Here is a 461,373-nt window from a genome sequence, read left to right on the forward strand (position 1 = left end):
ACGAACGGAGGTGGGACCAGGTCCGGCCCCGTTACTGCTGGCCGCTGCTGCCACGCTCGTACCCCTGAGCAAGTGTTCCGAGAGCTGTCCTCGCCAGTTGGTGAGGACAGCTCCTACTGGCCACTCTTGGGCCAATCACAATCGAGCCTCGGGAAAGAGCAGTTACGCATCGACCAACGGCGATTCGAAGCTCGTGAGTTCCGCGATCTGCCGCAGGATTTCGCGGTACTGCTCGCGTCTCGCCATCGCCGTCGTGCTCAGCATCAGGATTGCCATGCGTTTGCAGTCCGGGTGCGGGAGATAGGCATAGATCTGGAGCATTGGGGTCGGAGGGAGGCCGGATTCGGGAGTCGGTGTGCGCAGCGTCTCGCCCATCGAGGCCGGACCACTGGGCAGGTCCAGGTACTCAATGTTGGAGTGCTGGTCCGCTGTGGCCACTGCCCGGGCCGCACTCACCGCCCGTGGGGACCAAGCAATGTCTCGCCAAGAAACCGTGAAGAGGGAATGCAGGGTTTCGCCATTGTTTCCCGCCGTGTCGTCACGGTGGACTCCCAGGGAGCAGTGGACTGTACCCACCTCCCGCAGGGCACGCAGGAGCTGCTGCCCCGACGCCAATTGGGCGATGAACTGCTGCCGGGTGACGCCGTCAGGGATGGCCTCGACCAAGGGCGCCAGCGCCTGCTGGAGCCGGTCGGCCTCGGCAGAAGCGGGTGCAGCGAGAAGAACGTCGATCGGCAGCTCAGTGAAGCCTCCCGGGACGGCGAACCAGATGCCTGCACTGGGATCACTTGCCGAATCATCAACGATGACGCGATATGTCATTTCCATAAGCCCTTCAGAGGCTTCGTCGGTGTCGGTGATTCAGGATCGGACAGGAACAATCCCGGCCCGGCGACCGCGTTCGACGTCCTCGGCAGTAGCTCCCCACTCTGTGACGGTACGACGCCCGCCGTCCGACCCCGTCTGTTGATGAAGGAAACGGAAGCGACGCGGCATCGACCCTTCAGACGTCGGCGCGGCAAGCACACCGATGAAACGGGGGTCACCGGCGAACCATACGACGTCGATCTGGGCCTTGAGTTCAGGCGTCGCACGAGGCGCCATACGTCGGCTCCACCAGCCGACACCCCAGTGCCGGGCGAACACCATGGGCAATCGCTCCTCCGGCCGGGCCGGGTTCGAGAACTCGAACCAGCCGAACTGTTTGCCGACGACATCGGTCCGGTTGGCGAGGCCGTGCGGGGGCTGGTGGGACAGCTGCCATGGATACACACGCAAGACGCGCCTCATCCGGAAGACGGCGGCAATGACGAAGATTTGGAGGAAGGCTCGATAGAAGCTGTATACGAGGAACGGCGCGACGACGACCGCATATCCGGGTCCCAGAAAGACCGACAAAACGGCCAGCAGGGCGAACCACGACGCGATCCAGGCAACGAGAGCGACCACATTCATCGCCAGTTGCTTTGACCAGGCCCGCCGGGTCGGTGAGTGCTCCCAGGCGACAGAGGGGTCTGTTGGGTTCATGTGAGTTCTCTCTTACCCTTCGGTTCAGAACGCATACCGCGCGAGGTCGATCAGCGCGCCGCCGTCCAGGATGCTCCGCACACCGTCGATTCCTGTGCTGCCGTCCCCGACCATGTCGTTGTCCAGTTCATCCACCGCACTGGACACCAGGCCAATGCCAGCGGTCGCGACACCGACCGAAGCCGAGGTGATCTCCACGATCTCACCGACCCTTGCCGAGTCGCGTGCCCCGCGCACCACGAGGTTCAAAGCGGGATTTCCAAGGCCCGAGATCGCCTTCGCATGACTCATCGTTTCACTCCCGAACGCGGTCAGGGCCCTCCCTAGAGTGACCGTCTCCTCGCCGGCTCGCAGGGCGTTCACCGCTCCGCGGGCACCCATCCCCACAGCTCCCACACCTGGAATCATCCCCAAGACGTCACCACCGAGGCTGACGACGTTGCCCCAGAAGTCGGAGTCGAACTCCCCCTTGGAGAAGCCGTCCTTGAGGGAGGCGAGCACTTCGGAGTCGGACAGTCGCATGACGAGCGCAGTCGCACTCAACGCAGCTGCCGCGAGCAACAGGACGGCTGCGGCCACGCCGCCCGTGACCACGAACAGGGCGATGAGACCGATGACACCCGCAGTGAAGCTCAGGATGTCGGGGAGGTTCTCGGTGAACCACTCACCAAGTTCCTCAAGCCACCCCGGTTCGTGCGGCGCCAGCTTCTTCGTTGCGTCGCGGATCTTTCCGGCACGGTACCGGGCCTTCTCCTCGTGCTCCTCGGCGAGCGCCTTCGCCTTGCCGATGACCTTGTCGAGCTCGGCCTGGGCTTCCTCGACCGCAGTGTTCGCACTGGTCAGGCTCTTCTTCGCCTCGTCGTGGCGGCTGCCCTTGCCATCGAGGTCAGGATCGTTCTTCGCCTTGTCGGCGTGCCCCTTCGCCGCGTCTACGACGTCCTGCGCGTCCTTGGCGTCCTGCTCCAACTTCTTCGCCCGGCGCTGGAAGTCGTCGAGTTCGCCCTCCCAACTGTCGAGCTGCCGGGCGGCCTTGCGAATGGAATGCGCGGCATTCTTCAGATTCAGCGGGAGGGGGCCGTCGTCAAGCTGCTCACGGAAGGCGACAGCGGCATCGCCCTTCCAGTAGCTGCCGTCCATGAGCTTGGTGACGAGCCCATGTGTCTCTTCCAGGACCTTGGCGCAGTTGGCGAGCTTCTTGTAAAGGTCGCGGACCGTGTCCGTGTCACCCGGAGTCGGGTTGAAGCCCAGATGGGGATAGTCAGGGTTCGGAATGGATGGGGAGGACTTGAGCCCCTGGGGCAAGTCCCCGTTCCGGGCGGCTTCCGAGGAGGCATAGGGGGATTGTTCGATAGCTGGCGTTACAGTCACTTCTTGCCCCCCGACTTGCCGTTCCTGGCCTCTTCCAAGGCCTTTTCCAACGCCTTGTCGACCTCTTCGTAGCTTTCCTTGCTCTGACCGATGATCTTTGCGAGGTCCTCGGTCTGCTTACCGATCTCCTCGGTTCCATACTTCCAGTCGTCCTGGAAGTCCTCGCATGCCGAGTCCAGATCATCCGTACCGAGACCGGTGACCGTTGCGTCACTCAGTGCCTTGTGCAGTCCGTTCAACGAGTCGCTCGACTTTTTCAACAACTTCATGAAATGCGCGAGTTCACCACCGTCGACTGCCAGCCGGTCGGCCATCCACCTTTCACCTCTCCCCGTTTATGCCATTAGATCTACGATTACTCTCAGCAGTTGACAGACTGAGCTTTCTGAACCACTACGTCCTGCGTGGTTCCAAAAGTGCCGTTGTGGGTTTCCGTAGCTCGGTAGTTGCAGCGGGATCTGCTGAAGGAGCAACGCGAAACCCAGGGGAAGGGCGGCATCCGTCACCTATCTGTATCCCAGGTCTGTGCGGCGGTGCCCGGGTCCGCCGGGCATCCACCACGCCCTCCCGAATTCCCTCTCCTCTGCTGCCATCAGTGGAGCACGGGCAGGGAACTCCAATCGTTCCACCTGTGAGGCGTCGCATGGATGCCCGCCTCGTACACGGAGTTGGGCACCTCACGACAGTTCCTTCACGAAGCTCAGCGGTTGACGGCCTGGATTTCCTGGACGACGACATCCTGGGTCGCGCCGAAGTTGCCGTCCGGAAGGTCGTCCCCCGCGCCGCCGGTACCAGTCCAGGTGATCTTCCAAGTGACCGTTGCCCTGAGGGGGAACGTGCCGTCACCGGAGGAACGCAGGTACTTCACGCCGCAAGGCGGGGTCTGGGCGGCCTTGCCCGCGGCGTACGGCTCGCCGATGCTGCCGTGGTTGAACTGGCAGACACCGGAAGCCGGATAGGTCACCGCGTCCGCGGTGCCGGGCTCGATCTGGAGGGAGAACGGTTCCGCCGTCGCGGTCGCGGACATGTTGAGAACCGGCACGGATGCGGTGACCGAGACCGGCTTGAAGTCGGCGCCGTCGAGCCAGGCCCAGGTAGGGAGGTTGACCTTGGTGGGTCCGGCGGGGGCGAGGGTCACTTTGGTGGAGGGGACGCGGATCTCGTTGTAGGCGAGTCCGGCGAGGATTTCCGGGGTGATCGTGTTGGGGATGTTCGCGGGCGGGGCATCACCCGTGTCCACCCAGAAGTAGTCCTCGGTGCAGGAGTCCCAGCCCGGCGGGTAGGACTTGTTGACGTACGAGCCCCACCAGTAGCCCTTGCCGGTCTTGTCCTTGTTGAAGTCCTTCGAGGGATCGTCCTTGTTCAGGTACTTCGCCCGCTGCTCGGCATCCCACTCGTACCCCGTCGACTCCGCCTCCCAGACCGGCTCCTTGGCCTTCTGCAACTCCGCGGGCGAATACGTCGGCGCATACCAGCACGCAGGCGGCGTCCAGGACGTCGTCGGCGTCAGCCCACCTGTGGAATTTCCGCTGCCGTTCTTCGAACGGTCGAACTGGACACCGCCGACGGACACAAAAAGGTTGCCGTTGTCGTCGGCATTGGCTTCCTGATTCGTCTGGCCGTCAGTGCCGCCGAATCCCTTCTCGGCGTGCGCGGGAGTGGCAACTGCCAGCATCAGGACCGTCAGTCCGGCAACGAACAGGTGGTTTCGCTGAATCAAGGCTGGCACTTTTCGCTCCCCCGCTGCGAGTCCAGAGTCTCGGTGACCCACACCCCGTTCTTGTTCTTGCGCAGCGTGCTGGCATAGATGACGTAGCTGTCCTTCGTCACCGGCGTGACGTCCGTCTTGCCCGTTTCCAGGAACTTGTTGTACGCCTTGCTCTGATCCTCGCAGTACAGGAAGGCAGCAGTGCCGTCACCCTTGACCGTCACGCTTTCGTTGTAATAGCGGGTCAGGCCGGTCGTGCGTGCTTTGTGGTCGACGAACTCCTGGATGTACGCCTGACTTCCAGCTGCTGCCGTGCCCTCGGAGTAGAAGCGGTAAGCCGCATGCAGCGGATCCTGCTCAGCGATGGCCAAGTCCACGGCCTTGATGCGCTGTTCGGCATCGTTCAGCACAGCATCCTTGTCCGCGTCGCCGGTCTTCGTCCACTCGAACTTGTACGTAACGTCCGACGGCAATGCGATCTTCGGGCGGTCAGCGGTCGCCGAGGCCGACGCGCTCGGGGACGCCGACGTCTCGTTCCCGGTGTCGGCTCCCGCGATCTTGTCGTTGTCCTTGTCGTTGGAGCTGTCATCGCTCCCGCATGCGGACAGCGACAAAGCCGCGGCAGCGGTCAGCGCGATCGCTGCGAGCAGCATGGGACGGCGGGTCACGGTCAACTCCTGGTGGGACGAGGCTTCTCATTGGCGAACCAACGCTATCCGCCAGCGCATGGAGAGACCAGGTTGAAGCCTGTCAACCAGTGGGACGTACTACCTAAAACCGGCCAGTAGCTCGCCCACTTGGCCTGCAACAGTTACATAACGCGGCAGCCTGCTCACCGCACAGCGCGGTGAGCAGGCCTTTTAACGGTTGCACCGCAAAGGAGCGAAGACGTGCTCCGGCGGCCACGCCACCCGCCCACCGAAGGTCCCCGCATTGACGCCGTCGACCGCCGGATGCAGATCCACCGTGACATCCAGTGCTCCAGCGACCCCACCACGTCGGGGGGGGTACTCCAAGGGACTTCCCCGGGTCGGCATTGCCCCGTCCAGTCCCGGTTCACCCAGTCGTGCGCTCCCCCGCCGCCCCGAACCTCCCCGCCCCGACCTCGGCAGCACCGCCCACAGACGCGTACCGCCGCCCGGTTCGCGGGCGGCGTCGAAGAGGATCACGCGCAGCGCCCCGTCGCGGTAGCGGAGGGAGACGTAGATGTCGTCGGCAGTCGTGAAACGGCAGGCGCAGGATGTCAGTTCGCTCACGACTTGGACTGCCGCATTGGCCATGTCGTGCGGGCCGTGCATGTGCAGCACCGTGCGTGCAGCCGCCCTCGCGACCGCCGCGCTCGTCGGCGCGGCAGGCAGGCAGGCAGGCAGGCAGGGTGAGGCTGTACGCGAGCTTTTCCGGCTCAGGTGGCGCGGAGGACAGGGGGTCGATGGACAGCGGGCAGGCGGTCGCGAGGGCAGGTGCGGTCATGGCAACTCCGTTGCGCGAGTGGCGCGTTCGAAGGTGATTCGACGCGTGTGCAGGTGGGCACAGCCGGCGGCCCGTCTCTCTGACGCGGGCTCGCCCCTCCCAGGGAAAGAGGTGTGGGCAGGCTCGCGCGATGCACTTCCGACAGTGCGTCAGGTAGTCACTGCGTCACCGAAGGTTGGTGTGACGTCTTGCCGCTTCTGCGGGATCTGCTGGAAGAGCGCCGCGAGCCCAAGGGGCGGCTTTCGCGGCCGGGCCGTCACCGGTCCGTGTCCGGGGGCGGTGCGGTGGCCCCCAGGGCCCGCCGGGCATCCAGCCACGCCCTCTCGAACTCCTCGGCCGAGATCACGTCGACGCTCGGTGCTTCCTCCCATCCCGTGAGCCTGCCCTCGGCTACGACGCCGTAGCACTGCTCGTAGCGGCTCATAGTGGCGATGTCCGCACGCTCCTGAAGCCGGAGAACCTCCTCCAGGGAGGCGGCCGTCACCGGGCTGCCGTCGTCGCCTCGCAGGTCCACTTGCCGGACAACCCAGCCCTCCTCATCACCCTCGAAGTACTGCCACAAGCCCCGGGCCTCGTCATACGTGCGGATCCACATCACCATGGCACCCACGGTCGTACAGGGAACGGGGCTGCTCCAGTACGGCACGCGCGCTCGGCCGCGAACGGCTCACTCTCCTGCCCGACGCCTGAGCGTGGACCGGGCGGCTGCTCGCCCTGCCGACGAGCGGTGCGCGGGCGGATGCAGTCATGCGTCGTGGCTGTGTGATGCCGCGGCGACGGCCAGAACGATCACCGCCGGTGGTGAAGCGGCGGCGGGGCTGAATCCGGGGGCGGGATTGTGCAGGAGACGGCTTCTGATGGCTGGGAGACGCAGGGGCGCCGGAGCAGCGACGTGGCTTTCCCGCGAACCCCACCCGCGAACACGACGACGGCCTGTACCACCCCGACGGGGTCGTACAGGCCGTCGTCACACAGGCCCCCCGGTTACAAACTTACGAACAGCGTCCGTTTCTGGACGGGTCTCGCCGCATACCGGCCTCGCCTGGGGCCTTCGGGTCAGTAGGCGGCGCACCGAACGTTGGAGCCGCGGACGCCGTCGTTGAGGGGCAGCAGGGAGTCGCTCACCCATCCGTACGTTCCGTCGGTGACGTTCCTGAGGTACGTCCAGGTGGCGGTGCCGGCCGAGTTCCAGGTGTAGCAGTGGTAGTCCAAGCGGTTCTGGTTGTCGACATAGCCGACGACGCCGCAGCCTGTGCCGGAGCCGCTGCGCATGTTCGCGCTGACGCCCGCTGTCTGGTTCACGTAGGCGCGGTTGTCGTCGTCGGCGGGACGAGCCGAGCCGCACGGCGCGTTCGCGGACGCGGGCGCTGCCGTTCCGATCACCGTCAACGGAACAACAAGCGCGGCCACAGCCGCAGACGCGAGCCCGTACCTCGTCAGCCCGGCCCTGAAGTTCGCGATCACTTTTCCTCCTCGAAGTGACGTACTGCTGGAACTCCCTGAACCGTGGCAGTGACCACGCGGCCCGCCCAGGAAAGGGGCACGCAACTCGCACGCAACTGACCTGATGCCGCCTTGTCGGCGGGTGTTGGTGGGGGGGGACAGCTGGGGTGACCGCAGGCCGGGCATTCACTCGGCGGCGGGCAGAGGCGAGGGCGGTCTGAGTGCGGCGCTTGGCGTCTGCATGGTCAGGCGTCGTCGGGTCTGCGCGCGAGGGATCCGCCTATCCAGAAGGGCAGTGGCTTCTGCTCCTTGCTCAGGGACCGCCGTATCGCGTTGACCAACTGCACCTGCGCCTGGGCGGGCGCCCTGCTGGCTTGGGCGAACTCCTCCACGCTCAGCGGATCACGCAACGGGTCGCGTGCCGGGTCACGCGCCACCTGGTCCAGGAACACGCCGATGGCCTTGCCGAAGTTGTCGATCTCCGCCGCGACAGGTGCGGGAGCCACCAGGCTGGCGCGGGTCAGGGCTGCGCTCCACTCACTCCAGTCGTAGTCCCAGCCCTGTCGGCCGGCATGGGCGCGGCTGATGGTCATCGCGAACTTGGCGTAGTGGCTGATCAGTTCCTGGTAGGCGATCAGTTGCTTGTCCCGCAGCCACCGACGGTCCTGGGCCCGGTGCGTGACGATGCCTCCGACCAGGACCCCGATCGTTGCGGCCAGCGCCCCGGTGGCCGTTGTCACCAGTGTGTCCAGCAGTGGCACCTGAGGCCCCGCATCCCCTGTCGCTCGAAGCTGTTGGCCTCACGTTCCCTTCTGGAACGTGACCTCCACCCGTCGGTTCTTGCGTCGGCCCTGTTCCGAGGAGTTGTCCGCGATCGGGTAGTCCTCGCTGTAGCCGCGTACCTGGAAGGTGACGTCTGCGCCCAGGCCGGCGGCCAGTTCGTCGTGGACGACCTCCGCGCGGTTCTTGGAGAGGGTCAGGCCGTGAGCGTACGAGCCGAGGTTGTCGGTGAAGCCGAAGACCCTGACGTTCGTGGCCTTCTGGGCCTTGATCTCGTCGGCGATCGCCTGGATGCGGGAGCGGGCCTCGGGGTTGAGTTTCGAGCTGTCCTTGGGGAACAGGACCTCCGCCTGGAGTGCGAACGTCACGGTCTCGCTCGTGTCGACGCGGCGTTCCTCGCCGCCCATGTCCTCGACCACCGACTTGATGTCCAGGACTTTGGCCGCCGCGAGCGTGGCGCCGTCGGCCAGTTTCAGGCCGGGGCTGTTGGGGTCCACTTCGGGGGGTGGGGATGTTGTGACGCTGCCCGGGGGTGCGCTCGGGTCATCGTCGTCGGCTTCTGCGACGGGGGCTGCCAAGGTGAGGGTGGCCAGAACTGCCAGAGCCGTGAGGACAGTTGCGGTGGAGCGACGGTGAGCGCGGGGCATCGTTACTCGCCCCCGGAGATCTCGATGGAAGCCGGGGGCATGCCGCCGACCTGGAAGTCGACCTTGGCGGTGTCCGTGGGGGGCGCCGGGAACTGTGCGAACCACTGGGTCGTCTCGCCCTCACGGAGGCCGCCCTCGAACCTCGTGCAAAGGCAGCGGCCTTCGGTGTCACGAAGGACCAAGTACCTTTTCTTGCCCGTCTGATCGATCAGGCTGGCACCCGCCATGGACCCGCCGTTCTTGGACAACTCCCGTTCGTCGCCCCGCCAGTTGCCGACGGACCAGGCGCTCCCCGTTCCGTTCGTCACCGTGCCCTCGACGGTGACGAAGCCGCCCTCGTCGCGCTCGGCCGAGGAGATCGTGAGCGTCACCCCGCTCTCCCCCTTGACCTCTGCCAGCAGAGGATCCTGCTCGGGGGTCTGCGACTCCTTCTCCGTCTCACCGCTCTTGGTCTGGGAAGGGGCCGAGGACGATCCGCCCTTGTCGGAGTCGTCGTCGCCTCCCCCGCCGCAGCCGGCCACCGCGAGGAGCAACCCGGTCGTGATCGCCAGTGTCGACAGCGCCCTGCGGCTCTTCTTGGTGCGCCGGAAATCCATCGGTACGGCTTCCTCTCACTCGGCCAGATACACAGAGAACAGCACGGATGCGTCAGGAAAGTCGGCCGGATTGAAGTTTCCGGGGTCGATGGTCACGATCTGGCCGTCACAGTTCAGGTCGACCGGCAGCGTGGGATCCGCATTGGGATCGAAATCGCAGCGCGGCTGGATGACGGCGATGGCGTCGGCATTGGCGTGCATGCCCTCCGTGCCCGGAATGATCGAGGCGCCGACCGTATTGTTGGTCTCGACTGCGACCCGGAACCCGGGGAAACCATCCCTCTCGACAGGTTCAGCGCCGCCCTGAACGGTCGAGCCGTTCTCGGCGGCCAGTGCCTGCGCAGCCGCCGTGGCCCCGACGCCCGGTGGATCCTGGCCGTCCAGCCAGTCGAGCCAGTCGTTGCCCTGTCCGATCGCACCCGTCAGGGAGTCCACCAGTTCGTCCCGGGCGTCCTGCGCCGCCGCCAACGCCGCAGCGTCCGCCGCGGATTGAGCTCCATTGCGGACGGACGCTGCTTGAGCGAAGACGAAGAACGCGACGGCGGCGAAGAGCAGAATCCCCGTCAGCCAGATGTAAATGGGCAGGGTCTGCCCTCTGTCGCTCGCCAGGTGCGCGGAGGTCAGCCTCCGATGACGTCCTGGACGGCGTTGAGGATGGCGTCCGAGATCAACCCGTCCAGCCCCAACCCGTCGATCAGCGTAAAGATCCCCGCAATGATGATCATGAGGCCCGCATACTCCACGAACCCGGCCCCCGCGTCCCGTCCCTTCCCGCGCATCCGGGAGACAACGGTCCGCGCCCACGTGTTGACCTTCATCATGGCTTGCGCCTTCCCGCCCGACACCACTACCGACCTCAGCACAGTATGTGAGAACCCGCCTACTCCGCGTGGGTCCAGGGACCCAACTTCCCCCCACAGCACGCCCCATCACTCCCACCCCTCCCGAGCCGTACCCAGCCACCGGGCGATCGATTCGCTCCGTGTCGTACTGTGCAGCTTTGCGAAGATGCGGTTGATGTGGTTCTTGACGGTCTTCTCGCTGATGAAGCAGGTGGCGGCGATCTGCCGGTTGTTCATGCCGGCTGCGATGAGATCCATGACCTCCACCTCCCTTGAACTCAGGCCGAAGTCCGGTCGACTGCGGGCGTGGGCGGCGAGTTTCGTCGCGTGACCGAGCCTGGTTTCTGGAGTCTCCGGATTCTTTGGCAAGAGTGCCATAAACGGTTGCAGATGCGAAGAGTATTCGCTCGGTTCGTAGGAAACGACGAGCGAATCCGCCGCCCCCGTTCTCCTCCCCACCGCCCGCACCGCCTCCGTCAACTCCTCCGTCGTGAAGCCTCCGTGGACCAGGTAGCCCGACGCGCCCTGGCGCAGCGCCTGCCGCACCACCTCCGGCTCGCTGCTGTACGTCAGCATCATCACCGGTGCCAGGAGCGCCAGTTGGGGCAGTGCCGTCAGACCGTCCGTGCCCGGCATCCGTACGTCCAGCAGCACCACGTCGGGGCTCATCCGCTCCGCCGCCGACACCGCCTCCGTGCCGTTCGACGCCTCCGCCACCACCTCTATGTCCGGGTGGCCGCCGAGCAGCGCCGACAGTCCCGCGCGTACCACCGGGTTGTCGTCCGCCACCAGCACCCGCAGCAGCTCCGGCCGCCGCCGTTCATCTGTGGGCATGCGACTCGGCCTCCCTTCGGGACCGGGGCATGGGTACGTAGTCGAGTCCGGGTGGGTGCACGTCCACGCGGATCTCCGTGCCCCCCTCCTCGCCTCGGCCCACGTGAATCACCGCACCCAGCGACCTCGCCCGTTCCACCATGCCCAGCACTCCGAAGTGGCCTGATCTGGCTGTCTCTTCGAGGTTCAGGGGGTGGGGGATGCCCACTCCGTCGTCCCGGATGCGCAGGGTCACGCCCTCCGCACCCTCCCCCTGCGGCTCCGCCTCCAGCCTCACCCTCGTCGCCCTCGCGTGCCTGCGCGTGTTCTCCAGGGCCTCCGACACGATCGCCAAGAGGTGGTGTGCCGTCCGGTGCGGGAGGGCGGAGAGGGCGGCGATCCGTCCGGGCGGGGACTCCACGGTTGTACGGATTCCCGTGCTCTGCTCGAACTCCGCCGCCCGCCGCGCCAGTTCGGCGATCAGGTCCACGTCCGGAGACGTCAGGTCCGTGTGGTGGCGCAGGTCCGTCAGGAGGTCGCGGGACTCCGTTGCCGCTCGGCGGGCCGCCCCGGCCACCAGGGATGCCTGGCGTCGGACCGTGTCCGGGTCCGCGTCGGCCGCCGAGGTCGCCGCCAGGGCCTCCGCCGCCATGGCGAGGCCGTGCAGCGTCTTCGTCACCGAGTCGTGCATCTGCCGTGCCAGGCGCGCCCGTTCGGACTCCACCGCCTCCGCGACCGCCAGCCGGGAGTTCGCCTCCGCCAGTGCCTCGCTCGCCGTACCGAAGCGGAACATCAGGTTGCGCAGCGTGACGCCGATGATGCCCGCCCCGACGCAGAAGCCCGCTATGAGGAGGGTGCTCGTGCCGGTGCCCGGACGGTGTTCCCAGGCCCGGTAGACCGTGAGGAGGACTGCCAGTTGAACGCCCGTGAAGACTCCTGAGCCCCGCCAGCCGTAGAGGAGGCCCGCGAGGAGGGGCGTGCATGCCGTGGCGTAGGCGAGGGGGGATGCGGGAGACGCCGTGAGGAGGAGGATCGCCACGAACGTCAAGTCCGCTGCCATCAGGGTGGGATGGGCCAGGAGACGCGGGGCCAGGCGGTCCCAGTCGCGGTACATGGCGTACGAGGCCGTGATGCCCAGGACGGCCGCCGCCAGGACCATGTAACGCGGGGGGCCTTCCGCCGTGTTCGTCATCGCGAAGGGCGTGCCCAGGGCCAGCATCGTCATCCGTACGGCGAACGCCTGGCGGCACAGGGCCTGTAGGGCGTTGAGTTGGAGGCGGACGCTGGCCGGGGGCGGGGCGTCGTCGGCCAGATAGCCGGCCGTCGGGTCGTAGCCCCGGGTTCGCCTCTCGCTGCGTCGCATGCCCGTCACCCACGCCTTCATCGCCTCAACGCCCCAGAATCGAGCCGAAGTTGGTGCCCGAGCCGAGGAACATGCCCGTCGCGATGAGGATCATCGTCGCCGGGAGCATGAAGACCAGGGTGACGAGGGTGGCCTTGGGGATCGTCTTCGCGGCGCGGCGGCGGGACTCCTGCGCGTCGGTGCGGCGCATGTCCGCGGCGATCTGGATCAGGGTCTCCGCGATCGGGGCGCCCAGCTCCTCACCCTGCTGGAGCGCCGAGACGAACTGGGCCACCTGCTCACTGGAGTTGCGCCGGCGGAGTTCGTCGAAGGCCTGGCGGCGGCTCACGCCCATGTCCATCTGGCGGAGCGTGATGCGGAGTTCGTCCGCCCACGGTCCCTCGTACCGCTCCGCCACGCGGTCCAGGGCCTGGCGGAAGCCGAGGCCCGCCGACACCACCACCGCGAGGACGTCCAGGAAGTCCGGGAGCGTGCGGTCGATGACGTCCTTGCGTTCCCGTACCGCCTGCCAGATCGCCGCGTCCGCCGCCGTCACCCCGAACGCGAACGTGATGACGGCGAGGACGAGTTGGCCGTTGGTGAGGAAGATCAGGCCGAGGAGGACGCCGAAGGTGACGTAGACGGCGCGGCGGGCCGCGTAGCGGGTGATGGTGAGGCCGCCGGGGTTGCCCGCCATGTCGATGCGCAGGCGCTTCGCGTCGACCCGGCGGGGGCCCATCAGGCGCAGGACGAGGGGGGCGAACCGCATGCCCATGCGGTCCACCGCCGAGTCCGCCTTCGAGACCCGGGTGCCGCCCACCTCCAGGGCCAGCATCAGGTCGGAGGGGAGTTTGGCATCCGCCCGGATCATGCGGATGCCCAGCAGGGCGCCCGCGACCGCGATCGCCATCAGCAGGGCCAGGAGGAGAGGCAGCATCGGTTCGTCCACTCCCCTCAGACTTCGATCTTGCCGAGGCGGCGGATGACGAAGAAGCCGACGGTGTACAGGCCCAGGGAGAGCAGGATCAGGCCCTGGCCCAGGCCGGAGCCGGTCACCTTCTCCAGCGCGCCCTCGTTCGAGGAGTTGATGAGGAGGAGGGAGCCGAGGCCCAGGCAAGGGACCGTGAAGGCTGTCGCGTTGACCTCCGACAGCATCGTGCGGACCTCTCGGCGGGTCTCCTTGCGGTCCTCGAGGGTCTGGGTGAGGTTGCGGAGGGAGCTGACGACCGAGCCGCCCGCCTTGTTCGCCAGGACCAACGTCGTCACCAGGACGACCAGTTCGCGGGACGGGAGGCGCTCCGCCAGTTCGCCGAGTGCGTCGTCGACCGTACGGCCGAGCGTCAACTGGTCGGCAACGCGGGCCAGTTCCTCGCCCGCCGGGGCCTCCAGCTCCTCCGCCGCCATCGCCAGCGCCGTACGCAGGGCGAGACCGGCCGCCGTGGCGTTGGCCAGCAGCCTGGCCACGTCCGGGAGTTGGTTGATGAACGCCTCGATGCGTTTCTGGCGTTGCCAGTTGAGGAAGATCGCCGCACCCCAGACCGTCACCAGCGCGGCGATCGGGCCGAAGAACGGGGCCAGTACGGCGGCCGCCAGCAGCCACAGCGCGACGCCGACTCCGGTGACGTACGTGAAGAACTCGCCTGCCGTCAGGTCGAGTCCGGTCGCGGAGAGGCGGAGGTGGATCGTGCGGCCGAGCCGGGTGCGGCGAAGGCGTCGGTCGACGGCCGCGAAACGGCGTACGCGGCCTGCCACCGTGTGCAGTGCGCCGCCGCCGGAGAGGCGGTCTTCCAGCGCCCGGCGCTGGGCGCGGCCGGTGGCGTACGTGTGCACGCCCGCTACGGCGAGCGTGCCGCACAGCATGGTGGCGCCCAGTGCCAGCGGGACCGAGTTGTTCATGGCTGCTCGCTCCACACAGTCGTCGTGCTCGTCCTCGTGTTCATCCGATCGCCTGCCTCGTGTCCAGTACGTCGAGCACCTCTGCCACGCCGAACGCCGGTGGCAGCGACTCGTTCGCCAGGTACAGCTTCTCGGCGACCGGGCGGGGCAGCGGGAGGTGCTGGAAGTGGCCCTGGGCGACCCGGTCGGGGCCGGACGGGCGGGAGACGTAGCGGGAGACGGTCGCGATGCGGAACTGTTCGCGGCCGTGGGAGACGAGGAGGGCGATCTCCGCGATACGGCGGGATCCGTCGGCGTGGCGGGCCAGTTGGACCACCACGTCGACCGCCGAGTTGATCTGGTCCTTCAACGCCTCGAAGGGGATCATGACTTCGGACATCGAGCCCAGGGTCTGGAGGCGCATCAGCGCGTCCTCCGCCGAGTTGGCGTGGACGGTGGCCAGGGAGCCGTCGTGGCCCGTGGACATCGCCTGGAGCATGTCGAGGGTCTCGCCGCCGCGTACCTCACCGACGATGATGCGGTCGGGGCGCATTCGGAGGGAGTTGCGGACGAGGTCTCGGATGGTGATCTGGCCCTTGCCCTCCACGTTCGGCGGACGGGATTCGAGTCGGATCACATGCTCCTGCTGGAGCTGGAGTTCGGCCGAGTCCTCGATGGTGATGATGCGCTCGTGGGACGGGACCAGACCGGACAGCGCGTTGAGGAGCGTGGTCTTGCCGGTGCCCGTACCGCCGCTGACGATGACGTTGAAGCGGGCCCGGACGAAGGCCGCGAGGAGCATCAGCATCTGCTCGTCCAGCGAGCCGAGGCCGATCAGCTCCGGGAGGGTGTAGGCGCGGGGGAAGCGGCGGATCGTGAGCGTCGGGCCGGTGAGGGACAGCGGCGGGATGATGACGTTGACGCGCTCGCCGGTGGGCAGACGCGCGTCGACCATCGGATTCGACTCGTCCACGCGCCTGTTGACCGTCGAGACGATCCGCTCGATGGTCTGCATCAGCTGCTCGCTCGACGCGAAGCGCATGGGGAGCTGTTCGACCCGGCCGGCCCGTTCCACGAAGATCGAGTCGGGGCCGTTGACCATGATCTCGGTGATCGACGCGTCGGCGAGGAGCGGTTCGAGGACGCCAAGGCCGAGGGCCTCGTCGACCACCCGCCTGATGAGCTGGGAGCGTTCGGCGGAGGAGAGGACCGGGCCCTCGCGGCTGATGATGTGGCCGAGGACGCGTTCGAGGCGGACGCGGCGTTCGGCCGCGGCAAGGCTGGACATCTCCGCGAGGTCGATCTCTTCGAGGAGCTTGGCACGGTAGACGGCGACGAGGTGGCCGTCCTCGCGCGCGGTTCCGTTGCCGTTGTCGTCGGGGGAGGCTATGCGGGAGCGCAGGCTCATGGTCTCGGTCTCAACTCCTCTCCAGTCACGTTCAGTTATGGCTTCTGTGGGTCAGCCGTCGTCGTCGTTGGGCATGGTGGCCTCGCGGGTCACGGGCCAGGCGTCGAAGATCGGGATGATCGCGGGGACGGTCACGGTCACGGTCGCGGTGGTCGTGTCGCCCGCGCCGAGCGGGGCGTCCACCTGGGGGTCGAGCCAGTCGCTGACGGAGGCGACGCCCGCCGCCTCCCCGTCGCCGTCGAGGGAGGCCGCCCTGGCCGCCGCCCGCGCGCCCGTCCCGGCCTGGTTGATGCCGTAGCCGATCAGGCCGAGCTGGATACAGGCCAGTCCTACGATGATGAGGATCGGGAGGAAACCGGCGAACTCCAGGATGGAGGCGCCCCGGTCACCCCGCCCCCTCGCTTCCCGGAGACGGCTCGCCAGACGGTCCCGAAGGCTCCTCATCAGTCCCCGTCCCCTTCCAGCGCCGCGCCCGCCTCGCCGTTCACCGTCCAGTTGACGTCGAACCCCGGGAAGAACAGGGGGACTTGGGCACTGACGGTGGCCTTCATGACCTCGCCCTCGGGACCACAGTCGATGGCGGCGCCCGACCAGGCTCCGGGGAGGTGCTCGCCGCCCGCGCTCTCGCAGGCCCCTTCGTAGCCGGCGGGGTCGAGGGCGTACGCCGCTGTGGCCGCGCGAGCCGCCTCGTCCGCCGCGTTGCCGGCCAACGAGTACGTGTAGCCGTACAGCGCGCACTGCCAGAGGATGGTCATCACGACGAGCAACAGCGGGAACATGCCCGCGAATTCGAGGGTCACGGCGCCTCGGTCGCCGCGCTCTCCCCGTCGGCCGCGCAGGGTCAGTGCGCCCCGGTCCGAGGACGAGGACTTGCGTCGTTTGCCGCCGCCCCCTTCCTGGACGACGACCAGGCCCAACTCCCCCGCCAGCGCCCACAGTGCCTGCTTGACCGTCGACCGGGCGTCCAGGTCCTGGAGGCGTCCCGCGTCCACCACGCCCTGAAGTTCCTTGAAGGCGGCGGGAATCGAGGCCCGCGCGACCTTGGTGCCGGTGACCTTCTCGACGAGGGCGGGCTGGATCTCCGTACCCTTCGACTGCCTGTTGACGACCGTCAACGTCTCCTCGGCCTTGCGGATCTGGAGGCGGTCCCAGAGGCGGACCATGCGTTTGGCGGCGCGTACGGCGACGACGTCCGGGGTGACGAGGAGCAGGGCGTGGTCGGCCATCTCGACGGCGGCGGCCGTGGCGGAGTCCATCCGGGCACCGCAGTCGACGATGACGACGTCGTTCCGGGAGCGCAGGGCGGCGACGATCTGGCGGGTCGCCCGGTCGGTGACCTCCTCGCCGCGTTCGCCCTCGGCGGGGGCCAGGAGCAGGCCGATGCCGGTGTCGTGGATGAAGACGGCGTCCTGGAGGACACGCGGGTTGATGTCCGTGATGGCGGCCAGGTCGGCGACCGACCTGCGGAACTGGACGTCCAGGTAGGAGGCGACGTCCCCCGACTGGAGGTCCAGGTCGAGCAGGGCGACGGTCCGGCCCGACGCCCGTGCGGCGAGGGCGAGTTGGACGGCGGTCACGGTGGCGCCGACACCGCCCTTGGCGCCGGTGACGGTGACGACCGTACCGCCGGGGCCCGCGTACAACTCCGGTGCGCTGCTACCGAGATGGCGCCGCATGCCGGACGACCAGGACGCGGCGGCCGTCACGCGCTCGGCCAAGGACTCGTAGCTGAGCGGCAGTTGGACGATGCCGCGGGCGCCGGAGTCCATGGCGGCGGTGAGGACGCCGGTGCTCTGGTCGGCGGTGATGAGGACGACCCCGACGGCCGGGAAGCGCATCACGAGGTCGCGTACGAGATCGAGGGCCGGGACGGGCCCTATCCGCTCGTGTATGAGGACGACTTCGGGCAGTTCGTCGAGTGACTCGGCGGCCAGCCGGGCCAGGGTGTCGAGCAGCGCGGTCGAGTCGGCGACGGGCGGGGCGGGTTCGGCGTCGGGGAGCCTGCTGAGGAGGGTGCTCAGGGCGCGGGCGGACTCGATGTCGGCGGTGGCGGGGAGGATGCGGATGGTCATCGGCACACCCTCGCCGGGCACGACCTCGGCCGCGGCTGCGGCCTCGTACGTACGGACCTCATTGCCCGGCCTCCTACTTGTCCTTGTCGAGGGTGTACGTACGGTCGCTGTCACCGGGGACGGTCGTCAGCTCGCCGCCCGCGACCAGGGACAGCCGGACGTGTTCGGCGAACGACTCGGCGTACGCGACGCGTTGGGCGTTCGGCGTCGTGAGCGCGAAGGTGATCGGGACGGCCTCCGTGGCCGTACGCCGGCGTTCGGTGCTCGACTGTCCCGCTTCGAGGGCGGTCAGCTTGCCGACGTCGATGACGCGCGCGTTCGTGACGAGCAGCTTGACCTCGTCGACGCCCTTCTCGCTGTCCTTGGACTCGAAGGTGGCGTAGATGTTGACGAGGGACCCCGGGTTGATCTTTCCGGCGACACCGGTCGACGCGTCTATCATGATCGCGATCTCTTGCTCACCGGCGGCGAGTTCGGGCCGGTCGACGATCATGTCGGTCTGTAGCAGGGAGCCCTTCTCCAGCCGGGTCACCGCGATCTTGCCCTGGATCTGGGAGGGCTTGGTGACGGCGGTCGCCGACAGCCAGCGCTCCGGCATGGAGATCTTCTCGAACTGGTCGGCCGACAGCTCCTTGTAGGGCGCGATGTCGCTCTTGAGGCGGTACGCCGTCACCTCCGGGCCGACCTTGGAGTTCACGTCGCGGATCACCGAGAGCACCCCGACGAAGGCGCCGATGGCGCACAGGGTCGAGAGGACCAGCAGGATGACGCCGCGGCGCTGGCGTGAGTTCATGACGCGGACAACCTCGATCGGGGGTGGGGACGGACACGTCTGTGCGTCTGTTACGTCGTACCTCGGGGCAGTGCTGCTCGTACTGGTGTTCCTGAAGCCCCTGCTGGGGTTCCTGCCCGCCCGAGGGCCGCGGGAAGCTCCTGAGGGCGGGCGAGTGGGGCGGCACAGAATCCGCAGCGGTCGCCGATGAGTTCGAGGCCGCACCAGTGGCACTGCTCACGGCGTACGGAGGAGACCAGTTGGTAGAGCACGGAGACGTCGTGCAGCCCGGCCGCGAACTCGACGACCTTCCCGGTCCCCCACCAGCGCACGGACTCCGCGGGCAGCGGAACAGGGGCGACTCCCTGGACACGCCAGGCGGGTGCGAGGGTCGAGGTGACCCAGTCGGAGGGCGGCTGCCCCTGCGCCACGAGCAGCCGCGTCCCGAACTCGGGCCCGGTCAGCTCCTCCTGACCCACCCGTACGAGCTGGGCTCGCGGATTGGCCAGTACGGCGAACTGGGCGCCCGGCACCCAGGACTTGGCGTGCGACTTGAGCGAGACGGGCACCCGGTCCAGCTTGGCGACGGAGCCGAGGAGGGCGCCGGCGTAGATGTAGTGGGCGAGGAGCCGGGCGGAGGACGCGAGCACGCCCGGGCTGAAGTCGCACATGGAGAGCTGGCGCAACTGCTGGGCGAGCAGGGCGAGTCCGAGGGGCGGCAGGTCGACGCCGAGCAGCGCGATGCGGTCGCTCTCCAGGACGGAACGCACGGTGTGCAGCCGCCGGGTGACGGCCGGGTCCGTGGACGCCGGGTAGAGGGCGATGACGTATCCGTGCTGCTCGATGAGCGTGTGCATCCCCATGAGGGCGCCGTCGAGGCTGTCGAGCGTCGGGACGGCGGCGGGCGGGGTCTGCCGGTCATGCGGTGGGAGCACCAGATCGGAACTGGTGACGGCTATCGCGGTCGGCACGCTGCACACCACCCCGTTCACTGCGGCGGGGTGGTCGGCCACCGCCTCAGATCGCCCCTGTGACGTCCTCTTGCATCAGCACCTTATCCACGGCATGGCCCGCTCAACACTGAATCTTCTAGATCAACTAACGGAAGGTGGAGCTTGATCGACGGAGAGTGAGGCGAATATGCCACAAGTCGGGTGCCGGGGAGGGGAGTTGACGGAACTTGACCACTACGGATCAGTACGCCTTCCGAGGGAAAGTTCACCTGGATCCCCTTGAGTGAGTGCTGTCGCACGAGGGGAGTCAGGCGGTCCGTCCTCCCGCGGAGCCCGTTCCTTCCCAGAGCGTTCCTTCGAAGAACTCCAGGACCTCCTCCAGGCCCAACTCCCGCCGCCCCGGTTCCCCTTCCCTCGAAACATTCCAGCCACCGTCCCACTCCACTCGCCAGACCTTGCCCAAGCGGTTCTCGAACTCCACGAATCCGCCGGCGGAGTTCTCCAGCTCGGGAATCTCCTGACGGACGATCCGCGGGTATGTCAGTGCGCGCCCAGGATTGGTGCTACCGCCACCTGAGCGGGGATTGTCAAAGCTCATCTTCACGAACGGCACCGGCTCGCGCCCGATTTCGGCGGGCCTCAGCATCTTCGTGTACCTGGCTTCAGCTTCGGCGAGCGTCTCGTGTCCGGAGAACTCGCAGGCATACGCGGGAAAGACGATGTACGTCACCGCCGTGAGGTCGGGATTCTGTGCCTTGTGATGGCCGTGGACATCCGGGACGGCTGCCGCGACGGCGTCGAACTCGTGGTCAGGTACCCGCAAGCCCGCCACGGAACCGAGGAAACGCCCTTCCCCCAACAACTCCTGCTCGTGAGCGCGAGCGAAGGACAGCACCTCACGGGCAAGGTTCTCGTCGTGCTTGCCGCGCTGGTTGGTCTGGAGGAGCCGCTTTCCGTCGTCGGTCAGAGCCCCCGCGAAGTGCAGTACCGGATTGAGACTCCACCGCCATGCCCCGTCCAGGCCATCGAGGGGGGCGACATTACGGAAACCGGCGATGGTGGCCTGTAGATCCATGGTTCCTTCCAGGTGTGCTTCGGGGATTCCGGGGTCGAAGGAGATCAAGGGAGATCGAGGGAGATGGGGAGTGATCGGGTCAGGAGCACGAGTAGTTCGGGCCTGTTTCCTGGCTGTATCTGGCCTCCATCATGGCTCCTGCGCGCGAGTTCTTGCTCTTCTCCATGGCCTCCATGTTGTCCGGTTCGTTGTAGAAGTCGTTACGGGCTGCCCGGTCCGTAAGCCTGCCGTCCCGGTTCCAGTGGTCCACCACCGCTTCCCGGTGCTCATAGGTGACCGTCTCGCTGAACGGCTTGGAACCGGGGTTCGCCGGGTCCCAGATGATGTCACCGTTGCCGTCGAACCACGTCAGCTGATCCCGCGGGATCTTGTTCTTGCCCGAGTCCAGTGGACGCTCGCCCTGCTCGACTCCTTCGAGCGTCCAGTTCTTGGCCATCTCGTCGTGGGTCGACTCGCGATACCCGGACGGGTATTCGGACTTCCGGTTGTGTGCCGTCTCGGGAGCGTCGGGGTCGTGCGCGTACTGCCCGTTCCCCGTGTCGCGGTACAGGCCGAGCGGGTCGATCCAACGGTACGGGTTGGGCACGTACGCGGTGTCGTTGGAAGCGGGTCCGAGGCCGAGCGGGTCGGGGGTCGCGTAGTGGCCGGTCTCGGGGTCGTAGTAGCGGTGGTGGTTGTAGTGCCAGCCGGTCTCGGCGTCGGCGTACTGGCCGGGAAAGCGGAGGGGGCAGTCGACCGTGTCCGCCGAGCGACCGCTCGATGCACCGGCCGTGTCCTCGCCCGGCAGCGGAAGCCCCCACAACGTGGTGCGCCGCTGCCAGACCAGCGCTCCCTCCTCCGATATGAGTTCGGCCGGTGCTCCGGAGAGATCGGTGACCACGGCGTGGAAGCGCGTGCCGGCGTCCGGGCCGTCCGGTCCGCCACGGGCTCCCGGTCCTCCTGGGCCACGATCGATCTGCGTCAGCGGCAGGTGGGTTCCGGGCGCGTAGTCCCAGGTGATGCTGTGTCCGCCGGGCGTGACCTGTTCCGCGAGGCGGGGGCCGTCCCAGGTGAAGCGGGTTTCCTCGACGACCGCGCCGTCGTCGGACACCCGCCGCTTCGCGACACGTCGGCCCGTCGGATCGTAGAGATAGTGCCAGCGGGCTCCCCCGGGCGTGACGGTGCCGACGAGTTGGCTCAAGCTGTTCCAGGTGTACGTCCGCACGCGCTTCTGCCCGTTGAGCAGCCGCCGTACGGAGCGGACCACGCGGCCCTCCGCGTCCCGCTCGTACCGGGTTCTGCCGCAGCGCCGGACGAGCGTCCCGGTGAACTCCCGGTGCGTGTCGTCCGCGGCGGTGACCGGTGTCACGGCGCCGCTGAGGTTGCCGACGCCGTCGTAGGCGTACGTCTCGGTCCAGTCGCGGGCGTGTACGGCGGTGACCCGGCCGACCGGGTCGAGGTCGAACCGGCGTGTGCCGGTGGTGAGCTCGTCCAGTTCGGCAAGGTGTCCGTCGGCCCGGTAGACGTACGTGCGGTGCTGGAGCAGCGTCTCGGCCCCCTCCGGGTGCTGCTCCGGGGAGAGGGAGAGCGTCTGCGTCGTCAGGCGGCCGGCCTCGTCCCACGACTGCCCGAGCGTCACCCCGTGCCCCAGCTCCCGGGCGATCTCGCGGCCCGCCGCGTCGAAGTCGAAGCCCAGCATGCGGCCGGCGGATTCCAGACCCACGGGACGCCCGGCCGCGTCGTACGACCAGGTCGACACGGTGCCGGAAGGCGTGCGCCGCTCGACGCGTCGGCCGAGCGCGTCGTACCGGTACGTCGTGGTGCTGCCGTTGACGCTCTCGGCGACCAGCCGCCCCACCGTGTCGTACGCGCGGTGCAGCCACACCTCCGGGCCGGTCTGCTCGACCAGCCGGCCCCGGGAGTCGTAGCGCAGCGAGGTGGTGTGGCCGTCGTGCCGGACGGACGTGGTGCGGCCCAGGGCGTCCCTGCCGAACGAGACGGTTTCGCCGGCTCCGTTGGTCAGGGACACCAGCGCGCCCATGGCGTTCACGTCGTAGGTGAGCGTGCGGCCGTTGAAGTCGGTTTCCGCGACGACCCGGTTCGCCTCGTCGTACACGTAATCCCAGGTGGCTCCTTGGGGGTTGGTCACCCGGGTGAGGTTCAGCTCGGTGTCGTAGTCGAACGTGTAGCGGGAACCGTTCGGACGGGTACGGACCGCGGCGAGATGGAAATGGGTGGGCGTGTACGAGCTGGTGTTGCCCGCGGGATCCGTGTAGGTCACCAGATTGCCCGCGCCGTCCCAGGCGAACCGCTCCGCCGGCTCGTCGCCGGACGCGCGCCACGCCAGCCTGCCCTCGACCGTCCAGCCGAGCCGTGTCACCCGCCCGAGGGCATCCATGACGGAGGTGATCCGACCGAAAGCGTCGTGCTCCACGGTGGTGGTGCTGCCGAGGGGATTGGTGAGCCGCACCGGCAGGCCCACTCCGTCGCAGGCCGCGTCGCGCCGGTTCCCGAGGGCGTCCGTGACGCCGGTCAGGAAGCCCGAGGCGTCGTACGTGTAGTGGGTCTCGGCACCGGTGGGGTTGCGAGTGGCTATCCGGTTGCCGCGTTCGTCGTAGGAGTGGCGCCAGGCGACGCCGTCCTCGTCACCGGCCTCCTCCGTCACCACGACCGGCCGGTGGAACTCGTTGAAGACGGCCGAGGTGGCGGATCCGTCGGGCCGCGTCACGCGCGTCAGGTTGCCCGCGTCGTCGTACTCGTAGCGGAACGTGTGATCCAGCGCGTCGGTCCGTGCCACGAGCCGGTCCGTGTCGTCCCACTCGTTGTGGACGGACTCACCCCGTGCGTTCGTGGTCGAGACGAGTTGGCGGCGCTCGTTGTGACGGTAACTGGTGGTCCGGGAGAGCGAGTCCGTGTAGTGGGTCGCGCGCGCCTCGGCGTCGTACGCGATGGTGCAGTCGAGGACACCGTCCGCGCCCTCACCGCGGATGACGCGATCGTGGTCGTCGTAGGTGAAGCGATACCAGGAACCGATCCGGTCGGTCCATGAGCCGATCCGGCCCAGCAGGTCGTACGTGAAGGTGAACGGCAGTCCGGAGGAGTCGTGCAGCTCCGTCAGGTCGCCGGCCTCGTCATAGCCGTAGCTCAGGATCGTGGTGCCCTCGGGCCCGTCCGCCGGGTTCCGCAGCCGCAGCCGGACGATGCGTCCGTCTGCCGTGTCGACGTGCACGTGGTAACCGCCGGAGTGGCGTACGGCGACCGGGGTGCCGTCGGGTGTGCGGTCGAAGTGGACGCGGTTGCCGTTGCGGTCGGATATCGCGGCCAGCGGCAGGGTGAACGCCGAGTCACGCTCACCGGCTCCTGTCGACGGGGCGAAATGCCGTGTGATCCCGGTCCCGGGGTCGGTGACCCGTAGCGCACCCGGCTGGTCCGCGTCCCACTCCAGGGGCCACCGGGGCCCCGCCTCGGGCAGCACCGGCCGGTCGGGGCCGGGGACGGGATAGCAGAGGATCATGCCGTCCTCGGTGGCGAACAACGCCCCGTCGTCGTCGAGTTCGAGGCGCTCGTCGAAGGTCGACGCCCAGGACTCGCCGAACCAGGAACCCCAGTGATACGTCGACAGATGAGTACGACGGAGGATGACGGGCAGTACACCGGGCAGCCCCACATCGGTCTGCTCGATCAGCATCTCACCGGAGACCATGTCTATGGGGTCGCCGTTCTTGCAACGGCCCTTGGCCGACTTGCTCTTGCCGACGACGTCGTCGGCACCTTTGCGAAGGCCCTTGCCAAGACCCTTGGCCATGCCCTTGAGACCCAACTTGCCGACCGACTTCATGCCCTTGGCGAGGCCGCCGAGGGTCGTCAGCCCCTTCATCCCCGGTATGCAGTCCAGCGCGGCAAATCCCACATCCCACAGAGACGCCTGTCCCTTGGAATACTTGTAGAGCGTGTCCGCGAGCACCACCAGCGCCGCGATCAGCACGATCGCGCCGAGAATCGGCCCCCCGATAATCATCGCCACGACCCCGACCACAGCGACAACGATCTTGCACACGGCGACGATGCTGTCCCAGTTGTCGGTGAACCAGTCGCCGACCTCCTCCCACCAACTCCGGTTCTGGATACCGGCGTCCGAGGCCTCGTCGATCCTCCGCTTCGCCTCGCCCGCCGCGTCCTCGCGCATCTTGCGCGCGTCCTCGGCCATCTTCTTCGCCGCGTCCAGGGCCGACTGGGCGCCGTCGACGTCCGACTGGGCCGTGTTCTGAGCGGACTTGGCGTGCTGGGCATCGCGGGTGGCCGCCCGGACCTTCGCCTCGTCCGGCGGTTCGGTCGCCTTGCTGCCGGTCGGATCGTCCTTGTACTTGTCCGACTCCTTGGTCGCCCGCGTGACCCACGAATCGGCGGAGGAGAGGCGGGACTTGGCCGAGGACAGGTCCGCCTGCGCCTCCCGCCCCTTCGCCAGCGCCTTGTCCGCCAACGCCTGCGCCCGCTCCAGCTTCGGCCAGTAATCCACCAACGCGTCACCGCACAGGTCGTACGACCGCTTCAGCTTCTTCAGGTTCTTCGGCACATCCGCGAACTCGTCCTGGAACACCTCAGCGGTCTTGCCCGCCCACTCCAAAGTCTCGTTCTCCGACGCCATCCCCTTGATCAACCGCAACGCATCCGACACGTCATCGGCGAAGTCATGCAAGGTGCGGGCGAGTTGGCGCACGCGATGCGGGTCACCAGGCGTCGGGTCCTTGTCCAGGTCCAGGACATGCCAATCCGCCGGCCGATACCCCGCCATGCCGCAACCCCCGTCACACCGACCTCAACGACAACAGTCGTACGCACACGCGAACTTACTTGATACGGGAGTTCGAGGTGAAGGTGCTTCGCGTCGGTGAGCCGGTGCCGGGCAGACCGGAATCGTGCCGAGGCCGACACCATCAGATCCGTGGAGTTCGTCAGCCTTCAGCTTGCGCCCGTCCCGGTACTGGTAGACCTTCCGGGTCTCGTACCCGTCGTCGCCGGGCTCGGCGCGACCAGAAGGTCGGCGGACGGTGATTGTCCGAGGCCCCGATACCGTATGGGCTTTGCCAGCGCATCTGTCTCACGGGGGTTCCATAGTGAAGCGCCGCTCTTTGCCCGTTGCTGCCGCGCTCGTCGCGTCCGCGGCCCTGTTGTTGACTGCCTGTGGCGGCGACGACAGCGAGTCGAAGGACAACGACAAGATCGCCGGGGCCGACACCGGGAGCGAGACCTCGGCATCGCCGACAGCGTCCGCCTCGGCCGACTCCGCCGACCGGCCGAAGATCGAGCTGCCGTCCGATCTGACATACACCTTCCAGTGGCCCAAAACGGGGGACGCGGACAAGGACGCGGTTCTGAGCGACAGCGAGGAGTCCATCAAGGCCGTGGACCTCGCGATCGTGAACCAGAACGCCCTCGACAAGGCCTACCTCTACTACTACGAGGGCGAGGCAGCCGCCGGCACGGAGAAGTTCGTCCAGAAGTACGTGGATGCCAAGGCGAGCATCACGGGCGCCTATCGCTTCTACTCCCCGGACGTCACGGTCGACGACGCCGGAACGGCTTCCCTCAGCTACTGCGAGGACCAGGGCAAGGCATACGTGAAGTACCTGGAGACCGGCACGGTCAAGAAGACCGAGGTCAGCGCCAAGAGTTACGTCAGTTACCACACGTCGCTCAGGCGGAGCAGCGAGGACGTCTGGGTCGTCGAGAAGATGGTCTCCCAGGTGGGGAGTGCCGAGTGTCAGCCCTAAGGTGTGGGTTGGTGCTCGCTATGTGGGCCAGGGCGCGCTTTGCCATTCAGCTTCGAATTCCTGACGGGTGATGATGACGGCATCGAATTCAGGTTGGGCAACCACGTCTTCGATGGGGCCGACCGGAACCGTACCGAGGCCGATTTCATCGGATTCGTGGAGTTCGTCAGCCCTCACCTTGCGCCCGTCCCTGTACCGGTAGACCTTTCGGACCTCGTACCCGTCGTCACCGATCTCGTCGTAGATCCTTGTCGGCTCGGACTGGAAATCATGCAGCCAGTCGACCTTCCAGTACTCCATGGCCCTGACCTCACATACCCCACGCCGCTTCCGGTACCCATCGAACTCGGCTCGGCCAGGCGGCCCTCGGCCATGTCCGTCGGCGAACCCACCGATACCGTATGCGCTTTGCCAGCACATCTGTCTCACGGGGAGTCCACTGTGAAGCGCCACGCTCCGCCCGTTGCTGCCGCGTTCGTCGCGACGGCGGCACTCCTGCTGACCGCGTGTGGCGGCAGCGACAGTGAGGGGACCTCGAAGGACAACGACAAGGCCGCCGGAGCCGATGGCGGGAGCACAATGTCCGCGTCGCCCACGGTCACCAGGTCGGCCTCGGCAACATCCGCCGGTCGCCCGAAGATCGAACTGCCATCGGACATCACGCACACCTTCACTCCCGAGGAAACCGGTGACCCCGTCAAGGAGGCCGTCCTCAAGGACAACGCGGAGATGATCCGTGCGCTCGACGCGGCCATCGTCGCCCAGAACCCGCGCCTTCCTGCCCTTGAGTTCTACACGGAGGGGGAAGGAGCGGTGGCCGCCGAGCAGTGGGTAAGGGCGTTCGCGGACGCAGGGTGGACGGTTACTGGCACCGTGAATTACTACGACCGCCAGGTCAACGTCAGCAGCGAGGACAGCGCTTCGCTGAGTTACTGCGGGGACGAGGGCAAGGGGTTCAGCAAGGTCATCAAGACCGGAGAGGTCAAGAAGACGCCGGTCAGTAAGGACAGTTACGTCGCCTACGGCGTCCAGGTGCGGAAGTCCGAGGCCGGCGTCTGGGAAATGGTGAAGATCACGTCCACCCGTGGCGCCGACAAGTGCCAGCCGTGACGCAGCAGACGCCGGAGACGGACGGTCGAAGAGCGTGTACGGCGACCAACCCTTTGCCGTTGCCACAGCGCAACCTTGGCAGCCTGGCGGAACCACCGGCCCCACCGATACCGTCTAGGTTTTGCCAGCACATCTGTCTCACGGGGGTTCCATAGTGAAGCGCCGCTCTTTGCCCGTTGCTGCCGCGCTCGTCGCGTCCGCGGCCCTGTTGTTGACTGCCTGTGGCGGCGACGACAGCGAGTCGAAGGACAACGACAAGATCGCCGGGGCCGACACCGGGAGCGAGACCTCGGCATCGCCGACGGCATCCGCCTCGGCCGACTCCGCCGACCGGCCGAAGATCGAGCTGCCGTCCGATCTGACATACACCTTCGAATGGCCCAAGACCGGCGACAAGGACAAGGACGCTGTCCTGAGCGACAGCGAGCAGTTCATCAAGGCCGTGGACATGGCCATCGCCGAGCAGGACCCGTTGGACAAGGCGTACCAGTTCTACTCCGAGGGCGAAGCGGCGGCCGGGAGCCAGAAGTTCATCCAGGAGTTCGTGGACTACAAGGACCGCATCACCGGCGCCAAGCGGTATTTCGACGCCAAGGTGAACGTCAACAGTGACGGAACGGCTGGCCTCGTCTACTGCGAGGACCAGAACAAGGCGTACAACAAAAGCCTCAAGACCGGCAAGACCAATGTGACCGCGGCGTCGAAGGACAACTACGTCCTCTACAGCAGCCGGCTGCGAGTCAATGAGAATGGCATCTGGATCACGGAGACACTGACATCGCAGCGGGGGAGTTCCGCATGCCAGTCCTGACGTACCGAACGTACCGAAGCCCCGCAGTGATCGCCTTGACTGCGGGTGCCCTGTTGCTTTGCCCCGTGCAGGCGTTCGCGGGGTACGGGCACGGTGGCAGTTCCAACGGCAACGAGACCGTAGAAGGCGGCCAAGACGGCCAGAACATCTCCGCCACCGCCGGCGCAGTCGTCTACGACCGTTCCAACAACGGGTCCGGGGAGTCGGCCGGGCCTGTTACCGCCTCCACCAGCTGGACACCGCCCGCCTGCTGGTACGCCCCGACGTACAGCCCCGCGGAGCTCCAGAAGGTCAAGGAGCCGGTCTGGGAGGCGGAGTCGACGGGGTATGAGTGGGATGCCGAGCAGCGGGCGAAGTATCTGAACAAGGACGATCCCTCGAAGGACTTCAACAAGGACAAGACCGGCAAGGGCTACTGGTGGGGCTCGTACGTCAACAAGTCCTACCCGCCGGGCTGGGACTCCTGCACCGAGGACTACTTCTGGGTCGACACCGGTGACGCCCCGCCCGCGAACATCCCCAACACGATCACCCCGGAAATCCTCGCCGGACTCGCCTACAACGAGATCCGCGTCCCCTCCACCAAAGTGACCCTCGCCCCCGCCGGCGAAACCAAGGTCAACCTCCCCACCTGGGCATGGCTCGACGCGGCGCAGTTCAAGCCCGTCTCCGTGACCGCGTCCGTACCGGTGCTGGGGATGGAGGCCACCACCGTCGCCGAGCCCCTCTCCCTGAGGATCGAACCCGGTACCGCCGACGCGCAGGTCTACCCCGCGTCCGGTGTGTGCACGTTCGTAAACGGGCGTATCGGGGAGCCGTATGCCGCCGGCAAGGCAAACCAGACGCCGCCTTGTGGTGTGAAGTATCTGCGCTCGTCCGGCGACGGGACCTACCCGCTCCGCGCCACCATCACCTGGAAGATCCACTGGACCGGCACCGGTGTCGCCCAGGAACAGCCCCTGCCCGACGGTGAGTTCGGTGCCGAGCAGGCTGTCGTCGTTCAGGAGATTCAGGCCGTCAATCGCTGAGTCGACTCTCTTCGTCGGCCCTTGCTGCCCGCCCCTCCCTCCCAATCCGTCTCCGCCGCCGATGCGAGGTTCGGTTGGGTGTGGAGGGGTGGCTTTCAGTGTCAGAGGTTGTTCGAAGCCAGGTAGACCCGCGTTCTCGTCAGGCGGGCCCCAGCGGCACGGAACGTGATACCGGAAGCCTCGGAGGAGCCGAGGGCCACGTCGAAATGTCCTCCGTCGTGGGCGGTCAGATCGATCGCCCTGGCTTCGGAAGCCCCCCAGCCCGTGACCCGGAGACCGGTCACCCCCGTGAACAGCAGATGGAACTCGAACGCGTTCAAGTCCTTGCCCTGCCCCCTCCATTCAGGGGGCGGGTTCACTGGGAAGGACCTGGTGTCGAAGCCCAGAGTCACCGAGTTCTCGCGTTCGTCGATGTGCACGTAGAAGAGGTCGCACGCGTCGGTCGGGGGCGGGGCACCCTCGTACAGCTCCCCCAAGTATTCGGTCGATGCGAGGAGTTGCGTCCAGTCAGCGCTCATAGAACGTCTTCTCGTCGGTCGGGGGAAGGAAGGTGTGCCGTCGGGCGTCGATCCTGCTCGCGAAGAGATGCGGTCCGTTGTCCGATCCGTCGGCCCGGATGCGGAACGCGCTCACATGGCCGACGCGTACGGACTCGCTGCAGTCGAATCGGAGCGCCACCCCTCGCCCCTCTGCGACTACCCGTATGCGGTTCTCCCCGCCCCATGGCGACATCTCGATGCGACCGACGGACGGCGGGTTCCAGTCGGTGAGGGAGATGTTCTCCACCGCCAGGAACTGAAGTTGGCACTGCACCGTGTCCATACCCGCTTCGGTCCACTTCTGTGGTGCTGAACCGGGAACGGAGGGCAGGTCGACGCGGAGCGTTACCGTGGGGCCGCGCCAGTTCAGGTTGATGGATCTGATCCTGACGTCATCAAGGTCCGGGACATTCACAAGAAGATTCTCAACCCCCATGGTGAAACATTTCCCCGTGTCCACCGCATCAATGAGGTGAGGACAGTCCACACGCGCACGGCGTCGGCGCACCGCAGGAAGCACAGGGGGAACGTATGAGAAAGGTCCGCGCGGACGAGTACGCGGAGTTCGCGGTGGCGCGGGCGGGGTATCTGTACCGCTCCGCGTGTCTGCTCACCGCCGGGGACACGTATCTCGCGGAGGACCTCGTGCAGGAGACGCTCGGGCGGCTGTACGTCAACTGGGGGCGGGTCTCCCGCGCCAGCAACCCGGCGGGGTACGCGCAGACGGTGCTCACCCGTACCTTCCTCGCGCATCAGCGGCGCCGCAGCAGTACCGAGCGGGCCACCGACGTGCTGCCCGAGGTGCCCGCTCCCTCCGCCGGGGGCGATGTGACCATGCGGCTCACCCTTGTCGAGGCGCTCGCCCAACTCCCGCCCAAGGACCGGGCGGTGGTCGTCCTGCGCTACTGGGAGGACCGTTCCATCGAGGAGACCGCGGGCGCGATGAACGTCAGCTCGGCCGCCGTACGCACCCGTTGTGTCCGTGCCCTCGCCCGGCTGCGTGCCCTCCTCGGCGAGGAACTCGGCGAGTACGCGGCCCGCTGACTCGCCCTCCCGCCCCTCCAGCACTCCGGTGCTCCGGTGCTCCGGTGCACATTTCCTACACAGCAGAAGTGGTGGTTCGCCATGCCCGTTGAACAACGAGACGACCAGTTCGAGGAGCGGCTCGGCTCCGCCCTGCGCACCGCCGGTGGTGCCTTCGCCGTCGATCGTGCCGCCCTCGTCGCCGGTGGCGAGAGCCGGGGGCGCAGGCTCCGTACGCGCCGCCGGACCGCTGTCGTCAGCGGTGCCCTCGCGATCGCGCTGGTGGGGGTGGGCGGCGCACTGGTCGCGCCCTGGGGAGGTGACGGGACCGGGCAGCGGGCCGTGGGGGCCGGCGGGACGACCGTCGGACCCGGTGACGCCACCGGCACTGCCACCCCGACGGTCACCACCGGGGACGACATGATCGACCTCCTCAAGAACCTGCTGCCCAAGGGCGGGCGGTTCAGCAACGAGTCGGCGCGCGGCACGGACTCCGAACTGGGGCCGTACGTGTATGCCGTGTACGACGACGGGAAGGGCGCCGCCGCTCTCTCCGTCAGCCTCGGCCGGGTCGAGCCGGGCAGCGAGCGGGCCCGGGAGGCGACCGAGTGCCCGGACAGGACGCTGACCCCGTACGACGACTGCGTGTCGAGCACACTGCCCGACGCCGGGGTGCTCAGGATCCTCAAGGGGTACGAGTATCCGGACCGCCGCGTGGACACGAAGCTGTGGACGGCCGACCTTGTCACACCCGACGGGGAGCATGTGTCGGTGATGGAGTGGAACGCCCCCGCCGAGAAGGACGCGCCCATCAGCCGGGCCGAACCTCCGCTGGACAGCGAGGAGTTGAAGACCCTGGTCACCCACGGGGCGTGGAGCGTGACCATCGACCGCATGCCGAAGGCCGAGACGCCGTCCGCGTCGCCCGCGTCGTCCCCGCCTCCGGCGGTCGAGGGCGGCTCCGTCGTGTCGACGCTCACCGGTCTGCTGCCCTCCGGCCTCGACGTGGTCTCCAAGGGCGGCGAGGAGACCGAGTACGGGTACGTCGTCGTCGACGACGGCAAAGGCAAGAGCTTCGTCCAGGTCAATGTGCAGCCCGACATGTCGGACGTCGAGGACCAGCTCTTCGGTCCCGACAAAAACCCCGAGACCCTGGCCGACGGGACCAAGGTCGTCGTCAAGCAGGGCATCGGCGACGACAAGGGGCTGGGGCTGATCATGCGGACCGCCGACACCATCCGGACCGACGGTATGCGGGTGGTCGTCATGGCCTTCAACTCCGGTAGCCAGAGCACCGGTCCGACCCGTGCGATGCCCGCCCTGACCCTCGACCAGCTCAAGGCGATCGCCACCAGCCCGAAGTGGCGCGAGCTGGTGCCGACCACCGGCTCCGAACCGACCCGGGGTTAGAAGAACTCCGACCACGGCTGGTCCCAGATCTGCTTCACGCACAGCACCAGGAACAGCAGGCCCGCGACCACCAGCATCGTGTTGCTGAGCAGCCGGTTGCGCCATTCGGCGGGCGTGCGGGAGGAGTTGAGCAGGACCAGCAGGGTGCCGGCCAGGAAAGGGAGGAAGGCGGCGCCCAGGACGCCGTACAGGATGATCAGCCGGAAGGGCTGGCCCTGGAAGAGCAGGACGATGGGCGGGAAGGTCAGCCACAGCAGGTACGCGTGGAACGGCCACGACCGTTCGCGGGCGCCCGAGGCGACCTCCTCGCCCGTTGTCCGGGTACTGCGGAAGCGTTCGACGAAGTCCGCGAACATCAGGCTCACTCCGTGCCAGACGCCGATCAGCGACGTGTAGGAGGTGGCGAAGAAGCCGATCAGGAAGAACTTGGCGGTCGCCGTGCCGTACTTGTCCTCCAGGATGTCGCTCAGCTGGATCAGGCCCTTGTCGCCGCTCGCGATCGCCACATTGGCGCTGTGCAGCAACTCCGCGCCCACGAACAGCATCGAGACCACGAAGATGCCCGTCGTCGCGTACGCGACCCTGTTGTCGAAGCGCATGACCTTCATCCAGCCCGTGTTCGTCCAGCCCTTCGCGTTGACCCAATAGCCGTACGCCGCAAGGGTGATGGTGCCGCCCACGCCGCCGATCAGGCCCAGTGTGTTGAGGACCGAGTCCTTCTCGTCGGGGAGCACGGGCAGCAGTCCGGCGAAGGCATCGCCCAGGTTCGGGGTGACCCGGATCGCCAGATAGACCGTGACGACGAACATCACGCCCACCAGCACCGTCATGACCTTCTCGAAGACCGCGTACTTGTTGAACCAGACGAAGACGAGACCCGACAACCCGCAGGCGATCGCCCACCACTTGAGGTCCATGACGTCCGGGAACAGCGCCTGAAGCGGCAGCGCGCTCGACGACATCGCCGCCGCGCCGTACACGAAGCCCCAGATCACGACGTACGCGACGAAGAAGTACGTCGTCCAGCGGCCGAGGCTCGCCCAGCCGTCGAAGAGGGTGCGGCCGGTGGAGAGATGCCAGCGGCCCGCCGCCTCGGCGAGGGAGATCTTGACCAGACAGCCGAGTACGGCGGCCCACAGGAGCGTGTAGCCGAAGTTGCTGCCCGCGATGAGCGTAGCCACCAGGTCGCCGGCGCCGACGCCCGTCGCGGCGACCACGATTCCCGGGCCGATGTACTTCCAACTGGACTTGCGCGGAGTGGAATCGGCGCCTGGGGCGACGCCCGCGGTCCCTGCTTCCGTGGTGTTTCCAGAGTTTCCTGTGGTGTCCGCCATGTACGTCAAGAAAGCGCAAAGGGGCTGGTCGCACAAGAGGGCGTTCCGGAGCCGGAGGGTGGACAGCCAGGGCATCCGGCGTCCGGAACTGGGACCTGCGGGACGCTACGGCTGTCGCCGACCACAGCCGTCGGACCCGCAGGTGCCGAGCTCGAACCACACGGTCTTGCCCGGCCCTTCCTGGTGGCAGCCCCAGCGCCTCGCGAGCGCGTCCACCAGGAACATCCCCCGGCCGCTCTCCGCGGCGCCCGCGTGCCGTACCCGCGGAGTACGGCGGCCGGTGTCGGTGACCTCGCAGCGCAGGATGCCGTGTGCGGCCGTCAGCGTGAGCCGGAACCGGCTCGCGGCGTGCAGCACGGCGTTCGTGACCAGTTCGCTGACGAGCAGTTCCGCGACGTCGAGGAGGTCGTCCCGGCCCTTCGGGGCATCCCGGCCCTTCGGGTCGTCCCTGTTCGCCAGGTCGTCCCTGTTCGCCAGGTCGTCCGGGTCGGTGAGACCCCACTCCTCCAACTGCCTGCGCACCTCCGCCCGGGCCTCGCGGGCCGCGGTGGGGCGCGGGTCGTACTCGATGCTCAGATGGCCTGCCCCCAGCGGGGGTTGGGGGTACGAGCCATACCGAGGGACGGGATCCGGGACGTGTCCCCCGGAGCCCCCGGAGAGTTGCAGCATGCCTTCAGGATCGCCTCCACGGGCGCTCCCGCGCGCGGGTAGAAATACCTGTTTCCGGCCCCCTGGCCCTGGTACGCACCATCAGCGATGTGTTGCCACCCAGGCCGCGATCTGGGTGCGGTTGCTGAGGCCCAGTTTGCCGAGGATGCGTTCCACATGGCCCTCGGCGGTACGGCGGGCGATCACCAGCCGGTCGGCGATCTGCTGGTTGGCGAGGCCCTCGGCGATGAGCGCGGCGACCTCGGTCTCACGGCGGGTGAGACGCGTGCCGCGATCGCGCGAGCCGCGGGTGTCGGAGGGTGGTTCGGATCTCCCGTTCCCGTTCCCGTTCCCGTCCCCCGAATCGTCCTCCCGCAGCGCGTACTTGACGATCCCGGTGAGGCCGAAGCCCGCTCCTCGCCGGTACGCCCGCTCGTACGCCCGTCGTCCGAGGCCCTCGCGCGCCCCGGTCTCGGCGTCCTGCCGTACGGGGTCGGACGGGGTGGACCGTACGCGGTCGGCGGCGCCGAGCAGGACGGCCGCGTGTTCGTGGGCGTGGTGGTGGGCGGTCGCGGTCAGGGCGAGCAGGTCGAGGGCGGGGGCGATGCCGAGGACGTCGTGCAGGGTGTGGGCGATGCGCAGGGCCTCGCGGGCGGGCGGTTCGGCGCGTTGCGGGTCCTCGCGGACGACGTGGGCGAGGGCGAGCGCGCGCAGGGCGTACGAACGCACCCACTGCTCGCCGTACTCCCCGCACACCCGCAGGACGTTCTCGCAGAGGGCGACGGCCCGGTCCGTCTCGCCCGACGAGGCGAGCGCACAGGCGAGTTGGACGCGTTCGAGCCCGGCGAGGGCGGCATGACCGCCGGGTACGGGTCCCCTCGCCACGGCGTCCTCGAAGTGCCGCAGGGCGGCGGCCTGTTCACCGCCGAGCAGCAGACCGACCCCTACGACGTACCCCGCGTGCGCGGCCTCGACGGCGTCACCGAGGCGTCGGGCGAGGGCGCGCGCCTCCTCGGCCCGCCGCCGTCCCCGGGCGAGTTCGTGGGGCGAGCCGGTGAGCAGCCCGAGCAGTCCGGAGGCCCACAGCGCGCGGGCCCGTTCCCGGCTCGGCTCGGGGTTCGCTTCGAGGGCACGGTCGAGCCAGTACCGCCCTTCGCCGGGTACGCCGGACGCGTACCAGTGGAACCAGAGGGTGGCGGCGAGACGGAGGCCGACGCGGGGGTCGTCGGGGGTTCCCCCGCCCGCTCTGATCTCCGTATCGGGGTGTCCGGGGCTTGCGGGGCTTGCGGGGCTTGCGGGGTGTCCGGGGCGCTCGGGGCTGAAGCCCAGCTCGGCACAGAGGTCGGCCCGGTCGGCACCGAAGCCGGCGCGGGGGTCGTCGGAGGCCCCGCCGCAGGTCCCGACCTCCGCTCCGGGGCTTCCGGAGCTGCCGGGACTGCCGGGGCTGCCGGGGCTTCCGAGGCTGAAGTCCAGTGCTGCGCGGAGGTTGGTGCGGTCGGCGCGGAGGCGGGTGGCCAGCTGTCGCTGGTCGGGGCCGAACCAGGCCTGTTCGTAGGCCGTCGCCCGGGTCCGGGTCCAGTCGCGGTGTCTGCGTCGGGCGGCCCGTTCCGCTCCGGGGCGCTGCCTCAGCCGGTCGAGGCCGTACTGCCGGAGGGTGTCGAGCAGCCGGTACCGTACGCCGCCGTCCGGGTCCGTCTCCCGGCTCAGTACGGACTTGCCGACCAGCCCGGTCACCGCTTCCAGGACGTCGGCGGCGCCCTCCCCGCACACGGCCTCCGCCGTCTCCAGGTCGAAGTCCCCGGGCAGCACCGACGCCCGCGCCCACACCGACCGCTCCTCCGGCGTGCACAGTCGGTGGCTCCGGTCGATCGTCGCGCGCAGGGTGCTGTGACGGCCGGCACGGGTGTGGTCGTCGTCGATGCGGGTCTGTAGCCCCGCGATGTCCTCGTCGCCCAGTTCGCCCATGCGGGCCGCCGCCAGTTCGATGGCGAGGGGAAGGCCGTCCAGGCGGTGGCAGAGGCGGGCCACCGCCGTGCGGTTGGCGGGGGTGAGGGTGAAGCCCGGGAGTGCGGCGGCGGCGCGGTCGGCGAAGAGGGCGAGGGCCGGGTGGCGGTGGGTCGCGGAGAGGTCTCCGTCCGGGTCCGGGAGCGGCAACGGGCGTACGTCCAGCAGGTGTTCCTCCGTCAGGCCCAGCCGGTGCCGGCTGGTGGCGAGGACACGTACGCCGGTGGTGCGGTGCAGGAGTGCGCCGGTGAGTTCGGCGCAGGCCCGGTGCAGGTGCTCGCAGTTGTCGAGGACCAGGAGGAGGCGGCGGGCGCTCAGCCGGTCGGCGAGGGTGTCCGGGGTCTCCGGTCGGCGGGGCGTGGCGTGGTCGCCGTACAGGTCGAGTGCGGTGGCGGCGGCCCTCGCCACCAGGCCGGGGTCGTCGAGGTCGGCGAGGTGCACGAAGCGGACGCCGTCCGGGAAGGCGCGGGCCACGCGGGACGCGACACGGGCGGCGAGGCGGGTCTTGCCGACGCCGCCCGGGCCGGTCAACGTGACCAGCCGGGCCCTGGCCAACAGCGCCCGGACCTGGGCCTGTTCGTCGCGACGGTCGACGAAGCTCGTGGTCTCGGATGCTGGTGCTGCGGCCGGTGATCGGCCTTCGGCCGGTGATCGGCAGTCCGTTCGTGGCGCTGATCCGCCCATGATCAGTACCTTCCAACAGGTCCCCGCAGATACACACACGCGGTCACACACACGTGTGCACTTACCGAGGAGCCGCGACGGGCGGGGCGGGGGCGCGTATCCTCCGCGTCACCCTCGTACGAGCGGCCGTTTCCGGCCCGTACGGCCAGCCGGTTCGCGCCATCACCCTTTAGGCACTCTTGACCTGCTCATGCCATAGCCGCACCATGAGCGCCACACCCGCACCAGTCCGTCGCACCGAAGAACCACCCCCCGCTCCACTCCCAGCTTCCGGAGATCCCGGAACTCCCGGAGAAATCAGGAGACTTCATGCGACTTCGCATACGAGGCTCAGGCGCCCGCAGCGGCAAACGGTCCGCCGCCGTCCTCGGGCTGCTGTCCCTCGCTCTCGCCCTCGGTGTCACCTCCACGACACCCGACGCCACCGCCACCAGCGCCAAGCGCCCGGCTGCCTCGGCGGACGACATCCGCCAGTACGAGATCAACTTCGCGAACTCCACGTCCGACGTCCGCACCGACATCATGGCGTCGGGCGTGACCGTGGACGAGGCCGACGAGGAGACCGTCGTGGTCTCCGGCCGCGCCGACCAGGCCAGGAAACTGGCCCAACGCGGGTACGAGATCACCCTGTTGGGCTCGGCCCCGGATCGCTCCAGCAGCGCCGACGACGTACGGCTGCTCGACTTCCCCACGGCCGACTCCCGCTATCACAACTACGCGGAGATGACGACGGAGATCAACTCCCTCGTCTCGGCCAACTCCTCCATCGCCAGCCAGCGGGTCATCGGGACCTCGTACTCGGGCCGGAACATCGTCGCCATCAAGCTCAGCGACAACGTCGGCACCGACGAGGCCGAGCCGGAGGTGCTGTTCACGCACCACCAGCACGCCCGTGAGCACCTCACCGTCGAGATGGCGCTCTACCTGCTGCGCAACCTGACGTCCACCTACGCCACCGACTCCCGGGTCAAGGCCATGCTCGACTCCCGTGAGATCTGGATCGTGCCGGACCTCAACCCGGACGGCGGCGAGTACGACATCGCGACCGGCTCGTACCGCTCGTGGCGCAAGAACCGGCAGCCCAACTCCGGTTCCTCGTACGTCGGTACGGACCTCAACCGCAACTGGAACTACCGCTGGGGCTGCTGCGGCGGGTCCTCCGGCTCGACCTCGTCCGAGACGTACCGCGGTACGTCCGCCGAGTCCGCGCCCGAGGTCAAGGTGGTCGCGGACTTCGTCCGCAGCCGGGTCGTCGGTGGCGTCCAGCAGATCAAGACGGGCATCGACTTCCACACGTACAGCGAGCTGGTGCTGTGGCCCTTCGGCTACACGACCGCCAACACCACGACGGGCATGACCCAGGACGACCGGGACGCGTTCGCGACGGTCGGCGGCAAGATGGCGGCCAGCAACGGGTACACGCCGGAGCAGTCCAGTGACCTGTACATCACCGACGGGTCGATCGACGACTACCTCTGGGGCAGTCAGAAGATCTTCGCGTACACGTTCGAGATGTATCCGACGTCCAGCTCGGGTGGGGGCTTCTATCCGCCCGATGAGGTGATCGACCGGGAGACCGCGCGTAACCGGGATGCGGTGTTGCAGCTGCTGGAGAACTCCGACTGCATGTATCGGTCCATCGGTAAGCAGGCGCAGTACTGCTGAATGCCTCTGAGGCAGTGGGGAACTGCGGGTCCGTTGTGGCTGGTCGCGCAGTTCCCCGCGCCCCTATGGGGCGCTTTCCTCGAAGTAGGTGTCCAGGACCGCGTCCAGCTCCGATTCCCACTCCTGGTGCTGGGACTTCGCCTTCGCCTCGATCTCCACCGGGTACCAGCGGCGGTCCGGGGTGTGGACCGTCACCGTGAACCGCTTGCCGAAGCGGGACGTCTCCGTCTCGACGGCGCCGATCTCGTCCCAGCGGAACTCGCACTCCTGGTCGTCCAGGGAGAGACGTACGCCGCTGCGGTCGGCGATGATCTTCGCCCGGCGGTCGGACGCCTCGAAGACGGGGCCCTCGACCTCGGGGGTCTCCGTCTCGGCCTCAGGGGTCTCGACATCTGCCTCTGCCTCTGCCTCTGCCTCAGAGGGTTCAGAGGTCTCGGGGGTCTCGGGGGTCCCGGGGGTCCCGGGGGTCCCGGGGGCTTCCGCCTCCGCTCCCGCCTCCTCCACCGGGTCCGGGGTCCCGTCCTCCGGCTCAGCCGGCACGGGTGAAGTGAGCCCGGGGATGGCCGCCGGGTCGACCGCGGCGGTTTCCAGGGGCTTGCTGCTCGAACCTATGCGCTGCTCCACAGTCGAAATTATGGCGGACATTGCTGTGTCATGGGACAGCAGGGGCCAGAGAGATCAAGCGAGATCCCACCTTCTTCACTCGTCCATGAAGACGATCTTCCGCCTCGGTGCCGCCGCGCCCGCCGCCGTGGTCGTCGCCGAGCGGCCCGCCGGTACCGCGCGCTCCCGGCCCCAGGCCCTGATCTCCTCGATCTGCTCGGGGTTCACCCTGCTCAGCGGAACCGTGTTGGCGAAGGTGTCCAGCAGGAACGACGGCTTCAGCCGGTCGGCACCGCCCGTACGGAACGCCTCCTCGCCCACGTCGTGCAGCGTGGACTCGATGTCGGAGCCCGCGAAGCCCTCGGAGAGGTCCACCAGCCGGTCCACCTGTTCCGGACCCGGGTCCACCTTGAGGTAGCGGCGGTAGTACATCTCGATGATCTCCTTGCGGTCCTGGCTGTCGGGCAGGTCCACGAAGAACAGCTCGTCGAAGCGGCCCTTGCGCAGCAGCTCGGGCGGCAGACTGCGGACGTCGTTCGCGGTGGCCACGACGAACGCCCGCGACCGCGACTCCTGGAGCCAGAACAGAAACTGCCCGATGATCCGCTGCGGCACCCCGGACATGTCGTCCTTGCCCGCGAGGCCCTTCTCGATCTCGTCGATCCACAGGATGCAGGGCGCCACCCGGTCCGCCATCGCCAGCGCCTCCCGGAACCGGCCCTCGGACTCGCCCAGGTACTTGCCGTGGATGCTCGCCATGTCGAGCCGGTAGAGCGGGAGCTGCCACTCGTGCGCGATGGCCTTCGCGGAGAGCGACTTCCCACAGCCGGGTACGCCCACCAGCAGCACGCCCCTCGGGGGCCTCAGCGCCGTGTCCCGCAGGTCGGCGTGCATCATGTCGTGCTTGCGCTTCAGCCACTCGCGCAGACTGCTCAGGCCGCCGACCGTGTAGTCGCCCTCCCTGAGCTGGACACGTTCGAGTCCGGTGAGGTTGCTGAAGATGCGGTCCTTGGCCTGGGCGAGGCCGAGGACGTCCGCCTTCTGGATCGAGCCCTTCGCCGCGATGGTCGCCATCAGGTTGATGCACTCGGCCTCGGTGACCCCGCTGAGGAACTCGGCGGCGCGGCGGGCGTCGTCCTCGTCCCACTCGATGGGGATGACGCCGTTGTGGTCGCTCAGGAAGCCGGCGAGGGTGCCGTACATCTCGTCGGTGTCCGGGAGGTCCAGGTGCAGGCTCATGCCGAGCCGTTGCAGGCCGCTCCAGATCGGGGCGTCGGTGACCAGGACGATGCTGCCGCTGTTGTTGTCGGCGAGGCGGGCGAGTTCGGCGATGTGGCGGGTGACCGGGGTGTCGTCCTCCAGGTGGTCGGGGTCGACCAGGATGACGGTGGCGTTGGCTCTGCCGCTGAACTGGGTTGCCGCGAAGTCCATGGCTCCCGTGAGGGAGCGGTCGTCCTGTACGGGGGTGTTGGTGCGGAGGTCTCTGAGGCCTGTTGCCCTCGTGTAGATCCAGAAGGGCATGCTGCTGCGGCGGGGTTGGAGGGCTGCGTCTCGGAGGAGGCGTAGGGCTCGTTGTTGTTCGATGGTGCGCATGCCGATTACTGGGACGCGGGCGGAGATGTAGCTGTCTAGGTGGTCGAGGCTTTCTGCGTAGTTCGACATGCGGGCCTTCGGGTCGCCTTCGGTTGGGGGTGCGTTGGGTTGTTCGGCGGGTGCCGGCCGGTGGGGGCTTGTCGCGCAGTTCCCCGCGCCCCTAGGTGTCTGTGATCACCCGGCGCCTTGGACGGTCCTGTCCCTGTGGCTGAGCCCACGGGTCCGCCGTCGGCGCCGGACTCGCCACCGTGAGCGGGTTGTCGCGGAACGTTCGTCTGCGTTGTTCCACCCATCTCTGGTCCGTGCCGTTCGTTGCCGCCAGGTCGTCCAGTTGGCGTTCCAACTGGCGTTGCAGGTCGGTGATCTGGGCCTCTACCAGTTCGGTGAAGCGGGTTCGGGTGGACTCGGGGAGGCCGGGGTGGACCGCGAGCGCCCGCACCGTGGTGAGCCCCGTCCTCGCCTGGGCCAGGGCTCGGCCCACCGAGAACTCGTCCGAGGCCGCGAGGAGGGCCTCGGTGAGGCGGTTGGCCCAGGTGGTGAGGCGGGTGTCGAGGGCCGTGCCGAGGTGACCGGCGAGGCGGGTCCAGGTCTCGCCCTGGAAGTCCTCCTGGGCGAGGGGAGGAAGCGCCTCCGGGGACACGTCCTCCTCGGCGGACCAGCGGCGCAGGAAGTCCACCCAGGTCTCGTACGGGCCGCCGTGACCCCAGTACGTGGTCACACCTTGCCGCCCGGTCTGCGGACGACGGTCTCGCCGGGTGGCAGGGGCTCCCAGTCGGGCAGGCCCTCGACGACCTTGCGGACGCGGCTGGTCGCCCGTTCGCCGGCGGGCTTGCGCGTGGCGCCCCAGGGGGAGGCTCCGGCGGACGACCACTGGGGGTCCCCGGGGGGCCTGCGGGGCGCGGGCGGGGTGCTCATGACGCGGTGTCCTTCGGGGTGGTCGGGGTGGCGGTGCCGGAGACGGTGCGGCCCTCGAACGGGGAGTTGCCCTGGGTCGCCGTGCGCAGCGACTGGATCAGCTCGCGGCACTGCGGCTCCACGGCGTCGGCCGCGCGCAACTTGCCGTTCCAGTCGGTGAGTTCGGCGGAGGCCGCGCGCAGGTTGTGCACGGACTCCTGTTTCGCCGCCTCCAGGATCCTGCGGGCGTTGTCCTGGTGGCGGCGGGCGGCCTGGGCGCCGTTGTTGAGGACGAGCCCCCAGATACCGCCGACGAGGATCGCGATCACCAGTGCGGCCGGGAACGAGAACATGCCGATGAACACCAGGATGCCCAGCACGGTGAGTCCGAGCGGGGTCGCCTTCTTGGCCCACGGGTAGGCGAAGCGGTCGATGAAGGGCCGGGTCCAGTGGTCCCAGTGGGTCGTCAACGACTGTTCCAGGTCCGCCAGTTGCTGGGTGAACGAGCCGACCCAGGGCGGGAGGTGGAAGGTCTGGGCCGCCACCGTGTACGCCGTACCGAACTGCGCCTGGACGTCCGGCGGTACGGCCGCCCGGTAGTCGCGGGTGAAGCCGGCGTGCGCCTGGAGGAACCACTCCTGGCAGGCGGCGACCGACAGCCGCTGGGTGGCGGGCGAGGTGCCGATGGCCGCCGGGTTGAGGGCGGCGGTCGTCTGCACGGTCAGATAGTCGAGGGTCTCCTCGTACGAGGCCGAGTCCGCGTCCGCCGTTCTGCGGGCCGCGTCCAGGTCGCCGCCGTGGTCGATGACCGCGTGGTTGAAGGCGAGGTCGCGGCGGAGCGGCAGTTCCTCGTTGTCGTACTCGGAGACCAGCCGGTCCAGGATGTCGTCGACCGCGTCCTCCAGCCGCTGCGAGGGCTGGAACTCGCGGTCCATGATGGCCCGGTACTTGTCCAGCACCACCTGGTGGGCGCGGGCCCGGCCGAGCACCGAGTCCAACTGCGGCCACTGCGGGGACACTTGGGCCAGGCGCGGGAACTCCGCCGAGGCGGAGGGCAGGGCGAGGGAGTCGATCTCGTCGCGCCAGCGGGTGATCTGGCGCTGCTGGGCCTGGTCGTCGTCCATCAGCTGCTCGCGCCAGCCGTGCAGCGTGTCGTCGAGGAGTTCGCGTCCGGCGGGACCGAAGGCGCCCTGGGCTATGGACTCCAGGATGACCGCGAACTCCCGGCCGAGCGCCGCCGGGTCCTGCGCGAGGAGGTAGTGGCGCAGCCAGCGTACGGCCGACTGGGCGCGGTCCTGGCGGCGCAGCACCAGGGCGAAGAAGAGGGACGTGCGGTCCGGGGAACGCCGGAAGGCCTCCTCGACCGCCTTCTCGCACAGCGACCTGTCGTCGGCCGACCAGGAGGCGAGCGCCACCAAGGCGGGCGCGAGCCAGTAGCGGGGCGTCTGGAGCATCAACTGGTCGCCCACGGCACGGACGTTGTCCTCGGAGACCAGGCCCAGGTCGAAGGCCTGGAGCATGCCGACGGCGGTGCGCCGTACGGTCTTGTGGTGGCCGAACTCGTGGTCCACCTGGTCCTGGATCACCCCGACGCGGGTCTCGGCGCGCTGGACGTTGGCCGTGAGCTGGGCGGTCCGCACGAAGGCGAGGAACTCGTCGCGCAGCTGCTGGAGTTCGGTGCGCGTCTGCTGCTGGTTGGCCTCGACGGCCGAGACCTGGCCGGACACCGAGCCGACCTGCTCACTGAGCCGGACCACGAGGTTGCTGACCTGCTGCACCTTCTGGTGCAGTGCGTAGTCCACCTCGGACATACGTTTCTCCGATCACATCGGCCATCGCGTGGTTATGGCGTTCGGGTGGGTCAGGTGGGGGGTGGGGCGGTGCGAAGGTGACCTGGGAGGTCGGTGTCAGGGACGTACGACCGTGCCGTCGTCCAGGACCGGCAGGAGCAGGCCGCCGGAGTAGACCTCGACGAAGGCGTAGCCGCCCGAGCGCACCAGCATCCGGGCGCCCGAGAACGGGTCGGGCACCTGGTCGGACGGGGCGAAGTGGCGGACGATCACCTGGAAGAGGTCCAGCTGGTGGTCGACGTAGGGCGGGCCGAGATAGCAGCGGGCCAGGAAGCCCAGGGGGATCTCGCCGTAGTTCGCCCGGTACTCCTCGCCGATCCACTCGGCCAGTTGGCGCCGCGTCTGTTCGTCCAGGCCCGCGTCGAGCCGGCCGACCGCGTCGCGCAGTGCCTGCGGGCGGGGGGCGAGCCGCTCCCGGCGCAGGGGTGCGGCGGGCGCCGGTCCTGAGGTGCCGACGGTTCGGCGGGGTCCGGCGGTGCCGGCCGCCCCGGCCGTGCCCTGGTCCGTGCGGCGCAGCGCGTCCGACGACGTGGTCTTCGGTGCGACGGCACCGCCGCCCGGCTGAACGACGCGCCGAGGCCGCTCCAAGTGGCCCATGTGTCCCCCGACTTGAGTTGACTTGCGTGAAGCATGAAGCATGAAGCGAAAGATGGTGCGAGAACGTGAAGCGAGCGAGTGAAGACTAGTGACGTTGAGTCAATAGTGCGACCGAAGCGGCCACTTGGCACCCTGATATGTGGTCCCGGACCCGAACTCGCCCCGTTCCCGACCCGTTCCCGCCCGGTTCGCCCACGACTTCACCCCGGTTGCGGCCGGGCGCGGCTGACAGACTTCCCGTCATGGGGTCGATCCACACGTTCATGGCGGGCATCAACGACTATCAGCCCGACATCGCCACGCCGCTCAGGGGCTGCCTCAACGACATCGCCGAGGCCCACCGGCTGGTGACCGCCCGCACCGGGGGCGGCGCGCGGGTGCGGACCGCGCTGAACGGCGCCGCGACGGTGGCGGCGGTCGAGGACGGCATCCGTACGTTCCTGGGCGCGGCCGGGCCCGGTGACACCGCCCTGTTCTGGTTCTCCGGGCACGGTACCCGCCAACTCGCCTCGGGCGCCGACCTGTTGATCGAGGCGACGGGGTGGAACCAGGCGCTGGTCTGCGCGGACGGGCCGCTCCCGGACAAGCGGCTGGGCGCGCTGCTCGCGGAAGTCTCGGCGCGCGGGGCGGATGTCGTCGCGGTGATCGACTGCTGCTACTCCGGAGGCGCCGACCGAGAGCGCCTGGCCGGGGCGACGGCACGGTTCGCGGCGCCCCGGCCCGGTTGGCGGCAACCGGTGACCGGACGGGAGGTGGCTGCTCCCCAAGGACTCCAAGGACTCGAAGGGCCCCAAGGGGCCTCGCGGCACCTGCTGTTGGCCGCCAGCCTGCTCGACCAGCTGTCGTACGAGGACCACTTCGGCGGGCGACGGCACGGGGCGTTCACCTACGCGCTGCTGGGTGCGGTGCGCGCGGCCGGGCCCGACGCGACCTACCGGGAGCTGCTGGCTGCGGCCGACGCTCGGGTGCAGCGCGCCGGGATCCAGCAGCGGCCGGTGCTGTCGCCGGAGACACCGGGCGGCCCGGCCGACCGGCCGTTCCTGGGCGGGGTCACACGGGGTGCCGCATCGGGGGCCACCGGCGAGCATCTGCTGCGGTTCGCGGCGGAGGGCTGGGAGGTGGACTGCGGCACCGGGCACGGGCTGCGGGACGGGGCGGGCGCCGAGGGTACGGAGTTCGGCGTGGTCGGGGACCGGGCCGAGGGTGCGGAGGGTCGGGTGCGGGCGCGGCTCGTGCACACCGACCGCACGCTGGTGGACCCGCTCGGCTGGTCCCCCGACCCCGAGCGCGTGTACCCGGTGACCCCGACCGCGCTCGCGACCCCGCCCGCCACGCTGACCGTGGACGAGGACCCCGCCCACCCGGGCGCCGCCGCCCTCCTCAGGGCCACCATCGTCTCGTACGGCCCCGGCGGCGGCCCCGCGCCCTTCGTACGGATGGTCAACTCCCCCGAGGAGTACGGCGATCCGCACTTCCGGCTGGTCGTACGCGGCGACACCGCCCGCGTGCTCGGCAGGGACGGTACGGAGTTCGTGGCGCCGCTGCCGTTCCGCGGGGAGCCGATCGGTGACGCTCGACGGATCGTGGACTGCCTCTCCCACCTCACCCGCTGGTTCCGGCTCCGGGATCTCACCTCCCGCCCGTCCCTCCTCGACAACCTGGTCCAGGTGGAGGTGGTCCCGTGGGGCGACATCGACGGGCCCGCCCTCGTGCCGGACGGCAGCGGCGAGATCGTCCGCTCGTACGCCCCCGAGGGCGCCCCCGGTCCGCGTGAACCGTGGGTCACGATCCGGCTGCGCAACCGTTCCCCGCAGCGCACCCTGTGGTGCGTGCTCCTCGACCTGACCGACCGCTACGCCGCCAACCCGGTCCTTTTCCCGGGCCACTTCATCGGCCCCGGCCACATCGGGTACGCCCTGGACGGCGACCCCGTACAGCTCTCGATCCCGGCCGACCGGGCCGTGGTACCCGGGGCGGAGTCCCGTGACTGGCTCAAACTGATCGTGGCGGAGGGGGAGTTGAGCACGGCGCCCTTCCAACTGCGGCCGTGGGAGCCGTACGAGGAGGTAGGCGCGAGGGAGGGCGAGGCAGGGGCGGACGGCGTACTGCGGTTCGACGGTCCCCAAGCCTCGTACGGGCGGCGCGAGATGGGGCCCGTGGCCGGCGGCGGTACGACCGTCCGCTGGGCGACGCGGACGTTCGCCGTGCGGACGGTCGTACCGCCGGCGCTGCCCGTGCCCTCCCGGGCTCACCGGTTCACTGGCCGAGGTGGGTGAAGCCGGCCCAGGCGCTGAGGTCGTCGGGGTCGATGCGCCGGGCCCGTTCGGCGAGGCGGGCGGGCAGGCCTGCGGGGAGTTCGCGCCCCGGGTCCAGCATCCAGAGCTGGGCGCGGCGCAGGGCCCTGGCGGGCGGCTCGTTCTCGGTGCGCAGGAAGTGGTGGGTCAGGAACATCAGGACGGAGGTCGCGTCGTCCGGCACCGGCCACAGCGAGCCGACGACCGAGCGCGCACCGGCGACGAGGAAGGCGGTCGCGAGGCTGTACGCCTCGTTGTGCCCGCGCCCCGACACATGGCTGCGGCAGGCGGCGAGCAGGACGAGTCCGAGCCGTCCGCCGCCCGCCCCACCGACGGCCTCGGTGAGTTCCTCGGCCGCCAAGTCGCCCCCGTGGAGGGAGAGATGGGCGGTACGGCGGGCGGTACGCGCGATGGAGGCATGGCAGGCGAGGTGCAGCACTCCGCCCTCCCCCTCCTCCGCGCCGGCCCCGGTGAGCCAGTCGAGGACCTCCTGCGGGGTGCCGGGCCCGTCGGTACCGCCACCCTCGCGGCGGCCCAGGAACCGGCCGTGCGGATAGAAGACCCGCTGTACGGCGTCGGCCTCCTCGCCCGCCCAGTGCAGGTCCCCGGTCGGGTTGCCGACGACGAGCGCGGCCCCGGAGTGCGCGGCCTGGGGCCTGGCGGCCACGTCGCACAGCAGCCGGGCGGAGGCGGCGTACGAGATCTCCGCCTCCTCCAGCGCGTAGCGGCGCCGCCCGTCCTCGTCCTCGGCCCAGGCCGCGTGCCAGGGCACCAGCCCGAGCGCCCCCATCGGCACGAACACCAGCCGGGGCACCCGCCCACTGGCGGTGGCGAACACATCGAGCAAGGGCCGCGTCCCGGCATACCAGGCCCAACCGCACAGCCGGTCGAGCCGCCGCCGCAACGACGGCACGTCGGGCCGCGCAGCGGAAACGGCGGACGACCACCCGGGGACGGGCCCCATCTCCCGCTCGTCGTCCCGAAGTCGGTCGGCGCGCGCCGCCTCCGAGTCACCCGGCGGCGCGGTGGACACCGCCGCCGATGACCGGCCGGGGCCAGGCCCCATCTCCCCGTCCATGTGCGGGAGTTGCTCCGGGGACACCTCCGCCGAGTCGCCCGACGCCCGGACGCGCGCCCGCAGCGGGTCCCCGTCCCCGGCGAGTGACGACATGCCCGGCTGGGCGGCGGACGACCAGCCGGGGACGGACCCCATCTCCGGCTCACCGTCCCGGAGTCGGTCGGCCTGCACCCCCTCCGAGTCACCCGGCACCGGCAACGGGCGGCCGTCCCCGGCGGACGACGACCTGCCCGGCGAGGCGGCCGACGACCAGCCGGAGGCGGACCCCATCTCCCGTCCGCCGTCCGGAAGTCGGTCGGCGCGCGCCTCCTCCGGATCGCCCGGTGAGGCGGTGGGCGCGGCCGACGGCCAATCCGAGACGGGGCCCGTCTCCCGTTCCTCAGCCCCGAGTTGGTCGGCGCGCATCTCCGCCGGCTCCCCCGGCACCCGTACGTACGCCTTCAGTGGGCCCGCGTCCTCGGTGAGGGTCGGGAGGGGGATCGAGTGGACGTCTCCGGTGGTCGTTACGACGACCGCGGTGCCGGGGGTGTCCGGGCCGGCCGGGACCAGGTAGACGAGGGCGTCCTTGCGGAGGGCGCGTAGGGCGGTGGCGATCTCGGTCGGGGTGGGTGGGTCCAGGAGGCGGTCCTGGAGGGAGTCCGCGCCGGTGAGGGCGGACAGGACTCGGCGGCGCAGGGCGCTGGGGACGGACAGGGGTTCGCGGAGGGCGGTGAGCGGGTCGGCTGCGTCGGACGCCAGGCCTGCCGCCCGCCATTCCTCGGCCAGTGCGTCGTGGCCCGCCGCCACCAGGCGTTCGGGGACCGTGCGGGACGTGGTCGCGGCGTGCAGGATCAGGCCCCGGCAGGCGTCCAGGGCCTGCACGGCCTCGTCGAAGGCGTTGTCGCGCACACACCAGCCGGCGACTTCGAGCGCGGTGTCGGTGGCCTGCGCCACAGCCTCCTCGGCGTGTGCGGTACCGGACTGGACCAGGGCCGCCCAGGCATGGCCGCGCAGTGCGTCTAGGCCGATACGGCGGGCCACGCCCTTGTCGTCCCGGCGCAGTTCGCCCCGGGTGCGGTAGGCGCGGCCGAGGGCGAGTCCGGAGGCGGCGTACAGCCGGTGCTCGGGGCCGCCGGCGGTCCTGTATGCCTCCTCCAGCAGGGCGATGCCCTTGGTGAGGTGGCGGGCGCGGGCGCCGGGGAAGGGCTGCGTCTCGGAGAGGGCGCAGTGGCCCATGCCGAGGGAGTGGCCGTAGCGGAGTCTGCTGTCGCTGCCCTCGTCTACCAGTTCGTAGGCCTCCTCCACGAGCCCCATGGCCTCGGCGATCCCGGCCGCATCCTGGGCCCGCGCGGCCCGCGCGAACCGGGTGATGCCGTTGTCGCCGAGCACCCAGGCCCGGTTGTCGCGTGGCAACGCGCGTGCCAGGCGCCGCAGTCGGGCCGTCGAGGGGCGGCCGACGAGCGGCGGCGCGGGCGGGGCGCCCAGCTGCTCGGCGAGCCGGTCACGGGCGGCACGGGCGTTCTCCAACATCGTCCAGAGTTCGATGCGGGGCAGGTCGTCGGGGCCGAGTTCCGCGTGCGTCGCGGCCAGGACCGCGAGGTGCTCGTCGGCGCCCGCGAGGTCCCCGCGCTGGGCGGCGGCGTGTGCGTCGAACCCGGCCTGCTGAGCGGTCAGGACCTTGCGCATGTAAGGGGTCAGGCGGGGGCTGTCTCGCAGTTGCCGCCACATCCGGCCGGCCGACTCCGTGTCGTCGCGCGCGCCGGCGGTCTGCCCCCGGTGGTTGACGGCGGCGAACCGGGCCATGTCGATGCTGAACCCGAGCTGGTCGTCGTCGCCTCGCCCGGCGCCGACGGCACCCGCGGTGTTCGCCGACGCCGTACCCGCCGCCTCGGCCCGCGCGAGATGGTCGAGGACCGCGTCCATACCGCGCCCGGAACCGGCGAGTTCGTCTCGCAGCCGGGTCTGGGCGACCACGGCTTGCGCCTTGCGCTGCCAGGCCGGATCGTCTTTGCCGTACGCGAGGACGGTGTCGATCAGCTCCGTCTTCTGCGCCTCGGTGATGTGGGTGCCGTGCGGGTCGACGAGCATGCCGTGGGAGAGCAGGTTGATGGCGAGGTAGGCGCGCGCCGTCTCCGATTCACAGGCGTCGAGGAGGGCGTACCCCCTGTCGAACGCCTCCGCCAGCCGCCCCACGGAGCCGAAGCTCTTGACGATGCCCGGGAAGTCGTCGTCGACGTCGCTGAAGTCCAGCGCTCCGAGCCCCTCGTCGAGGTCGCTCAGCATGCCGGAATATGCTGCCGCGGCGGCCGCGGTGGTCATCTCCGCCGGGATGTCCGCCGGGTCGGCGGGGGTGAAGCCGTGTTCCGTCTCCAGCTCGCTCCAGGCCCAGACGCCCATCATCCGGGCGACCTTGCGCAGCTCCTCGTCGAGCTCCTCGTCCTCCAGAACCAGTGCGCAGGCCTTGGCGACCTCGTGCAACCGGTCCGGGTCGTGGTCCTCGTGGTAGCGGTTCTGCTGGAACACCCCGAGGAACAGGGCGGTGTGGGTGACCAGCCCGTCCCGTGCGGGTACCCACTCGTCGACGGCCTTCCTGATCAGCCCGATCGCCCGGTCCTGGCCCGGTCCGTCACCGCGCAGGCTCGCCCGCTCGTACAGCATCCGCCCGAAGCTGTCGAGGAACACCGGCACCAGCCGGTCGACGTCCGCGGGGTCGGCCAGCAGTCCGTTCAGCTCCACCTCGGCCGCGGCGGCCTGCGCCTGGTCCTTCCAGTGCCCCCAGATCAGGAAACGTACGAACGCGCTGCGGATCCCGGCCTCCCAGGCCCAGGACGGCTCCTCGCCGGTCGCCCGCCGCGCTTCGAGCAGCGCGTCGCCGAACTCCTCGCGGGCCTGCTCCAGTTCGGCCCGGTCGGCGGTGGCCCGGCCGTGGATCATGAGGCCGAGGCCCAGGCTGTAGCGGACGAGCGGCAGATCGCTGGTGGGCAGCGCCGCGTCGAGCACGGCCCGGTAGTACGTGGCGGCGGCCTCCGCGTCGGCCGCGTCACGGCCCAACTCCTGCCGCTCCAGATGGAGATAGCCCCGGCCCTCGGTCAGATCGACGGCCTCTTTGCTGCCCGGCTCCAGCACGGCGGCAGCCGCCTCGTGCCGCCGCAGGGCCTCGTCGACAAGTTCGAGAGCCTGTGCGCGCGTCCCCTCGAAGCCCAGGTAGCGGTACTTGGCGACCGAGGCGAGAAGATGCAGGCCCAGCGTGCGCACGAGGTCGTGGTCGAGGTCCGGGGCGAGGCTGTCGGGAGACAGTGCGGCCATGCCCTCGCGCAGCAACTCCCAGGCTTCGTCGAGGAGTTCGGCGCCGGGTTCGATGTCGAACTGGCAGGCCCTGACATGGCCGAACATGACCCGCCAGGCCGCCCACTCGCCGGGGTCGCCGGGTGCCTTGAAGGCGAGCGTGAAGGCCTGGGCGGCCAGCTCCAGGTTGCCCGGCTCGTCCGTCAACATGTGGAGCCGGTAGGAGAGTTCACCGGCCGTCGCGCACAACTCGGGGGCCTCCGGGGCGTCGGACGCCGTCGCGGCGATGGCGTCGAGGATCTCCTCGCGGCGGGCGCGGAGTTCCTCGACGAAGGCCAGGAGTTCGTCGTCGGGCTGCGGGGCTTGTGCGGTCACGGGCCGAACTTTCCGGGATCGGGACGCCGATGTCGTCCGTACGATCGCCAAATTACGGTGTCAGGGCGCGAGTTGGACGTAGTACGGCAGCAGCAGCGAGTTGAGCCACTCCCGCCCCTCAGCGGTGCCGAAGTCCATGGCATCGCCCTCCTCGACACTCAGCGCACCCTCCGGGCAGCGGTCGTCGAACAGCACCACCGTACGGTCGGCAGGTTCCCGCTTCGACGACCACACGAGCCCCTGCGCCCACGGCTTGCTGTGCCGTCGGATCCAGTGCGCCCAGTCCCTGGTGTACGGGTACTCGTCCGCCTCGGCGTGCACCAGCCAGGTGTCCTGGTGCACGGCGGCCAGTTCCTGCGCGGACGTCAGCGGCAGCACCCCGACGTCGGCGGTGAGCCGCAGCGTGCTCAGCCGGCGCCCCTCGACCGCGCGCCGGGGCAGCAGCCGGGGACCGCCCGAGGGGTCGAAGGGCAGCGAGCGCAGCAGGGTCTCGCAGACGGCGGCGGCAGCGCTGAGCCCGGCGTACAGATAGCCGTACGGATCACAGGAGGTGGCGTCGAAGCGGCCTCCGCCGTAGAGGCAGTGCGAGGGGATCGGGTTGAACTCGGCGGCGCCGCGGTGCGAACCGTGGATGCGGTACAGAGGGGTGCCCCTGGCCAGAGTGACCTCGCCGGGGGTACCAGTGAGCGCCTCGGGCGGCCGGTAGTTGGGCACGGTCAGTCACTTTCCATCAGAAATCTCGCGGTCTCGACGAGTTGTCGGTCGCGCCCGGTGCCCAGCAGCCGGACCGGGCTGGTGCCGCCGAGCCAGGCGTTGGCGGACAGCCACCAGTCGGCGGCGCCCCAGGGGTCGTGGTCGGCGTCGAGCAGCGCGTTGACCTCCAGGACGGGGAGCCAGGGCAGGGCGTCCTCGCTGAACTGGAAGCGCGGGAGGCGCAGTCGGCCGCCGGGGCCGGGCAGCCGGATCAGGTCGGGAGAGTGGGGGGAGCCGCCCCCTCGCTGCACCTCGTCGGCGTCCAACGCGGGCTCGGCGAGCAGGCGTTCGCGTACGGGGCCGAGGATCGGGCCGACCATGCGGTGACCGTCGAGGAGGAGGACGGCGAAGTCCTCGGCGGTGAAGCCCTGGACGGACGGCAGCCTGCCCGCGGCCTGGTGCACGGCGACGAGCCGGGCGTGCCCGCCCGCCCCGAACTCATCGGGGAGCGCCTCTCCCAGCAGGCCTGCGGCCTTGGCGGCGCTGAAGTGGCGGGCGCGGGTGTCCTGTCGGGGATCGCGTACGACGGTGAGCAGCGCGACCAACCGGGCCCGCAGGTCCTGCCCGAGCCGCCCGGAGACCCGGTCCCAGCGCGCGGCGGCGCCGGCCAGGGTGACGTACGAGCCGGTGTCCGGGTCGAGATGTTCCGGCGGCGGAGTCCCCATCACTCCCCCTCCCCCACCGAGGCCAGCAACCGCTCCACCAGATCCCCCCGAGCATGCCGCCGTACGACGAAGTGGATCTCCCACTCCGCACCCCGGGCCAGTTCCGCCTCGACGGCGGCCCACAGGGCCCCGAAGCTCTCCAGCGGGGTGAGACCACCTCGCCCCGCGCCGAGCAGCGGCAGGCAGACCGAGCGCAGGGGCGGGTCGTACTGGCCCGCCTCCTCGGCGAGTTGGGCGAAGACGCGGGCCACGCCCCGGGTGATGTCGGCGGGCTGGACGTCGTAGTCGTTGCTCTCGGGGCGGGGTACGGCCACGGCGACGTGGTAGATGCGCCGGATGCCCTGCCCGGCCAGCGCGCCCGCCGAGGTGACGGCGACCGTGCCCGGCAGGGCCGCCCGGCCGGGAGCCCCGTGCCGGGCGGCCCATCCCCCCAGCTCGTCGTGGATGTGATCCTCGACGAGCCCCCCGGTGGCGTCCCTGCGTGCCCCCGCACGTCGCAGGGTCGCGGAGACGGACGACTTGTAGGGCGCGGGCAGCGCGAAGTACGTGTTCGACGGCGACACGACGACGTCGATGTCCCGCAGCAGATCCACCGAGTGGACGTGCACGGTGACCGGGACGGTACGGCCGTGCACACGGACGTCGAGGGCGCGGTGGGCGTCGGGAAGCCGCTCCGCCGGGACAGCGGCAACAACCGTCGCCCGGTCCCGCCGCGCGACCTGCCCGACCTGCACTATCTGTTCCGCGATCTGCCCGAGGACCATGAACTCGTGGTGCTTGCGGAAGCGTTCGACGCTCACCCCGTACACCTGGGCGGCCCGTCTGCGCCGGTCGGCGGCGGGCCAGTCGCGAGTGCCCTGGGCGAGGCCGAGGCTGTACTCGGCGGCGGTCTGGAGCGTACCGCCGCCCATCCGGGAGACGGCGAGCCGCAGTACCTTCTCCACCGGCCCCCCTGGCAACTCGCCGTCTCCTGACGGGGGTTGCGGAAGTTCACGGGCGACCCCGGCGAGCACCGGCACGGCGAGTTCGCGCAGTCTGACGACTCCGGCTCGTCGCACCTTCCGCACCTCCGCGAGGACCGCTCCGTGTTCGAGCTGGTGGGGCGGCGGCGACGGCATGACGATCAGCATCGCACCGGCACCGCAGGCCTCACAAGCCTGTTCCGCAGCCCGTTCCGTCCTTCCATTGCACCGCATGGGCCGGTCGGGGACGGGTCGCGAACAGGTCGGTTTCGGGGCGCGTGGGGGGACGCCCCGAAACCGACCGGTCCAGAGAGGGTGGGGGTGGGGGCGGCTACACGAACAGGCTCAGCACGGCCGCCACCGCGAACCCCGCCACCGACAGCACCGTCTCCAGCACGGTCCACGTCTTGAGGGTGTCCCGTTCGCTGATGCCGAAGTACTTGGCGACCATCCAGAAGCCGCCGTCGTTGACGTGCGAGGCGAAGATCGAGCCCGCCGAGATGGCCATGATGACGAGGGCGACGAACGCCTGCGAGTGGTCGCCCTCGCTGAGCAGCGGCGCCACGATGCCCGCCGTCGTCACGATGGCGACCGTCGCCGAGCCCTGGGCGACCCGCAGCACCACGGAGATCAGATAGGCGAGGACGATCACCGGCAGGCCGACGTCGTTGAACGTGTCGGAGAGCGCCTGCGCGACCCCGCTGGCCTTGAGGATCGCGCCGAAGATCCCACCGGCGCCGACGACGAGCAGGATGTTGCCGACCGGCTTGAGGGACGCGGTGGACACCGTCTCCAGCGACTTGCGGGACCAGCCGCGGCGCAGGCCCAGCAGGTAGTAGGCCATGAACAGGGCGATCGTCAGGGCGACGAACGGGCTGCCGAGGAAGGTGACGACCGACCGGAAGGTGGAGGGGTCGAGCGCGATCGAGGAGAACGTGGCGGCGAGGATCAGCAGCAGCGGCGTACCGATGATGGCGAGGACCGTGCCGAGCGGTACGGGTGTCTCCTGGGGGGCCACTCCGGCCTCGCGCTGCTCGTCGAGGACCGCCTTCCTGGCCTCCTCGGCGGCCTCCAGCATGTCCTGCGGTACGGGGACGAAGATCCGCTTTCCGATCCACGCCGACCACACCCACGCGGCGAGCACGGCGGGCAGTCCGCAGACGACGCCCATCAGGATGACCCAGCCGAGGTCCACGTGCAGCAGTCCGGCGGCGGCGACCGGGCCGGGGTGCGGCGGCAGGAAGGCGTGCGTGACGGAGAGGCCTGCGAGGAGGGGCAGGCAGTAGAGCAGGATCGACTTGCCGGAGCGCTTGGCGGCTGCGTACACGATCGGTGCGAGGACGAAGATGCCGACGTCGAAGAAGACGGGGATGCCGAAGACGAGGCCGGTGAGGCCCATGGCGAGAGGCTCGCGCTTCTCGCCGAAGAGGTTGAGGAGCCTGGACGCCAACACCTCTGCGCCGCCGCTGACTTCGAGGATCGCGCCGAGCATCGTGCCGAGGCCGATGATGATCGCTACGTGGCCGAGGATGCCGCCCATGCCGGACTCGATGACGGAGACGGCGTCCGAGCGCTGGACTGTGCCGAAGAGTTCGGTGACGCTCAGGCCGGCGCCCAGGCCGACGGCTATCGAGACGGCGAGGAGGGCTACGAAGGGTTGGAGGCGGAGCTTGATGATGAGGACCAGGAGCAGGGCTATGCCCAGGGCGGCGACGGTGAGGAGACCTGCGGTGCCGTCTATGAGGAGGAGCAGGCCGCCGGTGTGGGGTGGGGTTTCGGGCATGTGGGGGTCCTCTGTTGTTCAGTTGCGGGGGGAATTTGGGCAGGGGGGAGCGCATCAGTGGCCAGGTGCGGGTTGTTTGTGGTTGCTCGCGCAGTTCCCCGCGCCCCTGAAGGGGCCTGCGGCCCCTCAGGTGCGACGGGGCGGGACTCAGCTGTCCAGGACCGCTAGTGCGTCGATCTCGATGAGGAGTCCGACCGGGAGGCCGACGTACACCGTCGTGCGGGCGGCGGGGGGAGCGGTCAGCGCCTGCTCCTCGAAGTACGTGTTGTAGATGCCGTTCATCTCGGCGAAGTGGTCGACGTCCGTGAGGTAGACGCGGATCATCATGACGTCGTTCCAGGTCGCGCCGCCCTCCTCCAGGATCGCCTTGACGTTGGCGAGGGTCTGGAGGGTCTGTTCGCGGAGGGTCGGACCGGCCGGTGTCGGGGGCTTGCCCTCCTCCGCCGGCAGGAAGCCGACCTGGCCGGCGACCTGGAGGATGTTCCCCTTCTTCACGCCGTGGGAGAACTTGGCGGGCGGGGTGGTGTGGGTCTTCGGCGTGAGCGCGATCTTCTCGGTCATCAGGTGGCTTCCTAGGTCTGGGGGGCTGCTGGGGTTCTTCCGGAGTACTCGCCGCTGATGGCGTCCGCCGTACGGCGCACCAGCGGGAGCAGGGTGAGGAGTTCGTCGGCGGTGACGACGACGTTCGGGGCGGAGACGGACATGGCGGCGACCACGCGGCCGTCGGTGCCCCGGATGGGGGCGGCGACGCAGTTGATGGACTCCTCGTGACCGCCGAGGTCGGTGGCCCAGCCCTGGTCGCGCACCTTCTCCAACTCCCGCAGGAAAGCCAGGGCGTTGGGAGTGGAGCGCGAGGTGTACATCGGGTAGTCGAGCTTGTCGGCGAGAGCGCGTCGCTCGTTCTCCGGCAGATCGGCGAGCAGCAGCTTGGCGACGGCGGCGACGGTGATCGCGACGGGTTTGCCGATACGGGAGTACATGCGCACCGGGTAGCGGCTCTCGACCTTGTCGATGTAGAGGACCTCGCCCTCCTCGTGCACGGCGAGGTGCACGGTGTGCCCGCAGATCTCGTTGAGGCGTACGAGGTGGGGGTGGGCGATCTCCCGGACGTCGAGGTTCTCGACGGCTTCCTGGGCGAGCGCGAAGAGCCGGGCGCCGAGGCGGTAGCGCTGGTCGGACTGGCGGTAGACGAGCCCGTGTTCGTGGAGGGTGCGCAGGAGGCGCAGGGCCGTGGACTTGTGGACGCCGAGGCGGTCGGCGACCTGGCCGAGGTCGGCGGGGCCCTCGGCGAGCAACGGCAGGATGCTCAGCGCGCGGTCGACGGTCTGGCTCATGGGGTGGGTACCTCCTCCGGGGCCTGCTCGGCTTGCGTCCAGCCGGGGCCGAGTCGAAGTGTCCCCCACGCCATGTCGTCCAGGGCGACCAGCCGGTCGGCGTGGTCGCGGGCGGGCGGCGTGGCGAGGTCGCCAGGGGCGGTGAGGACGGCGGCGGCCATGAGGTGGCCGTGCCGGATGCGGTCCCGTACGGGGAGATCCCTGAGGGTGGCGGAGAGGAACCCGGCGGCGAAGGCGTCGCCCGCGCCGACGGCCGCGACGACGTCGACGCGGGGCGCCCTGACATGGGTGGCCAGGCGGTCGACGTCCTCCACCCCGTCCAGCGCGTCGGGGTTCCCGTCGAAGGCGACGGCGCCGCCTCCGCCCTGCTTGACGACCACCAGCTCCGGCTCGGGCAGCGCGTCCACGACCGCCCGCGCCCCGTGCAGCCCCCAGGCCTCCCGCGCCTCGTCGGCGCCGACGAACACGAGGTCGGCCCGCCGGGCCAGGTCGAGGAGCACCCGGGGACCCGCCGCGTCGGCCCACAGCCCCGGCCGGAAGTTGACGTCGAAGGAGACGAGCGGCCGGCCGGGCCGGGGTTCGGTCAGCTCCCAGAGGAGGTCGAGACAGCTGTCGGACAGCGCGGCCGTGATCCCGGACAGATGCAGGACACGCGCCGCGCGCACCGCCTCCAGGTCCAGGTTCCCGGCGGACATCACGGAGGCCGCCGAGCCCGCCCGGTAGTACGCGACCTCGTGCGCGTCGGTCGCCCGGTCCCCCGCCGTACGGAAGTACACGCCCGTCGGACGCGCCGGATCACGCCGTACGGACGTCACGTCGACGCCGTACGAGCCGATCGTCTCGACCAGGTGGTCGCCGAAGCCGTCGGCGCCGACGCGGCTGATCCAGCGGACGGAGTGGCCGGCGGCGGCGAGCGCGCAGGCCACGTTGGACTCGGCGCCGCCGATCGTCCGCTCGAAGGACGGTACGTCGGCGAGGCGGCCCGGCCGGGAGGGCAGAAACGTGACCATGGACTCGCCGAGCGCGACGACGTCCACGACGTCGGGGGCATTGCAGGGTCCGGTGATGGTCACGATCGTCGTAGCTCCTCGGTGATGCGGGGGAGGTGGCGGCTCCGTTGACCCCGCGTTGGCGAGATGTTAGACAGCGGTAAGCGATATACGCAATGAGAGTTGCACATGTTGCAACGCACTGTCGTGCAGCCCACTACAGTGCGGCGCAGCCGAATCAGGGAGGTTCCATGGGCACCGAGAGCAGCGACCGTGCGGGGGCGCTCGCCCGTCTGGCCACCGAACGCGTCGACGCCCGCTTCAAGGGTCTCCCGCCGGACGCCGACGGCCTCACGGTCGGCGAGCTGACCGCCGAGCGCCGCAACCTCTTCACCGGCGGCTTCACCACCCCCGTACTCACGCTCTCCGCCGGGCACCTCACCCACAACCTGGAGCTGATGGAGACGTACGCGGCCCGCCACGGCCTCTCCTTCGCCCCGCACGGCAAGACCTCCATGGCCCCCCAGCTCTTCCGGCGCCAGATCGACCACGGCGCCTGGGGCATCACCCTCGCGGTCCCCCACCAGGTGCGCGTGGCACGGCAGTTCGGCATCCAGCGCGTCTTCCTCGCCAACGAACTCGTCGACCCGTCCGCCCTGCGCTGGATCGCGGCGGAGCTGGCGGCCGACCCGGACTTCCGGTTCATCTGTTACGTCGACTCCGTGCGCGGAGTGGAGCTGATGGACGCGGCGCTGGCGGGGGCGGTGACCCGCCCGCTGGACGTGGTCGTCGAACTCGGCGCCGGTGAGGGCGCCCGGACCGGGGTGCGCACGGAGGCGGAGTGTGCTGCGGTCGCGGACGCGGTGGCCGCCGTACCGACACTGCGGCTGGTCGGGGTCGCCGGGTACGAGGGCGAGGTGCCGCAGGCGGACCCGGAGCGGGTACGGGCGTGGCTGCGGCGACTCGTCGCACTGGCGGCGGACTTCGACAAGGCGGGCCGGTTCGACGACCCTTCCGTCGAGGAGATCGTGGTGAGCGCGGGCGGCAGCGCCTGGTTCGACGCGGTCGCCGACGTGTTCGTGGAGATCCCCGAACTGTCGCTCCCGGTACTGAAGTTGCTGCGCTCGGGGGCGTACGTCTCGCACGACGACGGCCACTACCGCCATATCACCCCGTTCAACCGGGTCCCGGAGGAAGGGGCGTTGGAGCCCGCCTTCCGCCTCTGGACGCAGGTCGTCTCCCGCCCGTCCGCCGAGCAGGCCTTCGCGAACGCGGGCAAGCGCGACGCGGCCTACGACCTCGACCTGCCCTTCCCGCAGGTCGTACGGAGGGAGGGCGCCGCCGAGCGGCCCGCCGCCGGTATCTCGGTCACCGGCCTCTCCGACCAGCACGCCTGGCTGCGCACCGACCCCGGGGCGGACCTGGAGGTCGGCGACTGGCTGGCCCTGGGCCTGTCCCACCCGTGCACGTCCTTCGACAAGTGGCAGCTGATCCCGCTGACAGAGGCGGACGGCACGGTCGTCGACTACATCCGCACGTTCTTCTAGACGCGACGCAAGGAGGCCGGGTATGGAAGAGCTGGTCATTCGGGACGCGGACGTCGTGGACGGCTCGGGCGGCCCGTCGTACCGCGCGGATGTGGTGGTCGACGGCGGCAGGATCGTCTCGATCGTCCAGGAGGCGGCGGCAGCGGGCTGCCAACGCCCAAGGGCACGGAGGGAGTTGGACGCCTCCGGGCTCACCCTCTCCCCCGGCTTCATCGACATGCACGCCCACAGCGACCTGGCTCTGCTCCGCGACCCCGACCACAGCGCGAAGGCCGCACAGGGGGTGACCCTCGAAGTCCTGGGCCAGGACGGCCTGTCGTACGCCCCGGTCGACGACCGCACCCTCGCCGAGGTCCGCCGCGCGATCACCGGCTGGAACGGCAACGGCGACGACATCGACTTCGACTGGCGATCGGTGGGCGAGTATCTCGACCGGCTGGACCGGGGGTTCGGAGGGGAGGGCATCGCCGTCAACGCGGCCTACCTCATCCCGCAGGGGACGGTCCGCATGCTGGCCGTCGGCTGGGAGGACCGCGAGGCGACCCCCCAAGAGCTGGACCGGATGCGGCAGTTGGTCGCGGAGGGGATGGAACAGGGCGCGGTGGGCATGTCGTCCGGGCTCACCTACACCCCCGGCATGTACGCCAAGGACGCCGAACTCACGGAACTGTGCCGGGTGGTGGCGCGGTACGGCGGCTACTACTGCCCGCACCACCGCTCGTACGGGGCGGGCGCGTTGGAGGCGTACGCGGAGATGGTGCAGCTGACGAAGGAGGCCGGCTGCCCGCTCCACCTGGCCCACGCCACGATGAACTTCGGCGTGAACGAGGGCCGGGCACCGGAGCTGCTGACGCTCCTGGACGAGGCACTGTCGGCCGGAGCGGACCTGACCCTGGACACGTACCCCTACACGCCCGGCAGCACAACGCTCGTGGCGATGCTGCCGAGTTGGGCGAGCGAGGGCGGCCCGCAGGAGATTCTCAAGCGCCTGACGGACGACACGACCGCTGAACGCATCCGCCACCACATGGAGGTCGTCGGAGCCGACGGCTGCCACGGCGTCCCCATCGAGTGGGACACGATCGAGATCTCGGGCGTGACGGACCCTGACCTCACGGGTCATGTGGGCCGCACGATCCAGGAGTCGGCGAACTCGCGAGCCGAGACCCCGTGGACGACGGCCCGCCGCCTCCTGCTGACCGACCGCCTGGGCACGACGATCCTCCAGCACGTGGGCCACGAGGAGAACGTCCGCACGATCATGCGCCACCGCGTCCACACGGGCGGCTCGGACGGCATCCTCCAGGGCACGAAACCGCACCCACGCGCATACGGCACGTTCCCGCAGTATCTCGGCCGCTACGTAAGGGAGTTGGGGATCCTCTCCCTGGAGGAGTGCGTGGCCCACCTGACCGCACGCCCGGCGGCCCGCCTACGCCTCCCGGACCGAGGCCTGATCCGCGAGGGCTACCGAGCCGACCTGGTCCTCTTCGACCCGGCAACGGTGGCGGCAGGCTCCACCTTCGAAACCCCGCGCACCCTCCCCACGGGCATCCCACACGTCCTGATCGACGGCCGCTTCGTGATGGAGAACGGCCGCCGAACAGACGTACTGGCAGGCAGGTCGGTCAGGCGAACCCCGCGCCCCTAAGGGGCGCGGGGAACTGCGCGACAAGCCACGACGGCGCGGTACATGCCCCCCGAGCGCTACGGCTTGGGCAGAACACACCCACTACGACTCAGATCCAACTTGTTGTCGAGACCGAAGCAAGCCGGAATCTGGTACGTCTCCTGCGCATAGTTGATGCCCTCACGAACAGTCACGTTGCCGCTCGCATCAACCTCGCACGGGTTGTTGTCGGTGCAGGTCTCCCCGTCCTCATTACCGGTGTTGTTGACGGCAACGACATTCCCCGTCGCGTTGTCGACAACCGGCGACCCAGACGTCCCGCCGATCGTCTGGCACGCGGAGGTGTAACGGACCGAGTCCTTCCAGGTCCACTCACCCTCCTTGAGCCGGTAGGCGAAGCCGTCGATGTTGCAGGCGTACGTCCGCTTCCAGTAGCCGGAGACGACCGTGATCGCCGTACCGGCGACCGGGTGGGTGTCATTGAGGGTGAGCGGGCTGATGCCGTAGCTGCTGGCGATCTGCGCGTACGTGGTCGTGAGCTGGTAGATCGAGACGTCCGTGTCGGTCATCGTCGCGTACGCGATCTTGCTGGCGCGCAGGGTGCCGACCCGGGTCGCCGCGGCGTTCAGCAGCCCGAAGGTACGGGTGGACGCCTGGTCGACGATGACCTCGCCGGCGGCCGGGAAGCCGGTCTCCAGGCAGTGCCCGTTGGACATGACCAGCGCCGGGTCGTCGGACTCGGAGCTGGGGAAGCGGACGAGCGAGCCGGAACAGTTGGAGAGCGAGACGGTGCCGGCGAAGTTGACGGCCTGGATGGCGGGGGCGGCAGCCGCCTTGACGGTGGTGCTCGTGGTGCTCGTGGTGCTCGTGGTGCTCTTCCCGACGGACGCGGCCGTGTCGGCCTGCGCGGCGACCGCGGGTACCGCTCCCGCCCCGGTGATCACCAGGGCTGCGAGCGCGGCAAGGAGAGGCTTGTTCATGTGGGGGTCCCCTCGTACGAAGGAGCGACCGGAGGTTTTCCGGCCGCTCGCTTTTTGTCATGCGCATTGTGATGCGGGAGGGGCGACTGAGGCAAGGAATCGTTTCCGGCCGGTTGACGAGGGGTGCATCCGGCCGGGATTTCTGCCCAACTCTCCTGCTATTTAGGCCCCTTGGTTCCGTCCTTGCCCCGCCCCGGGTTGCTCCCCGAGTTGCCCGGGGCCGAGTCGCCGGTCGGGGAGACGGCGGAGGAGGGGGAGGCGGAGGTCGCCGGGGCGGCGCTGGAGGGGGCGGTGGGCGACGCGGAGCCGCCGGACGCATCCCGCGCGCCCCCTGGAGAGGCGAGCGCCGCATCCGAAGGCCCGGCGCCAGCGGGGTCCGGGGAGCCGGTGACGGCCGACGCCTCCCCGGGTGTCACGGACGCCTCCGCCGTGGGACGCGCCCGCTCCCCCTCGTCCCCCGACCCGCCGCCCGAGGGCGCGTCCGAGCCGCCGAACCCCAGGATCAGGGCCGCCGCCGACACCACGCCCACCGCCCCGGCGACAGCCCCGACCACCACCCCGCGCCGACTCGACGCACTCTTCTTGCGGCGGTGCCCGGCCACCGCCTCTCCGACGGCCGCACCCGTAGCAGCAGCCTGCGCACCCGCACCGACGGCACGCATCGTCGGCAGCTCGGCCGTCTCGTCGTACGCGTTCTGCCAGCCGTGGGCGGCGGCAGGGTCCACGTACGCGTCGTACTCCGGGGTGCGACCGGTATCGGCCTGCGGATGGTAGACGTTCGGTGACTGAGCGTGCCCGGCCGGATCCGGGTGAACACCGAGGCCGTCGTGCGCACCCGCCGCCTCGTTCGCGGCGTTCGCACCGTACGCCCCGTTCTCCGCGCCGTGCGTCCCGTTCTGCCATGACATGAGCGCGCATTCTAGGGACGAAAGGGTTTACGGAGACAGTTGGGGACAGTTACCGCCGGGAACAGCCACGGCGACCCGCCCGGCAGACATGGCTGAGCCCTGCCAGTCCCGCAGAGGGCAGCACGTCTGCCACGTCGGCGATGACCGTCCGGAGAGAAGTGCCGATGAGAGACGCGCTGTCATTGGCGGCGGCGAGAACGAACAGGTTGTCGCGTGGGTCGTCGAGACGCCCCTCTGCCAAGCCAATGGCGACGAGGCCGCGCCGCAGAGGTCCTACCGAACCGGATCGGACCGCCACCGATGCCATCCGTTGCCCGTACACGCTGAGCACCGCTGCGCTCCGGCCGTTTACGCCGTCGACCATTTCCCGTCTGGCCGACTCGGGGCCGTTCATATATGCGGCGATCACAGCTTCGACCTCAGTGTCCAGTTCATGCGGAATCTTGACCACCAGATAACCGCTGAAGCGCTTTTCCCGGAGATGCAGCAGGCCTGCGGTCACCTGGCCCACTCTCCACTGGAAGTGCTGCTCTCGTCGAGGGCGATGTCGAACGAGACGGTCCACCGGACAGCGGCACTGCCCAGGTTCCGGCCTCCCGCCCAGCGGCCGTGCCGTTCTCGAGCTCGGGACGCCATGACGCGGAGGCACAGTCCAGAGCGAGAGGCCTCTCACAGACAGTCACCGGCGCAAGCGCCCCAGTCGCACCCCCGCCGCGATCTCACGTGGCGGATAACACGACGCCCCACGCATTACGGCCCCGTAAACTCACCGCCATGCAGCTGATCCAGTCGACCAAGCTCGCCAACGTCTGTTACGAGATCCGGGGCCCGGTTCTCGAAGAGGCGATGCGGCTGGAGGCGGCAGGGCATCGCATTCTCAAGCTGAACACCGGCAACCCGGCCGCCTTCGGCTTCGAGGCTCCGCCCGAGATCCTGGAGGACATCCTCCGCAACGTGTCGTCGGCCCACGGCTACGGCGACGCGAAGGGACTGCTGGCCGCGCGCCGGGCCGTCGTCATGCACAACCAGACCCTCGGCATCGAGACGGACGTCGAGCACGTCTTCATCGGCAACGGCGTCTCCGAGCTGATCGTGATGGCGATGCAGGCCCTGCTCGACGACGGCGACGAGGTGCTCGTCCCGGCCCCCGACTACCCCCTGTGGACGGCGGCGGTCTCCCTCTCCGGCGGTACGGCGGTCCACTACCGCTGCGACGAGCAGGCCGACTGGATGCCGGACCTCGCGGACATCGAGCGCAAGGTCACCGACCGCACCAAGGCGATCGTCATCATCAACCCGAACAACCCGACGGGCGCGGTGTACGACGATGCGATGCTCCGGGGCTTGACCGACATCGCCCGCCGCCACAACCTCCTGGTCTGCTCGGACGAGATCTACGACAAGATCCTGTACGACGGCACCACGCACACCTCGACCGCGAAGATCGCCCCCGACCTCCTCACCCTCACCTTCAACGGCATGTCGAAGGCGTACCGCGTCGCCGGTTACCGCGTCGGCTGGATGTCCATCTCCGGCCCCCGCGCACACGCCGACTCCTACATCGAGGGCCTGACGATCCTGGCGAACATGCGCCTGTGCGCGAACATGCCGGGCCAGCACGGTGTCGTCGCCGCGCTCAGCGGGCGCCAGACCATCAACGACCTGGTGCTGCCGGGCGGGCGGCTCAAGGAGCAGATGGACGTGGCGTACGAGCTGCTCACCAAGATTCCGGGCGTCACCTGTGTGAAGCCGAAGGGCGCGCTCTATCTCTTCCCGCGTCTCGACCCGAACGTCTTCAAGATCAAGGACGACCGGCGGATGGTCCTGGACCTGCTCCGCCGCGAGAAGATCATGGTCGTGCACGGTACGGGCTTCAACTGGCCCGAGCAGGATCACTTCCGCGTGGTGACGCTGCCGACGGTCGGCGATCTGCGCGACGCGGTGACCCGTATCGGCACGTTCCTGGACGGCTACAGCCAGCCGTAGTAGCCGGGGGCTCACCCTCTGCGACCGGGGTCAACTTTAGACAGAATCTAAGCTAGGATGGTTTCCTGTCAGCGCACAGGAGGCCATCTCCCCATGTACGAACCGATCCGCACCCCGTCGGTCCACAGCACGCTGGCCGGCGCCGCCCCGGACTTTCCCCACCGGTCGCGCGAGGAAGAGCTGGACATTCAGCTGGCCGGTCACCTCGCCGCGCTTCTCACCGCGACCGACGAGCTGCGCGCTGTCGCGCCCTCCGCCGATCTGGACGCGGCGGCGGAGCGTCTCACCGCCGAGGTGAGCAGGTTGCGGCGCGGACGTACGCCCGCTCGCGCATCGGCGCCCCGCAGCGCCGCGCCCGAAGTCACCGCCCTGCACCGGCGGGCCCACGCCCTCGCCGGGCGAGCCCTGGTCGTCGCGGCCTCGCGGGCCGACACGGCCGCCGCGATCCTCGCCGCCGAACGTATGGACGCCCACGCGGAGGCCAGCGGGCCTCGGGCGCTCGCGTCCCGCTAGCCCCCTCCGGGGCTCCCCCTACGGCCCCGGTCCGCGCGCTCCCGCAGCGACGCGCGGACCGGGTGCCACAGCACTGCGTTCGCTTGAGCAGGGGTTGCTTCTGTTGTGTGCGGCTGCCGGCCGTCCGTGGCTGGTCGCGCAGTTCCCCGCGCCCCCTAGGGGCTACCGCCCCTCAGGGGGTGCAGTCCCCTGCGTTGGCTGGATTCCGTTGCGTACCGGGACCGGTGCTTCACTCGCCGTTCATCCTCGTAGCCGGGGAACGTTGGATTCCGGGAGCACGCTCCCGGCGTGAGACGAATCGCAGGGATTGTCCTCGCGGTCCTGCTGATCGGCGGCGTGGTGGCAGCTGTCGTGGCAGGCCGGGACAACGGGGACCAGAGCACGGCAACGAAGACCGTGCACGGAGTCATCGGGTCGGAGAAGGCCGAGTTCTTCGCCGATCCCGACGTGGTGAAGGCCCTTGCCGCCAAGGGCTACACCGTACGGACGGAGACCTCCGGGTCGTGGGCCATGGAGGGCCTCGACCTGAAGGACCACGACTTCGCGTTCCCGTCCAGCCAGGCGCCCGCCGACGAACTGGCCGTCAAGTACAAGGCACGCCAGCCGCTCCCGAGGCCCTTCTACTCGCCGCTCGTCGTCGTGGCCCACCGCAACGCCGCCGAAGTGCTGGCCGCCAACGGACTCGCCACTCTCGACAAGGGGCAGCATCGCGGCACCCTCAAGATGGCCGCCTACGTCAAGGCAGCGGGCGAGGACCGCACCTGGCAGCAGCTCAAGGGGGCTGAGAAATACGGGGAGTTGACCGGCACCCTCTACATCGCCTCCACCGACCCGGAGAGTTCCAGCTCCGGTGCCCTCTACCTCGCCGCGACCAGCTATGTGGCGAACGGCGGCCGGGTGGTCGCGAGCGACGCCGACGTCGACCGCACCGCACCCCTCATGCACAAGCTGATCAGCGTCCAGGGCGCCCAACAGCCCAGCTCCGACGCGGCGTTCCGGGACTTCGTGAGCGGCGCCGGCAATCCGCTGGTGCTCGTGTACGAGTCGCAGGTCGCCTCCCTGCTCGGCGACAGCGACGGCACCGGCGGTCAGCAGGGCGCCGGTGACCTCACCGTCCTCTACCCCGACACCACGGCCAACAGCGACCACACCGTCGTACCGCTGACCGAGGAGGGCCGTGCGCTCGGTGAACTCCTCAGTGACGACCCGGTGTTGCGCAAGCTCGCCGTCCGGCACGGGTTCCGGCCGCAGGGCGACGCCGCCGAGTTCGTCGCGGCCACCGCGGCCGACGCCGCCTACCTCAACCAGAAGCTGACCGGCGTCCGGCAGGCGCCCGTGCCCACCTCCGAGGTGCTGCGCGAGATGGCGCGCCGGGCCCGGAGCCAGTCGTAACCAGGGGGAATCGCACGTGAACTACCAGAAGCCGAACCAGAATCCGAGTCAGGATCCGAGCCAGAATCCGATCTACGCTCCGGATCAGAACAGCAGTCAGAACACCAGCCTCAGCGGTGACGACGTCTTCACGCTCACCGCGCCCGAACCCGTCGCGGCCGTGCCGCGCGAGAAGGCCGGCGGGCTCGTCCCCGTCGACGACGGTGTCCGTACGGAGATGGCCCGCAAGGCCGCCGAGTACGTCGGACAGCTCGCCTCCCTCGACGCCCGCTCGCCCGAGTTCGCGGGCCGGGTGGGGGAGATCACCGGCCTGGGTGCTGGTGAGATGCGAACCGCCGCCGCGCAGTCCAACCGCATGCTGGAGCGGGCCGTCCGCAGCCTGCCCGACAAGGGCGGGGACGCGCAGTCGCAGGTCGCGGGCTCGCTCGTCGAACTCCGGCGTGTGGTCGAGGACTTGGACCCGCGTGACCTGCCCACGGGCAAGGGCCGGAAGCTGTTGTCCAGACTGCCCGGGGGCAACAAGCTGCGCGACCACGTCGCCAAGTACGCCTCCTCGCAGGCGACCTTGAACAAGATCGTGGGCTCGCTGCGCGGCGGACAGGACGAGCTGCGCAGAGACAGCGCGGCCCTCCAGACCGAACGCGTCCGCCTCTGGGAGACCATGGGCAAGCTCCAGGAGTACGTCGTCCTGACCGAAGCCCTGGACTCCGCCGTCGAACAGCACATCGGCGGACTGGAGTCGACCGATCCGACGGCCGCCGACCACCTCCGCGCCGACGTCCTCTTCCCGGTCCGGCAGAAGCACCAGGACCTGCTGACCCAACTCGCGGTGTGTGCCCAGGGCTACCTCGCCATGGACGTCGTACGCCGCAACAACGACGAACTGATCAAGGGGGTCGACCGCGCGGCCACCACGACCGTGTCCGCGCTGCGCATCTCCGTCATGCTGGCGTCCGCCCTCGACAACCAGAAGAAGGTCATCGAGCAGGTCAACGCGTTGCGCGGCACGACCGAGGACCTGATCCGGGGCAACGCGGAGATGCTCGCCACGCAGAGCGGGGAGATCCAGCGCATCGCCGCCGATCCGGCCGTGGGGGCGGAGACCCTCCGAACGGCCTTCCAGCAGATCTACCGCACCCTCGACACCATCGACACCTACAAGGTCCGGGCGACGGAGGCGATGGCGGCGACCGTGGAGTCGCTGACCTCCGAACTCCAGCACGCCAGCGCCTACTTGGACCGCAGCCGCTCGCAGAGCGCGCTCGACGGGGGCCGGATATGAGCATCAGACGCCGACTGGCCGCCGTCGCACTCGCCGCCACCGCCCTCCTGACCGCCTGCACGGCACAGCAGGAACCCGAGGAGCTCTTCGACAACGGCTCCCCCGAGCCCGGCACCCTCCGTGTCCTCGCCTCCAGCGAGCTGTCCGACATGACGCCGGTCCTCGACCGGGTCGAGAAGGACACCGGCATCAAGGTCCGGCCCACCTACATGGGCACCCTGGACGCCATCGACATGCTGGCGAACGGGAAGACGGACGGGCGGTACGACGCCCTGTGGCTGTCCTCCAACGACTATCTGCGGCTGCGCCCGGACGCGGCGAAGAAGGTCGTGTCCGAGACGCCGATCATGTCGAGCCCGGTCGCCATCGGCGTAAGGCCCGCCACCGTCGCGGAGTTGGGCTGGCAGCCGGACCAGGTCACCTGGTCCCAGGTGGAGCAGGCCGTACGGGACGGGAAGCTGACGTACGGCATGACCGACCCGGCGCGCTCCAACTCCGGCTTCTCCACGCTGGTTTCGGTGGCCTCGGGGCTGTCCGGAGCCCAGTCCGCGCTCACCGACGCGGATGTCGAGAAGGCGTCGCCCCGGCTGAAGGAGTTCTTCAAGGGGCAGAAGCTGACGTCCAGTTCGTCGGGCTGGCTGGCCGCCGCCTACGACCGGCGCGGCACCGTGGACGCCCTGCTCAACTACGAGTCCGTCCTCAAGGGCATCCCGGAGCTGACGGTGATCCGCCCGCGCGACGGAGTCGTCACCGCCGACTACCCCATCACCTCCCTCTCCTCCACCGACGCGGCCACCCGCGAGGACGTCCGACGCCTGACGGAGGCCCTGCGCACCCCGGCGACCCAGCGCCAGATCACGAGCACGACCCACCGCCGCCCGGTCATCGCCTCCGTACCGCCCGCGACCGGCCTCGACACCTCCCGCCGCCGCGAACTCCCCTTCCCCGGCAGCCGATCGGTGGCCGACGGTCTGCTCGACGCGTACGAGAACAAGCTGCGCCGCCCCTCGCGGACCGTGTACGTCCTGGACACCTCGGGCTCGATGGAGGGCGACCGGCTGTCCGGCCTGAAGGAGGCGCTGAAGGGTCTCACCGGCGACTTCCGGCACCGCGAGGAGGTCACGCTGATGCCGTTCGGGTCGGACGTGAAGAGCGTGTCGACGCATGTCGTGAGCCCCACCGATCCGCAGAGCGGGCTCGACGCGATCCGCCGGGACACCGACGCCCTCGAAGCGGACGGCGACACCGCGATCTACACCTCGCTGGAGAAGGCGTACGAGCAACTCAGCGCCGACCGCGACACGTTCACGTCGATCGTGCTGATGACGGACGGCGAGAACACGGCGGGCGCGAAGGCAGCGGAGTTCGACGGCTTCTACCGCCGACTCCCCTCCCGTCAAAGGGAGATCCCCGTCTTCCCCATCCTGTTCGGCGACTCCGACCGCGCCGAGCTGGCGCACATCGCCGAGCTGACCGGCGGCCGTCTCTTCGACGCCCAGAAGGGCTCGCTCGACGGCGCCTTCAAGGAGATCCGTGGCTACCAGTAGGTTCGTGGGGTATCTGGAGTCCCGCAAGAACATCGCCGGGAGTGTGTGCGGGCTGGTGGGGCTGGCCCTGACATTCACGGGTGTGGCGGGGCCCTACTGGCCGGTCGTGGTCGCGGGACTGTACGGCGCGGGCGCGCTGATCGCCCCGCCGGAGCGTCAGCCGCTGCCGGACTTCCCCGACCCGTCGGCGCAGCTCTCCGCCCAACTCGACGAGCTGCGCGGGGACTTCGAACGGCTGGGCGCCTATCTGGGCCAGGTCGAGCTGCCACCGGCGGCGGCCGGGCAGGTGACCGAACTGTCCGGGCTGGTCGGTGCGTTGCTGGAGCCCGGGTGGGTGACGGACGTACTGGCGCAGGACCCGGAGGGCGTGCACGCGCTGTCGCGGATCGTGCGGCAGGACCTGCCCGAGGCCGTCGACAGCTTCGTACGGACGCGGTGGTGGACGCGGCTCGCGCCGGGTCAGGAGCCGCCGGAACGGCATCTGGAGCGGCAGCTCGCGCTCTTGCGGGACGAGGCCGAGGCGTTGGCGGCGGGCCTCAGGGAGATCGAGGCCCGCCGCCAGGAGTCGCACACCCGCTATCTGGAGGGCCGGGGGCCCCGCAGCGGCGGGCTGGGCGACTGACGTACACCGTGTGCTGCTGCTCAGGGGCAGCTGATGCGGGTGTCGCCCGGGTCGGTGGTGCAGGTGTCGAAGCCGGTGCCGCCGTTGGCGGTGTCGTTGCCGCCGACGCCGTCGCGGGTGTCGAGGCGGTCGTTGCCGATGTTGCCGGTCAGGGTGTCGTTGCCCGGGCCGCCGTTCAGGGTGTCGGCACCGGACGCGCCGTCGATGTTGTCGTTGCCGAAGTTGCCGTGGACGGTGTCGTTGCCGATCCCGGGGCGGATGATGTCGTTGCCGCCGAGACCGCAGATCACGTCGTTGCCGCCGGTCCCGTTGAGGGTCTCGGAGGCGCTGGTGCCGGTGATCGTGCAGCCCCGGGAGTTGTTCACGGCTGTGGTCGCCGTAGCGGTGTTGTTGCCGGGGGTCGGATCGCTCGGGGGCGCAGCAACCGTGGCGGTGTTCCTGAGGGTGCCGGTGGCGCGGGGTTCCACGACGAGCGTCACCGTGGCACCGGGCGTACCGGCGGTGAGGGTGCCGAGGTTGCAGTTGGCGCCGGTGGCACTGGTCGTACAGCTGCCCTGGCTGGTGGTCGCGGAGACGACCGAGACGGCGGGGCCGCTGAGCGCGTCGGTGAGGGTGACGCCGGTCGCCGAGGTGCCGGCGGTGGTGTTGGTGACCGTCACGGTGTACGTGGCACGGTCGCCGATGCTCACGGTGCCGGTGCCGCTCTTCGTGACCGACAGGTCCGGGGCCGGAGGCGGCGGCGCAGTGCCGCCTCCCTCGAAACGGGCCAGGGCGAAGTCGCCGTCCGGTCCGCCCCGTCCGGCGGCGACGATCCGGCCGGTGGAGTCGAGCTGCACGCCGTACGCCACGTCGATGCCGCCGAAGTCAGCGGTGGCCCGCCCGCCGGTGCCGAAGCCGCTGTCCAGGCTGCCGCCGGTGGTGTACCGCAGGACCGAGAAGTCGGAGCCGTTGCTGCCGGCGGTGACGATCCGCCCGTCGGGCTGGAGCACCATGCCGGCGGCGCCTGCGGCGGGCGTGACGACCAGGCCGTCACCGTCGAAGCTCGTGTCCAGGCTGCCGTTGGTGTTGTAGCGGGCCAGCGCGCCCCGGCCGTCGCTGCCGCCCGCCGCGACGATCCGGCCGTCGGTCTGTACCGCCAGCGACCCCACCGCGTCGTAGCCGCCGAAGTCGGTGCGGACGATGCCGTCGCCGTCGAAGCCCGTGTCCACGCTGCCGTCGGTGTTGAAGCGCATCAGCGCGAAGTCGAAACGGGTCGAACCGACCTCGCCCCCGACGACGATCTTCCCGTCCGGCTGCAACGCCAGGGCACGGCCGTCACCGCCCTCCTGGAGGACCGGCCCCGCCGGATTGGCGGTGACCGTGCCGTCGCCGCCGAACGTGGTGTCCGGAGTGCCGTCGCCGGTGAGGCGGAGCACCGCCATGTGGCCGCCCGTGTAACCGGCCGCGACGATCCGGCCGGCGGAGTCGATCGCCACGTCCTTGGCCTCGGTCGGGCCGGCGATGTCGGCGAAGACCCTGCCGTCTTCGCTGAAGGTGTCGTCCAGGGTGCCGTCGGCGTTGTAGCGGGCGACGACGAACCAGCAGCAGTCCTCGTACTCCCGCCAGCTCATGCCCACCACGACGATCTTGCCGTCGGCCTGCAACGTCACGGCGTTGGCCTCGCTCCACTGGAGGCTCGGGCCCATGTTGTTGACGGCCGTCGTCACCGTGCCGGGCTCGTCGCCGTCGGCACCGCCGAAGCCGGTGTCCAGGGTGCCGTCGGCGTTGTGGCGGGTCAGCGCGAAGCGGCTCTCCAGCAGCGATTCGTCGGTGGAGGAGCCGACGGAGACGATCTTGCCGTCGGGCTGCGCCGCCACATCGCGGGCCTGGTCACCGTCGGCGAAGTCGGTGAGCACCTTGCCGTCGCCGCTGAAGGTGGGGTCGAGGTCGCCGGGGGCGGCGAGCGCGGTGCCGGGCAGGACCAGGACGAGCGCGAGTCCGACGGCCGCCGCGACGCCGGTCCGGGCCGCCCATGATCTGCGGCGCCCTTCCCGGGACCGGCGCCAGGCCGGTCGTACATGAGATGTGAGCATGTCGGCAGCTATGCGCCGAACACCCGGCGTTCCACCCGCCCGGGGACCGTATTGCGCTCTCTGGCCGCCGAAAATCCATCACCACGGGTGATCGACCATACGAATGTATGACCGACAACACCCGTGGGGATGGTGGTCACCGCGGCCGGCCGTGACGACGTCGCAGGTCAGGGCAAGTCCGACCGGCCGCGGAGTTCTACGGGCTGTGGGCGTCAGCCCAGACGCTGCACCAGCGCCCGGTACTCGTCCCACAGCTCCTTCGGGGTGTGCTCGCCGAACGTGTTGAGGTGCTCGGGGACCAGGGCGGCCTCCTCGCGCCACACGTCCTTGTCGACCGTGAGCAGGAAGTCGAGGTCGGACTCGGAGAGTTCGAGGCCGTCCGTGTCGAGCGCGCCCTTGGCCGGCAGAACGCCGATCGGCGTCTCGACGCCCTCGGCCCTGCCGTCCAGCCGGTCCACGATCCACTTCAGGACGCGGCTGTTCTCACCGAAGCCGGGCCAGACGAACTTGCCCTCGTCGTTCTTCCGGAACCAGTTGACGTAGTAGATCTTCGGCAGCTTGGACTGGTCCTTGTCCTTCGCCACGTCGATCCAGTGGGCCATGTAGTCGCCCATGTTGTAGCCGCAGAACGGCAGCATGGCGAAGGGGTCCCGGCGCAGCTCGCCGACCTTGCCCTCGGCGGCGGCCGTCTTCTCGGAGGCCACGTTGGCGCCCAGGAAGACACCGTGGTTCCAGTCGAAGGACTCCGTGACGAGGGGTACGGCGGTGGCGCGCCGCCCGCCGAACAGGATCGCCGAGATCGGCACGCCCTTGGGGTCCTCCCACTCGGGCGCGATGATCGGGCACTGCGAGGCGGGGGTGGTGAAACGGGCGTTCGGGTGGGCGGCCGGGACTCCGGACTCCGGCGTCCACTCATTGCCCTTCCAGTCCGTCAGGTGGGCCGGAGTCTCCTCCGTCATGCCCTCCCACCAGATGTCGCCGTCGTCGGTGAGGGCGACGTTGGTGAAGACGGAGTTGCCCCACAGGGTCTTCATCGCGTTGGCGTTGGTGTGCTCACCGGTGCCGGGCGCGACGCCGAAGAAACCGGCCTCGGGGTTGATGGCGTACAGCCGGCCGTCCTCGCCGAAGCGCATCCAGGCGATGTCGTCGCCGATCGTCTCGACGGTCCAGCCGCGAGTCGTGGGCTCCAGCATCGCGAGGTTCGTCTTGCCGCAGGCCGACGGGAAGGCGGCGGCGACGTACTTCGACTCACCCTGCGGAGGCGTGAGCTTGAGGATGAGCATGTGCTCGGCGAGCCAGCCCTCGTCGCGTGCCATGACGGACGCGATACGCAGGGCATAGCACTTCTTGCCGAGCAGCGCGTTGCCGCCGTACCCGGAGCCGTACGACCAGATCTCGCGGGACTCCGGGAAGTGCGAGATGTACTTCGTGGAGTTGCACGGCCACGGCACATCGGCCTCGCCCTCGGCCAGCGGCGCCCCGAGCGTGTGCACAGCACGCACGAAGAAACCGTCGGTACCGAGTTCGTCGAGGACCGGCTGCCCCATGCGCGTCATCGTGCGCATGGACACGGCGACGTACGCCGAGTCGGTGATCTCGACGCCGATCGCGGAGAGGTCCGAGCCCAGCGGGCCCATGCAGAACGGGACGACGTACATCGTCCGCCCCTTCATGGAGCCACGGAAGACGCCCTTGTCCCCCGCGAAGATGGCCCGCATCTCGGCGGGGTCCTTCCAGTGGTTCGTCGGACCCGCGTCCTCCTCCTTCTCGGAGCAGATGAAGGTGCGGTCCTCGACCCGGGCGACATCGGTCGGGTCGGAGGCCGCGTAGTAGGAGTTGGGGCGCTTGATCGGGTCCAGTTTCGTGAAGGTGCCTTTTTGGACGAGCTCTTCGCACAGTCGCTCGTACTCGGCCTCGGATCCGTCACACCAGACCACGCTGTCCGGTTGCGTCAGTTCTGCGATCTCGTTCACCCACGAGACCAGTTGCTTGTGGTTGGTCGGGACGGTGCCGGAGAGGGACGTGCCAGAGAGAACGGGAGCCGCGATGTCGCGCGCCACGATTGCTCCTTGAATGAGGGTTTTTTGTTGACTGCCCCTTGGGGGCCGCGACCCGGATGCTTCACGGAATTGATCTCTGGCGCTCATCCGGTGCCGACCGCACTCATTTGATCATCCGACTGGAGCGCCCATCTGTCCAGAGGGCCCCACACCTGAGCGACGTGACCATCGCCACTCACCCTTTACTCCCTCTGGAGTTTCCTCCGGGTCACCACGCATTCACCTGTAGTGCCGAATCCCCAATGTGCGTGAGAGGATGGCCACTTCCAGCCCCTCCCCACACCGCACTGACGCGTAACTTACGGTTACGTAGGTACGATGCCCGTCATGACTGCGTCCGTCCCCGACGCGCCTCTGGACTCACCGGCCGCCGGCCGTGGTCCCATGGCGCTCTCGCTGCCACATTCCGATGAGATCAAGCCCAAGCTGCGCGGCTGGCTGCATCTCGGCATGTTTCCGGCCGTACTCATCTCGGGCCTGGTGCTCACCGCGCTCGCCGGTTCGAGCCGGGCACGCATCGCCTGCGGGATCTTCACCCTCACCGCCTGCCTGCTGTTCGGCGTGAGCGCGCTCTACCACCGCGGCACCTGGAGCCCGCGCATGGACGGCGTCCTGCGCAGGCTCGACCACGCGAACATCTTCCTGATCATCGCGGGCACCTACACGCCGCTCACGATGCTGCTGCTCCCGGAGAGCAAGGGCCAGTGGCTCCTGTGGGGCATCTGGGGTGCCGCCGGGGCAGGCATCGCCTTCCGTGTGTTCTGGGTCGGCGCCCCGCGCTGGCTCTACACCCCCTGCTACATCGCGATGGGCTGGGCGGCGGTCTTCTTCCTGCCGGACTTCATGCGGGCGGGTGGTATCGCCGTCCTGGTACTGGTCATCGTCGGCGGGATCCTCTACAGCGCGGGCGGCGTGATCTACGGCATCAAGCGCCCCAACCCGTCACCGCGCTGGTTCGGCTTCCACGAGGTGTTCCACTCCCTGACCCTCGCGGCGTTCGTGACGCACTACGTGGGGATCTCGCTGGTGGCGTACCAGCACTAGCCCCCCTCGCCCCTTCCTGCTGGCCGCGGCTTCCGAGCCGCGGCCATTTTTCATGCCCGGACGACAAGAGAAGTTTGACACCCACCACCTTTTGAGAGTTACTCTCATTTCATGGCTACTGTCACCAACACAGACGCGGGTACGGCCGACACCCCACCCCTCGACCCCCGCCGCTGGTGGGCCCTGGGTGCCCTGGTCGCGAGCATGCTCGTCCTCGGCTTCGACATGACGATCCTCAACGTGGCGCTGCCGACGATGGCCGAGCAGCTCGGCGCGACCACGGGCGAACAGCAGTGGATGGCGGACGCGTACATCGTCGTGTTCGCGGCCCTGATGCTCCCGGCGGGCCTGCTGGGCGACCGCTTCGGACGACGCCGGATGCTGATCGCCGGCCTCGGCGTCTTCCTGGCCGGTTCCCTGGTGGGCGCACTGGCCCCCGACGTGAACTGGGTGGTCGCGGCCCGAGCACTGATGGGCGTAGGCGCGGCCCTGGTCATGCCGCTGGCACTCTCGGTCCTCCCCTCCCTCTTCCCGTCCCACGAGCGCACCAAGGCGGTCGGTGTCATCTCGGCGGCCTCCGCGCTCGGTATGCCGCTGGGCCCGATCATCGGCGGCTGGCTCCTGAACCACTTCTGGTGGGGCTCGGTCTTCCTGATCAACGTCCCGATGGTCGCCATAGGCATCGCGGCCTGTGTGTTCCTGCTCCCGGAGACCAGCGACCCGTCCTCCCCCAAGGTGGACATGATCTCCACGACACTCACGGCGACGGGCCTGGCCGCACTGATCTACGCAATCATCGAGGCCCCGACCCGGGGCTGGACGGACGCGTTGGTCCTGGCCCTGTTCGCGGCGGCGGCCGTACTCCTCACCACCCTCGTCCTCCGCGAACGCCGGGCGACCCGCCCCATGCTCGACATGACGCTGCTGTCCCAGCGGGGCTTCCTGCTGAACACGGTCGCGGCGACGCTGGTGATGTTCGTCCTGTCCGGCCTGATGTTCGTCCTGCCGCCGTATCTCCAGGCGGTCCTGGGCAGTGACGCGCTGGGCACGGGCGTACGGCTGCTGCCGCTGATGGGCGGCCTGATGGTGGCCGCGCGGACGGCACAGCCGCTGGGAGCCAGGTTCGGCTCACGGGCGACGGTCACGGCCGGCCTGGTGATCCTGGCCTTCTCGGCGATCCTGGGCAGCCGTACGACGGTCGACGCGAGCTACGGCTACACGGCCCTGTGGCTCACCATCGCCGGTTTCGGCTTCGGCTTCGCCGTGGTCCCGGCGATGGACGGCGCCCTCGCCGCCCTGCCCGCCGACCGCGCGGGCAGCGGCTCCGGGCTCCTGATGACGCTGCGGCAGGTCGGCGGCGCGATCGGCATCGCGCTGCTGGGCAGCCTGCTGGCGGGCACGTTCCGCGACCGCCTGGACGTCACGGGCCTGCCCGCGGGAGCGGCGGACACGGCAGGGGACTCGGTGGTGGCGGCACACCTGATAGCGGAGAAGACGGGCTCGGCGGATCTCCTGGCCTCCGCGAACAGCGCGTACGTCCATGGCATGGGCGTGGTCCTGCTGGTGAGCGGAGTGGCGGCGCTGGCGGCGGCCCTGCTGGCAGGAGCGTTTCTCCCGAACACCCCGGACATGGCAGCCGACCGGCCCGATGACCGACAATGACGCGTATGACGGCCGCACGTACCTCTTCCCTCACCGACCGCCCCCAGCTGGGCCTCCGTGAACGGAAGAAGATCAAGACCCGGATGGCGATCCGTTCCGCGACGTACGAACTGATCGAGGACCAGGGGTACGACGCCACGACGATCGAGCAGATCGCCGAGCGCGCCGAGGTGTCGCAGTCGACGGTGTTCCGCTACTTCCCCACCAAGGAGGACATCGTGCTCACCGACGAGTACGACGCCCTGATGGAGGAGGAGCTGCGCAGCCGTCCGGCCGACGAGCCCTGGATCGACTCCCTGCGGTACGTCGTGACGAAGGCCATCGGTGTCACCAAGGCCGAGGAGCCCGGGGTGATCCGTCTGCGCAGCCGGCTGATGCTGGAGGTACCGGCGGTCCGCTCCCGCATGATGGAGAGCATGTCCGAAACGGGCCGCCTCCTCTGCCGCGTCCTCGCCGAACGCACCGGCCGCGACTCCACCGACCTGGAGGTCCGCGTCTACGCGATGTCCCTGATCGGCGGCCTCGCGGAGATCACCGTCTACTGGGCGGAGCACAACTGCGAGGCCGACTTGACCGAGCTGGTGAACCGGGCGCTGAACGTCCTGGAGCATGGCTTGCCGGGGGACTGAGGTGCGGGAGGGCGGGCCGCTTTCCTCGCCCCCGCCGCCCCTACCCATACCCATCCCCTGGGGGCTGCGCCCCCAGCCCCCCGCTGTCGGCCCTGAACGGGCCTTGTCCTCAAACGCCGGACAGGCTAAAAGATCAAGCCCCGGCCGGCACCACATCCAGCCCGTCCGGCGTTTGAGGACGAGGCCGTTCAGGCCGAAAGGGGGGTCTGGGGGCGCAGCCCCCAGGGATGGGACGGGTAGGGGCGGCGGGGGCGAAAAAAGCCCGCTACGGGCACCGCCCGTTTCAGCCACCCAACGCCACCCGCAACCCCTCCGGATCAGTCGTCGGAGCATCACACGTGAAGTTCCGGCACACATACGCAGTCGGCGCACCCCCGACCAACGGCCGCCCCGCAAGCAACGGCAACTCGTCACTGTCCGCAACCCCCACAGCGACAACAGCCCCCGGAGCGGTAGCGAGCAGCGCCACCCGGTGCAGAGCAATCGTGGCCGGATCCCCAAGGTCCGGCCCGACGACCGCAACCTCCCGAGGCCCGTCGAGCAACGCCTCCGCAACAGCCAGCCCCCACCCGATGAACCGAGGCACACGCGGCCCAAGCGCCTTCACCACCCCCAACGCCCGCTCGGCAGCGGCCCGATGAGGCTCGGCCCCGGTCTGCGCGGCATACCCGAGCAACGCCCCCGCAGCAGCACTCCACCCGGAGGGAACCGCATTGTCCGTAGGATCCTGAGGCCGCCGAATGAGCTGCTCGGCATCACTCGCCGTGTCGTACAAGGACCCTGACTCGGCATCGACGAACCGCACGAGCACATGGTCGAGCAGCAACCCGGCGAACTCCAGCCACACCCCCTCCCCCGTCACGGAGGCCAGCGCGAGGAACCCCTCGGCGACATCGGCGTAGTCCTCCAACACCCCGGCGTTCGCCCCGACTTGACCGTCCTTGCTGGTACGGGCGAGATGCGCCCGGTCGTCCAGATGAACCCGTACGAGAAGATCGGCGGCGGCAAGCGCGGCGTCGACAAGGTCGGGCCGCTCGAAGTAGGCCCCGGTCTCGGCGAGCGCGGCGATGGCGAGCCCGTTCCAGGCGGCGACCACCTTGTCGTCCCGCCCGGGAGCAGGCCGCGCGGCACGGGCTTCGAGCAACCGAACCCGAATGGAGTCGACCTTCTCGGCGTCGAACACCCCCTCGTGCTGCGGAAGTTGAAGAACAGACGCCCCCTCCTCGAAGGTGCCGTCCGCCGTGACCCCGAAGTAGTGCGAGGCAAGCGCCGCATCCTCATCGCCGAGCACCTCGGCAAGCTGGGCCGGCGTCCAGACGTAATAAGCACCCTCGACGTGTCGACCAGTCCCGTCATCACTGTCGGCGTCGAGCGCGGACGCGAACCCCCCTTCGTCGGTACGGAGTTCACGCACCATGAAGTCGGCGGTCTCCAGGGCGATACGCCGGGCGAGTTCGGAGCCGGTGGCGCGCCAGAGGTGGGCATAAACGCGACACAAAAGCGCATTGTCATACAACATCTTCTCAAAGTGGGGAATCTGCCACTCTCGATCAACGGAATAGCGGGCAAACCCGCCCCCGAGTTGGTCGTAAATCCCGCCACGGGCCATCCGCTCGCACGTATCCGCAGCCATCTGCAGCGCGCCCTCCGAGCCGCTCCGCGCATGATGCCGCAGCAGGAACTCGACGATCATGGACGGCGGGAACTTGGGAGCGCCGCCAAACCCTCCATGCTGGGCGTCGTAGTCCCGCGTGAGACCGAGGAGCGCCCGGGTCAGCTCCTCCTCGCCGGGGGCAGTGGTGTCGCCATAGGAGATCTCACGCTGGGAAAGGTCGCGCACGATCTTTCCCGCGACCTCGGCAACCTCGTCCCGGCGGTCCGCCCAAGCTGCCCGCACCCCTTCGAGGACCTGCCGGAAGGAAGGCATCCCGTTGCGGGGAGCGGGCGGGAAGTAGGTGCCGAAGTAGAAAGGCTCGGCGTCGGGGGTGAGGAACACAGTCATGGGCCAGCCGCCCTGCCCGGTTGCGGCTTGCACCGCTTCCATGTAGACGGCGTCAATATCCGGGCGCTCTTCGCGGTCAACCTTGATGTTGACAAAGTGTTCGTTCAGAAAAGCGGCGACGACCTCGTCTTCAAAGCTCTCTCTGGCAAACACATGGCACCAGTGGCAGGAGCTGTATCCCACACTGAGGAGAACAGGCACACCTCGTCGACGAGCCTCCGCGAAGGCAGCGGGCTCCCACTCCCACCAGTCAACAGGGTTGTCCGCGTGCTGGATGAGGTAGGGGGAGGAAGCAAGCGCGAGTCGGTTGGGCATACCCCAATCCTCGCGTACGAGGTGAGGTCACGCACACGCACCCCGAGTGCCGAACATCGTCAGGACTGCCCGGCGCCAGAACTCCACCTCACGTTTCTGGAGGCGGAGTCGTCTTCGAGAGCCAGTCGAACTCCAGCCGCTCCAGGATCGGGGTGGGGTCCCCTTGGCGGGCCGCTGGCTTGACCGTGACACCCTTGTCTCCGAGTGAGCACCTCAGCAGCGTTCGCCTGTCGGCCATGTCCGCCCCTGCCCACGCTTCTCTCAGTGTGTCGATCCGCGCGGCGGCTGGCGGAACGGCTTCAGCTTCCAGCGCGGCCAGAGTCGCGACCGTGGCTTCGATGACAGTGCGTTGCCCCTCGCTCAGCTCCTCGAAGCGTTCCTCATCGATCTTGCCGTAGACATAGAAGTCTTCTTCAAGCTTCTCCACCCGCCTCTGGGCGGCCTCCAGAGCGTTCCGCGTCTCCTCCCTCTTCACCTGCACCTCCGGGGTCAGGAAAGCGGCCCATCGACGGGCGATCTCTGCGATCACCGGGTCGTCCGGCTCAAGGGTGGTGATGTGTTCGACCCATGCATCCCCAACCGCGTGGTCAATTCGTTCAGCGAGAGTCACCACACCCTCACAGATGTATTTACCGCGTGTCTGCCTGACTTCGCACCGATAACGCCCGCCACGGTGGTTCATGAAGCCACCGCACACTTCGAGTTCCCCGGTGCCGTTCTTGTCCCGCCTTCGCCCGCATCGGTAGCTTCCCGTACCGAGATACCTGGTTCCCGGTTTCGCCTTCGCCCAGCGCTCATCGGTCCTTCCGGCGATGAGCGCCTTGATCCGGAACCACTCGTCCGGGGTCACAACCCCCGTTCCGCACATGACGATCTCGCCCCGTGGGTCACGCAGGGGTGATCCGTAGCCCTCCCAGCGGTCAAGGAGGTTCCCATGTTCGTCGGCCACCCGTCGGCGGACCGGGACCATACCCGCGAAGAGCGGAGACTGAGCAAGTTTGCTCACCGCGGTCGGAGACCAACTTGCCCCGCTCCGCGTCCGATGGCCCTCCTCGTTCAGTCGGTGAGCTGTCTCCTGCGTCGTCTTCCTGTCCAGCAGCAGACTCGCCAGTCTGCGGGCCGTCTCGTACTCGTCCGGATGGGGTTCGACACGACCGCTTCCCTGCGCGCTGTAGAGCCCGAACGGAGGTTTGCCCGTTCCTCGTCGGCCTTCCGCCTTGTGCGCGTCATGGCCTGCCTTGACACGCTTCGCCATGTCCTTCGCTTCGTCTCTGGCACGCTCGCTCAGAATCGCGAAGACCAGGCGTCCGCCCCTCGCCGAGTCCAGTCCTTCCGAGACGGACACAAGGCGCGACTTCCTACGGTCGAATTCGTCCAGCATCCGGCCCACCGCACCCATGCCACGCCTGTCGAAACGGTCGGTCTTCCATACACCAAGCGTCTTGGACTTCCCGTCCATGACCGCTTGCGTGGCCTTCTCGAACTCCCGCCGCCGTACGTGGGTCTTGGATGCCGAAAGCTGCTCGAACCAGACATGCCGGATCTGGAGTCCCTCTGCCCGCGCCCAGCACACAAGGTCTCGCAGGTGCCCCCGAAGGGTGGCCAGGTCTTCCTTCTTGCCGCTCCGCCGCAGGTAGGCGTCCATAAGCCCGGCTGGTTCCGCCGTTACGGGCTTGTCCAGCCCCATCTCCCCCAGTTCGTGAGAACTGAACCCCAACTCGATCAGCGTCACGTGATCGTCTCGCACCGCAATCCCCCCCTTTGCCTCCAAGAGGGACCCTACGCAGCCATTGGTCCGTTGCTGTCCATCTTCCAAGAAAGAGGTAGGACCAGTCACTCAACCGAGCGAACGCTGCGGTTCCGGAAGCCTGTGAAACCAGAAACTCTGCCGCGTGATCGCTCGGCCCTCTCCCCTCCACGCCCTATCCGCAGCACACTTGACGACGGGAAAGCCGTCGTTGCCAGAGGGGGACACACCATGCGGGACAGCCACCGGGCGGAAGCCGAGCGGCTGTTGGTCCGGGCCGTGGAGGAAGAGGTGCGCCGGTCCGGTGGACGTACCGACGGGGGCGTGCTGCTCACGCGGGCGCGCGGCGCGCTGGACGCCATGGCGCAGTCGTCCGCGGAGGAGTACGAGGCGTACACGCGGGCGCTCGACGAGGCGAGGGCCGGACAGCTCACGTTCGGGCAACGGTACGCCCGTGAGGGCGCCGGAACTCCCTTGCTGGTGGCGGCCGTTGCCGCCCTGGCCGCTGGCATCGCCGACCTCGCGCTCGGCACCGGCGCAGGCACCGCCGCCGGCGCGGCGCTCACCGTCGGCGTCGTCGGCGCCGCCGCGACCGTCCTCAAGGTGACCGCCTCCCACCTCCCCGCCGCCCACCATCGCGCCGGTGCCGTGAGCCAGCCCGGCGGTCCCGAGCAGCTGCGGCTGACCTGGCTGACGGCGCTGGAGGTACGCGGTATCCGCCCGTTCCTCGACCAGCAGCGGGTGCTCAGCGCGTCCACCGGGCCGAAGAAGTCGGGGCCGAGGCTGCGCGGCACCGACAAGAGCGCGGCGGCCCGCAGCCGTAGCGTCCTCGAGCAGTCGTTCGCCCAACTCCCGGACCCGGACGAGCCGTTCGCGGGCCGGCGGCAGGAGCTGGCCCGGATCCGGCAGTGGGTGCACGCGGCCCGGGCGAGTACGGAGACCCGGCCGACCCTGGTCGTCCTGCACGGCGCGTCCGGCAGTGGCCGCAGCGCGCTGGCGATCCACGCGGCGCACGATCTGCGGGACCAGTTCCGGGGCGCCTGCGTGGTGGATCTGCGCGGCGACAGCCAGGAGGAGCCGCCGCTGCCCACCCGCGACGCCCTCCTGCACCTCCTGAACCGGCTCGGCGCCTCCCGCGAACAGCTGCTCTTCCGTGAGCGTTCGTCACCGGACCAGCAGGTCAGAAGGCTGGGCGAGCTGTACCACCAGCATCTCACCAGGGTCCCGGTGACCATCGTCCTGGACGACGCCCAGGACCCCGAGCAGGTCCGCACCCTCATCCCGGAGCGCTCCGACAGCCTCGTCATCGCCACCACCCGACAGCCCCTCGACCTCCCGGCCGACCTGCCCTTCTGGGTCCATCAGCTGCCCGTCGAGTCCCTGGACGCGGCGGGCAGCGACGAACTGCTCAGCGCGTCCGCGCAGCAGCAGGCAGGGCCCCCCGACGCCGAATCCGCCGCCCGCATACGGGAGTTGTGCGGCGGGCTACCGCTCGCGCTGCGCATCGCCGGCTCCGCGCTCGGCCCGCGCAGCCCGCGTCGGCTGGCGGCGGACCTCGGCGCGTACGGCCCCGTGGAGCCGGTCGAGCGGGTGCTGTGGCTGCGCTACACCGACCAGTCGGAGCAGGCCCGGCGGCTGCTGCGCAGGCTGGCGCTGGCGGGACGCGCCTCGCTCGGCACCGCCGCGGCCGCGTCCCTCCTCGGCACCGACCAGGGCGAGGCGACCCGGCAGCTCGACGCGCTCGCCCGCGCCGGTCTGATCGACCATGTCCGGGGCAGCCGTTACCGACTGCACGACCTGGTCCGCGCCTTCGCGCAGGCCCGTCTCCTGGACGAGGAGCAGCCGGCCGAGCGCACGGCCGCGCAGGAACGTCTCATCGTGAACTACGGCGAGCTGGCCGACTCGGTGCTGCGGCTGGTCGACGGCAACATGTCGACCCGCTCGGACCGCTTCAGCCCGCACGGCTTCACCTCCCTCGACGAGGCGCTGCGCTGGCTGGACGACGAGTCGAGCTTCATCACGGCGACCCTGCGGCACGCGGAGGGCGTCAACCAGGCCGCCGTACTCAATCTCCTCGGCGCCCTGTGCGACTACTGCCTGCTGCGCGGCGACCTCTACCGGCTCGGTGAGATCAGCGAGCTGGCCGAGTCCGTCGACCAGGGGCTGCTGGTGCGTTCGGTGCAGTGGCGTACGGGCATCGCCGCCCGTCAGCTGGGCGAGCTGGACAAGGCGCGCACCACGCTCACCTCGGTCGTCGAGCTGTACATGGAGGCCCATCACGACGCGGGCGCCGCCCGGGCCCTGTGCTCGCTCGGCATCACACTGCACCACCAGGGCAACCTGGTCGAGGCGGCGGCCAAGCTCCAGGAGGCCCTGGATCTCCAGCAGGCCCCCGAACTGGCGACCGACCGCGCCTGGACGATGCACGCCCTCGCCGCCGTCGAACGCGACCGCTCCCGCCTCGCCCAGGCGTGGGACCTGCTGACCCGTTCCCTGGTCCTGCACCGCGCGGGCGAGTCGATCCACGGCGAGGCGTGGGCCCACTTCCAGCTCGGCCAGCTGGGCCTGCGCATGGGCGACGTACCGCGCGCCGAGACCGAACTGCGCACGGCCCTCGATCTGTACGGCCGTACGCGCGACGCCCGTGGCGAGGCCTGGGCGCTGACGCAGCTGGCGCGGGCCCGGCTGGTCGCCGGGGACGCGTCGGCGGCGGTGGACGGGCTGCGCCAGGCGGCCTCGGTCCACCGGGACAACGAGGACGCGCGCGGGGAGGCCTGGTCGGTCTACTACCTGGGCCAGTCCCTGGAGGAGACGGGCAACCTGGATCTCGCGGTCCGCGAGCTGGAACGTTCCCGCACGATGTTCTCCCGTATCCGCGACGTCTACGGCCTCGCCTGCGCCCGCCATCACTCGGCCCGTGTCACCCGGGACCAGCGGGCCGTCCAGACGGGCTCCCTGCGCAACTCGGGCTTCGCCCGGCAACTCCTGGTCGACGCGCGCGCCGACTTCCAGCGCATCGGGGTGGCCCACGGCGAGGCCTGGACCTGCCTGGAACTGGCGGTGGTCGACGCGGGCAACGCCCGCACCCAGCAGGCACTGGCCCTGTGCGACGAGGCGATCGCCCTGTTCACCTCGTACGGCGACCGACGCGGCGAGGACTGGGCCCGCTTCCTGCGCTGCACCCTGCTGCCGTACGCGGCCCCCGGCGGCGTCGAGATCGGCACAGCGGTCGCCCAGGAGGAGCTGTCCCAGCTCGTCCGCGCCCGCCACCCGTCCCGCGACGAGAAACTCGACGACTTCGCCGAGGCCTACCAGCTTCTCCTGGAGCGCGGTGTGAGACTCGAATCAGGGTGGCAGGCTTGGCGGTTGGGGATGATCCCGGGGAGGCATGCGCGGGAGATCATGGGCGTGGCGGTGGCGGCGGCTTCCTGAGGGGTACGGGATCCGGGGCCCGGCGGTCGGAAGGAGGGGGAGCGCGGGTGAGTGAGTGGCTGCCGGGGGCGGCGCGGGACATCGAAATGCTGCAACTGGGGTCTGTCCTGGAGGAGTTGTCGGCTCCGGGCGGGCGACGCGTCCTCGTGCTCCACGGTCCGCCGGGCGCGGGGAAGTCGACGCTGGCGCGGAGGCTTGCCACCGAGTTCGGGGCGTCCCACGACATACCCGTCCACTGGCTGGCGCTGGGCTACCGCAGAAGTGATCCGGAGCAGGTGCTGCTGCGACTGCTCCGGCGGGCGGGGGAGATGCCGCCCGGCGACCTGTGCGACGCACTCCTGGGCAGACTGACGAACCTGGTCTCTCTGGCATACGCAGCCCGCGGGAACTGGCCCAATGCCATACCGTCGCTGTTCGTGCTCGACGCCCTGACAGAAGGGACCCCCGGGCGAGTACTTCTGAGGTTGGTCACCGACCTGTTCAGGGACACTCCCCACAACCTGATCGTGACGGCCAGGTCCCACGGCGCGCCGTGGGACGAGGTTCCGGACATCGTGCGCCACGAGATAACCCCGCTCGACGATTTTTCCCCCCGCGAGTGGGTCGCGGCGCGCTACGCGCAACTGACAGAGCAGGACGCCGCGTTGATGGACACTCTCGTCTCCTGGCAAGGAGGTGAGTTCTCACCGGACATGCCATTGTTCGGCGACCGGATCACCGTCTCGGAGATGCGCCAGTCGATCGAGCGGCTGCACGAACACCAACTGCTGCAACAGACCCGCCCCGGCTGGTACGAAGTACGACTCCCGGTACGCAACGAGATCCACCGGTACCACGGTCGCCACAACCGCCGTTCCGGCTCGGACCTGTTGGACACGACCCTGGCCCGCTCCCTGATCGACGAGCCCGGCGAACTGGGCGAGGCGGCCGAGCCCACGGTCGACCTCGCGCTGCGCCTCGCGCGCGCCGGGACGCTGGACCCTCCCGACTTCACCGGCCGGCTGGCACGCCAACTGGCCGTCGAAGGGGCCCTGCTACCCCTGCTGATGCTCAAGGCGGGGCTGAGGCGCGCGGGTGGCGACGACAGCGCGCTCACCGTCCCGCTGGCCATGGCCGTCCGGCACGCAGGGCAACCGGAAGCCGCGGCCCGAACGCTGGCGGGCGTCGACACCGAGGACGCCATCCGTGAACTCGCCCTCACCCAGCACCACATGGGCCTGCTGCACGAGGCCGAGTCCACGCTCGACACCCTCCTCACCGGCCGCCCGGACGGCTGGGCCCTGCACATCCGCGCCGCGATCCGCACCGACCGGGGCGAACTGCACGCCGTAGGGCCGCTGTTGCGCCGGGCGATCGAGACCCACCAGGTGCGCGGCGACCGACGTGGCGAGGCCTGGGCCGTCTTCCACTACGGCCGGCTGCGGCTGATGCGCTGGGACCTGGAGGAGGCCCGCAAGCGACTCGAAGCGGCCTGGCACACGTTCCGCGACGTGGGCGACGTACTGGGAGCCACCTGGGCGAACACCGAACTGCGCCGGGTCGCAATGCTGTTGCAGGGCCAGGAACTCGACGTACTGGCAGAGGTGATGGCGCTGGAAGAACTCCAGGAGGCACCCTCGGCCCACCAGAGATGCGGCGACGTACGCGGCGAGGCGTGGGCGACGCTGCTGCTGGGCGTGGCGTACGCGGATGCCGGACAGCCGGAGACGGCGTCCAGAGCGCTGGAGCGGGCGCTGAAGTCCTTCGAGTCCCTGCCGGACCGGTTGGGACGCGCCTGGGCCCTGCACCACCTGGCGCCGACGACACTCCGGAGTGGCTCGGCACAACTTCACCAGGCGCTGGAAGCCTTCGCCGAAGCCGGATGCGCCGGCGGACAGGCCTGGACTCAGCTCCAACTGGCCCTCCACCCGCGCAGGAGCCAGTCCCTGCCGGGCACCTCGGCATGGCTGGACAAGGCCCAGCTCGGCTTCGAGGCGATCGACGACATCACGGGCGCGCGACTGGTGTCCGTCCTGCGCAACGGGCTCCTCCCAGGCAGCCGTCGCGAACTGGCGATACGGACACTCACCGGGCTCTATCCGCGCCGCATCCTCGACGGCATCGACTGGAACACCGGGCAGGTCACCCTCCCCCACACCCTCCGCCACCTCGCCCCCGAACCAGGCGCCTTCACCGACGACACCCTCCCCGCGGACCTCCCGCTCACGGCATCCCGCGTCCGCCTGACACTCCTGGGCAGGCGCCCTCCGACGGTCGGCAGGCCCACCCACCTCAGTCTGCTCGTCGTACCCGGCCCAGATCATCCGCAATGGTCCGCACCGGAAGACCTCTGGTCCCAACTGACCGCACGCGCAACCCCCTTGACCGACTCCGACATCGAACCGGCGCACTCCATACCCATCGGCGCAGACGCGCACTTCCGCTTCGTCCCGCACACCCCCGGCCGCCACCGCATCCGGTTCACCATCGAGCACGCGCAGTCCCGCACGGTCCTCCAGCAGGTGGAGACGGAGTTCGACGTCACCGACCCCTCAGCGACCGTGCCCCCTGTCGCCCCGCCGCCCGTCTCCGAAGGGAGGGCCTGACCAGGTGGCCCGCGACCTGCCCGTACGTGTCGTCCAGGACCCGAGCGACGGCTTCACCCGGCTGCCCACCCGGGTCCAGCCGCCCGACCTGGTCGTCGGTTTCGACACGTACGGCCAAGGCCGCATCCTGGCCCGGATGCACGGCGCCGCGGTCCCCGCGCTGAGCGGCACCGAGCACAAGACCCTCCTGGAGGCGAAACCCCGGGAGGTCGCCGCCGTGACCGCGCGGCTGCGCCGTATGTGGAAGGACGAGTTCGTCGACGTACAGCCCCTCGACGAGTCTGGCCGTCCCGCGCCCGGCCGCCCGGCCTTCCCGTACGCGACGCTCGTGGACCTGACGGCCGAGCCGGCGGACGAGCTCCTGGCTGCGGTGTCCCAACTCGCCGCATACGGGACCCAGTTGCTGTTCGACGTCCTGCTGGGCGGGGACAGTGAGCCGGTGAAGCTGTTCCGCGGGTTCCTCAACGAGGTGCTGCGCGCGGACGAACCGCTCCGCGTCCGCTTCGACTCCGACCTCTTCGTGCCGTGGCCGATGCTGTGCCTGCCGCCCGACGCGACGGACGAGCCCGGATTCCCGGGGGTGTTCCGGCGTTTCCTCGGCCACCGGCACCGGATCGAGCAGACCGGCGGCGGTTTCTACACGACGGTCCCCGACGGACGCGAGCGCCCGGCGCCCGCGGTACCGGCCGTGAGCCTCAACCACGACACCTTCGTCGACCGGCACCGCAGGACCAGAGCCACCGAGGTCGCGTCCGTGCTCGCCCGGGGCGGCGCCCTGACCGAGCGGACGACCCGGCCGCAGCTGGAGGAGGCGCTCCAGGACACCGCCCTCGACGAGCAGCTGATGTACTTCTGGTGCCACGGCCAGTTCGAGCCGGCCGAACCCGAACCGCCGTATCTCGTGCTGAAGCTGACCGACCAGAAGCCCATCGACGCCTACACCGTGCGCGCCCACCGGCCGCCCCGCCACGAATGCGCGCCCTTCCGTCCGTTCGTCCTGCTCAACGCCTGCTTCGCGGGCCTCCCCGGCAACGCCGACCTCGCCTACCTCGGCCGCGCCCTCATCGAGACGGGCGCCCGCGGCATCCTGGGCCCGCAGATGGAGATACCGCAGGTCTTCGCCGCCGAGTACGCCCTGGAGTTCCTCAGCCGCTATCTGACCGGCGGGGAGACCGCCGGTACGATCGCCCACGCCGTCGCCCGCCACTTCGCCGACGAGTTCCACAACCCGCTCGGCTTCGCCTACGCCCTGCACTGCGGCATGGACAGCCGGCTGGAACGAGCCGAGCCGGCGGATGTGACCTCATGAGCCTGAGCCGCGCCGACATCCGTGTCGTCGACCTGGCCCCCGACGGGTGGCTCATGGAAGACACTCCCAGCGGCCTCCGACCCGTCCCCGCACACCGTCTCGACGCCCACTTCGCCGAGGAGCTGGCTCCACCGCCCTGGGCCACGGACCTGCTCGTCTACGCGCACGGCTGGCAGACCTCGCCGGAGTCCGCACTCACCTCCGTGCACCGACTGCTCGCACTGGCGGAGGCGCAGACGCAGCACGACAGCGCGCGCTATCCCCGTCTCAAGCCCTGGCGCCCCTGGACCGTCCTCGTCCGCTGGCCCTCCCGCTCGCTTCCCTCACTCGGCGGCTACCGCCGCATCCGGGACCGGGCACACGCCATGAGTACGCAGGGGCACGCGGCACACGTCATCGGCCGTCTCCTCGGCTACCTGGACGCCCACCGCACCGACCCGGCCGCCCCACCGGTGCTCGCCAACCGCGACGGACAGTATCTGCACCTGGTCGGGCACTCCTTCGGCTGCCGGCTGCTGTGCGAGGCCGTCCAGTGGTCGGCGCGGGAGGAGCCGCTCACCCTGGGCTGGAGCACGCCGAGCCCGGCCGGCCGGCCGTTCACCGTCGACTCGATGCTGCTGTTGCAGATGGCGGCGCCCCGTGACGCCTTCGCGAACACGTTCACCGCACTTGCCGGAGCCCCGCTGCGCGGTCCGGTCGTGGCGACGTACTCACAGCACGACCGGGCCACCGGGTTCTGGCACCTGCGTGCCGAGAAGCGGGCCGGTATCGGCTACGCGGGCATCGGCACCGCACCCGCCCCGGTCTCCACGATCCGCATGCTGTCACCGGACGAGCCGTACCCGCTGGCCGCCCTCGACCACCGCTTCGTCAGTGTCGACGCGAGCGACGTCTTCGTGCGCGGGCACGGCCCCGCGGGTGCCCACTCGGACCATCTGCGGCCGGAGTCCGCCCATCTGCTGCTGTCCCTGGCCGACCACAGCCGGTGAGAGGGAGGCACAGCGCGGGCGGGCTCCGCAGCTCGCGTCAGCCCTGCCGGGTCTTGGGGTCGGCCGGGGTCTCCTCGGAGACGCCCTTCGGGTCCGTGGGTTCCTTGAAGTCGATCCTGCCCATCTGCTTGTTCATCGACTTCATCAGGCCCCACACCGCGAGGGCCATCACCGCGAACACGATGAAGCCGAGGACACCGGGGGTCACCTTGTCCTCGTCGACCTCCGCGGCGAACGGGACGAGATGCGTCATTGCCAGGCTTGCGCTTGCGCTCATGTCAGGCATTGTCGCGGATGCCCGCAAAGAGGTCGTCCTCGGGGAGGGAAGTGTCCACGAGCGACTTCGCCAGCTCGTACTCCTCGGTCGGCCAGACCTCCCGCTGGATCTCCAGCGGCACCCGGAACCAGCCCCCGTCGGGGTCGATCTGGGTGGCGTGCGCGAGCAGTGCCTTGTCGCGGATCTCGTAGAACTCCGCGCACGGAACATGCGTGGTCAGCGTGCGCTCGGTGCGCTCGAACTCCGACCACCGCTTCAGCCAGTCCGCGTACGGCGACTCCATCCCGCGCTCCAGGAGCGCGTTGTGCAGCGCCTCGGTGCGCGGGCGGTTGAAGCCCTGGTTGTAGTACAGCTTCTGCGGCTGGTACGCCGGGCCGTACTCCGACTCCGGGTAGGTCTCGGTGTCGGCCGCGCCCTCGAAGGCCACCATCGAGATCTTGTGGGTCATGATGTGGTCGGGGTGCGGGTACCCGCCGTTCTCGTCGTACGTCGTGATCACCTGCGGGCGGAACGAGCGGATCTGCTTGACCAGCTCCCCGGCCGCCTTGTCCACGTCCTCCAGGGCGAAGCAGCCCTCGGGGAGCGGGGGCAGCGGGTCGCCCTCCGGGAGGCCGGAGTCGACGAAGCCGAGCCACTCCTGCTTGACGCCGAGGATCTCGCGGGCCTCGTCCATCTCCTTCTTGCGTACCTCGTGGATGTGCTCCTCGATGTACTTGTCGCCCTGCAGCTTCGGGTTGAGGATGGACCCGCGCTCCCCGCCCGTGCAGGTCACGACGAGCACGTCCACCCCCTCGGACACGTACTTCGCCATGGTGGCCGCACCCTTGCTCGACTCGTCGTCGGGGTGCGCGTGCACGGCCATCAGTCGCAGCTGGTCAGTCAAGACTCAATCCTCGTAAGTCGGCGCCCGGTGTGAGCGGGTGCAGTGAGCGGCTTCTATAGTGACCGAACCGAGCGGCCAATAATTCCGGGGCCCGGCTTTCCAGGGGCCTCGCGGAGAGGACGATCATGAGTACGGCGACCACGCGACCGCCCGAGGGACGGTACGGCCGCTCCACGGACGAGCGCGCCGATCACAGGCTCAGGGTCGCCGCCGCGGTACTCGGAACCGTCCTGCTCGTCGTGCTCGGCTGGTTCGGCTACCACTATGTCGTCGGCAACAAGATCAGCGCCGAGATCATCACCTTCAAGACGTACAGCACGTCGGTGAAGGTTCACCTGGAGGTCCGCAAGGACTCCGGCGCGAACGGCTACTGCACGGTCCGCTCCCAGGCCGAGAACGGCGCCGAGGTCGGCCGCGCCGACTTCCGCTTCGACGGCGACGCCACCCGGATCGACCAGGTCGTCACCCTCCGTACGACGTCCCAGGGCACCACGGCCGAGCTGCTCGGCTGTCACGCCGACTGAGGACTCCCCCAGAACCTGGCCCAGGGCTTGGACCAGGGCCGTCATCGGGGTCACTCTCATCACATAAGCGCTGACCTGCGTCGATGTTTTTCTGATGGCTTATGTCCTCCCCCTGCCGCCGCTGAATTGTTAGGCTCGTGGTTTCGCCCATCCGAGAAGGAACATTCTTCTGGGTAGGGCGATGCTTTGTATTCCCAGTACCTACGAGGAGCACCTGTGACCCAGACCAGCGAGAACGTCACCTGGCTGACCCAGGAGGCGTACAACAAGCTCAAGGACGAGCTTGAGCACCTTACTGGTCCTGCGCGCACGGAGATCGCCGCCAAGATCGCCGCTGCGCGTGAGGAGGGCGACCTGCGCGAGAACGGCGGGTACCACGCGGCCAAGGAGGAGCAGGGCAAGCAGGAGCTCCGTGTGCGCCAGCTGACCCAGCTCCTGGAGAACGCGAAGGTCGGCGAGGCTCCGGCGGCGAACGGCGCGGTCGCGCCCGGCATGGTCGTGACCATCGCCTTCGACGGCGACGAGGACGACACGCTGACCTTCCTGCTCGCCTCCCGCGAGTACGCCAGCGCCGACATCGAGACCTACTCCCCGCAGTCCCCGCTGGGCCGTGGAGTGAGCGACAAGAAGGTCGGCTCGGACGCCCAGTACGAACTGCCGAACGGCAAGCTCGCCTCCGTGAAGATCCTGAAGGCCGTGCCCTACCAGAGCTGAGCCTCCACACCTTCACCGTCCCCCGCATCAGCCCTTGCGAGCCCCCGGCGCCCTCCCGACGCCGGGGGCTTCGTCATACCCGGGGCGCCGTCACACCGCGGCCGAGCGGTACTTGCGGACCGCCAGAGTCCTGAATATGAGGACGATCAGGACCGAGTAGATGACCGAGGCCCACACCGGGTGCTGCATGGGCCAGGCGTCCGACGGCGAGACGCCGGGGTTGCCGAACAGGACGCGGCAGGCCTGCACGGTGGCGCTGAACGGGTTCCAGTCGGCGACGTGCTGAAGCCAGGGGGTCATCCGGCTGGAGTCCACGAAGGCGTTCGACACGAAGGTGACCGGGAAGAGCCAGATCAGTCCGCCGGACGTCGCCGCCTCGGGGGTACGCACGGACAGGCCGATCAGGGCACCGATCCAGGTGAACGCGTATCCCGCCAGGAGCAGCAGCCCGAAGGCTCCGAGCACCTCACCGAGGCTGGTGTGCGTACGCCAGCCGACCAGCAGCGCCACCACAGCCAGCACGAGCAGGGTGAGCGCTGTCTGGACGAGGTCGGCGAGCGTCCGCCCGGTCAGTACCGCGCCGCGTGCCATGGGCAGGGAGCGGAAGCGGTCGATGAGGCCCTTGTGCATGTCGTCGGCGATGCCCGCACCGGCACCCGCTGTGGCGAAGGTGACGGTCTGCGCGAAGATGCCGGCCATCAGGAACTCGCGGTAGGTGCTGGAGTCCGTGGAACCGCCGATGTTCATGGAGCCACCGAAGACATAGGCGAACAGCACCACGAACATGATCGGCTGGATGAGCCCGAAGATCACCATCTCCGGGATTCTGGACATCCGGATCAGGTTCCGTTTCGCAACGACCAGTGAGTCGCGGACCAGCTGGCTGAAGGGGTTCGTGGCTGCCGCTACGGGCACCGCGTCGGTGACGGCACTCACTTGACGGTCTCCTTTCCGCTCTGCTTCCCGCCCTGTTTCCCGGTTTGCTTGCCGTTCTCCTCGTCCTTGGCCTCGGCCACGTGGCCCGTCAGGGAGAGGAAGACGTCGTCGAGGGTGGGGCGGCGCAGGCCGATGTCGTCGATCTCGATGCCGCGGGTGTCCAGTTCCCGGATGACCTCGGCGAGGAGCTTGGCGCCGCCGGTGACGGGCACGGTGAGTTTGCGCATGTGCTCCTCGACGGTGACCTCGCCCTGGCCCTTGCCGAAGGCGTTGAGCACCTCTGACGCGGTCGCTATGTGTTCGCGCTCGTGCACGACGACCTCGACGCGCTCGCCGCCGGTGCGGGCCTTGAGCTGGTCGGAGGTGCCGCGGGCGATGACCTTGCCGTGGTCGACCACCGCGATGTCGTGCGCGAGATGGTCGGCCTCCTCCAGATACTGGGTGGTCAGCAGCAGTGTCGTCCCGCCGGAGACCAACTGCTTGATGACCTCCCACAGTTGCTGGCGGTTGCGCGGGTCGAGTCCGGTCGTCGGCTCGTCCATGAACATCACCGGCGGTGAGACGACCAGGGCCGCCGCGAGGTCGAGCCGGCGGCGCATGCCTCCGGAGTAGGTCTTCGCGGGGCGGTCGGCGGCGTCCGCGAGATGGAACTGCTCCAGCAGTTCGACCGCGCGGGCCTTCGCCGCCTTCGCCCTCATCTGGTACAGCTGACCGACCATCTGGAGGTTCTCACGGCCGGTCAGATACTCGTCGACCGCCGCGAACTGGCCGGAGAGGCCGATCGAGCGGCGGACGGCGTCGGGGTGCTTCAGAACGTCGATGCCCGCGACGACCGCCGAGCCGCGGTCGGGCCGAAGCAGGGTCGTCAGACAGCGGACCGTGGTGGTCTTGCCCGCTCCGTTCGGCCCGAGCAGGCCGAGGACCGTGCCCTCCGGGACGTCCAGATCGACGCCGTCCAGAGCCCTTACGTCACCGAAGGTCTTCACCAGGCCTTCGGCATAGATGGCGCCTGGCATATCAGGTCTCCACGTCGTTGGGGATTACCGCAAAAGCCTAAATTTTTCTCCTTTGCTCCACCCGGCGGGCAAGAGGAGAATCCGAGTGCGAATGTGCTGGCGTGACACACACCATAACGCGATGTATCGCGTCTCTCAATGCATTTTTTCCAGAGCCACCCGTCCGGGTGAGACTGTGGCTCTGACCTCAGTCGATGACGGTGTAACCCGCCTCGCGCAGCGCCAGTCCGACCTCGGCGCAGTGCTCCGGACCCTTCGTCTCCAGGTGCAGTTCGACCTCCGCCTCCGTGAGCCCCAGTCGCGGATCGGTCCGGACATGGCCCACGTCGAGGACATTAGCGTCGACCACTGACAACACCCCGAGAAGCGTCGCGAGGGCGCCCGGCCGGTCCGTGAGACGCAGCCGAACCGCCAGGTAGCGGCCCTGTGCCGCCATGCCGTGGCGCAGGATGCGCTCCAGCAGCACCGGGTCGACGTTGCCGCCGGACAGCACCGCGACGACCGGCCCCTCGAAGGCCCCCGGCTGGCTCAGCAGCGCCGCGACCGGGCTCGCCCCCGCCGGTTCCACGACGAGCTTGGCGCGCTCCAGGCAGAGCAGCAGCGCGGCCGACAGCTCGTCCTCGCTGACCGTGCGGACCTCGTCCACCAGCTCGCCGATGATCCCGAACGGCACCTCGCCGGGCCGCCCGACCTTGATCCCGTCGGCCATCGTGACCGGGTTGCGGATCGACACCGGCCGCCCGGCCGCCAGCGAGGGCGGATACGCGGCGGCGCCCGCCGCCTGCACGCCCACGATCCGTACGTCGGGCCGCACCGACTTCACGGCGACCGCGATCCCGGCGGCCAGACCGCCGCCGCCGATCCCGACGACGATCGTGCGTACCTCGGGGCACTGCTCCAGGATCTCCAGGCCCACCGTGCCCTGCCCGGCGATGATGTCGGCGTGGTCGAAGGGGTGGATGAACACCGCGCCCGTCCGCTCCGCGTACTCCTGGGCGGCGGCCAGCGTCTCGTCGACGACCTGTCCGTGCAGCCTCACCTCGGCGCCGTACTCACGGGTGGCGCTGATCTTCGGCAGTGGGGCGCCCTGCGGCATGAACACCGTGGCACGCACTCCGAGCAGCGCCGATGCCAGCGCGACCCCCTGCGCGTGGTTGCCGGCACTGGCCGCGACGACACCGGCGGCCCGCTCCTCGGGCAGCAGCCCCGCGATACGGACGTACGCGCCCCGCAGTTTGAAGGATCCGGTCCGCTGGAGGTTCTCGCACTTGAGGTGCACCGGCGCGCCCACCAGCTGGGTCAGATGCCTGCTGCCCTCCATCGCGGTCATCCGCGCCACGCCCAGGAGCATCTTCTGGGCACCGCGTACGTCGTCGAGAGTGACAGGCCTGAGGGAGTGCAAGGAGTCAGCCGTGCTGTAGCTCATGACTCAAGTCTCGCAGTTCACAGGCGCGGACTCGCGGTGTGACCAAGCTCCGAGACCGGTTTCCGCAGCGTCGGTACGGCCCGCCTTCCGGCCGCGTACCCTGTCCCCCAACCCAGCACCCCCTTTCATGAAGTGAGCCCCCGGCCATGCCCACAACACCTGAAATGTCGATGGACATGACGACCGTCGGTGACACCGGTCTCCTCGACACGTTGCAGCACGAGGTCGCGGTGTTCGCGCGCCGTGCCGAACAGACCCGGCTCGGGGGAGTCGGGCAGGTGCGCAACTCGATGGACCGCGCCGCGTATCTGCTGCTCAACCGCCTCGACAAGGAAGGCCCGATGGGCGTCAAGGCGCTCGCCGCGAGCATGGGCATCGACTCGTCGACGGTCACCCGGCAGGTGGCACCGCTCGTCGACACGGGTCTCGTCAAGCGCACCTCGCACCCCGAGGACGGGCGCGCGGTGGTCCTCCAGCTGTCCCCGCGCGGGCTCTCGCGGCTGGAGGAAGTACGGTCGTCGAGGCGTCAGTTGATGGCGGAGCTGACGCAGGAGTGGTCGCCGCAGGAGCGCGAGGCGTTCTGCACGCTCCTCACGCGCTTCAACACCGCGCTTTCGGCCCGTCAGGCCGCCCAGGGCATCCCGGTGGGGGAACCGGAGTCCGCCTCCTGACCACCGCGTGCTTCCCGGCTCTTGACCGGCGGGCGGCATCTGGCCTCAGATGAGACCGGGTCCTTGTCGTACGGCGGGAGGCGCGGTGCGAGAACGGCAGGTGTCCCAGGGTGCCGGCCGGGCCAGGGACTTCGAGGCGTTCGTCGCGGGAGCGGCGGGCCGGCTGCTGCACGCCGCCACGCTGCTCACGGCGGAGGCGCCGCACGACAACCCGCGCGCGCGGCGCCTGCTGACGTACGCCCTGGCCCACACGTACGCGTGCTGGGACCGGATGCGCGGCGAGGACCCGTACGACAGGGCCCGCCAGTATCTGGCCGTGCGCTTCGCGCGCGGGGCGTGGCATCAGTACGGCGGTCTCGGCCGGGCCCGCCCGCATCCCGGCAGCGCCCTGGCCGTGCTCACCCCGCAGCAGCGGCTGGTCATGGTCCTGCGGCTGTACGAGGGGGTCGGCGAGGAGCAGACGGCGGCGCTGCTCGGCCTGCCCACGGAGCGGGTGCACGCGATCTGCGACCGCGCGACGGCGACGCTGCTGCACCCGCCGCGAAGCCCGGCGCCGGCAGTGACCGGGCGGAAGGTGGTGCCGTCGTGAGCCGCCGGGACCGGGAGACCGCCGCGCGGCGGCTCATGGAGGGCACGCCGCCTCCGGTGCCGCCCGACCTGTACGTGGAGGTCGTACGGCGTGGCAGCCGCATGCTGCGGCGCAGGCGTGCGGTACGGCGGCTGATGTGGCTGCTGCTGGCCGTCGCGGTGGTCGTCTTCACCGTGTGGGCGGCGACGGTCCAGCCCTGGGTGGAGCCGCCGTCGGAGACGACTCCACCCGTGACAGGCTGGTGAGACGCGCGAGCGCGTGGATCTAGCCCAGGGCCTGCTGGAGGTCCTCCAGGAGGTCGTCGACGTTCTCGATGCCCACGGAGAGGCGTACGAGGTCGCCCGGGACCTCCAGGGCGGACCCGGCGACGGAGGCGTGCGTCATGCGTCCCGGGTGCTCGATCAGGGACTCCACGCCGCCGAGGGACTCGCCGAGGGTGAACACCTTGGCGCGGTTGCAGACCTCGACGGCCGCCTCCTCGCCGCCCTGCACCTGGAACGACACCATGCCGCCGAACGACCGCATCTGCTTGGCGGCGACCTCGTGACCGGGGTGCTCCGGGAGCCCCGGGTACAGAACGCGCGTCACGCGCGCGTGCCGGGTGAGCATGTCGGCGACCTTGGTGGCGTTCTCGCTGTGCCGGTCCATCCGGACGGAGAGCGTCTTGGCGCCGCGCAGCACCAGCCAGGAGTCGAAGGGCCCGGCGACCGCGCCCATGGCGTTCTGGTGGTACGCCAGTTCCTCGCCGAGTTCCTGGTCACCGGTGACCAGCGCGCCGCCGACGACGTCCGAGTGGCCGCCCATGTACTTGGTCAGCGAGTGCACGACGACGTCCGCGCCGAGCGCCAGCGGCTGCTGGAGGTAGGGCGTGGCGAAGGTGTTGTCGACGACGAGCCGGGCGCCGGCCTCGCGGGCGATCTGGGCGACGGCGGCGATGTCGGTGATGCCGAGGAGCGGGTTGGAGGGGGTCTCGACCCAGACGACCTTGGTCTTCGGGGTGAGCGCGGCCCGTACGGCGGAGGGGTCGCTGGTGTCGGCTACCGACCACTCGACGCCCCACCGGGCGACGACCTTCGCGAAGAGCCGGAACGTGCCGCCGTACGCGTCGTTGGGGATGACCACGTGGTCGCCGGGGCTGAGCAGCGTACGCAACAGGCAGTCCTCGGCCGCCAGTCCGGACGCGAACGCGAGACCGCGGCGACCGCCCTCCAGGGCCGCGAGGTTCTCTTCGAGGGCGGTACGGGTCGGATTGGCGCTGCGGCTGTACTCGTAACCGCCGCGCAGCCCGCCGACGCCGTCCTGCTTGTAGGTCGAGACCTGGTAGATCGGCGGGACGACCGCGCCGGTGAGGGGATCCGCGGTGTTGCCCGCGTGGATCGCGAGGGTCTCGAAGTGCTGACTGATGTGCCTGTCGCTCATGTGCACCGAGCGTAGTCCGCCCACGGGATTGGTGACGGCCACTGGGGGGGGGGGGCGAGGCAGGGTTTGTTTCGCCCCCGCCGCCCCTACCCGTCCCATCCTCGGGGGCTCCGCCCCCGAACCCCCGCTCCTCAAACGCCGGAGGGGCTGGATAGTCAGCCCGTCCGGCGTTTGAGGACAAAGGGGGGTCTGGGGGCGCAGCCCCCAGGGATGGGAACGGGTAGGGGCGGCGGGGGCGAAGAAATCCGGGCAGCCGTGGGCCTTGTCCTGGGCCGGGTTGGCCAATTGTCAGACCCGTCTGGTTCGCTTGTGGCATGGAGATTCTCTGGGTCCTGATGGCGCTGGTCATGCTCGGCTTCGTGGTGCTGCCGTTCGTGCGGCGCAGCCGTGCCGGTATTCAGCAGGTCTCGCCCGGTGACCCGGACGCGGCGGACCCGGCGAACTACGGGTTCGTCCGGCAGGAGGCGCTGGACATCCGGATGCCCGGCCCCGACCAGGATCTGCTCGATGTCCTCGACGTCGTGCAGCGTTCGCAGGACTACAGAGCGGCGTCGCAGCTGCTCGTCGGCACCGAGAAGGACGGCGAGCGGCGCTGGCAGCGCGTGCAGGCCTTCGCGGGCGCCGCGTCGCTGGAGCTTCAGCAGCGCCCCGGCGGGGTGAGCGAGTCGCCGGGCGGGCAGTGGCTGCGGGTGTGGCGGACGGAGGCGCCGAAGGACGCGGGCGGCGCGGCCGTGCACGCGGAGTTCCTGGTGCAGCAGGCGTGGCGGACGTCGACGCCCGGCACGGACGAGTTCCGGATCATCATGGAGGAGGCGAGGTCGGCGTGCGGCGAGGCTGCGCTCCTCTCCCCCGGTGACCCGGTCCCGTACATCGTCGAGCTGTCGGTGGCACGCGGACTGGCGTACTCCCAGCCGGAGTTCGAGCAGCTCTGGCTGAAGATCCTCGACCGCGCGCCGGACCACATGGGGGCGCATCTCGCGGCCCTGCACTACTGGTGCGAGAAGTGGCACGGCTCGCGCGAGCTGGCGATGTCGTTCGCGGAAGCGGCGGCGGCCCGGGCCCCGCAGGGCTCGCTGCTGGCGGCGATGCCCCTGTTCGCGGTCTTCGAGCATCTCCCCGAGGTGAACCTGGTCAGCGGCTTCTACCAGAGCGAGGTCGTGACGAAGGCGGTCCACGGCGCGCTGTTCGCCGTCCACGCGGCCCGCCCGGACGACCCGATGCTGGCCCACGTACGCCATCTGCTGATCTTCTTCCTGGTGCGCTCCGAGCGCTGGGCGGAGGCCATGAACCAGCTGGTGCACGTCGACGGCCATGTGGGCGCCCTCCCCTGGACCCTCACCGCCGACCCGGCGGCCGAGTTCGCGATCTACCGCGCGCTGGCCGTGGCGGGGTACGAGGCGAACGGGGGGAGTCCGGCGACGCTGCTGCGGTGAGAGGTGAGGTGAGCCAGGAGATTCGCCGGAGAGGCCGTACATACACACCCACGCGGGACATGAGCGTCCGGTGGCATGGCCATGTCTTGCCTGCCAGCGTGCCCGTACGCGATACTCCGCTTTCCCCCACCCGCCGGTCATGACCCCACCGTTCGGCCGCGCGCCCTTTCCACCGTCCCCGTTCCCCGTGGAGGGATCCCGGCCCGATGGGCTCGACCCTGCGCGCGCTGCGCGCTCTCGTACTGCTCGCCGGCTTCTATCTGCTCGGCGTGCTCCTGCTGGCGGTGCTCGCCGGCGCCGACTACCTGCTCTTCGCGCACACCCCCGCCGCCGTCGCGACGAAGCTGGCCGTCGTCTCCGTACTGCTGGCGATTCCGCTGGTCCGCGGGCTGCTGATGCTCCGTACACCGAAGGGCGAGGAGCCTTCGGGCCTGCCCGTCACGGAGGCCGACGAGCCCGAACTCTGGCGTACCGTGCGGGAGTTGGCCGACCAGGTCGGCACCCGCGCCCCCTCCCGCATCGTCCTCATGGGCGACACGAACGCCGCCGTCAGCGAGGACGCCCGACTGCTCGGCCTGTTCCCCGGGCCGCGCCGGCTCTATCTCGGCGTACCTCTCATGCAGGGCCTGACCGAGGCTCAGCTGCGCGCGGTCCTCGCCCATGAACTCGGCCACTACGCCGGCTCCGACACCCGCCTCGCGGCCCTCACCCTGCGCGGACGCGTCCAACTCCTGCGCACCATAAGGAACTTCGAGGAGCGCGCGGGCAGCACGGAGGCCCGGGAGCGCGCCCGGCAGGAGCGGAAGAACGCCAGGGCCGAGGCGAAGGGCAAGGAGACGCGGGAGGTCGACACGGGCCGCGCGGGCGTCACGTACCGGGCGATGGCCCGGATCTACACCGCGTACGCCAAGTTGTACCTGCGCGCCACGCTCGCCGACTCCCGCCGCCAGGAGTACGCCGCCGACGCCTCGGCCGCCCGGATCGCCGGCCGCGACGCCACCGCGTCCGCACTGCGCGAAATCCCGGTCCTGGAGGGCGCGTTCGGGTTCTACGTCCGCTGCTACGCCACCCTGGGCAGCGAAGCCCGGCTGCTGCCGCCGCCCGGTGAGGTGTTCGGCGGCTTCGGCCGGATGCTCTCCGCCCGGCAGCTCGAACTGGCGGGCCTGCGCAGCGAGTTGCCGACGGAGCCGACATCCCCGTACGACTCCCACCCGCCGATCGCCGACCGCGTACGCCGTATCGAGCTGCTCCCCGCCGACGGCCGCGCGGACGAGGCCCACGGCGCGGCGATCGCGCTCCTGGTTGACGAAGAGCGGGCGTACGCGGCGCTGGAGGACGCGGTACTGACGGACGAGGTACGGCAGTTCAGGCGTACCGCCGACTGGCAGGAACTCCTCGACGGCGCGATGGCGGGGAACCTCGCCGCGCTGAACACGCCGTTGCACCGCGCCCTGGTCCTCTACACGAAGAACCGCCCCACCCTCCCGGCCCTCCTCACCCTCATCGACGACGGCCAGCTGTGGCAACTGGCGCGCAGACTGCCCCTGTCGGACGAGGCGGTCGCGGCGAAGGGGCGGGCGTTCCGTGAGTTCGTCCGCCCGACGCTGCACAACTCGCTGCACAGCATGGTGATGGCGGAGTTCAGCGCGCGGTCGCGGATGCGCTGGGAGTTCTCCTGGGAGCAGTCGGCGAAGGCGCGTCTGCTCCCGGCGCCGGGCAGCGCACCCGACGACGGCCTCTCCGAACTCGACGCGTCGATCGGCGCCGCCGTGGACAGGGCCCTGGCCGACCACCCGGACACCGCCCCGCTGCGCGCCCTGCTTCCCCCCGCTCCCCGCTCCTCCCGAGAAACGGACGCTCCCCGATGACCGTACTGCTGTGGGTCCTGGCCATCCTGGCCGTGCCCACCCTGATCTTCGTGCTGTGGTTGGGCGGGGTGTTCGTCAAGGAGTTCTTCGCGCAGATGTCGGGGGCCGGTGGCGACGAGGACGGTGACGGCGGTGCGGAGGCCGCCGAGCAGCTCGGGCTGCTGCCCGCCGAGCGGCAGAGCACGAAGTCCGCGGGGCCGCTGCCGGCCGGCTGGGAGGCGGCGCTCGACGCGGTACGGGGCGGTGACAAGGATGCCTGGAAGACGGCCGCCGAGCTGCTGCGCGGCATCGGCCGGGACTGGGAACGCCGTTCGCTGGCCGCGTATCTGCTGGCGGAGATCGCCGCCGAGGACGACGGCTGGCTGCTCGCCTGGGAGGCCGACGGACCGCACGGCCCCGACGATCCGGACGCGGCCCTGGTCCGCGCCCGCAGCACGGTGATCCTCGCCTGGAAGATCCGGGGCGGGAAGCTGGCCAGCGACACGACGGGCGAACAGTTCGCGGGCTTCCACCGGCTGCTTCAGCGCTCGCGCGAGGAGATAGCCAGGGCCGCGGCGCTCAACCCCGACGACCCGACCCCGTACGTCACGGAGATCTGGACCGCGCTCGGGCTCGGCTACCCGCACTCCGAGATGGACAAGCTGTGGTCGGAACTCACCGCCCGCGACCCGCACCACTACGAGGCGCACTTCTCGGCGTTGCAGTACTGGTGCAAGAAGTGGCGCGGCTCGGAGCAGCTGGCGGCGGAGTTCGCCGAGCGCGCGGCATCGGCGGCCCCGCTGGGCAGCCTGCTCACCGTCCTCCCCCTGATCGCCCATTTCGAGCACGACGAGTCGGACGACAGCGCCACCGACCGCACCCCCGAGATGATCGCCCGCGTGAACGCCGGCCTCGCCGACGCCGCCGCGGCCGACCCTGCCCACCCGCGCCTCCCGGAGCTGCGCCACCTGCTGGCGTACTACCTCGCCCTCCAGGACCGCGACGAGGCCGCGATCGAGCAGTTCAGACTGGTGGACGGGTATGTGGACGCGCTGCCGTGGCGCTATCACGGCACGGGGATGACGGCGCGGTACTGCCGGATACGGAACCTGGCGGCGCTGGCGGTGACGTCGGCGACGGAGGGACAGTCTGCGGAGGCCGGGGCGAGCTGAGCCCACGGGCCGAAGAATGGACTCTCCGTTCTAATCTATTCGTGGCGACGGAATGCTGGCAGCATCGAGGGTGTCGCCGTCGATGCCGCCGGCGTCCAGTGCTCAGCTGCCCAGCTGCCTTACGGAGACCCTCATGTTCTTCGGCCGTACGCCTCAGCTGCCCACCCCCGAACAAGCACTCAAGGGCAGGCCCAAACTCCCGTACGAGGTCCCCGACCGCCACGCCGTCCTCGGCAACCCGCTCCTCGGCCCCTACCCCGAGGGCCTGGAGACCGCCGACTTCGGTCTGGGCTGCTTCTGGGGCGCCGAACGAAAGTTCTGGCAGCTCCCGGCGGGCGTGTGGACCACGCTGGTCGGCTATCAGGGCGGCTACACCGAGCACCCGGTGTACGAGGAGGTCTGCTCGGGCCTGACCGGCCACACGGAGGCGGTCCGCGTGGTCTTCGACCCCCGGCAGATCTCGTACGAACGTCTGCTCCAGCTCTTCTGGGAGTCCCACAACCCGACCCAGGGCTTCCGCCAGGGCAACGACGTCGGCACCCAGTACCGCTCCGCGATCTACACCCACACCCCGGCCCAGGCGGCCGCGGCGGAGTCGTCCCGCGAGGCGTACCAGAAGGTGCTGACGGACTCCGGCTACGGGGAGATCACCACCGAGATCCTCCCGGCGGAGGGGCGGGTGTTCTACCCGGCGGAGGGGTACCACCAGCAGTACCTGTCGGAGGGCAAGAATCCGGACGGGTACTGCGGCCTGGGTGGGACAGGGGTCTCATGCCCGATCGGTGTGGCCGGCGCGCCGGCGGACGGCTGAGGTTCTCCGCCGCCCGCGTGCGGTCCGGTCAGCTCGTCGTGCGGCTCGGCAGGCGCCAGCCGGGGCGCGGGAAGTGGCAGGTGTAGCCGTTCGGGTAACGCAGCAGATAGTCCTGGTGCTCGGGCTCGGCCTCCCAGAAGGGGCCGACCGGCTCCACCTCGGTGACGACCTTGCCCGGCCACAGTCCGGAGGCGTCCACATCCGCGATCGTGTCCTCGGCGATCCGCTTCTGCTCGTCGTCCACGTAGTAGATGGCGGAGCGGTAGCTGAGCCCGATGTCGTTGCCCTGGCGGTTCTTGGTGCTGGGGTCGTGGATCTGGAAGAAGAGCTCCAGGATCGCGCGGAAGTCGGTGGCCTCAGGGTCGAAGAGGATCTCGATGGCCTCCGCGTGCGTGCCGTGGTTCCGGTACGTCGCGTTCGGCACGTCCCCGCCGGTGTATCCCACCCGGGTCGCCGTCACGCCCGGAAGCCGGCGGATCAGCTCCTCCATCCCCCAGAAGCATCCACCAGCCAGCACGGCCCTCTGCGTCTGCGCAGCCATTGCGGCCCCTCCACTCTCTGTCGGCTCGATCACTCTCGGGCTGCTCGGCTCGCACACCACCGGCATTACTTGCCCACTCCGCTCAACGCACGAGACCGCCGGGCGATTCCGCGCCTGCCCGGCCGGTGCTGCGGTCAGGTCAGTGGCAGTCGTAACGGTATGCGTACGCGGGGTCGCGGCCGACTTGCGGAGCCTTGCCGACGCGATCGGCGTAGCTCTGTAGCTTCGCAACGCCGTCGTGTCGGAGTTGGTCAGCAATGTCGTACACCACGCGGTATCCGACGGCTGCCTCGCCCGCAGGAACCAGGTCACCGCCCCAGAGTGCCCGGAGGAGATGCGAAATCCCCGGTGCCTGACAGCACCGGGGATTTCGTGTCACGTCACTTCTGGCCCTGGGGACAAGGAAGTTGACGGTCCATCACTACTTGGCGGGCTTGTAGAACGTGTACGTCGCCGAGTACGGGACGCTGACCTGGTCCGTGCCGGTGCAGGCCGTGGTCGGGGCCACGCCGCCCTGGGTGTTGAGGCGCTGGATGTAGGAGACACCCGCGAAGGTGCCCGTACCGCGCGTCGCGGTGGACTGGAGGAGGAGTTCCGGGATCGTGCCCGTCTTGGGGGAGTTGGCGATGGCGGCGGCGTTGACCGCGCTGCCGTCGATCGTGGAGACCCAGACCGGGCCGCGGGAGTGGAGGGCGACCGTGCGGCGGGAGTGGTCGTTCTTGGCCCAGAGGGTGGCGGCCGGCTCCAGCAGCTTCCAGGCGCCGTCCGTGCAGGTGTAGGTCTGGACGCCTTCGGCGGAGAAGACGCCGGTCAGTCTGTTGCCGTCCGGGACCTTCAGTGCGGCGGGAGCCTCGACGACGGGGCGGACCGTCTGCACGGGAGCGGCCTGGCCGACCGTCGCGCCCAGGAGCGTGGCGGCGGATCCGGCGGCGAGAGCCGTGGTGGTGAGGATGATTCGCTTGGCGAGTTTCATCGGGTATGTCTCCAGAACGTTTTCTGAACTCTGAGCTGTGCGCTGTGAGTTGGGGCGCGGGTGCGGTTCCGATTCCGAATTCGCCCATTTCCCTGTGCCCGGGGCCCTGCGGTTCGAGGAACTGTCCGGGCGCAGTGAGCGGTGCTGTGCCATCAGACCCGCGCTGTGCCATGAGGATCAACCACGAGAACGTGAACGAGTCGTGGGCATCACGTCCCCGTGGTGATCATCACGGCTCATGCGTACGGAGTATCGCCGGACGGGTTCCGAATCGGCCAGGGACGACAGGGCACGCGGGCGGTCACAGCGTCGTGGACTTCGGGGCGTTCGACGTACCGTCAGGGCAGTCGACGTGGTGGAAAACGGCTCGGGCGACGCTCGCGCAGAGAGCGCGGGCGCCGCCCGGAGCGACGTGAACGGCGAGGAGAGCGAAAGGACTTGAGTCAGTGAGAGTGATGGAGAAGGAAGCCCCTTCATGGCCTCGCCGTCGGCAACGCTAGCACTCAGGCCGGGATCAGGTCGCGCAGGTTTTCGAGGGTGATGATCCGGGAGTCCGGGTGCAGTCCCTCGGGGCGTCCGAGACCGATGTACGTCACCGGCTCGTCCGGGGCCGGGTCTGCCGGGTCGCCGTTCCACAGGTCAACTGCCGTGGTGTCGACGGACATCAGGTCGATCAGGTAGCCGACGGTCAGCTGCTCGCGCTCCACGACGGCGCGCACCACCTTCGACACCGACACCTGGTTCTCCTCGACCCGGTTGGCGTCCGAGACGCCCTTCAGATACAGGTGCAGCCACTTCGCACGCCACCGGCCGTCGTCCTCACGCCGGAACACCAGCGGCAGCGCGACCCGGCCCACCCCGCGCAGCTCCGACTTCATCCGCACCGTGCGCGGCTCGAACGGCCGACCCTTCTGGTCGCCGTCGCGCAGCATGAAGCCGAAGAACGACTCCTCGGCCTCCTCGAAGCTTTCGCCGGCGTAGATGTTGACCTGCGGAACGATGAACGTGCTGCGCACCCGGTCCAGGGACAGGTCGATGAACTCCGAGGCCCCGTCGGGCGCTTCGGTGATGTCACCCGAGTGCCGGCCCCCGACCGCCGTGAGGGACGTGTAGGAGAGCCAGGTGTCGGTGCTGTAGTCGGGGTGGAGGAGGAGCGCCGACAGGTCGTAGTCGGTGCGGCGATCCTTCTCCTTCCAGTACACGAAGAAACGCAGCCGTTCGCCGTCGACCGCCGAGACCGACCCTCGCGGGAGTACGCCGAGCCCCTGCGCGGTCGCCCTGCCGCTGAGCGGGAGCGCCACGTCCAGGACGTCCGGGTCGACGAGGAGCCGGCCCGGTGCCGGGAGCCGACGGCGCAACTCGGCGTCGAGGGCGGCGATCAGACGGTCGCGGTCGGCGGCCGGTACGGTCGGGCGGTGGTCGGGGGTCACCCAGGCGCGGCCCCGGCGGTTGACGAAGATGCGGGGTGCGTCGGTCTCCCGCTCCCGGTTGTGGAAGTGCTCGCGGACCGAGAGCACGACCCGCCCGGAGACGTCGGGGGCCACACGCACCACGGCGGCCACGACCGCGTCCCGCTCCTCCTGATCGGCGGCGATGCGCAGCAGCAGATCGATGGCGCGGAAGAGTCGGCCCGGAGCGGACTCCAGCAGCTTCACCGCGCCGAGTACGTCGAACTCGTCGAGCAGCTTGTCCACCCGGCTGTCGAAGGACCGCGCGTCCTTCTCGCCCCGCGCGACGGCGAACACGTCGGCGGCGTGCGGCCAGCGCGGGTACTCGTGCGGGTGGAGCCGCTCACCGAGCCGCTTGAAGGGCTCGCGGTGCGCGTGTACGTCGGCCAGCTTCGCCGGGTTCGCCGCGATCACGGCGTCGAGGCCCGCGAGCAGCGCCCGCCGCACCGGCCGCGACAGCGACCGGAACGGGGTCGGCTCCTGGAGGGTCACGTCACCGCCCGACAGCGCGCAGGCGAGCCGCAGTACGTCGGTGACGGTGTCGAGGAGCAGGTCCGCACCGGCACGGACACGGGCCTCGTTCACGACCGCGCGGATCTCCCGTACCGGGATCGCCTCCGGCTGCGGCCCGAGCGCGCACCGCTCGGCGAGGGCCTTGAGGTCGCGCAGGTCGTCCTCGCCCAGCGGGGTCGTGCTGCCCGCCAACGCCAGGTACAGGTCGGTGAGTTCGTCGTCGAGGTCCCGGCCGAGGTGCAGCACGGTGACCCGGTCGCCCGCCGAGGCGATCAGCTCGTCCTGCGCCGCGAGCAGCTCCTCGTACGTGTGCTGGTAGCGGCCGTACGTGGGGAGGCTGAGCAGGTCCAGCACGCCGTGCGCGAGCTGCGTGAGCACGCCCTGCCGCGACTTCTCGTCGCCGAGGGCCTGCGCCACGCACCGCGTCCAGAACTCCTCGGTGTCGGGCACGTTCGCCGGGAAGTCGATGAAGTACGTGTTGTGCCGGACGTGGTCGCCCACCATCTCGCTCACGGTACGCAGCGTCCGCCTGGCGGTGTGCAGAACCGCGGCCTCGGACAGCCCCGACAGCCGCTCCAGCAACTCCGCCGAGAGCTTGAAGCCCACGGAGGCCAGCGCCACGTCGAACTGCCGCGCGGCGGCGGCCCCTTGACCGGCGGAAGCCCCGAGGGAGCCCTTGGGGGTGGCAAGGCGGTGGGTGTGCCGGATGACCAGCGATTCGAAACTGTGCGCCATTCCGGGATGGTCGCAGAGAGGGGCGAACCGACGCATCGGAGTTTTTTTCTCCCTGAACAGCACTCACTAACAGCACTCACTGCTTGAGGCTGGAGAGACGAACAGAGATCTCCACGGCGACGTCGTCCCCCACCGAGATGTCCTGCCTCTTGCGTACGGCGGCCTTGAGCGGCAGCAGATAGCCCCCGCCCTTCGGGAAGAGGGACGTCTCGAAGACGACTTCGCCGATGCGTGCCTCGACGGGGATCACTCCCCAGCCGTACGACGCCATCGCGGCCACTTCGCGGATGTCGGCGGACTCCTCGTCCGGTACGGGGACGAAGTAGTACGGCGCCGGTCCGCGCCACTCGATCACCCGGCCTGCGAAGGCGAGTTCCACTGTGTCGATCCCCTTTCACGGCCTGCCGCTGCCGCTCACGGTGGCCAGGCCAGGCCAGGACTGGAACGGCCCACCTCCGAACAACCGTACGGCAGGGGAATCATCGACTGACGGCGGAAGTTCACGGGGCATGGCTTTCATCCACCACACGACCATGTCCCCCGGCAAGCTGGAACTGCTCACCGCCTGGCTGCCCACGCGGCCCTGGTACGTCGGCACAGGGCGTGCGCCCGAGCCGGCCAAGGTCGGCGGGTTTCGGCTCGACGATCCGGAGGGGGAGGTGGGCATCGAGTTCATGGTGGTCACGGACGCCTCAGGCAGGACGCCGCTCTCCTACCACGTGCCCCTCAGCTACCGCGGCGCCCCGCTCGACGGAGCCGAGGAGGCACTCGTGGGCACGTCCGAACACGGCGTGCTGGGCAAGCGCTGGGTGTACGACGGAACCCAAGACCCGGTCCTCGTCGCCCAGTTGATCGCCCTCCTCCAGGGCCGCACCGAGGCGCAGGCCCAGAGCGTGTCCGACACTCCCGACACCTCTGTCACCCGTCGCTTCACGGGAGCAGAGATCGACGCCGAGGTCGCTTCCCTCGCCGTCACCGATGGACAGCACGGCACCGCCGTAGTCGTGGAAACCCCTGCGCGCACCCTGACACTCGCAGTGACGCGCATCCTCTCGCCGGAGCAGCAGGACCCGGCGGCCGGCGCAACCGAGGCCCAGGGGCACATCACCGCCGGCTGGCGCCTGCCCGACGGCGGCGAGGGTCGCGCCCCGTTCGTCCGACTCGTCAGGGACACCGCGCACTGACCACTTGGCGGTAGTACGACGCCACAGCCGGCTGCCCGGTGTAGTTGGGCCCCGCATCGGGGTCGGCCCCCAGGTAGGTGAAGGGAAGCTCGATCGACCGGCCGCCCCGCAAGGTCAGCCGGTGATGCCGGGCCGAGTAGTCGTAGCCCGCCGCGCGCAGTGCCGCGAGGACCGGGCGGGAGGCGTCGGTGCCGTCGGGGCGCCTCAGCGTCGCGGGGTCGAAGTGGGCGACCAGTCGGCCGGTGTCGGTGAGCCAGGAGGCCGACCGTTCCAGGAGGGCGAGGCGGTCGCCGACGTAGTGGAGGCCGTGGACACAGGTGATGAGGTCGTACCGGCGGACCGGGGCCCACTGCCCGAGATCGGCGGCGACGAGTTCGAGCCCGTCGGGCAGCACGGGCGTCCGCAGCGACCCGACCAGGTCCACGCCGGTGATCACGGCCCCCGGAAGCCGCTGGGCCGCCGCACGGAGAGCCAGCCCCTCTCCACTGCACAGGTCGAGCCAGGACGACGCCGGACCGCACCCGTCGAGAAACTCGACCGGATCAAAGCCGAGTTCGCGCGCGTAACTGTTGACGCCGGTCAACACCCGCTCACGGTTCATCGTGTTGTTGGCCACGACGGAGTGCGCGGTCAGCCGGTCGTCGTCGATCAGCCGAGGCGGCGGTCGGGTGGCCGTCATGGGCGAAGTACCGTCGTTCACCGAGCAATTGTGCGCCACCGCGGCCACCCAGCACCTGGCACCTGGGCCGCTCAGCCCACGCCCCCGCCCCCTAACTCCCGCTCCCGTAAGGCCGAGTGAGGATCTCCAGGCTGTGGCCGTTCGGGTCCTCGAAGTATGTTCCCCGGCCGCCGTCGTTCCTGTTGATCTCCTGCGGGCGGTGGTGGAACGGGTCCGCCCAGTACATGAGGCCGGTTTCCCGGATGCGGGTGAAGATCGTGTCGAAGTCGTCCTCCGAGACCAGGAAGGCGTAGTGCTGGGGGGTGATCGTGCCGTCCGTGTCCATGTAGTCCAGAGTCACGCTGTTGGGTATCGCGACCGGGACGAACGGGCCGTACTGCGGGCTCACCTCCAGGCCGAGGATGTCGGCCAGGAATCGCGCCGAGGTCTTCTTGTCGTGCGCGGCCACGATGGTGTGGTTCAGCTGGACTGTCATCTGTGAACCCCCTTTGTCTCCTTCTCGATCCTTCTTCTCGATCCTTCGTCTCGCTCCTTCTCCTCCCTTCTCCCACGCTACGACCCCGTGTCCATCCCGCCCAGCAGGCAAGTTAAGGTAAGGCTTGCCTTAGAAATTGACCTGTTGCGGAGTGACAAGTGCGTACGTTGAAGTGGCAGGCCGCCGTGGCCGCGATCCTTGCCGGAGGGCTGCTGACCAGCTGCTCGTCGGCCTCCGACAACGATGCCAAGGCGGCCGGCGCGGAAGCCCGCAACCCTGTCATGGGTGCCTCGGAGGGTGCCTCCGAAGGGCCCTCGGCCGCCCCCTCCGCCCTCGCCGACGGCATGGGCTCCGACGTCGGCACGGACGGCACCTTCCCCCGTACCGTCACCCACTTCAAGGGCACGACCACCCTCAAGACCGCCCCCACCCGGATCGCCGTCCTCAGCACCGGACAGCTCGACGATCTCCTCTCCCTCGGGCTCGTCCCGGCCGCCACCACCCGCGCCGACAACGCCGGACTCGTCCCCGACTACCTCGCCGACGCCTTCCCCCAGGACAAGGCGAAGCTCGCCGCCATGACCGACGCGGGCACCCGGCAGGCGCCGAACCTCGAAACACTCGCCGCCGCCAAGCCCGATCTCATCCTCGCCAACGACTCCCTCGGCGACCTCTACCCCAAGCTCTCCAAGATCGCCCCGACCGTCGTCACCGCAGGCAACGGCATCAACTGGAAGCGCGATCTGCTGCTCGTCGGGGAGGCGGTCGGTAAGGGCGAGGCCGCTCAGGACATGGTCGACGACATCGCCGCCGACGCCGCCGAGAAGGGCAAGTCCCTCGGCTCCACCACCGTCTCCATGGTCCGCTTCACCCCCGACCGCACCCGGATGTTCGGCGTCTCCTCCTTCACCGGGTCCATCGCCGTCGACATGGGGCTCGCACGGCCCAAGTCCCAGCAGTTCAGGGCGATTTCGGAGGACATCGGGGCCGAGAGCATCGACACCGCCGACGCCGACTGGATCTTCTACTCCGTGCAGGGGGACGCCGGCAAGACCGACGCCGCGAGCGTCGTCGCCGGACCGCTCTGGAAGTCCATGAAGGCCGTCACCGCCGGTCACGCCGTCAAGGTCGACGACGACCCCTGGTACCTCAACGCGGGTCCCACGGCCGCCCGTCTCGTCGTACGGCAGCTCGCCGAGCACATCGGCAAGTGAGTCCCCGTATGGGCGCACGTCTCGCCTGGCCGGCGGCCGTCCTCGTGGTGGCCGCCGTCTCCCTCCTCAGCCTCGCCGTCGGCACCCGGCCCGTGCCGCCGGGTGCCGTCCTCGACGCGCTGCTGCACGGCGGGAGTACGCCGGACGCGCTGGTCGTACGTTCGCTGCGGGTGCCCCGGACCGAGATCGGGCTCACCGCCGGGGCCGCCCTCGGGCTCGCCGGGGCCGCGCTCCAGGCCGTCACCCGCAACCCGCTCGCCGACCCGGGCATCCTCGGGCTCAGCCAGGGCGCGGCGGCCGGCGTCGTGTTCGCCATCGCGCTCGGCCTCGCGAACGGCTTCGGCGGGTACGTCTGGTACGCCTTCGCCGGTGCCGTCGTCGCCGCCTGTCTCGTGTACGCCATCGCCTCGCGCGGCCGGGGCGGTGCCTCCCCCGTGAAGCTCGCCCTCGCCGGCACCGCGCTGGCCGCGATGACCGGCGGCGCCACCACCGTCGTACTGACGTCCAGCTCCGCCACGCTCGACCAGTTCCGCTTCTGGCAGGTGGGCGCGCTCAGCGGACGGGACGCGGACACGGTCGCGCGGATGCTGCCGTTCCTCGTCGCCGGAGCCCTGCTCGTACTGGCCTGCGCCCCCGGCCTCGACGCCCTCGCGCTCGGCGACGACACGGCCCGCGCACTCGGACACCGGGTGCATGTCGTACGGGGTGCCGCGGCACTCGGCGCGACCCTGCTGACGGCCGCCGCGGTCGCCGCCGCCGGCCCGATCGCCTTCATCGGCCTGGCCGTACCCCACCTGGCCAGGCGCATCCTCCCCGGCGGTCATCGCCGCGTCCTCCCCCTCTCCGCCCTCCTCGGTGCGGCCCTGCTGCTGGCCGCCGATGTCGCCGGACGAGTCGTACGAGCACCCGCCGAGGTCCCGGCCGGTGTCATGACGGCGCTGGTCGGCGTGCCGGTGCTGGTGGTGCTCGTACGGCGGAAGGTGGCGAGTACGTGACGACCAGCACTCCGGGCTCCCTCCCTCGCGGGGTCGCCGTACTGCGGCCCGGACCCCGCCTCTCCCTCCTCCTGCACCGGCGGTCGGCCCTCGTAGCCGTCGCACTTCTGGTCGTGCTCGCCCTGGCGATGGGGACATCCGCGTGTGTCGGGCAGACGTACATCCCGCCCGGTGAGGTCTGGGAGACCATCCGAAGCGGCAGCGGACCCCACGATCTCGTCGTCAACGAGCTGCGGGTGCCCCGGATCGTGCTCGGGGCGCTCGTCGGGGCCGCCCTCGGCCTCGCCGGGGCGCTCGTGCAGAGCGTGACGCGCAATCCGCTGGCCAGCCCGGACGTCATCGGCGTCGGGCACGGGGCCGCCGCCGCGACCGTGCTGGCACTCGCCACCGGGACCGTCGCCTCGCCGGGGGCCATGCCCGCCGTGTCCGTCGCGGGCGGACTCGCGGCCGCCGCGCTGGTGTACGTGCTCGCCTGGCGGCGCGGGATGCAGGCGAGCCGGTTCGTGCTGACGGGGGTCGGGATAGGCGTCGCACTCTCGGCTGTCGTCCAGCTCTATCTCACCGACAGCGAGCTGGAGGCAGCCGAACAGGTCAAGCTGTGGCTCACAGGCAGCCTGAACGGACGCGGCTGGGAACAAGCGGGCCCGCTGACCGCCGTACTGCTGCTGTGTCTCCCCGGCCTGATCTGGGCGAGCCGAGCGCTGCGCCCCCTAGGGCTCGACACCGACACAGCCGCCGCACTAGGCGTACGGATACAGCGAACGCAGCTCGGCCTGACCGTCCTAGGGGTCGTCCTGGCCGCAGTGGCGACCGGCGCCGCCGGCCCGATCGGCTTCATCGCACTCACCGCACCCCAACTGGCGAAACGACTCACCCGCACCCCTCAACTACCCCTGCTGGGCTCAGCCTTGACGGGCGCAGTGGTACTGGTCGCGGCCGACCTGACGGCCCGCACGCTGATGCCCCCACTGGAAATCCCAGTGGGGGCACTGACAGCACTGGTGGGCGGCCCGTACCTGCTATGGCTCCTGGCAGCCCCTAGGGGCCAGGGGCGCAGCCCCGCCCCCTAGGGGCGCGGGGAACTGCGCGACCAGCCACAACGAACCCGCAGCCGAGAACCAACTAGATCGTCGCGGTGTCGATCACAAACCGGTACCGCACATCACTCGCGAGCACCCGCTCATACGCCTCGTTGATCTGCTCCGCACTGATCAGCTCGATCTCGGAGCCCAGCCCGTGCTCAGCGCAGAAGTCCAGCATCTCCTGGGTCTCCTGAATCCCCCCGATGCCAGACCCCGCAAGGGTCTTACGCCCGCCGATCACCGAGAACAGGTTCAGCGCGACAGGCTCCTCGGGCGCACCCACGTTCACGAACGCACCGTCCGTCTTGAGGAGAGACAGGTACGCGTCCAGGTTCAGCGGAGCGGACACCGTCGACAGGATGATGTCGAACGTGCCGCGCAGCTCCTTGAACGTGGCCTCGTCACTGGTCGCGTAGTAGGACGACGCACCCAGCTTCAGCCCGTCCTCCTTCTTCCGCAGCGACTGCGAGAGAACGGTCACCTCCGCACCGAGCGCGCTCGCGATCTTGACGCCCATGTGGCCGAGGCCACCCATGCCGAGGATCGCGACCTTCTTGCCGGGACCGGCGTTCCAGTGCTTCAGCGGGGAGTACGTGGTGATGCCGGCGCAGAGCAGCGGCGCGGCCACGTCGAGGGAGAGGCCGTCGGGGATGCGGACGGTGTAGTTCTCGTCGACGACGATCTTCTCGGAGTAGCCGCCGTAGGTCGGCTCACCGTTCTTGTCGAGGGCGTTGTAGGTGCCGACACCGCCCTTGAGGCAGTACTGCTCCAGGCCGGCCACGCAGTTCTCGCACTCGCGGCACGAGTCGACGAGACAGCCCACACCCACGTGGTCGCCGACCGTGAACTTGGTGACACCGGAACCGACCGCCTCGACGACACCGGCGATCTCGTGGCCGGGGACCATCGGGAAGATGGCCTCGCCCCAGCCCTCGCGGGCCTGGTGGATGTCGGAGTGGCAGATACCGGCGAACTTGATGTCGATCAGGACGTCGAACTCGCCGACCTCACGGCGCTCGATCGTGGTCCGCTCCAGCGGAGCCTTGGCGGAGGGGGCGGCGTATGCAGCGACAGTGGTCATGCCGGGGGTCTCCTAGGGGGATTCCGTCCCCGGCCGCCTTCTGACCGGGCACGGCGTTCAGTCTGCCGAACGTTCCGCCTTTCACCCAGCCCACGCTTCTGCGTACGTCCGCCGGTCCTACCACTGGCGGGGTCAGGCTCGTGTTCGTACGACCGGGAATACTGGACCGTATGGACGATCAGCCCGAATCCGCGCACCCGGCAGCTCCCGGCACAGGACAGGCCCTGGACCGGCGTGCCGAGCTGAGCGAGTTCCTGCGCACCCGGCGGGCCCGGCTCAAGCCGGAGGACGTCGGGCTGCCGGACTTCGGGCGGCACCGCAGGGTGCCGGGGCTGCGCCGCGAGGAGCTGGCCCAGCTGGCCGGGGTGTCCGTCGCGTACTACACGCGGCTCGAACAGGGCAACGGGCGGAACGTCTCCGCGGAGGTCCTGGACGCCATCGCCCGCGCCCTGCGGCTGACGGGCGCGGAGCACGCCCACCTCACCCACCTGGCGAAGCCGAAGCAGCACAAGAAGAAGCCGTCGGTGCGGGCGCAGGTCGTACGCGGGACGCTGCGGCAACTGCTCGACACGATGGACGGCGTCCCGGCGTACGTCGCGGGGCGGCGTACGGACATCCTGGCGTGGAACGCGATGGCCGCGTCCCTCTTCGGCGACTGGGCCGAGCTGCCGCCGCAGGACCGGAACTGGGCCCGGCTGACGTTCCTTCGCCCCGACTACCACGACCTGTTCCTGGACTGGGAGCAGAAGGCGATCGACATCGTCTGCCATCTCCGCATGGACGCCGGCTGCTACCCGGAGGACCCGAAACTGGCCGCTCTGGTGGGCGAGTTGTCGGTGAAGAGCGAGGAGTTCCGACGCCTGTGGGCCACCCACGACGTCAAGGAGAAGAGCCACGGCGTGAAGCGCTTCCGCCACCCCCTGGTAGGCGAACTCACCCTGAACTTCGAGTCGTTCAGCCTCCCGGACGACAGCGACCAGATGCTCCTCGTCTACCACGCAGAACCGGGCTCACCTTCGGCAGAGGCACTGCGCCTGCTGGCAAGCTGGGGCCGCGACGCAACAAAGGCGGGCACGAACTCCTGAACCGGCAGCTGTTCTCGCCCCCGCCGCCCCTACCCGTCCCATCCTCGGGGGCGCTGCCCCCGAACCCCCGCTCCTCAAACTCCCCCAGAGGGGGGACCCCCAAGGGGCTGGATGGTGCCGGCCGGGGCTTGATCTTTCAGCCAGTCCGGCGTTTGAGGACAAAGGGGGGTCTGGGGGCGCAGCCCCCAGGGATGGGAATGGGTAGGGGCGGCGGGGGCGAGGAAAAGCGGGGGCGAGGAAAAGCACGGAAACGGCCCGCCGGAGGCATCCCCCCGACGGGCCGTCGCCATCACGTCAACGGCGAGCTACTTGCCGTAATACGCGTTGTAGATCGAGATCGTCGACTTGTTCCCCTTCTTGTCGCTGATCTTCGCGTGGAAGGAGATCGCCTCCCCCTTCTTCGGGTTGACGACAGTCACCTTCCCGTTCTTCACCGTCAGCTTCTTCCACGTCTTGCCGTAGTCGTAAGACGCGTACACCGACAGCGACTTCAGGTTGCTGCCGCGCGCCGCACCCTCGACGACGACCGGGAACGTGACCTTCGTACCGGCCGCGACCTTGTTGTCCAGGCCGACCGGCGCGTTGAAGCGCACCGAGGACGCCGGAAGCTGCGCCCCGTCCTCCCCCGGCTTCTTCGACCGGAACGTCCAGCTCGCGTCGATCCGCGTGGACGCCTGCGCCACCTTGACGCTGCGCTTGACGGACGTCGTCAGCTTGTACTCCGCGTCGCCCGCCGGAACCGTGAACGGCTTCTCGGCGAACAGCGGGTCGTCGGTCGTGGCGACCTTCTTCCCGTTGCGGTAGAGCGTCGTGGCGACCGACGTGAAGTCGGACGAGCCGGGGTGGCCCGCGCCGTCGGAGAACAGCGGGATCAGGCCGTAGATGTAGTTGCCGTCACGGAAGAGGCCGTAGTCCGGGAGCAGACGGGGACCGAAGACCGCGGTGTTGAAGGTGCGCCAGTACTTGCCGCCGGCCTTCAGTGTCTGCGCCGCACCGAGCGTGTAGTAGGCCTCGGGGATCGAGAAGCCCTGTGCGTCCTTCCCCTTGAACTGGGTGAAGTCGAACAGCCACTGGACCTTCTCGCCCGTCGACACGTACTGCGTACGCGTGGCCGGGAGCGCCTGCTCGACGAGGCCGCCGAAGGCGACGTCCTCGGGCAGGAACGCGATCGCACCGAGCGCGCCGGTCTTGCCCGGCGCCCCGCCACCGAGCTTGTTCGACACCGTGGCGAACTCGCTCGCCTTGAAGTGCCGGACCTTGTCGCCGGTGATCTTCTTGACCTTGGCGGTCGTGATCGCGTCGTACTCGGCGCCCGCACCCTTGCCGAACTGGCCGAACCAGGTCTGCGAGAGGCCGGGGGTCTCCGCGCCGAGGTGCGCCATCCGCAGGTTGGCGAAGGAGTCGAGGCCGACTCCGATGCCGATGCCGGCGTCGTCGTACATGTAGCTGATCATCGCGCCCAGCGGCTTGGCGTCGGCGTCCGGCACCGTGATGTCCGCCGCCTTGGTGGTGCGGGCGTCGATCGTCACCGAGGTGTTCTTGGTGACCGCCAGCTTCGGCTGGACCACCCAGTCGAGGCCCTCACCGCCCAGGTCGGGCTTGGTGAAGTCCTTCGCGATCCACGCGTCCAGGAGGTACGTGCCCTTGGGCAGACGCATGGTCGTGGTGCCGGTGGTGGAGGTCGGGACCTGGTAACCGCGGTCGGTGGCCAGGCCGGAGTAACCGGCGACGATCGTGTTGTACTCGCCCGTCGGCTGCCCGGCCTTGTCGATGTGCTTGACCGTCAGGTCGTACGACTCGACCTCACGGTTGACCGCCGCGCCCGTACGGACGCTCTGCGCGCCGGCCGTCGCCGTCACGTACGAGGAGTACGCGCCGTCGAGGGTGCCGCCCAGCTTGGTGTTGACGGTGTAGCCGACCGAGGCGCTGCCGCCCGCCGGGACCTTCACCGTCGTCGCGGCCAGCTTGAAGAAGCCCGCCGGAGCGGCCTGGCCCTTCGGGTTGGTCGCGGTCGCCGACAGCTTCAGTGTGACGTCGGTCGTGCCGAGGTTGCGGTACGTCAGCTGCTTGGTGACCGGGGTGTCGTCGGTGTGCGGCCACGCCTGCGTACCGAAGCTCACCGACGCGGGGTCGGCGATCACGGTCTGCTTGATGGCCTTGTCGACCTGGATCCGGCCCGAACCCTGCTGGAACGGCGTGTACTTGCCGCCCTTCGCGGAGCCGGTGAGCGCGCCCTTGATCTCGGCGTACGTCCAGTCCGGGTGCTCCTGCTTGAGGATCGCCGCCGCGCCCGCCACATGCGGCGTCGCCATCGACGTACCCGAGATGGAGAGGTAGCCGGCCGGGTTCTCGCCGACCTCCTGCTCGATGGCGCTGCCCTTGGCGGAGGCCGCCGTGATGTCCACGCCGGGCGCGGTCACGTCCGGCTTGATGGCGCCGTCGCCGACACGCGGGCCGGTGCTGGAGAAGTCGGCCAGCACGTCCTTGTCGTCGACCGCGCCGACGGTGAGCGCCTTGTCGGCGCTGCCAGGCGAACCGACCGACTCCGGGCCGGAGTTGCCCGCCGCGATCGCGAAGAGGATGCCCTTCTCCTCGGACAGCTTGTCGACCATCGCCTCCAGCGGGTCCACCTCGGGGGTGTCCTGGCCGCCGAGGCTGAGGTTGACGACCTGGGCGCCCTGCTCGGCCGCCCACTCCATGCCGGCGAGGATGCCCGAGTCGTCACCGGAGCCGGTGTCGTCCAGGACCTTGCCGCTGATGATCTTGGCGCCGGGTGCGACACCCTTGTACTTGCCGCCGGACTTGGCCCCGGTGCCCGCCGCGATGGACGCGACGTGCGTGCCGTGGCCGACCTTGTCGTCGGTGGTGGCGGCCGGGGTGAAGTTCTTGGCCGCGATCACCTGGGTCTTGAGGTCCGGGTGGGTGGCGTCGACACCGGTGTCCAGGACGGCGATCTTGACGCCCTTGCCGTCGTACCCGGCCGCCCACGCCTTCGGCGCGCCGATCTGCGGCACGGACTTGTCGAGGCTGGCCTTGCGGGTGCCGTCGAGCCAGACGTGCGCGATCCCGGCGGCGGTCCTGTCGCCGTTGGTCACCGCGTCCCAGAGTTCGGGAGTGTCCTTCTGCGGTGTCTGAACGGCGTCCGCGTTCAGGGACTTCAGCGTCTGGCGCAGGGTGCCCGCGTCGCGGACGTCGGCCTTGGTGGCCGCCGCGGCCCCCGTGTAGCCGACGATGACCTTCAGTCCCTTCTGCTGGGACTTGCGGGTTGCCGCCTTGTTCAACTCCGTGACGTCGAACAGCCGTTGGTCCAGCTTGCCGCTGGAGACCAGCCGGGCCGCGTCGGCCGGGATGACGAGGGTGTGCCCGTCGATCTTGCGGATCTGTACGGGTATCTTCTCGCGCCCCGCCGCCCGCTCCAGGCCGATGACACGGCCCTTGGCGTCGACGGCGACCCGGTCACCGGTGATCAGGGTGATGCGGTGCGCAGGCTTGAGCTTCTGGGCAGCGTCGGTCACACGCTGCTGCTCGACCTTCGCCTCGCCCTTCGCGGACGCCGGGCCGGTCATGCCCGCCGCGAGGGCAACTGCGGCTGCCGTGGCTACGGTTGCCGCACATGCTCTTTTCACTTGTTTGCGCAAGTCTCCCCCTGGAGCCTGTGGCTGAGGTGCCGGAAGAATTTCCCCGTTCATCCGGCTGGGGGCGGTCCCGTACGCAGAGGCGTACACCCCCCGACCGTGAATTATGCCGAGGGGTGATCAGCCGCTCAATAGACTGAGCTCTCAAGAGTGGGCTGTTACGAGGCAGTTACGAAACCTTGCGCGCCGGTTTTCTCCATTTACGCGCCGCTGGTCACTTTCCTACGCGCCCGCGTTCTCCTTCACCGTGATCTTCCCCTTACGGATGGTGGCCAGCCGCGGGGCCTTCTTCGCGATCGCCGAATCATGCGTGACCATGATGAAGGTGAGCCCCAGCTCCTTCCACATGGTTTCGAGTACGTCCATGATCTCGTCGCGCATCGACTCGTCGAGGTTGCCGGTGGGCTCGTCGGCGAGGAGCACCTTGGGCTGCTTGACCAGGGCACGGGCGATGGCGACGCGCTGCTGCTGGCCGCCGGACATCTCACCCGGGAGGTGCCCGAGGCGCTCGCCGAGGCCGACCGACTTCAGTGCCTCGGCGGCCCGTTCGCGGCGTTCCTTGGTCTTCACGCCGAGCGGTACGAGAGCGGTCTCGACGTTTTCCTGAGCCGACAGGGTCGGAATGAGATTGAAGCTCTGGAAGACGAAACCGATGTTCTCGCTGCGGACTTTTGTGAGGCGACTCTCGGACAGTTTGGCGAGATCTGTGCCGTCGAGGTCGATGCTGCCGCCCGTGGGGCGGTCGAGTCCGCCGAGCATTTGGAGGAGGGTGGACTTACCGCCGCCGGTGGGGCCCTGGATGACGAGGCGGTCGCCGTCGGCGATGGTGAGGTCGATGCCTGCGAGGGCGTCTACCGTCTTTTTGCCTCGGGTGTAGGTCTTGGTCACGCCTTTTAGTTCGTACATGTTGGTGACTCCTGGGTGGAATTGGGGCGGTGGGGGTTGTTTGTCGACTGCCGGCCGGTGGGGCTTCTCGCGCAGTTCCCCGCGCCCCTTAAAAGCCCCCAGGCGAACCCCCCGCTACTCGACTCGGCGCAGCGCGTCCGCCGGACGCAGGCGCGACGCTCGCCAGCCGCCGAAGGCGCCCGCGATCAGGCCGCCCGCCACCGCCAGGCCTACCGCCAGGGCGATCGTGGAGAGGGCTACCGGGGCCGTGAGGGCGACCGAGAGGGCCTGGGTCGCTGCCTGGCGGCCGGGGCCGCCTCCGCCGCCGGGGAAGCCGCCGCCACCCCCGCCGGGACCGCCGCCGTTGCCGCCCGAACTGCCCAGCTCCGCCTGGAGTTCGGGGCTGATCGCGGTGACGACGTACGCGCCGCCGAGGCCGAGCGCGATACCGAGGGCGCCGCCCACCAGGCCGTTGACGATGGCCTCGCCGACGACCTGCCGGGTGACCCGGCCGGACTTCCAGCCGAGCGCCTTCAGCGTGCCGAACTCACGCACGCGGCGGGACACGGCCGAGGAGGTGAGCAGGCCCGCGACCAGGAAGGCCGCGACGAGCACCGCGATCGACAGCCACTTGCCGACGCTGGAGGCCAGGTCGGAGGCGGTGGAGAGGGAGCCGGAGACGGTGTCTGCGAGATCGGCGGAGGTCGTGACGGTCGTACCCGAGATGTTCTTCTGGATGGTCGACTTGACCGCGCTGATCTGCTGGGAGTCGGTCGCCTGGACGTAGATCGTGGTGACCTTGTCCTTGGAGTCGCTGAGGGTCTGGGCCTGCTTCAGCGGGATGTAGAGGTTGGCCGCCGCGTCGCCGCTCTCGGGCGTCGCGATGCCGATGGCCTTGTACTTGACGCTCTTGATGGTGACCGTGCTGCCGACCTTGAGCTTCTTCTCCTTGGCGTAGGAGGCGTCGACGACCACGACCTTGGCGTCGGTCTCGGAGGTCGTGAAGGTACGGCCGCTGGTGATCTTCGAGGAGGTCAGCGGGCCGAGTTCCGGCTTGGTGACGTCGGTGCCGTACACCGAGTAGTTGTTGACGTCGAACTCGGCGCCGCCGCCTTCAACACGCCCCTGGGGAGCGCCCGTTGAGCCGCCGTTGCCGCCCGCCCCGGGGCCGCCGCCCTGCTGGTTGCCGGTGCCGCCACTGGCGCTCTCGTCCTGCTGGAACTGGCCCTGCCTGAACTGGCCGCTGACCTTGATGACTTGGAGGCTCAGTCCGCCGACGGCGTCCGAAACGCCCTTCTGCGTACCGACCTTGGTGACCGTGGAGGAGGCCAGGGTCTGGAAGCCCTGGACCATCACCCGGTCGCTGCTCTGCTCCGTGTCGCTGTCGTTGTCCTGCGCGTCGAACTGGAAGCGCGGGCGCTGGGCGTCACCGGTGCCGGTCTGGGCCGCGGCGGCCTTGGTGACGGTCATGTCGGTACCGAGGCCGTACAGCGACTCCAGGACCTTGTCCTGCGCCTTCGACATGCCGGAGGACACGGACGTGACCACGATGACAAGTGCGATGCCCAGTGCGAGCCCGGAGGCGACGACGAGTGCCGCTTTTCTGCGGCGGCGCAGTTCGCGCCTCAGGTAGGTGAAGAACATGGCCGCAAGGTAGGTACACCGTGTGATGGCGGGATAAGCCCCGCATAAGAGATGCATGAGAAGGCTGTGGTGAACCCCGGAAACACCGATGCCGCCCCTGGGGGCGGCATCGGAAAGCTGTGAACTGCTTGAGAGTCAGACGGGTCAGACGGCCGAACCGGCCTTCCAGTCCGCCCAGCTCAGGTTCCAGCCGTTGAGACCGTTGGCCGGGTCGACGGTCTTGTCACCGGTGTTACGAACGTCGACGACGTCACCGATGATCGAGTTGGTGTAGAACCAGTAGCCCGCCGAACTCTTGTCGTTGGCGCCCTTGGTGTCGTCCAGGCCGACACAGCCGTGGCTGACGTTGGCGCTGCCGAAAGTGCTGCTGGAACTCCAGTAGTTGCCGTGCACGAAGGTGCCGGAGGTGGTCAGGCGGATGGCGTGCGGCACGTCCTTGATGTCGTACTCGCCCTTGCCGTCGTCGTCGGTGAAGCCCACGGTCGCGCCGTTCATGCGCGTCTCCTTGAACTTCTCCGACATCACCATCTTGCCCTCGTACGTCTTGTTCTCGGGCGAACCGGCGGAGATCGGGATGGTCTTGATGACCGTGCCGTTGTGCATGACCTTCATCGTCTTCGTCTTGGCGTCGACGATGGAGACCTGGTTGCGGCCGATCTTGAAGGTGACCGTCTTCTGCTGCACGCCGTAGACACCGCTCGCGCCCTCCACGCCGTCGAGCGCCAGCTTCAGCGTGACGGTGGAGTTCTCCTGCCAGTAGTCGTCGGGCCGGCAGTCCATGCGGGTGTCGTTGAACCAGTGGCAGACGACCTCCTGCCCGCTGGTCGAGGAGACCGTGACGGCCTTCTGTACGGCCGCCTTCTCGGTGATCGCCTTGTCGAAGTTGATCGACACGGGCATGCCCACACCGACGGTCGAGCCGTCCTCGGGGGTGAAGTAGCCGACGAAGCTGTTCCCGGCGGAGACCGTGGTGAAGGAGGCGTTCTCGTGGGCCGTACGGCCCTTGGTGTCCGTGGCCTCCGCCGTCACCTTGTAGGTGGTGGCGCGCTCCAGCTGGGCGCTCGGCTTCCAGCTGGTCTTGTCGGCGGATATCTCACCGGCGACCGCGGTGCCGTCCGCCGTCGTCATCTCCACCGACGTCAGGGTGCCCTTGGTCACCGCCACCTGGGCCGCGTTGTTGATGGAGGCGTTGTTCGAGCCGTCCCCGGGTGTGATCTTGATCTGGGCCTCGGAGGTCTTCGCCGCCGCCGCCTCGTCGGCCTTGGCCTGCGAGGTGTCGGTGCCGCTGTCGCCCTTGGAGGCACTGTCGCTGTCGCCTCCGCTGCACGCAGAGAGCACCAGCACGCCACCGAGCAGGGCGGACGCGGCCATGAGACCCTTGCGCCGCCTACTGTCCGTCATCACACGCTTCTCCATCGTTGCCGAATCCCCGAACCGTCAGGACCACGAGTCCCCGTACCGAACCGAACATGCAAGTCCCCGTAACCCACTTCAACGCTACGACCGGTTCGTCCCGTTCCACATTCGCTCGATGTGTGGGGCACACCACGTCGCCTGGGTCACAGGGGGCGCTCCGCCCGTCCCGCACTCCACCGGGTCGCGTGGTGCCACTGCCGGTCACTGCTCCCCCTGAGACGAAGAAACCCCGGGCCGCGGTTGCCGCCCGGGGTCACGTTTTTTCCAAGACCCTCAGCCGCCGACCCGCTCCCCGACCATCTCGTCGCCGTCCACCTCATCATCCTCGTCGAGATCCCAGTCCGGCGAATCCGGGTCGTAGTCGATCTCCTCGCTGCTCCAGGAGGCCTGCGCCAGTTCGATCCCCGGCACCTCGCCGACCAGGTCGAACGGGTCCACGAGGTACGCGAGCGCCTCCGCGGTGTCTTCCGTCACAGCGTCCTCGGCGTGCACCCGCTCGTCGGCGGGCATCTCGGTGTCCTCAGCGATCCGCCGCAACGCGGCCTTCGTGAGGGAGGCCGGGTCGTCGACCTCGACGACCAGTTCCACCCGAAGCCGTACAAAACGTGATGTCTCTGAAGTACTCATGGTCGGAGAGCGTACGGCTCACAGCTCCCACAACTTTCCCACGACCCGCGCCTGTCATTAGCATCGGGTCCACGGCCAATTCGCCAGAGCCACAAGGGGATCGATATTCCGTGTCATCCGCACGTCGGTCGTTGCTGACCGCCACCGCAGCGGGGACCCTCCTGGGTGCCCTGTGGTTCGTCCCGTCCGCCAACGCGACGGGAGACAAGCCGGTGGAGAAGTCGGTGGAACAGCAGCAGAGAGCGGATACGTCCCTGTCCACGATGTCCGACTTCACCCGCCAGATCTCCACAACAAGCACAGACACGAGCAGCGGTACGGCGGCCACGACGACCTCGGACTCCGCTGACTCCTCGGACTCGGGCACCGGCGACGGCACCCGCCTCGCCGACACCGGCAGCTTCAACACCACCCCGTACGTCGTGGGCGGCACGCTCAGCCTCGGCCTCGGCGCGGGCTTCGTGATGTATTCACTGCGACGCGAACGCCTGGGATTCTGACAATCTTTTGACGAACTTGACGTTTATTTGAACATCAGTTCATAGTCCGCCCATGAAGAGATCATCGAGGGCGCGCCTGTGCGCCACGGCGACCGTGGGCGCACTGTCGCTCGTCCTCATCACGGGGTGCGGCAGCGAGGACTCGGCGGATTCGGCCGAGTCGAAGGACAAGAGTTCAAAGGGTTCCGAGGTGGCCGCCGCGAAGGCGGCCACGAAGGCCGAGCTGGAGAAGCTGATCGTCGCCACGGCCGATGTGCCCGGCTCCACGGTCGAGGCGGCGGGTGCGTCCGCCAAGGTCTCCGCGGCCGGCCTCAAGCTGTCCGACGAGAAGTGCCGTCCGCTCGCCGACGTCCTGTCGGGCCAGGCCCCGGGCGACGAGGCGGCCACCACGAACCGCTCGGTCATCGGCGCGAAGCCGTCGTCCACTCCCACGTCCGCGGAGGACCTGGCCGAGCTCACGGGCGAGTCCCTGATGGACGTCGACGTGACCCTCGTGTCGCTCTCCTCGTACGAGGGTGACGCGGCGGAGAAGACGATGAAGTCCGTCTCGGACGCGCTCACGGCGTGCGCCAGCGGTTTCACGGTGACCGACGACAAGGAACCGCAGAAGCTGACCGAGGTCGCCGCCGAGAAGGCGGCCGGCACCGGTGACGAGGCGGTGGCGTTCTCCGTGACCGGCGTGGTCGACGAGGAGAGCGGCGAGACGGGCTCGCTGCACGGCGAGGTCGTGCGCAGCGGCAACCTCGTCGCGGGCTACTACACGCTCAACCTCGGCGCGATGATGACGGGCAAGACGTACGCCGTCCCGGCGGCGCTGGTCACGGCACAGACGGCCAAACTGAAGTAAGGGACAGGCTTTCGCAGGGGCCCTGTCCGACACGCGGTCGACAGGGCCCCGGCTTACTGAGCCCTCCTGGGCCTACCGGGCCTACTGGGCCTACTCCAGCGGGCCGGTCACCGGCTCCACCGCGGTGACGAGGTGCCCGCCCCGCACGAAGGCGTCCGCGGCAGCGAGGTCGGGCGACAGGAACCGGTCGGGACCGGGTCCTTCGACCCCTGCGGCCCGTACGGCGTCGATGACGGCCCGGGACGCGGGCGCGGGCGTCAGCCCTTCGCGCAACTCGATGGCGCGCGTGGCCGCGTACAGCTCGACGGCGATGATCCGGGCGAGGTTGTCGACGGCCGTACGGAGCTTGCGCGCCGCCGACCAGCCCATCGAGACGTGGTCCTCCTGCATGGCGGAGGACGGAATGGAATCCGCCGAGGCAGGCACGGCGAGCCGCTTCAACTCACTCACCAGGGCGGCCTGGGTGTACTGGGCGATCATCAGCCCGCTGTCCACACCGGGGTCGTCGGCGAGGAACGGCGGCAGCCCGTGCGAACGGTTCTTGTCGAGGAGCCGGTCGGTGCGGCGCTCGGCGATGGACCCGAGGTCGGCGACGGCGATGGCGAGGAAGTCGAGGACGTAGGCCACCGGGGCCCCGTGGAAGTTCCCGTTGGACTCGACCCGCCCGTCGGGCAGGACGACGGGATTGTCGACCGCAGACGCCAACTCCCGCTCGGCGACGAGCCGTGCGTGGGCCATGGTGTCGCGCCCGGCACCGGCGACCTGCGGGGCGCAGCGCACGGAGTAGGCGTCCTGGACACGCGGTGCGCCGTCCTGGTGATGCCCGGTCAGCTCCGAACCCTTGAGCACGGCAAGCATGTTGGCGGCGCTGGCGCCCTGCCCCGGATGGGGCCGGATGGCGTGCAGTTCGGGCGCGAGGACCTTGTCGGTACCGAGCAGCGCTTCAAGACTGAGCGCGGCGGTGACATCGGCGGACTTGTAAAGGACGTCAAGGTCGGCGAGGGCCATGACCAGCATGCCGAGCATGCCGTCGGTGCCGTTGAGAAGGGCGAGGCCTTCCTTCTCGCGCAACTCGACGGGGACGATGCCGTGCTCGGCGAGCAGCTCGGCGGCAGGCCGCACCACCCCGTCGATCCCCTCGGCGTCCCCCTCGCCCATGAGGGTGAGGGCGCAGTGGGAGAGGGGCGCGAGGTCGCCGGAACAGCCGAGGGAGCCGTACTCGTGGACGACGGGGGTGATGCCGGCGTTGAGCAGGTCGGCCATGGTCTGCGCGACCTCGGGGCGCACACCGGTATGTCCCGAGCAGACGGTCTTCAGCCGCAGGAACATCAGGGCGCGTACGACCTCGCGCTCGACGCGCGGGCCCATGCCGGCGGCGTGCGAGCGGACGATGTTGCGCTGGAGCTGGGCGCGGAGTTCGGGGCTGATGTGCCGGGTCGCGAGGGCACCGAACCCGGTGCTGACGCCGTACACGGGCTCGGGCCTGGCGGCCAGCGCGTCGATGACGCCGCGGGCCTTCGCGAGGGCGGCGAGGGCCTCACCGGACAGCTCGATCCGGGCGCCGCCGCGCGCCACGGCGAGCACGTCGTCCGCGGTCACCCCGGACGTCCCCACCACCACAGTGTGCATATCCATATTCAGGAGCGTACGCAGTGAATTCCCAGATGTCACTACCGGGTGGCCGGTACACCCCTTACAACACTCACTCGCCCCCGCCGCCCCTACCCGTCCCATCCTTCTGGGGGCTGCGCCCCCAGACCCCCTTTGTCCTCAAACGCCGGACGGGCTGACTATCCAGCCCGTCCGGCGTTTGAGGACAAGGCCCGTTCAGGGCCGGAGCGGGGGTCTGGGGGCGGCAGCCCCCAGGGGATGGGAATGGGTAGGGGCGGCGGGGGCGAAAACAACAACCCCCGCCTCACGGCCGACGCCCACGGAACCGCCGCCGCTCGACAGCCCCCTCCCGGGACGGCCTCGCGTCAGCGAGGCGTACCACCGGATCGTCAGGGCCCTCACGCCCCGCAACAACCGGCCGATCCGCACGAAGCGCCTTCGCCCGGTACTGCGCCGCATCAGCAAGCCGAAACAACCGCCGAGCCGACCGCACCACCCCGATCGCATCAGCCGTCGAGGCCACCCCACAAGCAACCCCCTCCCCCAACTCCAACCCAGCCGCACGACGACAGAGTTCATCCGCCGCCCGCACGACATCATCCGCAGGCGCACCGACCACCAGCAGACAGAACTCGTCACCACCCAGCCGCCCGGCCAACGCCCCCGGCAACATCGCCCCGCACAGCGACAGCACGGACCCGAACCGTTCGAGAAACCGGTCCCCGACGGCATGCCCCAGCGTGTCGTTGACCCGCTTGAGCCCGTTCAGATCGCAGACGACGAGACTGACCACCGCCCCGTCCCGCCGATGCCGCTCGATCGCCTCGTCGAGATGCGCGTCCACAGCACGCCGGTTCGCGAGCCCGGTCAGCGCGTCCGTGAAGGCCAACCGCCGGGCCTCCTCCAGCCGCTCGGTCTGGGCGATCCCGGCGGCGACGACGGACGCCAGAACGGTGGCGAAGTCGGCGTCGGCACGGTCGAAGACGGGCGCACCAGCCGGCCGGGCGACGTACAGCTCGCCCCAGGCCCGTCCGTGCAGCACGACAGGGGCGACGACACAGCAGCCGCGCCCCCGGCGACGCAAGGCGGCGACACGCTGATGGCAGTACCCGGCACGCCCCTCGAAGGCCCCGTCGGCAGGCCCCTCGGCGGTCTCGACCCAGGCGTTGGGCTCGCCCCCGCCCGCCCACCGCTCGTGCAGGAACTCGGTGATCTCCGGGAACTGGTGCACGGGGTACGCCTCCCCCTCCGGAAACTCCTCCTCGTCGACGGCCAGCTCCCCCACGTTCGCGAGGACCCGCAGCCGCCCCAGTTCCCGCTCCCAGACCGACAGTGCGGCGAAGTTCCCGGTCAGCGCATGACAGGCACCGAGCGCGGCGGCACGCCAGGAGTCGCGGGGGCTGTGCGCGGCGGCCATACCCTGCGCGAGCGTCACGACGGCGCGGAGCCGGCTTTCCTCACCCATTGATCCAGGTTAGGAAGGTTTGTGAGGAATTGAGACATTGGGAGGGCGAACAGGGGGTGGGCACGAGTCACCGGGCCCAAGGGCCACCGGACGGATTCCCTGAGCACCCCGCCTCACCCGCCCGAGCAGGACGCCCCGGGCGGAAACACCGCACCGAAGATGCGGAGGGCCCGGCAGGGAGATCCGGCGCACAGACCAGCATCGAGACCCGGCCCGGAGACCCCGCGCACAGACCCAGTCCGGAGACCCCGCGCGGAGATCCCGCCCGCGGACCAGCACGGAGACCCAGCGCGCTGATCCGGCCCGGGGATCCCGCCCGGAGACCCAGCACGCAGACCCAACACGCTGATCCGGCCCGCAGATCCGGCTCAGAGCGCCGCAAAGCCCAGCGCACCGCAAGGCCCAGCTCACCGCCAGGCCCGACACACCCCAAAACCCTGCACACCGCCAGGCCCGACACACCCCAAAACCCGGCACACCGCCAGGCCCGACACACCGCCAGGCCCGGCACACCGCAGGGCCCGGGACGCCGTGAAGCCCCGCGCGCCGGAGGCGTGAGCGTTACTCGCCCGGCCAGGCAGGCGTCCGCTTCTCGGCGAACGCCGCCACCCCCTCCGCCCGATCGCCCGAGAAGGCAACGGCACGCCAGGCGGCATCCTCCACTTCGAGGCCCGCCCGCAGGTCCAGCCCGAACCCCACCCGCAAGGCCCGCTTGGCCGCTCGTACCCCCACAGGGGAGTTCGCCGCGATCCGGGACGCCAGTGCCAGTGCCTCCTCCCGGTCCCGCCCCTCCCCCACCAGTACGTCCACCAGGCCCAGCTCCCGCGCCTCGCCCGCGTCCACGCGCCGCGCCGTGAAGATCAGCTCGGCGGCCCTCGCGGCCCCCACCCGCCGGGGCAGCAGCTGCGTACCGCCGCCCCCGGGAATCACGCCCACGGACACCTCGGGCAGCCCCACCACCGCCGTACCGTCCGCCACGATCAGATCGCAGGACAGCGCCAGCTCGAACCCGCCCCCCAGCGCGAACCCGTGCACCGCCGCGATCACCGGCATCGGCAGCTCCAGTACGCCGGTGTACGCACCCCGCGCCACCGGCCGCTGCCGGACCAGTTCGGCGTCGGACATCGAGTTCCGCTCCTTGAGGTCGGCCCCGACGCAGAACGCCCGCTCATGGGTGGAGGTCAGCACCACCGCGCGTACGTCACGGTCGGCGGCCAGCGCGGCACACGCGCCGGCGATGGACCGGGCCATGGCGGAGGAGACCGCGTTCATGGCCTTCGGCCGATCGAGGACCAGCTCGGCGACGTACGCATGCCGCCGCACCACGACGAACTCCCCGAACCGTTCCTCGGACCGCTCCTCGCCCATGACACCCTCCTTGTTAACGCGGGTTAACCACCACCGCCCCGATCATCGCAGCCCGGCCCCACCCGGGGGAAGAACGGATCCCTCTCCCCGTTCGGGTGACATCGCACCGATCTCCCGAAATCCCGCCCCGGGGAGCGCATAACGTGCGCACCGCCTCGGCGCATCGGGGGCGCGAGCGCAACGGGGAGGGATCACGATGACGGACACGACGACCAGGCCGGTCGAGACAGGCACACCGAGGCATGCCCAGGTCCCACGCCAGTTCACAGGCCCCGCCCGAACCTGGACGCCTCCCCCGGAGCCGCCGCCCGTCCCTCCCGTCACCCGCCCCCGGGGCCGGCACCGCAAGCCCCGCCCCCGCAAGGTCCTGCTCGCGGCGGGCGGTTTCGCGCTGGCCGCCGGCGTCCTGAGCCTCGTACGGCTGGCGCCCGACGGCGGAGTGGGCGGCGTCGGCAACACCCAGGCCCAGTCCGACCTGGACACGGACACGGGGACGGACGCGGGCACAGGCACGAGTGGGGACACCTCCGCCGGCCGCACCGACAACGCGGCGGCCACCGTCGGGACGACCCCCACGCCGACCCCGTCGGCGAGCGCCCCGATGGGTGGCGCGACCCCCGCACCGACCCCGACCGCACTCCCGACGGCTCTCCCAAGCGCGACCGGCCCTCTACGGCCCCAGCCCCTCAGCCCGTACCCCACCCCCACGTCACCCGTAACCGCCCCCGACGCCACCACGATCCCGCAGCGGCCCAGCACGCCGACACCGGTCACCACCCCCGGCCGGCCACCGGCGACGGCACCGGCCCCTCTCGCACCCCAGCCGCCCCCACAGCAGGAGGCCCCGGCGCCCCAGGCCCCCGCACCGGCCCCGCGGCCCTCCGCACCCGGCGGAGTCTGCGTACCGCTGATCGGCCTGTGCGTGGACGCGCTGAACCACCGCCACTGAGCAGCAAGAGAAGGGGAAGGCGGTCCTACGCGACGGGTCCGGCCCGCCGGGTCAGCAGCCAGGGCTCGACCACGCCCAGTCCGCGTACCGGCCGCTGCCACATCGGCTGGAGCGCGAAGCGGTACACCGGCGGCTCCTCGCCCTCCTTCTCCGCGGCGGCAGCGGCCTCGGCCGCCTCCGCCTCGGAGGCGGGCGCGTCCCCGGTACGGATCAGCTCCTCCGCGAACGCCCCGTCGACGAGCACGGCGTCCCGTGGCGCTATCGACGTCAACCGGGAGGCCAGGTTCACCGTCGACCCGAACACATCACCCATACGGGTGGTCACCGTGCCGAAGGCCATCCCGACCCGCAGCTCGGGCATCGTCTCGTCGTGCGCCATCGTCTCGATCAGCCGCAGCGCGATCTCGGCGGCGACACCGGCGTCGTCCGCCGCGTACAGCACCTCGTCGCCGAGCGTCTTGACGAGCCGCCCGCCGTTCGCGGCGACCAGGTCGGCGGCCGTGGTCTCGAAGGCCTCGACGAGTTCGCCGAGTTCCTCCTCCTCCATCCGGCGGGTCAGCCGCGTGAACCCGACAAGGTCGGCGAAGCAGACGGCGAGCCGTCTGTCCACCATCTCCTCGTCGTCGGCGGCCTGTACGACCCGTCCGGTAGCGGCGGCGAGCTGGCGCCGCCAGACGTACACGATGAACTCCTCCAGCTCGGGCAGGAGCAGTTCGATCAGGGGGTACGTGACTTCTGTGCGGGTCATTCCGGGCTCGGGCGGCTCGGTCAGCCCCTCCAGGAAGGAGTCGATCTGCCACTCCGCCAGCCGGGCGGTGGTCTGCCCCGTGGAACGCGCCACCTGCACGGCCATCGCCTCGCTCAGCAGCCCCGCCTCGACGAGACCGGCGAGCCGGCGCAGCGCGAGGACGTCCGCCTCGGTCAGCGCCTTGGCCTGCCCGATGTCGGCGAAGCCCATCGCCCGCCAGAAACGGGAGGCCAGCTCCATGGAGACACCGGCGCTGCGGGCGGCCTGAAAGGGGGTGTAGCGCCGCTCGGCCCCGAGGATGAGCTGTTCGAGACGCAGGGCGAGCGGGTCCTCACCGGGGTCGGCGTCCTGCCCGTCCACCCGGCTGCCCGCCGTGTCGGAGCCCGTGTCGTCGACGGTCACGCCTGCTGCCCTTCCGATCTGTCACGGTCAGATATCGACCGCCATCAACGATACGGCCTCGCTCCGCTAGGTCCAGCAGAGACGACGCGCCGGAGTTGATGCGGACCTCGCTGGGGGCTGCGCCCCCAGACCCCCCTTTGTCCTCAAACGCCGGACGGGCTGACTATCCAGCCCCTCCGGCGTTTGAGGAGCGGGGGTTCGGGGGCGGAGCCCCCGAGGACGGGACGGGTAGGGGCGGCGGGGGCGAGAACACCCCTCACGCGGGCCGCAGATGCACCACATCCCCCGCCCCCACCGGCTCCTGCACCCCTTCCCCCGTGGCCAGCACCAACCGCCCGTCCCCGTCCACGGCCACCGCCTCCCCCACCACAGACCTCTCCCCCGGCAACTCCGCCCGCACAGTCCGCCCCAACGTCGCACACCCCGCCGCATACGTCTCCTGCAACCCGGACAACACCGGATCCCCCTCCACCGCCCGCCACCGCACATACCACTGCTCCAACGACCGCAGCACCGCCCGCAGCAACGGATCCCGGTCCGTCCCCACGGCCCCCGCCAACGCCAGCGACCCGGCCGTAGGCACCGGCAGCTCGTCCTCGCGCAGGGTGACGTTGATGCCGATGCCGATCACCACCGCGTCCGCACCGGCCCGCTCCGCGAGGATCCCGCCCGCCTTGCGCTCCGCGCCCCCGACGCTCACCAGCAGGTCATTGGGCCATTTGAGTGACGTATCGACGCCTGCGGCCCGCGACAGCCCCGTCGCCACCGCGACCCCGGTGAGCAGCGGCAGCCAGCCCCAGCGGGCCACCGGCACCTCCGTCGGCTTCAGCAGCGCGGAGAAGAACAGCCCCGACCGAGCGGGCGCCGTCCACTGCCGGTCCAGCCGCCCACGCCCTGCTGTCTGCTCCTCGGCGACCAGGACGAACCCCTCCTCCGCCTTGCCCGCAGTCGCCAGGGCGACGAGATCGGCGTTCGTGGACCCCGTACTGCGCACCACCTCGACCCCCGACCAGAGCCCGCCCTCCCGGACCAGCGCCCGACGCAGCGCACCGGCACCGAGCGGCGGCCGGTCGAGATCGGACCAGCGCCCGTCGTTCCCTGCTGCATCCTCTGATCCTGCTGAACCCTCTGAGTCATCTCGCGGCGTCATGCAAGCCACACTAGATGTGGTAAACGCCGCACTGCCGATGGGTAGGCACCCCACTACGCTACGGATGAGTAGCCAATCCCCCTTCTGAGCACGTCACTCTTTGCAGGGAGCCGCATCCCGATGGCCGAGCCGGTAAAGCCGCAGCAGATCGACATCCACACCACCGCTGGCAAGCTCGCGGACCTGCAACGCCGCGTCGACGCGGCGACGCACGCCGGATCGGAACGCGCGGTCGAGAAGCAGCACGCCAAGGGCAAACTGACGGCCCGTGAGCGCATCGAACTGCTCCTCGACGACGACTCGTTCGTCGAGCTGGACGAGTTCGCCACCCACCGCTCGACCAACTTCGGCCTGGAGAACAACCGCCCCTACGGCGACGGTGTCGTCACCGGCTACGGGACCGTCGACGGCCGTCCGATCGCCGTGTTCTCCCAGGACTTCACCGTCTTCGGCGGCGCGCTGGGCGAGGTGTACGGCCAGAAGATCGTCAAGGTCATGGACTTCGCGCTGAAGACCGGCTGCCCGGTCATCGGCATCAACGACTCGGGCGGTGCCCGCATCCAGGAGGGCGTCGCCTCCCTCGGCGCGTACGGCGAGATCTTCCGCCGCAACACCCACGCCTCCGGCGTCATCCCGCAGATCTCACTCGTCGTCGGGCCGTGCGCCGGCGGAGCGGTCTACTCCCCGGCCATCACCGACTTCACGGTCATGGTCGACCAGACCTCGCACATGTTCATCACCGGCCCGGACGTCATCAAGACGGTCACCGGCGAGGACGTCGGCATGGAGGAGCTGGGCGGCGCCCGCACCCACAACTCCGCCTCCGGCGTGGCCCATCACATGGCCGGCGACGAGAAGGACGCCATCGAGTACGTCAAGCAGCTGCTGTCGTACCTGCCGTCCAACAACCTCAGCGAGCCCCCGCTGTTCCCGGAGGAGGCGGACCTCACCGTCACGGACGAGGACCGCGAGCTGGACGTCCTGATCCCGGACAGCGCGAACCAGCCGTACGACATGCACACGGTGATCGAACACGTCCTGGACGACGCCGAGTTCTTCGAGACGCAGTCCCTGTTCGCGCCGAACATCCTCACCGGCTTCGGCCGGGTGGAGGGCCGTCCGGTCGGCGTCGTCGCCAACCAGCCGATGCAGTTCGCGGGTTGCCTCGACATCGCCGCGAGCGAGAAGGCCGCCCGCTTCGTACGCACCTGCGACGCCTTCAACGTCCCGGTCCTCACCTTCGTGGACGTCCCCGGCTTCCTCCCGGGCGTCGACCAGGAACACGACGGCATCATCCGCCGCGGCGCCAAGCTGATCTACGCCTACGCCGAGGCCACGGTCCCCCTCATCACGGTCATCACCCGCAAGGCCTTCGGCGGCGCCTACGACGTCATGGGATCCAAGCACCTGGGTGCCGACCTCAACCTGGCCTGGCCGACCGCCCAGATCGCCGTCATGGGCGCCCAGGGCGCGGTCAACATCCTGCACCGCCGCACGATCGCCGAGGCGGAGGCGGGCGGGGAGGACCTGGACGTGGTCCGCGCCCGCCTCATCCAGGAGTACGAGGACACCCTCCTCAACCCCTACATCGCGGCCGAACGCGGCTACGTCGACGCGGTGATCCTCCCGTCCGACACCCGCCGCCACGTCGTACGGGGCCTGCGCCAGCTCCGCACGAAGCGCGAGTCCCTGCCCCCGAAGAAGCACGGCAACATCCCTCTCTAGGAGCCGCTGTGAACATCAAGGTCGTACGGGGCAACCCGACCCCCGAGGAGCTGGCCGCCGCCCTGGCGGTGGTCCGCGCCCGAGCCGTGGCAGCGTCCTCCACGGCCCCCGGCGCACCAGGCACCAAGGACGCCTGGGCAGACCCGGCAAGAATCGCCACCCAGCGCGTCCCCCAGCCGGGCCCGACATCATGGACCCGCACCTACTGGCCCGGGTGACTGAGGCTTTTAGGGGCGCGAGGAACCGCGCACAGAGGGACAACAAAGGGCGCCAATCTAAGTACGTCTACTCAGGCGCCCTGGCCTTCCAAGCCGCACGCTGGATGGCATGTTGTGGTCCGACCCAGAGAACGAGCCGCCGAAAGAACTGCGCGACGCGCAGGACATGCTTCGGCGGCTCGGGTTTCTCATGGCCCTGGCCATGCTCCTCGCGATGATCGTCCTCGGCGTGTTGTAGGCCGACCCCCGCCGATACTCTGACCGCATGACCGATCAGCCACGCCGCCGCCTCGTGCTCGCCTCCCAGTCACCCGCCCGGCTCAACCTGCTCAGGCAGGCCGGGCTCGACCCCGAGGTGATCGTCAGCGGCTTCGACGAGGACGCCGTGACCGCGCCGACCCCCGCCGACCTGGCCCTCGCCCTCGCCGAGGCGAAGGCCTCCGTGGTGGCCGCGAAGCCCGAGGTGCGGGGCGCGCTGGTGATCGGCTGCGACTCAGTCCTCGACCTGGACGGCGAGGCGTACGGCAAGCCCGCCGACGCCGAGGAGGCCACCGCCCGCTGGAAGTCGATGCGCGGCCGGGCGGGCACGCTCCAGACGGGTCACTGCGTCTGGGACACGGCGAACAACCGCCATGTGTCGGCCACCGCGTCCACGGTCGTGCGGTTCGGCGAGCCGACCGACGACGAGATCGCCGCGTACGTCGCCTCCGGCGAGCCCCTCCATGTAGCCGGGGCGTTCACGCTCGACGGCCGCTCGGCACCGTTCATCGACGGCATCGACGGCGGCCACGGCAACGTCATCGGCATCAGCCTGCCCCTCGTACGCAGGCTGCTCGCCGAACTGGGCGTCGGGATCACCGAGTTGTGGACGCCCGGGGAGAAGTAGCGATCAGGGGGTGCTGGGCGTCGGCGGAGGGGTGAGCGGCGAGCCGCCCCCCGCGCTGTCCTCCGGGCCCTCGGACACGGGGGTGTCCCGCTGGTCGTACGTCATCAGCAGGAGCACCACCAGCGCCAGCACCACGACCATGGTCAGGAACGCCGTCCAGCCCACCAGGCCCCAGGCGAAGGCCCCCAGCAGCGCGTGCACCACGGCCACGCTGATCAGCAGGATGCGGCCGAGGCCGGCCGGGGAGCGGTCGCGCAGGGCGACGAGCAGGGCCACCACCCCGCACAGCGCGAAGTAGGCGCCGAAGACCAGACCGCCGACCTTCGAGGACACGGACATCATGTCCGGGTCGAGACCGGCGAGGGACATCTGCTGATTGTCGACGACCGTCCCCAGGAACCAGTTCAGCGCGGCGACGCCGAACGCCTCCACGAACAGGATGACCGCGACGATCCAAGCCACCGGTCTGCGGACCACTGGCCCCCACCCACTTTCGACTGCCGCTCATGCGGCCAGTACTACGTTCGGTTGGTACTTCGTTCGGTACAACGTGAACGCTACTAACGGGTAAACGCGCGGACAAGGGTTCGTCCGAGGTTGCTCGACGGGCAAAGAATCATTGGGCCGTTCGTAGGGACTCCACAAAGAAACGGAGTGGGCCGCAGCACGCTCTCACAGAGACCTTGACCACATCAGGGGGCTAGGGTTTCCGCAAGGAGTCCTGCGTACGTAGGTGCGACAAGGGATTTCGCGGGTCGAGCGAGCCTCGTATCACGCTCCGTGTGGGCAAGCTCACCAGTGGGGACGGGTCGATGCGCCGTGTCGGCAGTCCCTAAACTCGGCTTGTTTCAAGGAGGGAGCCTCAATCGTGCGCAAGGTGCTCATCGCCAACCGTGGCGAAATCGCTGTCCGCGTTGCCCGGGCCTGCCGGGATGCCGGAATCGCGAGCGTGGCCGTGTACGCCGACCCGGACCGGGACGCTCTGCATGTCCGCGCCGCGGATGAGGCGTTCGCCCTGGGCGGTGACACCCCGGCGACCAGCTATCTCGACATCGCCAAGGTGCTCCAGGCCGCCAAGGACGCCGGGGCGGACGCGATCCATCCCGGATACGGCTTCCTCTCGGAGAACGCCGACTTCGCCCAGGCCGTCCTCGACGCGGGTCTGACCTGGATCGGCCCGCCGCCGCAGGCCATCCGTGACCTCGGTGACAAGGTCGCCGCCCGTCATATCGCCCAGCGCGCCGGTGCCCCGCTGGTCGCCGGCACGCCCGACCCGGTCTCCGGATCCGACGAGGTCGTCGCCTTCGCCCAGGAGCACGGTCTGCCGATCGCCATCAAGGCCGCCTTCGGCGGTGGCGGACGCGGCCTGAAGGTCGCCCGCACCCTCGAAGAGGTCCCGGAGCTGTACGACTCCGCCGTCCGCGAGGCCGTGGCCGCCTTCGGGCGCGGCGAGTGCTTCGTCGAGCGCTACCTCGACAAGCCCCGCCACGTGGAGACCCAGTGCCTGGCCGACTCCCACGGCAACGTGGTCGTCGTCTCGACACGTGACTGCTCCCTCCAGCGCCGCCACCAGAAGCTCGTGGAGGAGGCCCCGGCCCCGTTCCTTTCCGAGGAGCAGGTCGCCGAGCTGTACGCCTCCTCGAAGGCGATCCTGAAGGAGGCCGGCTACGTCGGCGCCGGCACGGTGGAGTTCCTCGTCGGGATGGACGGCACGATCTCCTTCCTGGAGGTCAACACCCGCCTCCAGGTCGAGCACCCGGTCACCGAGGAGGTCGCCGGCATCGACCTCGTACGCGAGATGTTCCGCATCGCCGACGGCGAGGAACTCGGCTACGGCGACCCGGAACTGCGCGGCCATTCCTTCGAGTTCCGCATCAACGGCGAGGACCCGGGCCGCGGCTTCCTGCCCGCCCCCGGCACCGTCACCACCTTCGCCCCGCCGTCCGGCCCCGGTGTCCGCCTGGACGCGGGCGTCGAGTCCGGCAGCGTCATCGGCCCGGCGTGGGACTCGCTCCTCGCCAAACTGATCGTCACCGGCGCCACCCGCCGGCAGGCGCTCCAGCGTGCCGCCCGTGCGCTGGCCGAGTTCCAGGTCGAGGGCATGGCCACCGCCATCCCCTTCCACCGCGCGGTCGTCGCCGACCCCGCCTTCGCCCCCGAACTCACCGGCAGCCAGGACCCCTTCACGGTCCACACCCGCTGGATCGAGACCGAGTTCGTCAACGAGATCAAGCCCTTCGCCGCCCCGACCGACGCCGACGCGGAGGACGAGACCGACCGGGAGACCATCGTCGTCGAGGTCGGCGGCAAGCGCCTGGAGGTCTCCCTCCCGTCCTCCCTGGGCATGTCCCTGGCCCGCACCGGCCTCGCGGCGGGCGCCAAGCCCAAGCGCCGCGCGGCCAAGAAGTCCGGCCCGGTGGCCTCCGGCGACACCCTCGCCTCCCCGATGCAGGGCACCATCGTCAAGGTGGCCGTGGAGGAGGGCCAGGAGGTCAAGGAAGGCGACCTGGTCGTCGTCCTTGAGGCCATGAAGATGGAACAGCCCCTCAACGCCCACAAGGCAGGCACCATCAAGGGCCTCGCAGCAGAGGTAGGCGCGTCCCTGACGTCGGGCGCCCCCATCTGCGAGATCAAGGACTAACGGCAAGACGTCAAGAGGCGCCCGGTGGACTGAGCGATCAGTACACCGGGCGCCTCACTTTCTGACAGGGGGTGCGGGCAGCTTGCCAGGGGCGCGGGGAACTGCGCGACAAGCCCCCACCGGGCCCGCGGCCAAACCACGACCGATGGCATGCTGACCCCACAGACCAAGCAAACGAAGGGCAGGTGAACCATGGCCCACCCGCCGGCAGGCCTCCGCGCGGACGCCCGCCGCAACTACGAGCGCCTCCTCACAGAAGCCCGCGCCGCCTTCGCCGCACACGGCACAGACACCTCCCTCGAAGACGTCGCCCGCCGCGCAGGCGTAGGCATCGGCACCCTCTACCGCCACTTCCCCAACCGCCACGCCCTGATGAGCGCGGTCTTCGAGGACGCGGTGAACGACCTGCTCGCCCGCTCCCGCGAGCTGCTGACCGCCCCGGAGCCGTGCACCGCCCTGGTCACCTGGCTGCGCGAGATCGTCACGCACGCCGGCGAGTACCGCGGCCTGGCACGGGCGCTCATGTCGGTGTCGTACGACGCCGACTCGGCGTTGGCCAGGTGCAGCAACCCGATGCGGGAGGCGGGCGCGGCCCTGCTCACCCGCGCCCAGCAGGCCGGCACCCTGCGCACCGACGTCTCCATCGGCGACCTGCTCCAGCTCACCAACGCCATCGCGCTGGCGGCCGAGGAGACCCCGGACGACCCGGGCCTGGCCGACCGCCTCCTGACCCTGACACTGCGGGGCCTGAAGGCCGTACCTCAATAAACCGGTGTGCTGACAGCCACCCGGATACCGGACCCGCGACAGCAACCCGGTAACCCGGTAGGACGACGGGTCAGCGGCGGCGGAGATCCGCCACCCGGGCCCGCTCCCGTTCCCGTTCGCGCTCACCCGGTCCGCCGGGCTGCTCGCCCAGCATCGTGCCGCGCAGCGGATGGCCCGCCGCGCCACCGGCCAGCTGGCCCCGGCGTGGGTTGGGAAGCGGCACGTCCCGGCGCTGCTGGCGCGCCGGGACCTGATCGCCGCCGCCCGGTCCGGTCGCCTGGGAGCCGTTCCCCGAGCCGGACGATCCGGCGACGGCGATCTGGACTCCCTGGTCGGCCAGGGCCTGGAGTTCCGTACCCGCGCGGTCGTCGTGGACGGGCGGTTCGTCCGTGACGAGGCGGGTGATCACGTCCGTGGGCACGGTCTGGAACATGGTGTCCGTACCGAGCTTGGTGTGATCGGCGAGCACGACGACCTCGGCGGCGGCCTGCACCAGCGCGCGGTCGACGGACGCCGACAGCATGTTGGAGGTCGACAGTCCGCGTTCGGCGGTGAGCCCGCTTCCGGAGAGGAAGGCCTTGGACACCCGCAGCCCGTGCAGGGACTGCTCGGCGCCACTGCCGACCAGGGCGTAGTTGGAACCGCGCAGAGTGCCGCCGGTCATCACGACCTCCACCCGGTTTGCGTGGGCCAGCGCCTGGGCCACCAACAGGGAGTTGGTGACGACGGTCAGCCCGGGGACCCGCGCGAGCCGGCGTGCCAGCTCCTGCGTGGTGGTCCCCGCCCCGACCACGATGGCCTCGCCCTCTTCGACGAAGCTCGCGGCGAGGTCGGCGATGGCCGTCTTCTCGGCGGTCGCGAGATGGGATTTCTGCGGAAAGCCGGACTCCCGCGTGAAGCCGCCCGGCAATACCGCACCGCCGTGCCGGCGGTCGAGGAGTCCTTCTGCCTCCAGTGCGCGCACGTCCCGCCGTACGGTCACTTCGGAGGTCTGGACGACGCGGGCGAGCTCACGGAGCGACACGGCCCCATTCGCTCGCACCATTTCGAGGATCAATTGACGACGTTCTGCAGCGAACACGAAACTGACAGTAACCCCAACGACCGTCTGCTTTCAGCAGTTTGCGCCGAATAACAGAAGTTGTTCGCATGGGGGTACGGGAAGTGGTATACGCGCCTATCCGCTCCGCCTATGCCGTGCGAATGGGCCACAACTCCCCGTGACCAGCGGGAAGTTCCGCTCCCCACCGGCTCCGGGCGCTCAGGCCTCGCCCGTCGCCTTGCGCGTGTGGAGCTGCCGGGCGACCTCCGCGATCGATCCGGAAAGGGACGGATAGACGGTGAACGCGTTCGCGATCTGCTCGACCGTCAGATTGTTGTCGACCGCGATCGAGATCGGGTGGATGAGTTCGGAGGCACGCGGCGACACGACACACCCGCCGACGACAATCCCCGTACCCGGGCGGCACATCAGCTTGACGAAGCCGTCGCGGATGCCCTGCATCTTCGCGCGCGGATTGCGCAGCAGCGGGAGCTTGACGACCACGGCGTCGATCTTGCCGGCGTCGACGTCGGCCTGGGTGTAGCCGACGGTGGCGATCTCGGGGTCGGTGAAGACGTTGGAGGAGACGGTCTTCAGGTTGAGCGGGGCCACCGCGTCGCCGAGGAAGTGGTACATGGCGATCCGGCCCTGCATGGCGGCGACGGACGCGAGGGCGAAGACGCCGGTCACGTCACCGGCGGCGTACACGCCCGGGGCGGTCGTCCTGGACACCTTGTCGGTCCAGATGTGCCCGGACTCGCGCAGCTTGACCCCGGCCTCCTCAAGGCCCATCCCGGCACTGTTGGGAATAGCGCCGACGGCCATCAGACAGTGCGAGCCGGTGATGACCCGCCCGTCGGAGAGGGTGACCTCGACCCGGTCGCCGACGCGCTTGGCGGACTCGGCGCGGGAGCGGGCCATGACGTTCATGCCACGGCGCCGGAAGACCTCTTCGAGGACGGCGGCGGCGTCCGGGTCCTCACCCGGCAGCACGCGGTCACGGGACGAGACGAGGGTGACTTTCGATCCCAGAGCCTGATAGGCACCGGCGAACTCGGCACCGGTGACACCGGACCCGACCACGATCAGCTCTTCGGGCAGCTCGGTGAGGTCGTAGACCTGGGTCCAGTTGAGGATGCGCTCGCCGTCGGGCTGCGCGTCGGCAAGCTCGCGCGGGTGTCCGCCGGTGGCGATCAGCACGGCGTCGGCGACGAGGGTCTCCTCGGTGCCGTCCGCCGCCCGTACGACGACCTTCCGGGAGCCGTCGATGGCCTGCATGCCGTCGAGCCGGCCACGGCCGCGCAGGACGCGGGCGCCGGCCCGGGTGACGGAGGCGGTGATGTCGTGCGACTGGGCGAGGGCGAGCCGCTTGACCCGTCGGTTGACCTTGTCGAGGTCGACGCCCACGACACGGGCGGCCTGCTGCTCGGGTGGGGTGTCGTCGGCGACGATGATCCCCAGTTCCTCGTACGACGAGTCGAAGGTGGTCATCACCTCGGCCGTGGCGATCAGGGTCTTCGACGGTACGCAGTCGGTGAGCACCGACGCCCCGCCCAGACCGTCGCAGTCGACGACGGTCACCTCCGCGCCGAGCTGTGCTGCCACCAGCGCAGCTTCGTACCCGCCGGGTCCGCCACCAATGATCACGATCCGAGTCACATGCTCCATTGTCCCGCATGCCCCGAGGTGTCTGCGCCCCGGGTCACGTGTGGACGTACGGGACCGCTGCGGGCGCACGGTTGTACGGGTGCGGGAGGGGCCTGTGCTGTCGGAGTGACGGCCGTGTCCGCTGCCGTACTCTCGACCCATGTCGCTCTACGCCGCCTACGCCGGCAATCTCGACGCGCGGCTCATGACGCGCCGCGCACCGCACTCGCCGCTGCGCGCCACCGGCTGGCTGACCGGCTGGCGGCTGACGTTCGGCGGCGAGCACATGGGCTGGGAGGGCGCCCTCCCGACGATCGTGGAGGCCCCGCGCTCGCAGGTCTTCGTCGCCCTGTACGACATCGCCCCGCCCGACGAGGAGTCGCTGGACCGCTGGGAGGGCGTGGGCCTCGACATCTACCGTCGGATGCGGCTGCGCGTCCACACGCTGGAGGGCGAGGAGCCGGCGTGGGTGTACGTCCTCAACGGGTACGAGGGCGGGCTGCCGTCGGCGCGGTACCTGGGCGAGATCGCCGACGCGGCGGAGTCGGCGGGGGCTCCGCACGACTATGTGATGGAACTGAGAAAACGTCCCTGTTGAGCCGAGCGCGCATCGCGTTCGGTTGGAAACGACAAGACAACGATCGCCATCCCGAGCCTCTGTCATCTACGCGCGTAGGCTCCGACCGGATACGCTCTTGCGCGTGAACGCATCTCTTCTTCCGGACGACATCCAGGGCGACCCCCACTCCGCCGCCGACGCCGCCGCCGCGCGCCTGCGGGAGCTGACGGGCGCCGAGACCCACGACGTCGCCCTCGTGATGGGCTCCGGCTGGGCACCGGCCGTGGACGCCCTCGGCGACCCCGAGGCCGACCTCCCGGTCACCGAGCTGCCCGGATTCCCGCCGCCTGCGGTCGAGGGCCACGGCGGCAGGATCCGCTCGTACCGGATCGGTGACAAGCGCGCGCTGGTGTTCCTGGGGCGCACGCACTACTACGAGGGGCGGGGCGTCGCGTCCGTGGCGCACGGTGTCCGTACCGCCGTGGCGGCCGGCTGCAAGACCATCGTCCTGACCAACGGCTGCGGCGGCCTGCGCCCCGACATGCGCCCCGGCCAGCCGGTCCTGATCAGCGACCACATCAACCTCACGGCGACGTCGCCGATCATCGGCGCGAACTTCGTGGACCTGACGGATCTGTACTCGCCTCGGCTGCGGGCCCTGTGCAAGGAGATCGACCCGAGCCTGGAGGAGGGCGTGTACGCCCAGTTCACGGGCCCGCACTACGAAACCCCTGCCGAGATCCGGATGGCGCGGGTGATCGGGGCGGACCTGGTGGGCATGTCGACGGTCCTGGAGGCGATCGCGGCGCGGGAAGCCGGGGCCGAGATCCTGGGCATCTCGCTGGTGACGAACCTGGCGGCCGGGATGACGGGGGAACCGTTGAACCACGAGGAGGTCCTCCAGGCGGGCCGCGACAGCGCAACCCGCATGGGCTCCTTGCTGGCCCAGGTCCTGGACCGCCTGTAGGCCCTTTTTCCTCGCCCCCGCCGCCCCTACCCGTCCCATCCCTGGGGGCTCCGCCCCCAGTCCCCCGCTGTCGGCCTGAACGGCCTTGTCCTCAAACGCCGGACGGGCTGGGTTTCTCAGCCCGTCCGGCGTTTGAGGACAAAGGGGGGTCTGGGGGCGGAGCCCCCAGGGATGGGAACGGGTAGGGGCGGCGGGGGCGAGAACAATGGGACCGCAACCGACCCACGCAACCGCACCACCACACCGAGAGGCACCGACGTGCACGACGACGAGCTGATCGCACGGGCCAAGGCGTGGCTGGCCGAGGACCCCGACGCGGAAACCCGCGACGAACTCGCCAAGCTCATCGACGCCCAGGACCTCCCCGAACTCACCACCCGCTTCTCCGGCACCCTCCAGTTCGGCACAGCAGGCCTACGCGGCGAACTCGGCGCAGGCCCCATGCGCATGAACCGCTCCGTCGTCATCCGCGCCGCAGCCGGCCTCGCCGCCTACCTCAAGTCCAAGGGCCGGACCGACGGCCTCGTCGTCATCGGCTACGACGCCCGCCACAAGTCCGCCGACTTCGCCCAGGACACCGCCGCCGTGATGACCGGCGCGGGACTCAGGGCGGCCGTCCTCCCCCGCCCCCTCCCCACCCCCGTACTGGCGTTCGCCATAAGGCATCTCGGCGCCGTCGCGGGCGTGGAGGTCACCGCCAGCCACAACCCGCCCCGCGACAACGGCTACAAGGTGTACCTGGGAGACGGCTCCCAGATCGTCCCCCCGGCGGACGCCGAGATCGCCGCCGAGATCGCCGCCGTCGCCACCCTCGCCGACGTCCCCCGCCCCACCACCGGCTGGGAAACCCTCGACGACACCGTCCTGAACGCCTACCTGGCCCGTACGGACGCCGTCCTCGCCCCCGGCTCCCCCCGTACCGCCCGCACGGTCTACACACCGATGCACGGCGTCGGCCGGGACACCCTCCTCGCCGCCTTCGCCCGCGCGGGCTTCCCGGCCCCCACCCTGGTCGCCGAACAGGCCGACCCCGACCCGGACTTCCCGACCGTCGCCTTCCCCAACCCGGAAGAGCCCGGCGCGATGGACCTCGCCTTCGCCGAGGCCCGGGCCACGAACCCCGACCTCATCATCGCGAACGACCCTGACGCGGACCGCTGCGCGGCGGCCGTACCCGTGCCCGGCGACGGCTGGCGCATGCTGCGCGGCGACGAGGTCGGTGCGCTGCTCGCCACCCACCTGGTCCGGCGCGGCGCGCGGGGAACCTTCGCCGAGTCGATCGTCTCGTCCTCCCTCCTCGGCCGTATCGCCGAGAAGGCGCACCTCCCCTACGAGGAGACCCTCACCGGCTTCAAGTGGATCGCCCGCGTCGAGGGCCTGCGCTACGGCTACGAGGAGGCCCTCGGCTACTGCGTGGACCCGGACGGCGTACGGGACAAGGACGGGATCACGGCCGCCCTCCTCATCACGGAACTCGCCTCCGAGCTGAAGGAGGAGGGCCGTACGCTCCTCGATCTGCTCGACGACATCGCCGTCGAGCACGGGCTGCACGCCACGGACCAGTTGTCGGTGCGCGTCGAGGACCTGTCCGTCATCGCCGACGCCATGCGCCGGCTGCGCGAGCGGCCCCCGACCCGGCTCGCGGGCCTGGCGATCACCAAGGCCGAGGACCTCACCAAGGGCACGGAGACGCTCCCGCCCACGGACGGCCTGCGCTACACGCTCGACGGCGCCCGGGTCATCGTCCGCCCCAGCGGTACGGAGCCGAAGCTGAAGTGCTACCTGGAGGTCGTCCTCCCGGTGCCCACGCACACGGACCTCCCGGCGGCCCGGGCGAAGGCGACCGACCTGCTGGAGACGATCAAGCGGGACCTGTCCGCGGCGGCGGGCATCTGAGCCGTAGCCGTAGCCGTACCCGTACTCGATCCCGACGGGGTGCCGCCGATCGCGGGCACCCCATCGAGCGATGTGCGCACACCCGCCTCACGGCGCTCGGCCGGGTGGGTCTGCGCAGAGGCGCGAACCGCTCATGTTCATGCACGATTCGACGCCCGAGATGTTCCCGGTGCCGGTGCCAGCGGTCCGGTGCCTTCACGGGCGTTCTGCTGGTGACCGCCCTCCGGCTTCCGCACGAGCGCGCCCTGGTTCATGGCGAGTTGGGCCGTCGCTGTGGGCCGCATGCCGACGGACGTCCGCGGGCGTCCGCCGTCGTCGCGGGCCGTTGTCCGGCGTCAGGGGCCTGAGACGGGTCCGGGCGGCGGCACCGCTCGGACCGGGCACGAAGAACGGCGCCGCCACACTCGTACCGTCAGCTCCACGCCACCAGCGCCACGACCCACGCGCCCGCGAGCACCGCGGCCACCGGCCAGACGGCCCGCCCCCGCTCGGCCGCGCCGCTCTCCCCGATCGGCCGCAGGTCGGGGTCGAGGCGCATGGCGGTGAGTTCGGCGGCCAGCGCGTCGTACGGATGGGTCAGCCCCCAGCGCCGCTGGAGCCGGCCCCAGCGGGGTGCGGAGACCGCCCAGTCGCCGCCCCGCCAGTCGATCTTCAGCTCCAGGGACCGCCGCCGTACGAACCGGAGGTCGTCCCACGGCACATGGCGCGGCCCGCGCAGCCCGGCGACCCAGAGGCCGGACCGGTCGGCGGTGATACGCCAGGCAAGCTTCTGGGGGATGCGCACGGCCCCGTACAGCCCGAGCAGCGGGATGAGCGCCAGCTTCCACGACGAGAGCCCGGATTCGCCGAACCAGGCCCAGCTCAGCCACAGCCCCCACTGCACGAGAAACGCGGTGGCCACCCAGTCCAGCCACCCCGCCCGCCAGTGCCGCACCTTGCTGACAGCCGCCTGCTGCTCGGCCAACTCCCGCCCCTGAAGCTCCAGTTGGAGACTATCGGCGGCCTGTTCACGCTGCCGGGCGGCACGTCTGCGACCCGCGTCCGGCGACAGCGGCCGTACGGGCCCCTCCGACCACTCCGTCAGCGGCGGCTGCTCGGGATCCTCGTCGGCGCTGACGACGAGAACCTCGGCGCCGTCGAAGGGAGCACCGTAGAGGACGGCTTCCCGGACGGGCCCGAAGGTGTCGTCGTCGAGCCCGAGAAGCACACGCTGAAGGGAGTCGTCACCGTCGCCGTCCTCTTCCCCGTCCTCCTCTTCTTCGTCGTCGTCCTCGTCGAAGGAGGCGAGGTCGACGGTGAACAGGGGGCGCTCGGCGGCGGGATCGTCGGCGGCGTACACCTCCGTACCGCCCTGCGCGTCGTCCCGTACGAGCACGCGGAGCACCGGGACCGGGGCGCCGCGCAGGGCGCCCGCCCGCTGCCGGCCGAGCCAGGCCGAGGCCAGCGCGGTCACCCCGAGGCCGGCCAGGAAGACGGTGACGACCCAGGCGCCCTGCTGGTCCTCGGTCGAGCCCCAGAGACCGGCGGTGCCCCCGGTCAGCGCGCCGAGCGCGAGCACGACGAACCCAAGGGCGAACAGCACCCGCCCACGCCGGACGGGAGCCCCGGCGCCCGGCACGGGCACGGCGACGCCCCCGGAGGCAGCCACGGCCCGCTCCAGCTGCTCGCTGCGGGCCCGCAGCCGTACGGCCACGACGGCCCAGGAACTCAGCACGACCAGCACACCGAAGGCGGTCAGCGCCCAGGACTTCGAGGAGGCCTCGACGGCGAGGGCGAGCAGCAGCAGGGGCGCGCCGGCCCACACCAGCTCGGGCCGGGCGAGCACCCACAGCACGTACACGGCGAACCCGGCCGCGACGAACGGCCACAGACCGCCGGCCATCGCCACCAGGGCGCCCACACACAGCACGAGGGTGGCGAGACCGGCCGCGACCGAGCGGCGCACCCGCAGGAAGGTCCAGCGCGGGGGCAGGGCGGCCGACCAGCGGGCCGCGCGGACGGTGGTCCAGTCCTGGCAGCCGTCGGGTATGGCGGTGAGGGGCAGCCGCAGCGGCTCGTCGGGGAAGGTCACGCGGCTCAGCCGACCGCGAGCAGGATCGCCAGCAGTACGGCGCCCGCGGCGACGGGCGCCATGATCTCGTACGCCCACTTCACGGTCACCTCGCCCTGGGAGGTGGCGGCCTTCTCCCTGGCCTCCCACAGCTGCGACAGGTCGTCCATGATCTGGTCGGTCTGGGCGCGGGTGGGTCCCGGCGGCACGATGGACAGTCCGGGCCGGCCCCCGCCCGCTTCTCGTGCCTCGCGCATCTTGGCGCGGTTGGCACGCTTGCGGGCGCGCAGCGAGACCGGTACGGCCCAGAGCTGGAACTTGGCGCCGGACTCGACGACGACCTCGTTCGAGAAGCTGGACCGGAACCCGGCGACCTGCCCCCAGGGCACCACGACGACCCGGAAGGGGTTGCGCACCCGCAGCCGGTGGTCGTTGGCGAACACGCCGGGGCGCAGAGTGAAGGCGATCACGAGCGGTACGGCGCAGAGCAGCGCGGCGAGCGCGAGCCACGGGGTCCGCCCGTGCCCGACGATCACGGCGTCGCCGCCGAGCCAGCCCGCGAGCCCGAGCAGCAGCACGCCGGCCACGATCGAGGAGGGTGACCGGTAGACCCGGTCGGGAGACTCGGGCTTGGCGGGCCCCTGCGCGGGCGACGGATGGTCCGGGGTGGTCATGCCCCCGATTCTGCCCGACGCGGCGGGGGAGCCTGGCCGGCGGTCCCGGGCAGGGCCGAGAAGCCTTGTTTCGCCCCCGCCGCCCCTACCCGTTCCCATCCTCGGGGACTGCGCCCCCAGGAACGGCATGACCGGCGATCAGATCGTGGGCATCTCCGAAACATTCGATGCTCTTCGCCTTCCCCAGTCGGGTACGCACGGGTCGATCAAAGGCATCTCCAGCCTGCTACTACCGCCATCAACGCCTTCGAATGTTTCGTAACAGAAACCGAAACTATTGACACCTCGCACGACCCGGCCAACACTGTCGCGGCATGGACATGGCATCCACACGCACACCCGCATCCGCACCCGCATCGCGGCTGAGGCTGCTCCTCAGCGGCGTCTGCACCATGCTGCTGGTCGCCGTCGCCGCCCTGGCCCTGCCCGGCACCGCTCAGGCCGCCACGGTCATCACCACCAACCAGACCGGCACCAACAACGGCTACTACTACTCGTTCTGGACCGACGCACCAGGCACCGTCTCCATGACTCTGAACTCCGGCGGCAACTACAGCACCGCGTGGAGCAACACCGGGAACTTCGTGGCCGGCAAGGGCTGGAGCAACGGCTCGCGCCGGACGGTCACCTACTCGGGCAGCTTCAACCCGTCCGGGAACGCCTATCTGACGCTGTACGGCTGGACGTCCAACCCGCTGGTCGAGTACTACGTCGTCGACAACTGGGGCACCTACCGGCCCACGGGGACGTACAAGGGGACCGTCACCAGTGACGGCGGGACGTACGACATCTACCAGACCACCCGGTACAACGCCCCGTCCGTGGAAGGCACCCGCACCTTCAACCAGTACTGGAGCGTCCGGCAGTCGAAACGGACCGGCGGCACCATCACCACCGGCAACCACTTCGACGCCTGGGCCCGCGCCGGAATGCCTCTGGGCGGCTTCAGTTACTACATGATCCTCGCGACCGAGGGTTACCAGAGCAGCGGCAACTCCAACATCACGGTGGGCTAGCGATGACGCGTCTTTCGTTACTGGCCGCCGCCGCCCTGGCCGCCGCCACCGCTCTCACCGGCCACACCGCCACCCCCGCGCAGGCCGCAGCCTGCAACGGGTACGTCGGGCTCACGTTCGACGACGGTCCGTCCGGCAACACGACGGCCCTGCTCGGTGCCCTCACGGGGAACGGGCTGCGGGCCACCATGTTCAACCAGGGCCAGTACGCCGCGGCGAACCCGGCTCTGGTGCGGGCCCAGGTGAACGCCGGGATGTGGGTGGGCAACCACAGCTACACCCATCCGCATCTGACCCAGCTCGGGCAGGCACAGATCGACTCCGAGATCGCCCGGACCCAGCAGGCAGTCGCGGGGGCCGGCGGCGGTACTCCGGTGCTGTTCCGGCCGCCGTACGGGGAGACCAACGCGACAGTGAAGGCGGTCGCGGCGAAGTACGGCCTGACCCAGATCATCTGGGACGTGGACTCACAGGACTGGAACGGAGCGAGCGCCGACGCGATCGTGCAGGCCGCTGCGCGACTCACCAGTGGACAGGTGATCCTCATGCACGACTGGTCGGCGAACACGCTGGCCGCGATTCCTCGCATCGCACAGGGCTTGGCCGGTCGGGGCCTGTGCGCCGGAAAGATCTCCCCGACAACCGGCCGAGCCGTGGCGCCGTAGGGGTCTCCGAAAACGCCGGACGGGCCGCCATACCAGCCCGTCCGGCGCTTGAGAACGGAGGGCCACCCCCCAGCCCGCCCGGCGCCTGAGAACGGAGGGCCACCCCCCAGCCCGCCCGGCGCCTGAGGACGGAGGGCCACCCTCCAGCCCGTCCGGCGTTTGAGGACGAGGCCGTTCAGGCCGATAGGGGGGTCTGGGGGCGCAGCCCCCAGGGATGGGAACGGGTAAGGGCGGCGGGGGCGAAAACTACCCCCTGTACAGCCGCTACGCGCGTAGATATGCTCGGCTTGTGACCATGCCCACCACTGCATCAACCGCACTCCCGCTCAAGGACGTGACCGCGTCCGACAGCACGCTGCGCCGCTACCTCCACGGCCTGCCCGGCGTCGACACGGTCGGCCTGGAGGCGCGCGCCGCCTCCCTCGGCACGCGTTCCATCAAGACCACCGCGAAGGCGTACGCCATCGACCTCGCCATCTCGATGGTCGACCTGACGACGCTGGAGGGCGCGGACACCCCCGGCAAGGTCCGGTCGCTCGGCGCCAAGGCGGTCCGCCCCGACCCGACCGACCGCACGGCCCCCGCCACGGCCGCGGTCTGCGTCTACCCCGACATGGTGGCCGTCGCGAAGGAGGCCGTCGCCGGTTCGACCGTCAAGGTCGCCTCCGTCGCCACCGCCTTCCCGGCCGGCCGCGCCGCCCTCCCCGTCAAGCTGGCCGACGTGCGCGACGCCGTCGCCGCCGGCGCAGACGAGATCGACATGGTCATCGACCGGGGCGCGTTCCTCGCGGGCAACTACCTGAAGGTGTACGAGGAGATCGTCGCCGTGAAGGAGGCCTGCGGGGCGTCCGCCCGGCTCAAGGTCATCTTCGAGACCGGCGAGCTGTCGACGTACGACAACATCCGGCGCGCGAGCTGGCTCGGCATGATCGCCGGGGCGGACTTCATCAAGACGTCCACCGGCAAGGTCGCCGTCAACGCGACGCCCGCGAACACCCTCCTCATGCTGGAGGCCGTCCGCGACTTCCGCGCGCAGACCGGCGTCCAGGTGGGCGTGAAGCCGGCCGGCGGGATCCGTACGACGAAGGACGCGGTGAAGTTCCTGGTCCTGGTCAACGAGACCGTCGGCGAGGACTGGCTCGACAACCACTGGTTCCGTTTCGGCGCGTCCTCGCTCCTGAACGACCTGCTGATGCAGCGCCAGAAGCTGACCACGGGCCGCTACTCCGGCCCCGACTACGTGACGGTGGACTGATCACCATGACCATCGAAAAGATCGAGAAGACCGAAAAGCGGTCATCCGCATTCGAGTACGCGCCCGCGCCCGAGTCCCGTTCCGTCGTCGACATCGCCCCCTCCTACGGCCTGTTCATCGACGGCGAGTTCACCGAGGCCGCCGACGGCAGGGTCTTCAAGACGGTCTCCCCGTCCACCGAAGAGGTCCTCTCCGAGGTCGCCCAGGCGGGCGAGGCGGACGTCGAGCGTGCCGTGAAGGCCGCCCGCAAGGCCTTCGAGAAGTGGTCGGCACTGCCGGGCGCCGAGCGCGCCAAGTACCTCTTCCGCATCGCCCGCATCATCCAGGAGCGCTCCCGCGAGCTGGCCGTCCTCGAAACCCTCGACAACGGCAAGCCCATCAAGGAGACCCGCGACGCCGACCTCCCCCTGGTCGCCGCGCACTTCTTCTACTACGCGGGCTGGGCCGACAAACTCGGCCACGCGGGCTTCGGCACGAACCCCAAGCCCCTCGGTGTCGCAGGCCAGGTCATCCCCTGGAACTTCCCCCTCCTGATGCTGGCCTGGAAGATCGCCCCGGCCCTCGCCACCGGCAACACGGTGGTGCTGAAGCCCGCCGAGACGACCCCCCTCTCCGCCCTGTTCTTCGCGGACATCTGCCGCCAGGCGGGCCTCCCCAAGGGCGTCGTCAACATCCTTCCCGGGTACGGCGACACGGGCGCCGCGCTCATCGCGCACCCGGACGTCAACAAGGTCGCCTTCACCGGCTCCACGGCCGTCGGCAAGGAGATCGCGCGCACCGTCGCCGGCACCCGCAAGAAGGTCACCCTCGAACTGGGCGGCAAGGGCGCGAACATCGTCTTCGACGACGCCCCCATCGACCAGGCGGTGGAAGGGATCGTCACGGGGATCTTCTTCAACCAGGGCCAGGTCTGCTGCGCGGGCTCCCGACTCCTCGTACAGGAGTCGATCCAGGAAGAGTTGCTCGACTCGCTCAAGCGCCGCCTGTCCACGCTCCGCCTCGGCGACCCGCTGGACAAGAACACGGACGTCGGCGCGATCAACTCCGCCGAGCAGCTGGCCCGGATCACCTCGCTCGTCGCGGCGGGCGAGGCGGAGGGCGCCGAGCGCTGGTCCCCGGCCTGCGAACTCCCCTCCTCCGGCTACTGGTTCGCCCCGACGCTCTTCACGAACGTCACCCAGGCGCACACCATCGCCCGCGACGAGATCTTCGGCCCGGTGCTCTCGGTCCTCACCTTCCGCACCCCGGACGAGGCCGTCGCCAAGGCCAACAACACCCAGTACGGCCTGTCGGCGGGCATCTGGACGGAGAAGGGTTCCCGGATCCTCGCCGTCGCGAACAAGCTCCGCGCGGGTGTCGTCTGGTCCAACACGTTCAACAAGTTCGACCCCACCTCGCCGTTCGGCGGCTACAAGGAGTCGGGCTTCGGCCGCGAGGGCGGTCGCCACGGCCTGGAGGCGTACCTCGATGTCTGACCCCCGAGTGGACCCGCGACAGGACACACGGCCGGACCCGCGTCTGTCCGTCTTCAAGACCTACAAGCTGTACGTGGGCGGGAAGTTCCCGCGTTCCGAGAGCGGCCGGGTGTACGAGGTGAGCGACGCAAAGGGCAAGTGGCTGGCGAACGCCCCCCTCTCCTCCCGCAAGGACGCCCGTGACGCGGTCGTCGCCGCGCGCAAGGCGTTCGGCGGCTGGTCCGGGGCCACGGCGTACAACCGCGGCCAGATCCTCTACCGCGTCGCCGAGATGCTGGAGGGCCGCAAGGAGCAGTTCGTCCGGGAGGTGGCCGACGCGGAGGGCCTGTCGAAGCCGAAGGCGACCGCCCAGGTCGACGCGGCGATCGACCGCTGGGTCTGGTACGCGGGCTGGACCGACAAGATCGCCCAGGTGGTAGGAGGCGGAAACCCGGTCGCAGGCCCCTACTTCAACCTCTCCTCCCCCGAACCGACCGGCGTGGTCGTCGTCCTCGCCCCCCAGGAGTCCTCGTTCCTGGGTCTGGTGTCGGTCCTGGCCCCCGTGATCGCCACCGGCAACACGGCGATCGTGATCGCCAGCGAGAAGTCCCCGCTCCCCGCCCTCTCCCTCGGCGAGGTCCTGGCCACCTCGGACGTACCCGGCGGAGTCGTCAACATCCTCTCCGGCCGTACGTCGGAGATCACCCCGTCCCTCGCCGCCCACCAGGACGTCAACGCGATCGACCTGGCGGGCGCGGACGAGGCACTCGCCAAGGAACTGGAGATCGCGGCAGCCGACAACCTCAAGCGCGTCCTCCGTCCACAGCCTGTGGACAACGCGGAATGGTTCGCCACACCGGGCACGGAACGCATGACCGCCTTCCTGGAGACGAAGACGGTCTGGCACCCCACAGGCGCGCTAGGCGCATCGGGCTCCTCCTACTAGGCCGGCCGCAGGCCGCCTGGTAGGGGCGCGGGGAACTGCGCGACCAGCCACGACGCACGCGCACCCGGCAACGGTCAGCAGCTCCCCGCCCCTTCCCCGCACCTCAACTCAACCGCCCAAGACCCCCAAGGCCTCCCCCACCACCGGAATACGCCCGATCGACTGCGCCTGCGCCACAGGCGCGGTCAGCATCTGCGAAGCAATCGGCTGGAAGTCGGACAGCTGCGTGGCAACCCCGTTGTCCAGCGGGTCAACCCCCGTACCCGCCAACGGATTCGGCTTGAGCCCCTGAACCGGCCCCGTGACATACCCGACCGAGCCGGTCAGCGCAGCCAGCCCCGCCTGCGGGTCGATCTGCCCTAGCGAGGTGCTGGGGTCGGCCCGCATGACGTCCACCGCAGGACCCCCCTCGGCCGCGCCGGCCGTAGCCGCACCCGCCCCCAGGGCAACGCCCGCGGTCGCGAGGGCGATCAGGGCACGCTGGGCGGTCTGGGCGGTCTGGTTCTGGGAGGACGCGTGTCGTGCCATGACTGGTTTCCACCTTCTGGTACGCCGGGTAATCAGGTCGACACGAAGGGTAGTTGACGTGTGACGCACCTTTCAAAGCCGACCCGCGGGGTCGGCAGCGGGGTGCCCGATGCCTCACACTGGTGTCTCGTGACCTCCCACCCGCCCATACCCACGCGAGTCGTGCTGCTCTGCGGCCCTTCCGGCTCCGGCAAGTCCCTCGTCGCCGCCCGCTCCGGCCTCCCGGTCCTGCGGCTCGACGACTTCTACAAAGAGGGCACCGACCCGACGCTGCCGCAGGTCCTCGGAAGCACCGACATCGACTGGGACCACCCCGAGTCGTGGGACGCGGACACGGCGGTCACCGCGATCACCGAGCTGTGCCGCACGGGCCGTACGAACGTTCCGGTGTACGACATCTCGCTGAGCGCCCGTACCGGCGAGGAGCGCGTCGACATCGGCCGGACCCCGCTGTTCATCGCGGAGGGCATCTTCGCCGCCGAGATCGTGGAGCGCTGCCAGGAGGAGGGCGTCCTCGCGGACGCGCTGTGCCTGAGCCGGGGCCCGGTCAAGACGTTCCGCCGGCGCTTCCTGCGGGATCTGCGCGAGGGCCGCAAGTCGGTGCCGTTCCTGCTGCGCCGCGGCTGGCGGCTGATGCGCGCGGAGCGTTCCATCGTGGCCCGCCAGACGGCCCTGGGCGCACACGCGTGCGACCGGGACGAGGCGATGGGCAGGCTCGCGGACGCGGCGGCGGGCACCAGGACCTACGTACGCACCACATAGACAACCGGAGACGCGCGGACACACACCGAAGCGGGACTGGATGGACCCCCCGGCCCTCCAGCCCCGCTCCTTTTTTTGGTGCTCCCCCGCGGCCCCCCGACCCCGGTGGTTCCCCCCTGGTGGTGCTCCCCCGTGCTTCCCCCGTCTACCGCTCCCCCGTCTTCACCGCTCCCCCGAGCGGTGCCCCCCGGACCTTCAGGCGACAAGCTCCCCGAAGGACTCCTCCTCGTCACGGCCGAAGCTGAGGACCTCGTCCTCGCGCATCCGGCGGAGCGACCGCCAGATGCTGGACTTCACCGTGCCGACACTGATGTCGAGGATCTCCGCGATCTCCGGGTCGGTGCGGCCCTCGTAGTAACGGAGGACCAGCATCGTCCGCTGGAGTTCGGGCAGCCGGGCCAGCGCCTGCCACAGGACCGCGCGCAGTTCGGTGCCGCGCATCGCGTCCGTGTCACCGGGCGTCTCCGGCAGTTCCTCGGTCGGGTACTCGTTCAGCTTGCGGCGGCGCCACGCGCTGATGTGCAGGTTCGTCATGGTGCGGCGGAGGTAGCCCCCGACCGCGGCCTTGTCACTGATCCGGTCCCAGGCGCGGTACGTCGAGAACAGCGCGCTCTGGAGCAGGTCCTCGGCCTCGAAGCGGTCACCGGTGAGGTGGTAGGCGGTTGCGTACAGGGAGGCGCGGCGCTCCTGGACGTAGGCGGTGAACTCCGCCTCCGACAGCGAACGGCGCTCCCCCGTGGATTCCTCCCTGTACGCGGCCCCCGTACCCCCCGTGGTACCGCTGCCGCTTCCCCCCGTGTGTGCGTCAACCACCGACATGTACGTCGTGTGCTGACGCCCGGTGCCGCGAACGCACCCCCGCCCGTTCACGGCACCGGACTTCTCAGTGACCCGGGTGACGTCGTGCAGACGCGTGATCACTGCGTTCGCGCTCGTGCTGTGCAGCGTGTTCATCTCGCGCCCCCCGTCGTGGACTTACCCGGACTCCGGCTCGGTTCGTGGTGCTTCCTTGCCTGTGCCGAGAAGCTTGCCCAAGCCACTTCATGACGGTGTCCGCCGACTGTCACAGGCGTGCAACAGGGCCCCTTCCGCAGGAACGGCTCAGCGCACCCACAGCCGACCCACAGCGAGGGGCGGTACGTACCCGAGGGCGCCCCGAAATGACCGCACAACCGCCAGACATTCACAGGACAATGACCCGACAATCGCCTGGCAGTCGCAGCCCGGCCCGGCCATGGGCCAGAATGCATCCGTGCCTTCCCTGTTGCTGATCGAGGACGACGACGCCATCCGTACGGCACTGGAGCTGTCTTTGACGCGCCAGGGCCACCGGGTAGCCACCGCTGCCACCGGTGAGGACGGTCTGAAACTGCTGCGTGAGCAGCGGCCTGATCTGATCGTCCTGGATGTGATGCTGCCCGGAATCGACGGATTCGAGGTGTGCCGGCGCATCCGGCGCACGGACCAGCTGCCGATCATCCTGCTCACCGCGCGCAGCGACGACATCGACGTGGTGGTCGGGCTGGAGTCCGGCGCCGACGACTACGTCGTCAAACCCGTGCAGGGGCGGGTGCTCGACGCCCGTATCCGTGCGGTGCTCCGGCGCGGGGAGCGCGAGTCCAACGACTCGGCGTCCTTCGGTTCGCTCGTCATCGACCGCTCGGCGATGACGGTGACGAAGAACGGCGAGGATCTTCAGCTGACGCCCACCGAGCTGCGGCTGCTCCTGGAGCTGAGCCGGCGGCCCGGTCAGGCGCTGTCCCGGCAGCAGTTGCTGCGGCTGGTCTGGGAGCACGACTACCTGGGCGACTCGCGGCTGGTGGACGCGTGTGTGCAGCGGCTGCGCGCGAAGGTCGAGGACGTGCCGTCGTCGCCGACCCTGATCCGTACCGTCCGTGGCGTCGGCTACCGGCTGGACTCGCCTCAGTGACGAAACCGCAGGACAAGCTCCGTGGCTGGGCCGCGGCACGCAAGGCGATACTTTCCGGGCTGCGCTTCACCAGCCTGCGGCTGCGGCTGGTCGTGGTGTTCGGCCTGGTGGCGCTGATGGCCGCCGTGTCGGCGTCCGGGATCGCGTACTGGCTGAACCGCGAGGCGGTGCTCACACGTACGCAGGACGCGGTGCTGCGCGACTTCCAGCAGGAGATGCAGAACCGCGCGGGCGCGCTGCCGGCCCACCCCACGCAGGACGAACTCCAGCACACGGCGGGCCAGATGGCCGCCAGCAGCCAGCGGTTCAGTGTGCTGCTGGTCGCCGAGGACGGCAGCGGGCGCACGGTCGTCGGCAACTCCGGGGCGCTGGACACCTTTTCACTGACGGACGTGCCCAAGTCGCTGCGTACGGCGGTCGGCAAGGAGCAGTCGATCACGTCGAGCAACAAGTACCCGTACCACCTGTACTGGCAGCGGATCATCGACGGCGACAAGCCGTACCTGGTCGCGGGCACGAAGGTGATCGGCGGGGGTCCGGCCGGGTACATGCTGAAGTCGCTGGAGCCCGAGGAGAAGGACCTCAACTCGCTCGCCTGGTCGCTGGGCATCGCCACCGGCCTCGCGCTGATCGGCTCGGCCCTGCTCGCGCAGGCCGCCGCGACGACCGTACTGAAGCCGGTGCACCGCCTCGGCATCGCGGCCCGCCGACTCGGCGAGGGCAAACTGGACACACGTCTCCGAGTGTCGGGCACGGACGAACTGGCCGACCTGGCCCGGACGTTCAACCACACGGCGGAGGCGCTGGAGACGCGGGTGGCCGACATGAGCGCCCGGGACGAGGCCTCGCGGCGGTTCGTGGCGGACATGTCCCACGAGCTGCGTACGCCGCTCACCGCGATCACCGCCGTGACGGAGATCCTCGAAGAGGAACTGGAAGCGGAGACCGGCAGCATCGACCCGATGATCGAACCGGCGGTGAAGCTGGTGGTCAGCGAGACGCGGCGGCTCAACTCCCTGGTGGAGAACCTGATGGAGGTCACCCGCTTCGACGCGGGCACCGCCCGGCTGGTCCTGGACCACGTCGACATCGCCGACCAGATCACCGCCTGCATCGACGCGCGCGCCTGGCTGGACGCGGTCGACCTGGACGCCGAGCGCGGCATCATGTCCCGCCTCGACCCGCGCCGCCTGGACGTCATCCTGGCCAACCTCATCGGCAACGCCCTCAAGCACGGCGGCTCGCCGGTACGGGTGTCGGTGCGCGTGTCCGACGACGACGCCGACCTGCTGATCGAGGTGCAGGACCACGGTCCCGGCATCCCCGAGGACGTCCTCCCGCACGTCTTCGACCGCTTCTACAAGGCGAGCGCCTCCCGCCCCCGCTCCGAGGGCAGCGGCCTCGGCCTGTCCATCGCCCTGGAGAACGCCCACATCCACGGCGGCGAGATCACGGCCGCCAACTCCCCGAAGGGCGGCGCGGTGTTCACCCTGCGCCTACCGAGGGACCCGTCAACCCTGACGGAGCCCCCACCCGACCCGAACGGCGCGAACGGCAACGGGGAGGGCGCGTGACGAACGTACGGAGCGTACGGGGTGGGCAGGGCGCGCGGGGCCTGGAGGGCGTGCAGGAGGCGCAGGGCGTGCGGTTCACGCCGGGTGCGCGGAGCCTGGAGGAGGCGCTGGACGTGCGGTTCGCGCCGGGTGCGCGGGGCCTGGAAGGCGCGCAGGGCGTAGAGGAGACGCAGGGCGTACAGGAGGCGCTGGACGTGCGGTTCACGCCGGGTGCGCGGGGCCTGGAAGGCGCGCTGGACGCGCGGAGCGTGCTGGGCCTGCGGTTCGCGCGGGGCGTGCACGGCCTGCGGGACACGCTGGGCCGGCGGTTCGCGCTGGGCCGGCACGACCTGCGGGACGCGCTAGGCCTGCGGTCCACGCGAGGCCTGCCGTCCGCGCGGGGCGTGCGCCGGGGGCTGGCCGTGCCGTTGCTCGCCGCGCTGCTCACCGGCTGCGGGATCCGCGCCACCGAGGTCCCGACGGACTTCGGCCCGGCGCCCTCCCGCGTCCCGTGCTCCCTCTCCGACGTCGCCGCACCCTCCGCGTCGGACGCCGCCGCGCAGTCGGCCAGGGGCGTCCCCGTCCAGGTGTTCCTCCTGTGCGCCTCCCAGCTGGTCACCGTCGACCGCTCGGTACGCGTCCCGGACGGTACGGGGGAGGCCGAGCGGCGCGTCCTGGTGGCCCAGGGCCTCCTGGACGAGCTGGCGGAGACCCCGTCCGCCGACGAGACCGAGGCGGGCTACACGACGGACGTACGCGACGGCATGAGCGTGACCGGCCCCGGCCCACAGGACCCCGAGGACACCCTCCGCCTGAGCACGTCCCCGGACGACCTGGCCTCCTACGCCCTCGCCCAGATCGTCTGCACCTTCTCCGACTCGGCAGCAGCCGAGGGAGACGGCTCCGTGGTCCTGGGCGGCCCGAACACCACTCCACTGCGTCGATACGCGTGCACGCCGGAGGTCCGCTCACGCCCGGGAGCCCAGGTTCCGCCGTCGTCGGACGTCAACGGCAGCTGACCCAAGGGGCGCGGGGAACTGCGCGACCAGCCCCCACCGACCCGCAGCCAACGAACGCGCCGATCCCCGTGTGGCACACAACTCACCCCCCTGCACGAGCACACCCCGGAACCGATCGTGCCGACCCCCGCGTCTTGGGGGACGTGCAGCGTCAACGCTCGGGCGGCAAAAGCGCCGCGATCCGCATCCGCGCGGCGGGAGGTGTCCTCCTCGTCGCCCATCTCGCGCTCGTCGCCTGGCTCACGCTGCGCCCCCTCGACGTCCCGTGGCAGCTGCCCGCCAACCTTCGCCCCTTCGCGGGCATACGGGCCGACCTGGCCCTCGGCTGGCAGGAGGCGGCCCGGCGCATCGCGGAGGGGCTCGCACTGCTGGCCCCACTGGGTGTGCTGCTCCCGATGGCGGGCGGCCGCCTCGACGTCTCCCCGCTCGCGTCCCTGTTCCGTACGGTCATGGCGGGCGCCATGCTGTCGCTCGGCATCGAGCTGCTCCAGACCGGCGTACCCGGTCAGGTCGTGGACGTCGACTCGCTGCTCCTGAACACGGTGGGCGTGGGCCTCGCCCATGTCGCCGTGGTGCCCGCCGTACGGTCCTGGCTGCGCCGCAGGAGCGACCGCAGGCGCCGGGCGACCATCCGTACGGAGGAAGCGACTCAGGGTCGTACCCCGACGATTCCCAGGGTCGGGATCGCCCCGTAGAGCGACGCTTCGTCCCCTGTGCGTCCGTAACGTCGAGTACAGATGAGCCGCCCGGACAAGCCGGGCAGCCCCAGCCACTCACCGAACTCGAGACCTCGGACTCGACCTCGGACTCGACCTCGCATAGGAGACGTCATGGCCCGCCTTGCCCGCCCCACCAACGGCCGCATGATCGGCGGAGTGTGTGCCGCGCTGGCACGGCGCTTCGGGATGTCCGCGACGACGATGCGCGTGATCTTCGTGCTCTCGTGTCTGCTGCCCGGCCCGCAGTTCCTGCTCTACATAGCCCTGTGGATCCTGCTCCCCTCCGAGAAGTACGAGGACAAGGCCAGCGCCGCCTGGTAGTCGCCCCGCACACACGCCGATGGGGCGCACCCCCGGGCCACGGAGGTGCGCCCCATCGGCGCGTTCACAGGGTGGGTCAGCCCAGCGGAATGCCGTTCACCGGGAGGCCGTGCGTGGGCAGGCCCTGAAGCGGGAGGCCGCCGAGCAGGCCGGCGACCGGCGCGGTCGGGCCCTCGGACACCAGCTTCGCGACAACCGGCTGCGCGGCCTCGACGCCCGCGCCGAGCGCGGTCTGCCCCTGCGCGACGGCCTCGGCGGCACCCGGCAGCGCCTGCGACGCGCTCTCCACGGGCAGCGTCTGGGTCACGGTGCCCAGCGCGGCGGAGTCCGGGAGGGCGGGGAGGGCCGGGGCGGCGTTGGCGGCACCCGCACCCGCCGCGGCGAAGGCGGCACCGAGAGCGGCGACACCGAGGGTCTTGGCAGCAGACTGCTTCATAGTGAATGCGTCCTTGAATGCGATGACGGGGATGTGAGCGGTCCAAGACCGTAAACATGCCGGGCCGTCCGCCGCAAACAACGAAAAGCGGCCGAGTCGCACGGACCGACCGCTTTCCGCCCGCCCCCGATCAGCTCTATTCCCCGACAGAACCGCTGGTGGAGGCGGTCTGCTGGAACAGCCATTCGGATTTCAGCTCGGCGTATCCGGGCTTGACGACGTCATTGATCATCGCCAGTCGTTCATCGAAAGGAATGAATGCTGACTTCATAGCATTGACCGAGAACCATTGCAGGTCGTCGAGCGTATAACCGAACGCCTCGACAAGGTGCTCGAATTCGCGACTCATTCCAGTACCCGACATAAGACGATTATCGGTATTGACGGTCGCGCGAAAATGCAGCCGCCGCAGCAGCCCGATGGGGTGCTCGGCATAGGAGGCGGCGGCGCCGGTCTGGAGGTTGGAGGAAGGGCACAGCTCCAGGGGAATGCGCTTGTCACGCACATAGGAGGCCAGGCGGCCGAGTTTCACCGTGCCGTCGTCCTGGACCTGGATGTCGTCGATGATGCGCACACCGTGGCCGAGCCGGTCGGCGCCGCACCACTGGAGGGCCTGCCAGATGGAGGGGAGCCCGAAGGCCTCACCGGCGTGGATGGTGAAGTGGTTGTTCTCGCGCTTGAGGTACTCGAAGGCGTCGAGGTGCCGGGTGGGCGGGAAGCCGGCCTCGGCACCGGCGATGTCGAAGCCGACGACGCCCAAGTCGCGGTAGCGGTTGGCGAGTTCGGCGATCTCCAGGGAGCGGGCGGCGTGCCGCATGGCGGTGAGCAGCGCTCCGACCCGAATCCGGTGGCCGTTCTCGCGAGCCCGCCGTTCTCCCTCCCGGAAGCCCTCGTTGACGGCCTCGACGACCTCTTCGAGGGTGAGCCCGGCTTCGAGGTGCTGCTCGGGCGCGTACCGCACCTCGGCGTAGACGACACCGTCCTCGGCGAGATCCTCGGCGCACTCGGCGGCGACCCGAACGAGGGCGTCGCGGGTCTGCATGACGGCGCAGGTGTGGGCGAAGGTCTCCAGGTACCGCTCCAGGGAACCGGAGTCGGCGGCGTCACGGAACCAGGCGCCGAGCTTGTCCGGGTCGGTCTCGGGGAGTTGGGAGTAACCCGTCTCCCGAGCCAGGTCGACGATGGTGCCGGGGCGCAGGCCGCCGTCGAGGTGGTCGTGGAGGAGGACCTTGGGGGCGCGGCGGATCTGGTCGGGGGTGGGGCTGGGCCCGGGGCCGGGGTTCGCGCCGGCGCCGGCGCTCTGGGTCGTCTGCTGACTGGTCTGACTCGTCGTCCGATCACTCTCGCTCGTCATTTCCGCACTCTAACTCCTACGCGCGTAGATCACCTGTCCTGTTCTCCGTTTCTTCGCCTGTACGTTTCCGCCGATACGTAACGGTGACCGTGCCGACCGGTCTCGTACACCGTGGCTTCTGACACTGTTCTGTCATGGCACACCAAGTGACGCCGGTGCGACAGGCCCGGCTGGGGAGGGCACTGGGATCGGAGCCGACATCGGTGAGCGGTGCGGTTCTGCTGCTTCCCGGCGGTGACGAGGTATCGACGCGCAGGCCGTCACCGCTGCTGGCGACCGCCTCCGTAAGGGCGTTGGGCCGCCGGCTCGCCCGCGCGGGCCGTACGGACGGACTGGCCGTGCACGTCGTCCACTACCGCTACCGCGGCTGGAACGGCAGCGAGGCGCAACTCGCGCACGACGCGCGCTGGGCCACCGACGAGATCGTCCGGCGGTACGGCGACGTCTCCGTGTGCCTCGCCGGCGTCGACATGGGCGGCCGGGCGGCGCTGCGCACGGCGGACCACGAGGCCGTCAACTCCGTACTGGCGCTGGCGCCTTGGCTGCCCGAGGAGGACATGGCGGCGCCGCCGGAGCCGGTACGGCAGCTGAGCGGGCGGCGCGTGCTGATCGTGCACGGCACGAACGACGAACGGACCGATCCTGAACTGTCGTTCCGGTTCGCGGCGCGGGCGAAGAAGGCGAACCGGGACATCTGTCGGTTCGAAGTCCATGCGGATGGGCACGGGTTGCATCAGTACCGGCAGGAAGTGCATGCGTTGGCGGAGGACTTCGTGATGGGGGCGCTGTTCGGACGGTCGTTCTCCCGGCCGGTGGAGGATGCGCTGGTGGCTCCGCCGCCGTTGGGGTTGAGGATGCCGTTGGCTGCGGGGTTCGGGCGGTCTTTGCGTCGGTAGGTTCGGGGTGGTCGGGGTTGTGGTCGGGGTGCGGGTGGGTGGGGGCTTGTCGCGCAGTTCCCCGCGCCCCTAAAAGCAGGCCCGTCACCCTTACGCAGATGGCAAGTTGCCCCTTCTCAGGGCAGTAGGTTGCCCTTTCTTGCCAAGAGGAACTTCTTGAAGGCGGCCACCGGTGGGGTGTCGGGGTGGCCGTCGAGCCAAGCCACTCCGATTTCCCTCGCCGCTCGTGGGGATGTGACCGTAAGTTCTGCAACTCCCGGGCGGGGGACGGCCGGTGGAGGTAGGAGAGCCACCCCCAGCCCAGCCGCGACCAAACCCCTCAACGTCTCGGCCTCCTCACCCTCGAAGGCGATGCGCGGGCGGAAGCCCGCCTCCTTGCACAGGTCGTCGGTGATGCGGCGGAGGCCGTAGCCGGGTTCGAGGGTGACGAAGGTTTCGTCGGCTGCCTCCGCCAGGCGGACTCGTCTGCGGGTGGCGAGGCGGTGGTCGGCGGGGACGACCAGGCGGAGTTTCTGTTCGTCGAGGCGGCGGGCGACCAGGTCGGGGGCGTCGGGGACGGGGGAGGTGAGGCAGAGGTCGAGTTCGCCGGAGCGGAGGCGTTCGATCATCGCTTCGCCGTAGTTCTGTACGAGGGTGAAGCGGACGCGGGGATGGTCGGCGCGGAAGGCGTGCAGCAGGCCGGGGACGGTCTCGGCGCCCATGGTGTGCAGGAAGCCGAAGGCGACCTTGCCGGTGGCGGGGTCGGCGTCGGCGCGTACCTCGTCGGCGGCGCGCTCGACCTCGGCGAGGGCCCGCTCGACGGAGGTGAGGAACGTACGCCCGGCGGGGGTGAGGGAGACGGTCCGCCCCCGGCGGGCGAACAGGTCGACGCCCAGATCCTGCTCCAGGCGGACCATCGCCCGGGAGAGCGTCGACTGCGGGACCTGCATCTCCTGGGCGGCGCGCGTGACGTGCTCCGTGCGGGCGACTCCGGCGAAGTAGGAGAGGCGTGGGGCGAGGAGGGTGACGATGTCTTCTGTGTCACTGGACGGTGACAGGCGAGCTGCTGACCTCTGCTGATGCACCATGGGAACGATTATGGGGTTTCCGTGCATTGGACGGATGAACGGGGGCGTACGTAACTTCGAGGCATGCCTGCTGCCAGTACCGAGGCGTCCACGACAGTGGCCGCCTCCACTCGTTCCGTCCCCGTCGTCGACTCCCGTATGGCCCCGGGTGGACCCGGCTACCGTCGGATGAGCTTCGCGCTCTTCCTCGCGGGCGTCGCGACCTTCGCCCTCCTCTACTCCACGCAGGCACTGCTGCCGCTGATCTCCGGCGAGTTCGGGGTGGCGGCGAGCGACGCGAGCTGGACGGTGTCGGCGGCGACCGGTGCGCTGGCCCTGTTCGTCCTCCCGATGAGCGCGCTGTCGGAACGGTTCGGTCGGCGTACGTTGATGACGGCGTCGCTGGTTGTCGCGGTGACGGTCGGGCTGCTGGTCCCCTTCGCCCCGTCGCTGGGCACGCTGATCGCGCTGCGGGCGGTGCAGGGCGCCGCACTGGCGGGGCTGCCGGCGTCGGCGACGGCATATCTGGCCGAGGAGGTCCGCCCGAAGGCGCTGATCACGGCGATCGGTCTGTTCGTGGCCGGGAACAGCGTGGGCGGGATGAGCGGTCGGGTCATCACGGGCTGGGTCGCGCAGGAGTGGGGCTGGCGGGCGGCGGTGGCCGTGATCGGTGTGGTGGCCCTTGGCTGTGCGGTGGCCTTCCGGCTGCTGCTGCCGGCGCCGCGGCACTTCCGGACGGGCTCGCTGCGTCCGAAGGTCCTGCTGCGCACGGTCCGTACGCACCTGTCGAACCCGTTGCTGCGACGGCTGTACGCGATCGGCGCGCTGTTCATGACGGTGTTCGGCGGGGTGTACACGGTGATCGGCTACCGCCTGACGGAGGCCCCGTTCAGCCTCCCGCAGGGCATCGTGGGCTCGGTCTTCCTGGTGTACCTGGTGGGTACGGTGTCGGCGTCCACGGCGGGGAAGCTGGTGGCGCGGCTGGGGCGGCGGGGTGCGCTGTACCTGGCGGGCGGCACGACGACATCGGGCCTGCTGTTGTCGTTGTCGGACGCCTTGGCGCTGGTTCTGCTGGGCCTGGTGCTGATCACAGCGGGGTTCTTCGCGGGGCACGCGGTGGCGTCGTCGGCGGTGAGCCATACGGCGAAGGAGGGGCGGGCACAGGCGTCGGCGCTGTATCAGTCGGCGTACTACATCGGCTCCAGCGCGGGCAGCACGCTGGGAGCGGTGGCGTTCCACGCGGGGGGCTGGTCGGGAACCGTGGGGGTCGGGTTGCTGGCGGTGCTCGGGGTTGTGGGGATCACGGTGCTGGGGTCTCGGGCGGCGCGGAGCGTGCGGGTGCCGACAGCGGCGTGACCAACCATTTTCTCGCCCCCGCCGCCCCTACCCGTCCCATCCCTGGGGGCTACGCCCCCAGACCCCCGCTCCGGCCCTGAACGGGCCTTGTCCTCAAACGCCGGACGGGCTGAGTCAGTCAGCCCGTCCGGCGTTTGAGGACAAAGGGGGGTCTGGGGGCGCAGCCCCCAGGGGAGGGGAATGGGTAGGGGCGGCGGGGGCGAAAACCCTCTCACCTGCACCTTCCCTCACACCACGCGCCGTTGTCAGTGGGCTGCGCTAGCTTCGTCGTGTTGGGTCGCGATGGGGCGACAAAGGCAGCCATGGGGTGGGTTGGCGATGAGTGACGGCACTGCTACCGCTACGACGGATCTCGATCTTCAGCTCGAACGACATCGCGTCGAGCTGACCGGCTACTGCTACCGCATGCTCGGCTCCTCCTTCGAGGCCGAGGACGCCGTGCAGGACACGATGGTCCGTGCCTGGCGGAGCTACGAGAAGTTCGAGGGGCGGTCCAGTCTGCGTTCCTGGCTGTATCGCATCGCTACGAACGTTTGTTTGGACATGCTCACCGCCGGCAACAAGCGCGCCCGCCCCATGGACCTCACCGACTCCACCCCCCTCGCCCGCGCCGCCCTCTCCCCCCGCCCGGACAACACCTGGCTGGAGCCGATGCCGGACGCCCGCGTACTGCCCACCGTCGAGGACCCGGCGGAGGCAGCCGTGGCCAAGGAGTCCGTCCGGCTGGCCTTCATGGCCGCCCTACAGCAACTCCCCGCGAAACAACGGGCGGTGCTGATCCTCCGGGAAGTGCTGGCCTGGAAGGCCAGCGAGGTCGCCGAGCTGCTCGACACCTCCGTCGCGTCCGTCAACAGTGCCCTCCAGCGGGCCCGGGCCACCCTCGCGGAGCGCGATCACAGCGGCGCCGACGCCGCCGTCTCCGACCCGCTCGACGAGGAACAGCAGAAGCTGCTCGAGCGCTACGTCGCCGCGTTCGAGGGGTACGACATGACGGCCCTCACCACGCTGCTGCACGAGGACGCCGTCATGACGATGCCGCCGTTCGACCTGTGGCTGACCGGGCCGGCGGACATCACGGGCTTCATGACGACCCTCGGCGCCGCCTGCGCGGGCTCGCACCTCGTGCCGGTCTCCGTCAACGGCCTGCCGGGCTTCGCCCAGTACAAGCCGGACGAGGAGACGGGCGGCTTCTCCCCCTGGGCGGTCCAGGTGCTGGAGATCTCAGACGGCCGGATCACCGGGTTCCACTGCTTCCTCGACACAAAGCGCTGGTTCCCGCTCTTCGGGCTGCCCCTCCAGTTCGAGGGTGAGGCCGACCAGGTTCAGGAGGGCAAGTAGGGCCGGGGTCGGGTCCCGGAGGCGGATTCCGCCACCGGACCTGCGGGCCGTGAGCTGGAGGCGGGCCAGCAGTTCCACCGCGTCCAGGCCCGGCGGGCCCAGCCCCGCCACATCGCACACCACCACCCCGGCACCGGTGGCCGCGAGCAGCGCCCGCACTTCCTCGCACAGCCCCGGCACCTCATCCCTGGTGACGGGGCCGGTCAGCACGAGTACAGCCGGTGTCATGGCATCCACGATCGGTAGACCGGACCGGCACCCGTAACTAATCGCCACCCCGACTCCTGCGCACCTCGCCCACCCGTTGAGATCGCTTTGACTCGCGCCCCTCCTCCCCCGGAGAGTGCGTGTATGCCCCACGAACCGGCCCCGCCCGCGATACCCCACGGCCTCCTTCCCTCCCCGCCCGCGAAGGAGGCTCCGTGCAGGGGGTGTTGACCGGGTTCGCGGTGATCGCCGTGGTCATCGGCGTCGGTTATGCCATCGGGCTGCGCGGCTACCTCGGGGACAACGGACGCGAGGTCCTGACCAAGCTCGCCTTCCACGTGGCGACCCCGGCCCTGCTGTTCACCACGCTCGCCAAGGCCGACCTGTCGGTGATCTTCTCCAGCCGGCTGCTGGTCACCGCGCTGAGCACGATCGCGGCGGCGAGTGTCTTCATCGCGGTGGGCGTCGTACGCCGCTGGGGCATCGGGCGTACGACGATCGGCGCCCTCTGCTCCAGCTATGTCAACTCCGGCAACCTCGGTATCCCGATCGCCGTGTATGTGCTGGGGGACGCCTCGCTCGTCGCGCCGGTGCTGCTCTTCCAGCAGATCGTGGTCACGCCGATCGCGCTGACCGTCCTCGATCTCACGAGCACCGGCGAGAAGGGGCCGCTCTGGCGGCAGTTGATCACGCCGTTGCGCAATCCGATCGCCGTCGGCTCGCTCTCCGGGGTGCTGGTGTCGGCGACAGGGCTCACCGTCCCCGCGCCGGTCATGGACCCGCTGACCCTGATCGGGAACATGTCCGTGCCCGCGGTGCTGCTGGCCTTCGGGATATCGCTGAGCGGCAGCACCTTGCCGTTGCGGGGCTCCGAGCGGACTCCCGTACTGCTGTCGGTCGCCCTGAAGTCGGTCGGTCAGCCGTTGGCCGCCTGGGCGCTGGGCGCGGGTGTCTTCGGCCTGCGCGGCGCGCCCCTGCTCGACGTGGTGGTGACCTCGGCGCTGCCCGCCGCACAGAACCTGTTCACGTACGCGGGCCGCTACCGCGTGGCGGAGACCCTGGCCCGCGAGTCGATCCTGCTGTCGACGATCCTTGCCGTACCGGTGCTGGTGGTCGTGGCCGCGCTACTGGGCTGACCACCAGAGCCTGGGAGAGGTCTCCCCCCTCCCAGGCCGCACGCCTCCCAGGCCGCACGTCTACCGGCTCAGGCGATCCGCTCCAGCACCACCGGCGCCGCCGCGAAGTCCGTCCCCGCCGCCCTGATGTCGTACGAGCCCTCGACCGCCTGGAGGGCGTACTCGAAGCGCTCCGGGGTGTCCGTGTGGAGGGTCAGAAGGGGCTGGCCCGCCGTGACCGTGTCGCCCGGCTTGGCGTGGAGTTCCACACCCGCGCCCGCCTGCACCGGGTCCTCCTTGCGCGCACGCCCCGCGCCGAGCCGCCAGGCGGCGACGCCGACGCCGTACGCGTCGAGGCGGGTCAGGACGCCCGAGGCCGGGGCCTTGATGACGTGCTGCTCCTTCGACGTGGGCAGGGGGGCGTCCGGGTCGCCGCCCTGGGCCGCGATCATGCGGCGCCAGACGTCCATCGCCGAACCGTCGGCCAGCGCCTTGGCCGGGTCGGCGTCCTTCACACCGGCCGCGTCGAGCATCTCGCGGGCCAGGGCGAGTGTCAGTTCGACCACATCGGCCGGGCCGCCGCCTGCCAGGACCTCGACCGACTCCCGTACCTCCAGCGCGTTGCCCGCCGTCAGACCGAGTGGAGTCGACATGTCGGTCAGGAGGGCCACCGTGCGAACACCATGGTCGGTGCCCAGGCCCACCATCGTGGACGCCAACTCCCTCGCGTCCTCGATCGTCTTCATGAAGGCGCCCGTGCCCACCTTCACGTCCAGGACCAGGGAGCCGGTACCCTCCGCGATCTTCTTCGACATGATCGACGAGGCGATCAGCGGGATGGCCTCCACCGTGCCCGTCACGTCCCGCAGCGCGTAGAGCTTCTTGTCGGCCGGGGCCAGACCGTCGCCCGCCGCGCAGATCACGGCGCCCGTCGAGTCCAGGACGTGCAGCATCTCCTCGTTGGAGAGCAGGGCGCGCCAGCCCGGGATCGACTCCAGCTTGTCCAGGGTGCCGCCCGTGTGGCCGAGGCCCCGGCCCGAGAGCTGCGGTACGGCCGCCCCGCACGCCGCCACCAGGGGGGCCAGCGGCAGGGTGATCTTGTCGCCCACGCCGCCCGTGGAGTGCTTGTCGGCCGTCGGGCGGGACAGGGCGTCGAAGTTCATGCGCTCGCCGGACGCGATCATCGCCGCCGTCCAGCGGGCGATCTCGCGGCGGTTCATGCCGTTCAGGAGGATCGCCATGGCGAGCGCGGACATCTGCTCGTCGGCGACCTCGCCACGCGTGTACGCGTCGATGACCCAGTCGATCTGCTCGTCACCGAGTTCGCCGCGGTCCCGCTTGGTGCGGATGACGGAGATGACGTCCATGGCCATGGCTTGGCTTCCTTCCGGTGGTTCCAGTAGTTCTGAGAACCGGTCGTTCTGCGAAACTGTGCGGCCCCCCGGAGTCCGAGTGACTGATCAACTCAGCCGACCAACTCCAGGGGGCCGTACGGGAGTTACTTGGTGAGATGGTCCGGGCCGAAGGCCTGGGGAAGCATCTCGGAGAGGGGCAGGATGCCCGCCGGGGTCTCCAGGAGCAGGGTCGCGCCCCCGAACTCGTACAGCAGCTGTCGGCAGCGGCCGCACGGGACGAGGATGTCGCCCTTGCCGTCGACGCATGTGAAGTGCGTCAGCCGGCCGCCGCCCGTGAGCTGGAGTTCGGAGACCAGGCCGCACTCGGCGCACAGGCCCAGCCCGTACGACGCGTTCTCGACGTTGCAGCCCGAGACCGTGCGGCCGTCGTCGACCAGGGCCGCGGCGCCGACCGGGTAGCCGGAGTAGGGGGCGTACGCCCGGGACATCGCGTCCCGTGCCACCGCCCGCAGCTTCTCCCAGTCGGCCCCGGAGGCGCTCACTTGCCCTGCCCCCTGCGGTACGGCATGCCGTCCGCCTTGGGCATCCGCAGGCGTTGCGCCGAGAAGGAGAGGACCAGCAGGGTCACGATGTACGGCGCCGCCGTCACGAGCTGACGCGGGACCTCGTTCGTGTCGGCGTACCAGAAGAACATCAGGGCCGAGATGACCGCGGTGATCACGGCGGGCACGTACCGCTTCTTCCACACCAGGTAGGCCACGCCGACCACCAGCAGGATCGCCAGGAGCAGGATCAGCGCGTGCACGTTGGTCGTGCCGCCGCGCAGGTTGAGGCTGTCGGTGTAGCCGAACAGGCCCGCGCCGAGGGCGAGTCCGCCCGGCATCCAGTTGCCGAAGATCATCGCGGCGAGGCCGATGTAGCCGCGCCCCGCCGTCTGGCCGTCGAGGTACACGTTCGAGGCGACGATCGACAGGAACGCGCCGCCGAGGCCGGCGAAGCCGCCCGAGATGATCACGGCGAGGTACTTGTACTTGTAGACGTTGACGCCCAATGACTCCGCCGCCACCGGGTTCTCGCCGCAGGAGCGCAGGCGCAGGCCGAAGGCGGTGCGCCACAGGACCCACCAGGTGCCGGGTACGAGGGCCACCGCGATGACCGTCAGCGGGGAGAGGTCCGTGACCAGACCGCCCAGGAGGCCCCCGATGTCGGAGATCAGGAACCAGTGCTTCTGGTTGAGCGTGTCCAGCCAGCTCGACAGCCCTGGGATGTCGAAGGTGCCGAGGGAGTCGATCGGCGGGGACTGCTTGGAGGAGCCGCCCTCGGCGTTCTCGAAGGTGAACTTCGAGAGGTAGCGGGCGGTGCCGAGGGCCAGGATGTTGATGGCCACACCGGAGACGATGTGGTTGACGTTGAAGGTCACCGTCGCGATGGCGTGCAGGACGGCACCGAGGGCACCGCCGATGATGCCGAAGACGATGCCCGTCCACGGGCCCCACTGGTAGCCGGCCCAGGCACCGAACCAGGTGCCGAGGATCATCATGCCTTCGAGGCCGATGTTGACGACGCCCGCGCGCTCGGACCACAGACCGCCGAGGCCGGCCAGGCCGATCGGGACGGCGAGGCGGAGGGCCGTGGACATCTGGCCGGTGGAGGTGATGCCGTCGGCGCCGGTGATCAGACGGACGACCGACGTCAGGACCAGCACGCCCGCGATGATCAGCAGGAGTACCGGGAGCGAGATCCGGCGGCTGCCCTTGCCGGGCTGCTGCGCCTGCGGCTTGGCGATGGTCTGGGTGCTCATCGGGCCGCCACCTCCTTCTGGGTGGAGTTGTTGTCGGCGGCGGCCGCGGCCAGTTCGGCGCCGACCTGACGCTGCTGGCGGCGCAGACCCCACTGACGTACGGCCTCGTACGAGATGACGACCGCGAAGACGATCAGGCCCTGCATGATGGTGGCGATCTCCTTCTCGTACGCCACCGGGGTCGCGTAGTCGAGGGCGGGGGACGCCTTGTCGAGGAAGGCCCACAGCAGCGCGGCGAACGCGATGCCGCCGGGGTTGTTGCGGCCGAGGAGGGCGATGCCGATGGCGGTGAAGCCGAGACCCGCGGGGAAGCTCAGGCTGTAGGTGTGGACCTCGCCGAGCAGCAGCGGCAGGCCGGCCATGCCCGCCACACCGCCGGAGATCAGCATGGAGATCAACACCATGCGCTTGGCGTCGACGCCGGAGGCGGCGGCTGCCGACTCGGACTCGCCGGTGGCCCGCAGGTCGAAGCCGAAGCGGGTGCGGTTGAGGACGAACCAGAACAGGATGCCGAGGAGGACGGCGAGGAAGACCAGGCCGTAGATCTCGCCGACGTCCGCGCCGAGGTCGATGCCCGGGAACCAGCCGGACTCCTTCATCACACCGGTCGTGTTGTTGTTGCCGACCTGGACGCCCCAGTTGTCGGAGAGCATCAGCCAGCCGATGAGGCTGGTGGCGATCGCGTTCAGCATGATCGTCGCGACGACCTCGCTCACGCCCCGGGTGACCTTCAGGATGCCCGCGATACCGGCCCAGAAGGCGCCGGTGAGCATGGCGACCAGGAGGAGCAGGGGGATCTGGAGGAAGGACGGGAGCGAGATGTTCGCGCCCACGGCGGCCGACATCATCGCGCCGAGGCGGTACTGGCCGTCGACGCCGATGTTGAACAGGTTCATCCGGAAGCCGAGGGCGACCGCGAGGGCGGCGATGTAGTACATCGACGCCTGGTTGACGATGAGGACCTGGACGTCGGAGAACGACGCCTGCTCCAGCATCAGGGAGTACGGCTCGAACGGGTTGCGGCCCGAGGCGAGCAGCACCACCGAGGTCAGGGCGATCGCCGCGACGAGCGCGATGACCGGCCCGGCCACCGCCAGGAGCAGCCGCTCCTTGTCGAACTTCTTCATCGGGCCTCGTCCTCCCCGGACTCGACGTGCTCCAGGTGGCCGGTCGCGGCACCCGTCATGGCCGAGCCCAGCTCTTCCGGCGTGATGGTGGCCGGGTCGGCGTCGGCGACCAGCCTGCCGTTGTAGATGACGCGCAGGGTGTCCGACAGGCCGATCAGCTCGTCCAGGTCGGCGGAGATCAGCAGGACGGCCAGGCCTTCGCGGCGGGCCTCGCGGATCTGGTCCCAGATCTGTGCCTGGGCGCCGACGTCCACACCCCGGGTGGGGTGGGCGGCGATCAGGAAGCGCGGCTTGTGGGTCATCTCGCGGCCGACGATCAGCTTCTGCTGGTTGCCGCCGGACAGCGAGGCGGCGGTGACGTCGATGCCGGGTGTGCGGACGTCGTACGCCTCGACGATGCGGCGGGTGTCCTCCTGGGCGCCCTTCGGGTCGAGCCAGAAGCCGCGCTTGCCCTTGCTGTTGGGCTTCTCGGTGACATGGCCGAGGATGCGGTTCTCCCACAGTGGGGCTTCGAGGAGGAGGCCGTGGCGGTGGCGGTCCTCGGGGATGTAGCCGATGCCGTGCTCGCGGCGCTTGCGGGTGGGCCAGGGGGTGATCTCGTCGCCGGCCAGGGCGATGGTGCCGGAGTCGGCGTTCTTGAGGCCGATGAGCGCCTCGATCAGCTCGGTCTGGCCGTTGCCCTCGACGCCGGCGATGCCGAGCACCTCGCCCGCGTGGATGGTGAAGGAGACGTTGTCGACGGCGAGCTTCACCGTGCCGCGCTCCACCTCGGACATCAGCAGGCCGGCCGAGGCCTGGTTGCTGAGCTGGATCGTGCCCTTGTCGATGACGACGAGGTCGCGCACCTCGATCACGGGCCGGTCCGTCACCGTCGACTCCGCGGTCTCCGGCGTCGGCAGCTCGCTGCCCACCATCAGCTCGGCGAGCTGACGCGGGGTCGTGTCGGCGGGGACGGCCGTGCCGACCGTCGTACCGCGCCGGATGACGGTGATCTCGTCGGCGACCGACAGGACCTCGCCCAGCTTGTGGGAGATGAAGATGACGGCCAGGCCCTCGGACTTGAGTTCGCGCAGGTTCTCGAAGAGGGCGTCGACCTCCTGCGGGACGAGGACGGCGGTCGGCTCGTCGAGGATGAGGGTCTTGGCGCCGCGGTAGAGGACCTTGAGGATCTCGACGCGCTGGCGGTCGGCGACGCCGAGGTCCTCGACGAGGACGTCCGGGCGGACGTTCAGCCCGTAGCGGTCGGAGATCTCCTTGATCTTCCGGCGGGCGCCGCCGCCGATGCCGTGGAGCTTCTCGCTGCCCAGGACCACGTTCTCCAGGACGGTGAGGTTGTCCGCGAGCATGAAGTGCTGGTGGACCATGCCGATGCCGCGTGCGATGGCGTCGGCCGGCGAGGAGAAGGCCACCTGCTCGCCGTCGACCGCGATGGTGCCCTCGTCCGGCTTCTGCATGCCGTAGAGGATCTTCATCAGGGTGGACTTGCCGGCCCCGTTCTCGCCGACGAGGGCGTGGACGGTGCCCTTCTTCACCGTGAGGTGGATGTCGTGGTTGGCGACGACACCGGGGAACCGCTTGGTGATGCCCGTCAGCTCGACCGCGGTAGTCGATTGCGCGGCGAGCGGAGGGCTGCTGGACGCGTCGATGGCGCACTCTCCTCTGGAAAGGGGCCTCTCTACGCGCGTAGCGCCCCTGCTTTAAATAGTGCCCGGACCCGACCGGACTTGATCATTTACTGATTGATCCGTACCGATCCGTTCCGAGCATTCTGCCGCGTGAACGGGGCGCGGATTGGTCATCCTCTCCGCGCCCCGTTCCATGGCCGTAACGCTGTTATTACAGCGCCTCGTGGACCACGCTCAAGTCCCCTGACTTCAGGAGGTCTTGACCTTGATCGAACCGTCCTTGATGCCGGCCTCCGCCTTCGCCAGCGCGGCCTGGAGGGTGGCGTTGTCCTTGAAGACCGGGTTGGAGTCGGCCAGGCCGACACCGCCCGAGGCGAGGTCCGCGCGGACGACACCGGTCTCCGGCTTGCCGTCCTTGACCGACTTGGCCAGGTTGTAGACGGCGCCCGCGACGTCCTTCATGGCCGACGTCAGGATCGAGTCCTTGTACTTGGCCAGCGCGTCCTGCTTGTACTGGTCCGAGTCGACACCGATCGCCCAGATCTTGTTCGCGGCGGCGGCCTTGATGACGCCCTGGCCGGAGAGACCGGCGGCGGCGTAGATGACGTCCGCCTTGTCGTCGATCATGCCCTCGGCCGCGTTCTCACCCTTGTCAGGGCTGGAGAAGCCGCCCTCCTGCGCGGTCTCGGTCAGGTACTGCGACTTGACCGTGATGCCCTTCTTGGTGTCCTCGACGCCCTGCTTGTAGCCCGCCTCGAACTTGTGGATCAGCGGGATGTCCACACCGCCGACGAAGCCGACGACGTTCGTCTTGGTGGTGAGGGCGGCCGTGACACCGGCGAGGTAGGAGCCCTGCTCCTCGGTGAAGACCATGTCGGCGACGTTGTCGGCCTTGATCTGCTCGTCGTCGACGACACCGAAGGTCACCTTCGGGAACTTGGCGGCGACCTCCTTGACGGCGGGCGCGTAGGCGAAGCCGACGCCGATGACCGGGTTGTAGCCCTGCTTGGCGAGCTGCTCCAGGCGCTGGGCCTTGTCGGCGTCCGACTCACCGTCCTGCGGCTCGACGGCGGTGCTCTTGTAGCCGAACTCCGCGTCGGCCTTGTCCATGCCGGCGGTCGCGGCGTCGTTGAAGGACTGGTCGCCCTTGCCGCCGACGTCGTAGGCGAGGGCGAGGCCCTTGCCGCTGTCGCTGCTGCTGGAGGACGACGAGGAGGAGGACGAGCTGCCACAGCCAGTGGCGATGACGGCGAGGGTGGCGGACGCGATACCCGCAACCGCGATTCGGGACAGCCGGCGCATGGGAAGGGACTCCTTTGTGCAAGCGCCATACCAGGCGCTGGTTCCGCCGCAGCGTAACGCGCGTAGACCAGACGGAAAACCCCAACTGTCCGGTCCGTTATCGAGCTGTGGCCGCAGTCGCGGCCCACATTACGGACAGGAAGGCGCGCCTCACGGGAGGCAAGGGGCGTATGTGCAGGAACGATGCCCGGCCGGGTGTATCAAGGGCCAGCGGTACGGCGGTCCGCTGACCGAAGGTTGACCAAAGCCGACGGAAGGTTGACCGAGTACAGACACAGACAAAACCAAGCCCGCCCTACGTTCTGGCCCATGCCCCCACAGCCACCCCCTCCCCCCAGAGCCCCCGCGACCCTTCCCGTGCTGCCGTACCGCAAGCCCACCAAGGGCCGCGACTACTGGGTCCTCGACGACGTCCTGCCCGACGTGGACGCCGTACGCGAGCGGTGTCTCGCCAAGGACGACTGGACCAAGGGTTACCCGTACACGTCGGAGAGCTGGCCCGGGCTGCGGGCCATGCCGGGCCTCGAACCCGCCGAGCTGGGGCGGATCGAGCGGCTGGTGCGGCAGGCGACCGGTGCGAAGGAACTGTGGGTGCAGCGGACGCCCGGCGGCGGCACCCTCAACCACAACTGCGTCCAGGTGGTCGGCGAGGGCGAGAGCACGCCCCGCCCGCACACGGACTCACGGTCGCTGTGCCGGTACGCGGCGGTGCTCTACCTCAACCCGGGCGTCCCCAAGGACTGCGGGACGAGCTTCTTCCGCCAGTCCCTGCCCGGCGGCCGGCTGGGCGGCAACACGGTCCAGGCCCCGCACAACAGCCTGGTCGAGGCGCTGGGCACCCGGTTCGTGACACCGGACGCCTTCGAGGAGGACGTACGGGTCCCCCACAGGTACAACCGCCTGCTCCTGTACAACGCCAACCTCGTGCACAGCGCGACCGGTTACTGCGGGACGACGCTGGAGGAGAAGCGGATGACGGCGGTCTTCTTCTGGATGGCGTGAGCCGCGTCCGCCCTTGATCTGTTCCTGTACGACGGACAGCGCCCCGGTCTCGTGGACCGGGGCGCCGCCTGTCGTCACTTGGTGTTGACGGTGACCTTGCCGTCGATGATGTCCTGCTTGGCCTTGTCGACCGCGGCCACGACGTCGGTCATCGCCTTGTACTTCGGGTTGGAGTCGGCGAACCCGACGCCGCCCGACTTGAGGTCGCCGCGCTGGACGCCGGACAGCGGCTTGCCCTCGTACACGGACTTGGCCAGGTCGTAGACCGCGCCGCCGACGTTCTTCAGGGCCGAGCCGAGGATGTAGTCCTTGTACTCGGCGAGCGCCTGCTGGCCGTACTGGTCGGAGTCGACGCCGATCGCCCAGACCTTCTTGCTCGCGGCCTCGGAGATCACGCCCTGACCGGACAGGCCGGCCGCGTGGTAGATCACGTCGGCGCCGGCCTCTATCTGGCCGCTGGCCGCGCCCTTGCCCTTGTCGGGGCTGGAGAAGCCGCCCTCCTGGGCCGTCTCGGTGAGGTACTGCGACTCGATCTTGATGTTCGGGGTGATGGACTTGGCGCCCTGGACGAAGCCCGCCTCGAACTTGTGGATGAGCGGCATGTCCACGCCGCCGATGAAGCCGATGTGGTTCTTCTTCGTCGCCTTGGCGGCGGCGACGCCGGCCAGGTAGGAGGCCTGCTCCTCGGTGAAGACCATGTCGGCGACGTTCTTCGCGCTGACCTGCTCGTCGTCGATGATGCCGAAGGTCACCTTCGGGAACTTGGCGGCGACCTCCTTGACGGCGGGCGCGTAGATGTAGCCGACGCCGATCACCGGGTTGTAGCCGGCCTGGGCGAGCTGGGTGAGGCGCTGGACCTTGTCCGCGTCGGACTCGCCGTCCTGCGGCTCGATGTCCCGGCCGCCCATCTTGAACTCCGTGGTGGCCTTCTCGAAGCCGGCGTAGGCGGCGTCGTTGAAGGACTGGTCGCCCTTGCCGCCGATGTCGTAGGCGAGGCCGATGCCCTTGCCGGTGTACTTGCCGGACTCCTCGTCGGAGGTGCCCGAGCTGGTGCTCGACTCACCGCAGCCGACAGCCGTGAGGGCGATGACCGCGACGGTCACCGCAGCTTGTGAGAACCGAGTCCTCCGAGAAATAAGACGCACAGCAGGCACCCCTTCATCCCCACGGCACCGTCCCCGGCCCGCTTACCCAATACGCCACCTACGGCAGCGATTGCGGCGCACAGTAACGCGCGTAGAAAGGGAGGGGAACGGGGTTTCGAAAGGCCGTTATCGATTCGTGCCGAGGGGGGTTACGTTTGCCCACTCAGGGTTACGCCGGAGTGAAACAAAGGGACGAAGGAGTACGTAAGGGATGTGGGGAGGGGTGCCGAGCGGGGCACCTGTCAGCACCCCCTCCCCCGGCGTTCCTACCGCTGTCCGTCGATCAGTGCGGCGGCCGTGAACAGCTCCACGCCGACCGTGATCGCGTGCTCGTCGGCGTCGAAGTCGCCCTGGTGCAGATCACGCACCCCGCGCTCCCCCGGGCTGCGCACGCCGAGCCGGGCCATCGCGCCGGGCACCTGCTCCAGATACCAGGAGAAGTCCTCGCCGCCGAGGCTCTGTTCGGTGGTCTCGATGGAGTGGGCGCCGCACCGGGCGGTCATGGCGTCGCGCAACAGCTCGGTGATCACCGGGTCGTTGACGACGGGCGGCACCCCGCGCACGTAGTTGATCTCGGACTTGGCCCGGTGCAGGTTGGCGATCTCGTCGATGGCCGCGTGGACCAGGTCGGGTGCCTGGTGCCAGGCGTCGAGGTCGAGGCAGCGCACGGTCCCGGAGAGTTCGGCGTGCTGCGGGATCACGTTGCAGGCGTGCCCCGACTCGATCCGGCCCCAGGTCACGGCGAGGCCGCTGCGGGCGTCGACGCGCCGGGCGACCAGCGCGGGCACGTCGGTGACGACGCGGGCGGCGGCGGTGACGAGGTCGGTGGTGAGGTGGGGGCGTGCGGTGTGGCCGCCGGCGCCGTCGAGGGAGACCTCCAGGCGGTCGCAGGCCGAGGTGATGGGGCCGTGGCGCAGTCCGATGCGGCCGGCGTCGACCTTCGGGTCGCAGTGCACGGCGATGATCCGCCCGACCCCGTCGAGCACTCCGCAGTCGATGGCGTCGGTGGCGCCGCCGGGCAGGATCTCCTCGGCGGGCTGGAAGAGCAGCCGCACCGGCCGTGGCAGCCGGCCCTGCCGGTGCAGTTCGGCGAGCACGAGTCCGGCGCCGAGGACGACGGTCGTGTGGATGTCGTGGCCGCAGGCGTGGGCGCGGTCGGGCACGGTGGAGCGGTACGCGCACTCACTCTTCGTGTCCGGGATGGGCAGGGCGTCGATGTCGGCACGCAGGGCCAGCATGGGCGGAACGGTTCCGCTGCCCGGCCCCTCCGAACCGGCATCGATGTCGCCGATGTCACAGATGAGCCCGGTTCCGATGGAGAGCACGCGCGGCTTCAGGCCGGCCTTCTCAAGCCGTTCCTTGATCGCGGCGGTGGTGCGGAACTCCTGGTTGCCCAGCTCCGGGTGCATGTGCAAGTCACGCCGGAACGCGACGAGTTCGGCGCGCAACGCGTCCGGCAGTGTGCCGGGAAGCGCGGCTTCCCCGGGGAGATCGGCCTCGGACTCTCGGGACATCAGATTGTTCACCCTCTGAAGGGTAGGACGCCCGGGCGGTCAACTGACCCACGATCAACAAAAGTTCAACCCGATAGGGGAAGAAAACCTGGCCGCCGGAGGCATATTCGCGCACTGGAGTGGGTAAACTCGCCCGCCTTTCCGGCCGATTCGGATCATGCGGGCACTTTCCGGGCACCCGTGTCCGTCCACCCTCCCTCCACGATGCCACGCGCCCGGTCGCCCCGCCGGATCTGTCCACCCACCGAAACGACCACGGTCACGGCACATGAACGACCGAGGGCACACCGCGTGAACACTCGCCCACACTCGCCGCAGCCCGTGAAAACGCCCCCTTCCCCGCACCGGCCCCGGGTAACGTGCACCCCCGTGACCGCCCCGACCCATGACTTCATCCACGCCACCCGCGCGTCCTACGACGCCATGGCCGCCGACTACACAGAGCGATACGCGGACCACCTGGCGGACCTCCCCCTGGACCGCGCCCTGGTCGCCGCCTTCGCCGAGCTGGTGCGGGCCGAGGGCCCCGAGCCCGTCGCGGACGTCGGCTCGGGCCCCGGCTATGTGACCGCGAGACTGCACGCCCTCGGCGTACCGGTGTTCGGCGTGGACCTGTCGCCACGCATGGTGGCGCTGGCCCGCCGCGCCCACCCCGAACTCCGGTTCCACGTCGGCTCGATGACCTCCCTGGACCTCCCCGACGAGACCCTCGGCGGAGTGCTGGCCCTCTACTCGATCATCCACGTCCCGGACAGCGATCTGCCCACGGTGTTCACGGAGTTCCACCGGGTCCTGGCCCCCGGCGGCCATGTCCTGCTCGGCTTCCAGGCGGGCGCCGACGACGGCCATCTGCACCTCTCGGAACGCTTCGGCCACGAGATGTCGCTGGACTACTGGTTCCGTACGCCGGACCGGGTCGCCGAACTCCTGACCAAGGCGGGCCTGACCGTGCAGGCGCAGACGATCCGGGAGCCGTACGAGGAGGAGACACGGCAGCGGGCGTTCCTGCTGGCGCGGAAACCGGTGTAGCCGGGGCGCGTGGGCCGCATCATGGGCGTATGGCGCGCCTCCGCGACATCGTCATCGACTCGGCCCACCCCGCCTCACTGGCCCGCTTCTGGGCCGCCGCCCTCGACGGGTACGCCGTCGCCCCGTACGACGAGGCGGAACTGGCCCGGTTGCGGGCGATGGGCATCGACGGCCCGGAGGACGACCCGACGGTCCTGCTGGAGCCGCGGGACGGCGGTCCCCGCCTGTTCGTCCAGCTCGTCCCGGAGTCCAAGCGCGTCAAGAACCGGGTCCACCTGGACCTGTCGACGCCCTACCTGGCCACCGAACTGGACCGGCTCACGGCTCTGGGCGCCACCGTCTTGGCCCGCTACGACGACCACGTCGTGCTGCTGGACCCGGAGGGCAACGAGTTCTGCGTGATGAAGGTGATGGATGTAAGGAATTAGGGCGGGCGTCAGCCCGTCGCCTTCGCTTCCTTTGCCGGGTGTTCCGACTCCGTCGACACCCGCTGTACGTCCCGGGCCGAGCCCGTGACGCCCGACAGGAAGCCCTGGGCCCTCGGGGAGGCGTTCGCCGTCAGCCAGGCCGGGTCGATGTCGCAGACCGCGACCTTGACGTCCGTGCCGGCCAGGGCCAGGGGGAGGGTGTGGACGACCGTCGACGGGAAGCTGAGGATCGTACGGCCGATGGGGCCTCTGCGGGCGATCAGTTCCAGGGGGAGGTCCGGGCGGACCACCTCAAGGCCCGTGCAGGCCGCCAGGTCGTGGAGTTTCTCGGGGCTCTCGCGGCGGTGCGCGAAGTAGCGGGTCACGCCGTGGGCCTTGGCGAGGGTGCGGACCGCTTCGCGATAGCGATCGGCGTCGACCACGCCCGTCTCCACCAGTGAGGTGCCGACCATGTCGGCGCCCTCGGAGATGTGCGGGGGCCCGAAGCGGGAGCGGGTCCAGGCGAAGTCGTTGGAGGTGACCTCGACGCCCTTCGGGGTGTCCTCGATCGGCATCGAGGAGAAGATCTCGACCCGGCGCTTGCCGCCCGGGGTCAGCCGGCGGCGGGCCTTCGAGGACACCGGGATGAACAGCAGGTCCCGCGCCCCGGGGCGGCGGGACTTGCGGTGCCAGCGCACCAGGCGCTCGCCGCGCGCCAGTTGGGAGACGAACTCCATGGTCGCCGTGCCGTCGTCGACCACGACGAGGTCACGGGCCTTGGTGATGTTGAGAAGTACCTGTACGTAGCGGGAGAACGGGTCTCCCATGACGATCCGCTGTGTGCGGCGCAGCAGGGGCGCCAGGCCGCCGATCGTGCGGAACGGGGCCGACGTTCCGGCGCGCGCGTCCTCCCAGCGGACCTCGTGGCCCTCGTCGCGGGCGAGTTCGGCCATGCGGCGCAGCTGGCCCCGGGTCATCGGGTCGACCGGGGACAGGACCACCAGGGTCAGTCCGCCCGCAGCGGGTTCCCGGTGGACCGTCGGCCGGCTCTGGCCTCTGCGCCAGCGGCGGGACGCCTGCCCGGGGACTTTGCCCTTTTCGCGGGCGGAAACAGCCGACGCCGGACCGCCGGCCCCCTCCGGGCTGAGCGCATGCGCATGCACATGCGCCCATTCCAGCACGTTCAGGAGCTGGACCGGGCTCTCGACGAAGGCGAGAGTTTGGGGGCCGGTGGTACCGGCGCGAGGGCTCATCGACGTACGACCGTCGCTTCCGTGAGTACGGACTGGGGGATCCGCTGGACGACAGTGGTCACCGGCTGGCGCCGGTGAAGCCGCTGAGAGGTGCGGATCAGGCGGTGACGGGCTCGCCCGCGGCAGCCGCGATCTCCGCGTCGGCGATGACGCCGGAGACACGACGCAGCTTCTTCATCGGGCCGATCTCGGACTCGTAGACCTTCTTGACGCCGTCGCCGAGGGACTCCGAGATGATCCGGATGTCGCGGACGAGGCGGGTCAGGCCCTGCGGCTCGACGGAGGCGGCCTGGTCGGAGCCCCACATCGCGCGGTCGAGGGTGATGTGACGCTCGACGAAGGTGGCGCCGAGGGCGACCGCCGCGAGGGTGGTCTGGAGGCCGGTCTCGTGGCCGGAGTAACCGATCGGGACGTTCGGGTACTCCTTCTCCAGCGTGTTGATGACGCGGAGGTTGAGCTCCTCGGCCTTCGCCGGGTACGTCGACGTCGCGTGGCAGAGCAGGATGTTGTCGCTGCCCAGCACCTCGACCGCGTGGCGGATCTGCTTCGGGGTGGACATACCCGTCGACAGGATGACCGTACGGCCGGTCTTGCGCAGGGCGACGAGCAGCTCGTCGTCCGTCAGGGACGCGGAGGCGACCTTGTGGGCCGGGACGTCGAACTGCTCCAGGAACGCGACGGCCTCGGTGTCCCACGGGGAGGCGAACCAGTCGATGCCGCGCTTCTTGCAGTGCGCGTCGATCTGGCGGTAGTCGTCCTCACCGAACTCCACACGGTGGCGGTAGTCGATGTAGGTCATGCGGCCCCAGGGGGTGTCGCGCTCGATGTCCCACTGGTCGCGCGGGGTGCAGATCTCCGGGGTGCGCTTCTGGAACTTGACCGCGTCGCAGCCGGCTTCGGCGGCCACGTCGATCAGCTTGAAGGCGTTCTCAAGGTCACCGTTGTGGTTGATGCCGATCTCGCCGCAGACGTAGACGGGCTGGCCGGGGCCGGCGGTCTTCGAGCCGAACGAGCGCAAGCGGGTGGAGGTCATGACTTTTGGTCCTTACTTCTTGTTGAGGGGGTCGAGAGAGGGGCCGAGGATCCAGCTGGCGATCTCTCGGATCGCGCCGTCGCCGCCGGGGACGGTGGTGACCGCGCGTGCGGCGCCGCGCACAACGTCGTGGGCGCTCGCGACCGCCACGGGCCAGCCCACGAGGGCGAAGCACGGGAGGTCGTTGACGTCGTTGCCGACGTAGAGCACGCGCTCCGGCGCGATGCCCTGCTCCTCGCACCACTGCTTCAGCGCGAGGTCTTTCCGGTCGATGCCGTGCAGCACGGGCAGCTGTAGCTTCCGTGCGCGGGCGGCGACGACCGGGTTCTGTTCCGAGGACAGGATCAGCATCTTGAGGCTGCTCTTGCGCAGAGCCGCGATGCCGAGTCCGTCTCCGCGGTGCACGGAGACGAATTCCCGTCCCTCGGAGTCGATCAGCACCCTGTCATCGGTCTGGGTGCCGTCGAAGTCGAGTACGACCGCGTCGATGTCGTCGGCGGTCGGGAGGGCGCCGGGGCGTTCCGCGTCGAAGAGCGTCGCGAGGGCCCGGGCGCGGGCGAGGTCGTGCGGGTCGTCGATCTCCAGCACACGGGCCGGGTCGGTGCGCACGGGTTCGGTGTGACCGAAGAAACGGTGCTTCGACTTACGGAAGCCCGCCGCGTCCATCGCGTAGACGGCGCCGGTCTCCAGGAGGTCCTGGGGGCGGTCCTGGCGGCGCGGCCGGAAGGACTTGTCGTGATTTACGCCATAGCCGCCGACGGTCACCGACTCCGTCGTGGTCACGGTGACGGTGTCGGCGCCGCCCTCGACGGCCGCGCTCTCGTCGGGTGCCGGCTGCGGGTCGTCGGCGGCGTCGCGCCAGATGAAGCCGTGGAAGGGGGCGACGGTCAGCGCGCTGTCCGCGCCGTTGTTCACGACCGCGCCGACGACGCCGTCGACGTCCTCGCGGATGATGAACGGGCTGGTGCACTGCACGAGCAGGACCACGTCGACCTTGGCGTTGTGCAGCGTCTCGTGGGCGTCCATGGCGTGCAGGACGGCGGCCTCGGAGGTCGCGGTGTCACCGGCGATGGCGGCGGGGCGCAGCACGACCTCGGCGCCGGCCTGGCGGGCGGCGGCGGCGATGGCCTGGTCGTCGGTGGAGACGACGACGTCCGTGACCAGCTTGGCGGCGAGGCACTCGCGCACCGCGCGGGCGACCAGCGGGACCCCGCCGACGGGCAGCAGGTTCTTCGCGGGCACGCCCTTGGAGCCGCCTCTCGCGGGGATCACCGCGAGCACGCGGGGCCGCGCGGTCGCTCGGCCCGCTTGCGGGTTGGACTCCGGCTTGGACATTGCCTGTACTCCTTGACGCTCTTCGCGTGCTTGACGTTCGCGTGCCTGAGGGGGAACCCGGTCGGTCACAGCTCCCCCATGCGCCGGATCACGGGCGCGACGCGCTGCACGCCGTGCCGGTAGGCGCCGCGGGCCGCGCGACGCACGATCTGCCGCACCGCTCCCGGCTCCTTGTCGGCGGCCGGGGCTCCGGGCAGCGGAACGCCGTCGGGGCCGAGGTGGTGCCGAGCGAGAATACCCGGCAAATATCCGGGAGCCGTCATCGGTGTGTAGTACGGGGCCAGGGGCGGAAGCTTCGAGGATCCCAGAAGTCGGTCGATCCTGTCGCGTGCCGCGTCGAAGGCAGTCTCGTACGAGCCATCTGCGGCAACGCCCTGGCGAGCCACCCACTCGGCGTCCGGAACGGGCTGGTGACCAGCGTCCAACTGCTCCCAGGAGGCGAGGCAGCCGGAGCCCACGAAGTGGTGGTTGCCGAGCGCCTCGCGCACGCCCAGGTCGCTCAGCACGACGGTCGGGATGCTGCGGTGCAGGGACTCCAGCGCGGCCGTGGAACTCATCGTGACCAGCAGGTCCGTACGGTCCAGGACCTCGCCCATGTGCCCGTAGACGAGCTTGAAGTTCGGCGGAAGGTCTGCGCGCTGGGCCAGTTTCTGGTAGGGCAGTTCCTCGATGTGCGTGGTGTGCTCGCCGGGCTTGGAGCGCAGCTTGAGCAGCACCTCGCGCTCGGGGTGCAGCCGGGCGTGCTGCACGAGCCGGTCGAGCAGATACGTACGGTCCTTGCGGCTCTCCGGGACGGAGGGCTGGGCGGCGAAGACGACCGTATAAGGGTGACCATGCTCACCTGTGTACGTCGAGCCGCCCAAGAAGGGGAGTGCGACTTCGGTCACAGAGGACGAATCGGCACCGACTCCGTCGTACACGGCCTTGAAACGGTCGGCGTCCTGACGGGAGTTCGCGAGGACCAGGTCGGCGCCGTGGCGCAGCAGCAGACCGTCGGCGAGCTTTTCGTAGACGACCCCGACATAGCCGGTGACGACGACGGGGCGCAGGGCGGTGTCGTCCCACACCTTCGCGAGGCCGTGCAGCATCGCCTGGACGCCGCCGCCGACGAGGGCGAGCACGAGGATGTCGTACGGCTCCTCCTGGCCCATGGCCCGCAGGAACTCGAGGGCGGTCACCTCACGCAGGGAGTCCGCCTTGACCCCGACCTCCTGGAGCTGGCGGGCGGTGGGGGTGGCCCGGCCTCTGAGGAGGTAGCCGTCAAGATGAATGTCCGAATTATCAGGAGAAATACGGCTGGCAGTGAGCGCACCCCATTTCCACCGAGTGTCGGAATCGGCGAGGACGGCGACCCTCATGGGGCTCGTGGTACTGGCTGGCACGCCCAAGACCTTAAGCCGACATGGGGGGCTTCCGCCGAATCCGGGGGCAACAAAGGGTTAACAAAAGGTCGCGTCGGCTTGAATCAAGACGTCAAACGTGCAGAAACCCCCTTGATTCACCGGCCCGACACATGTAGTTCACCCGACATCAAACCCCGGGTAAAGTGAGACCACCGGAGAGGCTCTAACCTCGGACGCGTGGTCAAGCTCTCCGTCATCGTGCCGTTCTACAACGTGCAGCAATACGCGCCCGACACTCTGAAGAGCCTGCGCGCCAACGCGCGCGAGGACTTCGAGTTCATCCTCGTCGACGACTGCTCGCGCGACGAGACTCCGAGCATCCTCGCGCGCGCAGAGCGCGAGCTGCCGGGCGCCGTGCTGGTCAGCCACGAGAAGAACGGAGGCCTGGCCACCGCCCGTAACACCGGTATCGACAAAGCGCGTGGCGAATACCTCACGTTCCTCGACGGCGACGACTGGCTCGCTCCCGGCTATTTCCCTCAACTCCTCGCCGCTATTGAGGACTTGGGCTGCGATTTCGTTCGTACGGATCATGTCCAGTGCACCAGCAGGGCGCGGGCGATCCATCGGGTTCCGCACGGCCGGCGCGGGGTGGTGATGTCGCCGCGGGACGCGATCCTGCCGACCGACCGCTCCACCTCCGTCGACTACGCCTATGCCTGGGCGGGCATTTACCACCGCCGGCTCGTCGACCGCGGCATCCTGCACTTCACCGACGGGCTGCGTACGGCGGAGGACCGGCCGTGGATCTGGAAGCTGCACCGGGAGGCGGAGTCGTTCGCCGCCGTGGGGCTGCTCGGCGTGTTCTACCGGCGTGGTGTCGCCTCCTCGCTCACCCAAATCGGTGATGTTCGCCAACTCGACTTCATCCGGGCCTTCGACCAGGTGATCGAGGAGACGGCCCGGGACCCCGAGGCGGATAGGCTGCTGCCGAAAGCAGTGCGCACCTACTGCGCGATCATGGCTCATCATCTCGGAGCGATCGAGAGGTTCGAACCCGCCGTGGCCCGAAAACTGCGCTCGCTGAGCGCCGCCGCGCTGAAGCGGATGCCGCAGGACGTCCTCGCGGAGGCCATCGACTCGATGGACGCCCAGCGGGCCAACCGGCTGCGGAAGGTGCGGCGCAGGCCCGTCTCCGCGTCCGCCGGGACGGTGTCCGTCTGATGTCCCGCACCACCCAGATCTACTGCGCGTCGACGCTGTACGGCGCCGCCACGCTGGCCGCCGCCCTCGACGCGGGGCTCTTCGAGCCGGCCGACCGCCGGATCCTGCTCATCACCAACAACGCGGCCAACCCCGAGATCACCCCCGGGGTCGACGCGATGTCCGGTTTCGACCGGGTGCGCGAGCGGTTCGACGAGGTGCTGTCCTGGAACGAGACGATCGCCCCGTTCCACCCCAGCGGCTGGGGCCCGCGCGCCGACGACGTCCCGCTGTGGGAACGGCATCTGCGGATGCTGTGGAACCTCGGTGACGACAACATCCAGCTGGCCGTCGAGTCCGTGCAGGTCAACCCGGCCCTGGCGCTGTGCCAGTTGTTCACCGGCGCCCCCGTCGACGTCTACGCGGACGGCCTCATAAGTTATGGCCCCACCCGCGAGAAGATCGACGCGCTGGTCGGCACCCGCATCGGGCGGCTGCTCCACCTCGACCTCGTCCCGGGCCTCACCCCGCTGCTGCTCACCGAGTTCGCCGTGCCCGCCGAACTGGTGCCGACCGAGGTGTTCCTGAAGGTGCTGGGCGAACTCGCCGAGGCCGAGCCGGGGATCACCGCGGCCCCCGCGAAGGACGCGAAGGAACAGCCCGCGCTGCTCCTCGGCCAGTACCTCTCCGCGCTCGACATCCTCACCGCGGCCGAGGAGGAGGAGCTGCATCTGCGCATGGTGCGCGGCGCCGTCAAGGCCGGACACCGCGCGCTCGTCTTCAAGCCGCACCCGACCGCGCCCGCCGCCTGGTCGGGCTCGCTGGAGGCGGAGGCGAAGAAGCTCGGCGCCGAACTGACCGTCCTGGACCGGCCCGTGCTCGCCGAGGTCCTCTTCCAGCGGCTGCGCCCCGCGCTGGTCGTCGGCTGCTTCTCGACCGGCCTGTTCACGGCGGCGGGTCTGTACGGCCTCCCGGTCGCCCGGGTCGGCACGGACACCGTGCTGGAGAAGATCACGCCGTACCAGAACAGCAACCGCGTGCCGCTGACCATCGTGGACGTGCTGCTGCCCGACCTCACGGACGTCAAGGCCGTGCAGAAGTGGTCGATGCCGTCCGGCAAGCAGGTCGGCAAGGAACTCGCCGGGCTCATCAAGGCGATCGGCTTCTGCATGCAGCCCCGGATCTACCCGAGGCTGCGCCCGGAGGCGGAGGCATACCTCTCCAAGCACCTCACCGAGCAGACCTGGCGCTACTTCAAGCGCCGCCGCCTGACCTCGCTGGCACTGCCCGGCGCGCTGCCGTCCCAGCTGTCGTTCATCCCGCGCAACGCGACCGTGCGCCGGATCGCGCGCCGCGCCCGGGCGCTGAGCAAAACAGTGAAGCGGTGACAACAGGCCCCGCGGGCATCTAATCTGCCGAACGCGTCGCCACCGATTCGTATACGAGACGGGTGGCGACGCGTTGGCGTGCGCGCAACCTTCGAGTGCGTGGATACGTCAATGAGCTGACCGGTTATTCATCCGTCAGAGTTCTGTGCTACCTCTTTGGGTTGCCCCTGACTCTCCTGGTTACCGTCGATGAGTCAGCTTCGCTTGTCTCCTTCTCCTGTTCCCGCTGCGAAAGGCCACCCGATGACCGCGGCCGACCAGACCATGGCACCCCCGCTCCCGGCTCCGCCGCCGGGACCGCGGTCCGGGGATGCCGAACCGGCGGCTGTTCCGCCCTCCGCCGAGGGTGCCAAGGCCGCCCGTCCGGTCAGCCGGCTCAGGGCGCTGGACGGACTGCGGCTGGTGGCCGCGCTCATGGTCTGCATGTACCACTTCGCCGGGAAGAACGGTCAGGTCGCCGAGTCCTGGCACCAGTCGCCCGGTGTGATGTTCCCGACCCTGTCCCGGTTCGCCACCTACGGCAGCCTCGGGGTGCAGTTCTTCTTCGTCATCAGCGGCTTCGTCATCTGCATGAGCAGCTGGGGCAAGACGCTGGGCGACTTCTTCCGCTCGCGCATCGCGCGCCTCTACCCGGCGTACTGGGTCGCGATCGTCATGGTCACCGCCGCCTCGTTCGCGATGCCGGTGGTCGTGCACCACGTCCGCGGTGACGAGTTCCTCGTCAACCTCACGATGATGCAGCAGCCGCTGGGCGTGCCGCGTGTCCTGGGCGTGTGCTGGACGCTGTGGGTGGAGCTCAAGTTCTACGTGCTGTTCGCGCTGTTCGTGGTCTGGAAGGGCGTCACCTACCGCCGTGTGGTGACCTTCTGCATCCTGTGGACGCTGGCCGGGGCCTTCGCCCGGGTCGCCGACAACCCGCTGATCTCCGAACTGACCTTCCGCGACCACGCCCCCTTCTTCATCGGCGGCCTGGCCCTCTACCTGATCCACCGTTACGGCAGCGACCTGCTCCTGTGGGGCATCGTCGGCATGTCGTTCCTGCTGGGCCAGCGCTACTCGGTGACGGCCCTGTGGCACCCGGGCGCGCAGGGCGACTTCGTGCGGAACCCGTACGTGATCCAGGGCATCGTGCTGCTCGCCTTCGCGTCCGTCGCGGTGGTCGCGCTGGGCTGGACGCGCTGGGCGAACTGGAACTGGCTGACGATCGCGGGCGCGTTGACGTACCCCTTCTACCTGATCCACGAGCACCTGGGCTGGTTCTTCATCCGGGTCCTGCACCGCGGCTGGGGCCTCGACCCCTACCTGACGATCCTCGCGTCGGTGGCGAGCCTGCTGACGCTGGCCTGGCTTATGCACAAGTTCGTCGAGAAGCCGTTCGGGCCGCGGCTGAAGCGGACGATGACGCTTCAGTCGAAGCAGCTCGGCGAGAAGCTGAAGATGTCGAAGTAAGAGGCCGGTATGTGAAAGGGCCCGGGGTCGGATTCCGACCCCGGGCCCTTTCACATACCGCTGCCTGTCAGGACCGCGCGGCCCTGACCTTCTTCACGACCTTGCGGACCGTCGGGTTGCGCCGCAGCGTCTCCGCGCGGACCGTGCTGCCGCCGGGGAGGCGGAGGCTGGTCAGGCGGCGGCGCTTGAAGTAGTGGGCGTTCTCCGACAGATGGACCGACAGCCAGGCCGCGACCTCTTCACGCAGCTGCGGGTGCTTACGGGACTGCATGCAGTACCCGACCGCCTTCACCAGCGGCTCAAGGCGCGTGACAAGACCGGGGTCGTCGGACGGCACACCGATGCTGGACGCGAGGTCGCGTTCGGCGTCGGGCAGGGCCGCGTCGATGATGGTGAGCGGGATGCGGTTGCTGTTCTCGTACGGCGTGATGGCGTCGAGGAGCGACTCCGTGCCGACCCGGGCGACCGGGATGCCGTAGAAGGTCGCGGCGGTCATCAGCGCGGTGGAGAAGCAGCCGACGACCAGCTGCGGCTTCAGGTACGCGAACACCGTCTCGGCGAGCACCGGTTCGTTGAGCACGCTCAGGTGCACGCCGAGTTCCGTGGCGGCGGTCTGCAAGGACGTGGAGTACGCGGCCGGGGCGCTCGGGTGCGGCTTGAACAGGACGGCGGTGTGGCCGGCCTTGGCCGCGGCCCGGAGCATCCGGACGTGCAGCTGCTCCTCTTCCTCCTGGGTGATGAGGTTGATGGCGGACAGGTACTGACCGAGGAGCACGGCCGTCGGACGGTTCTCGGCCGGGATACGGGCGGCGAGCAGGTCGACGCCCTGCTCCCCGATCTCGCCCAGAACCTCGACGATCGGCTCGTTCGGGATCGGCACCGGCTCCACGCCGTACTCGGCGAGGAGCAGGGGCCGCAGTCCCGGTATGAGGTCGAGGTGCAGCACGCGGGCGATGCGGCTGCTCATCCCGTGCGGGACACGGTTGCGGGTGGGGCCGTAACTCATCAGACCGTCCGCGTACACGTGGATCGGGCTGTCGGCGAAGATCTCGGCGACCGCGCGCGAGGGGTTCGCCTGGATCGACTCGCAGGCGATCTCGACGGGCTCGTCACCGAGGTCCCAGGCCAGGCGTACGGCCTTCTCCCACATGATCGCGTCCTGGGCGCGCGGGGACCAGCCGGCCGGGTGGTGCGGGGAGATGAACTCGTTCCAGGAGCGCACCTCGTCGAACTCGGGCCGCAGCTTCTCGAAGCCGGGCATTCTGTCGAGCGGGGTGCCGACCTCCGGGATGGCGGCCGTGTTGCTGACGACCAGGATGCGGCGGTGCTCCTCGCGCGGGCCGAAGAGCCCCGCGCGGATCGCGGCCGTGACGGTCGCCGCCGCGTACTGCGTCGCCGAGAAGAAGATCTGGATCATGCCGCGATTCCCTTCATACCGCCGCGCACGCGCCGCAGCAGGTGTACGCGCTGCTCGCCCATACCGATGAGGGCGGCCTGGAGCTCGTCCTCGGACATCTTGTTCAGCGCGTCGGCGCTCATCTGCCGCAGCTTGGCGGCGGTCGGCCGGTCGAAGCGGCTGCGCTGGAGCAGCTGGTGCGCGATGACGACGCAGTAGTTGCGCAGCGCCTTCTTGCGCAGCAGCCCGACCTCGGGGTCGCTCGCGAGTTCGGCGAGTACGAGGTCGAAGGACCGGAAGAAGTCCAGCTGGCGGACGTCACCGATCTGGGTGAGCGAGGTGGTGACGCCCCGGCGGTAGAAGACCCCGCGCAGGCTGGCGACCAGGTAGGAGTCGGCCCTGCGGTGCAGGTCCCAGATCCAGGGGCGGTCCTCGGCGGTCTTCAGACCGTCGTGGAAGCGCAGCATGCCCTTGTCGAGGAGGCGGCGGTGGTAGACACCGGCCCAGGCGTAGGGGTAGTCGACCATCGTGGTGTCGTCGACGGGGAGGATCGAGGTACGCGGGTCCAGCGGGATGTTCCGGCGGCCCTCGGGCGCCCGGTGGACGGCCCGCTCCATGCCGTTGACCTGTACGTGGTCGGTACGCACGAAGTCGACGTCATGGCGCTGGACGGAGTCGACGAGGGCCTTGAGATAACCCGGGCCCAGCCAGTCGTCACCGTCGAGGAAGGTGATGTAGGTGCCCTCGGACGCGTCGATGCCGGTGTTGCGGGCGGTGGCCAGACCGCCGTTCTGCTCGTGCCGGATCACCCTGCCGTTCTTCAGCCGCTTCGTCAGCTCCAGCAACGCCTCGTAGGTCTTGTCCTTGGTCGAGCGGTCCTCGACGAAGATGAACTCGAAGTCGTCCTGGTCGTTGTTGACGAGACTCGTCACGGTGTCCGAGACATAGGTCTCGATGTTGTAACAAGGCACGACGACGGACAGTATCGGGGGACGGTTGGTCACGCGTACACCTGGGCTCTCTCAGCTGCGAATTCCGCGACAGTAAGAGTTATTCGGCGCCGGATGTCAACTCGGTCCCGACCGGACAGCACTCGAAAGATGAGGGCCGAGCCGCACACGCGCTGCCTCACGACGACTTTCCGTACGTCATTCCGTACGTCGCCCCGATTCCTGCGAGCACCAGCTTCAGCCCTTCCTCGAACTGTCGGTCGTAGTCCTGGAAGACCTCGGCGCCGGCCGCGGCCGACAGAGGAAAGTCTGCCATCCGCCGGGCCCGCCCCTCGACGTCGTACCCCTCCCGGCGCTCACCGGGCAGCGGCTGCACGCCCTGCTCCTCCGTGACGAAGCCAATCGTATAGACGTACGCGGTCATGTTCGCGCGGACGGCCTGGGCCGGGGTGAAGCCGGCCTCGACGAAGCAGCGGAGGTTCGCCTCCATCTGGACGGCGTGCTCGACACCGGTGAAACGGGAGCCGCTGAACACCTTGGCGCCATCGCGATAGCCGAGCAGGGCGTCGCGCAGCCCGCGGCTGGCGAGGAGCAGCCGCTCGTCCCAGGGGACGTCGGGACCGGGGGCCGGACCGGCGACCATCCGCCGGTACATCTCGGTCGCCATCTCATCGAGCAGGGCCTGTTTGTCCTTGAAGTGCCAGTACAGGGCGGGTGCCTTGACGTCCAGCTCCTTGGCGATGGCCCGCAGGGTGAGGCCGTCGAGACCGACCTCGTTCAGGAGCTTCAGGGCGGTGTCGGCGACGCGTTTGCGGTCGAGGGGGACTCGTCGTTCCGTACTCACGCTTGACAACTTAACACCGTTAAGTCCACCCTCGGAGGGCAGGGCTACTTAACAACGTTAAGGAGACGGTGGTCATGACCGATGTAGTGGATGTAGTGATCGTGGGAGCCGGGCCGACCGGACTGGCGCTCGCCGTGGACCTCGCGCGGCGCGGAGTGGACGCGGTGGTGGTGGAGCGGGCCGGGGGGCTGTTCCCCGGGTCGCGGGGCAAAGGGATCCAGCCGCGCACGATGGAGGTCTTCGACGACCTCGGGGTGCTGGACGCGATCCGGGCGGCCGGGGGCCCGTACCCCGTCGGGATGATCTGGCAGAACGGCGAACGGGCGGGCGAGCACAGGATGTTCGACCCGGCGGAGGAGAGCGAGGAGGTCGGGGCGTCTCCGTACGGGGCCGAGCCGTGGATGGTGCCGCAGTGGCGGACGCAGGAGATCCTGTTCGCGCGGCTGACGGAGCTGGGCGGGCGGGTGGAGTTCGGCAAGGAGGTCGTGGGGCTCGACCAGGACGCGGAGGGCGTGACGGTCGCCTTCGCGGCGGGTGCGCCGGTCCGTGCGCGGTACGTGGTCGCGGCCGACGGTGGCCGCTCGACGATCCGCCGGGCGCTGGGGATCGGCATGACCGGCGAGACGGTCGACCCGAACCCGATCCTGGTGGCGGACGTACGGATCACCGGCCTGGACCGCGACAACTGGCATGTGTTCCCGCCGAGCGGGGAGGGCGAGGGCTTCATGGCGATCTGCCCGCTGGCCGGGACGGAGGACTTCCAGCTGGTGGCGCAGTTCCCGGAGGGGGACCACCTGGACGTGTCTCTGGAGGGCATCCGCAAGGTTGCCGCGGCCCGCTCGCACCTGGTCCCCGAGGACGTGACGGAGGTCCGCTGGGCCTCGGACTTCCGCCCGAGGGCGGCCCTGGCGGACGCCTTCCGCGCCGACCGGGTCTTCCTCGCCGGGGACGCGGCGCACGTCCACTCCCCCGCCGGCGGCCAGGGCCTGAACACGAGCGTCCAGGACGCGTACAACCTGGGCTGGAAGCTGGGCGCGGTACTGAGGTGCGGGGCGCCCGAGTCCCTGCTGACCACGTACGAGGAGGAGCGCCGGCCGATCGCCGCGCAGATGCTCGGCATCTCGACGGGCGTCCACCGGGGCGAGATCAGGCGCGGCGAGGCGACCCGCCAGCTGGGCCTCGGCTACCGGGACTCGTCCCTGACGGCGGAGACCCGCCCGTCCCCCGGCCCGGTCCACGCGGGCGACCGCGCCCCGGACGGCACGGTGGACGGCGTACGCCTCTTCGACACGTTCCGCGGCCCGCACTGGACGCTGCTGACGGTGGCCACGGCGACAGCCCTGCCTCCGCTCCCCGCCGTGCCCACGGTCCGCCTGCTCTCGTACGAGGTGTACGGCACGGGGGTGTTCCTGATCCGCCCGGACGGTTACGTGGGCTGGGCGGGCGCGACGGCGGAGGGCCTGACGGAGTACGCGGCGGCCATGGGCGCCCTCGGCTAGACCTTGGCTAGACCTTCTCGGCTAGACGCTGCTGGCCAGCGAGAGCTTCACGGCGAAGCCGATGAAGAGCGCGCCCGCTGCCGAGGTCGCCCCGGCCGACAGGCGCCGACGGCGCCGGAAGACGGCTGCCAGCCTGGTCCCGCCGAATATCAGCGCGGTGAGATAGAAGAAGCTCGCGAGCTGCGCGAAGACACCGAGGACGACGAAGGAGACGGCCGGGTAGGCGTATCCGGGGTCGACGAACTGCACGAAGAAGGCGACGAAGAACAGGATCGCCTTCGGGTTGAAGAGGCTGATGACGAGAGCACGGCGATAGGGCCGCTCGTCGGCACCGACGACCGTGTCCTGGACCTCGGCCTCTTCCCGCCGCGAGCGCCACATGCCCCAGGCGGCCCGGAGCATGCCTGTCGCGAGCCAGGTCAGATAACCGGCGCCGGCGTATTTCACGATCCCGAACAGCAGGGCGTTCGCCTGGAGCAGCGAGGCGACCCCGGCCGCGGAGAGGGTCATCAACACGGCGTCCCCACACCAGACACCCGCTGCGGCCTTGTACCCGGTGCGGATGCCTCGACGGGCGGCGACGGAGAGGACGTAGAGCGAGTTGGGGCCGGGGAGCAGGACGATGAGGACCAGGCCGGTGAGATACGTGGGAAGGTCAGTTACGCCGAACATGGGGCGAGTGTCGCACGGGGGTACGACAATCCGGGCTGGGATTTCACGGGGGCGGACACGGCCTGCCGTAGCACCTCAGAACACATCACTCGGCACATAGACCCCCCAAACCTCCCGCAACGCCCCGCACACCTCCCCCACCGTCGCCCTGGCCCGCAGCGCGTCCTTCATCGGGTACAGGACGTTGGCCGTGCCCTCCGCCGCTTCCCGCAAGGCGGACAGGGTCGCGTCCACCGTCGCCTGGTCCCGCCCCGCCCGTAGCCGCGCCAGCCGTTGTGCCTGCTCCGCCTCGATCTTCGGGTCCACGCGGAGCGGCTCGTACGGTTCCTCCTCGGGGAGTTGGAAGCGGTTGACGCCGACCACGACCCGTTCCGCCGCGTCCGTCTCCTGGGCGATGCGGTACGCGTTGTTCTCGATCTCCGTCTTCTGGAAGCCGTGTTCGATCGCGGTCACCGAGCCGCCGAGGTCCTCGACGCGACTCATCAGCGTCAGCGTCGCCGCCTCCACCTCGTCCGTCAGCTTCTCGATCGCGTACGAGCCCGCGAAGGGGTCCGCCGTCGCCGTCACGTCCGTCTCGTAGGCGAGGACCTGCTGGGTGCGGAGGGCCAGGCGGGCGCTCTTGTCCGTGGGGAGGGCCAGTGCCTCGTCGAAGCTGTTCGTGTGGAGGGACTGGGTGCCGCCGAGTACCGCCGCCAGGGCCTGGACCGCCACCCTGACCAGGTTCACCTCCGGCTGCTGGGCCGTCAGTTGGACGCCAGCCGTCTGTGTGTGGAAGCGCAGCATCCATGACTTGGGGTTCCGGGCTCCGAATTCCTCCCTCATCACCCGCGCCCAGATCCTCCTCGCCGCGCGGAACTTCGCCACCTCCTCCAGGAGCGTCGTCCGGGCCACGAAGAAGAAGGACAGGCGTGGGGCGAAGTCGTCGACGTCCATGCCGGCCGCGACCGCCGTGCGGACGTACTCGATGCCGTCCGCGAGCGTGAACGCGATCTCCTGTACGGGGCTCGCACCCGCTTCCGCCATGTGGTAGCCGGAGATCGAGATCGTGTTCCACCTCGGGATCTCGGACCCGCAGTACTTGAAGATGTCCGCGGTCAGGCGGAGGGACGGGGTCGGCGGGAAAATGTACGTTCCCCGCGCTATGTACTCCTTCAGTACGTCGTTCTGGATCGTGCCCGTGAGCTGGGCGGCCGGGATTCCCTGCTCCTCGGCCACCAGCTCGTACATCAGGAGGAGAAGGGCCGCCGGGGCGTTGATCGTCATCGACGTCGAGACCCTGTCCAGCGGGATTCCCTCGAACAGCACCCGCATGTCGTCCACCGAGTCGATCGCCACGCCCACCTTGCCGACCTCGCCGTGGGCGATCGCCGCGTCGCTGTCGTGGCCCATCTGGGTGGGGAGGTCGAAGGCGACGGACAGGCCCGTCGTGCCGTGGGCGATCAGCTGCCGGTAGCGCGCGTTCGACTCCGCGGCGGTGCCGAAACCGGCGTACTGGCGCATCGTCCAGGGGCGGCCGGTGTACATGGTCGGATACACGCCCCGCGTGAAGGGGTACGCGCCCGGCTCGCCCAGTTTCTCCGCAGGATCCCAGTTCACGAGTGCGCCGGGTCCGTACGCCGGTTCGATGGGTAGTCCCGACTCGGACTCACGCGTCATGGTGTGTACCTCCGCGTAGCTTGCCAGTCGCCGCACACAACAATCATGAGCTTCGGGGGTCCGGCTTGCGTACTACAGGCATGCGAAAGGCGATTCTTGCTGTTCTCACGGCTCTCGCCCTGGGCGGCTGCACCGTGCAGACCACCGGCACGGACGGCGACTCCGGGTCACCCGTGCACATCCGGGTCTCGCACCCGCCCACCGACGACAAACCCGATGACCGACCCGATGCCACAGCGACGCCGACTCCCAAGAAGGCGGCTCCCGTCACGCCCCCTCCCGCCGTTCTCTGGTCGCGCGGCGACAGCGGGCGTGACGTGCGCGAGCTTCAGGCGCGGCTGCGTCAGGTCGCCTGGCTCTACGACGGGCCGACCGGGTCGTACGACGACCTGACGGAGACCGCCGTCAGAGGCTTCCAGGGCAAGCGCGGGCTGCCGCGCACCGGGAAGACCGACACCGTCACCTGGCAGCGGCTGCTGCGGATGACGCGCGAGCCAGGCCAGTGGGAGCTGTTCCTGATGGGCGGGCAGCCGGCCGCCTATCCCGACCGGCGCTGCCTCACGGGCCGGGTGCTGTGCATCAGCAAGACCAGCCGGACCCTGCGCTGGATGGTCGACGGCCAGACCGTCTCGACGGTGGCCGTGCGGTTCGGCAGCCAGTTCACACCGACCCGGGAAGGCGTCTTCAGCGTCTACTGGAAGTCACGGCACCATGTGTCGACGCTCTACGACTCCCCCATGCCCTACGCGATGTTCTTCAGCGGCGGCCAGGCGGTCCACTACTCCGCCGACTTCGCGGCCCGTGGCTACGGCGGCGCCTCGCACGGCTGTGTGAACGTCCGGGACGAGCTGGCGATCGCCGCGATCTTCGCCCAGGTGAGTGTCGGCGACAAGGTCGTCGTCTACTGGTGAGGCGGCGGAGGAGAGTGGGATCTGGGGCGCGGACGGGACCGGGGGAACGTGTCCCGCCCGCGCCAGGTGCACGAGCCGTAGGTACGGGGGGAACCCCCGGCTCTGTGCGAGGAACCGATGACCAGTCGGCTCACTGACTACTGCGTCGGCACCGCTGAAAATGTCACACCCGGCACGCGAGAACTTCACCGGCGCGCGTCTTCGCAGGTCAGGGCGGTGCGCTGCGGTCATTCGCGGCGCGGTGGCGGGGATAGGCGGGAGGGGCCCCTGGGCGTACGGAGACCGTACGGAGTTCGTACGGGGATCAGGTGGCCGTCGGCAGCGGCAGGATGCCGTACGACGGATCGGAGGCCACCGGCGCCGGTTCGCTCTGGGGGTCGTCCGCCTTGACGGTGACGAAGGACGTCGGTTCGGGCGTCGGCTTCGACGCGGCACGGTCGCCACGGCCCGTGCCGCTCCCGTTGCCGCGCCCTCCACCGCCGCCGCCGTTGCCCTTGTCGTCACCGGTGACGGCGTTGCCGTTGCCGCCCGTGTCACCGGCGCCGCTCTGGTCGCCCTCGCCCGGTCCCGGGTCCGTGCCCGTACCCGTACCGGTGTCGGAGTTCGAACCGACGGCCGGGTCGTCCTCAAGGGTGTCCTCGCAGTACTGCGACACCTTCGTGGACCCCTTGGCCGCCTTCTCCAGGGCCCGTCTGCGCTCCGCCTCCAGCTTCTTGCCGCTGCGCATGTCGCGGCAGGACGAGGCGAGGCCGCTGCGCCAGTCGCCGGGCAGGCTCAGGTCGGAGCGCGGCCCCTGGTCCGGGCCGGCCGTGCCCTCCTGGGCCTCGTCGCGCCCGGCGGAGCCGTTGTCGACGGAACCCCCGGCCGTGCCGTCGGGCCGGACGGACGGGACGCCCTTGCCCCGGGAGCCGTCCGGCGTCGGCGAGGCCAGCATCGGGTCGCGCTCGGCGGCCGACACGGTGGCGGCGGGGCGGCCGGGCTCGTCGTCGCGGAACGGGTTCGGCAGGACTCCGGCACCGGCGGCCACGGCGACCGAGCCGACCATGCCGGCGGCCAGCGCGGCACTGAGCCCGAGGCGCAGGGGTCGGCCCCAGCGGGCCGGACGGGCCCGGGAGCCGGAACGCCCGAAGCCGCCCACGCGTACGAGACCCATGTCCCGCCCCGCCTCTGTCACGGGAGCCGTATCAGGGGTCGGGCGGGCCTTGCGGAAAGCAGCGAGCGCGGCGGCCTCGCCGGGGAGTTCGGCGTCGTTCCGCGGGGCGTCCACGGAGAGGGCGCCCAGGGTCTTGGCGAGCCGCTCGGCCTGGTCGCGGGTCTCGGGGTCCGCGGACGCCAGTGAAGCCTCCAGCGGCTCGCCGCTCAGCAAACGTTCCGCCGTGGCGCGGTCCAGCCACCTGTACCGGTCGTCGTCGGCCATCACATGTCCTTCTGCGTCCGCGAACGCATATGCGTCACACCGGCCGACGTCACCGCACGTCCGTGCGGTTCCCGCTGGGGCGGCAGCGCGTCGAGCGCGGCGGTCGCCTCCGGGTCCGCCCCGAGCAACTCCGCGAGCCGTTTCAGGCCGCGGTGCGCCGCCGTACGTACGGCTCCGGGGCGTTTGCCGAGGGTCTCTGCGGCGGTCTTGGCGTCGAGGCCGACGACCACCCGCAGGACTACGGCCTCGGCCTGGTCCTGCGGCAGCTGGGCGATGAGGGAGAGCGTGCGGTCGGTGGCCAGGGACTCCATGGCCTCGCCCGCCGTGTCGGAGTCGGCGGCCCGGCCGGACAGCTCGGTCTCGTCGCCGCCTATCACCGGGCGGCGCCCGCGCATCCGTATGTGGTCGAGTGCGCGGTTGCGGGCTATTCGCGCGGCCCAGCCCCGGAACCGGTCCGCGTCCCCGTCGAACCTGTCCAGGTCGCGGGCGATCTGAAGCCAGGCCTCGGACGTCACGTCCTCGGCGTCCGGATCGCCGACCAGCGTCCGTACGTACCCGAGCAACCGTGGGTGCACCGAGCGGTACACAGTCCGGAACGCGGTCTCGTCCCCTGCCTGTGCCGCAAGCACCGCGGTGGTCAGCTCCGCGTCGTCCCCCTGCACCGAGCACACCTCAAGACCTCAGTGGATGCAGTTTCCTGTCGTCCGCAGCCTGTAGCGAAAGGCACGTTACGGCGTGAAACCGCTGCTCGTCCATGTCCGTACAACGTGCAACCAACCCGTGATGCGGTGAGGGTGTGACAGAAAACGCACGCGCGGCGCTGTAGGAGATACGGGCCGCCGCGCGGCCCGTGCCGCGCGACGGCCGGGGCCTCTCCTGTGGGGGGTGGCGGCTCCGGCCGTTGCCATCGGCTTTACTGCCCTGCCCTGGGACGATGTACGGAATCGGTGACCAACGCGGCCAACGCGTGACCAACCGGCCGGACGCCTCGTGTGATTCTTCCAGCACGAGGCACTGAACTGTCTCAGATGTCGACTCTCGGGCCCCTTCGACTCGGCGCTCGCCGTGCTGGGCCATGCCGCGGTCCGGCCAGTGAGCTTTCCAAGCTGATGGGGCCAGCCATGAGTTGGGCTGTCCTGCGCAACGACGAAGTCGCCCGGCGGCAGGAGACCGGAACACGACAGCTGCGGCTTTCCGCCGCACGCCAGGCCATCGTCAACGGCCGAAGGGCCACAGCGGGAGTCTGGGGCGAGGCATGCCGAGGACCTTGCGCACCATGTCCTTGGAAATGTCGTGGCGGCCTCGGTTGTAATAGATCTCCGCGTGCACCTCTTCGGGCGTGAACCTTGGGTTTTCCTTCGCGACCTGGCGGATGTACCTGGTCTTGGCCTCGTCGGGCTTACTGTCGGCCGGTTGCCTGCGGCGCTTGACGCGCCGACGGATACGGCGACCGGAGTTGTCGGAGTAGACCACACACGCCTCCCCCAAGCGTCGATGGGTGATCCGACGCTAGGGGAGCGGAGCGTTGCAGGTCCATGACTGATCGTGCGCACCCATGACCGTCCGCTGGCGGGTTCCTGCCCCGCTCTAAGCTGTCGGCTGCGTTCCGGCCGGTAGCGCGGCGGTCACAGGGAGGGACAGAGATCACGGCAACCGTTCATGTCGCGGTCCTGGACCCCTTGCCGGTGTTCCGGCATGGCGTCGCAGCGTCGTTGTCGAGCCTGGGGCACCTCGTCGAGGAGCCCCAGAACGCCGAAGCCTGGCTGCGTGAACGCCCGGGCGGAGTAGTGCTGTTGACCCTGCGCACCGCGGAGGACCTGGACCGGCTGACCGCTCTGTGCCGCCTACGGCCCCGCCCGCTCGTCGTCGCGCTGCCGTCCGCCGACGACGCCTCCCTGGGCGTGCGGGCCATGCGGGCCGGTGCCCGGTCGGTGGTGGCGCGCGAGGCGACGGTGTCGACATTGCAGCGGGCGGTGTCCGCGACCCTCGACGGCGAGGCGGTGATGCCGACCGAGGTGGCCGACCTCCTCGTGACCGGCCGTGGTGGCCGGACCCCGCGCGGCCCGGTTCCCTCTCCGGAGCAGATCGCCTGGCTGCGTCGGCTCTCCGACGGTTGGACCGTGTCCCGGCTGGCCTCGGACACCGGCTATTCAGAGCGTGCGATGTACCGGCTACTCCGGGCGTTCTACCAACGGATCGGTGTCAGTACCCGGCTGGAGGCCATCATGCTGGCGCACGACAAGGGCTGGTTCAAGAACTAGCCGGCGCGACCCGGTCGCATGCGTGCCAACTGGGTGAGTACCGGTTCGAGGCGCGGGTCGCCGTTGGCCAGGATCTCCACCATGAACCTCAGCCGACCGTCCAGCCCGGGCGTCTGCTCAGCCGGCTCAGGGCGTGCCTGACGGAACGCCTCCAGCACCCTCGCTGGTTCCGCGCCGTCGACGAGGACCGCATAGCACCGGGCGATACCCGCGAAGTCCCACGCGACCAGGTCGTGCACGTCCGCCCTGATGCGCTGGCCGGTCTCGTCGTGAAGTTGCTGGAAGAGATCCCTCGCAGTACCCGGGAGACCGGAGCGGTGCGCGATGATCCCCCGCAGCGCAAGCTCCACGATCTCCTTGCCGGCCACCCGGTAGCGGGCCGACTCCTCGATCGCCTTCCGGGCTGCAGGGAAATCACCCAGGTGCACATGCGTGAGGGCCAGTACGGTGAGCGACCGCCGCAGGCTGATCGGGTCCCGATGGTCGCGCGCGATACCGATCGCCCGGTCGACCACCCGTCGCGCCTCGCCATATCTGTTCTGATAGAGATACAACTCGGCCGTCGCGCTGAGCAGGTCTGCCTGGAGCGAGGGAGAGGGGCGGGCCGTGACCAGTTCGTCGCACCTGGCCAGCATCGTCAGCGCGTCCGGGATCTCGTTCAGCTCGGCGTACCACCGGGCCAGCCTCAGCGCGGCGCCGGACGCCAGTTCGAGATCGGTCTCGTGGGCGGCTTCGAATGCCGACAGGGCGTCCATGATCGCGCTCCGGTAATTGCCCTGCCGCTGTCGGCAGTCAGCCAGTCCGGTCAGCGCGGCGGCACGGTCACCGCCGTTGTCGTCGTCCTCACCCGCCAGCCCCAACGCCCACCTGTAGTGCCTTTCGGCGTCCGCAAGGTGGCCGTGTTCCCAGAACATGACACCCAGACCGATGTGGATACGGCGTATCGCCTCACGGTTCTGGTCCTCCTGGGCCATTTTGAGCGCGGACTGGTAGGCCGACCGGGCAGAGGAGAAGTCGCCACTGTACGAATAGAGATCCCCCAGCCAGGCGAGGTTCGCCGCCTCGCCTTCCCGGTCGTCACCGAGTCGGCCACGCACGGCTTCCCGCTGGGTCCGCAGCTCGGTCCCGCTGCCCCAGAGGTCCACCAGATCCTCCATCGATTCGATGACTTTGTACGCGCAGTTGTACAGTCCGGCCCGGAGCCAGACGTCGACGCGCGCGAAGTGCGCGTGCAGGTCGGCCATGCCGTGGACGTCGCCGTCGTCCTTCTGCATGCCGTGCAGCACCAGGTCCGCTCGCACCAGGAGGGCGCGCCGGGTCAGCGGCTCGCCCTCGTCCGCCCGCCGGTCGCCAGGGGCCAGGCGGCTGAGGACCGCCTCGATCTCGCTCTTTCGGAGATACCAGCGACCGTCCCGGCCTTCCAGGACGAGACCGGCCGCGACGAGCGCTCGCAAGGCCGGCTCGATCCGGGGCGTCGGCACATACGGCTCCAGGATGCGGACGACGTCTTGGGCGCCGGCCGGAATACCGAGCGCCGCCAGCCCCTCCATCACGCACTGCTGTTCGACGGGAAGGTGGTCGACGAGCAGGTGCACCAGGCGTTGATGCACCTCACTCGCCGACACGGAGGACAGCCACGCTCCGACCTCGTGGATCCGCAGCGCCGGCGGATCACTGCTGATGACCGCGGAGAGCAGTTCCGCGAGCCGCGGGTTGCCGGCCAGACGACCGTGAACGCGCCTTAGATCATTCTCCGGCAGGACGGCCAGTCCGAATGTGTCGCTGGGGTCGAGTACGGCGAAATGCTCTCGCAGCCAAGGTGGCTTGAGTCCACTGAGGTTGATATGGACCGCCTTCTCCGTCCACGCCACACCTGTCGTCGCCTCGGGTATGTGCTGCGTCACGAAGACGATTTTGACGAGCGGGTCCGGCCGGCTTTGCACGGCCTCCAGCGCCAGGTCGAGCTCCGAGTCTCGCAGGACGTGCCCGTCGTCGAGAAGGTTCTCCGCCGAGTCGATCACGATCACCCGCCGGAAGCCTCCTGTCGCGTCAAGGCCGTCCAGGGCGATCTCCAGGCGTGCTCGTGCGTAGGGGCCGGCCAGCTGGCCCGACCCGGGTGGCTCGATGTCCTCGATCAGGGTCGTCACGCCGATCTCCCCGTACGGCGTGGCGTCGTGCCAGCGAACCCCCGAGGACTCGTCGTCCGGATCCGTCCAGTCCAGGTCGGCGAGCGCCTTGCGCACCAGCGCCGTCTTGCCTATCCCGGCCGGGCCGCTGACCACGATGACGGAGGTGGTCCGATCGTCCAGCGCCGCGCGGAGATCACTGCACGGATCCTCGCGGTCGACGAAGGCGGATGTGCCCCGCGCCGGTCGGCCGGCCGTCCGCGTCGCCGCCGTGCCGGTCGTCCCGAAATCCGCTCCCGCGTCGAAGTGCTCCGGTCTGGCCGCCTGTGGGTCCAGCGGTCCGAGCAGAACCCGGGTGAGCCGCCCAGCCAGCCGTGCGCACCAACGGCGGGCATCCGGCGTACCGCTGTCGTACGCGCTGTGCAGCATCGCCTGGGCGAGCAGAGAGACCTTCAGCTGCGTGTGCCACTGCTCCGGATCCCCGTGTTTGTCGACGACGAACTGGAATGCGGGCTCCCGGAGCGCGTCAATGATTTTTCGCACCCTTCCTGGCATGCCGCCATCGAGGCGCTTATCACGCTTGTCACGCTTGTCACGCACCAGATAGGTGAGAAACTTCGACTGGGTGCCGGCAGAGGACTCCGCGATCTCCCGCCAACAGAGCGAGATCAGCAAGGTGGCGAGATCCCGGCTCAGCGGTGCCCGTGCGTCATAGGTGGCCAGGTCGATCAGCCGGAACTGGGCGGCGTCGCTGATCCCGTCGTACGTGGGCACAAGGACGTTGTCCCCGTGCAGGTCTCCATGTGTCCGGCCCACCAGGCAGTGGATCCTTCGCCGTGTTGCGGGCGTGTCCTTGGCCAACAGCCGCCACGGGTTGGGCAACGGCTCGCTCTCACCCGGCAGTTCCAGGAGGTCGGGCGTGAGCAGATCGCGCTTCAGCGCCCAGTCGTGCAGCCACCCGCCGGTCTTGAAGCCGTCGCCCAGTTCGGAGGTCAGCAAGCTGGCCACGGTCGCCGGCTCACTGTCGTAGTCATCACCGGTCCACCCCAGGAGCATCCTGCGCCAGATCGTCTTGCAGGCGTCGGCGAGTTGGTCGGGATCCACCTTCCCCAGCGGAATGCCGTCGGCCTTGAACTGGCCTACGACGAAAGCGTCCTGGGAACAGTTGACCGTTGGAAAGGCGATCCCGGCGAGATGCTGAAGGCCGAATTCCCCGGGTGCCTCCCGCAGGGCCGCCACATGCCGACGGTTCTCCCGCTGGTGCTTCAATGGCGCTGACGGACAGAACTTGATCACGCACCAACGCGGTTGGGGCTGCCCCGTGGCGCATTCCACCTGCGCCTTCGCAAGCTGTGCCCCGGTGAAGCCGCGACTACGTTCCTCGATGGTGCCGCTACGGATCTTGAGGCCGTTGTCGAGCAACGACTCGATGATCGCCGACGCGACGGCGGCGTCTCCGAACTCGTGGGTCAGCTCCTCCAATACGGTCATGACCGGGGGAACCTCGCTTCCAGCTCTCGCATCCTGATCTGGAAATCGCCCTTGTCCTGGTCGTGGTAACGCCGGAAGTACCAGGCCGGCAGGCGCGGTTGCAACCGCCGCATCTGATAGAGCGTGTCCTGCACCTGGCGGGCAAAGCAGGTCAGCGCGGCCGTTGTGGCGATCACCGGTGACGTAGGGTCGTCGATGACCGCACGCACCAACCCGAGGACGCGCAGCCGCTCCTGGATGCTCGCCATCTGAGTGCGGTACATCTCCAGGCACAGGAGCAGCAGGCCGAGCGAGGGAACAAACCAACCGGTGACCAACCGGCTGACCGTCGCTCCGGTGGCGAGGGTAAGCAGGACACCCGCCATGGACCACAGCACCAGTACGCCGAGCATCAGTTGGGCGAAGCGACGCCGAATCCGGGATCCCCAGGCCAGATTCTGCTCCAGACAGAAGAGCACGTCGTAGGGCGCAGCGGCGTCCACCACGAGGTAGTAGCCCCGCAGCCGGTCCTCGCCGCCGCGAAAGGGCCGGCTCAGCCTGCTCACCTCGTCGTCGCCGATCCGGTTCCCGACCGCCACGCTGTTCCACGGCAGGCCGAGTACGTCAGCGTCGAACATCTCCTGAAGAGTCGCGGCGGTCCGCAGGTATCGCTCGGCCCAGGGAGCCATCACTCCCATGTAGAGCGCGGCCCAGAGAGTGCCACCGAGGGTGACGGCGGTGCCGTACCGCGAACCCGGGCCGGTCAGCAGGCCTGCGGCGGCCAGGACGATCGAGACGCCCAAGCTCAGCGTCTGCGCCCGCTGGTTGCGGAGGTGAGCCACGGCGATGGCTTTGAGTACGCGCATGGCCGCAGCGCTCTCCTGCCGGGCCGCGATGGGATGGCTGCTCGTCAACGTCCCTCCCCCGTGTGCAGATCTACGTAGCGAGTTTCACACGTCAGGCAGCCCTGGCGGTACAGTCCGTTGTCTCCGGTGACTGACGGTGCACCCTCCCCTGACCGTCTCGGCAACGCAGCGTGCGACAGGCGCCCTGGGATGATTCGCGCCGCTTGGGAGGACACCACACCCGGACATGGAGGGCGTCCAACCTGGCCGCATCCCTGCGCGCCCCCGACGGAGACCGCCGGTTGACGGCAGTGAGCCGACCAATCGAAAGGCTGATGTCCTCGGCGGAACAGGACGGCTCAAAAAACAGCGGCCAGTGGGCCGAAAGGCCAGGGGCGTTCCGGCAACCGTTGTACATGGGCCAGCATTTCGCCGTTCCACCCGTGGCTCGGCGAACTTCGACACGAGCGCTGTCTGTCGGTGTCAGCTGCTGTAGAGGGCGGGCAGATCGACCAGAAGGAGGTCATCACGCCGATTGGCCAGGTCGACCAGGTCGGGGTAGAAGCCGTGCAAGGAATACAGGGCCAAAGTGGTGGCCGCGGTGTCGTATCCCTGGTCAGCCAGCAGACCACGGATACGTTCCAGGCGCTCCAGGTCACCGGTCCCCCGGCGGGCGGCCGTCGCCTTGGCCTCGCCCAGCAGTGCGATCCTCGCGCGGGGAGCCTGCGGACGCTCGCCGGCGGCCAGGGCGATGACGTCGACCTCGTGCTTCGTCCGGGCGGCCTGGTCGGCGACCTCGGTGGTACCGACCGGGCCGGGCAGTCCACCGGGAAGCAGAGTGTGGGCGTAACGACGGGTGAAGTCGCGGGCCAGGTCCTCGAAGTGCGGCCCGAGGATTTTGGAGTTGAAGGTCGGGGCGGCCTGCTGCCAGACCTGCTCGGCGAAACCCTGCTCCACAGCGGCGGCCTGCGGGAGAGTGACGAGCTGGTTGAAACGGATGACGGGGTCGGCGAGCGTGATGACGGGGTGCCTGGAGCGCAGGATGTCCTGTTCGCGACGGATGTAGCCGGTGGATTCCAGGATCCCGAGCGGGTGAGCGACAGCGTTGCGCGGGCGCTCCAGAGCGGCGCCGATCTTGCTGGGCGTGGTGGCGCCGTTCGCGATCGCGGTGAGGATGTCGTAGTACAGCGTGTGTTGCGTGATCCTCGGATCCTCGCGCAACAGGTACTCGGTCTCGGTCCGCGAGTACACAGCCCTGCCCGGGTCGAGCAGCGTCCGGGCGAGCCAGGCGTCGAAGCCGTCGTCAGGATGTGGGCGGGCGGCTACCGGCCGGTAGCCGGGGGCCCCGCCCAGGACCGCGTGGACCTTGAGCGCGGTCAGCGGGTCGGTGATCTGCCAGAAGGCCCGGCTGTCCCGGTAGTCGAAGGGCCCCAGCCGAAGATCGACCACGGCACGTCCCCGCAGTGGCTTGGTCCCCGAGAGCAGTTCATGCATGACGCTCATCGCGGAGCCGCACAGGATCAGCCGCGGCCCCGGCCCGGCACCCGGCTGGGCACCGCGCTGGCGCTCGTCGTAGAGCTGCTGAAGCAGTCCCGGGATCTCGGGCGAGTGCTGGAGCAGGTACGGCAACTCGTCGATCACCAGCAGCGGGTGCGACGAACGGGCGGTCACATCCAGGGCGTTGGACAAGACGTCGCGCCAGTCTGTCAGGCGCAGGCTCCCCGGCCTCAGACCGGCATGCGTGGCGACCGCGTCACTGAACCGCTGGATCGCGGGCAGCCTTCCTTCCTCCCGAACCGCCGTCACGTACAAGCCGCCGACCTGCTCGGACAGAGCCTGCAGAAGGTACGACTTCCCATGCCGCCGCCGCCCGGAGACAATGCCGAGCCGCATCGCCGGGTCCGGATCGGTGAGAAACCGCGCGAGCAGATCCCACTCCCTGTCCCGGTCGACCACATCGTCCGGCTTGGCTGGCAGCCCCTCCTTCACTTGCCCTCCTAACACCTCTACTTCGACGGAATTCGTCTAAGTCTACTTCGACAAAATCCGTCGTACTGGAATTTCCGACCATGGGACACGTGACCAGCGCGCGACCAGTAGCGGTCAGGAACAGCCAGAAACACCTAGATGAGGGCCGATCTAGATGGGAAGTGAGAACCTGCACCAGGACAACAAAATGCCTGGTCAGAAGCTATTCATGCTTCTGTCCGGCCAGGAGTGGCGGCTCCGGCCGTTGCCATCGGCGGGCCGTCAGGGGGTACGAGACCCCCGTTCACCGCCAGTCGTCCTGGCGCCGAGTCGGTGCCGTCTTGTGTGCCCCGGAGTCCCTGGCCAGCAGAAACGCCGCGATCGCCGCCCGTTCTCCGTCCTCGGCACCCGCGCGCAGGGCGGCGGCGAGCAGCCTCGCCAGTTCCCGCTCCCGTGCCCGTCGGGCTTCTGCCGTGTCGTCGCCGTTCATGTCGGTTCCCCCAGTTGCCGGGCGAGGCGCTTCAGTCCCCGGTGTGCGGCCGTGCGTACCGCGCCTGGGCGTTTGCCGAGGACGCGGGCGGCGGCGGAGGCGTCGAGGCCGACGACCACGCGGAGCAGGACCGCCTCGGCCTGGTCGCGCGGGAGTCCGGCGATAAGGCCGAGGGCGTACTCCGTGGAGAGGGTCTCCAGGACCTGGTCCGGGGTGCTGTACGGGCCGGGCAGCTCCAGTACGTCCTCTTCGAGCGCCGTCCCCTGCGGCCGTACCCGTCTTCGGCGCAGCAGGTCGAGGGCGCGGTTGCGGGCGATGGTCGCCGTCCAGCCGCGGAAACCGGCGCCGTCGCCCTTGAACCGGCCCAGGTCGCGGGAGATCTCCAGCCAGGCGTCGGACGCCACGTCCTCGGCCTCGTCGCCGACGAGGCCGCGCAGATAGCCGAGGAGTCCGGGCTGCACGATCCGGTACGCCTCCGCGAAGGCCGCCTCGTCGCCGTCCTGGGCCCGCGCGACGGCCGCGCCCAGCTCCTCGTCGTACGCCTGTACTCGGCGGGTTCCCCGTCGTCCCTGGCCCAAGCGCTGTCCTCAGTCCGTACCGGCGTACCGAGTGGGAGTACGGGCGCGTGTTCGACTGCCGCCCTTATGGGCATCTGCGTCGCTCGGCGCGGAAGTGTCACAGCTCACGTCGGCTCAGACCGTCGTCGCGTCCCGGCACAGCAGCCGCAGCGAGCCGTGTCCGGCGAAACAGCGGCGGGCCTCGTCGACCGGGTCCCACAGCCGCCCGTCGGCCGTACGGACCCAGTGCCCGCCGTCCGCCTCCAGCCACTCGGCGCCCCCGGCCCGCCGGACGATGACCTCGCCCGCGTACGCCCCGAAGCCGCGCAGCACCGACTCCACGGCGGCGTACGGCGGCTGCTCGCGGCGGAGTTCCTCGATCATCCGGTCGACGCGCCACAGGCTCTGGGTCGAGTAGTCGAGGCGCAGCCGGGCGCCCTCGCGCATCGTCGCGACGGTGTCGGCGGCCCAGCGCACGGGTTTCGTGGCGGCATGCGGGCGGGTCGTTCGGGCTGCGTGTGCTGCTGCTCGGTGTGCTGTCACATTTCAGGAAAGCGTGCAGGTGACGGCCGGTGTCACTCGTTTTCCGCGACTGCCCGGGATCGGTGCGGGACCACCCCAGGACGACCACGGGACGGTCACAGGAGTTACCCGTTTCCGGGGTTCAGGCCCGTCCGCGGGCCCGTCGTGACACCACCGCGCGCAGGACGCGCCGCCCCTCCGTCGACACCGCCATCGCCTGCCGCAGTCCGCCGGAGCCGTGCTCGGCGAGCAGTTCCAGGACCCTGGTCTGGCGCCGCAGTTCGGCCGCGACGAGGGGGGACATGCCCTCCGTACGGCCTTCCCGGTGGGAGTCGACCGAGGAGGCGCCGGTGGCGGAGGCGTCCAGGAGGCGGTGGATGCGGAGCGCGGCGACGGAGCAGGCGTCGGCCCACTCGCGCACCCCGGCGGCGGACCGGGTCGTGGGCGCGGCGGCGAGCATCCGCCGGGCGAGGAGGGTGGCCTCGCCCTCGACGGAGCCGCCGGAGACGGTCAGGACGTCCGGCTCGTCGAGGTCGAGCTTGAGCCGGGCCTCTTCCAGGCGGGCCGTCCACTCCCCGGCGTCGGCGCCGTCGGCGAGGCTGGCCCACAGGGGGCGCAGGATCTCGTCGTCGCCGCCCAGAAGGGGCACGCACCGATCCAAACAAGCCAGTCCGCCGGCTGTCAGGCCGCGCTCGTCGGCCCGAGCGATCAGTTCCACCAGGCTCATGCACGCCTCCCTCGCCAGGGCGCCGACCCTTACGGAGCCCGCGCTTTCCCTTACTGCGTGCAACGTACCCGGCGCGTCACAGCGGCAGAACACCGAGGCGGTCAAGGAACCGGAAGAACAGGTTTTCGGCCAAAGGGTCGGGCTCTGAGGTCAGTACGTCGAGGAGGGGCCCGGCGTTCACCGTGTGGCCGGCCTCGGCGGCCCAGTCGACCGCGCGTCCGGCCGCGTCGGCGGGTTCCAGGAAGTAGTCGTCGAGCGCGAGCGCGCTGCCCTCCTCTCCCTCCTCGTCGTCGCCCTCGCCCTGTCCGGCGCCCAGGTACCCGGCCATGGCCTCGCGGGCCAGACAGGTGGTCCAGGCGCCGCTCTCGGGTGCCGCCGCCTCCAGCACCACACAGCGGCTGTCCATGACGTACCCGAAGAGCGCGGGCGCGTCGGTCTCCAGGGCGAGCGTGTTCATGCTGCCGACGTCACCGTCGCCGCTCGGGTACTCCCACACCTGCCAGCCGTCGTCCCGCCGTTCGCGCGGGGTCAGCCCGTCGCGCACCGCGCGCAGGGCGTCGGTCTCGGCGAGCGGCCGCTCGCTCCTGCCCACGATCAAGTAGCCCCAGTAACCCAATGCCTTCCCCCCGGCCTTTCGGTCCTGCCCGCTCTGCGGCTCTTCTCGCTCTACCGCTCTTCTCTCGCTTACCCGCGCCGAATACACCACAGCCGCAAGGGAGTTGGCCAGTGATCCGACGCGCCGGGCGTGTCAGGCGCTCATGGGGGCGGGACCGAGCGACGCCTTCTCGTGCTGCATCCGGGTGAGCCGGAGCACGACGAGGATCGCGAGGACGGCGGCGGCGATGTCGGCGACGTCGGAGAGCAGCACCTGACCGACGGCGTCCTGGATCTCGGCGGCGGTGTCGGCGTTGCGGTACGCGGTGTACCCGGCCCGGTTGGTGAGGAGCGCGAGGATCCACAGCGTCCACCAGGTGTTGACGAGCCCCTGCGGGGCGCGGGTGCCGGCGCGGCTGCTCGCGTCCCAGATGTCGAGCATGATCCGGCGCGGGAACCACAGGTTCACGATCGGCACGAACCAGCCCCAGCCGGCCCAGGCGCGCTTCTTGCTGTGCCCGAACGGGTTGAACACCTCGGCGTTGACCCGTACGCGCAGGAACCAGATGAGGTAGACGACCGTCGTCGCGACGAGGGACGCGGACTGTAGGTATCCGGCGGCGGCGTAGAGCGAGTCCGCGTGGTCGGCGTCCCGCAGGGAGGCCTCGTCGCCGTCGTTCGCGAGGGAGCCCATCACGTCGTACATGGTGAGGTCGGCGTAGACGGCGAAGAGGTCGACGGCGATGACCACGCCGAGCAGCACGGCGACGGCCTTGCCGAGGCCGACCGGGGAACGGAGCCAGGCGGGGCCGTGCGGCTGGAAGACGGGGCCTGTCGGCGCGGCGAACTGGCTGTGGTTGCTGGACATGCGGATCCCCCGACAAGAAGCCGGGCGCGCCCCCATCCCCAGGGGCACGCCCGGCACACGAATATCTGTGCGACTAATGTTCGACTGGCGTCGCTTACGCGGAACTTACGGGTCGCCCGACCCGCCCGTCCAGCCGGATTCAGTCCAGCCGGTCCGCCAGCGTCTTGAACCGGTTCCAGGACAGGGACGGCTGGGTCCGGGGGTCCCACAGCTTCTGGACGGTCGCCCGCAGCGGCATCCGTATGCCGGCCGCCACCTGGGCCTGCGTCTGCGATCCGGCGAGGTCGCACCAGACGGCGAAGACCCCGCCGAGAATCTGGTCGTCGTACGTCGAGGAGACGGCCGAACTGCCGCGCAGCACGCGCGGGGTCCACTGCTTGTAGATGCGCTCGCCGGTGGGATAGACGAAGGTGTTCGGCTGCCCGAGCACGTAGTAGAGGTACTCGTCGTTGTAGTTGACGACCTTGCGGCCCGCGCTGAGATACCCGGCCGGCTGCCGGGCGCCGATCTCCTTGCCGGTCCAGTAGGCGACCTGGATGCTCTTGTCCGGCTGGACCGAACTCGACTGGTAGAAGCCGTCGTTCCAGGCGCGTACGGCCGTCCGGTCGTGGGCGCGGACGGTGGCGGCGCGGTCGTTGAGCCAGCCCGTCGCGAGGTCGGAGACGCCGGCGCCGGACCCGTACTTCTCGGTGGCCGCGGCGGCGAGCTGGGGGTAGGAGGCGGCCGGGCTGGAGACCGTCAGGGCCCGGTACTCGTCGCCGCCGAGGTGCCAGGAGGCGCCCGGGAAGAGGTCGGCGTACTCGTTGAGGAGATCGTCGACGATCTTCGCGGACTCGGGCTTGGAGATGTCGATCGCGCCGCGCGCCGCGACGCCCTGAGCGTTGGTCAGCTGGAGGTCTGGGTGGGCGGCGAGGACCGCGCCCAGATGGCCCGGGGAGTCGATCTCGGGCACGACGGTGATGTGACGGCTCGCGGCGAGGGCGAGGATGCGGCGGACCTCGGCCTTGGTGAGGTGCTGCTGGGAGACGACCTCGGGGTGGCTGTCGGAGGCGATCCGGAAGCCCTGGTCGTCGGAGAAGTGCAGGCCCAGCTCGTTGAACTTGAGGTCGCCCAGTTCACGTATGCGGTCCTCGATCCAGCCCGCCGTGAAGTGCTTGCGCGCGATGTCCAGCATCAGCCCGCGCCGCTCCTTGGCGGGCCGGTCGCGTACGACGCCCTCGGGGGCGGTGCTTCCGCCGGTCACCTCCTGCTTGAGGGTGCGGGTGCCGTAGAAGACGCCGGCCTCGGCGGGGGCGGCGACGGTGACGCGACGGTTCGTGACGGTGAGGGTGTAGGACTCGGCGCCCTTGTTGGCCTGCCCCCGGTCCAGTTTCAGCTGGACGTCCCCGGCACGGGCGCCGGCAGTCCCGCCGTACGTCATCTTCAGCTCGCCGGCGAGCAGCTTCCCCTCGTCGGCGAGGGCACCGGCGGTGACGACCACGCGGGCGGTCGAGGCGGGGCGCCAACCGGGACCCCGGGCGGGTGTGTGCTCGCGAACGGCGGGGATGGTGCGAGGCGTCCTGGACAGGGGGTAGACGCGGGAGGGGGCGGTCGAGGAGGGCGCGGCGACAGAAGGGGCGCGGGCCGCGTCGGGGGCGGAGGCGGTGGCTCCGGGTATGTCCGAGGAGCGGGCCGCGCCGGTCGACGCGGTGTCGCTGCCGGTGTCCGGGCCGGTGTCGCCGACCGGCCAGAGGGCGACGGTCACTCCGACGGCACCGACGGCGACGAGAACACCGGCCCCGAGAAGCAACCGGGACCCCTGTCCGTGCGTCTTCCGGTCAGGGTTCCGATCGGGGACCCGTCGCCTCCGCCCGGTCATCGGTTCCCACCTGCCCGAGCCTCACGTATCGCCCGCATGCCACGCACCTCCTAGGTCCACCGGATGTTCCGAAACTATCCCGTTCGGGTGAATTTCAGACGCCCGAGGGACAGCTCCTGACCACTCTCGATAGTGTGAGCGGTACTTCTCACACGGCAACCCAGAACTCCGAGGACTCACGCTGCCCGCGCACCGTCTTCCCCACCTCACCGGCCGGCTCGCCATGCCGGCCCAGACGCGCAGCGAGTCCCCCTCTCCTACGCCGACAAGCCTGGAGCGGTTCAACACCGAGCCCGCCGCGGACATCGAGCGCGCACTCCTCACCTGCCTGCGCAGCCTCCGCTGGGCCCGCCGCCTCACCGACCACCGCCCCTACCCGGACCTGGACTCCCTGCTGGCGGCAGCGGACGAGGCGGCCTACGACCTGACCCCGGGCGACCTGTCGGAGGCACTGGCGGCAGAGTCCCTGCCCGACCTCCCGGACGGCGTGTACGCGGCGGCCCACACGGCACTGGGGGCCGCACATGCGGCGTACGAGAGTCGTTTCGGACACATGTTCGTTATCTGTGTCGAGAGCGCCTCCCCGGACGAGGCCCTCAACCAGGTCCTGACGGGCATCCGGTCACGTTTGACAAACGATCCGGAGGAGGAACGCGTGGTGGCAGCAGAGGAACTCCGCCGCCTGGCAAAGCAACGGCTGGGGAGTTCCCTGAGGGGCGCGGGGAACTGCGCGACCAGCCACAACTGACCAGTCACCCGGCACACACACCACACCCCCTCCCCCAGTAGCCCGTACGAAGCCTGTTTGATCACATCAGTAGGCCCGCTGTAAGCGTTCCGACAAGTCGTCGCTACGATGGCGAGGGCCGGTGGACCGTACCCGGCCGGGCCCGTCCGACACCGAAGCCGGCGCGGCCCCAATCCCCGCTCCCGGAGGGTTTTCCGTGCCGGCTGGAACGCTGTACCGCGGCCGGGAAGGAATGTGGTCCTGGGTGGCTCATCGAGTCACCGGCGTCCTCATCTTCTTCTTCCTGTTCGTACACGTCCTGGACACCGCTCTCGTCCGTGTCTCCCCCGAGGCCTACGACAAGGTCGTGGCCACGTACAAGACGCCGATCGTCGCCGTGCTGGAGTACGGCCTCGTCGCCGCAATCCTCTTCCACGCGCTCAACGGTCTCCGCGTCATCGCCGTCGACTTCTGGTCGAAGGGCCCGCGCTACCAGAAGCAGATGCTGTGGACCGTCGTCGGCCTGTGGGTCGTGCTGATGATCGGGGCGATCTACCCCGTCCTCGGCCACGCCGCTCGTGAACTGTTCGGGAGCTGACGCACATGGCGACGACTGAATCCACCGCCTCGGGCATCGGCCCCGTCGAGGGCGCGGGCGCGTTCTCGGGCTACGGCGTCGACAACCCGGCGCCCCTGATCGAGGCCCCGCGCAAGCGCACGAAGAAGACCCCCAAGTCCACCCGGGGCAACTTCGAGATGTACGGCTGGCTGTTCATGCGGCTGTCCGGCATCGTCCTGGTCGTGCTGGTCCTGGGCCACCTCCTGATCCAGCTGGTGCTGGACGGCGGTGTCTCCAAGATCGGCTTCGCCTTCGTGGCCGGCCGCTGGGCCTCCCCGTTCTGGCAGGTCTGGGACCTGCTGATGCTGTGGCTGGCGATGCTGCACGGCGCCAACGGCCTGCGCACCGTCATCAACGACTACGCGGAGCGCGCGAACACCCGGCTGTGGCTCAAGGGCCTGCTCTACACCGCCACGGTGTTCACGATCCTGCTGGGCACGCTGGTGATCTTCACCTTCGACCCGAACATCCGCTAGGCCACGGTGCTGAGGGACTGAGGAAATCCTGATGAAGATCCACAAATACGACACCGTCATCGTCGGCGCGGGCGGCGCCGGTATGCGCGCCGCGATCGAGTCGACGAAGCGCAGCCGTACCGCCGTACTGACGAAGCTCTACCCGACCCGCTCCCACACGGGCGCCGCGCAGGGCGGTATGGCCGCCGCGCTCGCCAACGTGGAGGAGGACAACTGGGAGTGGCACACCTTCGACACGATCAAGGGCGGTGACTACCTGGTCGACCAGGACGCCGCCGAGATCCTGGCGAAGGAGGCCATCGACTCGGTCCTCGACCTGGAGAAGATGGGCCTGCCGTTCAACCGGACGCCCGACGGGACGATCGACCAGCGCCGCTTCGGCGGTCACAGCCGGAACCACGGCGAGGCCCCGGTCCGCCGCTCCTGCTACGCGGCCGACCGCACCGGTCACATGATCCTCCAGACGCTCTACCAGAACTGCGTGAAGGAGGGCGTGGAGTTCTTCAACGAGTTCTACGTCCTCGACCAGCTGATCGTCGAGGTCGACGGTGTGAAGCGGTCGGCCGGCGTCATCGCGTACGAACTGGCGACCGGCGAGATCCACGTCTTCCAGGCGAAGGCCGTGATCTACGCGTCCGGCGGCTGCGGCAAGTTCTTCAAGGTGACGTCGAACGCGCACACGCTGACGGGTGACGGCCAGGCGGCGGTCTACCGTCGCGGACTGCCGCTGGAGGACATGGAGTTCTTCCAGTTCCACCCGACCGGCATCTGGCGCATGGGCATCCTGCTGACGGAGGGCGCCCGTGGTGAGGGCGGCATCCTCCGCAACAAGGACGGCGAGCGCTTCATGGAGAAGTACGCGCCGGTGATGAAGGACCTGGCGTCGCGTGACGTCGTCTCGCGGTCCATCTACACGGAGATCCGTGAGGGTCGCGGCTGTGGCCCCGAGGGCGACCACGTCTACCTCGACCTCACCCACCTCCCGCCGGAGCAGCTGGACGCCAAGCTCCCGGACATCACCGAGTTCGCCCGCACCTACCTGGGCATCGAGCCGTACACGGACCCGATCCCGATCCAGCCCACCGCGCACTACGCGATGGGCGGCATCCCGACGAACGTCGAGGGTGAGGTGCTGAGCGACAACACGACCGTCGTCCCCGGGCTGTACGCGGCCGGCGAGGTCGCGTGCGTATCGGTGCACGGCGCCAACCGCCTGGGCACGAACAGCCTCCTGGACATCAACGTGTTCGGGAAGCGGGCCGGGATCGCGGCGGCGGAGTACAGCCAGAAGGCCGACTTCGTCGAACTTCCCGAGAACCCGGCGGAGTTGGTGGTCTCCCAGGTGGAGCACCTGCGCGAGTCCACGGGCACGGAGCGGGTCGCCGCGCTGCGCCTGGAACTCCAGGAGACCATGGACGCGAACGTCATGGTGTTCCGTACCGAGCAGACGATCAAGACGGCGGTGGAGAAGATCGCGGAACTCCGCGAGCGCTACCGGAACGTGTCGATCCAGGACAAGGGCAAGCGGTTCAACACGGACCTCCTTGAGGCCATCGAGCTGGGCAACCTGCTCGACCTCGCCGAGGTCATGGCGGTGTCGGCCCTGGCCCGCAAGGAGTCGCGCGGCGGTCACTACCGCGAGGACTACCCGAACCGCGACGACGTCAACTTCATGCGCCACACCATGGCGTACCGCGAAGTCGGCGACAACGGCACCGAGTCCATCCGTCTCGACTACAAGCCGGTCGTGCAGACCCGCTACCAGCCGATGGAGCGTAAGTACTGATGGCAACCCCTGTTCTGGACAAGGCGGACGCGGCCGGCGAGCCCGAGCCCGGCTTCGCCGACTCCCCGTACATCACGGTCACCTTCCGCATCCGCCGCTTCAACCCGGAGCTGGCGGCCGAGGCGGTCTGGGAAGACTTCCAGCTGGAGATCGACCCGAAGGAACGCGTCCTCGACGCCCTCCACAAGATCAAGTGGGACCAGGACGGTTCGCTGACGTTCCGTCGCTCCTGCGCGCACGGCATCTGCGGCTCGGACGCCATGCGGATCAACGGCAAGAACCGCCTTGCCTGCAAGACCCTGATCAAGGACATCAACCCCGCCAAGCCGATCACGGTCGAGCCCATCAAGGGCCTCACGGTCCTGAAGGACCTGGTCGTCGACATGGAGCCGTTCTTCCAGGCGTACCGCGACGTGATGCCCTTCCTCATCACGAAGGACACCAACGAGCCGACGCGCGAGCGCTTCCAGACGGCGGAGGACCGGGAGCGGTTCGACGACACGACCAAGTGCATCCTGTGCGCGGCGTGCACGTCGTCGTGCCCGGTGTTCTGGAACGACGGCCAGTACTTCGGCCCGGCGGCGATCGTCAACGCGCACCGGTTCATCTTCGACAGCCGTGACGAGGCGGGTGAGCAGCGGCTGGAGATCCTGAACGACCGTGATGGTGTGTGGCGCTGCCGCACCACCTTCAACTGCACGGACGCGTGCCCGCGAGGCATCGAGGTCACGAAGGCGATCCAGGAAGTGAAGAGGGCGCTGATCACGCGCCGCTTCTGATCTTTCCGGGACTCCGGTTGTCCTTCGGTGGCCATGCCTCTGTATCGACAGAGGCATGGCCACCTGGCGTTATGGCCACCGGACGTTTGAGCCCTGCCCACAGGAGCCTCACAACTGGTCACTACGATTGCGGCGGAAGTCGGACGAGAGTGGACGGGCGATGGTGGACGGCGTCGAGAACCGGGCGGCACGGTTTCGGGTGTGGGTCGGGCTCGTCCTGCTCGCGGTGGGCTGTTTCGTCGCCGGGGACGCGGCCCGGCGGGTGGGCGAGGCGCTGGCGTTCGGCGCCCACTGGTGGCCGTGGATCCTCCTGACGGTCGCCGTACTCAACCTGCTCCGCTCGGCGATGCCGACGGGTTCGTACATCGGCCCGCTCGTCCTCGGTGCCGTGGCCCTGGTCGGGCTGGCGATGTCCGACAGTGTCGGCCCGCAGGAGGTGGAGGACATCGGCCTGCCCGGCGTACTCGTGATCGCCGGCGCCGGGCTCGCGCTGGCGGCCTCGCACGATGTACGGACGACCAGTTGGAGCCGGTTCCTGACGACCGGCCGGGTCATCTTGCCGAAGGGGGCGCGCGGGACCGTCACCGTCCGCGCGGTACTGGGCGACCTGCGCGCCGACCTGACCCAGGCATCGCCCGACGACGAGACGACCGTACGGCTCACGGCGATCGGGGGCCATGTGCAGGTGACGGTCCCGAAGGACCGGGCTGTGCGGGTGCACATGTCGGGGGCGGTGCTGACGCACATCGGGGAGACGGGGGCGGACCCGGTCGAACCCGGTGACTCCGGCAAGGGGTTCACGATCCATGTGGTGGGATTCTGCGGCGCGGTGGGCATCGTGCGGGTGTGATCAACAACCCCGGCGCGGGGCTGGGAACTTGGTCAACTTCGGTTACAGACTGAGCACATGACCAACCTGAGGAAATCGATCGCGGCACTGTCGGCTGTAGCCGCCACGACGGCCACGCTGCTCGCGACACCCCCCACGACAGCCTCGGCAACCCCGGCTCCGCACGCGACGTCCGCGACATTCGCGACGTTCGCGCGGGAGAACTTCGACCACCTCCCCCTCGGCCCGGTCACAGCAGGCCGAGGCTGGACGACGGACGCCTCGGACGGCAGCACCCTGACCGTCGTCCCGAGTTCGACTTCGACTTCGACTTCGACCGGCAAGGGCCGCGAACTCCGCATCCGTACGGAGGGCAATGGCCGCGCGTTCGTGGTCTTCCCCACCCCGTCGGTGCCCGGCAACAGCTACTGGGCCCGTCTGCGGCTACGCGTGGACGCGTTCCCGACGGCCCCCGACTGGGCCCACTGGACGATCGCGGAGGCCTCCGGCTCCGACTCCCCCACCCTCGTACGCCCGTTGGGCGGCCAGTACGCCCCCACGGACCAGGGCAACTTCTGGGGCGTCGGCTCCGATCTGGGCCCGACGGGCGACTGGACGTCGTGGAAGACGTCGGCGCCGGCGGTGGCGGGCGGTTGGGGTTGCGTGGAATTCCACCTCGACGGCGCGGACAACCGGGTCACCGTGTACTTCGACGGGGTCGAGCAGTCGGACCTGACGGTCGACGCGACCCATCACGGGGGCGCGCAGGACTCGGACTTCACCTTCCCGACGTTCGATGAGCTGAAGGTGGGGTGGCAGTTGTATCAGGGGGATCCGACGCCGTCGTCGTACGACGTGCGGATGGACGACGTGGTGGTGAGTTCCCGGCGCGTGGGCGGGTGTTGAGGACGCGCTGGGGGCTCTTCAGCCGAGGAAGAGGGGGAGCTTCGCGGCGAGGTCACCGAGGGCGGCTGTCTCGGCGTCCGTCGGGGCACGGCGTCCGGTGCCGATCAGCAGGGCGTCCCGGTCGGAGAGGGAGGCGGGGAACGGGGTTCCGGTGATCGCCTCCAGCGAGGCGCGCGCGGCGGCGAGGGTCTCGGTGGGCGGCAGCTGCGACTCGTCGTACGGGAGATGCGCGATCAGGTCGAGATGGTGAAGCGTCCATTCGAGGACGTACGCGGAGAGGTAGTCGCCGACGGTCAGCACCTCGTCGCGGGTGCTGACGCGGGCGGCGGGATCGGCGAGTTGGGCGGCGCGGCCGGCGGCGGAACCGACGTCGTCGAGGTGGAACTTGAGGAGCGCCGGGTCACCGTAGGCGGCGGCCAGCCGGGGGATGAGCGCGTCGAGGGGGTCGTCGCCGGTCGGGGGTTCGGTGCGGACGTCCCAGTAGGTGACAGAGTCGACGGTCGGCTCGGCTTGGGTGGGCGTGACCAGGGTGATCAGGACGTCCTGGGCATCGATGACGAGGTGGCAGACGAGGTCCCTGACCAGCCAGCCGGTACACCCGGAGGGACGCTCGAAGTCGTCGTCGGGGAGGTCGGCGACGGTGGTGAGCAGGGCTGTCCAGGAGCGGGAGAAGAGGTCCACGGTCCGGCACGGTAGCTCTGGAGGGAATGGGCGGACAAGCGTATTCGGAGGGCCGGTTCAGGTGCTTCGCCGATCACGCGTACCCGAGCGGGGAGCGGGGCCTCGGGAGCGTTCACCACGATCGGGTGACACGAGGGCGTATCCCCTGCCCGATGGCCGACAGTACGCAAGGGTACTAGTATGGAAGCGTACTACTGGATGAGGGCCGACGGCCTGGCATCTTGAAATGGCCGGGGAGGTTCGCGACTGGCTGCACGAACTTCGCAAGGACAACCGTGCCACGGCGCAGCTCGTAGGGCAGGCGATTCAGGCTCTCGTCGACGAAGGCCCTGACCTCGGACGCCCGCTGGTCGACCGGATCAAGGGTTCCACCCTGCACAACCTCAAGGAGTTACGCCCCGGCTCGGCCGGAAGCAGCGAGATCCGCATCCTGTTCGTCTTCGATCCGGAGCGCAGCGCGGTCCTTCTCGTGGCCGGCGACAAGGCGGGCCGGTGGACCGAGTGGTACCGCCGCTCCATCCCCTTGGCCGAAGCCCGGTACTCGGACTGGCTCGTTCACCTGAAGCAGCGACAGCAGAAGGAGGCGTAAAACATGACCAGCTTCCACTCCTGGGACGAGGTCAAGGAGGAGGTCTTCGACTCCGAGGACCTCGACGAGATCTCCGCGGGTGCCCGGCGCATGGTGGCCGAGGCACGCGCACACCGGCTCGCGGAGATGCGTCGCCAACTCGGGCTCACTCAGCGCGAAGTGGCCGACCGCATGCACGTGCGGCAGGAACGGGTGTCGGCCATCGAGCGCGGCTCGACATCATCCGCAGAGGTGGGAACTGTCGCTGCCTACGTCGCGGCCCTGGGCGGGAAGTTGGAGATCGTCGCCAACTTCAACGGAACTCGGGTGATCGTGGCGTAAGGCGACGGCCTTTGGGAGGAGTTGTTCGGGACGGGTTCGGCGGGGCGTAGATCCGGGGAATTCCGGGGGGCATTGTCAGTGGTGCCTCGTAGGGTCCCCTCATGTCCCAACCACTCAAGGACCATCACGAACGGCTGCTGGACGACCTGCCGCCCGGCCACCTGGTGGGTCCGTCCCAGGATCCGCATCCTTTCGTGTGGCTGAGCGATGGGCCGGTCCGGGGCGCGGCCGACTGGTGGGTGCGGTTGTACTCCAGACACTCGGAGACAGGTCTGTATCCGCTGCTGCTCGAGTACCCGGACGACTCGTTCGAGCCCGTAGGAGCGGGGGGTGTCTACGCGGCGGGGGCCGACGCCGCTTCCTACCTCCGGCGTGAGTGGACGAAGAACGCGTGGGCGCCCTTCGAGGAGTGGCCGGGCCTGGCGGCGCCTGCCGCAGTGGTGGCGGACGTCGCCCTGCCCGCCGGGGAACTCGCCACCGCGCTGGTCCGCAGCAGCCGGGCCCAGTGTCTGGCACTGGTGGAGGTCTCCCGGGGTGCCGACGCCCCCGCTGCCCTCAACTGGCTCGGACCGGCCAACCACATCACCGCGGAAGAGCTGTCGGCGGTACTCCGTTCCTGGGAGGACCGGTTCGGAGTCCGTGTCGTGGGCTTCGGACACAGAAGTCTCCACGTCTCGGTCGCCGCTCCGCCGACGGACCTCGACCAAACCCGTGTTCTGACGGCCGAGCACTACGTCACCTGCCCGGACTGGTTCTACGTGGACCCGTCCATGGACTGGGAGACATACCCCGAGGAACTCATGAAGCGCCACGAATGGGAGTTCTGGTGGGACTGACCGCGACCGCTACCGACTACACATGGTTCCAGGACCTCTTCCCGGACCTCGCGGAGGCGTACTGCTTCACGCTGGTGCGCGATCTGCCTCCCTCAGAGGTTCTCGCCCGCCTCGGAGGCAAGGCCGAGCCCTCCCTCACCGGGACGGAGGCGATAGTGGAGGCGGCCTTCGATCTCCTCGATCGTCCGGACAGCGCCCGGCAGCTCATCGCCATGACCACCGTCGGGGACTGGACCCTGCTGATCGAGCCCATCGGCTACCTCGGGGTCACCGAGGAACGCGCCCTGCCCGCCTCCGCCGGAACGCGCTGGGTCTCGCATTTCGTGAACATCAACGGCGTCAGTACATTCCTCTGGGCCGAGGACACGGTCAACCGTCTGACGTTCGAGCCCGAGGTCCCCGACCAGCGATGGGGGACGACCCCTGACGAACTCCTGGACGCCATGCACCACAGCGGCTTCCAGTTCGGGGACGAGATCTCCGACACCGCGGACTACCTCGGCGTGGAAGCGGCGTTCGCCCTCGCGGAGCACCTGACGGGGGTACATATCACGCCGGAGATTCTCCGGGACACGGCCTTTGTCTGCGGCAGTGCCGAGATCAGATGAGCCAGGTGAGCCGGTCGAAATGACCCCTGCCGAGCACGACCACAGACCGTCGGACCGGCGCGCACATCTTTTGGGCCACGGCCTACAACCCTCCGCCCCTTTCACAGGTCTTGTGTGCGCTTCCCGTCCCATGATCGGCTCCGCCGCCCCGAAGAACGCGACCGACTCCGGTACCCCGGACACCGTTCGCGCGCGGCGCGGCAGGGCCGTACGGCCCTGCCCCGGACGGAAGCGACCAGACCACCGCGGGCAGCCGCAAGGCCCCGCGTACCGCAGGAGACACATGTCCATACGCACCACCGGTCGCCTGGTCCTCGCGACGGCGACCTCCGTCGCGCTGGCCGGCGGGCTGCTCACCCTGTCGGCGGGCACCGTGACCGCGGCCACCCAGGCCAAGTACGCCGACGACTACAACGGCGACGGCTTCCGCGACTACGCGTTCGGGGACGGAGGCGACTCCGTCACCGTGACCTACGGGACCGCAACAGGTCCCGGTACGAAGAGCAAGAGGTTCACGCAGAACAGCGCGGGCATCCCGGGCACGTCCGGGGACGCCGGAGGGTACGCCGACGGATTCGGCGGCTCTCTCGCGAACGCCGACCTCAACCGGGACGGGTACGCCGATCTGGTCGTCGGCGACCGGTCCGAGAGGGTGAGCGGCAAGGTCGCGGCCGGCGCGGTCACCGTCCTGTGGGGCGCCAAGGCCGGCCTGGGCGCCAAGGCGACCCGTATCCCCGTCACGGCCAACGCCTACTACGGCTTCGGCACCGCGCTCGCGACCGGCGACTTCAACGGCGACGGCAAGCCGGACCTGGCCGTCGCCGACGGGGTGGGGACGGTCTACATCTACCGTGGCGGGATCGGCCCGGCCGGTACGACGGGCAGGGTCACCAAGCACGACCACCGGGACCTGGGCGAGACCACCGCGCTCGTCGCCGGACGGGTCACGAAGGACAGCGCCACGGACCTCTACGTCCTCGGCCAGGGGTACAAGGGCGACAAGATGACCCAGGCCGCCTGGTTCCTGCGCGGCGGTGCCACGATCACGTCGGGCAGGCTGACGACGTACAACAACGCGCAGCCCGACTACGGCCCGACGGGTGTCATCGCCGACTTCGACAAGAACGGCTACGGCGACCTCGCGGTGAGCGACGTCCCGCACAGCGAGAGCGCCGGTTCGGTCGTCATCCTGCGCGGGAGCGGCACCGGCCCGGTGAGCACGTACTCCCGCCTGACACAGGCGACTTCGGGCGTCGCCACGAACCCCACGCAGGGCGACGCCTTCGGCTACTCCCTCTCCGCCGGCGACACCAACCGCGACGGTTATCCGGACCTCGCGGTCAGCGCCTCGTCGGAGAAGGTCGGCTCGGTCGCGAACGCGGGCGGCGTCCACGTCCTGCGCGGCAGCAGGAACGGCCTGACCGGGGCCGGTTCCAAGTGGTTCACGCGGGCTACGGCGGGAGTGCCGGGGAACGCCGCGCAGTACCAGATGTTCGGCCTCGGCGTCCGGCTTCGCGACATCGACCGGGATGGTGACGCGGATCTTCTGGTCTCGGGGCAGAACGGGAGCGGGACCGTGCTGCTTCGGTCGGCGGGGGCCAGTGGTGTGACGGTGGGGGCTGCGAGTGAGGTGGGGGTTCGGGCGGTGTTTCCGCAGTAGGGGGAACTCGACCAGATGACGGGCCCGGTGACCGGCGTTCGACGTCAGTCACCGGGGTCCGGGAGTCGCTGGGTGATCACCGTTTGCCCGATCCGGGACTGTCGGCCGGGGGTACCGTCTGAGTGTTGCCGCAGAACGGAGTTCGCCGTGTCGCCGCAGAGCATCGAGGAGCACACAGGGTCGCGTATCGCCCGCATCCGCAAGCAGCGAGGGCTGACACAGCAGGGGCTGGCGATGCGCGCCTGCATCTCCAAGTCGCTTCTGTCGAAGGTGGAGTGCGGGCAGAAGCCCGCCTCCCCCGCCCTCGTCGCCGCCTGCGCTCGCGCGCTGGGCGTTTCCACGTCCGACCTGCTGGGCCAGCCGTACGCGGAGGAGTTGCGCCGCGATCGCATGGACGCGTTGATACAGCCGATCCGTGAGGGGTTGGAGAACTGGGATGTCGCGTTGGACTGGGAGACGGCGCCACGTCCTGTCGCGCTCATCCGTGCCGACGTACAGCAGGCCCTCGTCCAGCGTCGCCAGGCGCAGTACACGGACATGGTGCGGGACTTGCCCGGCCTGATCGACGAGTCGGTGCAGGCCGTACACGCACGCTCTGGCGAGGAGCAGCGGTTGGCTTACGAGTGTCTGGCGGGGACATTCCGGTGCGTGTTCACGGTTGCGTGGAACTTCGGCTACATCGATCTCGCCACTGTCGCACTGGATCGGTTGGCCTGGACGGCACCACTCGCCGACGAGCCGGGCCTGGCCGCAATGCACGCCTACCTTCGGGCCCAGACGACGATGGCGTCCGGCCGGTACGACGTAGGCATCCGTGTGATCGACAGGGCGCTCAGAGACCTCGACGGCCAGGACGCTCGCCGGCCAACGGGAATTGAGGCCATGCGGGGCGTGATGCATCTTAGGGCTGCGGTGATCGCAGGTCGGATGAAGGACCGGGAACATGCGGACGTCCGTCTGGCTGAGGCTCGTACTCTCGCGCGGACCACGGGAGAGCTGCCCGACTTCGGCGTGACTTGGGGACCGGTGAACGTCGGTGTGCACGCTGTGGCCATCGCCTCTGAAATGGACGACTTCGTGCGCGCTGTCGAACTCGCCGAGGATGTACGGATTCCACGCGGCTGGACCCGCTCCAGAGCCGGGCATCACTGGATCGACCTCGGCCGTGCCCACACGTGGGCGGAACACCCGGAACAAGCTCTGGACTGCCTGCAACGCGCCCGTCGAGTCGCACCGCAACAGACGCGCTACCACCCGACAGTGCGAGAGACCGTGCTAGCGCTCAAGCGGCGCGCGCGCACCCGCAACAGTTCTCTCGCGCAGTACGCAGAGTGGGTCGGGATCTAACACGTTGTGACGGCATGGGGTTGCACCCTTCGGTGCAACCTACGGGCTTCGGCAATCGACAGGCTGACACACAGTCAGCAACCCGTGACCGATGGGCGGTCCTGGGACGCAACAGAGCTGTCGAGGAGTACCAACATGCCGCACGGTATCGCCCGCACCTTCCAGCCACCGCTACATCCGTCGCGACCTAGTCCCGACCATCACCGCAGACAATATTGCCGACACTTCAGCCGCGGCGTGCGGGTATCAGCCGCACGTCTTCCTGCCACCATCACGGTGTCGCGCTCTGCAAGGACAGTGCTGATCCAGGACATGGGCGGACGCGCGTGGTGAGCCCAACAGAGCAGGTACGCCTACTGCCTTGGGCCAGCCCCGAGGGGAAACCGTGCTATCTGGTCGGCGGCGGGACCGGATACGTATCACGTCTCGCCGACGACATGGAGGCGGCCCAACTAGAGATCTCCAGTGACCTCATCAAGCAAGCGCACCAGTTCCTTGCCGAACGAGCTTGGACTCCCGGTGAACTTCACCTACTGGCAGTCCAGTTGAGCGAGACCCTTGCAAACACACATCGGATCGCGGTGAGCCGGCGCGCACGCTTGCCCGCACCGGCTTACGAGAACCTCGCCGCTCTGGAAAGCCAGGCCGCTGAAGAGAACACCACGGACCCTCAGGAGCCAGACCTGCACGGCTGATCAACCTAGCCGCGAGTCGCCTCACCAGAGGACAGAATACAAATGGTGAGCCCTGGATGCCCTGACTCTTCAAGGCTCACCATTCCTGTGGACACAACCCGCACACCGTACAATATTAAAATTCACCCCTCACAAATCTGAGCAACGCACATATCACCACGAGCCGCCAACTCGTAAACTTTCCAAAAGTCGATCAGAGAAGTTTCCAAATCATCCAAATAGCCATCAGGGATTCCGCCCCGAATGACGCCATTCAATACATCCGGAGCCACGCCCATGACCTCCCGTACACTGATAGAGGAGAGGAATTCATTCACCTCTTTCACCTGCCCTGCCGTCAGAAATGTACAGGCCGTGCCAAAATCATCGTCCCCAAGTAGAGCCCCGCCTGAAACAGCAAGTGCCGCAACATCACTCGCTCCGATTCGCGCAAAGAAACTCTCGACGACCCCGCCATCCTCACCGAGATCGCAGATCACCTCGGACGCATCAGATTCCAGGTCTTGAAATCGAGAAATAACCCAGTCGAACCCGGATAGCACTTCCTCTGTAGACAGAGGGAACAACGAGACATTCACCGGAAACCAACCTCCGCTCAGGGTGAGATCAGTAGGCTAGCAGAGGTGCCAGCCCGGGAATCACGGAAGAGTCACTCGACCCCCACGGGCTTTGAGACCAGTCGTGATTCTCGACGTTCACATGCCACCACTCCTTCGCCCCTTCCGAGACCTTCTTGTACCAAGGGTCCTTCTCCGGAACAGGAGAACCAACGGGGACGTTCGGATCCCGCCCCTTGTCCTGATTCATATTCTTGGTTCTATAGCCAATCACTCCATCACTCTTCACAGAGGAAAAGGCATCAACCCATTCGCCCGCCTTAAAGAGGTTCGGCCCCTTTAGCGGCCACATACTGAATCCACTCTTCACTGTAACCTTCTTGCCGCCCTTACCATCCAACTGCGCTTGAAGGCTTTTCACATAAGCCGCCACCTCCGCACCGCCGTCAATTTCCGCCTTCCCTCCGAAGTGCTTCACATCCCACACGTAGACAGTATCGTCAGTCCAATAGAGAAGGTCAGCCCATCCCCCCTTCTTCTTCCCTGGAATGTTGCGGATATAGTTTTCGGAATCGCGATAACCCATCGTTTGCTGAAGGTCAACCGTCACCTCGCCGCCCCCCTTGGGCTGCACGGCACGCAACCAAGCCATGTACATGACGATCGCAGTGTCATGCGCTTTCGTGTACTTCTCTTTTACGTATTGGGCACGCTGCTTCTGACGCTGTTTCGCGGCTTGAGATTCTTCCTTAGCAAGGTCAAGTAGTCCCGATGGGTCACTTCGGGTAATTGGACTGTTACGGCTGTACGTATACCCGTTAACCTGCAACGGATCCGAGATATCAATAATCGGATCCGCCGACAGGAACCGCCCCGCCCCCTGGTCGTACTCCCGAGCCCCAATATGCGTAAGCCCAGTACCAGCGTCATCGATCCCGACGCCCAGGTAGCTCCGCTTGTTCGGCCAGCTCGTCGGCTTCGGCCCCCGCACCTCGCCGTACGGCTTGAATGCTCGGCGCGTCACCGGCTGGGTCGTGCTCGTCACGTCCACCGTCGTGTTCGCCGTGCCCAGGTGGTCCGCCAGCATCACGTTGCGCTTGTGACCTGTCGTCGCGCCGTTGCTCGTCGAGCGGACCACCGTCGGGGCGCCGGGGTGGACGTACGCACGGGAGGCACGGACGATCGTGCCCGTCGCGTCCGTCGTCACCTCCGTCTCGCCCAGGTACAGGGTCGAGCCCGACGGGGAGTTCTCCAGGAGGCGGTTGCCGTTCGCGTCGTAGACGTACTTCGTTGTCGTGCCGTCGTCCGTGATCGTGGCCGGCTTGTTCTCCTGGGTCCACGTCAGGTTCTGCGTCGTCGCCGACAGGTCGCGGACCGTCGTGTTGCCCACCGCGTCGTACTGGTAACTGCTGCCCTGGCCCGTCGGGTTGGTGCCGATCCAGCCCAGCGTGTGCGGTTGCTTGCCCTCGCTGTTGCCGTATCCGTAGGTGAAGGTGACGTTCTTCGCCGCGTCCGCCGGGTCGTGTTCCGTCAGCGTCGCCCGGTTGCCCAGCCAGTCGAACGTGAACGACTGGCGGTATGCCGTCGCGCCCGTCGAGACCGTCGTGGAGTCGGGGGCCGTCGCCGCCAAGGTCGACTTCAGGGAGTCGTCCGGCGTCGCCGTGTCCGACAGCGTGTCCGGGGCGTCCGCCACCGGGCCCGAAGAGGCCGCGTAGTCGGAGCGGTAGCCCCACGTCGTGCCGTTCGACGCCTTGCAGCTCTTGCCGTCGACGGGCGTGATGTTCGACGTCCAGGCGTTCACCAACTCGCCCATCACGTCGTACGTGAAGCACTGCGTGTCCCAGGGCGGAGTCGCCGAACCGTCCGTCAGCTGGCGGGAGTTGGACGTGATCATGCCGGACTGGTCGTAGGAGTAGTAGCTGTCCGTGATGCGGTGGGGGTCGGCTGTTTCGCGGTCGGCGACCGTGCGCTGGAGGCGGCCCGTGGACGGGTCGATGAAGTTCGTCGTCCAGACGCGGTAGGGCTGTACGCCGGACACCGTGCGCAGGGGCTCGCCGTACGGGGAGTAGGTGACGTCCGCCGTGTACCAGGTCACGCCCGATGTCGATTCGGGCAGGCCGTCGCTGTTGTAGCGGGTGACCACCTTCTCCTTCGGCAGACCGCCGATCGCCGGCAGCGTGGCCGACAGCGGCTTTCCGGTGGGCGTGTACGTGTACGCGTACTCGTACGTGCCCGAGAGTCCTGCGGTCATCGGGCCGGCCGCCGCGATCTTGGTCTTCGTACCCGTCGGGCGGTAGTCCGTGTCGTAGCCCGTGACCTCGTTCGTGTAATCGCCCTCCGACGTGTGCCGGACCGACGCGACCGGCTGACCCAGCGCGCCCGGCAGGCTGTCGTACGAGAACGACTTCACCGGGTCGGCGGTTGACGAGCCCTCGCGGACGTAGGTGACCCGGCCGAGGTCGTCGTACTGCGTGAAGGTCGTCCGGCCCTTCGCGTCCGTCACCTTGTTCGGGCGGTCCGCGTCGTCGTACCAGGTGTCCGTCTTGCCGACGTCCGGGTCGGTGGTCGACTTCACCCGGCCCCGGGCGTCGTACACGTACGTCCAGGTGTTGCCCGCCGGGTCCTTCACCTCGGTGCGGTAGCCGCGGGCGTCGTAGGTGTACGTCGTCGTGCGGCCCGCGTCCGTGCTGGCCGCGTCCTTGTAGTGACGGATCGAGGTGACGCGGCCGAGGGCATCCGTGTACGTGCGCGTCCGGGGGACGGTGGAGCCGGCCGGGTTCACGTACGTGCTCGTGTCGCTGTAGGTCGTGTACGTCGCGTACTTGTACTCGCCCGCGTGATACGTCGACTCTCGGTACGGGCGTTCGAGGCCGTCGTAGCGGAACTTGAGCTTGCTCGGGATCAGCGTCTCGGATCTGGGCTTGAAGAGCGCCGTCGTCGGCTCGCCCTTCGCGAGATAAGCGCCCTTCTGCTCGTCGACCAGGCCGTGGTCGTCGTACGTCGTGTCGGTGACGATGCGGCCGGGGCCGTGCGCCTCCGCCTGGGTCTGCACTTGGCGCAACAGGCCGTCGTAGAGAGTGACTTGTCTGCTGTAGGTGCCGTCGTCCTTGAGCGTGCTGGTGGTGACGGCGGCGGGGCGGGTCACGCTCTTCGTCGCTATCGCCGACTGGTAGTCGATCACCACGTCCGGCTTGCCGCCCGACGAGCGGGACGGGGACCAGCCCTGCACCAGGCGGCCGAGGGCGTCGTACTCGCTGCGCGTGACGCGGTTGTTGGCGTCGGTGACCGTCAGGGCCAGGCTCCGGCCAGGGTCGAAGGTCGTCCTGACGATGTGGCCCTTGGCGTTGATCGTCCGCACTTCGGTGACCGGACCGCCGCCATCGTCAGCCGATGGTGTGTACTCCGTCCTCGTCGTGCCCGCCGCCGGCTTCGTGACCGTCAGGATGCGGCCCAGCGCGTCGTACGTCGTCCTCGCGGCGACCACGTCCGACGTTCCGGCGCCGTCGACGCCGGTGACGGTCGTCACCAGGCCCCTCGACGGGATCTCGGTGTCGCCCGTACTCCCGTCGTAGCTGTTGCGCACCGACTTGATGAGCTTGGTCGCCGGGTCCGCCGTCGCGTACCCCGCGCACGAAGTACCCGTGCTGCGCTGCGACTTGGGCAGGCCGATCAGCCATGCCGAGGGGTTGTGAACGTACGTCGTCACCGTGCACGTCTGGTCGGAGAGGGTCTCGGCGGTGCCGTTCGGCCTGACCACCGCCGTCTCCACCTGGACCGGCAGGCCGTACGTATCGTCGACCGTCGTGAGGGTGCGGACCGCTCGCCAGCTTGTGTCGACGGTCTGGATGGCGTCCGTACGCCTGACTCCGCTGCGGTGGGCCAGCAGCGGCTCCATGTCCGTGGCGTCCTCCGCCTCCCTCGGACGGGACGCGGTCTGCTTCGACCAGGGGAAGTTCAGGGTGCGGTTCTGGACCTTTCCGCCGGAGTCCAGGTAAGTGATCGTCTCCGCCGTCATGCCCGCGTACTGCCGGTCGTCGTCCGCGAGCAGGGTGAGCTCTTCCTTGGAGTCCTTGACCTGGCCCCCAACCCCCAGGAAATAGCGGGTCTTGGAGTACGACTGGGCCTGTAGGACACCGTTCCCGGGAGCGACGCTGCTGCCCTTCGTCACCGCCACCTCGCGGTAGCCGCGCCAGTCGCTGAACGTGCGCAGGGACGGCCGGGTGAACTCGTCGTCGCTCTTGGACCAGGCCGGGCCGACATACGTGTAGACCGTCTTGATGTCCTGGCCGTGCGAAGTGACCTTGTCCCGTTCCGTGACGGACTCGACGACGTACTTGTTGAACCACGCCTTCGCGGGGGTCTCGTCATCACCGTCCGGGGACCAGCGGACCGGGTAACACGTGCCGTTGCTGCGGCCGTTGTCCGTGGCCGGGGCGGTCGCGCAGCCGCCCGTGTACTCGACCTCGATGTCACCGCCGCTCTCCGTCGACACCGTGCCGATGCGGGGGCGGGTGAAGCCGGGACGCTGATCGCTCGCGCCGGTACGGACCAGGTTCGGGAGTTGTTTGTCGCGCAGGCGTGCCCTCAGCGGTGAATCCGAACCGACCTTGTACTCGGCGAAGCTGACGCCGTCCGTGTGCTGGAGGGTGCCGACGTTGTCGCCGGGTGCGAAGCCGCGGCGGGTGATCGAGTTCAGCCAGAGGCTGGGGGCCGTGTCGTACCAGTCCTTGGGGAAGGACTGGTTGAGGGTGTACGTGTCGACCTTGCCCAAACCTGTCCGGCCCGCCCGGGCCGCCTCCGTCGTGACCGTGTCCAGGCGCATCTGCGACCAGAAGGACGGGAAGGAGGGGCACAGCTTCGACGTCGACTTGCAGTTGAGGTTGCCGGGGGTGTCCCACCAGAGGCGGTACGCGCCCGGGTCGTCGGTCTTGGCGAAGTTGTCGTCATCACATGCCGCCGCCGACTCCAGGCAGCGCTGCTCGACTCCGAACCTGACCCTCGCCGACGGCTTCGTCAGGTCCGCGCGCATGCCGTACTCGATGGTCGTCGGGTAGGCGAAGCGGTCGTACTGCTCCGGCGCCGTGGACTTCTTCTTCACGGCGTAGTGGTTCTTCTCCTGCTTCCAGCTGACGACCAGCGCGTTGCCGTGGACGTCGACGACCTTGTCCAGGCCCCAGCGCCAGGCCTGCTGCTTGCCCGCGCCGCAACGGGAGTTGGCGAAGGCGGCGTTGTAACAGGGTTCGCCGTCGTGGTTTCCGAAGACGGGGACGGTGGAGACGGAGTCGGTGTCGGCGTGGCCACCGCCCACGTCGTTGAGGCCGTAGTAGTACTTCGTGCCGTCGGTCGTGGTGACGATCCAGTACTCGCCGTTGTCGTCCCTGTTCGTGCCGGCTGTGACGCGGTGCTCGACCCGAGTGCCGTCGTCCTGCATGGGGCGGTAGATCTCGGTGGCCGTCTCGGGGTTGCTGCCTGCGGGCGCGTCGCGTACGAGTTCGGTGGTCTTGCCCGCCAGCGACATCACGGCGTTGTACGACACCCAGCACAGGTCGGACGTCTTGTCCTTCGCGGCCTTGTTGTTGGGGGTGCCCGCCTTGAGTGTCTTGCGGTCGTCCTGGCAGCTTCGGTAGCGGCGCTCGATGTGTCCGGGATCGTAGTCCCAGCCCTCGCCGATCCAGGACACCTGGGGTGAGGAGACCGCCGTACGGCCGTCGACGGTCTGGGAGTTGTAGCCGAGCGCGATGTTCGGGGCCGGGCCCGCGGGCGCCGCTGGGACCGTCAGCGGGTACGACCAGGTGAAGGCGCCCGAGGAGCCGCCCGCCGCCCACTTGCCACTGGAGGCGAGGGGCGTCGCCTTGAACGAACCGCCGTTGCCCGCACCGGAGTCCCGCATTCCTACAGCAGCCCGGTCGCCGGAGGCAGCAACGGCGGTCCCCGCGGTGGCGGGCGAACCGCGGTAGGAAACCTGCACTATTGACGGGCCGTCAGGTGTGGTTTCCCATGTCGTCGACGCCGGGGTGACCGTGCCGTCGGCCGCCGTGTCGACGACCGCTGTCACCGACTCGGTCTCCGTGTCGTTCGTCGTCGCCAGTTCCACGTACTCCTGGCACGCCTCGACTTCGGGGGTGTCGAGGTAGCACTCGGGGAACTGGACGAACTGGAGGCGGGAAGCCCAGTCGGCGCCGTAGAGGCTCTTGAACTTCGCGTAGTCGACCTTGACGGTGATCGGGACGGATCCGGTCGCCGGTGCCTGGACACCTATGACGGCGCCGTCCATGCCCTGAGAGACGGCTACGGTGCGGTCGTAGACCCTGACGTCCCAGATGCCCGTGGGGGCGGCCCGGTCGGGAGCCTGGCCAAGACTGACGGGCAGAAGGCCTGCCGGTTTCGGGTCCGCCACCTGCTGAGCGGTTGTGCCGGTGCGGACGGCGGCCGTTGTCGCGGTCGCGGTCGAGTCGAAGTTGACGCTCCCTGTGCCCACGGGCGTCGTCGTCGTATTCGCCGGGGGCTGCTCCCGGTTCGGGGGCACCGTGGCCTTGAGGGTCTCCAGGTGCTTCTCTTCGGTCTCGCCCTCGATGGGCACTTCCGGATCGAGCGTCTCCAGTTCGAGGGTGTCCTCGCGACCCTGCTCGGCCGCGGCCGGGTCGGGCGGTACGGCGAACGCCTGCACCGGCAGAAGACCCACCAGCAGGGCCGCGCCGACAGTGGGCACAACAGCCGTACGCAGCCTCGACATACGGCTACTACGGGCACGCGAAAAGCGACCGAACACGGTGAGGTCCCCCCGGACCACTTGGTGCGGGACCAGGATCGGACCACACGTGAGGGCATATCAGATGCGGGAGATTCTGTGACGGCTCTGTGGTGTTTCGCTAGATCACCTGTGTGGATGTGATGATCGACACGGTACGTAACATCTTGTAGCGGTTGGTGATGGGCGGAGTCCGACCTACCCGAGGTAACGGAGGCTGCTACCCCTTTGTGATCTATTACCAGATTCTTAACTTCCCTTTACAAATGCCGCTGAAATCAGGGAAGTTGAAGACGCTTTACGACGGTTTGACGTCATGGGAGTCGCTCCGCAGGACAGTTGTCGGCGGGCGAGGCCAATCACCAATACGGACGCGGTGATTGAGCGACTCAGTCACCGCGCGTATTCGCAATGCGTGACGGCAGCCGACTCATGGGCCATCATCGGCTGGCCCGGCCGTGCCCTTGTCGCGCGCCCGGTTCCAAGGGGGAAGGGGAACTCGCCCGATGACGCGCACCACGCGCAGCCGGTCTCGCATGCCCGGAACGCGCATGCCCGGACGCCGGACCACCGCCGCCGTACTCACCGCGGCCCTCGCCGCGACGGGCATCGTCTTCGTGAGCCTCGGTCTGGACGATTCCGGCCCGGGGTCGGAGTCGGGCGACGGGACGAGCGACAGCCGGCGCGCTCAGCCGGTCACCGAGGCCGTCGCGATCGCGCGTGCGGCGAAGACGGGAAAGTCCGTCGAGGTCACCGCGGAGCGCACCGCCCGCTCCACCACCTGGGCCAAGCCCGGCGGCGGCATGCTGAAGAAGCTGTACGCCTCGCCGATCCGGGCCAAGGTGGGCGGCGAGTGGAAGGACCTCGATTACGACCTGCGCCGCACCGAGGCCGGCTGGGAGCCCACGGCCACCAACACGCGGATCGTGTTCTCGGCCGGTTCGAGTGAGACATCCCGTGCCACCGCGTCCAGCGAGCGCGCGTCCCGCGCCACCTCCGTCCGCCGTGTCTCCCTCCTCAAGGGCACCGTCGCCGAAGCGGCCCTGGCCGCCGACGTGACACCAACTCCCCTGGTCACCCTCACCGTTGACGGCTACGACATCCAACTCACCTGGCCCGGACCGGTCCCCGCCCCGATCATCGACGGCTCCCGTGCCCTGTACCCGGAGATCTTCCCCGGCGCCGACCTCGTACTCACCGCCGACGACGACGGCTTCGCGCAGCTCATCGTGCTCAAGAACCGCCAGGCCGCCGCCGATCCCCATGTGCAGCAGCTCTCGTACGGCGTCTCCGCCCCGGACCTGAGCTTCCGGCTCAACCCGGTCACCGGCATCCTCTCCGCCGAGAACGCGTACGGCGACGACGTGGCGATGTCGCCCACCCCGCTGATGTGGGACAGCAGCGGCGTCCCGGCGGTCACGGACGGCGGAGTGGGCGCCAGCGCGCAGCCCACCACGTCCGAGTCGCCCGTTCCCACCGACATACCCGAGCCCGACCCCACGCCGAGCGACAGCACCAGCCCGGCCGACGACGAGCCGATCGAGACGGACGAGCAGACCGACACGGAGCCGGAGGATCTGCCGTCCGCCTCCGACGGTCCCGCGCCGACCGTGTCCGAGTCCCCGCTGCCGTCCGCGCCCCCCGAGCCGACGCCCTCGCCCTCGCAGACCGGCTCGGCCGCCACGCTCAGCCTGCCCTCCCTCGACGGACCGTCCCCCGACTCGCGCGGCGAGGTCGTCAAGTCCGGTCTGTCCGGGTCCACTTGGCTGCTCACCCCCGACCAGGACTTCCTCGCCGACCCGGCCACCACCTACCCGGTCTTCGTCGACCCGTCGTTCAAGAAGCACGTCACCGCCTGGACCACGGCCTACAGCCGCCACCCCAACGCGACCTTCTACAACGGCAAGGGCTTCAACAAGGGCGGTACGCACGAGGCGCGCGTCGGCTTCGAGTCCGACACCTGGGGCACCTCGCGCTCGTACTTCAACATCGAGTTCGACAAGGCCCTCAAGGGTGCGAAGATCACGAGCGCGAAGCTGTACATGCTGGAGACCTACTCCTGGTCGTGCAGCGCCCGTTCGATGAGCGTGCATCTCACCGGCCCGGTCAACTCGCGCACCAACTGGAAGAACGCGCCGAGGCTGCACGACGGCAACAAATACGCGACCAAGAGCTTCGCGCACGGATACAAGTCCGGCTGCCGGGACGCCTATGAGACGTTCGATCTGCGCGCTGCGGCACAGAAGCGGGCCAACGAGGGCGCGGCCACGATCACCTTCGGGATGCGGGCGAGCGACGAGAACTCGCAGTACGCGTGGAAGAAGTTCCAGGCCAACGGTGACTTCCCGCCCGTGCTGGACCTTGAGTACAACCGCAGGCCGACCGCCCCCGACTCCCTCGACCTCGGCCCCGACGCCAAGTGCACCACCACCGCGCCCTACGTCCGGATGGGCGCCGGCGGCATCACCTTCAGCGCCCGCTCGTCCGACCAGGACAGCAACCTCGACTTCCTGGACTTCGACCTCTGGCAGCACGGGAAGTGGGGCAGCACCGGGGACCTGCTCGGCACGACCGGCAAGGTCTCCGTCGGCGAGAACCGGGGCTCGGCCCTGGTCACGACAAACGCGTTCGCCACCAGCAAACTGATCAACGGCGGCCTCTACTCCTGGCGGGTCCGGGCCGTCGACGACGCCGGAACCTCCTCCGTCTTCTCGCCCCTCAAGACACCGTGCCGCTTCGTGCTCGACCTCTCGGCGCCCAAGCCGCCCAGGGTCAGTTCCGACGACTTCCCGAACGCCGACCGCAAGGACAACGGCCTCGGCCACGACGGCGAGGACGCGACCTGGAGCACGAAGAAGTTCGGCACACCCGGGATCTTCGTCGCGCGCGCCCTCGACAAGGACGTGGTGCGCTACGAGTGGGGCTTCAACTCCCCCAACTACGTGTTCGGCATGGACCGAGTGTTCAACACCGACGTTCTGGTCAGCGCGGGCATCCGCGACGCCAAACCTCCGGCCGCCGGCCCGAACGTCCTGTACGTCCGCGTCATCGACCAGGCGGGCAACGTCTCCCAGCCGACGAAGTACTTCTTCTACGTCACCCCACGCGACCAGGCCGACGCCCCCGGGGACTTCACCGGCGACAAGCTCGCCGACATGATGGTCGTCACCGCGGCCGGCAACCTGGGCCTCTACTCCTCGCGGACCGACGTCAAGGATCTGACCAAGGAGACCGGCGACCTCAACGAGTACTCGATGCCGGGTGCCTACCGGGCCAACCCGAACAAGGATCCCAACGGCGACAACCTGCCGCCTTTCTCCTCTCCGCCGAAGGAACACTTCAAGGGCGCCCTGATCACTCACAACGGTGACATCTACGGCGGCGACGGCCTCCAGGACCTCGTCGTCCGCCTCGGCGAGCGGCTGTGGGTCTACCCGGGGGACGGGTACGGCGCCGTCAACATGGACAAACGCGTCGAGATCCTGCTGCCCGACGGCGCACCGAACCCCTCGACCCTCACCCAGATCATGTCCGCGGGCGACGCCACCGGCGACGGCCGGACCGACTTCTTCGCCACCATCGGCGACGCGCTGTGGGTCTTCACCGGCTATCACGGCGCGACCATCGACACGGCGACCCAGCTCTGGCCCTCCGGCTGGACCGGCCGGGACCTCGTCACCGTCCAGGACGTCAGCGGCGACGGTGTGACGGACATCGTCTTCCGGGAGGACGCCACGGCCAAGCTGAGGCTCCGTACGGGCATCGCCGCGACAGGCGGCGGAGTCGACATGACCTCGCTGGCCAGCGGCGGCGGCTCGTCCGGCGGCGCCGACACCGAGTACGCCCCCGCCGGCTGGGACAGCGCCAGCATGCTCCACGTACTCGGCACCCCGGACGTCAACGGCGACTCCGTCCCCGACCTGTGGGCCATCCGCGCGGACGGCACCGTCCGCTTCTACGCCGGTGGCAAGGCGACCGTGGTCCCGGGTTCCGGACGGGAGGTCCTGGCGGCGAGGGACTACTGGAAGAACCGGATCGCTGTGGGGTGAGCGGGCGTTTGTACGTTGCCGAGGGCCCCGTTTCCTTCTGAGGAAGCGGGGCCCTTCGGTGTCGGCCGGTGTCTGCCGAGAGCCCGGGGCCCCGCCTACAACTGGCTCAGGATCGCCTGATCCGTGATCCTCGCATCGTCCGCCAGCAGCATCGCCTTGCTCAGGATCACCGCCAGCATCCGGTCGCCCTCGAAGGGGAGGTAGCCGTGTTGGTGGGGCTCGGGGTTGGTCTTCGGGACTATGCAGAGGTAGCGGTCGCCCGGGGACATCAGGATGTTGCCCGAGCCCAAGTGGATTCTGTACGTGTGGCGTTCGCCCCGGACGTGCAGGAAGCGGCCCTCCAGGGTGCAGCGGTCGGCTATCGCCAGGCGGGGGATCAGGCGTTCCAGGAGGGTTCGTCGGGTCTGGGCGCTCTGGGTCAGGTCGCCGAAGCCGTACGACGTCCAGTACTCGCGGAAGCGGCCGTCGGGGCCGCCGTCCTGCCAGGTCGGGTCGTTGCCGATGCTGGACACGCCCACGAACAGGTCGATGTCGCGCAGGACCTCGGAGAGGACCAGGGGTGGGATCGAGGTGAGGGGGAGGGGGTCCGCGGGGGCGCCGAGCGGGTAGAAGCGGACCTGGTCGGTGCGCAGGCGGAGGTAGGTGCCCGACTCCGTGGTGTCCACGTCGTACTCCTCGCCGTCGCCCGCGATCCAGAACTCGGCTCGCAGGCCCCACTCGGGGAGTTCGCGGATCGCCGGTGGGGCATCGTCGTCGAAGCACAGGCGGAGTTTGTGGCGCCAGCCCCTGATCGCCGCGAGGGAGTTGAACTGGTGCTGGCGTACGACGTGGGCCGCGAAGCGGTTGGAGTAGGTCGACGTCGTGCGTTCCGCGTCCGTCAGGAGGTACAGCTCCCGATGGGCCTGTTTGAACGGTTGCGTGATCTCGTGGTGTTCCAGCCAGTCCCGCCAGGCCATCACCTCGGCCGGGTCCCTGTCCACCGGGTGCCAGAGCGTCACCTCCGTGCCCGTCGTCACCGGGGTGTCCGTGAGGGTGCGCAGGTCGCCCTCGGCGAAGCCGGTCGGGGTGCCGTCCACCGTCCAGAGGAGTCGGCGGGCCAGGGTGCCCACCAGAGGGTGGTCGAGGTAGCGCTCTCGCCAGGTCTCGTACGACCACGTGCGGCGGGCCAGGAACTGGCGGTCCAGGCGCTCGCTCTGGGCCGTCAGCATCTTGTCGATGTCCTTGGCCGCCGCCTTCAGGTCCTTGAGGTCGTCCGCGTGGTCCCTCCGGACCGACGCCGGTACGGTCCTCGTCGGCTTGCCTGCCGCGTTTTTCCAGGTCAGATGGGTTCTTGTGCCTTTCGTCGTCAGCTCGGCCGTCACTTCGCCCAGGTGGTGGGTCGAGCGGCCGACCTCTGTGAGGCCGTAGGCCGGGACCGCCAGTTCCTCGATCTCCTCGCGGCTCAGGCCCAGTGCGGTGGCCCGGGTCCGCAGAGCCGTGTCGAGGAGCTTCGCCGTGTTCTTGTGCGTCATGCGGGTGGACAGGCGTGCGAGTTGGGCGAGGGCCTCGTCGCCGTCGATACGGGAGAGGGCGACCACTCCCGCGTTGGCGACCTTCGGGTTGCGCGCGCCCAGGCCGGCGATCCTCTTGAGGGAGGTCTCGACGAGGGCCCCCAGGGCACGGGCCGTGTCCGGGCGCGGGGGCAGGAGCGAGAGCAGCCAGGCCAGGCCCCGGAGCGCGTTCGCGTTGTAGGGGTCGAGGGCGCTGTTGATGTCCGGGTCGTGCGGACCGCACTCCAGCGGGAACGTGCGGGGACGGCCGACCAGGGTGAGCCAGCGGAGTGCCGTCACGCGGACGTGGTCCTCTCCGAGCGTGTCGGCAAGGGTGCGGGCCCTCTTGTCCCACGTGGCCGTGGGTCTGGAGGCGGTGGCGGTGGTGAGGTGGGCGAGCAGGGCTTCCCAGTCGGGGCCGGTGGCGTCCGCCATGGCACGCTCCGCCCATTCCTCGCCCACGTTGAGTACGGGCCGGTCGGTGCCCTCGGGTGCGGGGTGGGGCTCGTAGCCGGTGAGGGCGGAGCGGCGGAAGAACGCGACGACGGCCGGCGCGAGCGCCCTGCCCCTGGTGATCTCGGCTTTGGCGAGGAGGTCGAGCCGAGCGCCGTACCAGTAGTAGTGGTTCACCCTGCCCAGCTCGGCCAGTTCCGCGAACCGCTCGGCGGTGAGCGGGTCGTCGGGAAAGTCCCAGGAGAGGGCACTGACCAGGGTCAGGCTGTCCGTCCGTCGGTCGGGGTCCTGTCCGCGCTCGTGGAAGCCCTCCACCAGCACGTCGACGAGACGGCGCCGCTCCGCCGGACCCAGCCTGGTCAGCTCGCCGAGGACCGCTTCCCAGGCCTCCTCCCAGTAGCCGTCGGTGGCCCTGATGGCGCTCAGGGCGGCCTTCGCCGTCAGTTCCATGTCGCCCTCGGCGATCCGGCGGCGCAGTTCTCCTGCCAGTCCGTAGCGGCGCATGACCGTCACCCACCCACCAGGGGAACCAGCTTCAGGAACGTGACCTCCGTGCCGAGCGCCAGCTCGATCTCCTCGTCGAGGTCGGTCACCTGGCGCTCCCCCACCAGCACCAGGAAGCCGTTGCCCGCGAACGCGCCGAGTGCCAGCTCGGTCTGGGCCTCGGGGTCCATCCGGCGGGGCGTGCGCAGCGCGTAGCCGTTGAGCACGCGCTCCGCGTGTGCCGGCTGCACCAGGCCCTGGAACACCTCCGGCGTACGCGCGTTGTACTCCGCGACCTCCTGGAACACCCGCCGCCGGATCAGCTCACGCAGCGCGAGCCGTTCCTCGGCGATCTCCAGCCCCCAACCCTCGGCCCGGGCCCCGCTTGTCGTCTCGTCGACGAACGTCACCATTCCCATGCCGACGACAGTACGAGGCACCACTGACAATCACCGGCGCGCCGGAGATGTCCGATTTCGACCGACCATCCCCTTACCCTGACGCCATGTCAGATGACGAGTCGTACGAACTGCTCGGTTTCGACAACGTGCTGCTGCCCGTCGGTGACCTCGCCGAGGCGGTCGCCTTCTACGAGCGTGCCGGGTTCGGCATCACCGCCCGGCTCGACGAGGCCGGGATCGCCGTACTGAGGGTCGGCCCCGAGACCCCGGGCCTGCTGCTGCGCGTCGAGGAGGCGCTCGGCCACCGGCCGCCCCCGTGGGCCTCGCCCCGGATCTGGCTGGAGGTACCGGACGCCAAGGCCGCGTTCCGCGCCATGACCTCGGCCGGTATCACCCCGCTCGACACCCCGCTCTCCGTCGCCACCGGCTGGACCGTCGAGATCGCCGACCCCTGGGGCAACGTCATCGGCTTCACGGACTACCGGAAGCGGCCTGAACTCGGGCGGTCGTGAACCTCGCCCCACGGCCGTGAGCAGTCCGCCCCGGATCCCACTTGAACGTGTTCAAAAACAGGTCTACAGTCTCCCCCGTAAGCACTTTTGAACGCGTTCAAGTCGTTCGGGTGGGGCAAGGACACGGGGACAAGGACGAAGAGACATGGACCTCACAGTCGTCGCATACGTCATCTATCTGCTGGTCAGCGTCGCGCTGACCGTCTGGGTCGCGCGGACTCTCAGCAGCAACGGGCGGGTCTTCCTCGCCGATGTGCTGCGAGGGAACGAGAAGCTCGCCGACGCCGTCAACCATCTGCTCGTGGTCGGGTTCTATCTCGTCAACCTCGGGTTCGTCGCCCTCTATCTGAGCGGTGACGGGGACATCGGCAGCACCCGGGAGGTCTTCGAGGCCCTCTCCACCAAGCTCGGGGTCGTGCTGCTCGTCCTCGGTGTCATGCACCTCGCCAACGTGTTCGTGCTCAGCAAGATCCGGCGGCGGGGTGTCATGGAGCGGGAGCAGGTGCCGCCCGTCGCTCCGCAGGGGTGGGTCGCTCCCACCGCCGGGGCGTGAGCAGGATGAGCCAACTGGATGCGGTGGGGTCGGGGGACACCATCGCCCGCGCGGACCGGCACGCCACGGGGGGCGTGCCGGTCCGCCGGCTCACCGTCCTGTACGACGCCGACTGTGAGTTGTGTGCCTTCGTGCGGGAGTGGCTCGTACGGCAGCCGCAGCTCGTGCCGTTGGTGCTGGTGCCGGCCGGGTTCGAGCGGGCCCGGGGGCTCTTCCCGACCCTCGACCACTCCGCCACCCTCGCCGACATCACCGTCGTCGGGGACGGCGGGCAGGTCTACCGGGGCGCCGGTGCCTGGGTCGTCGTGCTCTGGGCGCTGCGGGAGCATCGGCCGCTCGCCCATCGGCTCAGCACCCCGGCCGGCGCCCGGGTCGCCAAGGCCGCCGCCCTGGCCGCCGCCAAGTGGCGCGGGGCACAAGGGGGTGACCACAGGCGCGGTCGGCGTACGTACCAGCGGACCGACGGATGGTCGTACGATCCCAGCCTCGGGTGGATCCACAACCCGCCCGGCTGTGACAGCGGCGCCTGCTCCACTGGTTAGGCTCGCTTCCGTGTCAGCAGCAGCGAAAGACAGCCCCAGCCCCAAGAGCGAGCAGACCCGTGCGCTCATCCTGGAGACGGCCATGCGGCTGTTCAAGGAGCGCGGGTACGAGAAGACGACCATGCGGGCCATCGCTCAGGAGGCCGGGGTCTCCGTCGGCAACGCCTACTACTACTTCGCCGGCAAGGAGCATCTGATCCAGGGCTTCTACGACCAACTGGCCCGGGAGTACCAGGTGGCCGCTCGGGAAGTCCTCGACCGGGAGACCGAGTTGGAGGCCCGGCTCGCCGGGGTGCACCGGGCCTGGCTCGATGTCGCCGCTCCCTACCACGAGTTCGCCGTGCAGTTCTTCAAGACCGCCGCCGACCCGAACAGCCCTCTCAGCCCGTTCTCCGCCGAGTCGGAGCACGCGCGCGTGCAGGCCATCGAGGTGCACAGGGAAGTGCTCGCCGGGTCCAAGGCCAAGGTGCCGGAGGAACTCAAGGACGTACTGCCCGAGTTGATGTGGCTGTCCCAGATGGGCATGGTCATGTACTGGATCTACGACCGTACGGAGGGCCGGGAGCGCACCTACCGGCTCGCCGGACGCGGCGCCCGGCTCACCGCCCGCGGTGTCGCCCTGGCCCGCTTCCGGGTGCTGCGTCCGCTCGTTCTCGAAGTCCACGACCTGTTCAGCGACTTCCTGCCCGGCATGACCAACGCCCTTCCCAGCCCTGTAAAACAGGACGGGAAGGGCTCTTCGGCCGGCGAGAACTGAGTTTCAGTTCACCGTGTCCATCTCGTCCTCCGACGCCTCCGTCAGCTCCACGTCGTACACCAGAGGACCGTCCTCCACCGTCACCTGCCGGGCCCGGGAGCCGTACGACGGTTCCGTCGCCGACAGCAGATACGCGCCCGGGGCCGGTACGGAGAGGATGTACGAGCCGTCCGCCAGAGAGGTGACCCGGTCCAGCTGGCGTCCGCCCTTCGTGAGGAGGCTCACCGCCGCGCCCTCGACCGGCGCGCCCTCCGCGTCACGGACGAAACCGTGGACCACCGAGGCACCGCCCGCCGGCCCGGCGGGTTCCCCGGTCTCCGGGGCCTCCTCCTTCGGCTCCACCGCCAGATGCGGCAGGCGCTTCTCCAGGCCCGCCGGGAGCCACCAGTTGGAGTTGCCGAGCATGTGCATCGCGGCCGGCACCAGGGCCGTACGGAGGATGAACGCGTCCAGCGCCACCGCCGCCGCGAGGCCGATGCCCGCCATCGCGCCCTCCATGTCGCCGCTCAGGACGAAGGCCGAGAACACACAGATCATGATCAGGGCCGCGCAGTTGATGACCCTGCTTGTCTCGGCGAGGCCCACTCGGACCGCCCTCGCGTTGTCCTTCGTATGCACCCATTCCTCGTGCATTCGGCTCACCAGGAACACCTGGTAGTCCATCGAGAGGCCGAAAAGGAGGGACAGCATGATTACCGGGAGGAACGCCGTGATCGGGCCCTCCTTTCCTATGCCCAGCAGCTCCGTGCCCCAGCCCCACTGGAAGATCGCGACCAGTACGCCGAACGAGGCCGCCGCCGCTATCAGGTTCATCAGTGCTGCTGTGAGAGGGACCACCAGGGAGCGGAATGCGACCAGGAGCAGCAGGAAGCCCAGCGAGATGATCGCGGCCACGAAGTACGGCAGGCGGTCGCCCGTCACCGCCGCGAAGTCCTTGAAGATCGCCGTCACTCCGCCTACGTGGGCCTCGGTTCCGGAGGCCGGGATGACCTCGTCCCGGAGTCGGTCGATCAGTTGGTCCGTCTGTTCCGACTGGGGTGAGGTCGTCGGGACGACCTGGATCACGGTGATGCCCTGGGACGGCGGCGCCGCCGCTGCCTGCGCCACGCCCTCCGTCGTACGGATCGTCGAGACGAGCGCGTTCGCGTCGCCCTCCGCGACCACCACCTGGAGCGGTCCGTTGAAGCCGGGGCCGAAGCCCTCCGCCAGCAGGTCGTACGCCTGACGGGTGGTCGTCGACTCCTGGTGGTTGCCCTGGTCGGTCGCCCCGAGGCGGATGGAGAGGACCGGTAGCGCGAGGATCAGCATCGCCACCAGGGCCAGGGCTGCCGTCGAGCGCGGGCGCCTTTCCACGTACGACGACCAGCGCGCCGCCAGTCCGCTCGCCTCGGCCGGTTCCGGGCCCGTCGCGGCCAGCTTGCGGCGCTGCCTGCGGCTGAGGACGCGCATGCCGAGGAAGCCGAGGAGGGCCGGGAGGAGGGTGGTGGCGGCGAGGACGCTCAGGACCACCGTGAGGGAGGTCGCGATGACCACGCCGTCCAGGAAGCGCATGTTCATCACGAGCATGCCGGCGAGCGCGATGCACACCGTGCCGCCCGCGAACAGCACAGCTCGGCCTGAGGTGTTGAGGGCCGTGACCGCCGAGTCCTCGGGCTTCATGCCGCGCAGGATGCCCCGGCGGTGCCGGGTGACGATGAACAGGGCGTAGTCGATACCGACACCCAGGCCGATCAACGAGCCCAGCAGCGGGGCGACTTCGGGGACGTCGGTGACATGGCTGAGGAGGGACGTCGCCATCAGGCCGGTGCCCAGGGCGGCGATGGCGACGACCAGCGGCAGCAGCATCGCGAAGAGAGAGCCGAAGGCGAGGAACAGGACGACCGCCGCGGCCAGGATGCCGACCATCTCGGCGACGCCGGTGGGCGGTTCCTGGGTCCTGGTGATCGCCTGGCCGCCCAACTCGACCTGGAGTCCGTCGCGTTCGGCGGCCTGGGCCGTGTCGACGACGTCCTCGACGGTCTCCTTGGGCACCGAGTTCGCCTGCTCGGTGAAGGTGATCTGGGCGTAGGCGATCCGCCCGTTCTCGCTGATCTGGGCGGCGCCGGTGCCGTCGGCGGCGTACGGGCTGGTGACCTCACCGACGCCCGCCATCTTCCCGATCTCTTCGAGCTTCGGCTCGATCCGGGACCGTACCGACTCGTCCTTCACCGAGCCCTCGTCGACCTTCCAGACGACCGTGTCGGTGTCGCCCGCGCTCTGCGGGAAGGCCTTCTCCATCAGGTCGTACGCGCGGGTGGAGTCCGTGTTCGGGAGGGAGAACGAGTTCGCGTAGTCCGTGCCCGCGGCGGAGCCCGCGAAGCCCAGTCCGAACACGGCCCCCACCCATATCAACAGGACCACCAGCCGGTGCCGATAGCACCACCGTGCCAATGCCGCCACGCTCAACAGCCCCTCACTCATGAGTAGTTGATTCGGTCGGTCCCCCAGGTCCTGGCAACAGAATTGGGGGCGGAGGCCGGTGTGGACATGAGGCGGCCATGACTCTCAAGGAACTCCAAAGCACGAACAGGGCCCTGCTGTCGGTGGCCCCGCCGATACTGAGGGCATGACAGCTCCAGGGACAGGCACCGTGCTGGTGGTGGAGGACGAACCGAGCATCGCGGACGTCCTCGCCATCGCCCTGCGCTACCACCGCTTCGAGGTGATGGTCGCGGGCACCGTCCGTGAGGCGCTCACGCTCGCCGAGCGCACCCGCCCGGACGTCGCCCTGCTCGACATCATGCTGCCGGACGGCGACGGCCGGGCCCTCGGGCGTGAACTGCACGCCCGCAGGCCCGAGTTGGCGCTCGTCTTCCTCACCGCGCGGGACGCTCCGGGTGAGATCGTCGGCGCCCTCGGCTTCGGCGACGACTACATCACCAAGCCGTTCAACATCGATGAGGTGGTGGCCCGCATCACCGCCGTGCTGCGGCGGACCCGGCCCGTCGACGTGCTGCCGCAGCGGCCTCCGCTGCGGTACGGCGATCTGGAGCTGGACGAGTCGACGTACAGCGTGCACCGCGCGGGCGGCACGGTCGAGCTGACGCCCACGGAGTACGCGCTGCTGCGGTTCCTGGTGCGCAACGGCGGCCGGATCGTGCCCAAGGAGCAGCTCCTGCGGCATGTCTGGCAGTACGAGCACACGCCTCCCGAGTCGACGGTCGTCGAGACGTACATCAGCTATCTGCGGCGCAAGCTCGACGCGCTCGGGCCGCCGGTGATCACCACCCGGCGCGGTGTCGGGTACGGGCTGGCATAGTCCATGAGTCTCTTCGGGATCGGGCTGGGATGGCGGCGCGCCTTCGGGCCGGGGTGGGGGCGCACCTTCCGGTGCGAGGGCGGGATCCGCTCCCTGCGCGTGAAGCTCACGCTGGCCAATGTGGCGCTGCTCGCGCTCGGCATCGTCGTGGCGAGCGGTGTGAGTGTGATGGGGATGCGGCTGTATCTGCTGGACAGCGTCGACACGCAGCTGATGAGCACGCGGGACTCGATCGGGGGGTCGCGGGTCACGTTGGAGCAGATCGACTCGCTCACCGCGTTCGCGGCCCTGACCGACAGGTATCGGTCCGCATCCGGGGGCGGGGATGGTGGCGGTGGCAGCGGTTCGTCCGGGGACGGGTCCGCCAACGCCGACTCTCTTGTGTCCGACGGCATCTTCGTCGTCATCGGCAAGGGCGGGCGGGCCATGACCGTCGCCGGGTTCGCGCCCACCGACGATCAGCGGGCCCTCGTCGCCGCCGTGTCCGACCCCGACGCCCTCGCCGGCGACGACGCCCCGCACGACATCCGGGTGCGGGACGCTCCGTACCGGGTCACCGCCGCCCATCTCGCCGACGGTTCGACCGTGCTCCTGGCGACCTCGACGGACGCCCTGCACGACGTTCTCGGCAAGGCGCTCAAGCTGGATCTCGCCGTCGGGACGCTGCTGCTCGCGCTGCTCGCCGTGCTGACGATGTTCAGCGTGAGCCGGCGGATGGCGCCTCTGGAGGACATGGTCGAGACGTCCACGGCCATCGCCGAGGGTGATCTGACCCGGCGGGTTCCGTCCAGTCGGGAGGCCACCCTTGAGGTCGAGCAGTTGCGGGTCGCCCTCAACACCATGCTCCACCAGGTGGAGTCGGCGTACCGGACGCGCGAGCGCAGTGCGGCCCAGCTGCGGCGGTTCGTCGCGGACGCCTCGCACGAGCTGCGTACGCCGTTGTCCGCGATACGGGGCTATCTCCAGCTGTACGACAAGGGGATGCTGACGGATCCGGCGGAGCGGCGGCGGGCGTGGGACCGGATGAACGGTGAGGCGGATCGTATGGGGCGCCTTGTCGACGAGCTGCTGACGCTGGCTCGGCTCGATCAGCGGCCCGAGCTGCGGTTGCGGAATGTGGATCTGAGCCGGTTGGTGCGGGACGTGGCGGAGGATCTGCGGGTGCAGGAGCCTGAGCGGCCGGTCAGTGTGACCGCGGAGGGGGCGTTGCTGGTGCGGGCGGATGAGTCGGGGCTGCGGCAGGTGTTGGGGAATCTGGTGGGGAATGTGCGGACGCATACGGCTGGGGATGTGGCTGTGCGGTTGGGGGTTGAGCGGGTGGGTGGGGTTGTGCGGGTGTGTGTCGCGGATGAGGGGCCGGGGGTGGCGGAGGAGGATGCGGGGCGGATTTTTGATCGGTTCTTTCGGGCGGGGGGTGGGGCTGGGAGTGGGTTGGGGTTGGCGATCGTGCAGGGGGTTGTTCTTGCGCATGGGGGGTCTGTGGATGTGCGGACCGCGCCTGGGGAGGGGTTGGCTGTGACGGTTACCTTGCCGGAGCGGGGGGTTTGCTGAGGGGGCGTTGTCGGGTGCGGGTGCGTTGTGGCTTGTTGCGCAGTTCCCCGCGCCCCTGAAAGCCCGTTCGGCTGCGGGCCCGGTGGGGGCTGGTCGCGCAGTTCCCCGCGCCCCTTTATCGGTCCGGCCTTCGTCTGCGGGTTCGTCGTGGCTGGTCGCGCAGTTCCCCGCGCCCCTAAGGGGCGCGCCCCTGCGGGGGTTCCATTGCCGGCGCCGTCAGATCCAGCCCAGGCTCCAGAGGCGGAAGACGCCGGTTCCGTCCGAGAGGTACTGGCCGCCGCCGACGTCCTCGCTGCTGACGACGTACTCCTTGCGCTGCCACAGCGGGATGACGGGCACGTCCTGGGCGATCTCCTGCTGGAGTGAGCGGAAGTCCTGGGCGGCGCGGGTGCGGTCGGCGTACTTGCGGCTGTCCAGGATCAGCTGGTCCACCGTCTTGCTGCCGTACCCGTTCTTCATGCTGTTGCCGGTGCCGACGAGCGGGCCGGTGAAGGTGTCCGGGTCGGGGAAGTCGGCGACCCAGCCGACGGCGTAGGCGTCCAGCTTTCCGGCCGCGTACCGCTTCTGGTAGTCGGTCCACTCGTAGCCCTTGACGGTGACCTTGAACAGGCCGCCCGTCTCCAACTGCCGCTTGAGCAGCGCGGCTTCCTCTGCGGCGGCGCCGCGTCCCTCGGCGTAGCCGTAGGTGAGGCGGACCGGGAGGGTCACTCCGGCCTCGGTGAGCAGGGCGCGGGCCTGGGTGACGCTGGGCCGGGGGTAGGAGTCGAAGAACGAGGTGGTGTGGCCGGTGATGCCCGCCGGGATCAGCGAGTAGAGGGGGTCGGCCGTGCCCTCGTACACCGTGCTGACGAGTTCCTCCCGGTTGATCAGCCAGGCCAGGGCGCGGCGGACGAGCGGGTCGTGGAGGGGGGAACTCGTACGGACGTTGAGGATCAGGTTGCGGGTCTCGGCGCTGTCGTCCTCGATGACGCGCTGGCCCGGGTCGCTGGGCGAGAGGCCGGCGAGGACCTTGGGCGGCAGCTGGCGGGTGGCGACGTCGACGCTCTTGGCCTTCCAGGCCTTGTCGAGGGCGGTCGGGTCGGCGTAGTAGCGCAGAAGGATGGGCCGGCCGGTGCTCTTCACGGCGCCCTCGTAGCTGCCGTTGGGTTCGAGGACGGCCTGCTTCTCCTTCGTGTACGACTTCAGGACGTACGGTCCGGTGCCGTCGGCGCCCGTGTCGGTGCGCAGGCCGTTCTTCGGGTAGCGCTCGTGGTCGACGATCGCGCCTGCCCCGGTGGCCACCTTGAACGGGAAGGTGGCGTCGGGCGAGGTGAGGTGGAAGGTGACCGTCAGATCCTTGGCGTCGACCGAGCGGAGGGTGCCGAGGAGGGAGGCGGGGCCGACGTCGGAGTTGATGCGCTTGACGCGCTCGAAGGAGAACTTCACGTCCTCGGCGGTCATCTTCCGGCCGCTCGGGAAGGTGAGGTCGTCGCGCAGGGTGCAGACGTAGGTGCGCAGGTCGGAGCCCTTGAAGGAGCAGCTCTTCGCCGCGTCCGGGACGGGGGTGGATCCGCTCGGCTCATAGGTCAGCAGTGTCTGGAAGACGTTGCTGAACAGGGCCCAGGAGCCGGCGTCATAGGCGCCGGCCGGGTCGAGGGAGGTCACGTCGTCGGTCGTACCGACGGTGATCGTTCTGCCGTTGTCCCCGCGGTCCGGCATCAGCTGCCAGGCGACCGCGCCCGCAGCGGCCACGATGAGAAACGCCGCGAGAATCCGTATGCGTACCGAGCGCATCGGTGTGTGCCCTCCCCAGGACCCCCTGCACAGGTCACTCCCCTGTGGTGTTGATCACCTAACCACAGGTGTTTCGGGTGGGGGAAGTGACAGCTCGTTAGTTGGGAAAGTCGTTGCCCAGGGCCTGTTTCCGGCCGGTTTCACGGCCGGGGTCACGGGCCCCCTGTCACAGCCGGACCGCGAGAACCACCGCTCCGGCAAGGGCACTTGCGGCCATCGCCGCCCACCAGCGCAGGTCCCGCTGCCCTGCCGTGCGCCCGCCTCCCCCGGACAGGCCCGCGAGCCGTTCCGCGGCGGGCGGGATGCCGAGCAGGACATAGGCGCGGAGCGCCCCCTCGACGAACCCCATGTCGGGGAACCCGTCGAACAGGACGACGGCCCAGGCGCCCACGAGCACAGCTGCCTCGAACCACAGGCTCTTGACGGCCTTGGTGGACCTGACCGCGGCGAAGGCAAGCGCCGCGAGCAGAGCGACGAACACGATCGATATCACTGCGCATCCCCGGGAATGAGGGCCGGGCGAGGCGTTTCCGCCTCGCCCGGCGAGTTGACGTTCAGTTGCCGCTGCCCGGCGTCACCGGGGTTGCCGGTGACGCCGGTACCGCGGGTACTGCTTGCTCGACTACCTGCTTACCTGCTCGGCTTGATGGTCATCCACGGGTAGTAGAGCCAGCCCCAGGAGACCTTGATGCCGATCGTGATCTTCACCTTGGGCTTGGGGGCTGCGGCAGCCACGATCAGCGCGATACCGAAGGACTTCACGCTCAGGCCGATCGCGCTCACCGCGGCGGCCAGCAGGGCACCGTAGCCGCTCGGAACCAGGGTGGTGGCGTAGACCGAGAGCGAGGTTCCACCCCTGCTCAGCGCCTTGCCGATCTTCCTGGCCTTCTTGTCAGTGAGCTTCTTCGATACCTTCCACTTCCAGCCCTTGCCGTCGAGGTCGTAACCCGTGACCGGGTCCGCCGGGTAGCCGTAGTGGTTCGGCGACCCGTCCAGGATGGGGTCGGTCTGTAGGAAGCGGCCGGTCGTGGCGTCGTAGACCCGGGCACCCATGAGGGTGTGGCCGCCGACGGTGTTCGTGGCGCGCTGGTGCACACCGAGCCAGCCGTAGGCCGTGGCCACCGTGCCGTCGAGTGCGTTGCCGTACTCGTCGTAGCGCTGGACCGTGCTGGCGACGGTGGTGTCCAGCGGCTGCTGGACCGTGATGTCGCCGTGGATGTTGGCCAGCTGGAGCACCGTGGAGCCGCTCGCCGAGGTGGTGGCGATCAGGTCCCCGGCCAGGTCACGGACGTTGCGGCTGACGACGTCGCCGGTCTTGCCCCAGGTGGGGCTGTCACCTTCGCTGCCGTAGTGGCTGGTCGTGGTGGCGCTGGTGGTCCAGGTGCCGTCGGTGGCCTGGGTCTGGACGGTCTGGACGGCGAGGCGTCCGGCGGCGTCCAGGGCCCAGGTGTTGCGGCTGGTGCCGACGGTCTCCGAGGCGACCCGGTCGTTGGTGAAGTACGACAGGGTCGCGGTGCCGTTGGCGGTGGTGCGGCCGAACGCGTCGTACACGTAACCGGAGTTCACCAGGCGGTCGGCACTGTCGTAGGTGTACGCGGTGCTGGTCGTGGTGGCGTCGTCGGTCGTGGCGGCGTCGCAGTCGTCCGAAGTGGCCGTCAGGGCCGTGCGGTTGCTGTTCGCGTCGAAGGTGTAGGCGCGGGTGACGCAGCCGCTGGTGGTGGTGTCGGCGGCCTTGGTGAGGCGGCCGGCGCTGTCGTAGGTGTAGACGGACTCGGTGGTGCCGCCGTCGGTCTGCGTGTGGCCCGCCTGGCGGCCGGTCGCCGTGTAGCCGGCGGTGTCGGAGGCGATGGTGGTGCCGGCCGAGTCGGTGTACTCGCGGCCGGTCTCCTGGCCGGTCGGGTCGGTGGCGACGGTCAGGGTGTAGGCGCCGGGCAGGGTCTCGGAGACGAGGACACCGTCGGCGTCGTACGTGCCGGTGAAGGTGCCCGCGACCGAGTCGGTCAGGGTGGTGAGGTTGCCCGCCGTGCCGTAGGCGTAGGTCACCGTGGACGGGGCCGAGTCGGTGGTCTTCACCGGCCGGTCCAGAAGGTCGTACGCGGTGGTGCTGGTGTTGCCCGCGCCGTCGGTGTAGGTGAGCTGACGCCCGAGCGCGTCATAGCCGTACGAGACCGTCTGGCTGTTGGCCGCCTGGGCGGCGATGCGCCCGTTGGTCGTGTTGTAGGTGAACGTGGTGGTCGGTGTGCCGGTGCCGACGCCGCCGGTGACCGCGATGGCGGTCAGCCGGCCCGCGCTGTCGACCGTGTTGGCGGTCGTGCGGGTCACGCTGTTGGCGGTCTCGGCCTTGGTCGCGACCTGGCCCCAGCGGTCGTAGGTGTAGACCGTGGTGACCGCTTCCGTGGGGTTGGTCCCGCCACCGGTGATCGTCGCCGCGGGAGCCGTACGGCAGAGCAGGCCGGCCCAGATCGCCGAGGAGCAGGTGCCCGTGGCGTCCGCGCTGTAGTAGGTGTACGCCAGCGTGCCCGCGTCCGAACCGGACGATCCGGCGGTACGGGCGGTCGCCACCCGGCCCGCGCTGTCGTACGTGGTGACCAGGTTGCCGGCGTCGCGGCCCGAGACCGACTTCTCCTCGCCGGTGGCCCAGTCGTAGGTGGTGGTCGTCGTGCTGGTGTCGGCCTCGGTGGCGTAGCCGGGGATCGCCGCGCCCGTCACCGCGGAGGTGACCAGGCCGGAGACGGCCGCGCCGCTGGTCCGGTTCTCGTCGTAGGTGTACGAGGTGTGGGTACGGGCCGGGATCACCGTGCCCGCCGCCAGGGTGGACTCGGCGGTGGTGCCGGTGAGCTGCGAGGCGAGGGTGACCTCGTGCAGCGGGCCGTACTCGTCGGTGAGCTGCTTGCCGTCCGTGGAGTACTCCGAGACCGTGGCCAGCTGCTGGGCGCGGTCGGCGGTGGACAGGTCGGTCAGGCCGAGCGCGGCCAGCTCGTCGGCCGCGCCGGTGGCTGTGCCGAGCGCCAACGCCCGGTTGGCGGCGGTCAGTTCGGCGACCGTGTTGCCGTAGTCGTCGTACTCGGTCGTGGTGATCGAGCCGCCGGGGCTCGCCGTGTTGGTCTCCTCACCGTTGGCGTTGATGTACGTGACGGTCGCCCGCGAGTACGCGGTCGACGCCAGGTCGCTGCCGGTGCTGGAGGTGGGTACCGAGTCCGCCGGGAAGACCGCGGTGGCGTCGGTGGGTGCCTCGTCCTGCGCCCAGGTGGCGGCCGTGGTGGCGTCCATCTGGTGCGGGGCGGTGGTGCCGGAGAGCGGGACGTCGTAGACGACGGTGGTGGCCGCCGTGCCGGACGTGGTGCTCGCGGAGCCCTCGGCCAGCCCCGGACGGGAGGCCTTGAGCAGCATGCCCGTGCCGGAGGTCAGCGCGGAGCCGGCCTTGCCGTAGGTGAACGTCCAGGGAAGCTCACCGGGCTGGGTGTACGTGGCGACGCGGCCGTCGGTGTCGTAGGTGTACTCCGTCTTCAGCGCGGGGCTGATCCGCGGGTCCCACACCTGGGCGAGCCGGCCGGAGGAGTTGTACGCGTACGAGGCGAGCGTCTCGGAGGTCGAGGCGGAGCCGCCGGGGCTGGTGGCCCACAGCCTGACCGACTTGACCTGGTTCAGGTAGTCGCCGACCGCGCTGGAGGTGGCGGTGGTGGCCGTCGCGTAGACGAACTCCAGGACACGGCAGCCCTTGGTGGCCGGGGTGGCCTGGCAGGTCGCCGTGGTGACCGCGCCGGTGGGCGAGATCACGTACTTCGGACGGGCCAGCGTCTCGGTGCCGACCGTGACCGTCTCCGAGGCGACGGTGACGGTGGAGTTGTCGGACGCCGACGCCGACGAGGACAGCGTCCAGGTCGTCGCGGCGGTGGCCGCCTTGGTGAACACCGTGGTGGTGCCGTCGGTGTCGGTCAGCGTGAACGAGGTCCCGCTGAGCGTGCCGGTCAGGGTCAGGAACTCGGACCCGGACTGCGGCGTCCAGCCGCCGGCGCTGGTCGCGGTGAACGCGACGGCGCCGCCGTCCGCGCCGAGCAGCTCCACGGACGTGCTGGACGTCTTGCGGACCTGCGTGTAGGCGCTGCCGAAGGTGTCGATGAGCGAGGTCCAGCCGGGACCGTAGATCTGCGCCTGGCCCTCGGTGTCGGTGCTGTTGGCCCGCGAGGAGTAGGTGCGGTCGGCGCTCGCGTCGAAGGCGAAGGCGTCCGTGGCCGACAGGGTGAAGTCACCGGTGAGCTGGTTGACCTGGCCCGGGCCGACCTGGGCGGCGGGCGCGTTGCCGGCGTCACGGTCGAGCGTGATGTCGACGGTCTGCGAGTAGCCGGTGCTGGTGCCGTCGGTGAAGGCGGCCCGCAGCTGGATGACGCCGTCCTCGGTGAGGCTGGAGACGGTGTTCCACACCAGCTTGGTCGCGGTGCCGCTGCTGACGGCGACCGGCCAGGCGGAGACCGCGGAGCCGGCGGCGGTCACGTCGGCGACCGGCACGGTGTGCCAGGAGTCGGTCTCACCGCGCCGGTACTGCCAGGTGGCGCCCGTGTAGGAGGTGAGGCCCTTGGCGGACAGCGTCACCCGGCGGGCGGTGGTGTCCCCGTCGGCCGGGGAGAGGATCGCGGCGCCGTCGGCGCCGACGCCGAAGCTGTAGGCGGTGGTGGCCGTCGAGAGGTTGCCGCCGGAGTCGATGGTGCGCGCGTACAGCGTGTGCCAGCCGTTGGCCGGGTTGATGCTGATGGTCTGCGCGTCGCCGCCGGTGCCGTTGGTGGTGTCGAGCTTCTTGTTGGGCAGGGACGAGTCGTCCAGGCCCCACTGGTAGCCGGCACCGTCCGTGGAGGTCGTGTCGAGCGTGCAGGACACGGCGGCGGAGGCCTTGGCGGTCCAGCCGTTCTCCGTGTACGTGTCACAGGTGACGGTCGGCGCGACAGGCTTGGCCGTGTTCAGCACGAACGTCGTGTAGCCGCTCCAGGACCCGAAGTCGGTGCCGTCGTAGGCCCGTGCCCGGTAACGCAGATGCGAGCCGGAGGGGAAGGAGGAGGCGGAGGGGATGGCCAGGGTCGAGGTGTTACCGGAGGCCACCGTCTTGCCGTACGCCGTGAGGGAGTACGTGGCGTCGGCGTAGGCCGGGTCCGGGGTGATCTCGTACTGCGCCTGGACGTTGGCTCCGTCCGCGTCGGTCACCTTCGACGACAGGGTCGGGGTGAGCGAGGTGACGTACCGCTTGCCGTTGTAGTCGTTGACCTGCGACGGCGCGATCGCCGTCGAACTGGGCACCGCCGGGTAGGAGTTGTACGTCACCGTCAGGTGCGGCTCGGTCGAGCCGTCCCCGGAGACGTAGTTGGCGGAGCGGTAGCGGCGCCAGGTGGTGGAGTCGGTCTCCGAGGCACCCGCGACGCGCACGCCGTAGTTGGTGGAGCCGTCGGCCCAGGCCTGCACGATGGCGTCGATGTCGAAGTTGACCGTGCCGGCCGGGCAGGAGTCGCTGTAGCCCTTGGCCGCCGTGCTGGTGATCGCACCGGTCGTGGTGGTGGCCGGCTGGTCGCCCCAGGTGATGTCCGAGGAGGTCCAGGACCCGGTGATCCGCCGCACCTGCGTACCGGCACCCGAGGTGTCGCACGTCGAGGACCAGTACGAGTACAGGGCCAGGTTGGTGTCGGTGATGTGCTTGCCCTTGAACTTCGCCACATCGAACTTCAGGTACGAGCGGGCCTTGGTGGTGCCCGCGTCGTACGTACCCGACTTCAGCTCCTCCGAGGAGACCTGCGAGTCGGTGTAGTTCGTCGCGACCCAGGTGTCCGTGGACACGGCGAGGGTGCTGGTGGGGTCGACCGTGACCGGATAGGTCAGCTTGTTCTCGGTGAAGTAACCGGCGTCCGGAGTCAGAACCAGGGTCTGCGACCCGTCCTCGGCGGTCTCGACCTTCGTGGCGACGCGGGCCTGGAACTTCGACTCGCCGGACTTACGGTCCTTGGAGGAGTCCCACATCATCGGCGCGGGCGCCTCGGCGACCAGCTTGCCGGCCTTGTCCTTGAGCAGCAGGTGCCCGGATTCGGCCACCGACAGCACAAGACCCTTCAGCCGCATGGGTATCCGGTACTCCAGCGGCCCCTCGGGCGCCTTGTCCAGCACCACGTTCTGGCTGAAGCCCTGCGACAGCGCCGTGACCGTCAGGGTCTCGCCGTCACCGAGGTCGTAGGAGGCGGTGTCGTCCTTCACGGACGGCGCCGGAAGCTTCGACTCCCAGCCCATCCCGAACGACCTGGCGCCCTTCGTCACCGACGCCAGCGAGGTGTCACCGCCGTCGGAGACCGCGATGTCCGCCGCCGCCACGTCCGGCTCCAGCGCCGCACCCGCGTCCGACAGCGAGGTGTCGATGTTGCGCCAGACGCCGTCGACCTGCTGCCGGATCGGCGCCGCGTACGTCGACGTCTGCAACTGCCCGTTCGGCAGCGCGTACGTCGTCGAGCTGGCCGAACGCTCCGACAGCACCTCGATCTTGCGGCCCTGCGTACGGGCCATCAGCAGCGCCGCGGCCGTCGAATCCGCCGACGACGCACCCGACTTGGCCGACTTCGCGGCCGTCGACGTCACCTGCGACGCGGTGGCGGAGTCCGCGGCGGCGAAGGCCTGCCCGGTCCCCAGCGACACCAGCGCCGTCTCGGCCGCCAGCACGGCGGCGACGGCGAGCGCGGTACGTCTTGGCGATATGCCTACGGCTCTCGCCCTTCCCCGTTTGATTCTCAAGAACGACTCCTGTGATCACGCCATGACGCCTGGTGCGCCATGAACGGACGTGATCAAAGCAGGGGTTCGTGAGGGAACTTCCACCGTTCCCTCAGATGTCGCTCACAGTTATCCTCAGATCTCCCTCAAGACACTTGACTGGAAAACGATCACCGAGTTTCAGCCACGCGGAAGATTCCACTCCCCTGTGCCGCACCTGTGGACCGATCGAGGCGAATGGGGCACTCGGGCGCCAACTCTCATTGACCGGGGGCGGATTGACGGACCACCACCAGGGTTCCACCCGCCCGAATTCGTTACCGATCCGTGATCTTCACTGGCGGTAATCAGGCCTGTGCGGAGGCCAGTTCCACCACGGTGATGTCCGACGGCGCCCCCACCCGCGTGGGCGGACCCCACGCGCCGGCACCCCGGGAGACGTACAACTGCGTGTCCCCGTACCGCTCCAGGCCCGCGAGGGTGGGGTTGGCGAGGTCGGCGATGAAGTTGCCGGGCCAGAGCTGGCCGCCGTGGGTGTGGCCGGAGAGCTGGAGGTCGACGCCGTGGTCGACGGCGTCGTGGATCTGCACCGGCTGGTGGGCCAGCAGCACGCTCGCCCGTGAGGTGTCCCGGTCGCCGAGCGCCTTGGTGAAGTCGGGGCCCTGGCCCTCGCTCTCACCGGCCACGTCGTTCACACCCGCGAGGTCGAAGGCGGGCAGTTCGACACGCGCGTTCTCCAGCGGGCGCAGCCCGAGCCGCCGTACCTCCTCGACCCATTCCTCGGCGCCGGAGAAGTACTCGTGGTTCCCGGTCACGAAGAACGCGCCGTGCCGGGCGCGGAGTTGGGCGAGGGGAGCGGCGGCCGGTCCCAGATCCTTCACACTGCCGTCGACCAGGTCGCCGACGACCGCGATCAGATCGGGCTGGGTGGAGTTGATCGTGTCGACGACCTTCTGCGCGAACCCCCGCCCGAGGACGGGCCCGAGGTGGATGTCGCTGACGACGGCGATCCTGAACCCGTGGGCGCCGCGCGGGAGCTTGGCCAGCGGCACGGTGACCCGCTTCACGCGCGGGCCGCGTACGACGCCGTAGGTGCCGTATCCGACGGTCCCGACGGCCGCTGTGGCAGCGGCGCCGGCCACGACGCGGGAGACGAAGAGGCGGCGGGAGGGGGCGGCGAGGAGACGGGGGCCGTCGCTCGGGTCGGGGACCGGGTCCGGGGTCTCGGGCACGCCCGGCGGTACGGTCTCCGACTTCCGGAGCGGTACGGGGGACTCCGCGGGTGCCTCGGCCGGGCGGCGCCGCTCCAGGAACCGTCGCAGCAGTGGCCGTACGGCCTCGCCGGCGATCAGGGCCAGCCCGAGGTAGATGAACAGCGCCAGCCAGAGGAAGCCGGGCCAGGCCAACGTCTGCTGGAGCCAGAAGGGCGCGCCGCCGCGCTCGGCGACGAAGGCCCCGATCATCAGGACCGGCCAGGCGACGAACACGGCCGTGCCGATACGGCGGGCGCGGCCCGGGCGGGCGGTCGTGTCGCGCACGAGTCGACGCCAGACGTACCAGTGCAGGCCGACCAGGGCGGCGATCACGGCGAGCAGGAAAACGATGACCATGCGGGGGTGTCTCCCGTTGTTCCCGTTGTGCGGTCCGGTGTGACGAGATCGGGCGTTATGAGGTCTGGCGCAAAGCGCGCAGTCCACGCAACCCGATGCCGCCGACGATCGTCCCCAATACGAAGGAGACGACCGCGAGCACCAGATGCACCCAGAAGTACGCCGTCGGAGTGCCCGCGTCGTCGAACGCGAGCCCGCTGCCGTCCTTGACCAGATTCTTGATGAAAGTGACCCAGATGACCCAGCTCCACACCCCGAAGGCGAGCAGGAACCAGGACAGGGGGCGGCTGAGTTTCACAAAAAGGGGCCTTTCATCACTACACCGGTCGACTCAGTCCGACCGAGTCGGCCGGGGGTCCGGGGGTTGTCCCCCGGATGAGCACAGCATGGGTCCAGTATCGCCGCCGGAGACTGGGTCCCTCGGCCGGGGTGGGGAGGGCGGTACGACTTCGCGGGCCATTACATGTACGTTCTCGATCGTGTCCGCTTCCAAAAAGACCGCCAAGCGAACCCTGCTGGTCACCTCCGCCACTCTGTTGTCCGCCGCGCTGACCGCGCCCGTCCCGGCGTTCGCGGCCCCCAAGCCGTCTCCGACGCCGAGTGCCACGCCGTCGGCGACTCCCCCGGCGAACATGTCGACCGTGGGCGGGGAGCGGCTCGGGAAGGCCGGGACTCAGGTGAACCTCTCCGACGGGGTGCCGGTGATCCCCAAGGACATCAGCGCCCGCTCGTGGATCGTCTCGGACGCCGAGTCCGGCGACGTCCTCGCCTCGCACAACGCGCACTGGCGGCTGCCGCCGGCGAGCACGCTGAAGATGCTGTTCGCCGACACCGTGCTGCCGAAGTTCCCGAAGACCATGGAGCACAAGGTCACCTCCGCCGAGCTGGCGGACGTCGGCGCCGGGTCCAGCATGGTCGGCATCAAGGAGAAGGAGACGTACACGGTCCACGACCTGTGGCTCGGCGTCTTCCTGCGCTCCGGCAACGACGCGGTGCACGTCCTGTCCCACATGAACGGGGGCGTCGCGGCCACGGTCAAGGAGATGAACGAGCACGCGGAGGAGTTGCAGGCCCTCGACACGAACGTCGTGAGCCCCGACGGCTACGACGAGCGGGGGCAGGTGTCGTCCGCGTACGACCTCACACTCTTCGCGCGGTCCGGGCTTCAGAAGAAGGACTTCCGTGAGTACTGCTCGACGGTGACGGCCAAGTTCCCGGGCGAGACGAAGAAGAACAAGCAGGGCAAGACGGTGCGCGGGACCTTCGAGATCCAGAACACCAACCGGCTGCTGGCGGGCGACTCGGACGTCTCGGTGTACCAGGGGATCGCGGGCGTGAAGAACGGCAACACGACGAACGCGGGGGCGACCTTCACGGGGGTTGCCGAGCGGGGTGGCAAGGTGCTGCTGGTCACGGTCATGAACCCGTCGGAGGAGGAGCACAACGAGGTCTACAAGGAGACCGCGCGGTTGCTCGACTGGGGGTTCAAGGCGGCGGGGAAGGTGCAGCCGGTGGGCGAGCTGGTGGCTCCGCAGGGTGCGGCGGGGTCGAGCCCGCAGCCGGGCTCGACCGACGGGAACACCGGCTCCTCCGGTGAGGCGGGGGGTGGCTCCGGCAAGACCGACGGTTCCGCGTCGCCGGTGGCGAACGCGTCGGCCAAGGCGGACGGGGGCGGGATCGGGGTCGCGCTGGGGATCACCGGGGGTGTCCTGGTGCTGTTGGCAGGAGGCGCGTTCCTGATCAACCGACGGTGGCCACTGCCGGAACTGGTGCGGCGCCGACGGTAGTTGGGGTTTTTTCCTCGCCCCCGCCGCCCCTACCCATTCCCATCCCCTGGGGGCTGCCGCCCCCAGACCCCCCTACGGCCCTGAACGGGCCTTGTCCTCAAACGCCGGACGGGCTAAAAGATCCAGCACCGGCCGCCACCACCCTCCAGCCCGTCCGGCGTTTGAGGACGAGGCCGTTCAGGCCGACAGCGGGGGTCTGGGGGCGGCAGCCCCCAGGGATGGGACGGGTAGGGGCGGCGGGGGCGAGAAAGCGCTTATGCGTTCGGCGGGTCGGTCGGTTTCGTTGCTGTCCAGGCCGCGCAGAACAGGACGAGTTTTGATGTGAAGTTGATCCACAGCAACAGGGCCACCGGGACGCCGAACGCGCCGTACATGCTCTTCGCCGCCACGCCCTGCATATAGCTGCTCAGCAGCAGCTTCAGGAGTTCGAAACCCGCCGCTCCGATCAGCGCCGCGACGACCAGTCGACGCCGGGTCGGCTCCACACCCGGCAGCAGGGTCAGGACGTACAGGAGGAGCAGGAAGTCGGCGAGTACGGCGACTCCGAACGCGGCGACACGCAGCAGCACCGCACCCCACCCCGCCTCGTCGATCCCCAGCCCCCGCGCGGCCCAGCCGACCGCCGCCGAGGCCACGGTGGACGCGGCGATCGTGACGAGCACGGCGCCGCCGAGTCCCATCAGCACACCGGTGTCCTTCACCTTCCGCAGGACAGGGTTCCCCTCGTCGTCCGGCAGTTCCCACACCGCCCGCAGACACTCCCGCATCGAGCCGACCCACCCGATCCCCGTGAACAGCAGCACCGCCCCCGCGATCAACCCGATCGTGCCCGCGTTCTGGACCAGCCCGTCGATGTTCAGTTGCTCGGAGATGCCGGGCACCTGCTCGGCGATCTTGTCCTCCAGCTCGTTCTGCCGCGAGGTGCTGAGCGTCGCCGCGGCGATCGCGGCGGCCACGGTGAGCAGCGGGAAGAGTGCCACGAAGCTGATGAAGGTCATCGCCGCCGCCAGCCGCGTCCACTTCACGCGGTCCAGCCGCTCGTACGACCGCCACGCGTGCGTGGCCGTCAGGCGGACGACGACCGGTCCGACTCCGGGGAGCTTCTTCAGCCAGTCCATAGCCATAGTGACCTTGTACCCCGGAAACGCTGGTCCGTGTGGCGGTTCTACCTGGTCGGAAGGGTGCCGCGCTCCGCATGGGTGGGCTGCGGCGGTACGACGGTCCCGCCGAAGGTGAACTCGCGCAGCTTGCGCCACACCGCGTCGGCCCCCTGCTCGTAGAGCGCGAAGCCGGTGCAGGGCCAGTCGGCCTCGTAGTCGGCGAGTTCCGCGAAGGCGCGGTCCATCGCCTCCTCGGTGATGCTGTGCGCGACCGTCACATGCGGGTGGTACGGGAACTGGAGTTCGCGCGCCACAGGACCGGAGGCGTCACGGACCTGCTTCTGAAGCCAGGTGCAGGCCTCCGCGCCCTCGACGATCTGGACGAACACGACGGGCGAGACCGGCCGGAAGGTGCCGGTGCCGGAGAGCCTCAGCGGGAAGGGGCGGCCGGCGGCGGCCACCTCCACGAGGTGCGCCTCGATGGCGGGCAGCGCCGCCGAGTCGACTTCCGTGGGCGGCAACAGGGTGACATGGGTGGGGATGCCGTGAGCAGCGGCGTCGCCGAAGCCCGCACGCCGCTCCTGGAGCAGGCTGCCGTGAGGCTCCGGGACCGCGATCGACACACCGATCGTTACGGTCCCCACGTCGTCTCCTGTTCGTCGTCTCGGTGTTGCTCATGCCAGTCGGCTATCGACTGTACGGGCAGGGCGGGTCTGCGGGCAGGCGCACGCGTAGTGATGTGCAGCGCTCTGATGCCGCGTCGTGCGCCGTGCGGTGGTTGTACGGATCCAGGTGCTGTACGGGGGGCGGTACCTGTCAGTGCTTCGCCGGGAGGAAGCCGACCCGCTCGTACGCCTGGGCGAGCGTCTCCGCGGCGACCGCCCGTGCCTTCTCCGCGCCCTTGGCGAGGATCGAGTCGAGTGTCTCCGGGTCGTCCAGATACTGCTGGGTGCGCTCCCGGAACGGCGTCACGAAGTCGACCACGACCTCGGCCAGGTCCACCTTGAGCGCGCCGTAGCCCTTGCCGTCGTACTTCTGCTCGAGTTCGGCGATGTCCATGCCCGTGAGGGTCGAGTAGATGCCGAGCAGGTTGCTGACGCCGGGCTTCTCGGCGGGGTCGAAGCGGATCACGGTGTCCGTGTCCGTGACCGCGCTCTTGACCTTCTTGGCGGTGGCCTTCGGGTCGTCGAGGAGGTTGATGAGGCCCTTGGGCGTCGACGCCGACTTGCTCATCTTGATCGACGGGTCCTGAAGGTCGTAGATCTTCGCCGTCTCCTTCAGGATGTACGGCTTCGGGATCGTGAAGGTCGCGCCGAACCGGCCGTTGAAGCGCTCGGCGAGGTCGCGGGTCAGCTCGATGTGCTGGCGCTGGTCCTCGCCGACGGGGACCTCGTTGGCCTGGTAGAGCAGGATGTCCGCGACCTGGAGGATCGGGTACGTGAACAGCCCGACGCTCGCGCTCTCGGCGCCCTGTCTGGCGGACTTGTCCTTGAACTGCGTCATACGGCTGGCCTCGCCGAAGCCGGTGAGGCAGTTCATGATCCAGGCGAGCTGGGCGTGTTCCGGGACGTGGCTCTGGACGAACAGCGTGCAGCGCTCGGGGTCGAGGCCGGCGGCGAGGAGCTGGGCGGTGGCCAGGCGGGTGTTGGCCGTCAGCTCCTTCGGGTCCTGCGGGATCGTGATCGCGTGCAGGTCGACGACCATGTAGAAGGCGTCGTGGGTCTCCTGGAGGGCGACCCACTGGCGTACGGCGCCGAGGTAGTTGCCGAGGTGGAACGAGCCGGCGGTGGGCTGGATTCCGGAGAGCACGCGGGGACGATCTGAGGCCATGTTTTTCATTGTCTCAGAGGTGTGGGGTGGTTTCGGTACGCGGGGAGCTGCCAGCCGGTGGGGGCTTGTCGCGCCCCGCGGCGGAGCCGCAAATAGATGCGGCCCCGCGCCCCTGAAAACCTCAGCCCAGGTCGATCTCGGGGTACAGGGGGAAGCCTGCCACCAGGTCTGTTGCCCTCTGGGAGATCTCGGTCGACACCTTCTCGTCCAGGACGTGGGACGCCTTGCTCGGCGCGCCCGACTTCGTCGTGCCCGGCTCGGCCGCCGTGAGGACCCGGTCGATCAGGGACGCGACCTCGTCCATCTCCGCCGTGCCCAGGCCGCGTGTGGTGAGGGCCGGGGTGCCGATGCGGATGCCGGACGTGTACCAGGCGCCGTTCGGGTCGGACGGGATGGCGTTGCGGTTGGTGACGATGCCCGAGTCGAGGAGGGCGGTCTCGGCCTGGCGGCCGGTGAGGCCGTAGGAGGAGGCGACGTCGATCAGGTTGAGGTGGTTGTCCGTACCACCGGTCACCAGGGTCGCGCCCCGGCTCATCAGGCCCTCGGCGAGTGCGCGGGCGTTGTCGACGATGCGCTGGGCGTAGTCCTGGAAGGCGGGCTGCCTGGCCTCCGCCAGCGCCACCGCCTTCGCCGCCATCACGTGCGGGAGCGGACCGCCGAGGACCATCGGGCAGCCCCGGTCGACCTGGTCCTTGAGGGAGTCGTCGCACAGGACCATGCCGCCGCGCGGGCCGCGCAGGGACTTGTGGGTGGTCGTCGTGACGATCTGGGCGTGCGGGACCGGGTCGAAGTCGCCGGTCAGGACCTTGCCCGCGACCAGGCCCGCGAAGTGGGCCATGTCGACCATGAGCGTGGCGCCGACCTCGTCGGCGATCTCGCGCATGATCCGGAAGTTCACCAGACGGGGGTACGCGGAGTAGCCGGCCACGATGATCAGCGGCTTGAAGTCGCGGGCCGTGGCGCGCAGTGCCTCGTAGTCGATCAGGCCGGTCGCCGGGTCCGTGCCGTACGACCGCTGGTCGAACATCTTGCCGGAGATGTTGGGGCGGAAGCCGTGGGTGAGGTGGCCGCCGGCGTCCAGGGACATGCCGAGCATGCGCTGGTTGCCGAAGGCCCGGCGCAGCTCGGCCCAGTCGGCGTCGGAGAGGTCGTTGATCTGGCGGACGCCGGTCTTCTCCAGGAAGGGCGCCTCGACACGGTCGGCGAGGACGGCCCAGAAGGCGACGAGGTTGGCGTCGATGCCGGAGTGCGGCTGTACGTAGGCGTGCCGCGCGCCGAACAGCTCGCGGGCGTGCTCGGCGGCCAGCGCCTCGACGGTGTCGACGTTGCGACAGCCGGCGTAGAAGCGGCGGCCGACGGTGCCCTCGGCGTACTTGTCGCTGAACCAGTTGCCCATCGCGAGGAGCGTGGCCGGGGAGGCGTAGTTCTCGGAGGCGATCAGCTTGAGCATCTCGCGCTGGTCGTGGACCTCCTGGCCGATGGCGTCGGCAACGCGCGGCTCGACGGCGCGGATCACGTCGAGGGCGGCACGGAAGGCGGTGGATTCGGTGGACAGGGGCTGCTGCTCTGACATGTCGTCGGCCTCCGGGTGGCGTGGGTGCTGGAAAGCGGTCACGGGGTCACGGTTCGGCCCAGGCGCACGGCACTCTTGCTGCTCGTGGGCCGCTCCCCGATGGTCTGTCCCATCCCAGCGCGCCAGTCACGGCCCGTCGGCCAGCCTACCGGGCACGACATGGGCCCAAGGTGCCGCGTCCACCATGCGAGCGACCATGGAAGGGAGGGGGAGGGCAGGGCATTCGTACCCCGGGAGGTCCTGTGACCGCCATGACCACCACCGAAGCGCTCATCGCGGCGGCCGACGCGCACAGCGCGCACACCTACGCCCCCTTGCCGGTCGTGGTCGCCACCGCGGACGGTGCCTGGATGACGGATGTCGAGGGCCGCCGCTATCTGGACCTGCTGGCCGGTTACTCCGCGCTGAACTTCGGTCACGGCAATCGGCGGCTGCTCGATGCCGCGAAGGCGCAGCTGGAGCGCGTGACGTTGACGTCGCGGGCCTTTCACCACGACCGGTTCGCCGCGTTCTGTACGGAGCTGGCGGCGCTGTGCGGCATGGAGACGGTGCTGCCGATGAACACGGGCACGGAGGCGGTGGAGACCGCGGTGAAGACGGCCCGGAAGTGGGGGTACCGCGTCAAGGGCGTGCCGGACGGGATCGCGAAGATCGTGGTCGCGGCGGACAACTTCCACGGCCGTACGACGACGGTGATCAGCTTCTCCACGGACTCGGCGGCACGCGCGGACTTCGGCCCGTACACGCCGGGCTTCGAGATCGTGCCGTACGGCGATCTGACCGCCCTGCGCTCCGCTGTCACCGAGAACACGGTGGCCGTGCTGCTTGAGCCGATCCAGGGCGAGGCGGGGGTACGGGTGCCGCCGGCCGGTTATCTGCGGGGCGTACGGGAGCTGACGCGGGAGCGGGACGTGCTGTTCGTGGCGGACGAGATCCAGTCGGGGCTGGGCCGCACGGGCCGTACCTTCGCGTGCGAGCACGAGGGTGTGGTGCCCGACGTCTACGTCCTGGGGAAGGCGCTCGGGGGCGGGATCGTGCCGGTGTCGGCGGTGGTGTCCTCGCGGGCGGTGCTCGGGGTGTTCCGGCCGGGTGAGCACGGGTCGACGTTCGGCGGGAACCCGCTGGCGTGCGCGGTGGCGCTGGAGGTGATCGCGATGCTCAGGTCCGGCGAGTACCAGGCGCGGGCCACGGAGCTGGGCGCGCATCTGCACCGGGAGCTGGGCGCGCTGGCCGGCATCGGCGCGCTGACCGAGGTGCGCGGACGGGGCCTGTGGGCGGGCATCGACGTCGCACCGGCGTACGGCACGGGCCGGGAGGTCTCCGAGCGGCTGATGGACCGGGGCGTCCTGGTGAAGGACACCCACGGCCCGACGATCCGCCTCGCGCCGCCCCTCGTCATCAGCAAGGAGGACCTGGACTGGGGGCTGGCGCAGTTGCGGGGTGTGTTGGGTGACCGAGTGGCCGGCTAGAGGATCACGTGGGGCAGGAAGCGGGCGTACTCGTCCGTGATCGGGCCGGCGGACTCGCGGATGCCGAGCCCCGCCGACTCGTCCTCCACGACCCACGCGCCCAGGACGACCCGGTTGCCGTCGAAGTCGGGCAGGGGGGCCAACTCCTGGTAGCAGCAGGGCTCTTCGACGTCGGGCGGGGCAGCAGCGGTGGTGTTCGGCTCGTGGATCGTGACGCCCGCGCCCTCCCTGCCCAGCAGTGGCTTGGTCACGTAACCGGTCGTGTGGGCCAGTTCCCGTGGGCCGTCCAGGTAGGCGGGGAGGAGGTTCGGGTGGCCGGGGTACAGCTCCCAGAGGATCGCGAGCAGCGCCTTGTTGCTGAGCAGCATCTTCCAGGCTGGCTCGATCCACAGCGTCGTACCGGTGCCGCCGCCGTTGTCCAGGGTGTCGAGGACGTGATCGGCGAACGCGTCGGTGGTGAGCCACTCCCACGGGTACAGCTTGAAACAGCTGCGGATGAAGCGGAGTTGGTTGTCGACGAAGCGGCCGGAGAGGGAGTCCCAGCCGATCTCCTCCATGGCGAGCCAGTCGGTGTCGAGGCCGGCCTGCTCCGCGGTCTCCTTCAGATACGCGACGGTCATCAGGTCCTCGCCGAGTTCGTCGGCGGCGGAGTGCGCGAAGTGGAGGGGGCTGCCGGGCGGGAGGAGGGCGGCCTGCTTCTTCCAGGCGGCGACCAGGCGTTCGTGGAGGGAGTTCCACTGGTCGGCGCCCGGGAAGCGGTCCTCCATCCAGAACCACTGGGGTGATGCGGCCTCGACGAGGGAGGTAGGGGTGTCGGCGTTGTATTCGAGGAGCTTCGCGGGCCCCGTCCCCGTCCCCGTGCGGCCGTCGTAGCGGAGGTCGAAACGGCCGTAGACGGACGGGAGTTCGGCCCGGCGGTGCCAGGCCTCGGCGACCGCTGCCGCGATGCGCGGGTCGGTGATGCCGAGGTCCGTGAAGCGGTTCGCGGTGACGATGTGCCCGGCGGCGGCGAGGCACATGCCGTGGAGTTCCTCGACGACCTCCTCCAGCGCCTCCACCTCCGGGAGCGAGAAGACGTAGTACGCGCTCTCGTCCCAGTAGGGGCGCAGGGTGCCGTCGGGGTGGCGGGTGAGCGGGTAGATCAGCCCCTGTTCCTCGACGGTTCGCTGCCAGTCGGGGCGGGGTTCGATCGTGCGGCGTTGCATGTCGGGCTCAGCCGCCCGAGCTGCTGTCGCCGCCGCCGAGGCCACCGCGGTGTACGCCGGTGCTCGAACTGTCGCCGTCACCCGAACTGCCGCTGCTCTTGCCGGACTTGGTGAAGGAGCCGCCCTTGACCCAGCCGGACTTCTTCTTGCCGCCGTAGTAGTAGGCGCCGTTGGTGCTCGTGACGGTCTTGCAGTTCTTGTCGGCGACGACCTGGTAGCCCTTGGCGGCCTTGTAGCTGTCGCGGTCGACGCAGCGCTTGTCGGGGTCGTCGGAGGAGCAGGCGGTGAGGGCGGCGGCGAGCAGGCCCATGCCGCCCAGTACGACGGTGCCTGAGCGGAGTTGTCCGCGTGACTGTCTGCGTGCGTCGGCCATGTTCGTGTCTCCCCGTTGGTGTCTCGCCCGGCTTGAAGTTCGCCCAGCTTAAAGATCGTTCAAGGACGGGTATACGCCTGCCCCCTGTGCCTCCCGTGCCTCCCCGTCCACCTAGAGTCACTTTGTGCTCTTTGGAATGGTGTGCGCGCTCGGCGCGGCGGTCTGCTTCGGTACGGCGACGGTGTTGCAGGCGATGGCCGCGCGGGCGGCTGCCGAAACCCCCGGCCGAGGTGGCGACGCCGCGCTGCTGCTGCGGGCGGTGCGGCAGTGGCGGTACATCGCCGGGCTGGCCCTGGACGGGCTCGGCTTCGTCTTCCAGGTCGCCGCGCTGCGGTCCGTTCCGATCTACGCGGTCGGCGCGGCGTTGGCCGCGAGTCTCGCCGTGACCGCGGTGGTCGCCGCACGGTTGCTGCGGGTGCGGTTGAGCGGGGTGGAGTGGGCGGCCGTGGGGGTGGTGTGCGCCGGGCTGGGGATGCTGGGGCTCGCCTCGGGGACGGAGGGGGAGCGGGCGGGGTCGGACGCGCTGCGGTACGCGATGCTCGCGACCGCCGTGGGGGTGCTGGTGCTGGGGTTGCTGGGCGGTCGGTTGCCGGAGCGGGGGCGGGGGCTGGTGCTCGGGTTGGGGGCGGGGTTCGGGTTCGGGGTGGTCGAGGTGTCGGTGCGGTTGATCGATGAGGTGTCGGTGGGGGCGTTGGCGGCGAACGCAGCGACGTATGCGCTGGTGGTGGGGGGCGGGGCGGCGTTTCTGGCGTTGACGTCGGGGTTGCAGCGGGGGGCTGTGACCGTGCCGACGGCGGGGATGGTGATCGGGGAGACGATCGGGCCGGCGGTGATCGGGGTGGTGTGGCTGGGGGATCGCACACGGGAGGGGTTGGGATGGCTGGCGGTGCTGGGCTTCGGGATCGCGGTGGCGGGAGCACTGGCACTGGCCCGCTTCGGCGAGGCCCCGGACTGAGACTCGCCCCCGCCGCCCCTACCCGTCCCATCCTCGGGGGCTCCGCCCCCGAACCCCCGCTCCTCAAACGCCGGAGAGGCTGAATACCCAGCCCGTCCGGCGTTTGAGGACAAAGGGGGGTCTGGGGGCGCAGCCCCCAGGGATGGGACGGGTAGGGGCGGCGGGGGCGAACAACTCACCCCATCGCCCCCACCACCCCGTCCCACAACCGCACCCTCGCCTCCAACGCGTCCATCGCCGTCTCCGCCGCCTCCGCCCAGTGCTTGTCACTCGTCCCGCACAGGTCCGCGACCATCTGCATGGCCATCGGCGTGTGCTCCTCGCCATCGACCTCGATGTGCCGGGACAGGTAGTCGCAGAACAGAGGGAAGCGGTCCGTACCCTCCTTCTTGATCACCTGGTCGAACATGTCCGGGATGAGATCCTCCCGGGAGAAGGCGAACGCCGCCGCGCGACAGTGCAGCGGGCGGTCGTTGATGATCTCGAAGGTGGTGCGGACGAACTCGGCTGCCGGGACCGGGACTTGGGCCACCCGCAGGGCCGACGTCACGTCGTGACCCTCCCCCACCAGCCCGATGAACCTGTCGATCCGCGTCGGATCGGCGTCCGCCTCGGCCATGCCCGCCCGGTACAGCTCGAAGTGGCTGGTGAAGCCCCCGTTCAGCTCGTCGCTCTCCTCGACGAGCACGATGTCGTTGATGAGGCGGCGGCTCACCTCCGACCCGCGCGGCACCCAGGGGACGTCGACACAGGTCAGCTCCCGCTGTAGCGACTTGAGCAGGGACATGAAGTCCCACACCGCGAACACATGATGTTCCATGAACGTCGCCATGTGTTCCCGGGTGTTTATCCGCTGGTAAATCGGGTGGGCGGTCACTTCTTTTCGTGCCGGTTCGATCACGGACCGGGCCCGCTCGATTCCCTCGTGGGTCATATCCCAGTCGTACCTGGACATGAAATCTCCCTCGCGTTGGTCGAATGGCGATCGTGCAGCTTTACCGACCCTCCCGGCAAGCCCTTTCCTGAATTCCAGAAAAGTTACCCCGAGTATCACTCAGGTATTGATCGAAACAACACCGAAAGCCATCCCAAAGAACGATAAATAGCCACCTTCCGGACATCCGGGCGAGGGTTTCGAAAATCTTCGTTGAAGATTTGAGCGTGACCGGTTCCTGGTCCGTATAGGACGGGGTGACCAGGAATCCCGTCACCGTCACGGTGGCGTATCAAGTGATCCCGGGCCGCGAGACCGAGTTCCACTCCTGGGGGTGGGCCATGCTCCGCGCGACCGCGCGTGAGCCGGGTTTTCTGGGGGGTGGTGTGCTTGTCGACGGAGAGGCGGACTGGCATGTGGTCTACCGCTTCGACAGTGAGAGTTCGGGCCTGGCCTGGGAGAACTCCGTCGTCTGGGCCCAGTGGACGGCCAAGGCGCAGACTCTTGCCCGGGAGACCGGGCGCCGCAGCGTCCAGGGATCCAAGACGTGGTTCGAGTCCCAGACGGACACGCCGGCCGCCGCTCCAGCGCCCGCTCCGCCCCGTCCGCCGGAGAAATGGAAGCTCTGGTTCGTGAATATGAGCGCGGTTTTTCCACCCGTGCTTATATTCAATCTCACCATTCTCCCGTACCTTGGCGGCCTCAATCCGCTGATTCGCACTCTACTGCTGTGTCTGTCCGTGACGGCAATCGTCACCTATATCCTCATGCCGCGCCTCCAGCGTTTCTTCAAGAAATGGCTCTATCCACCGCTCCAGGCACTCCGCGGACGGCACAAACGGCGAACCGCATGAACGATGCAAGGGAGGTGGGCGGGTGAAGACCCTGCTCATCGACAATTATGACTCGTACACGTACAACCTTTTCCAGCTGATCGCGGAGGTCAACGGCGAGGAGCCGGTGGTGATCCGCAACGACGCGCCGACCAGCGCATTCGACACTCTTGCCGAATTCGACAACGTGGTCGTCTCCCCCGGGCCCGGCCACCCCGCCGCACCCCGCGACTTCGGGATCAGCGCACGTGTACTCGCCGAGTCCCCGATCCCCGTACTGGGCGTCTGCCTGGGCCACCAGGGGATCGCGCTCGGCGAGCGGGGCCGGATCGTGCCCGCCCCCGAGCCACGTCACGGGCATCTCTCCACGATCCGGCACGACGAGCAGGATCTCTTCAAGGGGCTCCCGCAGAACTTCACCGCCGTGCGCTACCACTCCCTCGCCGTGCGCGAGCCGCTGCCCGAGACCCTCCAGGCCACCGCCTGGTCCGAGGACGGCGTCCTGATGGGCCTGCGGCACCGCACGCGCCCCCTGTGGGGAGTGCAGTTCCACCCGGAGTCCGTCCTCACCGAGTACGGCCGCCGCATGCTCATGAACTTCCGCAACCTCACGGCGGACCGCGCCCGCAAGCTCCGTACGAAGAACACCGCCGTCACCCGCCGGGCCGCGGCGATGCCCGAGCCGTCCGCCTCCCCGGCGCGCATGCCCCGCATCCCCGCCCAGCGCCGCGCCTCCTCGCAGCGCCCCACCCACCGTCTCCACACCCGCCGGATCGCCACCGCCGTGGACACGGAGGCCGCCTTCGGCCGGATGTACGCCGGTTCGCCGCGCGCGTTCTGGCTGGACAGTTCGCAGGTCGAGGAGGGGCGGTCGCGGTTCTCGTTCTTCGGGGACGGGTCAGGACCGCTCGCCGAGTTCGTGCGGTACGACGTCACGAGCGGCGTCTGTGAGATCGAGCGGGCCGGGCGGCCTCCGCGCAAGGTGAAGGCGAGCGTCTTCGACTATCTGAAGCGGAAGTTGATCAGCCGTCAGGTCGACGCGACCGGCCTGCCCTTCGACTTCACCGGCGGATACGTCGGCTACTTCGGGTACGAGACGAAGGCCGACTGCGGAGCCTCGCCCAACGTGCACCAGGCCCAGACCCCGGACGCCTGCTGGCTGTTCGCCGACCGGCTGATCGCGGTGGACCACCAGGAGGGCTACACGTACGCGGTCTGTGTCGCCGAGGACACCCCGCAGGCCACGCTGGAGGCCGCCGACTGGCTCGACTCCGCGCTGGCCCAACTCACCTTCGTCGTCGCGGAACAGCCGCTCCCGCCCGTGCCCGCCGCCGAGCCCGATCCGGCCGCGGCCGAGCCGTGGCTGGTGCGCGACCGGGACACCTATCTCGCCGACATCGACTCGTGTCAGCGGGAGTTGAGGGCCGGTACGAGCTACGAGGTCTGTCTCACCAACGCGGCCCGGATGCCCGCCCCGCCGGACGCGTTCGACTACTACCGCGTCCTGCGGCGCGTGAACCCGGCGCCGTACGCGGCCTTCCTGCGCTTCGGGGACCTCGATGTGGCCGGCTCCTCCCCCGAGCGGTTCCTGCGCATCACCCGGGACGGCATGGCCGAGGCCAGACCCATCAAGGGCACCGCCCCGCGCGGCCACGGGCCGGAGGAGGACGACGCCCTCCGGGACTCGCTCGCCGCCGACGACAAGACACGCGCCGAGAACCTGATGATCGTCGACCTGCTCCGCAACGACCTGGGCCAGGTCTGCCGCACCGGCACGGTCCGGGTCTCCCGGCTCATGGTCGCCGAGACGTACGCCACCGTGCACCAGCTCGTCTCCTACGTCGAGGGCCGGCTGCGCGAGGGCACCGACGCGGTGGACGCCGTCCGCGCCTGCTTCCCCGGCGGCTCCATGACCGGCGCGCCCAAGCTCCGCACGATGGAGATCATCGACTCGCTGGAGACCGAGGCCCGTGGCGTGTACTCCGGCGCCCTCGGCTACCTGGGGTGCAGCGGCGGCGCGGACCTCAGCATCGTCATCCGGACCGCCGTACTCGCCGACGGGGAGATGCAGTTGGGGGCGGGCGGCGCGATCGTCCTCGGTTCGGAACCGGTCGCGGAGTACGACGAGATGCTGCTGAAGACGGCCGCCCAGATGCGGGCGTACGAGGAGTACCAGCAGCAGTACCAGGAGTCCTCGTCGCTGTCGGCCACCGCCGAGGAGGCCGCCCGATGACGCTCCACCAGGCGACCAGGACAACCGCTCCCCCTGCCGACGCCGACGCCCCCGGCAACCTCGCCGCCCATCTCGCCGCCCTCGCCGAGCGGCGCGGCTGGAACGACCGGGCCGCCTTCCACCAGAGCCACCAGGGGCACCGCTCCTGGACGCACGGCGAGGTGCACGAGCTGGCGGCCCGTACGGCGACGGTCCTCGCCGGGTACGGCGTGCGCGCCGGGGACCGGGTGCTCCTCGCCCTGCCCGACGGCATCACCTGGGTGACCGCCTTCCTCGCGACCGCCCGGCTCGGTGCCGTGGCCGTCCTCGTCAACCCCGAACTCCCGTCCGCCGACCACGCGTTCATGACCGAGGACGCGGAAGCCGTGCTGTGCGTGACCGGACCCTGGCTGGAGGAGGGCGAGGCGGACGAGAAGCGTTTCGCGGGGCGGCCGCTCCTCGGCGCCGATCAGCTCGCCGCCCTCGCCCCGACCGCCGAACCGACCACCACCGCCCACCCGGTGGACGCGCACACGCCCCTGTACGTGCAGTACACGTCCGGAACGACCGGGCGCCCCAAGGGAGTTGTGCACACGCACGGCGACCCGAAGACCTACCACGACCTCATCGGGCGCCGGCTGCTCCGGATCACCGAGGACGACGTCACCCTCTCCGTCTCGAAGATGTTCTTCGCCTACGGCTTCGGCAATGCCTTCGTCTTCCCGCTCTTCTCCGGCTCGTCGGCCGTCCTGGTGGACCGGCGTCCGACCCCGGCCGCCGTCGACGAACTCGTGGCCCGCCACCGCGTGACGCTGATCTACTCGGTGCCGTCCGCGTACGCGGCCCTCGTCTCCGACCGGGGCAGCGGCCATCAGGCCTGCTTCGCCTCCGTACGGGCCGCCGTGTCGGCCGGGGAGGGGCTGCCGGAGGGGCTCGGACAGCAGGTCGAGGAGCTGCTCGGCGCGCCGGTGCTGGAGCAGATCGGCTCGACGGAGGCCGGACACGCCTTCTGCGCCAACAGCTTCGACCACAACCACCCCGGTACGGTCGGCCGTCCCGTCCCCGGGTTCGAGGTGGAGCTGCGCGACCGCGCCGGGGCTCGTTTACCCGAGGGGAGCGCGGAGGGCGAACTCTGGGTCCGTGGGCCCACGGTGACGTCCGGGTACCTCAACCGGCCCGAGGAGACGGCCCGTTCACTGGTCGGCGGCTGGCTGGCCACGCGGGACCGGGCGGTGCGTGAACCGGACGGTTCCTACCGGCACTTGGGCCGCGCCGACGACATGGAGATGGTCGGCGGCATCACGGTCTCCCCGCTGGAGGTGGAGGCCGTACTGCGCACCCACCCGGCGGTGAAGGAGGTCGCTGTCGCCGCTCTCACCGACGAGCGGGGCTTCAGCAGACTGCGCGCCTTCGTCGTGCCCGTCGGACCGGCCCGGGCGGGCCTGGAGACCGAACTCATCGAGCTGGCCCGCGCCCGGCTCGCCGCCTTCAAGGCCCCCCGCAGCGTCAGCTTCGTCCCGTCGCTGCCGCGCACCTCGACCGGGAAGCTCCGCCGCCACCTGGTCCGCCAGGGCGCCTGGTGACCAGCACCAGAACAAGCACCGCAACCGTCACGACCGTCTGCCGTACTTCAGAAGGGAACGGGCGCATGCCACAGCAGCAGCCCCTGCTCGCCGACCGCGGTTTCTATCTGGGCCCGATCTTCCGGCGGGCCTCCGACCGTCACGGAGCGGTCTTCGTCACCCTGGACCGGCCGCTGGATGTCTGCCCCGATCTCGGGGTCGACCTCAGCTACAGCCAACTGGCCGATCTCGTCGAGGAGTTGTCGGCTCGCCTGTGGGCGGCCGGGGTGCGGCCGTCCGAGCAGGTGGTCGTCCACAAGACGGACAACGTCGACATCGTGCTGCTGACCTGCGCGGTCTCCCGGATCGGCGCGGTCCCCGTGCTGCTCTCCCCCGCCCTCGCCGGACCGGTCGTCGGGCAGATGCTGGAGCGCCTGCACCGCCCCTGGCTGCTCACCGACAGCGCCAAACTCACCGGCCCGCTCAAGGAGTTGGACCTCGCTCCGCTGGTCCGCCGGACGCTCACGGTCGATGCCGGCGCCACCGTGGCCGACGCCGAGCCGCTGGAGAAGCACGCCGGTGCCGAACCCGCCGCGCCCGTCCGGCTCCACCCCCGCGAACCCGCCCTGATCACCCACAGCTCGGGCACCACCGGCATCCCCAAATTCGCCGTGCACTGCGCGAACACCATGTGGAACAGGCTCGTGCCACAGCAGGCGATGGGCTGGCCCACCCGTGGGGAGACGGCCGCGCTGCACATGTCCTTCGTGCACTCGCGCTTCTACCATCTCCTGGGCGTGCTCCTGCACTTCGGCAGCCCGCTGCTCCTGATCACCGACCCGACCCCGGCCAGCGTGGGCCCGCTGCTCGCCCGCCATCGCCCCGGCATCGTCGAGACGCACCCCAACACCTTCGTCCTGTGGGAGGAGTTGGCGGACGCGCCGGGTCAACCCCTGTCGCGCGTACGGTCGTACGGGTCGACGTTCGACGCGATCCACCCGCGTACGGTGAAGCGGCTGCTGGGCGCCTCGAAGCGCCGTAACGCCTGGCTGATCCAGCTGTACGGGCAGAGCGAGACCGGGCCGGTCGCCTTCCAGTGGTTCACCCGGCGCAGTGCCGCGAAGGCGGACGGCCGCCGGGTCGGGATCGGGATCCCCGGCTTCACCCGGGTCCGGGTCACGGACGACAACGGGCAACCGGCGGCACCGGGCAAACCGGGCCGGATCGAGGCCCGTACCCGCGGACGCATCCTCACCTACCTCGGCGCGCGCGAGCAGTACGAGCGCCAGCTGGACGGCGGCGGATGGTGGCAGATGGGCGACATGGGCTACCGGAGCAGGCTCGGCGCGCTCTACCTCATCGACCGCGAGATCGACCAGATCGACTCCGTGCACAGCAATCTGGAGGTCGAGGACACGCTGATGGACCGGCTGGAGGAGCTGCGCGAGGTCGTCATCGTGCCGGGCGCCGACCGCGAACCGGTGCCCGTGATCTGCGTACGCGACGAGGTGCCGCTGGACCCGGACCGCTGGAAGCAGGCGACCGCCGATCTGCCCACGATGGCCGAACCTCGTCAGTGGCGGTTCGAGGAGCTGCCGATGACGGCGACCTGGAAGGTGAAGCGGGTGGAGATCAGCCGCATGCTGGCCGAGGGCGCACGCGCGTGACCACCTCGGAGCGGGTGATCGTGGTGGGGGCGGGTCCCGTCGGCCTCTCCGCCGCCCTCGGTCTGCGCGCCCACGGACTCCCCGTCGTGGTCCTGGAGTTGGACCCCGAGGACCGTGAACGCCCGGGCAGCCGCGCCCTGTTCGTGCACCGCGAGACCCTGCGGCTGCTGGACGCGATGCGCCCGGGCCTGGCCGCCGAGTTCACGTCGTACGGGCGTACGTGGCACACCCGGCGCACGCTGTACCGGGGCCGCGAGGTCTACTCCCGCACTTTCCCCGAGACCCCCGACTCCCCTGCGTCCATCCCACCGTTCACCAGCCTGCGCCAGGTCGACACCGAGCGCTTTCTGCGCGCCGCGTGCCGGGACGCGGGCGTGGAGTTCGCGTGGGGCGTGCGCGTGACGGGCGTACGGTCCTCGCCGACCGGAGTGACGCTCACCGACTCCGACGGGGGCGTCTGGCACGGCACGCATGTGGTCGCGGCCGACGGCGCCCGATCCGCGGTCCGGGCGGAGTTGGGGATCGCGATGGAGGGGACGCGTTCCGAGGGCTTCCATGTGGTCGTGGACGTCGCCGACATCCCCGGGGCCGAACTGCCCCTGGAGCGCGTCTTCCACTACGAACACCCGGGCGTGGGCGGCCGGAGCGTGATGCGGGTGCCCTTCACCGGTGGCTTCCAGGTCGACCTCCAGTGCCGCGACGACGACCAGCAGGAGGCGTACGGCACGGAGGAGGCCGTACGGGACTGGCTGCCGAGGGTCCTGGAGGCCCCCGGGTACGGGTCGCAGATCCTGTGGGTGTCGACGTACCGCTTCCTGCGGAAGGTCGCGGACGCGTTCACCGATCCGCACCGGCGGGTGCTGCTCGTCGGGGAGGCGGCGCATCTGTTCCCACCGTTCGGGGCGCGCGGCATGAACAGCGGGATCGCGGACGCGGCGGCAGCTGCGGAGGCGATCGCGGCGGTGGCGAGGACGGGGTTCGTGGGAGCGGTCGCCGAGTTCGCCGAAGTACGGCGTGCGGCGGCCCTGTTCAACAGCGCCGCCGCCGGTACGGCGCTGGACCACCTCCGCCCGCACCGCCGGATCGTCCGGGCCAAGCAGCGCGCGGCGGCGGCCCTCGCACCGGTCCTGCCGTGGTGCGGATCATGGCTGGAGCACGCGCCGTACGGGCCGCGCAACGGGGCACCGGCGGTGGCCGGCCGCAAGTACTGACCGAGGTATGAGGTACGAGGTCTCAAGAAAGAGCACTTGATGACGCACCCAGCAACACAAGCAGTAGCCGCGGAGGGGCTGTTGGCCTGGTCGCCGCGCCGCGGGCTGACCGGTCCTGGCTCCGCGGACTCCGTACCGACGGTGGGCGAACGGCTGGCGGTCGCCGACTCGTGGCTGCTGCGCGACGGCCGGGTACGGGGCCTGGCCCGCCACCGGGAGCGCTTCCTGCGGGCCTGCGGTGACTCGGGCGGCCCCTCGCTGCGCCACCTGGTGGACTTCTGGCGGGACATGACCGCCGCGCTGCCACGCACCGGGGAGTGGTTCCCCCGGGTGGAACTGGGCGCTGAATCAAGGGAGTTGAGACTTCTCCTCCGGCACGCTCCGCCGCTCGGCACGGGTGTACGGGTCTGGGCGACGGGCCAGTCCGATCCGCGTACCGTCCCCCGCCGCAAGGGCCCCGACCTGGACATCCTGGCCCGGGTCCGGCAGCGGGCGGCCGGTGCCGGGGCGGACGAGGCGGTGCTGATCGCGCCCACGGGCGTGGTCCTGGAGGGCGCCACCTCCAGCGTCCTCTGGTGGGAGGGCGACACCCTGTGCTTCCCCTCCCCGCAGCTCCCCGTCCTGGCCGGAGTCACCCTCTCCCTCATCCAGGAACGCGCCCAGCGCACCGGCATCCGCGTCGCCCACCGCGAACGCGTCCTCGCCGACCTGGACGGCCGAGAGGTGTGGCTGGTGAACGCCCTGCACGGAATCCGCCCGGTGACGGAATGGACGGGCGGAACGGAAACTCCCCTGCGGGCCGGACCTGCGACACGGGCCACCGAATGGCAGCAATGGCTGGAGGACCTGATGGAGCCGCTGCAATAACCGAAGAATGACGGGAATCAGGGGTAGGGAGGTGAATTTGATTCACCTCCCTACCCCTTCATGCCTGAATTCAGCTGCTCTTCTTCGCCGCCGACTGATAAGCCCCCGGAACCATTCGCGTCGCGATGGCGATCCGGTTGTACGCGTTGATGACGGTGGCCGCCCAGATCAGCGCGGCGACCTGCGCCTCGTCGAAGACGGCGGCGGCCTCGGCGTACACCTCGTCGGGCACGTGTCCGTCGTGCACCAGGGTCACTGCCTCGGTCAACGCCAGTGCGGCGCGCTCCCGTTCGGTGAAGAAGGGGGTCTCCCGCCAGGCGCTGAGGGCGTAGATCCGCTGCTCGGTCTCCTCCTGGGCGCGGGCGTCCTTGGTGTGCATGTCGAGGCAGAACGCACAGCCGTTGATCTGGGACGCGCGAATCCTGATCAGTTCCAGGAGTTCGGGTTCGACCTTGGCGTCCTGCGCGGCGGAAACGGCGGCGCCGTGCAGGGCGCCCATCGATGCGGAGACATCGGGGGTGATTTTCTTGAGGGCGACTCGGGATATCGGCTCAGTGGTGGTCATGGGAATACTGTAACCGCTGAAGAGCACTCCAGGATCGGAAAGTCGACGGCATTACCGAGCCGGACAATCGGGCTCCATGACCGCATAGTCCGCGAACGTGCGCCGATAACGGCTGTGCCGGGTGTCCTGCGTGTGCTTGCGCTGCCACTCCTCCACGTCCGCCGGGTCCTGCCGTACGCCGGACTCGGCGCCGCAGTCGCTCTCGTCGCCGGACACGCAGCGCGCCGCGTACTCCGGTTCGGCGCTCTGGTCCTGGACGATCGTGTACGGCACGTAGCGGAAGATCCGGCGGGTCATACGCCGTGGTCCCGTCGCTGGTGGGAACGGAGCAGGACGTTCGCGTCCGTCTCCCCGCTCCAGTCGAACCCGGCGCGGGCGGCGGCGCGTTGGGCTCCGAGTTCGGCGCACTCCGTACAGCCCGGGACAGGCACCGGCGGGCGTGGGGCCTCGTGCTGCGGCCCGTTCACCGGTTCCGCCCGGTTGCGCGTTCCCTGGTCGTTCGCGGCCCGCACCTTGGCGCTCAACTGCTCGGCGGGGGTCGCGGGGCGTACGTCCCCGGGGTCCGCCTCCCACTCCCGGCCGCCCCCGAGCGGGCGGAGCAGCAGATACGGGCCGGCCTTGGCCCGGTACTCCCCGACTCTCCCCGACTCCCCGTCATACAGCACCGCTCCGGCCTCCGGGGCCGTACCCGCACACTTGTCGGTCTCCACGCGCTTCTCCTTCGGGGGGCAACTACCGGTTGTGGAGACAGCGTTGCGCTCCGTTGGGTAGCTTCACCAGGCAGAACGCCATGACCTGACCGAGGTCATGGGAGGTCGCCATGACCGCCTCCCGGTCATGACGGAGGAGGTTTGCGCATGACTGTCGAGACCGACCCGGCCCCCGACCCCACGAAGTCCCTCCTGGCCTTCTTCGGGACGGAGTTGGCCCGTATTCGCACCAAGCAGGGCTTGTCGCAGGAGCAGACAGCGCGCCTCGCCCACACCACCCAGTCCATGCTGTCGAAGGTCGAGTCGGCGAAGCGGGTCCCGTCGTTGGACCTCGCGCGCGACCTCGACATCGCGCTGAAGACGGACGGACACTTCGAACGGCTGCACGCGCTCGTCATCAGTTACGCGTATCCGTCCTGGTTCCTGCCGGTGGTGGAGCTGGAGCGGGACGCCGTGTCCATCCGGTCCTTCCAGAACCAGGTCATCCCTGGGCTGTTGCAGACGGAGGATTACGCACGCTCAATGCACCTCACGGATCGACCGGACAACCTCGACGACCTGGTGGCCGCCCGGATGACCCGGCAGGAGATCTTCGAACGGGAGGACCGCCCCCGGACCTGGTTCATCATCGACGAGTACGCGTTGCTGCGGCTCATCGGCGAGGAGGCAGTGATGCGCGCCCAGTTCGAGCACCTGCTGGAAGCGGGCCAGCATCCCCGCACGGTGATCCAGATCATCCCCCGTGCAGTCGCCGCGCATCCTGGCCTGGCGGGCCCGTTCATGCTGCTCGGGTTCGACGAGGGCCCGGACGTACTCCACGTAGACGGTTTCTCCCGGGGGCGAACAGCCCTTGACCAGGGGGAGGTCGCCGAAGGTGTCCGAGCCTATGATCTGCTCAGGGCAGTTGCCCTGTCACCCGACGCGTCGGCCGAGTTGATCGGCAGGCACCTGAAGGAGCTAGGGACATGATCAGCGCGAGCGAACTTCCCGTTGTGTGGCGCAAGAGCAGCTACAGCAGCACGAACGGCGGCGACTGCCTTGAGTTCGGCGGAACGATCAGTGTGAGCGAACTGTCGGTCTCCTGGCGTGCGAGCAGTTACAGCAGCTCCAACGGCGGCGAGTGCCTCGAAGTCGGCGACGGGATCACCGCCATCGTCCCCGTCCGGGACTCCAAGGCGCCCAACGGGCCCGCGATCCTCTTCGCCCCGGCCGCCTGGGCCTCCTTCCTCACCGAGGTCAAGGGGAAGTAGCCCTGGAGGGCAGGCCAGTGACCCCGTACTCCCTGGCCTTCTACGTGGACGTCGTCACCACCGGCACCGTGCTCGGCGTGGGCACCGCGAACTCTCCCGAGCAGGTCGCCGAAGTCCTGGGCCCGGACTTCGCCGAGGACACCTTCAGCGACCGCAGCATGTGCCTCGGCTACGGCTTCGTCGAGTTCTTCTGGGACCGCGAGTCCGCCGACGCCCCCTGGTCGGGCCACCACTTCACCCTCCAACTGCACCGGCTCGCGCACCGGAACCGCACCGACGTCCACGACGTACTGCGTGCCCAGTACGGGCGCTTCACCCCCAGGCTCCGGTTCGAGAAGCTGCAACGTCTCCTGACGCGGCGCGGCGTGCCCCTGGTGGAGATCCCCGAGATCCCGGGGACCGGTCCGTATTTCCGTACGTTCTGGCAGCCCGACTCCCGTGTGGCCATCACCGTCATCGGCACCTACGGCGAGCACGAAACGCCGGACGATCTGCGGGTGGGCGACGTGTACAGCGTCCACGGCCCGCTGCGTGCCGAGGAAGTCGCATGGCGGAGGGCACAGGTTCAGGAACCGGTCTAGCGCTGTGACCGGAAACCCTTGCCGGCCCGCGTCGGTCGGTGATACCTCCAGGGCATCACCGCGACTCAAAGAGGTCTTGGACACCCAACTCACGTCAATGGCAACCTGAATAGGTACCCAATGGGGCCGAAGCAAATTCGGCACAAGAATTCGGCACAAGAATTCGGCATCGGAACCTGACGGAGTGATCGTGGGAAAGCTCGATGGCAAAGTAGCGGTGATCACCGGCGGATCCACCGGCATGGCACTGGCCGGCGCCAAACTGTTCGTCGAAGAAGGAGCGCACGTCTTCATCCAGGCCCGGCGGCAGGACGCACTGGACGACGCCGTCAAGCTGATCGGCCGCAACGTCACCGCCGTCCAGGGTGACGCGGCCGAACTGGACGATTTGGACCGCTTGTACGACACCGTAAAGCGGGAAAAGGGATCGATCGACGTGCTGTGGGCCAGCGCCGGAATGGGCGAACCCGCCGTCCTCGGCGAGATCACCGAGGAACAGTTCCACCGCGCCTTCTGGCTCAACGCGCGCGGCACCCTGTTCACCGTGCAGAAGGCACTGCCGCTGATCAACGACAACGGCTCGATCCTCATGACCGGATCCAACGCCTCCCTCGGCGCCTTCCCCGGCTGGAGCCTCTACGCGGGAAGCAAAGCCGTCCAGCAGGCCTGGGCCCGCGTCTGGCTCAACGAGCTGCGCGACCGCAAGATCCGGGTCAACGTGCTGACCCCCGGCCAGGTATCCACCGCCAAACAGGAGGAACTGTTCGACGAGGCGACCAAGGCCGCATTCGAGTCCCTCATCCCCCGCGGAAAGATGGGCCGCCCCGAAGAAATCGCGACCGTCGCCCTGTTCCTCGCCTCCGACGACTCCAGCTACGTCAACGGCCTGGAACTGGTCGCCGACGGCGGCACCACCGCCATCTGATCCAGTCCCAGTCGCCACAACGAACTGAGACAGAGCGGCATCTTGAGAACAGGAAGAGAGCACACCTCATGAGCAGCATCACTCTCATCGGTACGGGGAACATGGCCCGTACCATCGGCACGCTCGCGCTGGCGGGCGGCAACACCGTCGAGGTCATGGGACGCGATCAGTCCAAGGCCGATGGCCTGGCCAGGGCTCTGGGCGGCGGCGCGACGACGGGCAAGTGGGGCGCCGTCCCGGCCGGGGACATCGTCATTACGGCCCTGTTGTACGACGGTGTCGTTCCGGTCGTCACCGAGTACGGAGACGCCCTCGCGGGCAAGGTCATCGTCGACATCAGCAACCCGTTCAACGCCACATTCGACGGACTGGCCCACAGCGAGGAGACCTCGATCGCGCAGGAAGTCGCCAAGGCGGCCCCGGCCGGCGCCGACGTGGTGAAAGCGTTCAACACCGTCTTCCGCAATGTCCTGGAGAAGGGCCGGCCCAATGTCTTCATCGCTGGCGACAATGCGCAGGCCAAGGCAGGCGTGGCGGAATTCATCGAAAGCCTCGGGCTGCGCCCGCTGGACGTCGGCGGCCTGAAAATGGCGCACTGGCTGGAAGGAATGGGCCTGGTCACAATGGGCCTCGCCGGCAACGGGGTCGGCCACTGGAACTTCGCCCTCGGCGTCGACGAATTCACCGGCTGAGTCCCGGCGGCCGGTTCTCCATTCCGTACGGCTCGCGCCATGCGTGCCCACGCTCGCGTACGCGTCGCCGATCATCGGGAAGACCGTGGCATGGCCATGTGCTCGGCCGCCCTCCGTGAGAGCGCATCCAACTTCTCTTGGAATGGCGGTCACAGCACTAGGAACCGGCCTGGGCAACCGTCGCGCACAGTTCCTCCAGCGCCCCCGCCCACCCATGGTCCGGCGGTGTCCCGTACCCGACGACCAGCGCGTCGGTCCGCTCGGCGGTGGAGTCCGGGTGGCGGTAGAGGTCGAGACCGTGCACCGCCAGTCGCCGCCGGGCCGCCTCCCGTACGACCGACTCCTCGGTGCCGGGCGGGAGTTGGAGAACCGCGTGCAGACCGGCCGCGATGCCGGTCGCGTGGACCTGGGGTGCCCTGGCGGCCAGCGCTGCGACGAGCGCGTCCCGTCGACGCCGGTAACGCAGCCGGGCGGCGCGCACCTGACGGTCGTACGCACCCGAGTCGATGAACTCGGCGAGGGTCAGCTGGTCGAACACCCCGCAGGACCAGTCGATCCTGCCCTTCGCCGCGACGACCTCACCGACGAGGGACGGCGGCAGCACCAGCCAGCCCAGCCGCAGCCCGGGCGCCAGCGACTTGCTCGCCGTACCGAGGTACACCACCCGGTCGGGGTCCAGCCCCTGGAGCGCGCCCACCGCCTGCCGGTCGTAACGGAACTCCCCGTCGTAGTCGTCCTCCAGGATCAGCCCGTCCCCGCGCCGCGCCCAGTCGACAACAGCGGCCCGCCGGTCGGGATGCAAAGACTTGCCGATGGGGAACTGATGGGCGGGCGTCAGCAACACAGCTCGTACGTCCACCAGTTCCCCTTCCCCTCCCGTCAACTCCTCGGTACGGGTGCCCAGTTCGTCGAGGCCGAGCGGTACCGTCCGTAGCCCCGCGCGCTCCAACAGCCGCCAGTGGGCGTCCAGTCCGTACGACTCCAAGGCCAGTGAGGTGAGCCCCCGGGCGTGCAGGACCCCGCCCAGCAGCATCAGCCCGTGCACGAAGCCGGAGCAGATGACGATGCGGTCGGGGTGGGTGCGAACGCCCCGGGCGCGTGCCAGATAGCCGGCGAGGGCGGTACGGAGTTCCACGCGTCCGCGCGGGTCGGAGTAGCCGAGGGCGTCGTTGGGGGCGTCGGTCAGGGCGCGGCGGGATGCCTTGAGCCAGGCGGCGCGGGGGAAGAGGGAGAGGTCGGGGCTGCCGGGGATCAGGTCGTGCACCGGAGGGAACGGTGAACGCGGATGCCGGGTGGGTCCGGCGGACGGGCGGGGCACGGGCCGCTCGGCCACGCTGGTGCCCGAGCCCTGGCGCGCGGTGAGCCAGCCCTCGGCGACCAGGTCGGCGTACGCGTCGGCGACCGTGTTGCGGGCGATGCCGAGGTCGGCGGCGAGGGAGCGGGAGGAGGGCAGGCGGGTACCGGGCGTCAGCCTGCCACCGCGTACGGCTTCCCGGATCGCGTCCGTGAGCCCCCGGCGCACGCCGGTGCCGGTACCGATGCCGGTGCCGGTGCCGGTCGGGTCGAGGCGGAGGTGGAGGTGGAGGTCCACTCCCGAAGTGGCCCAGGAACTTGCCATGAAAATGGACCATACCCTTGGGCTACTTGCCTCCTAGAGTCGATGGCATGACCACCGATGAGAAGACCCCCCGTCTCCCCTGGGCCGAACTCGCCCCCGACGTCTTCAAGGCCATGATCCGGCTGGACTCGGCAGCCAGGCAGGGCCTCGACCCGGTTCTCTGGGAGCTGGTGAAGATCCGGGCCTCGCAGATCAACCACTGTGCCTACTGCCTGGACATGCACACCAAGGACGCACTCGCGGCGGGCGAGAGCGTGGAGCGGATCGTCCAGCTGAGCGCGTGGGAGGAGTCGGCGCACTTCTACACGGAGAAGGAGCTGGCGGCGCTCCGGCTGACGGAAGCGGTGACCGTCCTGACCGACGGCTTCGTACCCGACGCGGTCTACGAGCACGCCTCCCGCCACTTCGAGGAGGCCGAACTGGCCCACCTGATCGCCGGGATCACGGTCATCAACGCCTGGAACCGCTTCGCGGTGACGACCCGTATGGTCCCCGGCCACTACGAGCCGGGCCAGTACGCGACCGGCGGCGCCAAGTGAGCGTGGATGTCTTCCGGGCCCTGCACCAACACCGCCTGCCCGACGACCCGTTGATCCTGCCCGGCCCCTGGGACGCGGTCAGCGCACGGGAGTTCGCCGCCGCCGGGTTCCCCGCGCTCGCGACGCCCAGCGCCGGGATCGCGGCCTCGCTCGGGTACGAGGACGGGGCCACGCCCGCCGACGAGATGTTCGCGGCGATCGCACGCATCGCGCGGGCCGTGGACGTACCCGTGTCGGCGGACGTGGAGGACGGATACGGCCTGGCGCCAAGGGAGTTGGTGGACCGGCTGCTGGCGACGGGCGCCGTCGGCTGCAACCTGGAGGACTCCCACGCGGGCGTCCTGGCGGACCCGCACGCCCACGCCGACCGACTCGCCGAGGTACGGGACGCGGCGGGCGACCGGCTCTTCATCAACGCCCGCATCGACACGTTCGTATACGGCGACCGGACCCCCGAACAGGCCATCGAGCGGGCCGCGTTGTACGTGACGGCCGGCGCGGACTGCGTGTACCCCATCGATGCACCGCTCGCCACACTTCCGCTGCTGCGGTCAGCCATCAGCGGCCCACTCAACGTCTTCACCACACTCGACGGCCCCTCCCCGACCGAATTGGCCACCCTGGGCGCCACCCGAGTCACCTTCGGCCCGGGCTTCCTCCAGTGGGGGGCGAAGGCGCTGCGGGGGAGAGCGAGCGCGCTGATCGGGGGCGGGACCGGGGTCTGAAGCGGGTCCAGGGCCAGGGCCGTGGCCGGACCGGGTCCGGGCCAGGTCCGGGTCCGGGGCCGGGGCCGGGTCCGGGTCCGGGTCCGGGGCCAGGTCCGGGGCCGGGGCCAGGTCCGGGTCCGGGGCCAGGTCCGGGTCCGGGGCCAGGTCCGGGGCCGGGGCCAGGTCCGGGGCCAGGTCCGGGGCCAGGGCCAGGTCCGGGGCCGGGGCCAGGTCCGGGGCCAGGTCCGGGGCCAGGTCCGGGGCCAGGGCCAGGTCCGGGGCCAGGTCCTGGGTCGGGTCCGGGTCCGGGCCGGGTCCAGGCCGGGTCCAGGCCGGGTCCAGGCCGGGTCCGGGGTCGAAGGCGGGAACGGACCCGCGTCCTGAGCCAGGGCCGGGGCCGGGGCCGAGAGCAGGGCGGGACCCGGGGTCAGGCCGGACCGGGAGCGGGCTCAGGCAGGCGGCGCCGGCCCTTCTCCTCGTCCCCCTCAGGCAGCGGGCGTAGGCCCGTCTCCCGTGCCGTTTCCCTCCTCCCGGCCTTGCCCCCGGCTCTCCTCCTCGCCCCGAACCGGTCCCTCGCCCTGGTTCCCCGCCTCGCCCTGCTCGTCCGCCTTGCCCTGAACCTGAGTCTCGCCCCGCCCCTCCGCCTGACCCGGAACCTGCCCCGTCACCTGCCCCTTCGCCGCCTCCCTCGCCTTCCTCCTCCCCTCCCGTACCGCCGTTCGGCGGGCCTCCTCCGCCTCCCAGCGGCGTTTCAGTTCCAGGGTGCGTTCGCTGAGTGGGGCCGGCTCGTCGTCCTCCTCCTTCCACAGGCCCTTCGCCTTCAGCTCGCGGGTCTGGACCTCGACCGGCGGTTCCGGGTCGAAGTCGGAGGGGCGCGGGCCCTCGGGGCCGTCCGGGCCGACCCTGATCAGGCGCTCGACCCGGGTCACGCGGTAGCGGATGCCGTCGACGGTCGCGACGTTCAGGCGCTTCTCGTCGACCCGGTCGGCGATCATGGCGTACTCCGCCGCCTTCTTCTCGCTCAGCCGGAGCGTGAAGGGCGCCATCACGCGCAGCCAGTACGCCAGGGAGTCCCGCGCGCCCTGGGGCGTGGAGTCGGAGGCGCCGGGGTTGTGCGCCCGCCAACTCCCGTCCACCCGCTCGGAGATCATGTAGACGGCGGGCAGCAGCACCCCGCCCGGGTGGGTGTGCAGCGCCCGCCGTGCCTCGTCGCGAACCGCCTGCGGCGCACCCGGCGCGATGCCCACGAACTGGATCAGGTCCAGCTTGAGGATGCCGTCGGACAGGCCTGTGCCGGTCACGGGGTCGACCACGAACCCCTTCGTCCGCGGCCCTACCCGATACGCCTCACCGACCTCCGCCGGGTCGGGGTCGGACGGGCGGGGCGGCTCGGGTCCGTTCGGCCCCATCCGGACGAAGCGTGAGGCGCGCACGATCCGGAATCTCTCGCCGCGCACCCGCAGGTCGTTCACGACCTCGCGGTCCATGCGCAGGGCCGCCGCCATCCACTTGCGCCGGGCGCCCTCGTCGCCCGCCTTCTCGGCCTCGGTGGCCCGCAGCCGGAACACCGAGCCGAGCGAGTCCCGGGAGCCCTGCGGGGTGTCGCTGCCGTAGCCGAACAGCTCCCAGCCGCCCGCCTCGCGCTCCTTGGCATGGAAGAACTCGGGGATGCCCACCCCCATCAGGTCGGGGTACCGCATCGCGGCCTCCCCGGCCTCCTGCTCCGCGAAGGCCGCGATCGGACCCTCCTGCGCGGTGACCCTGATCGTCAGATACGCCGGAACATCGTCCCTGTAGTCGCCCATGCACTGAGCGTGCACACAAGGGAGTTGCCCGACACCGGGTTTCACCGAATTTGCGGGGCTCTGGCGTGGAACCCTGTGGAATCTCACCGGTTCTTTGACTAAAGTCAAACAAATCATGGATGCCTCTGTGAACGATGCGAACGATGTGAACACCCTCCGGCAGTTCAACCGGTACTTCACCCGCCGCATCGGCGCCCTCGACGACCACTACCTCGGTCAGGACCGGCCGCTCGGCGAGGCACGGCTGCTGTTCGAGATCTCCGAGGCCGGCGAGGGCGCCTCGCTGCGCGAGCTGCGCACCCGGCTCACCCTGGACGCCGGGTATCTGAGCAGGCTCGTGCGCGCACTGGGCAGACAGGGCCTGGTCAGGCTGCGGGTGCATCCCGGGGACAGCCGATCACGGATCGTGGAGCTGACTCCGGCCGGAGAGGCCGAGCTGACGGAGCAGAACCGCCGGGCCGACGCCCTGGCGGCGGGCCTCCTCGCCGGCCTCGACGACACCCGGCGCGGCGAACTGACCGCCGCCCTCGACACCGCCCGACGGCTGCTGCGCCTCGCGGCGATCACCGTCGAGACCGTCGACGGCACGAGCCCCGACGCCCGCGCCTGCCTCGCCGCGTACGCCGCCGACATCGACGAACGGTTCCCCGAGGGCTTCGATCCGGCCGCCCTCGTACAGCCGCACGAGGTGTCGGGCGACGCGGGCGCCTTCCTGGTGGCGTACGAGGAGGGGCGCCCCGTGGGCTGCGGGGCGCTGCGGCGACTCGAACCGGGCGTCGGCGAGATCCGCCACGTCTGGGTACACCCCGGGGCCCGCCGCCTGGGCCTCGCCCGCCGCCTCCTCGAAGGCCTCGAACAGCAGGCCGCCGCACGGGACTTGACGATCGTACGACTGGACACGCACACGGCACTCACGGAGGCGCGGGCGATGTACCTGGCATGCGGCTACACGGAGATCCCGCGCTACGACGACAACCCTTACGCGGGGCACTGGTTCGAGAAGCGGCTGTCCTGACCCGTACGCCCGTACCCGGGACGCACGCGGGCCCCGCCCGGCCGAAGCCTGAACGGGGCCCGAGGGAAGAGCAGTTGGGGCTCAGATAAGGCCGAGCGCGCGAACCGCCTCGCGCTCCTCCGCCAGTTCCTGCACCGACGCGTCGATGCGGGCGCGGGAGAACTCGTTGATGTCCAGGCCCTGGACGATCTCGTACACGCCGTCCTTCGTGGTGACCGGGAAGGAGGAGATGAGGCCCTCCGGGACGCCGTACGAGCCGTCGGACGGGATGCCCATGGAGGCCCAGTCGCCGTCGGCCGTGCCGTTGACCCAGGTGTGGATGTGGTCGATGGCGGCGTTGGCCGCGGAGGCCGCCGAGGACGCGCCACGGGCCTCGATGATCGCGGCGCCGCGCTTGGCGACGGTCGGGATGAAGTCGTCCGCGAGCCACTTCTCGTCGCTGACGACCTCGGCGGCGTTCTTGCCGGCGATCGTGGCGTGGAAGATGTCGGGGTACTGGGTGGCGGAGTGGTTGCCCCAGATGGTGAGCCGCTTGATGTCGGAGACGGTCGTGCCCGTCTTCTTCGCGAGCTGGGTGAGCGCGCGGTTGTGGTCGAGGCGGGTCATCGCGGTGAAGCGCTCGGCCGGTACGTCCGGGGCGGCGGCCTGCGCGATGAGCGCGTTGGTGTTGGCCGGGTTGCCGACGACGAGGACCTTGATGTCGTCCGCGGCGTTGTCGTTGATGGCCTTGCCCTGCGGCTTGAAGATGCCGCCGTTGGCCTCCAGGAGGTCACCACGCTCCATGCCCTTGGTACGCGGGCGGGCGCCGACCAGCAGGCCGACGTTGGCGCCGTCGAAGGCCACGTTCGGGTCGTCCGTGATGTCGATGCCCTGGAGCAGCGGGAAGGCGCAGTCGTCCAGTTCCATGGCCGTACCCTCGGCGGCCTTGAGCGCCGGGGTGATCTCCAGGAGACGGAGCCTGACCGGCACGTCCGCGCCGAGCAGCTGGCCGGAGGCGATGCGGAAGAGCAGGGCGTAACCGATCTGGCCGGCCGCGCCGGTGACGGTGACGTTCACGGGAGTGCGGGTCATGGCGTTCTCCGTATGACAGCTGGCGGTGGGGCGTCGCTGCCCCGGTTCGGATGATCGATCTCTTGGCATCAAGAGAGATCCGCCGTCAGGCTATCGCGCATCCGGGATCCCGGACGTCCGGGTCCCATGTGGCCCGTCCCACAGAGTCGCGCGCACGGGCCGGGAAAGCGGCGGCCACCCGTCCGGGAGAGGTGTTGACGGGCGACCGCCGCCCGGGGACCGATCACGCCGGATCCCGTGGGGGTACTTCACCGCCTGCCCAGAACCGGGCCGGGCATTCCCCTCACACACCGATCGAACGGAATCCGCTGAAACGAACTCCGGCACACAAGGGGCATCACGCCCACACCTGCGGCGCGCGCCCGCACCTGCCGCGCACGACTTTCCTTGCCGCGCGGGGCTCTTCGCGCCGCGCGCGACTCTCTCCCCCGCGTGAGGGGCTCTTCCCCACCACACGCGACTTTCCCTGCCGCGCGGGGCTCTTCGCGCCGCGCGCGACTCTCTCCCCCGCGTGAGGGGCTCTTCCCCACCACACGCGACTTTCCCTGCCACGTGGGACTCTTCGCGCCGCGCGCGACTCCCTCCCCCACCACACGCGACTTTCCCTGCCACGTGGGACTCTTCGCGCCGCGCGCGACTCCCTCCCCCGCGTGAGGGGCTCTTCCCCACCACACGCGACTTTCCCTGCCACGTGGGACTCTTCGCCCGCCGCGTACGGCTCTTCCTGCCACGTGCGGCTTCCCCGCCACGTACGACGCTTCCCGCCACGTACGGCTTTCCCCGGCGCATGCGACAGTCCCCGCCGCTTGGGGATCTTCCCCATGGCGTACGGCTCTTCGCGCCGCGCGCGACTCTTCGCCGCGCGCGGCCCCGTCACCGCCGCGCGCGACTCCCCCCGTCGCGCGCGGCCCTGCCCCCTACTGCGTGCAGCCCTTCTCTCCGGTCGCCGCGAGGGTGACACATGCTGTCGCGTCGCCCGCGTCCTTCACTGCCACCATCGGCGTGTACGCGTCGGTGTCCGTGTCGACCGCGCCGGTCTGCTTCGCGCCGCCGGAGGCGGTGACGTCGACCTTGTCGCCCGGGGCCGCCTGGGTGATGCGCGCCCAGGCCGCCTGGCAGGTCTTGCTGTAGCGGACCTCGACGAGCGTGGTGCCGACGGTGACGCTGTTGGCGGTCTGCGCCAACTCGCCGCCGCAGCCCATGTTCTCCGGGTCCTGGCCGGTGCACGTGTCGCCGCTGCACTCCACCCCGACCGGCAGGTCGGGATCGGTGCCGGCCGACGTGGTCGGGGACGGGCTCGGCTTGCTCGCCGCCGGTGTGTCGTCCCCCTGGTTGGTGAAGAACAGGGCCGCCGCGACCACCACCGACGCCCCCACGACGCCCGCGAGGAACATCGTGAGCCGCCGCTTGCGCCGCGAACCGCCGGAGCCACCAGGACCACCAGTACCGCCGGGATCGCCGCTGCCGCCCGGCCTGGCGTCCTGCGGGCCACCGCCGGGCGTCGGTACGGGCGTACCGGGAGTCCAAGGTGTCCCGCCCGAATATCCGGGCACCCCCGACGCCCCGGCCACACTGGGCGATCCCGAGGGCGGGGTGGCCGTGCGCCCCCCAGCGCCGCCCCTCGCCGCCGGCCCCTGATACCCGGCCAGACCCCAGGAGTTGCCCTCGGCCGAGGACGAACTCGCGGAGCCGGCGGAACCAGCAGAACTGGCAGAACTCACGGAGCCTGCGGAACTCGCGGAACTCACCGAGCCGCCGGAGCCACCGCCCCGCGCCGCACCCGCCCGTACGTCGCCCACCGAGTCCCGGGTCTCCGGGGTCGGCTGCGGCGGCACGGTCGGGGAGACACCGGCGGGGCCGGCGATCCCCGGAGTCACCGTCGCGCTCCGGGCGGCCCGCCCGTTCTTGCCGCTCCCGTTCTTCGTGTCGGCGGCAGGCGCCCCGAACTCCCCGAGCGCGGCGCGCGCCTGGGAGATCCGGATCGCCTCCATGGTCATGTCGTGGCGCATCTCCGAGCGGCTCCAAGCGCGCTCGGCCAATTCCCACATCGTCGTCAGATGAACGGGATTGGTGTTGGTGACCTCGGCCAGGGCGACGATCGCGCCCTTGGGCGCGAGAAGACGGCCGTTGAGATATCGCTCCCAGGACGTCTTGCTGTAGCCCGTGCGGTCGGCCACCGCCGCGATGTTCAGGCCGCTGCGGTCCACGAGCCTGCGCAGTTGGCTCGCGAACTCCTTGACCTGCGGATCGAGATCATCCGGCAAGGCCCTCCAACGAGGCATAGCTTCCCCCCTCATTCCCCCCGGTCGTGCTGGCTGTTCTCCCGTGCGTAGTGCCGTGGATCCCTCGCCGAGTCTGTTCTGGACTGTCTTGGCTACCCAAACGGATGCACCCATTCAGGATCTCGGTTCCCGGGGTGGGGGCGCACGGGAGCATTGTCAGGCCTGGAGGTGCACCGTTGCACGCCCCTGGCTTGCGGTCCAGTGTTCCACCGGTAGCCCTCCCGGCCGGACAGAACCCCTGGATGATGCACGGGACGCCCCGGACCGTCCCGATTGCCCACATTAGCCGTGGCGCGTTGCGCGCCGGTTGCAATTCCTCGAACTTATCGACACATCGCCACACAGAAAGCACAAGAGCGGTCACACCGGACACACTGTTGTCACATTCCCCCAGCGGCATCAACCAAAAGCGACAGCGCCGACCACCGCGAGCAACCCGAGCGCCAGTACGAGGAGTACGGCGACGAGCAGCACGCGCCGGAAGGAGTCCTCTGAGGCGGCCCGGGCCTCCCCGGCGACCTCGGACTCCGAGTCCACCCACCAAGGAAGAGTGGGCACCTCCTCCTCGTACACCCCTTCCTGCCGCGCCGATTCCGCGACCGGGGCCGGCGGCCGGGGCCAGACCTGGACCGCCAACTCCCAGCGGACGCCGAAGCGTTCGGCATCCGTCGGGGTGAGGCCCGCGACCCGGCACAGCGCGGCTATCGCCTGCCGGGGCGGCGGCTGGGTCGCGTTGAGGTACCGCTGCCAGGAGGACTTGCTGTACGCGGTGCGCGCACCGAGCGCGGCCAGGCTGAGCCCGGTGCGGTCCTTGAGACCCCGCACCTGCTCCACGAAGTGCCGCACCTCCGGCGGCAGATCGTCCGGCAGCGGCTGCCAGGCGCTCATCGCGCATCCTCCTCGGCATTCGTCGACGTTCGTCGGCGTAGGTCGGCGCACAACGGCCGATCCGAGGCATTTGACGACGTCGGACGGTGGGTCGGTTCCCGCCGGGGCCGACGTGCGCCTACAGACCGCCGTGGCTGCGGATCGTGTAATGCAGCGTGTCGTCCAGGAACGGGATCTCCAGCCACGGGTTCGGCTGCGCCATCATCGACAGCAGCACGATGGCCGTGCCCAGCAGCGTGTACGTGACCATGTCCGTGAACCGGGACCGTACGGCGAGCATCCCGACGTCCGGCACCACCCAGCGCAGCACCGCCCCGGCCAGCAACGCGGCCCCGATCAGCAGCGTCCCGTACCGGAACACATCCAACGCGGTCAGCAACAACCCGAGCCCGACCGCACTCAACACGGCAAGAATCGGCCACTGCCGAGCAGGCGCCGGCGCATCCCCACGAGCCGCCCGGCCACCCCCTTCGGGCCGAGCGGTGTCCCGCGTGAACAGCGGAAACCGCCGCGTGGTACGCCGGGGCCGCCCCGCGGCGTCGGGCGCGCTGACGGGGTCCACGGCACCGTTCGAGTCCAGAGCACCGTTCGACTCGGCACCACCGCCCGACCCGACGACACCGGCCCGGTCGCCCGACTCGGACACTCCCCCGGACTCGGGCACCCCACGGGAACCGGCGACCAAGCCGGAGCTGGGCGCCTCGCCGGAACCGGCCGCAGCGCCGGCCCCGGACACCCCGCCGGGAGCAGCCACCGCGCCGGAATCACGCGCCCCGGCGGGACTCTCCACAGTGCCGGTCAGGCCGACTGCATCGGCCGGGTCTCCCGACTTGGACGCTCCCCCGGGCTCGGGCGCCGCACCGGCCCCGGACGCGCGGCCAGAACTCGACGCCCCGCCGTTCCTGGACGCCCCACCAGAGCTGGGCGCCCCGCCGTTCCTGGACGCCCCACCAGAGCTGGGCGCCCCGCCGAAATCACGCGCCCCCGCCGACTCGGACGCCCCGGCGTCGGTCGTACTACCGCCACCGAAATTCCCGCGCCCGCCCTCCGGCGCCCGCCCGCCCTCCGCCTCAGCCGGCACTGCGTTCCGCCGCCTCGACCACGTTGACGAGCAGTTGGGCGCGGGTCATCGGGCCGACTCCGCCGGGGTTCGGGGAGATCCAGCCGGCGACCTCGGTGACGCCCGGGTGGACGTCGCCCACGATCTTGCCCTCGGCGGTGCGGGAGACACCGACGTCGAGGACGGCGGCGCCCGGCTTCACGTCCTCGGGGCGGACCAGGTGGGCCGAACCGGCCGCGGCGACGATGATGTCGGCGCGGCGGAGGTGGGCGGCCAGGTCACGCGTACCCGTGTGGCACTGCGTCACCGTCGCGTTCTCGCTGCGCCGGGTGAGGAGGAGCGGCATCGGGCGGCCGATCGTGACCCCACGGCCGACTACCACTACCTCCGCGCCCTTGATCTCCACGCCGTGCGCGCGGAGCAGGGTGAGGATGCCGTTGGGGGTGCAGGGGAGCGGGGCCGGCTCGTTCAGGACGAGGCGGCCGAGGTTCATCGGGTGGAGGCCGTCCGCGTCCTTGTCCGGGTTCATCAGTTCGAGGACGCGGTTCTCGTCGATGCCCCGGGGGAGGGGCAGCTGGACGATGTAACCCGTGCAGGCCGGGTCCTCGTTCAGCTCGCGGACCGCCGCCTCGATCTCCTCCTGCGTGGCCGTGGCGGGCAGTTCGCGCTGGATGGAGGCGATGCCCACCTGCGCGCAGTCACGGTGCTTTCCGGCGACGTACTTCTGGCTGCCGGGGTCCTCACCCACCAGGATCGTGCCGAGGCCGGGCGTCACACCCTTCTCCTTCAGCGCCGCCACGCGGGCGGTCAGATCGGACTTGATCGCGGCTGCGGTGGCCTTGCCATCGAGAATCTGGGCGCTCATACCCACATCCTCGCGGATGACCGCCTCCCGGTTCCAATCCGGGTGCCCCACAAAGGGCCCCACAGCCATATGCGCATGATCGCGGATGTTGCACTTGCACAACACATGCACTATGCGGCTGGACAAGTATGAGCGAACTAAAGAACGATAAAAAGCTGAGCAGCACAGTGCCGCGGGCAGGGCCGGGGGGCGTACCGCATCTGCATCACCTTCCTCCGTTCGGTGCCTCGCGTCGTCCCCGCACTTGACGCATACGGAGGAACACCCGCCATGAGTTTCGGCGACCCGAACAACCCCTACGGCCCGCCCCAGCAACAGCCCCAGCAGCCGGCGCCCGGCTACGGCTACCCCCAGCAGACCCCGCCCCAGCAGCCCGGTTACGGCTACCCGGCCGCCCCGCCGCTCGGCCAGCAGGCGTACGGACAGCCCGGCTACGGCGGCTACCCCGGCGGCCCGCAAACGATGCCGGGCAACGTCAAGGCCGCCCGCGTGATGCTCTACGTCATCGCGGGCTTCCAGGTGATCGGCGCCATCCTCTTCGCCCTGTCCGCAGTCGCGATCAACGCCGCGAAGGACGACGCGGAGCTGAAGGACAACGTCGACTTCCAGCAGCTCGCCGACTACTCCTCCGGCGCCCTGTGGGCCTTCACCGCGATCGTCCTCGGCTGGGGCATCTTCGCGATCGTGCTGGGCACGAAGTTCAGCAACGGCGGCAGCGGCATCCGTATCACCACCATGGTGTTCGCGATCATCACCGCCGTCCTCGGCGTCTACCCGTTCATAGTCGTCGGCCTGGTGCACACCGTCCTCGCCATCCTCATCGCGGTGTTCGTCGGCAAGTCCGAGGGCGCGGCCTGGTTCAACCGGGCGAAGTACCCCGCGGCACACCAGTAACCACCGAGGCGACCACCGAGTTCTCGCCAATCGCCGTCAAGGGCCGTGTCTCACCCGCACAAGGGGAGACACGGCCCTGGTGCGTCGCCCTACCCTGGCTCCGAAAGCTGCGAGGCCCGGGGAGACGCACCTTGTACAGCATCATCGTGGTACCTCCGCCGACCACGGAGGACGAGCGACGAGACAGCACCCGCTTCCGGCTCGCGCCCGGCGAACGCCTCACGTTCGGCCGGTCCGCGACCGACAACGACCTGGAGATCCCGCACGAGGGTGTCTCCCGCGCCGCCGGTGAGATCACCGCGCAGGGCGCCTTCTGGATACTCAGCAACCACAGCGGGTCCCAGACGTACGTCGTCGAGAACCCGGAGGGCGCGGGCGAGCACATCAAGGTGGGCCCGGGGCGGCTGGACGCGCCGATCCCCTTCGAGTTCTCCCGGATCGTGCTCCCGGCGGCCGGCGACCTGCTCCCGATCGAGGTGTGGGCACCGCGCCACGACTACCGCGACCCGTCCGCGGGACCGACCGGCGCCACAACGGCCCCCGCCTTCTCCGTCGACCGCACGAAGCGCTACTTCGCGGTCCTGGCCGCCCTCTGCGAACCCCGCCTGCGCGGCGCCCCGCACGCACCGCTGCCGACGGTCGACCAGGTCGTCGACCGGCTGCGCCCCAACTGGCCCGCCGCGTCCCGCACTTCGGTGCAGTGGAACATCGACTACCTGGCCGTGAAACTGCGCCTCAAACCCGGCCCCGACACGGCGGACACGGGCCCGCGCCTCAACGGCAAGAAGGAGTCCCTGGTCTCGCTGGCGCTCCGCTTCGACCTCGTACGAGAGGACGACCTGGCCGTCCTCTCGGTGGAGCGGTGATGCCGGAACCGTACGCGGTGACGGTGCCCAAGGGTTACCGGGTGGGCGCCTGGGAGGTACGGGCGCCGATCGCGACGGGCGCCTTCGGCAGCGTGTACGAGGCCCGGCGCGTCGCCGACGACCAGGGCACCGCCCCGCAGGACCTGCCCCGCACCGCCGCCCTCAAGTTCCTGCCCACCGGCACCGGAACCCCCCGTCACCTCGCCCACCTGCGCGAACTGGCGGACCGCGAGCTGACGTTGCACCGCCGACTGAAGCGCCCCCGGCTGATCCGCATGTACGAGACGCTGACCGTGGACGACCCGGCCCACCCGGACCTGGACGGCGCGGTGGTCCTCGTACTGGAGCAGGCGGCGGAGTCCCTGGCGGCCCTCCTCACCCGCACGCAGGGTCAGCCACCCGAGGGCCCGTCCCTCCTCGCACAGATCTGCGAGGGGCTGGCCCAGCTGCACCGGGCGGGCTGGGTGCACGGTGACCTGAAACCGGCCAACGTCCTGCTGATGACGGACGGTTCGGCGCGGCTGGCCGACTTCAACATGGCCGCGGAGCTGGAGGGCACGCACGCGTACACGCCCGCCTTCTCGACGCCCGACTACACGCCACCGGAACTCCTGTGGTCGGAGATCGGCGAACGGGGCCGCCGGATCCGCCCGTCGGCCGACATCTGGGCCTTCGGCGTCCTCGCCCACCTGGTCCTCACCGGCACCTTCCCGCTCCCCGGCGGCACCCCGACGACCCGCCGCGACGCGGCAGCCGCATACGCCCGGGGCGCCGACGAACTCCGCCTCTCCCCCGAACTCCCGGACGCCTGGCGGGAGATCGTGCGGGACTGTCTGACCCGTACGCACGAGGAACGGATCGCGGGCGAGGCGCTGCTGCGGAGAGTGGAGGCGGTGGCGGCCAAGGGAGCCCTCACCGGACTCCTCCCCCGCTTCCCGTACCGCAGGCGGAGGCACAGGACCCTGATCATCGGCGCGGCGGCAGCCGCGGTGGCCGCCGCCGCGCTCGGCTACGGCATCAGCACCTGGGCGGACGGCGCCGACTCGACCGGCAAGGCGGCCGAGGGCACCGGCGGCACGACCGCGGTGACGGCCGCCGCGTACGGCGCCACGGACCTCCGTACCGACAAGGGCGTACCCCCCGCCTACCGGCTGCTGATCGTCGAGACGGCGCACGACTGCGACCAACCGGACGTCACCCCGCCCCTCATCGCGGCCATGCTGAAGGTCGAGAGCGACTTCGACCCGGACCTCGCCGACCCCGCCAGGAACGAGTACGGCATCGCCCGTTGGACCCCGAGCGTGCTGCGCTGGTGGATGCACGAGGACGGCACCCCCGGTGAGTCCGTCCCCCAACCACCCTTCCCGCCCGCCGAGTCCATCCCGGCCATGGGCCGCTACCTGTGCTGGATCGCGCCCCGCCTGGACACGAGACTGCCGGGCGACCACCGGGTACTGATCTCGGCGGCCTACCGGACGTCGTACAAGGTGGTGAACGAGGCGGCCGGTGTTCCCCCGGAGGTCCGCCCCTACGCCGACCGCGTCGCCCACTACCTCAAGGAGTACACGCCACCGGGAAAGAAGTGACCCTGAGAGTTCCGAGGTACCCCTCCCTTCCCTGCCGTACGAGGGTGAGGACGTCCACCTACGGGGGTGGGTGAATGTCTCAAGGAGGGACACGCATCATGAGGAAGACCGTCCGGTTCAAGCGGATGACCGCCGCTGCCGCCGCACTCGCCACGGTGGGCCTGCTGTCGGCCGGCACCGCTGCCGCCGCCCCGTCACCCGCCGTCCAGGCGGCCGGCAAGTGGCACGCCTACGCCGAGACCGGCTTCAAGGGCCTGGACAACTGGTTCGGCCCCGGAACCACCGGATCGTGCACCTACGTCGGCGGCAACTGGAACGACAAGATCCGCTCCGCCCGCACCGAGGACACCAACGTCCGGGTCGAGCTGTGGGAGCACGCCGACTGCACCGGGTGGTCGATCACCATCGACAACAGCGGCTACGGCAACATCGGCCCGTGGGTCAGCGCGTACCGCGTCACCACGTAGTACGCACGTACGACCGTGGCCTCCGGCCCCCTCGGGGGAGGGCCGGAGGCCACGGTCGGTTCAACGCGCTCAGCAGAAGATCAGTGGAAGAAGTGCCGCGTCCCCGTGAAGTACATCGTGACGCCCGCCTTCTTCGCCGCCTCCACGACCAGCTCGTCCCGGACCGAACCGCCCGGCTGCACCACGGCCTTGACGCCGGCGGCCGTCAGGATCTCCAGGCCGTCGGGGAACGGGAAGAACGCGTCCGAGGCCGCGTACGAACCACGCGCCCGCTCCTCGCCCGCCCGCTCGACCGCCAGCTTCGCCGAGTCGACGCGGTTGACCTGGCCCATGCCGACGCCGACCGAGGCGCCGTCCTTGGCGAGGAGGATCGCGTTGGACTTGACGGCCCGGCACGCCTTCCAGGCGAAGGAGAGTTCCGCCAGCTCGGACGCGGACAGCGCCTCGCCCGTCGCGAGCGTCCAGTTGGCCGGGTCGTCGCCGTCGGCCTGGAGGCGGTCGGTCACCTGGAGGAGCACACCGCCGTCGACGGGCTTGACCTCGACGGGGTTCGCGGGCGCGCCCGCCGCCTTGAGCACCCGGATGTTCTTCTTCTTGGCGAGCGCTTCGAGGGCGCCCTCCTCGTAGTCCGGCGCGACGATGACCTCGGTGAAGATCTCGGCGACCTGCTCCGCCATCTCCTTCGACACGGGGCGGTTGACGGCGATCACACCGCCGAACGCGGAGAGCGGGTCGCACGCGTGCGCCTTGCGGTGCGCCTCGGCGACGTCCGAACCGACCGCGATCCCGCAGGGGTTGGCGTGCTTGATGATCGCGACACACGGCTCGGCGTGGTCGTACGCGGCACGGCGGGCGGCGTCCGTGTCCGTGTAGTTGTTGTACGACATCTCCTTGCCGTGCAGCTGCTCGGCCTTGGCGAGACCGCCACCATTGCCGTCCACGTACAGGGCGGCGGGCTGGTGCGGGTTCTCGCCGTAGCGGAGGGTGTTCTCGCGCTCCCAGGTGGCGCCGAGGAAGTCGGGGAACTGCGACTCGTCGACGGGGGCGTACGAGGACGCGAACCAGGAGGCGACCGCCACGTCGTACGACGCCGTGTGCTGGAAGGCCTCGGCCGCGAGCCGCTTGCGGGTGGCGAGGTCGAAGCCGCCGGTCTGTACGGCGCTCAGGACGTCGGCGTAGCGCGCCGGGCTGGTGACCACGGCCACCGACGGGTGGTTCTTGGCCGCCGCGCGGACCATCGACGGACCGCCGATGTCGATCTGCTCCACGCACTCGTCGGGCGAGGCGCCGGAGGCGACCGTCTCGCGGAACGGGTAGAGGTTGACGACGACCAGGTCGAAGGGCTCGACGCCCAGTTCGGCGAGCTGGTCGCGGTGGTCCTCCAGGCGCAGGTCGGCGAGGATGCCCGCGTGCACCTTGGGGTGCAGGGTCTTGACCCGGCCGTCCAGGCACTCGGGGAAGCCGGTCAGCTCCTCGACCTTGGTGACGGGGACGCCGGCGGCGGCGATACGCCCGGCCGTCGACCCGGTCGAGACCAGCTCCACGCCCGCCTCGTGCAGGCCGCGTGCGAGGTCTTCGAGGCCCGTCTTGTCGTAGACGCTGACGAGCGCCCGTCGGATGACCCGCTTGTTGCTCTCGGCCGTGACAGTGATGTCGGCGGTCACTGGATAACTACCTTTCGTCCCTCAATGCGATAGCCGTTGCGGGCGAGCCGCCCCACGACATCGACGAGCAGCCTTCGCTCGACTTCCTTGATGCGCTCGTGCAGAGCGCTCTCGTCGTCCTCGTCCCGGATCTCCACCGCGCCCTGAGCGATGATCGGTCCGGTGTCGACGCCGTCGTCGACGAAGTGGACGGTGCAGCCGGTGACCCTGACGCCGTACGCGAGCGCTTCGCGAACGCCGTGGGCCCCCGGGAAACTGGGCAGCAGGGCGGGATGCGTGTTGACGAAGCGCCCGCCGAACAGGGCCAGGAACTCCTTGCCCACGATCTTCATGAACCCGGCGGAGACGACCAGATCGGGTTCGTACGCGGCCACCGCACCGGCGAGCGCCGCGTCCCACTCGGCCCGGGTCGCGTGGTCCTTCACCCGGCACACGAAGGTCGGCAGCCCGGCCCGCTCCGCGCGCGCGAGGCCCTCGATGCCGTCCCGGTCGGCCCCGACGGCGACGATCTCGGCCCCGTAGGCCCCGGCGCCGACGGCCGCGATGGCGTCGAGGAGCGCCTGAAGATTCGTACCGGATCCGGAGACCAGCACGACAAGGCGCTTGGCAGCCTGGGACTCGGCCACGGCGGGGCCCTTTCTCGGGGGAGCGTTTGTACGGTCGTACGAATGCTTCGCGCCCCCGGATACGGGGAAGTCTACGAAGCGGCCGACCGCCAGCAACGATACCGGCACACCGGACAGCCCCCACGGGACGGGGGCGTGGCCGGAAGGTAGCGTCTGGGAGGAGCCGGTCCGGGAACGCGCTCGTCATACGGTGCGTTCACGGGGTAGCGGCTCACGCCGGACCATTAATCAACAAGGGGAAGACGCTCACTTGATGTCGGACCGCAGCCTGCGACTCCTCCCGCTCACCCCGCAGTCGGTGCTGCTGCGGGAGCGCCCCGCGTCGCCGCCCGACGCGCCCTCGGGCAAGAAGAACGGCGACCAGGGCGACACCGGCACGACCGGCGACGGGCAGGAGAGCGCGGCCCAGGACGACAACCCGTTCGCCCCGCCGCCCGAGGGCACCCCGGACAAGCCCTGGCAGCCCCGGCGTCCGACGGGCGACGACTCGTCCGGCGCCGGATCCGCCGGCGGGTCCGGCGGTGGTCACTCCCCGTGGGGCAACCAGTGGAGCGACCGGCAGCCCGGCCGTTCCCCGGGCGGCTTCGGCGACCGCTCCGGCCGCCAGGGCGGACAGGGCGGCCCCGAGGGGCCGGGCGACGGCCAGGGCACCAACCCGCGCTGGGACCCGACGGACCCGGCCCAGCGCCGCGCGCGGTACGCACTGCTGTGCGGCATGTGGGCCTTCTTCTTCGCCCTCTTCAGCTGGCCGTACGTGGCACTGCTGCTCGGCGCGCTCGCCCTGCACTGGGGCATCAGCGCCCTGCGCACCAAGCCCCGCACCCCGAACCCGGACACCCCGGCGCCCACGCAGGGCCCGGGCAGCGGCCGGCAGCAGCGGACGGCCGCGATCAGCGGCCTGGTCACGGCGTCCCTGGCCCTCGTCATGGTCGCCGTGACGTTCAGCCTCCAGTTCGTCTACCGCGACTACTACACGTGCACGAACGACGCCCTCACCAACACCGCGAAGAAGGCCTGCGACGACCTCCTCCCGAAGGAACTGCGGGACGTGTTCGGCACGAACAGCTAGCCACGGATACGGCTACAGCGACGGCTGCGGCTGCGGCTACGGCTACGGCTGTGTCTGCGTCTCTTCCGGGTCCTCCGGGTCCTCCGGGTCCTCCGGGTCCTCCGGCGGCGGTGTCGCCGATGCCTCCTTGAGTGCCGCCCAGCGGGCCTCTCGGGACGCGGTGTCGTACCAGGGCGAGAGTGACGACGCGGGCGACGGCAGGTCGAGGGGGAGGAAGTCGTACGCGGCCTCCGCCTCGTACGGGTCGCTCACCTCGTACGTGTCATCCGCGGCGGCTGTTCCGTGCGGCTTCTTCGTCCCGGCGGGCGGCGCCGAGGGCCTCAGCTTCAGCGTGCCGATGTCGGTGCTGCTACGGGTGCCGGTGCCTGTGGCCTTCGGGCGGCGCCTGCGCAGCCGCCACGCCCGCAGCCCGACGGCCGTCGGTACGGCGACCGTCGCCGTCCACGCCAGCGTCGCCGCGCCTGTCTGCCACCACACCGGCCCGATGTGCGCGAGGGCGTCGGTGCCGAGCGGTCCGCCCGCCAGCCCGGCCAGCGCGGCGAGCGCGCCCGCGCACAGAAGGGCGGCGAGGCCGGTGTTCGCGGCGGTACGCCAGCCCGACCAGGGCGTCCTTCCCCCGCCGGGGGCTGCCGCCCGTGCCGTGAACCAGGCCAGCGTCAGCCCGGCCGCCACCGGTACCCCGGCGACCGCCCAGGTCAGCGGGGTACCCGGACCGGCGTCCGGTACCGCCGACAGCAGCGGGAACGGCGGCAGCAGCGGGGCAGGATCGGAACCCAGCGGGCCCGTGACCCGGCCCGCGCCGAGCACGAAGCCGGGGCCGAGGGCGTAAGCCGCGCCCCACAGCGCCGCGTTGGGAATCAGGGCCAGACAGAGCAGCAGGACGGCGATCCGGCCCGACCACGCCTCCGTCAGCTGGAGGAAGGAGGCCCGGGCGGCCCCGCCGTGCCCGACCAGCGACACCGCGACGAGCAGCGCCCCGCCTCCGACGAGCACGGCCGTACCGGCCCCGGCGGCCCGCCCGACGGCCAGGACCCGGCCCCGCACCTCCGGATCCAGGATGCGCCGGCGCACCCACCTGGGCAGCAGATACAGCACCCGTGGCGACAGGGGCGCACGCGGGCGGCCGTACGCCGTCCACACCCCGGCACCCGCCGCCGCCATGGCGAGCAGCGGCACGCATACGGCCGTCCAGGCCCAGTCGGGACGCAGCCCGCCCCCGGCCGCGTACAGCGCGACGCCCCCGCCGACGGTCAGATACCCGGCGACGACGCCGAGCCAGGCCGTGCGGGCGGGGACGGGGGGCGCTTCCCCGGTCGCGCCCTCCTCCTCCGGGCCCTCGGCAGCGTCACGGGCGGCTCGGTGCAGCAGCCAGACCGGGAGGGCGAGCAGGAGGAGGGGGGTGACGCCGACGGGGGCGGGGGCGCCGGTGAGGCCGTCCGCGCGGATCAGTTCGGCGCCGTGGGCGAGCAGCCAGAGGGCGGCGGCGATGTGCAGTGCGCCGTCCGGGCCGCTGTCCGGGTAGGGCGAGCTGATCCACATCATCATGACGAGCACGGCGAAGGAACCGAGCCCGAGCCCGGCCGCGACCGCGCCGCCGAGCAGACCCGCGCCCAGTCCGGGCGACCGGTCACGCAGCCGGTCGCGGATCCGGTCCCGGACCCGGACGCGCAGGCGCGGGGAGAGGGGCAGTGACAGGAAGGGAAGCCGGCGGCCGGTCGTCTGGGTCACGAGCGCCATGCTCCCAACGACACGCACTTTCCGGGCGTAACAGGCGAACTTACGACGTGTCACTCAAAATGCGTTTTATGTACTTTTTCGCGCTAAGGGGTCTCCGGTGACGCAGAGCCCCACCATCCCGCTGCCCCCGCCCGGCGAGCGCCGACGCCTGCGCGAGTCCCTGTCGCTGACGCAGGCTCAGGTCGCCGAACGGGTGGGCGTCAGCCGCGAGACGGTACGCGCGTGGGAGAACGGCCGTACGACACCGCGCGGACGCAAGGCACAGACGTACGCGAGCCTCCTGGCGGCCGCGCCGGCGGCGACGCTCGTTGAGGACACGGCGACCCTGACCCCCGCTCAGGCCTTCGACGCGCTCTACGCGTTCTGCGCCCCCGCCCTCGTACGGCAGGCCTATCTCCTCACCGGGCGACGGGAGTTGGCGCGCGAGTCCGTCGAACGGGCGTTCCAGCTGGCCTGGCATCGCTGGCCCGAGGTGGCGGTGGACCCGGACCCGGCGGGCTGGATCCGCGCCACGGCGTACGACTGCGCCCTCTCCCCCTGGCACCGCTTCCGTGCCCGCCACCGCCACCCGGAGGCCCCGCCCGCCGACCCGACCGACCGCGCGCTGCTCTCCGCACTCCTGAAACTCCCCCCGCCGTACCGCCGCACCCTGCTCCTGTACGACGGCGTGGGCCTGGGCCTGCCGGAAACGGCGGCGGAGACGGAGGCGAGCACCCCGGCAGCAGCGAACCGCCTCCTCCACGCCCGCGAGGCGGTGGCGACCCGCATCCCGTCCCTCACGGACCCGGCAGACCTATCGACCCGCCTCTCGGGCCTGGCGACCCACGCCCGCCTGCGCGCCGCCCGCCCGTCATCGGTCCGCGCGGGCAGCGAACGCCGAGCCCGCAACTGGACCCACGCGGCCATCGCCTTCACGATCGCCCTGATCGGCGCCACGACGTTCACCCTCCACACGGCCCCCACGCACTACGAGCCAGTAGTGGCCCCGGGGGCATCGGTCCAGGGAATCCCCCCGATCCCGGCCCCGGGCCCCTTGTCCCGAACGGAACTCAACCTCCGCAAGAAGCTGAGGGGCGAGGCCGAGAACGGCCCGGAAAGGGTGACACCGGAGGTGCGATAGCAGCCCTCGACGGCACCTTGCTGCGGGCAGCCGTTCCGCGCCCACCCACCCCGCCCGGCATGGACGCCCCGCCCGGCTCCGGGCAGCCACCAGCCCACCCGGCTGCGGGCAGCCGTTCCGCACCCACCCACCCGCCCAGCTGCGGCCACCCCCGCCCCTGCCGACTGCGGCCAGCAGCCACCCGCCCGACTGCGGCCAGCCACCCGCCCAGCTGTGGGCAGTCGTTCCGCTGGGGCGGAACGGGTGGGCACAGCCACCCACTCCGGGTACCCGGCGAATCCACGGCACCTGTACAGACGCCAGTGGGCCCGCCCCCAGCAAGGGGAACGGGCCCACGGACGTTCAGCTCAGCACCGCCAAGGAGGCGTCAGCCGGCAAGCAGCTCACGCGCCAGCTTCGCCGTCTCGGTCGGCGTCTTGCCGACCTTGACGCCGGCGGCCTCAAGGGCCTCCTTCTTGGCCGCAGCCGTACCCGACGAGCCCGAGACGATGGCACCGGCGTGGCCCATCGTCTTGCCCTCGGGCGCGGTGAACCCGGCCACGTAACCGACAACCGGCTTCGTCACGTTCTTCGCGATGAAGTCGGCGGCCCGCTCCTCCGCGTCGCCACCGATCTCACCGATCATCACGATCAGGTCGGTGTCGGGGTCCGCCTCGAACGCGGCCAGCGCGTCGATGTGCGTCGTACCGATGACCGGGTCGCCACCGATGCCGACGGCCGACGAGAAGCCGATGTCCCGCAGCTCGTACATCATCTGGTACGTCAGCGTGCCCGACTTCGAGACCAGACCGATACGGCCCGGCTTCGTGATGTCACCCGGGATGATGCCGGCGTTCGACTGACCCGGGGTGATGAGCCCGGGACAGTTCGGGCCGATGATCCGCGTCTTGTTGCCCTTCGACTTCGCGTACGCCCAGAAGGCGGCGGAGTCGTGGACGGCGATGCCCTCGGTGATGACGACCGCGAGCGGGATCTCCGCGTCGATCGCCTCGACGACCGCGGCCTTGGCGAAGGCCGGCGGTACGAAGAGGACCGATACGTTCGCGCCCGTCTTCTCGATCGCCTCGGCGACCGTGCCGAAGACCGGGATGTCGGTGCCGTCGATGTCGACGGACGTGCCCGCCTTGCGCGGGTTCACACCGCCGACGATGTTCGTGCCGTCGGCCAGCATGAGCTTGGTGTGCTTCATGCCCGTGGCACCGGTCATGCCCTGGACGATGACCTTGCTGTCCTTGTTGAGGAAGATAGCCATGGCGGTTGTTTCCCTCGTCCCTTACTTCGCAGCCGCGAGCTCGGCGGCCTTGTCGGCCGCGCCGTCCATGGTGTCCACGCGCTGGACCAGCGGGTGGTTGGCGTCGGAGAGGATCTTGCGACCCAGCTCGGCGTTGTTGCCGTCGAGGCGGACGACGAGGGGCTTGGAGACTTCCTCGCCCTTGTCCGCGAGCAGCTGGAGCGCCTGCACGATGCCGTTGGCGACCTCGTCGCACGCGGTGATGCCGCCGAAGACGTTGACGAAGACCGACTTGACGTCGGGGTCGCCGAGGATGATCTCCAGGCCGTTCGCCATGACGGCGGCGGAGGCGCCACCACCGATGTCGAGGAAGTTGGCGGGCTTGACCCCGCCGTGCGCCTCACCGGCGTACGCGACGACGTCGAGGGTGCTCATGACGAGCCCCGCGCCGTTGCCGATGATGCCGACCTCACCGTCGAGCTTGACGTAGTTGAGGTTCTTGGCCTTGGCGGCGGCCTCCAGCGGGTTGGCCGCGTCCTTGTCCTCAAGGGCCTCGTGCTCCGGCTGACGGAACTCGGCGTTCTCGTCGAGGGAGACCTTGCCGTCGAGGGCGATGACCTTGCCGGAGGCGACCTTGGCGAGGGGGTTGACCTCGACGAGGAGGGCGTCCTCCTTGATGAAGGTGTCCCACAGCGTCACGAGGATCTCGGCGACCTGCTCCGCGACCTCGGCCGGGAACTTCGCCTGCGCGACGATCTCGCGGGCCTTCTCGATGCTCACGCCCTCGTTGGCGTCGACCGGGACCTTCGCGAGGGCCTCGGGGTTCTCCTCCGCGACGACCTCGATCTCCACGCCGCCCTGGACGGACGCCATGGCGAGGAAGGTGCGGTTGGTGCGGTCGAGGAGGTACGAGACGTAGTACTCCTCGACGATCTCGGGCGCGGTCTCGGCGATCATCACCTTGTGGACCGTGTGGCCCTTGATGTCCATGCCGAGGATGTCCGTCGCGCGGGCGACGGCCTCGTCCGGGGTGGCGGCGAGCTTCACGCCGCCGGCCTTTCCACGCCCACCGACCTTCACCTGCGCCTTGACGACAGACTTGCCGCCCAGGCGCTCGGTCGCCGCGCGCGCCGCCTCAGGCGTGTCGATGACTTCACCGGCCAGCACCGGTACACCGTGCTTGGCGAAGAGGTCCCTCGCCTGGTACTCGAACAGGTCCACGCGCGTCCGTCCCTATCAGTGATCTCGCGGTTCGTTGGATGCGTGGGCGTGCCGCGAAGGGCAACGTGACGTCCGCTGTGTCACAAGGGTGGCGCACACGGTGTCCGAGCGCGCGGCATGTCCGTCTCGCAGGTTATCGCCGCTCGCCGCAGGTCCCTAAATCAGGAATCACACCTGAGCGGTGATACCTGTCACAGAGTGCCATTCACGGCCGTCGACCGACCCCTGTGAGGGCCCTCGGAAGGGGCTTAGATGTGGTTACGGGTGCAAAGGTGAGGCCTCACCGGGCTGGGGTAGGCCCGGTGAGGCCTCTGGAAGGCCCGCCAACGGCTTTGACGGTCCTCCGGCAAGCGGTCCCCACCCCTTTGGGAGCCGCTCACCGCCGTCCGCCGGGCACGCCCCGCCCGGACCGATGGCATTCGGCCGTACGGGGCTTTCCTGGCGGAGTCCGAAGGATCCGCACGTCAGGCGCGCGGAAGTCGGGCGTGCAGGGGTCGTGGTGCGGGGCGTCAGGCGCGCGGGGCGTCAGGTATGCAGGCGTTAGGTATGCAGGCGTCAGGTGTACGGAGGCCATGCGCGCGGACACCGGCTGCGCTGACGTCGACTGCGCTGACGTCGGGTGTGCGAAGGCCGGGTACGCGAAAGGCGGTCACCGGACTGGCACTGCGTGCAGTCGCCGCGGACACCGTTCACGTCACGCACGGCGCGGATTCACACGCACGGCGACGGAACGGAGAAGGAGCCCGGTCCTAACCGGGGAAGACAGGAATGGCCCGGTACCTGTCCCGTACCTCGGCACCGACGGCGACCGGGGCGACCCCCGGTACGAGCCGCACCGGCGCCCGCTGGCTCAACGCGACGGCATGCGCGTCGCCGTGCCCACCACCATGCCGGGAGCCACTGGCCTCGACGACCGCCCGCTCACCGAACGCCCCCTTCGACACCCCGCCCGGCAGCCCACCGGGCGCCTGCCGCACAGCCGCCCGCGAGACGCGTACGCCACCCCGGTCGTCGGCCACGGTCTCGCCAGCCCCACCGACACGACCGACGAACCGAGGCCCGTAGGCAAGGCTGTCGCCCTGGTGCGTCCGGGGAACGGTCATCGGCGGGGTCTTGCCCGGCGACGAGGAGGGAGGAGTGGGGGAGGCGGGAGAGGCCGGCGAAGAAGGGTCGGTGGGCGACGCGGGCACACCCGGAAGCACGGGAAGCTCCGGAAGTACGGGAAGCTCCGGAAGTACCGGCAGTTCTGGAAGCGCGGGGAGTTCCGGAAGCGCGGGCAGCGTCGGTACTTGCGCCGTGACCTTCCCAAGTTCCTCGGTGACGGTCTCCACCAGTCCACCAACCGGCCGTACGACCTTGCCGACGGTGTCCTCGACGGCGGACGGCACAACCGGCTTGACCGGCTTGACCGGCTCAGCCAACGAATCCGTCACCCGCTGAACCTGCCCCAGAGGCAACGGCGCACCCTCCGCCGCATGCGCCCGCTCCCCACACAGGAACCCGAAGACGAACAACCCGCCGACCAGCACGGCCACTTGCAGCGCACGCCGCCCCGCCGCCGTACGCGTCACGCGCAGTACGGCAATGGACAGGGCGGCTGGCCAGTTCAAGAGGAGGGGCCTCCGGGCGGCGGCAAGACTGGGTGGGCGCCGATCCTCGCACGCCCCTCCCGAGGTCGCGCAAGCCCCCCGTACCGATGCTCACTCATGTCCGTTTTGCCGACCGAAGCCGCCCCGCCTGATTCACCTCACGTCACTCGGTGTCGGGTATCGGCAGGGGGCGCTTCTCGATCGCCGCGGCCATGATGTCCGGGAACAGATCGGGCGTACAGGCGAACGCCGGTGCGCCCAGCGCCGCGAGTGCCGCCGCGTGCTCCCTGTCGTACGCGGGCGCTCCCTCGTCCGACAGCGCGAGCAGCGTCACGAACTGCACCCCGGACGCCTTCATCGCGGCGACCCGCTTCAGCATCTCGTCGCGGATGCCGCCCTCGTAGAGGTCGCTGATCAGCACGACGACGGTCTCGGCGGGCCGGGTGATCTGCGACTGGCAGTACGCGAGCGCCCTGTTGATGTCCGTACCGCCGCCGAGCTGCGTACCGAACAGCACATCCACCGGATCGTCGAGTTGGTCGGTGAGGTCGACGACCGCCGTGTCGAAGACGACGAGCCGCGTGTCGATCGACCGCATGGATGCCAACACGGCCCCGAACACCGACGCGTACACCACCGACGCCGCCATCGACCCGGACTGGTCGATACAGAGGACGACCTCCTTCTTCACCGACTGGGAGGCACGCCCGTAGCCGATGAGCCGCTCGGGCACGATCGTGCCGTACTCCGGGAGGTAGTGCTTGAGGTTGGCCGCGATCGTACGGTTCCAGTCGATGTCGTGATGGCGCGGCCTGCTGATCCGGGCGCTGCGGTCCAGCGCCCCGCTGAGCGTGGCCCGGGTACGGGTGGCGAGCCGCTTCTCGAGATCCTCAACGACCTTGCGCACAACGGCTCGTGCCGTCTCCTTCGTCGTCTCCGGCATCGCCTTGTTGAGGGAGAGCAGCGTGCCGACGAGGTGGACGTCCGCCTCGACCGCTTCCAGCATCTCGGGCTCCAGCAGGAGGGCGGAGAGCCCGAGCCGGTCGATGGCGTCCCGTTGCATGACCTGGACGACGGAGGACGGGAAGTACGTCCGGATGTCGCCGAGCCACCGCGCGACCGACGGCGCGGACGCCCCGAGCCCCGCCGAACGCTCCCGCCCGCCTCGCCCCTTGATCCCGTCCCCTCTGCCGTAGAGCGCGGTGAGCGCCCCGTCCATGGCGGCGTCCTGCCCGGAGAGCGCGCACCCGGTACCGTCCGCCGCGTCGCCCCCGAGCACGAGCCGCCAGCGCCGCAGCCGCTCCTGCGCCGGATCCACCGACTCGGTCACCGTCGTCATGTCCCCACCCCCACAAGGTCGTTGTCGTGGAGCCCCCCGGCCCCCAGCAGCATTCGCAGCACCGGCAACACGGCATCCGCCCGCCGGACGTCGAGGTCGGGCGCGAACCCCGGCACACCGGCGGCACCGGCCACCGCACTCCCCCGCTCGCCCGGGCCACGCCGGACCAGTTCCCCCAACGTTCTGCGCACCCCGGGCTCGTACGCCGAGAAGGTGCGCCTCAGCAGCGGCAGCACGTCGGTGAACGCCTCCGCCGGCACCCCGGTCAGCCAGGCGTCGACCAGCCCGAGCAGCCGTCCGTCGTGCACGAGCAGCATCCCGCCCCCGGAGCCGCCCCCGACGAACCCCTCGATCCACGCGGCCGCGTCCCCCGGCGCCGTCCCCGGCGACAGCACAAGCCCCATGAGCACGGCAGCCTCGTCCTGCCCCAACTCCCCGTCGTCCAACAGCAACCGCACGGCCCGCCCACGCACGACTCCGGCCACACTGTCCCGCGCGGACAGAACCCGGAGCACAGAGTGCCAGCGCTGCCGCAACTGGCCGCCGTGTCCCGGCTCGGAGACATCCCCCGCAGCACCCGGACAAGCGTCCACAACACCGCCCGCGAGACCTCCTTCGGCCTCACCATCATGTCCACGGGACCGCAACTCACAGCGCTCCCGCGACGCGGCAACATCCGCCGCAACATCCGCGTCGACGCCCGCAGCGCCTCCCGTGAAGCCCCCCTCGGCCTCAACACCGTCCCCACGGCACCCCGGCTCACCGCGATCCCCCGACGCGACAACAGCCGCCACAGCGTCGGCATCGACGCCCGCAACACCGCCCGCGAGACCCCCCTCGGCCTCACCATCATGTCCACGGCGCCGCAACTCGCCCCGCTGCTCCGCCACGGGGGCACCCGCCACCGCGTCCGCACCGGCATCCGCTGAACCGCCCGCGGGTGCGCCGCCCCCAGAGGCAGCCCTACCACCCGTCGGAGACAGCCCCGGTGCCGGAGCCGTGCCCGTATCCGGCGTCGGAGCCGGAGTCGGTGCCGCCGCCTCGCCGAGCAACCCCACCGCCCCGTGCACCGCGTCCACATGGCGCCGCATCTCCTCCGCCGCGTCCGTGTCGAGGGAGGCGCAGGCCGGGGGCAGGCCGACGAAGACGCGTTCGGCGAGGCCTGCCGCGACCTCGGCCAGTGCCTGGGTGTCCGTGCCGCGTACGTCGCCGTAGCGCAGGGAACGGACCAGCGCGGGCAGGGCCTGGGCGAGGTGGCCCACGTCCGCGTCGAGGGCCGCGCGGTCGGCGAGGACGCGCATCACCACGGGGAGCGCGTCGGACAGTTCGGCGAGCAGACAGCGCTCGGCGAGTGCGGTCACGTCGGCCAGCGAGCCCGCGCCGACGGCGTCGGCCTCCGCCCTGGCGGTCGCCGCCGAGAGCACGGTCGTCCCCCACACACCGGCCTCGGCGACCCGAACCGCCAGCTCCGGCTCCCACCGCAGCCGCCACGTCTCCCGGAACGTACCGGTGCTGCCGCGCGACGCCGCAGGCTCGCCCCAGCCGATCTCGAGCAGCCGCAGCCGGTGCAGCAGCCGACTGCGCGCGGCGTCGGTCTCCTTGCGCAGGTCGAGCTCCAACTCCCGTTCCAGCGCCTCAGGTTTGAGCCGCAGCCGGCGCTGAAGCCGCGTCAGGTCGCGCTGCAACGGCACCGCGGGCGCCGACTCCGGGACCTCCCCGAGCACGTCCCCGACAACGAGCCGGTCCTGCACCAGGGCCAGCGGTACGTCCGACCCCTCGCACATCACCGCCCGCACGGCGTCGGTCGTCTCGGTCAGTCCCGGCAGCGGGCGCCCCCGCATCGCGGCGAGCGTCTCCGCCAGCCGCACCGCCTCGATGACGTGCGCCGAGGAGACCATCCTGTCCTCGTCGCGCAGCAGCCCGGCCACCTTGGTCATCCACCGCTCGACCGGCCGGTCCCGCGCCCCGAACAGATGCCCGTACCAGCCGGGCGAGTCGATGCCCGCCCCGTACCCGCTGGCCCGCGCGAGCCTGCGATGCGTCCACGGCACCCAGGTCACGTCCACCTTGACCTTGGGCAGCCCCTTCAGCAGCGCCCGGTCGGCGGCGACGGCACTCTTCCGCCGCAGCGCGGGCACATGCCAGGCCCCGCACACCACGGCCACCGCCGCGTCCCCGAACTCCCGCTGTGCCGCCCGCACCTGGAGCCGCATGTACGCCTCCCGGACCGGATCCCGGTCGTGGCCCCCGGTCCCGTACACCTCCCGCAGCGCGCCCATGGCCTCTTCGAGCACCTCGAAGGGAGCGAACGCGTCGCCCTCCCCCACCCCCCGGTGCTCGACGACGTCCTCCCACCAGCGCTCCGGATCGTCGTAACCGCCGGCCCGCGCGAGCACGGCGAGCGGATCGACCCGCACCTCGGGGTCGGGGTCAGTGTCGGAGGCAGGATCGCCGACGCCGTCGCCCTCCCCTTCCTCGACTTCCCCCTCCTTCTTCTCCTCCTCGCTCCCCCACGCCAGCGTGTGCGTGGCGGGAAGGTCGATGAAGCGGGCGGGGACCCCGTGTTCCAGGGCCCAGCGGATGGCCACCCACTCCGGGGAGAACTCGGCCAGCGGCCAGAACGCCGAGCAGCCGGGTTCGTCCACGGCGTGGGCCAGCAGGGCGACCGGCGGTCGCATGTCCTCGTCGGCGGCCAGCGGGATCAAGGCGTCTGCCTCGGGCGGCCCCTCGATCAGTACGACCGCCGGCCGCGCCGCCGCCAACGCGGCCCGCACCGCCCGCGCCGACCCGGGCCCGTGATGCCGCACGCCGAGCAGCAGGGGCCCGCTGCCGGACCTCCCACCACCGCGCTCCTCCCCCTCGACGTCCGTCACACCAGCCCCCTCTTGGGCCACAGCGTGTCGTCGTCGCCGTACACCCTGCTCACCGAACCGCCCCCCACCGACACCGAACCGCCTCCCACCGACATCGCGACCACCCGCCCCCGAACATCCGCACCCGCACCCGCCATGCAGCTCACGCGCTCACCTCCCGGCACGCCCGGTAGAAGTCCTTCCAGCCGTCGCGTTCACGGACCACCGCCTCCAGGTACTCCTGCCAGACGACCCGGTCGGCCGCCGGATCGCGGACGACGGCGCCGAGGATGCCCGCGGCGACGTCGGAGGCCCGCAGGACGCCGTCGCCGAAGTGGGCCGCCAGGGCCAGACCGTTGGTGACGACCGAGATCGCCTCGGCGGTGGACAGCGTGCCGCTGGGCGACTTCAGCTTCGTACGGCCGTCCGACGTGATGCCGTCGCGCAGCTCACGGAAGACGGTCACGACGCGGCGGATCTCGTCGACGCCGTCCGGTACGGCCGGCAGGTCGAGCGAGCGGCCGATCTGGTCGACCCGCCGCGAGACGATGTCGACCTCGGCGTCGGCGCTCTCGGGCAGCGGCAGCACGACCGTGTTGAAGCGGCGGCGCAGGGCGCTGGACAGCTCGTTGACCCCCCGGTCGCGGTCGTTGGCCGTCGCGATCAGGTTGAACCCGCGGACCGCCTGCACCTCCTGCCCCAACTCCGGTATCGGCAGGTTCTTCTCCGACAGAATCGTGATCAGCGTGTCCTGGACGTCGGCCGGGATACGGGTCAGCTCCTCGACGCGGGCCGTCATCCCCTCCGCCATCGCCCGCATGACGGGGCTGGGCACGAGGGCGGCACGGCTCGGGCCGTGCGCGAGCAGCTCCGCGTAGTTCCAGCCGTACCGGATCGCCTCCTCCGGTGTGCCGGCCGTGCCCTGGACCAGCAGCGTCGAGTCGCCGCTGACCGCCGCCGCCAGATGCTCGGACACCCAGGTCTTCGCCGTGCCGGGCACGCCGAGCAGGAGCAGGGCGCGATCGGTGGCGAGGGTCGTGACGGCGACCTCGACGATGCGGCGCGGGCCCACGTACTTCGGTGTGATCACCGTGCCGTCCGGCAGGGTGCCGCCTTGCAGATACGTCGCCACGGCCCACGGCGACAGCTTCCAGCGTGCCGGGCGCGGGCGGTCGTCCTGCGCTGCCAGCGCCGCGAGTTCGGCGGCGAAGGCGTGCTCGGCGTGCGGCCGCAGTTCTTCCGTGTTGTCCGCGTGGTTGTTCGCGTGAGCGGACTGGTCCTGGCTCGGGTCGACGGATGTCGGTTCAGCGGAAACAGGCATGGCTCGGTCCCCCTCCAGCTCGGCCGGTCTTGGCCCGTTCGGATCTGGTGACCACACTGCACCACGCCACTGACAACGCGTTCTGACCTGCGAAAACGACATGTCGAGGGCGGAGCGTCGATCGCTGCGAGGACCGATTGTCAGTGCCGGGATCTACCTTCGATGTCATGACTCAGCAGGGGGTGCGCTGGACGGCGGATCAGGTGCTGGCACTGGCGCCTGACGTCTCGTCACGCAAATCGGGAAGCAAACTCGGCGCGGCCGGACCGTGGTCCGAGGCCGGCAGTTCTGACGAGGGGACGGTGTGGGGGCTGTGCAAGGGCAGTGGCAGCAAGCCGTATCAGACGGTCGTCGACATCGCGGACGCCACCGGGCCCGCGTACAAGTGCAGTTGTCCGAGCCGCAAGTTCCCGTGCAAGCACGCCCTCGGGCTGCTGCTGCTCTGGGCGGGCGGGGACGGCGCGGTGCCGCGAGGAGAGGCACCGGGCTGGGCGGAGGAGTGGCTGGCGGGGCGGCGGAAGCGTGCGGGAGAGAAGCGGGCGGCGGAGGCAGGTGGCTCCGGGTCCGCTGATCCGGAGGCGGCGCGGCGCAGGGCGGAGCGCCGGGCCGAGCGGATCACGGCGGGGGCGACGGAACTTGAGCAGCGCCTCGCCGACCTGCTGCGCGGCGGCCTGGCCACGGCGGAGCAGGCGGGGTACGGGCTGTGGGAGGAGACGGCGGCTCGCATGGTCGACGCGCAGGCCCCCGGACTCGCCTCGCGCGTAAGAGAGTTGGGGGCGATCCCGGCGTCCGGTCCGGGCTGGCCGATGAGGCTGCTGGAGGAGTGCGCGCTGCTCCATCTCCTCGACCGGGGCTGGCTGCGCCGGGAGGAGCTGCCGGAGGGACTGGCGGCGACGGTCCGGTCCCGGGTCGGCCTGTCCGGCTCGGCGGACGGCCCGCCGGTGCGCGACCAGTGGCTGGTTCTCGCCCAGTACGAGACGGCGGACGCCCGTCTGACGACCCGCAGAATCTGGCTGCACGGCACGGAGTCGGGCCGCACCGCCCTGCTCCTCTCGTTCGGTCCGGCGGGCCGTGCCCCCGAACTGACGCTGCCGGTCGGCCTGGCGTTCGAGGCGGAGGTCTCCGTGTATCCCGGCGCCGGGCAACTCCGCTCGGCCCTGGGCGAGCGGTTCACCGCACCCGCACCGACGAACGTACGGCCACCGGGGACGACAACCACGCGCGCGGCGGAGCGCTACGGGGAGGCACTCCGCGACGACCCCTGGCTGGACTCCGTCCCGGTCACACTGGACCGGGTCATACCCGTCCCGACCGGCGGCTCCTGGCAACTGGCAGACACCGACACCGACATGGCGCTGCCCCTGTCCCCCTCCGCCATCACCCACCCCGGCCTGTGGCGCCTGGTCGCCCTCTCGGGCGGCGCACCTGTGACGGTCTTCGGCGAATGCGGTCACCGGGGCTTCACTCCCCTGACGGCCTGGCCGGAGGGGGCATCGGGACAGGCGGTCTCGCTGTGCTGAGGCGACGCGACACTTCACCGTTCCTGGCGGCCACGACTCTCAGGCCAGACGGTCCCCTTGTACTGAGGGGGCGCGCCCTTCCACGACTCCCCGCCCCTACGACTCCCACGACCTCCACCCGACGAAAGGGCACCTCATGAACGGCAGCAACGCCCCCGCCCCCGAGGGCACGCCCTCCGTGGGCGCACCCGCAGCGGGCGGTACCTGGGAAGAGCTGGTCACCGCAGCGCTGCTCGGCACGGAGCGGCGTACTCCCCCGAGCTGCCCGCCGGGCGTACACGCTCCGGTCGCGCTGCTCGACGCGGCGGCCGTGGAGACCGTACGGCGGCGGGCAGGGCTGCGGCCGGCCCGGGCCGCGACCCGTCCCGAGCCCGCGGTGGCGGACCCACGGCCGCCGCTGCCTCCAGCGGCGGCCCGCAGGCTGGCGATGCTGCTGGCCGACCGGCCCGGCACCCCGGGCGGCAGCGGTCGACGCGGCACGGCGCCGGATCTGATGGAGCTGCTGCCCCAGTGGCTCGCGGCGGCGAACACGCACGGTTTCGCGGCCCCTCCCCAGACGCTGCCCGCGCTGCTCGACGCGGCCAGGGGGCGTACGGATCTGCGTCCGGCGGCGCTGGAGTTCGCGGGCCCGCGCGCGCTGTGGCTGGCCCGGCTGAACACGGACTGGCGGTTCGCCCTGCGCTCGGCCCCGGGCGGGGGCACGGCCCTGCCCGGCGCAGACGAGACCGAGCGGATCCAACAGCTGTGGCAGGAGGGCCTGTTCGCCGAGCGTGTCTCCCTCCTCGCGGCGATACGCGCGCGGGAGCCCGCTGCCGCCCGGGAGCTGCTGGAGACGACCTGGCCGACGGAACGCGCCGAGGACCGGCTGATGTTCCTCGACTCGCTGCGCACGGGCCTGTCCGCCGAGGACGAGCCGTTCCTGGAGCGGGCGTTGGCGGACCGCAGCCGCAATGTCCGGGCGACGGCGGCGGAGTTGCTGTCCGCGCTGCCCGACTCGGCGCTCGCCGCGCGGATGGCGGTCCGGGCGGGAGCATGTGTGGCCGTCGACCACACGAACTCCGCTGGTCACACCGACAGCACGGCAGGCGGACCCGGTACGAGTGGCGGGCCCTCTCGCGTAGTCGAGGCACCGCACGAACGCGACGCAGGCAAGGAGCGCGCCAGCACCGTCGGCGATGGCGGCACGAAGGACAGGCCCGCGCTCGTCGTCGAGGCACCGCACGAGTGCGACGCCGGCATGGAACGCGACGGCGTCGTGGCCAAGGCCCCGGCGGGACGCGGCGAACGGTCCTGGTGGCTCGGCCAGTTGGTGGAGGCCGCCCCGCTCGGCTCCTGGTCGGAGCGGCTCGGCGGACGTACGCCGGAGGAGATCGTGGCACTGCCGGTCGCCGACGACTGGCGGGCCGAACTGCACGCCGCGTGGTGCCGGGCGGCGGTCCGGCAGCGCGACGCCGACTGGTCCAGGGCGCTCCTCGGCGCACCGTCGACACCCGAGGCCGGCGGGCCCGGCGCGGTGTCCCTGGCGGAGCGGGCGAAGCTGCTCGCGACACTGGACTCCGTCGAACGGGCCGAGTGGGTCGCGGGGTTCATCGCGACGCACGGCCTGTCTGAGGCGTTCCAACTGCTCGGGGTGTGCGCGGTGCCCTGGGCTCCGCCGCTCGGGCGGGCAGTGGTCGACGCGCTCAACATCGCGCGGGACGCGGGAAGTTACCCCTGGAGCTTCAGCGGCGTGATGGGCCTGGCGGAACGCTGTCTGGACCCCTCCGAGGCCGGCCACCTCGACGGCCTGCTCGCGGTCCCGGACGAGGGGGAGGACGCGTCACCGGGCGCGGGAAGCTACTGGGCGGAGGCGTTCCAACGCCTCGTGGGCACGTTGCGCCTGCGCGCGGCGATGGCGGAAGAACTGGCGACGGGCGGGAGGAAGGGAGAAGCCTGAACCACGGCCAGGAACCACACGAACCCCGGACCTCGAACCCCGGACGCCAAGCCCCGAACTCATTCGAGACCTACGCCCCCGCCGACTCCCGCACATTCCCCCGCACCCACTCCACCACCGAAGCCGTGGTCGCCCCAGGCGTGAAGATCTCCGCGACCCCCTTCTCCTTCAGGGCGGCGATGTCCGTCTCGGGAATGATCCCGCCGCCGAAGACCTTGATGTCGGCCGCGTCCCGCTCCGCCAGGAGGTCGATCACGGCGGCGAAGAGCGTGTTGTGGGCGCCGGAGAGGACGGACAGCCCGATCGCGTCGGCGTCCTCCTGGATCGCGGTGTCGACGATCTGTTCGGGGGTCTGGTGGAGCCCGGTGTAGATGACCTCCATACCGGCGTCCCGCAGCGCCCGCGCGATCACCTTGGCGCCGCGGTCGTGCCCGTCGAGCCCCGGTTTCGCCACCACCACACGGATCGGACCGCCGGCCACACCCATCACTGCCTCCACGAAGTGCATGAAGTGAACGAACGTTATGTCCAGCATCCCGCAACCCGCAGTTTCACGACGATCGGCGAGGGGGAAATCACACGGTGGGACACGTTCGCCGCGCACCGTTGCCTTCACCGGAACGGAGCAAGGGGAGCCGCATCGAGGTCGTCGCACCACCGCGCCGCGAGCCGCGCGCCGTGGCGGTGCGGTGGCTCGGAGATGGCACGAAGGGCGGAAAGGGCACGACAGCGGGGAGCTTCGTCGCCATACGGCAAGGAGCCTCTCCACCCCTCGGCGTCACACACGCCGCACGCCCCCTCGTACACCACCGACGCCACCACAGACCGCCCTCGGCGCGACCCCCACTAGGGCACACGGGGGACAGAGAAGTCCTCCCGCGTGCCGACAGGAGGTCGGCCATGAAGGTCATCCGGGCAGTACAGCCGCTGCTGCCGCTCTGCGAGCGCGTCCTGCCGAGCAGGCTGGCGGGGCTCTCCATCGCCCTCCTGAAGGCGACCGCCCTGGAGATCGCGATCCTGGCGGGGCATCTGCTCCTGTATCCGTCGGGCATCGCCCAGGAACGCAGGGCCACGGCCACGGACCCCGCCGCCCCCTCCGCGCTCCCCGAGACCCCCACCCAGCTGCCGACGGAACCGAAACCCCCGGTCGTCCTCCTGCACGGCTTCATCGACAACCGCTCCGTCTTCGTCCTGCTGCGCCGTTCCCTCGCCCAGCACGGCCGACAGCAGGTCGAGTCGCTGAACTACTCGCCGCTGACCTGCGACATCCGCACCGCGGCCGAGTTGCTCGGCCGGCACATAGAGGAGATATGCCGGCGTACGGGCCACCCGCAGGTGGACATCGTCGGGCACAGCCTGGGCGGCCTGATCGCCCGCTACTACGTGCAGCGGCTCGGCGGCGACTTCCGCGTCCGTACGCTCGTCACCCTCGGCACCCCGCACTCCGGCACCCGGGTCGCCCCGCTGGCCGACGCGCACCCGATCGTCCGCCAGATGCGCCCCGGCTCGCAGGTCCTTGAGGAACTGCGCCTGCCCGCCCCCGGCTGCCGTACGCGCTTCGTCAGTTTCTGGAGCGACCTGGACCAGCTGATGGACCCGCCGGAGACGGCCTGCGTCGACCACCCGGATCTGCTGGCGCAGAACGTGCAGGTCACCGGTGTCGGCCACCTCGCCCTGCCCGTGCACCCCGCCGTCGCGACCGGAATAAGGCAGGCCCTCGACCAGAGCGAGGACCCCGTCGCCACCGGAGCGCAGACCGGCGGACTGACCGTGGCGTAACCCCGCGCACAGGCGGCTCAGCACCACCGAGAAGGCGACTCAGCACCACCAGAATTCGAACAACCTTCGAACGCCAGGCCAAACCCGTGCCCGCAGTCCCCCGAAACACGGCCGAATGCCCGTTTCCCGCAGGCACGAAACCTGCGGAAGATTGTCGCGCCCGCATACCGCCGGGTACAGTCGCGGCACTGCTCTGCCAGCTCTGCCAGCCCCTGTTGTCGAGGCGAAAGAGAAGTTGGTGAACGAACGTCACCCGTCGGGGACCATGACCACCCCGGCTCCGGCTTCCGATGCCGCGACAGCGCATTACGCGTCGTACGGCACCCAGGAAGTCCCTTTCGGTGACTTCACCACGTACGACTCCACCCTCGCCAACGGTTTTGACGCGGGTATGGGCACGGGTACCGGCACCGGGACTTTCGCCGCCGACCCACTCTTCGGCAATATGCCGGCCGAGGATGCCACCGGTTCGTACGACAACTCCCAGTGGTCCACCGGCAGTCACCACACCCTGAACTACGACCCGTACGCGGCCCAGCACCACGCCGCCTACGACACCGGGGCGTACGACACCACCACTTGGGCGCCGGGCTACCAGCAGCTCGCCGACATCCCCGCCCAGTCACCGCCCCCGGGCGCCGAGACCAGCGCCCAGTGGGACGCGAACGCCTGGCTCCAGCCCGAGCAGGCCGGCCAAGCCGACCAGACCCAGCAGTGGGCGTGGGGCACACAGGTCTCCGACACCGGTGTGTACGACGCCACGCAGTGGAACTCGGACAGCGGCGCGTCCGCCGAGTACGACCACGAGCGTGAGCACGAGTACGACCAGCAGGCCACCGCGATGTTCGAGCAGATCGCCGACGTGCCGGACGTACAGGAGTACGACCAGCACGCTCTCGCCCACGACGAGTCGGACCTCGTCGCCGACGGCGAACTGCCCGCCGAGGCCCCGCTGCTCGACGGCCAGGAAGAGACCGCCCCGAGCACGGCACCCACCGGCGGGCGCGCGGCGTCCCGTACGGCGGCGCGCAACGCGGGCCGGTCCCGGCGTCGTACCCCGGCCAAACGTTCCGCCCTGCTGTCCGTGGCCGTTCCCTCCGCCTGTGTGATGGGGGTCGCGGGCATCGCCGCCGCCTCCGTGGGCGGTATGAGCGACGACGAGCAGAACACGACGGCGTCGGCCTCGGACGGCGTCGCCGTGAAGCCGTCCACCGCGAACAACAAGCTGGACTCCCAGCTGGAGAGCCTCTCCGCAGGCGCCGACGACTTCGCCGACCGGGCCAGCCGGACGCAGGAACGTATCGACCTCAAGGCCCAGCAGGCCGCCGAGAAGAAGGCAGCGGCGGCGGAGGCGGCCCGCAAGGAGCGGCTGCGCCCCAAGTACGCCCTGCCCGTCGCGCAGAAGGGCCTCAGCGCCTACTTCGGCCAGGCCGGCATCAACTGGATGTCCGTGCACACCGGGATCGACTTCCCGGTCTCGTACGGCACGACGGTGATGGCCGCGACCGACGGCACCGTCCGCACGCAGTGGAACAGCGCGTACGGCAACATGATGATCGTGACGGACAAGGACGGCACGGAGACGTGGTACTGCCACCTCTCCAGCTACCAGGTCGCGTCCGGTACGACGGTCAAGGCCGGCGACGCCATCGCGTACTCCGGAAACTCCGGCAACTCGACCGGCCCCCACCTCCACTTCGAGGTCCGCCCGGCAGGCGGCTCAGCAATCGACCCCCTCCCCTGGCTCCGCAGCCACGGCCTGGACCCGACGTAGCAGGACCGCTGCCGTATCGCGCCCTGCAGGGGGCGCCCCAATAGGGGCGCGGGGAACTGCGCGACCAGCCCCCACCGGCCCGCAGATCCATCACCGCACCCCGCGCGGAGCGCTAAAGCTTCTCAACTGGCGCGTACCGCAACAGCAACCGCTTCGGCTTCTCCTCACCGAAGTCCACCGTCGCCTCCGCATTCGAACCGGTCCCCTTCACACCCACCACGGTCCCCAGACCGAACTGGTCATGCGTGACCCGATCCCCCACCGCCAGCGCGACAACCGGCTTCTCCGCACCACCCCGCCGCGTGGCGAAGCCCGACGCCCCCGAGGCCGCGGAGCGCGAACGCGAGGACGACAGCGAGGACGCCACCCCGGAGACGGGGCCCGAGGACGTCGCCGGAGCCATCCCGCCCGTGCGCTTCCACTCCAGATGCGTCGCCGGGATCTCCTCCAGGAACCGCGAGGGCGGGTTGTACGAGGGCTGCCCCCACGCACTGCGCAGCGACGACCGGGTCAGATACAGCCGTTCACGCGCGCGCGTGATGCCGACGTACGCGAGCCGCCGCTCCTCCTCCAGCTCCTTGACCTGGCCGAGGGCACGCATGTGCGGGAAGACGCCGTCCTCCATGCCGGTCAGGAACACCACGGGGAACTCGAGGCCCTTGGCGGTGTGCAGGGTCATCAGGGTGATGACGCCGGAGCCGTCGTCGTCCTCGTCGGGGATCTGGTCGGAGTCGGCGACCAGGGCGACCCGCTCCAGGAACGCGGCGAGCCCGGCCGGGGCCGCCACCTCGCCCTCGGCGGGCTGTTCGGCGTCCGTAGCGGCCTCTTCGGCCGCTCCTGACTCCTGCTCGAACTCCAGCGCCACCGCAGCGAGTTCCTGGAGGTTCTCGATCCGGGTCTCGTCCTGCGGGTCGGTGGACGCCTGCAACTCGGCGAGATAGCCCGTGCGTTCGAGCACCGCTTCGAGGACGGTCGCCGGACCCGCGCCGGACTCGACGATCGTACGGAGGTCCTCCATCAGCGTGTTGAACTTCTTGACGGCGTTGGTCGACCGCGACGCCATCCCGTACGCCTCGTCCACGCGCCGCAGCGCCTGCGCGAAGCTGATCTTCTCGCGCTGCGCCAGCGCGTCGATCATCGCCTCGGCGCGCTCCCCGATGCCCCGCTTGGGGACGTTGAGGATCCGCCGCATCGGCACCGAGTCCTCCGGGTTGGCGAGGACACGCAGGTAGGCCAGGACGTCCCGGACCTCCTTGCGCTCGTAGAAGCGGACGCCGCCGACGACCTTGTAGGGCAGGCCGACGCGGATGAAGATCTCCTCGAAGACACGGGACTGGGCGTTGGTCCGGTAGAAGACGGCGACGTCGCCCGCCTTCGCGTCACCCGCGTCCGTCAGTCGGTCTATCTCCTCGGCGACGAACTGCGCCTCGTCGTGCTCGGTGTCGGCGACGTAGCCGGTGATCTGCGCGCCCGCGCCCGCGTTGGTCCACAGGTTCTTGGGGCGGCGGGACTCGTTGCGCTCGATGACCGCGTTGGCGGCGCTCAGGATCGTCTGCGTGGAACGGTAGTTCTGTTCGAGCAGGATCGTCGTCGCGTCCGCGTAGTCCTCCTCGAACTGGAGGATGTTGCGGATCGTCGCGCCCCGGAAGGCGTAGATCGACTGATCGGCGTCACCCACGACGCACAGCTCGGCGGGGCGCAGGTCGTGCTCGCTGGGCGGTACGTCCACCGGGTGCTCGGCGGTGCCGACGAGTTCCCGTACGAGCGCGTACTGGGCGTGGTTGGTGTCCTGGTACTCGTCGACGAGTACGTGCCGGAAGCGGCGGCGGTAGTGCTCGGCGACGTCCGGGAAGGCGCGCAGCAGGTTGACCGTCGTCATGATCAGGTCGTCGAAGTCGAGGGCGTTGGCCTCGCGGAGCCGCGACTGGTACATCGCGTACGCCTGGGCCAGGGTCTTCTCGAAACCGTCGCTCGCCTGGGCGGCGAAGTCCTCCTCGTCGATCAGCTCGTTCTTCAGGTTGGAGATCTTCGCGCTGAAGGACTTGGGCGGGAAGCGCTTGGGGTCCAGGTCCAGGTCGCGGCAGACGAGCGCCATGAGCCGCTTGCTGTCGGCCGCGTCGTAGATCGAGAAGGAGGACGTGAAGCCGAGCCTCTTGCTCTCCCGCCGGAGGATCCGTACGCACGCGCTGTGGAACGTCATCACCCACATCGCGTTCGCGCGCGGGCCGACGAGCTGTTCGACGCGCTCCTTCATCTCGCCGGCGGCCTTGTTGGTGAAGGTGATCGCGAGGATCTGGCCGGGGTGGACGCCCCGCTCGCCGAGCAGATAGGCGATGCGGTGGGTGAGCACACGTGTCTTGCCGGAGCCGGCGCCCGCCACGATGAGCAGGGGGGTGTCGGCGTGCACGACGGCCGCGCGCTGGTTCTCGTTCAGCCCGTCCAGGAGCGCGGCCGGGTCCACCACGGGGCGTGGGGCGCCGTCGCGGTAGTACGCGTCCCGGTCCGGCGGCGCGTCGAACTGCCCGCCGAACAGGTCGTCCGGAACGGGCTCCGGCGCATGCTCGTCCTCGGGCGGCGGCGGGGGCTCCTCCTCGTGGGCACGAGGGCCCTGGAGGTCCGCCAGGAAGCTGTCGTCAAAGAGGCTGCTCATCGCTCTCCGAGTCTAGGCTCCCCCACTGACAACCGGCCGCCACCCCGAAAACATCCTCCGTACTGTCCGGACAGCGGATCGCCGACCAGGATGAACACGTCAAGTGCGGACCTAACGTCACACACTCCTCCAGATCGACTCCGGTGACCCGTATTTAAAGTTGAGGTCACAAAAACGTATCGGGCATAGCGGTCATCAACCTTCACACGGGCCACACGAATTGGTTAGCGTGCCCTCCAGGCCGCTCGACCCCCACCGGCGAACATCGCCGGGCCGCGCGGCCTCCGCCGAGTCCGATCGTGCCGCCCTGTGCGGCAGGAGCCGGGGACCCACCGAAAACTTGGGGTGAATCGGTCCGACTGCCGTCCAGGGCAAGGACCGTAGGGCAACCCTTCCGAACCACCCGCCCGAACCCGACAGCTAACCCGGTAGGCGGTACGTGGAAGGAGTCGCCTCCCTTGGCGTCGTCGCACCGCAAGTCGCGTCCCACGGGAACGCGCGTAGCAGGCATACGGACCCCCGCCTTCGCCACGGCGGCCCTGACCTCCGTCGCCCTGCTGTCCCAGACCGCCAACGCCGCGCCCACGGAGCCCACCGCTCCCCCGGCGCCCTCGGCCGACGACAAGCCGAGCATGGAGGAGGTCGAGGCGAAGGTCGGCGACCTCTACCGCCAGGCCGAGTCGGCCACCGACAAGTACAACGCCGCCAAGGAGAAGACCTCCAAGCAGCGCAAGCGCGTCGACACCCTGATGGACGACGTGGCCCAGCGCACCCAGAAGCTCAACGACGCGCGCGAGGAGCTCGGTTCCTTCGCCGCGGCCCAGTACCGCACCGGGTCGGCCGCCCCCGACACAGCGACGTTCCTCCTCGCGGACGACCCGCAGGACTACTTCGACCAGAACCAGCTGATGGACCGGCTGACCGCCCGCCAGAAGGACGCGGTCGACGAGTACATCACGGAGCAGGCCGAGACGACGCAGATGCGCCAGGAGGCCACCGCGAGCCTCGAATCGCTCACGGAGTCCCAGGACGACCTGCAGACGACCAAGACCACCGTCCAGACGAAGCTCGCACAGGCCCGCCAGCTCCTCTCCCGCCTCACCGCCGAGGAGAAGCTACGGCTCGCGGCGATCGAGCGGGAGAAGCAGGCGGAGGCCCGCCGCCAGGCGGAGGAACTCGCCCGTCAGCAGCAGGCGGCGGAGCAGCAGCGCCAGCAGGAAGCGGCGGCGGCCGCGGCGGCCCAGCAGTCGACGGGCAGCACCGCCTCCGACACGTCGACGACAACGGTCACCGACTCCTCGTACGCCGCCAAGGCGGAGAAGGCCCTCACCTTCGCACGCGCACAGGTCGGCAAGCCGTACGTCTGGGGCGCGACCGGCCCGGACTCGTACGACTGCTCGGGCCTCACGCAGGCCGCCTGGAAGGCCGCCGGAGTCACCCTCCCGCGCACCACCTACGACCAGGTGAACGCGGGCACGACGGTCTCCCTCTCCGACATCCAACCCGGTGACCTGGTCTTCTTTTACGACGACATCAGCCACGTCGGCCTCTACATCGGCAACGGCATGATGATCCACGCCCCGAAGCCGGGTGCGTACGTCCGCGAGGAATCGATCTTCTACGACGGCGAGTCGGCGATCCACAGCGTGGTGCGCCCGGCCTGACGGGCAGGTCGGGCAGCTCTCATCAGGTCCAGAGCACGGCGATGAAGATGTTCGCCGTCGTGAACAGACCCACCAGGCCGAACAGCCGCTTGTCCACGGTCTCGTCGTCCCGCTTCACGTAGACGAGGCCGAGGATCACGATCAGCAGGGCCAGCTTCACGCCGATCTTGACGTTGTTCACCGTCTGGTCGTCGGCCTGGTTGAGGCCCACCAGGGCGACACCGGTGACCAGCATGGTGAACGCGCCGTGCAGCATCGCCGGCACGAAGCGGGCCGTGCCCTGCCCCATCGCCTTCATCTGGGTGAGAAACCCGCCCAGGAGCGAGGCGATGCCGATGATGTGCAGGCCGACGAAGAGATGGATGAGTACGCCCATGGGCCCGGAGCCTAATCAGAGGCTCCCGCGCCGCGTGACACCGGGCTGGGGTGAAGGGCGCCCGCACGACATCCGGCACGCCTCTTACGACCCTCCGACGACCTCGCATATATGCACCCCATAGCACTGTGTAATCGCCACGTGCCTCCCAAACCTCCTCATCGGTCAGCCGTCTGCGTGAAGTCGGCGGCGCCGGAGCGCGATCACGGTCGGATGCGGTCACCCGGTGGTCGGCTCACGTCAGTTCCGTACATGGCGTTACCCCCACGTCACACTCCGGTTTAGCGTCCTCCACCAGGTGACCGGCTCCCCACCGCCGCCCGGGCCAGGGGCGGCAGTCGGACACCACCGCCGAGAAAGTCCGGCGGCGGACCGTTCCCCCTGTGCGGGCCGCCGCCGGACGCGCAACCGCCCTCCTGGGTCCGCTTCCCAGGCAGCCTTCCGGCGGTCGACGCAGTGGCGGTCGTACGAAAGGACGTGACGCCCCGGTGGCAGCGCACCGCAAGCCCCGACAGCGCTCGCTCAACGGCAATACGGCCCGCACCGCCGCCACGATCGCCCTCGCGGGCGCGGCGACGGCGACCGGCTTCGACGGCATCGGGTACGCCGAGCCACAGCTCACCCAGGCCCAGGTCGAGGCCAAGGTGAACAAGCTGTACGAGGAGGCGGAGGTCGCCACCGAGAAGTACAACGGAGCGAAGGAGAAGGCCGAGCGGGCGGAGCGGCGGCTGGGGAACCTGCGGGACGAGGCGGCCCGCAAGGAGGACCGGCTCAACTCGGCGCGGGAGGCGCTGGGTTCGATGGCCGCCGCGCAGTACCGCTCCGGCGGACTCGACCCCGCGCTGCAACTCGCCCTCTCCGACGACCCCGACGGCTATCTGGCAGGCGCCGCCTTCGCCGAACGGGCGGGCAGCAGACAGGCCTCGGACGTGACCCGCGTACGCAGGCAGCTGCGGGAGATCGAGCAGCTGCGCGGGGCCGCCCACGTCGAGCTGACCACCCTCAAGTCACGCCAGGCCGAGCTGAACCGCCACAAGAAGACGGTGACCGGAAAGCTGGGCGAGGCCCGCCAGTTGCTGTCCCGCCTCAGCACGGAGGAACGTGCCCGCCTCGCCGCGGCGGACGGCGGCAGTGGCAGCTGGGGCGGAGCGCATGCTTCGCGGTCGTCGGGGAGCGCACGGGACGAGCTGGGGGCGACTGGAGCCACCGACACCGCCGCTGGGACGTCCGGGGTCTCCGGAGCCGCCGAGGCACCCAACTCGCGTGCGGCGGCGGCCGTTTCCTACGCCTACCAGAAGCTCGGCAGCCCCTACGTGTGGGGCGCCACCGGCCCGGACGCCTTCGACTGCTCGGGCCTCATGCAGGCCGCGTACCGCTCCGCGGGCATCTCCCTGCCCCGCACCACCTACGCCCAGATCAACGCCGGCCAACGTGTCTCACGGTCCGAACTCCTCCCCGGCGACCTGGTGTTCTTCTACTCGGGCATCAGTCATGTGGGCATGTACGTGGGCCGTGGCCAGATGATCCACGCCCCGAACCCGTCGGCGCCGGTACGGGTGGCACCTCTGGACGAGATGCCGTTCGCGGGCGCCACGAGGGTGGCCTGACTACACGAGCCGCCGTGCCGTGGCCCACCGCGTCAGTTCGTGCCGGTTCGACAGCTGGAGCTTCCTGAGGACCGCCGACACATGCGACTCCACCGTCTTCACGGAGATGAAGAGCTGCTTGGCGATCTCCTTGTACGCATAGCCCCGGGCGATCAGCCGCAGCACCTCCCGCTCGCGCTGGGTGAGGCGGTCGAGATCCTCGTCCACCGGCGGGGCGTCCGTGGACGCGAACGCGTCCAGGACGAACCCGGCGAGCCGTGGCGAGAACACCGCGTCGCCGTCCTGGACACGGAAGACCGAGTCGACGAGGTCCGTGCCGGTGATCGTCTTCGTGACGTATCCCCGCGCACCGCCGCGGATCACGCCGATGACGTCCTCCGCCGCATCCGAGACGGACAGCGCCAGGAAGCGGACCGGTTGCTCGGGGTCGGCCATCAACGGGGCGCAGCGGCGCAGGACTTCGACCCCGCCGCCGCCCGGCAGATGGACGTCGAGCAGGACCACCTCGGGCCGGGTTGCGGTGATGACGGTGACCGCCTGGTCGACGTCGGCGGCCTCACCGACGACCTCGACACCGGTCCGCTCGGTCTGCCCGATCTCGGCCTGAACCCCCGTCCGGAACATCCGGTGGTCGTCGACGAGCACCACCCGCACCCGCCGCCCGACCGCGTCACCGGTGCCGCTGCCGCTGCCGGCAGGCTCACCGGCCTGTGCACCCTCGGCGGGTGCGGTGGTGGGTTCGGCAGCCGCTGTCGGTTCGGCCGACTCCGCCGACCCGGCCGACCCGGCCTGCCTGTTGTCCCCCTGCGCCTCGCTCATGACGTACTCTCCGCCCTCTCCATCTCCAGCTCGACCTCTGTGCCGCCATCCGGTACCGCGCGCAGCCGCGCCGTACCGCCGTTGCGCTCCATGCGGCCGATGATCGATTCTCTGACGCCCATGCGGTCGGCGGGTATGGAGTCGAGGTCGAAGCCGGGTCCACGGTCCCGGACGGACACGAAGACCGTCCTGCCCTCGACCTCGGCGTAGACCTGCACCGCACCGCCCTCGCCACCGTACTTGGCGGCGTTCACCATCGCTTCCCGCGCGGCCTGCATCTGTGCGCCGGTTCTGTCGTCGAGCGGGCAGTCGCCGACGACCACGACCTCTATGGGGACACCGTGCTTGTCCTCCACCTCCGCCGCACTGCGCCGCACCGCCTCGGCGAGGGTGTCGGGTTCGTCGGCCTCTTCCTTTCCGGTGCCCTCCGGTTTGTAGAGCCAGTTGCGCAGTTCGCGCTCCTGGGCGCGGGCGAGCCGGCGCACCTCGTTCGCGCTCTCCGCGTTGCGCTGGATCAGGGTCAGGGTGTGCAGCACCGAGTCGTGCACATGGGCGGCGACCTCCGCGCGCTCCTGGGCGCGAATGCGCATCAGGCGCTCCTCGGAGAGATCCTGGGTCATCCGGACGAGATACGGACCGGCCAGCAGCGCTATCCCGACCAGCACCGCGAGCGCTGCCTGCAGGACCGAGCCGAGGTGGGCGGCGGAGCCCTGCAGGACGAAGATGCCGGACACTCCGGCCGTGACCAGCATGACGCCGGCGGCGGCACGGACGAGGGTGAGCGTGCGCCTGCGGCTGCCGACCTCCATCCAGCGGGCCCGCCGTGCGTTGTCCGCCTGGCGCCAGACCAGGGCGACGCCTGCGGCGACGAGCACGGTCGGGAACAGATAGGCCTTGGCGCCCCCGCCGAGATTCACATTGCCGACGAACACCATGGCCACGACGACCATGAGGAGAAGGGCGACGATCTGCCCCTTGTCCGGCTTGCGGGCGACGAGTCTGCGACGGCCGTCCGGCGAGGTCTCCGCACTGACGAGGGAGGGGGGCCGCTGGGCGTCGACGCCGCCGACACCGAGCGGCACGAAGAACCAGAAGGCCGCATACAGCAGCGCACCGAGTCCGTCCGCCATGAACAGGCCGACGAACATGAGGCGCAGCCAGATCACCGGCAGCCCGAGATGCCCGGCGAGCCCTCGCGCCACGCCTCCGAGCCAGCGTCCGTCGCTGCTGCGGTAGAGCTTGCGCGAGGGCCGCGGTTCGACGAGTGGCAACGCTGCGGCTTCCGGCATGCCATCGATGTTCACACGAGCGGCAGGCCCGGGCATCAGGGTCGGCCCCCGAGACTCCCCTGATCTTCGGGCCCGCCTGCCCTCGAACGTTTCCCCCGCCCCGCCTCAGGGCCGATATCAGGGTTCGCCCAGGGTCATCCCGACTGCCGCCGAGCCGCCTCAAGCGCCAACATGGACACATGACAGATCACGCACACGCCGCGACGGGTCCGGGACCCGGCTCCGGCCCGCGCCCTTCCTCGGGCGCCGGGCCGCAGGATGCCGCACCCGCCGCGGCAACCCCACCGCCCACGGAGAAAGGGGAACCGCGCGCGCCCGAGCACACGGGCGCGGCGGCGGCTGCCACAGCCGACGAGCAGCTGCCGGCCAAGTTCCGGCGCGACCGGCGGCAGAAGATGCTGGGCGGGGTGTGCGCCGGGCTCGGGCGGACCTGTGACATGGACCCGGTGATCTTCCGGATCACGCTCGCGGTGCTCTCCGCGACGGGTGGCATCGGCCTCATCTTCTACGGCTTTGCCTGGCTGTTCGTGCCGTACGAGGACGAGGAGGAGAACGAGGTCCGCAAACTGCTCACCGGCCGAGTGGACGGCCAGGCGCTGACTGCCGTGCTCTTCGCACTGGTCGGCTGCGGTGTGTTCCTGACGATGCTGAAGAACGGCGGGGTGCTGTCCTTCGCCGTCATACTGTCCATCCTTCTCGCGGGTGCCGGCTACTGGTCGCGCAACCGCGGCGCCCCCGACCCCGACCCACTGGCCGCCCAGGCCGTCGCAGACGCCCCGCCGGAGGCCCAGGCGCCCCCGGCCCCCTCCGCCTACCCCTCGTGGTGGCGCGACCCCATCGTCAAGGACGGCACACACGTCGGCGGGACGGGCTATCTGTGGGGCCCCCACGACACCCGCGACCGGGACATCTCGGCAGCGGTCAACATCACCCACGGCAACTACAACGGCCGACGTCCGGACGTCCGGGCGGCCTGGCCCCGCCCACCGAAACCGCGTGGCCCGCGCTGGATCGGCGGCTGGATCCTCCTGCTCGCCCTCCTCGCCGGATTCGTCGGCACGGCCGCGAAGTGGGACGACGAGGCATTCGCCACCAGCTTGCAGACCGGTCTGGCCTGCGCGCTCACGGTGTTCGGTGTCGGCATAGCCGTGAGCGCGTTCCTCGGCCGGACCGGAGCCGGCTCGGTATTCCTGGCGATCATCACTGCGGCCCTGCTGGCAGGCTCGGCCGCGCTGCCCAAGGACGTCAGCACCCACTGGGTGCGCACGGAGTGGACACCGACCGCGGTGGCAGCCGTCCAGCCGAGGTACGACCTCGGCACGGGCGAGGCCACCCTGGACCTGACCGGGCTGCGCCTCGCCAAGGGGCAGACGGTGACGACGTCGGTCGGGGTGGGCGTGGGCCGGATCGAGGTGATCGTGCCGAAGAGCGCGACGGTGAAGGCGGACATCGAGGTGGGGGTTGGTGACATCCAGCTGCCCGGCGACGACAAACAGGACGTGGACGTGGCACCGGGCAAGCACAAGCAGGTCACGCTGTCACCGGCGACCGGCGGCGCCAACACCGGCACGGTCGTCCTCGACCTCGAGGTCGGCCTGGGACAGGCGGAGGTGACCCGTGCTACGTCATGAGTTCCAGCCCGGAAAGCTGATCGCCGGCATCTTCGTCACCATCGCCGGCATCACCTACATCGGTGACGCGGGCGACGCCTGGGAGACACCGTGGTTCGCGGTGATCCCGCTCCTCGTCTTCGGCCTCACCCTGGCAGGCGCCGTGGCCCTGCTGACCGGAGCGATACGCCGCCGCAGGAAGACCCGCCGCGCACCGACGCCCCCAGCCGGCGCACCGGAGGCGGTAGCCCCTTCAAGGCCCCCGGAGATACCGAACTGACCGACTCTCGATGACCCGGCCAACCACTACCCGCTACCGCCGCTGCTACCGATATCCCCCGGACCGCTGCCGCCTGCGCCCCCGTAGGGCGGCGTCCACGGAGAAGACGGACGCACCGGCGAGGACCAGCGGGAGCCAGGCCATCAGATAGGGGAGGTCGTTGCCGTAGTAGTAGGGGTCGGAGGCCCAGCTCACGGTCAGCCAGAGGCTGAGCGAGATCAACGCGCCGCCGACCGCCGCCAGCCGCGCCAACAGCCCGAGCAGCGTGCCGATACCGACGGCAAGCTCACCGAAGGCGATGGCGTAGCCGAAACCGGCGGGGTTCTTGAGGGCGAGGTCCACCAGGGCCGGGATGGCGGAGGAGTCCCGGACCGTACGCATCAGATCACCGACCGACCCTGATCCGGAGTCGGCGAAGAAGGAGCTGTCAGTGAGTTTGTCCAGGCCGGCATAGATGAAGGTGACGCCGAGGAAGACGCGCAGGGGCAGCAGGGCATAGCGAGTGGCGGTGTCCCGCCAGTCCCGCTCGCCGTCGAGATAAGGAGAGTGCGTGTCCGATCGAGTGCTGTGAGTCATCGCTCTTAGCCGCCTCTCGCCCGCCATACGTTGACCCCTCAACAGACGATACGTACGACGACGTGACCTCGCTCACTTCCGGTACGCCAAATTTCCGCCTTTGGCCGGGAAGCAGCGGCGGTCGAGCGCAGGCCCACGCGACCACCATCAGGAGGCAGACCCTCAGTCCGTCACATCGATCACGCACCGGTTCGTCTCCACGCCCGCCGCGGTGACCACCTGCACCTCCACCCGTCCCGGCTCCACATCAGCCGGTACAGGCACCGTCAGCACGTCGTCGCGAGGGTTGCTGAAGCCGCCGGGCACCGGGACCAGGGGGACGTGGACGTGGACCGGGCCGATGCGGACGACCATGCGGGACAGCCGGTCGGCGGTGCCCGCACCCGGGGGCACGAAGCCGGCGCCGCGGATCTCGATGTCGTCGCCGGTGCGGATCGGGGCGTCCAGGTCGCCCGCCTCCCGGGACCGGACGACCGAAAGGATCACCGGTCGGCCGCCCTCCGCGTACTTGCCTGCCACATAGGTCGCCGCCGACACCAGCACCACCACCGCCAGCCCCCACGGCAGATCCGGCAACTGATCCGGGCGCCGCGCCAGCCGTACGACCGCGAAGAGGAGAGCGACCGTGCCGATCATCACGTACTGGATGTCCGCGAAGGTGCCGCGGCCCGAGTCGTCCGTCAGGAGGTCGGCCGCGCGGGGACGGTCGGCGCGTACCTTCTGGAGGCGCTGGCCGAGGACGCGCAGGCCCACGACCCTGCGTACGAGCACCGCAATCGCGCACACGACCGCGAGGACGGTCACGACGCCCGCGCCCCGGGCGAGTTCGAGGCCGGCGATCAGCGCGTCCCGCTCCTCGTGGCCGGAGGCCGCAGCGAGCCGGCCGACCAGCACGAGTACGGCGTACGTCACGAACAGCACCCAGACCGCCGCCACGACACGCGACGTCGACAGGCGGTTGTCCTCGCCGATCAGGGGCGCCAGCGCCCCGCCCCGCGCCCGGTGGAACCAGGACGCGGCGGTCAGCGCGCCGCCGACCAGTACGGCGGCCACAAGGCCGGCCGTCCGGGCGGACGTCCAGCCCGCCCCGATCGCGGTGAGCGCCTGGACGAGCAGCAGGACGCCGATCAGCGCCCACACCGTGAACGCCGTTCGGCGCCACAGCCGGGCGAGCCACACCTCGCCCTCGGCCCGGCCGCGCTCGGCGACGACCGCCGCGGACTGGGTCAGTTCGTCCGAGACCCACTGGCGGGAGGCCGAGGCCGAATGGGCCACCGCCGCCGGCAGCCCCTGTCCGGCCGCGAATCCCTCCCGCATGAGCAGGAACTCGGCGACCGCACGCCGGTGTCCCGTACGTGCCCCGTGCGGGCAGTCCCCGCAGGTGCAGCCGCCCCCGTGTTCCCCGGGCAGCACACCTTGTCTCGCCTCCTGCACCGCCACGCCAGACGCCTGCCTTCCCGCACCCGAAGCCCGAACCACACACGCGCGGATCGCCACCCGAACCGCACAGCCGAACCGCTCGATCGACCGCCCCGCAACTCCCCCGCGACGAGAGCGAATTGTGCCCTACGCAACACCCTCCGCGTACGGCAGGTCGGCCCCGGCAGGGGAAAGGGCGAGTGAAACCGTGACCCCCGTGTTGACCCGGCTGCGAGAATTTGCGTATGGCCGAGATCATCCAGCGCGACGGGACCTGGGCCTTCGACGGCAGCACGGTCAGAATCACACCGGGGCTCCACCGTTCCGTGCCGCTGTTCCGGCAGACGTACGGCGAGGTCGCCGTGCCTCTGGAGGCGGTCTCCGGGATCGTCTACGAGCCCGAACGCAAGCGTGGGCGGCTGCGGTTGCGGCTCCGCGAGGGTGCCGACCCGTTGCTCCAGGCGACGGGCGGGCGGCTGCCGGACGCGGCGGATCCGTACCGGCTGACGGTGGACATCGACCGGTCCGGGGTCGCCGAGTACATCGCCGAGGAGATCCGGCACGCCCTGCTCCTCGACCAGGTGCCCAAGGAACCGGCGAAGGCGTATCTGCTGCCGGGTCCGCCGGTGCCGGTGTCGGTGCGGTCCAGCGACGGCATGGTGTCGTTCGACGGTACGCAGGTCCGTATCGACTGGGCCGACACCTCCGACCGGGTCAAGCGGGCCACCGGGCCCCGCATCGTCTCCGTGCACGATCTCGTGCAGGTCGACTGGCTGCCCAACTCCGGCTACGAGGACGGGTTCATGCGGTTCGTGACCCGCGAGACGGTGTTCTCCAAGCTGCCGCCGGAGAAGGACCCGTACGCCCTCGACCTGTGGGGCAGCGCCCGCCGCGATCTGCTCACGGCGCTCGTCGCGACCGCGGTCACCGCCCGGCTGCCGCACCCCTCCACCCGGGCGGTGGACTACGTGGAGCGGCCCCGGCTGACGCCCGCGGTCCCGCCGCAGTCCGACCATCACGACGTACTCCTGCGCAGGCTGAGGGAGTTGGGCGAGCTGCACCGCGAGGGCGTGCTCACGGACGAGGAGTTCGCGACGACCAAGGCGGCCGTCCTACGGGGTTTCTGACCCACCCTGCTCACCCGGCTCACCCTGAGTCTGCGGCCCGGCCCGCCCACCGGCGTCCCCGGTCGTCGTCAGCTCAGCAGGTCCGGCTCGCTCCTGCTGATGTCCCGCCACAGCGGCTGGTAGTTGATCCACGCGACCAGGTCGCCGCCGAGCTGCTCGCGTGTCGAGACCGCCTGTTTGTGGTCGATGAGGATGGGGCGGCCGGCCGCCCTCGCGGTCAGCTGGACCTGGCTCGACCGTTCCATCGACAGGAACCACCAGGCCGCCGCGTCCACCGAGTCGCCCACCGTGAGCAGCCCGTGGTTGCGCAGGACGAGGGCCTTGCGGGTGCCCAGCGCGGACGCGATGCGCCGGCCCTCGTCGGCGTCCACGGCGACGCCCGTGTACGCGTCGTACAGGGCGTGGTCCTCGTAGAAGGCGCAGCTCTCCTGGGTGATCGGGTCGAGGAGGTCACCGAGGGCGGAGAGGGCGCGACCGTGCACGGAGTGGCAGTGGGCGACGGCGACGACGTCCGGGCGGGCGGCATGCACCTGGGCGTGCACGGTGAAGGCCGCCTGGTTGATGTGGTAGCGGCCCTCGATGACCTGGCCGTCCTGGTTGGCCATGACCAGGTCGCTGACGGTGACGTGCTTGAAGGGCATCCCGAACGGGTTCACCCAGAAGCAGTTGCTGTACTCCGGGTCGCGCGCCGTGATGTGCCCCGAGACACCGTCCTCGAAGCCGAGCCGCCCGAACAGCCTGAGCGCACCGGCCAGCCGTTCCTTGCGGTGCCTGCGCTCGTCGTCGAGCGACTCGTACATCGGGGGCATCGCGAACTGCAGCTGGTCGGTGGGCAGCGGCAGGGGCGGAGTGGGCCCGTGCATAGGTCCTCCAGCACTGGGTTCCTTTACGGAGCGGAAGTTACCGTCGGTCCGCGCAGGAGAACAGGGATGGTTGAGAAGAGGTTGAGAAGAGATAAAAGAGATACCGGAGACAGGGTCCCGAGACCCACCCGAGACACGGACGAGCCCCGGACAGCGGCGAATACGAGACACCCACGGGAAGCCTGCGGGATGACAGCAAGATACCTACGGGACACCAGCGAATACACGTCACAGGATGTCGGGTATCAGCGTCAGACTCGGTCCCATGAACTGGGCAGTGTTCACCACCACGGAACCCGAACTGGCCGAAACCGTCGAGAAGCGCTTCCGCGCCTTCACCCACCACACCCTCGCCACGCTCCGCAAGGACGGCTCGCCGCGCACTTCCGGCCTCGAAGTCCGTTTCCTGAACGGCGAGTTGTGGCTGGCGATGATGCCGGACTCGCTCAAGGCACGGGATCTGCTCCGCGATCCCCGCTTCGCCCTCCAGGCGAACCCCGGGGCGGGGACGGACATGGGCGGGGGCGACGTACGGGTCGGCGGGCGGGCGTACGAGGTCGAGGATCCGGCCGCCAAGGCCGCGTACGCCGAAGAGGTGGAACCGCCGGAGCCGTTCCACCTCTTCCGCACCGAGCTGACGGAGGTCGTGCGGACCTACGTCGAGGACGAGAAGTATCTGGTCGTCCAGGTCTGGGCGCCCGGAGAGCCGGTGCGGACTCTCAAGCGGACATAGACCAGCAAGGGGTCACTCCCACTCGATGGTGCCCGGCGGCTTGCTCGTCACGTCGAGGACGACTCGGTTGACGTCGGCGACCTCGTTCGTGATGCGGGTGGAGATCTTCGCCAGGACCTCGTACGGGAGGCGGGACCAGTCGGCGGTCATCGCGTCCTCGGAGGAGACCGGGCGCAGGACGATCGGGTGGCCGTACGTCCGGCCGTCGCCCTGGACGCCGACGCTGCGTACGTCGGCGAGCAGGACGACCGGGCACTGCCAGATGTCGCGGTCGAGGCCGGCGGCCGTCAGTTCCTCGCGGGCGATGGCGTCGGCCTCGCGGAGGAGGTCGAGGCGGTCCTTGGTGACCTCGCCGACGATCCGGATGCCGAGGCCGGGGCCGGGGAAGGGCTGGCGCTGGACGATCTCGTCCGGGAGCCCCAGCTCCTGGCCGACCATCCGGACCTCGTCCTTGAAGAGCTTGCGGAGAGGTTCGATCAGCTGGAATTCGAGGTCTTCCGGCAGGCCGCCCACGTTGTGGTGGGACTTGATGTTGGCGGTGCCGGTGCCGCCACCGGACTCGACCACGTCGGGGTAGAGGGTGCCCTGCACCAGGAAGGCGACCTCGGGACCCTCGTCCGCGATGATCTCGGCCTGGGCCTGTTCGAAGACGCGGATGAACTCGCGCCCGATGATCTTCCGCTTCTCCTCGGGGTCGGAGACCCCGGCGAGCGCGTTCAGGAACCGCTCCTCGGCGTCGACGACCTTCAGCGTGACGCCGGTCGAGGCGACGAAGTCCTTCTCGACCTGCTCGGTCTCGCCCTTGCGCATCAGGCCGTGGTCGACGTACACGCAGGTCAGCTGGGAGCCGATGGCCTTCTGTACGAGGGCTGCGGCGACCGCCGAGTCCACGCCGCCGGAGAGGCCGCAGACGGCGCGCTTGTCGCCGACCTGCTCGCGGATCAGGGCGACCTGCTCGTCGATGACGTTGCCGGTGGTCCAGGAGGGGGTCAGGCCCGCGCCCCGGTAGAGGAAGTGTTCGAGGACCTGCTGACCGTGCGTGGAGTGCATGACCTCGGGGTGGTACTGGACCCCGTACAGCTTCTTCTCGTCGTTCTCGAAGGCGGCGACCGGGACGACGTCCGTGGACCCGGTGACCGAGAAGCCCTCGGGGGCGGCGGAGCAGGCGTCGCCGTGCGACATCCACACCGACTGGTCGGCCGGGGTGCCTTCGAAGAGGGTGGAGGACGGCTTGGTGACGGTCAGCTGCGTCCGGCCGTACTCGCGGGCGCCGGTGTTGTCGACCGTGCCGCCGAGGGTGGTCGCCATCAGCTGGAAGCCGTAGCACATGCCGAAGACGGGGACGCCGGCCTCGAAGAGGGCGCGGTCGACGGTCGGGGCGCCCTCCGCGTACACGGAGGAGGGGCCGCCGGAGAGGATGATCGCCGCCGGGTTCTTGGCGAGCATCTCCTCGACCGGCATGGTGCTCGGCACGATCTCGCTGTAGACCCGGGCCTCGCGGACTCGGCGGGCGATGAGCTGGGCGTACTGCGCACCGAAATCGACGACCAGGACGGTGTCGGGGGCGGGGGTCGCTGCTGACACGGGGGCCTTCCGGCGGTTGGGCGGGGGTCTGTGCGGATGATTCTACCGGGGTGGGGGTAGGACACCTTGCCGTCTGCTGGGGGCTGCCGCCCCCAGGCCCCCGCTGTCGGCCTGAACGGCCTCGTCCTCAAACGCCGGACGGGCTGGAGGTGCCGGCCGCCGCTGAATGATCAAGCCCCGGCTTGGAAGAGCACCCTTCTCCGTGCATACTGACCCCCATGCTCACGCACCCGACCTTCCTCTTTACCTATGGCAACCGGCCCGCCGGATGCCATGGTCGTGCTGCTTGAGCAACTGACAAGCGACTTCCCAGGCGCCCCGGGCCGACAAGGCCCGGGGCGTCTGTCGTTTCCGGGCCTGCCGGTCCGGGGCACACCGTCCCGTCCGACGAGGAGCCCCGTATGACCACCACTGACGTGATCACCGACGCACGTGAGCGCATCGACGCGCTCGACGACCGGATCATCGGTCTCATCCAGGAACGGATGGCCGTGTCCGCAGTCGTCCAGGAGGCGCGTATCTCCTCCGGCGGGCGACGCGTGAGCCTGTCCCGGGAGATGGAGGTTCTCGGTCACTACCGGGACGCGCTGGGCAAGCCCGGCACCTCCCTCGCGATGACCTTGCTGGAGCTGTGCCGGGGCCGGATCTGAGGTCGTACACGCGGTCGGATGTGAGTTCGAGCGCCGTCTCACCCGTCCGGCGCGTGACCGTCGTCCGCGGTCTTCGTTGGTACCGGTGTCCGTGCCAGCCAGGGGCGGGCCCGCACAAACCACGCGTGGCTCCAGGGTTGTGACCGGACGGCAGGGGACAGCAGCCCGGTCACCCCCGAGAACGGTCGGCTCCGGGGACGCCCGGAGTCGGCCGGCAAAGTTCAAGGCCAGGACAGCCGGAGCCTGGGCCAAGGTCAAAAAGTACAAGGCCGGGTCAAAAGGTTGCGTACTCGACAGCCTTCCAGCACGATGCAAGAGCGACCCCAAGTCCCATAGCAGACAACCGCATTGACGTGTGACCACTGACCGCCATTGGTCCAGACCGAGCGTGCGCCCCCTGTACGCCGGGGCGCCGACCGGTGGACACAGACCAACAACGCGGCGCAACCCCCCGGCGCCGCTCCCCCAGGCACCGGCGCTGCCCTGACGCCGGTGCTGACGGAGAAGGGCCCCGCGGCTCCGTCCCGCGGGGCCCTTTGCCATGCCCGAGCGCCCACAGGGCCTCACGGCACATGTGACCCAGCACACATAAATTTCGCGTGAGTGAAGAGCAACCATTCACAGCGGTCGCATGTCACACGTTCAGAACCAGGGGTCACATCCGTGCCCCGCATCTGGACGTTTCGAGGTCGTGAGGTCTTCATGAAGCTTCGCCGAGCCATGGCCGCAGCAGCGGTGACGGCTGTCATAGCCCCGCTGGCGCTGCTGTCCGCGCCCGTCGCGTTCGCCGACGAGTCGGCCTCGGCCACGCCGAGCGAGCCGCCGGCCGTCACGGAGACCCCCTCGCAGACGCCGAGCGACACCGCGTCGGCGACGCCCTCGGACACCGGCCTGCCCTCCGACACCGGCCTGCCGTCCGACACGGCGTCCCCCACCGCATCGACGAGCGCGAGCCCGAGCGACTCCACCTCGGCCTCCCCGTCCGACTCCGCCTCCCCCTCGGTCTCCGCCGAGCCGAGCGAGGACCCGACGGACCCGGACGTCCCGTTCTGCGAGGACCTCGACGAGAACTACAGCAACGCCCAGGTGTCCGCCGACATCAAGGGCCTGCCGGGCAAGATCGTCGCGGGCGACGGCTTCCACGCCTTCAAGCTGGTCGTCACCAACGAGTCGACGGCCGACCTCAAGGGCGTCGCCTTCTACGCCGAGATCGAGAACTACGAGCTGGACGAGGCGAAGTTCCTCAGCCCGTACGTCGACCTGGAGTTCAAGAACCCCGAGACCGGCTCCTGGGACCGCATCGGCGACGACGAGTGGGCCGGTGACTACTTCTTCTACGTCGAGAAGCTGAAGGCCAAGGCGAGCCAGTCCGTCGACCTGCGCGTCAGCATCGACAAGCAGGCTCCCGCGGGCGACGCCTACTCCTTCGGCTCCGGCGCCTACATCGACAACGTCGACGGCCAGGACTGCATCGCCGAGGGCTGGGCACAGTACGACTTCCAGGTGCTGAAGGCCGGCTCCTCGAACACCGACCCGGGTTCGGCCACGCCGAGCGACAACGGCTCCAAGGACTCGGTCCAGAAGCCCCAGGGCAACGTCTCGGAACTGCCGACCGGCAACCTCGCCGACACCGGCTCCAGTTCCGCCCTGCCGATGATCGGCCTCGTCGGCGGGGTCGCCGTCGTCGCCGGTGCGGGTGCGGTGTTCGCGATGCGTCGTCGTAAGGCGGGCACGGAGGCGTAAGCCTTCGGCACAAAGCAAGAGAAGGACCTGCACTCGGAGGGGGGTGCGGGTCCTTCTCTTTTGCTCTACGAGCCTTCTTCGACCTCATTGCTCTACTGAGCCTTCTTCGGCACCGCCGGCATCCCCAGGAACGGCAGCCGCAGCGCGCCGAACGCCTCCGCCGGGACCGCCGGTGCCTTCGGCTCGACCGCCTGCACACGCTCGTACGCGGCGCCCTGGGCCGGACGCGGGTCGGCCTCGCCGTTGTTCGGCCAGTACGACATCGCGCGTTCGGCCTGGGCGGTGATCGTGAGGGACGGGTTGACTCCCAGGTTCGCGGAGACCGCGGCTCCGTCGACGACCGAGATGCCGGGATGGCCGTAGAGACGGTGGTACGGATCGATCACGCCCGTCTCGCGTGAGTCGCCGATCGGACAGCCGCCGAGGAAGTGGGCGGTCAGCGGCATGCCCATCAGTTCGCCGACGTTGCTGCCGGCGAAACCGTTGATCTCGGCGGCGATCGCGGACGCGCTCTCCGTCGCGGCCCTGATCTGCTTGGGGTTGGGGGCGCCGTGGCCCTGACGGGCCGTCAACAGGCCCTTGCCCGCGCCCTTCGGCTTCAGATAGGTGGTGAGGGAGTTGTCCAGGGACTGCATCACCAGGCCGATGATGGTCCGCTCCGACCACTGGCGGTTGGAGACCGAGCGCAGGACCAGGAGCGGGTGGCGCGCCGCGTTCGCCAGCCAGCCCAGAACCCTCGACGACCCTTCCGCGTACGGGACTTGGAGGATCGACAGGCCGCCCATCGAGTTCGAGCCCTTGCCGTAGCGGACGGGTTCGATGTGGGTGTTCTCGTCGGGGTGGATCGAGGACGTGATGGCGACCCCGCGCGTGAAGTCGACCTTCGCCTCGCCCGTCACCTTGCGGTAGCGGCGGTTGTCGGTCTGGGCGCCGACCAGCGCCTCCGAGTTGGTACGGGTCAGCTCGCCCAACCGCTCGGAGAGGTACGGGAGTTGGCCGCCCGCCTTCATGCGGTGCAGGAGGGTCTGGGTACCGTAGGTGCCGGCCGCCAGGACCACGCGCCGGGCTGTGTACGTACGGCCCGCGCCCTTCCTCTTCGCGTCCGTCGGGAGCGTGGCGACCGCGTAGCCGCCGCGTGAGTCGTCCGTGACGGACACGACCGTCGTCAGGGGGTGGACGACCGCGCCCGCCTTCTCGGCCAGGTAGAGATAGTTCTCGTTGAGGGTGTTCTTCGCGCCGTGCCGGCAGCCCGTCATGCACTCACCGCACTCGGTGCACGCCTTGCGCGCGGGTCCGGCGCCGCCGAAGTAGGGGTCCGGGGCCTGCTCCCCCGGCGCTGCCTTCACCCCGCCCGCCGCGTCCTCGCCGTCGCCGAAGAAGACGCCCACCGGCGCGAGGTGGAAGGTGTCGCCCACGCCCATCCGCTCGGCCGCCGCCTTGAGGTGGACGTCGGACGGGGTCATCGTCGGGTTGAGCCGTACCCCGAGCATGCGCCTGGCCTGGTCGTAGTACGGGCTCAACTCCGCCTGCCAGTCCGTGATGTCACGCCACTGGGGGTCGTCGAAGAACGGCTTCGGCGGTACGTAGAGGGTGTTGGCGTAATTCAGCGAACCGCCGCCCACGCCTGCGCCCGCCAGGACCATGACGTTGCCCAGCAGGTGGATGCGCTGGATGCCGTACATCCCGAGCCTGGGCGCCCAGAGGTAGTTCTTCAGGTCCCAGGAGTTCCGGGGGAGCGTGTCGCGCGTGAAGCGGCGGCCCGCCTCCAGTACGCCCACCCCGTACCCCTTCTCGGTCAGGCGCAGGGCGGTGACGGAGCCGCCGAAGCCGGAGCCCACCACGATGACGTCGAAGTCGTACGACACTTGCTCTCCTCGTTGAGAACAGAACTTGCCTAGCGCAGTCGGAGCGCCTTCATCACCCTCAAGCTCCTGCTCATGAACTCCGCGTACTTCTCGTCGTCCATGCCGAGAGCCGGCGCCATCGGCAGCAGCCGCTGCTGGGCGATCGTCTGGGCCTCGGTGTACTTGAGGATGCCCTCGGAGCCGTGGCGGCGGCCTAGGCCGGAGTCCTTCATGCCGCCCATGGGCGACTGGACGCTGCCGTACGCGGACGCGTAGCCCTCGTTGACGTTGACCGTGCCGCAGCGGACGCGGGCGGCGACGGCACGGCCGCGGGTGGCGCTCTTCGTCCAGACCGAGGAATTCAGGCCGTACGGCGTGGAGTTGGCGAGGGCCACCGCCTCGTCGTCCGTCTTGAAGCGGTAGATGGAGACGACCGGGCCGAAGGTCTCCTCCGAGCAGACGGCCATCGGGGTCTCGACGCCGTCGAGGATGGTCGGCTCGTAGAAGTAGGGGCCGATGTCCGGGCGGGCCGTGCCGCCCGCGAGGACCTTCGCGCCCTTGGCGACCGCCTCGTCGACGTGCTTCGTCACCGTCTCCAGCTGGCGTTCGCCGACCAGCGAGCCCATGTCGGCGCCGTACGCGAGGGACTTGCCGAGCCGCATCGCCTTCGTACGGGCGACGAAACGCTCGACGAACGCGTCCGCGATCGACTCGTGGACGTACAACCGCTCGATGGAGATGCAGAGTTGGCCGGCGGAGGAGAAGCAGGCCCGGACCGCGCCCGCCGCCGCCTTCTCTATGTCGGCGTCCTCCAGGACCAACATGGCGTTCTTGCCGCCGAGTTCGAGCGAAACGCCTACCAGACGCGCGGCGGCGCCCTGCGCGACCTCGCGGCCGGTGCGGGTGGAGCCGGTGAAGGAGACGTAGTCGGCGTGCTTGACGACCTCGGGGCCGACGACCGGGCCCTCACCGAGGACGACCTGGAAGACATCGGCGGGCAACCCGGCCTCGATGAGCAGGTCCCGGGCCCACAGGGCCGTCAGACAGGTCTCCGTGTCGGGCTTCATCACGACCGCGTTGCCCGCGACGAAGGCCGGGATCGCGTCGCCGACCGACAGTTCCAGCGGGTAGTTCCAGGGGGCGATCTGACCAACCACCCCGCGCGGGTGGCGCAGTTCGGTGACCTTGGTGAGGGTGGGCATCGCGCCCGCGTGCCGCTTCGGCTTCAGATAACGGGGTGCCATACGGCCGTAGTGACGGGCGGCCACGGCGACGGCCTGGACCTCCTCGTGGGCGTGCAGGCGGGCCTTGCCGGTCTCCAGCTGGATGAGGTCGAGCACCTCGGCCTGGCGGGCCAGCACCAGGTCGTGGAAGCGGAGCAGCACGGCGGCGCGCTGCCGTACCGGGGTCTGCTCCCAGACGGTCTGCGCGGTGCGGGCCCGCTGGTACGCCTTCTCCACGTCCTCGGGGGTGGACTCGGGCAGGTCGGCCAGCTTCTCGCCGGTGAACGGGGTGTGGTTGGCGGTGCGGCCGGAGCCGACGACACCCTTGGTGAGCTGGGCGATCAGCTCGGGCGTGACCACGTCCGCGGCGGTGCGGGCGCCTGTGGGCGCGGGGGCCAGGGGGTTCGTACCGGTGGGGGCGTCGGTGCCGGGCTTTACCGGGGCCTGCGAGTCCGTCATGAGCCGCAGGGTATGACGGCTCGGAGGCTTTGGGTACCCATGGGTAACCCGGATTCACTGTCTACGCACAAGCCGCCAGTGACCACTGGCAACAAATCCGCTGATCAGGGCGTTGAGCGCGACCTGAAGTCACTGCTTCTCGATTTCGAGCTGGTCGCGTGCCCCCTTGAAGACCTCGGTACCCCGCTTCTCGTCCGGTGTCCCCTTGGGCATGTCGACGCGCAGCTCGTACAGCCGGCCGTCGTCGGTCAGGATCTCCACCTGCATGACCCGGACGAGCCTGCCCTCGGTGTCGTAGGTGGTGTCGGCCTGGACGGACTTGTAGCCGTCGACGGTCGTGTTGGTGTACTGGGTGGTCGACTGGCCGTAGCCCGCCCAGATCTCGGCGGCGTGCTGGGCCTGACCCATGGGCGAGCGGGGTGCCTTGTCCCAGAGGGTGAGGCGCACCTGGATGACCTCGTCGTTGTCGTAGATCGCCATCCGGGGCTGGTCGTCGGCGTCGCCCTGCTCATGGAAGCGGACGTACTGGCGGGGCAGGGCGAGCACCGCCCTCAGGTCCTTCTCCTCGTGGGCCAGCCAGCTGCCGAGGGTGGGGAGGGCCTCGGTGGGCGCGGGGACGGTGGTGGGTACGGCAGGGGGTACGGAAGGGGGTACGGCGGACGGGGTGCCGGGTGCCCCCGCGACCGCCGCATCGTCGCCGCTGGTCTCGACGATCGCGCCCTCGAACACCATGCCCACGGCCACGAGAACGACAGCACCGGCCAGGACCGCGAGGGCCACCCGCAGTCGGCGTCGGCGCCGCGCGGGCTTCGGGGCGGGCAACGAGGTGGCTCGGGTCTCGGGGGAGGGCTCGGGTACGGATGCGCCTGGTACGGGTGTGCCAGGCACCGGTGTCTCGGGCACGGACTCGCGCTCAGGCTCGGGCTCGGGCTCGGGCTCGGGCTCGGGCTCGGGCTCGGGCTCGGGCTCGGCTGAAGCGCTGTCCCCCCGCAACCGCACCGTTCCCGCGTCGTCCGCGAACTCACTTATCCCCGACGGCTCCTGAGCCACAGTCAACTCCCCGCGCTCCGGCGCCTTCGGGAGCGGCCAGCCCTTGGCCACCGCCTCCAGGGCCGCCGTGACCTCGTCCGCGTCGGGGCGCTCGGCGGGGTCCTTCACCAGCAGCCGTACGAGCAACGGGCCGAGCGGGCCCGCCTGTTGGGGCTGGGGTGTCTCGGCGGCGAGGATCGCGGCGAGCGTGGACTCCAGGGTCGTACGGCGGAAGGGGGACCAGCCCTCGACGGCCGCGTAGAGGAGTACGCCGAGCGACCACAGGTCGGAGGACGGGCCCGCGCCCCGGCCCGACATGCGCTCGGGGGCGATGAACTCGAGGGAGCCGACGAACTCCCCGCTCATCGTGAGGGATTCCTCGCCCATGATGTGGGCGATGCCGAAGTCGGTGAGGACGACCCTGCCGTGCTTTCCGAGCAGGACGTTGGCGGGCTTCACGTCCCGGTGGACGATCCCGACGGAGTGCGCGGCGCGCAGCGCGCCGACCACGGCGAGGCCGATGCGCGCGGACTCGGCGGGCTCGATGGCACCGCGCTGGAGCACCTCGTGCAGGGACTCGCCGCGCACCAACTCCATGACGATCCAGGGGAGTCCGTCCTCGACGACGACATCGTGGACGGAGACGGCGGAGGGATGGTCGACGCGCGCGGCGGCCCGCGCCTCCCGGTGGAGGCGGTGGGCGATCCGCTGATGGGCGGCGTCCTGCGGGTCCCCGGGCAGCCTAGGCTGCTTGACGGCGACCTCACGCTCGACCAGCTCGTCCTGGGCCCGCCACACGGTGCCCATGCCGCCGGACCCGATGCGCTCGGTCAGCCGGTACCGGCCACCGACCAGCCGCCCCTCGTCGCCCTTGCTCCCCCGGTCCGTACCCCTGTCCGTACCCCTGTCCCCTCCGCCGTCCCCTCCATTGCTCATGCCCCATCCCTACCCTGCGAGGACGACGCTTGTCGACGCCGGTTCAGGGCGTCCGTCGTACGGCGGGGCAGTGCCGTACGTCCGACCGTCGCCGCCAGTTTGCGCAGCCGGCGCCAGTCCATGGGGGGCGTCGGCGCGGGAACGCCGGGCCGATGGCGCGGGACGCGGACGCGCAGGGCGCCCGGTTCGACGCGGCAGCGGACGGGGGTGGGCAGGACGAGTGCCTCGCCGTCGAGGCCGACCTCGATCTCGGGCAGGTCGGCCTCGACGACGACCTCGTGGGCGGTGACGACGGTCAGGCCGGTGGCGTACCGGCCGAGGAGCAGTTCGGCGGCCTGGGCGGCGTCCTCGACCTTGATGCCGAGCACGCCGAGGACACCGGCGTCCAGGCGCTCGCGGCGGCCGAGGCCGGCCAGGTCGTCCATGCGGTAGCGGTTGTTGCTGACGAGCAGGGCCTGCGGTGCGTGGACGGTGGTCTCGCCGTCACGCGTCTCCGCCTGGGGGTACGCCCGTGCGGTCAGCGTCGCGCCGCGCTCGAAGGTGAGCAGCTCGGGCAGCAGGCCCAGGGTGGTGCCGACCTTGTCGTCGCGGTAGGCGGGGCTCTGCACGATCGAGGCGTACGCGCCGAAGGAGGCGTTGTTGACGAAGGGGCGGCTGTCCGCCGTACCGCCCACGTGGGTGTCGAGGAAGCCGAGGTCCACGCGCAGCTCCACGCCGCCCGCGTCCGTGAGGGCGTCGAGGCAGGTCGCCGGGTCGTCGCGGTCGAGGCCGAGGTCCATGGCGAAGTGGTTGCGCGTACCGGCGGACACGACGAGGAAGGGCAGGCCGTGTTCGGCGGCGACGCCCGCGACGAGGGCCTGGGTGCCGTCGCCGCCGGCCACGCCGAGCAGATCCGCGCCGGCCGCGACCGCCGCCCGGGCCAGGGCGACGACGTCCTCGGGCTCGGGTTTGTCGGGGTCGAGCAGATGGACGCGGGCGCCGAGCCGCTCCGCCTTCTCGCGCAGCCGGAAGCGCTCGACCTTGCCGCCGCCGGAGCGCGGGTTCATGAGGAGGAAGGGTCGGCGGGGCGCCGGCACCTCGTACTCACGGACCGGCACGACATGGGACTTGGTGCTGCTCAGCGCGAATTTCCCGGCCCACACGGCGACGCACCACAGGACGATGGAGGCGAGCGCGGGCCCCAGCAGATTGGCGGTGGCGAAGAGGACGACGACAGCGATCGGGGTGGCCACGGCGAGCACCGCCCCCACGCCCCGTACGAGGCCGCGCCGGGCGAGCGCCCACCACAGGCCGGAGGCCGTGAGCACGGCTCCGCCGATGCCGACCACGCCGAGCAGCAGGCTGCCCATGCCCGCGTATCCGATCGGCAGCAGCACCGCCAGCCCGGCGGCCCCGAGCGCCCCGCGCGCCGCCCAGCGCTGCCGGGCATGCGCACGCCCGAACAGCTCGATGCCCACGCCGGTTCCCATGTCCATGTCGACGTTTTAGCAGAGTTCGTAATCCGCCCGCGCACGGATGGAACAAAGCGGGCATTCAGGGGGTGACCCGGCTCACCCCACCCGAGCAGGATGATCACGGCGCCCTAACCTTGAAGGCACGATCAGGTCACGGTATCTTCACCACCCAGTCGCCACGCATATCCGAAACGGCGCACGCATTCGCACTTCACCCTCCACATTCCACCCCCGGCATTTCGCCCTTCGCACTTTTTGGAGAACGTGACGATGACCGTGCCCGAAACGGACTCTCCGAGACAGCACGAAATACGTGAAACCGTCGAAATTGACGTACGGCATCATGTCTCGCGGGCCGAACTGCGCGGTACCCGGGTGCGATTGGCCGGATATGCCTATCTGCACCGGGTGGAGACGCACGACGTCACGACCGAACTCGTCGTGCGCGAAAGGGAGACGGGAACGGAGTACCGGCTGCCCGTCACGCACACCGCGTCCCCGCACCTCGGCGCCGACGAGGACGAGGGGCGGTACGCGTACGAGAAGGCCGGGTTCGAGGCCGCCTTCGACATCGACACCCTCGCCGACGGCTCGCCCCTCGCCGACGGGCTGTGGGACATGTCCCTGGCCGTCGGCGCCCAGGGGCTCACGCGCGAGGTGCGCATAGGCAGCAGACGGGCCGAGCGGCTGGCGGGCCGTCCCGACGTACGGATCACGGAGACCGTACGAGGTCGGCGTGCCGTCACCCTCTACACGACCGTTCCGTACGGCAACTACACGATCGACCTCGGCGAGCGGAAGCACCCGGTGCTGAAGCGGCTCACCTTCGGGGCCGTCCGCTGGCACGCCGGCCGTCCCACCGAGCTGCTGGTCACCGGCCGCTGCACCCTCGGCGCGTACCCGCGCGGCGCGCTGACCGTGCACCTCACCAACGAGGACGAGCCGGATGCCACGGCCGTCTTCCCCGCCGTACGGCCCCCGCACGGCGAGCAGTTCACCGTCCACATACCCGTCCCCGAGCTGGCGCCCGGCGTGTGGAGCGGCGAACTCCGGCTCGGGGAAAGAGCGTTGCCGCTGCCGCAGCCGCCGAAGAAACTGGGTGCGGCCAAGTGGTGGCGGCGAAACGGACTTTGGTACGCGAAGCCGGTATTCCGGCCGGAGGGCGGGTTCGCGCTGCGCGTGGGGAGAACTGGGAAAGCGGGACTTCTCAGAGCGGCTCTCGGTCTCGTGATTCGCCGCTTCCCCCGCTAATTGACGAAGGTGTCCAGGGCGACGTCGAAATACTCCTTCGCCTCCCGCACCTTCCCGACGGGCGCCGACACCCATACGTCGTACATCCGCCCGCCCTCCTCCCAGCACAGGTCGTAGGTGTGGCGGGGGCCCTCGGTCGTACTGAAGCCGTCCCAGGTGAACTCCCAGAGCGCGGCGGCCTGTTGACCGTGCACGGTCTCGGTGACCCGTCCGTCGCGGTAACCTGGGTTCGAGGAGGGCCCGTTGGCGTGCGCCCGCTGCATCACCCCGAGCGGGCCGCCCGGTTGGGGGTCGACGACCCTGATCCCGAGCCGGAAGGTCTCCCCCGGTGACAGATAGAAGACCCGGTCCTTCTGCTCGGTCCGCGTGAAACCGTCCGGCACGGCGAGCGAGAAGCCGCGCGGGTCCTGGGCGAGGCGGTAGCCGGAGGGAGCGGTCCGGGAGGAAGGGCTACCGGAGGGAGAGGGAGTGGGCGTGGGAGTGGGCCCGGTCGTGCTGGTCGACACCTCCGTCGCCCCCGACACCGTCGCCGTGCTCCCCGGCCTCCCGCCCCCGCCGTCCCCCGAGTTCATCAGCAGCGCCGCCGCGGACACCCCTGCCCCGGCCAGCGCCGCGACCAGCACCGCGGTGACGAGCATCGTCCGCCCGGAGGGCCGCGCCGACTGGTCCGTCGTACGAGGAGAAGAGGTCCGAGAAGCAGAGGTGCGAGAAGCAGAGGTGCGAGGGGATGGGGTACGCGATGAAAGGCGCCGCAGGGAGAGGGTGCGGGGTGACGGCGTCGGCGCCGGTTTCCCGCCGGAGTCCTCGCCCCGCCGGTCCTGCTGCCGGGCCGGCGAGTACCCGGCCGACAGCTTCGGCGTACGCCCGGTCGCCCGGAACGCCCGCAGCATCCGTTCCGCCTGTGTCGCGTCGAGCCGCCGCTCGGGATCGCGTTCGAGGAGCCCCCGTACGACGGGCAGGAGCGGCGCGGCCTGAGCCGGTGGCCGTACCTCGTCGATCACGACGGCGTGCAGGATGCCGCCCAACGAGTCGCGCCGGAACGGCGATTCACCGCTCAGCGCCGTACAGATCAGCGCGCCGAGCGACCACAGGTCGGACTCCGGCCCGGTCCTGGTCCCGGACATCCGCTCGGGCGCCGTGTACTCGGGCGAGCCGACGAAGGAGCCGCTCTCGGTGAGGGTGGTCGCGCCCGCGACCTGGGCGATCCCGAAGTCGGTGAGGACGATCCGGTCGGTGCCGTCTTCCAGGAGGACGTTCGCGGGCTTGATGTCCCGGTGCAGGACACCGGCGGCGTGGGCCGCGCCGAGGGCGCCGAGCAGGGCGATGCCGATCCGGGCGGCCTCGTCGGCGTCGACGGGACCGTCCCCGGAGATCCGGTCGGCGAGCGAGCCGCCGTCGATCAGCTCCATGACGATGTACGGGCGTTCGTCGTCCTCGACGACATCGTGGACGACGATGATGTGCGGGTGGTGCAGCTGGGCGACCGCGCGCGCCTCGCGCAGGGTGCGGTCGCGGCGCAGCCGGGCCTCGTCCGCCGAGAGGGAGGTGTCCTGCGTCAACTCCTTGACCGCGACCCGCCGTTCGAGCAGCTGGTCGGTCGCCCGCCAGACGACACCCATGCCGCCCCGGCCGAGCCTGGCCTCCAGGCGGTACCGCCCGGCGATCACACGGAAGCTGTCCCCCTCGGTCCCCATGCGCCTCATCATGCCGCACCGGAGGGCAGGGCTCCGGGGCGCCGAGCGGCGGATGACCGACAACCGCCCTACCAGGCGTGCCGTATGCGCGGCGGTGTCAGCCGGAGTTCGGGCGCCAGCCCCGCAGCACCGCCGTGAACTGCTCGCTCGCAGTCGCCCAGTCGGCCGCCGGAGAGGACATGTAGAGCAGGTACTCGGCGCCGTCGCGGCCGAGATACGCCTGCTCGATGGCCCGCCGCGGCCCCGGGAACCCCCCGTCCTTCGCCAGCGCGGTCCAGGTGAAGTCCCAGAGCGAACCCTTGCGGTCGCGGTAGACGTTCGACTCCAGGCTCACCCTCTTGTACTCGCTGAGCTTCTGGAGCTGCTGTTCCAGGTCGAGTTGGTGGAGGTAGGGGTCGTCGAAGTCCGGGGACTCGTCGATGGCGATACGCAGGAAGTGCTCCCCGCCGTCGGGCGAGTAGTCGATCTGCCCGTTCGTCTCCGTCCGCGTCCACCCCTGGGGCAGCGAGAGACTGAAACCGGCCGGATCCTCGACCCGCACCCAGTCCTTGGGCACGGTGCCCGGCACGGCGGAAGGCTGCGCACTCGCACTCGCCGTAGCGGAGGGAGAGCCGGAGGGCGTGGCGGACGGCGAGGCCGAGACAGCCGAACCGGCCTTCTTCGAACCGGAGTTCCACTGGTGCAGCCCGAACACCCCACCCCCGCCGACAAGCACGACCAGCGCGGCGACGAGGGCGACCGTACGACCCCGGCGGCGCGGCCCGGCCGGACCGACAGGACTCGCCTGCGCCGGGCTGATCGGACCGAACGCCCCCTGAACCGGCGTGGCGGAGCCGACCGCGGCCCCGCCCATCCGGAAGGTCCCGACCTCCCCCTCCGCGGGTGTCCGCATCGCCGCCCCCGTATGAAGCGTCGGCACGTACTGCTCGGCCGCGCGGGGCCGTCGCCCCTCCGCCGCCTCCGCGAGCATCTGCTCGGCCTCGGCCGCTCCGGGCCGTACGGCGGGATCCTTGAGGAGCAGGGCCGTGATGACGGGCGCGAGCGGACCGGCGTACCGCAGCTCGTCGGCCTCGTCCTCGACGACCGCCTGCATGGTGGTCAGCGGGGACGTGCGGCGGAACGGGGAGCGGCCCTCGACGGCCGTGTACAGCGTGGCACCGAGCGCCCACAGGTCGGAGGAGGGCCCCGGGTCCTCGCCGCGCAGCCGCTCGGGGGCGAGGTAGTCGACCGAGCCGACGATCTCCCCCGTACGCGTGATGGTCGTGTCCCCCTCGACCTGGGCGATCCCGAAGTCGGTGAGCAGGACCCGGCCGTCCTGGGAGAGCAGGACGTTGCCAGGCTTGATGTCACGGTGCAGTACGCCGGCGGCGTGCGCGGCGGTCAGCGCGCGCAGCACCCACAGGCCGACCCGCGCGGCCTCGCGCGGCTCGATCCGTCCGGCCTCCTTGACCGCGTCGGCCAGCGAGTGGCCCTCGACGAGTTCCATCACGATCCACGGGCGGCCGTCGTGGTCGAGTACGTCGTGCAGGGTGACGACGGCGGAGTGGTTGATCCGCGCCGCCGCGCGCGCCTCGGCCCGGGTCCGGGCGAGCAGGACGGCCTTCTCGCTCTCGGCCACGTACAGCGCGGCCGTCAGCTCCTTGACGGCGACGGCACGGTGCAGCAGCTCGTCGTGCGCACGCCACACGCGGCCCATGCCGCCGCTGCCGATGACGTCGACGAGCCGGTAGCGGCCCGCGAGGAGCAGGCCCTGCATCTCATTCACGTTTCCCCGCAATGGTCTTGACAGGGGCAAGACTAAGGAGCCCCCTCGCCGGAGGGAACCGCAGGGGTGCCTACGGGGACAGCACTGTGACGGTTCTGCCCGTGAAGCCTGCCCTCGAGGTCAGCCGGTGAACTGGTAGGTGGCCGCCGCCTGTTCGTACAGGCGCGTCACCTCGTCCCGCTCGGCCTCCGGCCCGCGCACCTGGACCACGTGGTACCGCCCGTCGATCACTATCGCGAGATTGCGTACGAACACCTCGCTGCCGGAGCTGTTCTGCCAGGTGAACTGCCCCTCGGCCATGGTCCGTCCGCCGACCTCGATGGTCCGCATCCCACTGGAGGTGGCCCAGGTCGAGTCGCGGAACGGCTGTAGCTCGTACTCCCGCTCCCGCTGGTACGCCATCGGATCGGCGCCGTACTGCTGCGTGGTGTCCCGGCCCGGTACGACGATCAGCTCGAACGAGCCGTGCGAGTAGACGACTTGGCCGCGCCCGTTCTTCGCCGCCCGGTCCCACCCGTTGGCGACGGCGACCCGGAAGCCCTCGGGGTCGGTACGCAAGGTGAAGCCGGCGGCGACATCGGGCCCGGTGGTCGTCTCCGGCTCGGACGAACCGGCCGACGGGGAGGCGCTGTTGCCGTTCCCGCTGCCGGGCGAGGTCTGCTCGGGCCGCGGTTCGCTGCTCGCGTCCGGGTTCTCGGCCGACTGCTCCGGCGCCGTGCTCACCTCTCCGGCAGAACCGGTCCGCTCCCCGTCCTGATCCCCGCTGCTCTTGGCCTTCGGCATGAAGAACATGGCGTACGCGATCGCCGCGGCCAGCGCGAGCAGTATCACGAGGAGCAGGTTGCGGCCCAGTCTGCGCGGCGCCCGCTTCTCCTGCCTGCCCCGCTTGTGCCGGCCGTGCGGTCCGGTCGCGGGCAGCCCTGCCCGGCGCCTGCGCACCAGCTCGCCCCGGCGCCGTACGATCGGCAGCCGGCGCGGATCGGTGGGCGGCGCGGCGACGGTGTACAGACCGGCCTCGGGCTCCGGCGCCGACCGGACGAGGGAGCGCAGCCAGCCGTTCAACTCCTCGAAGTCGAGCCGCTCGGTGGGGTCCTGGCGCAGCAGTGACTCCACGACGGGCCTGAGCGGGCCGCACTCCTCGGCGAAGGCGGGCGGCTCGGCGCACACCAGCTGCACCAGCTCGGCCGTCGACTCCTCGGGGTAGGGCGCATGGCCCTGTACGGCCCTGAAGAGCAGCGCGCCGAGCGCCCACAGGTCGGTCGCGGGACCGATGGGCGGGGCCAGCTGCCAGTTCTCGTGCACGGGACCGGCCTGCTCGGGCGCCCATCGCTCGGTCACCGCCCCTACGACGGCCATCCGGGCCTGCCGGGCCCGCTCGGCGGCCAGCGGGGTCGCGGGCCCACGCCGGGGGGCACCGCCGGCGACCACGTCGTCCCAGCGGCCCGGGGTCCGGCCGGGGACACGATCGGCGGGCGGGACCTGGTCCCTGGGCATGTCCTGGGGCGCGTCCTGGGGCTGAGCGTGAGTCGGCGGCCAGGGCTGCCGGTGTTGTTGCTGATGCTGGTGTTGCTGCTGGTGCGGAACGCTGTCGGCGACCCCGCTCGTCACGGCACCGTTCGCTGCGGCGGGGAGCGCGCTGCGTGCCTGTCCGGCATGCCCGGCCTGGCCGGGAATCCCGGTCGCGGGGGCGATGCCACCGTTCCAGGCGGCAGGCGTACGCACGCCGTAGGGGTCGGCGATCTGTCCCGGAGGCGGAGTGGCCGGGCCACGCTCCACACCGGTGCCGTGCGCACCGCCACCGGCGCCGCCCGCCTCGATCGACGGCCGGGCACCGGGCAGCGCGGTACGCCCGCTCTGCTCGGCCTCCTGGACCCGGGCCGCGGCCCGCGCCCCCGCCCGATACGCGGCGATCGCCCCTGCCCGCGCCGCCCGGATGTCCCCGCCGGTCTCCAAGGCCCGCCGCTCACCCCCGGCGGAGCCTCCCTCGCTCCCCTCGGCACCGGTCCCGGGCACCCCGCCACCGGCCCGCGCCTCGATGGCGGCACGCCGGGCAGCCTCGGGATCCCCGGCAGCGTCCCCGGCGAACGTCCCCCCGGGAACTCCGTAACCTCCTCCGGCACCGGTTCCGGACACCCCACCGCCCCGTGCCTCGGCAGCGGCCCGCCGAGCGGTCTCGGGATCCCCTCCGGAACCCCCGGCGAACGTCCCGCCGGAAACGCCGTAACCCCCGCCCGCACCAGGACGACCGGCCCCGCCACCCGTCCGCGCCTCGATGGCGGCACGCCGGGCGGCTTCGACATCCCCGGCGGAAGGCCCGGCGAACGTCCCCCCGGGAGCCCCGTAGTTGACGCCCCCGGCCGGGTGGCCCGAGACGCCGACCCCGCCGCCGGGCAACCCCTGACGCCCCGCCGCACCCGGACCACTCGGCAACGGAGCCGGTGACTGCCCGTACCCTCCGCCCCCGCCACTACCACCCGGCCCCGCGCCGCCACGCGCCCCCGGAGCGCCAACTGCCGCGCCGCCTATGGCCTTCGCGCCTTCGTGTGCCCCAGCCGCGGCCCCAACCGCCCCTGACGTGTCCCGGCCCGGCACCGGGTCGTACCCGCACAGCGCCTCTTCCGCCGCGCCGGCCGCCAGCCCGGTGAGCATCACGCGCCCGTCGTCGCAGACGAGCACCGTGCGCTCGGTGATGTTGCGGTGCACCCAGCCGTGGGCGTGCAGCACGCGCAGTGCCATGAGGACGTCGGCGGCGACCTCGGCCGCGCGGTACGGCGTCAGAGGCTTCTCGGCGAGCAGCGACTCCAGCGACCGCGCCGGCACCAGTTCACTCACTATCCACAGCGAACCGCCCTGCGCGAACACGTCGAAGACCTGGTCGAGCCGTGGATGATCGGGGATGGACGCGGCGGCCTGCGCGGCCTCGATGGCACGCCGTACGGCGGGATCGCTGGGCCGGCGTGTGGCCGTGGACCGTGTGTCGGACGCTCGCGCCCGACGCCCGTCCCGTGCTACGAACCCGTCCGGCAGCCCGTCCGAGTCGAGTACCTCGGCCTCGACGACCTCGGGCAACGGCACCTGCCTGACCAGGACTTCCTGCCCGCTATAGGTGTCCCAGGCACGCGTCTCGCGGAGTTCGAACTCGTCGGACGCGGGCAGCGGCAGGCGGTAGCGGTCGGCGAGCACCCGCCCCGCATATTCCTCCACGATGCCTCCCCCGGCCGCCCGGCTGCTCAATTCCGTTCGCCATACGTCCCGTTCTGGATGCGTACGGTCCGCAACCACTCACGATACGTGCCGGAGGCAAGTCACAAAGAGAGGATGCGAGATCTCACGGCCTCAACTCGGAACCGCGCACATCACGATTTCGGCTCGAACGTCTCCGTGAACGTCCGCCATGTCTCCTTGCGCAGCTCGGTGCCCCAATTGGACGCTTTCGCCGTGTACATCAGCGCATACCCGGATTGGCTGTTGACGACGAACCCCCGGTCCACCGACCGGTACGTCGTCCCGCCGTCCGCATAGGTGAACTCCCAGTCGGCCGTGTTCCAGCCGCGGTAGTTCACCTTCGCTATTCGGATCCTGTCGTACTGCGAACGCGTCATGTACTGCTCTTGGTTCTCCCAGTCCGCCACGGGATCGGACTTGGGCGTAGTGGTCCACCCGACGAGCAGTTTCTGCCCGGCGGGCCCCGCGAACCGGGCGCCCGCGGCCCCTGTGGACTCGAACTTCCACCCGGTGGGCAACCCGATGGAGAACCCCTGCCCACTCGTGTAAGTGGACACACCCGAGACACCACCGGACTCGCTCGCCGTCGCACTGGGCGAGTTCACCGTGCCCGCCCCCGTACCCGAGCCGGTTTCCGCCTCGGCGCTCTTCGAGGCGTCGGCGCTCTGCCCGCCGTCCGCGCGAGTGCCGTCGTCCTTGTCCTCCTTGGTCTCGGCTGAGGCCGAGGCGGAGGAAGTCACCTTGCCGCCACCGCTCTTCGCGCCGCCGGCAGCATCGTCGGCGGAGTCGTCGCCCCCGAGCACGAGGGCCAGCACCACGCCGAGCACGATGACCGCGATGACCACCCCGATGATCACCAGCGTCCGCTTGGGCACCACATCGGTGATCGGCGCCCTGGGCACCGGCCGAGGCGGCAGATCCGGCGGCGGCACGACAGGCCACCCCGAACTCCGCCCCGCGGTACCGGCGTTGCCCGCCGGAGCCCCGGCATCCCGAGCCTTGCCGTCCCGCGCCCCGGGAACAACGGCCCCCTGAGCACCACCACTCTTCGCAGCCTCACCCGCCACCCCGGCGGAAGCCGCACTCCCGGATGCCGCGCCACCGGAGGCCGAACTCCCGGAGGGCGCACTCCCAGAGGCCGCGCTGCCCGAGGCCGAACTCCCGGAGGACGTGCCTCCAGAGGACACGGCACCCGCATCGGCCCCGGCCGCTGCTCCCCCAGACTCCGAAGTACCGGCGGCCCCAGCGGAGTCGGCGCCCTTCGTACGTACAGCCGCCCCCGCCCCGGCCCCCGCCGCGACAGCCGCCGCCTTCTTCACGGACCGGAACGCCCCACGGAACCGCTCGCCGGCCTCCTCGCCCCGCTTGCCCCCGGAGCCCGAGTCGGCCGAACTCTTGCTCTCCGCGCCCTTGTCCGCCCGCTTGCCCTTGCCCGGAACAGGCGGCAACGGCACGACCTTCGTGACGTCCGCCGGCTCCGGCTCGGCCTCCTTGGGCTCGGGCGCGTGGATCACCGCGTTGAGCATCGTGCGCGCACCGGCGTCGTCGAGCCGCTTGGCGGGATCCTTGGTGAGCAGTCCGTAGATCACGTCCTTCAGCGGGCCCGCGTTCTTCGGCTCCTCCAGCTGCTCCGTCATCACGGCGGTCAGCGTCGCGATCGCGGACCCCTTGTCGTACGGCGGCACACCCTCGACCGACGCGTACAACAGGCCGCCGAGCGACCAGAGGTCGGCTGCCGGGCCGGGCTTGTGGCCTCGGGCCCGCTCCGGCGAGATGTAGGAGGGCGCGCCAACGAGCATGCCGGTCGAGGTGATCGACGGGTCGCCCTCGACCTGCGCGATACCGAAGTCGGTGAGGACGACCCGGCCGTCCACGGACATCAGCACGTTCGACGGCTTCACGTCGCGGTGCAGGATGCCCTCGCGGTGCGCGGACCTGAGCACGTCGAGGATCGCGAGGCCCACCTCGGCCGCGCGCTGCGGCTCCAGGAGCCCGTCCTCACGGATGACCTCGGCGAGCGACTTGCCCTCGACGAGTTCCATGACGATCCACGGCCGGTCGTCCTCCTCGACCACGTCGAAGACGGTCACGGCGCTGTTGTTGCGGATCCGCGCGATCGCCTTGGCCTCGCGCAGCGTCCGCGTGATCAGCCGCCGCTTCTCCTCCTCGTCGATGCTCCCCGGGAACCGCAACTCCTTGACGGCGACGGTCCGGCCCAGGGTCTCGTCCTCCGCGCGCCAGACGGTGCCCATGCCGCCGCGGCCGAGGACCCCTCCCAGCCGGTACCGCCCGGCGAGGAGACGCTCACTCTTGTCCTCACGGGATGCGCCCGCCCGCTCCGCCTCCGACATGCGTCCCCTCATGCAACCCGCCCTGACAGAACCTCTATTGTCCCTCACCCGACAACCGGCCGACGCCCAGGGTGCCCCTCGGGACGGACGGTGGCCTGTGGGAAGAGGGACCGCGTGAAGCACGCGTTCCACCGCCCCACCTGCGGTCGGTGCCTCCTCACCTTCCGAACGACCTCGGAACGACCTCCGAATGAACACGGACAAGAGCGCGGGAACCGCCCCCGAACCGGCCCCGCCCGCCGCCGAGTTCCGCCCCCGCACCCCGTAGAACGGACGAGTGCCGGACAAAGATCCCAGTTCACGACACTCGTTCGAGTGACGATCGGAGGTTCTAGGGCAGTGTCGTGAAACGGCGTCAGAGCGGCACGATGTCCGGTGCGCCCAGCCGCGCCGCGTCCGCCGTCAGGTCGTCCGGCTGACGCTGCGACTCGCGCTCGGCCTCCACTCGCTTGTCGTAGTGCTGGACCTCGCGCTCGATCTGGTCCTTGTCCCAGCCGAGGACCGGCGCCATCAGCTCCGCCGCCTCGCGGGCACTGCGCGTCCCCCGGTCGAACGTCTCGATGGAGATCCGGGTCCGCCGCGTCAGCACGTCGTCGAGATGCCGCGCCCCCTCGTGCGAGGCCGCGTACACGACCTCCGCCCGCAGATAGTCCTCCGCCGCCTGGAGCGGCTCCCCCAGGGACGAGTCCGCGGCGATCAGATCGAGGACCTCCTGCGCCAGTGAGCCGTACCGATTCAGCAGATGCTCCACGCGCACCACATGCAGGCCGGTGCGCGCGGCCGTCCGCGCCCGGGCGTTCCACAGCGCGCGGTAGCCCTCGGCCCCGATCAGCGGCACGTCCTCCGTGACGCACTCGGCGACCCGCTGGTCGAGCCCGTGCACCGCCGCGTCGACGGCGTCCTTCGCCATCACCCGGTACGTCGTGTACTTGCCGCCCGCCACGACCACGAGGCCCGGCACCGGATGCGCCACGGTGTGCTCGCGCGACAGCTTGCTGGTGGCGTCGGACTCGCCGGCGAGCAGGGGCCGCAGGCCCGCGTACACACCCTGGACGTCATCCCTGGTCAGCGGCACGGCGAGCACCGAGTTCACATGTTCCAGCAGATAGTCGATGTCGGCGCTGGAGGCCGCCGGGTGGGCCTTGTCGAGGTCCCAGTCGGTGTCCGTCGTGCCGACGATCCAGTGCCTGCCCCACGGGATCACGAACAGCACGGACTTCTCGGTGCGCAAGATCAGCCCGGTAGCCGAGTGGATCCGGTCCTTGGGGACAACCAGGTGGATGCCCTTGGACGCCCGGACGTGGAACTGCCCGCGCTCGCCGACCATCCCCTGGGTGTCGTCGGTCCACACACCCGTGGCGTTGACGATCTGCCGGGCCCGGATCTCGTACTCCCCGCCGGCCTCGACGTCCTGCACCCGGGCGCCGACCACCCGCTCGCCCTCCCGCAGAAAGCCGGTCACCCGCGCGCGGTTGGCGACCTTCGCGCCGTACGCGGCGGCCGTGCGCACCAGGGTGGCCACATAGCGGGCGTCGTCCATCTGCGCGTCGTAGTACTGCAACGCTCCGACCAGCGCGTCCTTCTTCAAGGCGGGTGCGACGCGCAGAGCGTGACGACGGCTCAGATGGCGGTGCGTCGGCAGGCCCCGCCCGTGCCCGCGGGCCATCGACATCGCGTCGTAGAGCGCGACGCCCGACCCGGCGTACAGCCGCTCCCAGCCCTTGTGCTGGAGCGGATACAGGAAGGGCACCGGCTTCACCAGATGCGGTGCGAGCCGCTCAAGCAGCAGCCCGCGTTCCTTCAACGCCTCCCGGACGAGGGCGAAGTCGAGCATCTCCAGATAGCGCAGGCCGCCGTGGATGAGCTTGCTGGACCTGCTCGACGTGCCCGACGCCCAGTCACGGGCCTCCACAAGACCCGTGGACAGACCGCGGGTCACGGCGTCGAGCGCGGTGCCCGCGCCGACCACGCCCGCGCCCACGACCAGCACGTCCAGCTCACGCTCGGCCATCGCTGCCAGTGACTCGTCGCGCTGCGCCGGTCCCAGTGCCGCTGTCCTCATCGCTGCCTCCCGCTGTCGGTCGCGCCGGCCGTGTCCGTACGACCGGCTGTCTGCATCCCGTCGTACGGCTGCGCCTGCCCTGATCCCCCTGCCCGAATTCTGACCGGGTTGCCCGACTTCGGCCACCACCCGCCCTCAGCCTGTGGACAACCTCCACGGAAACACCTGCGGAAACTCGCCCACCCAATCCCACATATCGGTCATATTTACTCCTAGTCTGACATTGCGCTCGCCCGTCCAGTCCACAGGGCTTGCGCACCTGTCCCGCTTCGGCTACTGGGAAGGACGGCCCACGCATGCCCGCAGACCTCGCCGTCATCGGACTCGGACATCTCGGCCTGCCGCTGGCCCAGGCCGCCGTCGCCGCCGGCATCCCCACCCTGGGGTACAAGACCGGCCCCGAGGCGGGTTCCCTCACCGCCGCCGAACTGCGCCGGATGCTCTCCAGAGGCTTCCGGACAGCGGCCGGCCCCGCCGAACTCGGCCGCGTACGCACCGCGGTCATCTGCGCCCCCACCCCGCGCGGCGCCGACGGCACCCTGGACCTCAGCCAGGTCGAGGCAGCCGCCCGCACCCTGGCGGCCCGCCTGCGTCCGCACACCACGGTGATCCTGGAGTCACCGGTACAGCCCGGCACGACGGAGGAGTTCCTGCGCCCCCTCCTGGAAGAGGGCTCCGGCCTACGGGCGGGCCGCGACTTCCACCTCGCCTACTCTCCCAGCCGCGTCGACCCCGGCAACCGCGACTTCACGCCCGCCAACACCCCCAAGGTCATCGGCGGCCTCACCCCCGCCTGCACCGAGTCGGCCGCCGCCTTCTACAACCGGCTCACCGACAAGGTGGTACGCGCGCGTGGACCCCGGGAAGCGGAAACGGTCCAACTCCTGGAGACCAACTTCCGCCACGTCAACATCGCCCTCGTCAACGAGATGGCCGTCCTCTGCAACGACCTGGGCGTCGACCTCTGGGACGTCATCCGTTGCGCGGAGACCAAGCCGTTCGGCTTCCAGGCCTTCCGCCCCGGCCCGGGCGTGGGCGGCCACGCGGTCCCCCAGGACCTCCGGGGCCACACCGGCCACACCCTGCGCATGGTGGAACTCGCCCAGCAGGTCAACAACCACATGCCCCAGTACGTCATCCAGCGCGCGGCAACGCTCCTCAACGAGCACGGCAAGTCGGCCCGAGGCGCCCGCGTACTCCTCCTGGGAGTCACCTACAAGCCCGACCTCGCCGACCAACAGGGCTCCCCCGCCCAGGAGATCGCGATCCGCCTGATGGAACTGGGCGCCTCCGTCAGCTACCACGACCCCCACGTCCCGTCCTGGAGCGTCCTGAACCGCCCCCTCCCGCGCGCGGACTCCTTCTACGAGGCGGCGGCCGACGCCGACCTGACGATCCTCCTCCAGCAGCACCGGACGTACGACCTCCAGGGGTTGTCGGTGAAGGCGCAGCTGCTGCTGGACACGCGGGGGGCTACGCCTACGGGGGCGGCGCATCGGTTGTGAAGGGGGGCGCGTGCGGCTGGCTGCGCCTCCGGGGCTGGTGGCGCGGGGGATGCTTGCGTCGGTAGCGTACGAAGTGGAGGCCGCCGCAGGGGTCACTGCGGCGTACTCCTGAAAGTGAACGGAGTGTCCACCCCTAGTTCTCGTGGGGGTGGCCGCTCACTTTCCGTATGTCCACAAGAGGCACCCCTCTGCGGCACCCGGCCGCCCGACGGCGAATCCGGTACCGTACAAAAAGGTGGAGCCCACCGCAGCGGGAACTGCGGCAGGCTCCTGAAAAGTGAACGGAGTGTCCACCCCTAGGTCTCGTGGGGGTGGCCGCTCACTTTCCGTATGTCCACAAGAGACACTTCCTCCGGAACTTGACCGCCCGAAGACGAATCCGATCCCAGCGGGTGGGCTTGCGGTGGCGACCCATGGGCGCCCCCTTCCGCGACGCCGCCCATAGACCCGGTAGGCGGTTTTGCTGGAACTCGGGCCGGGCCCCGACGGGCGGGGGTCCGGAACCATGTCCTTGGAAGGGGGCGCTCCAGAGAACTGGGGCGCCGACACACACGCTAGCTCCCGCGCCGCCCCTGACCAGCCCGTATCCACCCCGAACGCAACCGCGCGCCCACACCCCGCACCACGCGCCCCCACTCCGGACAGCCAAAAGGGGGCCGGTCACCGCCAAGGTGACCAGCCCCCTTTTCGGGTCCGGAATCGCGTCCTACGAACTACCGCTGATGCACCGAGTCCGCCACCGCGACCTCCACCCGCTGGAACTCCTTCAGATCGCTGTACCCGGTCGTCGCCATAGCCCGCCGCAGCGCACCGAAGAAGTTCATCGAGCCGTCCGGGATGTGCGACGGGCCCGCGAGGACCTCCTCGATCGTGCCGACCGTGCCGAGGTCGACCTTCTTGCCACGCGGCAGCTCCTCGTTCACCGCCTCCATGCCCCAGTGGTGGCCCTTGCCAGGCGCGTCCGTGGCGCGGGCCAGCGGGGAGCCCATCATGACCGCGTCGGCGCCGCAGGCGATCGCCTTGGGGAGGTCGCCGGACCAGCCGACGCCGCCGTCGGCGATCACGTGCACGTACCGGCCACCGGACTCGTCCATGTAGTCGCGGCGGGCGGCGGCCACGTCGGCGACCGCGGTGGCCATCGGGACACGGATGCCGAGGACGTTGCGCGTGGTGTGCGCGGCGCCGCCGCCGAAGCCGACCAGGACACCGGCCGCGCCGGTGCGCATCAGGTGCAGGGCGGCGGTGTAGGTGGCGCAGCCGCCGACGATCACCGGGACGTCCAGCTCGTAGATGAACTGCTTCAGGTTCAGCGGCTCGGCGGCGCCGGAGACGTGCTCCGCGGAGACCGTCGTACCGCGGATGACGAAGATGTCCACGCCCGCGTCGACGACGGCCTTGGAGAACTGGGCCGTGCGCTGCGGGGAGAGCGCGGCGGCGGTGACCACGCCCGAGTCGCGCACCTCCTTGATGCGCGCGCCGATCAGCTCCTCCTTGATGGGGGCCGCGTAGATCTCCTGGAGGCGGCGTGTCGCGGTGTCCACGTCCAGCTCGGCGATCTCGTCGAGCAGCGGCTGCGGGTCCTCGTACCGCGTCCAGAGGCCTTCCAGGTTCAGGACGCCGAGGCCGCCCAGCTCGCCGATGCGGATCGCGGTGGCCGGGGAGACGACCGAGTCCATGGGGGCCGCCAGGAAAGGCAGCTCGAAGCGGTAGGCGTCGATCTGCCAGGCGATCGAGACCTCCTTCGGGTCGCGCGTACGACGGCTCGGGACGACGGCGATGTCGTCGAAGGCGTACGCCCTACGGCCGCGCTTGCCGCGCCCGATCTCGATCTCAGTCACGTGTGTGGCCTTTCCCTCTTCGGTTCTGCGCCTCCCAGTATCCCCGACGGGCACGACGGAGGCGGTCCCGGAGTACCTCCGGGACCGCCCCTCGCCCGCCTGGTTACCGCTCGCGCCTACTTGCGGCTGTAGTTGGGCGCCTCGACCGTCATCTGGATGTCGTGCGGGTGGCTCTCCTTGAGACCCGCCGACGTGATGCGGACGAAGCGGCCCTTGGTCTCCATCTCGGAGACGGTGGCCGCGCCGACGTAGCCCATCGTCTGGCGCAGACCGCCGACGAGCTGGTGCAGCACGGCGGCCAGCGGACCGCGGTAGGGCACCTGGCCCTCGATGCCCTCGGGGACGAGCTTGTCGTCGGAGCCGACGTCGGCCTGGAAGTAGCGGTCCTTGGAGTACGACTTCGCCTGGCCGCGCGACTGCATGGCGCCCAGCGAGCCCATGCCGCGGTACGACTTGAACTGCTTGCCGTTGATGAAGAGCAGCTCGCCCGGGGACTCCTCGCAGCCCGCCAGGAGGCTGCCGAGCATCACGGAGTCGGCGCCGGCGGCGAGTGCCTTGCCGATGTCGCCGGAGTACTGGAGGCCACCGTCGCCGATGACCGGGATGCCGGCCGCGCGGGCGGCGAGGGCCGCCTCGTAGATGGCCGTGACCTGCGGTACGCCGATGCCGGCGACCACGCGGGTCGTACAGATGGAGCCGGGGCCGACGCCCACCTTGATGCCGTCGACGCCCGCGTCGATCAGGGCCTGGGCGCCGTCGCGCGTGGCGACGTTGCCGCCGATCACGTCGACGTGGACGTTCGACTTGATCTTCGACATCCAGCTCAGGGCGTTGCTGTTGTGCCCGTGCGAGGTGTCGACGACCAGGAAGTCCACGCCCGCCGCGGCGAGCGCCTGGGCGCGCTCCAGCGCCTCGGGGCTGGCACCGACGGCCGCGCCGACCAGCAGCCGGCCCTCGGAGTCCTTGGCGGCACCCGGGTACTTCTCGGCCTTGACGAAGTCCTTGACCGTGATCAGGCCCTTGAGGAGACCGGAGTCGTCGACCAAGGGAAGCTTCTCGATCTTGTGGCGGCGCAGCAGCTCCATGGCGTCGCTGCCGGAGATGCCGACCTTGCCGGTGACCAGCGGCATCGGCGTCATGACCTCACGGACCTGACGCGAGCGGTCGGTCTCGAAGGCCATGTCGCGGTTGGTGACGATGCCGAGCAGCTTGCCGTTGCCGTCCGTCACCGGGACGCCGCTGATGCGGAACTTGGCACAGAGCGCGTCGGCCTCGGCCAGCGTGGCGTCCGGGTTCACCGTGATCGGGTCGGTGACCATGCCGGACTCGGAGCGCTTCACGAGGTCGACCTGGTTGACCTGGTCCTCGATGGAGAGGTTGCGGTGCAGCACGCCGACACCGCCCTGCCGGGCCATGGCGATCGCCATGCGCGACTCGGTCACCTTGTCCATCGCCGCGGAGAGCAGCGGGATGTTGACCCGGACGTTGCGGGAGATGCGGGACGAGGTGTCGACCGCGTTGGGCAGCACCTCGGATGCGCCCGGCAGCAGCAGCACGTCGTCGTAGGTGAGCCCGAGGGTCGCGAATTTGGCGGGCACTCCGTCGACGTTGGCAGTCATGACACCTTCCCCAAATGGCCTTGATCGGTGCGGATGTCCATGCTAACGGGAAGCACGGGTCCCGAATTCCACGGTGCGAGGCACTCTCAGGCTTCGTATGTTCGTACGGAATCGGCACCCCGGCCGTTCAGACCGCGGCCAGGACCACTGTTCCGCCCCCAGGACTACTGTTCCGCCAGTGCCCGCAAGCGGCTCAGCGCGCGATGCTGCGCGACACGCACCGCTCCGGGTGACATTCCCAACATCTGGCCCGTCTCCTCGGCCGTGAGGCCCACCGCGATGCGCAGCAGGAGCAGTTCGCGCTGGTTCTCGGGGAGGTTGGCCAGGAGTTTCTTGGCCCATTCGGCGTCGCTGCTCAGCAACGCGCGCTCCTCGGGGCCGAGGGAGTCGTCGGGGCGTTCCGGCATCTCGTCCGAGGGGACGGCCGTCGAACCGGGGTGGCGCATCGCGGCGCGCTGGAGGTCGGCGACCTTGTGCGCGGCGATCGCGAAGACGAACGCTTCGAACGGGCGTCCGGTGTCGCGATAGCGCGGAAGAGCGAGGAGGACGGCGACGCAGACCTCCTGCGCCAGGTCCTCCACGAAGTGCCGCGCGTCGCCCGGCAGTCGGGACAGCCGGGTGCGGCAGTAGCGCAGGGCGAGGGGGTGGACATGGGCGAGCAGGTCGTGCGTCGCCTGCTCGTCCCCGTCGACGGCGCGGTGGACGAGACCACCAATCACCCCATGGGCATAAGCCGCCTCGTCGTCGCGCATCGGACCATGGTGCCTTGGCGCCGCTCTCTCCGTGGCACCGCGTCCGTTGTTGTGCACCGAAGCGTTATGAGCAGGTGCGCCGGAACTCATCTCCTGCGCCCTCCCCTTCCGCTCGACCGAATCGTCCCCGAGGAACTCCACACCTCAAGGATGCGGCATCCGCGGCGAAACGAGCAGCGGACATCCGGCGGGCTGTTTTGCCACCCCCGCCCACCTTGCGGTAGGCGGGGACTTCTTCACCCCCGCTGAGGCCCACTTATCGGACCAGACCCCACCGGAAACCGAGCGCCACCGCGTGCGCGCGGTCCGAGGCGCCGAGCTTCTTGAAAAGGCGCCTGGCGTGCGTCTTCACCGTGTCCTCGGAGAGGAACAGCTCGCGTCCGATCTCCGCGTTGGACCGCCCGTGGCTCATGCCTTCCAGGACCTGGATCTCGCGCGCGGTGAGCGTGGGCGCGGCGCCCATCTCGGCCGAGCGCAGCCGGCGCGGCGCGAGCCGCCAGGTCGGGTCGGCCAGCGCCTGCGTCACCGTGGCCCGCAGTTCGGCGCGCGAGGCGTCCTTGTGCAGATAGCCGCGGGCACCGGCGGCGACGGCGAGCGCCACGCCGTCCAGGTCCTCGGCGACGGTGAGCATGATGATGCGTGCTCCGGGGTCCGCGGACAGCAGCCGCCGGACCGTCTCGACGCCGCCCAGACCGGGCATGCGTACGTCCATCAGAATCAGGTCCGAACGGTCGGCACCCCAGCGGCGGAGGACTTCCTCGCCGTTGGCCGCCGTGGTCACGCGCTCGACACCGGGCACGGTCGCGACCGCGCGGCGGAGCGCCTCTCGGGCAAGCGGGGAGTCGTCGCAGACGAGGACGGATGTCATGGCCGCCCTCCGCAGCTGATGCGCGTCACCTTGAGCCTCCAGGCTGGTACTAATCGTCACCTGTGCGGTTGACGCTCGACCGATTTTCCCGGCAGTGGGTACTGCCGCCCGTCCGAGCGCTTGTTCCTCCAACCGCCTCCGCACTCTCAACGATGGTCACTCGAAAGAGTTACGGGGCTGTGTGTCGTCTTCGGCACTCTACGTGAGGGCGTGGACACGGTGCAGACATGCACAACAGACCCTCAACGTTTCATCACAACCTATGCCCCATTCAGACTGTTTTCTTCCCATTTGTTGGTGTCTGAGGCTAGATTCGCAATGAGTCATATTTTCATCTCCTTAGATCGTAGTTGTACGGTCAGAGGCACAACCTCAGCCCAGAACGGCAACAAGGGGACACGTAATGGCAGATTTCTCCCGCCTTCCCGGTCCGAACGCGGACCTCTGGGACTGGCAGCTCCTCGCGGCCTGCCGCGGGGTCGACAGCTCGCTCTTCTTCCACCCGGAGGGAGAGCGCGGTGCGGCACGGAGCGCTCGTGAGAACTCGGCCAAGGAGGTCTGCATGAGATGCCCGGTCCGCGCGCAGTGCGCGGCGCACGCGCTGGCGGTGCGCGAGCCGTACGGCGTGTGGGGCGGATTGACCGAGGACGAACGCGAAGAGCTGATGGGGCGCGCCCGCAACCGGCTGGTGTCGGCGTCGGCCGGCGGCGGGGACCTCGGCTCGAACAACTGAAGGAACGTTTCTGCGGTACCCGCGGTGCCTACGACACGGGTACGCGCACGCGTGCCCGTGCTGTGACCGGGGCGCGCCTCTAGGCCCGCGTCGCCGCCCGCGCCAGCTCGTCCAGCGTCGCCGCCACCGCCGGCACCTTCGCCAGGTCGGGCAGGGTCAGCGCGACGATCTCCCGCCGCACCGCCGGTTCCAGCGTCACCGCACGCGCACCTCGTGGCCGTACGGAGTCGATAGCGAGCTGGGGCAGGACGGCCACGCCGAGGCCCGCACCCACCAGGCCGACCACCGCGGGGTAGTCGTCGGTCGCGAAGTCGATGCGCGGGGTGAAGCCGGCGCTCTCGCAGGCCTCGACCAGCTGGCCCCGGCAGCGTGGGCAGCCTGCGATCCACGGTTCGGCGGCGAGTTCGCCGAGGGCGACCGACTCCGCGCGGGACAGCCGGTGCCCTTCGGGTACGAGGCCGACGAGCCGGTCGGTGAGGAGCGGGCGGACCACCAGGTCGTCCCACTCACCGGCGCCCGCCGCGCCCTCGTACCGGAAGGCGAGGGCCACGTCGCAGTCGCCCTCGCGCAGCAGTTCGACGGAGTGCGGGGGTTCGGCCTCCTCCAGGGAGACCCGGGTGCCGGGGTGGGCGGCACGCAGGGCGGCGAGGGCCGTCGGCACGAGGGTGGAGCTGCCGCTGGGGAAGGAGACCAGCCGGACCCGCCCGGCGCGCAGGCCTGCGATCGCGGCGACCTCCTCCTCCGCCGCCGTGAGGCCCGAGAGGATGCCGGCCGCGTGCCGCACCAGGGCCTCGCCCGCCTGGGTCAGGCGCATCTCGCGGCCGTTGCGGACGAGCAGCGGGGTGCCGACCGAGGCTTCCAGTGCCTTCATCTGCTGGCTCACGGCGGGCTGGGTGCAGCCCAGTTCGCGGCCCGCCGCCGAGAAGGAGCCGGTGGTGGCCACGGCGCGCAGGACACGGAGGTGACGGGCTTCGATCATTTTTCGATCATAAGTGATTCTTGGGGATGAGGGTGAATAATGCGTCGACGCTTTGGGCAAGTCTGACTTAGCGTGGGGTCATGGATGTCGGGGCGGATACGGGGGCGAGTGCCGTGATGAAGGTGTTGTCGGTGAACGTGGGTCGTGCGCAGGCCGTGCCCTACACGAGCCATCCGCAGGGCACGGGTATCGACAAGCGGCCGGTGGACGGGCCGGTGCGGGTGGCGGCGCCCGGGCTCAAGGGGATCGGCGGCAGCGGGCTGGCCGGGGACACCATCTGCTCGAAGGAGCACCACGGCGGCGACGAACAGGCGGTGTACGCGGTCGCGCGCGAGGACCTGGACGACTGGGAGCGCGAGCTGGGCCGCCCGCTGCGCGACGGGATGTTCGGCGAGAACCTCACCACTCGGGGCCTCGATGTGTCCGGCGCGCTGATCGGCGAGCGCTGGCGGATCGGGGCCGAGGTGGTCCTCGAAGTCACCAGCGGGCGTATCCCCTGCGCGACCTTCCAGGGCCATCTGGGTGAGAAACGGTGGGTGAAACGGTTCACGGAGCGGGGTGCGCCGGGCGCCTATCTGCGGGTGATCGAGCCGGGTGCGATACGGGCGGGCGACCGGATCGAGATCGTGCATCGGCCGGACCACGAGGTGACGGTCGCCCTGTACTTCCGGGCGCTGACGACCGAGCGGACCCTGATGCCCCGGCTGCTCACGGCCGGTGCGGCCCTGCATTCGGAGGCGGCGGCGAGGGCTCACGAATATGTGAAGAAGCACGGCTGACGCGCGGACGCGGCACGGCTGCTGACAAGGCATTACGTCGGAGGTCCGGGCGGGGACTTCACGATCTGGAGGGAGCGTGCAGGGGGCGGACGGGAAGGGACGGGAACAGTCCGGGTCACTAATCTTGCGCCATGACAACGGCTCTGATTACGGGATCGACCGCGGGAATCGGTGCCGCGTTCGCGCGGCGGCTGGCGGCCGACGGCCACAACCTCGTCCTGGTGGCGCGCGACGCCGAACGGCTCGGCGAGCAGGCGACCGAACTGCACGACCGGCACGGCATCGAGGCGGAGGTGCTGAGCGCCGACCTCGCGACGGACGCCGGCATCGAGGCGGTGGCCACGCGTCTCGGTGACCGCAAGAACCCCGTCGACCTGCTGGTCAACAACGCCGGCTTCGGCAACAAGGGACGCTATCTCGACGTACCGATGGCGGACGAGCTGAGGATGCTCAAGGTGCACTGCGAGGCGGTGCTGCGGCTGACCGGTGCGGCGGCCGAGGCGATGCGGGAGCGGGGGCGCGGGGGTGTCGTCAATGTCGCGTCCGTCGCCGCCTTCGTGCCGCGCGGTACGTACGGGGCGTCGAAGGCGTGGGTCGTGCAGTTCACGCAGGGGGCGGCGAAGGACCTGGCGGGGAGCGGGGTGCGGCTGATGGCGCTGGCGCCCGGTTTCGTGCGTACGGAGTTCCATGAGCGGGCCGGGATGGGGACGGACAACATCCCGAACTGGATGTGGCTGGACGCGGACAAGCTGGTCGCGGCGGCGCTCGCCGATCTGGCCCGGGGCAAGTCGCTGTCGATTCCGGACCCGCGTTACAAGGCGCTGATGGGCGTGGTGAAGGTGACGCCCCGTGCGCTGCTGGGCGGGATCTCGTCCAAGACGGGGCGGAAGTACGGGCCTCAGTAGCCTCAGTCGTCCCGGTGGCCTCCGCGGTCTCCGGCAGAGGTGTCGCCGTCGTTCCGGTGGGAGTATGGAGAGAGGTACCGGACCCAGGGGGGCCGGAGGCGGCGCCATGACATTCGTACAGCTGATCGATTGCAAGACCAGTCGGTTCGACGAGATGAACCGGCTGATGGACACCTGGGTCGAGCAGACCAAGGGGAAGCGGACCGCGACGCACACGCTGATCGGCAAGGATCTCTCGGACTCGTCGCACTTCGTCGAGATCGTGGAGTTCCCGTCGTACGAGGAGGCGATGCGGAACTCGAACCTTCCCGAGACCGACCGGATCTTCCGCGAGATGGTCGCCCTGTGCGACGAGATGCCGACGTTCACCGACCTGGACGTCGTACGGGACGAGCAGTTGTGCGCGGACACCGCGCGGCGGTTCTTCGAGGTGATCGCCACCCGGGGTGAACTGCCCCCGCTCAACGACCTGTTCGTGGAGCACTACCACGACCACGATCCGTCCAACGAGCAGGACAACCTCGGGCTGGACGCGGCGCGGCGCGAGATGCAGATGTGGCGCGCGTCCTTCGACTTCGCGTTCACCGTCGAGGACCAGATCGCCCAGGGCGACCGGGTCTGCACACGCTGGACATGGAACGGGACCCAGCGGGGCGAGTTCCTGGGGATCCCCAACAGCGGGAAGAAGGCCTCGATGACCGGCACGACCGTCTTCCGGTTCGACACGGACGGGAAGATCGTCGAGGGCTGGTGGCAGTACGACCGGCTGGGGCTGATGGGGCAGCTGGGGGCGCTGGAGGGCTTGGAGCAGTAGGACGTACGGGGCATCGGACCGCCCGCGAAGGGAGAAACCCCCCGTTCCAGCCAGGAACGGGGGGTTTCTTCGTCTGCCGGTGTTCTGGCCGGTGCCTCGACTAGTGCGAGTGGCCGTGGCCGTGGCCCGCAGCCGGCTCTTCCTCTTCCTTCTTCTCGACGACCAGGGTCTCGGTCGTGAGGAGGAGGGAGGCGATCGAGGCCGCGTTCTCCAGGGCGGAGCGGGTGACCTTGACCGGGTCGATGACGCCCTGCTTGACCAGGTCGCCGTACTCGCCGGTGGCGGCGTTGAAGCCCTGGCCCTTGTCGAGCTCGGCGACCTTGGAGGTGATGACGTAACCCTCCAGGCCGGCGTTCTCGGCGATCCAGCGCAGCGGCTCGACGGCGGCCTTGCGGACGACCGCGACACCCGTCGCCTCGTCGCCGGTCTTGCCGAGGTTGCCCTCGAGGATCTTCACGGCGTGGACGAGCGCGGAGCCACCGCCGGAGACGATGCCCTCCTCGACCGCGGCGCGGGTCGCCGAGATGGCGTCCTCGAGACGGTGCTTCTTCTCCTTCAGCTCCACCTCGGTGGCGGCGCCGACCTTGATCACGCACACGCCGCCGGCCAGCTTCGCGAGGCGCTCCTGGAGCTTCTCGCGGTCCCAGTCGGAGTCCGTGTTCTCGATCTCGGCCTTGATCTGGTTGACCCGGCCGGCCACGGCGCCGGTGTCGCCACCGCCGTCGACGATGACCGTGTCGTCCTTCGAGATGGTGACGCGGCGGGCGGTGCCCAGTACGTCGATGCCGACCTGGTCGAGCTTGAGGCCGACCTCCTCGGCGATGACCTCGGCGCCGGTGAGCGCGGCCATGTCGCCGAGCATCGCCTTGCGACGGTCACCGAAGCCGGGGGCCTTGACCGCGACCGCGTTGAAGGTGCCGCGGATCTTGTTCACGACCAGGGTCGACAGGGCCTCGCCCTCGACGTCCTCGGCGATGATCAGCAGCGGCTTGGAGGAGTTGGTCTGGATGACCTTCTCGAGCAGCGGCAGCAGGTCCTGGATGGAGGAGATCTTGCCCTGGTGGATCAGGATGTACGGGTCGTCGAGGACGGCCTCCATACGCTCCTGGTCGGACACCATGTACGGGGACAGGTAGCCCTTGTCGAAGGCCATGCCCTCGGTGAAGTCCAGCTCCAGACCGAAGGTGTTGGACTCCTCGACGGTGATGACACCGTCCTTGCCGACCTTGTCCATCGCCTCGGCGATCAGCTCGCCGACCTGCGTGTCCTGCGCGGAGAGCGCGGCCACGGCGGCGATGTCGGACTTCTCCTCGATCGGGCGGGCGGTCTCGAGGAGTTCCTCGGACACAGCCTTGACCGCCGCGTCGATGCCCTTCTTCAGGGCGGCCGGGGAGGCGCCGGCGGCGACGTTCTTCAGGCCCTCGCGGACGAGCGCCTGGGCCAGCACGGTGGCGGTGGTCGTACCGTCACCCGCGATGTCGTTGGTCTTGGTCGCCACCTCCTTCACCAGCTGGGCGCCGAGGTTCTCGTACGGGTCGTCCAGCTCGACCTCGCGCGCGATGGTGACACCGTCGTTGGTGATGGTGGGAGCGCCGAACTTCTTGTCGATGACGACGTTGCGGCCCTTGGGGCCGATCGTCACCTTGACCGTGTCGGCAAGCTTGTTGACGCCGCGCTCAAGGGCGCGACGGGCGTCCTCGTCGAACTTCAGGATCTTCGCCATGGGAGCGGTTCAGCCCTCTCGGAAAATTGGGAGAACGAACTGCGCCCCCGGCACCCGGCTGTTGAGGTCGCGGGGGCCAGGGGCGTAGTTCACACTGCAATGCTGGTGATGCAGGCAATACCGGTGGTGCCGGTAAAACCGGGTGAATTACTTCTCTACGATCGCGAGCACGTCGCGAGCGGAGAGGACGAGGTACTCCTCGCCGTTGTACTTCACTTCGGTGCCGCCGTACTTGCTGTACAGCACGATGTCGCCGGTCTTGACGTCGAGCGGCAGGCGCTCGCCGTTCTCGAAGCGGCCCGGGCCCACGGCCAGGACGACGCCCTCCTGGGGCTTCTCCTTGGCGGTGTCCGGGATGACCAGGCCAGAGGCCGTGGTCTGCTCGGCGTCGAGCGGCTGGACCACAATGCGGTCCTCGAGCGGCTTGATGGCAACCTTGGAGCTGGTGGTCGTCACGATCCGACCTCCCCCTTCGGAGATCTCACGGGGTTAACTGTCTGAGGTGGCGACCAGGTGGATCCGTCGTCGCGGGTGCCGGACCTGCCCGTCGCTGTTGGCACTCTCCAGGGGGGAGTGCCAGACCTGAGACTATGACTGCGATTAGCACTCGGTCAAGCGGACTGCTAATTCCGTCGGCGGTTCGGCGGGGGTTTCTGGTGATCGTGGGTCCAGGTGACCGGCCCTGGGGGCTCTGCCCCCCAAACCCCCGTTGTCGCGCTTGACGCGCCCGTCCTCAAACGCCGGACGGGCTGGGGATGCCCGCCCCGGCGCTGAAGACGCCCGCCCTTCCTTGCCGAAAACCGCAGGTCAGAGATAGTCCTCCAGGCGCGCCACGCTCAGTCCCCTCCCCTGCACCTCGCGGAGCAGCCTCACCGTTCGTTCGACCTGGGGTGGGCCCACCAGGACGATGGCGCCCGGGCGGAGGGGTGCCCCCTTGGTCCAGAGGAGCACCGCTGATACGCCGCAGTCCGCGGCCGCTCTCAGTGTGGTCGTGTCGTACGTGCCGTAGGGCGGGCGGAAGAGGCGGGGGCGGATGCCGAAGCGTTCGCGGAGTTTGTCCTGCTGGCCGCAGATCTGGGCGCGCTGGCCGGCGTACGGCAGGCCCCGCAGGGACTGGTGGTCCAGGGTGTGGTTCTGGACGTTGGCGCCGACCTCGCGCAGGCGGGCGAAGTGGGCGTAGCCCGGGCCCACGACGCTGTCCGTGAGGAACATGCTGACCGGGAGGCGCAGTTCGCGGACCAGGTCGACGAACCGGGGGTCGCGTTCGGCGCCGTCGTCGTAGGTGAGGAAGACGACCTTGTCGTGGGTCGGGATGTGGTCGACGACCGGGGGGAGGCCCGGACCCGCCGTGCGGAGGCGGGCCCTCGGGTGCGCGGGCGGGGGTGGGGGCAACGGGGCCGGCAGGCCCCAGCGGCGGTACGCCTGGGGGTCGTCGGGCGCGGAGTCGGCGCGTACCGCCTTCTCGGCCGGGCGTTCGACGGGGGCCACGGGCCGGGCGCACGCGGTGGCCGTCGTTGCCAGGAGTGCGGCGGCGAGTGCGGCGGCTGCCAGGGGGCGCGCGGTCACAGGTAGTCCTCCAGGCGGGCCACCGCGTACCCCTTGGCGGTGACGAGCTTCATGAAGCGGCGGACCATGTCGGGCATCGTGCCCTTCCAGTCGCCCTTGCCCCGGAAGTGGCTGAGGACGATGTCGCCGGGGTGGATGTCCCGGTCCCACTCGCGGTAGTCCCAGTGGTCGGCGAAGACCTCCTCGTTCCAGAGGGGTGGCATCTTCCTTGCGGAGGAGCGCGAACAAGGTCCTTTTAGCTCGATCGTGTGATCGTCGACTTCCAGGCTTGCGGTGTCTTGGGCCGTCCGGGTTAGCGTGGCTGTGCGATCTGGGACACGAGGTGCGGTGCCAGCGTGCGGGGCCCCTGCTCCACCAGAGGATGGTTCAGGGCCTCCCCGTCGCCTTTGGCCGTACCCACTTGGCCAGGTCGTGAGGGAACCGGCCTCCCGGGCCCGGACCACGCACAAGATGCGTGTCGCCGCCCCGGGGTCGAGTACGCCGGGGACCAGTCCGCCCAAGACCGTTCGGGGCGCGCGGCTGAACAGGCTCACCCCTGCTCGGTCCACAGGAACGGTACGTGCTTCACGCCGCACGACGTGGCGCGCAAGCTGTCCTCGCCGTAGTTGCCGTAGGGCGGGAGGCGGGGGTGCGGTCAGGCCCCAGCGCTTGACCGTGGCCGTGCGGGCCGCTTGTGCCCGGCCGAGTTTTCGGGCGTATGCGTCCAGGGCGCGGGCCGGGGGTGCGTGGAGGCGGAGTTCCTGGCCGGGGGCGGGGCGGGCGTTCTTCGGCGGGGCGGCGCCTTCCGCGCAGGCGGAGGCGAGGGTGGCTGCGGCGAGCGCGAGAATTCCGGCACGGGCCAGTGACCTGTTTTTGTATGTTTGTCCTACTGTTCGCATGGTGCCGGATCATCCCAGGGCGTGGCCATGGAGTACGGCCGACACCGCCGCCGGAAGCGCGCCGTCCATCGGCTGGCCCACAATGAGGCGGTGAACGACCTAGCCACTCCCCTCTCCGCCTTCGCCGCCCTGCTCACCCCGGCGGGCCGTGCCCTCCTCGACGAGGTGCGCGGTACCGAGCCGGCCCGTGAACTGGCCGTCGCCACCCGGCTGCGCCGCGCGCATCCCGCCGAACTGGTCTCGGCGGCGCTCGGGCAGGAGCGGCTGCGGCAGCGGGCGGTGGCGAAGTTCGGGGCGGAGGACGCCGGGCGGATGTTCTTCACGCCCAACGGGGTCGAGCAGTCGACTCGGGCGAGCGTGGCCGCGTACCGGGCGGGACGGTTCAGGGAGTTGGGCGTGACCTCCGTCGCCGACCTGTGCTGCGGGATCGGGGGCGATGCGATCGCGCTCGCCCGGGCGGGCATCCGTGTACTCGCCGTGGACCGGGATCCGCTCACCGTCGCCGTCGCGCGCGCGAACGCCGAGGCACTGGGGATCAGGGAGTTGGTGGAGGTGCGGGAGGCGGATGTCGCGGATGTCGACACGTCCGCCTACGACGCCTTGTTCGTCGATCCGGGGCGGCGTGGTGGGCGGGGACGGATCTTTGATCCCGCGGCGTACTCGCCGCCGCTGTCGTGGGCCGTCGGGGCGGCCCGGAAGGCTCCGCTGGCCGCGCTGAAGATCGCTCCTGGTGTGCCGCACGAGGCGATTCCCGGTGAGGCGGGGGCCGAGTGGATCTCGGACGGCGGGGATGTGAAGGAGGCGGTGCTGTGGTTCGGGGCGGCGCCTGGGGGTGGGTCTGTGCGGGCAACTCTGCTGCCGGGGCCGCGGGTTCTGGTGGGGCGGGGGTTGCCTGATCCTGAAGTGCGTTCTGTGGGGCGGTACTTGTACGAACCTGACGGGGCCGTCATTCGGGCTCATCTGGTGGCGGAGGTGGCCGAGGAGGTGGGTGGGGGGCTTGTCGACGAGACGATCGCCTATGTGACGGGGGATGAGTTGCGGGGTACTTCTTTTGCCTCTGCTTATGAGATCACCGATCAACTGCCGTTCGGGGTGAAGAAGTTGAAGGCGGTGCTGCGGGAGCGAGGGGTCGGGGTGTTGACGGTGAAGAAGCGGGGGTCGGCTGTTGAGCCGGAGGAGTTGCGGAAGAAGATGAAGCTTTCTGGGCCTCATTCTGCGACGGTTTTTCTTACCCGGGTGGCGGGGGCGCCGGCGATGTTGATTGGGCAGCCGGTGCGGTGCGCTCCGCGGGATGGGTCGTCTTGAATCCGCGGGCCGGTGGGGGCTTGTCGCGCAGTTCCCCGCGCCCCTAAGGGGCGCATTCCCTTGCCCTTGTACGTAGCAAGTTCCGTTCTCTTTCGTTCTGGGTCAGGGCTGCTGCTCTTAGGAATTCTGCTCTTGCCTCTTCCTTTCGGCCCAGGCGTTGGAGTAGGTCTCCTCTGACGCTCGGGAGCAAGTGGTAGTCGCGGAGGGCCGGGTCGGTTGTCAGGGGTTCGATGATCTGGAGGGCCTGGGCCGGGCCCTCGGACATCGATACGGCCACCGCTCGGTTCAACTCGACTACCGGGGACGGGGATCGGGCGGCCAGGGCCGTGTACAGGGCGGCGATGCGGGGCCAGTCCGTGGTGTCGTAGGAGGGGGCGTGGGCGTGGCAGGCGGCGATGGTGGCCTGGAGGGTGTACGGGCCTGGGCCTGATGTCGATGTCGTGGCGCCGGCCGCTTCCGCTCGGGCCAGGGCCGTGAAGCCTCGGGCGATCAGCATGCGGTTCCAGCGGGAGCGGTTCTGGTCCTTGAGGAGCACCGGTTCGCCGGTCGGGCCCGTGCGGGCCGCCGAGCGGGACGCCTGTAGCTCCAACAGGGCTGTCAGCGCGTGCACTTCGGGTTCCTTGGGCATCAGGCCCGACAGCACGCGGGCCAGCCGCAGGGCGTCCTCGCAGAGGGCGGGGCGCAGCCAGTCGTCGCCTGCTGTGGCGGCGTAACCCTCGTTGAAGATCAGGTAGATGACCTCCAGGACCGAACCGAGACGGGCCTCGCGCTGGGGGCCGTACGGGACCTCGAAGGCGACGTTCTTCGTCGCGAGGGTTCGTTTGGCGCGGACGATGCGCTGGGCGACCGTCGGTTCCGGGACCAGGAAGGCTCGGGCGATCTCCGGGGTGGTCAGGCCGCCGAGGAGGCGGAGGGTGAGGGCGATGCGGGCCTCGGCGGACAGCACCGGGTGGCAGGCCGTGAAGACCAGGCGGAGGAGATCGTCGTCGATGTCTTCGGGGCTGGGGGGTTCGGGGGGTGAGACCGTCGTCTCCAGGTCGCGGCCGATCTCCCGCAGCTTGCGCGCGTACGTCTCGCGGCGGCGGATCAGGTCCACCGCTCGGTGTCTGGCCGTGGTCATGAGCCAGGCGGCCGGGTTGTCGGGGACGCCGTCGCGGGGCCACTGTTCGAGGGCGGCCACCAGGGCGTCCTGGGCCAGTTCCTCGGCGATGCCTATGTCCCGGACGGTGCGGGTGACGGCCGCGATGATGCGGGGGGATTCCAGGCGGAAGACCGTCTCGATGGTTCTGCGTGGGTCCTCGGTGGGCTGTGGTGTCACAGCCCACCATCAGACACCCGTGCGGGCTCGGGGCCAAGGAGGGATCAGCCCTCGGCGATCTCCCGTACCTCGCAGGTCACCGTCCAGTACTCCTCGTGCACCTTCAGGAAGCGCTTGGTCCACTCCAGGGCCTCGGCCTTGTCCTTGCACTGCATGATGGCGTAGCCGCCGACGATCTCCTTGGACTCCGTGAAAGGGCCGTCGGTGACGGAGATCCTGCCGTCCTGCCAGTGCACGCGGGTGCCCTGTGCGGTGGGGGTCAGGCCGGCGGTGTCGAGCATCACCCCGGCCTTGGTGATCTCCTCGATCAGCTCGCCCATGCGCTGCATCAGCTCGGGGCTGGGGCCTTCGGCGGGGGCTGTGGCCTCGTCGATCTTCACGAGGGAGAGATAGCGGGGCATGGGGTTCCTCCTTGGGCAAGGCCCGGGATCGGGCGAGGCCCGGGTCCTTTCCGGGCTCTCACCACTGCGTCGAACGGGGACGGCCCGAATCGACACGGTCTCCGGAAAACTTCTCCCCTACTTCAAAGACGCCCACAGCTCCGCCGCCTCCGGCTCCTCCGCGACCACCCGGTTGGCGTCCGACGCCGCCGTCACCACCGGCATCGTCACCGTCTTCAGGTCGTCCGCCGACAGGCCCTTCAGGCTCTGGCCCAGGCTCATCAGTTCGCTGAGGGAGTCCAGGCCGGTGTCCGTGGTCAGGCTGCCCGTCGCCACGTCGGCGACCTTGTACAGCTTGGCCGGGCTGGTCAGCAGGTTCGTCGAGGAGATCTGCTGGAGGAGGGCCTTGACGAGCTTCTGCTGAAGGCCTATCCGGCCCAGGTCGCTGCCGTCGCCGATGCCGTGCCGGGTGCGGGCCAGGGCGAGGGCCTGGGTGCCGTCGAGGTGGTGTTCGCCCGCCGTCAGGTCGAGGTGGCTGTCGTCGTCGTGGATGTCCTCGTCCGTCGTGACCGTGACACCGCCGAGCGCGTCCACCAGGTCGGCGAAGCCGGCGAAGTCGATCTCCAGGTAGTGGTCCATGCGCACGTTCGTCATCGACTCCACCGTCTTGACCGCGCAGACCGGGCCGCCGACCGAGTACGCCGTGTTGAACATGACGTTGTACGCCTCCGCCGTCGAACTCCCGTCCGACAGGGGGCAGGACGGGCGCGTGACCAGCGTGTCGCGCGGGATGCTCACGATCGTCGCCTTCGTACGGCCCGCGTCGAGGTGGACGACCATCGCGGTGTCGGACCGCGCGCCCTCGCTGCTGCCGCCGCCGAGTGCCTGGTTCCGCTTGCCGCTGCGCGAATCCGAGCCCAGGACCAGGATGTTCAGCGCCTCGCTCGGGAGCGGTGTCGCCGAGGCGGACGCGCCCGTCGACGGCAGTGCCTGTGTCTTGGCCGGGCGGTTGTCGCCGAGCGCGCTGTTGATGTCGACGCTCTTGATGTTGCGGTTCAGGTGCCAGTAGGCGTAGCCCCCGGCCGCCGCTGCGAGCACCAGGGTGCCGGCGAGTGTGAAACCGACGGCCTTCAACCACCGTGACGGCCGTCGGCCCGTCTGCCGGGCCGTCTGTCTCTCCGCGCCCCCGTCGTCGTCCGACGTCTGTTCCTCTTCTCCCATCACAGGGAGGAACGTACGTCCGAATTATTACGAGCGGAGGCCCGTGCCCGGCATTCTTCGGAAAATCTCACACTTCTCAGCCCGAGATCAGGCCGGGATCAGCTCAGCGTCACCGTTGGTACGGGGTTGCTCCCGCTCCATGTCCCGTTGAACCCGAAACTCACCGAACCGCCGCTCGGCACCGTCCCGTTGTACGAGGCGTTCACGCAGGTCACCGCCGTCCCCGACTGGGTGCAGGTGGCGTTCCAGGCCTGTGTGAGCTGCTGTCCCGCGCCGTACGTCCAGGTCACCCGCCACGACGACAGCGACCTGCCCGAGCACGTGATCGTCACCTGGCCCGTGAAGCCGGTGTTCCACTGGTTCGGGACCGTGTACGTCGCCGTGCAGCCCTCGGTGGACGGGGTGCCGCCGAGGGCCTGGGCTATCGCGTAGTACGCCGGTTTCGGGGTGAAGGTCTCCGTGTACGGGGTTGCCGCGCCGTATCCGTCGAACACGTCCGGGATCCAGGAGTCGGAGTCCGTGAAGCCCCAGACGGTCACGCCGACACACCTCGACACGGCCACGCACGCGTCCATGACGGCCTTGTAGTCGGCCGCCTGCTGGGTCAACTTGGCGTCTGTGGCGGGGAGTTGCATACGGATGTCCAGTTCCGTGATCGCCACGTCGACGCCCAGATCGGCGAACCGCTGGATGTTCTGCTGGAGGGTGGCCGGGTACTGACCGAGGATCAGGTGGGCCTGGAGTCCTACTCCGTCGATCGGTACTCCGCGTTCCTTCAGGGACTTGACCAGGTTGTACAGGGCCGTGCTCTTCGCGTTGACGCCCTCGACGTTGTAGTCGTTGATGTAGAGCTTCGCGGTCGGGTCGGCGGCCCTCGCCCAGGTCAGGGCCTGGGCGATGTAGTCGGTGCCGAGGTTGGTGGACCAGAGCGTGGAGCGGTACGTGCCGTCCTCGTTGAAGGGCTCGTTCACGACGTCCCAGGCCGCCAACTGGCCCTTGTAGCGCGTGACTTCGGTGGTGATGTGGTTCTGGAGGATGGTGCTGAGCTGGGCGGGGGTCCAGGTGCCGTTCGTCAGCCAGCTGGGGTTCTGGCTGTGCCAGACCAGGGTGTGGCCGCGGATCTGTTGGCTGTGGGCCTGGGCGAAGGTGACTATCTGGTCGGCCTCGGTCCAGTTGTAGGTGCCTTGGGTGGGCTCTACGGATTCCCACTTCATGGCGTTGCCGGGGGTGAGGGAGTTGAACTGGGTGCCGGCTATGTCGCCGTAGGTTCCGGTGAGTTTGCTGCCGGTTACCGCTGTGCCGATGACTTTGCTCTTGGCTGTGGCCAGGTCGCGCAGTGGGGGGTCTGCTGCGGTTGCCGTCCCGGCCAGGAGCAGGGTGGCGGTGGTGGCTGCGGCGGTGAGGAGGGATAAGGCTGTTCTGGAGGGTCTCATTGCGGGTGCCTCCGAAAGTTTCGGTTGTTCAACCGATTGACTTCGGGGCAGTGTGGGGTGCGTTGTGGCACCCGTCAATAGGTTGTGCGTTTGTCTGCGGGTGCGTTGTGGCTGGTCGCGCAGTTCCCCGTGCCCCTGGGTGGGACACCGCGCCCCCAGTTAGACAGCTGGCGGCGTTGTCGTGCTGTTGCGGATCACCAGGCTTGTTGCCAGTTCCACTCTTGTTGCTCCTGGGGTGCCCTCTACCCGGCCCAGGTCGAGGACCAGCTTCGCCGCCGTTTCCGCCATTTCCATCAGGGGCTGGCGGACCGTCGTCAACGGCGGGCCTACCCAGCGGGCGATCGGGAGGTCGTCGAAGCCGACGACGCTCAGGTCCTCCGGGATGCGTAGGCCCAGTTCGCGAGCCGCCTCGTACAGGCCCAGGGCCTGGAGGTCGTTGCCGGCGAAGACTGCTGTGGGGCGGTTCGGGGAGCGGAGGAGTTCGAGGCCTGCTCGGTAGCCCGTCTCGTGGTGGAAGTCGCCGACCTTGAGGAGGTCGGGGTCGACCGGGAGGCCCGCCGTTTCCAGGGCGGCGCGGTAGCCGTCGACGCGGGCGCGGCTGCACATCATGCGGGACGGGCCGCTGATCGAGGCGATGCGGGTGTGGCCGAGTTCGACCAGGTGGCGGGTGGCCGCCAGGCCGCCCTGCCAGTTGGTCGCGCCGACCGACGGCACGTCGTCGCCGGGGTCGCCCGCCGGGTCCATCACCACGAACGGGATGGAGCGGCTGGTCAGCAGCGCCCGCTGGGACTCGTCCAGGCCGGAGAGGACCAGGATGACGCCGTGCGGGCGGCGGGCGGCGACCTGGTCGGCCCAGGTGCGGCCGGGAGTGAGGCGGCCCGCGCTCTCCGAGAGGACCACGCTCAGGCCCTCCTCCCGCGCCGCGTTCTCCACACCCCGGATGACCTCCATCGCCCACGCGCTCTCCAGTTCGTGGAAGACCAGGTCGATGAGGGGTGAGCGGGTCGCCTCGGCGCGGCGGCGCCGGTAGCCGTACGCCCGCAGCAGGTCCTCGACGCGGGTCCGGGTCGCGGGGGCGACATCGGCGCGGCCGTTGAGCACCTTCGAAACAGTCGGAGCGGAGACGCCTGCCTCGCGGGCGATCTCGGCGAGCGTCGCGGTCTGGGTGGACTGCGGTGTCGTCTGCGTTTCAGCGGGTTTCGAGGGTCTCATGGCCGCGATCGTATCCCTGCGCGACCTCTTGACGAAGACCCTGTCCCACCATAAGTTCCCGGAACATTCGAAGTACCACCCGAAAGATTCGTACAGAGACTCAGTCAGGTTTCGGTCAGAACATTCGCGAGAGGTGCTGTCATGGAGTCCAACAGAGGGCGGGCCACCGGTACCACCAGTTCCAGGGGCACCAGCGGTACGGGGTTCAGTCGGCGCTGGGTGCTCGGTGCCGGTGCGTCCGCCCTGCTCACCACCGGGCTGAGCGCGTGCGGCTCGGGTGAGGGTTCGGGCGGGGGCGGGGGGACCATCACCGCGTTCGTGTACGGGGACGACGCCGTGAAAGTGCAGCAGGCGGCCGTCGACCGGTTCAACAAGTCCGCCGCCAGCAAGTCGGCCAAGGGCAAGGTCAAGCTGGAGAAGATCCCGGGCTCGGACTATCTGCCCAAGCTGCGTACGGCGATGGGGTCGCCCAGTGCCCCGGACGTCTTCTTCAACTGGGGCGGCGGCTCCATCAAGGCGTACCAGGCGGCCGGGAAGATCGTCGATCTGACCGACACCATCGAGAACGACCCGGTGCTGAAGAACGGCTTCCTGCCGTCCGTGCTCGCCGCCGGGGACCTCAAGGGCCGCCACTACGGCATACCGATGCGCGGTATGCAGCCGGTGATCCTCTTCTACAACAAGTCCGTCTTCGCCGAGCAGAAGATCCAACCGCCCACCACCTGGGACCAGTTGCTCGACATCAACACCAAGCTGAAGAAGGCGAAGATCACCCCCTTCGCCCTCGGCGGCTCCGACGTCTGGCCCGAACTGATGTGGCTGGAGTACCTGGTGGACCGTATCGGCGGCCCCGAGGTCTTCAAGCGCATCCAGGACGGCGACGCCGAGGGCTGGGGCGACCCGGCGATCCTGAAGGCCGCCGAGATGGTGAAGGAACTCATCGACGACGGCGCCTTCGGGTCGAAGTTCACCTCGGTGTCGTACGTCGCCGGCGGTGCCCCCGCGGTGTTCGCCAAGGGCAAGGCGGCGATGCATCTGATGGGCTCGTGGGAGTACTCCACGCAGCTCGGCAAGTTCCCCGACTTCGCCAAGTCGAACCTGGGCTGGGCGGCCTTCCCGAAGATCGAGGACGGCGTCGGCGACGTCCGCAACGTCGTCGGCAACCCCACCAACTACTGGTCCATCAACCCCCGTACGCAGAACAAGGACGCGGCGATCGCGTTCCTCAAGGACTGCGCGTCCGAGGCGTACGCGAAGGACCTGGTCGCCCTCGGCGACGTCCCGACCACCTCGAACGCGTCGGCGCTGCTGTCCTCCGCGCCGAACCCCGAGTACGCCAAGTTCCAGTACGACATGGTCCAGCAGGCACCGGCGTTCACGCTCTCCTGGGACCAGGCGCTCGGCGACGAGCTGGGCACGAAGATGCACACGGAGATCGGGAAGCTGTTCACGGGCAAGTCGTCGCCCAGCGATTTCGTGTCGGCGTGCAAGGGGTTGAAGTGAGCTCCACGGTCACTTCCGGGGGCGAGAAAGCGCCGAAGGCACGGAAAGTGCGGGCCGGGCGGCCGAACGCCGTCTGGGCGCTGCCGGCGGTGCTCTTCTTCACCTTCTTCGCGGTCGTCCCGATGGCCCTGGCCTTCTATCTCTCCTTCACCAAGTGGGACGGCCTCGGCGACCCGAAGCCGGTCGGTCTCGCCAACTGGCAGAAGATCCTCGACGATCCGCGCCTCACCCAGTCCCTCACGCTCACCATCCTTCTGACGGCGGCGAGTTGGGTGTTCCAGACGGTCGTGGCGCTGCTGCTCGGCGTCTGGGCGGCGGGCCGCCAGCGCAACCGGGCGATCCTCTCCGCGATCTTCTTCGTCCCGTTCCTGCTCTCCTCGACGGCGATCGCGCTGCTCTTCTACGCCCTGCTCGACCCGAACTTCGGCATCATCCAGAAGGACACCCTGGGCTCGACGAGCGGCGCGTTCCTCGCGATCGTGTTCGTCGGCGGCTGGCAGTTCATCCCGTTCCACACGCTGATCTACCAGGGCGGGGCCCGGCAGATTCCCCAAGTGCTCTACCAGGCTGCGGCAATTGACGGCGCCGGCCGCTACCGCCAGTTCTTCTCGATCACGCTCCCGCAGCTGCGCCACACGATCACGACGTCCACCGTGCTGATCGTCGTCGGATCGCTGACGTACTTCGAGACGGTGCTCATCCTGACGAAGGGCGGCCCCGGCACGGACACGGCGATCCTGCCGTACCTGATGTACGAGGCGGGCTTCAAGACGTACGACTTCGGCTATGCGAGCGCCATCGCGTCCGCCCTCGTGCTGGCCGCCACCGGCCTGTCCCTGCTGCTCGTCCGGCTGACCGGTTTCGGCGGCATGCGCAGTACGCGTGAAGGGATGTGACGGAGTGTCACACGACACCCTCCCCCGTCCGACGGCCACCGACAAGCGCCCGGAGCCACCGGCAGGGCGGCCGAACCGCCGTCGCCGGCACTGGACCCGGCGCGCCAACCCCCTTGCGGGCCTTGGCTCGATCGTCTGGCTGGTGATCGTCCTCGTCCCGATCTACGCCATGCTGTCGGCCTCGCTCACCGGCCCGGACAAGGCCCTCACCGGCAACCCCCTGAAACCGCCCACCGATCCGACCCTCGACAACTACAACACCGTCCTCAATTCAGGCTTCGGGCATCTGCTGAGCAACACGGTGATCGTGGCCGTCACGGTCGTGGCCATCGTCCTCGGGCTCTGTGTCCCGCTGGCGTACGTCGCCGTGCGCACCCGCACCCGCTGGTCGGGCGCGGCCTTCCGGCTGTTCCTGCTCGGGGTGGCCATCCCGGCGCAGGCGGTCGTGGTCCCCCTCTATCTCCTCATCGCCAAACTCGACCTGTACGACAGCCTGTTGGCGGTGATCCTGCCGACGGCGGCCTTCGCGATGCCGGTCTCGGTGCTGGTCCTCACCGGCACCCTGCGGGACATCTCGGAGGATCTGTACGAGGCGATGGCCCTCGACGGCGCCTCTCCCCTGCGCATGCTGTTCCAGCTGACGATCCCCCTGGCCAAGGGCGGTATCAGCACCGTCGTGATCTACGCGGCCCTCCAGGCCTGGAACGGCTTCCTCTTCCCCCTGATCTTCACCCAGTCCGACGAGCCCCGCGTCCTCACCCTCGGCCTCTTCAACTACGTGAGCCAGTTCGGCGTGAACATCCCCGCCCTGCTCGCGTCGGTCGTCCTCTCCGGCATCCCGATCTTCGCCGTCTATCTGGTGGCCCGGCGAGCGCTGATCGGCGGCCTGATGGGCGTGGGCGGCAAGTGAGCACCGATGAGGACGCACCCCGTCAACTCGCAGCCCCTGACAGGAGTTTCATGACGACGACCGCCCCTTGGCGTGACCGGGCCCTGTCCACCGACGCCCGTGTCGCCGACCTGCTCTCCCGGATGACCCTGGAGGAGAAGACCGCCCAGCTGTACGGCGTGTGGGTGGGCGCCTCGACGGACGGCCACGGCGTCGCCCCGCACCAGCACGACATGACCGCCGACTACACGTGGGACGAGCTGATCACCCGAGGCCTGGGCCAGCTCACGCGCCCCTTCGGTACGGCCCCCGTGGACCCGGCGCTGGGCGCGCAGGCACTGGCCCGCGCCCAGCGCCGGATCGCCGAGGCGGGCCGCTTCGGCATCCCGGCGCTGGCCCACGAGGAGTGCCTGGCGGGCTTCACGGCCTGGCAGGCGACGGCGTACCCGGTCCCGCTGGCCTGGGGCGCCACCTTCCACCCCGAACTGGTGGAGGAGATGGCGGCCCGCATCGGCCGCGACCTCGCCTCGGTCGGCGTCCACCAGGGCCTCGCCCCGGTCCTGGACGTCGTACGGGATCCGCGCTGGGGCCGGGTGGAGGAGACGATCGGCGAGGACCCGTATCTGGTGGGGACGATCGGGTCGGCGTACGTGCGGGGTCTTGAGTCGGCGGGGATCATCGCCACGCTGAAGCACTTCGCGGGGTACGCGTCCTCGGCCGGCGCCCGCAATCTCGCTCCCGTCCGGGCAGGCGTGCGGGAGTTCGCGGACGTGACCCTCCCCCCGTTCGAGATGGCGCTGCGCGAGGGCGGGGCGCGTTCCGTGATGGCCGCCTACAACGAGACGGACGGTGTCCCGGCCTCCGCCGATGCGCAGCTCCTCACCCAACTCCTGCGCGAGGACTGGGGGTTCACGGGCACGGTCGTCTCCGACTACTTCGGCATCGGCTTCCTGGAGACCCTGCACCGGGTCGCCGGTACGCCGGCCGAGGCAGCCCATGTCGCCCTGGCTGCCGGCATCGATGTCGAGCTGCCGACGATCCGGAGCTACGGCGACGCGCTCGTGGCGGCCGTACGGGCGGGCGACGTAGCGGAGTCGCTCGTGGACCGGGCGGCGCGGCGGGTGCTGGCGCAGAAGTGCGAGCTGGGGCTGCTGGACGAGGACTGGCGGCCGGAGCCGGACGGCGGGCCGATCGACCTGGACTCGGCCGGGAACCGGGCGCTGGCCAGGCGGTTGGCCGAGGAGTCGGTGGTGCTGCTCGACAACCCGGACGGGCTGCTGCCGCTCGCCCCGGACACGCGGATCGCGGTCGTCGGGCCCAGGGCGGCGGACTCCCTGGCCATGCTGGGGTGCTACTCGTTCCCCTCGCATGTCCTGCCCAGCCATCCGGATACCCCGGTGGGGCTCGACATCCCCTCTCTCCTGGAGTCCCTGCGCGCCGAACTCCCGGACGCCAAGGTGACGTTCGCGGAGGGCTGCGACACCTCGGGGCCGGACACGGGAGGCTTCGAGGAGGCGGTGGCCCGGACCGCCGAGGCGGATGTGTGCGTGGCGGCACTGGGCGACCGGGCCGGCCTGTTCGGGCGGGGTACGTCGGGCGAGGGGTGTGATGTCGCCGACCTGCAACTGCCGGGTGTGCAGGCCGAGTTGCTGGACGCGCTGGTGTCGACGGGGGTTCCGGTGGTGCTCGTGCTGCTCACCGGACGGCCGTACGCGCTGGGGCGCTGGCACGGTCAACTCGCTTCAGTGGTCCAGGCGTTCTTCCCCGGGGAGGAGGGCGGCCCGGCGGTCGCGGGAGTGCTGTCGGGCCGCGTCACCCCGTCGGGGCGGCTGCCGGTGAGTGTGCCGAGGGAGCGCGGGGGGCAGCCGTGGACGTACCTCCAGCCGCCGTTGGGGCTCGCGGGCGAGGTCAGCAGCCTGGACCCGACGCCGCTGTATCCCTTCGGGCACGGGCTCTCGTACACCTCGTTCGCCTGGGAGGACCTCGATGAGGGCGGTCCTGCCGAGATCGGGACGGCCGGGTCGTACGACATGTCGGTGACCGTCCGGAACACGGGGGCGCGGGCCGGGGCCGAGGTCGTGCAGCTGTATCTGCACGATCCGGTGGCCTCGGTGACCCGGCCCGATGTCCGGCTGATCGGTTATGAGCGGCTGGAGTTGGCGCCGGGGGCCGCGCGCCGGGTGACGTTCCGGTTCCACGCGGATCTGTCGGCGTTCACGAACCGCGCGGGGCGGCGGATCGTCGAACCGGGGGCGCTGGAGCTGCGGTTGGGGGCGTCGAGTGCGGATGTGCGGCACACGGCCCGGGTCCGACTGGTGGGCGCGGTAAGGGAGTTGGGGGCGGAGCGGCGGCTGCGGTGCGAGACGGAGGTCGGCCCTTAGCGGGCCGGTCCCCTCTCCTCCGCTACGGCACCGCGGGGCCGTCCAGATAGCGGCCCTGCGAGTCGTACGGCCAGGCGTTGGAGACACAGCCCTTGAGGCCGTCGATCTGCTGCATCATCGCGGGCGCCGGTTGGCCCGGACCCGGGCAGGTCAGATGCCCCCGTCCCAGCCAGTGGCCGACCTCGTGGTTGACGATCAGGGCGCGGTACTCGGTCGCCGGACCGTCGAACTCGGGGGAACCCAGCTGCCAGCGCTTGAGGTTGATCACCACGTTGACGCCCGCACGGCAGTTGACCTCACCGATGTGTTCCGGCTGCCGTACGTTGCACAGCTTGTCGGTGGTGGCCGCGGTGGCGACCTTGAACGTCAACTCGGCCTCCGAGCCGGTGACTTGGCGGAAGCGGGCGCCTGCCTGCCGCCAGCCGCGCTGGTCGCCCAGGATGGCGCCGATCTGCCGGGCGGCGTCCTTCGGGTCGACGCCCGCGCCGTCCTCGACCTGGACGCGGAAGGGCGTACCGGAGGCGGGCCCGGTGACGACGACCGGGGCCGTGTCGAAGGTGCCGGGGCCGGAGGCGGGGATGGTGGGCGTCGTGGAGGAACCCTTCCCGGACCCCGAAGTGCCGGTGGCGCTCGGGGACTTGGGCGACTTGGGCGACTCGGAGGGGTCGGGGGACCCGGCGACGGTGGAGTCGTCCGGGGGCGAACTCGTGGCGCCCCGCGTCGCGGACGTTCCCGGGTCCGGGGTGGGCTCGGCCGTCGTCCGGACCGCCTCCGGGGAACCGGCCCGCGACGCGTTGTCCGGCAGCAGCCGGGGCAGGAGCAGCGGCACCGCCGCCGTACCGAGCGCGGCGAGACAGACCGTGGCGCCGATCGCGCCGAGCCGGACCCGCTGCTTGCGTCGCCGCCGTAAGGCGATCCGGCCGCGCGAACCGTTCACTGCACGTCGTTGCTCACTCATCGGGAGGAACCGCCTGTCTCACTCGTGCTGTCGGTACCGCTCGGGTCGTCTGCCAGGGAGGGCTCGGCGGTGGGGGGTTCGGCCGTGGCGGGCGCGGTCTCGGCCGGGGCGGACGGGGAGTCGGAGGCCTCGCCCGAGGAGTCCTCCGCGGCCTCCGCCGCGTCCAACGCCCGGTCCTTCGCCTGGTCCCTCACCTCGGTCAGCAGTGCCTTGGTGCCCGCCGCGGCCACGAGTTGGTCGACGGTGACGGGCGGGGAGACCTGGGCGTCGGCGTCCGGGGTGACGGTCAGGTTCACGGTGCTCTCCGCATAGCGGTAGCTGACACTGAAGGACTGGCCGCCCCACAGCGTGCCGCCCGACACGATGACCCGCACCTCGCTCCCGTCGGGCAGCGAGGCCGTCCTGCACGTCGTGGCCGTCTCGGGCAGGTCCCGGCACTCGGCGAGGCCGCCCCCTCCCGGCATGACCTGGAACGTCACGGGGAAGATGTGACCCTTCAGCCGGCCGGCGAAGTGGTCCACGCCGGCCGGGGTGACGGTCCCGATCAGGTCGCCCAGCGCCCGGGTCAGCGCCTCCGCCGTCCGCGCCCCGCGAACCGCGGCCTCCGAGGCCGAGGCCACGGGCACCGGCGCTGTCAGGGAGGGGGCGGGGGACGGCACTGCCGACGTCCGGGACGCGCTGGGCGGTGCGACCGCCGGGCTGACGGGCTGCGACGCGGCGCTGCCCAGACCGCCGAACGCGACCGAGCCGATGCCCCCGACCGCCAGGACCCCGACGACCGCGCCGACCACGGCGAGCCGCGCCCGGATCCGGCGGAGCCTGCCCAGCCGTACCGCCTCCTGTGTCAGATCGGGCAGCGGCGCGAGTCCGGCGGCCGCCCGTTCCATCAGTTCCCTCAGCTCCCCGACGAGCGCGTCGTCGGGGACGGCGTCCGGCTCGGGCCCGTGCGGGCGGCCGGGTGGCGTGTCGTGCACGGAAGTTCCTCTCTGACGCGGCAGATCGGGCGATGTACGGAGGGACGGGGGGCCGGGGAGTCAGTACTCGGCGGTGTACACATGGGCGTCGCCCAGCTCCGCGCGCAGCCGGGTCAGGGAGCGCGAGCACTGGCTCTTGACGGTGGACTCGCTGCACCGCAGCTGCGCGGCCACCTCCGACACGCTCAGGTCCTCCCAGTAGCGCAGGACGACCATCGCCCTTGCCCGGGGCGGGAGTTCACCGAGCGCGGCCATGAGCGTGACGCGCAGATCGGGTCTGGGCGCGGCGGGCGCGGGGTCGGGGCGGGCGTGGGCGAGCAGGTCGCGCAGCCGCCTCCGGCGCTCGTGCAGGAACAGCCGGGTCAGGACGGTACGGGCGTAGGCGTCGAGGTGGTCGGCCCGGCTCGCCCGGTGCCAGTGCTGGAAGAGGCGGGCCAGCGTGGACTGCACCAGGTCGCGGGCGTGCTCGCGGTCGCCGCAGAGCAGATACGCCGTCCGGTACAGGCGCTGCCGGCCCGCCCGCGCGTACTCCTCGAAGTCCCGCTGCCGGACCGTCGCCGACATCCACCCTCCCGTTTCCCGTCATGCGTATCGCTGAGGCTGTTGCTTTGGCTCACGTGCCTCATACGCATCACGCCCCTCACACGCCTCACAGGTCTCGCCCTCACCTGTTCTTGAGCGTGCTCGGGGCGGAAAGGTTGAAGGGATACGAAAAAAAATTCTGGTCCGATGCGGGAGCAGGCCGACGGACTCCCGCCCGCCCAACGGACGGAACCACTCACGGCGACCGGCGCTCACTCATGGCCGTTTCCCTTGCCGTCGTCCCCGCTGTGCCTCTGCGCCGTGCGCCCGGCCACATACCGCTGAACGATCGTCGCGCAGGTCAGGGCGATGGGCAGGGAGGCCAGTCTCCAGCCGTCGGGCAGCAGCCAGGCCGACAGGGCGCCGAAGACGATCAGGGTGGCGATCAGGGCGACTTGCTCGGGACGGACAGCCTGTCGGGCAGCCGGTCGGTCCCCCACGTACAGCAAGAACGCGACGACGACGCAGACGAACGCCGGGCCTAGGAGCACGTCGTCCCACAGGAGCCGGTGGCTGTCCGGGATGCGTGCCGCGGTGCCGAGGGCGAGCCCCGCGCCGAACAGGACGTTCGCCCAGGCGCCCGCCGTGCCCCGGCGCCCCGGAGGGCCCACCGGCGTTCCGCGTCCCGCAAGGTGGAGTGCCCCTCCCCCGACGAGAACCGCGGCGACGGCGAACGCCACTGCGTTCAGGGCGACTTCCACGTTTTCCCTCAGCCCCGCTCCTTCTCGCCGCTGCCCTTGCTCCGCATGACACCGATCGTCTGGCCGGCCATGAGGAGACAGGCCACCAGGGCGAGCGGCCAGATCCAGACGGGTGCGTCGGGAACGGCGAACGGGGTGAGTCCTGCCAGGAGCGACAGGGCGGCCCAGAGGGCGAGCCGGCCCCACAGGAGAGGCCAGGGGTTGGCCTGGCGGGCGTAGATGATGCGCCCGCGCGTCGAGTCCGGGTCGATGGTCATGCGTGTCTTCTCGTCTTCTTGTGCGGCGGAGGGCGCCCCGCGGCTGCTGACCGCGGGGCGCCTGTGGTTGATCAGAAGACTGACCAGAGAGCTGGTCAGGGAGCTGATCAGGGTTGATCAGATATAGCGCCGGTGATACCCATACCGGTAGCCGGGTGCCCAGGAGGTCCGGCGGTAGCTGGTCACCGGTCCCCTTGTGTGCCAGTAGTCGAGGCCGGTGGCCACGACGCTGATCTCCCAGCCGAACGTGCGGGCGCCCAGCCGGCCGAAGAGGTGCCAGCCGCTGCTCCGGGCGTGCCGTGCGCCGTAACGGCACCACCGCTGGCAGAAGACGCCGTGGGCGTGCCCGGCCGTGACCGAACCCGTTCCACCGGACGCGTAGTGCCAGGCCTTCCGGTAGTGCCGGTGAGCCGCCGCGCCACCCGCGTCGATCCAGGAGCGGTAGCTGAAGAAGGACACCGTGTTCCAGAAGGTGCGGTGACCCCACCAGCGACCGTCCAGGTCGAGGTGGTCGACCGGGTCGGCGGCGCCGTAGTCGTACGCGTTCGCCGAACCTCCGGGTACCGGATCCACCTGAAGGAAGCGCCCCGTCGTCGGGTCGTACAGCCGTACGCCCATCAGCGTCGCGCCCGTCACCGTCTCGCTGGAGCGCTCCTTGCCGCCGAGCCAGCCGTAGCGGGCGGTGGCGGAGTTGGGCTCGGCGTTGCCGTACTCGTCGTACGCCAGTGCCGTCGGGGACTGGGCCGTGTCCAGCGGGAGCTGGACCGTGACGTCGCCGTGGATGTCGGTCAGCTGGAGGACCGTGTCACCGGTGGCGCTGGTGACCGCGTCGAGGTCGCCGTCCGTGCCCTGGACGTTGCGGGTGACGGTGGAGGCCGTCTCCTGGACCCAGTCGGGGCTGTCGCTGTCACCTCCGTAGTGGTTGGTCTTGGCGGCGGTCTGCGACCAGGTGCCGTCCGTGGCCTGGGTCTCCGTCGTCCAGGACGCCAGGCGGTCGGCCGCGTCCAGGGTCCACGTCTGGCGGTTGGTGCCCGACGTCTGCTGACGGACCAGGTCGTCGGCGTAGTAGCCGATGGTCGCGCCGGACGCCTGGGTGGTGGTGCGGCCGAAGGCGTCGTACACCGTGCCCGTGGTCTCCAGGCGGTCGGCGCTGTCGTAGGCGTACGAGGTCGTCGTCGCGCCCGTCGACGTGCACGCCACGCCCACGTCACTCGTCGAGGTGGCCAGAGCGGTGCGGTTGGTGTTGCCGTCGAAGGTGTAGTCCCGGCGCGTGCAGGCACCGTTCGGGTCGGTGTCGTCGGCCCGGGTGAGGCGGCCGGCCGCGTCGTAGGCGTACGCCCGTGACCTGGTCAGGCCGTTGGAGTCGGTGTCGGCGACCGTCTGGTCCTGCACCGAGCGGTCGGCCGTGTCGGAGGCGACCACCGTGCCGTCGCTGTCCCTGGTGTAGACCCGGGACGTCTCCGTGCCCGTCTCGTCCTGCGCGGCGGTGAGGGTGTAACCGCCGGGCAGGGCCTCGGTGGCCAGGTCGCCGTCCGCGTCGTAGGTCGCCGCGAAGGTCCCGGCGACCGAGTCGGTGCGGGAGGTCTCCAGGCCCCGCGGGTCCTTCGACGTGTCGTAGGTGTAGGTGGTCGTCGAAGGCGCCGAGTCCGTCGCCTTCGTCACCCGGCCCAGGGCGTCGTAGCTGGTCGTCGCCGTGTTGCCGGCACCGTCCGTGTAGGAGATCTCCCTTCCGAGCTGGTCCTGGACGTGGGTGATCGTGCCCGCGTTCGACGCGACCGTCGCCACGGCGCCGTTGGAGGCGTCGTAGGTCGTCGTCACGTCGGGCACCGCCGTGCCCACGCCACCGCTGACCGACGTGGTCGTCAGCCGGCCCGCCGCGTCATAGGTGTCGGTGGTGGTGCGGGTGACGGAGTTCGCGGTCTCCGTCGTCTTCGCCGTGTTGCCCCAGCGGTCGTACTCGACCGTCTTGGTGGGCAGTTGGGAGGGGTTGGAGCCCCCGTCCGTGATCGCACCGCCGGGTCCCGTCGAGCAGACCAGGTCCGCCCACTCGGGACGGCCGTTGCACGCGCCCGTGCCGGTGGCCGACCAGTACGTCGTGACCGTGGTCCCGGCGTCCGTGCCCGACCCCGACGACGACTTGGGGAGCGTGGTCTTGGTGACCCTGCCCTGGGAGTCGTACGCCGTGGTCTTCTTCAGCGCCAGGCCGGACGGGTCGGTGACCGTGCTGGTCGGCAGACCCTTGACCCAGTCGTAGCCCGTGGTCGTCGTCCGTACGTCCGCGTCCGACGGGTAACCGGCCACGTACGCACCGGACTTGGCGGTCGTGACCTGGTTGGCCACGGTCGCGGTGCCGTCGGTCGGGCGCCCCTCGTCATAGGTGTTGACGGTGTGCTCGCGCGCCGGGACCTGGCTGCCCGCCGGGAGGTCGGTGCCGCCCGAGCCCGCGGCCAGTGCCGAGGTGAGCGTGACCTGGTGGAGCGGACCGTACTCGTCGGTCTCGCGCAGCCCGTCCGAGGAGTAGACCGAGCGGGTGGAGAGCTGGTCGGCCCGGTCGGCCGAGGTCAGCTGGTCGATGCTCAGCGCGACCTGTTCCGCCTGTCCGGCGCCGCTGGTGGCGAGCGCCAGCTCACGGTTCCCGGCGGTCAGTTGACGCACGGTGTTGCCGAAGCGGTCGTACTCGGTGGTGCTGATGTGCCCGCCCGGCGTGGCCGTGTTCACCTCGCGGCCGGAGTCGTCGGTGTAGGTGACCGTCGCCCGGGTGTAGTCGCCGGCGGCCAGGTCGCCGCCGGTGTGGGAGGACGGGACGGAGTCGGCCGGGAAGACCGCCGTCGCGTCGGTCGGGACGTCGGTCTGGCCCCACGCTGCCACGTCCGAAGTACCCAGCGCGTCGGGCGCGTCGGTGCCCGAGAGCGGGACGTCGTACACCACGCTGGTGGTGGCCGTCGTACCGTCCGTGGTGCTCTTGCTGCCCGCCGTCAGGTTGGGGCGGGAGGCCGCCAGCAGCATGCCGGAACCGGCGGTGGCGGCGTTGCCCGCCTGCCCGTACGTGAAGGTCCACGGCAGCTCGCCGGGCGGGGTCAGGGTGGTGACCCGGCCCGAACTGTCGTACGTGTACGCCGTCTTGAGCGCGGGACTGATCCGCGGGTCCCACTGCTCACGCAGCCGCCCGGAGTCGTCGTAGGAGTACTGCGCGACCACGGTCGCGGTCGCCGCCGAGGCGCCCGGGGAGGTGGCCCACAGCTTGATCTGCTGGACCTGCCCGCTGTAGTCGCCGAGCGCGCTCGAAGTCGCCGTCGTCGACGTGGCGTAGACGAACTGGAGGAGGCGGCAGCCCGCCGTCGCCGGGGTCGTCTCGCACGTCGAGGAGGAGACCGCCGAGGTCGGCGCGATGACGTACTTCGGGCGGGCCAGCGTGGTGCTGCCCGAAGTCACCTTCTCCGAGACGACCTTGGTGGTCGAGTTGTCGGTCGGCAGATAGGTGCTGGCCACCTGCCAGGTCGTGGCCGCCGGGTCGACCTTCGCGAAGGTCGTGGTCGTGCCGTCGTCGTCCTTCAGGGTGAAGGAGCCCGTCAGCGACCCGGTCAACGTCAGGTCCTCCGAACCGGGTTCCGGCTTCCACCCGCCGGAGCTGGTGGCGGTGAACCCGGTCTCGTCGCCGTCGACGTCCACCAGCGCCACCGAGGTGGCCGACGTCTTGCGCACGTACGCCCAGTCGGAGTCGGTCAGTTCGGCCGTCGTACCCGAGGTCCACTGCGGCCCGAAGATCGCGACCTGGCCCTCGGCGTCCGAACCGGCGGCCGGCCGGCGCGAGGACGCGGTGCGCGACACCGTCAGCCCGAACGCGGAGGCGTCGGTGTCGGAGAGCGTGAAGTCACCGGTGAGGGTGTTCACCGAGCCGGGGCCGACATCGGCGCTCGGCGCGGTACCCGCGTTGCGGTCCACGGTGATCGTGTGCGGCTGGGAGTAGGCGGTGGTCGTCCCGTCCGTGAACGCGGCCCGGATGTCGACCGGCCCGTCCTCCGTCAGCGAGGTCGTCACGTTCCAGGTCAGCGCGGCGGGGCTGCCGCTGGTGACCGCGACCGGCCAGGCCGAAACAGCCGACCCGTCCGACGACTTGGTGACATCGGCGACCGGCACACTCTGCCAGGAGTCCGTCTCACCACGCCGGTACTGGTACGTCACACCCGTGTACGTCGTCTTCCCGGTCGCCGTCAGACTCACCCGGCGCGCGGCCGTGTCCCCGTCGCCCGGCGTGAGCAGCCCGGCCCCGTCACCGACACCGAAGGCATAGGTGGTGGTCGCCGACGACAGGTTCCCGCCCGAGTCCACGGTCTTGGCGTACAGCTTGTGCCAGTCCTCGCCGGGGTTGACGGTGATGGTCAGCGCGATGCCTCCGCTGCCGCTCGCGGTGTCGTACACCCGCCCCGGCACGGTGGAGTCGTCGAGGCCCCAGGCGTAGCCCATGCCGTCGGTCGAGGTCGTGTCCAGGGTGCAGGTGGCCCCGCCGGTCGCCGTCGCCGTCCAGGTGTCGGCCGTGTACGGGTCGCAGGAGATGGTCGGCGCGGCCGGCAGCGCGGTGTTCATGACGAAGGTCTTGTACGAGGACCAGGACCCGTAGTCCGTCCCGTCGTACCCGCGCACGCGCAGCCGCAGATGCTTGCCCGCGGGGAACGCCGACGCGGACGGGATCGTCAGCTTGGCGGTCGCCCCGGAGGCCACGGACGCCGACGTACCCGTGTAGGTGTACGTGGTGTCGGCGTAGGCCGGATCGGCGGTGATCTCGAACTGCCCCTTGACCGTGGAGCCGTCCGCGTCCGTCACCTTCGCCGACAGCGTCGGCGTCAGGGAGGTCACGTACGTCTTGCCGTTGTAGGGGTTGGCGTAGTTCGGCGAGACGGACGAACTGGCGGTCGTGGCATACGAGTTGTAGGTGACCGACAGCTTCGGCGCGTACCCGGACGTCGAGTAGTTCGCCGAGCGGAAGCGCCGCCAGGTGGTGGAGTCCGTCTCGCTCGCGCTCGCGATCTGGAGCCCGTAGTTCGTCGAACCGTCCGCCCACGCCTGCGTGATGGCCTGGAGGTTCCAGTTGGACCAGTTCGCGGCGCAGGAGGAGTCGTAGCCCCAGTGCCCGGTGTTGGAGGCGTCACCGGTCGTCGTCGTGGTCGGCTGCGCGCCCCACGTGATCGACGAGGACGACCAGGTCGAGGTGATCCGCTTGGCGAGCGTGGCCGCGCCGGAGGTCGAGCAGGTCGCCGAGTAGTAGTTGTACAGCGACATCGTCGCGGCGGTGATGTGCTTGCCCGCGAACTTCGACACGTCGAACTTCAGATACGAGCGCGCGGTGTCCGTCCCGCCGTCGTACGTCCCCGACTTCAGCTCCTCGGAGCTGATCTGCGAGTCGGGGTAGTCGGGGTTCTGCACCCAGGTGTCGGTGGTGACGGCCAGGGTGGTCGTCGGGTCGACGGTCACCGGGTAGGTGGCGGTGGCCAGGAAGGACGTGTCCGGCGTGAGGACGAGGGTCTGGCTGCCGTCGGCGGCCGTCTCGATCTTCGTCGCCACCTGCTCCTGGTGCGCGGACTCGCCGGAGGCCTTGTCGATGCTGGCGTCCCACATCATGGGCGCGGGCGCCTCGGCGACCAGCTTGCCGCTGGTGTCCTTCAGCAGAAGGTGCCCGGAGGCGGCCCGGGACAGCTTCAGCCCGGCGAGGTTGAGCGGGATGCGGTAGGAGACCGCCCCGCCGGAAGGCTTGTCGGCGAGGCGGATGTTCTCGGAGAAGCCCTGCGCGAGCGCGCTCACCGACAGGGTCTGGCCGCCGCCGAGAGCGTAGGACGCGGTGTTGTGCTTCACCGTCGGGGCCGGGAGCTTCGCGGCCCAGCCGAGCCCGAAGGACTCCTTGCCCTTGCTGACCGACGCCAGACGGGTGTCACCGCCGTCGGAGACGGCCACATCGGCGGGCGCGGCGGCGGGAGTGAGATCGGCTCCGGTGTCGGAGAGCGAGGTGTCGATGTTCTTCCAGACCCCGTCGACCTTCGTCCGGATCGGCCCGGCATAGGCCTGCGTCTGCAACTGCCCGTCAGGCAGCGCGTATGTCGTCGAATCGGCCGTACGGGCCGACAGCACCTCGATCTTCCGGTGCTGGAGACGGGCCATCAGTACGGCGGAGGCCTCGTCCTGTGCCTCGGCGGGCCCGGAGACCTTGGTGGCGGACTTCTTGGCCGCCGTGGACGTCTTCGCGTGCGAACCCGTGTCCGCGGCGAACGCCGGCCCACCGCCCTGCTCCACGAGTGCGACCTGGGCCGCGAGTGCCACCAGCACGGCCACAGCCGTACGGCGCACATGTCTCTGTCTCTGTCTGCGTCTCTGATGCATGATCAGCCCCCTTCATGCCCGCGTGCGGTCACACAGGCAAAAGCGGCTTGATCATCAGGGGTGGTGCGGACGCGGGCGGAGATCGCCTCAACGACGGCCCCAGGAAACATAAAGCGGATTCAAAGGGGGCGGATGGGCACGGAAAACCGCCCCGCCGGGCGGCCCCGATTCGTCCATTTCGTCCGGCCCGTTCGCCCTCACACTGGCAAAGCGAGGGTTGCCCAATCCTTGACGGGAAATGGGGACATCACTCGCCCACCACCTCAAAACGCCACCGGTGCACCGCCCGCGTCACCAGCTCCGCGCCCGGCTCGGGAAGTTCCGGCAGCTCGGCGTCGAACTCCGCGTCCCACCACGTGATGACGAGAACGCGGTCCTGCGGAGCCCGCATGTTCTCCCGGCGCACCGGAGTCGCCGGCAGCACCTGCGCCCGTGCCCAGGCGAGGAGTTCGTCCCCGCGTCCCTCGACGGCCCGCGCCTCCCACATCAACGCGACGGTCACGTGTACAGGTTCCCCTTGCTGACCTCGTGCACGTGATCGTGCGAGTGAGCGCGCCCCGGCACATGGGGATCGGTCACCGGCAGCGACGAGTCCGCCGACAGGTCCCAGTCGGAGGCGGCCCTGTTCCGGGCGACCATCTCCGCGCCCAGCGCCGCCACCATCGCGCCGTTGTCCGTGCACAACTTGGGCCGGGGCACCCGGAGTCGGATACCGGCCGCCTCGCAGCGCTCCTGGGCGAGGGCCCGCAGCCGCGTGTTGGCGGCCACGCCCCCGCCGATCATCAGGTGGTCGACACCCTCGTCCTTGCAGGCCCGTACCGCCTTCCGGGTCAGCACGTCCACCACCGCCTCCTGGAAGGAGGCCGCGACATCACGCACCGGCACGTCCTCGCCCGCCGCCCGCTTCGCCTCGATCCAGCGGGCCACGGACGTCTTGAGCCCGGAGAAGGAGAAGTCGTACGCCGGGTCGCGCGGCCCGGTCAGCCCGCGCGGGAACGCGATCGCGCGAGGGTCGCCCTCCCGCGCGTACCGGTCGATGACCGGACCGCCGGGGAAGCCCAGGTTCAGCACCCGCGCGATCTTGTCGAAGGCCTCGCCGGCCGCGTCGTCGATGGTCGCGCCCATCGGCCGTACGTCGGAGGTGATGTCCGAGGACAGCAGCAGGGAGGAGTGGCCGCCGGAGACCAGCAGGGCCATCGTCGGCTCGGGCAGCGGCCCGTGCTCCAGCTGGTCGACGCAGATGTGGGAGGCGAGGTGATTCACCCCGTACAAGGGCTTGCCCAGCGCATACGCGTACGCCTTCGCCGCCGAGACCCCGACCAGCAGCGCGCCCGCGAGCCCGGGACCGGCGGTGACGGCGATGCCGTCGAGGTCCCTCGCACTCACGCCCGCCTCCTTCAGCGCCCGCTCGATGGTCGGCACCATCGCCTCCAGGTGCGCGCGCGAGGCCACCTCGGGCACGACACCGCCGAACCGGGCGTGCTCGTCGACGCTGGACGCGATGGCGTCCGCGAGGAGCGTGGTCCCCCGGACGACACCGACGCCGGTCTCGTCGCAGGAGGTCTCGATGCCGAGGACGAGCGGGACGTCCTTGGAGTCAGCCATTGCTCTCGGTTCCTTGTACTGAAGGGGCTGAAGGTGCTGAGGGGGCCGAAGGTGCGGAGGGGGCTTCGGGGACCGATGCCGCCGGGTCGCGCAGCCGCATCACCAGGGCGTCGACGTTCCCCGGCTGGTAGTAGCCGCGCCGGAACCCGATGGGCTCGAAGCCGAACCTCTCGTACAGCTTCTGCGCGCGCACGTTGTCCACCCTGCACTCCAGCATGACCTCGGCGCACTCGAACGCGGTCGCCGCCCGCAGCAGCTCGGTCAGCAGCACGGCACCGAGCCCCGTGCCCCAGTGCTCGCGGGCGACGGCGATCGTCTGTACGTCGGCGACGTCACCGGCGGCGGCGAGCCCCCCGTACCCGATGATCCGCCTGCTTCCGTCAGCCCCCTCATCCTCGGCGACGAAGTACCGCCGGGTCGCCTCCGGTCCCCGCGCGTGGGCGAGGTCCGACCAGAACATGCCACGGGACCAGGCGTCCTCGGGGAAGAGGTCCTTCTCCAGCTCCAGCACGGGCTCGATGTCCCACCAGCGCATCTCGCGCAGCACGGCAGTCGTCACTTGGGGGTGACCACCTTGTAGTTCTTGGGGACCTGGGCGTCGGGGCGGCGCAGGTAGAGGGGCCGGGGTGCGGGGAGTTCGACGCCCGCCGCCAGCCGTTCGGCGGCCAGGGCGGCGAGGGCCGCGGCGGAGACGTGCTCGGGCCCGTGCGCTTCGGGGAAGGTGTCCGGGTAGAGCAGGGCGCCCGCGCCGACGGCCGGCAGGCCCGCGACCTGGTCGGCGATGTCCGCCGGCCGGTCGACGGACGGCTCCGTCACCCTCGTACGGGAGTCGCTGTAGCGGGCCCAGTAGACCTCCTTGCGGCGGGCGTCGGTCGCCACGACGAAGGGGCCGTCCTCGACCTCGGCGGCGTACGCGAGGCCGTCCAGCGTGCAGACGCCGTGTACGGGGACGCCGAGCGCCAGTCCGAAGGTGTCGGCGGTCATCAGGCCGACGCGCAGGCCGGTGTAGGGGCCGGGGCCGATGCCGACGACGACGCCGGTGACGGCGTCGAGGCCCGTGCCCGCCTCGGCGAGGACCCGGTCGACGGCGGGCAGCAGCAGTTCCCCGTGCCGGCGCGCGTCGACCTGGCTCGACGCGGCGACGACGGCCGTCCCGTCGTGCAGGGCGACCGTGACGGCCGGGGTGGCGGTATCCAGAGCGAGCAAGAGCACGCGAACAGCCTACGGCGCCCGCGCCCCCCGTACGGCCGCCCCGGTCGGCGGTACGGCTGCTGCTACCGTCGCCACAAAACGGGACGTACAAGACGAAGAGGTGGGCGCCGGTGACCAGGAGCAGCTCGGGATTCGTGGCCGGGCTCACCGTGGCGGCCCTCGCCACGGTCGGCTTCCTCACCTACCAGGCCTCCGCGAACGCCCCGCGCCCGGAGGCCGAGCGCCTGTCCTCCTCGACTCCGGTGACGACCTCCAAGGTCCCCCGGGACACCCGGCACCCCGACGCCCTGCCACGCGGCACCGGCAAGGGCAAGCGGGTCGTCTACTCCCTGGACGACGACCGGGTGTGGATCGTCGCCACGAACAACAAGGTGCTCCGCACCTTCACCGTCGCACCGGGCACGGTCGACCCGGCACCGGGCAGCTACCTGGTCACATCCCGCTCGAACTCGATCACGGGCACCGACGGCACCCCCATCGAACACGTGGTCCGCTTCACGGGCGTCGACGGCGTGGCCATCGGCTTCAGCGCGGCGGTGGACCCCACGGCCCCCCAACCGAACCTGGACCCCGAGGCACGCACAGGCGGCATCCGCGAGACCCGCCCGGACGGAAACGCGATGTGGGAGTTCGCAACGATCGGGGAACGGGTCATCGTGATCCGCTGAAGGGGGGCGCAGCCCCACCTTCAGGGGCGCGGGGCTGTTCTGAATTTGCGGCTACCGCCGCGTGGGCGCGACCAGCCACGACGGCGCCGCAGCCAACAATCAAGCAGCCTTGGGCCGTTCCTGAACCGGCGGCACATCGGGAACACGCGGAGGCGTCGAAACCGCCCGCGCAGCGACACCCGCAGCCAACAACTCCCGCATGGACACCCCAGGCACCGCAGACCGCTGCGGCGCAGGCGTGCTCTCGGTAGCCGACATGGACGCCTCCTGAGGTCCGGGGGCGGACGTAGTTAGGTAAACCTAACCACGAACTGGATACCATGTGACCACGCGCAAGACACCCAACGCAACATCTTGCCGACCGATTGTCGGAACATTCACGCAAACGTTCGTCCGGCGCTCAGATCGAGCTGAGGTCAACCGACGCCCATCGCTCCCCCACCCCCGTGAGGGTGACGTGCCGCACCTCGTCGGTGGTGTCACCGACAGCCCGGTGGATCAGCAGATGCAGCCGGTCGTCGGTCAGCTCCTCGACCTTGCCCTCGCCCCACTCCACGACGATCACGGACTCGGGCAGCGAGACGTCGAGGTCGAGGTCCTCCATGTCGTCGAGACCGCCGCCCAGCCGGTACGCATCCACGTGGACGAGCGGCGGGCCGTCGCCGAGGGAGGGGTGGACGCGGGCGATCACGAAGGTGGGCGAGGTGACCGCACCCCGGACCCCGAGCCCCTCGCCGAGCCCGCGCGTCAGCGTCGTCTTGCCCGCGCCCAGCTCACCGGTGAGCATCACGAGGTCGCCGGCCCGCAGGAGCTTGGCGAGCCGGAGGCCCAACTCCCGCATCTGCTCGGGCGAGTCGACGGTGAGCTCGAAGGAGTGACCGGAGGACTGAGGGGCCGGGGAGGGCAAGGGGAACTCAGCCTGGTTGTGCGCTGCCGCTGGTGCTTCCATAACCGGAAACGGTAGCCCCTGCCGGCACGGCACCCGCGCGGGTGAGCAGGTCGGCGAGCCGGTCGGTGACGACCTCCGGGTGCTCCAGCATCACCAGGTGCCCGGCGTCCGGCACGAGGACCAGCTCGGCGTCCGGCAGCAGGTCGGCCATGGCCTCGCTGTGCTCGCTGGGCGTGACGAGGTCGCCGACCCCGGCCAGCACCAGCACGGGCAGATCCTTGAAGTGGCCGAGCGCCTCGGTCTTGTCGTGCTCGGTGAAGGCCGGGTAGAACTCGGCGACGACATCGATGGGCGTGCCCTCGATCATCCGTTCGGCGAACCGGGCGACGGCCGGATCGACGTCCCTCGACGAGAACGAGTACCGCTTGATGATGCCGGCGAAGAGATCGGTGGTGGCCCGCCGCCCCCGCTCGACCCACTCGGCCTGCTGCCCCAGCGCCTTCAGTATTCCGGGCAGCACCCGCCGTACGGCGTTCACGCCCGCGACGGGCAGCCCGAAGTTGACCTCGCCGAGCCGCCCGGACGACGTACCGACGAAGGCGACCGCGACGACCCGCTCCCGTACGACGTCCGGGAACTGGTCGGCGAAGGCCATGACGGTCATCCCGCCCATGGAGTGCCCGACGAGCACGATCGGCCCCTCGGGCACGGCGGCGTCGAGGACGGCCTTCAGGTCCTGCCCGAGCTGGTCGATGGAGACGGGCGTGCCGTCGTTGATCTGGGCGGCGCCGCGCCCGGACCGGCCGTGGCTGCGCTGGTCCCAGTACACGCTCCGTACGACCCCGCGCAGGGCGGCCCGCTGGAAGTGCCAGGAGTCCTGGTTGAGGCAGTAGCCGTGGCTGAAGACGACGGTGACGGGGGCCGGGGCCTTGCGTCCGAACAGGCGGCGCCTGCGCGGCGTGAGGGCGGGCGCGGCCGCCGGGTCGACGTCGTCGACCTCGTAGTACAGCTCGGTGCCGTCGTCGGCGTACGCCTTGCCCGGGGTGCCGCGCAGCGAGCCGTACGGGCCCGTCGAGTCGAGCGCGAGCCGCGCCTTCTCGCGCATCCCTCGTCCCACGGTCATCCGCTCGACGGCGACACCCGCGGCGGCACCGGCGGCCACCACTCCTATGGCGACGCCGACGATGCCGGTCGCCCGGCGCCAGTTCGCCGACGCCCCCGTGGCGGAGGCCACGGCCGCCGTGGCGGCGCTCGCGACGACCTCCGCACTGCTCTCGCTCACGTACCGCTCCTCGCTGAAGTGACTCTGGAACAACTGACTGACTGAATGACTGATGAGGCTGCCGGGGTGACTCGTGCCGCCGGACAAAGAGCCCGTCGGGCGTCTACCCCTCTTGTTGCTCATTCACGTAGACGCGGGGCACCCGGGTTCCGATGCGCGTGACGATTTCGTACGCGATCGTCCCGGCCGCCTGTGCCCAGTCCTCGGCGGTGGGCTCGCCGCGGTCGCCGGGCCCGAAGAGGAGAACCTCCGCGCCGGCCTCGGGCTCGTCGCCCCCCAGATCCACGACGAACTGGTCCATGGCGACCCGCCCGGCCACGGTCCGCCACTTGCCGCCGATCAGCACGGGACCGGTGCCGGAGGCGTGGCGCGGGATGCCGTCCGCGTAGCCCACGGGCACCAGGCCGAGGGTGGTGGCGCCGGGGGTGAGGTAGTGGTGCCCGTAACTGACGCCGTGGCCACCGGGTATGTGCTTGACCAGCGCGAGCGAGGCGGCCAGCGTCATCACGGGCCGGAGCCCGAGGTCGGCGGAGGTCCCGATCTCGGGACTCGGCGAGATGCCGTACACGGCCACCCCCGCCCGCACGAGGTCGAAGTGGGTGTCCGGACGGCTGAGCACGGCGGGCGAGTTGGCGAGATGCCGTACGTCGGGCCGCAGTCCGTGCCGTTCGGCGTACGCGACCATGTCGTGGAAGCGGGTGAGCTGGGCGTCGATGGAGGGGTGGTCGGGTTCGTCGGCGCAGGCGAGATGGGACCACAGCCCGGTGACCCGGATCAGCCCGTCCCGCTCGGCGCGCAGGGCCGCGGCGACGAGCGCGCACCAGTCGTCCCCCGGCTGACAGCCACCACGCCCGAGCCCGGTGTCGGCCTTGAGCTGCACACGAGCGGGCCGATGAGCAGCGGAAGCGGCTTCCGTGACCTCCCGCAGGGCCCACATCCCACCCACCGACACATCGATGTCGGCCTCGATGGCGGCCTGCCAGGGCCCGCCGGGCGTCCAGAGCCAGCACATGATCCGGACGTCGCGAGGAATCCCGGAGGCCGGCTGCCGGAGGGCGAGCGCCTCCTCGGGGGTGGCGGTGCCGAGCCACTCCGCACCCGCCTCGACGGCGGCCCGGGCACACCGGAGCGCCCCATGGCCGTACGCGTCGGACTTGACGACGGCCATCAGGGCCGCGCCGCGCGCGCGGGCGCGCAGGGTCCGTACGTTGGCCCGCAGGGCGGCGAGATCGATCTCGGCGCGGGCACGCAGGGTTGCGGGAGGCGGGGCTGCTGTCTCACTCATGCTCATGGCGCCCCCAGTGTCTCAGAGGGACTCGGGAGCACGGTGGCGCCTACCCCGCGGCCCGTCGGCCCCACACGTACACCCGGTCGCCCGTCTTCAGCACGTCCCACAGCTTCCGGGCGTCGGCGAGGCGCATGTTGACGCAGCCCATGGAGCCGACGGTGGTGTAGATGCTGCCGTAGACGCCGTGGAAGGCCTGGCCGCCGCTGAAGAACTGGGAGTAGGGCATGGGGGTGTCGTAGAGGGTCGAGTGATGATTCTTGTGCTTCCAATAAACCTTGTGCCACCCGCCCCGGGTCGCGTACCCGGCCCGCCCACTACGAATGGGCACGGGCTGGTAAACGACCTTCTTCCCCTTCTGCACCCAGGTGAGCTGCCGCCCGAGGTCGACACAGGCGACACGGTAGGTCCGTACGGGGCACTTGCCGGCGGCGTTCGGATTCTTCCGCGCGGACAGCAACTGCATACGGGACCAGGTGACGGGCCCCGCGAACCCGATGGCGGGCTTGATCTTGTGCTTGAGCTGGAACGCGCGGATGGCCCGGCAGTCGGCGGCGGACTGCTTCCCGTCCACCTTCAGCTTCAGCCAGTACTCGACCTGCCGCTGATAGGGCCCGGTGAGCTTGGAGCAGGCAACTTTGCGAGCGGCGTCATTCAGAGGGACGTACTCGATGAGGTCGTACGTCCCCTGCGCGGCGTCGGCCGGCTCGACGGCGTCCTCTTTCTTCGTCGGGGTGTACACCTGCGGGGCGAGCACCTGATCCGGCGTGTCAAAGCTCCACGGCTGAGAGGGCGAGGGCCGAACGCCGGGAACGAGATCGCCCATGAGGCCCGGCGACGGCGGGGGCGGCGACTGGGCAAGGGCGGTGTGGGCGGGAAGGGCGATCATCGCGACGAGGGCCACGGCCAGGCACCGGTGCGTGATGTTTCTGCTCATCATGCGATCAGGAGAACGCGGGGGTCGGCCGCACCGGGGTTAGCCGCGCGGCGGGGTCACCCGACCGGGGCGCGAAAGGCAACGTCGGTACAGCGCGGGTCGAGGCATCTCAGCTCGTCCGGGGTCCAAAAGGCAACGTCCGTCCAGGCCAGGTCGCGTTTCCCGCCCACCCACCCGTTTACGGCCAACTCACCAGCGCGGGTCGAGGCACCTCAACACACCCACCCGTTCACCAGCACCCATCCATCCCCGGCCGGCACCTCCAGCCCGTCCGGCGTTTGAGGACGAGGCCGTTCAGGCCGAAGCGGGGGTCTGGGGGCGGCAGCCCCCAGGGATGGGACGGGTAGGGGCGGCGGGGGCGAAAAACATCCCACCGTCACCCACCCCGGACATCCCGCCAAGCCCTCCCCACCCCCTCCGCAACCCCCTGCGCCCCCACAGGCGCCCCCTCCGCCGCCAACCGCCCCGCCAGCCCATGCAGATACGCCCCCACACTCCCCGCGTCCACCGCCGAAAGCCCCGCCGCCAACAACGACCCGCACAGCCCGGACAGCACATCACCACTGCCAGCGGTGGCAAGCCAGGGCGTACCGGTCGGGTTGACCCGTACGGGGCCGGCCGCCGGGCCGACGACGAGGGTGGTCGAGCCCTTGAGGAGGACGGTCGCGCCGTATCGGGCGGCGAGTTCACGGGCGGCGGACAGCCGGGCGCCCTCCACCTCCGCACGGGCCACGCCAAGCAGCGCGGCGGCCTCCCCCGCATGCGGGGTCATGAGGGTCGGCGCCCGACGCCCCCGCACAGCCTCCCTCTCCGCCAACCGCAACCCGTCCGCATCGATCAGCACAGGCACATCCGCCTCCAGCACCTCGGCGACAGCACCGGCATCGTCCCCGGCCCCGGGCCCGACCACCCACGCCTGCACCCGCCCCGCCGCCCGCGGCCCCTGGTCGGACACCAGCGCCTCCGGAAAACGCGCGATCACGGCATCCCCCGCCGGCCCCACGTACCGCACGGCCCCCGCCCCACCCCGCAACGCCCCGGCGACGGCCAGCACAGCGGCCCCCGGATACCGCGCGGACCCGGCCGCGATCCCGACGACGCCCCGCCGGTACTTGTCGCTCTCGGCTCCGGGCACCGGCAACAACCGGGCGACGTCCGCGTGTTGCAGCGCCTCCAGCTCGGCCACCTCGGGCAGCACAGCCCCGAGCCCGATGTCGACGAGCCGTACGGTCCCGGCGTACTCGCGCGCGGGATCGACGAGCAACCCGGGCTTGTGCGTACCGAACGTCACCGTCAGATCAGCCCGAATCGCCGCCCCGCGCACCTCACCACTGTCGGCGTCGACCCCACTGGGCAGATCGACGGCGACCACAGCGGCCCCCGACTCCCGCACCGCCGCCACCAACGGCAGGACATCGTCCCGGAGCCCACCCCGCCCACCGATCCCGACGATGCCGTCGACGACTAGATCGGCCCGCCGGACAACCCCCGTAACCCCGCCCCTCCCCTCGCCCCAAGCCAAATCGCCATTACCACCCCCAGCCCCACCACCGGGCCCAAACCCCCCACCGGATTCCCCACCGGCGCGCACCACCGTCCCGCCCGCCCCCCGCAGCGCCGCAAGCCCCCCGGAGTGCGCGCGCTCCGGCGCGAGCAGTACCGCGGTCACGCCCGCCCCGCGCCGGGCGAGCCGGGCCCCGGCGTACAGGGCGTCACCGCCGTTGTCACCGCTGCCGACGAGCAGGACGACCCGCGTCCCGTACACCCGCCCCATCAACCGACCGCAGGCGACGGCCAGTCCGGCCGCCGCACGCTGCATGAGCGCACCCTCCGGCAACCGTGCCATCAGCTCTCGCTCGGCCGCCCGTACCGTCTCCACGCTGTACGCAGTTCGCATACGCCGAGTCTCCCGTACCGTCGCCCGTCCGTCCGTGTTCACCAAATCCATACAGCGACCATCTGGTCACGGACCGTTCGCATCTTCACACTTTTTCCCACGACACACGGCACGACGCATGTGCCAAGGGAATCGGGGGATCCCCATGGACGGACGACAGCTCGCTGCCTCGACACCGACGGCGGTACCCGTCCGGTGACGCCCTACAGAAGTCCCGAGGACGACGGCGAGCAGCCCGCCACCGGATCCACCGAGTCCGCCCGCAACGTGGACATGCACGCCTGGGCCAGCGAACACGGTTCGGTCCACCAGTCGGCGGAGAACATGATCGTCGTACACGGCGATCTGATCCGGATCCACCATCTGCACCGGCACCAGCACTTCCACCCCGACGACGGCGGCGGCGCCGAGGAGGCGGTCGAGCGGGGCACCGTCCCGGCCGGCGGCGAGGGTGTCCCGTACCCGGGAATGCGCGCGTTCGGACGCGCGGACGCCGAGTGGTTCTTCGGCCGGAGGACCCTGCTCAGCAGGTTGTTCGACCGGCTCGAGAAGTGTCTGGACGACCACCGTCCGCTCGCCGTCGTCGCCCCGTCCGGCGCGGGCAAGTCGTCGCTGCTGCGCGCCGGTCTGCTGCCCGAGCTGGCCAAGGGGCAGCTGCCCGGCGCGGAACGCTGGCCCCAGCTCCTGCTGACCCCCACGGCCGCTCCGCTCGCCGCCCTCACCACCGGTCTCGCCCTGCTCACCGGGGCCGAGGAAGCGGTGGTCGGCGCGGCGGTGGAGAGCGGCCCGGGAAGTGTCGTCCGGCTGGTGCGGGAGCGGCTCGCGCTGCCGACGGAGGCGCACGTGCTGCTGGTCGTGGACCAGCTCGAGGAGCTGTTCACGCTCTGCCAGGACGAGTCGGTGCGCCGCCGTTTCGTCGCCGTACTCGCCGCCCTGACCGCTGCCGACGGCTCGCACGCCCCCGTCGCCCTGACCGTCTACGGGCTGCGCGCCGACGTCTACGGCTCCTGCGTCGCCCATCCCCACCTCCACGACGCCCTACAGAACCGGCAGTTGATCGTCGGCCCGATGACCGACAAGGACGTACGCGACGCCGTGACCCTGCCCGCCCGGCGCGCCGGGCTCAGGCTCGGGCCGGGACTGGTGGACGCGGTCCTGCGCGACCTGCGCGGCACCGTCGGGCGCCCCGTCGGCGACGACGACGCCCGGGCCGCCTCCGACACCACATCCAGCACCGGCACCGCCGCGTACGAGGCCGGCCGGCTGCCGCTGCTCGCCCACGCGCTGCGGAAGACCTGGCTGAACCGTGTCGGCGACACCCTGACCGTGGGCACCTACCGGGAGACCGGCGGCATCGACGGTGCCGTGGCGGACACCGCCGAGACGGAGTTCAAGAGCCTGAGCCCGGCCGATCGGCGGACGGCCCGGCAGCTGTTCCTCAGCCTCGTCAGGATCGGCGACGGGGGCGAGGCCGTACGGCGCCCCCGTACCCGCGCCGACCTGCTGCTGACCACCACCGATCCCCGGGCCGTCCCGGGCCTGGTCGAGCGGTTCACCCTCGCCCGGCTGCTCACCCAGGGCAGGGGACCCGAGCGGGCCACCGTCGAGGTCACCCACGAGGTGCTGCTGACGGCGTGGCCACGTCTGCACGGCTGGATCGCGGCTGCGGGGCAGGGCGGCGTACCCATTCGGCAGGAACTGGAGGAGGCGGCCGTCGCCTGGGACAACGGCGGGCGCAAGGACACGGCCTCGCTGTACCGGGGCGCGCGGCTGGAGCTGGCCCGTTCCTGGGCGGCGGACGACCGCGACGAGGATCTCGTCGAGGTGGTCGCCGACTTCCTCGACGTGTCCGGGCGGTACGAGCGCCGGAGCAGGCTGCTGCGGCGCGGCGCGGTGGCCGTCATCACCGTCCTGGCACTGCTCGCCTCCGGGCTCGCGGTGTTCGCCCTCGACAGCCGCGCGGACGCCCTGAAGCAGCGCGACAACGCGGTCTTCGACCGGGTCACGGCGGAGGCGGACCGCCAGCGCGACACGAACGGCGCGCTCGCCGCCCAACTCGACCTGGTGGCGTACCGGATGCGGCCGACGGCGGCGTTACGGACGCGGCTGATGCAGGAGGCGGGGGCGGTGATGCCGACGCGGCTGCCGGGGGACTTCGGCGCCGTGCACTCGGTCTCCTTCGGCGCGAAGGGGCGGCTGGCCACCGGCGGGGACGCGCTGCGGTTCTGGAACGCGGCGGACCCGACCCGCCCGGCCCCGCTGGCCTCTCCGGTCGCCGGCCGGGCGGGGACCCGGGTGTCGTCGGTGTACAGCCCGAAGCGCGGTCTGCTGGCGGTGGGCGGCGGGGACGGCGCGATGCGGATCTTCGATGTCTCCGACGGCGCGCACCCCGTACCGCTCTCGGACTGGATCCAGGTCTCGACGGGACCGTTGCCCATCCTGCGGTTCAGCCCCGACGGCCGGACGCTGGCCTTCGTCAGCACCGTCCAGTCGGGCGGCGCCATGATGTCCGGCGAGGTGCAGCTGTGGAGTGTCGTGGAGCCCCGGCGACCGCGGCGGCTGAGCAGCATCGCGTCCGTCCCCGGGCAGAGCGCCTCGTCCCTCTCCTTCAGCCGGGACGGCACCCTCCTCGCCATCTGCGGCGGCACGACCCCGGGGACCGAACGTGTCCAGCGCCTACGTCTGATGGACGTCTCGGACCCGGGCCGCCCGAAGGCCGTGGGCGGCGAGCTGGGCAGTCACTCCACCGTCGTCAACCATGTCGCGTTCAGCCCGGTCGGGCCGGTCCTGGCCAGCGCGGGCAGCGACAACAAGGTGGTCGTCTGGGACCTCTCGCAGCCGCGCCGCCCGAAGGTGGCGAGCCAGCTCTTCCTCAGCAGCCCGGCCACGTCGGTCGAGTTCAGCCCGGACGGCCGACTGCTCGCCACCGGTGAGAACTCCGGCAGCGTCTACCTCTGGAACGTCGGGGCCCCGGGTACCACCAGGACCCTCGGCCCGGCCCTGCAAGGACACACGGCCAACATCACCACTCTGTCCTTCGACAGCACCGGACGCACCCTCGCCAGCGGCGGCGGGGACGGCAGGATCCTGCTGTGGCGACTGCCCCCGACCCTCGCCGTCACCACCGGCGGCTACGCGGCCGAAGTGGTGTCACCGACCGACGACGGACGCCTGCTCGCGGTGGCCTCCGGCCCGTCCGTCACCCTGTGGGACATCTCCGACCCGTCCCGGCTCACCCAGGTCGGCCGGCTCCCCGATGCCCGTACGTCGGTGAACGCGCTGGCCTTCCGGCCGGGCCGGACCGGGCAACGCCTGCTGGCCGTCGGCGACTTCGGCGGCGGGATCAGGCTCTGGAACGTGTCGGCACCGGCCCGCCCGCTGGAGGCCGGCGCGGTGCGGCCGGGCGTCGGGATACCGGTCGGCGGGCTGGCCTTCGACGCCTCGGGACACACGCTGCTGGCGGGCGCACTGCAACTACAGAGCGGTTTCAGCGGCAGCCTGCACGCCTGGGACGTCTCCGACCCGGCCCGCCCCACCCCCCTAGGCGACGGCCCGCTCGGCGGATACCTGCTGCCGGTCCGGGCCGTGGCCGCCGCGCCCCGGGGCGGCTACGTCTACACGGGCGAGGTCTACGGCGGCAATCTGCGCGTCTGGCGAACGGCGGACGGCACCGTACCCACCGAGACGGGCCGGATCAGCACCGGCCAGATAGTCATCACCCTGGCCGCCGACACACGGACCCGGGTCGTCGCGACAGGCAACGGAGACAGCTCTGTCCGCCTCTGGAACATGTCCCGCCCGACCGCCCCGACCCCGCTGGGCAAACCGCTGCTCACCGGCGGAATCGTGAACAGCCTGGACTTCGCTCCGAGCGGCGGCCTGCTCGCGAGCGGCAACGGCATCGGCCAGATCCGCCTGTGGGACACCACCGACCCGGCCCACGCCACGGCCTACGGCCTCCCGGTCACCGGCCACGGCGGCCTCGTCTCGGCACTGGAGTTCAGCCCCCGCGCCGGCACCCTGATCACCGGCGGCGCGGACGGCACGGTACGCCTCTGGCAGACCGACCCGACCACGGCCCGCACACTCCTGTGCGCGTCGACGTCTTCGGCGATGACGCCGGCCCAGTGGAGAAAGTACGTCTCCCCGGACCTGCCGTACGACCCACCGTGCCCCAAGTGACCCCTGCGGCTACCCCTCGGCCACCACAACTGCCGAGGCAACCCCCGCGTCATGACTGAGCGACACATGCCATGACCGCACCCCGAGTTCCTCCGCGCGCGCGGCCACCGTCCCCGTCACCCGCAGCCAGGGCCGCCCGCTGTCCTCGACGCAGACCTCCGCGTCCGTCCAGAGCAGCCCGCCCGGAGCACCCAGCGCCTTGGCGAGCGCCTCCTTCGCCGCGAACCGCGCGGCCAGCGAGGCGACCCCGCGCCGCTCCCCGCTGGGCAGCAGCAACTCGCCCTCCAGAAACAACCGTTGGGCCAGCCCGGGCGTCCGCTCCAGCGAGGCCCGGAACCGCTCGATCTCGGCGACGTCGATGCCGACTCCGATGATGCTCATCCGCGCACTTTACGATCCGTACGGCGCCCTCGGTCGGCCGCCTTGCCGAACAGCTCCTCAGCACGCTCCACCGTGCGGACGCGGTTGAGCCAGTCATCGAGGCGAGCAAGGTCGGTGCAGGTGGTGAGGCGTGCGCGGAGGTCGTCGGAGACGGGGAGCCTCCGCACTTCCAGCACGGTCAGGATCACCTCGGCCTTCCCCTCCGCCAGGCCGACGGCGTAGCCGGTGGCCCACTGCTCGCCATATCCCGTCGGCCATTTCTCGATCTTTCCCCGCAGATACGTGATCTCTCCGGGCGACAGACCGTCCCGGTTGATGATCTCCTTGAGCCTGCCGCGGAGTTCGGCCATGGCCTTCTCGGGCGAGAGGCCAACCAAGGCCATGGCCGCCACAAGCCCCGTGGCGATGCCGGAGACTTCCTCTTCCAGTTCCGGGCGCAGGCCCAGCTCCAGCTCTCGGTTCGAGTGCATCACGCGGCGGCCCGCAGCTCGCACCACACGAATTTGCCGCGATTCCCGAAGCGACTCAGCGGCTGCCATCCCCAGAGGTCGGCACAGGCCAGCACCATGCCGAGCCCACGCCCGTCCTCCGGCTCCAACTCGACGAGCTGCCCCAAGTCCCGGGGCGGCTGCGGCGGTCGGGGGTCGGCGTCCCAAGCTCCGATCCGCAGTACACCGGCCGACCAGCGGACGCGCAGGGCGGCGGGCCCCTTGGTGTGCCGTACGGCGTTGGACACCAGCTCACTGGCGAGGAGTTCGGCGACGTCGACGAGGCCGATGAGTCCGTGCATGGTGAGGATGAGGCGGAGGGTGCGGCGGCTGACGGTGACGGCGCGGGGGTCGTTGGGGATGTAGAGGGAGTACTCCCATGACTCAGGGTCGGTTTCAGACATGCGTCAACTCCTGTTCGGCGGCATGGTCCAGGCGTACGCAGAGTGTGCACCAGATCACCGACAGTAGATATAAATCTAGAGATACGGCAAGCTGGTCGCGTAATCTGACCCCGAACGAGTCGCGCCCACAGGCGCGTTGAACCTAGGAGCGGTCGAGAGCTTTGAGGCGTGAATCAACGGCCCGCCAGACGCGCCTGGCGACCGAGCTACGCAGACTCCGTGAAGCAGCGGGCCTCAACTCCCGCCAGGCGGCAGCGCTGCTCGGAGTGAGCCCCGCGCAGATCACCCACATCGAGTCCGCCCTCGCGGGAGTGAGCGAGCATCGACTCCGCCGCCTCGCATCCCACTACGCCTGTACGGACGAGGAGTTCGTCGACGCCCTGGTCGCGATGGCTACGGACCGGACACGCGGCTGGTGGGAGGAATACCGGGGCCTGCTGCCCACACCGTTCCTGGACCTCGCCGAACTGGACCACCACGCCACCTTCCTGCACGAGGTAGCGATCCTCTATGTGCCGGGCCTCCTCCAAACGGAGGACTACGCCCGCGCCGTCTTTTCGTCCAGGCTGCCCGAACTCACCCACGACGAGCTTGAGTTGCGCATCCGGCACCGGATGGCACGCCAGGGGACGACCACCCCGTACGAAGCCGTGGTCCATGAGTCAGCGCTTCGGATCCGAGTCAGCGACCGGGCCGCTTCAAAGGCTCAACTCGCCCGGCTCCTCAAGCTCTCCGAAGAGGACCACATCACCTTGCGCGTCATCCCCTTCGACCTGGACGGCTTCACCAGAGCCTCCAGCACGATGACGTATGTGGGCGGCCCGCTGGCCAGACTCGACACGGTGGTGCGCGACGCCCCCCATGGAACGGTCCTGATCGATTCCGAGGCCCAGCTCAACACCTATCGAACACGCTTCCGTAAGGTAGAAGCTGTATCCCTCGCCCCCGAACGGTCGCGCGACTTCATCCACAAGCTGGCGCAAGAGCTGTGAGGTCTCCATGAACAACTGGCGGAAGTCCTCCTACTCAGGCGAAGGCGATGGCAACAACTGCGTGGAGATCGCGACCTCCCCCACCCACATAGCCGTCCGTGACTCAAAGGCCCGAGCCTCCCGCGCCCTCACCTTCCCGACCGAAGCCTTCGCACCCTTCCTGGCCACCGTGAAGGACTACTCCACCGTCACCGACTTCGCCAGGTTCCGAGGCTGATCCACCTCGTTGCCCCGAGCCGTAGCCAGCTCACACGCGAACACCTGCAACGGCACGGTAGCGACGAGCGGCTGAAGCAAGGTCGGCGTAGCCGGAATGCGGATCAAGTGATCCGCGTACGGCACCACCGCCTCGTCCCCCTCCTCCGCGATGACGATCGTCCGCGCACCCCGCGCCCGGATCTCCTGGATGTTGGACACGATCTTGTCGTGGAGGACGGACCGCCCCCGAGCCGAGGGCACGACCACAACAACAGGCACATCGTCCTCGATCAACGCGATGGGCCCATGCTTCAGCTCACCAGCCGCGAACCCCTCGGCATGCATGTAAGCAAGCTCCTTCAACTTCAGCGCACCCTCAAGAGCCACCGGATACCCCACGTGCCGCCCCAAGAACAGCACCGTGTTCTTGTCGGCGAGCGAACGTGCCAGCTCGCGCACGGGCTCCATCGTCTCCAGTACGCGCTCGACCGCACCGGAGATGTCCGCCAAGTCCCGTACGACGGCCCGAATCTCATCGCCCCACTTGGTACCGCGCACCTGCCCCAGGTACAGGGCGACGAGATAACAGGCGACCAACTGGGTGAGGAACGCCTTGGTGGAGGCAACCGCAACCTCGGGCCCCGCATGCGTGTACAGCACCGCGTCCGACTCGCGCGGGATCGTCGAGCCGTTGGTGTTGCAGATGGCCAGCACCTTGGCACCCTGCTCGCGGGCGTGGCGTAGAGCCATCAAGGTGTCCATGGTCTCGCCGGACTGAGAGATGGCGATGACCAGGGTCCGCGCGTCGAGAATGGGATCCCGATACCGGAACTCGCTGGCCAACTCCACCTCGCACGGAATGCGCGTCCAGTGCTCGATGGCGTACTTGGCGATGAGCCCGGCATGAAATGCCGTACCGCAAGCGACAACAACGACCTTCTCGACTTCCCGCAACGCACTCGCAGGAATCCGCACTTCATCCAGCGTCAGTGAGCCGGCCGCGTCGATACGCCCCAGCAAGGTATCGGCGACAGCCTTGGGCTGCTCGGCGATCTCCTTGAGCATGAAGTAGTCATAGCCCCCCTTTTCCGCGGCCGACACATCCCAGTCGACGTGATACGACCGCGCGTCCCCCGGACTGCCGTCGAAGCCCGTCACCGTGACCCCGTCCCGGCGCAGCTCCACCACCTGGTCCTGGCCCAACTCGATCGCAGACCGCGTGTGGGCGATGAACGCGGCGACGTCCGAGGCGAGAAAGGCCTCGCCCTCTCCAACACCCACCACGAGCGGCGAGTTCCGCCGCGCCCCGACGACGACGTCCGGCTCGTCGGCATGCACGGCGACGAGCGTGAACGCCCCTTCGAGCCGCCGGCAGACGAGCCGCATGGCCTCGGCGAGATCGGCACACGCGGAGAACTCCTCGGCGAGCAGATGCGCGACGACCTCGGTGTCGGTCTCGGAGGCCAGTTCATGCCCGCGCTCGGCCAACTCCGCCCGCAGACAGGCGAAGTTCTCGATGATCCCGTTGTGGACGACGGCGACGCGCCCGGCGTTGTCGAGATGCGGATGGGCGTTGGCGTCGGTGGGCCCGCCGTGGGTGGCCCACCGGGTGTGCCCGATGCCCGTGCCGCCACTAGGCAACGGCCGCTCAACGAGCTGCTTCTCAAGATTGACGAGCTTCCCGGCCTTCTTGGCACCGGCCAGCCCACCGTCCGCGAGCACGGCCACCCCGGCCGAGTCATACCCCCGGTACTCCAGCCGCTTCAGCCCGGCCATCACGACGTCGAGAGCCGACTGCGACCCCACGTAACCCACGATTCCGCACATGTGCCGCAGCCTACGATCGAACACAGGCCACACCCGTGCACCGCGTGCCCGATATCGGAAATTCCCGGAGCCGCGGGTGACGTGGCTCAGCCGAGCTTGGCGAGCTGCGCGTCGATGATCTCCGTGGGGAAGTCGTAGTCCTTGCCGGTGGAGGCCGAGGCGAAGTTGACGGCGGGGACGTAGACGACGGTGGAGCCCTTGCGGACGACGACGGCCTTCATCGGCGCCTTCAAACCGGCGTCCACGGTCGTCGTCAGGGCGAGCGCCTCGTCCGCTCCCTCGGGCGCCGCGGTCTTGGTCACCTTGAGGGCGTCGCTCTTCGTGCCGGTCACGGTGTAGGAGAACCCGGCGGCGCACTTGCCCACGGCCGCGTCGAGATCCTTCATGACCTGCTCGGCGCCGCCGTCCTCCTACGCGGCCAGCGTGATGACGGCCGGCTCAAGGTCAAGGGTGGCGAGGAACTGGTCCTCCTCACTCGCCCCGGCGGCGGGCTTCGCGACATCGCCCTTCCACGTCCGCTTCACCGTGGCCACCGGCTTGCCGCAGGAACCGGACTGGAGATACGCCAGCGGCACACAGGCCGCATCCTCAAAAGCCGCTACCACCATCGATCGAACATGATCCACAAATCAGGATCCACCGCACGAAGCCCCAGCACTCCACTTTCAGTTCGTACCTGAATCGCCCCGCACGCTCCGCACAACAACACGATGAACGTGGTGTGCCCCGCCGACTCATTGGCCTTCCGGAGCGGGGAAACGCCGACGCTTCAGCCTGACCAAGTCATCCAGGTCTTCCGGGCGTTGCCCGTCAGCCGAGCTTCGCGTCCTGGGCCTCGATCAGGGCGGCCGGCACCTCGAAGTCGCCGCTGGACACAGTGAAGGCCGGGTTGCCGGTTCCGAACTGAGCGAGAGTGCTGCCGTGCCGGAACACCACAGCCCTTGTCGGGCCCATCAGATCACCCTCCTCCTGGGGCCGCACGGTGAAGGCGACGGCCTCGTCGCCCGCTTCCGGTGCGGCGTCCACACTCACCTTGTCGATGCTGAAAGACGAGAACCCCCCGCCGCACACGGCGATCCCGCTCCTAAGCGCCTTGAGCACCGCCCGCGCCTGGTCCGGGCTGTCGTACGAGGCGAGAGTCACCATGGTGTTGGTAGTGGTGAACGCCGCGTCCAGCTCCTCCTCGGAGCCCGCGGCGGCGATAGCGTCGTCGTCGAGGTCAGACGTCACCCGGCGCTGCGCGGTGGCCGCCGGGTCACCCATGGCCACCCCCTCCGTGACCTGGCTGAGCGGAGCGCAGTCCTCCTCGGCCGTACGCACGTCATGTTGGGTGAACACCTCGACCGCTTTGAGCTTCCTGACACCGAACCCCTTGAGATCACTCGCGGCCAGAGCCAGCTTGTCCAGGCGAGCGGCGGCGAGCGCCTTGGACGCACTCCGGGTGCTCGAACTTGAAGGGGAGGCGGGGCCCGCAGTCCCCGCGCCACTCTCTCTACTGGAACTGGTGGAGCCGCCGCATCCGGCGATCAGGGCAAGCGGAAGTACCACGGCCGCAAAAACACCGGTACGAGTGTGGGTGCGGGGACGACTGCGGGGTATTCCGGAACTGTTCATGATGGGCTGCATTTACTTTCCCTGCCGTACCAACAACGACTGACACATTGCCGGTCAGAATTTGACGTGAATCCTCCCTCTCGAGCAGCCCAAATCTGGATGGTGCCAGAGTCTTCCCGTCAGTCTGATGGAATCGTCGCGATCGTCACCTGTCCATCCATCAGGCATTCAATGAGTACCGAACCGCCAAGCGGGTGGATCCAGAAGTGCGGTCCGGCGTCCAGGATATCCTGCGCATGTCTCACTGCGACATCCGCAGGCATGGTCACGGTCGGCATCACATAATTTCCCCAAATAATGGCGATCCGTTCCCCCCGCTGCACGTACGGGGAAAGCAATTCCGCCGCCATCCTCGTCCAGTGCTCCTCATCGTCCCACCAAAGGCGGTCTTCGTACGAAGTAGATTCGAAGTCAATTACGTCGCCGCTGGCGGCAGGGAACCTGCTCAGGCTCGCTGCTGCCAGTTCACTGTTCTCGGCGAGATCCAACTTCACAACCTGGCGGCCGTCATCGTCGCGGGGGTCGTTCATGAAGTCCGGAAGGTATTCCGGGTGACTCGCATAGGAACTACTTCCAGTCATACATTCCGCCTCAGCCAAGTCAAAATGCTCCCACCGGGGAACCTTATCGCCGTTTTGCGAACCAACGCACCCTTACCCGTCATCACATTGATGTGCGTGCCAATTCTTGGGTCGGTGTCCAAGCGGAACGATCTGTAATTCCCGCCACTGGTCGCAGTGAACCCCGTATCCCTACCAAAGGTATCGACCGCAGACTCCATCGTCCCCTGCCGTCGTTGCCACGAACCGGCATCAATGGGTCCCACGATGTCCATCGCCTGGTTTCTGGCCTGTTCGAACGAGCCTGCGTCCAAGACGACCTCGCTGCGGGGATTCTCCGGATCGCATCTGCAGAGCTCGGAGTGCCCGGGTTGTGACCCACCACAGTTGTGGACGAGAACCGAGGCATCACCCGCCAGCACGTAGTACGTGTGGAGGTCGCTGACAGTGAGGTTATGGACGGTGGTCTGCTGGGCGGTCCAGCGCTCGATGGCGGTGATCTGGACATACGTGCCGGCACCGGTCTGCAGCCGATGCCCCGCAGCCAGTTGGTTGGCGTCGACCCACTTGCCGAGTTCCGGGACCCAGATGGGATGCCCGTCGGTCGCGGTCACCGAGGCCACGGCGTCGCCCTTGTCACCGTCGATGTCGATGGTGACCTTGACCAGGTGCTTGACGCCGTCGCCCTTGAGTGACGTCACCGGCGACGCCAAGCCCGACCTCTTCGTCATCGACCAGTTCGACGACCTCCGTCTCTACCCGGCCCCCAGCAACGGCGACATCCACGCCTCCCTGCCCGCCGCGCACGACGAGGGAGCGGTCCTCGCGGAGGACGACGCCTACGACAACTACTGGACCGGCGCGCTCATCACCCACAACGGCGACTTCCTGCCCGGCGACGGCATCCAGGACCTCGTCGCCCGGATGCCCGACGGCAAGCTCTACGTCTACCCGGGCGACGGCTACGGCAGCGTCGACATCAACCGGCAGACGGAGATCCAGCTCCCCGCCGACGCCCCCGACCCGGCCGACCTCGACCAGATCCTCGCCGTCGGCGACGTCGACAACGACAAGCGGCCCGACCTCTTCGCCATCGTCGGCGACCAGTACTGGGCCTTCCTCGGCTACACGGGCGGTACGTTCTCCCGTGCCGTCCTCCAGAACGACGGCCCCTGGCTCGACCGCGAGCTGGTCTCGCTCGGCGACCACAACGCGGACGACGTGGTCGACCTGCTCTACCGCAGCATCCCTTCCGGCCGCCTCCTGCTCCGCTACGGCAAGTCCGACGGCAACGGCGGCACCTCCCTCGCCTCCCTCGCCGTCTCCACCAGCTCCCTCAACGGCTCGGACACCGAGTACGCGGCCTCCGGCTGGACGACATCGAGCGTCCGTCTCCTCATGGGCGGCCCGGACGTCAACCTGGACGGCATCCCGGACATGTGGGCGGTCATGAACGACGACCTGGGCACGGTCCGCTTCTACCGGGGCGGCAAGACGGCGGTCGGCGCGTACACGACGGTGGTGAGCAGCGGCTGGACGGAGAAGGGGGCGGTCGGCTGACCAGCCGGAAACATGGACGTGGGGGGTGGCGTGACGCACCCCACCCCCCACCCCGTCCACACTCCCGTAACAATGGACTGTGATCTCTCCGGTCTCCTCGATGCCCCGGAGCGCCCACCGGCAGCGGCCGGAGGCGACTCCCTACGTCGACCTCACCCGTGCCGAGTGGAGTGCGCTGCGCGACAAGACGCCGCTCCCCCTCACCGCCGAGGAGGTCGAGAAGCTGCGTGGTCTGGGCGATGTCATCGACCTCGACGAGGTGCGGGACATCTACCTCCCGCTCTCCCGGCTCCTCAATCTGTACGTCGGCGCCACCGACGGGCTGCGAGGTGCGCTCAACACCTTCCTGGGCGAACAGGGCACCCAGACCGGCACCCCGTTCGTCATAGGGGTCGCGGGGTCCGTGGCCGTCGGGAAATCCACCGTCGCCCGGCTTCTCCAGGCCCTGCTCTCCCGCTGGCCCGAACACCCGCGCGTAGAACTGGTGACCACGGACGGTTTCCTGCTCCCCACCGCCGAGCTGACCTCCCGCGGCCTCATGTCGCGGAAAGGTTTCCCCGAGTCGTACGACCGTCGGGCCCTGACCCGCTTCGTCGCCGACATCAAGGCGGGCAAGGACGAGGTCACGGCCCCCGTCTATTCCCACCTCATCTACGACATCGTCCCCGGCGAGAAGCTCACGGTCCGCCGCCCCGACATCCTGATCGTCGAGGGCCTGAACGTCCTCCAGCCCGCCCTCCCCGGCAGCGACGGCCGCACCCGCGTCGGCCTCGCCGACTACTTCGACTTCAGCGTGTACGTCGACGCCCGGCCCGAGGACATCGAGCGCTGGTACCTGAACCGCTTCCGGCGGCTGCGCGAGACGGCGTTCCAGAACCCCTCCTCGTACTTCCGCAAGTACACCCAGGTGTCCGAGGAGGAGGCCCTCGACTACGCCCGCACCACCTGGCGCACCATCAACAAGGTGAACCTCCTGGAGAACGTGGCCCCCACACGCGGCCGCGCCACCCTGATCATCCGCAAGGGCCCGGACCACAAGGTGCAGCGCCTCAGCCTGCGCAAGCTGTAATGCCGTAGCCGTACCCTGCCCCCATGCTCCACCTACGCCTCATCACCCCCGCCGACCGAACCAACGACGTGGTCCGCCTGATCGAGAAGACGGTCGGCACCACCCACCTGGTCGTCCTGCCCGGCGCCGCCCGCAACCCCGCCGGGGACGTCGTGATGTGTGACGTGGCCCGGGAGGCCGGTGACGAACTCATCGGCGGACTGCGGGCATTGGACCTCGACGCGACCGGTTCGATCGCCGTGGAGAACATCGACCTGTCGCTCTCCAAGCGCGCCGACAAGGCGGAGGAGGAGGCTCCCGGCGAGGGTGCGGACGCGGTCCTCTGGGAGCATCTCGCGGACGCGTCGCACGAGGAGTCGACGCTCTCGATCACGTACGTCGCCTTCATCACGCTCGCCACGATGATCGCGGCCTGCGGTGTGGTCCTCGACAACGCGATCCTGATCGTCGGCGCGATGGCGGTGGGCCCGGAGTTCGGCCCGCTGGCCGGTCTGAGCACCGCTCTCGTACGGCGTCGGCCGAGGCTGGCGGCGCGCTCGCTCACCGCACTGCTCGTGGGCTTCGCGGCGGCGATGGCGGTGACGGTCGCCTTCAGTTTCTTCATGGACGCCGTCGGCCTGTTCAGCGAGGCCCAGCTGGAGGCGGACCGCCCCAACACCGGCTTCGTCTACGCCTACGACTGGTTCTCGTTCGTCGTGGCGGTCCTGGCAGGCGCCGCCGGCACCCTCTCCCTGACCTCGGCGAAGTCCGGCGCCCTGGTGGGCGTCGCCATCTCGGTGACCACGATCCCGGCCGCCGCGAACGCGGCCGTGGCCCTGAGCTACGGCGACACCACCCAGACCTGGGGCTCCACGGTCCAGCTGCTGCTGAACCTCCTGGGCATCGTCCTGGCCGCCACCCTCACGCTCCTGGCCCAGAAGTGGTTCTGGACCAGGCAGCGCCGGAGAACCGAAACCTGGTAAAGGCCCTACGAGTTGAGCTGCGTCCACATCCAGGCCCCGCCCACCCGCACATAGAGCCGCTCGGAGGCGGTGTCCACCGCCATGGTCCCGTCGAGGGGCGTCCTGGTGAAGGAGGCATCGGTGACGGGTCCTGCGACCAGACGCAGCGGTGGGCCCGGCTGGTTGCGGGTGGGGATGGTGCCGCTGGCCTGTCCGCCGGTGCTGCCGTAGCAGTTCTCCACCAGGAAGTCGCCCGTGCTGCTCGCCTCGTAGTAGAGGTGCGTACCGGTCGGCTTGGTGCCGTACAGACCGACGACGTCACGGAGTACGGCGGTCGCGCCGGTCCCCGCGTAGACGAGCACACCCGAGTTGACGGTGGCCGTCGCGCCGTTGGCGATGAGGACGTTCTCCAGCGAACTGGCCGTCGCGGCCCAGGAGATGATGTTCTGCGGGGTGGAGTAGCCGGTGGCGAAGCCGCCCGCGTAGGCGTAGATGTTGCTCGCGTGGACGTGCTTGCAGGAGGCGTCGGCCTTGAGGTGGGGGCCGCCCTGCAACTGCGAGGTCTCGAACTTGCAGTCCGTCAGATGGACCCCGTTGGGGTTGTTGGTGGCCGCCGGGCCCTGGGTGATCCACAGCGCGCCGGTGCCGAACGCCTCCAGACGGCAGCCGGTGAAGTGGATCTGGTTGATGTTGTCGGTGCTGTGCCCCCAGGCTCCGGCGGTGGCCGTGGAGGTGTTGCGCAGCCATATGTTGGGGTGGGCGGTGCTTCCCGCGGGCCCCGTGGACGACTCGATCACCAGGTTGTAGAACCGTGAGTCCCAGAACTCCACGGCGTCGACGCAGATGTCCTGGTTGCTCGTCATGAAGACGTCGCGGAAGTAGCAGTTGTCGGCGTAGTACAGCTCCAGCAGCTTCCCGGTCTTCCCGTTGCCGTTGAAGCCGAGGTTGTCGACGGAGCAGTAACGCCGGTGTGTGGCACCGGTCTTGTCGGCGCCGGCCCCCGACATCCGCAGCAACAGCCCGTCGGCGCCCTTCACCAGCATCGCGGCCTTGCTGTTCGCGCCCACGAGCCGGACGTTGTTCCCGGTGACCGTCAGTGCGGGGGTGTCGCCCGAGGGCTTGACCAGGTACTTGCCCCCGGGCAGGTAGACGGTCCCGCCCCCGGCCGACGCAGCCGCCGTGATCGCGGCCTGGACGGCGGCGGTGTCGTCGGTGGCGCCGTCCCCGACGGCCCCGTACTCCTTGACGTCGAACCAGTCCGAGGCGACGCCGGCGGCGGCAGGCGTCGCCGCCCCGACGACGATCCCCGCGCCGACCGTTCCGACGGCCCCCGTCAGAAACGCCCGCCGTCTCGCGACACCGCTCGACTGCTGCTCCGTACCCATACCGGCCCCCTGTGGTTCACGCATGACGTCGATGATCAGACCGGGTGATCGTAACGGCGGCGGTGTGACAGGTTCAGGGAAACGATCCGTCGCGGCGGCCAGGATCAGGGCACCGGCGGGGACGACCCCGGCGCGACCAGTCCGCTCTGGTAGGCCGCGGCGACCGCCTGAGCCCTGTCCCGCATGCCGAGCTTCAGGAGGATCCGCCCGATGTGGGTCTTGACCGTCGCCTCGCCGATGAACAGATGGGCGGCGATCTCGGCGTTGGAGAGCCCGTGCGCGACCAGCACGAGGACCTCGCGCTCCCGGCCGGTGAGCGCGGCCAGTTCCTCGGGGGCCGGTCTGATCCGCTCCGGCCGGGCGGCGAACTCGGCCAGCAGACCGGCGGTCACCGCGGGATCCAGCCAGCCGTCACCGGCGGCGAGCGCCCGGACCGCGCTCACCAGCTCGCCGGGGGCCGCGTCCTTGAGCAGGAAGCCGGAGGCTCCGGCGCGCAGCGCCTGGTAGACGGCCTCACTGACGTTGTACGTCGTCAGCACGAGCACCCGTGCCTCGCCGGGGAAGGCGTCGGCGGTGATCCGCCGGGTCGCCTCGACCCCGTCCGTGCCGGGCATCCGTACGTCCATGACGACGACCGTGGGGCGCAGTTCGGCCGCGAGGGCCATGGCCTGCGCGCCGTCGGCGGCCTCGCCCACCACCTCGATGCCGTCCTCGCCGGTGAGCAGCATGGCGAGCGCGGACCGCACCATCGCCTGGTCGTCCGCGAGCAGTACCCGGATCATGACGCGGCCTCCTGCCGGAAGTGTCCCTGGGTCGGCAGGGTGGCGGCGACGCGGAAGCCGCCGTCCCCGGTGGGACCGGCGTCGAACGTGCCGCCGCAGCCGGCGACCCGCTCCCGCAGCCCCATCAGCCCGTGCCCGGTGGAGAGTTCGGAGCGGGCGGTCGCCGGGATGCCCCGCCCGTCGTCGCCGACCTCGATCCGCAGTCGGCCGCCGGACCCGTGCCAGTCGAGGCGTACGACCGTGGCCGCGCCGGGGCCCGCGTGCTTGGCCGCGTTGGTCAACGCCTCCTGCACCAGCCGGTACGCGGTCAGGTCGACGCTCCTGGTGAGCACGGCGGGGACACCGGTCACCTCCACCTGGGCGTCGAGACCCGCCTGCCGCACCCCGTTCAGGAGCGGGTCCAGGTCGGCGAGCCCGAAGCCCGGCCCCTCGGCGGCGAACCGCTCGCCGTCGGTGCGCAGCACCAGCAGCATGTGCCGCAGCTCGGCGACGGCTGTCCTGCCGCTCGACTCGATCTGGTCGAGGGCCTGCTCGACCCGGTCCGGGTCGGTCCGCAGCACCCGGCGGGCACCACCCGCCTGCAACACCATGACGGTGACCGCGTTGGCGACGATGTCGTGCAACTCCCGTGCCGTGCGCGCCCGTTCGGACAAGACCGCCTCCTGGGCGCGGGCCAGCGCGAGCCTGTCCCGGAGGGCCGCGGCCCGCCCCGCCCGCGCCCACCGGCCGACGGCCCACACCTCCAGGTTGAGCAGCCCGTAGAAGCAGGCCACCCCGATCAGGGAGGTGAGCCGCTCCTCGGCGGGTACGTCGGCGAGCGCCGCCCGCACCGAGAGCGCCACCGGCACCGTCACCGAGGCCAGCGCGAGCCCTGCCCACCGGGCGTTCCCGAGGGCCGCGACGGTGTAGAGCGCGACGAGCAGGGCCAGGGTCGGGCTGTAGTCGAACATCTCGGCGGCGGTGAGGAGTTCACCACCGAGAGCGTGCGCCCACACGTAGCCGAACACCGCGCGGGGCGCCCGCCGCCGGGCCGAGAGTGCCGCGTAGCCGAGGACGGCGTACCCGACGGTGACCAGTCGGTCGGCGAGGCCGACGTGCGGGAGGGCGAAGTCCGAGAAGAGGAACAGGTCGGGCAGCAGCAGGGCGGTGGCCAGCACCGAGTCCTGGACGGCGGGGGCCGCCCGGTACAGCCTGCCGAGGGCGCCTTGGGTCCCGGTCATCACGGTCCGGTCGGCGGGTGCGACTCGTCGGGACGCGGCGGGTGCGGCAGGCAGAGGCGGATGACCCGGCAGGGCCCGCCCGCGAACGCGTCGAGCCGGTCCTCGCTCAGCGCGGTCAGGCCCGCCTCACGGGGCCGGGCGGGCACCGGCGAGTCGTAGCCGAGTCCGCGCATCGCCGCCCACAGGTCGCCGCTCTCGGCGAGCAGTGCCTCGGTCAGCCGGCGCTGGGTGAAGGGCTCGGCGCGCACCACGTAGCGGGACCGCTCCGCGAGCCGGACCACGCTCGCCGTCACACCCGGCCCGGGTTCGAGCTGCTCCACGTCGGCCACCGCGATCCGCTCCACCGGCCCGCTCCCGGCGGGCACCGGGGTGATCACGGCGACCAGCGCCCCCTGCGGCTCGGTGAGGAGCTGGGGCGGATCTGGGACAAGGAGGGCGTCCCGGTCGACGAGGAGCGCCCTGGCACCGATGGGTTCGAGGGTGACGTCCACGGCTGTGACCAGTGCGGTTGTCTCACCCATGGGGTCGTTCGAGTCACTCATGGCTCCATGGAACCGCCTCGGAGCCAGGCAGAAACGTACACCCTGGGTCGTACGCGGCTAATCCACCCCAGAGTGGACGCGAGGGCGGCCTCGATACGCGCATTCTCATGACTGTCGGAAACGCGTCCGACGACGAGAAAGAACGGGGAGCCGACCATGGGTTTCCAGGTCAAGTTCTACCAACTGCGGTGCATCGAGACCGAGGACAACGGCGAGGACGAGCTGTGGGTGGACTTCCGCGGCCAGCGCGTCTGGGGTCGCGGCGACATCAACAACGGCGCGGTCATCAACGTCAACAACGGGCCGTTCACGATGGTCAACAGCGGGGCCGACGTCGTCTCCATGTGGGACAGGGACGACTTCGACCCGGACGACCACCTGGGCGACTTCCACATCAGTACGGGCGTCTCGGGCCGCGGTGAGCAGGTCGCCGTGTTCCGCAACAACGGGGCCCACTACACCCTCACCTACGAGGTGCGGCCGGACAACTGGTAGACCGTTCCGCAGGGTGTCCGGGATCGCCACGGCGTTCCCGGACACCATCGACGTCCTTAACCGAGCGCGGACTTCACCACATCCGCCAACCGCCCGGCCACAGACCGGGCCTGGTCGATGTCCGCCGCCTCGACCATCACCCGGACCAACGGCTCGGTCCCGGAAGGCCGGAGCAACACCCGCCCGGTGGCCCCGAGTTCACGCTCGGCGTCGGCGACCGCGGAGGCCAACTCCGCAGAAGACCCCACCCGAGTCCGGTCAACGTCCGGCACGTTCACCAGCACCTGCGGCAACCGCTCCATGACCGCGGCGAGGTCCTTCAGCGTACGACCGGTCTGCGCGACCCGGGCCGCAAGGAGCAGCCCCGTCAGCGTCCCGTCGCCCGTGGTCGCGTGGTCCGAGATGATCACGTGCCCGGACTGCTCGCCGCCCAGCGCGTACCCGTGCTCCTTCATCTCCTCCAGCACATACCGGTCCCCGACCGCCGTCTGGATCAGGGACAGCCCCTCCCGCTCCAGCGCCAGTTTGAAGCCCAGGTTCGACATCACGGTCGCGACAACGGTGTCGGCCCGCAGTACGCCCCGCTCCCGCATCGCCAGCGCGAGTACGGCCATGATCTGGTCGCCGTCCACCTCCTCGCCGGTGTGGTCGACGGCGAGGCAGCGGTCGGCGTCGCCGTCGTGGGCGATGCCGAGGTCGGCGCCGTGTTCGAGGACGGCGGCCTGGAGCTTGCCGAGGTGGGTGGAGCCGCAGCCGTCGTTGATGTTGAGGCCGTCCGGCTCCGCGCCGATGGTGACGATCTCGGCGCCGGCCCGCGTGAACGCCTCGGGCGAGACCAGACTGGCGGCGCCGTGCGCCTCGTCGAGGACGACCTTGAGACCGTCGAGACGGTTCGGGAGCACGCCGACGAGATGGGTGACGTACTGCTCGAAGCCCTCGTCGTACGTCCGTACGCGCCCCACGCCGCCGCCGGTCGGGCGGTCCCAGGGAGCGCCGGTGCGGTGCTCCTCGTACACCGCCTCGATCCGCTCCTCCAGGTCGTCGTCGAGCTTGTGGCCGCCGCGGGCCAGGAACTTGACGCCGTTGTCCGGCATGGCGTTGTGGCTGGCGGAGAGCATCACGCCGAGGTCCGCGCCGAGTTCGGCGGTGAGGAACGCGACCGCCGGGGTGGGCAGCACGCCGACCAGCAGGACGTCGACGCCCGCGCTGGCGAGGCCCGCGACCACGGCGGCCTCCAGGAACTCTCCTGACGCACGTGGGTCCCGTCCGACCACGGCGACCGGCCGGTGGCCCTCGAACGAACCCGCCTCGGCGAGTACATGGGCCGCCGCCACGGACAGACCGAGGGCCATCTCGGCCGTCAGATCCGCGTTGGCGACACCGCGCACGCCGTCCGTGCCGAAGAGTCGTCCCACTGGTGTCCTCCGAAGATGCTGAGAATGTGCGGCTCGTGCCGAGTGTCCATGCCGGACCTGGCTACGTATATCCCCTGTGCCTGTTTCCAGGCTGTAGGGGACGTTCCTCAAACCTGTGCCGTAAGCCTGTGATAAGCAATGCCCCCGGTAAACGAACCGCCCCGACGGCACGGAAAGTGCCGCCGGGGCGAAACGTACGGAGAACAGCGAAGCGACAGTGTTTAGCGCTTGCTGTACTGCGGGGCCTTGCGGGCCTTCTTGAGACCGGCCTTCTTGCGCTCGACCGCACGGTCGTCGCGACGGAGGAAGCCGGCCTTCTTGAGGGCGCCGCGGTTGTTGTCCACGTCGGCCTCGTTCAGCGCGCGGGCCACGCCGAGGCGCAGGGCACCGGCCTGACCGGAGACACCGCCACCCGAGATGCGGGCGACGACGTCGTAGCGGCCTTCGAGCTCGAGCACCTTGAAGGGCTCGTTGACTTCCTGCTGGTGCACCTTGTTGGGGAAGTAGTCCTCGAGGGTGCGACCGTTGATCTTCCACTTTCCGGTGCCCGGGACGATCCGGACGCGGGCGATGGCGTTCTTGCGACGGCCCAGGCCGGCCGCCGGCTGCGGGTCGCCGAAGCGGCCCGCGAGCGACTCGGAGGTGTACTCGCCCTCGACGGGCACCTCGGACTCGGTGGTGTAGCTCTCGACGTCGGCGTTCTCGAACTCGACATCGGCGGTCTCGTCGAGCGGCTGCTCGACAGTGGTCTCGGCCACGATTCTCCTCAGAATTCTCTACGTCTTAGGGGGTGGCCGGAACTACTGCGCGACCTGGGTGATCTCGAACGGCACCGGCTGCTGGGCAGCGTGGGGGTGCTGGTCGCCCGAGTAGACCTTCAGCTTCGACAGGCACTGACGGCCCAGGGTGTTCTTGGGGATCATGCCCTTGATGGCCTTCTCGACGGCCTTCTCGGGGTTCTTCGCCAGCAGCTCGTCGTAACGGACGGAGCGCAGACCGCCCGGGTAACCGGAGTGGCGGTAGGCCAGCTTCTGGGTCTTCTTGTTGCCGGAGAGGTGCACCTTGTCCGCGTTGATGATGATGACGAAGTCACCGGCATCGACGTGGGGGGCGTAAATCGGCTTGTGCTTGCCCCGCAGGATGTTCGCGGCAGTGGTGGCAAGACGGCCCAGGACGACATCCTGGGCGTCGATGACGTACCACTGGCGAGTGATGTCGCCGGGCTTAGGGCTGAACGTACGCACTTCGTAGCCTTCGCTTCTTCAGTGGATGGGTCCTGACACATGGCATCACTGAAGCGATCGTGCAGCTGGGGACGACAGTGCCGGGAACGATGCCCGTATGCCGCCCACTGGTAACTGCTCCAGGGAACCTACGTACGGGCTCTCGTCCAAGAACGACCAAGCCGATACGCATAAGAACGCCCAGGTTACCCGCGCTGCCCCGGACGGGTCAAAACGAGGTGCGGGCTGATACGTATGAGACGCCTCGGCACAAGGGTTGTACGGCGTCTAGGATGCGCGCATGAGCTTTGGGCAGGGGGGACCTCAGTGGGATCCCTGGAAACCGAATACCCCGCAGCAGCCGTGGGACGACCAGGGCGGCCGGGCCCCGCAGCAGCCGTGGGGTGGTCAGAACGCCGGTCATGCCCCCGACTGGGCGGCGCTCGCCGAGGCGTCCGAGACCCGTAACAGACGCAAGAGACTCCTGCTGATCGTCGGGGCCGCGGTGGCCACCGTCGGCGTGGGCGCGGCCGTCGCCATGGCCGTGGTCAACGCGGACGGAAACACCACGGCCTCCAACAAACCGACCTCCGACCTGCCCGCCACCGCGGACATCCCGAGCGACACCGCCTCGGCGGCGCCGTCGTTCGAGCCGACCAGCGCGCCGCCGCCGCTGGACCCGAAGGACTTCATAGCCAATGTGAAGAAGGACACGGCGCCCCTGGCCCCGGAGATCCTCTTCCCCGGTACGCAGCTGACGATGGGCGAGCGCCTCTACAAGAAGGGCCCGACCGCCGACACGAAGAACTGTGCGTCGGCAACGAAGGGCACCCTCCCGAAGATCCTCACGGACAACAAATGCACGCGCTTCCTGCGCGTCACGTACAGCAAGGACGGCGTCGCGGTGACGGTCGGCGTGGCCGTCTTCAACAGCGAGGCCCAGGCCACGAACGTCAAGACCACGGCGGACAAGAAGAGCATCGTCGAGTCCCTGTCCGGCGGCGGCGTTCCGACCTTCTGCCGCGCGGCGATCTGCCGCTCGACGACCAACTCCTACGGCCGCTACGCCTACTTCACGATCGCCGGTTTCACCAACGGCAAGGACGTGACGACGAAGAGCACGGCGGTCTTCACCACGGGCGACGACCTCGCCGAATTCGCCTTCCGCCAGATCCGGCGGCGCGGCGAGGCCCAGGCCTCGGCGGCCAGCCAGTAGGACGGGCCGGAACGCAGCACTCCCCTTTTCGATGGCCGACGATCACTGATCGTCGGCCATTGAACGTCGGCCGTGAATCGCCGATGGTTGATCACCCGCGAACTGTCTCGTGTACCGAATCACGTACCGACTCGCGTACGGATCAGGCCCAGGGGGGACCATTCATGACCACGCACGACTCCGTCACGTCCAGACGCCGGATGCTCGCCGCGACCGCCGGTATCGGCACCGCCGCCCTCGCCACCACGGTGGCCGGCGCGGGCGAGGCCGCCGCCGCGGAGACCCCGGCGGGCTGGCTGAACGTACGGGACGCGGCGTACGGAGCACTCGGCGACGACGCGGCCGACGACCAGCCGGCCATCCAGAAGGCGATCGACGTGGCAGGTCAGGGCGGCACCGTCTACTTCCCGCCGGGCAGGTACCGCATCGCCTCGCCCCTCAGGCTGACACTGGGCGTGACGCTCCGCGGCGACTGGAACCCGCACTTCCCGGACCGCACCAACATGACCGGCTCCTACATCCGGCCGGCCGTCGGCTACTTCGTGGGCGACGCCCTGATCACCGTCGACCCGGCCCCGGTGCAGGACACGTACTACGACTCCGCGCACGGCGGCGGGCCGCGCCTGTACGGCCTGGCGCTCAAGGGATGCGACGGGCTGCGCAACCGGATCGTGAACACGGAGAACGGCCCCATCACCGCCGTCCGGATCAACCCCGGCGTCAAGGACGTCGGCATGGACAAGGTGACGATCTGGCGGTTCTCCGGCGACGGTGTCAACGCCCAGAACGGGGCCGCGTTCCAGTTCGACCAGGTGCACTGCACGGGCGCCGGCGGCCACGGCTTCACCTGGGGCGACTCGGCCGGCACCGGCGGCGGCCTGGTCGACGCCGACCTGTTCCAGTGCTACTCGCAGGGCAACGGCGGCCACGGCTTCGACATCCTCAACCCGAACGCCGTGACCATGGTCGACTGCCGCGCCGAGTGGAACACGCAGTACGGCTACCACGTCACCGGCATCAACTACTCGATGGTGATGGTCGGTTGCAACACCGACCGCAACGGCAAGGACGGCTTCCACCTAGCCACGTCCGCCGGTGGCCGCTTCCTCCAGCTCCTGGGCTGCCTCGCGAAACGGGACGGCAAGAGCGCCACGGACGCGGCCGGCTTCAGCGTCACCGGCGAAGCCGCCGAGGGCGTCGTCCTGACCGGCTGCTCCACCTCGATCGGCCGCAACGACGACAACACGGGCGACTTCTCCCCCGCGTACGGCATCACCACCTCGGCCCTGAACTCCGCGAGCTGTGTCTCGGTGGTCGGCGGCGAGTACGTCGGCACCACGGCCCCCTTCAACGACGCCGGCGCGGTCGTCGTACGGCACAGCGGGGTCACCGCGGGCACCCGGACCGACGCCGGCATCGTCTGGGACAAGTCCGACGCGCACATGGTGTCGGGGGTCGCCGGCACCACCCGTGACGTGCAGTTCTGGTCCCGTGGCAAGAACCGCCGCTGGGCCCTGCGCACCACCGACACGGCCGAGTCGGGCTCCGGCGACGGCTCCGACTTCGCCCTCGTCCGGTACGCCGACGACGGCACCGCCCTGGACACCCCGGTCACCGTCAGCCGGGGCTCCGGCCGCATCACCCTCGGCCAGGCGGGCACCAGCCCCGGAGTCGTCGTCAACGCGAGCGCCAGCCCCGGCGTGAACCTCGTCCAGACCCGCGCCGCCGGACAGGGCTACGCGGTCACCGGCGCCGACACCGCCTCCCGCGCCTTCCAGTCCCAGGTCACCGGCGACTCGGTCAACCGCTTCGCCGTCGACATCTCCGGTACGCAGACCTTCGGCCCCGGCGGCTCCACGGGCCGGGACACCAGCTGGGGCCGCCTCGGCGCGGCCCAGGTCGGCAGCTCCGACTCGGACCTCGTGGCGGGCCTGGCCGGCAAGGGCCTGCGGGTGAAGGAGGGCACCAACGCCAAGATGGGCACCCTCATCCTGAACGGCGCCACGGCGGTCACCGTCGCCACCACGGCGGTCACGGCGACGAGCCGCATCTTCCTCACCGTGCAGGCTCCGGGCGGCAACCCGGCCGGAATCGCGTATGTCTCGGCCCGTACGGCCGGTACCTCGTTCTCCGTCAAAGGGGTCGCGGGCGACACCTCGACCGTCGCGTGGTTGATCGTGGAACCGGCGTAACGGGCGGGCGGAGGGCGCGAAAAGGACGTAACAGCCCAACGCGACCGCACCCCAAGAGTGACTTGGTTAACTTTTGGGCACATCGACCTCACAAACGTTCCATGCACTGGACATACATGCGAGGATCACGCTTCTATTCAGCCATTTTTGGGTGCCCGGGGGGGCTTCTGAACCGGAAGTGGCTGATGACGCCAATGAAGGCGTCGGGGGGCATGGATCCCGTCGTGACCGTGCCGTGGCGCGCTTCGGCGTGCCACGGCACGGGATCGGTGATGCCTCGACCGCGCCACCGATCTCACGGGGAGCTCCGCAGCAGCCATGTCCTCAACAGCCGTTGACGATGGAGTACCGCTCTCGCGGCACAACGCCAAACTGGCGAAACGCACCGCCGCGTGGAACCCCGGCATCCTGCCGTTCCTCATCCCGCTGGTGGGCCTGACCGTCTTCAGCCTCTGGTCGTACACACCCAGCGACTCCCCGCTGGCCTGGCTGATCACCATCGCCTGGGCGCTGCCCGTCCCGGGTGTGCTGGTGTCGATCCAGGGCTTCGCGCTGATCCGCCGCCGGACCCGCAAGGCCCATCTGATGACGCCGCCCGCGCCGGTGGAGCAGGACTTCCTGATCACGCTCGTGCCGACCATCGGCCGCCACGACACCTACCCGGCGCTGGAGCGGTCCGTCCTCTCCTACGTGGAGCACCTGCCGGAGTGGTTCCCGTACATGCGTGTGGACGTGCTCACCGAAGAGGGCTGCGAGGCCGCCGAGCGGATCGACGCGCTGGCCGCTAGCCACCCGTGGATCCGCGTGGTCACCGTCCCGAAGGCGTACCAGACGAAGAACGGCACCCGCTTCAAGGCCCGCGCCAACAACTACGCCCACGAGCTGCGCATCGAGGAGGGCGAGGCCCTGGAGAACGTCTGGGTGCTGCACATGGACGACGACACGGGCGTCGGCCCCGACACCGCGTCCTCGCTCGCCCAGTTCATCAACCGCCAGCGCCGTGCCACGCCCGAAGAGGTCAAGCACATGGCGCAGGGCATCCTGGCCTACCCGCGGGAGAACGCGGTCAGCATGTTCACGTGGTTCGCCGACGCCATCCGCCCGGCGGACGACATCGCGCGGTTCCGCGCCTTCACGGGCCTGGGCACACCGGCCGCGGGTGTACACGGTGAGCTTCTTGTACTACGCGCGTCGATCGAGGCCGAGATCGGCTGGGACTTCGGCCCCAAGGAGATCGTGGAGGACGCCCGGCTGGCGCTGACGTTCTGCCGGATCTACCCGGGCCGCAGCGACTGGTTCAACGGCCGCTGCTACGGCGCCTCGCCGTCCAACACCAAGGACTTCGTCAAGCAGCGCGAGCGCTGGGCCTGGGGCCTGGTCGCCCTCTGCTTCAACCGCCAGGTGCCGCTGCGCTACCGCTGGTTCCTGACGGTCTGTGTGACGAGCTGGATCCTGGGCCCGCTTCAGCACGTCGGCACGATCATCTTCGTGGCCTGGTTCATCGGCGACATGAACACCTCACCCGTGACCCAGTCGGTCGTCCTGCTGTGGTCGATCAGCTTCGCCTATGTGATCTGGGCGTACTGGGAAGGGCTGCGGCTCAACGCGATCGCCTCGGCGAACGGCAGGCGCAAGTGGTGGGAGCCCATCGCGGTGCTCCTGATGCTGCCCCTGTTCTCCTTCGTGGAAGGGCTCGGCGGCATCAAGGGCCTCTGGAAGTTCATCCGCCGCGAGGAGAACAAGTTCGTCGTCATCGCCAAGCCCGCCTGATCCGGAAGAGACCGACATCTCATGAAGAGCGCCCGCCTGCCCCTGCTCGCCGTGCTGCCCGTCACCGTCATCTCCTTCGTGATCGCGGTCCCCTTCGTCGCCGGTGACCATCCGCTGCGCTGGGAGTCGGGGTCCCTCCTGCCGACCCTCGTCCTCAAGGGCGAGGACACCGGCGGACCGAAGGCCCCCTCGTCGTCGGCCACGGACGGCACCACCGCCCCGGGCACCTCCGACTCGGCCACGGCCGGCACCGCCCGGGTGGCCAAGGAGTGGAAGGAGGGCATGCCCCAGTGGGGCGTCCAGATCTACTGGGAGGACAACCCCGACCACGACCTCGAATACATCGAGAAACAGGCCAAGCTGCACTCCGACTACCTGGTCGGCCTGCACGCCAACTCCGTCAGCGTGAGCTTCCCCTTCTACACCGGCGACCTCACGTCGACGAGGATCAGCGGCGGCGACAAGACGCCCACCCCCGACCGGCTCGCCCGGGTCCTGCGGATCTTCCACGAGGCCGGACTGCGCACGACCGTACGGCCGATCATGGACGAGAAGTCCCTGGACGTGGCGAACGGCGGCTGGCGCGGCAAGATCGAGCCCGCCGACCGCGACGCCTGGTTCGCCTCGTACGAGAAGTTCCTGACGCCCTATCTGAAGGCGGCGCACGGCGCGGGGGCGACGACCTTCGTCATCGGCACCGAGCTGAACTCCATGGAGGGCGACCCCCGCTGGGAGGCCCTGGTCGACTCCGCCGAGAGCACGTTCTCCGGTGAGGTCTCCTACGACGCCAACTGGGACAACTACGTCTCCGGTCGCATCGACATGCCGGTCAGCCACCTCGGCATCGACGCCTACTTCCCGGTGAAGGTCCCGGACACCGCGCCCGTGAAGACGCTGGTCGACGGCTGGAACAAGTGGCTGGACAAGAAGGCCACCGGACCACTGCCCCACATCACCGTCGCCGAGGCCGGCATCGGCGCGATGAACGGCGCCTACCACGCGCCCGGCGACTTCTACACCAAGCGCGCGGTCAACCCGCAGGTGCAGGCCAACTGGTACACGGCCGTCTGCCAGGTGGTCCAGGAACGGAAGATGAGCGGCGTGTACTGGTGGTCGGTCTACTTCGACGACGACCCGAACACCAAGCCCGACGAGAAGGTCGCCTCACGGCTCGACTTCGCCGGCCGCCCTCTCTCCGAGAAGGCCATCAAGTCCTGTTTCACCTCTGCGTACGCAGGGCCCGGGACCGACACCGCAAGCTGACCGAGCGAGGCAATCATGCAAGAAGCCATCATTCTGGTGGGCGGCAAGGGAACTCGTCTGCGCCCCCTGACCAACCACACCCCGAAGCCGCTGCTCAGCGTGGCGGGCTCGTCCTTCATCCGGCACCAGATCGCCAAGCTGATGGACGCGGGTGTCGAGCACGTGGTGTTCGCCACCTCGTACCTCGCCAGCCTGTTCGAGGAGGAGTTCAAGGACTTCTCCCAGGACCTGAGGATCTCGTACGCCGTCGAGGAGGTCCCGCTCGGCACGGGCGGCGCGATCCGCAACGCCGCACGTCTGCTGCGCGGCACCTCCACGGACGCCCCGGTCCTCGTCCTGAACGGCGACATCCTGTCCGGCGTCGACCTGCCGGCCCTCCTGGAGCGGCACGAGGCCCGGGAAGCGGACGTCACCCTGTACCTCACCCGGGTACCCGACCCGCGCGCCTTCGGCCTGGTCCCCACCGACGAGACCGGCCGGGTGCTGTCCTTCCTGGAGAAGCCGAAGACGGCCGAAGAGTGCGTCACCGACCAGATCAACGCCGGCTGCTACGTCTTCCGCCGGTCCGTCCTGGACGCCATCCCGGCCGATCGCGAGGTCTCGGTCGAGCAGGAGACCTTCCCGCAGCTCGTCGCCGGCGGCGGCCGCGTCTTCGGCCACACCACCGACGACTACTGGCGTGATCTCGGCACCCCGCTGGCCTTCGTCCACGGCTCCGCCGACCTGGTCACCGGCCTGGCGGCCTCGCCCCTCGTGGGAGCACCGGCCGAGGCGCTGATCCATCCCACGGCGGCCATCGACCCGACGGCCCGTGTCACGGGCGGCTCCACGATCGGCCCGTACGCCGTCATCGGCCCCCGGGTGGTCGTCGACCGCTCCATCATCGGCGGGAACGTCACGGTGGAGGAGGGCGCCCGGATCCATGAGTCCGTGGTCGACCACGACTCCTCGATCGGCGCCGAATCGTTCCTCCGCGAGGTGGTGGTCGGCTGCCACTCACACGTCGGCGCACAGAACGAACTCCCCGCCCAGCTGCGCCTGTCGTGCGGCATCCGCATCCCCGCCCAAGGGGTCCGCGTCAGCGGCACGGCCGCCGCCTGCCTGACGACCCACTGAAGCAGCGCCCCGATAGGGGCGCGGGGCTGTATCGATATGCGGCTCCGCCGCATGGGCGCGACCAGCCACGACGGACCCGCAGACACCAAACAACCCGCCCGGACAGTTTCTGGAGAACCGTGACCCGCCACCGCTCATCGGCCCCCGAGAGCACAGAACGCCTGCGTAAATACCGGCCGGACATCCAGGGCCTGCGTGCCGTAGCGATCATGATGGTCGTCAGCATGCACTGCGGCATCCTCGACATCCACGGAGGCGTGGACGTCAGCTTCGTACTGAGCGGCTTCCTCATCGGCAGCCAGCTCCTCGCCGAGATCGACAGGACCGGCAAGGTCTCGCTGACCAAGTTCTGGGCCCGCCGCTTCCGCCGGCTCGCCCCGGGCATGACCGTCGTCATCCTCGTCACCGCGGTCCTGGCCTGGGTCTACGCGAGCCCCCTCCGGTTCCGCGACACCATGGAGGACGGCTTCGCCTCCTCGCTGAGCGTCATGAACTGGCGGCTCGTCGAGACGGGCACCGACTACTTCGCCAACGACGGCACGCAGTCCCCTTACCAGCACTTCTGGTCGCTGGGCATCGAGGAGCAGTTCTATCTGGCCGCCCCGATCGTCCTGCTCGTCACCGCGTGGCTCAGCCGCAAGATCTTCCGCAACCGCGCCCTGGTGGGCCTGTTCCTCATGACGGTAGTGGCCGGCTCCCTCTACCTCTCGGTAACACAGACCAAGTCAAACCAACCCCTCGCCTACTTCGGCACCCAGGCCCGCATCTGGGAACTCACCGTGGGCATCCTGCTGGCCCTGGGCGCACCCCTGCTCTCCCGCATGAACCGAGGGTTCGCGGCGTCCGTCTCCTGGCTGGGCCTGGCCACCACCATCGGCACCGCGCTCCTCATCACCCCGGAGACCCCGCTGCCCGGGTACGCGGTGGCCGGCCCCGTCCTGGGCGCCACCATGATCATCGCGGGCGGCTGTGCCGCTCCCACCTTCGGTGTGGAACGGCTCCTGGACAACCCGGTGCTGAACTCCGTCGCCAACGTCAGCTACGGCTGGTACCTCTGGCACTGGCCGATCCTGATCCTCTGGCCTGACATCACCGGCCACGACCTCACCTACTCGGACCGGTTCCGGGTCGCCTCGCTGTCACTGATCCTGGCGTACGCGATGTACCACATCGTCGAGTTCCGCTTCCGGAACAACGCCCAGCTGGTGGCCCGCCCCTGGAAGGGCGTCTTCGCCGGCGGCACGGCCGTGACCGGAACGGCTGGGGCCGCGGCCTTCGCGATGACGATCCTGCCGCTGAACCTCGCGGGCTCGGCCGGGGCCGCCAGCTCCGAGACGGTCGGGTACAGCAACACGGACTCGGTACGAAGCGCCGTGCTCCAGAAGGAACTCTCCGGGGCCGCCCAGGGCACACTGGCGAAGTCTCCCGACGACAAGACCCACTACGGCTGCATCGACAACACCGATGTCGAGACGTTCAAGATGCGCGACAACTGCGTCATCGGGGATCCGCAGGGCGCGACCACGATGGTCGTCATCGGCGACTCGCACGCCTGGCAGTGGGGCGACGCCTTCAACGAGATCGGGCAGAAACTCGACGCCAAGGTCATCACCATGGCGAAGGGCGGCTGCTCCCCCGAGGTCTACTCGATCAAGAACCCGGAGCTGAACCGCGAGTACTCCGAGTGCGACAGCTGGCGGGAATCCGCGTTCGAGCAGATCAAGGACCTCAAGCCGGATGTCATCGTCGTCACCAACCGCGTCCGGCAGGAGGCGACCGAGGCCGGTGCCGAGAAGGCCTTCCAGGCCTTCCAGGACTCGGGGGCCAGGATCGTCTACCTGACGGACACCCCGCAGCCCGGCCGGAACGTGCCCGACTGCCTCGCCACCCACACCGACGACATCCCGGCCTGCAACCCCACCCAGGACCAGGCCATCGAGTTCCCCGCCTTCCGGGCCATGGAGCAGAAGGTGGCCAAGCGCCACGGCGCCGAGATCATCGACACACTGCCCGTGTTCTGCGCGGACAACGTGTGCCCGACGGTGATCGGCGACCAGATCGTCTACTTCGACTCCAGCCACATCACGGCCGGCTACGCGAAGTCCCTCGTCCCGTTCCTCCAGCCGACCTTCAGGAAGGTCCTGGCCGGCTGACCCCGTACACCTCGCCCCGCACCCGGCGGGCCTGAAGCTGCCGCTCGGCCAGCAACTCGTCCGCCGGATAGGCGACTTCCTCCAACGTCAGCCCGTACGGCCGCACCACATGCACTGCACTGTCCCGCACCCGGGCGTCGAGCACCCGCCGAGGCCACTCCACCCCCCGATGCCCGTCCCCCACGAACAACAACGCACCCACCATAGACCGCACCTGGTTGTGACAGAAGGCGTCGGCCCGCACCTCGATCTCGACGACCCCGTCCAACCTCCGCCGCACCCCGAAGTCAAGAACCTCGCGAACAGTGGAAGCGCCCTCACGCTTCTTCGCGTAGGCGGCGAAGTCATGCTCCCCGACAAGGGACTTGGCGGCGGCGTCCATGGCAGCGACGTCCAACTCCCAGTCGTGCCAGAGCACATGGTTACGCAGCAGCGGATCGACCCCACCAGGCCGATCACCGACCCGATACACATACCGCCGCCACAGAGCGGCGAACCGAGCGTTGAACCCCACGGGCGCCTCGGCAACCCGCCACACCCGCACATCTCTGCCGAGCCGCCCGGCAAGCCGCTTGAGCAGCTTCTCCTGATGCTCGCCCCACACCTCGACAGGCAGATCGACATGGGCGACCTGCCCCCGGGCATGCACGCCGGCATCGGTACGCCCGGCAACGGTCAGCTCGTACGAGGCACTGCCGGACCTCGTCACAGTCCGCAGGGCGTCCTCGATCTCCCCCTGCACGGTCCGCCGCCCCCCGGCCTGCTTGGCCCACCCGGAGAACGCGGTCCCGTCATAGGACAGGTCGAGCCGCACCCGCACGAACCCGGGCTGCACATCGTCACTCACACAGAGATCCTCTCAGGTACGGAAAAGCGGGCCCGCCCCTGGAAAGGAACGGACCCGCCAACGCGCCCCGTAAGGGGCGCGGGGAACTGCGCGAGCAACCACGACAAACCCGCAGCCGCAACCGAACAGCACCCCGCAGACGTTTAGGCGTCCTTGGTCTCCTCAGACGCCTCAGCCTCGTCAGCCTTGGTCACATCAACCTTGGCGTCCTCGACCGGAGCCTCGACAACAGCCTCGGCGTCCTTGGCGGCACGCTTGGTCGCAGCCTCGGCCTCACCCGTCGCAGCCTGCGCGACAGTCAACGCCTCCACCAGCTCGATGACAGCCATGGGCGCGTTGTCGCCACGGCGGTTACCGATCTTGGTGATACGGGTGTAACCACCCGGACGGTTCTCGTAGCGCGGGCCGATCTCGGTGAAGAGCGTGTGCACGATGCTCTTGTCCGTGATCACCTGAAGCACCTGACGGCGGTTGTGAAGGTCGCCCTTCTTGCCCTTGGTGATCAGACGCTCGGCGTACGGACGCAGCTTGCGCGCCTTCGCCTCGGTGGTCGTGATGCGACCGTGCTCGAAGAGCGACTTCGCGAGGTTCGCAAGAAGCAGCTTCTCGTGCGCGGCACTGCCGCCCAGACGGGCACCCTTGGTGGGCTTCGGCATGGTCTTTCTCCTAGGTGTCTGCCCCGGCCGTATCAGGTACCGAGGTCAGTGTCCGAGCAGGCGATCGCCTGTCGAAGATCCGGAGCGCCAATTCAGCACGCCCCGGAGAATCCGCGCCCCAAAGGGGCGCGGGGAACTGCGCGACCAGCCACAACGGCCCCGCAGCCGAAAACGGATCAGTACTGCTCAGTCTCCACGAACCCGGCATCGGCGTCGTCGTCGGCACCAAAGGCGTCGGCAGCGGCAGTCGGGTCAAATCCAGGCGGCGAGTCCTTGAGCGCAAGCCCCATACCCGCAAGCTTGGCCTTGACCTCGTCGATGGACTTCGCACCGAAGTTACGAATGTCGAGCAGATCAGCCTCGGAACGAGCCACGAGCTCACCCACGGAGTGGATGCCCTCACGCTTGAGGCAGTTGTACGACCGAACGGTGAGCTCGAGCTCCTCGATCGGCAGCGCCAGATCAGCGGCCAGGGCGGCGTCCGTCGGGGACGGACCCATGTCGATGCCCTCGGCGTCGATGTTCAGCTCACGGGCGAGCCCGAACAGCTCGACGAGCGTCTTACCGGCAGAAGCCATGGCGTCACGCGGACGCATGGCCTGCTTGGTCTCGACGTCGACGATCAGCTTGTCGAAGTCGGTGCGCTGCTCGACACGAGTCGCCTCGACCTTGTACGTGACCTTCAGCACCGGCGAGTAGATGGAGTCGACCGGAATCCGACCGATCTCCTGACCCACCTGCTTGTTCTGCACGGCGGAGACGTAACCACGGCCACGCTCGACCGTCAGCTCCATCTCCAGCTTGCCCTTGCCGTTGAGCGTGGCGAGGACGAGGTCGGGGTTGTGCACCTCGACACCGGCCGGCGGCGCGATGTCAGCGGCGGTGACGAGACCGGGCCCCTGCTTGCGCAGGTACATGACCACGGGCTCATCGTGCTCACTGCTGACGACGAGCTGCTTGATGTTGAGGATGAGGTCGGTGACGTCTTCCTTGACACCGGGCACGGTGGTGAACTCGTGCAGAACGCCATCAATACGGATGCTGGTGACAGCCGCACCGGGGATGGAGGACAGCAGGGTCCGGCGGAGGGAGTTGCCGAGGGTGTAGCCGAAGCCCGGCTCCAGCGGCTCGATGACGAACCGGGAGCGGAACTCGTCGACGACCTCTTCGGTCAACGAGGGACGCTGAGCGATCAGCATGTTGTGAATCCTTCAGTCATGGACACCCACTATTTGATGCCCGACTAGTACTACAAGGGTACGGGCGGCACGGCTCAGAAGAGCCATACCGCCCGAAACCCAAGACAAGCGCAGATCAGACGAGCTGATCAGACACGACGGCGCTTGGGCGGACGGCAGCCGTTGTGCGGGGTGGGGGTGACGTCCTGGATGGAGCCGACCTCAAGACCGGTGGCCTGGAGCGAACGGATCGCGGTCTCACGACCCGAACCCGGACCCTTCACGAACACGTCAACCTTGCGCATGCCGTGCTCCTGCGCGCGGCGGGCGGCCGACTCGGCGGCCATCTGCGCGGCGAAGGGGGTGGACTTGCGCGAGCCCTTGAAGCCGACGTGGCCGGCGGAGGCCCAGGAGATCACGTTGCCCGAGGGGTCCGTGATCGAGACGATGGTGTTGTTGAACGTGCTCTTGATGTGAGCGTGCCCGTGAGCGACGTTCTTCTTTTCCTTGCGGCGCACCTTCTTGGCAGCGCCCTGACGACCCTTGGGGGGCATCTAAATCTCCTACGGGGAGGTGGTCGGTCCTACAGCGAAGACCGCTGATGAAGCGTTGTCCGCTGCGGACTACTTCTTGCCCGGCTTCTTCTTGCCGGCGATGGCGCGACGCGGGCCCTTGCGGGTACGGGCGTTCGTGCTGGTGCGCTGGCCGTGGACGGGCAGGCCACGGCGGTGGCGAATACCCTGGTAGCAGCCGATCTCGATCTTGCGGCGAATGTCGCCCTGGATCTCGCGACGGAGGTCACCCTCGGTCTTGATGTTGGCGTCCACGTACTCGCGGATCGCGACGAGCTGCTCCTCGGAGAGGTCCCGAACACGGGTGTTCGGGTCGATGCCCGTCTCCGCCAGCGTCAGCTGGGACAGGGTCCGGCCGATGCCGAACACATAGGTGAGGGCGACCTCCACACGCTTTTCGCGCGGGATGTCAACACCGGAAACGCGTGCCATTCAATGGCTCCAGTTGTCGTTCGGAGGTCTTCCACAAGGTCGTTTCCCGGCTCGCCGTACGAGGTACGAACTGGGTCCCCGGCCTCCGACCGGGGGTATCAGGCGCGAACGTACACACACCTGGACCCTGCGTATGAACAAGTACTGCTACTACTGCTCGCGTCGCGCGAATATCTGCGGATGCAGAAGGTAAGGCCTGTAGCGATTAGCCCTGGCGCTGCTTGTGGCGCGGGTTCTCGCAGATGACCATGACCCGACCGTGACGGCGGATCACCCTGCACTTGTCGCAGATCTTCTTGACGCTCGGCTTGACCTTCATGGGGTGAGGTTCTCCGGGTCAGTTGCCGGCGGCCCCGCGAGAAAACACGGGACGTAGGCAAGATCTACTTGTATCGGTAGACGATCCGGCCACGCGTCAGGTCGTACGGAGACAACTCCACCACGACCCGGTCGTCAGGGAGGATGCGGATGTAGTGCATACGCATCTTGCCGCTGATGTGTGCCAGGACCTGGTGGCCGTTCTGGAGCTCAACCTTGAACATGGCGTTCGGAAGAGACTCGACGACAGTGCCCTCGATCTCGATGGCACCTTGCTTCTTGGCCACGCTTCGCCCTTCGAATCGACTACCTTGATCGACTCCCTTGCGTCCCCTTAACGAGGCGCATGCGGACATGCGGGTGCACGAGAGCCGACGAGTCAGTCTACGTCAGCGCACCCGGAAAGACGAATCGAGGAAGAATGCCCCACACCCATGATCCTTAACCAGATCAGCCACACGAACGAGACCCTGGAACACGACAAAACCGGCCTTGGCGGGGCCCTACCCCAGCCCGTCCGGCGCCTGAGGACGAGGCCGTCCAGGCCGACGGGAGGTCCAGGGGCGCAGCCCCGGGCGCCGAGACGCAGGGGACACACCAGGGGCCGGGGCGCCGCCCCGAGCGGCGTGCAGGGGACGCAGCCCCGCCGGGGGTCCAGGCGACGCAGCCCCGCCGGGGGTCCAGGCGACGCAGTCCCGCCGGGGGTCCAGGCGACGCAGGCCCGAGCGGGAGTACAGGCGACGCAGGCCCGAGCGGGAGTACAGGCGACGCAGGCCCGAGCGGGAGTACAGGCGACGCAGGCCCGAGCGGGAGTACAGGGGGCAGCGCCCCGCCGGGAGGGGCAGGGGACGCAGTCCCCGCCGGGGTGCAGGGGCAGCGCCCCGCCGGGGTCCAGGGGGCCGTGCCCCCTGGCGGGGTCGAAGGGGCGGAGCCCCTGGGGATGGGACGGGTAGGGGCGGCGGGGGCGAAGAAAACCCTACGCCAGCGGATCCGGCGCAGCCGTAACGCCCAGCTCCGCCAACTTCGCCCGCCCCCCGTCGGGAGACGTAAGCACCAACACCCCAGCCTCAGTCAACGCCACAGAATGCTCCCAGTGCGAAGACCAGGTCCCATCCGTGGTAATGACCGTCCAGTCGTCCGCCAGAACCTCCGTCTTGGGCGTCCCCAGCGACACCATCGGCTCGATGGCAAGACAGAACCCGGGAACCAGCTTCGGCCCCTTCCCCCGCTTCCGCTCGACATAGTTCAGCAGATGCGGATCCATGTGCATCTCGGTGCCGATCCCATGCCCGCCATAGTCCTCGATGATCCCGTACCGCCCGCCACCCGCCTTCGGCTGACGCCGGATGTACGTCTCGATCGCCCGAGAGACATCGACCAGCCGGTTCCCCTGCTTCATGGCCGCGATCCCCGCCCACATCGACTCCTCGGTCACCCGAGACAGCTCGATCAGCTCAGGCGCATGCCCCGACCCCACGAACGCCGTGTACGCCGCGTCCCCGTGCCAGCCATCCACGATCGCACCGCAGTCGATCGAGATGATGTCCCCGTCCTTCAGCACGACCTCGTCGGACGGGATGCCGTGGACGACGACCTCGTTGACGGACGTGCAGATGGTCGCCGGGAACCCGCCGTACCCAAGGAAGTTCGGCTTCGCGTTGTGCTCCGCGAGCACCTTCCGAGCGACCTGGTCCAGATCCTTCGTACTGGCGCCGGGCACGGCCGCCTCACGAGTGGCCGCGTGGATGGCGGCGACGACAAGCCCCGCCTCGCGCATCTTGGCGATCTGCTCGGGGGTCTTGATCTGCACCATGGGAACGACGGCCTTTCCTGGACCAGGGGCGAACGAAGCGAACGACCACACATCGAAGATACAAAGATACGGGGCCACGCCCCCACGCAGCAGCCGCGGCCCCCCAGACAGGGAACCGCGGCTGACCCACGTACAACCAGAAGTACAAGCGGAGAAGTGCGACCGGAAGGACCTACTCGCCCTCGCCGTCGCCCTTCAGTGCGGCCATCGCCTTACCGGTGACGTCCTCCACCTTGCCCAGCGCCGAGATCGTCACCACAAGGCCCTGGGCCTTGTAGTAGTCGATGATCGGCTCGGTCTGGGTGTGGTAGACCTCCAGCCGCTTGCGCACCGTCTCCTCGGAGTCGTCGTCCCGCTGGTACAGCTCGCCACCGCAGACGTCACAGACGCCCTCGGCCTTCGGCGGCTGGTACGTCACGTGGAAGACATGCGCCGAGTCGTTACGGCAGATGCGGCGGCCGGCGATGCGCTTGACCACCTCGTCCTCGGGGACCTCCAGGTCGAGCACCGCGTCCAGCTTCATGGACTCGGCCTTGAGCATCTCGTCCAGCGCCTCGGCCTGCGAGACGTTCCTCGGGAAGCCGTCCAGCAGAAAGCCGTTCACCGCGTCGGACTGCTCCATGCGGTCCTTGGCCATGGCGATCGTGACCTCGTCGGGTACCAGGTTCCCCGCGTCCATGTAGGACTTGGCGAGTTTCCCGAGGTCCGTCTGCTTGCTGATGTTGGCCCGGAACAGGTCGCCCGTGGAGATGTGCGGGATCGACAAGTTCTTGGCCAGGAACGCGGCCTGCGTTCCCTTCCCTGCACCAGGCGGCCCGACGAGGACGATTCGCATCAGCGGAGGAACCCTTCGTAATTGCGCTGCTGGAGCTGGCTCTCAATCTGCTTCACGGTCTCAAGACCGACACCCACGATGATGAGGATGCTGGTCCCGCCGAACGGGAAGTTCTGGTTTGCCCCGAAACCAACCAACGCCATCGTCGGGACGAGAGCGATCAGACCCAGATACAGCGAACCCGGCCAGGTGATCCGGTTGAGTACGTAGCTCAGGTACTCAGCGGTTGGCCGGCCAGCCCGGATGCCCGGGATGAAGCCACCATACTTCTTCATGTTGTCGGCTACTTCTTCGGGGTTGAAGGAGATGGCGACGTAGAAGAACGCGAAGAAAACGATCAGCAAGAAGTACGTGGTGATGTAAATCGGGTGGTCACCCTTGGTCAGGTTCTGCTCGATCCACGTCTTCCAGCCGGAGGTGCCGCCGGAGAACTGCGCGATCAGCGCGGGGATGTAGAGCAGCGAGGAGGCAAAGATCACAGGGATGATGCCGGCCTGGTTGACCTTGAGCGGGATGTACGTAGAGGTGCCGCCATAAGACCTGCGGCCGATCATGCGCTTCGCGTACTGAACCGGAATACGGCGCTGAGCCTGCTCGACGAAGACCACCAGCGCGACCATGACGAGGCCGACGGCGATGACCGTACCGAACTCGATCCAGCCGTCCGCCAGGTCGCCCTGGGTCTTGATGGCCCACAGCGCGGACGGGAAGGTGGCGGCGATCGAGATGAACATCAGGATCGACATGCCGTTGCCGATGCCGCGGTCGGTGATCAGCTCACCGAGCCACATGACGACGGCGGTTCCGGCGGTCATGGTGACGACCATGGTGATGGTGACGAAGATCGACTGGTCCGGGACGATCTCGCTCGCGACCGGGCAGCCGCTGAAGAGCGCGCCGCTGCGGGCGGTGGCGACGAGGCCGGTGCCCTGGAGGATGGCCAGGGCCACCGTCAGGTAACGGGTGTACTGCGTGATCTTCGCCGTACCGGCCTGGCCCTCCTTCTTGAGGGCCTCCAGACGCGGGATGACCACGGTCAGCAGCTGGAGAATGATGCTCGCCGTGATGTACGGCATGATGCCGAGCGCGAAGATCGTGATCTGCAGCAGCGCGCCGCCACTGAACATGTTCACCAGACCGAACAGGCCCTGGTTGCCCTTCGCCACATCGATACACGTCTGGACGTTCGAGTAGTCGACACCGGGGATCGGGATGTGCGTGCCCACCCGATAGACCACGATGATGCCGAGCGTGAAGAGCAGCTTCTTGCGCAGGTCGGGCGTCTTGAACGCCCGGGCGAACGCGGTGAGCACGGTGCCTCCTGCGACCCCCGCGCTACTGCGTCAGAGGTGACGGTCTTGAGGTTCGACGAATAAGCGGACAGATAACTAACAGCCAAGAGGGGTCCGGAGTTCCTCGTGAGCACAACGGACTCAAATTGACAGTGCTGGCCACCTTACCGGCGACCATGCCTCCCTTGGAACGACCAACCGGGGATACCCCATATGTGGGGTATCCCCGGCAGGGATCGCTCAAGTCATCGAGGCGCCTGTGGTGTTCAGACGAGCTCGGTGACGGTACCGCCGGCGGCGGTGATCTTCTCCTTGGCGGAGCCGGAGACGGCGTCGACCGTCACCTGAAGCGCCACGGAGATCTCGCCCTGGCCGAGGACCTTGACGAGGCTGTTCTTGCGAACGGCACCCTTGGCGACGAGACCCTCGACGGTGACCTCGCCACCCTCCGGGTACAGCGCGCCCAGCTTGTCGAGGTTCACGACCTGGTACTCGGTCTTGAACGGGTTCTTGAAGCCCTTGAGCTTCGGGAGACGCATGTGGAGGGGCATCTGGCCACCCTCGAAGCGCTCCGGAACCTGGTAACGGGCCTTCGTGCCCTTGGTACCACGTCCAGCCGTCTTACCCTTCGACGCCTCACCACGACCCACACGGGTCTTGGCGGTCTTGGCGCCCGGGGCGGGACGGAGGTTGTGGATCTTGAGCGGGTTGTTCTCCGCCATGATCAGTCGACCTCCTCAACCGTCACGAGGTGGCGGACGGTGTGAACCATTCCGCGGAACTCGGGGCGGTCCTCCTTGACGACCACGGTGTTGATCCCCTTGAGGCCAAGGGACCGCAGGGTGTCACGGTGGTTCTGCTTGCTGCCGATGTACGACTTCGTCTGCGTGACCTTGAGGCGAGCCATTACGCACCCGCTCCCGCACGCGCACGGAGCAGAGCCGCGGGGGCGACGTCCTCGAGGGGCAGACCACGGCGAGCCGCGATCTCCTCGGGACGCTGAAGGCCCTTGAGGGCCGCCACGGTCGCGTGCACGATGTTGATCGCGTTGGACGAGCCGAGCGACTTCGACAGGATGTCGTGAACGCCGGCGCACTCCAGGACAGCACGCACCGGGCCACCGGCGATAACGCCGGTACCGGGGGAAGCAGGCTTGAGCAGGACGACGCCCGCGGCCTTCTCGCCCGTGATCGGGTGCGGGATGGTGCCCTGGATACGGGGGACCTTGAAGAAGTGCTTCTTGGCCTCTTCAACACCCTTGGCGATCGCGGCCGGCACCTCCTTGGCCTTGCCGTAGCCGACACCGACGGTGCCATCGCCATCGCCCACTACGACGAGCGCAGTGAAGCTGAAGCGACGACCACCCTTCACAACCTTGGCGACGCGGTTGATCGCGACGACGCGCTCAACGTACGCGGTCTTCTCGGCGGCAGCAGCGCCGCCGTCACGGCCCTTCCGGTCCCGCCGCTCGCCGCCACCGGCACCGCTTCCGCGGCGCTGGGGTCCAGCCATTGGATTACCTCTCTCTTTTTCCGCTAGCTACGCTGCGCCGCGGCACTAGGCCGCGAGCGCGACGGGCGGCTCAGAACTTGAGCCCGGCTTCGCGGGCGGCGTCGGCCAGGGCGGCGATACGACCGGCGTACCGGCTGCCACCACGGTCGAACACAACGGCCTCGACGCCTGCGGCCTTGGCACGCTCGGCGACCAGTGCGCCGACCTTGCCGGCCTGCGCCGACTTGTCATCGCCCTCGGTACCGCGGATCGAGGCGTCCAGGGTCGACGCCGACGCCAGGGTGTGACCCTGGATGTCGTCGATGACCTGGGCCACGATGTGGCGGTTGGAGCGGGTCACAACCAGGCGGGGACGCTCAGCCGTTCCGTTGACCTTCTTACGGATCCGGATGTGACGCCGCTTGATGGCAGCACGCTTGTAAGCGTCGCCCTTAGCGATCTTCGTACCGTATGCCATGGCTTACTTACCCGCCTTTCCGACCTTGCGGCGGATGACTTCGCCCTCGTACTTGACACCCTTGGCCTTGTACGGGTCGGGCTTGCGCAGCTTGCGGATGTTGGCCGCAACCTCGCCGACCTTCTGCTTGTCGATGCCCTCGACCGAGAACCGCGTCGGGTTCTCGACCTTGAAGCTGATGCCCTCGGGCGCTTCGACGGTGATCGGGTGGCTGTAGCCGAGCGCGAACTCGAGGCTCGTGCCCTTCGCCGCCACGCGGTAACCGACACCGCTGATCTCGAGCTTCTTCACGTAACCCGTGGTCACGCCGGTGATCATGTTCGCCACCAGCGTGCGGGACAGGCCGTGCAGGGCCTTGTTCTGACGCTCGTCGTTGGGGCGGGTGACGTTGAGAACGCCGTCCTCACCCTTGGCGATGTCGATCGGCGCAGCGACGGTGTGGGAGAGGGAGCCCTTGGGGCCCTTCACCTGGACCGTGCGGCCATCGATGGTGACGTCCACGCCGGCGGGAACCGTGATGGGGAGCTTGCCAATACGCGACATAGCTGTTTCCTCCGTTCCCTTCTACCAGACGTAGGCGAGGACTTCTCCGCCTACGCCCTTCTTGCCGGCCTGCTTGTCGGTGAGGAGACCGTGCGACGTGGAGATGATCGCCACGCCCAGGCCGCCGAGCACCTTCGGCAGGTTGGTGGACTTCGCGTAAACCCGGAGACCGGGCTTGGAGATCCGCTTGATGCCCGCGATGGAGCGCTCACGGTTCGGGCCGAACTTCAGCTCGAGAACGAGGTTCTTGCCGACCTCGGCGTCCTCGACCTTCCAGCCCGTGATGAAGCCCTCCTGCTGGAGGATCTCCGCGATGTGCGACTTGATCTTGCTGTGCGGCATACCCACGGTGTCGTGGTACGCCGAGTTCGCGTTACGCAGACGAGTCAGCATGTCCGCGATCGGATCAGTCATGGTCATGAATTGGCCTTCGGCCTCTCTCGCCGGGGTTTCCTGGATGCGCCATCCCTCTCCCCACTCACTCAGTGGCGGGACGGGTGCGGTGCGGGGGACCTACGGCGTAGTAAGTCGTACGGGCGTCAGGCGCCCAACCCTCCTAGCCTAAGCCATGGAGGGGTGGGCACCTGACCAACCCATTTGCTTACCGAGAGCTTCCAGAATCCCGAATTAGGGGATTACCAGGAGCTCTTGGTCACGCCCGGCAGCTCGCCACGGTGAGCCATCTCACGAAGGCAGACGCGGCACAGGCCGAACTTGCGGTACACGGAGTGCGGACGGCCGCAGCGCTGGCAGCGCGTGTAGCCACGTACGCCGAACTTGGGCTTACGAGCAGCCTTGGCAATCAGAGCCTTCTTCGCCATCTCGCTTACGCCTCCTTGAAGGGGAAGCCGAGGTGACGGAGAAGGGCGCGGCCTTCGGCGTCGTTGGTCGCCGTGGTCACCACGGTGATGTCCATACCCCGGGTGCGGTCGATCTTGTCCTGGTCGATCTCGTGGAACATGACCTGCTCGGTGAGACCGAAGGTGTAGTTGCCACGGCCGTCGAACTGCTTGGGAGACAGACCACGGAAGTCGCGGATGCGCGGCAGCGCGAGCGACAGGGTGCGGTCCAGGAACTCCCACATGCGGTCGCCACGAAGCGTGACGTGGGCACCGATCGGCTGACCCTCACGCAGCTTGAACTGCGCGATGGACTTGCGGGCCTTGGTGACGGCCGGCTTCTGACCGGTGATCGTGGTGAGGTCGCGGATGGCGCCCTCGATCAGCTTGGAGTCGCGGGCGGCGTCGCCCACACCCATGTTGACCACGATCTTGACGAGGCCGGGGATCTGCATGACGTTCTCGTACGAGAACTCGTCACGCAGCTTGCCCGCGATCTCCTCGCGGTACTTCGTCTTGAGACGCGGAGTGGTGGTGGTCGTCATCAGATGTCCTCACCCGTCCGCTTGGCAACGCGAACCTTGTTGCCCTCGTCGTCGAAGCGGTAACCGACACGCGTGACGACCTTCTTGCCGTCCTTCTCAACGACCAGCTGGACGTTGGAGACGTGGACGGGCGCCTCGGTCGTGACGATGCCGCCGGCCTGCGAACCCTTCGCGGTCGGGCCGGCCTTGGTGTGCTTCTTGACCCGGTTGACACCCTCGACCAGGACGCGGTCCTCGCGGGGGAAGGCCGCGATGACCTTGCCCTGCTTGCCCTTGTCCTTACCGGTGATGACCTGAACCAGGTCGCCCTTCTTGATCTTCATGCTTACAGCACCTCCGGCGCGAGCGAGATGATCTTCATGAACTTCTTCTCGCGCAGCTCCCGGCCGACCGGGCCGAAGATACGGGTGCCACGAGGGTCGCCGTCGTTCTTCAGAACAACAGCGGCGTTCTCGTCGAAACGGATGTACGAGCCGTCCGGACGGCGGCGCTCCTTGACGGTGCGAACGATGACCGCCTTGATGACGTCACCCTTCTTCACGTTGCCGCCGGGGATCGCGTCCTTGACGGTGGCGACGATGACGTCACCGATGCCCGCGTAGCGGCGACCGGAGCCACCGAGGACACGGATGCAAAGGATTTCCTTCGCACCAGTGTTGTCGGCGACACGCAGTCGCGACTCCTGCTGGATCACGTCTATCTCCTGATTGTCTGCCGGTTCCCGGCGAGCCCCGCAAGTGTTCTGCGTGTCTTGCGGAGCTCACCGAGCCTGGCGGAACTGTCCTGCGGGGGTGCCCGCAGGAGGACTTACTTGGCCTTCTCGAGGATCTCGACGATGCGCCAGCGCTTCGTGGCGGACAGCGGACGCGTCTCCATGAGGAGGACACGGTCGCCGATGCCGGCAGCGTTCTGCTCGTCGTGCGCCTTGAGCTTGCTCGTACGGCGGATGACCTTGCCGTACAGCGCGTGCTTCACACGGTCCTCGACAGCGACGACGACGGTCTTGTCCATCTTGTCGCTGACGACGAGACCCTCACGGGTCTTGCGGAATCCGCGCGCCTCGGTCGTGGTGCTGTTCTCGGTCACGTTGCTCTCGCTCATCAGGCGCTCTCCACCGTCTCGATGCCCAGCTCGCGCTCACGCATCAGGGTGTAGATCCGCGCGATGTCCTTCCGGACGGCCTTGAGCCGACCGTGGTTCTCGAGCTGACCGGTCGCCGCCTGGAAGCGGAGGTTGAACAGCTCTTCCTTGGCTTCGCGGAGCTTGTTGAGAAGCTCCTCGTCACCCAGTTCGCGCAGCTCGGACGCCTTGGTACCGGCCGACATCACGCTTCACCTGCCTCGCGCTTGACGATCCGGCACTTCATCGGCAGCTTGTGGGCTGCGCGAGTGAGGGCCTCACGGGCGATCTTCTCGTTGGGGTAGGACAGCTCGAACATGACCCGGCCCGGGTGCACGTTCGCGATCCACCACTCCGGCGAACCCTTACCGGAACCCATGCGGGTCTCGGCAGGCTTCTTCGTGAGCGGGCGGTCCGGGTAGATGTTGATCCAGACCTTGCCGCCACGCTTGATGTGGCGGGTCATCGCGATACGGGCGGCCTCGATCTGGCGGTTGGTCACGTACGCCGGCGTGACGGCCTGAATGCCGTACTCGCCGAACGCGACCGTCGTACCGCCCTTGGCCATACCACGGCGCTTGGGGTGGTGCTGCTTGCGGTGCTTGACCCTACGGGGGATCAGCATGTCGGTCAGGCCTCCGTTCCGGTGCTTTCAGCAGCCGGAGCGGCAGCCGCCGGAGCCTCGGCCTTGGGGGCCTCGGCAGCGGGAGCCTGCTGCGGCTTGCGGCCACGTCCACCGCGCTCGCCACCACGGCCACCACCACGGGCCGGACGGTCGGCACCGCCACCGGCACCACCGCGGGCCGGGCGGTTACCCGCACGGGCAGCGGCGTTCTCGGCGCGGACCTCGGCGATGTTCTTGACGTCGCCCTTGTAGATCCAGACCTTCACACCGATACGGCCGAAGGTCGTCTTGGCCTCGAAGAAGCCGTAGTCGACGTTCGCGCGGAGCGTGTGCAGGGGCACACGGCCCTCGCGGTAGAACTCCGAGCGGGACATCTCGGCGCCGCCGAGACGGCCACCGCACTGGATCTTGATGCCCTTGGCGCCGGCCTTCATCGTGCCCTGCATGCTCTTGCGCATGGCACGACGGAAGGAGACGCGGGAGGACAGCTGCTCGGCGACGGCCTGGGCCACCAGCTGAGCGTCCGTCTCCGGGCTCTTGACCTCGAGGATGTTGAGCTGGACCTGCTTCTTGGTCAGCTTCTCCAGGTCGCCGCGGATACGGTCGGCCTCGGCGCCGCGGCGGCCGATGACGATGCCCGGACGCGCGGTGTGGATGTCGACGCGGACGCGGTCACGGGTGCGCTCGATCTCGACCTTCGAGATACCGGCGCGCTCCATGCCGGACGTCATCATCCGACGGATGGCGACGTCTTCTCCGACGTAGTCCTTGTACAGCTTGTCGGCGTACCAACGCGACTTGAAGTCGGTGGTGATGCCGAGTCGGAACCCGTGCGGGTTTACCTTCTGGCCCATTACCGGGAACCTTCCTTGCTGCTGACGACCACGGTGATGTGGCTGGTCCGCTTGCGGATCCGGTAGGCACGGCCCTGGGCGCGCGGCCGGAACCGCTTCAGGGTCGGACCCTCGTCGACGTACGCCTCGGTGATGACGAGGCTGCCGGCGTCGGTGTGGTCGTAGTTGTGCGCGGCGTTGGCAATGGCGCTGTCAAGCACCTTGCCGACCGGCACGCTCGCGGCCTGCGGGGCGAAACGCAGGACCGCCTGAGCCTCCGTGGCATCCATGCCACGGATAAGGTCCACCACGCGGCGGGCCTTCATGGGCGTAACGCGGATGTACCGCGCCTGGGCCCTGGCTTCCATGGTTGTCCTTCCAGTGTCTGTCATGGTCATTCCACCCCGCGTTAGCGGCGCTTCGACTTCCGGTCGTCCTTGACGTGACCCCGGAAGGTGCGCGTCGGCGAGAACTCGCCGAGCTTGTGGCCGACCATCGACTCGGTGACAAACACCGGAATGTGGGTCTTGCCGTTGTGCACCGCGATCGTGTGGCCGAGCATGGCCGGGATGATCATCGAGCGACGGGACCAGGTCTTGATGACGTTCTTGGAACCGGCTTCGTTCTGGGCGTCCACCTTCTTGATCAGGTGGTCGTCGACGAAGGGCCCCTTCTTGAGACTGCGCGGCATCTAAACCCGCTCCTAGCGCTTCTTGTTCGTCTTGCGGCGGCGGACGATGTACTTGTTCGAAGCCTTCTTCGGCGAACGAGTACGACCCTCCTTCTGACCCCACGGCGAGACCGGGTGACGTCCACCGGAGGTCTTGCCTTCACCACCACCGTGCGGGTGGTCAACCGGGTTCATCGCCACACCGCGAACGGTCGGACGGACGCCCAGCCAGCGCTTGCGCCCGGCCTTGCCCCAGTTGATGTTGCTCTGCTCGGCGTTGCCGACCTCGCCGACCGTGGCGCGGCAGCGCTGGTCGACCAGACGGATCTCACCGGAGGGCATACGAAGGTGGGCCATCGTGCCCTCCTTCGCCAGCAGCTGCACCGAGGCGCCTGCGGAGCGGGCGAACTTGGCGCCGCCACCGGGACGGATCTCGATCGCGTGGATCGTGGTACCGACCGGGATGTTGCGGAGCGCCAGGTTGTTGCCCGGCTTGATGTCGGCCCCAGGACCGTTCTCGACGCGGTCGCCCTGCGACAGGTTGCGGGGGGCGAGGATGTAGCGCTTCTCGCCGTCCGCGTAGTGCAGCAGCGCGATGCGCGCGGTGCGGTTGGGGTCGTACTCGATGTGCGCGACCTTCGCCGGCACGCCGTCCTTGTCGTGACGACGGAAGTCGATCACTCGGTAGGCGCGCTTGTGTCCGCCACCCTGGTGGCGAACGGTCACACGACCGGAATTGTTACGGCCGCCCTTGCTGTGCAGGGGGCGAACCAGCGACTTCTCCGGCGTGGACCGCGTGACCTCGACGAAGTCGGCGACGCTGGAGCCACGGCGGCCCGGCGTAGTCGGCTTGTACTTGCGGATTCCCATTTCTCAGTCCTCGTCCGATATCGGACGATCCGACCCTCCGTTAGGAGGCCGGACCGCCGAAGATGTCGATACGGTCGCCCTCTGCGAGGGTCACGATCGCTCGCTTGGTGTCAGCGCGCTTACCGAAACCGCTCTTGGTGCGCTTGCGCTTGCCGATGCGGTTGATCGTGTTGACCCCGGTGACCTTGACCGAGAAGACCGCCTGGACGGCCTGCTTGATCTGGGTCTTGTTGCTGCCCGGAGCGACGATGAACGTGTACTTGTTCTCGTCGATGAGCGCGTAGCTCTTCTCGGACACGACCGGCTTCAGCAGGACGTCACGGGGGTCCGTGTACGACTTGCTGACCGGCGTGACGACGGTGTTCTTGCCCTCGGCCTCGTGGCGCTTCGCCTTGGCGACGCGCGCGGCCTTGGCGGCCTTGGCCGCCTTGGAGGCAATGGCGGGGTGACGGATCGCCATCAGACCTCGCTCCCTTCGGTGTCAGTGGCCTTGGGGCCGGACACGAAGGACTCGAAAGCGGCCTGGGTGAAGACCACGTCGTCCGAGACGAGAACGTCGTACGTGTTCAGCTGGCCCGGCTCCAGGATGTGCACCTGGGGCAGGTTGCGCGCGGAAAGCAGCGCGGCCTCGTCGGAGCGCTCGATGACCAGGAGCACGTTCTTGCGCTCGCTGACCTTGCCGAGGAAGCTCTTCGCGGCCTTGGTGGAGGGGGTCTCGCCCTCGATCACGCCGGTGATGACGTGGATACGAGCGTTGCGGGCCCGGTCGGTGAGGGCGTGGCGCAGGGCCGCGGCCTTCATCTTCTTGGGCGTCCGCTGCGAGTAGTCGCGCGGGGTGGGGCCGTGAACGACGCCACCGCCGGCGAACTGCGGCGCACGGGTCGAACCCTGACGGGCGCGGCCGGTGCCCTTCTGGCGGTAAGGCTTCTTGCCACCACCGCGGACCTCGCCACGACGCTTGACCTTGTGCGTGCCCTGACGGGCGGCGGCCAGCTGTGCGACGACGACCTGGTGAAGCAGCGGAACGCTGATCTTCTCTACGTCGAAGATCTCGGCCGGGAGCTCGATGGTCCCGGCTGTGTCGCCGGAGGGCGACAGAATGTCAATGGTGCTCATGAGTCCTCAGGCCCCCTTGGCCGCGGTGCGGACCAGGACGAGGCCGCCGTTCGGACCAGGAACCGCGCCCTTGATCAGGAGCAGGCCCTTCTCCGCGTCAACGGCGTGAACGGTCAGGTTCTGGGTGGTGACCCGCTCGTTGCCCATGCGACCCGCCATGCGGAGGCCCTTGAACACGCGGCCCGGGGTGGCACAGCCACCGATGGAACCGGGGGAGCGGTGCTTGCGCTGGGTGCCGTGACCGGCGCCGAGGCCCTTGAAGTTGTGACGCTTCATGACACCGGCGAAGCCCTTGCCCTTGCTCTTGCCGGTCACGTCCACCTTGACGCCGGCCTCGAAGACCTCCGCGGAGATCTCCTGGCCCAGCGTGTACTCGGAGGCGTCCGCGGTGCGGATCTCGACGAGGTGGCGGCGGGGGGTGACGTCGGCCTTGGCGAAGTGACCCTTGAGGGGCTTGTTCACCTTGCGGGGGTCGATCTCGCCGAAGGCGATCTGGACCGCTTCGTAGCCGTCGGTGTCGTTCGTACGGACCTGGGTGACGACGTTGGTGCTCGCCTTGACGACGGTGACGGGAACAACACGGTTGTTCTCGTCCCACACCTGCGTCATGCCGAGCTTCTCGCCCAGGATGCCCTTGATCTGCTTAGCCATTCTCAGATCACCGTTCCCTAGAGCTTGATCTCGATGTCGACACCGGCCGGGAGGTCGAGTCGCATCAGAGAGTCAACGGTCTTGGGCGTCGGGTCGAGGATGTCGATCAGGCGCTTGTGCGTGCGCATCTCGAAGTGCTCGCGCGAGTCCTTGTACTTGTGCGGCGACTTGATGACGCAGTACACGTTCTTCTCAGTGGGCAGCGGCACCGGGCCCGCGACCGACGCACCAGTTCGCGTCACCGTCTCGACGATCTTCTTCGCCGAGGAATCGATGACCTCGTGGTCGTAGGCCTTGAGCCGGATGCGGATCTTCTGTCCCGCCATGGCTACTCAGTAGTCCTTTGTCTAGTGAAACGCTCTGGAACCCGGGGGTTCGCGTCCCCGTCCTCCGACCCACGCGGTCGGGTGTGTCGCGCTCCTGCCGCACAGGTATCCGCTAATCCATCAACGGATTCCCCTGCGTACGAGGGACGCGGCCCGCCCGAAAGCAACCGCAGGACCGGGGGGCGTGGACACCCACCGGGCGCCTGGCCTGCACCCCGCTGACACTTCCCGAAAGATTCCCGTACGTCCGCCCCAGCGCTGCCTTACGGCAGTTGAGGCGACGAGTACTGTGGGACTCGCTTCCGGTCCTCCCGACGGGAGGCGCGCAGCATCGGCGCTCGACCGAGCAACTCCGACAGTCTGCCATACGGGGCACGGCCTCCGCCAATCGAGCCGGAGAGAATACCCCGAGGGTGACGAAGGTCAAACACGAGCACGACATGTCCCCCGGCCGGCGGCATCGGCGACGATCCTGGTGTGACGTATGACATGGACCTGGAGGGACCTGAACGGGGTGGCGGCCCGCCTGAGTACGGATCGCGTCGCCGTCCTGGCAGATACCGCTCACGGTCATACAGCTGTACGAGTCCGGCCACGCGTGGAACACGCTGCTCACGGAGACGGTGCCCCGGGCGGCCCGCGTACGCCACGCACAGGCCCGCCTGCTGACGCACACCCGGCCTGACGGCCCAGGACCCGTACCGGCCCCTCACGTACGACCCGGCGACCGTCCTGGCGGCCCACCCCACGAACAAGGTGATCCCGTTCGCGGGGATGGCCGCGGCGCGCCTGCACGGCGGGGTGACCGCCTCCGGCATGGAGGTGGTCATGACGGACGGCACCCGCCACAGACTCCCGGCCCGGCGGCTGCTGCCGCTGCTCGGCGCGAGGCTCACCCACTGACCGGGTTCAGCGCACGTCGATGTAGTCCTGGCCGCTGGTCGCGGTGCCGGTGACGCTGTTGCCGTAGTACACCCACCGGAAGAAACCGTCGGTGGTGGCGGTGACGGTGGTGCTCAGGGCACCCGCGCTGTTGGTCGTGACCTTCTTCAGCGTCTTGAAGGAGGTGGCGATCTTGGCCCGGAACTGGAGGCTCACCGTGCTGCCGGCGTAGGCGTCGTTCTTCTTGGTGGTCCAGTTCGCCCGGGTGAGCCTGCTCCTGAGGGTGAGCTTCTTGCCCTTGGCGACAGGCTCGGGGGTGGCGTCTGCGGTGGCGAGCTTGGCGGCTCGGCGGAGGGAGACGGTTCCGGACCTGGTCTCGTACTCCTCGGCCAGGAGGTTGCCATTGGCCTTGAACAGCATGAGGCGCAGGGCGATCTTCCACTTTGTGGCGTCGCTGTTGGAGTCGATCTCGTAGTGCGTCGGATCAGGATCGATACGGAGGTTGCCCTCGCAACGGGCCCTCTGGGAGCTGAGCTCGTAGCAGGTGAGAGTGCCCAGCCCTATGTAGTTGTCCCCGAAGTTGGCCACACTTCCCCGGTAAAGGAAGGGGGACACGTCCCAGCGGAACGGATCGGCCGTGCTGTACCCGGCCGGCAGGGTCGCATAGAAGCTGACGGACGGCTCCACCACCCTCGACGTGCCGACAACGATCGGCTTGTAGTCGTTGATGACAAGATCCGACACGACGATGCCCGTGTCCTTCGCCTGCGCGGCCGGGGCGTTGAGCACCGAGAGCGCGAGGGCTCCGGCCGTCGCGATCACGGCGGCGGTACGTCTTCGGTTCATTCGGGCCTCTCCGACAGTCAGTTGCTTGATCGGTTGATCAACTGGCGGGAAGCGTACGAGATGAAGGGGCCTACAGGTCGCCCGGCTTCGGCGGAGCCGCCTCGCCCTGGTCGTCCATCAGGATCCCCGTCACATCGACGAGATCCTTTCCGGCCTTGGACGGCACACAGACTTCCACGCGGACGATTCCGCTGGGGTACCTGGTGTACACAGGCGGATGCAGGGAACCGCGCAGATGAGCCACGAACCGGGCCACCCGCGCGCGCTGCGCATCCGTGAGGGCGCTTTCGGGCACAGCCTGTACGTCGCCGTTGAGAATCCCGGCGAGCCTCTCGGCGTTCGCCGGACTACCCGTGAAGAGACGAATCCAGGAGCCGTCCGCAAACGTGAGGCGCATATCCGCACCGATGCGGCTGAACTCCATTTGCCTGGCCCCGGAAATGGACTCGCGTGGAAACTCCGCCAGGACGCCGACCTCGTCGAGGAAGAGCAGCCGTCGGCTGGTCAGGACCAGATCCGTGAGGTAGCCCTCGGAGCGCCGCCCGGGATCGAGCTGCCACGGCACCGTACGGGCAAGGGTGCCGGGGGCGGCCCACATCACCGGGAAGTCGTCGACCTCGTTCTCCGGCTCCTCCGGCTTGCCCGATCCGGCACCGCTGCCGAAGGGCGAACCGCCGGCTCCGCCTATGTTGGCGATGATGTTCGCGATCACGGGAATCGCGGAGAGGAGCCCACGGCCGACGCTGCGTGCGGCCTGGTCGCCCTGCGTGCGCGGGGTGAAGACGGGACCGTCAGGCCATTCGGCCAGCTCCCCCTGGATGTCGTTGCGCTCGGGGTCCCGGAACCATCGGCTGCCGGAGACCGCGGGAGCCACCCCAGTGGCGAATTTGACGGTGATGCGGAAAAGCTGGTCCTCGTCGGCGGCGGGAGTCCAGTCCATCAGTGCGTCATCTCTCCTGAGCTGGGGAATTCCAGCGATCCGACTATTCCGGCAATGGCATGCGTGAACTCGTCCCACTGTTCCACAGAGGCCGTGTCCAGGGTGATCACAGCGGTGTAAGGACCTGTCGGGAAGGGGATGTGCACCTGGATCTGCCCCATCGTCAGTTCCTCGTCGTTGCCGCTCTTCGTGTACTGGCCGTCCACCACGAGTTCGCGGAACGAGATCACCGAGACCGCCGGACCGCACGGCAGGTCCAGCCACGTCACGTCTCGCATCGGCTCGGGGCCCAGCGTCGCGAAGACGCCCTGGGCGACGATGTCCGGGTCCGCCTCCCCCGACTCGAACACCGCCACGGTGAGCGAGCAGTGCGCCACGCCTCCGCCGTCCTCGATCTCGTACAGCCCGATACCGAAGAACGAGACGCCGCCCGACGACATCTCCTGTGCCGTGGCCCCGTACAGCGCACTCATCGCCTCCCACAGGGGCTCCTCGCCTCGCGGGTAGATGTCCCGGACCAACTGCCTTACGGCTTCGGTCCGTTCGGTCTCGTCGAGGGAGACCTCGATCGCGTGCATTCCTTCGGGCAGACGGATGCTCATGGGCGGCAGCGTCACGCCCTCCACGCCCAGCGCCCGGGGTTCTTCGGCGTTGTCCATACCTCGGTGCTCAGTTCCCGTAGTCGTTGGTGGCGATGGTGTGGGCCTTGTTGCCGGTGAGTGCGCCCTTGATGGTGGCGTCCAGGGCGCGGCCCGCGTTGCTCATCGGCGCGATGACGTCCTCGGCGCTCTTGATGAACGGCAGCTTGGACGCGACGAGGTTGATTCCCTGGGTGCCGAGCCACTGGCCCTGGCGGACGTTCTGTAGTCCGCTCTCGACGGCCAGAGCCATACGGCCGCCTTCGTCGCCGAGTTTGACGACCTGGACGATTTTCTGGGGGCCGAAGAGAACGAACAGCTTGCTGGCCTGTGGCGCCCCGACAAATCCCCGGCCGAGCTTGGCGGCGCGCGCGGTGGCTTCGGCACCCTTGGCCAACTGAGCAGTCCCCGTAAGCCCCTTCACCCCCGGCAGAATCCCCAGCGCGTCGAAGCCGATGTCCGCCCAGCTGACATCCGCGCCCGCCGCCTTGGCCACCACATGCGTCAGCAGTGCGGCCCCGCTCGTGATCATCGCCGCCGCCGCGAAGATCGCGCCGATCGGTTCGAAGGGAGCGGTGATGATGGCGATCACGCCCAGGGCGCTGCTGACCAGGCTCAGTACGTCGCCGATCTCCTTGATCAGGTCGGCGTGCTCCTTGAGCCAGTCGCCCGTGGCGCCCCAGGCGTCGGCGATGCCCGTGCCGAGCTTGTCCCAGAAGCCGGGCTCGTCGGGGGCGATGTCGGCGGCCTTGTCCAGCTCGCGGCTGATGTGGCCGGCGGCCCGGCGGTAGCGGTCTTCGAGTTCGTGGACCTTGCGGATGACGCTGTCCACGTCACCGGAGGCCTTGCCCAGCTCCTCGCTGCCGTCGCCGTCGGCCTTGGCCTCGGCGTCCGACTTGGCGTCGAGCTTCTCCTTCGCGGACTTGTCCAGGCGGTCCGTCTCGTCCTGGAAGTCCTGGAGTTCGCCGGCCCACTTGTGCAGAGCGCGCGCGGCCTTGTCGAACGACTCGTGGCTCTTGCGGATGAGCGGGGTGACGTCCTGGCCGATGTAATCGGAGAACGCGATCGCGGTCTTACCCTTCCAGGCACCGAGCTCGATCCGGTCCAACTCCCCCAGCGCGGTGCCGAGTTCGCTCGCCAGCCTGCCCAGCCGCTTCGCGAGGTCCCGGGTGTCCTCGACATCCCCCGGGGTGGGGTCCCAGCCTATGTTCGGCGGTACGGTCCGCTGCCCGGCCACGTCACTTGCCCTTCTTGGAGGCCTTGGCGGCCTTGAGGGACTCGGCCAGTTGCAGGTCCAGGTCGTCGAAGGTCTCGGCGATCTTGTTGATCATCTTCACCGCACCCTGGGTGTGCTTGCCGAGCTGCTTGATGCCGTAGCCCCAGTCGTCGGCGAAGTCCTGGACGTCCTCGACGAGCCCGCTCTCCCCGACGCAGGAGGCGTCCGCGCTGCGCAGGCTGCGCCGGGTCGCCTCCATGCGGTCGCTGATCGAGGAGAACGTCTTCTTCAGGTCCGCGAATATGGTGTCGTCGAGGCGCAGGTCACTCATGGTGGTTCCCCCGTGGAACACGAAACAACAGTGCGATCAAGGAACCGAAGTTATCGGTGGGATCGACGCCTTCGCCACGCCGAGCCCCTCACCTGGGGCGGGCGATCCGGAATCATTGCCGGGAATTTAGCGGACCTTTGCATTGGCAACGCGCCCACCGGAGGGTGACGAGTCCCGCCTGGTTCAGCACTCACCCACCCGGTCGATGTCGGAAATCACTTCCCTCCGCACCTTTGGTGTCGGATTCCCGAGATCCGGCGGTCATGGCTGGATCCCCGCCATCACCCAGCGGAAAGTGACGCCCGAAGTCAGCTACCGCCGCGTCCGGCGCCCCAAGGGAGAGTTTCGTGAACGTCACGTCCACGGTGGAAGTGCCGCAGGAACGGCGGGTGGCCACGCTCGTCATGGCCTGTCTCGGCGTGTTCGTCGCCTATCTGCCGGTGACCACCGTCTCGGCCAGCCTGCCCGCCATTCAGCGGGCCCTCGGTACCTCGACCTCGCAACTGTCCTGGGTGTCCGACGCGTTCGTGCTGCCCATGGCCGCCCTCATCCTGACCGCCGGGGTGTTCGGGGACGTGCACGGCCGGAAGAAGGTGTTCCAGGCCGGGCTGGCCTTCAGTGGCCTGGGCGCGCTGATCGCGCTGTGCGCGCAGTCCGTCGAGGTCGTGTGGGTCGGACAGGCGTTCGCGGGGCTCGGGGCCGCCGCCCTGCTGCCCACGACGCTCGCTCTGATCAGTCACGCCGTCCCCGACCCTCGTGAGCGCGGGAAGTTCATCGGGCTGTGGGCGACCGCCCTCATGTCGGCGCTGGCCCTCGGTTCTCTCATCGCCGGCGTGATCCTCGAACACTTCGCCTGGCGCTGGATCTACCTCCTGCCCATCCCGGTCTCGCTGCTCGCGATGGCGTTCGCCGCGAAGCTGCTGACCGACTCCCGCGCCCCGGGCACCCGCCGTCTGGACTGGCCCGGCCAGGCCACCGCCGCGCTGACGATCACCGCTCTGGTGTACGGGATCATCGAGGGCGGCGTCACCTCCTTCACCGACCCGAAGGTCATGGTGGCGCTGTCCACCGCCGTGGTCGGCGCGGTCGCGTTCGTCATGGTGGAGCGGCGCAGCGCCGACCCGATGCTGGACCTGACGCTGTTCCGCAGCCCGGCCTTCACCGCCACCACCCTCATCGCCATGATCAGCTTCCTCGGTCTGATCGGCTTCTTCTTCGCGCTCAGCCTCTACTTCGGCATCGTCCAGCAGCTCAGCACCCTCGAAGCGGCCTACCGGCTGGTGATGGTGAGCATGGTCCCGCTGCTGCTCGGCGCCCCGGTCGGGCGTCTGATGCACCGCGTCTCCCCTCGGGTGCTGATCCCGGGCGGCCTGGTGATCAGCGCCGCCGCGCTGCTGTCGCTCACCTCCATCGGTACGGACACCTCGTTCGGCTCGCTCGCCTGGCGGCTGGCCCTGCTCGGCTTCGGTCTGTCCTTCGTCATCACGCCGATGACCGCCACGGCCGTCAGTTCGGTGCCGTTCCACCAGGCCGGTATGGCCGCGGCCGGCAACAACGCCTTCCGGCAGGTCGGCGGCGCCCTCGGTCCCGCCGTCCTCGGCACCCTGCTGACCTCCCGGGCCGTCGACGCCCTGCCCGACCACCTCAGTGACGCGGGTCTGACCGGGGCGACGGTCCGGCACGTCACCTCGGTCGCGGACAGCGGCGGGCTCAGCGCGGTCGGCGGACTCGACCTCGGCGCGGACACACCCCGGGTCATGGCCGCCCTGTCCGAGGCCTTCGTCGACGGACTGCGGCTCTGTCTGATCGTCTCGGCCGTACTGGCCCTGCTGGCCGCCGCCGTGGGAGCCGCCCTGCTGCGCCGCCAGCAGCACACGACACCCCGGGTCACCGCCCAGGGCACCCAGGCCCCCGTCCCGCACGCCACCACCGGCGCCGCGACACCCGACGTACCGGCAGCACGGCCCTGAGCGGATCGGATGACCACCGGGCCTGCCGGTACCGGCGCCGTCCGTGGGGACGGGTTCGGCGCCTCCGTGTGGCCCGGGAC

General features: G+C 69.7%; 406 protein-coding genes, 1 pseudogene and 1 riboswitch. Of the genes and pseudogenes, 155 read left to right on the forward strand and 252 right to left on the reverse strand.

Translation table 11 applies throughout. The features are described from left to right. Window positions 1–162: 162 nt before the first annotated feature. The 24 genes from OG787_RS15950 to OG787_RS16065 form a co-directional block, all read right to left on the reverse strand. Window positions 163–822, reverse strand: coding sequence for a hypothetical protein (locus OG787_RS15950; protein ID WP_405535542.1), 660 nt, complete (start codon window positions 820–822; stop codon window positions 163–165). 39 nt (window positions 823–861) lie between these two features. Then, entirely contained in the window at window positions 862–1,527 is a 666-nt protein-coding gene (locus OG787_RS15955; protein ID WP_405535543.1) for a hypothetical protein, read from the reverse strand. Window positions 1,528–1,551: 24 nt separating this feature from the next. Further along, complete coding sequence (locus OG787_RS15960; RefSeq protein WP_405535544.1) at window positions 1,552–2,829, reverse strand: putative T7SS-secreted protein; 1,278 nt, start codon at window positions 2,827–2,829, stop codon at window positions 1,552–1,554. 62 nt (window positions 2,830–2,891) lie between these two features. Then, window positions 2,892–3,209 carry a hypothetical protein gene (locus tag OG787_RS15965; RefSeq protein WP_405535545.1) on the reverse strand — a complete coding sequence of 106 codons (318 nt, stop codon included), beginning with the start codon at window positions 3,207–3,209 and terminating at the stop codon, window positions 2,892–2,894. A 386-nt stretch (window positions 3,210–3,595) separates the two neighbouring features. Beyond that, window positions 3,596–4,624 carry a hypothetical protein gene (locus OG787_RS15970; RefSeq protein ID WP_405535546.1) on the reverse strand — a complete coding sequence of 343 codons (1,029 nt, stop codon included), beginning with the start codon at window positions 4,622–4,624 and terminating at the stop codon, window positions 3,596–3,598. After that, on the reverse strand, window positions 4,612–5,271 hold the full coding sequence (locus OG787_RS15975; RefSeq protein ID WP_405535547.1) for a hypothetical protein: 660 nt from the start codon (window positions 5,269–5,271) through the stop codon (window positions 4,612–4,614). Before OG787_RS15975 ends, OG787_RS15970 begins: the two co-directional genes overlap by 13 nt. Before the next feature lie 1,058 nt (window positions 5,272–6,329). Next, complete coding sequence (locus OG787_RS15980) at window positions 6,330–6,674, reverse strand: hypothetical protein (RefSeq protein ID WP_405535548.1); 345 nt, start codon at window positions 6,672–6,674, stop codon at window positions 6,330–6,332. 455 nt (window positions 6,675–7,129) lie between these two features. Beyond that, on the reverse strand, window positions 7,130–7,537 hold the full coding sequence (locus OG787_RS15985; RefSeq protein WP_405535549.1) for an SH3 domain-containing protein: 408 nt from the start codon (window positions 7,535–7,537) through the stop codon (window positions 7,130–7,132). 224 nt (window positions 7,538–7,761) lie between these two features. Next, window positions 7,762–8,277: a hypothetical protein gene (locus OG787_RS15990; protein ID WP_405535550.1), complete on the reverse strand. Its 516-nt coding sequence runs from the start codon at window positions 8,275–8,277 to the stop codon at window positions 7,762–7,764. Window positions 8,278–8,316: 39 nt separating this feature from the next. Beyond that, window positions 8,317–8,943 carry an OmpA family protein gene (locus OG787_RS15995; RefSeq protein ID WP_405535551.1) on the reverse strand — a complete coding sequence of 209 codons (627 nt, stop codon included), beginning with the start codon at window positions 8,941–8,943 and terminating at the stop codon, window positions 8,317–8,319. A 2-nt stretch (window positions 8,944–8,945) separates the two neighbouring features. Next, window positions 8,946–9,539: a hypothetical protein gene (locus tag OG787_RS16000; RefSeq protein WP_405535552.1), complete on the reverse strand. Its 594-nt coding sequence runs from the start codon at window positions 9,537–9,539 to the stop codon at window positions 8,946–8,948. Between the two features lie 15 nt (window positions 9,540–9,554). Beyond that, the gene (locus OG787_RS16005) at window positions 9,555–10,163 is read right to left on the reverse strand and encodes a pilus assembly protein TadG-related protein (protein ID WP_405540498.1); all 609 of its coding nucleotides are present in this window, start codon (window positions 10,161–10,163) and stop codon (window positions 9,555–9,557) included. Then, window positions 10,160–10,360: a hypothetical protein gene (locus OG787_RS16010; RefSeq protein WP_405540499.1), complete on the reverse strand. Its 201-nt coding sequence runs from the start codon at window positions 10,358–10,360 to the stop codon at window positions 10,160–10,162. The genes OG787_RS16005 and OG787_RS16010 overlap by 4 nt, the downstream gene beginning before the upstream one ends. 108 nt (window positions 10,361–10,468) lie before the next feature. After that, a complete protein-coding gene (locus OG787_RS16015; RefSeq protein ID WP_405535553.1) occupies window positions 10,469–11,215 on the reverse strand; it encodes a response regulator in 747 nt (248 codons plus the stop codon). Then, window positions 11,202–12,557, reverse strand: coding sequence for a histidine kinase (locus tag OG787_RS16020; RefSeq protein WP_405535554.1), 1,356 nt, complete (start codon window positions 12,555–12,557; stop codon window positions 11,202–11,204). Before OG787_RS16020 ends, OG787_RS16015 begins: the two co-directional genes overlap by 14 nt. 25 nt (window positions 12,558–12,582) lie before the next feature. Then, on the reverse strand, window positions 12,583–13,473 hold the full coding sequence (locus tag OG787_RS16025; protein ID WP_235475170.1) for a DUF5936 domain-containing protein: 891 nt from the start codon (window positions 13,471–13,473) through the stop codon (window positions 12,583–12,585). A 17-nt stretch (window positions 13,474–13,490) separates the two neighbouring features. Then, window positions 13,491–14,432, reverse strand: a complete 942-nt coding sequence (locus OG787_RS16030; RefSeq protein WP_369035042.1) for a type II secretion system F family protein — start codon at window positions 14,430–14,432, stop codon at window positions 13,491–13,493. Window positions 14,433–14,472: 40 nt separating this feature from the next. Continuing rightward, the gene (locus OG787_RS16035; RefSeq protein ID WP_235475172.1) at window positions 14,473–15,819 is read right to left on the reverse strand and encodes a CpaF family protein; all 1,347 of its coding nucleotides are present in this window, start codon (window positions 15,817–15,819) and stop codon (window positions 14,473–14,475) included. A 51-nt stretch (window positions 15,820–15,870) separates the two neighbouring features. After that, window positions 15,871–16,263 carry a TadE/TadG family type IV pilus assembly protein gene (locus OG787_RS16040; protein ID WP_369035041.1) on the reverse strand — a complete coding sequence of 131 codons (393 nt, stop codon included), beginning with the start codon at window positions 16,261–16,263 and terminating at the stop codon, window positions 15,871–15,873. Further along, the gene (locus OG787_RS16045; protein WP_405535555.1) at window positions 16,263–17,891 is read right to left on the reverse strand and encodes a CpaE family protein; all 1,629 of its coding nucleotides are present in this window, start codon (window positions 17,889–17,891) and stop codon (window positions 16,263–16,265) included. Before OG787_RS16045 ends, OG787_RS16040 begins: the two co-directional genes overlap by 1 nt. A gap of 73 nt (window positions 17,892–17,964) precedes the next feature. Continuing rightward, window positions 17,965–18,684 carry a Flp pilus assembly protein CpaB gene (gene cpaB / locus OG787_RS16050; protein ID WP_369035039.1) on the reverse strand — a complete coding sequence of 240 codons (720 nt, stop codon included), beginning with the start codon at window positions 18,682–18,684 and terminating at the stop codon, window positions 17,965–17,967. Between the two features lie 50 nt (window positions 18,685–18,734). Beyond that, entirely contained in the window at window positions 18,735–19,634 is a 900-nt protein-coding gene (locus OG787_RS16055) for a hypothetical protein (protein ID WP_369035038.1), read from the reverse strand. A 289-nt stretch (window positions 19,635–19,923) separates the two neighbouring features. After that, window positions 19,924–20,691 carry a hypothetical protein gene (locus OG787_RS16060; RefSeq protein WP_405535556.1) on the reverse strand — a complete coding sequence of 256 codons (768 nt, stop codon included), beginning with the start codon at window positions 20,689–20,691 and terminating at the stop codon, window positions 19,924–19,926. A 79-nt stretch (window positions 20,692–20,770) separates the two neighbouring features. Beyond that, window positions 20,771–25,462 (reverse strand): RHS repeat-associated core domain-containing protein, encoded by a 4,692-nt coding sequence (locus OG787_RS16065; protein ID WP_405535557.1) that lies wholly within the window; start codon window positions 25,460–25,462, stop codon window positions 20,771–20,773. 322 nt (window positions 25,463–25,784) lie between these two features. On the opposite strand from OG787_RS16065, the gene OG787_RS16070 reads away from it, so the two are divergent. Beyond that, window positions 25,785–26,441, forward strand: coding sequence for a hypothetical protein (locus OG787_RS16070; RefSeq protein ID WP_405535558.1), 657 nt, complete (start codon window positions 25,785–25,787; stop codon window positions 26,439–26,441). A gap of 18 nt (window positions 26,442–26,459) precedes the next feature. Here the strand turns inward: OG787_RS16070 and OG787_RS16075 are convergent, their stop codons facing one another. Continuing rightward, window positions 26,460–26,741 carry a DUF6881 domain-containing protein gene (locus tag OG787_RS16075; protein ID WP_405535559.1) on the reverse strand — a complete coding sequence of 94 codons (282 nt, stop codon included), beginning with the start codon at window positions 26,739–26,741 and terminating at the stop codon, window positions 26,460–26,462. 141 nt (window positions 26,742–26,882) lie between these two features. On the opposite strand from OG787_RS16075, the gene OG787_RS16080 reads away from it, so the two are divergent. The 3 genes from OG787_RS16080 (at window position 26,883) to OG787_RS16090 (ending at window position 29,390) form a co-directional block, all read left to right on the forward strand. Beyond that, window positions 26,883–27,551, forward strand: coding sequence for a hypothetical protein (locus tag OG787_RS16080; protein ID WP_405535560.1), 669 nt, complete (start codon window positions 26,883–26,885; stop codon window positions 27,549–27,551). Window positions 27,552–27,705: 154 nt separating this feature from the next. Continuing rightward, window positions 27,706–28,362: a hypothetical protein gene (locus tag OG787_RS16085; RefSeq protein WP_405535561.1), complete on the forward strand. Its 657-nt coding sequence runs from the start codon at window positions 27,706–27,708 to the stop codon at window positions 28,360–28,362. Further along, on the forward strand, window positions 28,350–29,390 hold the full coding sequence (locus OG787_RS16090; RefSeq protein WP_405535562.1) for a hypothetical protein: 1,041 nt from the start codon (window positions 28,350–28,352) through the stop codon (window positions 29,388–29,390). Before OG787_RS16085 ends, OG787_RS16090 begins: the two co-directional genes overlap by 13 nt. Window positions 29,391–29,491: 101 nt before the next feature. On the opposite strand, the gene OG787_RS16095 is transcribed toward OG787_RS16090, so the two are convergent. Both OG787_RS16095 and OG787_RS16100 read right to left on the reverse strand, forming a co-directional pair. Beyond that, window positions 29,492–29,908: an Imm50 family immunity protein gene (locus OG787_RS16095; RefSeq protein ID WP_405535563.1), complete on the reverse strand. Its 417-nt coding sequence runs from the start codon at window positions 29,906–29,908 to the stop codon at window positions 29,492–29,494. Continuing rightward, window positions 29,898–30,365: an Imm50 family immunity protein gene (locus tag OG787_RS16100; protein WP_405540500.1), complete on the reverse strand. Its 468-nt coding sequence runs from the start codon at window positions 30,363–30,365 to the stop codon at window positions 29,898–29,900. Before OG787_RS16100 ends, OG787_RS16095 begins: the two co-directional genes overlap by 11 nt. 95 nt (window positions 30,366–30,460) lie before the next feature. On the opposite strand from OG787_RS16100, the gene OG787_RS16105 reads away from it, so the two are divergent. Further along, window positions 30,461–30,973 (forward strand): SigE family RNA polymerase sigma factor, encoded by a 513-nt coding sequence (locus tag OG787_RS16105; RefSeq protein ID WP_405535564.1) that lies wholly within the window; start codon window positions 30,461–30,463, stop codon window positions 30,971–30,973. 81 nt (window positions 30,974–31,054) lie between these two features. Further along, window positions 31,055–32,362, forward strand: a complete 1,308-nt coding sequence (locus tag OG787_RS16110; protein WP_405535565.1) for a hypothetical protein — start codon at window positions 31,055–31,057, stop codon at window positions 32,360–32,362. Here OG787_RS16110 and OG787_RS16115 read toward each other — a convergent pair. The 3 genes from OG787_RS16115 to OG787_RS16125 all read right to left on the reverse strand — a co-directional run bounded on the left by OG787_RS16115 (window position 32,359) and on the right by OG787_RS16125 (window position 37,032). Then, window positions 32,359–33,696 (reverse strand): Nramp family divalent metal transporter, encoded by a 1,338-nt coding sequence (locus OG787_RS16115; RefSeq protein WP_405535566.1) that lies wholly within the window; start codon window positions 33,694–33,696, stop codon window positions 32,359–32,361. The two genes, OG787_RS16110 and OG787_RS16115, sit on opposite strands and share 4 nt — an antisense overlap. A 105-nt stretch (window positions 33,697–33,801) precedes the next feature. Beyond that, window positions 33,802–34,365: an ATP-binding protein gene (locus tag OG787_RS16120; protein ID WP_405535567.1), complete on the reverse strand. Its 564-nt coding sequence runs from the start codon at window positions 34,363–34,365 to the stop codon at window positions 33,802–33,804. Between the two features lie 81 nt (window positions 34,366–34,446). After that, complete coding sequence (locus tag OG787_RS16125) at window positions 34,447–37,032, reverse strand: LuxR C-terminal-related transcriptional regulator (protein WP_405535568.1); 2,586 nt, start codon at window positions 37,030–37,032, stop codon at window positions 34,447–34,449. 309 nt (window positions 37,033–37,341) lie between these two features. Between OG787_RS16125 and OG787_RS16130 the strand changes: the two genes are divergently transcribed. Then, the gene (locus tag OG787_RS16130; protein ID WP_369035026.1) at window positions 37,342–38,697 is read left to right on the forward strand and encodes a M14 family metallopeptidase; all 1,356 of its coding nucleotides are present in this window, start codon (window positions 37,342–37,344) and stop codon (window positions 38,695–38,697) included. A 63-nt stretch (window positions 38,698–38,760) separates the two neighbouring features. Here OG787_RS16130 and OG787_RS16135 read toward each other — a convergent pair whose 3' ends face one another. The 6 genes from OG787_RS16135 to OG787_RS16160 form a co-directional block, all read right to left on the reverse strand. After that, entirely contained in the window at window positions 38,761–39,321 is a 561-nt protein-coding gene (locus OG787_RS16135) for a hypothetical protein (protein ID WP_405535569.1), read from the reverse strand. Between the two features lie 75 nt (window positions 39,322–39,396). Beyond that, window positions 39,397–40,962: an AAA family ATPase gene (locus tag OG787_RS16140; protein ID WP_369035024.1), complete on the reverse strand. Its 1,566-nt coding sequence runs from the start codon at window positions 40,960–40,962 to the stop codon at window positions 39,397–39,399. Window positions 40,963–41,053: 91 nt separating this feature from the next. After that, window positions 41,054–41,611, reverse strand: coding sequence for a hypothetical protein (locus tag OG787_RS16145; protein WP_369035023.1), 558 nt, complete (start codon window positions 41,609–41,611; stop codon window positions 41,054–41,056). Beyond that, a complete protein-coding gene (locus OG787_RS16150) occupies window positions 41,608–41,808 on the reverse strand; it encodes a hypothetical protein (protein ID WP_405535570.1) in 201 nt (66 codons plus the stop codon). The genes OG787_RS16145 and OG787_RS16150 overlap by 4 nt, the downstream gene beginning before the upstream one ends. Further along, window positions 41,805–43,598 (reverse strand): hypothetical protein, encoded by a 1,794-nt coding sequence (locus OG787_RS16155; protein ID WP_405535571.1) that lies wholly within the window; start codon window positions 43,596–43,598, stop codon window positions 41,805–41,807. Before OG787_RS16155 ends, OG787_RS16150 begins: the two co-directional genes overlap by 4 nt. A gap of 96 nt (window positions 43,599–43,694) precedes the next feature. After that, window positions 43,695–44,234, reverse strand: coding sequence for a hypothetical protein (locus tag OG787_RS16160; protein WP_369035020.1), 540 nt, complete (start codon window positions 44,232–44,234; stop codon window positions 43,695–43,697). A 242-nt stretch (window positions 44,235–44,476) separates the two neighbouring features. On the opposite strand from OG787_RS16160, the gene OG787_RS16165 reads away from it, so the two are divergent. Further along, window positions 44,477–46,510: a caspase domain-containing protein gene (locus OG787_RS16165; RefSeq protein ID WP_405535572.1), complete on the forward strand. Its 2,034-nt coding sequence runs from the start codon at window positions 44,477–44,479 to the stop codon at window positions 46,508–46,510. Here OG787_RS16165 and OG787_RS16170 read toward each other — a convergent pair. From OG787_RS16170 to OG787_RS16205, 8 genes are all read right to left on the reverse strand, one after another. Further along, window positions 46,491–51,245 carry a CHAT domain-containing protein gene (locus OG787_RS16170; RefSeq protein ID WP_405535573.1) on the reverse strand — a complete coding sequence of 1,585 codons (4,755 nt, stop codon included), beginning with the start codon at window positions 51,243–51,245 and terminating at the stop codon, window positions 46,491–46,493. The two genes, OG787_RS16165 and OG787_RS16170, sit on opposite strands and share 20 nt — an antisense overlap. Window positions 51,246–51,305: 60 nt before the next feature. Then, window positions 51,306–51,959 carry an RES family NAD+ phosphorylase gene (locus OG787_RS16175; RefSeq protein ID WP_369035017.1) on the reverse strand — a complete coding sequence of 218 codons (654 nt, stop codon included), beginning with the start codon at window positions 51,957–51,959 and terminating at the stop codon, window positions 51,306–51,308. 2 nt (window positions 51,960–51,961) lie between these two features. Beyond that, window positions 51,962–52,663 carry a hypothetical protein gene (locus OG787_RS16180; protein ID WP_405535574.1) on the reverse strand — a complete coding sequence of 234 codons (702 nt, stop codon included), beginning with the start codon at window positions 52,661–52,663 and terminating at the stop codon, window positions 51,962–51,964. Further along, on the reverse strand, window positions 52,663–53,781 hold the full coding sequence (locus OG787_RS16185) for a hypothetical protein (RefSeq protein ID WP_405535575.1): 1,119 nt from the start codon (window positions 53,779–53,781) through the stop codon (window positions 52,663–52,665). Before OG787_RS16185 ends, OG787_RS16180 begins: the two co-directional genes overlap by 1 nt. Before the next feature lie 175 nt (window positions 53,782–53,956). Continuing rightward, window positions 53,957–55,408 carry a GntP family permease gene (locus tag OG787_RS16190; protein ID WP_405535576.1) on the reverse strand — a complete coding sequence of 484 codons (1,452 nt, stop codon included), beginning with the start codon at window positions 55,406–55,408 and terminating at the stop codon, window positions 53,957–53,959. 147 nt (window positions 55,409–55,555) lie between these two features. Beyond that, window positions 55,556–55,969, reverse strand: coding sequence for a RidA family protein (locus OG787_RS16195; protein WP_369036078.1), 414 nt, complete (start codon window positions 55,967–55,969; stop codon window positions 55,556–55,558). Between the two features lie 11 nt (window positions 55,970–55,980). Then, on the reverse strand, window positions 55,981–56,742 hold the full coding sequence (locus OG787_RS16200) for an IclR family transcriptional regulator (protein WP_369036077.1): 762 nt from the start codon (window positions 56,740–56,742) through the stop codon (window positions 55,981–55,983). Then, the gene (locus tag OG787_RS16205; protein ID WP_405535577.1) at window positions 56,739–57,815 is read right to left on the reverse strand and encodes a sugar kinase; all 1,077 of its coding nucleotides are present in this window, start codon (window positions 57,813–57,815) and stop codon (window positions 56,739–56,741) included. The genes OG787_RS16200 and OG787_RS16205 overlap by 4 nt, the downstream gene beginning before the upstream one ends. 167 nt (window positions 57,816–57,982) lie before the next feature. Between OG787_RS16205 and OG787_RS16210 the strand changes: the two genes are divergently transcribed. Further along, a complete protein-coding gene (locus tag OG787_RS16210) occupies window positions 57,983–59,278 on the forward strand; it encodes an amino acid deaminase (RefSeq protein ID WP_405535578.1) in 1,296 nt (431 codons plus the stop codon). 22 nt (window positions 59,279–59,300) lie between these two features. Then, complete coding sequence (locus OG787_RS16215; protein WP_405535579.1) at window positions 59,301–60,929, forward strand: amidohydrolase family protein; 1,629 nt, start codon at window positions 59,301–59,303, stop codon at window positions 60,927–60,929. Between the two features lie 56 nt (window positions 60,930–60,985). On the opposite strand, the gene OG787_RS16220 is transcribed toward OG787_RS16215, so the two are convergent. The 3 genes from OG787_RS16220 to OG787_RS16230 form a co-directional block, all read right to left on the reverse strand. Further along, window positions 60,986–61,888 (reverse strand): serine protease, encoded by a 903-nt coding sequence (locus OG787_RS16220; RefSeq protein WP_405535580.1) that lies wholly within the window; start codon window positions 61,886–61,888, stop codon window positions 60,986–60,988. Between the two features lie 158 nt (window positions 61,889–62,046). Next, window positions 62,047–62,796, reverse strand: a complete 750-nt coding sequence (locus tag OG787_RS16225) for a hypothetical protein (protein WP_405535581.1) — start codon at window positions 62,794–62,796, stop codon at window positions 62,047–62,049. Window positions 62,797–62,845: 49 nt separating this feature from the next. After that, a complete protein-coding gene (locus tag OG787_RS16230) occupies window positions 62,846–63,298 on the reverse strand; it encodes a hypothetical protein (RefSeq protein WP_405535582.1) in 453 nt (150 codons plus the stop codon). 272 nt (window positions 63,299–63,570) lie between these two features. Here OG787_RS16230 and OG787_RS16235 point away from each other — a divergent pair, with 272 nt between their 5' ends. The 6 genes from OG787_RS16235 (at window position 63,571) to OG787_RS16260 (ending at window position 70,138) form a co-directional block, all read left to right on the forward strand. After that, the gene (locus tag OG787_RS16235; protein ID WP_405535583.1) at window positions 63,571–64,782 is read left to right on the forward strand and encodes a pyridoxal phosphate-dependent aminotransferase; all 1,212 of its coding nucleotides are present in this window, start codon (window positions 63,571–63,573) and stop codon (window positions 64,780–64,782) included. Window positions 64,783–64,875: 93 nt separating this feature from the next. Further along, window positions 64,876–65,295, forward strand: coding sequence for a hypothetical protein (locus OG787_RS16240; protein WP_369036063.1), 420 nt, complete (start codon window positions 64,876–64,878; stop codon window positions 65,293–65,295). Between the two features lie 288 nt (window positions 65,296–65,583). Next, on the forward strand, window positions 65,584–66,687 hold the full coding sequence (locus tag OG787_RS16245) for a hypothetical protein (protein ID WP_405535584.1): 1,104 nt from the start codon (window positions 65,584–65,586) through the stop codon (window positions 66,685–66,687). A gap of 70 nt (window positions 66,688–66,757) precedes the next feature. Next, window positions 66,758–67,969, forward strand: coding sequence for a toxic anion resistance protein (locus OG787_RS16250; protein WP_405540501.1), 1,212 nt, complete (start codon window positions 66,758–66,760; stop codon window positions 67,967–67,969). Continuing rightward, window positions 67,966–69,516 carry a substrate-binding and vWA domain-containing protein gene (locus OG787_RS16255; RefSeq protein ID WP_405535585.1) on the forward strand — a complete coding sequence of 517 codons (1,551 nt, stop codon included), beginning with the start codon at window positions 67,966–67,968 and terminating at the stop codon, window positions 69,514–69,516. Before OG787_RS16250 ends, OG787_RS16255 begins: the two co-directional genes overlap by 4 nt. After that, window positions 69,503–70,138 carry a hypothetical protein gene (locus tag OG787_RS16260; RefSeq protein ID WP_405535586.1) on the forward strand — a complete coding sequence of 212 codons (636 nt, stop codon included), beginning with the start codon at window positions 69,503–69,505 and terminating at the stop codon, window positions 70,136–70,138. Before OG787_RS16255 ends, OG787_RS16260 begins: the two co-directional genes overlap by 14 nt. Before the next feature lie 20 nt (window positions 70,139–70,158). On the opposite strand, the gene OG787_RS16265 is transcribed toward OG787_RS16260, so the two are convergent. Further along, a complete protein-coding gene (locus OG787_RS16265) occupies window positions 70,159–72,210 on the reverse strand; it encodes a calcium-binding protein (RefSeq protein ID WP_405535587.1) in 2,052 nt (683 codons plus the stop codon). Between the two features lie 212 nt (window positions 72,211–72,422). Then, window positions 72,423–74,270 carry a phosphoenolpyruvate carboxykinase (GTP) gene (locus OG787_RS16270; RefSeq protein ID WP_405535588.1) on the reverse strand — a complete coding sequence of 616 codons (1,848 nt, stop codon included), beginning with the start codon at window positions 74,268–74,270 and terminating at the stop codon, window positions 72,423–72,425. A 327-nt stretch (window positions 74,271–74,597) separates the two neighbouring features. Between OG787_RS16270 and OG787_RS16275 the strand changes: the two genes are divergently transcribed. The 3 genes from OG787_RS16275 to OG787_RS16285 all read left to right on the forward strand — a co-directional run bounded on the left by OG787_RS16275 (window position 74,598) and on the right by OG787_RS16285 (window position 77,605). Continuing rightward, a complete protein-coding gene (locus OG787_RS16275) occupies window positions 74,598–75,314 on the forward strand; it encodes a hemolysin III family protein (RefSeq protein WP_369036057.1) in 717 nt (238 codons plus the stop codon). 111 nt (window positions 75,315–75,425) lie between these two features. Beyond that, window positions 75,426–76,976, forward strand: a complete 1,551-nt coding sequence (locus tag OG787_RS16280) for an MFS transporter (protein ID WP_369036056.1) — start codon at window positions 75,426–75,428, stop codon at window positions 76,974–76,976. 5 nt (window positions 76,977–76,981) lie between these two features. Next, window positions 76,982–77,605, forward strand: coding sequence for a TetR/AcrR family transcriptional regulator (locus OG787_RS16285; RefSeq protein ID WP_369036055.1), 624 nt, complete (start codon window positions 76,982–76,984; stop codon window positions 77,603–77,605). A 283-nt stretch (window positions 77,606–77,888) separates the two neighbouring features. Here the strand turns inward: OG787_RS16285 and OG787_RS16290 are convergent, their stop codons facing one another. Together OG787_RS16290 and OG787_RS16295 are read right to left on the reverse strand one after the other, a co-directional pair. Next, a complete protein-coding gene (locus OG787_RS16290) occupies window positions 77,889–79,922 on the reverse strand; it encodes a thioredoxin domain-containing protein (RefSeq protein ID WP_369036054.1) in 2,034 nt (677 codons plus the stop codon). Between the two features lie 88 nt (window positions 79,923–80,010). Further along, window positions 80,011–81,654: a recombinase family protein gene (locus OG787_RS16295; RefSeq protein WP_369036053.1), complete on the reverse strand. Its 1,644-nt coding sequence runs from the start codon at window positions 81,652–81,654 to the stop codon at window positions 80,011–80,013. Between the two features lie 246 nt (window positions 81,655–81,900). On the opposite strand from OG787_RS16295, the gene OG787_RS16300 reads away from it, so the two are divergent. The 4 genes from OG787_RS16300 to OG787_RS16315 are packed head-to-tail and all read left to right on the forward strand — an operon-like array spanning window position 81,901 to window position 89,984. Next, complete coding sequence (locus OG787_RS16300) at window positions 81,901–85,101, forward strand: tetratricopeptide repeat protein (RefSeq protein ID WP_405535589.1); 3,201 nt, start codon at window positions 81,901–81,903, stop codon at window positions 85,099–85,101. Between the two features lie 47 nt (window positions 85,102–85,148). Next, on the forward strand, window positions 85,149–87,686 hold the full coding sequence (locus OG787_RS16305; RefSeq protein WP_405535590.1) for a hypothetical protein: 2,538 nt from the start codon (window positions 85,149–85,151) through the stop codon (window positions 87,684–87,686). Between the two features lie 4 nt (window positions 87,687–87,690). Next, window positions 87,691–88,995 carry a CHAT domain-containing protein gene (locus OG787_RS16310; protein ID WP_405535591.1) on the forward strand — a complete coding sequence of 435 codons (1,305 nt, stop codon included), beginning with the start codon at window positions 87,691–87,693 and terminating at the stop codon, window positions 88,993–88,995. Further along, window positions 88,992–89,984 carry a hypothetical protein gene (locus tag OG787_RS16315; protein WP_405535592.1) on the forward strand — a complete coding sequence of 331 codons (993 nt, stop codon included), beginning with the start codon at window positions 88,992–88,994 and terminating at the stop codon, window positions 89,982–89,984. Before OG787_RS16310 ends, OG787_RS16315 begins: the two co-directional genes overlap by 4 nt. A 37-nt stretch (window positions 89,985–90,021) precedes the next feature. On the opposite strand, the gene OG787_RS16320 is transcribed toward OG787_RS16315, so the two are convergent. Both OG787_RS16320 and mca read right to left on the reverse strand, forming a co-directional pair. Continuing rightward, a complete protein-coding gene (locus OG787_RS16320; RefSeq protein ID WP_369036048.1) occupies window positions 90,022–90,270 on the reverse strand; it encodes a hypothetical protein in 249 nt (82 codons plus the stop codon). Continuing rightward, window positions 90,263–91,123, reverse strand: coding sequence for a mycothiol conjugate amidase Mca (gene mca, locus OG787_RS16325; RefSeq protein WP_369036079.1), 861 nt, complete (start codon window positions 91,121–91,123; stop codon window positions 90,263–90,265). Before mca ends, OG787_RS16320 begins: the two co-directional genes overlap by 8 nt. A 146-nt stretch (window positions 91,124–91,269) precedes the next feature. On the opposite strand from mca, the gene OG787_RS16330 reads away from it, so the two are divergent. Then, entirely contained in the window at window positions 91,270–91,668 is a 399-nt protein-coding gene (locus tag OG787_RS16330) for a DUF4307 domain-containing protein (protein ID WP_235475227.1), read from the forward strand. A 216-nt stretch (window positions 91,669–91,884) separates the two neighbouring features. Further along, window positions 91,885–92,382: a transcription elongation factor GreA gene (greA, locus tag OG787_RS16335; RefSeq protein ID WP_235475228.1), complete on the forward strand. Its 498-nt coding sequence runs from the start codon at window positions 91,885–91,887 to the stop codon at window positions 92,380–92,382. 90 nt (window positions 92,383–92,472) lie between these two features. On the opposite strand, the gene OG787_RS16340 is transcribed toward greA, so the two are convergent. The 3 genes from OG787_RS16340 to ilvA all read right to left on the reverse strand — a co-directional run bounded on the left by OG787_RS16340 (window position 92,473) and on the right by ilvA (window position 95,760). Then, window positions 92,473–93,318, reverse strand: a complete 846-nt coding sequence (locus OG787_RS16340) for an ABC transporter permease (protein WP_405535593.1) — start codon at window positions 93,316–93,318, stop codon at window positions 92,473–92,475. Beyond that, window positions 93,315–94,334, reverse strand: a complete 1,020-nt coding sequence (locus OG787_RS16345; RefSeq protein WP_405535594.1) for an ATP-binding cassette domain-containing protein — start codon at window positions 94,332–94,334, stop codon at window positions 93,315–93,317. The genes OG787_RS16340 and OG787_RS16345 overlap by 4 nt, the downstream gene beginning before the upstream one ends. Window positions 94,335–94,521: 187 nt before the next feature. Continuing rightward, complete coding sequence (ilvA, locus tag OG787_RS16350) at window positions 94,522–95,760, reverse strand: threonine ammonia-lyase (protein ID WP_369036045.1); 1,239 nt, start codon at window positions 95,758–95,760, stop codon at window positions 94,522–94,524. Window positions 95,761–95,924: 164 nt separating this feature from the next. Between ilvA and OG787_RS16355 the strand changes: the two genes are divergently transcribed. The 3 genes from OG787_RS16355 to OG787_RS16365 all read left to right on the forward strand — a co-directional run bounded on the left by OG787_RS16355 (window position 95,925) and on the right by OG787_RS16365 (window position 97,265). Beyond that, on the forward strand, window positions 95,925–96,431 hold the full coding sequence (locus OG787_RS16355) for a MarR family winged helix-turn-helix transcriptional regulator (protein ID WP_369036044.1): 507 nt from the start codon (window positions 95,925–95,927) through the stop codon (window positions 96,429–96,431). Between the two features lie 85 nt (window positions 96,432–96,516). Next, complete coding sequence (locus OG787_RS16360; protein WP_369036043.1) at window positions 96,517–97,020, forward strand: sigma factor-like helix-turn-helix DNA-binding protein; 504 nt, start codon at window positions 96,517–96,519, stop codon at window positions 97,018–97,020. After that, the gene (locus tag OG787_RS16365; RefSeq protein WP_369036042.1) at window positions 97,017–97,265 is read left to right on the forward strand and encodes a hypothetical protein; all 249 of its coding nucleotides are present in this window, start codon (window positions 97,017–97,019) and stop codon (window positions 97,263–97,265) included. Before OG787_RS16360 ends, OG787_RS16365 begins: the two co-directional genes overlap by 4 nt. 19 nt (window positions 97,266–97,284) lie before the next feature. Here OG787_RS16365 and OG787_RS16370 read toward each other — a convergent pair whose 3' ends face one another. Beyond that, on the reverse strand, window positions 97,285–98,439 hold the full coding sequence (locus OG787_RS16370) for a cystathionine gamma-synthase (RefSeq protein ID WP_405535595.1): 1,155 nt from the start codon (window positions 98,437–98,439) through the stop codon (window positions 97,285–97,287). 314 nt (window positions 98,440–98,753) lie between these two features. On the opposite strand from OG787_RS16370, the gene OG787_RS16375 reads away from it, so the two are divergent. The 4 genes from OG787_RS16375 (at window position 98,754) to msrA (OG787_RS16390) (ending at window position 103,702) form a co-directional block, all read left to right on the forward strand. Continuing rightward, entirely contained in the window at window positions 98,754–99,872 is a 1,119-nt protein-coding gene (locus OG787_RS16375; protein ID WP_369037254.1) for a hypothetical protein, read from the forward strand. A gap of 206 nt (window positions 99,873–100,078) precedes the next feature. Continuing rightward, complete coding sequence (locus OG787_RS16380; protein ID WP_405535596.1) at window positions 100,079–101,740, forward strand: M48 family metalloprotease; 1,662 nt, start codon at window positions 100,079–100,081, stop codon at window positions 101,738–101,740. After that, a complete protein-coding gene (locus tag OG787_RS16385; RefSeq protein WP_405535597.1) occupies window positions 101,737–102,891 on the forward strand; it encodes a hypothetical protein in 1,155 nt (384 codons plus the stop codon). The genes OG787_RS16380 and OG787_RS16385 overlap by 4 nt, the downstream gene beginning before the upstream one ends. A 133-nt stretch (window positions 102,892–103,024) precedes the next feature. Next, window positions 103,025–103,702 (forward strand): peptide-methionine (S)-S-oxide reductase MsrA, encoded by a 678-nt coding sequence (gene msrA, locus OG787_RS16390; RefSeq protein ID WP_369037257.1) that lies wholly within the window; start codon window positions 103,025–103,027, stop codon window positions 103,700–103,702. A gap of 28 nt (window positions 103,703–103,730) precedes the next feature. Here the strand turns inward: msrA (OG787_RS16390) and msrA (OG787_RS16395) are convergent, their stop codons facing one another. From msrA (OG787_RS16395) to OG787_RS16410, 4 genes are all read right to left on the reverse strand, one after another. Then, window positions 103,731–104,243: a peptide-methionine (S)-S-oxide reductase MsrA gene (gene msrA, locus OG787_RS16395; protein WP_405535598.1), complete on the reverse strand. Its 513-nt coding sequence runs from the start codon at window positions 104,241–104,243 to the stop codon at window positions 103,731–103,733. 421 nt (window positions 104,244–104,664) lie between these two features. Continuing rightward, complete coding sequence (locus OG787_RS16400; RefSeq protein ID WP_369037260.1) at window positions 104,665–105,216, reverse strand: DUF3455 domain-containing protein; 552 nt, start codon at window positions 105,214–105,216, stop codon at window positions 104,665–104,667. A 503-nt stretch (window positions 105,217–105,719) separates the two neighbouring features. Then, the gene (locus tag OG787_RS16405; protein ID WP_405535599.1) at window positions 105,720–107,912 is read right to left on the reverse strand and encodes a hypothetical protein; all 2,193 of its coding nucleotides are present in this window, start codon (window positions 107,910–107,912) and stop codon (window positions 105,720–105,722) included. A 76-nt stretch (window positions 107,913–107,988) separates the two neighbouring features. After that, window positions 107,989–108,291, reverse strand: coding sequence for a DUF1905 domain-containing protein (locus OG787_RS16410; protein WP_405535600.1), 303 nt, complete (start codon window positions 108,289–108,291; stop codon window positions 107,989–107,991). A gap of 130 nt (window positions 108,292–108,421) precedes the next feature. Here OG787_RS16410 and OG787_RS16415 point away from each other — a divergent pair, with 130 nt between their 5' ends. After that, window positions 108,422–109,096 (forward strand): maltokinase N-terminal cap-like domain-containing protein, encoded by a 675-nt coding sequence (locus OG787_RS16415; RefSeq protein WP_405535601.1) that lies wholly within the window; start codon window positions 108,422–108,424, stop codon window positions 109,094–109,096. Here OG787_RS16415 and OG787_RS16420 read toward each other — a convergent pair. Next, on the reverse strand, window positions 109,077–109,796 hold the full coding sequence (locus tag OG787_RS16420) for a class I SAM-dependent methyltransferase (protein WP_405535602.1): 720 nt from the start codon (window positions 109,794–109,796) through the stop codon (window positions 109,077–109,079). The genes OG787_RS16415 and OG787_RS16420 overlap by 20 nt on opposite strands. Window positions 109,797–109,866: 70 nt before the next feature. Then, on the reverse strand, window positions 109,867–110,250 hold the full coding sequence (locus OG787_RS16425; protein WP_405535603.1) for a VOC family protein: 384 nt from the start codon (window positions 110,248–110,250) through the stop codon (window positions 109,867–109,869). A 158-nt stretch (window positions 110,251–110,408) separates the two neighbouring features. On the opposite strand from OG787_RS16425, the gene OG787_RS16430 reads away from it, so the two are divergent. Genes OG787_RS16430 through OG787_RS16440 form a run of 3 tightly spaced genes read left to right on the forward strand, consistent with a single transcriptional unit; the run spans window position 110,409 to window position 113,529 of the window. Beyond that, the gene (locus OG787_RS16430) at window positions 110,409–111,464 is read left to right on the forward strand and encodes an ABC transporter substrate-binding protein (protein WP_369037266.1); all 1,056 of its coding nucleotides are present in this window, start codon (window positions 110,409–110,411) and stop codon (window positions 111,462–111,464) included. Between the two features lie 8 nt (window positions 111,465–111,472). Next, window positions 111,473–112,459, forward strand: a complete 987-nt coding sequence (locus OG787_RS16435) for a FecCD family ABC transporter permease (RefSeq protein ID WP_405535604.1) — start codon at window positions 111,473–111,475, stop codon at window positions 112,457–112,459. Next, window positions 112,456–113,529: a FecCD family ABC transporter permease gene (locus tag OG787_RS16440; protein ID WP_405535605.1), complete on the forward strand. Its 1,074-nt coding sequence runs from the start codon at window positions 112,456–112,458 to the stop codon at window positions 113,527–113,529. Before OG787_RS16435 ends, OG787_RS16440 begins: the two co-directional genes overlap by 4 nt. Before the next feature lie 52 nt (window positions 113,530–113,581). Here the strand turns inward: OG787_RS16440 and OG787_RS16445 are convergent, their stop codons facing one another. Then, window positions 113,582–114,622, reverse strand: coding sequence for an NAD(P)-dependent alcohol dehydrogenase (locus OG787_RS16445; RefSeq protein ID WP_405535606.1), 1,041 nt, complete (start codon window positions 114,620–114,622; stop codon window positions 113,582–113,584). A 170-nt stretch (window positions 114,623–114,792) separates the two neighbouring features. On the opposite strand from OG787_RS16445, the gene OG787_RS16450 reads away from it, so the two are divergent. Next, complete coding sequence (locus OG787_RS16450) at window positions 114,793–115,707, forward strand: helix-turn-helix transcriptional regulator (protein ID WP_405535607.1); 915 nt, start codon at window positions 114,793–114,795, stop codon at window positions 115,705–115,707. Window positions 115,708–116,012: 305 nt separating this feature from the next. On the opposite strand, the gene OG787_RS16455 is transcribed toward OG787_RS16450, so the two are convergent. The 5 genes from OG787_RS16455 to OG787_RS16475 all read right to left on the reverse strand — a co-directional run bounded on the left by OG787_RS16455 (window position 116,013) and on the right by OG787_RS16475 (window position 123,914). Then, window positions 116,013–119,273 (reverse strand): S8 family serine peptidase, encoded by a 3,261-nt coding sequence (locus OG787_RS16455; protein ID WP_369037270.1) that lies wholly within the window; start codon window positions 119,271–119,273, stop codon window positions 116,013–116,015. 291 nt (window positions 119,274–119,564) lie between these two features. Continuing rightward, a complete protein-coding gene (locus OG787_RS16460; protein WP_235475260.1) occupies window positions 119,565–120,248 on the reverse strand; it encodes an ABC transporter ATP-binding protein in 684 nt (227 codons plus the stop codon). A 114-nt stretch (window positions 120,249–120,362) separates the two neighbouring features. Next, window positions 120,363–121,871 (reverse strand): ABC transporter permease, encoded by a 1,509-nt coding sequence (locus OG787_RS16465; RefSeq protein ID WP_369037271.1) that lies wholly within the window; start codon window positions 121,869–121,871, stop codon window positions 120,363–120,365. 144 nt (window positions 121,872–122,015) lie between these two features. Next, window positions 122,016–123,287: an Ig-like domain-containing protein gene (locus OG787_RS16470; protein ID WP_369037272.1), complete on the reverse strand. Its 1,272-nt coding sequence runs from the start codon at window positions 123,285–123,287 to the stop codon at window positions 122,016–122,018. Between the two features lie 273 nt (window positions 123,288–123,560). After that, window positions 123,561–123,914 (reverse strand): hypothetical protein, encoded by a 354-nt coding sequence (locus OG787_RS16475; RefSeq protein ID WP_369037273.1) that lies wholly within the window; start codon window positions 123,912–123,914, stop codon window positions 123,561–123,563. Window positions 123,915–124,024: 110 nt separating this feature from the next. Here OG787_RS16475 and OG787_RS16480 point away from each other — a divergent pair, with 110 nt between their 5' ends. Beyond that, entirely contained in the window at window positions 124,025–124,414 is a 390-nt protein-coding gene (locus tag OG787_RS16480; protein ID WP_369037274.1) for an LPXTG cell wall anchor domain-containing protein, read from the forward strand. A gap of 52 nt (window positions 124,415–124,466) precedes the next feature. Beyond that, on the forward strand, window positions 124,467–125,261 hold the full coding sequence (locus OG787_RS16485) for a hypothetical protein (protein WP_369037275.1): 795 nt from the start codon (window positions 124,467–124,469) through the stop codon (window positions 125,259–125,261). Window positions 125,262–125,351: 90 nt separating this feature from the next. On the opposite strand, the gene hutH is transcribed toward OG787_RS16485, so the two are convergent. From hutH to OG787_RS16500, 3 genes are all read right to left on the reverse strand, one after another. After that, entirely contained in the window at window positions 125,352–126,890 is a 1,539-nt protein-coding gene (hutH, locus tag OG787_RS16490) for a histidine ammonia-lyase (RefSeq protein WP_369037276.1), read from the reverse strand. Window positions 126,891–127,176: 286 nt separating this feature from the next. Further along, window positions 127,177–128,337, reverse strand: a complete 1,161-nt coding sequence (locus tag OG787_RS16495) for a diguanylate cyclase domain-containing protein (protein ID WP_405535608.1) — start codon at window positions 128,335–128,337, stop codon at window positions 127,177–127,179. A 561-nt stretch (window positions 128,338–128,898) separates the two neighbouring features. Next, window positions 128,899–129,705, reverse strand: a complete 807-nt coding sequence (locus OG787_RS16500) for an enoyl-CoA hydratase-related protein (RefSeq protein WP_405535609.1) — start codon at window positions 129,703–129,705, stop codon at window positions 128,899–128,901. Between the two features lie 196 nt (window positions 129,706–129,901). Here OG787_RS16500 and OG787_RS16505 point away from each other — a divergent pair, with 196 nt between their 5' ends. Then, window positions 129,902–130,654: a hypothetical protein gene (locus OG787_RS16505; protein WP_405535610.1), complete on the forward strand. Its 753-nt coding sequence runs from the start codon at window positions 129,902–129,904 to the stop codon at window positions 130,652–130,654. Window positions 130,655–130,679: 25 nt separating this feature from the next. On the opposite strand, the gene OG787_RS16510 is transcribed toward OG787_RS16505, so the two are convergent. After that, window positions 130,680–131,804: an adenylate/guanylate cyclase domain-containing protein gene (locus tag OG787_RS16510; protein WP_369037937.1), complete on the reverse strand. Its 1,125-nt coding sequence runs from the start codon at window positions 131,802–131,804 to the stop codon at window positions 130,680–130,682. A 256-nt stretch (window positions 131,805–132,060) separates the two neighbouring features. Continuing rightward, window positions 132,061–132,954, reverse strand: a complete 894-nt coding sequence (locus tag OG787_RS16515; protein ID WP_405535611.1) for a biotin--[acetyl-CoA-carboxylase] ligase — start codon at window positions 132,952–132,954, stop codon at window positions 132,061–132,063. 120 nt (window positions 132,955–133,074) lie between these two features. On the opposite strand from OG787_RS16515, the gene OG787_RS16520 reads away from it, so the two are divergent. From OG787_RS16520 to OG787_RS16535, 4 genes are all read left to right on the forward strand, one after another. Continuing rightward, window positions 133,075–134,679 carry an acyl-CoA carboxylase subunit beta gene (locus OG787_RS16520; protein ID WP_405535612.1) on the forward strand — a complete coding sequence of 535 codons (1,605 nt, stop codon included), beginning with the start codon at window positions 133,075–133,077 and terminating at the stop codon, window positions 134,677–134,679. Between the two features lie 8 nt (window positions 134,680–134,687). Then, window positions 134,688–134,897 (forward strand): acyl-CoA carboxylase epsilon subunit, encoded by a 210-nt coding sequence (locus OG787_RS16525; RefSeq protein WP_369037816.1) that lies wholly within the window; start codon window positions 134,688–134,690, stop codon window positions 134,895–134,897. 109 nt (window positions 134,898–135,006) lie between these two features. Beyond that, complete coding sequence (gene mmpB / locus OG787_RS16530; RefSeq protein WP_369037815.1) at window positions 135,007–135,135, forward strand: morphogenic membrane protein MmpB; 129 nt, start codon at window positions 135,007–135,009, stop codon at window positions 135,133–135,135. A gap of 27 nt (window positions 135,136–135,162) precedes the next feature. After that, a complete protein-coding gene (locus OG787_RS16535) occupies window positions 135,163–135,783 on the forward strand; it encodes a Maf family protein (protein ID WP_405535613.1) in 621 nt (206 codons plus the stop codon). A gap of 3 nt (window positions 135,784–135,786) precedes the next feature. Here the strand turns inward: OG787_RS16535 and OG787_RS16540 are convergent, their stop codons facing one another. Then, window positions 135,787–136,260 carry a hypothetical protein gene (locus OG787_RS16540; RefSeq protein WP_405535614.1) on the reverse strand — a complete coding sequence of 158 codons (474 nt, stop codon included), beginning with the start codon at window positions 136,258–136,260 and terminating at the stop codon, window positions 135,787–135,789. A 391-nt stretch (window positions 136,261–136,651) separates the two neighbouring features. On the opposite strand from OG787_RS16540, the gene OG787_RS16545 reads away from it, so the two are divergent. Together OG787_RS16545 and OG787_RS16550 are read left to right on the forward strand one after the other, a co-directional pair. Further along, window positions 136,652–138,424: a biotin carboxylase N-terminal domain-containing protein gene (locus tag OG787_RS16545; RefSeq protein WP_369037812.1), complete on the forward strand. Its 1,773-nt coding sequence runs from the start codon at window positions 136,652–136,654 to the stop codon at window positions 138,422–138,424. A gap of 192 nt (window positions 138,425–138,616) precedes the next feature. Further along, window positions 138,617–139,192, forward strand: a complete 576-nt coding sequence (locus tag OG787_RS16550; protein WP_369037811.1) for a TetR/AcrR family transcriptional regulator — start codon at window positions 138,617–138,619, stop codon at window positions 139,190–139,192. Between the two features lie 70 nt (window positions 139,193–139,262). Here the strand turns inward: OG787_RS16550 and OG787_RS16555 are convergent, their stop codons facing one another. Together OG787_RS16555 and OG787_RS16560 are read right to left on the reverse strand one after the other, a co-directional pair. After that, window positions 139,263–140,273 carry a DeoR/GlpR family DNA-binding transcription regulator gene (locus OG787_RS16555; protein WP_369037810.1) on the reverse strand — a complete coding sequence of 337 codons (1,011 nt, stop codon included), beginning with the start codon at window positions 140,271–140,273 and terminating at the stop codon, window positions 139,263–139,265. A 180-nt stretch (window positions 140,274–140,453) separates the two neighbouring features. Continuing rightward, window positions 140,454–141,902 carry an NAD(P)H-quinone dehydrogenase gene (locus tag OG787_RS16560; protein ID WP_369037809.1) on the reverse strand — a complete coding sequence of 483 codons (1,449 nt, stop codon included), beginning with the start codon at window positions 141,900–141,902 and terminating at the stop codon, window positions 140,454–140,456. 139 nt (window positions 141,903–142,041) lie between these two features. Here OG787_RS16560 and OG787_RS16565 point away from each other — a divergent pair, with 139 nt between their 5' ends. The 3 genes from OG787_RS16565 to OG787_RS16575 all read left to right on the forward strand — a co-directional run bounded on the left by OG787_RS16565 (window position 142,042) and on the right by OG787_RS16575 (window position 145,303). Then, window positions 142,042–142,479 (forward strand): gamma-glutamylcyclotransferase, encoded by a 438-nt coding sequence (locus OG787_RS16565; protein ID WP_369037808.1) that lies wholly within the window; start codon window positions 142,042–142,044, stop codon window positions 142,477–142,479. A 103-nt stretch (window positions 142,480–142,582) separates the two neighbouring features. Continuing rightward, a complete protein-coding gene (locus OG787_RS16570) occupies window positions 142,583–143,407 on the forward strand; it encodes a purine-nucleoside phosphorylase (protein ID WP_369037807.1) in 825 nt (274 codons plus the stop codon). Between the two features lie 258 nt (window positions 143,408–143,665). Next, window positions 143,666–145,303 (forward strand): phospho-sugar mutase, encoded by a 1,638-nt coding sequence (locus OG787_RS16575; RefSeq protein ID WP_405540503.1) that lies wholly within the window; start codon window positions 143,666–143,668, stop codon window positions 145,301–145,303. Window positions 145,304–145,715: 412 nt separating this feature from the next. Here OG787_RS16575 and OG787_RS16580 read toward each other — a convergent pair whose 3' ends face one another. Together OG787_RS16580 and OG787_RS16585 are read right to left on the reverse strand one after the other, a co-directional pair. After that, window positions 145,716–147,374 (reverse strand): hypothetical protein, encoded by a 1,659-nt coding sequence (locus OG787_RS16580; protein WP_405535615.1) that lies wholly within the window; start codon window positions 147,372–147,374, stop codon window positions 145,716–145,718. 5 nt (window positions 147,375–147,379) lie between these two features. Further along, window positions 147,380–148,027: a PH domain-containing protein gene (locus OG787_RS16585; protein ID WP_405535616.1), complete on the reverse strand. Its 648-nt coding sequence runs from the start codon at window positions 148,025–148,027 to the stop codon at window positions 147,380–147,382. 314 nt (window positions 148,028–148,341) lie between these two features. On the opposite strand from OG787_RS16585, the gene OG787_RS16590 reads away from it, so the two are divergent. From OG787_RS16590 to OG787_RS16610, 5 genes are all read left to right on the forward strand, one after another. Next, window positions 148,342–149,043 (forward strand): glycoside hydrolase family 11 protein, encoded by a 702-nt coding sequence (locus OG787_RS16590; RefSeq protein ID WP_405535617.1) that lies wholly within the window; start codon window positions 148,342–148,344, stop codon window positions 149,041–149,043. A gap of 2 nt (window positions 149,044–149,045) precedes the next feature. Continuing rightward, on the forward strand, window positions 149,046–149,708 hold the full coding sequence (locus OG787_RS16595; RefSeq protein ID WP_369037539.1) for a polysaccharide deacetylase family protein: 663 nt from the start codon (window positions 149,046–149,048) through the stop codon (window positions 149,706–149,708). Window positions 149,709–150,003: 295 nt separating this feature from the next. After that, complete coding sequence (gene deoC, locus OG787_RS16600; RefSeq protein WP_369037538.1) at window positions 150,004–150,963, forward strand: deoxyribose-phosphate aldolase; 960 nt, start codon at window positions 150,004–150,006, stop codon at window positions 150,961–150,963. A gap of 5 nt (window positions 150,964–150,968) precedes the next feature. Then, on the forward strand, window positions 150,969–152,438 hold the full coding sequence (locus OG787_RS16605; protein ID WP_405535618.1) for an aldehyde dehydrogenase family protein: 1,470 nt from the start codon (window positions 150,969–150,971) through the stop codon (window positions 152,436–152,438). Further along, window positions 152,431–153,363 (forward strand): aldehyde dehydrogenase family protein, encoded by a 933-nt coding sequence (locus OG787_RS16610; RefSeq protein ID WP_369037536.1) that lies wholly within the window; start codon window positions 152,431–152,433, stop codon window positions 153,361–153,363. Before OG787_RS16605 ends, OG787_RS16610 begins: the two co-directional genes overlap by 8 nt. 108 nt (window positions 153,364–153,471) lie before the next feature. Here OG787_RS16610 and OG787_RS16615 read toward each other — a convergent pair whose 3' ends face one another. Beyond that, window positions 153,472–153,891: a hypothetical protein gene (locus OG787_RS16615; RefSeq protein WP_369037535.1), complete on the reverse strand. Its 420-nt coding sequence runs from the start codon at window positions 153,889–153,891 to the stop codon at window positions 153,472–153,474. Between the two features lie 60 nt (window positions 153,892–153,951). Here OG787_RS16615 and OG787_RS16620 point away from each other — a divergent pair, with 60 nt between their 5' ends. Continuing rightward, the gene (locus OG787_RS16620) at window positions 153,952–154,653 is read left to right on the forward strand and encodes a uridine kinase (protein ID WP_405535619.1); all 702 of its coding nucleotides are present in this window, start codon (window positions 153,952–153,954) and stop codon (window positions 154,651–154,653) included. A 195-nt stretch (window positions 154,654–154,848) separates the two neighbouring features. On the opposite strand, the gene OG787_RS16625 is transcribed toward OG787_RS16620, so the two are convergent. Then, window positions 154,849–155,607, reverse strand: coding sequence for a SigE family RNA polymerase sigma factor (locus tag OG787_RS16625; protein ID WP_369037533.1), 759 nt, complete (start codon window positions 155,605–155,607; stop codon window positions 154,849–154,851). A 298-nt stretch (window positions 155,608–155,905) separates the two neighbouring features. Between OG787_RS16625 and afsQ1 the strand changes: the two genes are divergently transcribed. The 5 genes from afsQ1 to OG787_RS16650 all read left to right on the forward strand — a co-directional run bounded on the left by afsQ1 (window position 155,906) and on the right by OG787_RS16650 (window position 160,195). Continuing rightward, window positions 155,906–156,583: a two-component system response regulator AfsQ1 gene (gene afsQ1, locus OG787_RS16630; protein WP_198655456.1), complete on the forward strand. Its 678-nt coding sequence runs from the start codon at window positions 155,906–155,908 to the stop codon at window positions 156,581–156,583. Beyond that, window positions 156,580–158,157 (forward strand): ATP-binding protein, encoded by a 1,578-nt coding sequence (locus OG787_RS16635; protein WP_405535620.1) that lies wholly within the window; start codon window positions 156,580–156,582, stop codon window positions 158,155–158,157. Before afsQ1 ends, OG787_RS16635 begins: the two co-directional genes overlap by 4 nt. Before the next feature lie 329 nt (window positions 158,158–158,486). After that, entirely contained in the window at window positions 158,487–159,155 is a 669-nt protein-coding gene (locus OG787_RS16640; protein WP_405540505.1) for a hypothetical protein, read from the forward strand. A gap of 143 nt (window positions 159,156–159,298) precedes the next feature. Further along, window positions 159,299–159,850 (forward strand): VanZ family protein, encoded by a 552-nt coding sequence (locus OG787_RS16645; RefSeq protein WP_369037543.1) that lies wholly within the window; start codon window positions 159,299–159,301, stop codon window positions 159,848–159,850. Window positions 159,851–159,985: 135 nt separating this feature from the next. Next, window positions 159,986–160,195, forward strand: a complete 210-nt coding sequence (locus tag OG787_RS16650) for a PspC domain-containing protein (protein WP_405535621.1) — start codon at window positions 159,986–159,988, stop codon at window positions 160,193–160,195. 76 nt (window positions 160,196–160,271) lie between these two features. Here OG787_RS16650 and OG787_RS16655 read toward each other — a convergent pair whose 3' ends face one another. Together OG787_RS16655 and OG787_RS16660 are read right to left on the reverse strand one after the other, a co-directional pair. Further along, entirely contained in the window at window positions 160,272–160,631 is a 360-nt protein-coding gene (locus tag OG787_RS16655; RefSeq protein ID WP_369037530.1) for an ATP-binding protein, read from the reverse strand. A 136-nt stretch (window positions 160,632–160,767) separates the two neighbouring features. After that, complete coding sequence (locus tag OG787_RS16660) at window positions 160,768–161,985, reverse strand: adenosine deaminase (protein WP_405535622.1); 1,218 nt, start codon at window positions 161,983–161,985, stop codon at window positions 160,768–160,770. Window positions 161,986–162,119: 134 nt separating this feature from the next. Here OG787_RS16660 and OG787_RS16665 point away from each other — a divergent pair, with 134 nt between their 5' ends. Beyond that, window positions 162,120–162,881, forward strand: a complete 762-nt coding sequence (locus OG787_RS16665; RefSeq protein ID WP_369037528.1) for a prolyl oligopeptidase family serine peptidase — start codon at window positions 162,120–162,122, stop codon at window positions 162,879–162,881. Between the two features lie 116 nt (window positions 162,882–162,997). On the opposite strand, the gene OG787_RS16670 is transcribed toward OG787_RS16665, so the two are convergent. Then, window positions 162,998–163,948, reverse strand: a complete 951-nt coding sequence (locus OG787_RS16670) for a LysR family transcriptional regulator (RefSeq protein WP_369037527.1) — start codon at window positions 163,946–163,948, stop codon at window positions 162,998–163,000. 63 nt (window positions 163,949–164,011) lie between these two features. On the opposite strand from OG787_RS16670, the gene OG787_RS16675 reads away from it, so the two are divergent. Both OG787_RS16675 and OG787_RS16680 read left to right on the forward strand, forming a co-directional pair. After that, a complete protein-coding gene (locus OG787_RS16675; protein WP_405535623.1) occupies window positions 164,012–165,283 on the forward strand; it encodes an MFS transporter in 1,272 nt (423 codons plus the stop codon). Between the two features lie 318 nt (window positions 165,284–165,601). After that, window positions 165,602–166,621 (forward strand): sigma-70 family RNA polymerase sigma factor, encoded by a 1,020-nt coding sequence (locus OG787_RS16680; protein WP_405535624.1) that lies wholly within the window; start codon window positions 165,602–165,604, stop codon window positions 166,619–166,621. Here the strand turns inward: OG787_RS16680 and OG787_RS16685 are convergent. After that, window positions 166,505–166,849, reverse strand: a complete 345-nt coding sequence (locus tag OG787_RS16685) for an STAS domain-containing protein (RefSeq protein ID WP_405535625.1) — start codon at window positions 166,847–166,849, stop codon at window positions 166,505–166,507. The two genes, OG787_RS16680 and OG787_RS16685, sit on opposite strands and share 117 nt — an antisense overlap. A 194-nt stretch (window positions 166,850–167,043) precedes the next feature. Here OG787_RS16685 and OG787_RS16690 point away from each other — a divergent pair, with 194 nt between their 5' ends. Continuing rightward, window positions 167,044–167,964 (forward strand): AEC family transporter, encoded by a 921-nt coding sequence (locus OG787_RS16690; RefSeq protein WP_369036611.1) that lies wholly within the window; start codon window positions 167,044–167,046, stop codon window positions 167,962–167,964. Window positions 167,965–168,032: 68 nt separating this feature from the next. On the opposite strand, the gene OG787_RS16695 is transcribed toward OG787_RS16690, so the two are convergent. From OG787_RS16695 to OG787_RS16720, 6 genes are all read right to left on the reverse strand, one after another. After that, window positions 168,033–169,316: a thymidine phosphorylase gene (locus OG787_RS16695; protein ID WP_405535626.1), complete on the reverse strand. Its 1,284-nt coding sequence runs from the start codon at window positions 169,314–169,316 to the stop codon at window positions 168,033–168,035. 125 nt (window positions 169,317–169,441) lie between these two features. Continuing rightward, complete coding sequence (locus tag OG787_RS16700; RefSeq protein WP_369036609.1) at window positions 169,442–169,840, reverse strand: cytidine deaminase; 399 nt, start codon at window positions 169,838–169,840, stop codon at window positions 169,442–169,444. After that, window positions 169,837–171,099, reverse strand: a complete 1,263-nt coding sequence (locus OG787_RS16705) for an ABC transporter permease (protein WP_369036608.1) — start codon at window positions 171,097–171,099, stop codon at window positions 169,837–169,839. The genes OG787_RS16700 and OG787_RS16705 overlap by 4 nt, the downstream gene beginning before the upstream one ends. Next, window positions 171,096–172,226: an ABC transporter permease gene (locus OG787_RS16710; RefSeq protein WP_405535627.1), complete on the reverse strand. Its 1,131-nt coding sequence runs from the start codon at window positions 172,224–172,226 to the stop codon at window positions 171,096–171,098. Before OG787_RS16710 ends, OG787_RS16705 begins: the two co-directional genes overlap by 4 nt. Further along, window positions 172,223–173,872: an ABC transporter ATP-binding protein gene (locus OG787_RS16715; RefSeq protein WP_369036616.1), complete on the reverse strand. Its 1,650-nt coding sequence runs from the start codon at window positions 173,870–173,872 to the stop codon at window positions 172,223–172,225. Before OG787_RS16715 ends, OG787_RS16710 begins: the two co-directional genes overlap by 4 nt. Before the next feature lie 228 nt (window positions 173,873–174,100). Next, entirely contained in the window at window positions 174,101–175,153 is a 1,053-nt protein-coding gene (locus tag OG787_RS16720; RefSeq protein WP_369036606.1) for a BMP family protein, read from the reverse strand. A 309-nt stretch (window positions 175,154–175,462) separates the two neighbouring features. Between OG787_RS16720 and OG787_RS16725 the strand changes: the two genes are divergently transcribed. Next, the gene (locus OG787_RS16725; RefSeq protein WP_369036605.1) at window positions 175,463–176,155 is read left to right on the forward strand and encodes a DUF6445 family protein; all 693 of its coding nucleotides are present in this window, start codon (window positions 175,463–175,465) and stop codon (window positions 176,153–176,155) included. A 74-nt stretch (window positions 176,156–176,229) separates the two neighbouring features. On the opposite strand, the gene OG787_RS16730 is transcribed toward OG787_RS16725, so the two are convergent. Beyond that, complete coding sequence (locus OG787_RS16730; RefSeq protein WP_369036604.1) at window positions 176,230–177,258, reverse strand: BMP family protein; 1,029 nt, start codon at window positions 177,256–177,258, stop codon at window positions 176,230–176,232. A gap of 308 nt (window positions 177,259–177,566) precedes the next feature. Continuing rightward, window positions 177,567–178,814: a M20 family metallopeptidase gene (locus OG787_RS16735; protein ID WP_369036615.1), complete on the reverse strand. Its 1,248-nt coding sequence runs from the start codon at window positions 178,812–178,814 to the stop codon at window positions 177,567–177,569. Window positions 178,815–179,183: 369 nt separating this feature from the next. Between OG787_RS16735 and OG787_RS16740 the strand changes: the two genes are divergently transcribed. Then, window positions 179,184–179,843: a class I SAM-dependent methyltransferase gene (locus OG787_RS16740; protein ID WP_369036603.1), complete on the forward strand. Its 660-nt coding sequence runs from the start codon at window positions 179,184–179,186 to the stop codon at window positions 179,841–179,843. 29 nt (window positions 179,844–179,872) lie between these two features. Beyond that, window positions 179,873–180,271 (forward strand): VOC family protein, encoded by a 399-nt coding sequence (locus OG787_RS16745; protein WP_405535628.1) that lies wholly within the window; start codon window positions 179,873–179,875, stop codon window positions 180,269–180,271. A gap of 8 nt (window positions 180,272–180,279) precedes the next feature. Here the strand turns inward: OG787_RS16745 and OG787_RS16750 are convergent, their stop codons facing one another. The 4 genes from OG787_RS16750 to OG787_RS16765 form a co-directional block, all read right to left on the reverse strand. Beyond that, the gene (locus OG787_RS16750) at window positions 180,280–181,503 is read right to left on the reverse strand and encodes a hypothetical protein (RefSeq protein ID WP_369036601.1); all 1,224 of its coding nucleotides are present in this window, start codon (window positions 181,501–181,503) and stop codon (window positions 180,280–180,282) included. Between the two features lie 97 nt (window positions 181,504–181,600). Continuing rightward, window positions 181,601–182,536 (reverse strand): N-acetylneuraminate synthase family protein, encoded by a 936-nt coding sequence (locus OG787_RS16755; RefSeq protein WP_369036600.1) that lies wholly within the window; start codon window positions 182,534–182,536, stop codon window positions 181,601–181,603. A 12-nt stretch (window positions 182,537–182,548) separates the two neighbouring features. Beyond that, window positions 182,549–183,871, reverse strand: coding sequence for a cytidylyltransferase domain-containing protein (locus OG787_RS16760; RefSeq protein ID WP_405535629.1), 1,323 nt, complete (start codon window positions 183,869–183,871; stop codon window positions 182,549–182,551). 65 nt (window positions 183,872–183,936) lie between these two features. Beyond that, entirely contained in the window at window positions 183,937–185,253 is a 1,317-nt protein-coding gene (locus tag OG787_RS16765; RefSeq protein WP_369036598.1) for a DUF6716 putative glycosyltransferase, read from the reverse strand. Window positions 185,254–185,451: 198 nt separating this feature from the next. Between OG787_RS16765 and OG787_RS16770 the strand changes: the two genes are divergently transcribed. From OG787_RS16770 to OG787_RS16780, 3 genes are all read left to right on the forward strand, one after another. Then, entirely contained in the window at window positions 185,452–186,438 is a 987-nt protein-coding gene (locus OG787_RS16770) for a glycosyltransferase family 2 protein (RefSeq protein WP_369036597.1), read from the forward strand. Continuing rightward, the gene (locus OG787_RS16775) at window positions 186,438–187,805 is read left to right on the forward strand and encodes a polysialyltransferase family glycosyltransferase (RefSeq protein ID WP_369036596.1); all 1,368 of its coding nucleotides are present in this window, start codon (window positions 186,438–186,440) and stop codon (window positions 187,803–187,805) included. The genes OG787_RS16770 and OG787_RS16775 overlap by 1 nt, the downstream gene beginning before the upstream one ends. A gap of 243 nt (window positions 187,806–188,048) precedes the next feature. Beyond that, window positions 188,049–189,254 (forward strand): acyltransferase family protein, encoded by a 1,206-nt coding sequence (locus OG787_RS16780; protein ID WP_369036595.1) that lies wholly within the window; start codon window positions 188,049–188,051, stop codon window positions 189,252–189,254. A gap of 67 nt (window positions 189,255–189,321) precedes the next feature. Here the strand turns inward: OG787_RS16780 and OG787_RS16785 are convergent, their stop codons facing one another. From OG787_RS16785 to OG787_RS16795, 3 genes are all read right to left on the reverse strand, one after another. Next, complete coding sequence (locus OG787_RS16785; protein WP_369036594.1) at window positions 189,322–190,671, reverse strand: polysialyltransferase family glycosyltransferase; 1,350 nt, start codon at window positions 190,669–190,671, stop codon at window positions 189,322–189,324. Then, a complete protein-coding gene (locus tag OG787_RS16790; protein WP_369036593.1) occupies window positions 190,668–191,654 on the reverse strand; it encodes a glycosyltransferase family 2 protein in 987 nt (328 codons plus the stop codon). The genes OG787_RS16785 and OG787_RS16790 overlap by 4 nt, the downstream gene beginning before the upstream one ends. Window positions 191,655–191,778: 124 nt before the next feature. Continuing rightward, entirely contained in the window at window positions 191,779–192,444 is a 666-nt protein-coding gene (locus tag OG787_RS16795) for a TetR/AcrR family transcriptional regulator C-terminal domain-containing protein (RefSeq protein ID WP_369036592.1), read from the reverse strand. Window positions 192,445–192,518: 74 nt separating this feature from the next. On the opposite strand from OG787_RS16795, the gene OG787_RS16800 reads away from it, so the two are divergent. Then, window positions 192,519–193,943 (forward strand): FAD-dependent oxidoreductase, encoded by a 1,425-nt coding sequence (locus tag OG787_RS16800; RefSeq protein ID WP_405535630.1) that lies wholly within the window; start codon window positions 192,519–192,521, stop codon window positions 193,941–193,943. Between the two features lie 21 nt (window positions 193,944–193,964). On the opposite strand, the gene leuE is transcribed toward OG787_RS16800, so the two are convergent. Both leuE and OG787_RS16810 read right to left on the reverse strand, forming a co-directional pair. After that, window positions 193,965–194,615, reverse strand: coding sequence for a leucine efflux protein LeuE (gene leuE, locus OG787_RS16805; protein WP_369036590.1), 651 nt, complete (start codon window positions 194,613–194,615; stop codon window positions 193,965–193,967). A 75-nt stretch (window positions 194,616–194,690) separates the two neighbouring features. Next, a complete protein-coding gene (locus tag OG787_RS16810) occupies window positions 194,691–196,271 on the reverse strand; it encodes a methylmalonyl-CoA mutase (RefSeq protein ID WP_405535631.1) in 1,581 nt (526 codons plus the stop codon). A gap of 80 nt (window positions 196,272–196,351) precedes the next feature. On the opposite strand from OG787_RS16810, the gene OG787_RS16815 reads away from it, so the two are divergent. Beyond that, a complete protein-coding gene (locus tag OG787_RS16815; protein WP_369036588.1) occupies window positions 196,352–197,182 on the forward strand; it encodes a L,D-transpeptidase family protein in 831 nt (276 codons plus the stop codon). A gap of 304 nt (window positions 197,183–197,486) precedes the next feature. Here OG787_RS16815 and OG787_RS16820 read toward each other — a convergent pair whose 3' ends face one another. From OG787_RS16820 to OG787_RS16830, 3 genes are all read right to left on the reverse strand, one after another. Continuing rightward, on the reverse strand, window positions 197,487–198,599 hold the full coding sequence (locus OG787_RS16820; RefSeq protein WP_405535632.1) for a hypothetical protein: 1,113 nt from the start codon (window positions 198,597–198,599) through the stop codon (window positions 197,487–197,489). Beyond that, window positions 198,599–199,261, reverse strand: a complete 663-nt coding sequence (locus tag OG787_RS16825; RefSeq protein ID WP_369036586.1) for an RNA polymerase sigma factor — start codon at window positions 199,259–199,261, stop codon at window positions 198,599–198,601. Before OG787_RS16825 ends, OG787_RS16820 begins: the two co-directional genes overlap by 1 nt. Before the next feature lie 553 nt (window positions 199,262–199,814). Continuing rightward, a complete protein-coding gene (locus tag OG787_RS16830) occupies window positions 199,815–200,072 on the reverse strand; it encodes a hypothetical protein (RefSeq protein ID WP_405535633.1) in 258 nt (85 codons plus the stop codon). 239 nt (window positions 200,073–200,311) lie between these two features. On the opposite strand from OG787_RS16830, the gene OG787_RS16835 reads away from it, so the two are divergent. Next, window positions 200,312–200,860, forward strand: coding sequence for a hypothetical protein (locus OG787_RS16835; RefSeq protein ID WP_405535634.1), 549 nt, complete (start codon window positions 200,312–200,314; stop codon window positions 200,858–200,860). Here OG787_RS16835 and OG787_RS16840 read toward each other — a convergent pair. The 10 genes from OG787_RS16840 to OG787_RS16885 form a co-directional block, all read right to left on the reverse strand. Continuing rightward, window positions 200,857–204,477: a hypothetical protein gene (locus OG787_RS16840; protein WP_405535635.1), complete on the reverse strand. Its 3,621-nt coding sequence runs from the start codon at window positions 204,475–204,477 to the stop codon at window positions 200,857–200,859. The genes OG787_RS16835 and OG787_RS16840 overlap by 4 nt on opposite strands. Continuing rightward, a complete protein-coding gene (locus OG787_RS16845) occupies window positions 204,474–205,370 on the reverse strand; it encodes an S-4TM family putative pore-forming effector (RefSeq protein ID WP_405535636.1) in 897 nt (298 codons plus the stop codon). Before OG787_RS16845 ends, OG787_RS16840 begins: the two co-directional genes overlap by 4 nt. 414 nt (window positions 205,371–205,784) lie before the next feature. After that, the gene (locus OG787_RS16850; protein WP_405535637.1) at window positions 205,785–207,290 is read right to left on the reverse strand and encodes an ATP-binding protein; all 1,506 of its coding nucleotides are present in this window, start codon (window positions 207,288–207,290) and stop codon (window positions 205,785–205,787) included. Between the two features lie 283 nt (window positions 207,291–207,573). Then, window positions 207,574–207,759 (reverse strand): hypothetical protein, encoded by a 186-nt coding sequence (locus tag OG787_RS16855; protein ID WP_405535638.1) that lies wholly within the window; start codon window positions 207,757–207,759, stop codon window positions 207,574–207,576. Beyond that, window positions 207,756–208,337 carry an RNA polymerase sigma factor gene (locus tag OG787_RS16860; RefSeq protein ID WP_369036584.1) on the reverse strand — a complete coding sequence of 194 codons (582 nt, stop codon included), beginning with the start codon at window positions 208,335–208,337 and terminating at the stop codon, window positions 207,756–207,758. The genes OG787_RS16855 and OG787_RS16860 overlap by 4 nt, the downstream gene beginning before the upstream one ends. Window positions 208,338–208,451: 114 nt before the next feature. After that, window positions 208,452–208,859 (reverse strand): DUF6278 family protein, encoded by a 408-nt coding sequence (locus OG787_RS16865; protein WP_405535639.1) that lies wholly within the window; start codon window positions 208,857–208,859, stop codon window positions 208,452–208,454. Between the two features lie 121 nt (window positions 208,860–208,980). Beyond that, the gene (locus OG787_RS16870; RefSeq protein ID WP_405535640.1) at window positions 208,981–209,565 is read right to left on the reverse strand and encodes a hypothetical protein; all 585 of its coding nucleotides are present in this window, start codon (window positions 209,563–209,565) and stop codon (window positions 208,981–208,983) included. Window positions 209,566–209,641: 76 nt separating this feature from the next. After that, on the reverse strand, window positions 209,642–210,181 hold the full coding sequence (locus tag OG787_RS16875; RefSeq protein WP_369036582.1) for a hypothetical protein: 540 nt from the start codon (window positions 210,179–210,181) through the stop codon (window positions 209,642–209,644). Between the two features lie 132 nt (window positions 210,182–210,313). After that, the gene (locus OG787_RS16880; protein ID WP_369036581.1) at window positions 210,314–211,027 is read right to left on the reverse strand and encodes a DUF4328 domain-containing protein; all 714 of its coding nucleotides are present in this window, start codon (window positions 211,025–211,027) and stop codon (window positions 210,314–210,316) included. 139 nt (window positions 211,028–211,166) lie between these two features. Continuing rightward, on the reverse strand, window positions 211,167–212,816 hold the full coding sequence (locus OG787_RS16885; RefSeq protein ID WP_405535641.1) for a beta-N-acetylhexosaminidase: 1,650 nt from the start codon (window positions 212,814–212,816) through the stop codon (window positions 211,167–211,169). 292 nt (window positions 212,817–213,108) lie between these two features. Here OG787_RS16885 and OG787_RS16890 point away from each other — a divergent pair, with 292 nt between their 5' ends. The 7 genes from OG787_RS16890 (at window position 213,109) to OG787_RS16920 (ending at window position 219,007) form a co-directional block, all read left to right on the forward strand. Then, window positions 213,109–213,633: a 2-oxo-4-hydroxy-4-carboxy-5-ureidoimidazoline decarboxylase gene (locus OG787_RS16890; protein WP_369036579.1), complete on the forward strand. Its 525-nt coding sequence runs from the start codon at window positions 213,109–213,111 to the stop codon at window positions 213,631–213,633. 196 nt (window positions 213,634–213,829) lie between these two features. Next, window positions 213,830–214,210: a succinate dehydrogenase, cytochrome b556 subunit gene (sdhC, locus tag OG787_RS16895; RefSeq protein WP_105973587.1), complete on the forward strand. Its 381-nt coding sequence runs from the start codon at window positions 213,830–213,832 to the stop codon at window positions 214,208–214,210. 5 nt (window positions 214,211–214,215) lie between these two features. Next, the gene (locus tag OG787_RS16900) at window positions 214,216–214,707 is read left to right on the forward strand and encodes a succinate dehydrogenase hydrophobic membrane anchor subunit (RefSeq protein WP_235475348.1); all 492 of its coding nucleotides are present in this window, start codon (window positions 214,216–214,218) and stop codon (window positions 214,705–214,707) included. 31 nt (window positions 214,708–214,738) lie between these two features. After that, on the forward strand, window positions 214,739–216,493 hold the full coding sequence (gene sdhA / locus OG787_RS16905) for a succinate dehydrogenase flavoprotein subunit (protein WP_405535642.1): 1,755 nt from the start codon (window positions 214,739–214,741) through the stop codon (window positions 216,491–216,493). Beyond that, on the forward strand, window positions 216,493–217,272 hold the full coding sequence (locus tag OG787_RS16910) for a succinate dehydrogenase iron-sulfur subunit (protein WP_319092408.1): 780 nt from the start codon (window positions 216,493–216,495) through the stop codon (window positions 217,270–217,272). The genes sdhA and OG787_RS16910 overlap by 1 nt, the downstream gene beginning before the upstream one ends. Window positions 217,273–217,432: 160 nt before the next feature. After that, window positions 217,433–218,122: a hypothetical protein gene (locus OG787_RS16915; RefSeq protein ID WP_369036577.1), complete on the forward strand. Its 690-nt coding sequence runs from the start codon at window positions 217,433–217,435 to the stop codon at window positions 218,120–218,122. A 57-nt stretch (window positions 218,123–218,179) separates the two neighbouring features. Continuing rightward, entirely contained in the window at window positions 218,180–219,007 is an 828-nt protein-coding gene (locus tag OG787_RS16920; protein ID WP_405535643.1) for a hypothetical protein, read from the forward strand. An 18-nt stretch (window positions 219,008–219,025) separates the two neighbouring features. Here OG787_RS16920 and OG787_RS16925 read toward each other — a convergent pair whose 3' ends face one another. Then, complete coding sequence (locus OG787_RS16925; RefSeq protein ID WP_405535644.1) at window positions 219,026–219,688, reverse strand: maleylpyruvate isomerase N-terminal domain-containing protein; 663 nt, start codon at window positions 219,686–219,688, stop codon at window positions 219,026–219,028. A gap of 226 nt (window positions 219,689–219,914) precedes the next feature. Here OG787_RS16925 and OG787_RS16930 point away from each other — a divergent pair, with 226 nt between their 5' ends. The 6 genes from OG787_RS16930 (at window position 219,915) to OG787_RS16955 (ending at window position 225,049) form a co-directional block, all read left to right on the forward strand. Beyond that, entirely contained in the window at window positions 219,915–220,277 is a 363-nt protein-coding gene (locus tag OG787_RS16930; protein ID WP_405535645.1) for a type II toxin-antitoxin system RelE/ParE family toxin, read from the forward strand. Window positions 220,278–220,280: 3 nt separating this feature from the next. After that, window positions 220,281–220,598, forward strand: coding sequence for a helix-turn-helix domain-containing protein (locus OG787_RS16935; RefSeq protein ID WP_405535646.1), 318 nt, complete (start codon window positions 220,281–220,283; stop codon window positions 220,596–220,598). 101 nt (window positions 220,599–220,699) lie between these two features. Then, window positions 220,700–221,434, forward strand: a complete 735-nt coding sequence (locus tag OG787_RS16940) for a DUF4253 domain-containing protein (protein WP_405535647.1) — start codon at window positions 220,700–220,702, stop codon at window positions 221,432–221,434. Then, window positions 221,425–222,042 (forward strand): DUF6461 domain-containing protein, encoded by a 618-nt coding sequence (locus tag OG787_RS16945; protein ID WP_405535648.1) that lies wholly within the window; start codon window positions 221,425–221,427, stop codon window positions 222,040–222,042. Before OG787_RS16940 ends, OG787_RS16945 begins: the two co-directional genes overlap by 10 nt. Before the next feature lie 283 nt (window positions 222,043–222,325). Next, window positions 222,326–223,702 carry an FG-GAP and VCBS repeat-containing protein gene (locus OG787_RS16950; protein WP_405535649.1) on the forward strand — a complete coding sequence of 459 codons (1,377 nt, stop codon included), beginning with the start codon at window positions 222,326–222,328 and terminating at the stop codon, window positions 223,700–223,702. 147 nt (window positions 223,703–223,849) lie between these two features. After that, on the forward strand, window positions 223,850–225,049 hold the full coding sequence (locus tag OG787_RS16955; protein WP_405535650.1) for a helix-turn-helix domain-containing protein: 1,200 nt from the start codon (window positions 223,850–223,852) through the stop codon (window positions 225,047–225,049). A gap of 817 nt (window positions 225,050–225,866) precedes the next feature. On the opposite strand, the gene OG787_RS16960 is transcribed toward OG787_RS16955, so the two are convergent. Together OG787_RS16960 and OG787_RS16965 are read right to left on the reverse strand one after the other, a co-directional pair. Further along, window positions 225,867–226,322 (reverse strand): hypothetical protein, encoded by a 456-nt coding sequence (locus OG787_RS16960; RefSeq protein WP_405535651.1) that lies wholly within the window; start codon window positions 226,320–226,322, stop codon window positions 225,867–225,869. A gap of 28 nt (window positions 226,323–226,350) precedes the next feature. Next, window positions 226,351–233,034 (reverse strand): RHS repeat domain-containing protein, encoded by a 6,684-nt coding sequence (locus OG787_RS16965; protein ID WP_405535652.1) that lies wholly within the window; start codon window positions 233,032–233,034, stop codon window positions 226,351–226,353. A 521-nt stretch (window positions 233,035–233,555) separates the two neighbouring features. On the opposite strand from OG787_RS16965, the gene OG787_RS16970 reads away from it, so the two are divergent. Continuing rightward, a complete protein-coding gene (locus tag OG787_RS16970) occupies window positions 233,556–237,098 on the forward strand; it encodes a DNRLRE domain-containing protein (protein ID WP_405535653.1) in 3,543 nt (1,180 codons plus the stop codon). A 95-nt stretch (window positions 237,099–237,193) separates the two neighbouring features. Here OG787_RS16970 and OG787_RS16975 read toward each other — a convergent pair whose 3' ends face one another. Both OG787_RS16975 and OG787_RS16980 read right to left on the reverse strand, forming a co-directional pair. Beyond that, window positions 237,194–239,584, reverse strand: coding sequence for a DUF4132 domain-containing protein (locus OG787_RS16975; protein ID WP_405535654.1), 2,391 nt, complete (start codon window positions 239,582–239,584; stop codon window positions 237,194–237,196). Window positions 239,585–239,589: 5 nt separating this feature from the next. After that, window positions 239,590–239,982, reverse strand: a complete 393-nt coding sequence (locus OG787_RS16980) for a hypothetical protein (protein WP_369036786.1) — start codon at window positions 239,980–239,982, stop codon at window positions 239,590–239,592. A gap of 86 nt (window positions 239,983–240,068) precedes the next feature. On the opposite strand from OG787_RS16980, the gene OG787_RS16985 reads away from it, so the two are divergent. The 4 genes from OG787_RS16985 (at window position 240,069) to OG787_RS17000 (ending at window position 242,328) form a co-directional block, all read left to right on the forward strand. Then, a complete protein-coding gene (locus OG787_RS16985) occupies window positions 240,069–240,476 on the forward strand; it encodes a VOC family protein (RefSeq protein WP_369036785.1) in 408 nt (135 codons plus the stop codon). Window positions 240,477–240,621: 145 nt separating this feature from the next. Further along, the gene (locus OG787_RS16990; protein ID WP_369036784.1) at window positions 240,622–241,029 is read left to right on the forward strand and encodes a hypothetical protein; all 408 of its coding nucleotides are present in this window, start codon (window positions 240,622–240,624) and stop codon (window positions 241,027–241,029) included. 5 nt (window positions 241,030–241,034) lie between these two features. Continuing rightward, the gene (locus tag OG787_RS16995) at window positions 241,035–241,571 is read left to right on the forward strand and encodes a DCC1-like thiol-disulfide oxidoreductase family protein (protein WP_405540506.1); all 537 of its coding nucleotides are present in this window, start codon (window positions 241,035–241,037) and stop codon (window positions 241,569–241,571) included. Window positions 241,572–241,581: 10 nt separating this feature from the next. Beyond that, a complete protein-coding gene (locus OG787_RS17000; RefSeq protein WP_405535655.1) occupies window positions 241,582–242,328 on the forward strand; it encodes a TetR/AcrR family transcriptional regulator in 747 nt (248 codons plus the stop codon). A 3-nt stretch (window positions 242,329–242,331) separates the two neighbouring features. Here the strand turns inward: OG787_RS17000 and OG787_RS17005 are convergent, their stop codons facing one another. Continuing rightward, entirely contained in the window at window positions 242,332–244,758 is a 2,427-nt protein-coding gene (locus tag OG787_RS17005) for an MMPL family transporter (protein ID WP_405540508.1), read from the reverse strand. 175 nt (window positions 244,759–244,933) lie between these two features. Here OG787_RS17005 and OG787_RS17010 point away from each other — a divergent pair, with 175 nt between their 5' ends. After that, window positions 244,934–245,626: a response regulator transcription factor gene (locus tag OG787_RS17010; RefSeq protein WP_369036782.1), complete on the forward strand. Its 693-nt coding sequence runs from the start codon at window positions 244,934–244,936 to the stop codon at window positions 245,624–245,626. A gap of 3 nt (window positions 245,627–245,629) precedes the next feature. Continuing rightward, a complete protein-coding gene (locus OG787_RS17015; protein WP_369036781.1) occupies window positions 245,630–247,177 on the forward strand; it encodes an ATP-binding protein in 1,548 nt (515 codons plus the stop codon). Window positions 247,178–247,393: 216 nt separating this feature from the next. Here OG787_RS17015 and OG787_RS17020 read toward each other — a convergent pair whose 3' ends face one another. The 5 genes from OG787_RS17020 to OG787_RS17040 form a co-directional block, all read right to left on the reverse strand. Next, window positions 247,394–248,950: an ABC transporter substrate-binding protein gene (locus tag OG787_RS17020; RefSeq protein ID WP_369036780.1), complete on the reverse strand. Its 1,557-nt coding sequence runs from the start codon at window positions 248,948–248,950 to the stop codon at window positions 247,394–247,396. A gap of 166 nt (window positions 248,951–249,116) precedes the next feature. Beyond that, on the reverse strand, window positions 249,117–249,443 hold the full coding sequence (locus OG787_RS17025) for a hypothetical protein (RefSeq protein WP_369036779.1): 327 nt from the start codon (window positions 249,441–249,443) through the stop codon (window positions 249,117–249,119). A 137-nt stretch (window positions 249,444–249,580) separates the two neighbouring features. Continuing rightward, a complete protein-coding gene (locus OG787_RS17030; RefSeq protein ID WP_369036778.1) occupies window positions 249,581–255,706 on the reverse strand; it encodes a DNRLRE domain-containing protein in 6,126 nt (2,041 codons plus the stop codon). A 326-nt stretch (window positions 255,707–256,032) separates the two neighbouring features. Further along, window positions 256,033–257,295 carry a metallophosphoesterase gene (locus OG787_RS17035; protein WP_369036777.1) on the reverse strand — a complete coding sequence of 421 codons (1,263 nt, stop codon included), beginning with the start codon at window positions 257,293–257,295 and terminating at the stop codon, window positions 256,033–256,035. Between the two features lie 55 nt (window positions 257,296–257,350). Further along, a complete protein-coding gene (locus OG787_RS17040) occupies window positions 257,351–257,593 on the reverse strand; it encodes an SCO4848 family membrane protein (protein ID WP_369036776.1) in 243 nt (80 codons plus the stop codon). A 181-nt stretch (window positions 257,594–257,774) separates the two neighbouring features. Here OG787_RS17040 and OG787_RS17045 point away from each other — a divergent pair, with 181 nt between their 5' ends. Continuing rightward, complete coding sequence (locus OG787_RS17045) at window positions 257,775–259,082, forward strand: D-alanyl-D-alanine carboxypeptidase family protein (protein ID WP_405535656.1); 1,308 nt, start codon at window positions 257,775–257,777, stop codon at window positions 259,080–259,082. A 254-nt stretch (window positions 259,083–259,336) separates the two neighbouring features. On the opposite strand, the gene OG787_RS17050 is transcribed toward OG787_RS17045, so the two are convergent. The 4 genes from OG787_RS17050 to OG787_RS17065 all read right to left on the reverse strand — a co-directional run bounded on the left by OG787_RS17050 (window position 259,337) and on the right by OG787_RS17065 (window position 263,585). Continuing rightward, on the reverse strand, window positions 259,337–260,200 hold the full coding sequence (locus OG787_RS17050) for a YihY/virulence factor BrkB family protein (RefSeq protein ID WP_405540510.1): 864 nt from the start codon (window positions 260,198–260,200) through the stop codon (window positions 259,337–259,339). 47 nt (window positions 260,201–260,247) lie between these two features. Further along, window positions 260,248–260,826 carry a 2'-5' RNA ligase family protein gene (locus OG787_RS17055; RefSeq protein WP_369030692.1) on the reverse strand — a complete coding sequence of 193 codons (579 nt, stop codon included), beginning with the start codon at window positions 260,824–260,826 and terminating at the stop codon, window positions 260,248–260,250. Window positions 260,827–260,998: 172 nt separating this feature from the next. Continuing rightward, the gene (gene trpS / locus OG787_RS17060; RefSeq protein ID WP_369030691.1) at window positions 260,999–262,012 is read right to left on the reverse strand and encodes a tryptophan--tRNA ligase; all 1,014 of its coding nucleotides are present in this window, start codon (window positions 262,010–262,012) and stop codon (window positions 260,999–261,001) included. 121 nt (window positions 262,013–262,133) lie between these two features. Next, window positions 262,134–263,585 (reverse strand): glycine hydroxymethyltransferase, encoded by a 1,452-nt coding sequence (locus OG787_RS17065; protein ID WP_369030703.1) that lies wholly within the window; start codon window positions 263,583–263,585, stop codon window positions 262,134–262,136. 251 nt (window positions 263,586–263,836) lie between these two features. On the opposite strand from OG787_RS17065, the gene rocD reads away from it, so the two are divergent. Next, window positions 263,837–265,054, forward strand: coding sequence for an ornithine--oxo-acid transaminase (gene rocD / locus OG787_RS17070; protein ID WP_369030690.1), 1,218 nt, complete (start codon window positions 263,837–263,839; stop codon window positions 265,052–265,054). On the opposite strand, the gene OG787_RS17075 is transcribed toward rocD, so the two are convergent. Continuing rightward, window positions 265,051–266,259: a glutathionylspermidine synthase family protein gene (locus tag OG787_RS17075; protein ID WP_369030689.1), complete on the reverse strand. Its 1,209-nt coding sequence runs from the start codon at window positions 266,257–266,259 to the stop codon at window positions 265,051–265,053. The genes rocD and OG787_RS17075 overlap by 4 nt on opposite strands. 7 nt (window positions 266,260–266,266) lie before the next feature. Beyond that, entirely contained in the window at window positions 266,267–266,632 is a 366-nt protein-coding gene (locus tag OG787_RS17080) for a hypothetical protein (RefSeq protein WP_369030688.1), read from the reverse strand. A gap of 136 nt (window positions 266,633–266,768) precedes the next feature. On the opposite strand from OG787_RS17080, the gene OG787_RS17085 reads away from it, so the two are divergent. Next, entirely contained in the window at window positions 266,769–267,587 is an 819-nt protein-coding gene (locus OG787_RS17085) for a hypothetical protein (RefSeq protein ID WP_405540512.1), read from the forward strand. Between the two features lie 175 nt (window positions 267,588–267,762). Here the strand turns inward: OG787_RS17085 and OG787_RS17090 are convergent, their stop codons facing one another. Further along, window positions 267,763–268,542: a DUF3050 domain-containing protein gene (locus OG787_RS17090; RefSeq protein ID WP_405535657.1), complete on the reverse strand. Its 780-nt coding sequence runs from the start codon at window positions 268,540–268,542 to the stop codon at window positions 267,763–267,765. Window positions 268,543–268,778: 236 nt separating this feature from the next. Between OG787_RS17090 and OG787_RS17095 the strand changes: the two genes are divergently transcribed. The 6 genes from OG787_RS17095 to OG787_RS17120 all read left to right on the forward strand — a co-directional run bounded on the left by OG787_RS17095 (window position 268,779) and on the right by OG787_RS17120 (window position 276,873). After that, window positions 268,779–269,375: an antibiotic biosynthesis monooxygenase gene (locus OG787_RS17095; protein ID WP_369030687.1), complete on the forward strand. Its 597-nt coding sequence runs from the start codon at window positions 268,779–268,781 to the stop codon at window positions 269,373–269,375. Window positions 269,376–269,397: 22 nt separating this feature from the next. Further along, entirely contained in the window at window positions 269,398–271,587 is a 2,190-nt protein-coding gene (gene pabB / locus OG787_RS17100; RefSeq protein ID WP_369030686.1) for an aminodeoxychorismate synthase component I, read from the forward strand. Beyond that, window positions 271,584–273,149 carry a benzoate-CoA ligase family protein gene (locus tag OG787_RS17105; protein WP_405535658.1) on the forward strand — a complete coding sequence of 522 codons (1,566 nt, stop codon included), beginning with the start codon at window positions 271,584–271,586 and terminating at the stop codon, window positions 273,147–273,149. Before pabB ends, OG787_RS17105 begins: the two co-directional genes overlap by 4 nt. 65 nt (window positions 273,150–273,214) lie before the next feature. Next, window positions 273,215–274,795, forward strand: coding sequence for a class I adenylate-forming enzyme family protein (locus OG787_RS17110; protein ID WP_405535659.1), 1,581 nt, complete (start codon window positions 273,215–273,217; stop codon window positions 274,793–274,795). After that, window positions 274,792–276,006: an FAD-dependent monooxygenase gene (locus OG787_RS17115; protein WP_405535660.1), complete on the forward strand. Its 1,215-nt coding sequence runs from the start codon at window positions 274,792–274,794 to the stop codon at window positions 276,004–276,006. Before OG787_RS17110 ends, OG787_RS17115 begins: the two co-directional genes overlap by 4 nt. Window positions 276,007–276,045: 39 nt before the next feature. Beyond that, a complete protein-coding gene (locus OG787_RS17120) occupies window positions 276,046–276,873 on the forward strand; it encodes an aminotransferase class IV (RefSeq protein WP_369030681.1) in 828 nt (275 codons plus the stop codon). A 70-nt stretch (window positions 276,874–276,943) separates the two neighbouring features. On the opposite strand, the gene OG787_RS17125 is transcribed toward OG787_RS17120, so the two are convergent. From OG787_RS17125 to OG787_RS17135, 3 genes are read right to left on the reverse strand one after another with little or no spacing between them, the layout of a single operon-like run. Next, window positions 276,944–277,438: a carboxymuconolactone decarboxylase family protein gene (locus tag OG787_RS17125; protein ID WP_405535661.1), complete on the reverse strand. Its 495-nt coding sequence runs from the start codon at window positions 277,436–277,438 to the stop codon at window positions 276,944–276,946. Between the two features lie 51 nt (window positions 277,439–277,489). Next, entirely contained in the window at window positions 277,490–277,735 is a 246-nt protein-coding gene (locus OG787_RS17130) for a hypothetical protein (RefSeq protein ID WP_369030679.1), read from the reverse strand. Beyond that, window positions 277,732–278,148, reverse strand: coding sequence for a hypothetical protein (locus tag OG787_RS17135; RefSeq protein WP_405535662.1), 417 nt, complete (start codon window positions 278,146–278,148; stop codon window positions 277,732–277,734). The genes OG787_RS17130 and OG787_RS17135 overlap by 4 nt, the downstream gene beginning before the upstream one ends. A gap of 147 nt (window positions 278,149–278,295) precedes the next feature. On the opposite strand from OG787_RS17135, the gene OG787_RS17140 reads away from it, so the two are divergent. The 5 genes from OG787_RS17140 (at window position 278,296) to OG787_RS17160 (ending at window position 281,596) form a co-directional block, all read left to right on the forward strand. Then, entirely contained in the window at window positions 278,296–279,117 is an 822-nt protein-coding gene (locus OG787_RS17140) for a helix-turn-helix domain-containing protein (RefSeq protein WP_405535663.1), read from the forward strand. After that, window positions 279,114–279,398: a DUF397 domain-containing protein gene (locus OG787_RS17145; protein WP_369030676.1), complete on the forward strand. Its 285-nt coding sequence runs from the start codon at window positions 279,114–279,116 to the stop codon at window positions 279,396–279,398. The genes OG787_RS17140 and OG787_RS17145 overlap by 4 nt, the downstream gene beginning before the upstream one ends. A gap of 17 nt (window positions 279,399–279,415) precedes the next feature. After that, window positions 279,416–279,979: a hypothetical protein gene (locus OG787_RS17150; protein WP_405535664.1), complete on the forward strand. Its 564-nt coding sequence runs from the start codon at window positions 279,416–279,418 to the stop codon at window positions 279,977–279,979. Between the two features lie 190 nt (window positions 279,980–280,169). Beyond that, the gene (locus OG787_RS17155) at window positions 280,170–280,904 is read left to right on the forward strand and encodes an SDR family NAD(P)-dependent oxidoreductase (RefSeq protein WP_369030674.1); all 735 of its coding nucleotides are present in this window, start codon (window positions 280,170–280,172) and stop codon (window positions 280,902–280,904) included. Window positions 280,905–280,972: 68 nt separating this feature from the next. Next, window positions 280,973–281,596, forward strand: a complete 624-nt coding sequence (locus OG787_RS17160; RefSeq protein WP_405535665.1) for an NADPH-dependent F420 reductase — start codon at window positions 280,973–280,975, stop codon at window positions 281,594–281,596. Window positions 281,597–281,753: 157 nt separating this feature from the next. Here OG787_RS17160 and OG787_RS17165 read toward each other — a convergent pair whose 3' ends face one another. Then, entirely contained in the window at window positions 281,754–283,214 is a 1,461-nt protein-coding gene (locus tag OG787_RS17165) for a PLP-dependent aminotransferase family protein (RefSeq protein WP_405535666.1), read from the reverse strand. 47 nt (window positions 283,215–283,261) lie between these two features. Here OG787_RS17165 and OG787_RS17170 point away from each other — a divergent pair, with 47 nt between their 5' ends. Together OG787_RS17170 and OG787_RS17175 are read left to right on the forward strand one after the other, a co-directional pair. Continuing rightward, entirely contained in the window at window positions 283,262–283,753 is a 492-nt protein-coding gene (locus tag OG787_RS17170; RefSeq protein ID WP_405535667.1) for a carboxymuconolactone decarboxylase family protein, read from the forward strand. Continuing rightward, window positions 283,750–284,478 (forward strand): isocitrate lyase/phosphoenolpyruvate mutase family protein, encoded by a 729-nt coding sequence (locus OG787_RS17175; RefSeq protein WP_405535668.1) that lies wholly within the window; start codon window positions 283,750–283,752, stop codon window positions 284,476–284,478. The genes OG787_RS17170 and OG787_RS17175 overlap by 4 nt, the downstream gene beginning before the upstream one ends. A 467-nt stretch (window positions 284,479–284,945) precedes the next feature. Here OG787_RS17175 and OG787_RS17180 read toward each other — a convergent pair whose 3' ends face one another. Then, window positions 284,946–286,265 carry a DUF5954 family protein gene (locus OG787_RS17180; RefSeq protein ID WP_405535669.1) on the reverse strand — a complete coding sequence of 440 codons (1,320 nt, stop codon included), beginning with the start codon at window positions 286,263–286,265 and terminating at the stop codon, window positions 284,946–284,948. Between the two features lie 127 nt (window positions 286,266–286,392). Here OG787_RS17180 and OG787_RS17185 point away from each other — a divergent pair, with 127 nt between their 5' ends. Then, a complete protein-coding gene (locus OG787_RS17185; protein WP_369030668.1) occupies window positions 286,393–287,280 on the forward strand; it encodes a GNAT family N-acetyltransferase in 888 nt (295 codons plus the stop codon). An 81-nt stretch (window positions 287,281–287,361) separates the two neighbouring features. Here the strand turns inward: OG787_RS17185 and OG787_RS17190 are convergent, their stop codons facing one another. From OG787_RS17190 to OG787_RS17210, 5 genes are all read right to left on the reverse strand, one after another. After that, entirely contained in the window at window positions 287,362–288,351 is a 990-nt protein-coding gene (locus tag OG787_RS17190; protein WP_369030667.1) for a malate dehydrogenase, read from the reverse strand. 917 nt (window positions 288,352–289,268) lie between these two features. Continuing rightward, a complete protein-coding gene (locus OG787_RS17195; protein WP_369030666.1) occupies window positions 289,269–290,615 on the reverse strand; it encodes an XRE family transcriptional regulator in 1,347 nt (448 codons plus the stop codon). Between the two features lie 417 nt (window positions 290,616–291,032). Continuing rightward, window positions 291,033–291,521 carry a helix-turn-helix domain-containing protein gene (locus tag OG787_RS17200; protein WP_369030665.1) on the reverse strand — a complete coding sequence of 163 codons (489 nt, stop codon included), beginning with the start codon at window positions 291,519–291,521 and terminating at the stop codon, window positions 291,033–291,035. 118 nt (window positions 291,522–291,639) lie between these two features. Further along, complete coding sequence (locus tag OG787_RS17205; protein ID WP_405535670.1) at window positions 291,640–292,275, reverse strand: DUF3017 domain-containing protein; 636 nt, start codon at window positions 292,273–292,275, stop codon at window positions 291,640–291,642. A 316-nt stretch (window positions 292,276–292,591) separates the two neighbouring features. Further along, the gene (locus tag OG787_RS17210; RefSeq protein ID WP_369030664.1) at window positions 292,592–293,446 is read right to left on the reverse strand and encodes a bifunctional methylenetetrahydrofolate dehydrogenase/methenyltetrahydrofolate cyclohydrolase; all 855 of its coding nucleotides are present in this window, start codon (window positions 293,444–293,446) and stop codon (window positions 292,592–292,594) included. A 270-nt stretch (window positions 293,447–293,716) separates the two neighbouring features. Between OG787_RS17210 and OG787_RS17215 the strand changes: the two genes are divergently transcribed. From OG787_RS17215 to OG787_RS17230, 4 genes are all read left to right on the forward strand, one after another. Further along, window positions 293,717–294,340, forward strand: coding sequence for a hypothetical protein (locus OG787_RS17215; protein ID WP_405535671.1), 624 nt, complete (start codon window positions 293,717–293,719; stop codon window positions 294,338–294,340). Window positions 294,341–294,471: 131 nt separating this feature from the next. Then, window positions 294,472–295,206 (forward strand): FHA domain-containing protein, encoded by a 735-nt coding sequence (locus tag OG787_RS17220; RefSeq protein ID WP_405535672.1) that lies wholly within the window; start codon window positions 294,472–294,474, stop codon window positions 295,204–295,206. After that, window positions 295,206–296,792 carry a protein kinase domain-containing protein gene (locus OG787_RS17225; RefSeq protein ID WP_405535673.1) on the forward strand — a complete coding sequence of 529 codons (1,587 nt, stop codon included), beginning with the start codon at window positions 295,206–295,208 and terminating at the stop codon, window positions 296,790–296,792. Before OG787_RS17220 ends, OG787_RS17225 begins: the two co-directional genes overlap by 1 nt. Before the next feature lie 98 nt (window positions 296,793–296,890). Beyond that, window positions 296,891–297,259 (forward strand): peptidase inhibitor family I36 protein, encoded by a 369-nt coding sequence (locus OG787_RS17230; RefSeq protein ID WP_369030660.1) that lies wholly within the window; start codon window positions 296,891–296,893, stop codon window positions 297,257–297,259. 80 nt (window positions 297,260–297,339) lie between these two features. On the opposite strand, the gene purH is transcribed toward OG787_RS17230, so the two are convergent. Beyond that, complete coding sequence (gene purH, locus OG787_RS17235) at window positions 297,340–298,911, reverse strand: bifunctional phosphoribosylaminoimidazolecarboxamide formyltransferase/IMP cyclohydrolase (RefSeq protein ID WP_405540513.1); 1,572 nt, start codon at window positions 298,909–298,911, stop codon at window positions 297,340–297,342. A gap of 8 nt (window positions 298,912–298,919) precedes the next feature. Beyond that, window positions 298,920–299,549, reverse strand: a complete 630-nt coding sequence (gene purN / locus OG787_RS17240) for a phosphoribosylglycinamide formyltransferase (RefSeq protein ID WP_369030658.1) — start codon at window positions 299,547–299,549, stop codon at window positions 298,920–298,922. Between the two features lie 253 nt (window positions 299,550–299,802). Between purN and OG787_RS17245 the strand changes: the two genes are divergently transcribed. Continuing rightward, window positions 299,803–300,618, forward strand: a complete 816-nt coding sequence (locus tag OG787_RS17245) for a hypothetical protein (protein WP_405535674.1) — start codon at window positions 299,803–299,805, stop codon at window positions 300,616–300,618. Window positions 300,619–300,660: 42 nt separating this feature from the next. Here the strand turns inward: OG787_RS17245 and OG787_RS17250 are convergent, their stop codons facing one another. Next, a complete protein-coding gene (locus tag OG787_RS17250; RefSeq protein WP_405535675.1) occupies window positions 300,661–302,355 on the reverse strand; it encodes a DUF6350 family protein in 1,695 nt (564 codons plus the stop codon). 97 nt (window positions 302,356–302,452) lie between these two features. Between OG787_RS17250 and OG787_RS17255 the strand changes: the two genes are divergently transcribed. After that, on the forward strand, window positions 302,453–303,475 hold the full coding sequence (locus OG787_RS17255; protein ID WP_405535676.1) for a helix-turn-helix domain-containing protein: 1,023 nt from the start codon (window positions 302,453–302,455) through the stop codon (window positions 303,473–303,475). A 367-nt stretch (window positions 303,476–303,842) separates the two neighbouring features. Here OG787_RS17255 and sucD read toward each other — a convergent pair whose 3' ends face one another. From sucD to OG787_RS17290, 7 genes are all read right to left on the reverse strand, one after another. Then, window positions 303,843–304,727: a succinate--CoA ligase subunit alpha gene (gene sucD, locus OG787_RS17260; RefSeq protein ID WP_235475402.1), complete on the reverse strand. Its 885-nt coding sequence runs from the start codon at window positions 304,725–304,727 to the stop codon at window positions 303,843–303,845. A gap of 21 nt (window positions 304,728–304,748) precedes the next feature. Continuing rightward, window positions 304,749–305,927, reverse strand: a complete 1,179-nt coding sequence (sucC, locus tag OG787_RS17265; RefSeq protein ID WP_405535677.1) for an ADP-forming succinate--CoA ligase subunit beta — start codon at window positions 305,925–305,927, stop codon at window positions 304,749–304,751. Between the two features lie 749 nt (window positions 305,928–306,676). Then, the gene (locus OG787_RS17270; protein WP_405535678.1) at window positions 306,677–307,537 is read right to left on the reverse strand and encodes a hypothetical protein; all 861 of its coding nucleotides are present in this window, start codon (window positions 307,535–307,537) and stop codon (window positions 306,677–306,679) included. A 142-nt stretch (window positions 307,538–307,679) separates the two neighbouring features. After that, on the reverse strand, window positions 307,680–308,855 hold the full coding sequence (locus tag OG787_RS17275; protein ID WP_369030653.1) for a VWA domain-containing protein: 1,176 nt from the start codon (window positions 308,853–308,855) through the stop codon (window positions 307,680–307,682). Then, on the reverse strand, window positions 308,852–311,728 hold the full coding sequence (locus tag OG787_RS17280; RefSeq protein WP_405535679.1) for a DUF5682 family protein: 2,877 nt from the start codon (window positions 311,726–311,728) through the stop codon (window positions 308,852–308,854). The genes OG787_RS17275 and OG787_RS17280 overlap by 4 nt, the downstream gene beginning before the upstream one ends. Then, window positions 311,725–311,874, reverse strand: a complete 150-nt coding sequence (locus tag OG787_RS17285; protein ID WP_405535680.1) for a hypothetical protein — start codon at window positions 311,872–311,874, stop codon at window positions 311,725–311,727. Before OG787_RS17285 ends, OG787_RS17280 begins: the two co-directional genes overlap by 4 nt. Continuing rightward, entirely contained in the window at window positions 311,871–313,028 is a 1,158-nt protein-coding gene (locus tag OG787_RS17290) for an AAA family ATPase (protein ID WP_369030650.1), read from the reverse strand. The genes OG787_RS17285 and OG787_RS17290 overlap by 4 nt, the downstream gene beginning before the upstream one ends. Window positions 313,029–313,195: 167 nt before the next feature. Between OG787_RS17290 and OG787_RS17295 the strand changes: the two genes are divergently transcribed. Together OG787_RS17295 and OG787_RS17300 are read left to right on the forward strand one after the other, a co-directional pair. Then, window positions 313,196–314,548, forward strand: coding sequence for an SWIM zinc finger family protein (locus OG787_RS17295; protein WP_369030649.1), 1,353 nt, complete (start codon window positions 313,196–313,198; stop codon window positions 314,546–314,548). A 136-nt stretch (window positions 314,549–314,684) separates the two neighbouring features. After that, window positions 314,685–316,484, forward strand: a complete 1,800-nt coding sequence (locus tag OG787_RS17300) for a DUF5691 domain-containing protein (RefSeq protein ID WP_405535681.1) — start codon at window positions 314,685–314,687, stop codon at window positions 316,482–316,484. 70 nt (window positions 316,485–316,554) lie between these two features. Here OG787_RS17300 and OG787_RS17305 read toward each other — a convergent pair whose 3' ends face one another. Beyond that, the gene (locus OG787_RS17305) at window positions 316,555–316,971 is read right to left on the reverse strand and encodes a cobalamin B12-binding domain-containing protein (protein ID WP_369030700.1); all 417 of its coding nucleotides are present in this window, start codon (window positions 316,969–316,971) and stop codon (window positions 316,555–316,557) included. 413 nt (window positions 316,972–317,384) lie between these two features. Here OG787_RS17305 and OG787_RS17310 point away from each other — a divergent pair, with 413 nt between their 5' ends. Continuing rightward, on the forward strand, window positions 317,385–318,263 hold the full coding sequence (locus OG787_RS17310; protein ID WP_369030647.1) for an esterase/lipase family protein: 879 nt from the start codon (window positions 317,385–317,387) through the stop codon (window positions 318,261–318,263). Between the two features lie 238 nt (window positions 318,264–318,501). After that, window positions 318,502–320,037, forward strand: a complete 1,536-nt coding sequence (locus tag OG787_RS17315) for a M23 family metallopeptidase (RefSeq protein ID WP_369030646.1) — start codon at window positions 318,502–318,504, stop codon at window positions 320,035–320,037. A 112-nt stretch (window positions 320,038–320,149) separates the two neighbouring features. On the opposite strand, the gene pcrA is transcribed toward OG787_RS17315, so the two are convergent. Further along, window positions 320,150–322,687, reverse strand: a complete 2,538-nt coding sequence (gene pcrA / locus OG787_RS17320) for a DNA helicase PcrA (RefSeq protein WP_369030645.1) — start codon at window positions 322,685–322,687, stop codon at window positions 320,150–320,152. 275 nt (window positions 322,688–322,962) lie between these two features. Continuing rightward, a riboswitch (cyclic di-AMP (ydaO/yuaA leader) is annotated at window positions 322,963–323,138 on the forward strand. Window positions 323,139–323,145: 7 nt separating this feature from the next. On the opposite strand from pcrA, the gene OG787_RS17325 reads away from it, so the two are divergent. Next, the gene (locus tag OG787_RS17325; RefSeq protein WP_405535682.1) at window positions 323,146–324,351 is read left to right on the forward strand and encodes an NlpC/P60 family protein; all 1,206 of its coding nucleotides are present in this window, start codon (window positions 323,146–323,148) and stop codon (window positions 324,349–324,351) included. Between the two features lie 22 nt (window positions 324,352–324,373). Here the strand turns inward: OG787_RS17325 and OG787_RS17330 are convergent, their stop codons facing one another. After that, window positions 324,374–324,727 carry a hypothetical protein gene (locus OG787_RS17330; protein ID WP_369030643.1) on the reverse strand — a complete coding sequence of 118 codons (354 nt, stop codon included), beginning with the start codon at window positions 324,725–324,727 and terminating at the stop codon, window positions 324,374–324,376. A 488-nt stretch (window positions 324,728–325,215) separates the two neighbouring features. Here OG787_RS17330 and OG787_RS17335 point away from each other — a divergent pair, with 488 nt between their 5' ends. Further along, window positions 325,216–326,334, forward strand: coding sequence for an NlpC/P60 family protein (locus OG787_RS17335; RefSeq protein WP_405535683.1), 1,119 nt, complete (start codon window positions 325,216–325,218; stop codon window positions 326,332–326,334). Here the strand turns inward: OG787_RS17335 and OG787_RS17340 are convergent, their stop codons facing one another. Together OG787_RS17340 and OG787_RS17345 are read right to left on the reverse strand one after the other, a co-directional pair. Then, complete coding sequence (locus OG787_RS17340; protein ID WP_405535684.1) at window positions 326,335–327,153, reverse strand: LuxR C-terminal-related transcriptional regulator; 819 nt, start codon at window positions 327,151–327,153, stop codon at window positions 326,335–326,337. It lies immediately after the preceding gene. Beyond that, window positions 327,150–328,442 carry an ATP-binding protein gene (locus OG787_RS17345; protein WP_235475416.1) on the reverse strand — a complete coding sequence of 431 codons (1,293 nt, stop codon included), beginning with the start codon at window positions 328,440–328,442 and terminating at the stop codon, window positions 327,150–327,152. The genes OG787_RS17340 and OG787_RS17345 overlap by 4 nt, the downstream gene beginning before the upstream one ends. A 179-nt stretch (window positions 328,443–328,621) precedes the next feature. Here OG787_RS17345 and OG787_RS17350 point away from each other — a divergent pair, with 179 nt between their 5' ends. After that, window positions 328,622–330,073 carry a PspC domain-containing protein gene (locus tag OG787_RS17350; RefSeq protein WP_369030640.1) on the forward strand — a complete coding sequence of 484 codons (1,452 nt, stop codon included), beginning with the start codon at window positions 328,622–328,624 and terminating at the stop codon, window positions 330,071–330,073. Next, a complete protein-coding gene (locus OG787_RS17355) occupies window positions 330,060–330,332 on the forward strand; it encodes a hypothetical protein (protein ID WP_369030639.1) in 273 nt (90 codons plus the stop codon). The genes OG787_RS17350 and OG787_RS17355 overlap by 14 nt, the downstream gene beginning before the upstream one ends. A 45-nt stretch (window positions 330,333–330,377) precedes the next feature. On the opposite strand, the gene OG787_RS17360 is transcribed toward OG787_RS17355, so the two are convergent. Together OG787_RS17360 and OG787_RS17365 are read right to left on the reverse strand one after the other, a co-directional pair. Next, window positions 330,378–330,908, reverse strand: coding sequence for a DoxX family membrane protein (locus OG787_RS17360; RefSeq protein ID WP_369030638.1), 531 nt, complete (start codon window positions 330,906–330,908; stop codon window positions 330,378–330,380). A 162-nt stretch (window positions 330,909–331,070) separates the two neighbouring features. Beyond that, complete coding sequence (locus tag OG787_RS17365; RefSeq protein ID WP_369030637.1) at window positions 331,071–332,348, reverse strand: hypothetical protein; 1,278 nt, start codon at window positions 332,346–332,348, stop codon at window positions 331,071–331,073. A gap of 224 nt (window positions 332,349–332,572) precedes the next feature. On the opposite strand from OG787_RS17365, the gene OG787_RS17370 reads away from it, so the two are divergent. Beyond that, on the forward strand, window positions 332,573–333,454 hold the full coding sequence (locus OG787_RS17370) for a DUF4429 domain-containing protein (RefSeq protein ID WP_235475421.1): 882 nt from the start codon (window positions 332,573–332,575) through the stop codon (window positions 333,452–333,454). A gap of 68 nt (window positions 333,455–333,522) precedes the next feature. Here the strand turns inward: OG787_RS17370 and OG787_RS17375 are convergent, their stop codons facing one another. Beyond that, entirely contained in the window at window positions 333,523–334,317 is a 795-nt protein-coding gene (locus tag OG787_RS17375; RefSeq protein WP_369030636.1) for a class II aldolase/adducin family protein, read from the reverse strand. 265 nt (window positions 334,318–334,582) lie between these two features. Between OG787_RS17375 and OG787_RS17380 the strand changes: the two genes are divergently transcribed. After that, window positions 334,583–335,050 carry a pyridoxamine 5'-phosphate oxidase family protein gene (locus OG787_RS17380; protein WP_405535685.1) on the forward strand — a complete coding sequence of 156 codons (468 nt, stop codon included), beginning with the start codon at window positions 334,583–334,585 and terminating at the stop codon, window positions 335,048–335,050. 12 nt (window positions 335,051–335,062) lie between these two features. Here OG787_RS17380 and guaA read toward each other — a convergent pair whose 3' ends face one another. After that, window positions 335,063–336,634 (reverse strand): glutamine-hydrolyzing GMP synthase, encoded by a 1,572-nt coding sequence (gene guaA, locus OG787_RS17385; RefSeq protein WP_405535686.1) that lies wholly within the window; start codon window positions 336,632–336,634, stop codon window positions 335,063–335,065. Between the two features lie 401 nt (window positions 336,635–337,035). On the opposite strand from guaA, the gene OG787_RS17390 reads away from it, so the two are divergent. Then, window positions 337,036–337,284, forward strand: a complete 249-nt coding sequence (locus tag OG787_RS17390) for a chorismate mutase (protein WP_369030633.1) — start codon at window positions 337,036–337,038, stop codon at window positions 337,282–337,284. 702 nt (window positions 337,285–337,986) lie between these two features. After that, window positions 337,987–339,027 (forward strand): LAETG motif-containing sortase-dependent surface protein, encoded by a 1,041-nt coding sequence (locus OG787_RS17395; RefSeq protein ID WP_369030632.1) that lies wholly within the window; start codon window positions 337,987–337,989, stop codon window positions 339,025–339,027. 92 nt (window positions 339,028–339,119) lie between these two features. Here OG787_RS17395 and OG787_RS17400 read toward each other — a convergent pair whose 3' ends face one another. From OG787_RS17400 to OG787_RS17415, 4 genes are all read right to left on the reverse strand, one after another. After that, window positions 339,120–340,892: a GMC family oxidoreductase N-terminal domain-containing protein gene (locus tag OG787_RS17400; RefSeq protein WP_405535687.1), complete on the reverse strand. Its 1,773-nt coding sequence runs from the start codon at window positions 340,890–340,892 to the stop codon at window positions 339,120–339,122. A 29-nt stretch (window positions 340,893–340,921) separates the two neighbouring features. Continuing rightward, window positions 340,922–342,553, reverse strand: coding sequence for a succinic semialdehyde dehydrogenase (locus OG787_RS17405; RefSeq protein WP_369030630.1), 1,632 nt, complete (start codon window positions 342,551–342,553; stop codon window positions 340,922–340,924). A gap of 129 nt (window positions 342,554–342,682) precedes the next feature. Next, complete coding sequence (locus OG787_RS17410) at window positions 342,683–344,518, reverse strand: serine/threonine-protein kinase (protein WP_405535688.1); 1,836 nt, start codon at window positions 344,516–344,518, stop codon at window positions 342,683–342,685. Further along, a complete protein-coding gene (locus tag OG787_RS17415; RefSeq protein ID WP_405540514.1) occupies window positions 344,515–345,975 on the reverse strand; it encodes a diacylglycerol/lipid kinase family protein in 1,461 nt (486 codons plus the stop codon). Before OG787_RS17415 ends, OG787_RS17410 begins: the two co-directional genes overlap by 4 nt. Before the next feature lie 267 nt (window positions 345,976–346,242). Between OG787_RS17415 and OG787_RS17420 the strand changes: the two genes are divergently transcribed. After that, window positions 346,243–347,223: a hypothetical protein gene (locus OG787_RS17420; RefSeq protein ID WP_369030628.1), complete on the forward strand. Its 981-nt coding sequence runs from the start codon at window positions 346,243–346,245 to the stop codon at window positions 347,221–347,223. Here the strand turns inward: OG787_RS17420 and OG787_RS17425 are convergent. The 5 genes from OG787_RS17425 to OG787_RS17445 all read right to left on the reverse strand — a co-directional run bounded on the left by OG787_RS17425 (window position 347,220) and on the right by OG787_RS17445 (window position 358,320). Further along, window positions 347,220–348,917: a serine/threonine-protein kinase gene (locus tag OG787_RS17425; RefSeq protein ID WP_405535689.1), complete on the reverse strand. Its 1,698-nt coding sequence runs from the start codon at window positions 348,915–348,917 to the stop codon at window positions 347,220–347,222. The genes OG787_RS17420 and OG787_RS17425 overlap by 4 nt on opposite strands. Window positions 348,918–349,014: 97 nt before the next feature. Beyond that, window positions 349,015–350,673: a serine/threonine-protein kinase gene (locus OG787_RS17430; protein WP_405540516.1), complete on the reverse strand. Its 1,659-nt coding sequence runs from the start codon at window positions 350,671–350,673 to the stop codon at window positions 349,015–349,017. Between the two features lie 129 nt (window positions 350,674–350,802). Then, window positions 350,803–353,886, reverse strand: a complete 3,084-nt coding sequence (locus OG787_RS17435) for a protein kinase domain-containing protein (protein ID WP_405535690.1) — start codon at window positions 353,884–353,886, stop codon at window positions 350,803–350,805. Between the two features lie 152 nt (window positions 353,887–354,038). Further along, window positions 354,039–356,258 carry a serine/threonine-protein kinase gene (locus tag OG787_RS17440; RefSeq protein WP_405535691.1) on the reverse strand — a complete coding sequence of 740 codons (2,220 nt, stop codon included), beginning with the start codon at window positions 356,256–356,258 and terminating at the stop codon, window positions 354,039–354,041. 355 nt (window positions 356,259–356,613) lie between these two features. Continuing rightward, window positions 356,614–358,320 carry a glycerol-3-phosphate dehydrogenase/oxidase gene (locus tag OG787_RS17445; RefSeq protein ID WP_369030625.1) on the reverse strand — a complete coding sequence of 569 codons (1,707 nt, stop codon included), beginning with the start codon at window positions 358,318–358,320 and terminating at the stop codon, window positions 356,614–356,616. Between the two features lie 296 nt (window positions 358,321–358,616). On the opposite strand from OG787_RS17445, the gene OG787_RS17450 reads away from it, so the two are divergent. Next, window positions 358,617–359,825, forward strand: coding sequence for a nucleotide sugar dehydrogenase (locus OG787_RS17450; RefSeq protein ID WP_405535692.1), 1,209 nt, complete (start codon window positions 358,617–358,619; stop codon window positions 359,823–359,825). Window positions 359,826–360,538: 713 nt separating this feature from the next. Here OG787_RS17450 and OG787_RS17455 read toward each other — a convergent pair. From OG787_RS17455 to OG787_RS17470, 4 genes are all read right to left on the reverse strand, one after another. Continuing rightward, the gene (locus tag OG787_RS17455; protein WP_369030623.1) at window positions 360,539–361,663 is read right to left on the reverse strand and encodes a GuaB3 family IMP dehydrogenase-related protein; all 1,125 of its coding nucleotides are present in this window, start codon (window positions 361,661–361,663) and stop codon (window positions 360,539–360,541) included. 116 nt (window positions 361,664–361,779) lie between these two features. Then, the gene (guaB, locus tag OG787_RS17460) at window positions 361,780–363,282 is read right to left on the reverse strand and encodes an IMP dehydrogenase (protein WP_369030622.1); all 1,503 of its coding nucleotides are present in this window, start codon (window positions 363,280–363,282) and stop codon (window positions 361,780–361,782) included. A gap of 164 nt (window positions 363,283–363,446) precedes the next feature. Further along, window positions 363,447–364,034, reverse strand: a complete 588-nt coding sequence (locus OG787_RS17465; RefSeq protein ID WP_235475437.1) for a sigma-70 family RNA polymerase sigma factor — start codon at window positions 364,032–364,034, stop codon at window positions 363,447–363,449. A 256-nt stretch (window positions 364,035–364,290) separates the two neighbouring features. Next, a complete protein-coding gene (locus OG787_RS17470) occupies window positions 364,291–364,902 on the reverse strand; it encodes a response regulator transcription factor (RefSeq protein WP_003948568.1) in 612 nt (203 codons plus the stop codon). Between the two features lie 403 nt (window positions 364,903–365,305). On the opposite strand from OG787_RS17470, the gene OG787_RS17475 reads away from it, so the two are divergent. Then, complete coding sequence (locus tag OG787_RS17475; RefSeq protein WP_105972818.1) at window positions 365,306–365,635, forward strand: WhiB family transcriptional regulator; 330 nt, start codon at window positions 365,306–365,308, stop codon at window positions 365,633–365,635. A 79-nt stretch (window positions 365,636–365,714) separates the two neighbouring features. On the opposite strand, the gene OG787_RS17480 is transcribed toward OG787_RS17475, so the two are convergent. Beyond that, on the reverse strand, window positions 365,715–366,614 hold the full coding sequence (locus tag OG787_RS17480) for a LysR family transcriptional regulator (protein WP_369030620.1): 900 nt from the start codon (window positions 366,612–366,614) through the stop codon (window positions 365,715–365,717). Window positions 366,615–366,730: 116 nt separating this feature from the next. Between OG787_RS17480 and OG787_RS17485 the strand changes: the two genes are divergently transcribed. The 3 genes from OG787_RS17485 to OG787_RS17495 all read left to right on the forward strand — a co-directional run bounded on the left by OG787_RS17485 (window position 366,731) and on the right by OG787_RS17495 (window position 369,112). Then, window positions 366,731–367,393, forward strand: coding sequence for an MOSC domain-containing protein (locus tag OG787_RS17485; protein WP_369030696.1), 663 nt, complete (start codon window positions 366,731–366,733; stop codon window positions 367,391–367,393). 131 nt (window positions 367,394–367,524) lie between these two features. Further along, entirely contained in the window at window positions 367,525–368,298 is a 774-nt protein-coding gene (locus OG787_RS17490) for an SDR family NAD(P)-dependent oxidoreductase (RefSeq protein ID WP_369030619.1), read from the forward strand. Window positions 368,299–368,404: 106 nt separating this feature from the next. After that, window positions 368,405–369,112, forward strand: a complete 708-nt coding sequence (locus OG787_RS17495) for an ester cyclase (protein WP_369030618.1) — start codon at window positions 368,405–368,407, stop codon at window positions 369,110–369,112. Between the two features lie 100 nt (window positions 369,113–369,212). On the opposite strand, the gene groL is transcribed toward OG787_RS17495, so the two are convergent. From groL to OG787_RS17515, 4 genes and pseudogenes are all read right to left on the reverse strand, one after another. After that, on the reverse strand, window positions 369,213–370,835 hold the full coding sequence (gene groL / locus OG787_RS17500) for a chaperonin GroEL (protein ID WP_235475442.1): 1,623 nt from the start codon (window positions 370,833–370,835) through the stop codon (window positions 369,213–369,215). Between the two features lie 147 nt (window positions 370,836–370,982). Next, a complete protein-coding gene (groES, locus tag OG787_RS17505; protein WP_017239619.1) occupies window positions 370,983–371,291 on the reverse strand; it encodes a co-chaperone GroES in 309 nt (102 codons plus the stop codon). 351 nt (window positions 371,292–371,642) lie between these two features. Next, entirely contained in the window at window positions 371,643–372,401 is a 759-nt protein-coding gene (locus tag OG787_RS17510; protein ID WP_369030616.1) for a polysaccharide deacetylase family protein, read from the reverse strand. Next, window positions 372,398–372,601, reverse strand: a pseudogene (locus tag OG787_RS17515) (polysaccharide deacetylase family protein); the annotation flags it as partial. The pseudogene OG787_RS17515 and the gene OG787_RS17510, both read right to left, overlap by 4 nt. 768 nt (window positions 372,602–373,369) lie before the next feature. Between OG787_RS17515 and OG787_RS17520 the strand changes: the two are divergent. Further along, on the forward strand, window positions 373,370–374,584 hold the full coding sequence (locus OG787_RS17520) for a THUMP-like domain-containing protein (protein ID WP_405535693.1): 1,215 nt from the start codon (window positions 373,370–373,372) through the stop codon (window positions 374,582–374,584). A 43-nt stretch (window positions 374,585–374,627) separates the two neighbouring features. Here the strand turns inward: OG787_RS17520 and OG787_RS17525 are convergent, their stop codons facing one another. The 5 genes from OG787_RS17525 to OG787_RS17545 all read right to left on the reverse strand — a co-directional run bounded on the left by OG787_RS17525 (window position 374,628) and on the right by OG787_RS17545 (window position 380,148). Beyond that, the gene (locus OG787_RS17525) at window positions 374,628–375,902 is read right to left on the reverse strand and encodes an RNA polymerase sigma factor (RefSeq protein ID WP_405535694.1); all 1,275 of its coding nucleotides are present in this window, start codon (window positions 375,900–375,902) and stop codon (window positions 374,628–374,630) included. Window positions 375,903–375,946: 44 nt separating this feature from the next. Further along, window positions 375,947–376,303, reverse strand: a complete 357-nt coding sequence (locus OG787_RS17530) for a YciI family protein (protein ID WP_405535695.1) — start codon at window positions 376,301–376,303, stop codon at window positions 375,947–375,949. A gap of 117 nt (window positions 376,304–376,420) precedes the next feature. Continuing rightward, window positions 376,421–377,503, reverse strand: coding sequence for an LCP family protein (locus OG787_RS17535; protein WP_405535696.1), 1,083 nt, complete (start codon window positions 377,501–377,503; stop codon window positions 376,421–376,423). A 98-nt stretch (window positions 377,504–377,601) separates the two neighbouring features. Next, window positions 377,602–378,936, reverse strand: a complete 1,335-nt coding sequence (locus OG787_RS17540; protein ID WP_405535697.1) for an endo-1,4-beta-xylanase — start codon at window positions 378,934–378,936, stop codon at window positions 377,602–377,604. Window positions 378,937–379,095: 159 nt separating this feature from the next. Further along, window positions 379,096–380,148 carry a LacI family DNA-binding transcriptional regulator gene (locus OG787_RS17545; protein WP_369030610.1) on the reverse strand — a complete coding sequence of 351 codons (1,053 nt, stop codon included), beginning with the start codon at window positions 380,146–380,148 and terminating at the stop codon, window positions 379,096–379,098. A gap of 141 nt (window positions 380,149–380,289) precedes the next feature. Here OG787_RS17545 and OG787_RS17550 point away from each other — a divergent pair, with 141 nt between their 5' ends. The 4 genes from OG787_RS17550 to OG787_RS17565 are packed head-to-tail and all read left to right on the forward strand — an operon-like array spanning window position 380,290 to window position 385,817. Further along, window positions 380,290–381,651, forward strand: coding sequence for an ABC transporter substrate-binding protein (locus OG787_RS17550; RefSeq protein ID WP_405535698.1), 1,362 nt, complete (start codon window positions 380,290–380,292; stop codon window positions 381,649–381,651). After that, window positions 381,648–382,547, forward strand: coding sequence for a carbohydrate ABC transporter permease (locus OG787_RS17555; protein WP_369030608.1), 900 nt, complete (start codon window positions 381,648–381,650; stop codon window positions 382,545–382,547). Before OG787_RS17550 ends, OG787_RS17555 begins: the two co-directional genes overlap by 4 nt. Window positions 382,548–382,551: 4 nt before the next feature. Further along, window positions 382,552–383,457: a carbohydrate ABC transporter permease gene (locus OG787_RS17560; RefSeq protein ID WP_369030607.1), complete on the forward strand. Its 906-nt coding sequence runs from the start codon at window positions 382,552–382,554 to the stop codon at window positions 383,455–383,457. A 50-nt stretch (window positions 383,458–383,507) separates the two neighbouring features. Continuing rightward, the gene (locus OG787_RS17565; RefSeq protein WP_405535699.1) at window positions 383,508–385,817 is read left to right on the forward strand and encodes a glycoside hydrolase family 3 N-terminal domain-containing protein; all 2,310 of its coding nucleotides are present in this window, start codon (window positions 383,508–383,510) and stop codon (window positions 385,815–385,817) included. A 22-nt stretch (window positions 385,818–385,839) separates the two neighbouring features. Here OG787_RS17565 and OG787_RS17570 read toward each other — a convergent pair whose 3' ends face one another. The 10 genes from OG787_RS17570 to tsaB all read right to left on the reverse strand — a co-directional run bounded on the left by OG787_RS17570 (window position 385,840) and on the right by tsaB (window position 398,475). Beyond that, window positions 385,840–386,775: a DUF3152 domain-containing protein gene (locus tag OG787_RS17570; protein ID WP_369030605.1), complete on the reverse strand. Its 936-nt coding sequence runs from the start codon at window positions 386,773–386,775 to the stop codon at window positions 385,840–385,842. Next, window positions 386,772–387,749 carry a hypothetical protein gene (locus OG787_RS17575; RefSeq protein ID WP_369030604.1) on the reverse strand — a complete coding sequence of 326 codons (978 nt, stop codon included), beginning with the start codon at window positions 387,747–387,749 and terminating at the stop codon, window positions 386,772–386,774. The genes OG787_RS17570 and OG787_RS17575 overlap by 4 nt, the downstream gene beginning before the upstream one ends. A 60-nt stretch (window positions 387,750–387,809) precedes the next feature. Beyond that, window positions 387,810–388,313, reverse strand: coding sequence for a SigE family RNA polymerase sigma factor (locus OG787_RS17580; RefSeq protein WP_369030603.1), 504 nt, complete (start codon window positions 388,311–388,313; stop codon window positions 387,810–387,812). Window positions 388,314–388,543: 230 nt separating this feature from the next. Next, entirely contained in the window at window positions 388,544–389,032 is a 489-nt protein-coding gene (locus OG787_RS17585) for a hypothetical protein (protein WP_405535700.1), read from the reverse strand. An 8-nt stretch (window positions 389,033–389,040) separates the two neighbouring features. Next, window positions 389,041–389,289 (reverse strand): hypothetical protein, encoded by a 249-nt coding sequence (locus OG787_RS17590; RefSeq protein ID WP_369030601.1) that lies wholly within the window; start codon window positions 389,287–389,289, stop codon window positions 389,041–389,043. A 117-nt stretch (window positions 389,290–389,406) separates the two neighbouring features. Then, on the reverse strand, window positions 389,407–395,658 hold the full coding sequence (locus OG787_RS17595) for a DNRLRE domain-containing protein (RefSeq protein ID WP_405535701.1): 6,252 nt from the start codon (window positions 395,656–395,658) through the stop codon (window positions 389,407–389,409). Between the two features lie 247 nt (window positions 395,659–395,905). Further along, window positions 395,906–396,160: a hypothetical protein gene (locus OG787_RS17600; protein ID WP_369030599.1), complete on the reverse strand. Its 255-nt coding sequence runs from the start codon at window positions 396,158–396,160 to the stop codon at window positions 395,906–395,908. Then, complete coding sequence (tsaD, locus tag OG787_RS17605; RefSeq protein ID WP_405535702.1) at window positions 396,157–397,263, reverse strand: tRNA (adenosine(37)-N6)-threonylcarbamoyltransferase complex transferase subunit TsaD; 1,107 nt, start codon at window positions 397,261–397,263, stop codon at window positions 396,157–396,159. The genes OG787_RS17600 and tsaD overlap by 4 nt, the downstream gene beginning before the upstream one ends. After that, window positions 397,256–397,822: a ribosomal protein S18-alanine N-acetyltransferase gene (rimI, locus tag OG787_RS17610; protein WP_405535703.1), complete on the reverse strand. Its 567-nt coding sequence runs from the start codon at window positions 397,820–397,822 to the stop codon at window positions 397,256–397,258. Before rimI ends, tsaD begins: the two co-directional genes overlap by 8 nt. Further along, on the reverse strand, window positions 397,819–398,475 hold the full coding sequence (gene tsaB, locus OG787_RS17615; RefSeq protein ID WP_405535704.1) for a tRNA (adenosine(37)-N6)-threonylcarbamoyltransferase complex dimerization subunit type 1 TsaB: 657 nt from the start codon (window positions 398,473–398,475) through the stop codon (window positions 397,819–397,821). The genes rimI and tsaB overlap by 4 nt, the downstream gene beginning before the upstream one ends. Before the next feature lie 110 nt (window positions 398,476–398,585). Here tsaB and OG787_RS17620 point away from each other — a divergent pair, with 110 nt between their 5' ends. Beyond that, on the forward strand, window positions 398,586–399,143 hold the full coding sequence (locus OG787_RS17620; RefSeq protein ID WP_405535705.1) for a hypothetical protein: 558 nt from the start codon (window positions 398,586–398,588) through the stop codon (window positions 399,141–399,143). A 400-nt stretch (window positions 399,144–399,543) separates the two neighbouring features. On the opposite strand, the gene tsaE is transcribed toward OG787_RS17620, so the two are convergent. From tsaE to OG787_RS17645, 5 genes are all read right to left on the reverse strand, one after another. Then, complete coding sequence (tsaE, locus tag OG787_RS17625; protein ID WP_405535706.1) at window positions 399,544–400,092, reverse strand: tRNA (adenosine(37)-N6)-threonylcarbamoyltransferase complex ATPase subunit type 1 TsaE; 549 nt, start codon at window positions 400,090–400,092, stop codon at window positions 399,544–399,546. Beyond that, window positions 400,058–401,314 (reverse strand): alpha/beta fold hydrolase, encoded by a 1,257-nt coding sequence (locus OG787_RS17630; protein ID WP_369030594.1) that lies wholly within the window; start codon window positions 401,312–401,314, stop codon window positions 400,058–400,060. Before OG787_RS17630 ends, tsaE begins: the two co-directional genes overlap by 35 nt. Window positions 401,315–401,417: 103 nt before the next feature. Then, window positions 401,418–402,599: an alanine racemase gene (gene alr / locus OG787_RS17635; protein WP_405535707.1), complete on the reverse strand. Its 1,182-nt coding sequence runs from the start codon at window positions 402,597–402,599 to the stop codon at window positions 401,418–401,420. A gap of 49 nt (window positions 402,600–402,648) precedes the next feature. After that, window positions 402,649–403,539 (reverse strand): L,D-transpeptidase family protein, encoded by an 891-nt coding sequence (locus tag OG787_RS17640; protein ID WP_369030592.1) that lies wholly within the window; start codon window positions 403,537–403,539, stop codon window positions 402,649–402,651. 373 nt (window positions 403,540–403,912) lie between these two features. Further along, window positions 403,913–405,433 carry an NAD(P)H-hydrate dehydratase gene (locus tag OG787_RS17645; RefSeq protein ID WP_405535708.1) on the reverse strand — a complete coding sequence of 507 codons (1,521 nt, stop codon included), beginning with the start codon at window positions 405,431–405,433 and terminating at the stop codon, window positions 403,913–403,915. A 195-nt stretch (window positions 405,434–405,628) separates the two neighbouring features. Here OG787_RS17645 and OG787_RS17650 point away from each other — a divergent pair, with 195 nt between their 5' ends. Further along, the gene (locus OG787_RS17650) at window positions 405,629–409,615 is read left to right on the forward strand and encodes an NACHT and WD repeat domain-containing protein (protein ID WP_405535709.1); all 3,987 of its coding nucleotides are present in this window, start codon (window positions 405,629–405,631) and stop codon (window positions 409,613–409,615) included. A gap of 9 nt (window positions 409,616–409,624) precedes the next feature. Here the strand turns inward: OG787_RS17650 and OG787_RS17655 are convergent, their stop codons facing one another. Genes OG787_RS17655 through OG787_RS17665 form a run of 3 tightly spaced genes read right to left on the reverse strand, consistent with a single transcriptional unit; the run spans window position 409,625 to window position 410,888 of the window. Next, window positions 409,625–409,996: a holo-ACP synthase gene (locus tag OG787_RS17655; protein ID WP_369030589.1), complete on the reverse strand. Its 372-nt coding sequence runs from the start codon at window positions 409,994–409,996 to the stop codon at window positions 409,625–409,627. Next, window positions 409,993–410,466 (reverse strand): hypothetical protein, encoded by a 474-nt coding sequence (locus tag OG787_RS17660; RefSeq protein WP_405535710.1) that lies wholly within the window; start codon window positions 410,464–410,466, stop codon window positions 409,993–409,995. The genes OG787_RS17655 and OG787_RS17660 overlap by 4 nt, the downstream gene beginning before the upstream one ends. Then, a complete protein-coding gene (locus OG787_RS17665; protein ID WP_369030587.1) occupies window positions 410,466–410,888 on the reverse strand; it encodes an ATP-binding protein in 423 nt (140 codons plus the stop codon). Before OG787_RS17665 ends, OG787_RS17660 begins: the two co-directional genes overlap by 1 nt. Before the next feature lie 161 nt (window positions 410,889–411,049). Here OG787_RS17665 and OG787_RS17670 point away from each other — a divergent pair, with 161 nt between their 5' ends. Further along, window positions 411,050–411,880 (forward strand): helix-turn-helix domain-containing protein, encoded by an 831-nt coding sequence (locus OG787_RS17670; protein ID WP_369030586.1) that lies wholly within the window; start codon window positions 411,050–411,052, stop codon window positions 411,878–411,880. Window positions 411,881–411,887: 7 nt separating this feature from the next. Further along, a complete protein-coding gene (locus OG787_RS17675) occupies window positions 411,888–412,097 on the forward strand; it encodes a DUF397 domain-containing protein (RefSeq protein WP_405535711.1) in 210 nt (69 codons plus the stop codon). Here the strand turns inward: OG787_RS17675 and glmS are convergent. From glmS to OG787_RS17705, 6 genes are all read right to left on the reverse strand, one after another. Then, window positions 412,058–413,905: a glutamine--fructose-6-phosphate transaminase (isomerizing) gene (gene glmS / locus OG787_RS17680; protein WP_405535712.1), complete on the reverse strand. Its 1,848-nt coding sequence runs from the start codon at window positions 413,903–413,905 to the stop codon at window positions 412,058–412,060. The two genes, OG787_RS17675 and glmS, sit on opposite strands and share 40 nt — an antisense overlap. Before the next feature lie 86 nt (window positions 413,906–413,991). Then, on the reverse strand, window positions 413,992–414,291 hold the full coding sequence (locus OG787_RS17685) for a hypothetical protein (protein WP_369030583.1): 300 nt from the start codon (window positions 414,289–414,291) through the stop codon (window positions 413,992–413,994). Window positions 414,292–414,315: 24 nt separating this feature from the next. Further along, window positions 414,316–414,513, reverse strand: coding sequence for a hypothetical protein (locus tag OG787_RS17690; RefSeq protein ID WP_369030582.1), 198 nt, complete (start codon window positions 414,511–414,513; stop codon window positions 414,316–414,318). A gap of 202 nt (window positions 414,514–414,715) precedes the next feature. Next, window positions 414,716–415,453 (reverse strand): hypothetical protein, encoded by a 738-nt coding sequence (locus OG787_RS17695; RefSeq protein WP_405535713.1) that lies wholly within the window; start codon window positions 415,451–415,453, stop codon window positions 414,716–414,718. Between the two features lie 185 nt (window positions 415,454–415,638). After that, window positions 415,639–416,118, reverse strand: a complete 480-nt coding sequence (locus OG787_RS17700; protein WP_369030580.1) for a hypothetical protein — start codon at window positions 416,116–416,118, stop codon at window positions 415,639–415,641. After that, window positions 416,097–416,780: a polymorphic toxin-type HINT domain-containing protein gene (locus tag OG787_RS17705; protein ID WP_405535714.1), complete on the reverse strand. Its 684-nt coding sequence runs from the start codon at window positions 416,778–416,780 to the stop codon at window positions 416,097–416,099. Before OG787_RS17705 ends, OG787_RS17700 begins: the two co-directional genes overlap by 22 nt. Between OG787_RS17705 and OG787_RS17710 the strand changes: the two genes are divergently transcribed. From OG787_RS17710 to OG787_RS17720, 3 genes are all read left to right on the forward strand, one after another. Further along, window positions 416,767–417,639 (forward strand): FG-GAP-like repeat-containing protein, encoded by an 873-nt coding sequence (locus OG787_RS17710; protein WP_405535715.1) that lies wholly within the window; start codon window positions 416,767–416,769, stop codon window positions 417,637–417,639. The two genes, OG787_RS17705 and OG787_RS17710, sit on opposite strands and share 14 nt — an antisense overlap. A 100-nt stretch (window positions 417,640–417,739) precedes the next feature. Beyond that, on the forward strand, window positions 417,740–418,708 hold the full coding sequence (gene coaA, locus OG787_RS17715; protein WP_389352688.1) for a type I pantothenate kinase: 969 nt from the start codon (window positions 417,740–417,742) through the stop codon (window positions 418,706–418,708). A 23-nt stretch (window positions 418,709–418,731) separates the two neighbouring features. Next, window positions 418,732–419,670 carry a DUF389 domain-containing protein gene (locus tag OG787_RS17720; RefSeq protein WP_405535716.1) on the forward strand — a complete coding sequence of 313 codons (939 nt, stop codon included), beginning with the start codon at window positions 418,732–418,734 and terminating at the stop codon, window positions 419,668–419,670. 5 nt (window positions 419,671–419,675) lie between these two features. Here the strand turns inward: OG787_RS17720 and OG787_RS17725 are convergent, their stop codons facing one another. The 4 genes from OG787_RS17725 to OG787_RS17740 form a co-directional block, all read right to left on the reverse strand. Further along, complete coding sequence (locus OG787_RS17725) at window positions 419,676–421,058, reverse strand: glycosyl hydrolase family 28-related protein (protein WP_405535717.1); 1,383 nt, start codon at window positions 421,056–421,058, stop codon at window positions 419,676–419,678. Between the two features lie 80 nt (window positions 421,059–421,138). Next, a complete protein-coding gene (locus tag OG787_RS17730; RefSeq protein ID WP_369030575.1) occupies window positions 421,139–421,816 on the reverse strand; it encodes a response regulator in 678 nt (225 codons plus the stop codon). After that, window positions 421,813–423,036 carry a sensor histidine kinase gene (locus OG787_RS17735; protein WP_405535718.1) on the reverse strand — a complete coding sequence of 408 codons (1,224 nt, stop codon included), beginning with the start codon at window positions 423,034–423,036 and terminating at the stop codon, window positions 421,813–421,815. Before OG787_RS17735 ends, OG787_RS17730 begins: the two co-directional genes overlap by 4 nt. Next, complete coding sequence (locus OG787_RS17740; protein WP_405535719.1) at window positions 423,036–423,578, reverse strand: hypothetical protein; 543 nt, start codon at window positions 423,576–423,578, stop codon at window positions 423,036–423,038. The genes OG787_RS17735 and OG787_RS17740 overlap by 1 nt, the downstream gene beginning before the upstream one ends. A gap of 156 nt (window positions 423,579–423,734) precedes the next feature. Here OG787_RS17740 and OG787_RS17745 point away from each other — a divergent pair, with 156 nt between their 5' ends. Continuing rightward, window positions 423,735–424,073: a hypothetical protein gene (locus tag OG787_RS17745; protein WP_405535720.1), complete on the forward strand. Its 339-nt coding sequence runs from the start codon at window positions 423,735–423,737 to the stop codon at window positions 424,071–424,073. 56 nt (window positions 424,074–424,129) lie between these two features. Here the strand turns inward: OG787_RS17745 and glmM are convergent, their stop codons facing one another. The 3 genes from glmM to rplM form a co-directional block, all read right to left on the reverse strand. Continuing rightward, complete coding sequence (glmM, locus tag OG787_RS17750; RefSeq protein ID WP_235475487.1) at window positions 424,130–425,488, reverse strand: phosphoglucosamine mutase; 1,359 nt, start codon at window positions 425,486–425,488, stop codon at window positions 424,130–424,132. A gap of 221 nt (window positions 425,489–425,709) precedes the next feature. Beyond that, window positions 425,710–426,246 carry a 30S ribosomal protein S9 gene (gene rpsI, locus OG787_RS17755; RefSeq protein ID WP_369030571.1) on the reverse strand — a complete coding sequence of 179 codons (537 nt, stop codon included), beginning with the start codon at window positions 426,244–426,246 and terminating at the stop codon, window positions 425,710–425,712. Window positions 426,247–426,288: 42 nt separating this feature from the next. Beyond that, on the reverse strand, window positions 426,289–426,732 hold the full coding sequence (gene rplM / locus OG787_RS17760) for a 50S ribosomal protein L13 (protein WP_235475489.1): 444 nt from the start codon (window positions 426,730–426,732) through the stop codon (window positions 426,289–426,291). Window positions 426,733–427,012: 280 nt separating this feature from the next. On the opposite strand from rplM, the gene OG787_RS17765 reads away from it, so the two are divergent. The 6 genes from OG787_RS17765 (at window position 427,013) to OG787_RS17790 (ending at window position 436,421) form a co-directional block, all read left to right on the forward strand. Beyond that, window positions 427,013–427,927 (forward strand): hypothetical protein, encoded by a 915-nt coding sequence (locus OG787_RS17765; RefSeq protein ID WP_369030570.1) that lies wholly within the window; start codon window positions 427,013–427,015, stop codon window positions 427,925–427,927. A 164-nt stretch (window positions 427,928–428,091) separates the two neighbouring features. Beyond that, window positions 428,092–430,119, forward strand: coding sequence for a glycosyl hydrolase family 28-related protein (locus OG787_RS17770; protein ID WP_405535721.1), 2,028 nt, complete (start codon window positions 428,092–428,094; stop codon window positions 430,117–430,119). A gap of 318 nt (window positions 430,120–430,437) precedes the next feature. Continuing rightward, the gene (locus tag OG787_RS17775) at window positions 430,438–431,889 is read left to right on the forward strand and encodes a glycosyltransferase family 2 protein (RefSeq protein WP_369030568.1); all 1,452 of its coding nucleotides are present in this window, start codon (window positions 430,438–430,440) and stop codon (window positions 431,887–431,889) included. Between the two features lie 21 nt (window positions 431,890–431,910). Continuing rightward, the gene (locus OG787_RS17780) at window positions 431,911–433,152 is read left to right on the forward strand and encodes a glycoside hydrolase family 113 (protein WP_369030567.1); all 1,242 of its coding nucleotides are present in this window, start codon (window positions 431,911–431,913) and stop codon (window positions 433,150–433,152) included. Window positions 433,153–433,167: 15 nt separating this feature from the next. Further along, window positions 433,168–434,268, forward strand: a complete 1,101-nt coding sequence (locus OG787_RS17785; RefSeq protein WP_369030566.1) for a sugar phosphate nucleotidyltransferase — start codon at window positions 433,168–433,170, stop codon at window positions 434,266–434,268. Between the two features lie 119 nt (window positions 434,269–434,387). Next, window positions 434,388–436,421 carry an acyltransferase family protein gene (locus OG787_RS17790; protein WP_405535722.1) on the forward strand — a complete coding sequence of 678 codons (2,034 nt, stop codon included), beginning with the start codon at window positions 434,388–434,390 and terminating at the stop codon, window positions 436,419–436,421. Here the strand turns inward: OG787_RS17790 and truA are convergent. The 31 genes from truA to rpsJ all read right to left on the reverse strand — a co-directional run bounded on the left by truA (window position 436,399) and on the right by rpsJ (window position 454,470). Next, a complete protein-coding gene (truA, locus tag OG787_RS17795; RefSeq protein ID WP_405535723.1) occupies window positions 436,399–437,268 on the reverse strand; it encodes a tRNA pseudouridine(38-40) synthase TruA in 870 nt (289 codons plus the stop codon). The two genes, OG787_RS17790 and truA, sit on opposite strands and share 23 nt — an antisense overlap. Before the next feature lie 143 nt (window positions 437,269–437,411). Beyond that, entirely contained in the window at window positions 437,412–437,924 is a 513-nt protein-coding gene (gene rplQ, locus OG787_RS17800; RefSeq protein ID WP_369030563.1) for a 50S ribosomal protein L17, read from the reverse strand. A 176-nt stretch (window positions 437,925–438,100) separates the two neighbouring features. Beyond that, window positions 438,101–439,123 carry a DNA-directed RNA polymerase subunit alpha gene (locus OG787_RS17805; protein WP_003966937.1) on the reverse strand — a complete coding sequence of 341 codons (1,023 nt, stop codon included), beginning with the start codon at window positions 439,121–439,123 and terminating at the stop codon, window positions 438,101–438,103. A gap of 128 nt (window positions 439,124–439,251) precedes the next feature. Then, the gene (gene rpsK, locus OG787_RS17810; RefSeq protein WP_003956432.1) at window positions 439,252–439,656 is read right to left on the reverse strand and encodes a 30S ribosomal protein S11; all 405 of its coding nucleotides are present in this window, start codon (window positions 439,654–439,656) and stop codon (window positions 439,252–439,254) included. Between the two features lie 69 nt (window positions 439,657–439,725). Next, the gene (gene rpsM, locus OG787_RS17815) at window positions 439,726–440,106 is read right to left on the reverse strand and encodes a 30S ribosomal protein S13 (RefSeq protein ID WP_006376031.1); all 381 of its coding nucleotides are present in this window, start codon (window positions 440,104–440,106) and stop codon (window positions 439,726–439,728) included. A gap of 205 nt (window positions 440,107–440,311) precedes the next feature. Continuing rightward, window positions 440,312–440,425, reverse strand: coding sequence for a 50S ribosomal protein L36 (gene rpmJ, locus OG787_RS17820; RefSeq protein ID WP_003998809.1), 114 nt, complete (start codon window positions 440,423–440,425; stop codon window positions 440,312–440,314). Window positions 440,426–440,489: 64 nt separating this feature from the next. Then, window positions 440,490–440,711: a translation initiation factor IF-1 gene (gene infA, locus OG787_RS17825; RefSeq protein ID WP_003948620.1), complete on the reverse strand. Its 222-nt coding sequence runs from the start codon at window positions 440,709–440,711 to the stop codon at window positions 440,490–440,492. A gap of 689 nt (window positions 440,712–441,400) precedes the next feature. After that, window positions 441,401–442,237, reverse strand: coding sequence for a type I methionyl aminopeptidase (gene map, locus OG787_RS17830; RefSeq protein WP_369030562.1), 837 nt, complete (start codon window positions 442,235–442,237; stop codon window positions 441,401–441,403). A 172-nt stretch (window positions 442,238–442,409) separates the two neighbouring features. After that, window positions 442,410–443,072, reverse strand: coding sequence for an adenylate kinase (locus OG787_RS17835; protein WP_369030561.1), 663 nt, complete (start codon window positions 443,070–443,072; stop codon window positions 442,410–442,412). Next, complete coding sequence (gene secY, locus OG787_RS17840; RefSeq protein ID WP_369030560.1) at window positions 443,072–444,385, reverse strand: preprotein translocase subunit SecY; 1,314 nt, start codon at window positions 444,383–444,385, stop codon at window positions 443,072–443,074. The genes OG787_RS17835 and secY overlap by 1 nt, the downstream gene beginning before the upstream one ends. A gap of 245 nt (window positions 444,386–444,630) precedes the next feature. Further along, entirely contained in the window at window positions 444,631–445,086 is a 456-nt protein-coding gene (rplO, locus tag OG787_RS17845; protein ID WP_030671797.1) for a 50S ribosomal protein L15, read from the reverse strand. A gap of 2 nt (window positions 445,087–445,088) precedes the next feature. Then, window positions 445,089–445,271 (reverse strand): 50S ribosomal protein L30, encoded by a 183-nt coding sequence (gene rpmD / locus OG787_RS17850; protein WP_006376032.1) that lies wholly within the window; start codon window positions 445,269–445,271, stop codon window positions 445,089–445,091. Next, window positions 445,271–445,876 carry a 30S ribosomal protein S5 gene (gene rpsE / locus OG787_RS17855; protein ID WP_006376045.1) on the reverse strand — a complete coding sequence of 202 codons (606 nt, stop codon included), beginning with the start codon at window positions 445,874–445,876 and terminating at the stop codon, window positions 445,271–445,273. The genes rpmD and rpsE overlap by 1 nt, the downstream gene beginning before the upstream one ends. 70 nt (window positions 445,877–445,946) lie before the next feature. Beyond that, window positions 445,947–446,333, reverse strand: a complete 387-nt coding sequence (gene rplR / locus OG787_RS17860) for a 50S ribosomal protein L18 (protein ID WP_235475500.1) — start codon at window positions 446,331–446,333, stop codon at window positions 445,947–445,949. A gap of 3 nt (window positions 446,334–446,336) precedes the next feature. Continuing rightward, on the reverse strand, window positions 446,337–446,876 hold the full coding sequence (gene rplF, locus OG787_RS17865) for a 50S ribosomal protein L6 (RefSeq protein WP_235475501.1): 540 nt from the start codon (window positions 446,874–446,876) through the stop codon (window positions 446,337–446,339). A gap of 21 nt (window positions 446,877–446,897) precedes the next feature. Next, window positions 446,898–447,296, reverse strand: a complete 399-nt coding sequence (rpsH, locus tag OG787_RS17870) for a 30S ribosomal protein S8 (RefSeq protein ID WP_010986352.1) — start codon at window positions 447,294–447,296, stop codon at window positions 446,898–446,900. Between the two features lie 215 nt (window positions 447,297–447,511). After that, entirely contained in the window at window positions 447,512–447,697 is a 186-nt protein-coding gene (locus OG787_RS17875; RefSeq protein WP_003948630.1) for a type Z 30S ribosomal protein S14, read from the reverse strand. 5 nt (window positions 447,698–447,702) lie between these two features. Further along, a complete protein-coding gene (rplE, locus tag OG787_RS17880; protein WP_369030559.1) occupies window positions 447,703–448,260 on the reverse strand; it encodes a 50S ribosomal protein L5 in 558 nt (185 codons plus the stop codon). Continuing rightward, complete coding sequence (gene rplX / locus OG787_RS17885) at window positions 448,260–448,583, reverse strand: 50S ribosomal protein L24 (RefSeq protein ID WP_235475503.1); 324 nt, start codon at window positions 448,581–448,583, stop codon at window positions 448,260–448,262. Before rplX ends, rplE begins: the two co-directional genes overlap by 1 nt. Before the next feature lie 2 nt (window positions 448,584–448,585). After that, the gene (gene rplN, locus OG787_RS17890) at window positions 448,586–448,954 is read right to left on the reverse strand and encodes a 50S ribosomal protein L14 (protein ID WP_006376015.1); all 369 of its coding nucleotides are present in this window, start codon (window positions 448,952–448,954) and stop codon (window positions 448,586–448,588) included. Between the two features lie 113 nt (window positions 448,955–449,067). Beyond that, window positions 449,068–449,361: a 30S ribosomal protein S17 gene (gene rpsQ / locus OG787_RS17895; RefSeq protein WP_369030558.1), complete on the reverse strand. Its 294-nt coding sequence runs from the start codon at window positions 449,359–449,361 to the stop codon at window positions 449,068–449,070. Next, a complete protein-coding gene (gene rpmC, locus OG787_RS17900) occupies window positions 449,361–449,585 on the reverse strand; it encodes a 50S ribosomal protein L29 (RefSeq protein WP_005481220.1) in 225 nt (74 codons plus the stop codon). The genes rpsQ and rpmC overlap by 1 nt, the downstream gene beginning before the upstream one ends. After that, window positions 449,585–450,004 carry a 50S ribosomal protein L16 gene (gene rplP / locus OG787_RS17905; RefSeq protein ID WP_235475505.1) on the reverse strand — a complete coding sequence of 140 codons (420 nt, stop codon included), beginning with the start codon at window positions 450,002–450,004 and terminating at the stop codon, window positions 449,585–449,587. The genes rpmC and rplP overlap by 1 nt, the downstream gene beginning before the upstream one ends. A 5-nt stretch (window positions 450,005–450,009) precedes the next feature. Further along, window positions 450,010–450,858 (reverse strand): 30S ribosomal protein S3, encoded by an 849-nt coding sequence (gene rpsC / locus OG787_RS17910; protein ID WP_105974512.1) that lies wholly within the window; start codon window positions 450,856–450,858, stop codon window positions 450,010–450,012. Beyond that, a complete protein-coding gene (gene rplV / locus OG787_RS17915; RefSeq protein ID WP_235475507.1) occupies window positions 450,858–451,205 on the reverse strand; it encodes a 50S ribosomal protein L22 in 348 nt (115 codons plus the stop codon). The genes rpsC and rplV overlap by 1 nt, the downstream gene beginning before the upstream one ends. 41 nt (window positions 451,206–451,246) lie before the next feature. Then, window positions 451,247–451,528 (reverse strand): 30S ribosomal protein S19, encoded by a 282-nt coding sequence (gene rpsS, locus OG787_RS17920; RefSeq protein WP_010986346.1) that lies wholly within the window; start codon window positions 451,526–451,528, stop codon window positions 451,247–451,249. Between the two features lie 12 nt (window positions 451,529–451,540). Next, window positions 451,541–452,377, reverse strand: a complete 837-nt coding sequence (rplB, locus tag OG787_RS17925; protein ID WP_006376052.1) for a 50S ribosomal protein L2 — start codon at window positions 452,375–452,377, stop codon at window positions 451,541–451,543. Between the two features lie 40 nt (window positions 452,378–452,417). After that, window positions 452,418–452,837 carry a 50S ribosomal protein L23 gene (rplW, locus tag OG787_RS17930; RefSeq protein WP_369030557.1) on the reverse strand — a complete coding sequence of 140 codons (420 nt, stop codon included), beginning with the start codon at window positions 452,835–452,837 and terminating at the stop codon, window positions 452,418–452,420. Continuing rightward, on the reverse strand, window positions 452,837–453,493 hold the full coding sequence (rplD, locus tag OG787_RS17935; protein WP_235475509.1) for a 50S ribosomal protein L4: 657 nt from the start codon (window positions 453,491–453,493) through the stop codon (window positions 452,837–452,839). The genes rplW and rplD overlap by 1 nt, the downstream gene beginning before the upstream one ends. Before the next feature lie 6 nt (window positions 453,494–453,499). Further along, window positions 453,500–454,144, reverse strand: a complete 645-nt coding sequence (gene rplC, locus OG787_RS17940; RefSeq protein WP_235475510.1) for a 50S ribosomal protein L3 — start codon at window positions 454,142–454,144, stop codon at window positions 453,500–453,502. Window positions 454,145–454,161: 17 nt separating this feature from the next. Beyond that, entirely contained in the window at window positions 454,162–454,470 is a 309-nt protein-coding gene (gene rpsJ / locus OG787_RS17945; protein ID WP_003948644.1) for a 30S ribosomal protein S10, read from the reverse strand. Window positions 454,471–455,244: 774 nt separating this feature from the next. Between rpsJ and OG787_RS17950 the strand changes: the two genes are divergently transcribed. Next, window positions 455,245–455,373 carry a hypothetical protein gene (locus OG787_RS17950; protein WP_405535724.1) on the forward strand — a complete coding sequence of 43 codons (129 nt, stop codon included), beginning with the start codon at window positions 455,245–455,247 and terminating at the stop codon, window positions 455,371–455,373. A gap of 6 nt (window positions 455,374–455,379) precedes the next feature. Here OG787_RS17950 and OG787_RS17955 read toward each other — a convergent pair whose 3' ends face one another. From OG787_RS17955 to OG787_RS17975, 5 genes are all read right to left on the reverse strand, one after another. Next, window positions 455,380–456,198 carry a hypothetical protein gene (locus OG787_RS17955; protein ID WP_405535725.1) on the reverse strand — a complete coding sequence of 273 codons (819 nt, stop codon included), beginning with the start codon at window positions 456,196–456,198 and terminating at the stop codon, window positions 455,380–455,382. Window positions 456,199–456,268: 70 nt separating this feature from the next. Continuing rightward, window positions 456,269–457,138: a hypothetical protein gene (locus OG787_RS17960; RefSeq protein ID WP_369030554.1), complete on the reverse strand. Its 870-nt coding sequence runs from the start codon at window positions 457,136–457,138 to the stop codon at window positions 456,269–456,271. Continuing rightward, a complete protein-coding gene (locus OG787_RS17965; protein ID WP_369030553.1) occupies window positions 457,138–457,797 on the reverse strand; it encodes a hypothetical protein in 660 nt (219 codons plus the stop codon). Before OG787_RS17965 ends, OG787_RS17960 begins: the two co-directional genes overlap by 1 nt. 10 nt (window positions 457,798–457,807) lie before the next feature. Next, window positions 457,808–459,013, reverse strand: coding sequence for an enoyl-CoA hydratase/isomerase family protein (locus OG787_RS17970; RefSeq protein WP_405535726.1), 1,206 nt, complete (start codon window positions 459,011–459,013; stop codon window positions 457,808–457,810). A gap of 1 nt (window position 459,014) precedes the next feature. After that, window positions 459,015–459,323: a hypothetical protein gene (locus OG787_RS17975; protein ID WP_369030551.1), complete on the reverse strand. Its 309-nt coding sequence runs from the start codon at window positions 459,321–459,323 to the stop codon at window positions 459,015–459,017. A 347-nt stretch (window positions 459,324–459,670) separates the two neighbouring features. Here OG787_RS17975 and OG787_RS17980 point away from each other — a divergent pair, with 347 nt between their 5' ends. Continuing rightward, complete coding sequence (locus OG787_RS17980) at window positions 459,671–461,293, forward strand: MFS transporter (RefSeq protein ID WP_405535727.1); 1,623 nt, start codon at window positions 459,671–459,673, stop codon at window positions 461,291–461,293. Window positions 461,294–461,373 lie beyond the last annotated feature (80 nt).

The organism is Streptomyces sp. NBC_00075 (genome assembly GCF_045041225.1).
In the GTDB taxonomy this organism is placed as follows: Bacteria; Actinomycetota; Actinomycetes; order Streptomycetales; family Streptomycetaceae; genus Streptomyces; species Streptomyces adonidis.

Coding starts and splice junctions, on each gene's coding strand:
- rplV (WP_235475507.1), bottom strand. CDS start 451,205: ATGGAAGCCAGGGCCCAGGCGCGGTACATCCGCGTTACGCCCATGAAG.
- rplQ (WP_369030563.1), bottom strand. CDS start 437,924: ATGCCGAAGCCCACCAAGGGTGCCCGTCTGGGCGGCAGTGCCGCGCAC.
- OG787_RS16935 (WP_405535646.1), top strand. CDS start 220,281: ATGACCAGCTTCCACTCCTGGGACGAGGTCAAGGAGGAGGTCTTCGAC.
- rplX (WP_235475503.1), bottom strand. CDS start 448,583: ATGAAGATCAAGAAGGGCGACCTGGTTCAGGTCATCACCGGTAAGGAC.
- OG787_RS16215 (WP_405535579.1), top strand. CDS start 59,301: ATGGAAGAGCTGGTCATTCGGGACGCGGACGTCGTGGACGGCTCGGGC.
- guaB (WP_369030622.1), bottom strand. CDS start 363,282: ATGACTGCCAACGTCGACGGAGTGCCCGCCAAATTCGCGACCCTCGGG.
- OG787_RS17340 (WP_405535684.1), bottom strand. CDS start 327,153: ATGAGCGAGGCGCAGGGGGACAACAGGCAGGCCGGGTCGGCCGGGTCG.
- OG787_RS16465 (WP_369037271.1), bottom strand. CDS start 121,871: ATGTTCTTCACCTACCTGAGGCGCGAACTGCGCCGCCGCAGAAAAGCG.
- OG787_RS17780 (WP_369030567.1), top strand. CDS start 431,911: ATGAAGAGCGCCCGCCTGCCCCTGCTCGCCGTGCTGCCCGTCACCGTC.
- OG787_RS17310 (WP_369030647.1), top strand. CDS start 317,385: ATGAAGGTCATCCGGGCAGTACAGCCGCTGCTGCCGCTCTGCGAGCGC.
- OG787_RS16225 (WP_405535581.1), bottom strand. CDS start 62,796: ATGTCATGGCAGAACGGGACGCACGGCGCGGAGAACGGGGCGTACGGT.
- OG787_RS17105 (WP_405535658.1), top strand. CDS start 271,584: ATGACGCTCCACCAGGCGACCAGGACAACCGCTCCCCCTGCCGACGCC.
- OG787_RS16125 (WP_405535568.1), bottom strand. CDS start 37,032: ATGGGCGGATCAGCGCCACGAACGGACTGCCGATCACCGGCCGAAGGC.
- OG787_RS16985 (WP_369036785.1), top strand. CDS start 240,069: ATGTCAGATGACGAGTCGTACGAACTGCTCGGTTTCGACAACGTGCTG.
- OG787_RS16565 (WP_369037808.1), top strand. CDS start 142,042: ATGTCGCTCTACGCCGCCTACGCCGGCAATCTCGACGCGCGGCTCATG.
- rplF (WP_235475501.1), bottom strand. CDS start 446,876: ATGTCGCGTATTGGCAAGCTCCCCATCACGGTTCCCGCCGGCGTGGAC.
- OG787_RS16975 (WP_405535654.1), bottom strand. CDS start 239,584: ATGCGCCGCTACGGACTGGCAGGAGAACTGCGCCGCCGGATCGCCGAG.
- OG787_RS16030 (WP_369035042.1), bottom strand. CDS start 14,432: ATGAACAACTCGGTCCCGCTGGCACTGGGCGCCACCATGCTGTGCGGC.
- OG787_RS16495 (WP_405535608.1), bottom strand. CDS start 128,337: ATGGGTGAGGAAAGCCGGCTCCGCGCCGTCGTGACGCTCGCGCAGGGT.
- OG787_RS17120 (WP_369030681.1), top strand. CDS start 276,046: ATGACGCACCCAGCAACACAAGCAGTAGCCGCGGAGGGGCTGTTGGCC.
- OG787_RS17390 (WP_369030633.1), top strand. CDS start 337,036: ATGACCACCACTGACGTGATCACCGACGCACGTGAGCGCATCGACGCG.
- OG787_RS17145 (WP_369030676.1), top strand. CDS start 279,114: ATGATCAGCGCGAGCGAACTTCCCGTTGTGTGGCGCAAGAGCAGCTAC.
- deoC (WP_369037538.1), top strand. CDS start 150,004: ATGCCCACCACTGCATCAACCGCACTCCCGCTCAAGGACGTGACCGCG.
- OG787_RS16780 (WP_369036595.1), top strand. CDS start 188,049: ATGACCGCGGCCGACCAGACCATGGCACCCCCGCTCCCGGCTCCGCCG.
- OG787_RS16685 (WP_405535625.1), bottom strand. CDS start 166,849: ATGACACCGGCTGTACTCGTGCTGACCGGCCCCGTCACCAGGGATGAG.
- msrA (WP_405535598.1), bottom strand. CDS start 104,243: ATGGCTGCGCAGACGCAGAGGGCCGTGCTGGCTGGTGGATGCTTCTGG.
- sucD (WP_235475402.1), bottom strand. CDS start 304,727: ATGGCTATCTTCCTCAACAAGGACAGCAAGGTCATCGTCCAGGGCATG.
- OG787_RS17350 (WP_369030640.1), top strand. CDS start 328,622: ATGACAGATCACGCACACGCCGCGACGGGTCCGGGACCCGGCTCCGGC.
- OG787_RS17245 (WP_405535674.1), top strand. CDS start 299,803: ATGTCGGACCGCAGCCTGCGACTCCTCCCGCTCACCCCGCAGTCGGTG.
- OG787_RS16695 (WP_405535626.1), bottom strand. CDS start 169,316: ATGGCCATGGACGTCATCTCCGTCATCCGCACCAAGCGGGACCGCGGC.
- OG787_RS16320 (WP_369036048.1), bottom strand. CDS start 90,270: ATGCCTGACATGAGCGCAAGCGCAAGCCTGGCAATGACGCATCTCGTC.
- rpsH (WP_010986352.1), bottom strand. CDS start 447,296: ATGACCATGACTGATCCGATCGCGGACATGCTGACTCGTCTGCGTAAC.
- rpsC (WP_105974512.1), bottom strand. CDS start 450,858: ATGGGCCAGAAGGTAAACCCGCACGGGTTCCGACTCGGCATCACCACC.
- OG787_RS17665 (WP_369030587.1), bottom strand. CDS start 410,888: ATGTCTGAAACCGACCCTGAGTCATGGGAGTACTCCCTCTACATCCCC.
- OG787_RS17020 (WP_369036780.1), bottom strand. CDS start 248,950: ATGCGCTCGGTACGCATACGGATTCTCGCGGCGTTTCTCATCGTGGCC.
- OG787_RS17345 (WP_235475416.1), bottom strand. CDS start 328,442: ATGCCGGAAGCCGCAGCGTTGCCACTCGTCGAACCGCGGCCCTCGCGC.
- OG787_RS17430 (WP_405540516.1), bottom strand. CDS start 350,673: ATGCAGGGCCTGCTCCTCGCGGGCCGCTACCGGCTCGTCGACGTCATC.
- OG787_RS16750 (WP_369036601.1), bottom strand. CDS start 181,503: ATGAGCCCTCGCGCCGGTACCACCGGCCCCCAAACTCTCGCCTTCGTC.
- OG787_RS17590 (WP_369030601.1), bottom strand. CDS start 389,289: ATGACCATCGACCCGGACTCGACGCGCGGGCGCATCATCTACGCCCGC.
- OG787_RS16505 (WP_405535610.1), top strand. CDS start 129,902: ATGACGGACACGACGACCAGGCCGGTCGAGACAGGCACACCGAGGCAT.
- OG787_RS16475 (WP_369037273.1), bottom strand. CDS start 123,914: ATGAGTACTTCAGAGACATCACGTTTTGTACGGCTTCGGGTGGAACTG.
- OG787_RS17645 (WP_405535708.1), bottom strand. CDS start 405,433: ATGCGAACTGCGTACAGCGTGGAGACGGTACGGGCGGCCGAGCGAGAG.
- OG787_RS16300 (WP_405535589.1), top strand. CDS start 81,901: ATGCGGGACAGCCACCGGGCGGAAGCCGAGCGGCTGTTGGTCCGGGCC.
- OG787_RS17720 (WP_405535716.1), top strand. CDS start 418,732: ATGCTCCACCTACGCCTCATCACCCCCGCCGACCGAACCAACGACGTG.
- OG787_RS16990 (WP_369036784.1), top strand. CDS start 240,622: ATGGACCTCACAGTCGTCGCATACGTCATCTATCTGCTGGTCAGCGTC.
- OG787_RS16450 (WP_405535607.1), top strand. CDS start 114,793: ATGGACGATCAGCCCGAATCCGCGCACCCGGCAGCTCCCGGCACAGGA.
- OG787_RS16670 (WP_369037527.1), bottom strand. CDS start 163,948: ATGGTGCATCAGCAGAGGTCAGCAGCTCGCCTGTCACCGTCCAGTGAC.
- OG787_RS16605 (WP_405535618.1), top strand. CDS start 150,969: ATGACCATCGAAAAGATCGAGAAGACCGAAAAGCGGTCATCCGCATTC.
- OG787_RS17765 (WP_369030570.1), top strand. CDS start 427,013: ATGAGCTTTGGGCAGGGGGGACCTCAGTGGGATCCCTGGAAACCGAAT.
- leuE (WP_369036590.1), bottom strand. CDS start 194,615: ATGTTCGGCGTAACTGACCTTCCCACGTATCTCACCGGCCTGGTCCTC.
- OG787_RS17190 (WP_369030667.1), bottom strand. CDS start 288,351: ATGACCCGCACTCCCGTGAACGTCACCGTCACCGGCGCGGCCGGCCAG.
- OG787_RS16370 (WP_405535595.1), bottom strand. CDS start 98,439: ATGAGCGACAGGCACATCAGTCAGCACTTCGAGACCCTCGCGATCCAC.
- tsaE (WP_405535706.1), bottom strand. CDS start 400,092: ATGGAAGCACCAGCGGCAGCGCACAACCAGGCTGAGTTCCCCTTGCCC.
- sdhA (WP_405535642.1), top strand. CDS start 214,739: ATGAAGATCCACAAATACGACACCGTCATCGTCGGCGCGGGCGGCGCC.
- OG787_RS16000 (WP_405535552.1), bottom strand. CDS start 9,539: ATGGATTTCCGGCGCACCAAGAAGAGCCGCAGGGCGCTGTCGACACTG.
- OG787_RS17580 (WP_369030603.1), bottom strand. CDS start 388,313: ATGTCGGCGACGGTCCGGCAGCGGGACTTCGAGGAGTACGCGCGGGCG.
- rplB (WP_006376052.1), bottom strand. CDS start 452,377: ATGGGAATCCGCAAGTACAAGCCGACTACGCCGGGCCGCCGTGGCTCC.
- rpsK (WP_003956432.1), bottom strand. CDS start 439,656: ATGCCCCCCAAGGGTCGTCAGGGCGCTGCCAAGAAGGTGCGCCGCAAG.
- OG787_RS16235 (WP_405535583.1), top strand. CDS start 63,571: ATGCAGCTGATCCAGTCGACCAAGCTCGCCAACGTCTGTTACGAGATC.
- OG787_RS17690 (WP_369030582.1), bottom strand. CDS start 414,513: ATGGTGGTAGCGGCTTTTGAGGATGCGGCCTGTGTGCCGCTGGCGTAT.
- OG787_RS17470 (WP_003948568.1), bottom strand. CDS start 364,902: ATGACATCCGTCCTCGTCTGCGACGACTCCCCGCTTGCCCGAGAGGCG.
- OG787_RS16275 (WP_369036057.1), top strand. CDS start 74,598: ATGACTGCGTCCGTCCCCGACGCGCCTCTGGACTCACCGGCCGCCGGC.
- OG787_RS16345 (WP_405535594.1), bottom strand. CDS start 94,334: ATGCCAGGCGCCATCTATGCCGAAGGCCTGGTGAAGACCTTCGGTGAC.
- groL (WP_235475442.1), bottom strand. CDS start 370,835: ATGGCGAAGATCCTGAAGTTCGACGAGGACGCCCGTCGCGCCCTTGAG.
- OG787_RS16920 (WP_405535643.1), top strand. CDS start 218,180: ATGACCAACCTGAGGAAATCGATCGCGGCACTGTCGGCTGTAGCCGCC.
- OG787_RS17300 (WP_405535681.1), top strand. CDS start 314,685: ATGAACGGCAGCAACGCCCCCGCCCCCGAGGGCACGCCCTCCGTGGGC.
- OG787_RS16445 (WP_405535606.1), bottom strand. CDS start 114,622: ATGACCACTGTCGCTGCATACGCCGCCCCCTCCGCCAAGGCTCCGCTG.
- OG787_RS16455 (WP_369037270.1), bottom strand. CDS start 119,273: ATGACCGGCCCGGCGTCCGCGAAGGGCGAGGCGAAGGTCGAGCAGCAG.
- cpaB (WP_369035039.1), bottom strand. CDS start 18,684: ATGAACTCACGCCAGCGCCGCGGCGTCATCCTGCTGGTCCTCTCGACC.
- OG787_RS16810 (WP_405535631.1), bottom strand. CDS start 196,271: ATGACGCGTGAGTCCGAGTCGGGACTACCCATCGAACCGGCGTACGGA.
- OG787_RS16120 (WP_405535567.1), bottom strand. CDS start 34,365: ATGCTGCAACTCTCCGGGGGCTCCGGGGGACACGTCCCGGATCCCGTC.
- OG787_RS16115 (WP_405535566.1), bottom strand. CDS start 33,696: ATGGCGGACACCACAGGAAACTCTGGAAACACCACGGAAGCAGGGACC.
- OG787_RS16980 (WP_369036786.1), bottom strand. CDS start 239,982: ATGGGAATGGTGACGTTCGTCGACGAGACGACAAGCGGGGCCCGGGCC.
- OG787_RS17545 (WP_369030610.1), bottom strand. CDS start 380,148: ATGAGACCCTCGAAACCCGCTGAAACGCAGACGACACCGCAGTCCACC.
- OG787_RS17440 (WP_405535691.1), bottom strand. CDS start 356,258: ATGTCGGAGGCGGAGCGGGCGGGCGCATCCCGTGAGGACAAGAGTGAG.
- OG787_RS17130 (WP_369030679.1), bottom strand. CDS start 277,735: ATGACCCGCCGGATCTTCCGCTACGTGCCGTACACGATCGTCCAGGAC.
- OG787_RS16280 (WP_369036056.1), top strand. CDS start 75,426: ATGGCTACTGTCACCAACACAGACGCGGGTACGGCCGACACCCCACCC.
- OG787_RS17090 (WP_405535657.1), bottom strand. CDS start 268,542: ATGTCCAGGTACGACTGGGATATGACCCACGAGGGAATCGAGCGGGCC.
- OG787_RS17180 (WP_405535669.1), bottom strand. CDS start 286,265: ATGGGCGACTACAGGGACGATGTTCCGGCGTATCTGACGATCAGGGTC.
- OG787_RS16315 (WP_405535592.1), top strand. CDS start 88,992: ATGAGCCTGAGCCGCGCCGACATCCGTGTCGTCGACCTGGCCCCCGAC.
- OG787_RS17080 (WP_369030688.1), bottom strand. CDS start 266,632: ATGGCCGACGCACGCAGACAGTCACGCGGACAACTCCGCTCAGGCACC.
- OG787_RS17370 (WP_235475421.1), top strand. CDS start 332,573: ATGGCCGAGATCATCCAGCGCGACGGGACCTGGGCCTTCGACGGCAGC.
- OG787_RS16965 (WP_405535652.1), bottom strand. CDS start 233,034: ATGTCGAGGCTGCGTACGGCTGTTGTGCCCACTGTCGGCGCGGCCCTG.
- OG787_RS16800 (WP_405535630.1), top strand. CDS start 192,519: ATGACCGATGTAGTGGATGTAGTGATCGTGGGAGCCGGGCCGACCGGA.
- OG787_RS16255 (WP_405535585.1), top strand. CDS start 67,966: ATGAGCATCAGACGCCGACTGGCCGCCGTCGCACTCGCCGCCACCGCC.
- OG787_RS16840 (WP_405535635.1), bottom strand. CDS start 204,477: ATGACCGTATTGGAGGAGCTGACCCACGAGTTCGGAGACGCCGCCGTC.
- OG787_RS16290 (WP_369036054.1), bottom strand. CDS start 79,922: ATGCCCAACCGACTCGCGCTTGCTTCCTCCCCCTACCTCATCCAGCAC.
- OG787_RS17570 (WP_369030605.1), bottom strand. CDS start 386,775: ATGAGTGAGCAACGACGTGCAGTGAACGGTTCGCGCGGCCGGATCGCC.
- OG787_RS16970 (WP_405535653.1), top strand. CDS start 233,556: ATGACGCGCACCACGCGCAGCCGGTCTCGCATGCCCGGAACGCGCATG.
- rpmC (WP_005481220.1), bottom strand. CDS start 449,585: ATGTCGGCCGGTACCAAGGCGTCCGAGCTGCGCGAACTGGGTGACGAG.
- OG787_RS17295 (WP_369030649.1), top strand. CDS start 313,196: ATGACTCAGCAGGGGGTGCGCTGGACGGCGGATCAGGTGCTGGCACTG.
- rplP (WP_235475505.1), bottom strand. CDS start 450,004: ATGCTGATCCCCCGTAGGGTCAAGCACCGCAAGCAGCACCACCCCAAG.
- OG787_RS16940 (WP_405535647.1), top strand. CDS start 220,700: ATGTCCCAACCACTCAAGGACCATCACGAACGGCTGCTGGACGACCTG.
- OG787_RS17955 (WP_405535725.1), bottom strand. CDS start 456,198: ATGAACCGAAGACGTACCGCCGCCGTGATCGCGACGGCCGGAGCCCTC.
- ilvA (WP_369036045.1), bottom strand. CDS start 95,760: ATGAGCTACAGCACGGCTGACTCCTTGCACTCCCTCAGGCCTGTCACT.
- OG787_RS16665 (WP_369037528.1), top strand. CDS start 162,120: ATGGCACACCAAGTGACGCCGGTGCGACAGGCCCGGCTGGGGAGGGCA.
- rplO (WP_030671797.1), bottom strand. CDS start 445,086: ATGGCGGAGAACAACCCGCTCAAGATCCACAACCTCCGTCCCGCCCCG.
- OG787_RS17640 (WP_369030592.1), bottom strand. CDS start 403,539: ATGATGAGCAGAAACATCACGCACCGGTGCCTGGCCGTGGCCCTCGTC.
- OG787_RS17835 (WP_369030561.1), bottom strand. CDS start 443,072: ATGCGAATCGTCCTCGTCGGGCCGCCTGGTGCAGGGAAGGGAACGCAG.
- OG787_RS17420 (WP_369030628.1), top strand. CDS start 346,243: ATGACCGTGCCCGAAACGGACTCTCCGAGACAGCACGAAATACGTGAA.
- mmpB (WP_369037815.1), top strand. CDS start 135,007: ATGTTGTGGTCCGACCCAGAGAACGAGCCGCCGAAAGAACTGCGCGAC.
- OG787_RS16755 (WP_369036600.1), bottom strand. CDS start 182,536: ATGACCTCCACCCGCTTGCGCTCGTTCGGCTCGAAGACCGCCGGCCCC.
- OG787_RS16090 (WP_405535562.1), top strand. CDS start 28,350: ATGCCAGTCCTGACGTACCGAACGTACCGAAGCCCCGCAGTGATCGCC.
- OG787_RS16110 (WP_405535565.1), top strand. CDS start 31,055: ATGCCCGTTGAACAACGAGACGACCAGTTCGAGGAGCGGCTCGGCTCC.
- OG787_RS17010 (WP_369036782.1), top strand. CDS start 244,934: ATGACAGCTCCAGGGACAGGCACCGTGCTGGTGGTGGAGGACGAACCG.
- OG787_RS17110 (WP_405535659.1), top strand. CDS start 273,215: ATGCCACAGCAGCAGCCCCTGCTCGCCGACCGCGGTTTCTATCTGGGC.
- OG787_RS16710 (WP_405535627.1), bottom strand. CDS start 172,226: ATGAAGAAGTTCGACAAGGAGCGGCTGCTCCTGGCGGTGGCCGGGCCG.
- OG787_RS16655 (WP_369037530.1), bottom strand. CDS start 160,631: ATGAAGCAGTCTGCTGCCAAGACCCTCGGTGTCGCCGCTCTCGGTGCC.
- OG787_RS15955 (WP_405535543.1), bottom strand. CDS start 1,527: ATGAACCCAACAGACCCCTCTGTCGCCTGGGAGCACTCACCGACCCGG.
- OG787_RS17305 (WP_369030700.1), bottom strand. CDS start 316,971: ATGGGTGTGGCCGGCGGTCCGATCCGTGTGGTGGTGGCGAAACCGGGG.
- OG787_RS16705 (WP_369036608.1), bottom strand. CDS start 171,099: ATGAGCACCCAGACCATCGCCAAGCCGCAGGCGCAGCAGCCCGGCAAG.
- OG787_RS16380 (WP_405535596.1), top strand. CDS start 100,079: ATGGGCTCGACCCTGCGCGCGCTGCGCGCTCTCGTACTGCTCGCCGGC.
- OG787_RS17170 (WP_405535667.1), top strand. CDS start 283,262: ATGACCACCGATGAGAAGACCCCCCGTCTCCCCTGGGCCGAACTCGCC.
- OG787_RS17410 (WP_405535688.1), bottom strand. CDS start 344,518: ATGAGCAATGGAGGGGACGGCGGAGGGGACAGGGGTACGGACAGGGGT.
- OG787_RS16210 (WP_405535578.1), top strand. CDS start 57,983: ATGGGCACCGAGAGCAGCGACCGTGCGGGGGCGCTCGCCCGTCTGGCC.
- OG787_RS17405 (WP_369030630.1), bottom strand. CDS start 342,553: ATGACGGACTCGCAGGCCCCGGTAAAGCCCGGCACCGACGCCCCCACC.
- OG787_RS16285 (WP_369036055.1), top strand. CDS start 76,982: ATGACGGCCGCACGTACCTCTTCCCTCACCGACCGCCCCCAGCTGGGC.
- rocD (WP_369030690.1), top strand. CDS start 263,837: ATGACCACCACCGAAGCGCTCATCGCGGCGGCCGACGCGCACAGCGCG.
- OG787_RS17015 (WP_369036781.1), top strand. CDS start 245,630: ATGAGTCTCTTCGGGATCGGGCTGGGATGGCGGCGCGCCTTCGGGCCG.
- rplC (WP_235475510.1), bottom strand. CDS start 454,144: ATGGCTAAGCAGATCAAGGGCATCCTGGGCGAGAAGCTCGGCATGACG.
- OG787_RS17660 (WP_405535710.1), bottom strand. CDS start 410,466: ATGCACTCGAACCGAGAGCTGGAGCTGGGCCTGCGCCCGGAACTGGAA.
- OG787_RS17565 (WP_405535699.1), top strand. CDS start 383,508: ATGACGACGACCGCCCCTTGGCGTGACCGGGCCCTGTCCACCGACGCC.
- OG787_RS16105 (WP_405535564.1), top strand. CDS start 30,461: ATGAGAAAGGTCCGCGCGGACGAGTACGCGGAGTTCGCGGTGGCGCGG.
- OG787_RS16130 (WP_369035026.1), top strand. CDS start 37,342: ATGCGACTTCGCATACGAGGCTCAGGCGCCCGCAGCGGCAAACGGTCC.
- OG787_RS16915 (WP_369036577.1), top strand. CDS start 217,433: ATGGTGGACGGCGTCGAGAACCGGGCGGCACGGTTTCGGGTGTGGGTC.
- OG787_RS16930 (WP_405535645.1), top strand. CDS start 219,915: ATGGCCGGGGAGGTTCGCGACTGGCTGCACGAACTTCGCAAGGACAAC.
- OG787_RS16435 (WP_405535604.1), top strand. CDS start 111,473: ATGGGCGCACGTCTCGCCTGGCCGGCGGCCGTCCTCGTGGTGGCCGCC.
- OG787_RS17465 (WP_235475437.1), bottom strand. CDS start 364,034: ATGCGCGACGACGAGGCGGCTTATGCCCATGGGGTGATTGGTGGTCTC.
- OG787_RS17380 (WP_405535685.1), top strand. CDS start 334,583: ATGAACTGGGCAGTGTTCACCACCACGGAACCCGAACTGGCCGAAACC.
- OG787_RS17450 (WP_405535692.1), top strand. CDS start 358,617: ATGCCCGCAGACCTCGCCGTCATCGGACTCGGACATCTCGGCCTGCCG.
- pcrA (WP_369030645.1), bottom strand. CDS start 322,687: ATGAGCAGCCTCTTTGACGACAGCTTCCTGGCGGACCTCCAGGGCCCT.
- OG787_RS16535 (WP_405535613.1), top strand. CDS start 135,163: ATGACCGATCAGCCACGCCGCCGCCTCGTGCTCGCCTCCCAGTCACCC.
- OG787_RS17775 (WP_369030568.1), top strand. CDS start 430,438: ATGTCCTCAACAGCCGTTGACGATGGAGTACCGCTCTCGCGGCACAAC.
- OG787_RS16470 (WP_369037272.1), bottom strand. CDS start 123,287: ATGGAGAAGCGTGTGATGACGGACAGTAGGCGGCGCAAGGGTCTCATG.
- OG787_RS16680 (WP_405535624.1), top strand. CDS start 165,602: ATGAGTGACGGCACTGCTACCGCTACGACGGATCTCGATCTTCAGCTC.
- OG787_RS17725 (WP_405535717.1), bottom strand. CDS start 421,058: ATGCGTGAACCACAGGGGGCCGGTATGGGTACGGAGCAGCAGTCGAGC.
- OG787_RS16890 (WP_369036579.1), top strand. CDS start 213,109: ATGCCGGCCCAGACGCGCAGCGAGTCCCCCTCTCCTACGCCGACAAGC.
- OG787_RS17330 (WP_369030643.1), bottom strand. CDS start 324,727: ATGGGCGTACTCATCCATCTCTTCGTCGGCCTGCACATCATCGGCATC.
- OG787_RS17960 (WP_369030554.1), bottom strand. CDS start 457,138: ATGGACTGGACTCCCGCCGCCGACGAGGACCAGCTTTTCCGCATCACC.
- OG787_RS17215 (WP_405535671.1), top strand. CDS start 293,717: ATGAGTTTCGGCGACCCGAACAACCCCTACGGCCCGCCCCAGCAACAG.
- OG787_RS16415 (WP_405535601.1), top strand. CDS start 108,422: ATGGCTTTCATCCACCACACGACCATGTCCCCCGGCAAGCTGGAACTG.
- OG787_RS17200 (WP_369030665.1), bottom strand. CDS start 291,521: ATGAGCGCCTGGCAGCCGCTGCCGGACGATCTGCCGCCGGAGGTGCGG.
- OG787_RS16745 (WP_405535628.1), top strand. CDS start 179,873: ATGGCGCGCCTCCGCGACATCGTCATCGACTCGGCCCACCCCGCCTCA.
- coaA (WP_389352688.1), top strand. CDS start 417,740: ATGCCCCGGAGCGCCCACCGGCAGCGGCCGGAGGCGACTCCCTACGTC.
- OG787_RS16190 (WP_405535576.1), bottom strand. CDS start 55,408: ATGCCCGAAACCCCACCCCACACCGGCGGCCTGCTCCTCCTCATAGAC.
- OG787_RS16330 (WP_235475227.1), top strand. CDS start 91,270: ATGAGTACGGCGACCACGCGACCGCCCGAGGGACGGTACGGCCGCTCC.
- OG787_RS16760 (WP_405535629.1), bottom strand. CDS start 183,871: ATGTCCAAGCCGGAGTCCAACCCGCAAGCGGGCCGAGCGACCGCGCGG.
- OG787_RS17475 (WP_105972818.1), top strand. CDS start 365,306: ATGGCAGATTTCTCCCGCCTTCCCGGTCCGAACGCGGACCTCTGGGAC.
- OG787_RS16910 (WP_319092408.1), top strand. CDS start 216,493: ATGGCAACCCCTGTTCTGGACAAGGCGGACGCGGCCGGCGAGCCCGAG.
- OG787_RS16425 (WP_405535603.1), bottom strand. CDS start 110,250: ATGACAGTCCAGCTGAACCACACCATCGTGGCCGCGCACGACAAGAAG.
- OG787_RS17685 (WP_369030583.1), bottom strand. CDS start 414,291: ATGAAGGATCTCGACGCGGCCGTGGGCAAGTGCGCCGCCGGGTTCTCC.
- OG787_RS17785 (WP_369030566.1), top strand. CDS start 433,168: ATGCAAGAAGCCATCATTCTGGTGGGCGGCAAGGGAACTCGTCTGCGC.
- OG787_RS17550 (WP_405535698.1), top strand. CDS start 380,290: ATGGAGTCCAACAGAGGGCGGGCCACCGGTACCACCAGTTCCAGGGGC.
- OG787_RS17805 (WP_003966937.1), bottom strand. CDS start 439,123: ATGCTGATCGCTCAGCGTCCCTCGTTGACCGAAGAGGTCGTCGACGAG.
- OG787_RS16515 (WP_405535611.1), bottom strand. CDS start 132,954: ATGACGCCGCGAGATGACTCAGAGGGTTCAGCAGGATCAGAGGATGCA.
- OG787_RS16820 (WP_405535632.1), bottom strand. CDS start 198,599: ATGGCCGACGACGACCGGTACAGGTGGCTGGACCGCGCCACGGCGGAA.
- OG787_RS16035 (WP_235475172.1), bottom strand. CDS start 15,819: ATGAGCCTGCGCTCCCGCATAGCCTCCCCCGACGACAACGGCAACGGA.
- msrA (WP_369037257.1), top strand. CDS start 103,025: ATGTTCTTCGGCCGTACGCCTCAGCTGCCCACCCCCGAACAAGCACTC.
- OG787_RS16950 (WP_405535649.1), top strand. CDS start 222,326: ATGTCCATACGCACCACCGGTCGCCTGGTCCTCGCGACGGCGACCTCC.
- rpmD (WP_006376032.1), bottom strand. CDS start 445,271: ATGGCTCGCCTCAAGGTCACGCAGACGAAGTCGTACATCGGCAGCAAG.
- OG787_RS17540 (WP_405535697.1), bottom strand. CDS start 378,936: ATGAGACCCTCCAGAACAGCCTTATCCCTCCTCACCGCCGCAGCCACC.
- alr (WP_405535707.1), bottom strand. CDS start 402,599: ATGAGTGAGACAGCAGCCCCGCCTCCCGCAACCCTGCGTGCCCGCGCC.
- rplD (WP_235475509.1), bottom strand. CDS start 453,493: ATGAGCACCATTGACATTCTGTCGCCCTCCGGCGACACAGCCGGGACC.
- OG787_RS17445 (WP_369030625.1), bottom strand. CDS start 358,320: ATGAGGACAGCGGCACTGGGACCGGCGCAGCGCGACGAGTCACTGGCA.
- OG787_RS17035 (WP_369036777.1), bottom strand. CDS start 257,295: ATGGTCATCGTTTTCCTGCTCGCCGTGATCGCCGCCCTGGTCGGCCTG.
- OG787_RS16735 (WP_369036615.1), bottom strand. CDS start 178,814: ATGTCCCGAGAGTCCGAGGCCGATCTCCCCGGGGAAGCCGCGCTTCCC.
- OG787_RS16560 (WP_369037809.1), bottom strand. CDS start 141,902: ATGGAGCATGTGACTCGGATCGTGATCATTGGTGGCGGACCCGGCGGG.
- OG787_RS16625 (WP_369037533.1), bottom strand. CDS start 155,607: ATGAACACGCTGCACAGCACGAGCGCGAACGCAGTGATCACGCGTCTG.
- OG787_RS17085 (WP_405540512.1), top strand. CDS start 266,769: ATGGTGTGCGCGCTCGGCGCGGCGGTCTGCTTCGGTACGGCGACGGTG.
- map (WP_369030562.1), bottom strand. CDS start 442,237: ATGGTGCAGATCAAGACCCCCGAGCAGATCGCCAAGATGCGCGAGGCG.
- OG787_RS16355 (WP_369036044.1), top strand. CDS start 95,925: ATGTCGATGGACATGACGACCGTCGGTGACACCGGTCTCCTCGACACG.
- rpsM (WP_006376031.1), bottom strand. CDS start 440,106: ATGGCACGCGTTTCCGGTGTTGACATCCCGCGCGAAAAGCGTGTGGAG.
- OG787_RS16065 (WP_405535557.1), bottom strand. CDS start 25,462: ATGGCGGGGTATCGGCCGGCGGATTGGCATGTCCTGGACCTGGACAAG.
- OG787_RS16900 (WP_235475348.1), top strand. CDS start 214,216: ATGGCGACGACTGAATCCACCGCCTCGGGCATCGGCCCCGTCGAGGGC.
- OG787_RS16100 (WP_405540500.1), bottom strand. CDS start 30,365: ATGGGGGTTGAGAATCTTCTTGTGAATGTCCCGGACCTTGATGACGTC.
- OG787_RS16400 (WP_369037260.1), bottom strand. CDS start 105,216: ATGAAACTCGCCAAGCGAATCATCCTCACCACCACGGCTCTCGCCGCC.
- OG787_RS16160 (WP_369035020.1), bottom strand. CDS start 44,234: ATGGGCCACTTGGAGCGGCCTCGGCGCGTCGTTCAGCCGGGCGGCGGT.
- OG787_RS15995 (WP_405535551.1), bottom strand. CDS start 8,943: ATGCCCCGCGCTCACCGTCGCTCCACCGCAACTGTCCTCACGGCTCTG.
- OG787_RS17375 (WP_369030636.1), bottom strand. CDS start 334,317: ATGCACGGGCCCACTCCGCCCCTGCCGCTGCCCACCGACCAGCTGCAG.
- OG787_RS16180 (WP_405535574.1), bottom strand. CDS start 52,663: ATGGGGACTCCGCCGCCGGAACATCTCGACCCGGACACCGGCTCGTAC.
- OG787_RS16200 (WP_369036077.1), bottom strand. CDS start 56,742: ATGAGCCAGACCGTCGACCGCGCGCTGAGCATCCTGCCGTTGCTCGCC.
- OG787_RS16500 (WP_405535609.1), bottom strand. CDS start 129,705: ATGGGCGAGGAGCGGTCCGAGGAACGGTTCGGGGAGTTCGTCGTGGTG.
- OG787_RS16165 (WP_405535572.1), top strand. CDS start 44,477: ATGGGGTCGATCCACACGTTCATGGCGGGCATCAACGACTATCAGCCC.
- OG787_RS17360 (WP_369030638.1), bottom strand. CDS start 330,908: ATGACTCACAGCACTCGATCGGACACGCACTCTCCTTATCTCGACGGC.
- OG787_RS15980 (WP_405535548.1), bottom strand. CDS start 6,674: ATGGTGATGTGGATCCGCACGTATGACGAGGCCCGGGGCTTGTGGCAG.
- OG787_RS17075 (WP_369030689.1), bottom strand. CDS start 266,259: ATGCAACGCCGCACGATCGAACCCCGCCCCGACTGGCAGCGAACCGTC.
- OG787_RS16720 (WP_369036606.1), bottom strand. CDS start 175,153: ATGCGCCGGCTGTCCCGAATCGCGGTTGCGGGTATCGCGTCCGCCACC.
- OG787_RS17535 (WP_405535696.1), bottom strand. CDS start 377,503: ATGGGAGAAGAGGAACAGACGTCGGACGACGACGGGGGCGCGGAGAGA.
- OG787_RS17745 (WP_405535720.1), top strand. CDS start 423,735: ATGGGTTTCCAGGTCAAGTTCTACCAACTGCGGTGCATCGAGACCGAG.
- OG787_RS16610 (WP_369037536.1), top strand. CDS start 152,431: ATGTCTGACCCCCGAGTGGACCCGCGACAGGACACACGGCCGGACCCG.
- OG787_RS17875 (WP_003948630.1), bottom strand. CDS start 447,697: ATGGCGAAGAAGGCTCTGATTGCCAAGGCTGCTCGTAAGCCCAAGTTC.
- OG787_RS16265 (WP_405535587.1), bottom strand. CDS start 72,210: ATGCTCACATCTCATGTACGACCGGCCTGGCGCCGGTCCCGGGAAGGG.
- OG787_RS16385 (WP_405535597.1), top strand. CDS start 101,737: ATGACCGTACTGCTGTGGGTCCTGGCCATCCTGGCCGTGCCCACCCTG.
- OG787_RS16060 (WP_405535556.1), bottom strand. CDS start 20,691: ATGGATCTACAGGCCACCATCGCCGGTTTCCGTAATGTCGCCCCCCTC.
- OG787_RS16815 (WP_369036588.1), top strand. CDS start 196,352: ATGCGAAAGGCGATTCTTGCTGTTCTCACGGCTCTCGCCCTGGGCGGC.
- OG787_RS16025 (WP_235475170.1), bottom strand. CDS start 13,473: ATGCTGCCTCTCCTCCTGGCCCTGCTGATGGCGATCGCGGTCGCGGGC.
- OG787_RS17485 (WP_369030696.1), top strand. CDS start 366,731: ATGAAGGTGTTGTCGGTGAACGTGGGTCGTGCGCAGGCCGTGCCCTAC.
- rplE (WP_369030559.1), bottom strand. CDS start 448,260: ATGACGACCACCACCACTCCGCGTCTCAAGACGAAGTACCGCGAGGAG.
- OG787_RS17290 (WP_369030650.1), bottom strand. CDS start 313,028: ATGCCTGTTTCCGCTGAACCGACATCCGTCGACCCGAGCCAGGACCAG.
- OG787_RS16240 (WP_369036063.1), top strand. CDS start 64,876: ATGTACGAACCGATCCGCACCCCGTCGGTCCACAGCACGCTGGCCGGC.
- OG787_RS16585 (WP_405535616.1), bottom strand. CDS start 148,027: ATGACCACCCCGGACCATCCGTCGCCCGCGCAGGGGCCCGCCAAGCCC.
- OG787_RS17770 (WP_405535721.1), top strand. CDS start 428,092: ATGACCACGCACGACTCCGTCACGTCCAGACGCCGGATGCTCGCCGCG.
- OG787_RS16010 (WP_405540499.1), bottom strand. CDS start 10,360: ATGATGAAGGTCAACACGTGGGCGCGGACCGTTGTCTCCCGGATGCGC.
- OG787_RS16650 (WP_405535621.1), top strand. CDS start 159,986: ATGGCCCGCCTTGCCCGCCCCACCAACGGCCGCATGATCGGCGGAGTG.
- OG787_RS16195 (WP_369036078.1), bottom strand. CDS start 55,969: ATGACCGAGAAGATCGCGCTCACGCCGAAGACCCACACCACCCCGCCC.
- OG787_RS16155 (WP_405535571.1), bottom strand. CDS start 43,598: ATGTCCGAGGTGGACTACGCACTGCACCAGAAGGTGCAGCAGGTCAGC.
- mca (WP_369036079.1), bottom strand. CDS start 91,123: ATGGCCGTGCACGCGCACCCCGACGACGAGTCGAGCAAGGGTGCGGCC.
- OG787_RS17160 (WP_405535665.1), top strand. CDS start 280,973: ATGAGCAGCATCACTCTCATCGGTACGGGGAACATGGCCCGTACCATC.
- OG787_RS17165 (WP_405535666.1), bottom strand. CDS start 283,214: ATGGCAAGTTCCTGGGCCACTTCGGGAGTGGACCTCCACCTCCACCTC.
- OG787_RS16375 (WP_369037254.1), top strand. CDS start 98,754: ATGGAGATTCTCTGGGTCCTGATGGCGCTGGTCATGCTCGGCTTCGTG.
- OG787_RS16485 (WP_369037275.1), top strand. CDS start 124,467: ATGAAGAGATCATCGAGGGCGCGCCTGTGCGCCACGGCGACCGTGGGC.
- OG787_RS17225 (WP_405535673.1), top strand. CDS start 295,206: ATGCCGGAACCGTACGCGGTGACGGTGCCCAAGGGTTACCGGGTGGGC.
- OG787_RS17975 (WP_369030551.1), bottom strand. CDS start 459,323: ATGAGTGACCTGCGCCTCGACGACACCATATTCGCGGACCTGAAGAAG.
- OG787_RS17275 (WP_369030653.1), bottom strand. CDS start 308,855: ATGACGACGGTGACCGAGTCGGTGGATCCGGCGCAGGAGCGGCTGCGG.
- OG787_RS16150 (WP_405535570.1), bottom strand. CDS start 41,808: ATGAGCACCCCGCCCGCGCCCCGCAGGCCCCCCGGGGACCCCCAGTGG.
- OG787_RS16725 (WP_369036605.1), top strand. CDS start 175,463: ATGCCCCCACAGCCACCCCCTCCCCCCAGAGCCCCCGCGACCCTTCCC.
- OG787_RS17140 (WP_405535663.1), top strand. CDS start 278,296: ATGACTGTCGAGACCGACCCGGCCCCCGACCCCACGAAGTCCCTCCTG.
- OG787_RS17490 (WP_369030619.1), top strand. CDS start 367,525: ATGACAACGGCTCTGATTACGGGATCGACCGCGGGAATCGGTGCCGCG.
- tsaD (WP_405535702.1), bottom strand. CDS start 397,263: ATGGCTGACTCCAAGGACGTCCCGCTCGTCCTCGGCATCGAGACCTCC.
- OG787_RS15950 (WP_405535542.1), bottom strand. CDS start 822: ATGACATATCGCGTCATCGTTGATGATTCGGCAAGTGATCCCAGTGCA.
- OG787_RS16590 (WP_405535617.1), top strand. CDS start 148,342: ATGGACATGGCATCCACACGCACACCCGCATCCGCACCCGCATCGCGG.
- OG787_RS16615 (WP_369037535.1), bottom strand. CDS start 153,891: ATGGCACGACACGCGTCCTCCCAGAACCAGACCGCCCAGACCGCCCAG.
- rpsE (WP_006376045.1), bottom strand. CDS start 445,876: ATGGCTGGACCCCAGCGCCGCGGAAGCGGTGCCGGTGGCGGCGAGCGG.
- OG787_RS17395 (WP_369030632.1), top strand. CDS start 337,987: ATGAAGCTTCGCCGAGCCATGGCCGCAGCAGCGGTGACGGCTGTCATA.
- OG787_RS16075 (WP_405535559.1), bottom strand. CDS start 26,741: ATGGAGTACTGGAAGGTCGACTGGCTGCATGATTTCCAGTCCGAGCCG.
- OG787_RS17530 (WP_405535695.1), bottom strand. CDS start 376,303: ATGCCCCGCTATCTCTCCCTCGTGAAGATCGACGAGGCCACAGCCCCC.
- OG787_RS16185 (WP_405535575.1), bottom strand. CDS start 53,781: ATGCCGTCGCCGCCGCCCCACCAGCTCGAACACGGAGCGGTCCTCGCG.
- hutH (WP_369037276.1), bottom strand. CDS start 126,890: ATGCACACTGTGGTGGTGGGGACGTCCGGGGTGACCGCGGACGACGTG.
- OG787_RS16880 (WP_369036581.1), bottom strand. CDS start 211,027: ATGTCCAGCAACCACAGCCAGTTCGCCGCGCCGACAGGCCCCGTCTTC.
- OG787_RS17595 (WP_405535701.1), bottom strand. CDS start 395,658: ATGCATCAGAGACGCAGACAGAGACAGAGACATGTGCGCCGTACGGCT.
- OG787_RS15965 (WP_405535545.1), bottom strand. CDS start 3,209: ATGGCCGACCGGCTGGCAGTCGACGGTGGTGAACTCGCGCATTTCATG.
- OG787_RS16660 (WP_405535622.1), bottom strand. CDS start 161,985: ATGACGAGCGAGAGTGATCGGACGACGAGTCAGACCAGTCAGCAGACG.
- OG787_RS16995 (WP_405540506.1), top strand. CDS start 241,035: ATGAGCCAACTGGATGCGGTGGGGTCGGGGGACACCATCGCCCGCGCG.
- rpmJ (WP_003998809.1), bottom strand. CDS start 440,425: ATGAAGGTCAAGCCGAGCGTCAAGAAGATCTGCGACAAGTGCAGGGTG.
- OG787_RS17050 (WP_405540510.1), bottom strand. CDS start 260,200: ATGGACTGGCTGAAGAAGCTCCCCGGAGTCGGACCGGTCGTCGTCCGC.
- rplR (WP_235475500.1), bottom strand. CDS start 446,333: ATGGCATACGGTACGAAGATCGCTAAGGGCGACGCTTACAAGCGTGCT.
- OG787_RS16040 (WP_369035041.1), bottom strand. CDS start 16,263: ATGAGGAGCCTTCGGGACCGTCTGGCGAGCCGTCTCCGGGAAGCGAGG.
- OG787_RS16595 (WP_369037539.1), top strand. CDS start 149,046: ATGACGCGTCTTTCGTTACTGGCCGCCGCCGCCCTGGCCGCCGCCACC.
- OG787_RS16045 (WP_405535555.1), bottom strand. CDS start 17,891: ATGACCATCCGCATCCTCCCCGCCACCGCCGACATCGAGTCCGCCCGC.
- OG787_RS16020 (WP_405535554.1), bottom strand. CDS start 12,557: ATGCGACGCAGCGAGAGGCGAACCCGGGGCTACGACCCGACGGCCGGC.
- OG787_RS17740 (WP_405535719.1), bottom strand. CDS start 423,578: ATGAGTGACTCGAACGACCCCATGGGTGAGACAACCGCACTGGTCACA.
- glmS (WP_405535712.1), bottom strand. CDS start 413,905: ATGTGCGGAATCGTGGGTTACGTGGGGTCGCAGTCGGCTCTCGACGTC.
- OG787_RS17965 (WP_369030553.1), bottom strand. CDS start 457,797: ATGGACAACGCCGAAGAACCCCGGGCGCTGGGCGTGGAGGGCGTGACG.
- rpsS (WP_010986346.1), bottom strand. CDS start 451,528: ATGCCGCGCAGTCTCAAGAAGGGGCCCTTCGTCGACGACCACCTGATC.
- OG787_RS17675 (WP_405535711.1), top strand. CDS start 411,888: ATGAACAACTGGCGGAAGTCCTCCTACTCAGGCGAAGGCGATGGCAAC.
- OG787_RS16015 (WP_405535553.1), bottom strand. CDS start 11,215: ATGCCCACAGATGAACGGCGGCGGCCGGAGCTGCTGCGGGTGCTGGTG.
- OG787_RS16095 (WP_405535563.1), bottom strand. CDS start 29,908: ATGAGCGCTGACTGGACGCAACTCCTCGCATCGACCGAATACTTGGGG.
- OG787_RS16870 (WP_405535640.1), bottom strand. CDS start 209,565: ATGAGCCTGGTGGAACTGATCGCTCGGGCCGACGAGCGCGGCCTGACA.
- OG787_RS17655 (WP_369030589.1), bottom strand. CDS start 409,996: ATGAGCATCATCGGAGTCGGCATCGACGTCGCCGAGATCGAGCGGTTC.
- rplW (WP_369030557.1), bottom strand. CDS start 452,837: ATGGCGATCCGTCACCCCGCCATTGCCTCCAAGGCGGCCAAGGCCGCC.
- OG787_RS17125 (WP_405535661.1), bottom strand. CDS start 277,438: ATGACCACCACTGAGCCGATATCCCGAGTCGCCCTCAAGAAAATCACC.
- OG787_RS16855 (WP_405535638.1), bottom strand. CDS start 207,759: ATGAACGGCGACGACACGGCAGAAGCCCGACGGGCACGGGAGCGGGAA.
- OG787_RS16550 (WP_369037811.1), top strand. CDS start 138,617: ATGGCCCACCCGCCGGCAGGCCTCCGCGCGGACGCCCGCCGCAACTAC.
- OG787_RS17230 (WP_369030660.1), top strand. CDS start 296,891: ATGAGGAAGACCGTCCGGTTCAAGCGGATGACCGCCGCTGCCGCCGCA.
- OG787_RS17730 (WP_369030575.1), bottom strand. CDS start 421,816: ATGATCCGGGTACTGCTCGCGGACGACCAGGCGATGGTGCGGTCCGCG.
- OG787_RS16140 (WP_369035024.1), bottom strand. CDS start 40,962: ATGTCGAACTACGCAGAAAGCCTCGACCACCTAGACAGCTACATCTCC.
- OG787_RS16520 (WP_405535612.1), top strand. CDS start 133,075: ATGGCCGAGCCGGTAAAGCCGCAGCAGATCGACATCCACACCACCGCT.
- OG787_RS17950 (WP_405535724.1), top strand. CDS start 455,245: ATGGCCGCGGCGCGCCTGCACGGCGGGGTGACCGCCTCCGGCATGGAG.
- OG787_RS16785 (WP_369036594.1), bottom strand. CDS start 190,671: ATGATCCAGATCTTCTTCTCGGCGACGCAGTACGCGGCGGCGACCGTC.
- OG787_RS17495 (WP_369030618.1), top strand. CDS start 368,405: ATGACATTCGTACAGCTGATCGATTGCAAGACCAGTCGGTTCGACGAG.
- OG787_RS16775 (WP_369036596.1), top strand. CDS start 186,438: ATGTCCCGCACCACCCAGATCTACTGCGCGTCGACGCTGTACGGCGCC.
- OG787_RS17735 (WP_405535718.1), bottom strand. CDS start 423,036: ATGACCGGGACCCAAGGCGCCCTCGGCAGGCTGTACCGGGCGGCCCCC.
- rpsJ (WP_003948644.1), bottom strand. CDS start 454,470: ATGGCGGGACAGAAGATCCGCATCCGGCTCAAGGCCTACGACCACGAG.
- OG787_RS17250 (WP_405535675.1), bottom strand. CDS start 302,355: ATGGCGCTCGTGACCCAGACGACCGGCCGCCGGCTTCCCTTCCTGTCA.
- OG787_RS17065 (WP_369030703.1), bottom strand. CDS start 263,585: ATGTCAGAGCAGCAGCCCCTGTCCACCGAATCCACCGCCTTCCGTGCC.
- rpsQ (WP_369030558.1), bottom strand. CDS start 449,361: ATGAGCGAGAGCAACGTGACCGAGAACAGCACCACGACCGAGGCGCGC.
- OG787_RS16460 (WP_235475260.1), bottom strand. CDS start 120,248: ATGTACGAACTAAAAGGCGTGACCAAGACCTACACCCGAGGCAAAAAG.
- OG787_RS17480 (WP_369030620.1), bottom strand. CDS start 366,614: ATGATCGAAGCCCGTCACCTCCGTGTCCTGCGCGCCGTGGCCACCACC.
- OG787_RS16220 (WP_405535580.1), bottom strand. CDS start 61,888: ATGAACAAGCCTCTCCTTGCCGCGCTCGCAGCCCTGGTGATCACCGGG.
- OG787_RS17210 (WP_369030664.1), bottom strand. CDS start 293,446: ATGAGCGCCCAGATTCTCGATGGCAAGGCCACCGCAGCCGCGATCAAG.
- OG787_RS17425 (WP_405535689.1), bottom strand. CDS start 348,917: ATGGGGACCGAGGGGGACAGCTTCCGTGTGATCGCCGGGCGGTACCGC.
- trpS (WP_369030691.1), bottom strand. CDS start 262,012: ATGGCCTCAGATCGTCCCCGCGTGCTCTCCGGAATCCAGCCCACCGCC.
- OG787_RS16405 (WP_405535599.1), bottom strand. CDS start 107,912: ATGGCGCACAGTTTCGAATCGCTGGTCATCCGGCACACCCACCGCCTT.
- OG787_RS16675 (WP_405535623.1), top strand. CDS start 164,012: ATGCCTGCTGCCAGTACCGAGGCGTCCACGACAGTGGCCGCCTCCACT.